This is a genomic window from Pseudomonas sp. CCI1.1, assembly GCF_034348165.1.
GTDB classification, from domain to species: domain Bacteria; phylum Pseudomonadota; class Gammaproteobacteria; order Pseudomonadales; family Pseudomonadaceae; genus Aquipseudomonas; species Aquipseudomonas paracarnis.
In genome coordinates this window covers 6,240,083-6,686,364 of sequence record NZ_CP133780.1, presented here as the reverse complement: position 1 = coordinate 6,686,364, position 446,282 = coordinate 6,240,083, and the positions used below count along the sequence as shown (strand labels likewise).

457 protein-coding genes, 3 tRNA genes and 5 pseudogenes (2 of these 465 running past the window's edge) are annotated in these 446,282 nt (G+C 59.3%); 184 read left to right on the top strand and 281 right to left on the bottom strand.

Going from position 1 to position 446,282, the window contains the following annotated elements; translation table 11 throughout:
- From RHM69_RS30580 to mtnA, 23 genes are all read right to left on the bottom strand, one after another.
- A protein-coding gene (locus RHM69_RS30580) for a UDP-glucose 4-epimerase family protein (protein WP_102666962.1) crosses the window boundary here: on the bottom strand, positions 1-221 show its 5' portion. 751 nt of this gene lie to the left of the window's left edge; the window shows 221 of its 972 coding nt (coding positions 1-221); it begins with the start codon at positions 219-221; its stop codon lies off the left edge, out of view.
- Positions 218-1,348, bottom strand: a complete 1,131-nt coding sequence (locus RHM69_RS30575; protein WP_073844199.1) for a glycosyltransferase family 4 protein — start codon at positions 1,346-1,348, stop codon at positions 218-220. Before RHM69_RS30575 ends, RHM69_RS30580 begins: the two co-directional genes overlap by 4 nt.
- A complete protein-coding gene (gene asnB / locus RHM69_RS30570; protein WP_057710884.1) occupies positions 1,345-3,303 on the bottom strand; it encodes an asparagine synthase (glutamine-hydrolyzing) in 1,959 nt (652 codons plus the stop codon). Before asnB (RHM69_RS30570) ends, RHM69_RS30575 begins: the two co-directional genes overlap by 4 nt.
- Positions 3,303-4,445 (bottom strand): glycosyltransferase family 4 protein, encoded by a 1,143-nt coding sequence (locus RHM69_RS30565; RefSeq protein ID WP_102666961.1) that lies wholly within the window; start codon positions 4,443-4,445, stop codon positions 3,303-3,305. The genes asnB (RHM69_RS30570) and RHM69_RS30565 overlap by 1 nt, the downstream gene beginning before the upstream one ends.
- The gene (gene asnB / locus RHM69_RS30560; protein ID WP_073844203.1) at positions 4,445-6,328 is read right to left on the bottom strand and encodes an asparagine synthase (glutamine-hydrolyzing); all 1,884 of its coding nucleotides are present in this window, start codon (positions 6,326-6,328) and stop codon (positions 4,445-4,447) included. Before asnB (RHM69_RS30560) ends, RHM69_RS30565 begins: the two co-directional genes overlap by 1 nt.
- A 59-nt stretch (positions 6,329-6,387) precedes the next feature.
- Positions 6,388-7,419, bottom strand: a complete 1,032-nt coding sequence (locus RHM69_RS30555; protein WP_322255440.1) for a glycosyltransferase family 4 protein — start codon at positions 7,417-7,419, stop codon at positions 6,388-6,390.
- Positions 7,420-7,436: 17 nt separating this feature from the next.
- A complete protein-coding gene (locus RHM69_RS30550; RefSeq protein ID WP_102690740.1) occupies positions 7,437-8,654 on the bottom strand; it encodes an O-antigen polymerase in 1,218 nt (405 codons plus the stop codon).
- Positions 8,655-8,704: 50 nt separating this feature from the next.
- Positions 8,705-9,580, bottom strand: a complete 876-nt coding sequence (locus tag RHM69_RS30545) for a glycosyltransferase family A protein (RefSeq protein ID WP_256582385.1) — start codon at positions 9,578-9,580, stop codon at positions 8,705-8,707.
- Positions 9,581-9,617: 37 nt separating this feature from the next.
- Positions 9,618-11,042, bottom strand: a complete 1,425-nt coding sequence (locus RHM69_RS30540; RefSeq protein ID WP_057710879.1) for an oligosaccharide flippase family protein — start codon at positions 11,040-11,042, stop codon at positions 9,618-9,620.
- Positions 11,043-11,096: 54 nt separating this feature from the next.
- Positions 11,097-12,122 carry an NAD-dependent epimerase/dehydratase family protein gene (locus tag RHM69_RS30535; protein ID WP_082628830.1) on the bottom strand — a complete coding sequence of 342 codons (1,026 nt, stop codon included), beginning with the start codon at positions 12,120-12,122 and terminating at the stop codon, positions 11,097-11,099.
- A gap of 49 nt (positions 12,123-12,171) precedes the next feature.
- A complete protein-coding gene (gene tviB, locus RHM69_RS30530) occupies positions 12,172-13,449 on the bottom strand; it encodes a Vi polysaccharide biosynthesis UDP-N-acetylglucosamine C-6 dehydrogenase TviB (protein WP_102666250.1) in 1,278 nt (425 codons plus the stop codon).
- Between the two features lie 647 nt (positions 13,450-14,096).
- A complete protein-coding gene (locus tag RHM69_RS30525) occupies positions 14,097-15,452 on the bottom strand; it encodes a Wzz/FepE/Etk N-terminal domain-containing protein (protein ID WP_073844210.1) in 1,356 nt (451 codons plus the stop codon).
- Between the two features lie 331 nt (positions 15,453-15,783).
- Complete coding sequence (locus RHM69_RS30520) at positions 15,784-16,014, bottom strand: lipopolysaccharide assembly protein LapA domain-containing protein (RefSeq protein ID WP_102666249.1); 231 nt, start codon at positions 16,012-16,014, stop codon at positions 15,784-15,786.
- Positions 16,015-16,038: 24 nt separating this feature from the next.
- Positions 16,039-16,335 carry an integration host factor subunit beta gene (gene ihfB, locus RHM69_RS30515; RefSeq protein ID WP_003189779.1) on the bottom strand — a complete coding sequence of 99 codons (297 nt, stop codon included), beginning with the start codon at positions 16,333-16,335 and terminating at the stop codon, positions 16,039-16,041.
- Positions 16,336-16,465: 130 nt separating this feature from the next.
- Positions 16,466-16,750 (bottom strand): lipoprotein, encoded by a 285-nt coding sequence (locus RHM69_RS30510; protein WP_032874178.1) that lies wholly within the window; start codon positions 16,748-16,750, stop codon positions 16,466-16,468.
- A gap of 160 nt (positions 16,751-16,910) precedes the next feature.
- Positions 16,911-18,596, bottom strand: a complete 1,686-nt coding sequence (gene rpsA / locus RHM69_RS30505; RefSeq protein ID WP_003189774.1) for a 30S ribosomal protein S1 — start codon at positions 18,594-18,596, stop codon at positions 16,911-16,913.
- Positions 18,597-18,716: 120 nt separating this feature from the next.
- On the bottom strand, positions 18,717-19,406 hold the full coding sequence (gene cmk / locus RHM69_RS30500) for a (d)CMP kinase (RefSeq protein WP_003189772.1): 690 nt from the start codon (positions 19,404-19,406) through the stop codon (positions 18,717-18,719).
- Positions 19,403-21,613, bottom strand: coding sequence for a bifunctional prephenate dehydrogenase/3-phosphoshikimate 1-carboxyvinyltransferase (locus tag RHM69_RS30495; RefSeq protein ID WP_233098553.1), 2,211 nt, complete (start codon positions 21,611-21,613; stop codon positions 19,403-19,405). The genes cmk and RHM69_RS30495 overlap by 4 nt, the downstream gene beginning before the upstream one ends.
- 28 nt (positions 21,614-21,641) lie before the next feature.
- Positions 21,642-22,754 (bottom strand): histidinol-phosphate transaminase, encoded by a 1,113-nt coding sequence (gene hisC / locus RHM69_RS30490; RefSeq protein WP_014717619.1) that lies wholly within the window; start codon positions 22,752-22,754, stop codon positions 21,642-21,644.
- Between the two features lie 9 nt (positions 22,755-22,763).
- Positions 22,764-23,858 (bottom strand): prephenate dehydratase, encoded by a 1,095-nt coding sequence (pheA, locus tag RHM69_RS30485; RefSeq protein ID WP_003172650.1) that lies wholly within the window; start codon positions 23,856-23,858, stop codon positions 22,764-22,766.
- Positions 23,858-24,943: a 3-phosphoserine/phosphohydroxythreonine transaminase gene (gene serC, locus RHM69_RS30480; protein WP_102666246.1), complete on the bottom strand. Its 1,086-nt coding sequence runs from the start codon at positions 24,941-24,943 to the stop codon at positions 23,858-23,860. Before serC ends, pheA begins: the two co-directional genes overlap by 1 nt.
- Before the next feature lie 242 nt (positions 24,944-25,185).
- On the bottom strand, positions 25,186-27,840 hold the full coding sequence (gene gyrA / locus RHM69_RS30475) for a DNA gyrase subunit A (RefSeq protein ID WP_014717617.1): 2,655 nt from the start codon (positions 27,838-27,840) through the stop codon (positions 25,186-25,188).
- Positions 27,841-28,264: 424 nt separating this feature from the next.
- On the bottom strand, positions 28,265-29,335 hold the full coding sequence (mtnA, locus tag RHM69_RS30470) for an S-methyl-5-thioribose-1-phosphate isomerase (protein WP_072434401.1): 1,071 nt from the start codon (positions 29,333-29,335) through the stop codon (positions 28,265-28,267).
- A 109-nt stretch (positions 29,336-29,444) separates the two neighbouring features.
- On the opposite strand from mtnA, the gene RHM69_RS30465 reads away from it, so the two are divergent.
- From RHM69_RS30465 to RHM69_RS30450, 4 genes are all read left to right on the top strand, one after another.
- Positions 29,445-30,776 (top strand): TRZ/ATZ family hydrolase, encoded by a 1,332-nt coding sequence (locus tag RHM69_RS30465; RefSeq protein WP_019820640.1) that lies wholly within the window; start codon positions 29,445-29,447, stop codon positions 30,774-30,776.
- A gap of 64 nt (positions 30,777-30,840) precedes the next feature.
- A complete protein-coding gene (ubiG, locus tag RHM69_RS30460) occupies positions 30,841-31,539 on the top strand; it encodes a bifunctional 2-polyprenyl-6-hydroxyphenol methylase/3-demethylubiquinol 3-O-methyltransferase UbiG (protein WP_003189760.1) in 699 nt (232 codons plus the stop codon).
- A gap of 4 nt (positions 31,540-31,543) precedes the next feature.
- Positions 31,544-32,215, top strand: coding sequence for an N-acetylmuramic acid 6-phosphate phosphatase MupP (gene mupP, locus RHM69_RS30455; RefSeq protein ID WP_003189759.1), 672 nt, complete (start codon positions 31,544-31,546; stop codon positions 32,213-32,215).
- Positions 32,216-32,373: 158 nt separating this feature from the next.
- The gene (locus tag RHM69_RS30450; RefSeq protein ID WP_014717613.1) at positions 32,374-33,114 is read left to right on the top strand and encodes a YciK family oxidoreductase; all 741 of its coding nucleotides are present in this window, start codon (positions 32,374-32,376) and stop codon (positions 33,112-33,114) included.
- A 134-nt stretch (positions 33,115-33,248) separates the two neighbouring features.
- Here RHM69_RS30450 and RHM69_RS30445 read toward each other — a convergent pair whose 3' ends face one another.
- Genes RHM69_RS30445 through RHM69_RS30420 form a run of 6 tightly spaced genes read right to left on the bottom strand, consistent with a single transcriptional unit; the run spans position 33,249 to position 39,409 of the window.
- Positions 33,249-34,763 (bottom strand): ABC transporter substrate-binding protein, encoded by a 1,515-nt coding sequence (locus tag RHM69_RS30445; RefSeq protein ID WP_014717612.1) that lies wholly within the window; start codon positions 34,761-34,763, stop codon positions 33,249-33,251.
- 32 nt (positions 34,764-34,795) lie between these two features.
- Positions 34,796-35,767 carry an ABC transporter ATP-binding protein gene (locus RHM69_RS30440; RefSeq protein ID WP_019820645.1) on the bottom strand — a complete coding sequence of 324 codons (972 nt, stop codon included), beginning with the start codon at positions 35,765-35,767 and terminating at the stop codon, positions 34,796-34,798.
- The gene (locus tag RHM69_RS30435; protein ID WP_102666244.1) at positions 35,764-36,720 is read right to left on the bottom strand and encodes an ABC transporter ATP-binding protein; all 957 of its coding nucleotides are present in this window, start codon (positions 36,718-36,720) and stop codon (positions 35,764-35,766) included. The genes RHM69_RS30440 and RHM69_RS30435 overlap by 4 nt, the downstream gene beginning before the upstream one ends.
- Positions 36,717-37,574 carry an ABC transporter permease gene (locus RHM69_RS30430; RefSeq protein ID WP_019820647.1) on the bottom strand — a complete coding sequence of 286 codons (858 nt, stop codon included), beginning with the start codon at positions 37,572-37,574 and terminating at the stop codon, positions 36,717-36,719. The genes RHM69_RS30435 and RHM69_RS30430 overlap by 4 nt, the downstream gene beginning before the upstream one ends.
- Positions 37,571-38,518: an ABC transporter permease gene (locus RHM69_RS30425; protein WP_003189752.1), complete on the bottom strand. Its 948-nt coding sequence runs from the start codon at positions 38,516-38,518 to the stop codon at positions 37,571-37,573. The genes RHM69_RS30430 and RHM69_RS30425 overlap by 4 nt, the downstream gene beginning before the upstream one ends.
- A gap of 3 nt (positions 38,519-38,521) precedes the next feature.
- A complete protein-coding gene (locus tag RHM69_RS30420; protein WP_019820648.1) occupies positions 38,522-39,409 on the bottom strand; it encodes a proline iminopeptidase-family hydrolase in 888 nt (295 codons plus the stop codon).
- A gap of 183 nt (positions 39,410-39,592) precedes the next feature.
- Here RHM69_RS30420 and RHM69_RS30415 point away from each other — a divergent pair, with 183 nt between their 5' ends.
- Together RHM69_RS30415 and RHM69_RS30410 are read left to right on the top strand one after the other, a co-directional pair.
- Positions 39,593-40,357, top strand: coding sequence for a LuxR family transcriptional regulator (locus RHM69_RS30415; RefSeq protein WP_019820650.1), 765 nt, complete (start codon positions 39,593-39,595; stop codon positions 40,355-40,357).
- Positions 40,358-40,451: 94 nt separating this feature from the next.
- Positions 40,452-41,384: a proline iminopeptidase-family hydrolase gene (locus tag RHM69_RS30410; protein ID WP_019820652.1), complete on the top strand. Its 933-nt coding sequence runs from the start codon at positions 40,452-40,454 to the stop codon at positions 41,382-41,384.
- 95 nt (positions 41,385-41,479) lie between these two features.
- Here RHM69_RS30410 and RHM69_RS30405 read toward each other — a convergent pair whose 3' ends face one another.
- Positions 41,480-42,982, bottom strand: a complete 1,503-nt coding sequence (locus tag RHM69_RS30405) for a nucleobase:cation symporter-2 family protein (RefSeq protein ID WP_014717605.1) — start codon at positions 42,980-42,982, stop codon at positions 41,480-41,482.
- Positions 42,983-43,139: 157 nt separating this feature from the next.
- Here RHM69_RS30405 and RHM69_RS30400 point away from each other — a divergent pair, with 157 nt between their 5' ends.
- On the top strand, positions 43,140-43,973 hold the full coding sequence (locus RHM69_RS30400) for a nucleoside-binding protein (RefSeq protein ID WP_102666242.1): 834 nt from the start codon (positions 43,140-43,142) through the stop codon (positions 43,971-43,973).
- Positions 43,974-44,099: 126 nt separating this feature from the next.
- On the opposite strand, the gene punC is transcribed toward RHM69_RS30400, so the two are convergent.
- On the bottom strand, positions 44,100-45,284 hold the full coding sequence (punC, locus tag RHM69_RS30395) for a purine nucleoside transporter PunC (protein ID WP_020301686.1): 1,185 nt from the start codon (positions 45,282-45,284) through the stop codon (positions 44,100-44,102).
- Positions 45,285-45,406: 122 nt separating this feature from the next.
- On the opposite strand from punC, the gene punR reads away from it, so the two are divergent.
- Positions 45,407-46,321: a DNA-binding transcriptional activator PunR gene (punR, locus tag RHM69_RS30390; RefSeq protein WP_020301687.1), complete on the top strand. Its 915-nt coding sequence runs from the start codon at positions 45,407-45,409 to the stop codon at positions 46,319-46,321.
- Positions 46,322-46,452: 131 nt separating this feature from the next.
- Here punR and RHM69_RS30385 read toward each other — a convergent pair whose 3' ends face one another.
- The gene (locus RHM69_RS30385; protein WP_282375338.1) at positions 46,453-47,622 is read right to left on the bottom strand and encodes an aspartate aminotransferase family protein; all 1,170 of its coding nucleotides are present in this window, start codon (positions 47,620-47,622) and stop codon (positions 46,453-46,455) included.
- A 102-nt stretch (positions 47,623-47,724) separates the two neighbouring features.
- Between RHM69_RS30385 and RHM69_RS30380 the strand changes: the two genes are divergently transcribed.
- Complete coding sequence (locus RHM69_RS30380; protein ID WP_060767602.1) at positions 47,725-48,630, top strand: LysR family transcriptional regulator; 906 nt, start codon at positions 47,725-47,727, stop codon at positions 48,628-48,630.
- Here the strand turns inward: RHM69_RS30380 and RHM69_RS30375 are convergent.
- Positions 48,627-49,250: an HAD family hydrolase gene (locus RHM69_RS30375; protein WP_032902659.1), complete on the bottom strand. Its 624-nt coding sequence runs from the start codon at positions 49,248-49,250 to the stop codon at positions 48,627-48,629. The two genes, RHM69_RS30380 and RHM69_RS30375, sit on opposite strands and share 4 nt — an antisense overlap.
- 292 nt (positions 49,251-49,542) lie before the next feature.
- Positions 49,543-50,736: an enoyl-ACP reductase FabV gene (gene fabV, locus RHM69_RS30370; RefSeq protein WP_003189732.1), complete on the bottom strand. Its 1,194-nt coding sequence runs from the start codon at positions 50,734-50,736 to the stop codon at positions 49,543-49,545.
- Positions 50,737-51,012: 276 nt separating this feature from the next.
- On the opposite strand from fabV, the gene RHM69_RS30365 reads away from it, so the two are divergent.
- From RHM69_RS30365 to RHM69_RS30350, 4 genes are all read left to right on the top strand, one after another.
- Positions 51,013-51,837 (top strand): aspartyl/asparaginyl beta-hydroxylase domain-containing protein, encoded by an 825-nt coding sequence (locus tag RHM69_RS30365; RefSeq protein WP_019820661.1) that lies wholly within the window; start codon positions 51,013-51,015, stop codon positions 51,835-51,837.
- A gap of 148 nt (positions 51,838-51,985) precedes the next feature.
- Positions 51,986-53,359, top strand: coding sequence for a nucleotide 5'-monophosphate nucleosidase PpnN (gene ppnN / locus RHM69_RS30360; protein WP_014717596.1), 1,374 nt, complete (start codon positions 51,986-51,988; stop codon positions 53,357-53,359).
- 172 nt (positions 53,360-53,531) lie between these two features.
- Complete coding sequence (locus tag RHM69_RS30355; RefSeq protein WP_014717595.1) at positions 53,532-53,789, top strand: AbrB/MazE/SpoVT family DNA-binding domain-containing protein; 258 nt, start codon at positions 53,532-53,534, stop codon at positions 53,787-53,789.
- Complete coding sequence (locus tag RHM69_RS30350; RefSeq protein WP_102666241.1) at positions 53,786-54,181, top strand: PIN domain-containing protein; 396 nt, start codon at positions 53,786-53,788, stop codon at positions 54,179-54,181. Before RHM69_RS30355 ends, RHM69_RS30350 begins: the two co-directional genes overlap by 4 nt.
- A gap of 57 nt (positions 54,182-54,238) precedes the next feature.
- Here RHM69_RS30350 and RHM69_RS30345 read toward each other — a convergent pair whose 3' ends face one another.
- Both RHM69_RS30345 and RHM69_RS30340 read right to left on the bottom strand, forming a co-directional pair.
- Positions 54,239-54,568: a YXWGXW repeat-containing protein gene (locus tag RHM69_RS30345; RefSeq protein ID WP_014717593.1), complete on the bottom strand. Its 330-nt coding sequence runs from the start codon at positions 54,566-54,568 to the stop codon at positions 54,239-54,241.
- A 170-nt stretch (positions 54,569-54,738) separates the two neighbouring features.
- Complete coding sequence (locus tag RHM69_RS30340; RefSeq protein ID WP_019820667.1) at positions 54,739-55,635, bottom strand: LysR family transcriptional regulator; 897 nt, start codon at positions 55,633-55,635, stop codon at positions 54,739-54,741.
- 99 nt (positions 55,636-55,734) lie between these two features.
- On the opposite strand from RHM69_RS30340, the gene RHM69_RS30335 reads away from it, so the two are divergent.
- Positions 55,735-56,406, top strand: a complete 672-nt coding sequence (locus tag RHM69_RS30335; RefSeq protein ID WP_102666240.1) for an NADPH-dependent F420 reductase — start codon at positions 55,735-55,737, stop codon at positions 56,404-56,406.
- A gap of 64 nt (positions 56,407-56,470) precedes the next feature.
- Here the strand turns inward: RHM69_RS30335 and mqo are convergent, their stop codons facing one another.
- Complete coding sequence (mqo, locus tag RHM69_RS30330; RefSeq protein ID WP_014717590.1) at positions 56,471-58,117, bottom strand: malate dehydrogenase (quinone); 1,647 nt, start codon at positions 58,115-58,117, stop codon at positions 56,471-56,473.
- Positions 58,118-58,598: 481 nt separating this feature from the next.
- On the opposite strand from mqo, the gene RHM69_RS30325 reads away from it, so the two are divergent.
- Positions 58,599-59,786, top strand: a complete 1,188-nt coding sequence (locus RHM69_RS30325; RefSeq protein ID WP_014717589.1) for an MFS transporter — start codon at positions 58,599-58,601, stop codon at positions 59,784-59,786.
- A gap of 537 nt (positions 59,787-60,323) precedes the next feature.
- On the opposite strand, the gene RHM69_RS30320 is transcribed toward RHM69_RS30325, so the two are convergent.
- The 4 genes and pseudogenes from RHM69_RS30320 to RHM69_RS31205 all read right to left on the bottom strand — a co-directional run.
- Positions 60,324-60,545 carry a hypothetical protein gene (locus RHM69_RS30320; protein WP_014717588.1) on the bottom strand — a complete coding sequence of 74 codons (222 nt, stop codon included), beginning with the start codon at positions 60,543-60,545 and terminating at the stop codon, positions 60,324-60,326.
- A gap of 146 nt (positions 60,546-60,691) precedes the next feature.
- The gene (locus tag RHM69_RS30315) at positions 60,692-61,057 is read right to left on the bottom strand and encodes a DUF6124 family protein (protein WP_102666239.1); all 366 of its coding nucleotides are present in this window, start codon (positions 61,055-61,057) and stop codon (positions 60,692-60,694) included.
- 25 nt (positions 61,058-61,082) lie between these two features.
- Entirely contained in the window at positions 61,083-61,334 is a 252-nt protein-coding gene (locus RHM69_RS30310) for a hypothetical protein (RefSeq protein ID WP_032902651.1), read from the bottom strand.
- Between the two features lie 103 nt (positions 61,335-61,437).
- Positions 61,438-61,551, bottom strand: a pseudogene (locus tag RHM69_RS31205) (hypothetical protein); the annotation flags it as partial.
- 400 nt (positions 61,552-61,951) lie between these two features.
- Here RHM69_RS31205 and RHM69_RS30305 point away from each other — a divergent pair.
- The 4 genes from RHM69_RS30305 (at position 61,952) to tal (ending at position 65,079) form a co-directional block, all read left to right on the top strand.
- Positions 61,952-62,194 (top strand): CopG family ribbon-helix-helix protein, encoded by a 243-nt coding sequence (locus RHM69_RS30305; protein ID WP_102666238.1) that lies wholly within the window; start codon positions 61,952-61,954, stop codon positions 62,192-62,194.
- Entirely contained in the window at positions 62,184-62,468 is a 285-nt protein-coding gene (locus RHM69_RS30300; protein ID WP_057710859.1) for a type II toxin-antitoxin system RelE/ParE family toxin, read from the top strand. The genes RHM69_RS30305 and RHM69_RS30300 overlap by 11 nt, the downstream gene beginning before the upstream one ends.
- Before the next feature lie 83 nt (positions 62,469-62,551).
- A complete protein-coding gene (gene dusA, locus RHM69_RS30295; RefSeq protein WP_102666237.1) occupies positions 62,552-63,538 on the top strand; it encodes a tRNA dihydrouridine(20/20a) synthase DusA in 987 nt (328 codons plus the stop codon).
- Positions 63,539-64,152: 614 nt separating this feature from the next.
- Entirely contained in the window at positions 64,153-65,079 is a 927-nt protein-coding gene (gene tal, locus RHM69_RS30290; RefSeq protein ID WP_019818234.1) for a transaldolase, read from the top strand.
- 196 nt (positions 65,080-65,275) lie between these two features.
- Here tal and rssC read toward each other — a convergent pair whose 3' ends face one another.
- Both rssC and rssB read right to left on the bottom strand, forming a co-directional pair.
- The gene (gene rssC, locus RHM69_RS30285; RefSeq protein WP_010212025.1) at positions 65,276-65,758 is read right to left on the bottom strand and encodes an anti-sigma factor antagonist RssC; all 483 of its coding nucleotides are present in this window, start codon (positions 65,756-65,758) and stop codon (positions 65,276-65,278) included.
- Entirely contained in the window at positions 65,758-66,939 is a 1,182-nt protein-coding gene (gene rssB, locus RHM69_RS30280; RefSeq protein WP_014717527.1) for a two-component system response regulator RssB, read from the bottom strand. The genes rssC and rssB overlap by 1 nt, the downstream gene beginning before the upstream one ends.
- Before the next feature lie 276 nt (positions 66,940-67,215).
- On the opposite strand from rssB, the gene RHM69_RS30275 reads away from it, so the two are divergent.
- Positions 67,216-67,512, top strand: coding sequence for a PilZ domain-containing protein (locus tag RHM69_RS30275; protein WP_003189689.1), 297 nt, complete (start codon positions 67,216-67,218; stop codon positions 67,510-67,512).
- A 137-nt stretch (positions 67,513-67,649) separates the two neighbouring features.
- Here RHM69_RS30275 and RHM69_RS30270 read toward each other — a convergent pair whose 3' ends face one another.
- On the bottom strand, positions 67,650-68,339 hold the full coding sequence (locus RHM69_RS30270) for a VacJ family lipoprotein (protein WP_003189688.1): 690 nt from the start codon (positions 68,337-68,339) through the stop codon (positions 67,650-67,652).
- Positions 68,340-68,534: 195 nt separating this feature from the next.
- Here RHM69_RS30270 and RHM69_RS30265 point away from each other — a divergent pair, with 195 nt between their 5' ends.
- Together RHM69_RS30265 and RHM69_RS30260 are read left to right on the top strand one after the other, a co-directional pair.
- Positions 68,535-69,143: a hypothetical protein gene (locus RHM69_RS30265; protein WP_003189687.1), complete on the top strand. Its 609-nt coding sequence runs from the start codon at positions 68,535-68,537 to the stop codon at positions 69,141-69,143.
- Between the two features lie 111 nt (positions 69,144-69,254).
- Entirely contained in the window at positions 69,255-69,521 is a 267-nt protein-coding gene (locus RHM69_RS30260; protein WP_014717525.1) for a DUF4404 family protein, read from the top strand.
- Positions 69,522-69,656: 135 nt separating this feature from the next.
- Here the strand turns inward: RHM69_RS30260 and queF are convergent, their stop codons facing one another.
- A complete protein-coding gene (queF, locus tag RHM69_RS30255) occupies positions 69,657-70,487 on the bottom strand; it encodes an NADPH-dependent 7-cyano-7-deazaguanine reductase QueF (RefSeq protein WP_102666236.1) in 831 nt (276 codons plus the stop codon).
- 66 nt (positions 70,488-70,553) lie between these two features.
- Positions 70,554-71,075, bottom strand: a complete 522-nt coding sequence (locus RHM69_RS30250) for a cupredoxin domain-containing protein (RefSeq protein WP_003189683.1) — start codon at positions 71,073-71,075, stop codon at positions 70,554-70,556.
- Positions 71,076-71,231: 156 nt separating this feature from the next.
- Between RHM69_RS30250 and RHM69_RS30245 the strand changes: the two genes are divergently transcribed.
- Positions 71,232-71,912, top strand: a complete 681-nt coding sequence (locus RHM69_RS30245; protein WP_014717523.1) for a heavy metal response regulator transcription factor — start codon at positions 71,232-71,234, stop codon at positions 71,910-71,912.
- Positions 71,909-73,258: a heavy metal sensor histidine kinase gene (locus RHM69_RS30240; RefSeq protein WP_019818239.1), complete on the top strand. Its 1,350-nt coding sequence runs from the start codon at positions 71,909-71,911 to the stop codon at positions 73,256-73,258. Before RHM69_RS30245 ends, RHM69_RS30240 begins: the two co-directional genes overlap by 4 nt.
- 128 nt (positions 73,259-73,386) lie before the next feature.
- On the opposite strand, the gene RHM69_RS30235 is transcribed toward RHM69_RS30240, so the two are convergent.
- From RHM69_RS30235 to RHM69_RS30225, 3 genes are read right to left on the bottom strand one after another with little or no spacing between them, the layout of a single operon-like run.
- The gene (locus RHM69_RS30235) at positions 73,387-74,631 is read right to left on the bottom strand and encodes a lipoprotein-releasing ABC transporter permease subunit (RefSeq protein ID WP_014717521.1); all 1,245 of its coding nucleotides are present in this window, start codon (positions 74,629-74,631) and stop codon (positions 73,387-73,389) included.
- A gap of 60 nt (positions 74,632-74,691) precedes the next feature.
- Positions 74,692-75,375, bottom strand: coding sequence for a lipoprotein-releasing ABC transporter ATP-binding protein LolD (gene lolD, locus RHM69_RS30230; protein WP_019818240.1), 684 nt, complete (start codon positions 75,373-75,375; stop codon positions 74,692-74,694).
- 7 nt (positions 75,376-75,382) lie between these two features.
- Entirely contained in the window at positions 75,383-76,633 is a 1,251-nt protein-coding gene (locus RHM69_RS30225) for a lipoprotein-releasing ABC transporter permease subunit (RefSeq protein WP_014717520.1), read from the bottom strand.
- A 94-nt stretch (positions 76,634-76,727) separates the two neighbouring features.
- On the opposite strand from RHM69_RS30225, the gene RHM69_RS30220 reads away from it, so the two are divergent.
- Both RHM69_RS30220 and RHM69_RS30215 read left to right on the top strand, forming a co-directional pair.
- Positions 76,728-77,306 (top strand): PilZ domain-containing protein, encoded by a 579-nt coding sequence (locus RHM69_RS30220; protein WP_014717519.1) that lies wholly within the window; start codon positions 76,728-76,730, stop codon positions 77,304-77,306.
- A gap of 44 nt (positions 77,307-77,350) precedes the next feature.
- Positions 77,351-78,073 (top strand): glycerophosphodiester phosphodiesterase, encoded by a 723-nt coding sequence (locus RHM69_RS30215; RefSeq protein ID WP_014717518.1) that lies wholly within the window; start codon positions 77,351-77,353, stop codon positions 78,071-78,073.
- A 42-nt stretch (positions 78,074-78,115) separates the two neighbouring features.
- On the opposite strand, the gene sthA is transcribed toward RHM69_RS30215, so the two are convergent.
- The gene (gene sthA, locus RHM69_RS30210; protein WP_003189670.1) at positions 78,116-79,510 is read right to left on the bottom strand and encodes a Si-specific NAD(P)(+) transhydrogenase; all 1,395 of its coding nucleotides are present in this window, start codon (positions 79,508-79,510) and stop codon (positions 78,116-78,118) included.
- A 214-nt stretch (positions 79,511-79,724) separates the two neighbouring features.
- Between sthA and RHM69_RS30205 the strand changes: the two genes are divergently transcribed.
- Positions 79,725-80,258 carry a chalcone isomerase family protein gene (locus tag RHM69_RS30205; protein ID WP_038449473.1) on the top strand — a complete coding sequence of 178 codons (534 nt, stop codon included), beginning with the start codon at positions 79,725-79,727 and terminating at the stop codon, positions 80,256-80,258.
- A gap of 171 nt (positions 80,259-80,429) precedes the next feature.
- Here RHM69_RS30205 and RHM69_RS30200 read toward each other — a convergent pair whose 3' ends face one another.
- The gene (locus RHM69_RS30200; RefSeq protein ID WP_032873405.1) at positions 80,430-81,893 is read right to left on the bottom strand and encodes a glyceraldehyde-3-phosphate dehydrogenase; all 1,464 of its coding nucleotides are present in this window, start codon (positions 81,891-81,893) and stop codon (positions 80,430-80,432) included.
- Positions 81,894-82,233: 340 nt separating this feature from the next.
- Here RHM69_RS30200 and mfd point away from each other — a divergent pair, with 340 nt between their 5' ends.
- Genes mfd through RHM69_RS30185 form a run of 3 tightly spaced genes read left to right on the top strand, consistent with a single transcriptional unit; the run spans position 82,234 to position 88,960 of the window.
- Positions 82,234-85,683, top strand: coding sequence for a transcription-repair coupling factor (mfd, locus tag RHM69_RS30195; protein ID WP_003189666.1), 3,450 nt, complete (start codon positions 82,234-82,236; stop codon positions 85,681-85,683).
- Between the two features lie 10 nt (positions 85,684-85,693).
- Complete coding sequence (locus RHM69_RS30190) at positions 85,694-86,260, top strand: CsiV family protein (protein ID WP_014717515.1); 567 nt, start codon at positions 85,694-85,696, stop codon at positions 86,258-86,260.
- Positions 86,261-86,269: 9 nt separating this feature from the next.
- On the top strand, positions 86,270-88,960 hold the full coding sequence (locus RHM69_RS30185) for a DEAD/DEAH box helicase (RefSeq protein ID WP_069868324.1): 2,691 nt from the start codon (positions 86,270-86,272) through the stop codon (positions 88,958-88,960).
- Between the two features lie 101 nt (positions 88,961-89,061).
- Here the strand turns inward: RHM69_RS30185 and nagZ are convergent, their stop codons facing one another.
- Both nagZ and RHM69_RS30175 read right to left on the bottom strand, forming a co-directional pair.
- On the bottom strand, positions 89,062-90,072 hold the full coding sequence (gene nagZ, locus RHM69_RS30180) for a beta-N-acetylhexosaminidase (protein ID WP_019818244.1): 1,011 nt from the start codon (positions 90,070-90,072) through the stop codon (positions 89,062-89,064).
- 135 nt (positions 90,073-90,207) lie between these two features.
- Positions 90,208-90,915 (bottom strand): TetR/AcrR family transcriptional regulator, encoded by a 708-nt coding sequence (locus tag RHM69_RS30175; RefSeq protein ID WP_014717512.1) that lies wholly within the window; start codon positions 90,913-90,915, stop codon positions 90,208-90,210.
- A gap of 263 nt (positions 90,916-91,178) precedes the next feature.
- Here RHM69_RS30175 and lexA point away from each other — a divergent pair, with 263 nt between their 5' ends.
- Positions 91,179-91,787 (top strand): transcriptional repressor LexA, encoded by a 609-nt coding sequence (gene lexA, locus RHM69_RS30170; protein ID WP_003172575.1) that lies wholly within the window; start codon positions 91,179-91,181, stop codon positions 91,785-91,787.
- A gap of 10 nt (positions 91,788-91,797) precedes the next feature.
- Positions 91,798-92,271, top strand: coding sequence for an SOS-induced cell division inhibitor SulA (gene sulA / locus RHM69_RS30165; RefSeq protein WP_005786162.1), 474 nt, complete (start codon positions 91,798-91,800; stop codon positions 92,269-92,271).
- A gap of 36 nt (positions 92,272-92,307) precedes the next feature.
- Here the strand turns inward: sulA and RHM69_RS30160 are convergent, their stop codons facing one another.
- From RHM69_RS30160 to RHM69_RS30130, 7 genes are all read right to left on the bottom strand, one after another.
- Positions 92,308-92,541 carry a hypothetical protein gene (locus RHM69_RS30160; protein WP_014717511.1) on the bottom strand — a complete coding sequence of 78 codons (234 nt, stop codon included), beginning with the start codon at positions 92,539-92,541 and terminating at the stop codon, positions 92,308-92,310.
- A 530-nt stretch (positions 92,542-93,071) separates the two neighbouring features.
- Positions 93,072-93,593, bottom strand: a complete 522-nt coding sequence (locus RHM69_RS30155) for a DUF6586 family protein (protein ID WP_003189653.1) — start codon at positions 93,591-93,593, stop codon at positions 93,072-93,074.
- 219 nt (positions 93,594-93,812) lie between these two features.
- Positions 93,813-96,434, bottom strand: a complete 2,622-nt coding sequence (topA, locus tag RHM69_RS30150) for a type I DNA topoisomerase (RefSeq protein ID WP_003189652.1) — start codon at positions 96,432-96,434, stop codon at positions 93,813-93,815.
- A 114-nt stretch (positions 96,435-96,548) separates the two neighbouring features.
- Complete coding sequence (locus tag RHM69_RS30145) at positions 96,549-96,785, bottom strand: DUF1653 domain-containing protein (RefSeq protein WP_003189651.1); 237 nt, start codon at positions 96,783-96,785, stop codon at positions 96,549-96,551.
- A 98-nt stretch (positions 96,786-96,883) separates the two neighbouring features.
- Positions 96,884-98,059 carry an acetyl-CoA C-acyltransferase FadA gene (fadA, locus tag RHM69_RS30140; protein ID WP_003189650.1) on the bottom strand — a complete coding sequence of 392 codons (1,176 nt, stop codon included), beginning with the start codon at positions 98,057-98,059 and terminating at the stop codon, positions 96,884-96,886.
- 29 nt (positions 98,060-98,088) lie between these two features.
- Positions 98,089-100,236, bottom strand: a complete 2,148-nt coding sequence (fadB, locus tag RHM69_RS30135) for a fatty acid oxidation complex subunit alpha FadB (RefSeq protein WP_005786151.1) — start codon at positions 100,234-100,236, stop codon at positions 98,089-98,091.
- A 486-nt stretch (positions 100,237-100,722) separates the two neighbouring features.
- Positions 100,723-101,160, bottom strand: a complete 438-nt coding sequence (locus RHM69_RS30130) for a hypothetical protein (RefSeq protein ID WP_019818247.1) — start codon at positions 101,158-101,160, stop codon at positions 100,723-100,725.
- A 105-nt stretch (positions 101,161-101,265) separates the two neighbouring features.
- Between RHM69_RS30130 and RHM69_RS30125 the strand changes: the two genes are divergently transcribed.
- Positions 101,266-101,706 (top strand): universal stress protein, encoded by a 441-nt coding sequence (locus RHM69_RS30125; protein ID WP_014717508.1) that lies wholly within the window; start codon positions 101,266-101,268, stop codon positions 101,704-101,706.
- A 182-nt stretch (positions 101,707-101,888) separates the two neighbouring features.
- Here the strand turns inward: RHM69_RS30125 and RHM69_RS30120 are convergent, their stop codons facing one another.
- Positions 101,889-103,811, bottom strand: a complete 1,923-nt coding sequence (locus tag RHM69_RS30120) for an ATP-binding cassette domain-containing protein (protein WP_020302894.1) — start codon at positions 103,809-103,811, stop codon at positions 101,889-101,891.
- Positions 103,812-104,024: 213 nt separating this feature from the next.
- On the opposite strand from RHM69_RS30120, the gene RHM69_RS30115 reads away from it, so the two are divergent.
- The gene (locus tag RHM69_RS30115) at positions 104,025-105,953 is read left to right on the top strand and encodes a transglycosylase SLT domain-containing protein (RefSeq protein ID WP_014717506.1); all 1,929 of its coding nucleotides are present in this window, start codon (positions 104,025-104,027) and stop codon (positions 105,951-105,953) included.
- A gap of 65 nt (positions 105,954-106,018) precedes the next feature.
- Here the strand turns inward: RHM69_RS30115 and RHM69_RS30110 are convergent, their stop codons facing one another.
- Positions 106,019-107,824 carry an ABC transporter ATP-binding protein/permease gene (locus RHM69_RS30110; protein ID WP_161937002.1) on the bottom strand — a complete coding sequence of 602 codons (1,806 nt, stop codon included), beginning with the start codon at positions 107,822-107,824 and terminating at the stop codon, positions 106,019-106,021.
- Positions 107,825-108,061: 237 nt separating this feature from the next.
- Between RHM69_RS30110 and RHM69_RS30105 the strand changes: the two genes are divergently transcribed.
- Positions 108,062-108,235 carry a PA1571 family protein gene (locus tag RHM69_RS30105; RefSeq protein ID WP_014717504.1) on the top strand — a complete coding sequence of 58 codons (174 nt, stop codon included), beginning with the start codon at positions 108,062-108,064 and terminating at the stop codon, positions 108,233-108,235.
- 102 nt (positions 108,236-108,337) lie between these two features.
- On the opposite strand, the gene pdxB is transcribed toward RHM69_RS30105, so the two are convergent.
- The gene (gene pdxB, locus RHM69_RS30100; protein ID WP_014717503.1) at positions 108,338-109,480 is read right to left on the bottom strand and encodes a 4-phosphoerythronate dehydrogenase PdxB; all 1,143 of its coding nucleotides are present in this window, start codon (positions 109,478-109,480) and stop codon (positions 108,338-108,340) included.
- A gap of 251 nt (positions 109,481-109,731) precedes the next feature.
- On the opposite strand from pdxB, the gene RHM69_RS30095 reads away from it, so the two are divergent.
- Positions 109,732-111,126, top strand: coding sequence for an MATE family efflux transporter (locus tag RHM69_RS30095; protein WP_168224235.1), 1,395 nt, complete (start codon positions 109,732-109,734; stop codon positions 111,124-111,126).
- Here the strand turns inward: RHM69_RS30095 and tusA are convergent.
- Both tusA and rlmM read right to left on the bottom strand, forming a co-directional pair.
- Complete coding sequence (tusA, locus tag RHM69_RS30090; protein WP_014717501.1) at positions 111,123-111,368, bottom strand: sulfurtransferase TusA; 246 nt, start codon at positions 111,366-111,368, stop codon at positions 111,123-111,125. The genes RHM69_RS30095 and tusA overlap by 4 nt on opposite strands.
- Positions 111,369-111,497: 129 nt before the next feature.
- Positions 111,498-112,574: a 23S rRNA (cytidine(2498)-2'-O)-methyltransferase RlmM gene (gene rlmM / locus RHM69_RS30085; RefSeq protein WP_014717500.1), complete on the bottom strand. Its 1,077-nt coding sequence runs from the start codon at positions 112,572-112,574 to the stop codon at positions 111,498-111,500.
- Between the two features lie 196 nt (positions 112,575-112,770).
- Between rlmM and acnA the strand changes: the two genes are divergently transcribed.
- Positions 112,771-115,512 (top strand): aconitate hydratase AcnA, encoded by a 2,742-nt coding sequence (acnA, locus tag RHM69_RS30080; protein ID WP_200599236.1) that lies wholly within the window; start codon positions 112,771-112,773, stop codon positions 115,510-115,512.
- Positions 115,513-115,689: 177 nt separating this feature from the next.
- Here the strand turns inward: acnA and RHM69_RS30075 are convergent, their stop codons facing one another.
- Entirely contained in the window at positions 115,690-116,628 is a 939-nt protein-coding gene (locus RHM69_RS30075; RefSeq protein WP_005786126.1) for an aspartyl/asparaginyl beta-hydroxylase domain-containing protein, read from the bottom strand.
- Positions 116,629-116,776: 148 nt separating this feature from the next.
- Here RHM69_RS30075 and RHM69_RS30070 point away from each other — a divergent pair.
- Positions 116,777-116,869, top strand: a pseudogene (locus RHM69_RS30070) (outer membrane lipoprotein carrier protein LolA); the annotation flags it as partial.
- Here RHM69_RS30070 and cysK read toward each other — a convergent pair.
- On the bottom strand, positions 116,868-117,842 hold the full coding sequence (gene cysK, locus RHM69_RS30065; RefSeq protein ID WP_014717498.1) for a cysteine synthase A: 975 nt from the start codon (positions 117,840-117,842) through the stop codon (positions 116,868-116,870). The pseudogene RHM69_RS30070 and the gene cysK overlap by 2 nt on opposite strands.
- A 125-nt stretch (positions 117,843-117,967) precedes the next feature.
- On the opposite strand from cysK, the gene RHM69_RS30060 reads away from it, so the two are divergent.
- The 3 genes from RHM69_RS30060 to RHM69_RS30050 all read left to right on the top strand — a co-directional run bounded on the left by RHM69_RS30060 (position 117,968) and on the right by RHM69_RS30050 (position 121,260).
- Positions 117,968-119,044, top strand: coding sequence for a DUF748 domain-containing protein (locus RHM69_RS30060; RefSeq protein WP_014717497.1), 1,077 nt, complete (start codon positions 117,968-117,970; stop codon positions 119,042-119,044).
- 192 nt (positions 119,045-119,236) lie between these two features.
- The gene (locus RHM69_RS30055) at positions 119,237-120,082 is read left to right on the top strand and encodes an AAA family ATPase (RefSeq protein ID WP_019818253.1); all 846 of its coding nucleotides are present in this window, start codon (positions 119,237-119,239) and stop codon (positions 120,080-120,082) included.
- On the top strand, positions 120,082-121,260 hold the full coding sequence (locus RHM69_RS30050) for a vWA domain-containing protein (RefSeq protein ID WP_200599235.1): 1,179 nt from the start codon (positions 120,082-120,084) through the stop codon (positions 121,258-121,260). Before RHM69_RS30055 ends, RHM69_RS30050 begins: the two co-directional genes overlap by 1 nt.
- Before the next feature lie 108 nt (positions 121,261-121,368).
- On the opposite strand, the gene RHM69_RS30045 is transcribed toward RHM69_RS30050, so the two are convergent.
- The 3 genes from RHM69_RS30045 to RHM69_RS30035 are packed head-to-tail and all read right to left on the bottom strand — an operon-like array spanning position 121,369 to position 123,721.
- Positions 121,369-122,283, bottom strand: a complete 915-nt coding sequence (locus RHM69_RS30045; protein WP_038449459.1) for a biotin-dependent carboxyltransferase family protein — start codon at positions 122,281-122,283, stop codon at positions 121,369-121,371.
- Positions 122,280-122,984 (bottom strand): 5-oxoprolinase subunit PxpB, encoded by a 705-nt coding sequence (gene pxpB, locus RHM69_RS30040; protein WP_014717494.1) that lies wholly within the window; start codon positions 122,982-122,984, stop codon positions 122,280-122,282. Before pxpB ends, RHM69_RS30045 begins: the two co-directional genes overlap by 4 nt.
- Positions 122,981-123,721, bottom strand: a complete 741-nt coding sequence (locus RHM69_RS30035; protein WP_014717493.1) for a 5-oxoprolinase subunit PxpA — start codon at positions 123,719-123,721, stop codon at positions 122,981-122,983. The genes pxpB and RHM69_RS30035 overlap by 4 nt, the downstream gene beginning before the upstream one ends.
- Positions 123,722-123,896: 175 nt before the next feature.
- Here RHM69_RS30035 and RHM69_RS30030 point away from each other — a divergent pair, with 175 nt between their 5' ends.
- Complete coding sequence (locus tag RHM69_RS30030; RefSeq protein WP_003189619.1) at positions 123,897-124,817, top strand: LysR family transcriptional regulator; 921 nt, start codon at positions 123,897-123,899, stop codon at positions 124,815-124,817.
- A 114-nt stretch (positions 124,818-124,931) separates the two neighbouring features.
- Here the strand turns inward: RHM69_RS30030 and RHM69_RS30025 are convergent, their stop codons facing one another.
- The 3 genes from RHM69_RS30025 to RHM69_RS30015 are packed head-to-tail and all read right to left on the bottom strand — an operon-like array spanning position 124,932 to position 126,819.
- Positions 124,932-125,474: a DUF2937 family protein gene (locus RHM69_RS30025; RefSeq protein ID WP_034126628.1), complete on the bottom strand. Its 543-nt coding sequence runs from the start codon at positions 125,472-125,474 to the stop codon at positions 124,932-124,934.
- A 10-nt stretch (positions 125,475-125,484) separates the two neighbouring features.
- Positions 125,485-126,261: a class II glutamine amidotransferase gene (locus RHM69_RS30020; RefSeq protein ID WP_014717491.1), complete on the bottom strand. Its 777-nt coding sequence runs from the start codon at positions 126,259-126,261 to the stop codon at positions 125,485-125,487.
- Positions 126,262-126,291: 30 nt separating this feature from the next.
- Positions 126,292-126,819 carry a hypothetical protein gene (locus tag RHM69_RS30015; protein ID WP_019818257.1) on the bottom strand — a complete coding sequence of 176 codons (528 nt, stop codon included), beginning with the start codon at positions 126,817-126,819 and terminating at the stop codon, positions 126,292-126,294.
- 24 nt (positions 126,820-126,843) lie between these two features.
- On the opposite strand from RHM69_RS30015, the gene RHM69_RS30010 reads away from it, so the two are divergent.
- The gene (locus RHM69_RS30010; protein ID WP_200599234.1) at positions 126,844-128,886 is read left to right on the top strand and encodes a S9 family peptidase; all 2,043 of its coding nucleotides are present in this window, start codon (positions 126,844-126,846) and stop codon (positions 128,884-128,886) included.
- On the opposite strand, the gene RHM69_RS30005 is transcribed toward RHM69_RS30010, so the two are convergent.
- On the bottom strand, positions 128,883-129,164 hold the full coding sequence (locus RHM69_RS30005) for a hypothetical protein (protein ID WP_200599233.1): 282 nt from the start codon (positions 129,162-129,164) through the stop codon (positions 128,883-128,885). The genes RHM69_RS30010 and RHM69_RS30005 overlap by 4 nt on opposite strands.
- A gap of 78 nt (positions 129,165-129,242) precedes the next feature.
- On the opposite strand from RHM69_RS30005, the gene RHM69_RS30000 reads away from it, so the two are divergent.
- The 4 genes from RHM69_RS30000 (at position 129,243) to RHM69_RS29985 (ending at position 131,439) form a co-directional block, all read left to right on the top strand.
- Positions 129,243-129,929, top strand: a complete 687-nt coding sequence (locus RHM69_RS30000) for a spermidine synthase (RefSeq protein WP_003189610.1) — start codon at positions 129,243-129,245, stop codon at positions 129,927-129,929.
- 89 nt (positions 129,930-130,018) lie between these two features.
- Positions 130,019-130,393: a YajD family HNH nuclease gene (locus RHM69_RS29995; protein ID WP_200599232.1), complete on the top strand. Its 375-nt coding sequence runs from the start codon at positions 130,019-130,021 to the stop codon at positions 130,391-130,393.
- 160 nt (positions 130,394-130,553) lie between these two features.
- Positions 130,554-131,021 (top strand): RNA methyltransferase, encoded by a 468-nt coding sequence (locus RHM69_RS29990; RefSeq protein WP_014717486.1) that lies wholly within the window; start codon positions 130,554-130,556, stop codon positions 131,019-131,021.
- A gap of 67 nt (positions 131,022-131,088) precedes the next feature.
- Positions 131,089-131,439 carry a DUF2892 domain-containing protein gene (locus RHM69_RS29985; RefSeq protein ID WP_019818260.1) on the top strand — a complete coding sequence of 117 codons (351 nt, stop codon included), beginning with the start codon at positions 131,089-131,091 and terminating at the stop codon, positions 131,437-131,439.
- Between the two features lie 81 nt (positions 131,440-131,520).
- On the opposite strand, the gene RHM69_RS29980 is transcribed toward RHM69_RS29985, so the two are convergent.
- Together RHM69_RS29980 and RHM69_RS29975 are read right to left on the bottom strand one after the other, a co-directional pair.
- A complete protein-coding gene (locus RHM69_RS29980) occupies positions 131,521-132,741 on the bottom strand; it encodes a hypothetical protein (RefSeq protein WP_122301271.1) in 1,221 nt (406 codons plus the stop codon).
- A gap of 13 nt (positions 132,742-132,754) precedes the next feature.
- Positions 132,755-133,204 carry a YcgN family cysteine cluster protein gene (locus tag RHM69_RS29975; protein ID WP_003172524.1) on the bottom strand — a complete coding sequence of 150 codons (450 nt, stop codon included), beginning with the start codon at positions 133,202-133,204 and terminating at the stop codon, positions 132,755-132,757.
- A 153-nt stretch (positions 133,205-133,357) separates the two neighbouring features.
- Between RHM69_RS29975 and RHM69_RS29970 the strand changes: the two genes are divergently transcribed.
- Positions 133,358-133,951 carry a nitroreductase family protein gene (locus RHM69_RS29970; protein ID WP_003189601.1) on the top strand — a complete coding sequence of 198 codons (594 nt, stop codon included), beginning with the start codon at positions 133,358-133,360 and terminating at the stop codon, positions 133,949-133,951.
- A gap of 124 nt (positions 133,952-134,075) precedes the next feature.
- Here RHM69_RS29970 and RHM69_RS29965 read toward each other — a convergent pair whose 3' ends face one another.
- The 5 genes from RHM69_RS29965 to RHM69_RS29945 all read right to left on the bottom strand — a co-directional run bounded on the left by RHM69_RS29965 (position 134,076) and on the right by RHM69_RS29945 (position 138,730).
- Complete coding sequence (locus RHM69_RS29965; protein WP_019818262.1) at positions 134,076-135,008, bottom strand: D-2-hydroxyacid dehydrogenase; 933 nt, start codon at positions 135,006-135,008, stop codon at positions 134,076-134,078.
- A 107-nt stretch (positions 135,009-135,115) separates the two neighbouring features.
- Entirely contained in the window at positions 135,116-135,409 is a 294-nt protein-coding gene (locus RHM69_RS29960; RefSeq protein ID WP_014717482.1) for a YcgL domain-containing protein, read from the bottom strand.
- The gene (gene rnd, locus RHM69_RS29955) at positions 135,406-136,539 is read right to left on the bottom strand and encodes a ribonuclease D (protein ID WP_014717481.1); all 1,134 of its coding nucleotides are present in this window, start codon (positions 136,537-136,539) and stop codon (positions 135,406-135,408) included. The genes RHM69_RS29960 and rnd overlap by 4 nt, the downstream gene beginning before the upstream one ends.
- Positions 136,540-136,661: 122 nt before the next feature.
- Positions 136,662-137,261, bottom strand: a complete 600-nt coding sequence (locus RHM69_RS29950; protein ID WP_200599231.1) for a class I SAM-dependent methyltransferase — start codon at positions 137,259-137,261, stop codon at positions 136,662-136,664.
- A 98-nt stretch (positions 137,262-137,359) separates the two neighbouring features.
- Entirely contained in the window at positions 137,360-138,730 is a 1,371-nt protein-coding gene (locus tag RHM69_RS29945; RefSeq protein WP_102666234.1) for a glutamine synthetase family protein, read from the bottom strand.
- A gap of 365 nt (positions 138,731-139,095) precedes the next feature.
- Between RHM69_RS29945 and RHM69_RS29940 the strand changes: the two genes are divergently transcribed.
- Positions 139,096-139,869 carry a transporter substrate-binding domain-containing protein gene (locus RHM69_RS29940; RefSeq protein ID WP_014717478.1) on the top strand — a complete coding sequence of 258 codons (774 nt, stop codon included), beginning with the start codon at positions 139,096-139,098 and terminating at the stop codon, positions 139,867-139,869.
- A 93-nt stretch (positions 139,870-139,962) separates the two neighbouring features.
- On the opposite strand, the gene cynR is transcribed toward RHM69_RS29940, so the two are convergent.
- Positions 139,963-140,814 (bottom strand): transcriptional regulator CynR, encoded by an 852-nt coding sequence (gene cynR / locus RHM69_RS29935; protein ID WP_014717477.1) that lies wholly within the window; start codon positions 140,812-140,814, stop codon positions 139,963-139,965.
- Positions 140,815-140,927: 113 nt separating this feature from the next.
- Here cynR and RHM69_RS29930 point away from each other — a divergent pair, with 113 nt between their 5' ends.
- The 3 genes from RHM69_RS29930 to RHM69_RS29920 are packed head-to-tail and all read left to right on the top strand — an operon-like array spanning position 140,928 to position 142,963.
- Complete coding sequence (locus RHM69_RS29930) at positions 140,928-141,569, top strand: carbonic anhydrase (RefSeq protein WP_019818265.1); 642 nt, start codon at positions 140,928-140,930, stop codon at positions 141,567-141,569.
- A 28-nt stretch (positions 141,570-141,597) separates the two neighbouring features.
- Positions 141,598-142,068 carry a cyanase gene (cynS, locus tag RHM69_RS29925; protein WP_014717475.1) on the top strand — a complete coding sequence of 157 codons (471 nt, stop codon included), beginning with the start codon at positions 141,598-141,600 and terminating at the stop codon, positions 142,066-142,068.
- 55 nt (positions 142,069-142,123) lie between these two features.
- Positions 142,124-142,963 carry a cache domain-containing protein gene (locus RHM69_RS29920; RefSeq protein ID WP_014717474.1) on the top strand — a complete coding sequence of 280 codons (840 nt, stop codon included), beginning with the start codon at positions 142,124-142,126 and terminating at the stop codon, positions 142,961-142,963.
- A 56-nt stretch (positions 142,964-143,019) separates the two neighbouring features.
- Here RHM69_RS29920 and RHM69_RS29915 read toward each other — a convergent pair whose 3' ends face one another.
- Both RHM69_RS29915 and pobA read right to left on the bottom strand, forming a co-directional pair.
- Positions 143,020-144,537 carry an MDR family MFS transporter gene (locus RHM69_RS29915; RefSeq protein WP_322255438.1) on the bottom strand — a complete coding sequence of 506 codons (1,518 nt, stop codon included), beginning with the start codon at positions 144,535-144,537 and terminating at the stop codon, positions 143,020-143,022.
- A 66-nt stretch (positions 144,538-144,603) separates the two neighbouring features.
- Positions 144,604-145,788, bottom strand: a complete 1,185-nt coding sequence (gene pobA, locus RHM69_RS29910) for a 4-hydroxybenzoate 3-monooxygenase (protein ID WP_173877509.1) — start codon at positions 145,786-145,788, stop codon at positions 144,604-144,606.
- A 189-nt stretch (positions 145,789-145,977) separates the two neighbouring features.
- Between pobA and RHM69_RS29905 the strand changes: the two genes are divergently transcribed.
- Entirely contained in the window at positions 145,978-146,853 is an 876-nt protein-coding gene (locus RHM69_RS29905; RefSeq protein WP_200599229.1) for a helix-turn-helix domain-containing protein, read from the top strand.
- Here the strand turns inward: RHM69_RS29905 and RHM69_RS29900 are convergent.
- Positions 146,846-147,025 (bottom strand): hypothetical protein, encoded by a 180-nt coding sequence (locus RHM69_RS29900; RefSeq protein WP_003189580.1) that lies wholly within the window; start codon positions 147,023-147,025, stop codon positions 146,846-146,848. The two genes, RHM69_RS29905 and RHM69_RS29900, sit on opposite strands and share 8 nt — an antisense overlap.
- 100 nt (positions 147,026-147,125) lie before the next feature.
- Entirely contained in the window at positions 147,126-148,031 is a 906-nt protein-coding gene (locus RHM69_RS29895) for a LysR family transcriptional regulator (protein ID WP_014717470.1), read from the bottom strand.
- 105 nt (positions 148,032-148,136) lie between these two features.
- Here RHM69_RS29895 and RHM69_RS29890 point away from each other — a divergent pair, with 105 nt between their 5' ends.
- The gene (locus tag RHM69_RS29890; protein WP_019818268.1) at positions 148,137-149,003 is read left to right on the top strand and encodes an MBL fold metallo-hydrolase; all 867 of its coding nucleotides are present in this window, start codon (positions 148,137-148,139) and stop codon (positions 149,001-149,003) included.
- A 34-nt stretch (positions 149,004-149,037) separates the two neighbouring features.
- Positions 149,038-149,652 carry an NAD(P)-dependent oxidoreductase gene (locus RHM69_RS29885; RefSeq protein ID WP_014717468.1) on the top strand — a complete coding sequence of 205 codons (615 nt, stop codon included), beginning with the start codon at positions 149,038-149,040 and terminating at the stop codon, positions 149,650-149,652.
- Positions 149,653-150,174: 522 nt separating this feature from the next.
- Here the strand turns inward: RHM69_RS29885 and RHM69_RS29880 are convergent.
- On the bottom strand, positions 150,175-151,047 hold the full coding sequence (locus tag RHM69_RS29880; RefSeq protein WP_060767231.1) for a LysR substrate-binding domain-containing protein: 873 nt from the start codon (positions 151,045-151,047) through the stop codon (positions 150,175-150,177).
- Positions 151,048-151,158: 111 nt separating this feature from the next.
- Here RHM69_RS29880 and RHM69_RS29875 point away from each other — a divergent pair, with 111 nt between their 5' ends.
- The 3 genes from RHM69_RS29875 to RHM69_RS29865 all read left to right on the top strand — a co-directional run bounded on the left by RHM69_RS29875 (position 151,159) and on the right by RHM69_RS29865 (position 155,224).
- The gene (locus RHM69_RS29875; RefSeq protein ID WP_122301276.1) at positions 151,159-152,781 is read left to right on the top strand and encodes a 5-guanidino-2-oxopentanoate decarboxylase; all 1,623 of its coding nucleotides are present in this window, start codon (positions 151,159-151,161) and stop codon (positions 152,779-152,781) included.
- Positions 152,782-152,963: 182 nt separating this feature from the next.
- Positions 152,964-154,151 carry a cyanate transporter gene (locus RHM69_RS29870; protein ID WP_200599228.1) on the top strand — a complete coding sequence of 396 codons (1,188 nt, stop codon included), beginning with the start codon at positions 152,964-152,966 and terminating at the stop codon, positions 154,149-154,151.
- A 137-nt stretch (positions 154,152-154,288) separates the two neighbouring features.
- The gene (locus RHM69_RS29865) at positions 154,289-155,224 is read left to right on the top strand and encodes a LysR family transcriptional regulator (RefSeq protein WP_014717464.1); all 936 of its coding nucleotides are present in this window, start codon (positions 154,289-154,291) and stop codon (positions 155,222-155,224) included.
- Positions 155,225-155,244: 20 nt separating this feature from the next.
- Here the strand turns inward: RHM69_RS29865 and RHM69_RS29860 are convergent, their stop codons facing one another.
- The 7 genes from RHM69_RS29860 to RHM69_RS29830 all read right to left on the bottom strand — a co-directional run bounded on the left by RHM69_RS29860 (position 155,245) and on the right by RHM69_RS29830 (position 161,139).
- Positions 155,245-155,607, bottom strand: a complete 363-nt coding sequence (locus tag RHM69_RS29860) for a 5-carboxymethyl-2-hydroxymuconate Delta-isomerase (RefSeq protein ID WP_014717463.1) — start codon at positions 155,605-155,607, stop codon at positions 155,245-155,247.
- Positions 155,608-155,664: 57 nt separating this feature from the next.
- Positions 155,665-156,588, bottom strand: coding sequence for a LysR substrate-binding domain-containing protein (locus RHM69_RS29855; protein ID WP_014717462.1), 924 nt, complete (start codon positions 156,586-156,588; stop codon positions 155,665-155,667).
- A gap of 260 nt (positions 156,589-156,848) precedes the next feature.
- The gene (locus RHM69_RS29850; RefSeq protein ID WP_019818444.1) at positions 156,849-158,195 is read right to left on the bottom strand and encodes an MFS transporter; all 1,347 of its coding nucleotides are present in this window, start codon (positions 158,193-158,195) and stop codon (positions 156,849-156,851) included.
- Between the two features lie 79 nt (positions 158,196-158,274).
- Positions 158,275-159,207, bottom strand: coding sequence for a 3-keto-5-aminohexanoate cleavage protein (locus RHM69_RS29845; RefSeq protein WP_019818448.1), 933 nt, complete (start codon positions 159,205-159,207; stop codon positions 158,275-158,277).
- Between the two features lie 67 nt (positions 159,208-159,274).
- The gene (locus RHM69_RS29840) at positions 159,275-160,063 is read right to left on the bottom strand and encodes an SDR family oxidoreductase (protein ID WP_014717459.1); all 789 of its coding nucleotides are present in this window, start codon (positions 160,061-160,063) and stop codon (positions 159,275-159,277) included.
- The gene (locus tag RHM69_RS29835; protein ID WP_014717458.1) at positions 160,060-160,782 is read right to left on the bottom strand and encodes a GntR family transcriptional regulator; all 723 of its coding nucleotides are present in this window, start codon (positions 160,780-160,782) and stop codon (positions 160,060-160,062) included. Before RHM69_RS29835 ends, RHM69_RS29840 begins: the two co-directional genes overlap by 4 nt.
- A 210-nt stretch (positions 160,783-160,992) precedes the next feature.
- Entirely contained in the window at positions 160,993-161,139 is a 147-nt protein-coding gene (locus tag RHM69_RS29830) for a hypothetical protein (protein WP_014717457.1), read from the bottom strand.
- A 197-nt stretch (positions 161,140-161,336) separates the two neighbouring features.
- On the opposite strand from RHM69_RS29830, the gene RHM69_RS29825 reads away from it, so the two are divergent.
- Both RHM69_RS29825 and RHM69_RS29820 read left to right on the top strand, forming a co-directional pair.
- Positions 161,337-162,644 carry an MFS transporter gene (locus tag RHM69_RS29825; protein ID WP_014717456.1) on the top strand — a complete coding sequence of 436 codons (1,308 nt, stop codon included), beginning with the start codon at positions 161,337-161,339 and terminating at the stop codon, positions 162,642-162,644.
- A complete protein-coding gene (locus RHM69_RS29820; protein WP_200599227.1) occupies positions 162,641-163,399 on the top strand; it encodes a substrate-binding domain-containing protein in 759 nt (252 codons plus the stop codon). The genes RHM69_RS29825 and RHM69_RS29820 overlap by 4 nt, the downstream gene beginning before the upstream one ends.
- Here the strand turns inward: RHM69_RS29820 and RHM69_RS29815 are convergent.
- A complete protein-coding gene (locus RHM69_RS29815; protein WP_020301045.1) occupies positions 163,391-164,293 on the bottom strand; it encodes a LysR family transcriptional regulator in 903 nt (300 codons plus the stop codon). The genes RHM69_RS29820 and RHM69_RS29815 overlap by 9 nt on opposite strands.
- A 210-nt stretch (positions 164,294-164,503) precedes the next feature.
- Here RHM69_RS29815 and RHM69_RS29810 point away from each other — a divergent pair, with 210 nt between their 5' ends.
- Positions 164,504-164,908 carry a ribbon-helix-helix domain-containing protein gene (locus RHM69_RS29810; RefSeq protein WP_200599226.1) on the top strand — a complete coding sequence of 135 codons (405 nt, stop codon included), beginning with the start codon at positions 164,504-164,506 and terminating at the stop codon, positions 164,906-164,908.
- The gene (locus tag RHM69_RS29805; protein WP_014717452.1) at positions 164,905-165,258 is read left to right on the top strand and encodes a type II toxin-antitoxin system RelE/ParE family toxin; all 354 of its coding nucleotides are present in this window, start codon (positions 164,905-164,907) and stop codon (positions 165,256-165,258) included. Before RHM69_RS29810 ends, RHM69_RS29805 begins: the two co-directional genes overlap by 4 nt.
- 18 nt (positions 165,259-165,276) lie before the next feature.
- Here the strand turns inward: RHM69_RS29805 and RHM69_RS29800 are convergent, their stop codons facing one another.
- The 3 genes from RHM69_RS29800 to RHM69_RS29790 all read right to left on the bottom strand — a co-directional run bounded on the left by RHM69_RS29800 (position 165,277) and on the right by RHM69_RS29790 (position 169,024).
- Positions 165,277-166,329 carry a histone deacetylase family protein gene (locus tag RHM69_RS29800; protein WP_020301042.1) on the bottom strand — a complete coding sequence of 351 codons (1,053 nt, stop codon included), beginning with the start codon at positions 166,327-166,329 and terminating at the stop codon, positions 165,277-165,279.
- A 134-nt stretch (positions 166,330-166,463) separates the two neighbouring features.
- The gene (locus RHM69_RS29795; RefSeq protein WP_200599225.1) at positions 166,464-167,696 is read right to left on the bottom strand and encodes a Zn-dependent hydrolase; all 1,233 of its coding nucleotides are present in this window, start codon (positions 167,694-167,696) and stop codon (positions 166,464-166,466) included.
- An 11-nt stretch (positions 167,697-167,707) separates the two neighbouring features.
- Entirely contained in the window at positions 167,708-169,024 is a 1,317-nt protein-coding gene (locus tag RHM69_RS29790) for an MFS transporter (RefSeq protein WP_032903170.1), read from the bottom strand.
- Between the two features lie 157 nt (positions 169,025-169,181).
- On the opposite strand from RHM69_RS29790, the gene RHM69_RS29785 reads away from it, so the two are divergent.
- The 4 genes and pseudogenes from RHM69_RS29785 to RHM69_RS29770 all read left to right on the top strand — a co-directional run bounded on the left by RHM69_RS29785 (position 169,182) and on the right by RHM69_RS29770 (position 172,304).
- Positions 169,182-170,123, top strand: a complete 942-nt coding sequence (locus RHM69_RS29785; RefSeq protein WP_014717448.1) for a LysR family transcriptional regulator — start codon at positions 169,182-169,184, stop codon at positions 170,121-170,123.
- A gap of 106 nt (positions 170,124-170,229) precedes the next feature.
- Positions 170,230-170,544, top strand: a pseudogene (locus RHM69_RS29780) (type II toxin-antitoxin system RelE/ParE family toxin).
- 2 nt (positions 170,545-170,546) lie between these two features.
- Entirely contained in the window at positions 170,547-170,834 is a 288-nt protein-coding gene (gene nadS / locus RHM69_RS29775) for a NadS family protein (protein ID WP_014717446.1), read from the top strand.
- Positions 170,835-171,077: 243 nt separating this feature from the next.
- Complete coding sequence (locus RHM69_RS29770; RefSeq protein WP_014717445.1) at positions 171,078-172,304, top strand: MFS transporter; 1,227 nt, start codon at positions 171,078-171,080, stop codon at positions 172,302-172,304.
- Positions 172,305-172,377: 73 nt separating this feature from the next.
- On the opposite strand, the gene RHM69_RS29765 is transcribed toward RHM69_RS29770, so the two are convergent.
- On the bottom strand, positions 172,378-172,632 hold the full coding sequence (locus tag RHM69_RS29765; RefSeq protein WP_198862747.1) for a DUF6124 family protein: 255 nt from the start codon (positions 172,630-172,632) through the stop codon (positions 172,378-172,380).
- 406 nt (positions 172,633-173,038) lie between these two features.
- Here RHM69_RS29765 and RHM69_RS29760 point away from each other — a divergent pair, with 406 nt between their 5' ends.
- The 6 genes and pseudogenes from RHM69_RS29760 to RHM69_RS29735 all read left to right on the top strand — a co-directional run bounded on the left by RHM69_RS29760 (position 173,039) and on the right by RHM69_RS29735 (position 179,641).
- Positions 173,039-173,278: a type II toxin-antitoxin system RelB/DinJ family antitoxin gene (locus tag RHM69_RS29760; protein WP_014717442.1), complete on the top strand. Its 240-nt coding sequence runs from the start codon at positions 173,039-173,041 to the stop codon at positions 173,276-173,278.
- Positions 173,268-173,561 (top strand): annotated as a pseudogene (locus RHM69_RS29755) (type II toxin-antitoxin system RelE family toxin). Before RHM69_RS29760 ends, RHM69_RS29755 begins: the two are co-directional and overlap by 11 nt.
- A gap of 220 nt (positions 173,562-173,781) precedes the next feature.
- Positions 173,782-175,326 (top strand): tyrosine-type recombinase/integrase, encoded by a 1,545-nt coding sequence (locus RHM69_RS29750; RefSeq protein ID WP_322255436.1) that lies wholly within the window; start codon positions 173,782-173,784, stop codon positions 175,324-175,326.
- A gap of 1,139 nt (positions 175,327-176,465) precedes the next feature.
- Positions 176,466-177,710 (top strand): primase-helicase family protein, encoded by a 1,245-nt coding sequence (locus RHM69_RS29745; RefSeq protein WP_322255433.1) that lies wholly within the window; start codon positions 176,466-176,468, stop codon positions 177,708-177,710.
- Between the two features lie 335 nt (positions 177,711-178,045).
- On the top strand, positions 178,046-178,510 hold the full coding sequence (locus tag RHM69_RS29740; protein ID WP_322255431.1) for a hypothetical protein: 465 nt from the start codon (positions 178,046-178,048) through the stop codon (positions 178,508-178,510).
- A gap of 168 nt (positions 178,511-178,678) precedes the next feature.
- On the top strand, positions 178,679-179,641 hold the full coding sequence (locus RHM69_RS29735; protein WP_004577240.1) for an IS30-like element ISPpu17 family transposase: 963 nt from the start codon (positions 178,679-178,681) through the stop codon (positions 179,639-179,641).
- A 577-nt stretch (positions 179,642-180,218) separates the two neighbouring features.
- On the opposite strand, the gene RHM69_RS29730 is transcribed toward RHM69_RS29735, so the two are convergent.
- Positions 180,219-180,797: a hypothetical protein gene (locus tag RHM69_RS29730; protein WP_322255429.1), complete on the bottom strand. Its 579-nt coding sequence runs from the start codon at positions 180,795-180,797 to the stop codon at positions 180,219-180,221.
- Between the two features lie 216 nt (positions 180,798-181,013).
- Here RHM69_RS29730 and RHM69_RS29725 point away from each other — a divergent pair, with 216 nt between their 5' ends.
- The gene (locus RHM69_RS29725; RefSeq protein WP_322255427.1) at positions 181,014-181,562 is read left to right on the top strand and encodes a recombinase family protein; all 549 of its coding nucleotides are present in this window, start codon (positions 181,014-181,016) and stop codon (positions 181,560-181,562) included.
- A gap of 203 nt (positions 181,563-181,765) precedes the next feature.
- Here the strand turns inward: RHM69_RS29725 and RHM69_RS29720 are convergent, their stop codons facing one another.
- Entirely contained in the window at positions 181,766-182,080 is a 315-nt protein-coding gene (locus RHM69_RS29720; protein WP_322255425.1) for a hypothetical protein, read from the bottom strand.
- Positions 182,081-182,235: 155 nt separating this feature from the next.
- Between RHM69_RS29720 and RHM69_RS31200 the strand changes: the two genes are divergently transcribed.
- On the top strand, positions 182,236-182,427 hold the full coding sequence (locus tag RHM69_RS31200) for a DUF1508 domain-containing protein (protein WP_181081086.1): 192 nt from the start codon (positions 182,236-182,238) through the stop codon (positions 182,425-182,427).
- Between the two features lie 88 nt (positions 182,428-182,515).
- Here RHM69_RS31200 and RHM69_RS29715 read toward each other — a convergent pair.
- Positions 182,516-182,610, bottom strand: a tRNA-Ser gene (locus RHM69_RS29715).
- Between the two features lie 218 nt (positions 182,611-182,828).
- Here RHM69_RS29715 and RHM69_RS29710 point away from each other — a divergent pair.
- Positions 182,829-183,188 carry a hypothetical protein gene (locus tag RHM69_RS29710; RefSeq protein ID WP_282377220.1) on the top strand — a complete coding sequence of 120 codons (360 nt, stop codon included), beginning with the start codon at positions 182,829-182,831 and terminating at the stop codon, positions 183,186-183,188.
- Here RHM69_RS29710 and RHM69_RS29705 read toward each other — a convergent pair.
- Positions 183,180-183,389, bottom strand: a complete 210-nt coding sequence (locus RHM69_RS29705; protein ID WP_322255423.1) for a hypothetical protein — start codon at positions 183,387-183,389, stop codon at positions 183,180-183,182. The genes RHM69_RS29710 and RHM69_RS29705 overlap by 9 nt on opposite strands.
- 83 nt (positions 183,390-183,472) lie before the next feature.
- Between RHM69_RS29705 and RHM69_RS29700 the strand changes: the two genes are divergently transcribed.
- Positions 183,473-184,153, top strand: coding sequence for an SOS response-associated peptidase family protein (locus RHM69_RS29700; RefSeq protein WP_073844606.1), 681 nt, complete (start codon positions 183,473-183,475; stop codon positions 184,151-184,153).
- Positions 184,154-184,306: 153 nt separating this feature from the next.
- On the opposite strand, the gene RHM69_RS29695 is transcribed toward RHM69_RS29700, so the two are convergent.
- Positions 184,307-184,834 (bottom strand): lysis system i-spanin subunit Rz, encoded by a 528-nt coding sequence (locus tag RHM69_RS29695; protein ID WP_322255421.1) that lies wholly within the window; start codon positions 184,832-184,834, stop codon positions 184,307-184,309.
- Positions 184,831-185,364: a glycoside hydrolase family 19 protein gene (locus RHM69_RS29690; protein WP_322255419.1), complete on the bottom strand. Its 534-nt coding sequence runs from the start codon at positions 185,362-185,364 to the stop codon at positions 184,831-184,833. The genes RHM69_RS29695 and RHM69_RS29690 overlap by 4 nt, the downstream gene beginning before the upstream one ends.
- A gap of 138 nt (positions 185,365-185,502) precedes the next feature.
- Here RHM69_RS29690 and RHM69_RS29685 point away from each other — a divergent pair, with 138 nt between their 5' ends.
- Positions 185,503-186,855, top strand: coding sequence for an acyltransferase (locus tag RHM69_RS29685; protein WP_322255417.1), 1,353 nt, complete (start codon positions 185,503-185,505; stop codon positions 186,853-186,855).
- Here the strand turns inward: RHM69_RS29685 and RHM69_RS29680 are convergent.
- Positions 186,845-187,807 (bottom strand): IS30-like element ISPpu17 family transposase, encoded by a 963-nt coding sequence (locus tag RHM69_RS29680; protein ID WP_004577240.1) that lies wholly within the window; start codon positions 187,805-187,807, stop codon positions 186,845-186,847. The two genes, RHM69_RS29685 and RHM69_RS29680, sit on opposite strands and share 11 nt — an antisense overlap.
- Before the next feature lie 72 nt (positions 187,808-187,879).
- Between RHM69_RS29680 and RHM69_RS31195 the strand changes: the two genes are divergently transcribed.
- Positions 187,880-188,509, top strand: a complete 630-nt coding sequence (locus tag RHM69_RS31195; RefSeq protein WP_369124983.1) for an SGNH hydrolase domain-containing protein — start codon at positions 187,880-187,882, stop codon at positions 188,507-188,509.
- A gap of 29 nt (positions 188,510-188,538) precedes the next feature.
- On the opposite strand, the gene RHM69_RS29675 is transcribed toward RHM69_RS31195, so the two are convergent.
- The 42 genes from RHM69_RS29675 to RHM69_RS29470 all read right to left on the bottom strand — a co-directional run bounded on the left by RHM69_RS29675 (position 188,539) and on the right by RHM69_RS29470 (position 217,988).
- Positions 188,539-190,044 carry a hypothetical protein gene (locus RHM69_RS29675; RefSeq protein WP_322255415.1) on the bottom strand — a complete coding sequence of 502 codons (1,506 nt, stop codon included), beginning with the start codon at positions 190,042-190,044 and terminating at the stop codon, positions 188,539-188,541.
- A gap of 76 nt (positions 190,045-190,120) precedes the next feature.
- A complete protein-coding gene (gene terL / locus RHM69_RS29670; RefSeq protein WP_322255413.1) occupies positions 190,121-191,731 on the bottom strand; it encodes a phage terminase large subunit in 1,611 nt (536 codons plus the stop codon).
- The gene (locus tag RHM69_RS29665; RefSeq protein WP_322255411.1) at positions 191,728-192,177 is read right to left on the bottom strand and encodes a terminase small subunit; all 450 of its coding nucleotides are present in this window, start codon (positions 192,175-192,177) and stop codon (positions 191,728-191,730) included. Before RHM69_RS29665 ends, terL begins: the two co-directional genes overlap by 4 nt.
- Before the next feature lie 7 nt (positions 192,178-192,184).
- Positions 192,185-192,394 carry a hypothetical protein gene (locus RHM69_RS29660; RefSeq protein ID WP_198832499.1) on the bottom strand — a complete coding sequence of 70 codons (210 nt, stop codon included), beginning with the start codon at positions 192,392-192,394 and terminating at the stop codon, positions 192,185-192,187.
- Positions 192,394-193,185, bottom strand: a complete 792-nt coding sequence (locus RHM69_RS29655; RefSeq protein WP_184315694.1) for a phage tail protein — start codon at positions 193,183-193,185, stop codon at positions 192,394-192,396. The genes RHM69_RS29660 and RHM69_RS29655 overlap by 1 nt, the downstream gene beginning before the upstream one ends.
- A complete protein-coding gene (locus tag RHM69_RS29650) occupies positions 193,185-193,844 on the bottom strand; it encodes a DUF2612 domain-containing protein (protein ID WP_322255409.1) in 660 nt (219 codons plus the stop codon). Before RHM69_RS29650 ends, RHM69_RS29655 begins: the two co-directional genes overlap by 1 nt.
- A complete protein-coding gene (locus RHM69_RS29645) occupies positions 193,841-195,100 on the bottom strand; it encodes a baseplate J/gp47 family protein (RefSeq protein ID WP_322255407.1) in 1,260 nt (419 codons plus the stop codon). Before RHM69_RS29645 ends, RHM69_RS29650 begins: the two co-directional genes overlap by 4 nt.
- Positions 195,100-195,465, bottom strand: coding sequence for a hypothetical protein (locus RHM69_RS29640; protein WP_198832502.1), 366 nt, complete (start codon positions 195,463-195,465; stop codon positions 195,100-195,102). The genes RHM69_RS29645 and RHM69_RS29640 overlap by 1 nt, the downstream gene beginning before the upstream one ends.
- Positions 195,462-196,148, bottom strand: coding sequence for a Gp138 family membrane-puncturing spike protein (locus RHM69_RS29635; RefSeq protein ID WP_233098547.1), 687 nt, complete (start codon positions 196,146-196,148; stop codon positions 195,462-195,464). The genes RHM69_RS29640 and RHM69_RS29635 overlap by 4 nt, the downstream gene beginning before the upstream one ends.
- A complete protein-coding gene (locus RHM69_RS29630; RefSeq protein WP_322255405.1) occupies positions 196,145-197,095 on the bottom strand; it encodes a baseplate hub protein in 951 nt (316 codons plus the stop codon). Before RHM69_RS29630 ends, RHM69_RS29635 begins: the two co-directional genes overlap by 4 nt.
- Positions 197,088-197,390 carry a phage baseplate plug family protein gene (locus RHM69_RS29625; protein ID WP_177033527.1) on the bottom strand — a complete coding sequence of 101 codons (303 nt, stop codon included), beginning with the start codon at positions 197,388-197,390 and terminating at the stop codon, positions 197,088-197,090. Before RHM69_RS29625 ends, RHM69_RS29630 begins: the two co-directional genes overlap by 8 nt.
- Positions 197,387-198,007, bottom strand: a complete 621-nt coding sequence (locus tag RHM69_RS29620) for a phage baseplate protein (RefSeq protein WP_044274816.1) — start codon at positions 198,005-198,007, stop codon at positions 197,387-197,389. Before RHM69_RS29620 ends, RHM69_RS29625 begins: the two co-directional genes overlap by 4 nt.
- Positions 198,004-199,524, bottom strand: a complete 1,521-nt coding sequence (locus RHM69_RS29615; RefSeq protein WP_322255403.1) for a phage tail tip lysozyme — start codon at positions 199,522-199,524, stop codon at positions 198,004-198,006. Before RHM69_RS29615 ends, RHM69_RS29620 begins: the two co-directional genes overlap by 4 nt.
- Before the next feature lie 247 nt (positions 199,525-199,771).
- Positions 199,772-200,218 carry a phage tail assembly chaperone gene (locus tag RHM69_RS29610; protein WP_044274818.1) on the bottom strand — a complete coding sequence of 149 codons (447 nt, stop codon included), beginning with the start codon at positions 200,216-200,218 and terminating at the stop codon, positions 199,772-199,774.
- Complete coding sequence (locus RHM69_RS29605) at positions 200,215-200,619, bottom strand: hypothetical protein (protein ID WP_044274820.1); 405 nt, start codon at positions 200,617-200,619, stop codon at positions 200,215-200,217. Before RHM69_RS29605 ends, RHM69_RS29610 begins: the two co-directional genes overlap by 4 nt.
- Positions 200,620-200,630: 11 nt before the next feature.
- Positions 200,631-201,761 (bottom strand): DUF3383 family protein, encoded by a 1,131-nt coding sequence (locus RHM69_RS29600; protein ID WP_322255401.1) that lies wholly within the window; start codon positions 201,759-201,761, stop codon positions 200,631-200,633.
- Entirely contained in the window at positions 201,745-202,302 is a 558-nt protein-coding gene (locus RHM69_RS29595) for an LIC_12616 family protein (protein WP_322255399.1), read from the bottom strand. The genes RHM69_RS29600 and RHM69_RS29595 overlap by 17 nt, the downstream gene beginning before the upstream one ends.
- Positions 202,295-202,714 carry a hypothetical protein gene (locus tag RHM69_RS29590; RefSeq protein ID WP_322255397.1) on the bottom strand — a complete coding sequence of 140 codons (420 nt, stop codon included), beginning with the start codon at positions 202,712-202,714 and terminating at the stop codon, positions 202,295-202,297. The genes RHM69_RS29595 and RHM69_RS29590 overlap by 8 nt, the downstream gene beginning before the upstream one ends.
- A complete protein-coding gene (locus RHM69_RS29585; RefSeq protein WP_322255395.1) occupies positions 202,714-203,211 on the bottom strand; it encodes a hypothetical protein in 498 nt (165 codons plus the stop codon). The genes RHM69_RS29590 and RHM69_RS29585 overlap by 1 nt, the downstream gene beginning before the upstream one ends.
- Entirely contained in the window at positions 203,208-203,651 is a 444-nt protein-coding gene (locus RHM69_RS29580) for a DUF4054 domain-containing protein (RefSeq protein ID WP_322255393.1), read from the bottom strand. The genes RHM69_RS29585 and RHM69_RS29580 overlap by 4 nt, the downstream gene beginning before the upstream one ends.
- A gap of 61 nt (positions 203,652-203,712) precedes the next feature.
- Entirely contained in the window at positions 203,713-204,057 is a 345-nt protein-coding gene (locus RHM69_RS29575) for a hypothetical protein (RefSeq protein WP_322255391.1), read from the bottom strand.
- Positions 204,058-204,066: 9 nt separating this feature from the next.
- The gene (locus RHM69_RS29570; RefSeq protein ID WP_322255390.1) at positions 204,067-205,044 is read right to left on the bottom strand and encodes a major capsid family protein; all 978 of its coding nucleotides are present in this window, start codon (positions 205,042-205,044) and stop codon (positions 204,067-204,069) included.
- Positions 205,045-205,056: 12 nt separating this feature from the next.
- Positions 205,057-205,566, bottom strand: a complete 510-nt coding sequence (locus RHM69_RS29565) for a hypothetical protein (protein WP_322255389.1) — start codon at positions 205,564-205,566, stop codon at positions 205,057-205,059.
- Complete coding sequence (locus RHM69_RS29560; protein ID WP_322255513.1) at positions 205,566-206,672, bottom strand: DUF2213 domain-containing protein; 1,107 nt, start codon at positions 206,670-206,672, stop codon at positions 205,566-205,568. Before RHM69_RS29560 ends, RHM69_RS29565 begins: the two co-directional genes overlap by 1 nt.
- A 13-nt stretch (positions 206,673-206,685) precedes the next feature.
- Positions 206,686-207,474 (bottom strand): phage head morphogenesis protein, encoded by a 789-nt coding sequence (locus tag RHM69_RS29555; RefSeq protein WP_322255387.1) that lies wholly within the window; start codon positions 207,472-207,474, stop codon positions 206,686-206,688.
- Positions 207,475-207,541: 67 nt separating this feature from the next.
- Complete coding sequence (locus tag RHM69_RS29550) at positions 207,542-208,960, bottom strand: DUF1073 domain-containing protein (protein WP_322255385.1); 1,419 nt, start codon at positions 208,958-208,960, stop codon at positions 207,542-207,544.
- A gap of 52 nt (positions 208,961-209,012) precedes the next feature.
- The gene (locus RHM69_RS29545; RefSeq protein WP_057024391.1) at positions 209,013-209,345 is read right to left on the bottom strand and encodes a phage holin, lambda family; all 333 of its coding nucleotides are present in this window, start codon (positions 209,343-209,345) and stop codon (positions 209,013-209,015) included.
- Positions 209,346-209,771: 426 nt separating this feature from the next.
- Entirely contained in the window at positions 209,772-211,193 is a 1,422-nt protein-coding gene (gene ltrA / locus RHM69_RS29540) for a group II intron reverse transcriptase/maturase (RefSeq protein WP_011805433.1), read from the bottom strand.
- A 551-nt stretch (positions 211,194-211,744) separates the two neighbouring features.
- A complete protein-coding gene (locus RHM69_RS29535; protein WP_322255384.1) occupies positions 211,745-212,425 on the bottom strand; it encodes a hypothetical protein in 681 nt (226 codons plus the stop codon).
- The gene (locus tag RHM69_RS29530; RefSeq protein ID WP_322255382.1) at positions 212,422-213,003 is read right to left on the bottom strand and encodes a recombination protein NinG; all 582 of its coding nucleotides are present in this window, start codon (positions 213,001-213,003) and stop codon (positions 212,422-212,424) included. The genes RHM69_RS29535 and RHM69_RS29530 overlap by 4 nt, the downstream gene beginning before the upstream one ends.
- Positions 213,000-213,269, bottom strand: a complete 270-nt coding sequence (locus RHM69_RS29525; RefSeq protein ID WP_322255381.1) for a hypothetical protein — start codon at positions 213,267-213,269, stop codon at positions 213,000-213,002. The genes RHM69_RS29530 and RHM69_RS29525 overlap by 4 nt, the downstream gene beginning before the upstream one ends.
- Complete coding sequence (locus tag RHM69_RS29520) at positions 213,262-213,681, bottom strand: recombination protein NinB (protein ID WP_322255380.1); 420 nt, start codon at positions 213,679-213,681, stop codon at positions 213,262-213,264. The genes RHM69_RS29525 and RHM69_RS29520 overlap by 8 nt, the downstream gene beginning before the upstream one ends.
- Positions 213,678-213,800 carry a hypothetical protein gene (locus RHM69_RS29515; RefSeq protein WP_322255378.1) on the bottom strand — a complete coding sequence of 41 codons (123 nt, stop codon included), beginning with the start codon at positions 213,798-213,800 and terminating at the stop codon, positions 213,678-213,680. The genes RHM69_RS29520 and RHM69_RS29515 overlap by 4 nt, the downstream gene beginning before the upstream one ends.
- Positions 213,797-214,291: a hypothetical protein gene (locus RHM69_RS29510; protein ID WP_322255377.1), complete on the bottom strand. Its 495-nt coding sequence runs from the start codon at positions 214,289-214,291 to the stop codon at positions 213,797-213,799. The genes RHM69_RS29515 and RHM69_RS29510 overlap by 4 nt, the downstream gene beginning before the upstream one ends.
- Positions 214,288-214,665 carry a phage protein NinX family protein gene (locus RHM69_RS29505; RefSeq protein ID WP_322255375.1) on the bottom strand — a complete coding sequence of 126 codons (378 nt, stop codon included), beginning with the start codon at positions 214,663-214,665 and terminating at the stop codon, positions 214,288-214,290. The genes RHM69_RS29510 and RHM69_RS29505 overlap by 4 nt, the downstream gene beginning before the upstream one ends.
- Positions 214,662-214,880, bottom strand: coding sequence for a TraR/DksA C4-type zinc finger protein (locus RHM69_RS29500; protein ID WP_322255374.1), 219 nt, complete (start codon positions 214,878-214,880; stop codon positions 214,662-214,664). Before RHM69_RS29500 ends, RHM69_RS29505 begins: the two co-directional genes overlap by 4 nt.
- A complete protein-coding gene (locus tag RHM69_RS29495) occupies positions 214,877-215,632 on the bottom strand; it encodes a replication protein P (protein ID WP_322255373.1) in 756 nt (251 codons plus the stop codon). Before RHM69_RS29495 ends, RHM69_RS29500 begins: the two co-directional genes overlap by 4 nt.
- The gene (locus RHM69_RS29490) at positions 215,629-216,372 is read right to left on the bottom strand and encodes a helix-turn-helix domain-containing protein (protein ID WP_322255371.1); all 744 of its coding nucleotides are present in this window, start codon (positions 216,370-216,372) and stop codon (positions 215,629-215,631) included. The genes RHM69_RS29495 and RHM69_RS29490 overlap by 4 nt, the downstream gene beginning before the upstream one ends.
- Positions 216,369-217,172 (bottom strand): phage antirepressor protein, encoded by an 804-nt coding sequence (locus RHM69_RS29485; protein ID WP_322255369.1) that lies wholly within the window; start codon positions 217,170-217,172, stop codon positions 216,369-216,371. The genes RHM69_RS29490 and RHM69_RS29485 overlap by 4 nt, the downstream gene beginning before the upstream one ends.
- Positions 217,173-217,259: 87 nt before the next feature.
- Entirely contained in the window at positions 217,260-217,505 is a 246-nt protein-coding gene (locus tag RHM69_RS29480) for a hypothetical protein (protein ID WP_322255367.1), read from the bottom strand.
- Positions 217,506-217,524: 19 nt separating this feature from the next.
- Positions 217,525-217,719, bottom strand: coding sequence for a hypothetical protein (locus RHM69_RS29475; RefSeq protein WP_040267807.1), 195 nt, complete (start codon positions 217,717-217,719; stop codon positions 217,525-217,527).
- 29 nt (positions 217,720-217,748) lie between these two features.
- Positions 217,749-217,988 (bottom strand): hypothetical protein, encoded by a 240-nt coding sequence (locus RHM69_RS29470; protein ID WP_057978881.1) that lies wholly within the window; start codon positions 217,986-217,988, stop codon positions 217,749-217,751.
- An 83-nt stretch (positions 217,989-218,071) separates the two neighbouring features.
- Between RHM69_RS29470 and RHM69_RS29465 the strand changes: the two genes are divergently transcribed.
- Entirely contained in the window at positions 218,072-218,809 is a 738-nt protein-coding gene (locus RHM69_RS29465) for a S24 family peptidase (RefSeq protein WP_322255366.1), read from the top strand.
- Between the two features lie 50 nt (positions 218,810-218,859).
- On the opposite strand, the gene RHM69_RS29460 is transcribed toward RHM69_RS29465, so the two are convergent.
- Positions 218,860-219,711: a hypothetical protein gene (locus RHM69_RS29460; RefSeq protein WP_322255365.1), complete on the bottom strand. Its 852-nt coding sequence runs from the start codon at positions 219,709-219,711 to the stop codon at positions 218,860-218,862.
- A 472-nt stretch (positions 219,712-220,183) separates the two neighbouring features.
- Here RHM69_RS29460 and RHM69_RS29455 point away from each other — a divergent pair, with 472 nt between their 5' ends.
- From RHM69_RS29455 to RHM69_RS29385, 15 genes are all read left to right on the top strand, one after another.
- Positions 220,184-220,438 (top strand): hypothetical protein, encoded by a 255-nt coding sequence (locus tag RHM69_RS29455; protein ID WP_322255363.1) that lies wholly within the window; start codon positions 220,184-220,186, stop codon positions 220,436-220,438.
- A gap of 63 nt (positions 220,439-220,501) precedes the next feature.
- Positions 220,502-221,029 (top strand): HNH endonuclease, encoded by a 528-nt coding sequence (locus RHM69_RS29450; RefSeq protein WP_322255361.1) that lies wholly within the window; start codon positions 220,502-220,504, stop codon positions 221,027-221,029.
- Between the two features lie 501 nt (positions 221,030-221,530).
- Positions 221,531-221,845, top strand: coding sequence for a hypothetical protein (locus tag RHM69_RS29445; protein ID WP_322255360.1), 315 nt, complete (start codon positions 221,531-221,533; stop codon positions 221,843-221,845).
- A 21-nt stretch (positions 221,846-221,866) separates the two neighbouring features.
- Positions 221,867-222,103: a DUF551 domain-containing protein gene (locus RHM69_RS29440; RefSeq protein ID WP_322255359.1), complete on the top strand. Its 237-nt coding sequence runs from the start codon at positions 221,867-221,869 to the stop codon at positions 222,101-222,103.
- 18 nt (positions 222,104-222,121) lie between these two features.
- Entirely contained in the window at positions 222,122-222,409 is a 288-nt protein-coding gene (locus RHM69_RS29435) for a hypothetical protein (protein ID WP_322255356.1), read from the top strand.
- Positions 222,406-222,639 carry a hypothetical protein gene (locus RHM69_RS29430; protein WP_322255355.1) on the top strand — a complete coding sequence of 78 codons (234 nt, stop codon included), beginning with the start codon at positions 222,406-222,408 and terminating at the stop codon, positions 222,637-222,639. The genes RHM69_RS29435 and RHM69_RS29430 overlap by 4 nt, the downstream gene beginning before the upstream one ends.
- On the top strand, positions 222,636-222,785 hold the full coding sequence (locus RHM69_RS29425; protein WP_289345607.1) for a hypothetical protein: 150 nt from the start codon (positions 222,636-222,638) through the stop codon (positions 222,783-222,785). The genes RHM69_RS29430 and RHM69_RS29425 overlap by 4 nt, the downstream gene beginning before the upstream one ends.
- Positions 222,786-222,910: 125 nt before the next feature.
- On the top strand, positions 222,911-223,246 hold the full coding sequence (locus tag RHM69_RS29420) for a hypothetical protein (protein WP_322255353.1): 336 nt from the start codon (positions 222,911-222,913) through the stop codon (positions 223,244-223,246).
- A 43-nt stretch (positions 223,247-223,289) separates the two neighbouring features.
- The gene (locus RHM69_RS29415) at positions 223,290-224,021 is read left to right on the top strand and encodes a hypothetical protein (RefSeq protein ID WP_322255351.1); all 732 of its coding nucleotides are present in this window, start codon (positions 223,290-223,292) and stop codon (positions 224,019-224,021) included.
- Positions 224,018-224,581 carry a siphovirus Gp157 family protein gene (locus RHM69_RS29410; protein WP_322255350.1) on the top strand — a complete coding sequence of 188 codons (564 nt, stop codon included), beginning with the start codon at positions 224,018-224,020 and terminating at the stop codon, positions 224,579-224,581. The genes RHM69_RS29415 and RHM69_RS29410 overlap by 4 nt, the downstream gene beginning before the upstream one ends.
- A gap of 7 nt (positions 224,582-224,588) precedes the next feature.
- The gene (locus tag RHM69_RS29405) at positions 224,589-224,831 is read left to right on the top strand and encodes a hypothetical protein (RefSeq protein WP_322255349.1); all 243 of its coding nucleotides are present in this window, start codon (positions 224,589-224,591) and stop codon (positions 224,829-224,831) included.
- Positions 224,828-225,298, top strand: a complete 471-nt coding sequence (locus RHM69_RS29400; protein ID WP_322255347.1) for a hypothetical protein — start codon at positions 224,828-224,830, stop codon at positions 225,296-225,298. Before RHM69_RS29405 ends, RHM69_RS29400 begins: the two co-directional genes overlap by 4 nt.
- 69 nt (positions 225,299-225,367) lie before the next feature.
- Positions 225,368-225,679 (top strand): hypothetical protein, encoded by a 312-nt coding sequence (locus tag RHM69_RS29395; protein ID WP_106118499.1) that lies wholly within the window; start codon positions 225,368-225,370, stop codon positions 225,677-225,679.
- Between the two features lie 57 nt (positions 225,680-225,736).
- Positions 225,737-226,450 carry a hypothetical protein gene (locus RHM69_RS29390; protein ID WP_106118498.1) on the top strand — a complete coding sequence of 238 codons (714 nt, stop codon included), beginning with the start codon at positions 225,737-225,739 and terminating at the stop codon, positions 226,448-226,450.
- A gap of 84 nt (positions 226,451-226,534) precedes the next feature.
- A complete protein-coding gene (locus RHM69_RS29385) occupies positions 226,535-227,512 on the top strand; it encodes a phosphoadenosine phosphosulfate reductase family protein (RefSeq protein ID WP_322255345.1) in 978 nt (325 codons plus the stop codon).
- 36 nt (positions 227,513-227,548) lie between these two features.
- Here the strand turns inward: RHM69_RS29385 and RHM69_RS29380 are convergent, their stop codons facing one another.
- The gene (locus RHM69_RS29380) at positions 227,549-228,559 is read right to left on the bottom strand and encodes a ParA family protein (RefSeq protein WP_274358459.1); all 1,011 of its coding nucleotides are present in this window, start codon (positions 228,557-228,559) and stop codon (positions 227,549-227,551) included.
- Positions 228,560-228,661: 102 nt separating this feature from the next.
- Between RHM69_RS29380 and RHM69_RS29375 the strand changes: the two genes are divergently transcribed.
- From RHM69_RS29375 to RHM69_RS29335, 9 genes are all read left to right on the top strand, one after another.
- On the top strand, positions 228,662-228,973 hold the full coding sequence (locus RHM69_RS29375) for a DUF4406 domain-containing protein (protein ID WP_322255344.1): 312 nt from the start codon (positions 228,662-228,664) through the stop codon (positions 228,971-228,973).
- Positions 228,970-229,542 (top strand): hypothetical protein, encoded by a 573-nt coding sequence (locus RHM69_RS29370; RefSeq protein WP_322255343.1) that lies wholly within the window; start codon positions 228,970-228,972, stop codon positions 229,540-229,542. Before RHM69_RS29375 ends, RHM69_RS29370 begins: the two co-directional genes overlap by 4 nt.
- A gap of 80 nt (positions 229,543-229,622) precedes the next feature.
- On the top strand, positions 229,623-230,015 hold the full coding sequence (locus RHM69_RS29365; protein ID WP_322255342.1) for a hypothetical protein: 393 nt from the start codon (positions 229,623-229,625) through the stop codon (positions 230,013-230,015).
- Positions 230,016-230,279: 264 nt separating this feature from the next.
- The gene (locus tag RHM69_RS29360; RefSeq protein WP_322255341.1) at positions 230,280-230,576 is read left to right on the top strand and encodes a hypothetical protein; all 297 of its coding nucleotides are present in this window, start codon (positions 230,280-230,282) and stop codon (positions 230,574-230,576) included.
- A gap of 50 nt (positions 230,577-230,626) precedes the next feature.
- On the top strand, positions 230,627-230,947 hold the full coding sequence (locus RHM69_RS29355; RefSeq protein ID WP_322255340.1) for a hypothetical protein: 321 nt from the start codon (positions 230,627-230,629) through the stop codon (positions 230,945-230,947).
- 38 nt (positions 230,948-230,985) lie between these two features.
- Positions 230,986-231,192 (top strand): hypothetical protein, encoded by a 207-nt coding sequence (locus RHM69_RS29350; protein WP_322255338.1) that lies wholly within the window; start codon positions 230,986-230,988, stop codon positions 231,190-231,192.
- Positions 231,179-231,382 carry a hypothetical protein gene (locus RHM69_RS29345; protein ID WP_322255336.1) on the top strand — a complete coding sequence of 68 codons (204 nt, stop codon included), beginning with the start codon at positions 231,179-231,181 and terminating at the stop codon, positions 231,380-231,382. The genes RHM69_RS29350 and RHM69_RS29345 overlap by 14 nt, the downstream gene beginning before the upstream one ends.
- Positions 231,379-231,570, top strand: a complete 192-nt coding sequence (locus RHM69_RS29340; protein WP_282375605.1) for a hypothetical protein — start codon at positions 231,379-231,381, stop codon at positions 231,568-231,570. The genes RHM69_RS29345 and RHM69_RS29340 overlap by 4 nt, the downstream gene beginning before the upstream one ends.
- Positions 231,571-231,712: 142 nt before the next feature.
- Positions 231,713-231,964 (top strand): hypothetical protein, encoded by a 252-nt coding sequence (locus tag RHM69_RS29335; protein ID WP_282375607.1) that lies wholly within the window; start codon positions 231,713-231,715, stop codon positions 231,962-231,964.
- Positions 231,965-231,972: 8 nt separating this feature from the next.
- Here the strand turns inward: RHM69_RS29335 and RHM69_RS29330 are convergent, their stop codons facing one another.
- The 6 genes from RHM69_RS29330 to dapA all read right to left on the bottom strand — a co-directional run bounded on the left by RHM69_RS29330 (position 231,973) and on the right by dapA (position 236,749).
- Positions 231,973-232,950, bottom strand: a complete 978-nt coding sequence (locus RHM69_RS29330) for a tyrosine-type recombinase/integrase (protein WP_322255512.1) — start codon at positions 232,948-232,950, stop codon at positions 231,973-231,975.
- Positions 232,951-233,060: 110 nt separating this feature from the next.
- Positions 233,061-233,150: transfer RNA gene (locus RHM69_RS29325), tRNA-Ser, on the bottom strand.
- Between the two features lie 83 nt (positions 233,151-233,233).
- On the bottom strand, positions 233,234-233,947 hold the full coding sequence (purC, locus tag RHM69_RS29320; RefSeq protein ID WP_005786030.1) for a phosphoribosylaminoimidazolesuccinocarboxamide synthase: 714 nt from the start codon (positions 233,945-233,947) through the stop codon (positions 233,234-233,236).
- Between the two features lie 27 nt (positions 233,948-233,974).
- On the bottom strand, positions 233,975-234,733 hold the full coding sequence (locus RHM69_RS29315) for an MBL fold metallo-hydrolase (protein ID WP_014717370.1): 759 nt from the start codon (positions 234,731-234,733) through the stop codon (positions 233,975-233,977).
- A 4-nt stretch (positions 234,734-234,737) separates the two neighbouring features.
- Positions 234,738-235,853 (bottom strand): outer membrane protein assembly factor BamC, encoded by a 1,116-nt coding sequence (gene bamC, locus RHM69_RS29310; RefSeq protein WP_014717369.1) that lies wholly within the window; start codon positions 235,851-235,853, stop codon positions 234,738-234,740.
- 17 nt (positions 235,854-235,870) lie between these two features.
- Positions 235,871-236,749 carry a 4-hydroxy-tetrahydrodipicolinate synthase gene (gene dapA, locus RHM69_RS29305; RefSeq protein WP_014717368.1) on the bottom strand — a complete coding sequence of 293 codons (879 nt, stop codon included), beginning with the start codon at positions 236,747-236,749 and terminating at the stop codon, positions 235,871-235,873.
- Positions 236,750-237,011: 262 nt separating this feature from the next.
- On the opposite strand from dapA, the gene RHM69_RS29300 reads away from it, so the two are divergent.
- Both RHM69_RS29300 and RHM69_RS29295 read left to right on the top strand, forming a co-directional pair.
- Positions 237,012-237,572, top strand: coding sequence for a glycine cleavage system protein R (locus RHM69_RS29300; protein WP_003189463.1), 561 nt, complete (start codon positions 237,012-237,014; stop codon positions 237,570-237,572).
- Positions 237,573-237,586: 14 nt separating this feature from the next.
- A complete protein-coding gene (locus RHM69_RS29295; protein WP_014717367.1) occupies positions 237,587-238,060 on the top strand; it encodes a peroxiredoxin in 474 nt (157 codons plus the stop codon).
- A gap of 19 nt (positions 238,061-238,079) precedes the next feature.
- On the opposite strand, the gene RHM69_RS29290 is transcribed toward RHM69_RS29295, so the two are convergent.
- Complete coding sequence (locus RHM69_RS29290) at positions 238,080-238,319, bottom strand: sulfurtransferase TusA family protein (protein ID WP_014717366.1); 240 nt, start codon at positions 238,317-238,319, stop codon at positions 238,080-238,082.
- 95 nt (positions 238,320-238,414) lie between these two features.
- Here RHM69_RS29290 and RHM69_RS29285 point away from each other — a divergent pair, with 95 nt between their 5' ends.
- Positions 238,415-239,848, top strand: coding sequence for a M48 family metalloprotease (locus RHM69_RS29285; RefSeq protein WP_003189458.1), 1,434 nt, complete (start codon positions 238,415-238,417; stop codon positions 239,846-239,848).
- A 68-nt stretch (positions 239,849-239,916) separates the two neighbouring features.
- Here RHM69_RS29285 and RHM69_RS29280 read toward each other — a convergent pair whose 3' ends face one another.
- The 4 genes from RHM69_RS29280 to rpoE form a co-directional block, all read right to left on the bottom strand.
- Entirely contained in the window at positions 239,917-241,353 is a 1,437-nt protein-coding gene (locus RHM69_RS29280; RefSeq protein WP_014717365.1) for a DegQ family serine endoprotease, read from the bottom strand.
- Between the two features lie 233 nt (positions 241,354-241,586).
- Complete coding sequence (locus tag RHM69_RS29275) at positions 241,587-242,546, bottom strand: MucB/RseB C-terminal domain-containing protein (RefSeq protein ID WP_200599224.1); 960 nt, start codon at positions 242,544-242,546, stop codon at positions 241,587-241,589.
- Positions 242,547-242,562: 16 nt separating this feature from the next.
- On the bottom strand, positions 242,563-243,150 hold the full coding sequence (locus tag RHM69_RS29270; RefSeq protein ID WP_003189451.1) for a sigma-E factor negative regulatory protein: 588 nt from the start codon (positions 243,148-243,150) through the stop codon (positions 242,563-242,565).
- 32 nt (positions 243,151-243,182) lie between these two features.
- A complete protein-coding gene (gene rpoE, locus RHM69_RS29265; RefSeq protein WP_003172477.1) occupies positions 243,183-243,764 on the bottom strand; it encodes an RNA polymerase sigma factor RpoE in 582 nt (193 codons plus the stop codon).
- 460 nt (positions 243,765-244,224) lie between these two features.
- On the opposite strand from rpoE, the gene nadB reads away from it, so the two are divergent.
- Complete coding sequence (gene nadB, locus RHM69_RS29260) at positions 244,225-245,841, top strand: L-aspartate oxidase (protein WP_003189449.1); 1,617 nt, start codon at positions 244,225-244,227, stop codon at positions 245,839-245,841.
- Here the strand turns inward: nadB and RHM69_RS29255 are convergent.
- The gene (locus RHM69_RS29255) at positions 245,810-246,256 is read right to left on the bottom strand and encodes a protein YgfX (RefSeq protein ID WP_003189446.1); all 447 of its coding nucleotides are present in this window, start codon (positions 246,254-246,256) and stop codon (positions 245,810-245,812) included. The genes nadB and RHM69_RS29255 overlap by 32 nt on opposite strands.
- Complete coding sequence (locus RHM69_RS29250; protein WP_014717362.1) at positions 246,240-246,494, bottom strand: succinate dehydrogenase assembly factor 2; 255 nt, start codon at positions 246,492-246,494, stop codon at positions 246,240-246,242. The genes RHM69_RS29255 and RHM69_RS29250 overlap by 17 nt, the downstream gene beginning before the upstream one ends.
- 139 nt (positions 246,495-246,633) lie before the next feature.
- Between RHM69_RS29250 and RHM69_RS29245 the strand changes: the two genes are divergently transcribed.
- Both RHM69_RS29245 and RHM69_RS29240 read left to right on the top strand, forming a co-directional pair.
- Positions 246,634-247,575, top strand: a complete 942-nt coding sequence (locus RHM69_RS29245; RefSeq protein ID WP_014717361.1) for a YgfZ/GcvT domain-containing protein — start codon at positions 246,634-246,636, stop codon at positions 247,573-247,575.
- A gap of 36 nt (positions 247,576-247,611) precedes the next feature.
- A complete protein-coding gene (locus RHM69_RS29240) occupies positions 247,612-248,433 on the top strand; it encodes an HDOD domain-containing protein (protein WP_014717360.1) in 822 nt (273 codons plus the stop codon).
- Here RHM69_RS29240 and RHM69_RS29235 read toward each other — a convergent pair whose 3' ends face one another.
- Both RHM69_RS29235 and RHM69_RS29230 read right to left on the bottom strand, forming a co-directional pair.
- Positions 248,434-249,819, bottom strand: a complete 1,386-nt coding sequence (locus RHM69_RS29235) for a sensor histidine kinase (RefSeq protein WP_014717359.1) — start codon at positions 249,817-249,819, stop codon at positions 248,434-248,436.
- Positions 249,812-250,483, bottom strand: a complete 672-nt coding sequence (locus RHM69_RS29230; RefSeq protein ID WP_014717358.1) for a response regulator — start codon at positions 250,481-250,483, stop codon at positions 249,812-249,814. Before RHM69_RS29230 ends, RHM69_RS29235 begins: the two co-directional genes overlap by 8 nt.
- Positions 250,484-250,718: 235 nt before the next feature.
- Between RHM69_RS29230 and RHM69_RS29225 the strand changes: the two genes are divergently transcribed.
- The 5 genes from RHM69_RS29225 (at position 250,719) to RHM69_RS29205 (ending at position 256,104) form a co-directional block, all read left to right on the top strand.
- Positions 250,719-252,011: an OprD family porin gene (locus RHM69_RS29225; RefSeq protein WP_014717357.1), complete on the top strand. Its 1,293-nt coding sequence runs from the start codon at positions 250,719-250,721 to the stop codon at positions 252,009-252,011.
- A gap of 32 nt (positions 252,012-252,043) precedes the next feature.
- Positions 252,044-253,027, top strand: coding sequence for a Bug family tripartite tricarboxylate transporter substrate binding protein (locus RHM69_RS29220; protein ID WP_014717356.1), 984 nt, complete (start codon positions 252,044-252,046; stop codon positions 253,025-253,027).
- Positions 253,028-253,099: 72 nt separating this feature from the next.
- On the top strand, positions 253,100-253,558 hold the full coding sequence (locus RHM69_RS29215) for a tripartite tricarboxylate transporter TctB family protein (protein WP_019818488.1): 459 nt from the start codon (positions 253,100-253,102) through the stop codon (positions 253,556-253,558).
- 1 nt (position 253,559) lies between these two features.
- Entirely contained in the window at positions 253,560-255,074 is a 1,515-nt protein-coding gene (locus RHM69_RS29210; RefSeq protein WP_014717355.1) for a tripartite tricarboxylate transporter permease, read from the top strand.
- On the top strand, positions 255,067-256,104 hold the full coding sequence (locus RHM69_RS29205; RefSeq protein WP_014717354.1) for an AbrB family transcriptional regulator: 1,038 nt from the start codon (positions 255,067-255,069) through the stop codon (positions 256,102-256,104). Before RHM69_RS29210 ends, RHM69_RS29205 begins: the two co-directional genes overlap by 8 nt.
- Positions 256,105-256,133: 29 nt before the next feature.
- On the opposite strand, the gene ung is transcribed toward RHM69_RS29205, so the two are convergent.
- Positions 256,134-256,826, bottom strand: a complete 693-nt coding sequence (gene ung / locus RHM69_RS29200) for a uracil-DNA glycosylase (protein WP_014717353.1) — start codon at positions 256,824-256,826, stop codon at positions 256,134-256,136.
- 136 nt (positions 256,827-256,962) lie between these two features.
- Here ung and RHM69_RS29195 point away from each other — a divergent pair, with 136 nt between their 5' ends.
- On the top strand, positions 256,963-258,075 hold the full coding sequence (locus RHM69_RS29195) for an enoyl-CoA hydratase/isomerase family protein (protein WP_200599222.1): 1,113 nt from the start codon (positions 256,963-256,965) through the stop codon (positions 258,073-258,075).
- Here the strand turns inward: RHM69_RS29195 and RHM69_RS29190 are convergent.
- Positions 258,061-258,516 carry a DUF3757 domain-containing protein gene (locus RHM69_RS29190; protein ID WP_019818495.1) on the bottom strand — a complete coding sequence of 152 codons (456 nt, stop codon included), beginning with the start codon at positions 258,514-258,516 and terminating at the stop codon, positions 258,061-258,063. The genes RHM69_RS29195 and RHM69_RS29190 overlap by 15 nt on opposite strands.
- Positions 258,517-258,673: 157 nt before the next feature.
- On the bottom strand, positions 258,674-259,033 hold the full coding sequence (locus tag RHM69_RS29185) for a hypothetical protein (RefSeq protein WP_019818497.1): 360 nt from the start codon (positions 259,031-259,033) through the stop codon (positions 258,674-258,676).
- A 244-nt stretch (positions 259,034-259,277) separates the two neighbouring features.
- Between RHM69_RS29185 and RHM69_RS29180 the strand changes: the two genes are divergently transcribed.
- The 6 genes from RHM69_RS29180 to RHM69_RS29155 all read left to right on the top strand — a co-directional run bounded on the left by RHM69_RS29180 (position 259,278) and on the right by RHM69_RS29155 (position 262,803).
- A complete protein-coding gene (locus RHM69_RS29180) occupies positions 259,278-259,490 on the top strand; it encodes a cysteine-rich CWC family protein (RefSeq protein WP_019818502.1) in 213 nt (70 codons plus the stop codon).
- Positions 259,480-260,172 carry a pseudouridine synthase gene (locus RHM69_RS29175; protein WP_060767198.1) on the top strand — a complete coding sequence of 231 codons (693 nt, stop codon included), beginning with the start codon at positions 259,480-259,482 and terminating at the stop codon, positions 260,170-260,172. The genes RHM69_RS29180 and RHM69_RS29175 overlap by 11 nt, the downstream gene beginning before the upstream one ends.
- 304 nt (positions 260,173-260,476) lie before the next feature.
- Positions 260,477-261,361: an alpha/beta fold hydrolase gene (locus tag RHM69_RS29170; RefSeq protein ID WP_019818504.1), complete on the top strand. Its 885-nt coding sequence runs from the start codon at positions 260,477-260,479 to the stop codon at positions 261,359-261,361.
- Positions 261,362-261,474: 113 nt separating this feature from the next.
- Positions 261,475-261,548 (top strand) — tRNA-Gly (locus RHM69_RS29165).
- Between the two features lie 316 nt (positions 261,549-261,864).
- Entirely contained in the window at positions 261,865-262,203 is a 339-nt protein-coding gene (locus tag RHM69_RS29160; RefSeq protein WP_014717348.1) for a hypothetical protein, read from the top strand.
- Positions 262,204-262,302: 99 nt separating this feature from the next.
- Positions 262,303-262,803 carry a methylated-DNA--[protein]-cysteine S-methyltransferase gene (locus RHM69_RS29155; protein WP_014717347.1) on the top strand — a complete coding sequence of 167 codons (501 nt, stop codon included), beginning with the start codon at positions 262,303-262,305 and terminating at the stop codon, positions 262,801-262,803.
- On the opposite strand, the gene RHM69_RS29150 is transcribed toward RHM69_RS29155, so the two are convergent.
- The 5 genes from RHM69_RS29150 to RHM69_RS29130 all read right to left on the bottom strand — a co-directional run bounded on the left by RHM69_RS29150 (position 262,804) and on the right by RHM69_RS29130 (position 266,429).
- The gene (locus RHM69_RS29150; RefSeq protein ID WP_032903388.1) at positions 262,804-263,586 is read right to left on the bottom strand and encodes a GNAT family N-acetyltransferase; all 783 of its coding nucleotides are present in this window, start codon (positions 263,584-263,586) and stop codon (positions 262,804-262,806) included.
- Between the two features lie 157 nt (positions 263,587-263,743).
- Positions 263,744-264,271 carry a DUF4142 domain-containing protein gene (locus RHM69_RS29145; RefSeq protein ID WP_014717345.1) on the bottom strand — a complete coding sequence of 176 codons (528 nt, stop codon included), beginning with the start codon at positions 264,269-264,271 and terminating at the stop codon, positions 263,744-263,746.
- Positions 264,272-264,390: 119 nt separating this feature from the next.
- Positions 264,391-265,032 (bottom strand): LysE family translocator, encoded by a 642-nt coding sequence (locus RHM69_RS29140; protein ID WP_019818506.1) that lies wholly within the window; start codon positions 265,030-265,032, stop codon positions 264,391-264,393.
- Positions 265,033-265,079: 47 nt separating this feature from the next.
- Positions 265,080-265,496 (bottom strand): fosfomycin resistance glutathione transferase, encoded by a 417-nt coding sequence (fos, locus tag RHM69_RS29135; RefSeq protein ID WP_019818507.1) that lies wholly within the window; start codon positions 265,494-265,496, stop codon positions 265,080-265,082.
- 15 nt (positions 265,497-265,511) lie between these two features.
- Positions 265,512-266,429, bottom strand: a complete 918-nt coding sequence (locus RHM69_RS29130) for a LysR family transcriptional regulator (RefSeq protein ID WP_416151969.1) — start codon at positions 266,427-266,429, stop codon at positions 265,512-265,514.
- Between the two features lie 77 nt (positions 266,430-266,506).
- Between RHM69_RS29130 and RHM69_RS29125 the strand changes: the two genes are divergently transcribed.
- The gene (locus RHM69_RS29125; protein ID WP_014717341.1) at positions 266,507-266,983 is read left to right on the top strand and encodes a DMT family transporter; all 477 of its coding nucleotides are present in this window, start codon (positions 266,507-266,509) and stop codon (positions 266,981-266,983) included.
- Here RHM69_RS29125 and RHM69_RS29120 read toward each other — a convergent pair.
- The gene (locus RHM69_RS29120) at positions 266,955-267,629 is read right to left on the bottom strand and encodes an NAD(P)H-binding protein (protein ID WP_019818511.1); all 675 of its coding nucleotides are present in this window, start codon (positions 267,627-267,629) and stop codon (positions 266,955-266,957) included. The genes RHM69_RS29125 and RHM69_RS29120 overlap by 29 nt on opposite strands.
- Positions 267,630-267,957: 328 nt before the next feature.
- On the opposite strand from RHM69_RS29120, the pseudogene RHM69_RS29115 reads away from it, so the two are divergent.
- Both RHM69_RS29115 and RHM69_RS29110 read left to right on the top strand, forming a co-directional pair.
- Positions 267,958-268,870, top strand: a pseudogene (locus RHM69_RS29115) (aminotransferase class I/II-fold pyridoxal phosphate-dependent enzyme).
- A gap of 105 nt (positions 268,871-268,975) precedes the next feature.
- Positions 268,976-270,160 (top strand): MFS transporter, encoded by a 1,185-nt coding sequence (locus tag RHM69_RS29110; protein WP_020301016.1) that lies wholly within the window; start codon positions 268,976-268,978, stop codon positions 270,158-270,160.
- Here RHM69_RS29110 and yiaY read toward each other — a convergent pair.
- Entirely contained in the window at positions 270,127-271,275 is a 1,149-nt protein-coding gene (yiaY, locus tag RHM69_RS29105; RefSeq protein ID WP_054917605.1) for an L-threonine dehydrogenase, read from the bottom strand. The two genes, RHM69_RS29110 and yiaY, sit on opposite strands and share 34 nt — an antisense overlap.
- A 123-nt stretch (positions 271,276-271,398) precedes the next feature.
- On the opposite strand from yiaY, the gene RHM69_RS29100 reads away from it, so the two are divergent.
- Positions 271,399-272,415 (top strand): DUF4917 family protein, encoded by a 1,017-nt coding sequence (locus tag RHM69_RS29100; RefSeq protein WP_014717337.1) that lies wholly within the window; start codon positions 271,399-271,401, stop codon positions 272,413-272,415.
- A gap of 122 nt (positions 272,416-272,537) precedes the next feature.
- On the opposite strand, the gene RHM69_RS29095 is transcribed toward RHM69_RS29100, so the two are convergent.
- Positions 272,538-273,065, bottom strand: coding sequence for a helix-turn-helix domain-containing protein (locus RHM69_RS29095; RefSeq protein WP_014717336.1), 528 nt, complete (start codon positions 273,063-273,065; stop codon positions 272,538-272,540).
- A gap of 160 nt (positions 273,066-273,225) precedes the next feature.
- On the opposite strand from RHM69_RS29095, the gene RHM69_RS29090 reads away from it, so the two are divergent.
- Together RHM69_RS29090 and RHM69_RS29085 are read left to right on the top strand one after the other, a co-directional pair.
- On the top strand, positions 273,226-274,008 hold the full coding sequence (locus RHM69_RS29090; protein WP_014717335.1) for an aldolase: 783 nt from the start codon (positions 273,226-273,228) through the stop codon (positions 274,006-274,008).
- A 30-nt stretch (positions 274,009-274,038) separates the two neighbouring features.
- Positions 274,039-274,917, top strand: coding sequence for a dihydrodipicolinate synthase family protein (locus tag RHM69_RS29085; RefSeq protein WP_200599221.1), 879 nt, complete (start codon positions 274,039-274,041; stop codon positions 274,915-274,917).
- A gap of 48 nt (positions 274,918-274,965) precedes the next feature.
- Here RHM69_RS29085 and RHM69_RS29080 read toward each other — a convergent pair whose 3' ends face one another.
- Positions 274,966-275,298, bottom strand: a complete 333-nt coding sequence (locus tag RHM69_RS29080) for a YegP family protein (protein WP_014717333.1) — start codon at positions 275,296-275,298, stop codon at positions 274,966-274,968.
- Between the two features lie 168 nt (positions 275,299-275,466).
- Here RHM69_RS29080 and RHM69_RS29075 point away from each other — a divergent pair, with 168 nt between their 5' ends.
- From RHM69_RS29075 to RHM69_RS29065, 3 genes are all read left to right on the top strand, one after another.
- Positions 275,467-276,006, top strand: a complete 540-nt coding sequence (locus RHM69_RS29075) for an RNA polymerase sigma factor (protein WP_056790450.1) — start codon at positions 275,467-275,469, stop codon at positions 276,004-276,006.
- A complete protein-coding gene (locus tag RHM69_RS29070) occupies positions 276,003-276,971 on the top strand; it encodes a FecR family protein (protein WP_200599220.1) in 969 nt (322 codons plus the stop codon). Before RHM69_RS29075 ends, RHM69_RS29070 begins: the two co-directional genes overlap by 4 nt.
- Before the next feature lie 126 nt (positions 276,972-277,097).
- On the top strand, positions 277,098-279,659 hold the full coding sequence (locus tag RHM69_RS29065) for a TonB-dependent receptor (RefSeq protein WP_200599219.1): 2,562 nt from the start codon (positions 277,098-277,100) through the stop codon (positions 279,657-279,659).
- Between the two features lie 621 nt (positions 279,660-280,280).
- Here RHM69_RS29065 and RHM69_RS29060 read toward each other — a convergent pair.
- From RHM69_RS29060 to RHM69_RS29045, 4 genes are all read right to left on the bottom strand, one after another.
- Positions 280,281-281,498 carry a class I SAM-dependent methyltransferase gene (locus RHM69_RS29060; protein ID WP_060767201.1) on the bottom strand — a complete coding sequence of 406 codons (1,218 nt, stop codon included), beginning with the start codon at positions 281,496-281,498 and terminating at the stop codon, positions 280,281-280,283.
- Positions 281,499-281,705: 207 nt separating this feature from the next.
- The gene (locus RHM69_RS29055; RefSeq protein WP_032903207.1) at positions 281,706-282,323 is read right to left on the bottom strand and encodes a TPM domain-containing protein; all 618 of its coding nucleotides are present in this window, start codon (positions 282,321-282,323) and stop codon (positions 281,706-281,708) included.
- 31 nt (positions 282,324-282,354) lie between these two features.
- On the bottom strand, positions 282,355-283,083 hold the full coding sequence (locus tag RHM69_RS29050; RefSeq protein ID WP_003189373.1) for a TPM domain-containing protein: 729 nt from the start codon (positions 283,081-283,083) through the stop codon (positions 282,355-282,357).
- Between the two features lie 18 nt (positions 283,084-283,101).
- Positions 283,102-283,713: a LemA family protein gene (locus RHM69_RS29045; protein WP_014717327.1), complete on the bottom strand. Its 612-nt coding sequence runs from the start codon at positions 283,711-283,713 to the stop codon at positions 283,102-283,104.
- 241 nt (positions 283,714-283,954) lie between these two features.
- On the opposite strand from RHM69_RS29045, the gene bglX reads away from it, so the two are divergent.
- Complete coding sequence (bglX, locus tag RHM69_RS29040; protein ID WP_102666653.1) at positions 283,955-286,246, top strand: beta-glucosidase BglX; 2,292 nt, start codon at positions 283,955-283,957, stop codon at positions 286,244-286,246.
- 145 nt (positions 286,247-286,391) lie between these two features.
- On the opposite strand, the gene RHM69_RS29035 is transcribed toward bglX, so the two are convergent.
- From RHM69_RS29035 to RHM69_RS29000, 8 genes are all read right to left on the bottom strand, one after another.
- Complete coding sequence (locus RHM69_RS29035) at positions 286,392-287,549, bottom strand: phospholipase D-like domain-containing protein (RefSeq protein ID WP_003189367.1); 1,158 nt, start codon at positions 287,547-287,549, stop codon at positions 286,392-286,394.
- A gap of 1 nt (position 287,550) precedes the next feature.
- Positions 287,551-288,132, bottom strand: coding sequence for a YceI family protein (locus RHM69_RS29030; protein ID WP_003189365.1), 582 nt, complete (start codon positions 288,130-288,132; stop codon positions 287,551-287,553).
- 172 nt (positions 288,133-288,304) lie between these two features.
- The gene (locus tag RHM69_RS29025) at positions 288,305-289,063 is read right to left on the bottom strand and encodes a helix-turn-helix domain-containing protein (RefSeq protein WP_102666652.1); all 759 of its coding nucleotides are present in this window, start codon (positions 289,061-289,063) and stop codon (positions 288,305-288,307) included.
- 64 nt (positions 289,064-289,127) lie between these two features.
- Positions 289,128-290,570: an amidase gene (locus tag RHM69_RS29020; protein WP_060767154.1), complete on the bottom strand. Its 1,443-nt coding sequence runs from the start codon at positions 290,568-290,570 to the stop codon at positions 289,128-289,130.
- Positions 290,567-291,877 (bottom strand): citrate-proton symporter, encoded by a 1,311-nt coding sequence (locus RHM69_RS29015; protein WP_014717321.1) that lies wholly within the window; start codon positions 291,875-291,877, stop codon positions 290,567-290,569. Before RHM69_RS29015 ends, RHM69_RS29020 begins: the two co-directional genes overlap by 4 nt.
- Before the next feature lie 58 nt (positions 291,878-291,935).
- Positions 291,936-293,111 (bottom strand): M20 aminoacylase family protein, encoded by a 1,176-nt coding sequence (locus RHM69_RS29010; protein ID WP_200599217.1) that lies wholly within the window; start codon positions 293,109-293,111, stop codon positions 291,936-291,938.
- 258 nt (positions 293,112-293,369) lie between these two features.
- Positions 293,370-293,684, bottom strand: a complete 315-nt coding sequence (locus RHM69_RS29005; protein ID WP_014717319.1) for a hypothetical protein — start codon at positions 293,682-293,684, stop codon at positions 293,370-293,372.
- Entirely contained in the window at positions 293,681-294,754 is a 1,074-nt protein-coding gene (locus RHM69_RS29000) for a serine hydrolase domain-containing protein (protein WP_106111529.1), read from the bottom strand. Before RHM69_RS29000 ends, RHM69_RS29005 begins: the two co-directional genes overlap by 4 nt.
- Before the next feature lie 185 nt (positions 294,755-294,939).
- Here RHM69_RS29000 and olsB point away from each other — a divergent pair, with 185 nt between their 5' ends.
- Together olsB and RHM69_RS28990 are read left to right on the top strand one after the other, a co-directional pair.
- Complete coding sequence (gene olsB, locus RHM69_RS28995) at positions 294,940-295,695, top strand: L-ornithine N(alpha)-acyltransferase (protein WP_106111530.1); 756 nt, start codon at positions 294,940-294,942, stop codon at positions 295,693-295,695.
- On the top strand, positions 295,695-296,486 hold the full coding sequence (locus RHM69_RS28990) for a lysophospholipid acyltransferase family protein (protein ID WP_200599216.1): 792 nt from the start codon (positions 295,695-295,697) through the stop codon (positions 296,484-296,486). Before olsB ends, RHM69_RS28990 begins: the two co-directional genes overlap by 1 nt.
- 58 nt (positions 296,487-296,544) lie before the next feature.
- Here RHM69_RS28990 and RHM69_RS28985 read toward each other — a convergent pair whose 3' ends face one another.
- Positions 296,545-297,123 (bottom strand): ACP phosphodiesterase, encoded by a 579-nt coding sequence (locus RHM69_RS28985; RefSeq protein ID WP_014717316.1) that lies wholly within the window; start codon positions 297,121-297,123, stop codon positions 296,545-296,547.
- A gap of 155 nt (positions 297,124-297,278) precedes the next feature.
- On the opposite strand from RHM69_RS28985, the gene RHM69_RS28980 reads away from it, so the two are divergent.
- From RHM69_RS28980 to RHM69_RS28970, 3 genes are read left to right on the top strand one after another with little or no spacing between them, the layout of a single operon-like run.
- The gene (locus RHM69_RS28980; RefSeq protein ID WP_003189349.1) at positions 297,279-297,590 is read left to right on the top strand and encodes an ArsR/SmtB family transcription factor; all 312 of its coding nucleotides are present in this window, start codon (positions 297,279-297,281) and stop codon (positions 297,588-297,590) included.
- A 17-nt stretch (positions 297,591-297,607) separates the two neighbouring features.
- The gene (locus tag RHM69_RS28975; protein ID WP_014717315.1) at positions 297,608-298,774 is read left to right on the top strand and encodes an MFS transporter; all 1,167 of its coding nucleotides are present in this window, start codon (positions 297,608-297,610) and stop codon (positions 298,772-298,774) included.
- A 28-nt stretch (positions 298,775-298,802) separates the two neighbouring features.
- Complete coding sequence (locus tag RHM69_RS28970; protein ID WP_200599215.1) at positions 298,803-299,858, top strand: alkene reductase; 1,056 nt, start codon at positions 298,803-298,805, stop codon at positions 299,856-299,858.
- Between the two features lie 266 nt (positions 299,859-300,124).
- On the opposite strand, the gene RHM69_RS28965 is transcribed toward RHM69_RS28970, so the two are convergent.
- Positions 300,125-300,757, bottom strand: coding sequence for a TetR family transcriptional regulator (locus RHM69_RS28965; protein ID WP_020300997.1), 633 nt, complete (start codon positions 300,755-300,757; stop codon positions 300,125-300,127).
- A 265-nt stretch (positions 300,758-301,022) separates the two neighbouring features.
- On the opposite strand from RHM69_RS28965, the gene RHM69_RS28960 reads away from it, so the two are divergent.
- The 5 genes from RHM69_RS28960 to RHM69_RS28940 all read left to right on the top strand — a co-directional run bounded on the left by RHM69_RS28960 (position 301,023) and on the right by RHM69_RS28940 (position 309,203).
- A complete protein-coding gene (locus tag RHM69_RS28960; RefSeq protein WP_034125974.1) occupies positions 301,023-302,171 on the top strand; it encodes an efflux RND transporter periplasmic adaptor subunit in 1,149 nt (382 codons plus the stop codon).
- Between the two features lie 3 nt (positions 302,172-302,174).
- A complete protein-coding gene (locus RHM69_RS28955) occupies positions 302,175-305,336 on the top strand; it encodes an efflux RND transporter permease subunit (RefSeq protein WP_014717302.1) in 3,162 nt (1,053 codons plus the stop codon).
- Positions 305,333-306,790: an AdeC/AdeK/OprM family multidrug efflux complex outer membrane factor gene (gene adeC, locus RHM69_RS28950; RefSeq protein WP_003189337.1), complete on the top strand. Its 1,458-nt coding sequence runs from the start codon at positions 305,333-305,335 to the stop codon at positions 306,788-306,790. The genes RHM69_RS28955 and adeC overlap by 4 nt, the downstream gene beginning before the upstream one ends.
- Positions 306,791-306,970: 180 nt before the next feature.
- A complete protein-coding gene (locus tag RHM69_RS28945) occupies positions 306,971-308,221 on the top strand; it encodes an OprD family porin (protein WP_019817827.1) in 1,251 nt (416 codons plus the stop codon).
- 82 nt (positions 308,222-308,303) lie between these two features.
- Positions 308,304-309,203, top strand: coding sequence for a polysaccharide deacetylase family protein (locus RHM69_RS28940; RefSeq protein WP_200599214.1), 900 nt, complete (start codon positions 308,304-308,306; stop codon positions 309,201-309,203).
- A gap of 128 nt (positions 309,204-309,331) precedes the next feature.
- Here RHM69_RS28940 and pcaC read toward each other — a convergent pair whose 3' ends face one another.
- From pcaC to pcaR, 11 genes are all read right to left on the bottom strand, one after another.
- Positions 309,332-309,730 (bottom strand): 4-carboxymuconolactone decarboxylase, encoded by a 399-nt coding sequence (pcaC, locus tag RHM69_RS28935; protein ID WP_003189316.1) that lies wholly within the window; start codon positions 309,728-309,730, stop codon positions 309,332-309,334.
- Between the two features lie 10 nt (positions 309,731-309,740).
- On the bottom strand, positions 309,741-310,532 hold the full coding sequence (gene pcaD, locus RHM69_RS28930; RefSeq protein ID WP_019817829.1) for a 3-oxoadipate enol-lactonase: 792 nt from the start codon (positions 310,530-310,532) through the stop codon (positions 309,741-309,743).
- Positions 310,533-310,542: 10 nt separating this feature from the next.
- Positions 310,543-311,907, bottom strand: coding sequence for a 3-carboxy-cis,cis-muconate cycloisomerase (locus tag RHM69_RS28925; protein WP_200599213.1), 1,365 nt, complete (start codon positions 311,905-311,907; stop codon positions 310,543-310,545).
- Between the two features lie 10 nt (positions 311,908-311,917).
- Positions 311,918-313,213: an MFS family transporter gene (locus tag RHM69_RS28920; protein ID WP_014717296.1), complete on the bottom strand. Its 1,296-nt coding sequence runs from the start codon at positions 313,211-313,213 to the stop codon at positions 311,918-311,920.
- A 217-nt stretch (positions 313,214-313,430) separates the two neighbouring features.
- Positions 313,431-313,997: a protocatechuate 3,4-dioxygenase subunit alpha gene (pcaG, locus tag RHM69_RS28915; RefSeq protein WP_014717295.1), complete on the bottom strand. Its 567-nt coding sequence runs from the start codon at positions 313,995-313,997 to the stop codon at positions 313,431-313,433.
- A 1-nt stretch (position 313,998) separates the two neighbouring features.
- Positions 313,999-314,703, bottom strand: coding sequence for a protocatechuate 3,4-dioxygenase subunit beta (pcaH, locus tag RHM69_RS28910; RefSeq protein ID WP_200599212.1), 705 nt, complete (start codon positions 314,701-314,703; stop codon positions 313,999-314,001).
- Between the two features lie 21 nt (positions 314,704-314,724).
- Positions 314,725-315,927, bottom strand: coding sequence for a 3-oxoadipyl-CoA thiolase (gene pcaF, locus RHM69_RS28905; protein ID WP_200599240.1), 1,203 nt, complete (start codon positions 315,925-315,927; stop codon positions 314,725-314,727).
- Entirely contained in the window at positions 315,924-316,703 is a 780-nt protein-coding gene (locus tag RHM69_RS28900) for a CoA-transferase subunit beta (protein WP_003189301.1), read from the bottom strand. The genes pcaF and RHM69_RS28900 overlap by 4 nt, the downstream gene beginning before the upstream one ends.
- Positions 316,703-317,560, bottom strand: a complete 858-nt coding sequence (locus tag RHM69_RS28895) for a CoA transferase subunit A (RefSeq protein ID WP_014717292.1) — start codon at positions 317,558-317,560, stop codon at positions 316,703-316,705. Before RHM69_RS28895 ends, RHM69_RS28900 begins: the two co-directional genes overlap by 1 nt.
- Before the next feature lie 248 nt (positions 317,561-317,808).
- A complete protein-coding gene (locus RHM69_RS28890) occupies positions 317,809-319,149 on the bottom strand; it encodes an MFS transporter (RefSeq protein WP_032903228.1) in 1,341 nt (446 codons plus the stop codon).
- A gap of 145 nt (positions 319,150-319,294) precedes the next feature.
- Entirely contained in the window at positions 319,295-320,137 is an 843-nt protein-coding gene (gene pcaR, locus RHM69_RS28885; protein ID WP_014717290.1) for a pca regulon transcriptional regulator PcaR, read from the bottom strand.
- 541 nt (positions 320,138-320,678) lie between these two features.
- Here pcaR and RHM69_RS28880 point away from each other — a divergent pair.
- Both RHM69_RS28880 and RHM69_RS28875 read left to right on the top strand, forming a co-directional pair.
- Positions 320,679-320,879 (top strand): hypothetical protein, encoded by a 201-nt coding sequence (locus RHM69_RS28880; protein WP_003189295.1) that lies wholly within the window; start codon positions 320,679-320,681, stop codon positions 320,877-320,879.
- A 332-nt stretch (positions 320,880-321,211) separates the two neighbouring features.
- Positions 321,212-322,687, top strand: a complete 1,476-nt coding sequence (locus tag RHM69_RS28875; RefSeq protein WP_003189291.1) for an inorganic phosphate transporter — start codon at positions 321,212-321,214, stop codon at positions 322,685-322,687.
- Between the two features lie 252 nt (positions 322,688-322,939).
- Here the strand turns inward: RHM69_RS28875 and ccoM are convergent, their stop codons facing one another.
- Together ccoM and RHM69_RS28865 are read right to left on the bottom strand one after the other, a co-directional pair.
- Positions 322,940-323,056, bottom strand: coding sequence for a cytochrome c oxidase subunit CcoM (gene ccoM, locus RHM69_RS28870; RefSeq protein ID WP_019817835.1), 117 nt, complete (start codon positions 323,054-323,056; stop codon positions 322,940-322,942).
- Between the two features lie 143 nt (positions 323,057-323,199).
- Positions 323,200-323,361, bottom strand: a complete 162-nt coding sequence (locus RHM69_RS28865) for a hypothetical protein (RefSeq protein WP_005785860.1) — start codon at positions 323,359-323,361, stop codon at positions 323,200-323,202.
- A gap of 133 nt (positions 323,362-323,494) precedes the next feature.
- Between RHM69_RS28865 and RHM69_RS28860 the strand changes: the two genes are divergently transcribed.
- The 3 genes from RHM69_RS28860 (at position 323,495) to RHM69_RS28850 (ending at position 326,107) form a co-directional block, all read left to right on the top strand.
- Entirely contained in the window at positions 323,495-324,367 is an 873-nt protein-coding gene (locus RHM69_RS28860; RefSeq protein ID WP_020300990.1) for a LysR substrate-binding domain-containing protein, read from the top strand.
- A 91-nt stretch (positions 324,368-324,458) separates the two neighbouring features.
- On the top strand, positions 324,459-324,929 hold the full coding sequence (locus RHM69_RS28855) for a RidA family protein (RefSeq protein ID WP_038449351.1): 471 nt from the start codon (positions 324,459-324,461) through the stop codon (positions 324,927-324,929).
- Positions 324,926-326,107, top strand: a complete 1,182-nt coding sequence (locus tag RHM69_RS28850) for an aminotransferase class V-fold PLP-dependent enzyme (protein ID WP_200599211.1) — start codon at positions 324,926-324,928, stop codon at positions 326,105-326,107. Before RHM69_RS28855 ends, RHM69_RS28850 begins: the two co-directional genes overlap by 4 nt.
- Here RHM69_RS28850 and RHM69_RS28845 read toward each other — a convergent pair.
- A complete protein-coding gene (locus RHM69_RS28845; RefSeq protein WP_014717286.1) occupies positions 326,104-326,445 on the bottom strand; it encodes a hypothetical protein in 342 nt (113 codons plus the stop codon). The two genes, RHM69_RS28850 and RHM69_RS28845, sit on opposite strands and share 4 nt — an antisense overlap.
- 219 nt (positions 326,446-326,664) lie before the next feature.
- Here RHM69_RS28845 and rapA point away from each other — a divergent pair, with 219 nt between their 5' ends.
- Positions 326,665-329,511, top strand: coding sequence for an RNA polymerase-associated protein RapA (gene rapA / locus RHM69_RS28840; protein WP_073453862.1), 2,847 nt, complete (start codon positions 326,665-326,667; stop codon positions 329,509-329,511).
- A gap of 166 nt (positions 329,512-329,677) precedes the next feature.
- On the opposite strand, the gene RHM69_RS28835 is transcribed toward rapA, so the two are convergent.
- Positions 329,678-331,024: a spinster family MFS transporter gene (locus RHM69_RS28835; protein WP_014717284.1), complete on the bottom strand. Its 1,347-nt coding sequence runs from the start codon at positions 331,022-331,024 to the stop codon at positions 329,678-329,680.
- Positions 331,025-331,276: 252 nt separating this feature from the next.
- On the opposite strand from RHM69_RS28835, the gene RHM69_RS28830 reads away from it, so the two are divergent.
- Both RHM69_RS28830 and RHM69_RS28825 read left to right on the top strand, forming a co-directional pair.
- Complete coding sequence (locus RHM69_RS28830; protein ID WP_200599210.1) at positions 331,277-331,645, top strand: YkgJ family cysteine cluster protein; 369 nt, start codon at positions 331,277-331,279, stop codon at positions 331,643-331,645.
- A 139-nt stretch (positions 331,646-331,784) separates the two neighbouring features.
- On the top strand, positions 331,785-334,046 hold the full coding sequence (locus tag RHM69_RS28825) for a putative bifunctional diguanylate cyclase/phosphodiesterase (RefSeq protein ID WP_020300986.1): 2,262 nt from the start codon (positions 331,785-331,787) through the stop codon (positions 334,044-334,046).
- A 228-nt stretch (positions 334,047-334,274) separates the two neighbouring features.
- On the opposite strand, the gene RHM69_RS28820 is transcribed toward RHM69_RS28825, so the two are convergent.
- Positions 334,275-334,577, bottom strand: coding sequence for a DUF2288 domain-containing protein (locus tag RHM69_RS28820; RefSeq protein WP_014717281.1), 303 nt, complete (start codon positions 334,575-334,577; stop codon positions 334,275-334,277).
- 341 nt (positions 334,578-334,918) lie between these two features.
- On the opposite strand from RHM69_RS28820, the gene RHM69_RS28815 reads away from it, so the two are divergent.
- The 9 genes from RHM69_RS28815 (at position 334,919) to RHM69_RS28775 (ending at position 342,625) form a co-directional block, all read left to right on the top strand.
- Positions 334,919-336,046, top strand: a complete 1,128-nt coding sequence (locus tag RHM69_RS28815) for a branched-chain amino acid ABC transporter substrate-binding protein (RefSeq protein WP_014717280.1) — start codon at positions 334,919-334,921, stop codon at positions 336,044-336,046.
- Between the two features lie 227 nt (positions 336,047-336,273).
- The gene (gene livH, locus RHM69_RS28810; protein WP_003193535.1) at positions 336,274-337,197 is read left to right on the top strand and encodes a high-affinity branched-chain amino acid ABC transporter permease LivH; all 924 of its coding nucleotides are present in this window, start codon (positions 336,274-336,276) and stop codon (positions 337,195-337,197) included.
- On the top strand, positions 337,194-338,447 hold the full coding sequence (locus tag RHM69_RS28805; protein ID WP_014717278.1) for a high-affinity branched-chain amino acid ABC transporter permease LivM: 1,254 nt from the start codon (positions 337,194-337,196) through the stop codon (positions 338,445-338,447). The genes livH and RHM69_RS28805 overlap by 4 nt, the downstream gene beginning before the upstream one ends.
- Positions 338,444-339,211 carry a high-affinity branched-chain amino acid ABC transporter ATP-binding protein LivG gene (gene livG / locus RHM69_RS28800; RefSeq protein WP_003193538.1) on the top strand — a complete coding sequence of 256 codons (768 nt, stop codon included), beginning with the start codon at positions 338,444-338,446 and terminating at the stop codon, positions 339,209-339,211. Before RHM69_RS28805 ends, livG begins: the two co-directional genes overlap by 4 nt.
- 1 nt (position 339,212) lies before the next feature.
- Positions 339,213-339,914, top strand: coding sequence for an ABC transporter ATP-binding protein (locus RHM69_RS28795; RefSeq protein ID WP_003193540.1), 702 nt, complete (start codon positions 339,213-339,215; stop codon positions 339,912-339,914).
- Positions 339,915-340,172: 258 nt separating this feature from the next.
- Positions 340,173-340,469 (top strand): DUF2282 domain-containing protein, encoded by a 297-nt coding sequence (locus RHM69_RS28790; RefSeq protein WP_014717277.1) that lies wholly within the window; start codon positions 340,173-340,175, stop codon positions 340,467-340,469.
- Positions 340,470-340,491: 22 nt separating this feature from the next.
- A complete protein-coding gene (locus RHM69_RS28785) occupies positions 340,492-341,370 on the top strand; it encodes a DUF692 domain-containing protein (RefSeq protein ID WP_014717276.1) in 879 nt (292 codons plus the stop codon).
- Positions 341,367-342,143: a DNA-binding domain-containing protein gene (locus tag RHM69_RS28780; protein ID WP_020300984.1), complete on the top strand. Its 777-nt coding sequence runs from the start codon at positions 341,367-341,369 to the stop codon at positions 342,141-342,143. Before RHM69_RS28785 ends, RHM69_RS28780 begins: the two co-directional genes overlap by 4 nt.
- Positions 342,140-342,625 carry a DoxX family protein gene (locus tag RHM69_RS28775; RefSeq protein WP_014717274.1) on the top strand — a complete coding sequence of 162 codons (486 nt, stop codon included), beginning with the start codon at positions 342,140-342,142 and terminating at the stop codon, positions 342,623-342,625. The genes RHM69_RS28780 and RHM69_RS28775 overlap by 4 nt, the downstream gene beginning before the upstream one ends.
- Here the strand turns inward: RHM69_RS28775 and RHM69_RS28770 are convergent.
- Positions 342,616-343,530, bottom strand: coding sequence for a LysR family transcriptional regulator (locus tag RHM69_RS28770; protein ID WP_019817839.1), 915 nt, complete (start codon positions 343,528-343,530; stop codon positions 342,616-342,618). The genes RHM69_RS28775 and RHM69_RS28770 overlap by 10 nt on opposite strands.
- A gap of 145 nt (positions 343,531-343,675) precedes the next feature.
- Between RHM69_RS28770 and RHM69_RS28765 the strand changes: the two genes are divergently transcribed.
- The 3 genes from RHM69_RS28765 (at position 343,676) to RHM69_RS28755 (ending at position 346,760) form a co-directional block, all read left to right on the top strand.
- Positions 343,676-344,275: a short chain dehydrogenase gene (locus RHM69_RS28765; protein WP_014717272.1), complete on the top strand. Its 600-nt coding sequence runs from the start codon at positions 343,676-343,678 to the stop codon at positions 344,273-344,275.
- 93 nt (positions 344,276-344,368) lie between these two features.
- On the top strand, positions 344,369-345,040 hold the full coding sequence (locus tag RHM69_RS28760) for a COG3650 family protein (RefSeq protein WP_200599239.1): 672 nt from the start codon (positions 344,369-344,371) through the stop codon (positions 345,038-345,040).
- Between the two features lie 106 nt (positions 345,041-345,146).
- Complete coding sequence (locus tag RHM69_RS28755) at positions 345,147-346,760, top strand: NAD(P)/FAD-dependent oxidoreductase (RefSeq protein ID WP_200599209.1); 1,614 nt, start codon at positions 345,147-345,149, stop codon at positions 346,758-346,760.
- Between the two features lie 265 nt (positions 346,761-347,025).
- Here RHM69_RS28755 and RHM69_RS28750 read toward each other — a convergent pair whose 3' ends face one another.
- On the bottom strand, positions 347,026-348,120 hold the full coding sequence (locus RHM69_RS28750) for a PLP-dependent cysteine synthase family protein (protein ID WP_014717269.1): 1,095 nt from the start codon (positions 348,118-348,120) through the stop codon (positions 347,026-347,028).
- Positions 348,121-348,336: 216 nt separating this feature from the next.
- On the opposite strand from RHM69_RS28750, the gene nhaA reads away from it, so the two are divergent.
- Positions 348,337-349,521, top strand: a complete 1,185-nt coding sequence (nhaA, locus tag RHM69_RS28745; protein WP_019817842.1) for a Na+/H+ antiporter NhaA — start codon at positions 348,337-348,339, stop codon at positions 349,519-349,521.
- A 101-nt stretch (positions 349,522-349,622) separates the two neighbouring features.
- Here the strand turns inward: nhaA and RHM69_RS28740 are convergent, their stop codons facing one another.
- The 6 genes from RHM69_RS28740 to dinG form a co-directional block, all read right to left on the bottom strand.
- Positions 349,623-350,087, bottom strand: coding sequence for a glycine zipper 2TM domain-containing protein (locus tag RHM69_RS28740; protein ID WP_003189251.1), 465 nt, complete (start codon positions 350,085-350,087; stop codon positions 349,623-349,625).
- 265 nt (positions 350,088-350,352) lie between these two features.
- Positions 350,353-351,000, bottom strand: a complete 648-nt coding sequence (pdxH, locus tag RHM69_RS28735) for a pyridoxamine 5'-phosphate oxidase (RefSeq protein WP_200599208.1) — start codon at positions 350,998-351,000, stop codon at positions 350,353-350,355.
- Between the two features lie 27 nt (positions 351,001-351,027).
- Entirely contained in the window at positions 351,028-352,179 is a 1,152-nt protein-coding gene (locus RHM69_RS28730; RefSeq protein ID WP_191948950.1) for an OmpA family protein, read from the bottom strand.
- A 144-nt stretch (positions 352,180-352,323) separates the two neighbouring features.
- Entirely contained in the window at positions 352,324-353,469 is a 1,146-nt protein-coding gene (locus tag RHM69_RS28725; RefSeq protein WP_014717265.1) for an EstA family serine hydrolase, read from the bottom strand.
- Positions 353,470-353,551: 82 nt separating this feature from the next.
- Positions 353,552-355,849, bottom strand: a complete 2,298-nt coding sequence (locus RHM69_RS28720; RefSeq protein WP_058410203.1) for a beta-galactosidase — start codon at positions 355,847-355,849, stop codon at positions 353,552-353,554.
- Positions 355,850-355,937: 88 nt separating this feature from the next.
- Positions 355,938-358,082 (bottom strand): ATP-dependent DNA helicase DinG, encoded by a 2,145-nt coding sequence (gene dinG / locus RHM69_RS28715; protein ID WP_130175126.1) that lies wholly within the window; start codon positions 358,080-358,082, stop codon positions 355,938-355,940.
- Positions 358,083-358,181: 99 nt separating this feature from the next.
- Between dinG and RHM69_RS28710 the strand changes: the two genes are divergently transcribed.
- Positions 358,182-358,646: a CopD family protein gene (locus RHM69_RS28710; protein ID WP_014717262.1), complete on the top strand. Its 465-nt coding sequence runs from the start codon at positions 358,182-358,184 to the stop codon at positions 358,644-358,646.
- Between the two features lie 103 nt (positions 358,647-358,749).
- On the opposite strand, the gene RHM69_RS28705 is transcribed toward RHM69_RS28710, so the two are convergent.
- Positions 358,750-359,508 carry a collagen-like protein gene (locus tag RHM69_RS28705; RefSeq protein WP_019817848.1) on the bottom strand — a complete coding sequence of 253 codons (759 nt, stop codon included), beginning with the start codon at positions 359,506-359,508 and terminating at the stop codon, positions 358,750-358,752.
- A gap of 179 nt (positions 359,509-359,687) precedes the next feature.
- Here RHM69_RS28705 and RHM69_RS28700 point away from each other — a divergent pair, with 179 nt between their 5' ends.
- The 15 genes from RHM69_RS28700 (at position 359,688) to pdeM (ending at position 376,419) form a co-directional block, all read left to right on the top strand.
- On the top strand, positions 359,688-360,185 hold the full coding sequence (locus RHM69_RS28700; RefSeq protein ID WP_014717260.1) for a DUF6231 family protein: 498 nt from the start codon (positions 359,688-359,690) through the stop codon (positions 360,183-360,185).
- A 4-nt stretch (positions 360,186-360,189) separates the two neighbouring features.
- Positions 360,190-360,660, top strand: coding sequence for a YchJ family protein (locus tag RHM69_RS28695; protein ID WP_003189238.1), 471 nt, complete (start codon positions 360,190-360,192; stop codon positions 360,658-360,660).
- A 21-nt stretch (positions 360,661-360,681) separates the two neighbouring features.
- Positions 360,682-361,164, top strand: a complete 483-nt coding sequence (locus tag RHM69_RS28690; protein ID WP_014717259.1) for an LEA type 2 family protein — start codon at positions 360,682-360,684, stop codon at positions 361,162-361,164.
- A complete protein-coding gene (locus RHM69_RS28685; RefSeq protein WP_057975615.1) occupies positions 361,161-361,367 on the top strand; it encodes an SEC-C metal-binding domain-containing protein in 207 nt (68 codons plus the stop codon). Before RHM69_RS28690 ends, RHM69_RS28685 begins: the two co-directional genes overlap by 4 nt.
- Positions 361,368-361,641: 274 nt before the next feature.
- Positions 361,642-364,083 carry a penicillin acylase family protein gene (locus tag RHM69_RS28680; RefSeq protein ID WP_200599207.1) on the top strand — a complete coding sequence of 814 codons (2,442 nt, stop codon included), beginning with the start codon at positions 361,642-361,644 and terminating at the stop codon, positions 364,081-364,083.
- Between the two features lie 449 nt (positions 364,084-364,532).
- Positions 364,533-365,834: an IS4 family transposase gene (locus RHM69_RS28675; RefSeq protein ID WP_074059269.1), complete on the top strand. Its 1,302-nt coding sequence runs from the start codon at positions 364,533-364,535 to the stop codon at positions 365,832-365,834.
- Between the two features lie 257 nt (positions 365,835-366,091).
- The gene (locus tag RHM69_RS28670; protein WP_014717257.1) at positions 366,092-367,096 is read left to right on the top strand and encodes a ligase-associated DNA damage response exonuclease; all 1,005 of its coding nucleotides are present in this window, start codon (positions 366,092-366,094) and stop codon (positions 367,094-367,096) included.
- Positions 367,093-368,727, top strand: coding sequence for an ATP-dependent DNA ligase (locus RHM69_RS28665; RefSeq protein ID WP_103452055.1), 1,635 nt, complete (start codon positions 367,093-367,095; stop codon positions 368,725-368,727). Before RHM69_RS28670 ends, RHM69_RS28665 begins: the two co-directional genes overlap by 4 nt.
- A 224-nt stretch (positions 368,728-368,951) precedes the next feature.
- Positions 368,952-369,731, top strand: coding sequence for a transporter substrate-binding domain-containing protein (locus tag RHM69_RS28660; protein WP_014717255.1), 780 nt, complete (start codon positions 368,952-368,954; stop codon positions 369,729-369,731).
- 57 nt (positions 369,732-369,788) lie between these two features.
- The gene (locus tag RHM69_RS28655; protein ID WP_014717254.1) at positions 369,789-370,517 is read left to right on the top strand and encodes an ABC transporter permease; all 729 of its coding nucleotides are present in this window, start codon (positions 369,789-369,791) and stop codon (positions 370,515-370,517) included.
- Complete coding sequence (locus RHM69_RS28650; RefSeq protein ID WP_003189226.1) at positions 370,514-371,224, top strand: ABC transporter permease; 711 nt, start codon at positions 370,514-370,516, stop codon at positions 371,222-371,224. Before RHM69_RS28655 ends, RHM69_RS28650 begins: the two co-directional genes overlap by 4 nt.
- 9 nt (positions 371,225-371,233) lie before the next feature.
- On the top strand, positions 371,234-372,352 hold the full coding sequence (locus RHM69_RS28645) for a succinylglutamate desuccinylase/aspartoacylase family protein (RefSeq protein ID WP_019817852.1): 1,119 nt from the start codon (positions 371,234-371,236) through the stop codon (positions 372,350-372,352).
- A gap of 13 nt (positions 372,353-372,365) precedes the next feature.
- Complete coding sequence (locus RHM69_RS28640; protein WP_014717251.1) at positions 372,366-373,130, top strand: ABC transporter ATP-binding protein; 765 nt, start codon at positions 372,366-372,368, stop codon at positions 373,128-373,130.
- 158 nt (positions 373,131-373,288) lie between these two features.
- Complete coding sequence (locus tag RHM69_RS28635; protein WP_200600423.1) at positions 373,289-375,769, top strand: ligase-associated DNA damage response DEXH box helicase; 2,481 nt, start codon at positions 373,289-373,291, stop codon at positions 375,767-375,769.
- Positions 375,769-376,419, top strand: coding sequence for a ligase-associated DNA damage response endonuclease PdeM (gene pdeM, locus RHM69_RS28630; protein WP_200600425.1), 651 nt, complete (start codon positions 375,769-375,771; stop codon positions 376,417-376,419). The genes RHM69_RS28635 and pdeM overlap by 1 nt, the downstream gene beginning before the upstream one ends.
- A 21-nt stretch (positions 376,420-376,440) precedes the next feature.
- Here pdeM and RHM69_RS28625 read toward each other — a convergent pair whose 3' ends face one another.
- Both RHM69_RS28625 and dcd read right to left on the bottom strand, forming a co-directional pair.
- Complete coding sequence (locus tag RHM69_RS28625) at positions 376,441-376,638, bottom strand: hypothetical protein (RefSeq protein WP_005785769.1); 198 nt, start codon at positions 376,636-376,638, stop codon at positions 376,441-376,443.
- A gap of 108 nt (positions 376,639-376,746) precedes the next feature.
- Positions 376,747-377,313 carry a dCTP deaminase gene (gene dcd, locus RHM69_RS28620; RefSeq protein WP_058410378.1) on the bottom strand — a complete coding sequence of 189 codons (567 nt, stop codon included), beginning with the start codon at positions 377,311-377,313 and terminating at the stop codon, positions 376,747-376,749.
- A 388-nt stretch (positions 377,314-377,701) separates the two neighbouring features.
- Here dcd and RHM69_RS28615 point away from each other — a divergent pair, with 388 nt between their 5' ends.
- Positions 377,702-377,911 carry a cold-shock protein gene (locus RHM69_RS28615; protein ID WP_002554837.1) on the top strand — a complete coding sequence of 70 codons (210 nt, stop codon included), beginning with the start codon at positions 377,702-377,704 and terminating at the stop codon, positions 377,909-377,911.
- A gap of 232 nt (positions 377,912-378,143) precedes the next feature.
- Here the strand turns inward: RHM69_RS28615 and rpoS are convergent, their stop codons facing one another.
- The 8 genes from rpoS to RHM69_RS28575 form a co-directional block, all read right to left on the bottom strand.
- Complete coding sequence (gene rpoS, locus RHM69_RS28610) at positions 378,144-379,151, bottom strand: RNA polymerase sigma factor RpoS (protein ID WP_003189214.1); 1,008 nt, start codon at positions 379,149-379,151, stop codon at positions 378,144-378,146.
- 106 nt (positions 379,152-379,257) lie between these two features.
- Positions 379,258-380,094, bottom strand: coding sequence for a peptidoglycan DD-metalloendopeptidase family protein (locus tag RHM69_RS28605; RefSeq protein ID WP_200600427.1), 837 nt, complete (start codon positions 380,092-380,094; stop codon positions 379,258-379,260).
- A gap of 209 nt (positions 380,095-380,303) precedes the next feature.
- A complete protein-coding gene (locus RHM69_RS28600; RefSeq protein ID WP_169850588.1) occupies positions 380,304-380,939 on the bottom strand; it encodes a protein-L-isoaspartate(D-aspartate) O-methyltransferase in 636 nt (211 codons plus the stop codon).
- Between the two features lie 41 nt (positions 380,940-380,980).
- A complete protein-coding gene (gene surE / locus RHM69_RS28595; RefSeq protein ID WP_014717247.1) occupies positions 380,981-381,730 on the bottom strand; it encodes a 5'/3'-nucleotidase SurE in 750 nt (249 codons plus the stop codon).
- Entirely contained in the window at positions 381,718-382,776 is a 1,059-nt protein-coding gene (gene truD, locus RHM69_RS28590; protein ID WP_014717246.1) for a tRNA pseudouridine(13) synthase TruD, read from the bottom strand. Before truD ends, surE begins: the two co-directional genes overlap by 13 nt.
- Entirely contained in the window at positions 382,773-383,246 is a 474-nt protein-coding gene (gene ispF, locus RHM69_RS28585; protein ID WP_003189207.1) for a 2-C-methyl-D-erythritol 2,4-cyclodiphosphate synthase, read from the bottom strand. The genes truD and ispF overlap by 4 nt, the downstream gene beginning before the upstream one ends.
- A 54-nt stretch (positions 383,247-383,300) precedes the next feature.
- Positions 383,301-384,146 (bottom strand): S-formylglutathione hydrolase, encoded by an 846-nt coding sequence (gene fghA, locus RHM69_RS28580; RefSeq protein ID WP_038449308.1) that lies wholly within the window; start codon positions 384,144-384,146, stop codon positions 383,301-383,303.
- Between the two features lie 8 nt (positions 384,147-384,154).
- Positions 384,155-385,267: an S-(hydroxymethyl)glutathione dehydrogenase/class III alcohol dehydrogenase gene (locus RHM69_RS28575; RefSeq protein ID WP_014717243.1), complete on the bottom strand. Its 1,113-nt coding sequence runs from the start codon at positions 385,265-385,267 to the stop codon at positions 384,155-384,157.
- A 109-nt stretch (positions 385,268-385,376) separates the two neighbouring features.
- On the opposite strand from RHM69_RS28575, the gene RHM69_RS28570 reads away from it, so the two are divergent.
- The gene (locus RHM69_RS28570; RefSeq protein ID WP_019817856.1) at positions 385,377-386,273 is read left to right on the top strand and encodes a LysR substrate-binding domain-containing protein; all 897 of its coding nucleotides are present in this window, start codon (positions 385,377-385,379) and stop codon (positions 386,271-386,273) included.
- Between the two features lie 129 nt (positions 386,274-386,402).
- Here the strand turns inward: RHM69_RS28570 and ispD are convergent, their stop codons facing one another.
- The 23 genes from ispD to rpsB all read right to left on the bottom strand — a co-directional run bounded on the left by ispD (position 386,403) and on the right by rpsB (position 412,568).
- Entirely contained in the window at positions 386,403-387,110 is a 708-nt protein-coding gene (gene ispD / locus RHM69_RS28565; protein ID WP_014717241.1) for a 2-C-methyl-D-erythritol 4-phosphate cytidylyltransferase, read from the bottom strand.
- Entirely contained in the window at positions 387,107-387,385 is a 279-nt protein-coding gene (gene ftsB / locus RHM69_RS28560; RefSeq protein ID WP_003189195.1) for a cell division protein FtsB, read from the bottom strand. The genes ispD and ftsB overlap by 4 nt, the downstream gene beginning before the upstream one ends.
- Before the next feature lie 171 nt (positions 387,386-387,556).
- Positions 387,557-388,846, bottom strand: coding sequence for a phosphopyruvate hydratase (gene eno, locus RHM69_RS28555; RefSeq protein ID WP_003189193.1), 1,290 nt, complete (start codon positions 388,844-388,846; stop codon positions 387,557-387,559).
- 157 nt (positions 388,847-389,003) lie between these two features.
- Positions 389,004-389,849 (bottom strand): 3-deoxy-8-phosphooctulonate synthase, encoded by an 846-nt coding sequence (kdsA, locus tag RHM69_RS28550; RefSeq protein ID WP_003189190.1) that lies wholly within the window; start codon positions 389,847-389,849, stop codon positions 389,004-389,006.
- A 5-nt stretch (positions 389,850-389,854) separates the two neighbouring features.
- The gene (locus RHM69_RS28545; RefSeq protein ID WP_003189189.1) at positions 389,855-391,486 is read right to left on the bottom strand and encodes a CTP synthase; all 1,632 of its coding nucleotides are present in this window, start codon (positions 391,484-391,486) and stop codon (positions 389,855-389,857) included.
- A 273-nt stretch (positions 391,487-391,759) separates the two neighbouring features.
- Complete coding sequence (gene tilS, locus RHM69_RS28540) at positions 391,760-393,079, bottom strand: tRNA lysidine(34) synthetase TilS (RefSeq protein ID WP_200600436.1); 1,320 nt, start codon at positions 393,077-393,079, stop codon at positions 391,760-391,762.
- Positions 393,080-393,253: 174 nt separating this feature from the next.
- Entirely contained in the window at positions 393,254-394,201 is a 948-nt protein-coding gene (locus RHM69_RS28535) for an acetyl-CoA carboxylase carboxyltransferase subunit alpha (RefSeq protein ID WP_003189182.1), read from the bottom strand.
- A gap of 129 nt (positions 394,202-394,330) precedes the next feature.
- Positions 394,331-397,852, bottom strand: coding sequence for a DNA polymerase III subunit alpha (dnaE, locus tag RHM69_RS28530; RefSeq protein WP_322255334.1), 3,522 nt, complete (start codon positions 397,850-397,852; stop codon positions 394,331-394,333).
- Between the two features lie 76 nt (positions 397,853-397,928).
- Positions 397,929-398,555 carry a ribonuclease HII gene (gene rnhB / locus RHM69_RS28525; protein WP_161793220.1) on the bottom strand — a complete coding sequence of 209 codons (627 nt, stop codon included), beginning with the start codon at positions 398,553-398,555 and terminating at the stop codon, positions 397,929-397,931.
- A 2-nt stretch (positions 398,556-398,557) separates the two neighbouring features.
- A complete protein-coding gene (gene lpxB, locus RHM69_RS28520; RefSeq protein ID WP_060767064.1) occupies positions 398,558-399,697 on the bottom strand; it encodes a lipid-A-disaccharide synthase in 1,140 nt (379 codons plus the stop codon).
- A gap of 2 nt (positions 399,698-399,699) precedes the next feature.
- The gene (gene lpxA / locus RHM69_RS28515) at positions 399,700-400,476 is read right to left on the bottom strand and encodes an acyl-ACP--UDP-N-acetylglucosamine O-acyltransferase (protein WP_014717236.1); all 777 of its coding nucleotides are present in this window, start codon (positions 400,474-400,476) and stop codon (positions 399,700-399,702) included.
- Positions 400,473-400,913: a 3-hydroxyacyl-ACP dehydratase FabZ gene (gene fabZ / locus RHM69_RS28510; RefSeq protein ID WP_003172281.1), complete on the bottom strand. Its 441-nt coding sequence runs from the start codon at positions 400,911-400,913 to the stop codon at positions 400,473-400,475. Before fabZ ends, lpxA begins: the two co-directional genes overlap by 4 nt.
- Positions 400,914-401,024: 111 nt before the next feature.
- Complete coding sequence (gene lpxD, locus RHM69_RS28505; RefSeq protein WP_020300967.1) at positions 401,025-402,080, bottom strand: UDP-3-O-(3-hydroxymyristoyl)glucosamine N-acyltransferase; 1,056 nt, start codon at positions 402,078-402,080, stop codon at positions 401,025-401,027.
- 3 nt (positions 402,081-402,083) lie between these two features.
- On the bottom strand, positions 402,084-402,587 hold the full coding sequence (locus tag RHM69_RS28500; protein WP_003189173.1) for an OmpH family outer membrane protein: 504 nt from the start codon (positions 402,585-402,587) through the stop codon (positions 402,084-402,086).
- Between the two features lie 45 nt (positions 402,588-402,632).
- Positions 402,633-405,020 (bottom strand): outer membrane protein assembly factor BamA, encoded by a 2,388-nt coding sequence (bamA, locus tag RHM69_RS28495; RefSeq protein ID WP_200600440.1) that lies wholly within the window; start codon positions 405,018-405,020, stop codon positions 402,633-402,635.
- Positions 405,021-405,094: 74 nt separating this feature from the next.
- On the bottom strand, positions 405,095-406,447 hold the full coding sequence (rseP, locus tag RHM69_RS28490) for a sigma E protease regulator RseP (RefSeq protein ID WP_014717233.1): 1,353 nt from the start codon (positions 406,445-406,447) through the stop codon (positions 405,095-405,097).
- A 53-nt stretch (positions 406,448-406,500) separates the two neighbouring features.
- Positions 406,501-407,691, bottom strand: coding sequence for a 1-deoxy-D-xylulose-5-phosphate reductoisomerase (gene ispC, locus RHM69_RS28485; RefSeq protein WP_200600441.1), 1,191 nt, complete (start codon positions 407,689-407,691; stop codon positions 406,501-406,503).
- Positions 407,688-408,494 carry a phosphatidate cytidylyltransferase gene (locus RHM69_RS28480; RefSeq protein WP_020300964.1) on the bottom strand — a complete coding sequence of 269 codons (807 nt, stop codon included), beginning with the start codon at positions 408,492-408,494 and terminating at the stop codon, positions 407,688-407,690. Before RHM69_RS28480 ends, ispC begins: the two co-directional genes overlap by 4 nt.
- Positions 408,495-409,250: a polyprenyl diphosphate synthase gene (gene uppS / locus RHM69_RS28475; protein WP_003189167.1), complete on the bottom strand. Its 756-nt coding sequence runs from the start codon at positions 409,248-409,250 to the stop codon at positions 408,495-408,497.
- 17 nt (positions 409,251-409,267) lie between these two features.
- The gene (gene frr / locus RHM69_RS28470; protein WP_003189163.1) at positions 409,268-409,825 is read right to left on the bottom strand and encodes a ribosome recycling factor; all 558 of its coding nucleotides are present in this window, start codon (positions 409,823-409,825) and stop codon (positions 409,268-409,270) included.
- Complete coding sequence (gene pyrH, locus RHM69_RS28465; RefSeq protein ID WP_003189161.1) at positions 409,822-410,565, bottom strand: UMP kinase; 744 nt, start codon at positions 410,563-410,565, stop codon at positions 409,822-409,824. Before pyrH ends, frr begins: the two co-directional genes overlap by 4 nt.
- A gap of 210 nt (positions 410,566-410,775) precedes the next feature.
- The gene (tsf, locus tag RHM69_RS28460; protein ID WP_003189160.1) at positions 410,776-411,639 is read right to left on the bottom strand and encodes a translation elongation factor Ts; all 864 of its coding nucleotides are present in this window, start codon (positions 411,637-411,639) and stop codon (positions 410,776-410,778) included.
- 191 nt (positions 411,640-411,830) lie between these two features.
- Positions 411,831-412,568: a 30S ribosomal protein S2 gene (rpsB, locus tag RHM69_RS28455; RefSeq protein WP_003189158.1), complete on the bottom strand. Its 738-nt coding sequence runs from the start codon at positions 412,566-412,568 to the stop codon at positions 411,831-411,833.
- 388 nt (positions 412,569-412,956) lie between these two features.
- On the opposite strand from rpsB, the gene map reads away from it, so the two are divergent.
- From map to dapC, 3 genes are all read left to right on the top strand, one after another.
- The gene (gene map / locus RHM69_RS28450; RefSeq protein ID WP_003189156.1) at positions 412,957-413,739 is read left to right on the top strand and encodes a type I methionyl aminopeptidase; all 783 of its coding nucleotides are present in this window, start codon (positions 412,957-412,959) and stop codon (positions 413,737-413,739) included.
- 64 nt (positions 413,740-413,803) lie between these two features.
- Positions 413,804-416,506, top strand: coding sequence for a [protein-PII] uridylyltransferase (locus RHM69_RS28445; RefSeq protein WP_073453970.1), 2,703 nt, complete (start codon positions 413,804-413,806; stop codon positions 416,504-416,506).
- A 143-nt stretch (positions 416,507-416,649) separates the two neighbouring features.
- Positions 416,650-417,849 (top strand): succinyldiaminopimelate transaminase, encoded by a 1,200-nt coding sequence (gene dapC, locus RHM69_RS28440; protein WP_019817861.1) that lies wholly within the window; start codon positions 416,650-416,652, stop codon positions 417,847-417,849.
- Between the two features lie 11 nt (positions 417,850-417,860).
- Here dapC and RHM69_RS28435 read toward each other — a convergent pair whose 3' ends face one another.
- Positions 417,861-419,504: a Na+/H+ antiporter gene (locus RHM69_RS28435; protein ID WP_014717228.1), complete on the bottom strand. Its 1,644-nt coding sequence runs from the start codon at positions 419,502-419,504 to the stop codon at positions 417,861-417,863.
- Between the two features lie 513 nt (positions 419,505-420,017).
- Here RHM69_RS28435 and RHM69_RS28430 point away from each other — a divergent pair.
- On the top strand, positions 420,018-420,374 hold the full coding sequence (locus tag RHM69_RS28430) for a hypothetical protein (RefSeq protein WP_282375485.1): 357 nt from the start codon (positions 420,018-420,020) through the stop codon (positions 420,372-420,374).
- Here RHM69_RS28430 and RHM69_RS28425 read toward each other — a convergent pair.
- The 31 genes from RHM69_RS28425 to RHM69_RS28270 form a co-directional block, all read right to left on the bottom strand.
- The gene (locus tag RHM69_RS28425; RefSeq protein WP_282375486.1) at positions 420,316-420,873 is read right to left on the bottom strand and encodes a lysis system i-spanin subunit Rz; all 558 of its coding nucleotides are present in this window, start codon (positions 420,871-420,873) and stop codon (positions 420,316-420,318) included. The two genes, RHM69_RS28430 and RHM69_RS28425, sit on opposite strands and share 59 nt — an antisense overlap.
- Complete coding sequence (locus RHM69_RS28420) at positions 420,870-421,403, bottom strand: glycoside hydrolase family 19 protein (protein WP_282375487.1); 534 nt, start codon at positions 421,401-421,403, stop codon at positions 420,870-420,872. The genes RHM69_RS28425 and RHM69_RS28420 overlap by 4 nt, the downstream gene beginning before the upstream one ends.
- 67 nt (positions 421,404-421,470) lie before the next feature.
- Positions 421,471-422,751 (bottom strand): O-antigen polymerase, encoded by a 1,281-nt coding sequence (locus RHM69_RS28415; RefSeq protein ID WP_282375489.1) that lies wholly within the window; start codon positions 422,749-422,751, stop codon positions 421,471-421,473.
- 128 nt (positions 422,752-422,879) lie between these two features.
- Positions 422,880-424,547 carry a hypothetical protein gene (locus tag RHM69_RS28410; protein ID WP_282375491.1) on the bottom strand — a complete coding sequence of 556 codons (1,668 nt, stop codon included), beginning with the start codon at positions 424,545-424,547 and terminating at the stop codon, positions 422,880-422,882.
- A gap of 84 nt (positions 424,548-424,631) precedes the next feature.
- Positions 424,632-426,053, bottom strand: a complete 1,422-nt coding sequence (gene ltrA, locus RHM69_RS28405) for a group II intron reverse transcriptase/maturase (protein ID WP_011805433.1) — start codon at positions 426,051-426,053, stop codon at positions 424,632-424,634.
- 472 nt (positions 426,054-426,525) lie between these two features.
- Positions 426,526-429,249: a host specificity factor TipJ family phage tail protein gene (locus RHM69_RS28400; protein ID WP_282375492.1), complete on the bottom strand. Its 2,724-nt coding sequence runs from the start codon at positions 429,247-429,249 to the stop codon at positions 426,526-426,528.
- Positions 429,221-429,628, bottom strand: coding sequence for a hypothetical protein (locus RHM69_RS28395; protein WP_282375493.1), 408 nt, complete (start codon positions 429,626-429,628; stop codon positions 429,221-429,223). Before RHM69_RS28395 ends, RHM69_RS28400 begins: the two co-directional genes overlap by 29 nt.
- 2 nt (positions 429,629-429,630) lie before the next feature.
- Positions 429,631-430,116 carry a DUF1833 family protein gene (locus tag RHM69_RS28390; protein WP_282375494.1) on the bottom strand — a complete coding sequence of 162 codons (486 nt, stop codon included), beginning with the start codon at positions 430,114-430,116 and terminating at the stop codon, positions 429,631-429,633.
- Complete coding sequence (locus tag RHM69_RS28385; protein ID WP_282375495.1) at positions 430,113-430,625, bottom strand: transposase; 513 nt, start codon at positions 430,623-430,625, stop codon at positions 430,113-430,115. The genes RHM69_RS28390 and RHM69_RS28385 overlap by 4 nt, the downstream gene beginning before the upstream one ends.
- Entirely contained in the window at positions 430,622-433,609 is a 2,988-nt protein-coding gene (locus RHM69_RS28380) for a phage tail tape measure protein (protein ID WP_282375497.1), read from the bottom strand. Before RHM69_RS28380 ends, RHM69_RS28385 begins: the two co-directional genes overlap by 4 nt.
- Positions 433,610-433,858: 249 nt before the next feature.
- The gene (locus RHM69_RS28375; protein WP_122756878.1) at positions 433,859-434,284 is read right to left on the bottom strand and encodes a phage tail assembly chaperone family protein, TAC; all 426 of its coding nucleotides are present in this window, start codon (positions 434,282-434,284) and stop codon (positions 433,859-433,861) included.
- Between the two features lie 9 nt (positions 434,285-434,293).
- Positions 434,294-435,022, bottom strand: coding sequence for a phage tail tube protein (locus RHM69_RS31190; protein ID WP_416151967.1), 729 nt, complete (start codon positions 435,020-435,022; stop codon positions 434,294-434,296).
- Positions 435,023-435,086: 64 nt separating this feature from the next.
- On the bottom strand, positions 435,087-435,452 hold the full coding sequence (locus RHM69_RS28360) for a DUF3168 domain-containing protein (RefSeq protein ID WP_282375506.1): 366 nt from the start codon (positions 435,450-435,452) through the stop codon (positions 435,087-435,089).
- Positions 435,452-435,934 carry an HK97-gp10 family putative phage morphogenesis protein gene (locus tag RHM69_RS28355; protein WP_282375508.1) on the bottom strand — a complete coding sequence of 161 codons (483 nt, stop codon included), beginning with the start codon at positions 435,932-435,934 and terminating at the stop codon, positions 435,452-435,454. The genes RHM69_RS28360 and RHM69_RS28355 overlap by 1 nt, the downstream gene beginning before the upstream one ends.
- On the bottom strand, positions 435,924-436,265 hold the full coding sequence (locus RHM69_RS28350; RefSeq protein ID WP_282375510.1) for a phage head closure protein: 342 nt from the start codon (positions 436,263-436,265) through the stop codon (positions 435,924-435,926). The genes RHM69_RS28355 and RHM69_RS28350 overlap by 11 nt, the downstream gene beginning before the upstream one ends.
- The gene (locus tag RHM69_RS28345) at positions 436,265-436,741 is read right to left on the bottom strand and encodes a head-tail connector protein (RefSeq protein ID WP_282375512.1); all 477 of its coding nucleotides are present in this window, start codon (positions 436,739-436,741) and stop codon (positions 436,265-436,267) included. The genes RHM69_RS28350 and RHM69_RS28345 overlap by 1 nt, the downstream gene beginning before the upstream one ends.
- 2 nt (positions 436,742-436,743) lie before the next feature.
- Positions 436,744-437,001: a hypothetical protein gene (locus RHM69_RS28340; protein ID WP_282375516.1), complete on the bottom strand. Its 258-nt coding sequence runs from the start codon at positions 436,999-437,001 to the stop codon at positions 436,744-436,746.
- Positions 437,002-437,025: 24 nt separating this feature from the next.
- Positions 437,026-438,276, bottom strand: coding sequence for a phage major capsid protein (locus RHM69_RS28335; RefSeq protein ID WP_322255333.1), 1,251 nt, complete (start codon positions 438,274-438,276; stop codon positions 437,026-437,028).
- Between the two features lie 10 nt (positions 438,277-438,286).
- Positions 438,287-438,994 (bottom strand): HK97 family phage prohead protease, encoded by a 708-nt coding sequence (locus RHM69_RS28330; RefSeq protein ID WP_282375520.1) that lies wholly within the window; start codon positions 438,992-438,994, stop codon positions 438,287-438,289.
- Positions 438,991-440,328, bottom strand: a complete 1,338-nt coding sequence (locus RHM69_RS28325; protein WP_282375522.1) for a phage portal protein — start codon at positions 440,326-440,328, stop codon at positions 438,991-438,993. Before RHM69_RS28325 ends, RHM69_RS28330 begins: the two co-directional genes overlap by 4 nt.
- Positions 440,321-440,485 (bottom strand): hypothetical protein, encoded by a 165-nt coding sequence (locus RHM69_RS28320; RefSeq protein WP_282375524.1) that lies wholly within the window; start codon positions 440,483-440,485, stop codon positions 440,321-440,323. The genes RHM69_RS28325 and RHM69_RS28320 overlap by 8 nt, the downstream gene beginning before the upstream one ends.
- Positions 440,486-440,492: 7 nt before the next feature.
- Positions 440,493-442,220, bottom strand: a complete 1,728-nt coding sequence (locus RHM69_RS28315; RefSeq protein WP_282375526.1) for a terminase large subunit — start codon at positions 442,218-442,220, stop codon at positions 440,493-440,495.
- On the bottom strand, positions 442,220-442,705 hold the full coding sequence (locus tag RHM69_RS28310) for a phage terminase small subunit P27 family (RefSeq protein ID WP_282375528.1): 486 nt from the start codon (positions 442,703-442,705) through the stop codon (positions 442,220-442,222). The genes RHM69_RS28315 and RHM69_RS28310 overlap by 1 nt, the downstream gene beginning before the upstream one ends.
- Before the next feature lie 159 nt (positions 442,706-442,864).
- Positions 442,865-443,239 (bottom strand): HNH endonuclease signature motif containing protein, encoded by a 375-nt coding sequence (locus tag RHM69_RS28305; protein ID WP_282375530.1) that lies wholly within the window; start codon positions 443,237-443,239, stop codon positions 442,865-442,867.
- Positions 443,230-443,589 carry a hypothetical protein gene (locus RHM69_RS28300; RefSeq protein ID WP_322255332.1) on the bottom strand — a complete coding sequence of 120 codons (360 nt, stop codon included), beginning with the start codon at positions 443,587-443,589 and terminating at the stop codon, positions 443,230-443,232. Before RHM69_RS28300 ends, RHM69_RS28305 begins: the two co-directional genes overlap by 10 nt.
- A 74-nt stretch (positions 443,590-443,663) precedes the next feature.
- Positions 443,664-444,008, bottom strand: a complete 345-nt coding sequence (locus tag RHM69_RS28295) for a hypothetical protein (protein ID WP_282375533.1) — start codon at positions 444,006-444,008, stop codon at positions 443,664-443,666.
- The gene (locus tag RHM69_RS28290) at positions 444,005-444,334 is read right to left on the bottom strand and encodes an MFS transporter (RefSeq protein WP_282375536.1); all 330 of its coding nucleotides are present in this window, start codon (positions 444,332-444,334) and stop codon (positions 444,005-444,007) included. Before RHM69_RS28290 ends, RHM69_RS28295 begins: the two co-directional genes overlap by 4 nt.
- Positions 444,335-444,548: 214 nt before the next feature.
- Complete coding sequence (locus tag RHM69_RS28285) at positions 444,549-444,902, bottom strand: antiterminator Q family protein (RefSeq protein WP_128876626.1); 354 nt, start codon at positions 444,900-444,902, stop codon at positions 444,549-444,551.
- A gap of 3 nt (positions 444,903-444,905) precedes the next feature.
- Complete coding sequence (locus RHM69_RS28280) at positions 444,906-445,262, bottom strand: hypothetical protein (protein WP_282375547.1); 357 nt, start codon at positions 445,260-445,262, stop codon at positions 444,906-444,908.
- On the bottom strand, positions 445,259-445,546 hold the full coding sequence (locus RHM69_RS28275) for a hypothetical protein (protein WP_282375549.1): 288 nt from the start codon (positions 445,544-445,546) through the stop codon (positions 445,259-445,261). Before RHM69_RS28275 ends, RHM69_RS28280 begins: the two co-directional genes overlap by 4 nt.
- Before the next feature lie 16 nt (positions 445,547-445,562).
- Positions 445,563-446,282: the 3' portion of a tyrosine-type recombinase/integrase gene (locus tag RHM69_RS28270; RefSeq protein ID WP_282375551.1), read on the bottom strand. The gene runs 561 nt beyond the window's last position; only the last 720 of its 1,281 coding nucleotides appear in the window; its start codon lies off the right edge, out of view; the stop codon is at positions 445,563-445,565.

The window sequence follows — 446,282 nt, the reverse complement described above, 5'->3', positions numbered from 1 at the left end:
CAATGAACCAACACATCGACCCCTTCGAGGGCAAGCAAAGATTCTGTGGCTAGATAATCGGCACTAACGAGCACAGGGACGGCATTGGCAGGGAGCGTAACACCCTCTCGACGCACCAGTGCCAGCACCTGACAGTCGTCTGCGGATGCCAACCGATCAACAAGCGCGGCGCCCACAAAGCCGCTAGCGCCCGTAACAAAGACTGTCTTCCTCTGATTCAAACTATGCGCTCCAACTGCCCATACACATCCAAATGTTGTTCTACGATCTTTTCAATCGAAAAAGCACGCAAAGCCAGCTCACGGCCAGCCATGCCCATACGACTGCGCAGGGCCGGATCTTCGATCAGCACCTGCAATTGGTTGGCCAACGCCTTTGCATCACGTACGGGAACCAAAAAACCCGTTATGTCAGGGTCTATTGCGTCTCGACATCCGGGCACATCTGTAGTTACAACCGCACGGCCACAGGCTGCGGCCTCCACCAGGACCTTGGGTAACCCCTCACGATAAGAGGGCAAAGTGACGATATTCGCTGCAGCGAACAGTGTAGCGATGTCATCGCGATAACCGAGTAACTCGATCACACCATCCTCTCGCCACTGATCTATTTGCGTACGAGTCACGGTAGCCGGATTGCCTGGATCAATATCACCTATCAATTGAAACCGCGCCTTGACGCCGCGTGCAGCGAGTATTTTTGCCGCCTCAACGAACTCCTCGACACCTTTATCACGTAGCAATCGAGCTGCCAGGCATACCACAGGAAGTCCTTCAGGCTCCGGAATCGCTGTGTAAAGTGACAAGTTGACGCCGGAACCACGAATCATCACGGCTTTAGATTCGTTAAGGCCGCTCATGCTTAACAGCAAATCACGATCATCGGGATTCTGAAAAATCGAGCGCAGGTTACGCTTTCCCAGAGCAAGACGGTAAAAAGTGCTGACTACTTTACGCGTAACAAGAGCCTTGAGTCCCCTTGAAAGAAACACAAAACCCAGCCCTGAAATAGCCGTAACAACACCTTTAACCGGCGCAAAACGAGCAGCGACTCCACCATACAAAACTGGCTTGATGGTTACTAAGTGCAGTATGTCCGGCTTCAATCGCCAAAGTAGCTTCCAAATAGTGAACATAAGGCCAAGCTCGGCGAGAGGATTTCGACCACTACGTGACAGTGGCAATGAGTGAAACTCAAAACCCTCCGCAGCAATAGCCGCAACTGCCGGGCCTGGCATGCACGCCACATGAACCTTATAGCCCTTTGTCTGAGCGCCCTTGGCCACAGCCAGCCGATGGGAGAGAAAGAAAGCCGGATCGTTGACGATGAACAGAAGAATTTTACTCATGCCTGTTCTTCCAGCCATGCCTGAAACATTAAAATGGTCCACAAATGAGGCTGCCAGTTACCGCGCCCCTCGAGATGTTCCTGCCACATGTGCCTGATACGTTCAGGATGGAAGTATCCCTCCTGCCGTAGGCGTGCTTCGTTCAACAATGACTCAGCCCACTCCCTTAAAGGTCCGCGCAACCAAGCACCCAGCGGAATACCAAAACCTTGCTTTGGCCTTTCGATGAGTTCCTTGGGTACATATCTATACAAAACTTCCCGCAGCAGCCACTTACCCTGACCGTTACGAATCTTCAAATCGAGCGGCATGCGCCAAGCCAGTTCGACGACTCGATGATCGAGCAATGGCACACGCCCTTCAATACTTGCGGCCATGGCTGCACGATCTAGCTTGACCATGATGTCATCCGACATATAGGTTTGGGCGTCCATCGCCATCATCCAATGCTCAAAGCTGTCAGTTTGTGGCCAGCGTGAAGGCTCGGTGAAAATGGTTTTCGGCTCTTCGCCATCAATCACTACGCTTGCAGGATCGGTCCAGTGACTGTTCAACTGAAGATAGAACTCATGGCCGTCCGCAAGCGTCAGAACATTAGCCAATTTATGTGCTTTCTCTCCCGGCGTACTGAGGTGTAGACGCTTGGGCAGTAGTGGCTTAGAGATACGAAACAGATGATCCCAGCTGGAGGGCGAAAGTGACCTTAAAAGCCCGGCGCTTGCTTGCCTGGCAAACGGAGGTAGCTGTTGCATTTTCGACCAGACTTTCTTAGCGCTAAGATAGCGATTGTAACCACCGAAAAGCTCGTCTCCACCGTCACCGCTGAGCACAACCTTCAACTGCTTGCTAGCCAATTGGCTGACCAAAAAGGTCGGGATCTGCGAACTATCGCTGAACGGCTCGCAATACATCGATGGCAGGCGTGGAATCACTGCTAACGCGTCCTCCGGACGAACATATAGCTCCGTATGCTGCGTACCCAGGTGCTGGGAGACGGCTTTGGCATGTACAGCTTCGTCGTAACCACCTTCGTCGAAACCGATAGTAAATGTACGAATCGGCTGAGCACTTTGCGCCTGCATTAGAGCTACTACCGTACTGCTATCAACACCACCGCTTAAAAACGCGCCCAAAGGTACGTCAGCCAGCATTTGCTGGCCAATGCTGGAACGTAATTGTGCATCTAGCAAATCCGTCGCCTGAGAAGCAGTTCCCTCAAAGGGCTGGGCAATGCCTCTCGCAACGGCGTCGTTGAGACGCCAGTAAGATTGAGGAACTGCGATTTTTGCGGCGGGAAGATTGTTCAGCGTAAGGATTACGTAGTGACCCGGCTCAAGCTTCGCAATGCCCTTATAAATACTGTAAGGAGCTGGAATGCAATTATGACGAAGCAACAACGTGAGTGCATTACGATCCACTTCCCCAGTGAACTGTGGGAAAGCCTTGATCGCCTTCAACTCGGAGCCTAAAAGCAGCGCGTCCCCTTGCCAGCCGTAATACAAAGGCTTTTCGCCCATCCGGTCACGCGCAAGTGTCAACACTTGCTCTTGCCTGTCCCAAAGCGCGAAGGCAAACATGCCAACGGACGCCTGCAGGGTCTTTTCGACGCCCCAGCTTACAAGGCCTTCCAGCAGCACTTCGGTATCAGAATGTCCTCGCCATTCCGCCGGCGACAGCCCCTCATCCTCCAACTTCTGCTTTAGCTCGCGGTGATTATAGATTTCGCCGTTAAAAACAATTACAAATCTTCCGCAACTAGAATGCATCGGCTGTCGACCCGCCTCGGACAGATCGACAATGGCCAAACGTCGATGTCCGAGCGCAAGCCCCACATTCTCATCGACCCAAACGCCACGATCATCAGGGCCACGGTGTGTGAGGGCATCGTTCATCCGGTTGACGATTGCTGTCAAATCGCCAATACAGGACTGGAAAATTCCGCTGAAACCACACATCACTGAATATCCTGATTTAAGTAAAGCCGGTCATAAATTTCTTTGAATTTTGTCTCGGTACATTTCATCGCGAAATTTTCGAAGATCCGAGTATAGGCACCCTGCCCCATCGTTGTACGCTCCGCGTCAGTCTTTCCCACCACCTTCGCCAATGCTTCAGCCAATACCTGAGGTTCGTGTACAGGTACGACAATTCCGTTTCCGCCAAGAAGAAAGGCTGCATCACCGGCATCGGTAGTTACACAAGGCAATGCCATACTCATGGCCTCACCTAGTACATTGGGGAATCCCTCAGTAAACGAATGCAGGCAGAACATATCCATCGCCCTATAACATCCCGCCACGTCTTTGCGCTCACCCAATAGTACAAACCGATCAGCATATCCGGTCGCAGCTATATCAGCCATTAGCGCAATATTGCCATGATCAACATCACGTCCAATCATTAAGAACTTAACGTGTGGGAAACGAGCGGCAACGAGTCCCGCGGACTTAATGAAACCCGCGTGATCCTTGACTTCGTTGAAACGTCCGAGGCTACCGATAACAAAGTCATTCACCCCAATACCATGCGCTGATCGTATAACTTCACGCTCTTCGGATGAAGCTACTAGACGCTCAAGGTCGAACCCGTTGGGTATGACGATCATCTTTTTCGGGGAATAACCAACCGCGACATGCGTCGTTCGCGACGCTTCGGCAGCGCAAACAATAACGCTGGGCAAAATAGCAGAAAGCCAGGCGCACAGCCTGCGAATAACTATCGTTGACTTACCTCCTCCCTTGCTGACATCAGTGGTTCTGATGCCCCAAATTAGCCCTTTTACGCCGACCCAGCGTGCGGCCAAACCGCCCAACAAATCAGCGTGATACATCCAGGTTTGAACCACATCAGGCTTAGTAGACTGTAAAAGACGCACCAGCTTGTTGAATGCGCTAAAAACATCCCAGGCGCCACGCATGCCCAAAGTATCAACGGTGACGCCATGAGCACGCAGCAATGCGCCGACTTCGCCCAGATCCGTCAATGAAATAACACGGTGCTCGTCTTCGGAGCTGGAGTTGAAAGACTCACAAAGTCGACGCAACATCAACTCAGCGCCGCCGATATTAAGGCCGACAATTACATGGGTAACTTTCATCAGCCCTGCTCCTCGAGCCAAGCCTGGAACATCAAAACGCCCCACAGCCTGCTCGAATAATCCGCATGTCCAGCAAGGTGCTGTGCCCAGATCTGACGGATAGGCGCAGGGTGGAAAAAACCCTCCTGACGTAGCCGGCTTTCGCTCAAAAGATTTTCGGCCCACTCACGCAATGGGCCCCTCAGCCACGAAGCGATAGGAATGGAAAATCCTTTTTTTGGCCGCTCAATCAACTGCCGAGGAACATGCCGATAGAGCACCTCTCTTAATACCCACTTGCCTACGCCCTCACGAATTTTCATAGGCAAGGGAATACGCCAGGCCAATTCGACAATGCGGTGATCCAACAATGGAACACGTGTTTCAAGACTGTTGGCCATCGCGGCGCGATCAACTTTTACCAAGATATCGTCGACCATATAGGTTTGCGCATCCATCGCCATCATCCACTCTTCGTACCTGCCCGTAGTGGAAGGCCAGCTCGTGGGTGTATTCAACAGCGTTGCAGGCTCTTTTGCATCTATCACTGCGACCAGAGGATCCTTCCAGTGACTGATCATCTGACGATAAAAATCTTCTCGGGTGGGGGTATTCATAATATCCACCAGCTTTTCAACCCTGCCCCTCAGAGGCAGTAGTTTGAGTGAGCTCGCGGCCAATCGCCGCAAAGAAACCGGCACTTTACTGACGTGGTTCCACGCCTGCGGTGTGAATTGGTAGGGGTTGTAGCCACCGAACAGCTCGTCACCCGCGTCGCCGCTCAGAGCGACCGTGACTTGCTGTTTTGCAAGTTGGCTAACCAAGAACGTTGGAATCTGCGAACTATCGGCAAATGGCTCACAATAAATCGCTGGCAAGTGAGGGATAACATCCAGCGCGTCTTTCGGCTGAATGTATATTTCCGTGTGCTCGGTACCCAGGTGACGGGAGACAGCCAAGGCATGCTCCGCTTCATTAAAGCCTGCCTCACTGAAACCGATGGTGAAGGTTTTGATTGGCCGCCGACTTTGTTTCTGCATCAGGGCAACAATTAGACTGCTGTCGACGCCGCCGCTTAAAAACGCACCCAGGGGCACGTCGGATAGCATTTGCATCCCAACACTTTCAGCTAGCTGCAATTCAAGCGCGTCTACAATGGCAGTTTCACTGCCAACTAGCGGCTGATCCAAACCCCTCACAACAGCGTCATTGTACGACCAAAAAAAAGCTGGCTTAACCGACTCTCTTTTTTGGCCCAAGGAAATACTGACATAGTGGCCAGGCATCAGCTTTTCTATACCTTCATATATACTGTACGGGGCCGGCACATAATTATGGCGAAGGTATAAAGCCAACGCATTCCTATCAACAGTTGATTTGAAGTCTGGATGTTGCTTAAGCGCTTTAAGCTCAGACCCGAAAACCAGAATGTCACCCAACCAGCCCCAATAAAGCGGCTTTTCACCCAGCCGATCACGTGCAAGGACGAGTTTATTGTCTACACGATCCCACAAAGCGATAGCAAACATACCCACGGTAGCTTGAAGCGTTTTCTCGACGCCCCAACTGTTGAAGCACGCTAAAAGAGTCTCCGTGTCGGAGCGGCCACGCCAAGCAGGAGCCTCGAATTGACTTTCGAGTGATTTGCGCAGCGTCTGATGATTATAAATTTCGCCGTTGAACGCGATCACATAACGCCCATTCGCGCTTTCCATCGGTTGGTGGCCGGCTGGTGAGAGGTCCTGAATAGCCAGACGAGCATGACCTAATACAATCTGTGCATCATCAGTCCACGTTCCAGAGCCGTCGGGGCCACGCTTATTTATGGCCTGGACCATCTGAACGACATGACGATCAGTTATAGAGGACGGCGTCGAATGAAAGTAACCGGCTATTCCACACACTACGAAACCCTTCCCTATTAAAATTCTTCAGCCAAACAGTATAAATACTTATTTCGCCATCAGCTGCTTTTTTCAACAGTTTCTCTGATTATTCTCTCCCACTCATTAACCGCCTGATGCTGGGAATACTTGTGGACGATGACATCCCGGGCATGTTGGCCTGCACGATCTCTGTCTAACGGATTATTAATCAACGCGTTCAAAGACTGATACCACTCAGCAAGCGTAACCACTCCATAACCGATAAATCCATTTTTTAAGATCTCGCTATTCATACCAAAGTCGGATACCACGATCGGAATACCACAAGCCATATACAGCAACATCTTATAACTGCACTTGCCTCGCGACCACTCCGTATCATCCAACGGCATGAGGCCAATGTCCATGGTTGCAATAGAGCTGACTTCATTCTCAACTGCCCACTGTACAAACTCAACAGCCTCACCAGGAATCTTGTCGAAACGCGGACGCTGGTCAGAAACAACGCGTAGCTTCCAACCTTTGTTTTCCTTGAGGACCTGAGCCAGGGCGTCTTCTATATCATATAGAAACTTGAATCCTCCGGAAGTGCCCGACCATCCAATAATTTTAGCAGCGAAGTCTTTTTTCAAAGGACGAAATCTATCAACATCAACGGGCGTGGCAATAACAGTCATCGGCTTACCAAACTTGCGAAAATAGTCGGCAATATAACTATTTCCACAAACTATGTGATCGACACGCTTCGTAATTTGCTCTACCGCCCACCCATTTCTGTGTAACCAAATCGCGTCATCAACATCTAAAATTCGCGGTCTTTTGGTAAACCTTTCCAGAGTAGGAATCGTCGAAATCATCTCTCTCTGTAGTATGATCACATCATATTTAAAGCTCTTGCACACACCAAAAAGCCTGGAGCAGAATTCCTTGATAATCCAAAGTAATCTTTGCGCGCGGGCACTGGGCGGATAAGCGCTTTCATAAGCGTTGGAGACATGTATTTTAATATTTTTGGCTTCTAATCCACGCTTTAAATAGTCCACTCTAAACCGTGTGCTCGGCACCTTATCACCCTGCGTGAATGCCATAACCGAAATTTCATCTTTCATACCGTCAACCTTATAAATTATGAAATTGGTTTTTTTGAAAAAAACAACAACACAAAGACTACAATCACAAACACCTTCATGAAAAACCATAACGAAGGTAGAAACGTATCGGAAAACAATGATAATACAATCGCTGAATACAAGTAGGCAGAGATCACCATATAAAAGATATGGCCTTGCTTAGCCTTCAGGTAAGCATAGGTTGAAGCCGCCGAATACAGCGCAATAAAAAAAACGACACCCAACACGCCGAACCCGGGAAAAATGGAAAAATACAAGCTATAAACGTTACCCTCTAACCCATCGCCATATAAGTTAAACTCTGAGTGCATGGGTAAAGGGGTGCACAACTGAACCATGGAAAGTAAGTGGCAAACGGATATGAAGGGGTTCCAGTTTTCGAAGACTCGAACCGTCCCATCAAAATATAGCGAAAACAGAACCGGCCCTTGAAGCGCATAACCTGCAATGTGCGTCAGCATGATAGACATAACTTCGCCTACACTTTCATCTGAACTTACATCGATTTTATTTGTGGCTATAGCGCCTACAAATAAAACTACCAAAAAAAATAAACCCAAGGTCGCCATAATTTTAACGGGAAGTTTTTGATGCACCACCCGATAAATAAATACCAGGCCTAACAGCATCTGTATCAACCCTGCCCTACCACTCCCAACCAATATCAGAGCGCACCATGGAAAAGCGATTATGAGATACTTGAGCCACCCTATTCTCCGTTGAGCCAAGGCTATCGTAAATAACGGAATTATTACCAGCCCCAGCAGCAGATAGTTTGCTGTCAGCCGACCGAATACTGACTCCCCAGCAACCGACATTGCCCTTGCGGCGTATGATATCTGCTCAAAGTCAGAACCGAGTGCAGACAAATCACTATAAGCAACCGGCAAAACCAGAAGATGCATGAAGGCGAATAGCAAAAACAGATCATTAAAATTAAGTTCGCGACAAAAAAAGCCTTTATGCACGAAGCTTTTGGCAAACAGGCTTATACAAATAGACACCGCACTGAATATTGCCCCGCCCAGAATAAAAATTAGCAGAGCGTCAGACTCAACGGCATAAAAACCCAACAGAGGAGTGAAGGCTATTAAGCATAATCCGCCGCCCCAAATGGCAGGAAATATAAACGAAGGATGAAACGAATCCCTCATGGTTGCGCGCGATAAAATTGCGACCGCCAACAGAGTCAAGCCTGCTAAAAAGCTATACATACCACTTCAACCTCTTATAAGCAGTCAGCAAAATTCAAAAACCTGGTTCCTTACTTTTTCACCCGATAGGAATCAACAAAATAAAAAGCACAGCCCACAGGAAACGCACACATCATCAAGAGCGATGCTTTACAACTTGGAAATATTATTTCCATTTTGTTTGTCCTTAGGGCGAATCGTACATAATTAATAGCCGATTTGAACCTGCTAGCGATGCCCTTCAGTATCTTGAACTCTTCAAGATACACCAGACTGGCGCCACATGGATTGTTAACCCTAATTCGTACCGAGGACTGCGTGAGCCCGTCATTTCGATAAATTTTTATGCATAACTTTTCATTAACAAATCTAGCAGAATAGAAAAGTGAAACTCTATTCCAAACAATGCTTTCAGCAATAAATCGCTCACCCGCAATTATGGGGAACTCATACTGCTTCAATATTTCTGTGACATTAACGCCCCACTTATCGCCCATGGAACGGTATTGACGCTGTAGATCCGGATCAGCAATATCACATATATAATTTGGATACTCTTGACCCAATACATTACTTTCATCATCCATGCATAGAACTGAGAGCGTCGAAAACTGATCTCTCTGTGAGATGTCAATATCCTCCCAATGAAACTTCAATCGTTCCAGAGCTGTGTTAACACATCGGTCATCGGAATCGAAAACCAAAAACAAATAACCTGTTGCATGCTCGACCGCAACATTATGCGCGGCATGCTTACCTTGGTTATTCTGATAAATGTAACGGATATTCAGCTCTTTCTTTTTTATCCATTCCTCGACAAGTGCCTGCGTCCCATCAGTGGAACCATCATCAATAATCAGCCACTCAAAATCTTGAAACGTTTGCACCCTAAGCGACTCATACACCTGACTCAAAATATATGCTCTATTATAAGTCGGCGTAAACACTGTAAAATACGGCAAATTCCCCCCTAACACTCAGCAATTATTTTTTTAACAACGCAGGAACATTGGCAATCAGGTTTCTGGCGTTAAATAGTAGTAATACAGCTATATAGGCCGCACCACCCAAAATCACCTTTAACGAAAAAGACAACACCGACAACTCAAAATTGATACTGCTTACTACTGCTGCCATAACCACCACAGCAACTATAATTTGCGCCGCATTTTTATAGGGAAGACGCGGCATAGCAAATACGCGTCGCCCCAAAGCCCAGCTCAATATCAAGGAAACAAGAAAAGCGATCACCGTCGAAATCGCAGCGCCCGTAGCGCCATATTCGGCAATGAGAAAATAGTTGAAAACAACATTCACGACAGCACTCACGAAGACAATACCCATTTGTATTCGAGTGGAGTTTGACAGTTGAAATGCGTAATCGAAGTAATATGATTTTATCGTACTTAAAAACATCGCCAGCGCGATCCAAGGGATGATCACAGTAGCGCCCTCTCTAAACTTATCCCCGAGTATGGAATACGCTATATCAGGGGCGGTCAACGCCATTCCTGCCGACAATGGCACAGCCACCGCAAACACTAATGAAAAGGTCTGACGCAGTTTTAAACCCGCAGCCAGCAAGCCCTCTTTAGCCAGTGCATTTATCACCAATGGCAGGGCAGCCAAATGAACGACCGATGTCAGCATGCCGATTGAATACTGGCTCAGCTCATACGAAGCTGAATAAACGCCGACAGCCTCAACCCCCACCATGCGCTCGATGAAAAACCTATCAGACGCATCAATAACAAATATCAAGAGATAAGTAATCGTTAACGGAGCACCATAAGCGAATAATTTGCTCAGGTAATCCCTATTGATAAAAAACCAAGGCAAACCACTCCATATCCGCCTACTGATTACGCATGCGGCAATCGAACCTACTATGATTGAGGCCAATATCCCTTCTGCACCAAAGCCCAGGTAGGCCGCAACTACAGATAGAAAAAAGCCAACTGCACTTTTTACGGTGAGTACTTTCCCATAATCAAAAGGGTTTAAAGATGTATTTAAAACCTTTAGGTTAAGTTCATGCCAACCCTGGATCGCAAACAAAAAACCGACCATCCAAAATACTATTGAAAATGATGAAAACGCGCCTAGGGCCGCGCACATAAGCGACAAAACAATCACGACTACAAAAATAATAAATGAAATCGATCTCGCAGTTCCCAACAAGCGTTCTTCATCTTTTTTATCAGTTACAGCAGGAAGATACCTACCAACCCCCAAGCTCAACCACTGTAGTAACACCGCATTACCTACACCAGCAACCAAGATAGTCAGTGAGTAAACTCCATACTCAGCAGGCGTCAAAATACGCGTAAAAATCACCAAGGCCGATAGGGACAATATTGCCGGTATCAACTTTACAACCAGATAAGCGGCACCGTGTTTTGCTAGCAACTTATTGCCCCCTGTCTATGGTCCATGTATACATACATTAAAAAAAGAATAACGTTAATTCAAAAAACGTACGTACCATGGCATAGCTCTTTCGACGCCCTCAACAATGTCAAAGCGAGGCTCATACTGAAGGTGTTTTTTTATTTTGCTGATATCAGCTTGTGAATGGCGAACGTCTCCAGCTCGGAAATCCCGATACACCGGGGTCTTATCATAGTTAATCCCATTTTTTGCCAATGCGTCACGCAAAGACGTAAAAAGCATATTTAGGTCTGTTCGACCGCTGACCGCGACGTTGTAAACCTGATTGCGCGAAGCCGAGTCCGTCGTAGTGGCAGCCAGTAGGTTCGCTTGGATAGTATTTTCGATAAAACAAAAGTCCCGACTGGTTTGACCGTCACCATTGATAAAAACGTCATCGTTTTTTATCATGGAAGCCGCCCATTTGGGTATCACTGCCGCATATGCACCTTCAGGGTCCTGGCGCTTACCGAACACATTAAAATACCGAAGGCCAATAGTATCAAACCCATAACACTTGGCAAAAACGTCAGCGTACAGTTCGTTAACGTATTTGGTCACTGCGTAAGGAGACAGTGGTTTGCCAATGATGTCCTCTACCTTAGGCAGCCCTGGATGATCTCCATATGTTGAGCTACTTGCGGCGTATGTGAAGCTTTTTACTTTTGCATCCCGTGCTGCCACTAGCATATTTAGGAAACCATCAATATTCGTATTGTTGGTAGTAATCGGATCATTAAGAGAACGTGGTACCGATCCCAACGCTGCCTGATGTAAAACGTAGTCAACGCTATCGCAAGCCTTATGGCAATCTTCTAGTACTTTAATATCTCCCTGAACAAAAGAAAAGTTAGCCCACTGACCAGAGGAAACGGCACTTTTTACTTCATCCAAATTCCTCTGATGACCTGTTGCAAAGTTATCTAATCCAACGACCCGCTGATTCAAACCAAGAAGCACTTCCAGCAAATTAGAACCGATGAAACCTGCTACCCCGGTGATTAGCCAAGTTTTCGGAGATACCTGAAGCAAATCTAACAGTTGTTCATAGCGGGCCATAGTTATATACTCAAGATTAATAGTGAGGTAGCAAATAGAGACATTAGTCTTAGAGACGGATATCCGACTCTTCCGTGCTCAGCAAATACTTCAGATCGTAAAGTACATGCTTAGACTTGCCATAACTCCGAATCGACTTGGCACCTAGCTCGCGGAACTGTGTATGCGCCACAGCCAGCACGATGGCATCATACTTTTCTGTTTCGAGTTCGTAGACCGGCGTTATCCCATACTCGTGCTCAGCTTCACTGGCGTTAACCCATGGATCGTAGACATCGACTTCAATGTTGTATTCTGAAAGTTCTTTGACGATGTCAACGATGCGGGTATTGCGTAGATCCGGGCAGTTCTCCTTGAATGTCAGCCCCATGATCAATACGCGAGCGCCATCGACATGAATTCGCTCCTTGAGCATCGCCTTGACCAACTGAGAGACAACGTAGGCGCCCATACCGTCATTAAGGCGACGTCCTGCCAATATAATCTCAGGATGGTAGCCAATGGATTGGGCCTTATGCGTCAAATAGTAGGGATCGACACCGATACAATGCCCGCCTACCAGACCCGGCCGGAAAGGTAAAAAGTTCCATTTTGTACCCGCTGCCTGAAGGACAGCCTCAGTATCAATACCCATCTTATTAAAGATGATGGCCAGCTCATTGATAAGCGCAATGTTCAAATCACGCTGAGTATTCTCGATAACCTTAGCGGCTTCTGCAACTTTGATACTGCTAGCTTTATGGGTGCCCGCGACGATAATTTGATTATACAGCGCGTCCACCAAGTCAGCGATTTCCGGCGTCGAGCCAGACGTCACCTTCTTGATCGTGGTGACACGATGCTCTTTATCACCAGGATTGATTCGCTCCGGGCTGTATCCAGCATAAAAGTCAAGGTTGAATGTCAGCCCTGAGACCTTTTCAAGTACAGGAACACAATCTTCCTCAGTTGCGCCAGGGTAGACAGTCGATTCGTAAATAACCAAATCACCCTTCTTCAACACCTTGCCAATGCTTTCAGATGCTTTTATCAGCGGCGTCAAATCTGGCTGATTGTACTCATCAATCGGGGTCGGAACTGTGACAACAAAAGTGTTGCAAGCAGCCAGCTCAGCCAAGTCGCAGCTGTAGCTCAAATAGCTGGCCTGCTTGAGCTCTTCGTCGCTGACTTCGAGGGTTGAATCATGCCCCGCTTTCAACGCTTGGATACGCGGCTGGTTAATGTCAAATCCAACCACCGATCGCTGTTTGCCGAACTCTACTGCTAAGGGGAGGCCAACATAACCAAGGCCGATGATGGCGAGCTTAATATCTTCCAGTTTCTGCATAATTAAAACCTAAATGATCAAAATCCAAAATACTTACTGAAACAATTCCAGTACGAAGTTCTTCAAGCTCAAAACCCACTCAGTGAGATCGATCTGTTTCCAGATACCGTTGCCCTGTACGCTTCCAACGCTCCCTCGCTCATACTTCTTTTGAGGGTTCTCATTAACTTACATTATTCATTACATTACGTACGAAGCTTATTGCTCTTACCAATGCCTGCCCGAACCTGCCCCTGCTGACAAACAGAATCAACACTAACGTAACGCGCTCGGATCGGAACGCCATCGCTAGCGCAGGCTTCACGTACCCACTGCAGCAAAAAAAAGCACAGGACCTTGCTTGCATGGCTTTGTGCCATAAATCGTTGGATGCCTTTCAAATAAAACGGTTCCATGAAATTTGACAATCATACTACGGGATGTAAATACAAATAAGTGGTTCGTTACACTTGGCCAGCGTGATGGATCACTGTTCACAGAATCTTTCTGCTCAGGATAGAATCACCCCGAGTATTTTTCAGGCATGACCCAAAAGTAATTTGACATAGGTACATATTCCTATTTCAAAGGAGGGAAACGGGAATAAATAGCACCCACACCGCGCGTGGTATGCATGCCTGCTCAATGTGTGATAGACAAGCTCATTCCTAAGGCTGTCGGACGATGCCTTCAGAAGAGGCCTTCTTTTCGATGGCGATATCTGAAGCATTAAAAGGCACGCATTTCATGATCAGCTGGCGTTTATTTACAACCATTGTACGAATGAGGGCAAGGAGAATACCTAGCATGCCGCCAAGAATCAGACCGACCGCCAAAATGAGCGCCTTCTTAGGTTTGATAGGCCCCAGTGGCTCCAACGCCTGCTTGTCAATAGTTACCAGCTTCAAGCGACTCATATCAATATTCAAGCTGCGTAGGCGCGCCTCTTCAGCACGAAGGGGCTCCACGTTGCTTAAAAACAGATCTTCATTTTCACGACGATTCAAAACCTCAATCTGCCGGTTGGATTGCAGCAACTGAAGCTCTTTAGCGATTTGCGCGATCCGCCCCTCTGTGAAGTCATCGGATTTGCGCTGAAGGAGAGCATTTTTCTCAGCCTCTAACGCATCAACCCCCATGAAATACAAAGGAATCTGCTGATTATTAATCTCGGTATGCATCGTGCTGCCACCCCCGCTGCGATCTGCATCACCGAGTGACGACGGGGTGGCTGGTTTTTTGATACCCAGCGACTTAGCGATGCCGATTGCTTCGTTCAACAATGCAAGCCTATCACGACGAATAGTCTTAAGCTGAGCCCTCAGAGCCTTTAGCTCGTCCTGCAACTGAGCACGACGAAGCACATCACCCTCGGTCAAACTGGCAATTTTTGCCTCTTTATCAATTTCATATCCCGAGCGGACGGCCTTGAGCTTGCCTTGAATTTCATTCAGTCGGTTATTGATGATGACGCTCAGGTCCGCGCTAATCTGCCGACGCTCGGTGGCAATGGCAAACTCGATGAATTCGTTGAGGATAGTCACGCCATCTATCCCTTTAGGGTAGCTCATCTCCAGCTTGATATAGGCGCTGAGGGAGTCTAATTTCTTGGGATCTGGCAAAATCAGATTGATGGAGTTGCGATTGAACTCATCAAAACTCTGCTCCAGGGTTCTCCCTGGACGCTCGAAGGCCTTAAATAAACTTTGACGGGCTCGGAAGAAGCTTAACCGCGTATCATAAGACTCAAGAGATGCTCCGACTTTGTTCAACGCCTCACCCGCTGGGAGGACGTATACCCCAGACCGATTCAATGCATCCAGATCATTGATCGCCGCTGGACGCAAAACGCTGCTGACTTGAAATTCCGGAGTCGCCGAAAAGGCATAGATCACAGCCAGAGCGCCAACGACTAGCGTCACAGCGGCTATAAGGACTCTCTGTCGCCAGAGAGATTGAAAAAGGACCGCGAGATCAACTTCTTCGGACGAAGGTGTCGGGGGAATTCGGAAGCTACTACTCACAACAAAAACCTGCCTTCAAAGAGAAACTGCGGGCTCGTTATGCAGACCTGATGTGTATTTTTTTCTAATTGGATGACCGCCAAAACCCAGCGTCCCTGCCAAATTCTGAGCACACAAAATGACTGTTATCGAGAACAGATTCTATTCTGCCATCTCTCCGGAACATTACAAGTCTTGACATGTATGTCAGATGCTTCTGATTTTTCCGAGGGAACTGTTACGACCAACGGGGTTAAGTCGATAGGCCACCATAAAGAATTACCGGCTTCAAGCGTGATAACATTTCTGACAAACGGTCATCATTCGCTCTTAGAGCCCGCCAAGAGCAATACTAAGCAATCGCTTTACCCCGCCGCCTACGCACAACCACCCCCAACACCGGCCCAATCACCATCCCCACAATCAAAGCCACCACCACAAACACCGCCACCGGCATCTGCGCAGTACTCCACCCCAGGAATGACAGCACCACACCCTGCTGGTTCTCCAGCACAAACGCCAGAACCACCAAAGCCGCAACTACCGCAATCAACACCGCAACAACGCGCTTAACCCCACGCATACCCTTCTCCTTCCCCAAAGACACTCAGACGCCTTCTTCCTCTTCTTCGTTCACCCGATCGCGCAATTCCTTGCCCGGTTTGAAGTGGGGAACGAATTTGCCGTCGAGGCTGACGGATTGGCCGGTTTTTGGGTTGCGGCCTACGCGTGGTGCGCGGTAGTGCAGGGAGAAGCTGCCGAAGCCGCGGATTTCGATGCGATCTCCGGTGGCGAGGCATTGGGACATTTGCTCAAGCATGGTCTTGATAGCCAGCTCTACATCCTTGGATGAGAGCAGCCCTTGATGGGTGACAATTCGTTCGATCAACTCCGACTTCGTCATATTTTTCCCTTCTTTTTCAAGCAGCTAGGAAAAGCGCTCCGAAGGTTTTAGCATGAGTTGATGAATTTGAACAGCCCATGTGTCAACTTATCTGAGGCTGAATAAACACGTTCAGCAAGCAGCCAACCCCTTACTTACAGATCACCAACATGGTCCGCGTCACCGCGCCAGCAGGGTTCCAGCCGAACAGATAGTCGCCCTCTTCGTCCTCTGCATCGCTGGAGCGGGTTATGACCTTGTAGCCCTGCATCTTGCACTCACGGGCGGCGCGCTTTTCGCACTTTTCCCACTTGTTGCCCAGGCCAGAGCAGTCGACCTCGATGCCGCTGACGCCGCGCTTCGCGTGTGTCTTGGCACTGGTGGAGGAGCAGCCTGCAAGCACGAGCAAGGCGAGTATTACGATAACCCTGTTCATTCAAACCCTTATTGAGTCAGCAACGCGAAATAGCCGTTTTCAAGACTATAGTCAGTTCTGACATTGGGCTGAATGCCTTGGTTCGGTGCAGTTGCTTCATCAAATTTCAGGCACGAAAAAGGGCGACCGAAGTCGCCCTTTTTCTACAGCTTTACAGAACTTAGTTCTGCTTAGCCATTGCCTGGCGCAGCAGTGCCGCCATGGTGGTATCAGCAGCAGCTTCCGGAGCAGCTTCTTTCAAGCTCTGGATAGCTTCTTTCTCTTCCACTTCGTCTTTCGACTTGATGGAGAGCTGAATCACGCGGCTCTTGCGGTCAACGCTGATGATCTTGGCTTCTACTTCCTGGCCTTCTTTCAGAACGTTGCGCGCGTCTTCAACGCGGTCACGGCTGATTTCGGAGGCTTTCAGAGTCGCTTCGATATCGTCGGCCAGAACGATGATGGCGCCTTTGGCGTCAACTTCTTTCACAGTGCCTTTAACGATGGCGCCTTTATCGTTCTCTTGAACGTACTCGGAGAACGGATCGCTTTCCAGTTGCTTGATGCCCAGGGAGATGCGCTCGCGCTCTGGGTCAACCGACAGGATAACGGTGTCCAGCTCGTCGCCCTTCTTGAAACGACGAACAGCTTCTTCGCCAACTTCGTTCCAGGAGATGTCGGACAGGTGAACCAGGCCGTCGATGCCGCCGTCCAGACCAATGAAGATACCGAAATCGGTGATCGACTTGATGGTGCCGGAGATTTTATCGCCCTTGTTGAACTGGCCAGAGAAATCTTCCCATGGGTTAGACTTGCACTGCTTGATGCCCAGGGAGATACGACGACGCTCTTCGTCGATGTCCAGAACCATAACTTCCACTTCGTCGCCGACTTGTACGACTTTCGAAGGGTGGATGTTCTTGTTGGTCCAGTCCATTTCGGAAACGTGTACCAGGCCTTCCACGCCTTCTTCCAGCTCTGCGAAGCAGCCGTAGTCGGTCAGGTTGGTAACACGCGCGGTTACGCGGGTGCTTTCTGGGTAACGAGCTTTGATAGCAACCCATGGATCTTCGCCCAGCTGCTTCAAGCCCAGGGAAACGCGGTTACGCTCACGATCGTACTTCAGAACCTTGACATCGATCTCGTCGCCAACGTTGACGATTTCGGAAGGATGCTTGATACGCTTCCAAGCCATGTCGGTAATGTGCAGCAGGCCATCGACGCCACCCAGATCGACGAATGCGCCGTAATCGGTGAGGTTCTTGACGATACCTTTGACTTGTTGGCCTTCCTGCAGGGATTCCAGCAGAGCTTCACGCTCGGCGGAGTTCTCTGCTTCCAGCACGCTGCGACGGGAAACGACAACGTTGTTGCGCTTCTGGTCGAGCTTGATGACTTTGAATTCCAGTTCTTTGCCTTCCAGGTGCGTGGTGTCGCGCACTGGACGAACGTCGACCAAAGAACCTGGCAGGAACGCACGGATGCCGTTAACGTCGACAGTGAAGCCGCCTTTAACCTTACCGTTGATAACGCCCTTGACCACTTCTTCAGCTGCGAAGGCTGCTTCGAGAACAATCCAGCATTCAGCGCGCTTGGCTTTTTCACGGGACAGCTTGGTTTCACCGAAACCGTCTTCAACCGAGTCCAGAGCAACGTGAACTTCGTCACCGACATTGATAGTCAGGTCACCAGCATCGTTGTAGAACTGTTCCAGCGGGATCAGAGCTTCAGACTTCAGACCAGCGTGAACGGTTACCCAGCGAGCTTGGTAATCGATATCAACGATAACACCGGTGATGATGGAGCCTGCCTGAAGGTTCAGGGTTTTTAGGCTTTCTTCAAAGAGTTCCGCAAAGCTTTCGCTCATTTTAATTCCTGTTGATAAGGGCGAAGAATACGCCCATCTCCACACCCCAGACGGTGTGGGTCAGTTTCAGTTAAAAGAAGCCACCGCAGGACTATGACTGGTCCCCTGCGGCCTTCTTGATCACCCGGCGATATCGCGAATGGCGATTTCACTCATGATGCGTTCCAGCACCTGCTCGATGGACAACTCCGTGGAATCCAGCTGTATGGCGTCAGCCGCCGGCTTGAGCGGGGCTACCGCACGCTGGGTATCACGCTCATCGCGTGCACGGATCTCATCTAGCAGACTCGACAGACTAACACCATCGACTTTGCCCTTCAACTGCAAGTATCGGCGGCGTGCCCGTTCCTCGGCGCTGGCGGTCAGGAAAATCTTCAGCGGCGCCTCGGGAAACACCACCGTGCCCATGTCGCGGCCATCGGCCACCAGGCCCGGCGCCTCCTGGAATGCGCGCTGGCGCTGCAGCAGCGCCTCGCGCACGGCAGGCAGCGCGGCCACTTGGGAGGCGCCCGCGCCGATACTTTCGGTGCGAATCACATCGCTGACTTCATCACCTTCCAGAATGATGCGCTGCAACTGACCCTCGGTCGCCGCAATGAACTGCACATCCAGATGGGCGGCAAGTTTCGTCAGCAATTCTTCGTTGGTCAGGTCCACGCCATGGTTGTGCGCAGCGAACGCCAGCAGGCGATATAGCGCGCCAGAATCCAGCAGGCACCAACCCAGGCGCTTGGCCAGAATGCCAGCGATTGTGCCTTTGCCCGAGCCGCTAGGCCCGTCGATGGTAATCACCGGTGCTTTGATATTCACAATTGAGCCTCTTGGGCAACACGGATGCCGACTTGGGCACACAGTGTCAGAAAGTTCGGAAAAGACGTAGCAACATTGGCGCAGTCAAGGATACGAATAGGCGCCGTCGCCCGCAGGGAAGCCACACTGAACGCCATGGCAATCCGATGATCGCCATGGGCATGCACTTCACCGCCGCCCATCGGGCCACCGTCAATGATAAGCCCATCAGGCGTGGGTTCACACTTCACGCCCAGAGCCAACAGACCGTCGGCCATCACCTGGATGCGATCGGACTCCTTGAGGCGCAGCTCTTCGGCCCCGCGTAAAACAGTACGCCCCTGAGCGCAGGCTGCGGCAATAAACAGCACGGGAAACTCATCAATCGCCAACGGCACCAGGGCCTCTGGAATCTCGATACCCTTGAGCGCGGCAGCACGCACACGTAAATCCGCAACCGGCTCGCCGCCCACCTCACGCTGATTTTCGAGGGTGATATCAGCCCCCATCAGCCGCAGGATGTCGATCACACCGGTGCGGGTCGGGTTGATACCGACATGCTCCAGCAACAGCTCGGAGCCTTCGGCAATCGAGGCCGCCACCAGGAAAAACGCCGAAGACGAAATATCCCCCGGCACTTCAATACGCGTAGCGGTCAACCCATGCCCCGACGCCAGCGACGCCGTCGCGCCCTGCACCGCCACCGGGTAGCCAAAGCCGCGCAGCATGCGCTCGGTGTGGTCGCGGGTCGGTGCGGGCTCGGTCACCGAGGTTTTACCCTCAGCGTATAACCCCGCCAACAACAGGCAGGATTTCACCTGGGCACTGGCCATGGGCAGTACATAGTTCAAGCCTTTGAGCGATTGCCCGCCACGAATGCTCAGTGGCGGACGCCCGTCCGGCCCGGTCTCGATGATCGCGCCCATTTCACGCAGCGGCTTGGCCACGCGGTTCATCGGGCGCTTGGACAGCGAGGCATCGCCGGTCAGCACGCTGTCGAAGCACTGCGCCGCCAGTACACCGGCCAACAGGCGCATCGACGTGCCGGAATTGCCCACATAGATCGGCCCCGGCGCAGCCTTCAGGCCCTGCAGGCCGACACCGTGAATGGTCACGCGCCCATGGTGCGGGCCCTCGATCACCACGCCCATGTCGCGAAAGGCCTGCAAGGTCGCCAGGGCGTCCTCACCCTCAAGGAAGCCTTCCACCTCGGTCACACCCTCGGCCAACGAGCCCAGCATGATCGAGCGATGGGAGATCGACTTGTCACCCGGCACGCGGATGCGCCCGCTCAAGCGGCCACCCGGGCTGGCGATGAAGGTCAGATCATCGGTGTTCACTGCGGTTTCCATATAGGCCCGGCGTGCGAGAATCTTGCTGAAATGTTCACGCGCCACCCGTGCCCGGGTGAACACGCCCAGCAGTTGATGGCCGTCTCCCGCATCCACCGCGTCGCGCAAGGCGTCGAGATCACTGCGGAAGGTGTCCAGGGTGCGCAACACCGCTTCGCGATTGGCGAGGAAGATGTCGTGCCACATCACCGGATCGCTGCCGGCAATCCGCGTAAAATCGCGGAAGCCGCCGGCGGCGTAACGGAAAATCTCGAGGTTCTCGTTGCGCTTGGCCAAAGAATCCACCAAGCCAAATGCCAGCAGATGCGGCAAGTGGCTGGTGGCTGCCAACACTTCGTCGTGACGCTCGACCTGCATATGCTCCACATCCGCGCCCAGCTCGCGCCAGAGACGATCCACCACCGCCAACGCCGTGGGATCGGTTTGCGCAAGCGGCGTCAGGATGACCTTATGCCGACGAAACAACTGCGCATTGGAGGCCTCCACCCCGCTCTGCTCGGAACCCGCGATGGGATGACCCGGCACAAAGCGCGGCGGCATGCCACCAAACGCCAATCGTGCCGCGCGCACCACGTTGCCTTTGGCGCTACCCACATCGGTAAGGATCGCTTGCCCGAGGTCCATGCCCGCCAGTACCGCCAGCAACTTCTCCATGGCCAGGATCGGCACGGCAAGCTGGATCACATCCGCGCCCTGGCACGCAACGGCCAGGTCCGCCTCACAGCGGTCCACCACCCCCAACTCCACCGCCAACGTGCGCGATTGCGGGTCGAGGTCCACCCCCACCACTTCGCCACATAGCCCGCTTTCACGCAGGCCTTTGGCGAAGGAACCACCGATCAACCCCAGTCCGACCACCACCAGGCGACCGATCATAGGCACAGCAGGTTGCAATGCAGTGACATCAACCACGGGCCAGAACCTTGGCCAGCGCCTCAAGGAAGCGGCTGTTCTCAGCCGGCAAACCGATGGTGATACGCAGGTGGTTCGGCATCCCGTAGTTGGCTACCGGGCGTACGATCACACCCTCGCGCAGCAAGCCCTGGAACACCGGCGCGGCCACTTGGCCGAGGTCGACGCAGATGAAGTTGCCCTTGGACGGAATCCAGCCCAGGCCCAGCTCACGAAAGCCTTCCTGCAATTGCAGCATGCCGCTTTCGTTGAGGCGACGGCCTTCTTCCAGGTATTCGGCATCCTTCACCGCCGCACAGGCGGCCGCCAGGGCCAGGCTGTTGACGTTGAACGGCTGGCGCACGCGGTTCAGCACATCGGCCACCACAGGCGTGGACAAGCCATAACCGACCCGCAACGACGCTAGGCCATAAGCCTTGGAGAACGTACGCGACACCAGCAGGTTCGGGTAGGCCGCAAGGAAATCCAGGCCGTCGGGCAGGTCGCTGCCTTCGGCGTACTCGATGTAGGCTTCGTCCAGCACGACCAGCACATGCTGGGGCACGTCCTGCAGGAATTCGTTCAGTGCCTGCTCGTCAAACCAGGTGCCGGTCGGGTTGTTCGGGTTGGCGATAAACACCACGCGAGTCTGGGCATCGATGGCCGCCAGCATCGCCGGCAGGTCATGGCCCCAGTCCTTGGCAGGAATCACGCGGGCATCTGCCCCCACCGCCTGGGTCACAATCGGGTAGACCGCAAACGCGTGCTCGCTGAACACCGCATTCAAACCTGGCGCCAGGTAGGCACGGCCGACCAGCTCAAGGATGTCGTTGGAGCCGTTGCCCAAGGTCACTTGATTCAACTCGACCCGGCACTTGTCCGCCAGTAGCGACTTGAGGGCAAAACCGTTGCCATCGGGATAACGGGTCAGCTCGGCCAGCTCTTCACGAATCGCCGCCAACACTTTGGGGCTCGGGCCCAGCGGGTTTTCGTTACTCGCCAGTTTGACGATCTTGGACGGGTCCAGATTCAACTCGCGGGCCAACTCGTCCACAGGCTTGCCTGGAACGTAAGGCGAGAGTTGTTGCACGCCCGGCTGCGCCAGGGCGAGGAAATTGCCACTCATGTCAAAGCCTCACAAAACCGCTTTCGGGTAAGAGCCCAGCACCTTGAGTGCCACGGCTTCCTGACTGATCTTCTCCAGCACGCCCTTGACCAGCGGGTCGCGGTGATGGCCGATGAAGTCGATAAAGAACACATAGGTCCACTTACCGCTGCGCGAAGGACGAGTCTCGATGCGCGTCAGGTCAATCCCGTTATCGTGGAACGGCACCAGCAGCTCATGCAGCGCGCCGGGCTTGTTGCTCATGGAAACGATAATTGAAGTCTTGTCGTCGCCGGTGGGCGGCACTTCCTGGCTGCCGATCATCAAAAAGCGCGTGGAGTTATCCGGGCGGTCTTCGATCTTCTCAGCCAGGCGCGTCAGGCCATAGAGGCCCGCGGCCATATCGCCGGCAATCGCCGCCGAGTTCCACTCACCCTTGACCCGCTTGGCCGCTTCGGCGTTGCTGGACACCGCCACGCGCTCGACATTCGGGTAATGGGCGTCCAGCCACTTGCGGCACTGGGCCAGGGACTGGGCGTGGGAATAGATACGGCTGATGCTGTCGGTCTTGGTGTTTTCACCCACCAGCAGGTGGTGGTGGATACGCAACTCCACCTCACCGCAGATCACCATGTCGTGTTCGAGGAAGCTGTCCAGCGTGTGGTTGACCGCACCTTCGGTGGAGTTTTCCACCGGCACCACGCCAAAATTCACCGCACCGGCGGCGACTTCACGGAAAACTTCGTCGATGGCCGCCATCGGCTTGCTGATCACCGCATGGCCGAAGTGCTTCATGGCCGCTGCCTGGGTGAAGGTGCCCTCAGGGCCGAGGTAAGCCACTTTCAGTGGCTGCTCCAGCGCCAGGCACGAGGACATGATTTCACGGAACAACCGCGCCATCTCTTCGTTGCCCAACGGGCCCTTGTTGCGTTCCATCACGCGCTTGAGCACCTGGGCTTCACGCTCGGGGCGGTAGAACACCGGCACTTCGCCTTCCGCCAGCGACGCCATTTTCACCCGGGCTACTTCCTGGGCGCAGCGCGCACGCTCACTGATCAGCTCCAGGACCTTCTCGTCCAGGCTGTCAATGCGTACGCGCAGGGCCTTGAGTTCTTGCTCAGACATTAGCCGTGTTCCTTCTCGAACTCTGCCATGTAGGCAACCAGCGCATTGATGGCGCGGATGTCGACGGCGTTATAAATGGAGGCGCGCATGCCACCCACCGAGCGGTGGCCCTTGAGGTTCAGCAGGCCGCGTTCGTCGGCGCCAGCCAGGAACGGCTTGTCCAGGCGGTCGTCCGCCAGGCGGAACGGCACGTTCATCCACGAGCGGTCGGTGAGGTTGATCGGGTTGCTGTACAGGCCGCTGGCGTCGATGAAGTCGTACAGGGTGCGCTTCTTCTCTTCGTTCAACTTACCCATGGCCGCCACACCACCCTGCTCCTTGAGCCATTCGAACACCAGGCCCGACAGGTACCAGGCAAACGCCGGCGGGGTGTTGTACATCGAGCCGTTATCGGCCGCGACCTTATAGTTGAGCATAGTGGGGCACAGGGAACGGGCGCGGCCCAGCAGGTCTTCGCGGATGATATTGACCAGGATGCCGCTTGGGCCGATGTTCTTTTGCGCGCCGGCGTAGATCATGCCGTATTTGGACACATCGATCGGACGCGAGAGGATGTCCGAGGACATGTCGCACACCAGCGGAACGTCACCTACTTGCGGCACCCAATCAAATTCCAGGCCACCGATGGTTTCGTTCGCGACGTAGTGAACGTAGGCCGCGTCTTTGGACAGCTTCCACTCGTTCTGACCGGGAATGGCGAAGTAGTCGTAGGGCTTGGCGGTGCCTGCCACGTTGACATGGCCGTAGCGCGAGGCTTCTTCGATAGCCTTCTGACCCCAGATACCGGTGTCGATATAGTCGGCAGTCCCGCCTTCTGGCAGCAGGTTCAGCGGTAACTGGGCGAACTGCTGGCTCGCACCACCTTGCAGGAACAGCACTTTGTAATGGGATGGGATGTCCAGCAAGTCTCGCAGGTCCTGCTCGGCCTTGTTGGCGATGGACACGAACTCATCGCTGCGATGGCTCATTTCCATCACGGAGAGGCCTTTTCCATGCCAGTCGAGGAGTTCACCCTGCGCACGCTGCAGGACTGCTTCAGGAAGCGCCGCGGGACCGGCACAGAAGTTATAGGCTCTCTTGCTCACATCCAATCTCACTCTGATCTGGTGGGGCTGCAATCATGTCAGCAACGCCCTCATTCTGGAGCGGACATCTGTGGGAGCTGGCTTTCCTGCGATAGCAGCGCCGCGGTATCACTGAATGACCGAGGCGCCTGCATCGCAGGCAAGCCAGCTCCCACATGGACCGCGTCCAGGCAAAGGGCGCTGTGTTTCATAGGGGACAAACAACAAGGGGGCGAATCTTCATCCGCCCCCTGTGTGTCCGCTTATTCCTGCGGTTCTTCTTCGTCTGCGGCAGCGTCGAGGGTTGGCTCGTCAACGTTGTCATCGCCAGCTGCGATAACCTCGCCTTCGAATTCCTCACCTTCGAGCTCTTCGCCTTCGACTTCCGAAGGCTCCTGCACACGCTCCAGGCCGACCAGCTTTTCGTCCTTGGCCAGCTTGATCAGGGTCACGCCCTGGGTGTTACGGCCCAGGCTCGACACTTCCGCCACACGGGTACGCACCAGGGTGCCCTGGTCGGAAATCAGCATGATCTCCTCGCCGTCGAGCACCTGCACCGCGCCGACGAGACGGCCGTTGCGGTCGTTGCTGACCATGGCGATCACGCCCTGGCCGCCACGCTTGTACTCCGGGAACTCGCTGATGGCGGTGCGCTTGCCATAACCACGCTCGGAAGCGGTGAGGATCTGGCTGCCTTCTTCCGGGATCAGCATCGAAATCAGCTTCTGCCCTTCCGGCAGGCGCATGCCGCGTACACCGCGGGCGGTACGGCCCATGGCGCGCACGTCGGATTCCTTGAAGCGCGTAACCTTGCCGCCATCGGAGAACAGCATGACTTCGCGCTCGCCATCGGTGATGGCTGCGGAAATCAGCACGTCGCCTTCGTCCAGTTCCAAGGCGATCAGGCCCACGCTGCGTTGACGGCTGAAGGATTCCAGCGGGGTCTTCTTCACGGTGCCTTTGGCGGTGGCCATGAAGATGAAGTGACCTTCGGTGTATTCCTCGACCGGCAGCATGGTGGTGATGTATTCGTCACTGTCCAGCGGCAGCAGGTTGACCAACGGACGACCACGGGCAGCGCGGGAGGCCTCCGGGATTTCGTAGGTCTTGAGCCAGTACACCTTGCCTTTGCTGGAGAACAGCAGCAGCGTGGTGTGGCTGTTGGCGACCAGCAGGTGAGCGATGTAGTCCTCATCCTTCACGCCGGTAGCCGATTTACCTTTACCGCCACGACGCTGGGCCTGGTAGGCCGCCAACGGTTGGGTCTTGGCATAGCCACCGTGGGAGATGGTCACCACGCGCTCTTCTTCCGGGATCATGTCACCCAGGGTCAGGTCCAGGCGCGCATCGAGGATTTCGGTGCGGCGCACGTCGCCGTATTCGGCGCGGATCACTTCCAGTTCTTCGCGGATCACTTCCATCAGGCGCACGGCGCTGCTGAGGATGCGGATCAACTCGCCGATCTGGTTGAGGATCTCCTGGTACTCGGCCAGCAGCTTCTCGTGTTCAAGGCCGGTGAGGCGGTGCAGACGCAGTTCCAGGATGGCCTGAGCCTGCTCTGGGGACAGGAAGTACTTGCCTTCACGCAGACCGTATTGCGGGTCCAGGGTCTCCGGGCGGCACGAGTCGGCGCCAGCGCGCTCAACCATCGCGACCACGGCGCTGGATTCCCAAGGCGTGCTGATCAGCGCTTCCTTGGCTTCCGACGGGGTTGGCGAGGCCTTGATCAGGGCGATCACCGGGTCGATGTTCGACAGCGCAACCGCCTGGCCTTCCAGGATATGGCCACGCTCACGGGCCTTGCGCAGTTCGAACACGGTGCGGCGGGTGACCACTTCGCGACGGTGACGTACGAAGGCTTCCAGCAGGTCCTTGAGGTTCAGGATGCGCGGGCGGCCGTCGATCAGGGCAACCACGTTGATACCAAACACGCTTTGCAGCTGGGTCTGGGCGTAGAGGTTGTTGAGGATCACCTCCGGCACTTCGCCGCGGCGCAGCTCGATGACCACGCGCATGCCGTCTTTGTCGGACTCGTCGCGCAGCTCGGTGATGCCTTCCAGCTTCTTCTCTTTAACCAGCTCGGCGATCTTCTCGATCAGGCGTGCCTTGTTCAACTGGTAAGGGAGTTCGGTGATGACGATCTGCTGGCGGCCACCGACCTTGTCGATGTCTTCGATGATCGAGCGGGCGCGCATGTAAATGCGCCCACGGCCGGTGCGGTAGGCTTCGATGATGCCGGCGCGACCGTTGATGATCGCGGCGGTCGGGAAGTCCGGGCCGGGAATGTATTGCATCAGCTCATCGACGGTCAGCTCAGGGTTGTCGATAAGGGCCAGGCAACCGTCGATGACTTCACCGAGGTTGTGCGGCGGGATGTTGGTGGCCATGCCCACGGCGATACCGCTGGAACCGTTGACCAGCAGGTTGGGAATCCTGGTGGGCATGACAGCCGGGATCATTTCGGTGCCGTCGTAGTTCGGCACCCAGTCCACGGTTTCTTTATGCAGGTCGGCCAGTAGCTCGTGCGCCAGCTTGGTCATGCGCACTTCGGTGTATCGCATGGCCGCGGCGTTGTCGCCGTCCACCGAACCGAAGTTACCCTGGCCGTCTACCAGCAGGTAGCGCAGGGAAAACGGCTGCGCCATCCGAACGATGGTGTCGTACACCGCAGTGTCGCCGTGAGGGTGATACTTACCGATCACGTCACCGACAACACGGGCAGATTTCTTGTACGGCTTGTTCCAGTCGTTACCCAGCTCGCTCATCGCGAACAGCACACGCCGGTGCACGGGCTTCAAGCCATCGCGCGCATCAGGCAGTGCCCGACCGACAATTACGCTCATCGCGTAGTCGAGGTAGGACTGTTTCAGCTCGTCTTCGATATTGACCGGGAGGATTTCTTTGGCCAGTTCGCCCATGAGAAGCCTGATTCCTTTTTCGGGTGAAACCTCGTCACATCCATTCGGGACGAACGAAGCTCGCCGCTGCCGGCACGGTGCCTGACAACGACTTACGACAAATCAACGAGTTATGACACGGATCTGCACGTTATAGGCCACCCCTCGGGGCAGCCCTGGAAACCGCCGGATGTTATCACAATCGCCGCCACGCACCTATCCCCCTGATGCGCATGGAGGCTAGTAATTTGACGGATGACAGGCTTGAAGGGGACGAGAGGGGCTCAGAGGCGCGATGGTGCTTTTTTGCGAGGGTGGAATGCAGACGTTTTATTGACTTCAAGGGCCAATCGCAGGCAAGCCAGCTCCCACCTTTGATGTGTGAACACGGTTGAAGGTGGGAGCTGGCTTGCCTGCGATAGAGCCCCCACAGCCACCGACACCCTCAATGCAGGCGCTTACGACACATCAACTTGGCCAGTTTGGCAGTGTCTGGCCGCTCGACAATGCCTTTTTCGGTGACGATCACGTCGATCAGGTCCGCAGGGGTCACATCAAACACAGGGTTAAACGCCGCGATATCCAACCGCTGCCCATCCACCTCAAGCAACTCACCCATATCGCGCTGCTCCAGCGCAACATCCTCCCCCGTAGCCATCATCAAATCCAGGGTCGAACTCGACGCCACCACCATAAAGCGCACGCCATGGTGCATGGCACACACGGCCAACTGATAAGTGCCGATCTTACTGATCACATCGCCATTGGCCGCAATACAGTCAGCCCCCACCACCACCCAGGTCACGCCTTTGGTCTTGAGGATATGTGCCCCGGCGGAGTCGGCATTCACCGCCACCGGGATGCCCTGGCCCGCCAACTCCCACGCTGTAAGACGGGAGCCTTGCAGCCACGGGCGGGTTTCATTGACATAGACCTGCTCGACCAGCCCCTCCAGATACGCGGCATGAATCACCCCGAGGGCTGTACCAACGCCGCCGGAGGCCAACGCGCCGGCGTTGCCATGGGTGAGGATCGCCTGGGCATTGCCCTGGTGCTTGCGAATCCGCTCCATGCCCAACTGGGCCATGACCACATTGGCCTCCCGGTCGCTCTCATGGATCGCGACGGCTTCGGCTTCCAGCGCCACCAGCGGGTCGGCGTGCTGCTTGAGGCGGTCGAGGCGGTCGCGCATGCGCTGCAAGGCCCAGAACAGGTTCGATGCGGTCGGTCGGGTATGGGCCAGCAAGCCGTAGTCTTCTTCCCATGCAGCCTGCCAGTCACCACCCTCGGCGATACGCTCGCGGGCGGCCAGGACCAAGCCATAGGCGGCGCAGATGCCGATAGCCGGCGCGCCCCGCACCACCATGGTGCGAATGGCGTCGGCCACCGACTCAACGGTACTGCAGGCCACCCAGTGCGTCCGGGACGGCAAAACGCGCTGATCGAGCAGGTGCAGCGCGCCATCACGCCATTCGATGGCCTTCACTTTGTCTGCAGCCAACAGTCGGTCGCGCATCCCTTACCCCGCACTCATGAACAAAAGCCGCCGATTATAGCGATCCGCCAGCCAGGACGCTCGGGTATACTTCGCCCTTCTTTTATAGCTGCCTGGGAAGAAGCCTGCGATGACCTCCACTGCCGCCCCGCTCGACTTGTTGCTGCTGCCGACCTGGCTGGTACCCGTCGAGCCAGCTGGCGTGGTGCTCAAGGAGCACGGCCTGGGTATCCGCGATGGCTGCATTGCCTTTATCGGGCCACGGGACGCGGCGTTGAAGCTCGCGGCGCAAGAGGTGCGTGAACTGCCCGGCATGCTGCTCAGCCCCGGCCTGGTCAATGCCCACGGCCATGCCGCCATGACCCTGTTCCGCGGCTTGGCCGACGATTTGCCACTGATGACCTGGCTGGAAAAACACATCTGGCCCGCCGAAGCCAAGTGGGTCGATGAAGCGTTCGTGCGCGACGGCACCAACCTGGCCATTGCCGAGCAGATCAAGGGCGGCATCAGCTGCTTCTCGGACATGTATTTCTACCCCAAGGTCGCCAGTGACTGCGTGCACAACAGCGGTATGCGTGCGCAGATCGCGCTGCCGATCCTCGACTTCCCGATCCCCGGCGCCAGCAGTGCCGACGAGGCGATCCGCCAGGGTATCGAGTTGTTCGGCGACCTCAAGCACCACCCGCGCATCAAAATCACCTTCGGCCCCCACGCCCCGTACACCGTGTGCGATGCCAACCTGGAAAAAATCCGGGTGATCGCCGAAGAGCTGGACGCCGCGATCCATATGCACGTTCACGAAACCGCCTTTGAAGTGCAGCAAGCCATCGAGCAGACCGGCGAGCGGCCATTGGCGCGCCTGGCTCGCCTTGGCTTGCTGGGCCCGCGCTTTCAGGCCGTGCACATGACCCAAATCAGCGAAGACGACCTGGCTTTACTGGTAGAAAGCAACACCAGCGTCATTCACTGCCCGGAATCGAACCTGAAACTGGCCAGCGGCTTTTGCCCGGTGGAGCGCTTGTGGCAGGCTGGCGTCAACGTGGCCATCGGCACCGACGGCGCCGCCAGCAACAATGACCTGGATCTGCTTGGCGAAACCCGCACGGCGGCGATGCTGGCCAAGGCCGTGGCCGGTTCGGCCACTGCGCTGGATGCCCACCGCGCCTTGCGCATGGCCACACTCAACGGCGCCAGGGCGATGGGCCTGGACAGCCAGATTGGCTCCCTGGAAGTCGGCAAGGCGGCAGACATCGTCGCTTTTGATCTTTCCGGGCTGGCGCAACAACCGATCTACGATCCGGTCTCACAGCTTATATATGCCACCGGGCGCGATTGCGTGAAACACCTTTGGGTTGCCGGCAAGCCATTGCTCGACGACCGGCAATTGACCCGCATGGATGAACAACAGTTGACCGCCACGGCCATTGCCTGGGGCCAACGCATCAGCGGGCACAGCGAATAACGACGCGGCTGAAGCCTTGGGTTCAGCCGCGACACACCGACTTATCAGATTCAGAGGATTCACCATGAGCAACGTCGACCACGCCGAAATCGCCAAGTTTGAAGCCCTTGCCCATCGCTGGTGGGACCGCGAGAGCGAATTCAAGCCCTTGCACGACATCAACCCACTGCGGGTCAATTGGATTGACGAGCGCGTCAACCTGGCCGGCAAGAAAGTGCTGGACGTCGGTTGCGGCGGCGGCATCCTCAGCGAAGCCATGGCCCAGCGCGGCGCCACCGTCATGGGCATCGACATGGGCGAAGCGCCGCTGGCCGTAGCCCAGTTGCACCAGCTCGAATCTGGCGTGAGCGTGGAATACCGCCAGATCACTGCCGAAGCCCTGGCCGAGGAAATGCCCGAGCAGTTCGACGTGGTCACCTGCCTGGAAATGCTCGAACACGTGCCAGACCCGTCCTCGGTGATCCGTGCGTGCTTCCGTATGGTCAAGCCCGGCGGCCAGGTGTTCTTCTCCACCATCAACCGCAACCCCAAGGCGTACCTGTTCGCGATCATTGGCGCTGAATACATCATGAAGCTGCTGCCGCGCGGCACCCATGATTTCAAGAAATTCATCCGCCCTTCCGAGCTGGGTGCGTGGAGCCGCCAAGCCGGGCTGACCGTCAAGGACATCATCGGCCTGACCTACAACCCGCTGACCAAGCACTACAAGCTGGCCAACGATGTTGACGTCAACTACATGATCCAGACCCTGCGCGAGGAGTAAGCCTGTGAAGTTGCGAGCGGTTCTCTTCGACATGGACGGTACCCTGCTGGACACCGCGCCGGACTTTATCGCCATCTGCCAGGCCATGCGCGCCGACCGTGGCCTGGCGCCGATCAACCCGCAGCACATCCGCGATGAAATTTCCGGTGGTGCGCGGGCGATGGTCGCGGTGACCTTCTCGATGGACCCGGAGTCGCCGGGTTTTGAGGAACTGCGCCAGGAATTCCTGGAGCGTTACCTCAAGGATTGCGCAGTCCATAGCAAGCTGTTCGACGGCATGGCCGAGCTGCTGGAAGACATCGAGAAAGCCAAGTTGATCTGGGGTGTGGTCACCAACAAGCCGGTGCGCTTTGCCGAACCGATCATGCAACGGCTGGGCCTGGCCGAGCGTTCGGCCGTGCTGATCTGCCCGGACCACGTGAAAAACAGCAAGCCGGACCCGGAGCCGATGATTCTGGCGTGCAAGATGCTCGACCTGGACCCGGCCAGCGTGTTGTTCGTGGGCGATGACCTGCGCGACATCGAATCCGGCCGCGATGCTGGTACGCGCACGGCGGCGGTCACTTATGGCTATATCCACCCGGACGACAACCCCCGCCACTGGGGCGCGGATGTGGTGGTGGATCACCCGCTGGAATTGCGCAAGGTGCTGGATAACGCGCTGTGCAGTTGCTGATGGTTCGAAGCAATGTGGGAGCTGGCTTGCCTGCGATAGCGGTCTGCCAGCCAGCACATTTGGCGACCGGTCGTCCGCCATCGCAGGCAAGCCAGCTCCCACAGGATATGGACTCCACTTCGAGAGCTGTATCACCTTGAAATTTGTCGAGGCTATTTATGTTTGATTACTCTGCCCCTCCAGAACTGCTCAAAGGCCGGATCATCCTGGTAACCGGCGCCGGTCGCGGGATTGGCGCGGCAGCGGCGAAGACCTATGCCGCCCATGGCGCCACCGTGCTGTTGCTGGGCAAGACCGAAGCCAACCTGGCCCAGGTGTATGACGAGATCGAAGCCGCCGGCCACCCGCAGCCGGTGGTGATCCCGTTCAACCTGGAGACCGCCCTGCCCCATCAATACGATGAGCTGGCAGCGATGATCGAAAAGGCATTCGGCCACCTCGACGGTTTGTTGCACAACGCCTCGATCATCGGCCCGCGCACGCCCATCGAGCAGTTGTCCGGCGAGAACTTCATGCGGGTGATGCACGTCAACGTCAACGCGATGTTCATGCTGACCAGCACTTTACTGCCGTTGCTCAAGCTGTCCCAGGATGCGTCGGTGGTATTCACCTCCAGCAGCGTCGGGCGCAAGGGCCGTGCTTATTGGGGTGCCTATGGCGTGTCCAAGTTCGCCACCGAGGGGCTGATGCAAACCCTGGCCGATGAACTGGAAGATGTGGCCGCAGTGCGCGCCAACAGCATCAACCCGGGCGGCACCCGCACCAGCATGCGCGCCCAGGCGTACCCAGGGGAAAACCCGATGGAAAGGCCGGCGCCGGAAGAGATCATGCCGGTGTACCTGTACCTGATGGGGCCGGACAGTGCGGGCATCAACGGCCAGGCCTTCGATGCGCAGTAAGCCCTGACACACCGCAAAACAAAGGTGGGAGCTGGCTTGCCTGCGATAGCATCACCGCGGTGTCACTGAAGCACCGAGGTGTCTGTATCGCAGGCAAGCCAGCTCCCACATTGCTTTGTGGTGTACTCAAATACTCAGTTTTTGACCACTTCCTCAAGGGTGAAGCGCCCCAACGGGTTCTGCAGGAAGTTGCTTACGTTCTTGCGTGAGATATTGATGTACGGGCTGTAGTACAGGTCAATCCAGTTCACATCCTGTTTGGCCAGTTTCTGCAACTCCACATACATTTGCTCACGCTTGGCCGGGTCTGCCTCGATCCGCGCAGCCGCCACCAAGGCCTTGACCTGGTCGTTCTTGTAGCGGGTCATGTAGTTCTGGTTGGTATCGTGGCCCAGCACGAAGGTGGTTTTCTGGTCGGGGTCGAGGATGTCGTTGGTCCAGTACATCACCGAAATATCGTACTCACCGTCTACCAGCATCTGCCAGCTTTGGGTCGGGTCGACTTTTTGCAGGTTGGCGGTCACACCGACCTTGGCCAGCTGGTCTTTGATGATTACCGCGATCTGCTCGTCGGCCTCGTTGCCGGCGTTGACCACGTAGTTGAGCTTCAAATCCTGGGCACCTGCAGCGGCCAGCAGCTTCTTGGCTTCGGCCGGGTCGTACGGGCGTTGCAGATTGTTGGCGTAGTGGTACAGCGAGCCCTTTGGAATGTAGGAATAAGCCACGGTGCCTTGACCGTAAGTGACGGCTTTGACCAGCGATTGCTTGTCGATGGCCATGTCCAGGGCCTGGCGCACTTGCGGCTTGGCCAACAAGCCGTGCTCGTGGTTGATCAACAGGTGATCTTCACGGGTGGACGGGTCGGCGTGGATCACCACGTTCTGGTCTTTTTTCAGTTCTTCGACCCGGGAGAACGGCACGAAGATCGCCGTGTCGAGTTCGTTGTTCTGCACCATGCGCATGCGCGTGTTGTCATCGGTCACCGACACCCATTCCACGCCGTCCAGGCTCACGCTGCCGGCCTGCCAGAAATTCGGGTTTTTCTTCAGGATCACGCGGTCGCCCTTGCGCCACTCGTCCACGGTAAACGCGCCGGAGGTCACCGGGTTTTCCGAGTAGGCGTCTTCGCCCATCTTGGTCATGGCTTTTTCCGACAGGATCGACACCGTTGGCGACGCCAGTTGCGAGAGGAAGGCCACCGCCGGGGTTTTCAAGGTGACCACCAGGGTCTTGGCATCGCTGGCCGTGGCGGTGTTGATCAGGCTGAACGGGTCGCTCCACAAGGAGGCCTTGTTGTCGCGGATGCGCAGCAGGCTGAATGCGGCGTCGGCGGCAGTGATCGGCGAGCCGTCAGAGAACTTCGCCTCGCGCAGCTTGAAGGTGTAGGTCAGGCCATCCTTGGAAATGTCCCAGCTTTCGGCCAGGCCCGGTTCCATTTTGGTGCCCAGGTTATCCACGCGCACCAGGGTGTCGTAGACGTTGGCAAATACCCAGGTGTCCCGGTTTTGCGCGCTTTTGATCGGGTCGAAGGTGGTGCTGTCTTCACGGCAGCCGATGGTGAGCACACCGGCGGCCTGTGCCAGGCCGGCGGTCAGCGACCAGGCCGTGAGGGTAGCGGCGGCGAGCAATTTCAAGTGGCGCGAGTGCATATCACAACTCCTTGTTAATGAATGGCAGAAGGTCAAAGCAAAGGGTCTTCAAGCACGCAACTGTACCGATGCTCGTGCAGGAAATGGGTGGGGGGCAATACCGAGGAACACTTGGCTTGCGCATACCGGCAACGCGGGTGAAAGGCACAACCAGTCGGCAGATTCAGCGGGCTCGGCGGTTCGCCGGGCAATGGCTGCGCAGGCAATGGCCGGTGCGGATCGATCTCCGGGATGGCCTGGATCAGCGCCGCCGTATACGGGTGACGCGGCGCGGTGAACACCGCTTCCACCGGGCCTTCCTCGACGATCTTGCCCAGGTACATCACCGCCACGCGGTCGCACAGGCGTCGCACGATGGCCAGGTCATGGGCGATAAACAGGATCGCCAGGTTCATACGCTGTTGCAGTTCCAGCAGCAGGTTGATGATCTGACCCTGGATCGACACATCCAGCGCCGCCACACATTCATCGGCAATGATCAGGCGCGGCTCCACCGCCAGCGCCCGGGCGATACCCACGCGCTGGCACTGGCCGCCACTGAGGGAGCCGGGCTTGCGTGAAGCCAGCTCAGGACGCAAGCCGACCAGTTCGAGCAACTCATTCACACGCTCAGGAATCTGCTGCGCCGCCACCTTACCCTGCACACGCAGTACCTCGGCGAGGGTTTCGCCAATGCTGTGCCGTGGATTGAGTGCGGCGTAGGGGTCCTGGAAAATCATCGCGGTTTCATGCCGCAGCCGGGCAATGTCGATGGCGCTGCCATGGGCCATGTCGATACCGTCGAACAACACCTGCCCGGCGCTGATCGGGTTGAGGTGCAGAATTGCCCGGCCCAGGGTGCTCTTGCCACTGCCGGACTCGCCCACCAAACCCAGGGTTTCACCGGCGGCGAGGTTCAGCGACACCCCGTTCACCGCCCTCACCCACTGGCGGTTGAGGCCCAGCAGGCCGCTGCCGGACGCGGCAAAGCGCACTTCCAGATCCTTGACCTGTAACAAGCTCATGGGCGCGCTCCCAACGGGTAGTGACAGGCCACGCGTGCGCCCTGGGGCAGCAACTCGGTGCACAAGGCGCCTGCCTGCGGGCAGCGCGGGTGGAAGCGGCAGCCGTCGGGCAATGCATCGAGCAACGGCGGCTGGCCAGCAATGGTGCGCAACAACGCATGCCCGCTGCTGTGGGCCGGCTGGCAGTCGATCAGGCCTGCGGTATACGGATGTTGCGGTTGGGCCAGCAGTTCGTATTTGCTGCCGTGCTCGCACAGGCGCCCGGCGTACATCACGGCGATGGCATCGCAGGTTTGCGCCACCACGCCCAGGTCATGGGTGATCATGATGATCGACAGGCCACGCTGGTCGCGCAGGTCGAGCAACAGCCGCAGGATTTGCGCCTGCACCGTCACATCCAGGGCCGTGGTCGGTTCGTCGGCGATCAACACCTTCGGGTTGCAGCCCAGGGCCACGGCGATCATGGCGCGCTGGCGCATGCCACCGGAAAACTCATGGGGGTAGTTGTCGACCCGGGCCTGCGGATCGGGAATCCCGACCTGACGCAATACCTCGATCGCCTGCAAGCGCGCGTCTTTTTTCGACGCACCTTGATGCAGGCGGATGCCCTCGGCGATCTGCTCACCGATACGCATCAGCGGGTCCAGGTGGCTGCTGGGGTTCTGGAAGACCATGCCCAACTGCCCGCCGCGCACGGCGCGCATACCGGCATCATCCAGTGCCAATAAGTCCTGGCCGGCCAACTGCACCGCGCCGCCCTGCACCCGCAGGTTGGGCGATGGCAACAGACGCATCAGGCTGCGACAGGCCATGGTCTTGCCCGAACCGCTCTCGCCCACCAGGCCGAGGATTTCACCCTCGGCCAGGTCGAAAGACACCCGGTCCACCAAGGTGACCTCACGCCCGGCGTTGTTGGCGATCACACTGAGGTCGCGCACCTTCAGCAGGCTCATGAGCGCTCCCCCAATACCTGTGCAACACCATCGGCCAACAGGCTGAAGCCCATGGCCAAGGTCACGATGGCCAGGCCCGGAAAGGTGCAGATCCACCAGGCGGTGGTGATAAAGGCTTGCCCCTCGGCCACCATCGTCCCCCATTCGGCGGTCGGTGGTTGCACCCCCAGGCCCAGGTAGCTGACGGCGGCGCCGTTGAGCAGCACCAGCACCGCGTCGGACATGGAAAACACGATGGAGCCAAACAGCGCATTGGGCAACAAATGCCGGAACAGAATGCGCCCATGGCCAAAGCCCAGGCTTTTGGCGGCCAGGGCGAACTCGCTTTCCTTGAGCACCAGGATCTGCGAGCGAATCAGGCGCGCATACGACACCCAGCCCACCAGCGCCATGGCGATGTAAAAACTCTGTAAGCCCGGCCCGAGGATGGCCATGATCGCCAGCATCAGCACCAGGAACGGGAACGCCAGCACCACGTCGATCACACGCATGCAGACACTGTCGAAACGCCCGCCGATATAACCCGAGACCGCACCGATAAAGGTGCCAATGATGAAAGGGAAGATCACCCCGATAACCGCCAACTGCAGGTCGATGCGCGCACCCCAGATCACCCTCGACAGGATGTCCCTGCCGTAATTGTCCGTACCCAACGGATGGGCAAGGCTGGGGGCCAGCAAACTCATGCCGGTGTCCTGCGCGATGGGGTCATAGGGCGCGACCCACGGCGCAAACAGCGCCAGGGCCAACCACGCGAACAGGATCAACAACCCCCATGCGGCGGTCAGTCGGCCATTGCGAAAACCAAAGCGCAGGCGCAAGCGCCATGGGGCCATCAGGGGGCGACTGCTCATTGCATCTTCACCCGTGGGTCGAGGGCCACTGTCACCAGGTCAGCCATGAAGTTGACCACCACCGTGGCACAGGCCAGCACCATCGCCACGCCCTGCACCACCATGTAGTCACGGGTGAAAATGCCGCGCACCAGCAACTGGCCGATGCCTGGAATCGCGAACAGGCTTTCGATGACCACCGTGCCGCTGATCAGCCAACCGATGTTGACCGCCAGCAGGTTGACCGCCGGCACCAGAGCGTTGGGCAGCACATGCCGGCGAAACACCGCGCCTTCCGACAGCCCGCGTGCGCGTGCGGCGGTGACGTGATCCGCCTGCAATTCCATCAACATGCTCGCCCGCAGGTTACGCACCAGCACCGCCGACAGCGCCAGGGCGATGGTCAGGCACGGCAAGAGCATGTGGTGCGCCTTGTCCAGCCAGGTGCGCCCGTAACCGGACACCGGGAACAAGCCCCATTTCACGCTGAGCAGCAGGATCAGCATCAACCCCAGCCAGAACGCCGGCATGCCCAGGCCGACCGTGGTGAACACGCGGATCAGCTTGTCTGCCCAACGGCCTTGCTGGCGCGCCGCAATCGTTGCCAGTGGCACCGCTATCAACAACGCGAGCACCACGCTGCCCAGCACCAGCACCAGGGTCGGCTCGATCCGGGTGACGATCAGTTTCAGGGCGTCGACCTTGTACAGCAGCGATTGGCCGAGGTCGCCCTTGAGCAGGTTTTTCAGGAAGTAAAAGTATTGCAACCACAAAGGCTGGTCGAGGCCGAACTGGGCGCGGATCTTCAGCAGCGCATCCGGCGTGCTGCGCGAACCCAGCAAGGCGCGCGCCGGGTCGCCAGGAATCGAGCGCACCAACACGAAGGTGATCAGGCTGATGCCCAGCAGCACCGGCAGCAATTGCAGGGGCCGGGACAACACAAAACGGTAGCGCGCCAGGTTCATGCGTCAGTCTCGGTGGCGAGCGAGGAAGTCCAGCAGCACCGGGAAGTACGCCTGCGGCTCCTCGTAAAACGGCATATGACTGCTGTTGGGGAACACATGCAACTCGGCGTGGGGTGCTGCTAGTTTCATGCGCATTGCGCAAGCGGGGGTAAGTTCGTCGTGCTGGCCGGTGGTGATCAGGATCGGCATCGTGAACTCGGCCATTTCCTTGAGGCGGTTCCAGTCCTTGAGGTTGCCGATATAGAGGAACTCGTTGGGGCCTTGCATGGTTTCGTACGGCCCCATGTTCCAGTCGCCCAGGGAGCGCTTGACCGGCTCCGGCCATTCGTCGAGCCGGCACACGTGGCGGTAGTTGAGCAAGGTGATGGCGGCCTGGTACTGCGGGTGGTCGAGGGTGCCCATGGCTTCGTGGCGTTGCATCATGGCCACGGTTTCGCTGCCCAGGGCGCCGCGCAGGCGCTCCAGTTCCTGGGACAGGTGGGGAATGTCGCCGACGGTGTTTTCCAGGATCAGGCTTTTGAGCGCACCGGGATAATGCACGGCATATTCGATCCCCAGCCAACCGCCCCAGGAGTGCCCGAGCAAATGCACGCGGCCCAGGCCCAGCGCCTGGCGCACGGTCTCGACTTCTTCGACATAACGGCGGATTTCCCACAGTGCGGCATCGGTCGGTCTGGCTGATGCGCCTGTGCCAAGCTGGTCGAATGCAACCACTCGCAGGTTATGTGCTTTGAGCCAGCCATGGGCGTCGCGCAGATAGTCACACGGCAGGCCCGGCCCGCCGTTGAGACACAGCAGCACCTCATCGCCTTCGCCAAAGCTGTAGACCACGAGGTTATGGCCGTCGACTTGCACGTTGTACTGCTGGTCGGGGGCAATTTCACGCCACATGCATACATTCCTTGTGTTGTATCGGCCTGGCGGGTAGCGGCCGTTTATCAGGTCAACACTACCGAGGATGCCGTGCGTCCATAACCTAGTATTTCTTATAGGTTTGGCCTGGCAGTCCTTCGCCGGGGCGTGGCATTCTACTTGCAGCAAGTCGAGATTCAAATGAATTCGGGAGCAGAACGGATGCTGGCCAAGCTGACCGCCTTCAATAATCGCCTCATACCGGGCAGGAGCCTGGATGAACAGATGGACAATACGTTTATCCTGGCCCAACAACTGGGCTTCGATGCGCTGGTGTATGACTACAGCCCGGTGCCCATCGACCTCAACGGCGCACTGATCACGCCTTCGCTGTTGCAACTGCGCAACACACCGGCCGACTGGCACGCCTTATGGTGCAGCGAAGGGTTTTACCAGATCGACCCGGTGCAACACCTGGCATTGAGTTCGGTATCACCGTTTGTCTGGTCCTATGAGGCCAAGACTGAGACCGCCCTGCAAAAGATCATCGACCCGTGCCACGCTCCCGTTTCCTCCTACCTGCATGAACGCCAGCTGACCTGCGGCGTCAGTGTGCCGATTCATCTGCCCAAGGGCGGTTTTGCCTCGCTCACCGGCTTACGCACCGGCAAGGCGCGCACGGTATTGAAGGACGCCCAACATACGCTGGCCGATTTCAGCCTGATTACCCATGCCCTCCAGGAAGCGGCGTACCCGCTGTTCAGCAAGGAGGTGCGGGCTTATCCGCACATCCGCCTGACCAAGCGCGAGCGCGAATGCCTGAAATGGGCGGCAGAAGGCCTTACCGCCGCTGAAATCGCCACGCAATTGAGCCGCTCCCTGGCAGTGGTCACCCTGCACCTGGCCTCGGCCATGCACAAACTGGGGGCCAAAAACCGTGTTCAAGCGGTGGTTCGAGCCACCCATTACCGCTTGCTGGAAGATTGAGCTTTCGGCAAAAACCTATCTGTTTTGCTAGTTACCTAAACTTTTTGTTCAGACTATCGTAACCCTGATCCTTTTTTTCAGAGCAGGGTACGAAATGGAATTCATCGAAAAAGTTCGCGAAGGCTACGCGCCCTTTGGCGCCTATCAGACCTGGTATCGCGTCACGGGCGACCTGAGCACAGGCCGCACGCCCTTGGTGATCATCCATGGCGGCCCGGGCTGCACCCACGATTACGTCGACGCCTTCAAGGACGTCGCCGCCAGCGGCCACGCAGTCATCCATTACGACCAGTTGGGCAACGGCCGCTCCACGCATTTGCCGGAAAAAGATCCGTCGTTCTGGACCATCGGCCTGTTCCTCGACGAGTTGAACAACCTGCTGGACCACCTGCAAATCAGTGAGAACTACGCGATCCTGGGGCAATCTTGGGGCGGCATGCTCGGCAGCGAACACGCGATCTTGCAACCCAAAGGCCTGCGCGCGTTTATCCCTGCCAACTCGCCCACCTGCATGCGCACCTGGGTCAGCGAAGCCAATCGCCTGCGTAAGCTGTTGCCTGAAGGCGTGCACGAAACCCTGCTCAAGCACGAGCAGGCCGGCACCTACCAAGACCCGCAATACCTCGCGGCCTCTCGGATTTTCTATGACCAGCATGTGTGCCGGGTCAACCCGTGGCCCGAAGAAGTGGCACGCACCTTCGCCCAGGTGGATGCCGACCCGACGGTGTACCACGCCATGAGCGGCCCGACCGAATTCCACGTGATCGGCAGCTTGAAGGACTGGAATGTGATCGGCCGCCTGTCAGCCATCAAGGTGCCAACCCTGGTGATTTCCGGTCGACATGACGAAGCCACACCGTTGGTGGTCAAGCCGTTCCTGGATGAGATAGCGGACGTGCGCTGGGCACTGTTTGAAGACTCCAGCCACATGCCCCATGTGGAAGAACGCCAGGCATGCATGGGGACGGTGGTGAAGTTTCTGGATGAGGCGTGTTCGTTGCCGCACAAAGCCCTCAAGGCCGGCTGAATCCCTGTGGGAGCTGGCTTGCCTGCGATAGCACCGGTGAATTCACCATCGCTATCGCAGGCAAGCCAGCTCCCACAGGGTACACGGGTCGCTCGTTAAACCTCGCTGGTCTCAGCCTTGGATGCTTTCCTCAAGGTATCCGCTACCAGGGGAATTTCCTTGCCCTCGGCATCAAACAACTTCCCACCCCGGTAGTAATCGCCATCGCGCAACGCGGCCACGTCGCGAAAGCACAAGCTGCGCTCAGTCCCCGCCACAAACACTGACTGCTGGTCCGAGTTGCCGGCGGTGAAGTGGTTGAATGCCAGGTTCAGCAATATCGCCATGATTGCCGACGAGCTGATGCCCGAGTGGAAGATGGTCGCGAACCAGCTTGGAAACTGATCGTAGAAGCTGGGCGCGGCGATGGGGATCATGCCGAAGCCGATGGATGTGGCGACGATGATCAGGTTCATGTTGTTGCGGTAATCCACCTTGGACAGCGTGCGAATCCCGCTGGCCGCCACCGTGCCGAACAATACAATCCCGGCGCCGCCCAACACGGAGGTGGGCACGGCCGCGATCACCCGGCCCATGAATGGCAGCAGGCCGAGCACCACTAGGAATACCCCGCCAGTGGCCACCACAAACCGACTCTTGACCCCGGTCACCGCCACCAGGCCGACGTTCTGGGCGAACGCGCTCTGGGTAAACGAACCGAAGATCGGCGCGAACATGCTCGACAGCATGTCGGCGCGCAGGCCGTTGCCCAGGCGCTTGGAGTCCACTTTGGTGTCGATGATCTCGCCCACCGCCAGGATATCCGCTGACGTTTCCACCAGCGTCACCATCACCACGATGCACATGGAAATAATCGCCGCCACATGGAAGGTGGGCATGCCGAAGTGAAATGGCGTGGGGAAACCGAACATCGGCCCCTGCATGACACCAGAGAAGTCCGCCATGCCAAGCAGCACCGCGATCACCGTGCCGATCACCATGGCCAGCAGGATCGACAAGCGAGAGATGGTTGCGCTGCCGATCTTGCTCAGTAGCAGCACCAGCACCAGAGTCAGCGCGGCCAGGCCGATGTTAGACATGCTGCCAAAATCCGCCGCCCGGCTGTTGCCACCCATGGCCCAGCGCGCCGCTACGGGCATCAGGGTCAGGCCGATGGTGGTAATCACAATGCCCGTCACCAGCGGCGGAAAAAACTTGGTGATCCTTGAGAACACCGGGGTGATCAACAAACCGATAAAGGATGCGGCCATCACCGCCCCGAGTATCGCTGGCACACCACCGGCACCGTCGCTGCCGACAATCGCCACCATGGTCGCCACACCCGCGAACGACACGCCCTGCACCAGCGGCAACTGACAGCCGAAAAACGGCAGGCCCAGGGTTTGCAGCAGCGTGGCCAGGCCACCGGCAAACAGCGATGCAGCGATCAGCAAGCCGATATCCGCCGGCGACAACCCGGCTGCCTGGCCGACGATCAACGGCACGGCGACGATACCGCCATACATGGTGAGCACATGCTGCAGGCCGTAAGCCATGTTGGCGGCGACGCCCAGATTTTCATCTTCGGGCCGCTGCGGTGACGCCTTCGGGATAGTCATGGTGAGGGGTTCTCTGTTTTTGTTGTGCGCTCACTGTATGCAATGTTAAGACTGTATGTCCATAGAGTTGTATACAATCAATCGAACAAGATACCCTCCAACGGCGTTACAAAAACAATCCGGCCGTCACGAGCCAGAACGCCAAAGGACAAAAAGAATGAAAAAGGCACTACAGGGCGCCACCGTCGCATTGACCCTTCTCGGCGGCGGGGAGGCTGTTGCGGTGGAATGGATGAACAACAGCGTCGGGTTCCGCTACGGGCAGCACTTCACCAACCCGAACAACCCCGACGACTTCAGCAAGCGCATCTACAGTTTTACCCACGCCAGCGGCTACCGTTACGGCAGCAATTTCCTCAACCTCGACGTATTCCTGTCCGACAGCAGCGACCCGCGCAAAGGCACCGACCACGGGGGCAGCGAGGTGTACGCCGTGTACCGGCATCAGCTGTATGCCTCACGCGTGTTCGACTTGCCGCCGGGCACGGGGCTGATCAGGGATTACGCGCTGACCCTGGGCTTCGACGCCAACCGCAACAACAACTTCGCTTCCGCCAAGAAGCGCGCCCTGGTGATTGGCCCTACGTTGAAGTTCAACACTGTCGGCGTGCTGGACCTGAGCCTGATGTACTACAAGGAAAAGAACCACACCGGCATTCCCGGCGCGCAAGAGTCGAACCACACCTTCGACGCTACCTACATGCTCAACCTGACCTGGATGCGACCGTTCGAGGTGGGCAACCATGCGGCAAAATTCCAGGGGTTCATTAACTACGTCGGGGAAAAAGGCGAGGACTACCATGGCCGCGATACCGCACCGGAAGCGCTGATGCGTACGGCGCTGATGGTGGCGGGGCGACCGGGTAAAAGCGTCAAGCCGAACTTGTACCTGGGGGTGGGGTATGAGTACTGGCATAACAAATTCGGCGTGGACGGTGGGCGTGGCAGCCGCACCTCAACGCCGACGCTGAACATGGAAGTGACGTTCTAACTGAAGAAACGCAAAACAATGTGGGGCTGGCTTGCCTGCGATAGCGGTCTGTCAGTTAGCCCATCTGGCACTGATACACCGCTATCGCAGGCAAGCCAGCTCCCACACTTTGATCGTATTGTCAGCTCAGGCGTTGGCCAGTTCGGAAGAATTGCCCTTCGGCCGTGCCAACCAATACCCCAACACCGCCAGCGGCGCGGTCGCCAGCATCACAATCACCGTGATCAACAGCGGTTGCTCGATCATCGACGACACCAATAGGCTGGCCAGGAAGCACAGGCCCAACTGCAGGGTGTTTTGCAGGGCCGCCGCCTTGCCGGAATTTTCCGCAAAGGGCATCAGCGCATTCGCCACCACAATCGGGTAGCTGGCGCCGTTGCACAGCGCCATCAGGCAGAACGGGATCAACAAGGTGGTCAGGGTCGGCACACTCAAGGTGGCCACCAGGTACAACGCCACCATGCTCAAGCAATAGGCGACCAGCAACCACGGCAGCAGGGTTTTCCCCGGCAGGCGCTGCAAGGCGCTGCGGCAACTGTAGCCGCCAACGAGAAACGCCAGGGTCGGCAGCACGTAGCTGAGGCCAATGTCATTCGGGCTGTAACCCATGCCACCGAGGATGAACGGCGAGGCGGTCAGCCAAGCGAAGAAGCTGGCCGAACAGGCGGCGAAGATCATCACATTGCCGGTAAACACCCGCGAGGTGAGCAATTGCCCATAGCCCAGGCGCACCGGGCTGCCCTTGTGCTCCGAACGCTTGGGCACGTTGCACAGAAATAACGTCGGCAACAACAGCAGCAACGACACCACCAGCAACACGCCGAAGATCGCCTGCCAACCAAAGTGATTGAGCACCATGGCACCCAACAGCGGAGCCAGGGCCGGAGACAGCGACATCAACGGCATGATGCTGGCGAAGACGCGATGAGCCTTGTCGGCCGGGTAGCGATCAATCACCAAGGCCTGCCAACTGACGGCGGCGGCACACACGCCAATCGCCTGCATAAAGCGCAGGGCCAGCAGTTGCGGCGCGCTCTGAACCCAGAACATGCCCAGGCAACCGAGCACAAACAGGCTCAGGCCCGCGATCAGAATCGGTTTGCGCCCCAGGCGGTCCGAGAGCGGCCCCCACAGCAACTGCCCCAGCGCAAAGCCGGCAAGGAAAATACTCAAGCTGGCGCCCACCGCGCCAGCACCAATGTTCAACTGCTCGCCCATGGCGCCAAACGCCGGCAAGTACATGTCCATGGCCAGATAACCGAGCATGCTCAGCCCCGCCAGATACCAGGTAAAACCAAAAGAATTTTTCATCGAAGCCTTGTAGATACTGCCATCAAACTATTTGCTGACTGGCGCCCATTATGAAGCTGACAATATCTGTGTGAAGCGATAATAATTGGACACTCTTATCAATAATTTTGAAGGCATTACCTATGTGGTCGGAATATTCCCTGGATGTGGTCGACGCCGTTGCCCGTCACGGCAGCTTCAGCGCCGCCGCCCAGGAACTGCACCGCGTACCGTCGGCCATCAGCTACACCGTGCGCCAGCTTGAAGAATGGCTGGCCGTGCCGCTGTTTGTGCGGCGGCATCGCGACGTAGAACTGACCCCCGCCGGCCGTTTGTTTATCGACGAAGCCCGCGGCGTGATGAAAAAAATGCTCGGCACCCGGCGCCTGTGCCAACAGGTGGCCAATGGTTGGAGCGGCCAGTTGAAGGTGGCCGTGGACTCCATCGTCAAACCCCAGCGCTGCCGGCAGTTGGTGCTCGACTTCTATCGGCAGTTTCCCGAAGTGGAATTGCTGCTCGAATACGAGGTGTACAACGGCGTGTGGGATGCGCTGGCGGATGAACGCACCGACATCGTGATCGGCGCCACCAGCGCGGTGCCGGTGGCCAGCCACTTCAGCTTCCGCGACATGGGCCTGTTGAACTGGCTGTGCGTGGTCAGCGCCCGGCACCCCTTAGCTGCGGTGGAAGGTTTACTCAGTGATGACCAACTGCGCCCCTTTGCCTCGCTGTGCATGACCGACACCTCACGCAACCTGCCCAAGCGCGACACCTGGACCCTGGATAACCAGCGTCGCCTGGTGGTGCCCAACTGGGCGTCGGCTCTGGATTGCCTGCGCGATGGCCTGTGTGTAGGGATGGCACCGGCCCATCAGGTATTGCCATGGATCGAGCGCGGGGACTTGGTCGCGCTGCAGTTGAGCCGGCCATTTCCGGCCAGCCCGTCGTGTGTGGCGTGGGCGCAGAACAAGCTGTCGCCAGCCATGGCGTGGTTGCTGGAATACTTGGGCGATACGGAGACCATGAACCAGGAATGGCTGAATGGCCCCTCCCTCTGATCGTTCCCACGCTCCGCGTGGTAACGCTGCCCTGGACGCTCCGCGTCCGCTCTTAAGGCGTGACGCAGAGCGTCACAGGAGGCGTTACCACGCAGAGCGTGGGAACGAGCATCGCCCCCTTCCGCACTTTTTCAGTCCAGTAGGCGGGTGATGGCTCGCACGATCATTTCTACTTCCTTGCCTTGCAACGTCAGCGGCGGCAACAGCCGAATGATCTTGCCCCGCGTGACGTTGATCAACAGCCCATGCTCCTGCGCCGCCCGTTGGGCCAGGTCACGGTAAGGGCTTGCCAGTTCAATGCCGATCATCAAGCCCTTGCCACGAATCGCCCGCACCTGCGGATGGTCCTCCAACTCCATGCGTAAACGCGCCAGCAAGTGTTCGCCCTGGCGTGCGGCGTTTTCCAGCAAGCCTTGCTCCTGGATAATCTCCAGCACCGTACACCCGACGCGACACGCCAGCGGGTTGCCACCAAAGGTGCTGCCATGGCTGCCGGGGGTGAACAGCTCAGCGACGCCAGCGCGGGCCAGGCAGGCGCCGATGGGCACGCCATTTCCCAGGCCTTTGGCGAGGGTCATTACGTCCGGCACGATGCCTTCGTGCTGGAAGGCAAACCAGGTGCCGGTGCGCCCGATGCCGGTCTGGATTTCGTCGAGCATCATCAGCCAGCCGTGGCGCGTACAGTGCTCGCGCAGGGCTTTGAGGTAGCCCGACGGCGCCACCAACACACCACTTTCACCCTGGATCGGTTCAAGCAGCACCGCCGCGATGCGCGTGCCGAACTGTTCGGTGACCGCCTCCAGGGCCGCCATGTCGCCAAAGCCAACCTTGATGAAATCGCCGGGCAGACGCTGGAACCCCAGGCGCACCGACGGCCCGTCGCTGGCGGCCATGGTGCCTAGCGTGCGGCCGTGGAAGGCGTTCTCCATCACCACCACCAGCGGCTGTTCGATGCCTTTTTTCCAGCCATGCAAACGCGCCAGCTTCAGCGCCGTCTCGTTGGCCTCGGCGCCGGAATTGTTGAAGAACGCGCGGTCCAGCCCGGACAGTTGGGCCAGGCGCCGGGCCAATTGTTGTTGCCAGTCGATGCTGTAGAGGTTGGAGGTGTGCAGCAGCAAGCCGGCCTGTTCGCTGATGGCCGCCACTAACCTGGGGTGGGAATGACCAACATTGGTCACCGCCACGCCGGCCACGGCGTCCAGGTATTCGCGGCCCTGTTGGTCCCACAGGCGCGTGTCAAGGCCGCGAGTGAAGCTCAGGGCCAGGGGTTGATAAGTGCTCATCAGGCAGGCGGCGGTCATGGTGGCGGCTCCAGTGCATCGTTGCGGTGGATCAAGTATGGTTAACCACCCTCGCTGGATAAACGCAGAATTACTGCAATAACTTTAAACCAGGGCTTGATAATGGATCTGTTCCAGGCAATGTCGGTGTACGTGAAAGTCGTCGAGACCGGCAGCATGACCGCCGCCGCGCAGGAATGCGGGATTTCGACCACCATGGTGGGCAACCATCTGCGAGCGCTGGAACAACGGCTTGGCGTCAGCTTGCTCAAACGCACCACGCGCAAACAGAACCTCACCGAATTTGGCGGGCAGTATTATCAGCGCTGCCTGGAAGTGCTGGGGCTGGTGGCCGACTCGGAGCTACTGGCCGAGCAGGTCCACAGCGAAACCCCCAAAGGCAGCCTGCGCATCACCGCGCCGCCAGTGTTCGGCACCGAACGCCTGGTGCCGGCCTTGAGTGAGTTTTCCCAGCGCTACCCCCTTATCGACCTGTACGTGGTGCTGAGCAATGAGCGCATGGACCTGGTCGACAGCGGTTTTGACGTGGCGATTCGTCTCGGCGAACTGGAAAGCTCCAGCCTGATCGCCCGGCCTCTGCAGGCCTATACCCTCACCCTTTGCGCCTCCCCTGCCTACCTGGCGCGACGCGGCACACCGCACACCCCGGATGACCTGCAGCAGCATGACTGCCTGGCATTCGCCTACCCCGCGAACGACAACTGGCGCGACACCGATAAACTTTGGCGCATGACCGGCGATGAAGGTGGGGTGGAGGTGCCGGTGTCTGGCTCATTGACCATCAACAGCTCCCAAGGCTTGCGTCAGGCCGCCATCAACGGCATGGGCATCATTATGCTGGCCGATGCCCTGGTGCAACCGGACCTGGAGAGCGGCAAGCTGGTGGCCTTGCTGACCACCTATAAACTGCCCAGCCGCCCCATGCACCTGATGTATCGCCAAGACCGCTACCGCCTGCCCAAGCTGCGGGCGTTCGTCGACTTTGTAATGGAGAAATGGGCGCGCTAGAACGCCACGCCCAACTCGCGCAAACGCGCGGCGGTGCGCTCGGCCGATACATGGTGAATGCCCTGCCAGCCCAATGCGATGGCGGCCTCGATATTGCCGGCGACGTCGTCGATGAACACCACTTCACTGGCTTGGATGTCTGGCAGGTGTTCACGCACCTGACTGAGGCTGGCGTGGTAGATCGCCGGGTCAGGCTTGATCAGCTTCACCTCGCCAGACACCAAGATGTCGCGAAAACGCTTCAGGAACGGGTAGTTGGCCCGGGCGTAAGGGAAGGTTTCAGCCGACCAGTTGGTAAGCCCGAACAGCGGCATCTCAACCTGGTGCAACGCTTCGAGAATCGCCACGCCCTCGGGTAATTCAGCACGCAGCATTTCGGGCCAGCGCTCGTAATAAGCCTGGATCAGGGTCTTGTGTTCGGGGTATTGGGCAACCAGGGTGCGGGTGGCTTCAGCCAGGGAGCGACCGGCATCTTGCTCGGTGTTCCAGGCCTGGGTGCAGATGGTGTCGAGGAACCACTGGCGCTCGACGTCGTTGGCAATCAGCTTGCGGTACAGATGCTGCGGGCTCCAGTCGAACAGGACACCGCCGAAATCAAAAACTACTGCACGAATCGTCATCAGATCCTCCGTTAGCGTGGCTTGATAGCTGCTGGAGTCTGACAGATCTAAAAGAGGGAGGCGTAAGAAGGGGCTGAAAAGAAAGAGGGAGTAGGCACAGCCAAATTGAGCGAACGCAATGCTCAAAGCAACGAAGATCACATGTGGGAGCTGGCTTGCCTGCGAAAGCGGTCGTGCAGTCACAGATGCCGCGACTGACGCACCGCCTTCGCGGGCAAGCACGCTCCCACAGGGGATTTGCGTTAACTGACTGACATCAGAGCAAGCCAGCTCCCACCTTATTGACCGGGTTTTAAGCTTGAATCAGCCCGTTGATTTTGACGGTCGGGTTCACATCCGCGTCGTAATCCACGCCGTCGACCTCAAAGCCAAACAAGCGCAGGAACTCGGCCTTGTAACCGGCAAAATCGCTGATCTCGTTGACGTTGTCGTCGGTCACCTGGTTCCACAGCGCGGCCACGGCGTCCTGGACCTTCGGTTCCAGCTCGGCCAGGTCGGCACGCAGGCGGCCATCGGCGTCGAGTTTCGGCTGGCTGCCGTACAGGCTGTCCTTGAACAGGCCGTAGACCTGCTCGATGCAGCCTTCGTGGGTGCCCTGCTCTTTCATCACCTTGAACAGCAGCGACAGGTACAGCGGCATGATCGGGATTGCCGAGCTGGCCTGGGTAACCACGGCCTTGAGCACCGACACACGGGCGTCGCCCTTGAGCGCAGCGAGGTTTTCGCGCAGGGTCAAAACTTTCTTGTCCAGGTCTTTCTTGGCTTCGCCGATGGAGCCGTTCCAGTAGATGTCCTGGGTCAGCTTCTCACCCAGATAGGTGAACGCCGTCGTCTTGGCGCCTTCGGCCAATACATCGGCGTCACGCAGGGCGTCGATCCACAACTGCCAGTCTTCGCCGCCCATGACCTTCACGGTACCGTCGATTTCTTCCTGGGTCGCAGGCTCAAGCGTGGTGTCGACCACCACGCCCTTGTCGGTGTTGATACCGCGCAGGGTCACGGCCTTGCCGATTGGCTTGAGGGTGGAGTTGTGCACCACGCCTTGCGGGTCGGTACGGCGTGGGGCGGCCAGGCTGTAGACCACCAGGTCGATCTTGCCCAGGTCTTTCTTGATGGTTTCGATGGTCAGGCGCTTGATTTCGTCGGAGAACGCGTCGCCGTTGATGCTCTTGGCGTACAGGCCTTTTTCCACAGCAAACTTCTCGAACGCCGCGCTGTTGTACCATCCGGCGGAGCTCAGCTTGCCTTCTTCGCCTTCTTTCTCAAAAAACACGCCCAGGGTGTCGGCGCCGCAGCCAAACGCAGCACTGATGCGCGCGGCCAGGCCGTAGCCGGTGGAGGCACCGAGGACCAGTACCTTTTTAGGGCCGCCCTCGATGACGCCGTTTTTGGTTACGTAGTCGATCTGCTCTTTGACGTTCGCTTCACAGCCAACAGGGTGAGCGGTCACACAGATAAAGCCACGAACCCGCGGTTTGATGATCATAAAAATTTCTGCCTCTTCCAAGGTGCCGAAGGCCAATAGTGGCCATTCAACTTCAATCGTACCGGTCTATGACGCCTGAAAAACCGAAGCGTCACGATAGTCGCAAATCTTCTGTTCTCAAAATTCAATCCACAAAACGTCGGAGCCTGCACGGTAACGGTTACAAATTGTGCAGTGGCTTCACAATTTCGCCCTATTTAAAAACGCCTGCCGGTGTCAGAAAGCCCTATGATGACGATATTGTTTCAATATATTTCGGCTTTGGAGCCTCGTTTCATGAGCAAAAATGCTGTCGGCAAAAAGCTGGTGTCCCTGGCGTGGGCGCTCGGCGTTCTGCTGTTGATCTATTGTTTCCCGCGCAGTTGCCTGGTGTTTCTGCTGTTGGTGGTGTGCTGCGGCGTTTATGACTTCCTGCGTAACGGCCTGTACGACCGCGACACCATCAAGAAGTATTTTATCGGCAACGGTCGTAATACCTGGGTGCTGGCACCGTTCAACACCCTGCTCGACCTGCTGAGCAGCCGCAACCGGCATGTCTATACCCTGCAAGACCTGCCGCCGGCCTGGCGCGAAGACCTGCAACAGGTGATCGACGACGCCATGGCCCGCAAGGATGAAATCATCAGCTACCTGGACGAACGCATGGCCGAGAAGAAACGCGGCATGTTGTTTTTCCAGTGGTACGGCCGCCCGATCGAAACCACCCTGGATATCCCGCAGCTGCGCAAGAAACTGCCGTTCGTGAAAACCATCGGCGTCTCGGTGTTCAACGAGAACCGCTCGACGTCGTTCCACTTCGGCCCCCTGCGCATGATGTTCCGTGTGCTCTACAACATGGCGCCGGCACCGCACCATGAGGGCGTGTATATCCAGGTGGGTAAGCACAAGCACTACTGGCACGACGACCCGCTGTTTATCTTCGATGACACGCTGATGCACGCCTCCTTCAACAAAAACGACGCCAAACGCTACTGCCTGTTCATTGATATTGTGCGCCCGACCCTGCTGCCCTCGGTGCTCAACGCCGTGATCGCAGGGTTTGCCGGCCTGGTCTTTACCCTGCGTCGGGTTTTCTACAAAAACTGGAAGCTGATTCAGTAAGTTCTGCGGCATGATGGTGTTGGACGGCATTTGCGCTAGGCCTTGCGCCTGAGGTAAATAACCGTCTCGTGCGACCTTAATTGGCGCTCACCCTTCTCAAGCCATCGCCCCCAAACGGGCGCGGTGGCTGTGCTTTCAAGGAATCAGAATGCCCCAACGTCAAGTCATCAACGCCTCCGTCAGCCCCAAGGGCAGCCTCGAAACCCTGTCCCAACGTGAAGTGCAGCAACTGAGCGAAGCCGGTACCGGCAGCATCTACACCCTGTTCCGCCAATGCGCCCTCGCGATTCTCAACACCGGCGCGCATATCGACAACGCCAAGACCATCCTCGACGCCTACAAAGACTTTGAAGTGCGTATTCACCAGCAAGACCGCGGCGTACGCCTGGAACTGCTCAACGCCCCGGCCGATGCCTTTGTCGATGGCGAGATGATCGCCAGCACCCGCGAGATGCTGTTCAGCGCCCTACGTGACATCGTCTACACCGAGAACGAGCTGGACAGCCAGCGTATCGACCTGAGCAACTCCCAAGGCATCACCGACTACGTGTTCCACCTGCTGCGCAACGCCCGTACGCTGCGCCCGGGTGTGGAGCCGAAGATCGTGGTGTGCTGGGGCGGCCATTCGATCAACACCGAAGAATACAAATACACCAAGAAAGTCGGGCACGAACTGGGCCTGCGCAGCCTCGACGTGTGCACCGGTTGCGGCCCAGGCGTGATGAAAGGCCCCATGAAGGGCGCGACCATTTCCCACGCCAAGCAACGCATCACCAATGGCCGTTACCTAGGCTTGACCGAGCCAGGCATCATCGCCGCCGAAGCGCCGAACCCCATCGTCAACGAGTTGGTGATTTTGCCGGACATCGAAAAACGCCTGGAAGCCTTCGTGCGTGTCGGCCACGGCATCATCATCTTCCCCGGCGGCGCCGGTACGGCCGAGGAGTTCCTGTACCTACTGGGCATCCTCATGCACCCGGACAACCGCGACCTGCCGTTCCCGGTGGTGCTTACCGGGCCCAAACATGCCGCGCCTTACCTGGAACAATTACACGCGTTTGTCGGTGCCACCCTGGGCGAAGCGGCACAGAAGCATTACCAGATCATCATCGACGACCCGGCCGAAGTGGCCCGCCAGATGACCACCGGCCTCAAGGCGGTGAAGCAATTCCGCCGCGAGCGTAACGACGCGTTCCATTTCAACTGGCTGCTGAAGATCGACGAAGGCTTCCAGCGCCCGTTCGACCCCACCCACGAAAACATGGCCAGCCTGCAACTGAGCCACGCACTGCCGCCCCATGAATTGGCGGCCAACCTGCGCCGGGCGTTCTCGGGGATCGTGGCGGGTAACGTCAAGGACAAGGGTATTCGCCTGATCGAGGAGAACGGCCCGTATGAGATCCACGGCGACCCGGCGATCATGAAACCGTTGGATGAATTATTGAAGGCGTTCGTGGCCCAGCACCGCATGAAACTGCCGGGCGGCGCGGCGTATGTGCCGTGCTATCGCGTGGTGCAGTAAGCCAGCGGCGGTCGGTCATAGTTTGTATTCGTTTGGGACATAGCAACGCGTGTGAGGAACAAGAGTTCGGACTAGGGTTTTACTATTCCAACTCATTCACCTCAGCGAGCGACCTATGGACCAACGGATATTGTCCTCCGTCATTCCTTACCCTAAGGTAAGGAATATCACGATGGAGATCTTCACTATGGCCACCGCCACACTCACTTCAAAAGGGCAAATCACCATCCCTGTTCAGGTCAGGACAGCCCTGGGGCTGGAAACAGGCGACCGGGTGGAATTCGTCGAAATGGAAGACGGCAAGTTTTCCATGATTGCCGCCAGCAAAACCGTCAAGGACCTCAAGGGTTTGATCCGCAAGCCCGCCCATGCCGTGTCTATCGAAGACATGAACCGCGCCATCGCGGCCCAGGGAGCAAGCGCTGGATGATCGGCCTGGATACCAATGTGCTGGTGCGTTATGTGACCCAGGATGACCCGGTTCAATCCGCCAAGGCGTCCCAACTGATCGAATCGCTCACCGCCGCCTCACCAGGTTTTGTCAGCCTGGTGACGCTTACGGAACTGGTGTGGGTGTTGCAGTCCTGCTACCAGTCGGCCAAAAGCGATGTGGTAACGGTACTGGAAACCTTGCTGCACACACGGGAACTGACCGTCGAGCACGCCGATATCATCTGGCAGGCCCTGCGCAAGTTCACCGCAAGCAAAGCGGACTTTGCCGACTGCCTGGTTGAACGCTGTGGCCATGCGGCCGGTTGCGAGTACACCGCCACGTTTGATCTGCACGCAGCCAAGGCAGCAGGGATGAAACGGCTCGGTTAGAGCGGCTTTTTTGTAGGAGCGAGCAAGCTCGCGCCTACAGAGGGAGAGGAAGTTGGGCTAGCGAACCCAACCGCCGATCTGCCAGTGGTAGCCATCATTACGCTGCACCCAATGCGGGTGTACATAACGATACCCCTGGCGCACCGGTTCCCAATGGCCGTGCACTGCCACATAGCGCCCACCTTCCCAGCGCCAGTAACCGCGTGACCAGATATAACCTTCGCGCACCGCCGGCTCGACTTCAATCACCTGCACCGGCGGCGGTTGCGGCGCCACCACATCCACGTACTCGTGTTGCACCGGCCTGCGCTCATGCACAACACGCTCTTGCACACACCCGGAAGCCGCGACCACCATGGCGGCCAATGCTGCATAACGTAGCCACATACAAAACCCTCGGGCGCACACGCCCAACACCTGCATCAGAAAGAAGTCCTTCCTTTGTTGCAGCCGGGCCCTGCTTGGGCCTGGGTTATTTTTAACAGGAGATGTCTGTCAGATGGCTGAACCTGTAGATCTTTAGCGTGCCTCCCGGCGACCGCCACGGTGGTGCTCCTTCATACCGGACCAAAACGTCCCAGCACAGTCTCGACAAAGCAGCGCAACTTGGCGGTACGCTGGCGGTTTGCGGTGTAGACCAAATGCATCGACCGACTCGGAGCCTCAAACTCCGGCAACACCCGCACCAACTCGCCACTCGCCAACGCCGTTCGCAGAAAGTCTTGCGGGCCGAGCACAATGCCAAAACCATCCAATGCCGCCGACATCAATGCCCGGCTTTCATTGATGAGCAAACGGCTGGCCACTCGTACCTTGTAGGAAACCGTGCCCTGGAAAAACACCCACTCTCGATCCGCCGGACGCGATGAAAAGGCGTACCCCAGGCACTCATGACGCTCAAGATCTGCCGGCTTCTGCGGTGTGCCTCGCGCCATCAGGTAAGCCGGTGCAGCGCAGGCCACCAACCGATACGGTGCCAAAGGTCTCGCAGTGAGGCCGCTCGTGCCCAACGGACCAATGCGAAACGCGGCGTCGTAGCCCTCCTCCACCAAGTCGACGAAACGATCCGTCAGGTGCAAATCGACTTCTACCTGTGGGTTTTCACGTAAAAACCCGGTGATCAACGGCATCAGGCTGTAGGAGCCAAAGGTCACCGGGGCGGTGACTTTCAGCTTGCCACGCGGCGTGTCGTTCATGACCTGTGCCAGGGCGTCGGCGGCCTCGGCCTCCGTCAGGATATGTTTGCAGCGTTCGTAATACTCCCCTCCCAGTTCAGTCAGGCTTTGTCGACGGGTTGTGCGGTTGAGCAATCGCGCGCCCAGGCGTTGTTCCAACGCGGTGACATGCTTGGCCACCATCTGCGGCGACATGCCCAAGCGTTCGGCGGCCCTCGCATAGGAGCCTAATTCAGCGGCTATCACGAAGGCGTTCATGCTTGACAGGCGATCCATCATTCCCCACTCCCAGTAACAACACCCACATCAAAATGACGATTTATCACGTTATGGTTGCTAATCATCATAGCCACTTCCTACTTCCACTGGAGCAAGCACATGAAGATTGGCGTGATTGGAGCAGGTTTTATCGGGCGTGCCGTGGCGCAACTGGCGCTTGCCGCCGGACATAACGTGATGCTGAGCAATTCCCGCGGCCCACACACCATGAGCAGCGTGGTGAGCGGCATACTCGGTGTGCAAGTGGGCAGCGCAGATGACGCCGCCAGGTTTGGTGACCTGGTACTGGTGGCGATCCCCCTGGAGCACTACCGCAGCGTCCCCGCCCAATGGCTGGAGGGCAAGACAGTGATGGACGCCAACAATTACTACCCCGATCGTGATGGGCATATCCCGCCACTGGACCGGTTTGAAACCACCACCAGCCGATTGCTGGCTGACCATTTGCCGCAATCACATGTGGTGAAAGTATTTAATGCGATCTTCGCCCCAGACCTGACGCAGGATGCCCGCCCGCACGGCGCGCCTGACCGCCGCGCATTGCCAGTGGCAGCAGATGACGCGACGGCAAAGGCGCAAGTGATGACGTTACTCGACCAAATGGGTTTCGATGCCGTGGATGCTGGAGGGCTGGATGAAAGCTGGCGATTCGAGCGGGCTAAACCGGCGTATTGCGTACCCCTTAACCAAGCGGGCTTGAAGGCGGCGCTGGCAGCGGCCGAGCGTACGGTTGAGCTGCCTCCGGTGGAGCGACACCCGCCGCGCGCCTGATCGTTAGCGCACAAAAAAGCCCGCTGACCGTCACCGGTTCAGCGGGCTTTTTCGTGGGTGTTGCTTACAGCGCCAGATCAGACGCCGGCTTGCTTGGCTCAGCCGCAGGCTTGGCAGCCTCGGTAGCCTGTGGAGCAGCCAGTTGCGGGATCGCAGGTGGCGGGGTCAGTTGCAGCACACCGGCAGTGTAGGCCCATTCCTTGGCAACAGCTTCAGGGCTGTCGTTCAGCTTGGTGCCGTAGCTTGGCACGATCTGGTGCAGTTTTTCCTGCCAGGCCGGGCTGGCTACTTTGTCCTTGAACACCTTTTGCAGCACGGTCAGCATGATCGGAGCCGCGGTGGACGCGCCTGGCGATGCACCCAGCAGGCCTGCGATGGTGTTGTCGGCAGAGCTGACCACTTCGGTACCCAGCTTCAGCACGCCGCCTTGCTCTTCATCACGCTTGATGATCTGCACGCGCTGGCCGGCTTGCCACAGGCGCCAGTCGGACTGCTTGGCGTTCGGGAAGTACTCTTGCAGCGCCTTGAAGCGGTCATCATCAGACAGCATCAGTTGGCCGGCGAGGTACTCGACCAGTGGGTATTCACGAATACCGACTTTGGTCATCGGCCAGATGTTGTGGGTGGTGGTGCTGGTCAGCAGGTCCAGGTACGAGCCTTCCTTCAGGAACTTAGTCGAGAAGGTCGCGAATGGGCCAAACAGAATCACGCGCTTGCCATCCAGCACACGGGTGTCCAGGTGCGGAACCGACATCGGTGGCGAACCTACCGAAGCCTTGCCGTAAGCCTTGGCCAGGTGCTGCTCGGCGATGGTCGGGTTCTCGGTCACCAGGAACGAACCACCCACCGGGAAGCCTGCGTATTCCTTGGCTTCAGGAATGCCCGACTTCTGCAGCAAGTGCAGGGCACCGCCGCCGGCGCCGATGAACACGAACTTGGCGTCGGTTTCAGTCTTGGTGCCGTCTTTGAGGTTTTTGTAGCTCACACGCCACGAACCGTCGTCGTTGCGGGTGATGTCCTGCACTTCGCTCGACAGCTTCAAGTCAAACTTCGGCGTGGTTTGCAGGTGAGCGACGAACTGGCGGGTGATCTCGCCGAAGTTCACGTCGGTACCGATCGGGCTCCAGGTGGCCGCGATTTTCTGGTTGGGATCACGCCCTTCCATCATCAACGGAACCCACTTGGCGATTTGCGCCGGGTCTTCGGAGTACTGCATGCCAGCGAACAGCGGGCTGGCCTTCAGGGCTTCGTAGCGTTTTTTCAGGAACTTGATGTTGTCATCGCCCCACACAAAACTCATGTGCGGAGTGGAGTTGATGAACGAACGCGGGTTCTTCAACACGCCCTGCTGAACCTGCCAGGACCAGAACTGACGGGAGATCTGGAACGCTTCGTTGATCTCGACCGCTTTCGGGATCTCAACGTTGCCGTTCTTGTCTTCCGGGGTGTAGTTCAGCTCAGCCAGGGCCGAGTGACCGGTACCGGCGTTGTTCCAGCCGTTGGAGCTTTCTTCGGCCACGCCATCGAGGCGCTCGACCATCTCCATGGACCAGTCCGGTTCCAGCTCATTGAGCCAGACACCCAGGGTTGCACTCATGATGCCGCCGCCGATCAGCAGCACATCGACTTTCTTTGCCTCTTCCGCGTGAACGGACGTGATCCCCATCGACAAAGCCAGCCCCAGCAGGGCAGTGTTTACTTTTTTAAACATTAGTAGCACCTATGATAAAACGCCATCCGCCCTACCGCCCCCGATCATGAGTAACCCTCGTTCACGCTACGTCAGGCAACGTACCGCGGGGTCTGCACAGTCACATAAAGGCTGCAGGGTGGGCACACAAGGCCGATGGATCGACCTCACTGTTATGTCCCTTCTGCGCTGACTTCTTATCATTATTGGCTTCAGCTACCTGGGCGACAGCCAACCGCTGGGACGTATACGGGTGTACGCACCAAGGAAAGACTAGCCCAAGACGGCGCGCAGAATATCACGCTAAACAGCGTTTATGCGCCGTTTGGCCAATTGACAGGCCTAAATCGCGGCTTTTAATGCTCCCCTGTCAAGCCTGGCAGCCGCGACCTGCGGTCACAGGCGTGGAACTCTGCCGAAAATGGCGGTTCTAGACACCTTCGTCGCGGCTTGCGTAGCATCGACGACGTCCTTCGTGCACACCCTCCACTCAGAGTTACCCATGACAATCCAGCAAACACCCGGGCACGTACTGCCCGCGCGCAGCGCCGCCAAAATGGAAGCGGCCATGGCCGTGGGCGCCTTCGCGATCGGCACCGGCGAATTCGCCATCATGGGCCTGATGCCCGACATCGCCCAGAACCTGGGCCTGAGCGAACCCCAGGTGGGCCACGCCATCAGCGCCTACGCCCTGGGCGTCATGGTCGGCGCCCCACTGCTGGCCATCCTCGGCGCCAAGCTGCTGCGCAAACACATGCTGCTGTTGCTGATGGGCCTGTACGCCCTGGGCAACTTCGCCACCGCCTTCACCCCCACCTTCGGCTCGCTGGTGGCCTTCCGCTTTATCAGCGGCCTGCCCCACGGCGCCTACTTCGGCATCGCCGCCGTGGTCGCCTCCAGCATGGTACCCACCGACAAACGCGCCGGCGCCGTAGCCCGCGTGATGATGGGCCTGACCCTGGCCATGCTGCTGGGCAACCCCATCGCCACCTTCCTCGGCCAACACCTGGGCTGGCGCTCGGCCTTCGCCCTGGTCAGCGTGATCGCCCTGCTCACCATCGCCCTGGTCTGGCAATTCGTGCCCCACCGCCACGACGAACAACGCAGCGACCCGCGCAAAGAACTGCGCGCCTTCACCAAACCCCAGGTCTGGATGGCCCTGTCCATCGGCGCGATTGGCTTTGCCGGGATGTTCTGCGTATTCAGCTACCTGGCGCCGACCATGCTGGAAGTGACCAAAGTCTCGCCGCAGTGGATTCCCTTTGGCCTGGCCGCCTTTGGCGTGGGCGGCATCATCGGCAACATTGCCGGTGGCAAACTGTTTGATCGCATGCAGTTTCGGGCGGTGGGTTTGATATTGGTATGGTCGATGGCCGTGCTGCTGTTCTTCCCCTTCGCCGCGTCTTCGCTGTGGGGCGTGCTGCTGAGCATGGGGTTGGTGGGCACCATGGTCGCGTTGGCGGCACCGTTGCAGATTCGCTTGATGGACATCGCGCATGAAGCGCCGAGCCTGGCGGCAGCATCGAACCATGCGGCGTTCAACCTGGCGAATGCGCTGGGGCCGTGGTTTGGGGGGATGGCGATTACAGCTGGCCTCGGCTGGACCAGCACCGGCTACATCGGCGCAGCGACAGCGCTGGTGGGCCTGGGCCTCTACCTGATCGCCCGGCGTATGAAAGGCGGCCATTAACGGCGCGCCTAATACCGATCAGCTACGCGAACACAATATTCCACACAACGAAGATCCAATGTGTGGAGCTTGCCTACGAAAGCATTGGTTCAGTTATAGATCCAGTGACTGACACGCCGCCTTCGCGAGCAAGCCCGCTCCCACAGGGATCTGGGCCGGGCGCTGATTTTGTGGGCGCTACATGGGCACTGTGGGAGCTGGCTTGCCTGCGATAGCGGTATATCAGTGACAGATGAATTAATTGACCCACCGCCATCGCAGCATAAATATCTACACAACTTCGGCGCGACGCTGCACCTGTGGCGAGGGAGCTTGCTCCCGTGACGCCCTGACAGCCGACGCTTATATCCCTGACTCCCACGCTCCAACTGTGGGAGCGGGCTTGCTCGCGAAGACGGCCCGACAGCCGACGAAAATGCGGGATCAGACCGCGTACCTATCCGTTACTCAGGCAACGGCTACTTAGCGTTCCACCCCAACGGCTGCTCACTTTGCAAAGCAGCAAAGCAAGCGAAACACTCTCGCCCCACCACCCCATCAATCATCATGCAACAACCCCGAACCATACTCCCCATAACTACTCCCCAACCCACTGCCACCAAAATTCATCTTCGCGGCTTTGTTGGGGCTATGGTCACCAAACGCCTGGCACCCGCCTGAAAAGCACGGGTCGCTGTTGGTCACGCTCGATGAAGATGAACAAGCGCTCAACAGCAACGTGCCGGTGATCATCACAAGTTTGACGAGGTTCGAGATCATGGTTTCAGTTCCCTATGGGCTGGAGGCGCTGGGGTCCTCTCTCAGTAGGGGATCGTAGACCTCAACGGCGCAGGGAGTTATGAAACTTTGCTGGGTGACAGCATGAGTTCAGGTTGCCGCCTTGGGTGAGGCGGCAGGGTTGGTTATCAGGCTTTGACTGAGGCGGTTACAGGCGCAACCTGCTCCTGGGCTCGGTCAACGAGCAGCGAGCTCAACTCGATTAACTGCTGGATGCCCAGGGCGATGGCACGCTGGGAGTCGTCGAGATCGAACGCCAAAGTGGCGGCCATTTCGTTGGCGGCTGCGAGGTTTTCGGCGGCGTTGGCCAGGAGGGTTTCGGGGTCGATGGTTGGGTTTACGAGGAATAGGTTGTTGCTTGGGTGTTCGGCGGACGCAGCGTCGTCCGATGGGGGCAAGTGATGATGGATTGCTCGCTGGGCTGCGGCTTGAAGCTTGGGGTCGACGGGCGATGCGGTTTGGTCAAGTGAAGAACTGCGTGTGTTGTTGCGCATGGCGAAGCTCCAATATTTTCGGGAGTTAAAACGCCTTAGCAATACGGACTTCCACCTCCGGCCGCTGGGTTTGCAGCGACCTCAGAAGGTTAGCGGCGGGTGGTCCGACGGGCAAGCTCTGAGAAACGTAGGAAAACTCCCAAGAAGTGTTGTGGTTTTGCGCCGCAATATCTTTACTTCCGTTGTACGGGCCAGTGAAAACTCCATTTCTTACGCCGCTCATTTGGGCTTTTTTAAAACCGGATGTCCAAGGCTCATAAGCTTCAGCACCCGGCATCCAACCTCCTTCGTGCAAACAAAAAAGGAACAGATTTATTTATGTTATCGCTGAAAAAAGCTAATCACGAGACAGCAATAAGCCAAATCGGTGGCTTATTGCCTTAGGCCTTCAGCTCATCTGGCGTGGGCGTCTTGAGCCAATCGGCCAAGCGGCATTCATTCGCGTTTTGCCAGCCTAGCCCGAAAGCGCAGAATCGCTCCAGCACGTCAGCGTCAAAACGAACTTTGAAGTGCTCTTTGGTTACTGCCGATTGCCCCGCTTGGGCTTGAGCATTTCCTTCGCCTGAGCTTTACCAAACAATCCCACAAGCACCTCGCTCGCTGGTTTGGCCTTAGAAAAGTCCTCAGCCGGCCATTCCGGGTTCACTGCATCAACCCTTTCAGAACGGGAGTTTCTGGTCATTATTTTTGCCCCCCCAGTTTGTTGGCTTCACGAAAGCCGATGACGTGAACCGCGTCACTCAAGGGCAGATATCGAAGCCAGACTACGGTACTTAATTTTGAGTAGGCAGCGAAAAGCAATTCACTTCCAGATACACCTCACGACGGACTGCTGAGTCAACCAAGCACATCAAGGTGTAAGATGCCCCACAACCGTCCACCATCGAGACCGCCATGACTGGGATATCCCTAAACCTGCCGGAAGACCTGTCCAACTCTCTCGCCGACTTGGCCAAAACCAACGGCCAGACAGCGAGCTACCTAGCAATGGATGTTCTTCGCGACTACATCGAGCACGAAAAAACGCTAACCGCTCAGATCGAGCTGGCGATAAAAAACGCCGACGAAGGCAAATTCGCCACTGATGACCAAGTGGCAGCCATGCGCGCTAGGCGCTGGAGCAAGAATGCGGGTTGAGTGGCTTGAAAAAGCACTCAAAAATCTGGAAGACGAAGCGAATTATATCGCTCTCGAAAATCCAAAAGCCGCTGACGACTTCTCGGATGCCATTTTCGCCAGCGTCGACAGGCTGGCTCAGTTTCCTTCTATAGGACGCGAAGGTCGGGTGAAACATACCCGCGAATGGGCAGTCCCCAACTGGTCCTATCTGATCCCGTATAGAGTGCGGGGTGATCGGCTGCAGATCCTTGGCGTATTCCACACACGGCAACGTCCTCGTTCGAAGTGGTAATGCGCGCAAGACTTGCCTCACCGGCACCCAAGATCCGTTCCTGATAAACTGCGCCCCATTCGTCTCGCTGACTCAGATCCCCCATGCCCCTACAAACCGCCCCACTCTCCCGCCGCTTCTCCGTCGCCCCCATGATGGACTGGACCGACCGCCACTGCCGGTTCTTCCTACGCCTGCTCTCCAAACACGCCCTGCTCTACACCGAGATGGTCACCACCGGCGCTATCCTCCATGGCGACCACGACCGCTTCCTGCGCCACAACGAAGCCGAGCACCCGCTTGCGCTGCAATTAGGCGGCAGTGTTCCGGCTGATCTGGCCGCCTGCGCCCGTATGGCCGAGGCCGCCGGTTACGACGAGGTGAACCTGAACGTCGGTTGCCCCAGCGACCGGGTGCAGAACAACATGATCGGCGCGATCCTCATGGCGCACCCTGCCCTGGTGGCGGATTGTGTGAAGGCCATGCGCGATGCGGTGTCGATCCCGGTGACGGTGAAGCACCGTATCGGTATCAATGGGCGGGACAGTTATGCCCAGTTGTGTGATTTCGTCGGGACTGTGAAGGATGCCGGTTGCACCAGTTTTACCGTGCATGCGCGGATTGCGATTCTGGAGGGCTTGTCGCCCAAGGAGAACCGGGACATTCCGCCGTTGCGTTATGACGTGGCGGCGCAGTTGAAGCGGGATTTTCCGGAGTTGGAGATTAATCTCAACGGTGGGATCAAGACGTTGGAGCAGTGCCAGGCGCATTTGCAGACGTTTGATGGGGTGATGTTGGGGCGAGAGGCTTATCACAATCCGTATTTGCTGGCGGAGGTGGATCAGCAGCTGTTTGGCAGCACCGCGCCTGTGATCACCCGCGCTGAGGCGTTGGCGCAGTTGCGTCCGTATATAGCCGAGCACTTGGCGACAGGTGGCTCGATGCATCACATTACGCGCCATGTTCTGGGGCTGGGGACCGGTTTCCCGGGGGCGCGTAAGTTTCGGCAGTTGTTGTCGGTGGATATTCATAAGGCGAGTGATCCGTTGGCGTTGCTGGATCAGGCGGGGGAATTGTTGGAGGGGCGGTGACGGGTCGGGTGTCAGTGGGGATATTTGGGGCTGACAGGCTGCTTTCGCGAGCAAGCCCACTCCCACAGTTTTGAGCGATGTGTGTCAGGTGAATATCATTGGCTGGGCTGGCGTCATCGCAGGCAAGCCAGCTCCCACAGTTTGACTGATGGGGGTCAGGTGAATATCAGTGGCTGGACTGGCGTCATGCAGGCAAGCCAGCTCCCCACAGTTTGACTGATAGGGGTCAGATGAATCTCAGTGGCTGGGCTGGCGTCATCGCAGGCAAGCCAGCTCCCACAGTTTGACCGATGGGGGTCAGGTGAATATCAGTGGCTGGGCTGGCGTCATCGCAGGCAAGTCAGCTCCCACAGTTTGACCGATGGGGGCTAGGTGAATCTCAGTGGCTGGGCTGGCGTCATGCAGGCAAGTTGGCTCCCACAGTTTGATCGGAGGGCATCGAGCAGTTGGGGGGAACCTGTCGGCGATTCTGGCCTCCTAGTTAGCACCACGGCCGGTAATTCAAACGGCTGTTTCCAGGTTATTGCCCTCGCAAACGACCTAACGCATTTGCGCCCTTGAGCGCCTGCCAGCGCTCGGGTAATGTCATCAGACCCACAGGACAGAGCACGCCCATGACTTCCAAGCTGGAACAACTCAAGCAATTCACCACCGTCGTAGCCGATACCGGCGATTTCTCCACGCTCGCCAAGCTCAAGCCGCAAGACGCGACCACCAACCCTTCCCTGCTGCTCAAGGCTGCGTCGATTCCTGGCTATGCCAAGCTGCTGGATGAGTGTGTGCAGGACTGCAACGGCGATGTGGGCCTGGCCAGTGACCGCTTTGCGGTGGCGGTGGGTCAAGAGATTCTCAAAGTCGTGCCGGGCCGTATTTCCACTGAGGTGGATGCGCGTCTGTCGTTCGACGAGGCCGCGATTCTCAAGCGTGCGCACCGTCTGATCGACCTGTACGACAAGGCTGGGGTTGGCCGTGACCGCGTGCTGATCAAGATCGCCTCCACCTGGGAAGGCATCCGTGCCGCCGAGAAGCTGGAAAAAGAAGGCATCCAGACCAACCTGACGCTGCTGTTCTCGTTTGCCCAGGCCGTGGCTTGTGCTGAAGCGGGTGTGTTTTTGATTTCGCCGTTCGTGGGCCGTATCTACGATTGGTACAAGAAGGCCAATGGCAACGATTACACCGGTTCCGATGATCCGGGCGTGCAGTCGGTGACGCGCATTTACAACTACTACAAGGCCAACGGCTACAAGACTGTGGTAATGGGTGCGAGCTTCCGTAACCTCAGCCAGATCGAGGAGCTGGCCGGGTGTGACCGCCTGACCATCAGCCCGGACCTGCTGGAGAAGCTGGCGGCGGATGAAGGCAAGCTGGAGCGCAAGTTGGCGCCAGGCCATGCCGGTGAGGCGCGGGTGCATATGACTGAAGCGCAGTTCCGTTGGGAGTCCAACGAGGATGCGATGGCGACTGAGAAGCTGGCAGAGGGCATTCGCCAGTTTGCGCGGGACCAGGAGAAGCTGGAGGCGTTGTTGTCGGCCAAGCTGTAAAGGCAGATAGCGGCAAAAAGGGCGGTACCTGTGAGGGTGCCGCCCTTTTTTGTGCGTCGGTGTCACCGCCGCCCTATGTGGGAGCTGGCTTGCCTGCGATAGCGGTGGGCCAGTCAACACTTCATCGACTGACACTGCGCAATCGCAGGCAAGCCAGCTCCCACATTGGACTGTGTGTGTTTGAGCAGGGAAGCTGTTAGTGCCGCTCGAGTGCGTTGACGAGGTCGTGGAAGGCTTCGCGGTTGGACTCGTTGAGGCCCATCAGGATCTTGTGCGCTTCCAGCACCTTGACCCGTACGATCTCTTCGGACTGGTCCTGGGACGGCAGGTCGGTGAGGCATTCCGGGCACGGGATTGGGCGATCAACGATGTTGAACACCTGGTCAAAGCCCATGGACTGCAACAGACGAGTGATGTCTTCATGGGTGGTGACCACGGTCGGCAACAGGCCGACCTTCTGCCGCGACAGAATGGACAACTTGGCCAACAGGCCCAGGGTGGTGCTATCGATGCTGCGCGTTTCGGTCAGGTCGATCACGATCGCCGAGAAGTTCAGCGCGGTGAAGATCCGCTCGATCGTCGCATCCAGGGCCGAACACAAGGTCAGGCGCACTTCACCGACAAATTTCAGGACGAAGGTCCCGTCTTGCTCGGCGAATTGGATTCTTCCGGTACTCATCAAAGATTCCTGCTCAACACCAATAGGGCGATATCATCCGGCATCTCCCCTAGCGTGGCCAATCCAAAAACCTGCCGCAGGCCATCCAGGCTGCCGCCCGCCGACTTGACCTTTTGGGGCAAGGCGGCTTCTTTCTCTTTGAGTGTAGGCTCTGGCAAAAGGTCCAGGATGCCGTCGGACATCAGCGTCAGGCTGAAAGTCGGCGGCAGTTCCAGGATGTGGTCTTCGTAGGTGGCTTCGTTAAACAAGCCTACGGGCAGGCCACGCCCTTCCAGGTAGCGCACACTGTCAGGAGTGTACAAAACAGGCATCGGCAGGTGACCGCCAATGCTGTAGGTCAAAAGACCGGTTTCTTCGTCGATCACGCCGCCGACCATCGTCACGTGCTTGCCCAGCTTGCAGCTGATCAGGCCCCGGTTGATGTGGCCCAGCACCTCGGAGGGGGTGAACTCCGGCAAGGTGCCATTGCGCTTGGACTCGAACAACAGCCGTGTGGTCATGAACTTCAACAACACGGTGACAAAAGCCGAAGACGCGCCGTGGCCGGAAACGTCGGCCAGGTAGAAAGCAACGCGGCGCTCATCGACGCGGAAATAGTCGACAAAATCACCCGACAGGTACAACGACGGGATGATCTGGTGGGCAAACTTGAATTCGTCAATCGTCCAGGGGCTCACCGGCAGCATGTTCATCTGCACCTGGCGACCGGCGTTCTGGTCTTCCTGCAGCAGGTTCAGGCTGGCTTCGAGCTCGCGGTTGGCGGTCTCGAGCTTTTCGCGGTAGCGCTGGTTTTCCAAAAGCAGGCGTGCACGGTCCAGGGCGCGGCGCACCGAGTGCTCCAGCACAGCCAGGTCTTCCAGGGGCTTGATCAGGTAATCGGCGGCGCCCAGGCGCAGGGCTTCGACGGCGTCGTTCATGACACCGGCACCGGACACGACAATCACCGGCGTTTGCGGGGCAAGGTCGGTCACCTGGCGAATCAGCTCCAGGCCGCCCATCTGGGGCATGCGCAGGTCGCAGATCACAAGGTCGGGCTTGTCGCGCTCGAATACCTGGAGACCCTGTTGGCCATTACTGGCCTGCAGGACGCTGAAGCCACTGTCTTCCAAGTAGGCCGCGAGGCTCGCGCGCACTACTTCGTCGTCATCGATTATCAGCAGCGTGGCACTGGTTTTTTGCATGTGGGCAAACGGCGCCAGAATTAGGTTGGCGTAGGCGGCTCGGCAATGGCCGGGCTCACGTACTGGATTCGCTTTCTAGCCTCTCTGTCCTACAAAGCATTGGGATTTGGCCCATGCACAACGGTAAAGCAGAGGTGCCCTTCTAAGGCGCAGACGGTACTCCCATCCGTGAGGGGTTTCAAGCTCATGCCGATGGTCGCCGGGCGTCTTTACACCGCAAATCACCGGGAGTTATAAGAACCCTCACAACCACAACGCAAAGTAAGGATGGATGCTGTGAGCGAACACGAGCGCGACTACGCCGAAAAACGCGATTTCATCCGCATGCGAATAGATGCCGATGTGTCTTTGATCCATGCCGGGCAGGAGATTGCCGGTACCTGCGTGGACCTCTCCAGTTCCGGCATGCAGGTGCAGGCACCTCGCCAGTTCACGGTGGGTGACCTGCTGACCGTGCGCATCGACTCAGAGCACGCCGCGCTCAGGGGTCTTGAAGCGGATACCGAGGTGGTGTGGACCAAGGCAGTAGGCGATGACCAGCATCTGGGCCTCAAGATTCTGAAAATGCGCTAACGCAGCATCCATCCCCTGTGCAAGGGTGACGCGGAGCGTCACGGGATGCGTTCCCACGCGTAGCGTGGGGAACGATCAGCGCGCACAAAAAAGGCGACCCTATAAAGGTCGCCTTTTTCATTTCAAAACGTCACGGCTTAAAAGTCGTCAACGACCTTGCCGTCCTTGACCTTGAACTCGCGGTTCTGCAGGTAAGCGTTACGAATGAAGGTGTACTTGTCGCCGCTGATCAGCTTTTCGCTGTCGAGCAGGCTGGCGCGCACGTCGACAACGTTGAGGCCGAAGGTGCTGTTACGCCAGCCGATGTCGTTCATGTAGCGGTACGGCTGGGTGTAGCTGTCGACGTATTTGGACGGCGCATCACGCAAGGTGCTTGGGCCCAGCAACGGGATCATCACGTACGGGCCGCTGCCCACGCCCCAGTAGCCGAGGGTTTGGCCGAAGTCTTCATCGCTGCGCTGCAGCCCCATTTTGGTGCCGACGTCGATAAAGCCCAGAACGCCAAATGTGGTGTTGACCAACAAGCGGGCGGTGTCGACGCCTGCATTGTGCGGCTTGAGTTGCAGCACGTTGTTGGCCAGGTTGCCGACATCACCGATGTTGCGGAAGAAGTTGTGAACGCCATCCTGCACAAATTGTGGGGTGACGAACTGATAGCCCTGGGCGATTGGCTTGAGGGCATAGGTGTCAACGGTGTCGTTGAAGGTGAAGATGGGGCGGTTGACGCTTTCCCATGGGTCATCTTCCGAGGCCGCTTGGGCTGCGAAAGGCGCCAACAGGATGGTGGCACACACCGATAGCTGAGCGAAGTACTGGCTCCAGCGCATAGCTTTTGCTCCTTGAATGGTCTGTCATGGGCGCTATGCCCTGAATAAGGCTGTCAGTATATGACGGAAGTGCCGATTTAGGCAGCTACCTAGAATCGTCTTAGGGAAAATGCACAAAATTCCTACAAATATCGACAGTGTCATCCCCTTGTCATGCCGCCCCGATAGCGTGGCAGCTATTTCAGGGACGTTCAGATGCCACACGCCGAGATTGCCGTCGCCGCCGCCCCCTCATTGACCGCCGTGTTATTTGGCCTGAGTGGCTGCCTGGTGGATTTTGGTTCCCTGGCGCGCACCGACTCACCTTGCGCCGACGCCGAGGCCACGCCAGGCGCGTTGAAAATCCTGCGCAGTCTCAAAGAACAAGGCGTGCCCTGCGCCTGGCTGGACGAACTGCCTCCCGCCGTGACCACGCCACTCTGCGCCGGCCTGCCTGGCTGGCTCAAGGCGGCCTCGCCCTCCTCCATTCGCTGGCCCGCGCCCCACGCTTGCTGGCAAGCCCTGATGGAGTTGAACATCGAACGCCTGGAAGGCTGCGTACTGGTCAGCGGCGAGCCGCGCCTGCTGCAATCGGGCCTGAATGCCGGTTTGTGGACCATCGGCCTGGCCTCCTGCGGTTCGCTCTGCGGCCTGTCGCCCCAGCAATGGCAGGCGCTGACCGAGCAGCAACGCGAACACAAGCGCGGCAAGGCCACGGTGGCGCTCTATGGCCTGGGTGTGCATTCGGTGATCGACCACCTCGGCGAACTCGGCACCTGCCTGGCCGACATCCGCCTGCGCCAACTCAAGGGCGAGAAGCCCTGATCGAGATCATGCACAGTTGGCCGCAGTGGATTAATCTACAGGTCAGCCCGTAGACCTTTCACGGCGTGCCGCGGTCTATGCCAGTGCCTATCGATAAAAGGAAAGAACGTCATGCCTGATCGCGAGAAGTTACAACAGCAGGCCGATATTGTGCGTGAGCAACTGGAGAATCATCCCGAGTTGCCCGCCGAGAAACGTCAAGCATTGGAAGAGTTGATCGCCAAATTCGAAGTCCAGTTGGAAATGGAACCGGCCACCCAGACGCCCAGCATCGCTGACGATGTGAACCGGGCAGTGGAAGGTTTTGAACTGGACCATCCAGGCATTGCCGGGACGTTGCGCAATATCGTGCTGACCCTTGGCAATATCGGCATCTAACACGAGCCCAAGCCAAACACAAAACCAAATGTGGGAGCTGGCTTGCCTGCGATAGCGGTGTATCAGTCACTTGATGAATGACTGAAAGATCGCAATCGCAGGCAAGCCAGCTCCCACAGTTTTTTGTATGAAGGCTTACTGACGCGCCAGGCGCACGTTCAGGAACTGGGTGTTCTCAGTGCTGCGATACGGGTTGATATCCAACCCACCCCGACGCACATAGCGTGCATACACGGTCAACTTCTCCGGCTTGAGCAAGCGCTGCAAGTCCAGGAAGATCCGCTCCACACACTGCTCATGAAAGTCCGAGTGCTGGCGAAAGCTGACGATATATTCCAGCAGGCTGGCGTGATCCAGCGCCGCACCACGGTATTCCACCACCACACTGCCCCAGTCAGGCTGGCTGGTCACCGGGCAGTTGGATTTGAGCAGGTGGCTGTGCACGCTCTCCTCCACCACACGCGAATCATCGCAACGCAGCAGTTCCGGGCGCGGGTGTTCGTAGCTGCTGACGTTGATATCCAGGCCGTCAATGCACACGCCGGGCAACGCCATCACGCCTTCTGCCTCGATGTCGGCCAGGCTGCGAATGCGCACGTTCACGGGCTTGCCGGCCGCAGCGCTGAGGTCGGTGCGCAGGGTGGCCTCAAGGCTTTGCGTATCGGAAAACGCGGTCTGGTTCAGCGAGTTGAGGTACAGCTTGAACGACTTGGACTCGATGATGTTTGGCGAGTCGGCCGGAATGCTGAATTCACCGATGGCTACCACCGGCTTACCCGAGGGCAACAGCCAGGACAGTTCGAAGCAGTTCCAGAAATCCACGCCCTTGTACGGCAGGGTCTCGGCGCTCAGGCCCAGCTCGGCCCACTTGGCGGCGCGTGGAATCGGGAACAACAACGAAGGCGTGTAAGTGCTGATGTATTCACTGGACTTGCCCAGCGGCGAATGTTCGGCTGCGGGATGCATGGCGGAAACCTGGCTAAATAAACCGCGCCAGTCTACCAGCCTTTGCTCCCGCCCTTAACAAACGCCTCACTCAACGGTCAGTTTGCCGACCATGCCCGCCTGGTAATGCCCAGGCAGGTTGCAGGCGAACTCAAGGCCTGTGGCCTGCTTGAACGTCCAGGTCAGTTCGGCCGTCTTGCCCGGCTCCACCAACACACTGTTGGGATCGTCGTGCTTCATGCCGCCCATGTCGCCGTGGCCCATGGCGCTGTGATCCATCTTGCCCATGCCGGTGGCGGTGAGCATGCCACTGGCTTGCATCTGCAACATCTCTTTCTGGTGGGCGGCATGCATGGCCGCGTCACCCAGGTTGAACTCATGCAGCAACTGGCCTTTGTTGACCAGCACGAAGCGCACGGTTTCACCGGCCTTGACGTCCAGGGATTTGGGCTCAAAGGCAATGTCCCGCAGCGTGACTTCAACGGTGCGCGTGGCTTTATCCGCCGGGGCCGGCTGGCCGAACGCGTAGGTGTGAGTCGCATCCGCCAGTGCATTGAAACTCAACGCCAACAGGCAGCCCGCCAATAACTGGGGTGTACGCAACGCCATCTTTAACTCTCCAAAATAGGTATCCAGCTTGGGCAACACTTTAAGATGGCCTCGCTGCCAGCCAGCTGACTGCTAGATTACAACTTTGTCAGCTTGCGCCCATACCCCGGAGCCCAGGGTATAAAGGCCGGCGTCCACCTTGACCAAGAGCCCTACATGAAACTGCTGATCGTCGAAGACCAACCCAAAACCGGTCATTACCTGCGTCAGGGCCTGGCCGAAGCGGGCTTTACCACCGAACTGGTGGCCGACGGCACCAGTGGCCAGCACTTGGCGCTAACGGGCGACTATGACTTGTTGATCCTCGATGTGATGCTGCCCGGCCGCGATGGCTGGCAAATCCTGCAGGCGGTGCGCAGTGCCGGCCTGGACATCCCGGTGCTGTTCCTCACCGCTCGCGATGCCGTAGAAGACCGAGTACATGGCCTGGAGCTGGGCGCCGACGATTACCTGGTCAAACCCTTCGCGTTTTCCGAACTGCTGGCGCGGGTGCGCACCTTATTGCGCCGTGGCAGCAGCACGCCGCAGGAGACCACGCTGCAACTGGCCGACCTGAGCCTGGACTTGATCCGCCGGCGCGTCGAGCGCAGCGGCCAGCGCATCGACCTCACCGCCAAGGAGTTCGCCTTGCTGGAGCTGCTGCTACGCCGCCAGGGCGAAGTGCTGCCCAAGACGCTGATCGCCTCCCAGGTGTGGGACATGAATTTCGACAGCGACACCAACATCATCGAAGTTGCCATTCGCCGCCTGCGCCTGAAAGTCGATGACCATTTCCCCAATAAGCTGATCCACACCGTGCGCGGCATGGGTTACGTGCTGGAGGAACGGTTCACGTGATCAAGCGCCTGTCCCTGACCAGCCGCCTGGCGCTGCTGTTTGCCGCCTGCACGGCGGTGGTCTCGTTGATCGCCGGGGTGTTGTTCAACCGGGCCAGCGAGGCGCACTTCATGGAGCTGGACCAGCAACAGCTCGAAAGCAAACTGGTGGCCCTGCGCAGCACCTTGCAGGGTGTCGCCTCACCGGAAGACCTCGCCCGGCGAACCCCTCAACTGCGCGCCGAACTCGATCACCAGCCCGACCTCGCCTTGCGCATCACCGGAGCTGGGCAACGTTGGCTGGACGGCGCGCCACACCTTCCCTTGCCCCAAGCACCCGGCCTGCACAGCCTGCAATACGCAGGCACCGACTACCGCGTATTCATCGCGCCCTTGACGCCCAGCCAACTGGATTCGCCACAACTGACCCTGATCCTCGACATCACCCACCACCAGCACTTTCTGCAACGCATGCAACGCTTGATCTGGCTGACCGTCGGCCTCTCGGCCCTGGCCACTGCCCTGCTCGGCGCCTGGGCTGCGCGCAGTGGCTTGCGACCGCTGCGGCGCATGGGCGAAGTGGCCGCCAGCGTCTCCGCCCACTCCCTCACGCAACGCTTACCCCAAGAACAAATGCCGGTGGAGCTCGCGGAGCTGGCCCAAGCCGTCAACGCCATGCTGGCGCGCCTGGATGACGCGTTCCAGCGCCTGTCTGCCTTCAGCGCAGATATCGCCCACGAACTGCGCACACCGCTGTCCAACCTGCTGACCCAGACCCAAGTCATCCTCACCCAACCGCGCCCGCTGGAGGATTACCGCGAGGCGCTGCACAGCAATCTGGAAGAGCTGCAATGGATGGCGCAACTGGTCAACGACATGCTGTACCTGGCCAAAGCTGACCACGGCTTGCTGATGCCCAGCCGAGAAGCTCTGGATTTGGGCGATGAGGTCGACGCACTGTTGGAGTTCTTTACCCTGCTGGCGGAGGACGCACAGGTGACGCTGGTGCGCGAAGGCACCGCCCAGACGATGGGCGATCGCGGTATGTTGCGCCGGGCCTTGTCGAATCTGCTGGATAACGCGCTGCGGTTTACCCCACCGGGCGGTGAAGTGCGGGTGCGGATCGAGAGTGGCGTGACACTGACGGTTGAGAACAGCGGGGAAGGTATTCCTGCGCCGTTATTGCCGCGGCTGTTTGACCGGTTCTACCGAGCCGATCCGTCGAGGCGTGCAGGTAGCAGTGAACATGCAGGCCTGGGGTTGGCGATTACCCAGTCGATTGTGCGGGCGCATGGCGGGAGGATTTATTGTGAGTCGCAGGCGGGCTGGACCAGGTTTGTGATTGAGTTGCCCAAGGGCGACTGCTGATCGTTCCCACGCTTTGCTGATCGTTCCCACGCTCCGCGTGGGAACGCATTCCGGGACGCTCTGCGTCCTAACAGCGGACGCGGAGCGTCCGGTGAGGCATTCCCACGCAGAGCGTGGGAACGAGCAGGTTACGAATACCTGAGGGCGTGCGCCGGCTCAATCTTCGCCGCCCGATACGCCGGGTAAATCGTCGCCAAGAAGCTCAACACAAACCCCGCCGAGCAGATCAGCAACACATCCCCACCTTGCAGCTCCGAAGGCAGGTTGCTGACAAAGTACACATCCGAGCTGAAGATATGCTGCCCGCTCACCCGCTCCAGCCAGCCCACCAGCTCACTCACGTTCAGCGCCGCAATCACCCCCAACACGCCGCCGATCAAGGTGCCGACCACGCCAATCACGGTGCCCTGCACCATGAAGATCGCCATGATCTGCCGAGGTGTGGCGCCGATGGTACGCAGGATGGCGATGTCCGCGCCCTTGTCGTTCACCACCATGATCAAGGTGGCGATGATGTTGAACGCGGCCACGGCGACGATCATCAGCAGCAGCAGGCCGATCATGGTCTTTTCCATTTTCATCGCGCTGAACAGGCTGCCCTGGGTGTGGGTCCAGTCATCCGGCTTGTAAGCCGCGCCCAGGCTGGCGGCGATATCTGCCGAGACTTTGGGCGCTGCGTACAGGTCCTTTACCGCCAGGCGCACGCTTTGCACCTGGTTGGGCTGCCAATGCTGGATTTCAGCGGCGTCGGCCATGTGGATCAGGGCCATGGAGCCATCCAGTTCGGCGCCGACCTTGAAGATGCCCACCACATTCAGGCGCTGCATGCGCGGGGTGATACCGCCCGGGGCGCTGCTGAGCTCCGGCACGATCAGGGTCAGCTTGTCGCCCACGTTCAGGCGAAAACGCCGCGCAGTGATATCACCGACCACCACACCGAACTCGCCGGGTTTGAGGTCGTCGAGTTTGCCGCGCACGATGTGCTGGGCCACGATCGACACCTTGCCTTCCTGGGCCGGGTCGACGCCACTGATCTCGATGGGCTGCATCGCGCCCTTATAGGAAAACATGCCATCCATCTGGGTGAAGGGCACAGCGGCGGTGACTTGCGGATTCTTCATCGCGGCGGCGGCCACCGGCTGCCAATCATCAATCGGCTTTACGCCGACGATGGTGGCGTGGGGCACCATGCCGAGGATGCGCGAGCTCATTTCACGCTGAAAGCCGTTCATTACCGAAAGCACCACGATCATCGCCAATACGCCCAGGGCGAGGCCGATCATCGAGGTCATCGAGATAAACGAGACAAAACGGTTGCGGCGCTTGGCGCGGGTATAGCGCGTGCCGATAAAAATCGATAACGGTCTGAACATTCGCGGGCACCGTTGGAAAAATGAAAAAGCCCGGCCTCAAAAAACCGGGCTTGCAACAGGTCAGATAGCGACCAGATGACCTTCCTGCAAATGCAGTACGCGGTCCATCTGCCGGGCCATGCTCATGTCATGGGTCACCACCAGGAACGCGGTGCGCATCTGGGTGCTCAGTTCCAGCATCAAGTCCTTGATGCCCTGGGCGGTGTGGGAGTCGAGGTTGCCGGTCGGCTCGTCGAGCATCACCAGGCCGGGGTTGTTCACCAAGGCACGGGCAATCGCCACACGCTGGCGCTCACCGCCGGACAGTTCCGCAGGTTTGTGCTCCAGGCGATGGCCCAGGCCGACGCGTTCGAGCAAGGCCGTGGCACGCTGGCGCGCTTCGGGAATTGCGGTTTTGCCGATCAACAGCGGCATGCACACGTTTTCCAGGGCGGTGAATTCCGGCAGCAAGTGATGGAACTGGTACACAAAGCCCAACGAGCGGTTGCGCAGTTGGCCACGGGCCTTTTCATTCAAGGCCGACAGCTCTTCACCGGCCAGCCATACGCTGCCCTGGGACGGCGTATCGAGGCCGCCCAACAGGTTGAGCAAGGTACTTTTACCGGAACCGGAACTGCCGACGATCGCGACGCGCTCGCCAGGGTGCAGTTCAAGCTGCAGGTTGGACAGCACCACCACCGACTCCGGGCCTTCCTCGTAGGATTTGCCCAGGTTGCGGCAGCTCAGGATTGCTTTTTCACTCATGCCCGATTCACTCATAACGTAATGCCTGTGCTGGCTGGGTACGTGCCGCGCGCCAGGCTGGATACAGGGTGGCAAGGAAGCTCAGGACCAACGCGGCGCCGCCCACCATCAGCACGTCCTGGGTTTGCACCTGGGACGGCAAGTAATCGATGAAGTAGACGTCGGCGTTGAGAAACTTGTGGCCGATCACTTTTTCAAGCAGGGCAATGGCGGCGCTGACGTTCAGCGCGGCCAGGATGCCCACCGCCGTGCCGATCAAGGTGCCGACCACGCCGATCACGGTGCCCTGCACCATGAAGATCGCCATGATCTGCCCCGGCGTAGCGCCCAGGGTGCGCAGGATGGCGATGTCGCCCTTCTTGTCGTTCACCACCATCACCAGCGTGGAGATAATGTTGAAGGCCGCCACGGCGACGATCAGCAACAACAACAGGCCGATCATGGCTTTTTCCATGCGGATAGCCTGGTACAGGTTGCCGTGGGTGCGGGTCCAGTCGCGGGCGTAGTACTCGGTCTCACCCAGGTGCTGGGCAATTTCCCAGGCACCACGCGGCGCATCGAACAGGTCGTTGAACTTCAGGCGCAGGCCCTGCACCTGGTCGGGCTGCCAGCGATGCAGGCGGGCCAGGTCGGTGAGGTTGGTCAGGCCGATGTAGCCGTCGATCTCGCCAGCGCCGACGTGGAAGGTGCCCACCACGGTAAAGCGCTTCATGCGCGGGAACATGCCGGCCGGGGTCACGGTGACTTCCGGGGCGACGAAGGTCAGCTTGTCGCCAACCCCCACGCCCAGCTTGGCCGCGGCCTTGTCACCGATGACGATGCCAAAGCTGCCCGGCGCCAGCGCGTCGAGCTTACCTTGCAGCATGAACTTGTCGATGATCGAGACGTTGCGCTCCTGGGCCGGGTCGATGCCGTTGAGCAGGATCTTCTGCACTTTGCCGTCGTTGGTCAGCAACCCCTGCATCTGGGTAAACGGCGCGACCGCCACCACCTTGGGGTTCTGCTGGACCTTGGCGGCCAGGCTTTGCCAGTCGTTGATGGGCGCATCGCCCTCGATGGTCGCGTGGGGCACCATGCCCAGCACGCGGGTGCGCATCTCATGATCGAAGCCGTTCATCACCGACAGCACCACGATCATCACGACCACGCCCAGGGCGAGACCGATCATCGAGGTCAAGGAAATGAACGACACAAAATGATTGCGACGCTTTGCACGGGTATAACGCGTGCCGATAAATACGAAGAGAGGTCTGAACATGTCGGGGCTTGTTCGGAGGAAAAGAAGACGTCCCGGTGGCGGGGTCTGGTCAGCAGCTTTACACTCAGACCATTACCGTTACCTGGGGTTCGCCATGTCGACATTAGATGAAGAAGAGCGCCGCGAATACTACCGTATCGATGACATGATCGCACTTCAAATCAAACCCCTGTCTGGCCCCGACGCGGCGAGCAAGGAAGTGTTGCTGGATGATTCGCCGCTGTTCAATCTGCTCAGCGAACTGCATCTGAGCGAATTCGAAGCCCAGCACCTGCTGCGCCAGATCAGCGAGAAAGACCGCAGCCTGGCGGCCTTCCTCAAAGTGCAGAACAAACGCCTGGATCTGCTCAGCCAGGTCATGGCTCGCGGTTTGCTGAAGGAGGTGGGCGCGCCGCAACCGGTGATCCTCTCCGAAGGCGGCATCGACTTCCAGCACCCGACACCGCTGCCCGCCGACACTCACCTGGCGGTCAAGCTGGTGCTGATGCCCCAGGCGCTCGGCCTGTTGCTGCGCGCGCGGGTGACCCATTGCGACCCCAAGGGCGACGGCTTTGATGTGGGCACGGAGTTCGAGTCCATGACCGATGCCCAACGCCAACTGCTGGCGCGCTATATCCTGCAGAAACAAGCCCAGGAACGCCGCCTGGCGCGAGAACAAAGCGAAGACCTCTGAATGCGTATTCACGACGCCAGCCATCCTGGCGCAAAGGAGCAACTGTGACCCTGATTTACGGCCACCGCGGTGCCAAAGGCGAAGCACCGGAAAACACCCTGACCAGCTTTCAGGAATGCCTCAAGCACGGCGTACGCCGCTGCGAGCTGGACTTGCACCTGTCCATGGACGGCGAGTTGATGGTCATCCACGACCCGACCCTCAAGCGCACCACCGACCGACGCGGCAAGGTCGTCGAGTACTCGGCGGCTGACCTGGTGAAGATGGACGCACGCAAAGGCGGCCCAGGCTGGGTAAGCCCCTGCCCGATTCCACGTCTGGAGGAGCTGTTCGAACAGTGCGACTTCGATCACTGGCAACTGGAAGTCAAAAGCGCCTCGCGTACCCGTGCCGCCACCACTGTGCTGGCGATTCGCGAAATGGCTGTGCGCTTTGGCTTGATGGACAAGGTCACGGTGACGTCAAGCTCGCGGGAAGTGCTCAAGGCCGCCGTGGAACTCACCCCGGACCTGTCACGCGGCCTGGTCGCTGAATACGCCTGGCTCGACCCGCTGAAGGTCGCGCAGAACTACGGCTGTGAGTATTTGGCATTGAACTGGACGCTGTGCACCCCCGAGCGGCTGGAAAAAGCCCAGCGCCAGGGCTTGCATGTGTCCGTGTGGACAGTCAACGAACCTGCGCTGATGCGCAGGCTCGCCGACTTCGGCGTAGATAGCCTGATTACAGACTTTCCCGGTTTGGCCACTGCCACCCTCGAGAATTACTGAAATCGGTCTCCCCGGCCGGCTCAGGCCACCGGCCGGAGCCGCTCAAAAAAGCCGGTTGAGGCCGTCGTAGGCCGCTACCCGATAGGCTTCGGCCATGGTCGGGTAGTTGAAGGTGGTGTTGACGAAATACTTGAGGGTATTTTGCTCACCTGGCTGGTTCATGATCGCCTGGCCGATGTGCACGATCTCCGAGGCCTGGTAGCCGAAGCAATGCACGCCGAGTACTTCCAGGGTTTCGCGGTGGAACAGGATTTTCAGCATGCCTTGCGGCTCACCGGCAATCTGCGCACGCGCCATGCTCTTGAAGAACGCCTTGCCCACTTCGTAAGGCACCTTGGCCTTGGTCAGTTCGTGCTCATTCTTGCCGATCGAGCTGATCTCGGGAATCGTGTAGATCCCGGTCGGCACGTCGTTCACGTAGCGCCAGCTGCCGTTGTCGACAATGCTGCCAGCGGCCGAGCGGCCCTGGTCATGGGCGGCACTGGCCAGGCTTGGCCAGCCGATCACGTCACCGGCGCCGTAGATGTTCGGCACGCAGGTGCGGTAGTTCTCATCCACTTCGATCTGGCCACGGCTGTTGACCTTGACCCCGATGTTTTCCATGCCCAGCTTGTCGGTGTTGCCGGTACGGCCGTTGCACCACAGCAAGGCGTCGGCCTTGATCTTCTTGCCGGACTTGAGGTGCAGGATCACCCCGTTGTCCAGGCCTTCGACCCGCTCGTACTCTTCGTTATGGCGCACGGTGATGTTGTTGTTGCTGAAGTGGTAGCTCAACGCCTGGGAGATTTCCGAGTCGAGGAAGCTGAGCAACTGGTCGCGGTTGTCCACCAGCTCGACCAGTACCCCCAGGCCACTGAAGATCGAGGCGTATTCACAGCCGATCACGCCGGCGCCGTAGATGATCAGTTTGCGCGGGGTATGACCCAGGCTCAGGATGGTGTCGCTATCGTAGATACGCGGGTGGTGGAAATCGATGTCCGCCGGGCGATACGGGCGCGAACCGGTGGCGATGATGATGTGCTTGGCCACCAGTTTCTCGACCACGCCATTGGCGCAGACCACTTCGACGGTTTGCTCGTCGGCAAAACTGCCGGTGCCGAAGAACAGGTCGACGCGGTTACGGGCGTAGTAGCCGGTACGCGAGGCGACTTGCTTGGAGATGACTTTTTCAGCGCTTTTCAGTACGTCCGGGAAGGAGAACCAGCGCGGCTCACCAATGGCCCGAAACATCGGATTGGTATTGAACTGCATGATCTGCCGTACCGAGTGACGCAATGCCTTGGACGGGATGGTACCCAGGTGGGTGCAGTTACCGCCGACCTGGCGACGGCTATCGACCATCGCCACCTTGCGCCCTGCTTTGGCAGCGTTCATCGCCGCACCTTCTCCAGCTGGGCCGGAACCCAGTACCACCACGTCGTAGTTGTAGACAGCCATGCGTACTCCTCAGAACAGGCCAGGCGTACGGTTGGACGCCGGGCTAAATCATGCCGCGGCCAGCGTGCATGAAGGACAATTTGGCTCAAGTGTGTGAACCGGGGCACAGTCTATAGAAGGCCGAGCGCCGCGAACATTAACCCTTGGTCGCGTCGTAGGCCAGTGTTGCCATACTACAGGACGCAAACCAGCGCCGAATTCAGGATGAGCCATTATGCGACAACTATTTTTCTGTTTGATGCTGATGGTGTCGCTCACGGCGTACGCCAACGATGCACAGCGGCTCAAGCAGGCAAGCTTCCCCGCAAAGGTTGCGGGGCTGGCCCTGAAAAACCAGGCGGTGTTCAACTATCTCTGGGCGGATGTGTATGCCGCGGCGCTGTATGCACCCGCTGACCTGCCGGCAAAGCAGGCTTGGGACCAGCAGAAGGCTGTGCGCCTGGCGCTGTATTACTTTCGCGACATTGATCGCGATGATGTGATCAAGGCGGCCACCGTCACCTTGGAGCGCCAGCAAGCCAATGCCGGGTTGAACCCAGAGATAGCCAAGCTGCACGCGCGCTTTCGGGATATTCGCAGCGGTGATCGCTATGCCCTGGATTTTCGTCCGGGGCGCGGGTTGAATCTGGAGATTAATGGGCAGGTGGTGTTCAGCAGCCCAGATGCTGAGTTAGCGAAGGCCTACCTGGGTATCTGGCTGGCGCCCAAAGGGCTGTCGGACAGTTTGCGCAACACGCTACTCAAGTGATGGAGGTGTTGACCTTTCCATCGTCATCGCGGGCAAGCCCGCTCCCACAGGTGAATGCAGTTCAACTGTGGGAGCTGGCTTGCCTGCGATAAGGCCCTCCCAGACACCACAAAAACCACAGGCATAAAAAAGCCCCGAACCAGTCGGGGCTTTCTCATTCAGCGCACAGGCTTAGCGCGGAAACGCAGGCGGGTTGACCCCAGCCATGTCTTCCATCACGCGAACCACCTGGCAGCTGTAGCCGAACTCGTTGTCGTACCACACGTACAGCACAACACGGTTGTCCTGGGTGATGGTCGCTTCGGCGTCCACCACACCGGCGTGGCGCGAGCCAACGAAGTCGGTGGAGACCACTTCCTGAGAATTGACGAAGTCGATCTGCTTATGCAGGTCGGAGTGCAGCGCCATGTAGCGCAGGTACTCGTTCATCTCTTCACGGGTGGCGGCTTTCTCAAGGTTGAGGTTGAGAATGGCCATCGACACGTTCGGCGTCGGTACGCGGATCGCGTTACCGGTCAGCTTGCCGGCCAGTTCAGGCAGGGCCTTGGCAGCAGCGGTGGCAGCGCCGGTCTCGGTGATCACCATGTTCAACGCGGCGCTACGGCCACGGCGATCGCCCTTGTGGAAGTTGTCGATCAGGTTCTGGTCGTTGGTGTACGAGTGAACGGTTTCAACGTGGCCGTTAACGATGCCGAACTTGTCATTCACCGCCTTGAGCACCGGCACGATGGCGTTGGTGGTGCAGGACGCGGCGGACACGATCTTGTCGTCAGCGGTGATTTCAGCGTGGTTGATGCCGTGCACGATGTTCTTGAGCTTGCCTTTGCCAGGCGCGGTCAGCACAACGCGGTCAACACCCGGGCAAGCCAGGTGCTGGCCCAGGCCCTCGGCATCACGCCATACGCCGGTGTTGTCCACCAGTAGGGCGTTCTGGATGCCGTACTGGGTGTAATCCACCTCGGTAGGGTTCTTCGCGTAGATCACCTGGATCAGGTTACCGTTGGCGGTGATGGTGTTGTTTTCTTCGTCAATGGTGATGGTGCCGTTGAACGAGCCGTGTACCGAGTCGCGACGCAGCAGGCTGGCGCGCTTGGTCAGGTCGTTCTCGGCGCCTTTGCGCACCACGATGGCACGCAGGCGCAGGCCGTCGCCGCCACCGGTCTTTTCGATCAGGATGCGCGCCAGCAGGCGGCCGATACGGCCAAAGCCGTACAGCACCACGTCGGTGCCTTTACGGGCGGCAGCGTTTTGCTGGCCAACCACATCGGCCATTTCTTCACGCACGAACTGCTCGGCGGTGCGGCCAGCGCCTTCTTTGCGGAATTTGTAGGCCAACTTGCCCAGGTCTACCGAAGCCGCGCCGAGCTTGAGCTCGCTCATGGCTTTGAGCAGCGGGAATGTTTCGTGGACGGAGAGTTCGCTGTCGTCGGCGGAGCGATGGCGCGCAAAGCGGTGAGCTTTGAGAATCGCGATGACAGACTGGTTGATCAGGCTGCGGCCATAGATCGAGCTCACCACATTGTTATTGCGGTACAGCTGACCGATAAGCGGAATCATCGCTTCAGCGAGTGCTTCACGGTCGATCCATTCACCAAGACACTGGTCGGGCTTCTGAGTCACGGGAACCTTCCACATGTAGGGGCAGAAAAAAGGGGCTACATTATGTCGCCCGACTGAGCGTTGAGCAATGCGCGAAGGGCAACAAAAAGCCCTTGCAAAAAAATACCACCGCGCTACAGCCCAGGAAACACGCGGGTTCCAGAAGGCCACTAGTTTGGCGAACAGGCCGACTTGTCCGTAACCCTCCTAAACATTCGCGCATTTTGGCACTACATATTGAGTCAAAACCCGCCATTGTTTGTCTTAGCCACTACATTTCCTACAAACCGTAATAGGCACAGTCAGCAACTGACAGGCGGCACCTGGGGCCGTTACAATTACCGACTTTGTCGCAACGCTTGGAGCTCAACCTTCCGTGCCCGTTCTGCGTCTACCGCTACTCCCTGCCGCGGCAGGTAAACAGCACTGGGGCAACCTGCCCGGTGCCGCCCTGAGCCTGGCCATTGCCGAGGCTGCCAGCGCAGCCAAGCGCTTTACCCTGCTGCTCACCGCCGACAGCCAAAGTGCCGAACGGTTGGAGCAGGAGCTGAGCTTCTTCGCCCCGGATTTGCCGGTGCTGCATTTTCCCGACTGGGAAACCCTGCCCTACGACCTGTTCTCGCCGCACCAGGACATCATCTCCCAGCGCATCGCCAGCCTGTACCGCTTGCCGGAACTGGCCCACGGCGTGCTGGTGGTGCCGATCACCACCGCCCTGCACCGCCTGGCGCCGACCAAGTTCCTGCTCGGCAGCAGCCTGGTGCTGGACGTGGGCCAGAAGCTCGACGTCGAGCAGATGCGCACGCGCCTGGAAGCCAGCGGCTACCGCTGCGTCGACACGGTGTACGAGCACGGTGAGTTTGCGGTGCGCGGCGCCTTGATCGACCTGTTCCCGATGGGCAGCAAGCTGCCGTACCGCATCGACCTGTTCGATGACGAAATCGAGACGCTGCGCACCTTCGACCCGGAGAACCAGCGTTCTATCGACAAGGTCGACTCGATCAAGCTGCTGCCGGCGCGGGAGTTTCCGCTGCAAAAAGACGCGGTAACACGCTTCAAGGCGCGCTTTCGTGAGCGCTTCGATGTGGATTTCCGTCGCTGCCCGATCTTCCAGGACTTGAGCAGCGGGATTACACCTGCCGGTATCGAGTACTACCTGCCGTTGTTCTTCGACGAGACCTCTACCCTCTTCGACTACCTGCCCCAGGACACCCAGGTGTTCTCGCTGCCGGGTATCGAACAGGCGGCGGAAAACTTCTGGAACGATGTGCGCAACCGCTACGAAGAACGTCGCGTCGATCCATCCCGGCCTTTATTGCCGCCCGCTGAACTGTTCCTGCCAGTTGAAGACTGCTTCGCGCGCCTGAAAAACTGGCCGCGTGTAGTAGCCAGCCAGCAGGACGTGGACGCCGGCAGTGGCCGGGAGCGTTTCCCGGCGAGCGCGTTGCCCGATTTGGCGATCCAGGCCAAAGCCACGCAACCGCTGGAGGCGCTGTCGAACTTCCTCGGCGACTTCCCGGGCCGCGTGCTGTTTACCGCCGAATCCGCCGGGCGTCGCGAAGTGCTGCTAGAGCTGTTGGAACGCCTGAAGTTGCGGCCGAAAACCGTCGACAGCTGGCCTGACTTTGTCGCCAGCAAAGAGCGCCTGGCGATCACCATCGCGCCGCTGGACGAAGGGCTGCGGTTGGATGACCCGGCGCTGGCCTTGATCGCCGAAAGCCCGCTGTTCGGCCAGCGCGTGATGCAACGCCGTCGCCGGGAAAAACGCGCCGATGCCAACAACGACGCGGTGATCAAGAACCTCACCGAGCTGCGCGAAGGCGCGCCGGTGGTGCATATCGACCATGGCGTGGGCCGCTACCTGGGCCTGCAGACCCTGGAGATCGACAACCAGGCCGCCGAATTCCTCACCCTGGAATACGCCGAGGGCGCCAAGCTCTACGTGCCGGTGGCCAACCTGCACCTGATCGCCCGCTACACCGGCAGCGACGACGCCTTGGCGCCGTTGCATCGATTGGGCTCCGAGACCTGGCAGAAAGCCAAGCGCAAGGCCGCCGAACAGGTGCGCGACGTGGCCGCCGAACTGCTCGACATCTATGCCCGCCGTGCTGCCCGCGAAGGTTATGCCTTCGCTGACCCCAAAGCCGATTACGCCACCTTCAGCGCTGGCTTCGCGTTCGAAGAAACCCCGGACCAGCAAACCACCATCGAAGCGGTGCGCGCCGACATGCTCGCGCCCAAGCCGATGGACCGCCTGGTGTGCGGCGACGTGGGCTTCGGCAAGACCGAAGTGGCCATGCGTGCAGCCTTTATTGCGGTACACGGCGGTCGCCAGGTGGCGATCCTGGTGCCGACCACCCTGCTCGCCCAGCAGCACTACAACAGTTTCCGCGACCGCTTTGCCGACTGGCCCGTGACCGTGGAGGTGATGAGCCGCTTCAAGTCCGCCAAGGAAGTGAACGCCGCCGTTGCCGACCTGGCCGAGGGCAAGATCGACATCGTCATCGGTACGCACAAGCTGCTGTCGGACGATGTGAAGATCAAGAACCTGGGCCTGGTGATCATCGACGAAGAACACCGCTTTGGCGTGCGCCAGAAAGAACAGCTCAAGGCCCTGCGCAGTGAAGTCGACATCCTCACCCTCACCGCCACGCCAATTCCGCGCACGCTGAACATGGCGGTGTCGGGCATGCGCGACCTGTCGATCATCGCCACGCCACCGGCGCGTCGTTTGTCGGTGCGCACCTTTGTGATGGAGCAGAACAAGAGCACGGTCAAGGAAGCCCTGCTGCGCGAACTGCTGCGCGGCGGCCAGGTGTATTACCTGCACAACGATGTGAAAACCATCGAGAAATGCGCCGCCGACCTCGCCGAACTGGTACCTGAGGCCCGTATCGCTATCGGCCACGGGCAGATGCGCGAGCGCGAACTCGAACAGGTGATGAGCGACTTCTACCACAAGCGCTTCAACGTGCTGATCGCCTCGACCATCATCGAGACCGGCATCGACGTGCCGAGCGCCAACACCATCATCATCGAGCGTGCCGACAAGTTCGGCCTGGCGCAGCTGCACCAATTGCGCGGTCGCGTCGGGCGCAGTCACCACCAGGCCTATGCCTACCTGCTCACACCGCCGCGCCAGCAGATCACTTCCGATGCGGAAAAACGCCTGGAAGCGATCGCCAATACCCAGGACCTCGGGGCCGGCTTTGTATTGGCCACCAATGACCTGGAAATCCGGGGTGCCGGTGAGTTGCTCGGCGACGGCCAGAGCGGGCAGATCCAGGCGGTGGGTTTCACGCTGTATATGGAGATGCTCGAACGCGCGGTAAAAGCCATCCGCAAAGGCGAACAACCGAACCTCGACCAACCCTTGGGCGGCGGCCCGGAGATCAACCTGCGCTTGCCGGCGTTGATTCCCGAAGACTACCTGCCGGATGTGCATGCACGGTTGATCCTGTACAAGCGCATTGCCTCGGCGGCCGACGAAGAAGGCCTCAAGGACTTGCAGGTAGAGATGATCGACCGTTTCGGCCTGCTGCCGGAACCGACCAAGAACCTGGTGCGCCTGACCCTGCTCAAGTTGCAGGCCGAGCAGTTGGGCATCAAGAAAGTCGACGCCGGGCCGCAAGGCGGGCGTATCGAATTCGAAGCGCAGACGCCGGTTGACCCGTTGGTGCTGATCAAGCTGATCCAGGGCCAGCCCAACCGCTACAAGTTCGAAGGGGCTACGCTGTTCAAGTTCATGGTGCCGATGGAACGCGCCGAAGAACGCTTCAACACTTTGGAGGCGCTGTTTGAACGCCTCATTCCGAAATCCGTTTAAGGACGCCCCCATGCGCGTGTTCCGCATTTTGAGCCTGTTGTTGGTGGTACTCGCACCTTCGGCCTTTGCCGACAGCCTGTATCAGGTGGAAATGATCCTGGTGCGCCAGAATGCAGAACCAGTGATCAACAGCCGCGCCGCCCCGGAAAACTGGGATGCGGGCGCGCCGCGCCTGGGTGAGCGGATGAGCCCGCCGCGCCTGGGCAATATCGTCGACAAGCTGCGCGCCGACGCCAACTACACGGTGCTCGCCCACAAGGCCTGGGAGCAGAACCTGGGCGAGCAAGCGGTGAAGGTGGCGATCACCGACGGCCAGGAGCAATTCGGCCAGTTCCCTATCGAAGGGGTGTTGAGCCTGCAACTGGGGCGCTTTACCGATATCGACGCGGATTTCTGGATCAACCAGTTCGACGGCAACGGCAGCGTGATCGCCAGCGAACACTTGAGTCAGAAAGACGTACGCACCAAGAACAACCAGCTCAACTACCTGGACGGCGGCCACCTGGCGCTGCTGATCAAGATCACCTCGCTGACCGCCAAGCCACCCAGCGCACCACCGCCCGACCTTCAGGACTGATTGCGCGCCATGCCCCTGACGTCGTCGTTGACCAAACCCCTGGCCCCTTCGTGGGCCAATCGCTTCAAAGAGCAAAGCCTCGAGCGCGGGCGACGCTACGCCCTGGAGAACCGCGTGCGCATCGTCGAGTGCGGCGACAGCACCATCACCGCCAGTTGCGAAGGCTCGGGCGGTAATGTTTACCGCCAAACCATCTCACTGCGCGAATCAGCCAAGGGCCTGCTGATCTTGGTGGACAGCCGCTGCACGTGCCCGGTGCACACCAACTGCAAACACATCGCGGCGGTGCTGCTCAAGGTCCAGGAAACCCTGGCCTACCCGGCAGCGGCTCAGGATGCGCAGCTGCTGGAGAAGCTCCAGGCGGTGCTCGAAAACCGCGTGGTCCTGCCGCAAGTGGTGATGGACGACGTGCAACCGGTGCCACGCCTGTGGCTGGCCAGCGTGGAGTTCAGCGCGTTCGAACCGCGCAACGGCAAGATGCAGCGCTATATCCAGCACCGTGCGGCGTTGTCGTTCAACTACCTGGGCAACTATGTCAGCGGGCAAAAAAATGCTGACATCATTGTGCGCCAAGAGACGCAGAGCCTGCGGATCAAGCGCCATCCCGAGCAAGAACAGGCCTATCGCGAACACCTGCGCCTGCTTGGCTTCAAGATCGCCACGCGCCAGAGCAAGGCCCTGCCGGAAAGCGCCGGCGAGCTCTTCGAAATGGTCAATGACAGTGCCTGGCTGAACTTCACCCTCAATGTGTCGCCCACTTTGCGTGCCGAGGGCTGGGAGCTGCAGATCGATGAAGACTTCGGCTTTGATCTCAGCCCCGTCGATGACTGGTATGCCACGGTCGATGAAGGGCCGGAACGCGATTGGTTCGACCTGGAGCTGGGCATCATCGTCAACGGCGAACGTTTGAGCCTGCTGCCGATCCTGCTGAACCTGATGCGCTCCCACACCGAGATCCTCAACCCGGAGAAACTGGCGCGGCGCCGCGATGAAGAGCTGATCCTGGTGAACATCCCCGGCCTGCCCAACGGCCACGGCCCGCTGCAAGTGGCGCTGCCCTACGGCCGCTTGAAGCCGGTGCTGGCGACCCTCGGCGAGTTTTACCTGCAGGAAGCCGGCACCACCGCGCTGCGCCTGGCCAAGGCCGACGCCATACGCCTCAACCCGCTGGAAGACCTGCCACTGCAATGGGAAGGCGGCGAGAAGATCCGCACCTTCGCCCAGCGCCTGCGCGATATCAAGGATTTCACCTGCGTGGCGCCCGAAGGCCTGAATGCGACCTTACGCCCCTACCAGCTGGAAGGTCTGAGCTGGATGCAGTCGCTGCGCCAACTGGAGGTGGGTGGGATACTTGCGGATGACATGGGCCTGGGCAAAACCTTGCAGACCCTGGCGCACATCCTCACCGAAAAAAACGCAGGGCGCCTTGATCGGCCGTGCATGGTCGTGATGCCTACCAGCCTGATCCCGAACTGGCTCGATGAAGCCGCGCACTTCACCCCGCAGTTGAGAGTGCAGGCACTTTATGGCGCGGGGCGTAAGAAACATTTCGCCAACCTGAATGACTACGACCTGCTGCTGACCACCTACGCCCTGCTGCCCAAGGACATTGAACAGCTCGCCGCCCTGCCCTTGCACGTCTTGATCCTGGATGAAGCGCAGTACATCAAGAACCCGTCAAGCAAGGCGGCCCAGGCCGCACGCGAGCTGAATGCACGCCAGCGCCTGTGCCTGAGCGGCACTCCATTGGAAAACCACCTGGGTGAGCTGTGGTCGCTGTTCCACTTCCTGCTGCCGGGCTGGCTGGGCGACGTGAAGAGCTTCAACCGTGATTACCGCGTGCCGATTGAAAAACGTGCCAGCGAGGTGCGATTGCAGCACCTCAACGGTCGGATCAAACCCTTCCTGCTACGCCGCACCAAGGAACAAGTGGCAACCGAACTGCCACCCAAAACCGAAATCATCCACTGGGTCGACCTCAACGAGGCCCAGCGCGACGTGTACGAAACCATGCGCCTGGCCATGGATAAAAAGGTCCGCGACGAGATCACCCGCAAGGGCGTGGCCCGCAGCCAGATCATCATCCTCGAAGCCCTGCTCAAACTGCGCCAGGTGTGCTGCGACTTGCGCCTGGTCAACGACGCCACCCTGCCCGCCCGTGGCAGCAGCTCGGGCAAGCTCGACAGCCTGATGGACATGCTCGACGAGCTGTTTGCTGAAGGCCGCCGGATCCTGCTGTTCTCACAGTTCACCTCGATGCTGAGCCTGATCGAGGCCGAACTGAAAAAGCGCGGCATTGCCTACGCCCTGCTGACCGGCCAGACCCGGGATCGACGTACACCGGTGAAGGATTTCCAGAGCGGTAAGTTGCAGATCTTTTTAATCAGTCTGAAGGCTGGCGGCGTGGGCTTGAACCTGACCGAAGCCGACACGGTTATCCACTACGACCCCTGGTGGAACCCAGCCACGGAAAACCAGGCCACCGACCGTGCATACCGCATCGGGCAGGAAAAGCCGGTGTTCGTGTACAAGATGATTGCCCGGGGCACGGTAGAGGAGAAAATCCAGCACTTGCAGAAGGAGAAGTCCGATCTGGCTGCGGGCGTGCTGGATGGGCGAACCACGGGGGATTGGCAGTTGGGCAATGAGGAGATTGAAGCGTTGTTTGCGCCGTTGCCCAATAAGCAAGAAAAGCGCTGACTGTTCGGCCGCCTTCGCGAGCAAGCCCGCTCCCACACCTGACTGTATTCACAAATCAAAATGTGGGAGCTGGCTTGCCTGCGATGGCCGCGCTTCGGTTTTCAGTCGATCAACTGCGCATCGCGCAACGCAGTAAGCGCTGTCAGCCAACGCGGGTCCTGCTTATAGTCCGTCGAGGCAACCGCCTGCCCACGCATACGCGCAATCCGCGCCGATGGCGTGACCTTCATCCGCTGTGCTGCACTCAGCGCCAGCTCGGCCGCCGCACGGTCATTGCACACCAAGCCCATGTCACAACCGGCGGTCAGCGCCGCTTCGATACGGCTGGCCGCATCGCCGACCACATGGGCGCCGGCCATGGACAGGTCATCGCTGAAGATTACCCCGTCAAACTGCAACTCACCGCGCAGGATATCCTGCAACCAGCGACGCGAAAAACCTGCAGGCTGGGCATCGACCTGCGGGTAGATGACGTGCGCCGGCATCACGGCGGCCAATTGCTTGCTCAGGCGTGCGAAAGGCACCAGGTCATTGGCGCGAATCTGCTCCAGGCTGCGTTCATCATTGGGAATGGCGACGTGGGAATCGGCCTCGGCCCAACCATGGCCAGGGAAGTGCTTGCCGGTGGCGGCCATACCGGCGCTGTTCATGCCACGGATAAAGGCACCCGCGAGCACGGCAGCGCGCTCGGGGTCGCCTTCGAAAGCACGGGTACCGACCACGGCGCTGCGTTGGTAGTCGAGGTCCAGCACGGGGGCAAAACTCAGGTCCAGGCCCACCGCCAGCACCTCGGTGGCCATGATCCAGCCGCACTGTTCGGCCAGGTATTCAGCGTTGGGGTTATCCGCCAGCGCACGCATGGCCGGCAGGCGCACGAAGCCTTGGCGCAGACGCTGCACGCGACCGCCCTCCTGGTCCACGGCCAACAGCAAGTCCGGGCGCACTGCACGAATCGCGGCGCTCAACTCGCGAACCTGGCGCGGGTGCTCGATATTGCGCGCAAAAATAATCAGGCCGCCCACTTCCGGTTGGCGCAACAGATGACGATCCTCGGCCGTGAGCCAGGTACCGGCGACGTCGACCATCAAAGAACCTTGCAGGGCAGCAGTCATAAACCTTCCTTAAATAACGCACACAACCCGTCGTCCTTGCCAGGCACGGCAAGGACGACGGGTTGCGAATAAATAGCTGAAATCGGCATGGCGGCTAGCTTAGCGGATGCAAGCGGCCGCGCCCACCCGCAGCGATCAAACCTTGGCGGCGACCGGTACGGTTTTGCTGCGTGGGCGCAACTGGGCGGCGGCCATGGCCGGGTCGCTGACGCCGGTTTCGGCGCGCATGCCAGCGGCAAGGAACGGCACCATCAGGCGCATGACTTGCTCGATGGACGTGTTCACACCGAAATCGGTCTCGGCAATTGCCCGCAGCGCCTTGATACCCGACATGCTGAAAGCTGCGGCACCGAGCATGAAATGCACACGCCAGAACAGCTCGATAGGTGGAATACGCGGGGCCGCTTCGTTGACCAACAGCATATAGCGGCGGAACACCTTGCCGTACATGTCTTCCAGGTAGCGGCGCAAGTGGCCCTGGCTCTGGCTGAACGCCAGGCCCAGCAGGCGCATGAAGATCGACAGGTCGTTGCCGCTGCGAGGCTGCACGACCAAGGCTTGCTCCACGAGGATTTCCAGCAGCTCTTCCAGGCTGGGCTTGTGATCGGCCTTGGCCTGGCGGCGTTCCAGCTCACGGTCGAGGCTTGTGCAGAACGGGCCCAGAAAGCGTGAGAACACCGCCTGGATCAGGGCCTTTTTCGAGCCGAAATGATAGTTCACGGCGGCCAGGTTGACCCCAGCCTTGCTGGTGATCAGGCGCAATGAAGTTTCAGCAAATCCTTTTTCCGCGAACAATTGCTCGGCAGCATCGAGAATGCGTTCAACGGTTTCCGACTGGGCCATGGCTACTCCGCCTGACAAACACTTGTTTGAAACATACGTTTCAGAGTGTGTCTTGTCAAGCCTGCGGGTCCGCTTTGCGGCTGGTCAGTCATCTGATTCGTCGCTATTTAATCACATCCTTGCAGCTGTGTAGGCAGCGCCGCTTCTGCTCTGTAGGACGGCTGACGGATGACCGTCCAGCGGGGCCACTAAAAAGGATGATTGCCAAGCGCAGTTCACTGTATATAATCCCAGTCACTGTATAAAAAGACAGAGCGATCAACATGCTAAAACTGACGCCACGCCAAGCTGAGATTCTGGCTTTTATCAAGCGCTGCCTTGATGACAATGGTTACCCGCCTACCCGTGCGGAGATTGCCCTGGAACTGGGGTTCAAGTCCCCGAACGCCGCCGAGGAACACCTCAAGGCCCTCGCTCGCAAAGGTGCGATCGAGATGACCCCGGGTGCTTCGCGAGGTATTCGCATCCCTGGCTTCGAAGCCAAGGCCGACGAGTCGACATTGCCGATCATCGGTCGCGTCGCCGCAGGTGCGCCGATCCTGGCGCAGCAGCACGTCGAGGAATCCTGCAACATCAACCCGACCTTCTTCCACCCTCGCGCCGACTACCTGTTGCGTGTGCACGGCATGAGCATGAAGGACGTGGGTATCTTCGACGGCGACCTGCTGGCCGTGCATACCACCCGCGAAGCCCGCAATGGCCAGATCGTCGTGGCCCGTATCGGCGACGAGGTCACGGTCAAACGCTTCAAGCGCGAAGGCAGCAAGGTCTGGCTCCTGGCCGAAAACCCTGAGTTTGCCCCGATCGAAGTCAACCTGAAAGACCAGGACCTGGTGATCGAAGGCTTGAGTGTCGGCGTCATTCGCCGCTAAAGGAGGCATCATGCAGCTCGTGCACACCCCACAACATACACAACTGTCGCTGTTCGAGGCCTTCATGGCCCAGCCCCTTGCGCCAATCCTCAAGGAAACGGTCGAAGCCCCCTGGGGCGGCGAACCTGAGGCGTTCAGTGAACTGTCGTTGCGCGGTGCGGCTGAGAGCTGCCTGAACCTGCTGGCACCTATCCTGCGCGAATTGAGCGAAGATCAGGACGCCCGCTGGCTGACACTGATCGCCCCGCCCGCCAGCCTCACCCAGGCCTGGCTGCGGGACGCTGGGCTCAACCGTGAGCGTATCCTGTTGCTGCAACCACGCGGCGCGCAAAGTGCCCAGCAGCTAACCTGCGAAGCCTTGCGCCTGGGCCGCAGCCATACGGTGGTGAGCTGGTTGAACCCGCTGAATGCCAGCGCCAAGCAGCAACTGATCAGTGCTGCGCGCACGGGTGATGCACAGAGTTTGAATATTCGATTGGGGTAATGATGGCGCGCCACAGAAGCAGCCGTCACAAAGGACTCAGTGAAGAACGCGCGGCCCTTCATCTTTCTCCGGCTCGCCTTCGGCAAGGCGACCTGCCATCTGCACGCCCACGCTCAACATGGCTTTAGCCACTTCGACGTGCTGGCCTTGCAGGAAGACCTTGGCGTCTTCGGAGAAATCCAGAATAACCAGAGAACCCTCGTCCTCAGCCCGGCGCAGTTCGATTCGGCCGTCAGGCAGTTCAACAATTTCCAGAAAGGACGTTGGCATAAAAGTCTGTTCTCCACGAAAGGCCTGGGATTATATCAGTCATCCACCCAGCCTCGCAGGGGATATGGACAGGTTTGTTTACGGTGTGATGAATGGCGCCCTAGGGAACACGCGTCTCTATGTGGGCGCTGGCTTGCCTGCGATGGCGGAGTATCAGCGAATAACCAGCAAACTGACCCACCGCTATCGCAGCATAGGTACCTATACAACTTTGCAGGCTAAAGCAGCCAACGGTAACCACGATGCGAAGCGAGTAGCTTTTGATCTGCTTTTGATCTTGATCTCAGGCTCCCCGTTAAACCACGCTGGCATTCCGGCTTTTCCAAAGTGACCCGCCGTCAGGCGGAGCCCTAAGTGGCCGTTGCCGCAGGAATGAATATGTACTCGGTATAACAGGGTCGCCTGTCAGGCCGCCATCGCAGGCAAGCCAGCTCCCACAGGTTGAACGCGGGGCATCAGATCGATAGGTGTCGGCTGGCAGGCCGTCATCGCAGGCAAGCCAGCTTCCACATTTGCTTAGTGCAACCCCTTCAGCACTCGTTGAGCCCTTCACGAAAACGCAGCGCCATCTTTTTCAGCTCCTGGCGCCAGCCTTCCAACTCCTCACGGCTCAAAGGCTTAGGCTCATCCTGCTCCAAGGCCACGGCGACGATCAGCGGCTGGGTGACATCACCTTTGGGCACATGGGGAATACGCGGCGGTTGAAACATATCCGCATGGGCTTTGAGCAGCCGTGCCACCCAACTGTCGGGGCTTTGGGCCATTTCCACCAGTTCGGCCAACTCGGGGATCGCCATTGAATCCAGCACTTCACGATTCATGATCATTTCTGCACGCGGCGCGCCGGCCTGGGGTAGGCGGTAGAACCCGGCGATCTCATGGCACAGCCCCAGCAAGGCACCGTACAGGTGGAACAACGCCGCTTCGCGCCCCGCCTGTACCAGCGCGATGGCGTTCATCTCTTTCCCTTCCTCGGCACGGCCAAGGGCCTCCAGGGATAAACCCGCGAAGTAAATTTTCTGATTGGTACGGGTATAGAGTTCGTTGGCCATGACGGCAATCTCCACAACGAATAGGCGTGATGCTGGCTGTGTAGGAGCGAGCTTGCTGTGGCGAGGGAGCTTGCTCCCGCTCGACTGCGTAGCAGTCGCCAGCTATTGGGGGCGCTTCGCACCCCAGCGCAAGCAAGCTTGCTCGCCACAACAAGCTCAATCCTACAGTAAGCAAAAGCCGTCTATACAGACGGCTTTTGGCGTTAACAGACTAGCGGATCAAGCGCCCTGGCGCTTGTCCTCGACCTTCCACTTGCCGCCGTCGTAGAACGCTTTCCAGCCAGTAGGCTTGCCGTCCACTTCGGTCTGCACGTACTGCTCCTTGGTCTTGCGGCTGTAACGGATCACGGCTGGGCGACCATCCGGGTCCTTTTTCGGCGCTTCACACAGGAAGTGGTACTTCGGATCGATCTCGTCCTTGTGCGGCACGATCTCCATCACCAGTGGTGCACGGGTCTCGCGGTTTTTCGGGAACTGGCTCGCAGCCAGGAACAGCCCCGAAGCGCCGTCACGCAGGATGTAGGTGTCGTTGACCTTCTCGCACTTGAGCTCGGGCATTTTCACCGGATCCATCTTCGGCGGCGCCGCATCACCGCTTTTCAGCAGTTTGCGGGTGTTCTTGCAGGTTGGGTTGGTGCACCCGAAGAACTTGCCGAAACGGCCAGTCTTAAGCTGCATCTCGCTGCCGCACTTGTCGCATTCCAGGCTCGGGCCTTCATAGCCCTTGATGCGATAGGTGCCCTCTTCGATCTCGTAGCCGTTGCAATCCGGGTTGTTACCACAGATGTGCAGCTTGTGCTTCTCGTCCAGCAGGTAGGCGTCCATCGCCGTGCTGCAGATCGGGCAGCGGTGCTTGCCACGCAGCACCAGCGACTCGGACTCACCCTCGTCGTCAGCCGCGATTTCATCGCCCGGCACCAGGTTGACGGTCGCCTTGCAGCGCTCTTTGGGCGGCAGGCTGTAGCCCGAGCAACCGAGGAACACGCCGGTGGAGGCGGTACGAATCTGCATCGGTCGACCGCAGGTAGTGCACGGAATATCCGTCATCACCGGCTGGTTGGCGCGCATCCCGTTCTCGGGGTTCTCGGCCACTTCAAGCTTTTTCTTGAAGTCGCCGTAGAACTCATCCAGCACGTTTTTCCAGTCGCGTTCGCCCTGGGCCACGTCATCGAGGTTCTCTTCCATGCCGGCAGTGAAGCCGTAATCCATCAAGTTGGAGAAACTCTCCGACAGACGCTCGGTGACGATGTCACCCATCTTTTCCGAATAGAAACGACGGTTGTGCAGCGCAACGTAGCCACGGTCCTGGATGGTGGAGATGATCGCCGCGTAGGTCGACGGACGACCGATACCGCGCTTTTCCATCTCTTTCACCAGGCTGGCTTCGGAATAACGCGCCGGCGGCTTGGTGAAGTGCTGGGACGGGTCGAGCTTGATCAGCTTCAGCGTGTCGCCCTGGGCCATGTCCGGCAGCACATCATCATCGCCAGGCTTGGCGATCTGCGGCATCACACGGGTGTAGCCGTCGAACTTGAGGATACGGCCCTTGGCACGCAACTCGAAATCGCCCGCGCCCACGCTGACGGTAGTAGACAGGTATTGCGCCGGCAGCATCTGGCAAGCCAGGAACTGGCGCCAGATCAGCTCGTAGAGGCGCTCAGCGTCGCGCTCCATGCCGCTCAGCTTGGCAGGCGTGGTGTTGGCGTCAGACGGACGAATCGCTTCGTGAGCCTCTTGTGCGCCTTCCTTGCTGCTGTAGACGTTCGGCTTCTCCGGCAGGTAGGTCTTGCCGAATTCGCTTTCAATATAGGTACGCGCCATCGCCACCGCGTCTTGCGACAGGTTGGTGGAGTCCGTACGCATATACGTGATGTAGCCAGCCTCATACAGACGCTGGGCCATCATCATGGTCTTCTTCACCCCGAAGCCCAGGCGGTTGCTCGCGGCCTGTTGCAGGGTGGAGGTGATGAACGGCGCCGACGGCTTGCTGCTGGTCGGTTTGTCTTCACGCTTGACGATGCTGTAGCTGGAAGCCTTGAGCTTCTCCAGCGCGGCCATGGCCTGGGCTTCGTTCAGCGGTTTGAAGGCCTCGCCTTTCTCACGGGCCACTTCAAAGCGCACGTTGGCGCCCTTGGCAGTGCCGAGGTCGGCGTGGACTTCCCAGTATTCTTCAGGGATGAACGCACGGATCTCGCGCTCACGCTCCACCACCAGCTTGACCGCTACCGATTGCACACGGCCGGCGGACAGGCCACGGGCGATCTTCGCCCACAGCAGTGGCGAGACCATGTAGCCGACGACGCGGTCGAGGAAGCGACGGGCCTGCTGGGCGTTGACACGGTCGATGTCCAGCTCGCCCGGCTTGGAGAACGCTTCCTGGATGGCTTTCTTGGTGATTTCGTTGAACACCACGCGCTTGTAGCGGCTGTCATCACCGCCGATGGCTTCGCGCAGGTGCCAGGCAATGGCTTCCCCTTCGCGGTCCAAGTCCGTCGCGAGATAGATGGTGTCAGCATCTTTGGCGAGCCGGCGCAGCTCTTCGATGACCTTTTCCTTGCCCGGAAGGATTTCGTACTTGGCCTTCCAGCCATGGTCCGGGTCCACACCCATGCGCGAAACCAGTTGCTTGCGCGCTTTTTCTTTAGGCGTGAGTACCGGACCTTCGCCCGCGGCGGCCTTGCCGCGCTTGGCGGCAGGCTCCTTGCTGGCGCTAGCCGAACCGCTGGTGGGCAGGTCTCGGATATGGCCGATACTCGACTTCACCACGTACTCGTTGCCCAAGTACTTGTTGATGGTCTTGGCCTTAGCCGGGGATTCCACAATGACCAGCGATTTGCCCATGGATCGGAAAATTCCTGAATTCGAGAAGTGAAAGGCAGTTGGCGCCTGACGCGGCAACGCTATATATAGTGGCAACCGGATGAGGTCAAGCGCAGCATTCTGCGCGACCTGCCGTTATTGCCCTGTAAAAAGACTGGGTTCGGCCGTGACCAAAGCAAAGCGTGGGACCTGCTCGCCGTCAACTTCGACGGTCTCCAGGAACATGCTCAAAGGGCGCACCCAAAAGCCGTATTCGCCATACAGCGCTTGGTAAAACACCACTTCTTCTTCGGTTTCAGAGTGGCGCGCCACGCTGAAAACACGGTACTGCGGCCCCTTGTAATGCTGGTAGAGCCCTGGTTCGACTTTCATGCTCTGGCCCTCATGCAAAATTTGTTGAAAAAAAATATTTAAAAGTTCCAAAAAACAAAAACCGGGGCACTGGGCCCCGGCTTCCGTCAACCGAACGTTTAGACGCGTTCGAAGACGGTAGAGATGCCTTGGCCGAGACCAATGCACATGGTTGCAACCCCAAGGTTGCCGCCATTTTGCTTCATCACGTTAAGCAAAGTGCCAGAGATACGCGCACCGGAGCAACCGAATGGGTGGCCCAGGGCAATCGCACCGCCGTGCAGGTTAACCTTCTCGTTCATCTTGTCGAGTACTTTCAGATCTTTCAGCACTGGCAAGGCCTGTGCGGCGAAAGCTTCGTTGAGCTCGAAGAAGTCGATATCAGAGATGGAAAGGCCTGCGCGCTTCAAGGCTTTTTGTGTGGCCGGTACTGGACCATAGCCCATGATCGCCGGATCCACACCCGCCACTGCCATCGAACGAATCACGGCCAGCGGCTGGATACCCAGGTCCTGGGCACGCTGCGCCGACATCACGATCATGCACGAAGCACCGTCGGTGATCTGCGAGGAAGTACCGGCTGTCACGGTGCCGCCCTTTGGATTGAAGGCGGGCTTGAGGGCCGCCAGGCTTTCCAGGGTAGTGTCCGGACGAATGGTTTCGTCGTAGTCGAACAGTTTCAGGAAACCATTCTCGTCGTAGCCGTTCATCGGGATGATTTCATCCTTGAACTTGCCTTCCACCGTCGCCTTGTGGGCGAGTTGGTGGGAGCGCAGGCCGAAGGCGTCCTGGGCTTCACGGGTGATGCCGTGCATTTTGCCGAGCATTTCCGCGGTCAGGCCCATCATGCCCGAGGCTTTCGCCGCGTAGAGGGACATGTGCGGGTTAGGATCGACGCCGTGCATCATGCTGACGTGGCCCATGTGCTCCACGCCGCCGACCACGAACACATCGCCGTTGCCGGTCATGATCGCTTGCGCAGCGGTGTGCAGCGCGCTCATCGACGAGCCGCACAGGCGGCTGACGGTCTGGCCGGCCGCGGTGTGCGGGATCTGGGTCATCAACGACGCCATGCGCGCGATGTTCCAGCCCTGCTCCAGGGTCTGGTTGACGCAGCCCCAGATCACGTCCTCGACTTCGTTCGGGTCGACCTTGGTGTTGCGCTCCAGCACTTTGCTGATCAGGTGCGCCGACATGTCTTCGGCGCGGGTGTTGCGGTGCATGCCGCCCTTGGAGCGGCCCATCGGCGTACGACCGAAGTCGACAATCACGACGTCTCTTGGATTCAAGCTCATAAATATTCTCGCTCTAGTCGATTGGGCGCTTAACCGAAGAAGCTCTGGCCATTCTTGGCCATTTCACGCAGCTTCGCGGTCGGGTGGTACAGCGGGCCCAAATCAGCGTATTTGTCAGCCAGGGCAACGAACTCGGCCACACCGATCGAATCGATGTAACGCAACGCGCCACCACGGAATGGAGGGAAACCAATACCGTACACCAGGCCCATATCGGCTTCGGCGGCGGTTTCAACGATGCCGTCTTCCAGGCAACGCACGGTTTCCAGGCACAGGGCGATCATCATCCAGTTGATGATGTCTTCGTCCGACACCTCACGCTGTTCGTAGATGACCGGAGCGAGCACTTCGTGCACCGACGGGTCGGCCACTTTCTTCTGCTTGCCCTTCTTGTCGGCCTCGTAGGCGTAGAAGCCCTTGCCATTCTTCTGGCCCAGGCGCTTGGCCTCGTACAGCGCGTCGATCGCCGAGCGGCGGTCGTCTTTCATGCGGTCCGGGAAGCCTTCAGCCATGACGTCGCGACCGTGGTGGCCGGTGTCGATGCCGACCACGTCCATCAGATACGCCGGGCCCATGGGCCAGCCGAACTTCTCCATGACCTTGTCGATGCGCACGAAGTCCACACCGGCGCTGACCAGCTTGGCGAAACCGCCAAAGTACGGGAACAGCACGCGGTTGACCAAGAAGCCCGGGCAATCGTTGACGACGATCGGGTTCTTGCCCATTTTCTTGGCGTAGGCAACGGTGGTGGCCACGGCCAGCTCGCTGGACTTCTCGCCACGGATCACTTCCACCAGCGGCATCATGTGCACCGGGTTGAAGAAGTGCATGCCGACGAAGTTTTCCGGACGCTTGAGGGCCTTGGCCAGCAGCGAGATGGAAATGGTCGAGGTGTTGGAGGCCAGGATGGTGTCATCTTTGACCTGGGCTTCCACTTCAGCCAGTACCGCCTGCTTGACCTTCGGGTTTTCGACAACCGCTTCGACCACCAGGTCGACGTGGCCGAAATCACCGTAGGACAGCGTAGGACGAATGCCGTTGAGCACTTCAGCCATTTTTGCAGCGGTCATGCGACCTTTATCAACGCGGCCCACCAGCAGCTTGGCGGCTTCGGCCAGGCCCTGTTCGATACCGTGCTCGTTGATGTCTTTCATCAGGATCGGCGTGCCTTTGGACGCCGACTGATAGGCGATACCGCCACCCATGATACCGGCGCCGAGTACGGCGGCCTGTTTCACGTCCTTGGCGATTTCGTCGTAGGCCTTGGCCTTTTTCTTCAGTTCCTGATCGTTCAGGAACAGGCCGATCAGGCTCTGGGCCGCCGAGGTTTTCGCCAGTTTGACGAAGCCTGCCGCTTCCACTTCCAGGGCTTTGTCGCGACCAAAGTTCGCGGCCTTCTGGATGGTCTTGATCGCTTCAACCGGCGCCGGGTAGTTCGGGCCGGCCTGGCCTGCCACGAAACCTTTGGCGGTTTCGAACGACATCATCTGTTCGATGGCGTTGAGCTTGAGTTTTTCCAGCTTCGGCTGACGCTTGGCCTTGTAGTCAAATTCGCCGCTGATGGCGCCTTTGATCAGGTTCAGCGCGGCTTCGGCCAGTTTGTCCGGAGCCACTACTGCGTCGACGGCACCGACTTTCAGTGCGTCTTCAGCCTTGTTTTCCTTGCCGGCGGCGATCCATTCGATCGCGTTGTCGGCACCGATCAGGCGCGGCAGGCGCACGGTACCGCCAAAGCCTGGGTAGATACCCAGCTTGACTTCCGGCAGGCCGATCTTGGCCGTCGCGGACATGACACGGAAGTCTGCCGCCAGGCACATTTCCAGGCCGCCGCCCAACGCGATGCCATTGATGGCAGCAACAGTCGGCACGTTGAGGTCTTCGAAATCGCTGAAGATCTTGTTGGCTTCGAGGTTGCCAGCCACCAGCTCGGCATCGGGCAGCTTGAAGTTGTCGACGAATTCGGTGATGTCAGCGCCGACGATAAACACGTCCTTGCCGCTGGAGACGATCACGCCCTTGACCGAAGCATCTGCTTTGATGGTGTCTACGGCCTGACGCAGTTCGTTCAGGGTTAGACGGTTGAACTTGTTGACGGACTCACCCTTGAGGTCGAATTTGAGTTCGACGATGCCACTTTCAAGAGCCTTAACCGTGATGGCTTTACCTTCGTAAATCATCAACTGATCTCCACGATATGGAAGCTGAACAGTACACACTGGACGCTGGTCTCTGGTTTGACATTGACAGTTGAATCAATGCTCACGCCAATCCGCCAGGCACACCCGCCAGTGCGATAGTCGGGTTTTGTATGAGTCGTCTGACAGGCAAACGCTCAATTCATACGCCCGTTTGATTTGGGTACGCCACCTTCATCCAATTCCGAGCAATTGTCAATCGCTCCAAAGGCTAGGAAAAACGCGACTTTCCAGTCATTTCAGAACCCGGCCCACAGGCTCGCCACCCGTCAATATTCAAATATTCACAGGATCAATAATGGAAAGGATGTGGGAAAAGGCTGTACAGAAAGCAATACACGACTAGGCTAGCGGCAATGTGCAGATTTACCGGCCTGCCTGGCCACCTCCAGCCCGATGATGATGTCGGGCTTTTTATTGCCTGGCTTTCCTGTAGGAGCGAGCTGGCTCGCTCCTACAGAGCTTGGGTCAGGCCAGGGCCTTGAGCAGCGTATCAATATCTTTCAGCACGCTTGCGTCGCCCTTTTCGCCCCAATACAGAGCAATCATCTGTTTGTCGGCCTCGACCTTGTAGACGTTTGCCGGCAGCGTTGCAAAATGCGGCAACAACTTCTCATCCACACAGGGTTCACGCCACTGATTGACCCATAGCCCCGGCTCCAGCTGCCAGTAGCTCCACGTTGCGGGCGCGCTGCCGCGTCGTGGCCGGCAATACTGCGCACAGGGGCTCGGCGGCTCCTGCTTGAGCCAGTGCGGCCATTCCTGAGGCGCCAACTGCATGGCCAGGCCGATGCGGCGTGCCTCCATGCGCAGGGCCATACGCCCACTCTGCTGGCGCGAAGGTCGCAGCCATACCAGGGGGCTCAAAACCACCGCAAGGATTGACACCACTATCCAGACCGTCATATGTGTACTCCCGAATTTCTAGATGAGCGGATTTGATCTGCGGCAACCCCATCCGCTTGAAAGCAGCCATACTGAACTTATTGCAGTCCTCTGGAGGAACGCCTCATGCCCTACGAACATATTCTGGTCGCTGTCGACCTGACCGAAGAGTGCGATCCAGTGATCAAGCGCGCACAGGAATCCGCGATTGCCAATGGCGCCAAACTGTCGTTGGTACACATCGTCGAGCCCATGGCCATGGCCTTTGGTGGTGACGTGCCGATGGACCTTTCCCAGCTGCAGCAACAACAATTTGACCAGGCCAAGGAGCGCCTTGACCGTTTGATTCTCAAATACCCGCACCTGAAAAAGGAAGACTGCCACCTGACATACGGCCAACCGCGCCAGGAAATTCACCACCTGGCCAAGGAAAAGGCTTGCGACTTGATCGTGGTGGGTAGCCATGGTCGTCACGGTTTGGCGTTGTTGCTGGGCTCGACCGCCAATGATGTATTGCACGGCGCGCCGTGCGATGTATTGGCCGTCAAACTGATAAAGAGTCCGTAAGACCGATAAAGGTCTAATGTGGGAGCTGGCTTGCCTGCGATAGCGGTGTATCAGCCACCCGATGCATCAACTGGCAGACTGCTATCGCAGGCAAGCCAGCTCCCACAGTTGAATCGCATTTCATATTAAAAAGCCCGGCGCTCATAGAAGAGCGCCGGGCTTTTTTATTGCGGCTCGATCACTCAGGCATCCAGCTCGGCCCAACGCTCAACCAACGCTTCCAGCTCCTGGTTCAACGTCTCCAGGGAGGCGATAACCTTGGCGGTTTCTGCCGCAGGGCGCAGGTAGAAGCCGGCGTCAGCCATTTCCGCTTCCACCGCAGCGATCTGCTGTTCCTTGGCGTCGATATCGCCTGGCAAGGCTTCCAACTCGCGCTGCAACTTATAGCTCAGCTTCTTCTTGGCCGGCGCAGCGTCAGCAGCCGGTGCAGGCGCCTCGGCAGCGGCGGGAGCCACCACCGCCGTGTTCAGGTCCGCCTTGCCCGACTTGCTCTCGGTCACGCCCAGCAGGCGCGGCGAGCCGCCCTGACGCAGCCAGTCCTGATAACCGCCCACGTATTCGCGCACCTTGCCTTCGCCTTCGAAAACCAGGGTGCTGGTGACCACGTTGTCGAGGAATTCCCGGTCGTGGCTGACCATCAGCACGGTGCCGTTGAAGGTCAGCAAGACCTCTTCCAGCAGTTCTAGGGTTTCCACGTCGAGGTCGTTGGTCGGCTCGTCGAGCACCAGCAGGTTGGCCGGCTTGCTGAACAGCTTGGCCAGCAGCAGGCGCGCACGCTCCCCCCCCGACAGCGCCTTGACCGGCGTGCGCGCACGTTGCGGGCTGAACAGGAAGTCGCCCAGGTAGCTGAGTACGTGGCGGCTCTGGCCGTCGATGTCGATAAAGTCGCGACCTTCGGCGACGTTGTCGATCACGGTCTTTTCCAGGTCCAACTGGTGGCGCAACTGGTCAAAGTAGGCCACGTCGATGCGAGTGCCCTCTTCCACCTTGCCGCTGGTCGGTTGCAGACCGCTGAGCATCAGCTTGAGCAAGGTGGTCTTGCCGGTACCGTTGGCGCCCAACAGGCCAATACGGTCGCCGCGCTGCAGGACCATGGAGAAGTCCTTGATCAGGAACGGGCCGTCCGGGTGATGGAAGCTGACGTTCTCCAGCACCATCACTTGCTTGCCCGACTTGTCGGCAGTATCGAGCTGGATATTGGCCTTGCCGGTACGCTCGCGGCGCTCACTGCGCTCCACGCGCAAGGCTTTCAAGGCACGCACACGGCCTTCGTTACGGGTGCGACGGGCCTTGATGCCCTGGCGGATCCAGACTTCTTCCTGGGCCAGCTTCTTGTCGAACAGCGCGTTGGCGGTTTCTTCGGCCGCCAGGGCGGCTTCCTTATGCACCAGGAAGCTGGCGTAGTCGCCGTTCCAGTCGATCAGGCCGCCACGGTCCAGCTCGAGGATGCGCGTAGCCAGGCTCTGCAGGAAAGCACGGTCGTGCGTGATAAACAGCACGGCGCCCTGGAAGTCCTTGATGGCTTCTTCAAGCCAGGCGATGGCGCCGATGTCCAGGTGGTTGGTCGGTTCGTCGAGCAGCAGCAGGTCCGGCTCGGACACCAGGGCCTGGGCCAGCAGCACACGGCGACGCCAGCCGCCGGACAATTCGGCGAGGGTCTTGTCTGCCGGCAGTTGCAGGCGGCTCAGGGTGCTGTCCACCAGTTGCTGCAAGCGCCAGCCGTCACGGGCTTCGAGGTCTTGCTGGACGTGCATCAGTTTGTCCAGGTCTTCTTCGGTGACGCAGTTCTGTGCCAGGTGATGGTATTGCGCGAGCAACTCGCCAACACCGTCCAGGCCTTCGGCTACCACGTCGAACACTGTCCGTCCGTCGGCCACCGGCAATTCTTGCGGCAATTCGCCGATCTTGAGGCCCGGGGCACGCCAGACAGAGCCGTCATCGGGCTTCTGGTCGCCTTTTACCAGCTTCATCATGCTGGACTTGCCGGTGCCGTTGCGGCCGATGATGCACACCCGCTCACCACGGGCGATCTGCCAGGACACCTTGTCCAACAACGGCATGGCGCCGAAAGCAAGGGACACATCGCTGAATTTGAGCAGGGTCATACGCTTCTCCAAAAACTGGGCGCGCATTCTACCTGATGTGAGGGTGGGATGCGGTCGGCATTTTCTCTATTGACACGTTCTGTAGGACATTTCCGGCGAACTTGAACGAACCAGCCGGCAAAGCTTTCGCGGGCCGCTGGCAAAAGGCTAAGCTAGGGGCAATCAGTGTCGGCAGTGCCGGTGCTAGTCGTGATTTCTCTGCACGGACGTCTCATGCGCAGTCGCCTTTTCAACTTTTTATCTTGTCTGCTTCTTTCCGCCACTGCCGTTCAATCCGCCCAGGCGGTGGACCTCACCACTCAACGCCAGTATTACGATCAAGCCAAACGTGCCTTGGCCAAGGGCGACAGCGGCCCCTATATGCAATACAGCCAGGCCCTGGCCGATTACCCGCTCACGCCCTACCTGGCCTACGACGAACTGACCGCGCGCCTGAAAACCGCAAGTAACGAGGAAATCGAACAATTCCTCGCCAAACACGGCGACTTGCCCCAGGCCAACTGGATGAAACTGCGTTGGCTGCGCTGGCTGGCCGAACGCGGCGATTGGCAAACTTTTGAAAAGTACTACGACACCAAGCTCAATTTCGTCGAGCTGGATTGCCTGCATGGCCAGTACCAGCTCAGCCACAATCTCAAGGCTGAAGGCTACAAGACCGCCGAAAAATTGTGGATGACCGGCAAATCCCAGCCAGCCGCCTGTGACGCCACGTTTGGCCAATGGGCCGCTGCCGGCCAGCTCACCGAGCAGAAGATCTGGGAGCGCACCAAGCTCGCCGCCGAAGCGCGTAACTACGCGCTGGCCAACAGCCTGGTGAAAACCCTACCCACCCTCGGCGCCCAAGGCCGCTTGATGGTGGATGTTGCGCAAAAGCCCGACATGCTCAGCGACCCGTCACGCTTCCAGCCGGCCACCGAGGCCATGTCTGACGCCGTGGGCCTGGGCCTGCGTCGCCTGGCGCGGCAGGATCCGGACAAAGCCATGTCGCTGCTCGACGGTTACGCCAGCAGCATGCACTTCTCCCGTGACGAAAAAGTCTCGATTGCCCGCGAGATCGGCTTGACCCTGGCCAAGCGCTTCGACCCGCGCGCACTGGAGGTCATGACCAAGTACGACCCCGAGTTACGCGACAATACGGTTTCCGAGTGGCGTCTGCGCCTGCTGTTGCGCCTAGCGCGCTGGGAAGACGCCTACCAGTTGACCCGCAAACTCCCACAGGACCTGGCCACCACCAACCGTTGGCGCTACTGGCAGGCACGCAGCCTGGAGCTGGCCGAGCCGAAAAACCCGCAGGCTTTGGTGCTGTACAAAAACGTGGCCAAGGAGCGGGACTTCTACGGTTTCCTCGCTGCTGACCGCTCCAAAGCCCCTTACCAGTTGAACAACAAGCCGCTGGTGATGAGCCAGGCGCTGGTCAACAAGGTGCGCAATACCCCGGGGGTGCGGCGTGCCCTGGAATTCTACGCCCGTGGCCAGATCGTCGACGGTCGCCGCGAGTGGTACCACGTCAGCCGTCATTTCAACCGTGACGAGATGGTCGCCCAGGCCAAACTGGCCTACGACATGAAGTGGTACTTTCCGGCCATCCGCACCATCAGCCAGGCGCAGTACTGGGACGATCTGGACATCCGCTTCCCGATGGCCCACCGCGACACCCTGGTGCGCGAAGCCAAGGTACGTGGCCTGCACTCCAGCTGGATCTTTGCCATCACCCGTCAGGAAAGCGCGTTCATGGACGATGCCCGCTCCGGCGTCGGCGCCAGCGGCCTGATGCAACTGATGCCCGGCACCGCCAAGGAAACTGCACGCAAGTTCAGCATCCCCCTGGCCTCCCCGGCCCAGGTGCTGGACCCGGATAAAAACATCCAGCTCGGCGCTGCTTACCTGAGCCAGGTTCACAGCCAGTTCAACGGCAACCGCGTGCTCGCCTCCGCTGCCTACAACGCCGGCCCCGGCCGCGTGCGCCAATGGCTGCGCGGCGCAGACCACCTGAGTTTCGACGTGTGGGTGGAAAGCATCCCCTTCGACGAAACCCGCCAGTATGTGCAGAACGTGCTGTCTTATTCGGTGATCTACGGGCAGAAGCTCAACTCACCGCAGCCGTTGGTGGATTGGCATGAGCGGTACTTCGACGACCAATAAGGCTCTGAACCTGCTTCTAATGTGGGAGGGGGCTTGCCCCCGATTGCAGGCTGTCAGTCACACGTCTATTGCTGATCCGCCGCTATCGGGGGCAAGCCCCCTCCCACAGGGTCCGCACTGAACTGCAACGCCGCCAACCGCGCATACAGCGGATTGCTCGCAATCAACTGCTGATGCGTGCCCACCGCCACCAGCTTGCCCTGGTCCATCACCGCAATGCGGTCGGCATTCTTCACCGTGGCCAAACGGTGGGCGATCACCAGCGTGGTGCGCCCCTGCATCAGCTGCGGCAGCGCTTGCTGGATAAGGTGTTCACTCTGGGCGTCGAGGGCGCTGGTGGCTTCGTCCAGCAGCAGGATCGGCGCGTCGACCAGCAAGGCGCGAGCGATGGCCAGGCGTTGGCGCTGGCCGCCGGAGAGGCCCTGGCCACTTTCGCCGAGGTGGGTTTGGTAGCCGTCGGGCATTTGCAGGATGAAGTCGTGGGCGTGGGCAATACGCGCGGCGGCTTCCACCTGGGCGGTGGTCGCGGACGGGTTGCCGTAGCGGATGTTGTCCTCGACGCTGCCGAAGAACAACGCCGGGCTCTGGGACACCAGGGCGAAATGGCGCCGCAGGTCCAGGGGGTCTAGCTCGGTCAGCGGCTGGCCTTCGAGCAGGATTCGGCCTTGCTGGGGGTCGTAGAAGCGCAGCAGCAGATCGAAAATCGTCGACTTGCCCGCACCGGACGGCCCTACCAAGGCCAGGGTTTCGCCCGGGTTGATGGTCAGGTTCAAGCCGTCGATGGCATAGCTGTCCGGTCGCGAAGGATAGGAAAAGCGTAGGTCCTGCAGTTCCATGCGGCCACTGACCCGATCCGGCAAACGTACGCCGCCAGTGGCCGGCGCCTGGATCTCGTTGCCTGACTGCAACAGCTCACCGATACGCTCGGCTGCCCCGGCGGCACGCTGCAACTCGCCAAGCACTTCGCTCAGGGTGCCGATGGCGCTGCCGACAATCAGGCTGTAGAACACGAACGCCGCCAGCTCACCGCCGGAAATGCGCCCGCTGATCACGTCCATGCCGCCCACCCAAAGCATCACGCCTACCGCGCCGAGCACCAGCATGATCACCAGGGTGATCAGCCAGGAGCGCTGCAAGATGCGTTTACGTGCCGTGACAAAGGCGTCCTCGACGGTGACGGCAAAGCGTTGTTCGTCCTGCACCTGATGGTTATAGGCCTGCACGGTCTTGATCTGGCCCAACGTCTCGGCGACATAGCTGCCGACGTCCGCGATACGGTCCTGGCTCAAACGCGACAGGCTGCGCACCCTGCGCCCGAAGATCAGAATCGGCGCCAGAACCAGAGGCAACGCCACCACCACGATGCTGGTGAGCTTGGGGTTAGTAATAAACAGCAACACGATGCCGCCGATCACCATCAGGGCGTTGCGCAGAAACAGCGACAGTGATGAGCCGATCACCGATTGCAGTAAGGTGGTGTCGGTGGTCAGCCGCGACTGGATTTCCGAGCTGCGGTTGTTCTCGTAGAAGCCGGGGTGCAGGTAGATCAGGTGGTTGAACACCTGCCGGCGAATATCGGCTACCACCCGCTCGCCAATCCACGACACCAGGTAAAACCGCGTGAAGGTGCCCACGGCCAGGCCGAGCACCAGCAGCATGAACAGGCCGATTGACTGGTTGAGCAGGTGTGGCGACTGGGTCATGAAGCCCTGGTCCACCAACAGGCGTATGCCCTGCCCCATGGACAAGGTGATGCCAGCGGTGACGATCAGCGCCAGCAGTGCGCCAAGCGCCTGCCAACGGTAGGGCGCAATAAAGCGGCTGGCCAGGCGAATCGCACGGCGTTGACGGATGGAGAACATGGAAGGCATCACCCAATGAGGAGTCTGTACCTCAACATTGGGGGAACTTGCGCAAATAACAATGAGTCAGGTTAATTATGCCCGCCGATGCAGGCCGCTAGAGGCTATCGGTCTAAGCCTGATCTGGAAATATGTACCGGTTTCTGGTGGACTGGGTGTTCAAACCGATGAGCGTGTAAGGAGTTGTAACAGCGCGTTCATGCGGGGGAATTAAAGTAGGTACACAACCTGATGAGGAGACAGGCCATGACCTTGCAAAATAGCAGCGACGCCAAGATTGAAGTGATCCGCCAGCCGCAGCAGCTGCCTTGCTCGTACATCGATGCCAAGGGCCGGGAAGTGCAGATTACCGAAGAAATGATCCAGCAAGCCTGCAGCGAGCTGGAACAGCGACTGGTCAAGCCTGCCCAGCAAGGCTGAAGCGCCCACGCTCTTTCAAACCCGGCCCAAGTGGCCGGGTTTTTTATGCCCGCTGTAGAAGCGAGCTTGCTCGCGAAGGCCTCAAGAGCACCGCGATAACCGTTACAGCTGTTCGGCACCCAGAGCAGTCACGATCTGTGACAGCACCGCCGACTCCCCGTTGATGCGCACCTTCAAGCCATCGATCTCGCGACGCTCCGGATAGTGCTTGCGCAGCAGGTCGAAAGCTTGGCGCTGTTCCTGCACAGTGCCCACCAGGCTGCGACGGAAATCCGCGTCGTCACGTCGTGGGTCGTACACACTGCGGCACAAGGTCGCCAGCGCCCAGGCCGGGTCAGTCTCAGGATGCAAGTGCATCTCGGCCAGCCAGGGGGCCGGCAGCAAATCACTTAAGTGAATACTCGGTTCCTGGCCCAGGTGCGCGCACAGCGCCTGGTAAATCTGCGCGGTGCCGCGCTGCTTGCCATCGAGGCTGTAGCCGGCAATATGCGGCGTGGCCAGCACGCACAGGTCAGCCAGGTCGACGTCCACCTCGGGCTCGCCTTCCCACACGTCCAGCACCGCTTGCAGGTCTTCGCGCGCCAGCAACACCTCGCGCAGCGCGGCGTTATCCACCACCGCACCCCGGCTGGCGTTGATCAGCCAGGTGCCCGGCTTGAGCTGTGCCAGGCGCTGGCGATCAAACAGGTGCCAGGTCGAACCGTTGCCGGACTTGATCAGCGGCGTATGCAAGCTGATCACGTCACATTGCTCGATGACCTGCTGCAGACTGACGTAATCACCGTCTTCGGTAATCTGGCGCGGCGGATCGCACACCAACACATTCCACCCCAGGCCCTTGAGCACCTTGACCAAGCGCCCGCCGACTTCGCCGGCACCGACGATGCCATAGGTACGCTGTTTGAGGTCAGCGCCTTCGATTTCAGCCAGGGTCTGCAAGCTGCCAAGCACGTAGTCCACCACCCCACGCGCATTGCAGCCGGGCGCGCTGGACCACTGGATACCCGCTTGCTTGAAGTAGTCGAGGTCCAGGTGGTCGGTGCCGATGGTGCAGGTGCCAACAAAGCGCACGTTACTGCCCTCAAGCAGGGCACGGTTGACGTTGGTCACCGAGCGCACCAGTAGCACGTCGGCCTGCCCGACCGTAGCGCGGTCGATGGAACGGCCAGGCACGCGGCGAATCTCGCCAAACCCTTCGAAGAATGCATCGAGCAGCGGGATATTTTCGTCGGCAACAATCAGCATGGCAGGCTCCTTTGGCGGATTGGCAGTGTACAGAAGATCCTGTGTAGGAGCTGGCTTGCCTGCGATGGCATCGACCCGGTTTGCCTGATGTACCGAGGTGCCTGCATCGCAGGCAAGCCAGCTCCCACAGGGTTCAGCGCTGGCCTGGGCGCATTGCTTACAAATCCCTAACACAGGTTTTTTCCTGACCGCTGCGTCAACGCGTAGAATCCGCCGTCCTTGCGACTGCCTTTTTTATTGGACACCTGTACGTGAACACTGCCACCGCTACCCTCTCCCGCCCCACCCGCATCAGCCGGGAAGTGCGCGGCCTGCTGACGCTGGCCTTGCCGATCATGATTGGCCAACTGGCAACCACCGCAATGAGCTTCGTCGATGCGGTGATGGCCGGGCGCGTGAGCCCACAGGACCTGGCGGCGGTGGGCCTGGGTAATTCGATCTGGATCCCGGTGTACCTGTTGATGACCGGTACTCTGCTGGCCACCACGCCGAAAGTCGCCCAGCGCTACGGTGCGGGCCAGTTCAGCGAGATCGGGCCCTTGGTGCGTCAGTCATTGTGGCTGGCCGTGGTGGTTGGCATCGCAGGGGCGCTATTGTTGCTGTGCGCCGAGCCGATCCTGCATGCGATGAAGGTCGAACCCGACTTGATCGAGCCGTCCATGGGCTACCTGCATGGCATCGCCGCCGGTATGCCGGCGGTGGCGTTGTACTACGTGTTTCGCTGTTTCAGTGACGGCCTGGGCCGCACACGGCCGAGCATGGTCATGGGTTTGTGCGGGTTGGCGCTGAATATTCCGCTGAACTACATCTTCATCTACGGCCACCTGGGCGTACCGGCCATGGGCGGCGTGGGTTGTGGCTGGGCTACCGCGATTGCAATGTGGGTGATGATGATCGGTCTGGCCATCTGGACGCGCTGGGGCGCGGCCTATCAAAGCAGCGAATTGTTCAAGCGCTTCGACTGGCCGCAGTGGGCGGTGATCAAGCGCGTGTTGGGCATTGGCCTGCCGATAGGCGTGGCGATCTTTGCCGAATCGAGTATTTTTGCGGTGATCGCCTTGTTGATCGGCAGCCTGGGCGCCACGGTGGTCTCCGGCCACCAGATCGCGCTGAACGTCAGCTCCCTGGTGTTCATGATCCCTTACTCCCTGAGCATGGCCGTCACCGTGCGCGTCGGCCAGGCGCTGGGGCGCGGCGAACCTCGGGAAGCACGCTTCGCCGCCGGCGTCGGCATGGGCACCGCACTGGCGTATGCCTGCTTTTCCTGCAGCTTGATGCTGTTGTTTCGCGAGCAGATTGCAGCGATCTATACGCCCGACCCGGTGGTGATCCACCTGGCGTCGATGCTGATCGTGTTCTCGGCGCTGTTCCAGTTCTCTGACTCGATCCAGGTCACCGCCGCCGGCGCATTGCGCGGCTACCAGGACACCCGGGTGACCATGGTGCTGACCTTGTTCGCCTATTGGGGCGTTGGCCTGCCGGTAGGTTACGCCCTGGGCCTGACCAACTGGCTCGGCGAGCCCAGCGGCCCGAGCGGTTTATGGCAAGGGCTGATCGTGGGCTTGAGCTGTGCGGCGGGGATGTTGGTGGTGCGCCTGGCGCGCAGTGCACGCCGACGCATTCGGGCCGAAAAGGCGCAGGCTTAATCGGCTTTCTTGCGGATCCAGTACAGGTAGGTGCCAGCATCTTCCTGCTGATCCACCAGTTCATGGTCGAGAAACACGCAGAACTTGGGGATATCGCGACGGGTCGACGGGTCGGTCGCGATCACCTTGAGCAGGCCGCCCGCCGGCAGGTCGCGGATGTGCTGGTGCAGCATCATCACGGGTTCCGGGCAGTTGAGGCCGGTGGCGTCGAGGGTGCCATCAACCGGCAGTTCAAGACTCATACTTCACTCCTAAAACTGGCACCGCTCAACAATGTGGGAGCGGGCTTGCCCGCGATGACGGGGGCACATTCAACATAAATTTCGACTGTTATACCGCTTTCGCAGGCAAGCCAGTTCCCACATTTAATATCAGCGGCCTTTGGATTTCTTTACGTCTACCAGGCGGCGCAGGTGACAGGTCACTTCTTCGCGATCGTGGTAGAGCTGCTTGCAGCCGATCTCCACACGAATGCCACGCGCCTTGAAGCCCTCTTCGATGCGCTCCAGCAAACGCTTCACTTCGGCGTAACGCTGTTTCATCGGCAACTTCAGGTTCACCACCGCCTCGCGGCAATGCCCTTCGCCAATCCACGTTTCCAAGAGTGCCGCGTTGCGAGCGGGCTTCTCAACGATGTCGCAGACCATCCAGTCTACCGGCTGCTTGGGCACGAAGGTGAAGCCGTCGGCCATCAGATGCTGCACCAGGCCGGTGTCCATCAGGCTTTCGGCCATGGGGCCGTTGTCGATGGCAGTCACCAGCATGCCACGGTTGACCAGTTGCCAGGTCCAGCCGCCCGGTGCGGCGCCGAGGTCGACGCCGGTCATGTCGCCGTGCAGGCGCTCGTCCCACTGGTCACGGGGGATAAAGTGGTGCCAGGCTTCCTCCAGCTTCAGGGTCGAGCGGCTGGGCGCGTCACGCGGGAACTTGAGGCGCGGGATGCCCATGGGCCACATCGCCGAGTTGTTCGACTCAGCCAGGCCCATGAACACTTCACGGCCACTCTTGAAGGTCAGCAGCAGGCGAGGCTTGCTCGGGTCGTCCACCAGCTTGCCGGCGTTAAGCAGAGCTTTGCGCAGGTGCACTTCGAACTTCTTGCAGAAGTTTGAGAGTTCCTTGCCGTCGTTGGTGTCGACCATCTCCAGCCACAGGCTGCCGCACACGGGGAATTCGCGCAGGTGGGCGAGGATCACGCTGATACGGTCGGTTTCCGGCAGGTCGATAAACACCCCGCGCGCCCACTGCCGGGGGAAGATCAGCTCGGCGAAGCGTTGGCCGTGCATCAGGCGCTGGGCGCCGTCTTCTTCGGTGCAGACAAATTCGGCGCAGGCGCTGCCGGTCTTGGCCTTGGCGTAGCCGGACACGTTCAGGCGCGCGGCGTGCTCCGCGATCTCGGAACAGACTTCGCCTTCAAAACCCGGGCGGCAGTGCATAAAAAGGGTGTTCATTGAATCTCCTGGTGAATCAACTGGCCTTGCGCTATCGCAATACCTGTCATGAAAACGCGCGCATGATAGCCGAGTTCGGAACCTTGGACTCAGCGATAGAGTCCAGTTATTAGCCTGCTAATGAAAACAGCGCTAACGTGATAGCTCTGTTCGTCCCGTCAGGTCCGTAGCCGTGCGGACCATAAGGAGTCATGTAATGTCATCCCTTGATAGCCTGAGAACCCTTAAGACACTGCAAATAGACAGTAAAACCTACCACTACTTCAGCCTGCCCGAAGCCGCCAAGAGCCTGGGTGACCTGGACAAGCTGCCGATGTCCCTCAAGGTGCTGCTGGAAAACCTGCTGCGCTGGGAAGACGCCAAGACCGTCACCGGCACCGACCTCAAGGCCATCGCCGCCTGGCTCAAAGAGCGCCAGTCTGACCGCGAGATCCAGTACCGCCCCGCTCGCGTGCTGATGCAGGACTTTACCGGGGTACCCGCGGTGGTCGACCTGGCCGCCATGCGCGCCGCCGTGGCCAAGGCCGGGGGCGACCCGCAGCGCATCAACCCGCTGTCACCGGTGGACCTGGTGATTGACCACTCGGTGATGGTCGACAAGTTCGGCAGCACCAGCGCCTTTGAGCAGAACGTTGACATCGAAATGCAGCGCAACGGCGAACGCTACGCCTTCCTGCGCTGGGGCCAGAGCGCCTTTGACAACTTCAGCGTCGTGCCACCTGGCACCGGTATCTGCCACCAGGTCAACCTCGAATACCTGGGCCGCACCGTATGGACCAAAGAAGAAGACGGCCGCACCTACGCCTTCCCCGACACCCTGGTAGGCACCGACTCCCACACCACCATGATCAACGGCCTCGGCGTACTCGGCTGGGGCGTGGGCGGCATCGAAGCCGAAGCGGCGATGCTCGGCCAGCCGGTGTCGATGCTGATCCCGGAAGTCATCGGCTTCAAGCTCACCGGCAAGCTCAAGGAAGGCATCACCGCCACCGACCTGGTGCTGACCGTGACGCAAATGCTGCGCACAAAAGGCGTGGTGGGCAAGTTCGTCGAGTTCTACGGCGACGGGCTGGCCGATTTGCCCCTGGCCGACCGCGCGACCATCGCCAACATGGCACCGGAATATGGCGCGACCTGTGGCTTTTTCCCGGTGGATGAGGTGACCCTGGACTACCTGCGCCTGTCCGGCCGCCCGGCTGAGACGGTCAAGCTGGTGGAAGCCTATACCAAGGCCCAGGGCCTGTGGCGCAACGCAGGCCAGGAGCCGGTCTTCACCGACACCCTGGCCCTGGACATGGGCACTGTCGAGGCCAGCCTCGCCGGGCCTAAACGCCCCCAGGACCGCGTCGCCCTGCCGAACGTAGGCCAAGCGTTCAGCGATTTTCTCGAGCTGCAATTCAAGCCCACCAGCAAAGAAGAAGGCCGCCTCGAAAGCGAGGGCGGAGGCGGCGTTGCCGTGGGCAATGCCGATCTGGTCGGCGAGGCGGATTATGAATACGAAGGCAACACCTATCGCCTGAAAAACGGCGCGGTGGTGATCGCCGCGATTACCTCCTGCACCAACACCTCCAACCCCAGCGTGATGATGGCGGCCGGGCTGGTGGCGAAAAAAGCCGTGGAAAAAGGCCTGACCCGCAAGCCCTGGGTGAAAAGCTCCCTGGCGCCAGGCTCCAAAGTGGTCACCGACTACTACAAGGCTGCGGGCCTCACCCAGTACCTGGACAAGCTTGGCTTCGACCTGGTGGGCTACGGCTGCACCACCTGTATCGGCAACTCCGGGCCCCTGCCCGAGCCGATCGAAAAAGCCATTCAGAAGGCCGACCTCACCGTGGCCTCGGTGCTGTCCGGCAACCGTAACTTCGAAGGCCGTGTGCACCCACTGGTGAAAACCAACTGGCTGGCCTCGCCGCCCCTGGTCGTCGCCTATGCGTTGGCCGGCACCGTGCGCATCGACATCAGCAGCGAACCGCTGGGCAATGACCAGCAGGGTAATCCGGTATACCTCAAGGACATCTGGCCCAGCAGCCAGGAAATCGCCGAAGCGGTGGCCCAAGTCAGCACCAGCATGTTCCACAAGGAATATGCCGAAGTGTTTGCCGGCGACGAACAGTGGCAAGCCATTGAAGTGCCGCAGGCAGCCACCTACGTGTGGCAGCAGGATTCCACCTACATCCAGCACCCGCCGTTCTTCGACGACATTGCTGGCCCGCTGCCGGTGATCGAGGACGTCAAGGGCGCCAACGTGCTGGCCCTGCTGGGGGATTCGGTAACCACCGATCACATCTCCCCAGCCGGCAATATCAAGGCCGACAGCCCGGCCGGGCGCTACCTGCGCGAACAGGGCGTGGAGCCGCGTGACTTCAACTCCTACGGCTCACGCCGGGGCAACCATGAAGTGATGATGCGCGGCACCTTCGCCAATATCCGTATTCGCAATGAAATGCTCGGCGGCGAAGAAGGCGGTAACACGCTGTATATCCCTACGGGCGAGAAAATGGCGATCTACGATGCCGCCATGAAGTACCAGGCCTCGGGCACACCGCTGGTGGTGATCGCCGGCCAGGAATACGGTACCGGCTCCAGCCGCGATTGGGCGGCCAAGGGCACTAACCTGCTAGGGGTCAAGGCGGTGATCGCCGAGAGTTTCGAGCGTATCCACCGCTCCAACCTGGTAGGCATGGGCGTGTTGCCGTTGCAGTTCAAGCTGGATCAGAACCGCAAGACACTCAAGCTCACCGGCAAGGAGAAGATCGATATCCTCGGACTGACCGATGCCGAGATCGAGCCGCGGATGAACCTGACGTTGGTGATCACGCGGGAGGATGGCAGCAGCGAGAAGGTTGAGGTGCTGTGCCGGATTGATACCTTGAATGAAGTGGAGTATTTCAAGGCGGGCGGGATTCTGCACTACGTGCTGCGCCAGTTGATCGCCTCTTAAGAGCAACGCAGATCAAAGGTGGGAGCTGGCTTGCCTGCGAAAGCGGTGGGTCAGCCAACCTTTTTATAGCTGATACTCCGCCATCGCAGGCAAGCCAGCTCCCACAGTTTTGATCACATTCCAGGCATGAAAAAGGCGCTGTATCTTTCGATACAGCGCCTTTTTATGGTGTGCGGTTTAGCCGAACAGCCACTTCCAGAGCAGTACCAGCACCACCACCGCCAGCACCGGCCGCGCAATGCGGTAGGCCTTGGGATGCTTGCGCTTCCACTGTTTGACCTGGCCACTGAACTTGTCGCTGAAGGTCTTGCTCCAGGCGTACGCCTGGTTGATGCCGCCCACGCGCTCGTCATCGAGGTTCTGCGGCGCGGTTGCGCGGCCCAGTTGCTTGCTGACCCAGCGGTTGATGCGGGTCATCACGCGGTTGCTCAATGGCCGCTCAATGTCGCAGAACAGGATCACACGGGTCTGTTCGGTTTCGTTTTTCACCCAGTGCACGTAGGTTTCATCGAACATCACGTCTTCACCGTCGCGCCAGGCGTAGACCTGGCCGTCGACGAAGATACGGCAGTCGTCGGAGTTCGGCGTGGACAGCCCCAGGTGATAACGCAGGGAACCGGCAAACGGATCGCGGTGCGGGTTGAGGTGACTGCCGCCCGGCAACAGCGCAAACATCGCGCCCTTGACGTTAGGGATGCTGCTCACCAACGCCACGGTCTTGGGGCACAGCGCCTCGGCCGATGGCAGCGGTTTGTCGTACCACTTGAGGTAGAAACGCTTCCAGCCCTTCTTGAAGAACGAACCGAAGCCGGCGTCGTTGTTCTTTTCGGCGGCGCGGATGTAGCCCTCGTCGAACAGGTGCATGGCCTCTTCGCGGATCACTTCCCAGTTGTCCTTGAGCACATCCAGTTCCGGGAACTTGCTGCGGTCCAGGTAGGGCTTGGACGGCACCGCGGAAAACAGGTACATCAGGGCGTTATACGGGGCGAACAGCGCTGAATGGTTGACGAACTGACGCAACATCGGCAAACGGGCCTTGCCACGCAGGTGCACATACAGCGTGCTGCCAATGAACAGCAGCAACACCGACAGTTTGGCGGCCAAAGAAAAGGTCATGCAGCAACTCCTGGAAATAAGCGCCTGGCCAGCAAATTTCCGTCAATGGGAAACCAGACGTAACAGCCGGCCATGATAAACACTTGAGCCATTATGCAGAAGGCCCAGGAAACCAGACTGACCTGTATCAACACTTGTAGGAGCGAGCTTGCTCGCGAAGAACGTCAACGATAACGAGGGCTTACTGACACAACGTGGCGCTCTCAGGTTTTTCGCGAGCAAGCTCGCTCCTACAGTATTCAGGCCTGGTTTTCCTGCTCGGTAAACAAATCGCTGAACAACATGCTCGACAGGTAGCGCTCACCGGAGTCCGGCAAGATCACCACGATAGTCTTGCCCTGCATTTCCGGCTTCTCGGCCAGGCGCACGGCCACCGCCATGGCGGCGCCACAGGAGATCCCGCACAGAATGCCCTCTTCCAGCATCAAGCGCCGGGCCATGGCCTTGGACTCCTCGTCGGTCGCCAGCTCCACGCGGTCGACCATCGACAGGTCGAGGTTTTTCGGCACAAAACCGGCGCCGATCCCCTGGATCTTGTGCGGGCTGGGCTTGATCTCTTCACCCGCCAAGGCCTGGGTGATCACCGGCGAAACCATGGGTTCCACAGCCACCGACAGGATCGGCTTGCCCGCGGTGTTCTTGATATAGCGCGATACCCCGGTGATGGTGCCGCCGGTTCCCACGCCCGCCACCAGCACGTCCACGGCGCCATCGGTGTCGTTCCAGATTTCCGGGCCGGTGGTTTTCTCGTGGATCGCAGGGTTTGCCGGGTTGTCGAACTGGGCCGGCATAAAGTAGGTGGCCGGGTCGCTGGCGACGATCTCGGCGGCCTTGTCGATGGCGCCCTTCATGCCCTTGGCCGGCTCGGTCAGCACCAGTTCGGCGCCCAGAGCCTTGAGCACTTTACGGCGTTCAAGGCTCATGGACGACGGCATGGTCAGCAGCAACTTGTAGCCACGGGCAGCGGCGACAAATGCCAGGCCGATACCGGTGTTGCCCGAAGTCGGCTCGACTATGGTCATGCCCGGCTTGAGTTTGCCGCTGCTTTCCGCATCCCAGACCATGCTGGCGCCAATGCGGCACTTCACCGAATAGCCGGGGTTACGCCCTTCGATCTTGGCCAGGATCGTCACGCCCCGCGGTGCGATGCGGTTGATCTGAACCAGAGGCGTGTTGCCGATGGAGTGCGCGTTGTCTGCGAAGATGCGGCTCATGGCGATTCCTGTTGTCGAGACTTTGGAAGGCCCCAAGGGTATGCCTCGTGCTCCCAAGCGTCCAGAAGGAGGAACGTTGCGACGATCAGAACAGTCAATCTCCTACAAGCTAGGAGAACTGCCCAATGAAACGTCGCTACAGTTGGCCGTTAGGGACAATCGCCGCTCTGGTGCTGGTCCTGATTGCCGTGCACATCGCGCTGCCCTACCTGGTGCGCAACTACCTGAACGACAAACTCGCCAACATGGGCGACTACCGTGGCGAGATTGCCGATGTGGACCTGGCGCTATGGCGCGGCGCCTATCGGATCAACGGCCTGCAAATCGTCAAGGTGGACGGCAAGGTCCCGGTACCTTTCGTCAAGGCGCCGCTGATCGAGTTCGCCGTGAGCTGGCATTCGCTGTGGTACGACCATGCCGTCGTGGCCGAGGGGCATTTTGTACGCCCCCAGATCAACTTCGTCGATGGCGGTGCCAACAAACAGGCGTCCCAGACCGGTAAAGGCACCGACTGGCAGGAACAACTGCGCAAGCTGCTGCCGATTACCCTCAATGAAGTACGCATCGAAGACGGCGAGATCGCCTTCCATAACTTCAGCTCCAAGCCTCAGGTGAATATCAACGCCACCGGGGTCAACGCCAGCTTCTATAACCTGACCAATGTGGTGGATGTCAAAGGCAAGCGTGATGCACGCTTTGAAGGCAAGGCACTGCTGCAAGGCCAGGCGCCCCTGGAAGCCAACGCCACCTTTGACCCGCTGAGCGATTTCGAAGAGTTCGAGTTCCGCTTCCGCGCCCGCGACCTGCAACTCAAACGCATGAACGACTTTGCATCGGCCTATGGCAAGTTCGACTTCAAGGCAGGCACGGGTGATGTGGTGATCGAAGCCCAGGCTGAAAATGGCCGGCTCACCGGCTACATCAAGCCACTGCTGCGTGATGTGGAGGTGTTCGACTGGCAACAAGACGTTGAAAACCAGGACAAGAATATCTTCCGCTCAATCTGGGAAGCCGTGGTGGGCGCCAGCGAAACCGTGCTGAAAAACCAGCGTAAAAACCAGTTCGCCACCCGTGTGGAGCTGAGCGGTAGCGTGCATCAGCAAAATGTCAGTGCGTTTTCTGCGGTGATCGCGATTCTGCGCAATGGGTTCATCCAGGCGTTCAATGCTCGTTACGAACAGCCCAAGCCCAGCGCTGATTAACCCTGTGGGAGCTGATCAGCCAACTCATCTGTCACTGATACACCGCCATCGCAGGCAAGCCAGCTCCCACACTTCCTGCATGGGCCAGGGCTGATGTGACCCGCCATTCAGAGACTGAATAACCCGTCTGCGTTCACAGTCGCCGGGGCTGAGGGGTATAGTCGGGCCATTGATGAATCCGAGGAATGACCGATGAAGTTCGAAGGCACCCAGGCCTATGTGGCTACCGATGACCTGAAACTGGCCGTCAACGCCGCCATCACCCTGGAGCGGCCGCTGCTGGTCAAGGGCGAACCGGGCACCGGCAAGACCATGCTTGCCGAGCAACTGGCCGAATCCTTCGGTGCCAGGTTGATCACCTGGCACATCAAGTCCACCACCAAGGCGCACCAGGGCCTGTACGAGTACGACGCGGTCAGCCGCCTACGCGACTCCCAATTGGGCGTGGACAAGGTGCACGACGTGCGCAACTACCTGAAGAAAGGCAAGCTGTGGGAAGCCTTCGAGTCCGAAGAGCGGGTGATCCTGCTGATCGATGAAATCGACAAGGCCGATATCGAGTTCCCCAACGACCTGCTGCAAGAACTCGACAAGATGGAGTTCTACGTCTACGAAATCGATGAGACCATCAAGGCCAAGAAGCGCCCGATCATCATCATCACCTCCAACAACGAAAAAGAGCTGCCGGACGCGTTCCTGCGCCGTTGCTTCTTCCACTACATCGCCTTCCCCGACCGCACCACCCTGCAAAAAATCGTGGATGTGCACTACCCGGGCATCAAGAAAGACCTGGTCAGCGAAGCGCTGGACGTGTTCTTCGATGTGCGCAAGGTGCCGGGCCTGAAGAAAAAACCTTCCACCTCCGAGCTGGTCGACTGGCTCAAGCTGCTGATGGCCGACAATATTGGCGAAGCGGTGCTGCGCGAGCGCGACCCGACCAAGGCCATCCCTCCCCTGGCCGGCGCCTTGGTGAAGAACGAGCAAGACGTGCAGTTGCTGGAGCGTCTGGCGTTCATGAGCCGTCGCGGTAATCGCTGATGCTGCTTAACCTGTTCAATGAGATGCGTGCCGCCAAGGTGCCGGTGTCGGTGCGCGAGCTGCTCGACCTGATCAACGCGCTCAAACAGCGCGTGACCTTCGCCGACATGAACGAGTTCTACTACTTGGCACGGGCGATCCTGGTCAAGGACGAGCGGCATTTCGACAAGTTCGACCGGGCCTTCGGCGCCTATTTCAACGGCCTGGAAAAGCTCGACGACCACCTGCAGGCGCTGATCCCCGAAGAATGGCTACGCAAGGAATTCGAACGTTCCTTGAGCGATGAGGAACGCGCGCAGATCCAGTCCCTGGGTGGCCTCGACAAGCTGATCGAGGAGTTCAAGAAACGCCTGGAAGAACAGAAAGAACGCCACGCCGGTGGCAACAAGTGGATCGGCACCGGCGGCACCAGCCCCTTTGGTTCTGGCGGCTACAACCCCGAAGGCATTCGCGTCGGTGACGCCGGCAAGCGTCAGGGCAAGGCGGTGAAAGTCTGGGACCAGCGCGAGTACAAGAACCTCGACGACCAGGTGGAACTGGGCACGCGCAACATCAAGATCGCCCTGCGCCGCCTGCGCAAGTTTGCGCGCCAGGGTGCGGCCGAAGAGCTGGATATCGATGGCACCATCGACCACACCGCTCGCGATGCCGGCTTGCTGAATATTCAGATGCGCCCCGAACGGCGTAACACCATCAAGCTGTTGCTGCTGTTCGACATCGGCGGTTCGATGGATGCCCACGTGAAGATCTGCGAAGAGCTGTTCTCCGCGTGCAAGACCGAGTTCAAGCACCTGGAGTACTTCTATTTCCATAACTTTGTGTACGAGTCGGTGTGGAAGAACAACCAGCGTCGCACCTCGGAGCGCACGTCCACCCAGGATCTGCTGCACAAATACGGCGCCGACTACAAAGTGATCTTTATCGGCGATGCGGCCATGGCGCCCTATGAAATCACTCAGGCCGGCGGCAGCGTCGAGCATTGGAACGAGGAGCCGGGGTATGTGTGGATGCAGCGCTTCATGGCCAAGTACAAGAAGCTGATCTGGATTAACCCCTACCCAAAAGACACTTGGGGCTATACAGCGTCGACGGGGATTGTTCGCGAGTTGGTGGAGGATCAGATGTACCCGCTGACGCTGCGCGGGTTGGAAGAAGGTATGCGCTTTCTCTCGAAATAGGCGGTGTTTTGACCGGCCTCATCGCAGGCAAGCCAGCTCCCACATGTTGACTGCATTTCAAAGTTGGAATGCATTCCTCCGTGGGAGCTGGCTTGCCTGCGATGCTTTTTAGCGATCGGCAAACTGCTGCAAAAACTTGATGTGCTGCCGATGCGCAGCCTCCTGCACCACCGGTGCCAACCGCACCTTCTCCCCCGGCAGACACTGCGCCAGCCGCGCCAAGGATAAAGGTGTCAACGCGCCCAACCGCGGGTAACCGCCGATCGTCTGCCGGTCATTGAGCAACACAATCGGTTGCCCATCCGGCGGCACCTGAATCGCGCCCAATGGAATCCCTTCGGAAATCAACGACGGCCCCTGATACTGCAACGGCGTGCCGAGCAAGCGCATGCCCATGCGGTCTGCACGGCTGTCCAGAGCCCATTCGGTGTTGAAAGCATCGAACAGGCTCTGCCCGCTGAACTGGCCTATCTGCGCGCCGATGATCACGTCCAGTGATGCAGCGGATTGCACATCCGGGTTGGCCAGCACCTTCATTGCACCGCCCGTACCGGAATACGCCAACCGCCCGCCTTCGGCCAAGGCCTTGCCGAAACCGTCCACCCCGCCCAACGCTTCGCGCACGACCGTGGCACAACTGCCCAGTACAGCCTGCGCATCAAAGCCACCGGGCGCGGCCAGATAAGCGCGTGCCCCATTGAACGGCTGGGTGAAGCGCAGTCGCTGGCCCTTTTGCAGGATAAAACTGCGACCGGGGCTTATCGCTCGCTCATCGACATAGGCGCCCAGGTCCGCACCGGCCAAGGCCAGCAGGCAATAATCCTCGGCCTGCACGGTAAAGCCCCCCAGGGTGATCTCCACCACCGGCGCATCCAGGGCATTGTCCAAAAGCCAGTTGGCCCAGGACATCGACACCCAATCCAGCGCGCCGCCCTGGGTCACGCCCAGGTGGCGTACGCCAAAACGACCGGCGTCCTGCAACAGGCACAGCGGCGTGCTGGCCTCGATGATCAAGCGGCTCATGCCTGCGCCTCCAGCGGCGTGTCGTCGCCACCCAAGTGGATGAATTCGGCGTGGCTGACCGAGGCGAAGCGCACCGTGTCGCCGGGTTGCATCAGGCTGTAGCCGTCGCGCTCCCGGTCGAACAGTTTGGCCGGGGTGCGGCCGATCAGGTTCCAGCCGCCCGGGGACACCACCGGGTACGCGGCGGTTTGCCGTTCGGCGATGCCGACGCTGCCGGCAGCCACGCGTTTGCGCGGCGTGTTCAGGCGCGGCGTGGCAAGTAGCTCGTCCACCAGCCCCATAAAGGCAAACCCTGGGGCAAAACCGAGGGCGAACACTTGGTACTCGTGGGCGCTGTGGCGGCGGATCACCTCCTCCACGGCCAGCCCGCTGCGCTGGGACAGCAAGTTCAGTTCCGGGCCGACACTCAGGTCGTACCACACGGGCAGCACATGGCACTGGCCACTGCCCTGCGCCTGGGGTTGCAGATCGGTGAGGGCCTGGTCGATCAGCGCCCGGGCCTGGGCCGGGGTCAGCGCCGTGAGATCGTAATGCACCATCAAGGTGGTGTAGGACGGCACCAGGTCCACCAAGGCCGGGCCAAAACCGTGGCGCAGGCGCTCGGTAGCCGCGAGCATCCACGGCATGTTGGCTTCGGCGATCACGTCAAACAGACGCACCATCAGGCAGTCGATCGCCACCACTTCGATGCGTGGGTTCATGCTGTTTTCAACGCTTCGCGGATACGCTGCACGGCAGCGACCGAACTGGCGTTGTCGCCATGCACACACAAGGTATTGGCTTGTAGCACCAATGGGCTGCCGTCGCTGGCAATCAGCGATTCGCCACGGAAAAGGGTCAGGGCCTGCTGCACGATGGTGTCGGCGTCGTGATGCACCGCGCCGGGCAGTTGGCGAGACACCAGATGGCCGTTACTGTCATAGGCACGGTCAGCGAAGGCTTCGAACCACAGGGTCACCCCGTATTCGTCGCCCAAGGCTTGGGCCGCGCGGTTGTCGCGGGTGGCCAGCAGCATCAGCGGCAGGTCGCCGTAAGCGGCCACGGCCTGGATCACCGCACGCAACTGCGCGGGGTTGGCCATCATGTCGTTGTACATCGCGCCGTGGGGTTTCACATAGCTGACGCGCCCGCCCTGGGCGCGGCAGATGCCGTCCAGCGCACCGATCTGGTAGTGCAACAGGTCCTGAATTTCCTGCGGCGTGTAGTTCATGGAGCGCCGGCCGAAGCCTTGCAGGTCCTGGTAGGCCGGATGAGCGCCCACTTGCACGCCGTGCTTGAACGCCAGGCTGACGGTCTTGCGCATGATGCTCGGGTCGCCGGCATGGAAACCGCAAGCCACGTTGGCGCAATCAATGAACGGCATGACTTCGGCGTCCAGACCCATGGTCCAGTTGCCAAAGCTTTCGCCGATGTCGCAGTTCAGTAGCAGGCGGCTCACGGGGGGCGCTCCTGTAGGCTTTGTTTTCTTGTAGTGTGGGATTTTTTACGCAGAACTCGCAACTTGTCCTGACACCCCAACGACGCTTATCGTGGAATAGCTCGATTTTTGGCGCTTGCCCGGTGCGACGTCCAACTAATAAAAACCGATCCATGCATAAGAAAAAGTTGATCCCATGAATTTGAAGTTCCTCGAAACCTTCGTCTGGGTGGCCAAGCTCAAGAGCTTCCGGCTCACGGCCGAGAAGCTGTTCACCACCCAGGCCTCGATCTCCAGCCGCATCGCAGTGCTGGAAAGCGAGCTGGGGGTGAAACTTTTCCTGCGTGATTCGCGTGGCGTGAGCCTGACCCCGGAAGGTTTGAAAGTGCTCGACTATGCCGAGCAGATGATGGTGACCATGCAGGGCTTGAAGCAGTCCCTGGAGACCACCAGCAGCAAGGTTGGGCGCATTCGGATCGGCGCAATGGACACGGTGATCCACACCTGGCTAAGCCCGCTGGTTGCTGAGCTGATGAAGCTGTACCCACTGGTGGAAATCGAGCTGGTCGCCGACACTGCGCTGAACCTCAGCGATCAACTGCAAAAAGGTTTCCTCGACCTGATCCTGCAAACCGACCTGCTGCGCCTGGAAACCGTGCGCAGCCTGGAACTGGCCAGCCACCCCATGGCCTGGATCGTGGCCAGCCAGTCGATTTACAACCGTGACTACGCCTCCCTCGCCGAGCTGGCCCAGGAGCGCATCATCACTTACTCGAAAAACTCCCACCCGCATCAGGACGTATTGAGTTTGATGCAGGCCAATGGCGTGGCCGCACCGCGCATGAACTGCGTGAACTCGGTGTCGGCGATTACCCGGTTGCTGCGCGATGGCTTCGGCATCGGCGCACTGCCGCCGGTGCTGGTGAGCGAAGAACTGGAGCGAGGGGAATTGGTCATGCTGCCCATGGCCCAGCGTCTGCCGAACTTGCAGGTGGTGGTGTCGTGGCGTGTGGGGGTGGAGTTGGTGGAGGAGATTGTGGGGTTGTGCCAGAAAGTCGTTGCCCGCTATGCCGAGCAAGTCGGTGCAGAACGCATGCAACTGAATAAACCCGACTGATCGTTCCCACGCTCTGCGTAGGAATGCAGCACAGGGCGCTCTGCCCCCTCACGCGCGACGCGGAGCGTCAGAAAAAGCATTCCCACGCGGAGCGTGGGAACGATCAGTGGGTCGTTAGAGGCCCTTGAGGTCCCGCTCTTCGATGGGCCGGCTCTGGCGCAGGCGCCGGCCACCCAGCACCACCCAGTCGATCAAGCGGTACAGGCACTCGATGCCGAACGACAACAGCATCGCCCCGCCCAGGCCCCAGCCCATGGCTTCAGGCGTCAGCAGAATCTGGTAGCTGTAGCCATTCCAGGTCTCCGAACGGATATCCGGGTCGGCAGCCACCGCCACTTGCAGGGCACGGATGTACCACGGGCCCTGCATGGCCTGGTATTGCTTGTCCAACTCGAGTTGGCGATCGAGCATAGCGCCCAGGCTGCTGGCGTCGCTCTGGAACACCGGGTCATCGCTGGCGCGGTAATGCGCCACCAAGGCTTGCATATCACCGTTGAAGAACTGCTGCGCCGTGGACTCGAAACCGCGCAAGCCGGTCTGGGCCTCGATCAAGTGGGCTTCGACGCGCTTGGCGTAGTCATTGATAAACCCCGGCACCTGCACGCCGACCAACAAGCCAACGGCAAACAGCACCAACCGCAGATAGCTAAGCAACATGCTCGATTCCTTACTTGGTAACGCCCTGGCTGACACATTCACCGCGTCGCCACAGGCTCCATTGGCCCGGTTCGTAGCGGGTCCAGTTTTCGTTGTCGGTCAACGGCTCGGTGGCGATCACCGTTACCACGTCATTGGGGGTGGTTTCGGCCTGAAAATCGACGATCACGTCGACATCTTTCAAGCGCGCCGGGCCAAAAGGCGCCCGCCGGGTGATCTGTGCCAGCTTGGTCGAGCAATAGCAGAACAGCCAGTCGCCGTCGCTGAGCAGGCAGTTGAACACGCCCTTGCTGCGGTATTCGGCGCAGGCGGCGATCAGGTCGGGCAGCACCTGCTCGATGTCCACCGGCTCGGGGAAGGCTTCGCGCACACGGTTGAGCAAGTCGCAGAACGCCGCTTCGCTGTCGGTATCGCCCACCGGGCGGTAGAAGGTGGCGCGGGGATCGAAGTCTGCCAGTTGGCCGTTGTGGGCAAAACACCAGTTACGCCCCCACAGCTCGCGCACGAACGGATGGGTATTGGCCAGGCTGACCTTGCCCACATTCGCTTGGCGAATATGGCCGATCACCACTTCGCTCTTGATGGGGTAACGCTGCACCAGCAACGCGACTTCCGACTCGCTACTGGCAGCCGGGTCCTGGAACAGGCGCAGGCCACGGCCTTCATAGAAGGCAATGCCCCAACCGTCGCGATGCGGGCCAGTGCGCCCACCGCGCTGCATCAGCCCGGTAAAGCTGAACACGATATCGGTGGGGACGTTGGCACTCATGCCCAATAATTCACACATGCCAGGGCTCTCGCTGCAGGGCAAACAACGTTAAAGGCGCGGTTCGACCCGCATACCACCGGCAGGCGCCGGGCGACGGAACGGTTCGTCGTCTTCCGGTTCGGCGGCCAAGGCGGCATCCGCAGCCGCCTTGCGCTCACGGCGAGCGTTGGCGGCGCGTTCGATGGGCCAGCGGATCAGCACAAACACGATGTACAGGGCAAACACGATCATCGTGTACATGAACAGGTCGGAAATGGCGCGCCAGGCGTTGTTGCCGACCTTGAGCACCAAGTCCAGGGCAGTAATGGCCACGGCCGGCGCAAACTGGGTCTTGACCGGGTCGACAATGGTCGGGCTGAGCAGCAACACCGCCATCAGCAATTGCAGGGGCTCGCGCAGCCAGCGCCAGATCCAGCGGGTCATGCGCCACCACACCAACAGGCAGCCCAAAGCGGCGAAGGCGTAAAGGCCCCAAGCGGTCAGATAGTCGTTCTCGGTCATGGTGTCCATGGCAAGGTTGGCAAACAGGCGGCTATGATAACGGCTTTTGCGTGTCGCGGCTGCAATGCCTGCCACCGTCTGCCAGATAGGGAATTATCCATGCCTATTTCCACCGCACCGATTGCCCGCAAGGCCCCAGGCCCAGACCCGTACGCCTGGCTGCAAGAACGCGACAACCCTGAGGTGCTCGACTACCTCAAGGCCGAAAACGACTGGCAGGAAGCCCAACTCGCCGATCAGCAGGCGTTGCGCGAGACCCTGTTCGACGAGATCAAGGGCCGCATTCTGGAAACCGACCTGTCCCTGCCCTCCCCTTGGGGCCCGTATTTGTATTACACCCGCACTACCGCCGGTGACGAGTACGCCCGCCACTACCGCTGCCGCCGCCCGGCCGATGACAGCAACCAGGTGGACGCCAGCAGCGAAGAACTGTTGCTGGACCCGAACGTGTTGGCCAATGGCGGCTTTTTCTCTCTGGGCGCGTTCAGCATCAGCCCCGATCACCAACGCTTGGCCTACAGCCTCGATACCAGCGGCGAAGAGATTTACACCCTGTTCGTGAAGGAATTGGCGACCGACAAGGTCAGCGAACTGGCGTTCGACAACTGCGATGGCAGCATGACCTGGGCCAATGACAGCCTGACCCTGTTTTTCGGTGAGCTGGACGACACCCATCGCCCGCACAAGCTGTATCGCTATCGCCTGGACGGCACCGCCGCGCAGGAAGTGTTCCACGAGCCAGACGGCCGTTTCTTCCTGCATTGCTACCGCTCAAGCTCCGAACGCCAACTGTTGCTGGCCCTGGGCAGCAAGACCACCAGCGAAGTCTGGGCGCTGGACGCCGAGCAACCGCACCTGGCCTTCACCTGCCTGGCGCCACGGGTCGAAGACCACGAATACGACGTCGACCACGGCAAGCGCAATGGCCAGTGGACCTGGTTTATCCGCAGCAACCGCGACGGCATCAACCATGCGCTGTACGTGGCAGCCGACACCGGCACGCCGCCCACCGAAGCCGACTGGCAGAACCTGATCCCCCACAGCGACGAGGTCATGCTTGACGGCGTGAGCCTGAACGCCAACGCCATGACCTTGAGCCTGCGCATCGGTGGCCTGCCGGTTATCGAAGTACACCCCGAGAACGTGCCGGCCTATCGGGTGCAATTGCCTGACGCCGCCTACAGCCTCTACGTACAGAACAGCCTCGAGTTTCCCAGCGACAAGATCCGCCTGCGCTATGAGGCCTTGAATCGCCCGGCCCAAGTGCGCCAGCTCGAGCTGGCGACAGGCGCGCAGGTCGTGCTCAAGGAAACCCCGGTGCTGGGCGTCTTCAACGCCGACGATTACATCAGCCAACGCCTGTGGGCCACTTCTGCCGATGGCACCCAGGTACCCATCAGCCTGGTGGTCAAGCGTGACCAGCTCGGCAAGCCGACGCCGCTGTACCTGTATGGCTACGGTGCCTACGGCTCAAGCCTGGACCCGTGGTTCTCCCATGCGCGCCTGAGCTTGCTCGACCGTGGCGTGGCGTTTGCCATCGCCCATGTGCGCGGCGGCGGTGAGCTGGGTGAGGCCTGGTATCGCAACGGCAAGCAGGAACACAAGCAGAACACCTTCAGCGACTTTATCGCCTGCGCCGAACATTTGATCGCCGAGGGCCTGACCACCTCCCCACAACTGGCGATCAGCGGCGGCAGTGCCGGCGGCCTGCTGATCGGCGCGGTGCTCAACCAGCGTCCGGAACTGTTCCAGGCGGCGATTGCGGAAGTGCCGTTCGTCGATGTGCTCAATACCATGCTCGACCCGGAACTGCCGCTGACCATCACCGAGTACGACGAATGGGGCAACCCCGAGGACCCCGAAGTGTACGCGCGCATCAAGGCCTACGCGCCCTACGAGAACGTCCGTGCCCAGGCTTACCCGGCCACGCTGGTGATCGCCGGCTATAACGACAGCCGCGTGCAGTACTGGGAAGCCGCCAAGTGGGTGGCCAAGCTGCGGGATACCAAGACAGACGACAACCTGCTGCTGCTCAAGACCGAGCTGGGTGCCGGCCATGGCGGCATGAGCGGGCGCTATCAGGGCTTACGTGACGTGGCCCTCGAATATGCCTTTGTGTTCAAGACCCTCGGTCTGGTCTAACCGCCCGGCGTTTTCGGCTTGCTGTCGTTTTGCTGCAGGCCAGGGACCGTCTGGTCCTTGGGCGGCGCCGGCAGCACGATGGGCGCCAGCGGTGGCGAGCCATTATGGGTCTTGGGCGCAACGGGCGGCGTGACTTGCGGGTACAACGTGGGCGTTGGCGTGCCCGGCGCGCCTGGGGTTGGCGCGGGCGCGACCGGTACGGTTTGTAACTCCTGAGCCTGCGCGGTACCCAATGCGAGCGCGTTCAACACAATGACCGTTAGAATGCTGCACTTCATCGATGGCTCCATGGCCTGACCGGAATGCCCTAAGGCTACTCCCAACCGCGCAAGAATGCCCTTCCCAATGAGATTTCCATGAAACGTTTCGTTCTGCTGGACACCACCCCAATCCCCGACAACGGCGGCGCCTTGTGCCTGTTCGAATACGGCGAGGACTTTGTCATCAAGATCCAGGGCGGTGACGGTGGCCAGTTGATGAACACGCGCATGCACGGCTCCGAAGATGCCCTGGCGGAGATTCCCTGCCGCAAAGTGGCCGGGCGCCCGGGTTCTCGGGTGCTGATCGGCGGCCTGGGCATGGGCTTTACCCTGGCCGCGGCGCTCAAGCATTTGGGCAAGAGCGCCGAAGTGGTGGTGGCCGAACTGGTGCCCGGCGTCGTGGAGTGGAACCGAGGGCCGCTGGGGGAGAAATCCGGACGCCCGCTGCTGGACCCGCGCACCGTGGTCCGCCAGGAAGACGTGGCCAAGGTACTGCAGGCCGAGCCCCAAGGCTTTGACGCGATCATGCTCGACGTCGACAACGGCCCTGAAGGGCTCACGCAAAAAGCTAACAGTTGGTTGTACTCGGCCAGTGGCCTGGCCGCGTGTGCCAAGGCCCTGCGCCCCAAGGGCGTGCTGGCCGTGTGGTCGGCCAGCGCCGACAAGCTGTTCAGTGACAAACTGCGCAAGGCCGGCTTCAAGGCCGAAGAAGTGCAAGTATTTGCCCATGGCAACAAGGGTACGCGGCATACCATCTGGATTGCAGAGAAGCTCAAGGGCTGATCGCGGTTGATTCAATCGCGCCAATCCCCTGTGGGAGCAGCTAGAATCAACCTTGTCCGTGAACCACCCAATAATAGCCAGGAGCCATGATGAGCTCGAACAACCCGCCCCCCCACACCGCCAAGCTGGACCGCATCCTTGCCGATGCCCAGCGCGACCGCGAAATGGGCTACCGCGATAAAGCCTTGAAGATGTACCCCCACGTGTGTGGCCGCTGCGCCCGTGAATTTGCCGGCAAGCGCTTGAGTGAACTGACCGTTCACCACCGCAACCACAACCATGATGACAACCCCCAGGACGGTTCCAACTGGGAGTTGCTGTGCCTGTACTGCCACGACAACGAACACTCGCGCTACACCGACCAGCAGTACTTCGGCGAAGGCTCCACCAGCAGCCCGAGCATTGCCAAGGCGACGCACAACCCGTTTGCGGCGTTGGCGGGGTTGATGAAGAAGGACGACTGAAGCTTTTCTTTGCCTGTTCCGGCCTCATCCCAGGCAAGCCAGCTCCCACAGTAGGAATGCATTTCCCGGTGGGAGCCGGGCTTGCCCGCGATGACGATCGTCCAAGCACTGCATCCCCCCAGGCCGTATAATCGCCGTTTTTCTCAAGGCACCCTTCCCCGTGGGCAATAAACGCTACAGTTGCATCGGTCTGTACAACCCCAAATCCCCCGAAAACGTCGGCTCGGTGATGCGTGCCGCCGGCTGTTACGGCGTGGCCTCGGTGTTCTACACCGGCGTGCGTTACGAGCGCGCCCGGGATTTCATCACCGACACCAAGAAGGTGCACCACGATATCCCGCTGATCGGCATCGACGACCTGAAAAAGATCCTGCCCTTAGGCTGCATCCCGGTCGCCGTGGAATTGGTCGACGGCGCCCGCCCGTTGCCTGAATACACCCACCCCGACCGCGCGCTGTATATCTTCGGCCCCGAAGACGGCTCCCTGGACAAAGAGATCCGCGATTGGTGCGAGGACGTGGTGTACATCCCCACCACCGGCTGCATGAACCTGGCGGCCACGGTCAACGTGGTGCTCTATGACCGCCTGGCCAAGGGCAACAACACCCGTTCGGGCCCCAAGTACTGATATTACGGGAACATCCGGCACATGCGCGCAGTCAGCTAGTAACACTTGCCCTTGTTGGAGACTGATCATGAGCGACAGCAAAACCTTGCGACCTATCATCGAAGCCACACCGTTGAAGCCTCAACCCACCCAGAACGTGCATGGCTGGGAGCGCATCGGCTCAGTGGCCGGCGGAGTGATGATGGTGGGTAAAGGCCTGCGCCGCGGTGGGATTTTCGGCTTGATCCAGGTGGCGATTGGTGGCGTGGCACTGGCTCGTGGCTTTACCGGGCACAGTTCGCTCAAGGACAAACTGGAACAGGGTCGCCAGGAAATGAACAGCGTGCGCACGAAAATCGAGCGCGCCGGGGAAGAGTTGAAGAACCTGAAGACCAAGGCTGAAGTGGCGGCTGAAAAGGCGGTGAAACCTAAAGCCTGACCTGAGACTTGGACATGCTGGAGATTCAAATGTGGGAGGGGGCTTGCCCCCTCCCACATTTGAATTGCACAGGGCTAAGGATCAGCGCAGAAGTTTGCTGTCCAGTACCACCGAAGACTCACCCATCACACTCTCGGCCAACTGCACGAACTCTTTGGTGTTGATGCTGTTCACCCGCATCACTGCCTGCGCCAGATCGTCCAGGGAGCGCTTGTTGTGGGTCTTCACGCGGATCTCACGGTCCAGTTCTTGCAATACCACCACCGAACGCGCCAGCGTCGCGCCGTTGACGTGCTCGCCTTTGAGGGTGCTGACGTCTTTGCCTTCTTTGGTCAGCCGTGCCTGGATCGCCGCATAGCGCTCATCGGTAATACCGCCGGCACGCCGCATCAACTCGATTGCGTAGTACTCGCCCAAGCCCTCGCTGATCCAGTCACTGCTGTCGTGGTCATTAAAGCGCCCGATGGCCTGCACCACTTCGCGCAGCAACGGGCTGCTGCCATTTTCGCCAACCAGCGGCGTGCGGCTGTTGAGGTAGATCGAATCGCGTAACGAATAAGCGCCCCGCCGCATCGGGTCACTGGCACCGACAATCAACAGTTTGCCAGGATGGCGCGGGAACGCGGCCTCCACCTGGGGCCAGACAAACGTCAGTAACGTCAGCGCGTCCATGCGGCGCATCCCCTGGCCCTTGGGCGAGGCCACGGTGACGTCGGTATCACCCAGGCGCAGGCGGCGGCTGCCGAGGTTGCCCGCCAGCATCCAGCCGGTGGGGCGGTCGAACAGGCGGGACACGTTGTCGATGCGGAATTTGTTCTGGCCGATGCGCGGCCAGGCGGTTTCGACGCTCTTCCAACCCGTCGGCAGTTCAAACATCAGGCGTGAGACCAGTTCGACGCCGTCTTGCTGGTCGAGACGGGCGGCCGGCACCAGGTCTTCGCCGCGCAGTAACGCCCAGCCGGGCGTGATGCGTGTGTCATACACGCCGGGCTTGCGCGCATGGGCCAGGCGCACGCGGTAGGTCAGGCTGGCCTTGTCGGCACTGGGTTGCCACAGGCCACGGTTGCCCGTGATTTGCCACTGGCCATCGGCCTTGAAGTCGCTGTAGTCACCGTCGCGGCCCAGGTCGAAGTTCAGGCTGCGCACCGCCGCGCCTTGGGACAGGCTGACGCGCACCTCGGCCTGCTGGCTTTGGGGCAACAGCTTGACGTGGTAATCCAGGTCGACTTTCTTCGCGCACCAGCCCGGCCCGCTCAGCGCCAGCACGACCAGGCCCGCTGCCCACTTGGCGGCCACCTTCATACACATTCCTCGTTCAACCCGCGCGGAAAATCAGGTAATCCTCCCAGTCGTCCTCGGGCACGCTGCCTTCGCTGAGCATGCGCCCGGACTGGGAAATGCGTTCGTGGTGCACCGCGTCACGGTCGCCGCAGACCAGGTGATGCCACAGCGGCAAGTCCTTGCGCTCGCTGACCAGGCGGTAACCGCAGGTCGGCGGCAACCATTTGAACTGATCGGCCTGGCCCGGCGTGAGCTGGATGCAATCAGGCACCGAGGCACGGCGGTTGGGGTAATCGGTGCACTGGCAGGTTTTCAGGTCGAGCAGTTTGCAGGCGATACGCGTGTAATAGACGCTGTTGTCGTCCTCATCCTCGAGCTTTTGCAGGCAGCACAGGCCACAGCCGTCGCACAAGGACTCCCACTCCTCTTGGTCGAGGTGCTCAAGGGTTTTGCGTATCCAGAAAGGTTCGACTTTGGCGGCCATGGCTCTGCATCAGTATCGGAAGGTGAAAAGGCCGCCAGTCTAGTGCCCAAGCCCGTTGGGGCCAAGCGCTTACGACTGACGGTGTTGCAAGACTTGTCAGGCCTGGGTGCGCGCAGTAGTTTTGAATCCCGGTTTTTTCATCAGGGTCTGTCCATGAGCAATAACCCCCGCGTTGCCGATTATCCGATCCACACCCAATTTACCGAGCGCTGGTCGCCCCGCGCCTTTACCGGTGAGAGCATCCCGCAGGAGACGCTGCTGAGTTTCTTCGAAGCGGCACGCTGGGCACCTTCGGCCTACAACTCGCAGCCGTGGCGGTTTCTGTATGCGCGCCGTGACACGCCGGATTGGGAGCGTTTCCTGGGCCTGCTGAATGAATTCAACCGCAATTGGGCGCAGCATGCGTCGGCTCTGGTCATTATCGCGTCGAAAACCGACTTCATCGCCCCCGGCGCCACAGAAGAAACCCCGGCGCTGTGGCACACCTTCGACACCGGCTCGGCCTGGGGCCACCTGGCGCTGCAAGCCAGCCTCAGTGGCTGGCACACCCACGGCATGGCCGGCTTCGATCAGGAACTGACCCGCAAGGAGCTGAAGATTCCCCAGGGTTATGCGCTGCATGCGGCCGTGGCGGTGGGCAAGCTGGGCGACAAGTCGAGTTTGCCGGAGTACCTGCAAGGGCGCGAAATGCCGAGCCCGCGCAAGCCGTTGAGCGAGCTGGTGTCCGAGGGTGACTTCAGTCTCTAAGACTTGCATACACTCAATGTGGGAGCGGGCTTGCTCGCGAATGCGGTGTGGCAGCCACCCAATGTGTTGACTGATCCCCTGCATTCGCGAGCAAGCCCGCTCCCACATTTTTTTCCGCGTTTTGTCAGTAACCGCGCTCGAAATCCACTTCCCCGCGCAGCGCTTGCTTGGCCTGATACGCCCGCAGGTTCTGCACAAACAACGCCACCATCATCGGCGGCGAGGTCGGGGCCGAGCTGTGCCCGGTCAACAGCAAACCCCACGCCGTCCAGAACGGATGGCGTTGCGGCAAGGGCTCCTGGCGGCACACGTCGATCACCGCGCCGGCCAGGTGCCCTTCTTTGAGCGCCTCGACCAGGTCGGCGTCCACCACCGCCACGCCGCGTCCGACGTTGATAAATAAACCGGTGGGTTTGAATTGCTTGAACAGCGCCGCGTCGTACAGGTCATGGGTATCAGGCGTGTTGGGCAGCAGGTTGATCACGTAATCCACCTCCCCCACCAGCCGGCCCAACTGGTCGAGCCCCGCCACTTCGATAAACGGTGCCTGCTCGCGGGCCTGGCTGGCGATGCCATATAACTGCACGCCGAACGGCAGCAGAAACTCGGCCACGCTCTGGCCAATGTCACCGGTGCCGACGATCAGCGCCTTACGCCCCGCCAGGCTCTGACCCATGCGGTTATCCCATTTGCGCTCCACCTGGCTGACCAACCGCGCCAGCACTTCGCGCTCGTGGCCCAGCATGTAGGTGAGGACAAACTCGGCCATGACCTGGCCAAAAATGCCTACCGCGCGGGTCAGCCGATAGTCGCGTGGCAAGCCGTCGGCCAGCAGTGGCGTGATGCCCGCCCACGTCGATTGCAGCCATTGCGGATGATGGCCCTGGCGCAGCAGGGTCGCCAACAGATCGGGCTGGCCCAGCCACACCGGACAGTCGGCGGCCAGGCGCGAGAGTTCGGCCGAATCGCCGCTGGTCAGCACTTCGAGGTCTGGGGCGGCGTCCCTGAGCAATTGGGCGTAGAGCGGATGATCCTGTTCAGCAATCAGAACACGCATGGTTCAAACCTTTGAAAAAACAGTGCAGACGGCCGCCCGCATCCTTACGGCCACCGTCCTCTAATACGATTCCATTGAAACTGTGCCCTGAGCCGGGCACGGGTCGATCACATCGGGTCGTTGCGGCGCAGCAGCTCTTCGGGCAAGTGCTCGATGTACTCGTCCTCAGCTGGCGGCATTTGTAGGTGGTAGCCCTGCTTGTCGAGGTTTTCCAGCACCACGGTGATGTCTTCGCGCGACAGCTTGCGCTCAGGCGTCAGCACCATGTCAAAGGCGTGATGCGCCTTGCCGAACGCTTCCATCAACGGCTCGGGTACGCGCTCCAGGGCATCGCTTTTGAGCACATAGAGGTACATGCCGTCTTTTTTCTTGCTGCGGTAGATGGAGCAAATACGTTTCAAGGCTGTTCTCCGGCATTGGCCAGGCTGTCGAGCAACGCCTGGCCCATCAACTCGCGGCGCCAGCCACGCAGCGAGTCTGGCAATTGGTAAGGCCCATCGGGGTAGCCACTTTTAACCAGGGCTTCGAGGGTTTTCTTGCGCAGCATCAGTTCCGGCGCCATGTCCAGGCGCTCGGCGAAGGTTTGGCCCAAAGCCCGCAGTTGCTTGATCAACGCGGCAGCGTCCACGGGTAACGGCTCAGCCACGGCAGGCGGCCATTGGTCCATGGGCACGCTACCGGTGCGTTTGATCAGGTCCAGCAAAAACTGGCCGTCCTGGCGCACGGTGCGCGGGTGCATGTCTTCGATCTTGCCCAGGGCGGCGAGGTTATCCGGCTGGGATTTGGCCAGGGGCCACAACGAGTGTTCGCGAATAATACGGTTGCGCGGCAAGTCGCGAGCACGGGCCTGCTGCTCGCGCCAGGCGCACAGTTCACGCAACACCGCGAGTTGGGCACGGGACAATTTCCACGCCAGCTTGGCGTCGCGGTACACCTCGTAGGGGTCGATCTCGCGGCGCAGGTTGGCCACCAATTCGGCGCCGTCTTCCAGTACCCAGGCGTATTTGTCATCCGACAGTTGCGGGCGCAGACGGGTGTAAACCTCGGCCAGGTGCACCGCGTCTTCGGCGGCGTAGCTGATCTGCGTCTCCGACAATGGCCGCTGCAGCCAGTCGGAGCGGGTTTCACCCTTGGGCAACTCGATATCCAACACCGCCTGCACCAGGCGCGAGTAGCCCATGGAAAAACCGAGGTTGAGGTAGGCCGCTGCCAATTGGGTGTCGAACAAGGGCACCGGCAAGCTGCCGGTCAGGCGCGACAGCACTTCCAGGTCTTCACTGCAGGCGTGCACCACCTTGATCACCGCTGGGTTCTCCAGCAAGGCGGCCAAGGGTTGCCAATTGTCGATGGTCAGGGGGTCGATCAGGTAAGCGCGCACGCCATCACCGATCTGGATCAGCCCGGCAATAGGGTAAAAGGTGTCGACCCGCATGAATTCGGTGTCGAGGGCGACGAATGGCAACTGCTGCCATTCGGCGCAATGCTGGCCGAGGCTATCGTTGTCGCAGATCCAGTGAATATCGATGGCCACACGGCTCTCCCTTGAAGAATGGCGCGCAGTATATATCGCGAAAGGGGCTTGCGAGCATCCGCAGTGCACACGCCATCATGAAAACTCCGACAGGAGATGAAGAATAGTCCGACAAAGGGGCGTTATCCTCTCTTACGCAAAACGTAGAGGCACCATCGCCGCGAGCCCGGCAGGAACTCTTGGTAATTGAGGATTTTGAAGCCGGCTTGCCGAAACTCGCTCTCTACGGGCGTGCCCACGTTCACGGCAACAATCACCGTGTCGCGGCTGACGCGGTGAAACTCGTGCAATAACATGAGTCGCGCATCACTGTCGGGCACATGGCGAAACAAATCCAGGCAAAAAATGCAGTCCACCGCATTCGCCGAAAGGCCAATGGAAAACGCCGAGCCCTGGAATGTTTTGACACGCTTGAGCAACCCGCCCGGGTGATGGGTGCGCGCGTGATCGAGCATCGCCTGGGAGTTGTCCGAGGCCAGTATCACGCGGTTGACGTGTTCGGCCAGCACCGGCCAGAAGCGCCCGGAACCGCACGCCAGGTCGAGGATAAGCCCTGGCTCCCCCGCCACCTTCAGGGCTTGGCGTACCAACCGCGCATCGCGCCACGCCGACAGGCGCTGCAACAGCCTGGGCGGACGCGGGTCGCCACAGCCCCTGGCATGCTCACGGTCATAGCGCTCGGTGAATTCGGTCTCGATGGAGGATGGAGGTTGTGGCGACATCGCGGGCTCATGTGAATGAAACGGTAGTAAACGACCTTGATTCGCAGCTTAACCGCCGCAACGTGAAAAAAAGGTCGAAAGCCCCCCACTAAAACCGGTCACGCTTGATGCAAGTACCAGCGCCAATCCTGCTCCCCTACCTCGCCCATGAACTGGCGGTATTCGGCACGTTTGACCGCCAGGTAAACGCCGAGGAATTGGCGCCCGAACGCATCCGGTGCCCAGCGGGAGGTTTCCAGCGCGCGCAAGGTGGTCAGCCAGTCGGTGGGCAACAGTTCCTTGGCCTGGGCGTAGCCGTTGCCTTGCACCGGGGCGCCAGGGTCGAGCTGTTCGCGGATGCCTCGATGAATGCCGGCCAGGATCGCGGCGGCCGCCAGGTAGGGGTTGGCGTCGGCCCCGCAGATGCGGTGTTCGATATGCCGCGATTGTGCCGGGCCACCGGGCACTCGCAGGCTGACGGTGCGGTTGTCCACGCCCCAGGTGGCAGCGAGCGGCGCATAGCTGTTGGTTTGGAAGCGTCGATAAGAGTTGGCGTTGGGGCAGAACATCAACAGTGAATCGAGCAAGGTGCTGAGCATGCCGCCCACGGCCTGGCGCAGCAGTGGCGTGCCGTCGGCCGCTTCACTGGCAAACAGGTTATTGCCCTGGGCATCGGCCAAGCTGACGTGCATGTGCATGCCTGTACCGGCCAGGTCGTCAAACGGCTTGGCCATGAAACAGGCGGTCATTCCATGTTTGTGCGCCACGCCCTTGACCAGGCGTTTGTAGCGCACGGCTTCGTCCATCGCCTGCAGCGCGTCGGTGCGGTGTTCGAGGGTGATTTCCACTTGGCCCGGCGCGTACTCGGAGATGGCCGTGCGCGCCGGAATCCCTTGCAGTTTGCAGGCGCTGTAGAGGTCGGCAAGAAACGGCTCGATCTGCTCCAGCTCACGCAGGCCGTACACCTGGGTCGAGCGCGGACGCTTGCCATCCACATCCCGCGCCGGTTGCGGGCGGCCGTTACTGTCGGGCTTCTGGTCGAGCAGGTAGAACTCCAGCTCCGCCGCCATCACCGGGTAATAACCGTCGGCCTTGAGCGCCTCGATAACATTGGCCAGCAGGTGCCTGGGGTCGGCCACGGTGGCGGGCAGGCCTTCGGTGGGGTGCATGCTGACTTGCACCGCCGCGGTGGGGATCAAGCGCCATGGCATGCGCTGCAAGCTGCCGCTGATCGGATAGGCGCGGCAGTCGATATCCCCCACCTCCCAGACCAGCCCGGAGTTTTCTACGTCATCGCCATTGATAGTCAGGCCGAGGATGGTGCTGGGCAGAGGCCGGCCACTTTCGTACACCGCCAGCAGTTCGTCGCGGTGCAGCAGCTTGCCGCGCGGTACGCCGTTGTTATCGAGGATAAACAGCTCGAACATCTCAATGTCGGGGTTCTGTTCAAGGAAGGTCTGGGCTTCATGCAGGCTGGCAAAAACACTCATGGGAATTCTCATACGTTTGCGTCAGGCAAGCGCGCAGGCGCCGCCGGGCAGATGCGCACAGGTGCGCGTCATCCTTGGGGGTAGATCAACGTAGGAGAGAGGTATCTGGCGGGCGCGCGTGTCGGCAATGGAACAGAGCCCAGAACGCAAGCGCAGACGGCAATGTCGCGGTGTGAATGTCGGGGCAAGCGTGCATGCGCGCTTCACAGTGATAGAAAGACTTGAGCGTCACACGCGGGGATACGCGGGTAAATTCAGGCTTGACGGAGTTTGGTTGCAGTTTGGCTAAACATTCACCGCGCCTTGCCACCCTGCCCTGTGCTGGAAATAATGAGCCCCCGACCGTGCCCCAAGGATTCGACCCCATGAAAGCGCCTCTGGCCCTCTGTGTACTGGCAAGCCTGGCCACTGTCGCCCAGGCCGACACCGCTGCATCTCGCCTTGACGACGTGATTGCGCGCGGCACCCTCACCGTGTGTACCACCGGCGACTACAAGCCTTACACCTCGCTGCGCAGCGACGGCGGCTATGAAGGCATCGACATTGCCATGGCCGAGTCTCTCGCCAAGAGCCTGAACGCCAAAATCACCTGGGTGCCTACCACCTGGAAAACCCTGATGCCGGACTTTCTCGCCCAACGCTGCGACATCGCGGTGGGCGGTATTTCCGTGTCGTTGGAACGTCAGAAAAAAGCCTTCTTCAGCCAATCACTCGGAGTCGACGGCAAGATCCCGCTGGTACGCTGCGCCGACGTGCAGCGTTACCAGACGGTGGAGCAGATCAACCAGCCCCAGGTGCGAGTGATCGAACCAGCGGGCGGCACCAACGAAGTGTTTGCCCGTGCGCACTTGGGCCAGACGCAGATTCGCCTGCATGACAACGTGACGATTTTTGATGAGCTGCTGGCGGGCAAAGCCGATGTGATGATTACCGACGCCAGCGAGGCGCGTTATCAGCAGAAGCTCAAGCCTGGGTTGTGCGCGGTCAACCCGGAGCAACCGATGCAGTACAGTGAAAAAGCGTTTTTGTTGCCGCGCGATGATGTGGCCTGGAAGAGTTACGTAGATCAGTGGTTGCATTTAAGTGTAGCGACGGGGGCGTATGCGGGGATTGTGGGGCAGTGGTTGGCTGCGCCTTGAATGCGGGGTGTCGGGTAGATCGGTGTTGATTGTCCGGCCGTCATCGCAGGCAAGCCAGCTCCCACATTTGGATCCTGGGGCGTCAGCCCGGCCCTACGCCTTGATCAACGCTACAAACGCCGCACACGCAGCGCTGCGATACGCGCCCTTGCGGCTCAGCAGTGCCGCGGTGCGCTGCGGCAACGGTGGGGCAATCGCCACGGCATGCAGGCCTGCCTGGGCCTCGGCCAGTGCGCGGGGCAGGACGGTTGCCAGGGGCGTGCTGCGCACGATTTCGATAATCGCGCTGATGGAATTGGCCTCCATGGCAATCTGCGGTTTAACCCCTTGCTGGTGGCAGTAGTCGTCGATGTAGCGGCGGGTGGCGAAGCCTGTGTTCAGTAGCACCAGAGGCTGTTCGAGCCAGGCCGGTTGTGTGCGTTCGGGGTGACTGGCACTGACGACCAGGCTCAGCTCTTCGACAAACAGCGCCTCACAGTCGATCTCCAGCCCATGCTCGCCGGTAAAGCCGATGCCGATATCCAGCAGGTCCTCGCCCAGCGCGGCTTCGATACGGTCTTGGGTCAGTTCCTCGATGCTCAGGGTGATGCCCGGATACAGCTGGTTGAAACGCGCCAGCAATGGCCCGATCAGGTAGGCGGTGAAAGTCGGCGTCATGGCCAGGCGCAAATGCCCTCGGCGCAGGTCCTGCACGTCATGTATCGCGCGGGTGCCGGCTTGTAGATCCTGCAAGGCCAGCCGCGCATAACGCACATAGGCCTGCCCCGCGTCGGTCAGGCTGACACTGCGCCCGGAGCGGTCCAGCAGTGGCGCGCCCAGGCTTTCTTCCAGTTGCTTGATCTGTTGCGACAAGGTCGGCTGCGACACGTGCAGCGCCTCTGCAGCCCGCGTGAAGTTGCGGTGCTCAGCAACGGCCAGCAAGTAACGGATATGACGCAACAGCATGGGCAGCGCTCCAACTATAGGCATGACTTATAGAAAGCATAATAAACCGGTCTTGGACCCTATAGCCAAAAACTCCCATCCTTGCCCCCATCAGCGACGCAAGGAGAACCACCATGCAGCATCTCATCGACGGCTTTCGCAAATTCCAACGTGAAGCCTTTACCCCTCGCAGTGACTTGTTCAAACACCTGGCGACCACGCAAAGCCCCGGCACCTTGTTCGTGTCCTGCTCTGACAGCCGCGTAGTCCCCGAGCTGTTGACCCAGCAGGAACCCGGCGACCTGTTCGTCATCCGTAACGCCGGCAACATAGTGCCGTCCTACGGCCCGGAGCCGGGAGGTGTGTCGGCCACAGTCGAATATGCCGTAGCGGTGCTGGGCGTCAGCGACATCGTGATTTGCGGGCACTCGGACTGCGGCGCGATGACTGCAATTTCTACCTGCAAATGCCTGGACCACCTGCCCGCCGTGGCCAACTGGTTGCGCCATGCCGAGTCGGCCAAGGTGATCAATGCCGCCCGTACGCATGCCTCGGACGCTGCACGCCTGGATTCATTGGTGCGCGAAAACGTGGTCGCCCAACTGGCCAACCTCAAGACTCACCCTTCGGTCGCCCTGGCGCTGGAACAAGGCCGGATGAACCTGCATGGCTGGGTGTACGACATCGAAACCGGCGGCATTGACGCTTTGGACGGGCACACCGGGCGCTTCGTCTCCCTGCTCGACCACCCCAGCACCCGCGCCCACGCCGCCTGAACCCTAATCAACCCAAGAGGACGTCACCATGTTGCAATCCCAATTCGCTCAAACCCCACGCCTGGCCCTGGCCGACACCGTTATCGACCTCAAGGCACGCAAAAACCTGTCGTGGCAGGACCTCACCGACGGCACCGGGCTGAGCCTGGCATTCGTCACCGCAGCCCTGCTCGGCCAGCACCCGCTGCCCAAGGAAGCGGCCGACATCGTGTGCGGCAAACTCGGCCTTGACGAGGACGCCAGCCGCCTGCTGCAAAGCGTCCCACTGCGCGGCAGCTTCCCGAGCGGTGTGCCGACCGACCCAACCATGTACCGTTTCTATGAAATGCTGCAAGTCTACGGCTCTACCTTGAAGGCCCTGGTGCATGAGCAATTCGGCGACGGCATCATCAGCGCCATCAACTTCAAACTGGACATCAAGAAAGTCGAAGACCCGGACGGCGGCTCCCGTGCGGTCATCACCCTGGACGGCAAATACCTGCCGACCAAACCCTTCTGATTCGCCGCCAACCGTCTACGCTCTTGGCACACCAACAAGAACGAGGGACGGGTAAATGAAGAGACTGCTCCGATTCACTTGGCTGCTGCTGTTGTGTTGCAGCCAGGTGCATGCCGCCACGGCACAGGAAGCGGATGCCCAAGCCGCCAAGGCCCTGCTGGAAAAGGCCTTGGCGTACTACCACAAGCAAGGTGACAAGGCGTTCGCCGCCTTCAGCCGTCAGGGCGAGTTCATCGACCAGGACCGTTATGTGTTTGTGGTCGATACAAAAGGCGTACTGCTGGCCAGTGGCGGGCCCTCCTCCGCGCTCATAGGTCGCGATGTGTCCGAGGTACTCGGACCGGATTTGCGCCAATCCTTCAAGGACGCGCTCAAGGTGCCCGAAAACCAGGGTATCCAGCAGGCTGACTACCGCTGGCAGAACTGGAATGACGGCAAGGTCGAACATAAACACGTGTTTTATCAGCGCGTGGGCGAACGCATCCTGGCGGTCGGTTATTACTTGCCGCGCGCCACACCGGAACAGGCACGGGCGCTGCGCAACAAGGCGGTGGAGGCGTTGGTCAAGGATGAAGCCGGCACGCTCAAGGCGATCAACTCCTTGCAAGGCGGCTTCCTGCAAGATGATCTCTACGTATTCGTGGTGGACCTGAACACGCGGCGCTACGTCGCCCATGGCACCAACCTGCGCCTGATCAACACCGATTTTGCCAAGATCAAGGACCCGGATGGCAAACCGGTGGGTGTGCCGATCCTCCAGATGATGGCTGAACAGGACCAGGGCGAATACAAATACCGCTGGAAAAACCCGGTGACGGGCAAGGTCGAGAACAAGCACGCCTATGTGCGCAAGAGCGGGCATTTCATGGTTGCGGTCGGGTATTACAGCCCCTGATCCTGATCGTTCCCACGCTCTGCGTGGGAACGCCGCCTGGGACGCTCCGCGTCCGCTTATCTAACTTTGTCTTCACGGCCGCGCAGTACCCGATTCGGCATCGCTATCGCTGCTGCCAACCCCAGCAGCGACACCGCCGCACTCACCATCAGCAAATGCCGGAACGTCACCGCCAGCTCGCCGCGCAACGCATCCTGCGCCGGGCCGGGTGCGGCGTTGAGGCCGTCGAGCAGTACGTTGCCGGAACTGCCTTCGGCCACCAGTGCGCCGCTCGTCAAATGGGCGAAACTGGAATCGTGCAACAGCGCCAGCAGCAACGCCGACATGCAAGCCACCCCCACTGCCCCGCCCAGGGAGCGAAACAGGTTGGTGGTGCTGGTGGCCACACCGATATCCCGTTGCTCCACCGAGTTCTGCGTCCCCACCAACGAGGTCGGGAACTGCATGCCGGCGGCGATACCGCACAACAACATGAAGACGCTGGTAAGCGCCACCGCCTGGGGCGCGCTGTAGGCCATGCCGAGAATCGCCAGCGGGCTCAACACCGCGCCGCTGAGGATCATCGGTTTATAGCGGCCGGTCACCGAGGTCATGCGCCCGGCGAAATACGCGCCCATCGGCAAGCCCATCGCCAAGGGCAACAAGTGCAGGGCCGCGCTGTCGGCACCGGCGCCGGTCACGGTCTGGTAGCGCAGGGGCATCAGCACCGTCAGGGAAATCGCCTGGAAGCTGGTGATGAAAATCGTGCACCAGCACAACACCGCATTGCGGTTGGCAAACAAGTGCATCGGCAACAGCGGTTCCCGTGCGCGGCGTTCGTGCCACACAAACACGCTTAACGCCAGCAGTGCGCAGGCCAGCAACCCCAGCACTTGATCGTCACGCCACGAATGGCCCTGGCCGATTTCGGTGATGCCCAGCAACAAGGCGGTGAGGCCGACGATCATCAGCACCGTGCCGAGGTAATCGATGATCGGCTTGCGCTGCGGCACCGGCAGCCCCACCAGGGTGCGATGGGCCACGTACCAGGCGCCGACGCCCAGTGGCAGGTTGATCAAAAACACCCAGCGCCACGACAGGTACTCGGTCATATAACCGCCCAGCACCGGCCCGGCCACGCTGGCCACCGCGTACATGCTGCTGAAATACCCCTGATAACGTCCCCGTTCGCGGGGAGGAATAATGTCGCCAATGATCGCCTGGCTCACCGAGACCATCCCGCCAGCGCCGATACCCTGCAGAACCCGAGCCAGCACCAGTTGCTCCATGCTTTGCGCCAGGCCGCAAAACAACGACGCCAGGGTGAACAGGCCCATGCCAATGAGCATCATGGGCCGGCGCCCATACAGGTCACCGAGCTTGCCGTAGATCGGCACCGCCACGGTCATCGCCACCATGTAGCCGGAGATCACCCAGGCCAGCAGGTTGACGTCATGGAACTGTGCGGAAATGGCCGGCATGGACACGGCGACAATGGTCTGGTCCAGGGCACCCAGGAAGATCGCCATCATCAGCGCGACCAGGATACTGCGCACGGCGGGAACGATTGGAGCGGGCTGATTGAGGTGAGTCACGGCAGAACCTTCGAGCAGGGCCCACAGGCAACGGTCACCGGTGGGAATGCTCGATACGATAGCAGGCTATTCGATAGGCTCGTAAGGAAGGCCGACGTAATTTTCTGCGATGGTTTTGCGCCCGGCCTGGGAGTGGATGAAATAGTCCAGCTCGCTCTCGGCAATGCGCTGGCTGAAGGCGTCCGCCTGGGGAAACTGATGCAGCATCGAGGTCATCCACCAGGAAAACCGCTCGGCTTTCCACACTCGGCGCAGGCAGATTGCCGAGTATTTTTCCAGCAAGTCCAGGCGCCCTTCGTGGTACACCTTGAGCAAGATGCGAAACAAGGTGCTCACATCACTGGCCGCCAGGTTCAAGCCCTTGGCACCGGTGGGCGGCACAATGTGCGCGGCATCGCCGAGCAGGAACAGGCGCCCGTACTGCATGGGTTCCACCACAAAGCTGCGCAGCGGCGCGATGCTTTTCTCGATCGACGGGCCGGTCACCAATTGTTCGGCCAATGAGCCGGGCAGGCGGCTCTTGAGTTCATCCCAGAAACGTTCATCCGCCCAGTCTTCCAGCTTCTCTTCGACCGGCACTTGCAGGTAGTAACGGCTGCGGGTCGGCGACCGCATGCTGCACAGCGCAAAACCCCGCGCATGTTTGGCGTACACCAGTTCGGCATGTACCGGCGGCGTGTCGGCCAGCACGCCCAGCCAGCCGAAGGGGTAGACGCGTTCGAACACCTTCAGCGCTTGCGCCGGTATCGACTGGCGGGCCACACCATGGAAACCGTCGCAGCCGGCAATGTAGTCGCACTCCAGGCGAAAGGCTTGGCCTTCATGCTCGAAGGTCAGCCAGGGCTGTTCACTTTTCAGGTCATGGGGTTGAACATTGGAGGCTTCGTACAGGGTGATGGCACCGGCGGCTGCGCGGGCGGCCATCAGGTCGCGGGTGACCTCGGTCTGGCCGTAGATCATCACCGACTGGCCGCCGGTCAAGGCCTTGAGGTCGATGGAAGTGAGTTGGCCATTGAGGGCAATATCAAACCCGTCGTGCACCAGACCCTCGGCGTCCATGCGTTGGCTGACGCCGGCTTCGCGCAGCAGGTCGACCATGCCCTGTTCCAACACACCGGCGCGGATACGGCCTTGTACGTAATCGGCGCTCTGACGCTCTAGAACGAGGGTCTGGATGCCAGCATTGTGCAGCAGTTGGCCGAGCAGCAATCCGGAAGGACCGGCACCGATAATGGCGACTTGGGTTTTCAGGGTTTTCATTATTTTTATGACCTTCAAGCTTCACGCGAACGTATGGAGTGAAAGAGTTGTCATTGCTCTTGTGGCTGACATTTTTCACTTGAGTGAGGCTCATAAGAAGGTGAAAACTGCGTCAAAACCTGTGCTTTTCGCCAATCGGGGCGATTACCGAACCACTATCCTGAGTATCGGATTGAAACCATGACCAAAACCGCGATTCCGGTCTTCAAGCTTTACGGGGAAAGCCAGCAGTGGCCGACTCCCGATTTGTTGCACTGCGAAACCATTTCCCGGCGCAGTCGGGAATACCAGTGGGAAATCCAGCCCCACCGGCACGCGGACCTGTGCCAGTTGCTGTATGTGCACAAAGGCCAGGCACAACTGGAAATCGAAGGCCAGCGCACCACGCTCAATGAGTCGAGCCTACAAGTGCTGCCACCGCTTTGCGTGCACGGCTTTCGTTTTTCCGAGGATGTGGAAGGGTTTGTGGTAACGCTGTCGGCACCGCTGGTCAGCCACTTGCAGGCGCAACTGGGCTCTACCATCGATGGCCTGCACACACTCGGCAGCTACCCGGCGGGCAAGGACAGCGATTACTTGAACAGCCTGTTCGTACGTTTGCAGGACGAATACGCCGATGACCAACCGGCACGGGACATGATGCTGCACGCCCTGGTCAGCGTGTTATTGGTGTGGGTCAGCCGCCAGGCGATCCAGCGCCGCCACCCACGGGCGCCACGGGGTCGTGAGTACTTTCGGCGGTTTACGCAACTGGTCGAACAGCATTACCGCGAACACCCCAAGATTGAAGACCTGGCCCACAAGCTGGGTATCTCGGTCTCACACTTGAACGGGACGTGTCGGGAGTTGGGTGGGCAACCGGCGTTGCAGATCATGCATGACCGCCAGTTGCTGGAAGCCAAGCGCCTGCTGACCTACACCAGCATGACCATCAACGAGATGTCCGAGGTGCTGGGCTTTTCCGACCCGACCAATTTCTCACGGCTGTTTCGCCGCAGGGTCGGTTTTTCACCCAAGGCGTTTCGTGAACAACTGAAGGCAGAGCAGCCTACCTGAGCGCACTGAAACTGCCGGTGCGGGGAACGCATTGGTCCTGATGGCAGCTGATGGCGAATGCCGCCGGCTGCATGCGTGTTTGCTCGACGCGGTAGGCGGCAGTCCCATACAGCGCTGTCGCCAATGCGCAGAGGGTGAAAATCGTCAGGTACTTTCTGGTTTTGATGCTCATGGCACAGACCTCTGAACGGATCTACAGGGTGCTGTTTAAAGCATAGGTCAGTCAGGGCAACTTGCCATGATGCGCTGCCATTCAGCGCGCTTATTTCACCTCAGAGCCCTATGTCCCAAACCGGCTCTTCGGGAAACCGCAGCACCAGGAAATCCAGGAGGCTACGCAGCGCCGAAGGCATGTGTTTGCGTGAGGCGTACACCGCATAGATATTCATCTGTCGCGGCTCGGCGTGCGGCAGCAAGCGCACCAACTCCCCACTGCGAATCAGCTCACCGGCCTGATAACTGGGCAGCATCGCCACCCCTGCCCCGGCCAGCGTCACGCGCATCAACGTGCTGGCCTCATTGGCCGTGATATTGCCGTGGACCGGCACCGACACGTGCTCTCCGTTTTCTTCGAAATGCCACAGGCTCTTGCCGAAGTAAGAGTGGGTCAGGCAGTTGTGCCGGGCCAGGTCTTCGACCTTCTGCGGCGCCGGATGCTCGCGCAGATAAGCCGGTGTGGCGCACACCACCGAGCGACATACGGTCAGGCGCCGGGCGATCAGGTTGGGGTCCAGATCGTTGCTGGTGCGGATCGCCAGATCGATGCGCTCGTCCACCAGGTTCACCGTGCGATCAAGCATCTGCAAATCCACCGTCACCAGGGGGTAAAGCTTGACGTATTCGGCAATCGCCGCGCCCAGCTGCGCCTGGCCGAACGAAGTGCTGACGCTCAGGCGCAACAGGCCTCGGGGCGCATCATCGGGCTCGCTGACGGCGGCCTGCATATCACCGCACAGTTCCAACAATTGCCGGCAACGCGGCAGCGTTTCTCCGCCGGCGGCGGTGAGGCTGAGCTTGCGCGTGGTGCGGTGCAGCAGGCGTGCGCCCACCCAGTCTTCCAGCTCGGCCAGGTAGCGCGAGACCACCGGGCGCGACAGGTCAAGGTGGTCGGCAGCGGCGGATTGGCTGCCCAGGTCCACCACGGTGACAAACACGCGCATTGCTTGAAGACGATCCATGATTTGCCCGATTTTAGAAACAAACTATGTCCCAGCATCGCATTTTTTGTCGTGTTTTATGCAACTAAGCTCTGTGCATCCCTTACCGATGGCAGGAGCTGCCCGATGTTCTCGACCTTCAAACGCTTGACCCTGGCCACCGCCGCCCTGGCCTTCGCTGCCCACGCAGCAGCGGCAGAGCTGAAACTCGACGTGTACAACCCAGGCGAGGCCGCAATCTTCCCGGTCAGCTCGGTGCTGGTGAGCGGCGAGAAAGACGCGATCCTGGTGGATGCGCAATTCGGCAAAGGCCAAGCCGAGCAGCTGGTGCAGAAGATCCGCGCCAGCGGCAAGCACCTGACCACCATCTACATCAGCCATGGCGACCCGGACTACTACTTCGGCCTCGACACCCTGACCGCCGCCTTCCCCGACGCCAAAGTGCTGGCGCCACAGCCAGTGGTGGACCATATCAACGCCACCGTCGCCGACAAGCTGGCCTTCTGGGGCCCGAAAATGGGCGCCGACAAGCCGGCCAAGACCCTTGTGCCGCAAGTGCTTAAAGGCCACAGCCTGACCCTGGAAGGGCAACAGCTTGAAGTGGTTGGCCTTGACGGCCCGCAGCCAGATCGCAGCTTTGTGTGGATTCCGTCGATCAAGGCCGTGGTCGGTGGTGTGGTGGTCGCTGAAAACATCCACGTCTGGATGGCCGATACCCAGAGCGCGCAATCCCATAAAGACTGGCTGGCTACCCTCACGCGCATTGAAGACCTGAAGCCGAACACCGTGGTGCCGGGCCACTACCTGGGCACGCCATCGCTGGCCTCGGTCACCTTCACCGCCGATTACATCAAGGCCTTCGACCTCGAAACCGCCAAGGCCAAGGACTCCGCCGCCCTGATTGCGGCCATGAAAAAACGCTACCCCACCCTCGCCGACGAAAGCTCGCTGGAACTGAGCGCCAAAGTCGCCAAGGGCGAAATGAAGTGGTAACTGGCTTTAAACCTTAACCCTGTTGGAGAACATCATGAGCAAGATCGCAATCATTGGTGCCACTGGCCGCGCCGGTAGCCAACTGCTGGAAGAAGCGCTGCGCCGAGGGCATACCGTCATCGCCATCGCCCGCAATACCGACAAGCTGGCTGTGCGTCCTGGCGTTACGGTCAAACAGGTTGATGCCCTGGATGCCGAAGCCTTGCAACACGCCATCAGCGGCAGCGACGTGGTGATCAGCGCGGCGCACTTCGCCACACTTCCCGCCAGCGCCGTGATCGGCCCGGTGAAAAAGGCTGGTGTGAAACGTTTGTTGGTGGTCGGCGGCGCCGGTTCACTGCTGTTGCCCGGTGGCGGGCGCGTGATCGACAGCGAAGGGTTCCCGGCTGAATATAAAGCTGAAGCCAGTGCCGGGGCGCAATTCCTGGAAACGCTGCGCCAGGAAAAGGAACTGGACTGGACCTTCCTGTCGCCATCGGCCCTGTTCGACGGCACCGAGCGCACCGGCAAATTCCGCCTGGGCACGGATGATCTGCTGGTGGACAGTGACGGCAACAGCTCGATCAGTTTTGCCGACTTCGCCATCGCCATGCTGGATGAAGTGGAAACACCGAAGCACTCGCGCCAGCGCTTTACGGTCGGTTACTGACCCAACGCCGTCAACGCTAACCACGATGCGAAGCGAGCCGCTCTTGATCTGCTTTTGATCTGCTTTTGATCTTGATCTTAGGCGCCCCGTTAAACCACGCTGGCCGGAATTCGACAGTGATTTGGGGGGTAAACCGGCAGGGATGCCGGTTTAACCGCCCCGCGCCATGAATGGCGCGGGGCGGCGGCCCCCAAAATCACTGGCGGATTACGGGCACACCGAGCCTAGGCGAGGTGCCGAGTGGTGGGGCAAGAGCCCTTTGGTTACTTTGGGCTGGGCCGGCATTCCGGCTCTTTTCCAAAGTGACCCGCTGTCAGAGCGGAACCCTAAGCGGCCGTTACCGCAGCAATGGATATGTACACAATCCAACTGTGTTGACTGTCAGTCCGCCTTCGCGAGCAAGCCCGCTCCCACAGTTGGATCGTGGGGTGTCTGGTAGATAGGCGTTGGCTTTCAGGCCGTCATCGCAGGCAAGCCAGCCACAGTTGGATCGCGGCGAGTCAGGTAGATAGGCGTAGGCTGTCATCCCACACTGGCCTCACTCACCAACCAATCCATCAGCGCGACCAACCCAACCGACGGTTCCTTCCCCGGCGGATACACCAGGAAATACCCCATCCCCGTCGACACCCGCAGTTCAAACGGCATCGCCAACCGCCCCGCCCTCAGATCCTCGCCAATCAACGCACTGTCGCCCATCGCCACCCCGGAGCCCTGGGACGCTACGGTCATTGCCAAGTCCAAGGTTTCGAAGTGGTGCCGTTGGATGGGGTCGCTCAAGCAGGCATTGGCAGCCTTGAGCCACAACGTCCAATCGCGCTCGTCTCGGGTCGGGTGCAACAGTACCTGATGCTGCAAATCCTGCGGCGTACGCAAACTGCCCAGCAACCCAGGCACGCAGACCGGCGTGAGACGCTCGTCGAACAGATGCCGCGCCTCGGCCGACTGCTCGGCGATGGGCCCGTAGATCACCGCCGCGTCAAACGGCTCACGACGAAAGTCGACGTTATAGGCCACCGTCGTGGTGAGCTCCACCGGCACATCCGGGCGTTCTTTTTGCCAGTGCAGCAAGCGCGGCAACAACCAGCGCATCACGCAGGTGGACGCTTTGAGCTGCAAGGTGCGGCGCCGGTCACCGATGTGCTCCACCGCGTCAGCGAGCAAGCCAAACACCTGTTGCGCGCATGCCAGCCATTCGCGCCCCTCCTCCGTCAGGCTCAAGCCACGCGCCTGGCGCTGAAACAAGGCATAGCCCAACTGGCTTTCCAACCCGGCCACCTGTCGACTCACCGCGCCCTGGGTAATGTGCAGGTGTTCGGCGGCACGGGTGAAGTTGCAGCACTGGGCTGTGACCCAGAAGGTGTGCAACGCAGGTAACGGTGGGAGGCGTTTCATCGGGGCGCAGCCATGACGGGAGGACATGGCGAGTATGACTTTTTATCGATTGTTGCCGCCACCGGCCAACCGCTCCAATAGCGCTTCGACCCCATCACAAGAGCGACCTGTATGGCGACCTGCGGCGAAGTATTGGTGCACCTCCTGGAACGCTACGGCGTGGACCACGTATTCGGCATTCCCGGCGTACATACCGTGGAGCTGTACCGGGGCTTGGCGCGCTCCAGCATTCGACATGTCACCCCGCGCCACGAACAGGGCGCCGGCTTCATGGCCGACGGTTATGCGCGCACCTCTGGCAAGCCCGGCGTGTGCTTTATCATCACCGGCCCCGGCATGACCAATATCACCACGGCCATGGGCCAGGCCTATGCCGACTCGATCCCGATGCTGGTGATATCCAGCGTGCAGTCACGCAGCCAACTGGGCGGTGGGCGCGGCAAGTTGCATGAGCTGCCGAACCAGAGCGCGCTGGTGGCCGGGGTGGCGGCGTTCTCCCACACCTTGATGTCGGCGGCTGAACTGCCCGCCGTGCTGGCGCGGGCGTTTGCGTTGTTCCAGGCCGGTCGGCCGCGCCCGGTGCATATCGAGATCCCCCTGGATGTGTTGGTGGAAAATGCCGACGCGTTGCTGGGTAGCACGCCTGTCAGCGTCACCCGCGCTGGCGCGGCACCGGCGGCCGTGCAGCAGATGAGCCAGAGGCTGGCTGCGGCCAAGCGCCCGCTGATCCTGGCCGGTGGCGGCGCCATTGACGCAGCCGCCGAACTGACCCGCCTCGCAGAAGCCCTCGGCGCGCCCGTGGCCCTGACCATCAACGCCAAGGGTATGTTGCCGGCCGCGCACCCGCTGCTGATCGGCTCCACGCAAACACTGCCCGCCACCCGTGCCCTGGTGGCTGAGGCTGACGTGGTATTGGCGATCGGCACCGAGTTGGCAGAGACCGACTACGACGTCACCTTCGCCGGTGGTTTCAACATTCCCGGTGCGCTGTTGCGCATCGATATTGACCCGGACCAGACCGTACGCAACTACCCGCCCCAAGTGGCACTAGTGGCCGACGCACGCATCGCCGCCCAGGCCCTGCTCACCGAAATCAACCGCCAGCCGCTGACGCCGCGCACTACCGACTGGGGCACAGCACGCGTCGCCCGTTTATGGGCCGAGCTGGAACCTACGTGGGACGCTGCGACGCGCGCGCAAACCCGGTTTCTCAACGCCGTTCTGGAGGAACTGCCGGGCGTAGTGTTCGTGGGCGACTCCACTCAACCGGTGTACAGCGGCAACCTGACCCTGAACCTCGACCACCCACGCTGCTGGTTCAACGCCTCTACCGGTTACGGCACCCTGGGTTATGCCCTGCCCGCCGCCATGGGGGCCTGGCTCGGGCGCGGCGATGGCCAACCGGTGGTGTGCCTGATCGGCGACGGCGGTTTGCAATTCACCCTGCCGGAACTGGCCAGCGCGGTGGAGGCCCGTACACCGGTGATCGTGCTGTTGTGGAATAACCAGGGTTATGAAGAGATCAAGAAGTACATGGTCAACCGTGACATCGAGCCGGTGGGTGTGGACATCTACACGCCGGACTTTATCGGTGTGGCCAAGGCTCTGGGCTGCGCGGCACAAAGCGTCCATGGCATTGAAGGGTTGCGCACGGCTTTACGTGCCGCCGCTGATCGCCAGGGGCCCACATTGCTTGAAATCGACCAGGCGCGGTGGGAGTTGCCGAGTCTGTAATCCCGCTAAGTTGGGCCTGTGGCGAGGGAGCTTGCTCCCGTGACGGCCTGACAGCCGACGCCCAATGCGCTTTTACCTCACCACTTCGCATCCGCATTTTTTCAATAGCCCCTGCGACTTTCTGATTTGCCCCGCTACACACTCCATGGCCTGATTCGCCCTTGTGCATTCAAGGCAGGCCCATGGAAAACGTTCAGGCAAAATCCACCTGCGCACTATGGCTGATGATCAGCGTGGTGCTCGTCGCCCTCAATTTGCGTCCGTCGATGGCGGCCGTGGGGCCGTTATTGGCGTCGATTCGTGCGGATGTGCCGCTAAGTTTCACCACCGCCGCCTTACTGACCATGTTGCCAGTCATGGCCATGGGCCTGGCGATGTTCTTTGGCATGGGCGTGGCCAAGCGCGTGGGCGAGCATCGCAGCATTGTGGTGTCGTTGCTGGTGATTGGGCTGGCGACTGTGTCGCGGTTGTTCCTGGATTCGGCACTGGAGCTGATCGCGAGTGCCATTGCGGCGGGTGTCGGCATTGCGCTGATCCAGGCGTTGATGCCGGCGCTGATCAAGTCGCGTTTCAGCGCCAATGTTTCGTTATTCATGGGCCTGTATGTCACCGCGATCATGGGCGGCGCGGCCCTGGCTGCTTCGTTCTCGCCGTTGGTGCAAACCCAGACCGGCAGCTGGCGTATCGGCCTGGCGATCTGGGCACTGCTGGCGTTGTTGGCCCTGGTGTTCTGGTATGCGCAGCGTTCGGCCCTGCCGCCCTTACCCCACGCCGGTTCGGGCCCCCAGGAGGCTTTTTTCAGCAATCGCCGCGCCTGGTTGCTGGCGATCTTTTTTGGCCTCGGCACCGCGTCCTACACCTGTGTGCTGGCATGGCTGGCGCCGTACTACGTCGAGCAGGGTTGGAGTGAACAAAATGCCGGCTTGCTGCTGGGTTTCTTGACTGCCATGGAAGTGATCTCCGGCCTGGTCACACCGGCCATCGCCAACCGCCGCCAGGATAAACGCGGCGTGGTGGCGGTGCTGCTGGTGCTGATCATCCTGGGTTTCTGCGGCCTAATCCTCAGCCCGCAACATTGGAGCCTGTTGTGGCCCTGCCTGCTAGGCCTGGGGATTGGCGGCCTGTTCCCGATGAGCCTGATCCTGTCCCTGGACCACCTCGACAACCCGCGCCGTGCCGGTGGCCTTACCGCGTTTGTGCAGGGCATCGGTTATCTGATCGCCGGCCTGTCGCCGCTGATCGCCGGCATGATCCGCGACCAGTTGGGCAGCTTCGAATGGGCCTGGTGGTCATTGATGGCAGTGAGCGGGCTGATGCTGCTGATCGTCATGCGTTTCAACCCGGCGCATTACGCACGCCATATCCGCTGACGTCGTATTAAAAACATTTTTTGTCCCACCCAAAACATTGAAAGGTCCTACAGCGCTTTCTATTGGTACGAGCGTTCCGTTAACATTTTGCTCAGTCTTGTACTGAGTTCGGTACAAAGGGTTTACGGACGAAACCGATGCTAAACAGTAACTTGCTCAGAAAGCTCGATATGCAGGATTTGATGGTGTTTATCGCCGTCTACGACCAGAGCAGCGTTACCGAGGTGTCTGAAACGCTGTTCGTCAGCCAGTCCACCGTGAGCTATAGCCTGAAGAAGCTGCGCACCAGCTTTGAAGATGAGCTGTTTATCAACACCCGCGCAGGCATGCGTCCTACGTACAAGGCCACCACCATGTACGAGCATGTGCAGAAGATTCTGGAAAGCATCAACCTGTGCCATGCCGGTGGCCAGGCTTTTGATCCGACCCAACAGGCCGTGACCTTCAATGTGTGTGCGCCGGAATATTTCGAGCAGCTGATTCTGCCGCGCCTGTTGAAGCGTTTCGACCATGCCGACCTGCCGGTGATCGTCAACGTGCAGAAGCTGGAAACCGACATCCCCGCCGACGACCTGCGTGAGGGTCGCCTGGACCTGGTGATCTGTTTCGGCCCGCACTTTCACCGCGCTCACAAAGACTTCAAGACCCAGATGCTGTTGGAGGACGACTTGGTCTGCGTGTGCGACCAACGCTCAGCGCCGAGGGAACAGGCGTTCAGCCTGCAGTCCTTCGTTGAGCGGCGCCACGTATTCCCCACACCCTGGACCTCCGACACCAACATGATCGACGGCTGGCTTGCGCGCCAGGCGCGCAAGCGTCAGGTGATTGCACGGGCCAACAGCTACAGCGCGGCATTGAAGATGATTGCCGGCACCGACTTCATCGTCACCCTGCCCCGCCGCGTGCAAAAGTTACTGGCACCGGCGCCGGCATTCGGTGTTTGCGAAGCACCTAACGGTTTGCCGGGGTTCACCCTGGATATGCAGTGGAACGAAACCAGTGGGCAGGACAGCGCCAATACCTGGTTTCGGGAGCAAGTGGTGAAGGTGTGTGCGGATCAGGGCCTTTTGTAATTGGATGGCGATGGTGGAAGTCAGCCGATGGCGATTTTGCTGTAGGAATCGCGATCAATATCCAGCAGCTCGACACTCAGTTGTACCTGCACACCTTCGGGCCACGGGCCCAGGTCCTGAAGCACCGCCAGCAGGCTTTCTGATAGCTGCTTCTTGATCTGCGGTGAACGCCCGCTCAATAACGCCAGACGCACCGCGACAAAACCGCGCTCACCCAGGCCAGTGCCGACCCGAAATCGCTCGACCGCCACCGCACGGCTCTTGATGTCGAACTCGGCGCCGAACTGACCGGAGGCCACCAACGCATGGTTAAGGCGCAACAGGGCCTTGTCGATGTCCAGTTGCGTCAGGTTGGCGGTGTGTTCCAAGTGCAGGTGCGGCATGCTTTTCTCCGAGTTTTTTGTAGGAAGATGCCAAGCTATATACCACGGAAAAACACCTCAAGCCTTGGCCACCAGCCCTCTATCACTCATGAATGCCTCCAGCCGCGAGCGCATCCAGCGCTCCGCCGGGTCGGTGTCGACATGGCTGAGCCACACCATCGACAAATCCAGAGTCGGGGTTTCGAACGGGAACGGCTCGCAGAACAGGTTCCCGCTGGCAGCCATGGCCTGGGCGGTGTAATCGGGCAGGCTGGCGATCATGTCGGTGCCGGCAAGCAAGGCCGGCAACGAGCTGTATTGCGGCACCGAGAGCACCACATGACGTTTGCGACCCACTTCTGCCAGCCACTCATCGGCAAACCCGGCGACGTTGGCGGTGTGGGACACCAGCACGTGGGGCCGTGCGCAATATTCGTCGAGGGTCAGCGGTGTGTCCGAGGCATCGGCGCGCAGCAGGCACGGGCGGATGTGCCGCAACAGCTTGCGCTTGGCATTGGCCGGCAGCCCGCGGGTCTGGGTGATGCCGACGGTAATATCGCCGGAAGCCAACAAGTCCGGAATGCGCCAGTAATCCACATGCTGCACCACAAACACCACCTGCGGCGCCTCCTGGCGCAAGGCGCGCAGCAAGGGTGGCAGCAGGCCGAACTCCACGTCATCGGACAGGCCGATGCGGAAAGTCATGGTGCTGATGGACGGGTCGAAATCATGGGTCAGGCTCAGGGCCGAAGACAGCGAGTCCAGGGCTGGCGACAGGTGCTGGATGATCTCCTCGGCGCGCGCCGTAGGCTCCATGCGATGGCCGACACGAATAAACAGTGGGTCGTTGAACAGGGTACGCAGGCGGTTGAGGGCCGAGCTGATGGTCGGTTGGCCGAGAAACAGCTTCTCCGCCACCCGCGTCACATTGCGCTCGAGCATCAGTGCTTCGAAGACCACCATCAAGTTGATGTCGGCCTTGCGTAATTCATTGCGATTCATCGGCGCCTGCCCCTTTGCCCAAGACAAGCGGCAGTTTAGGAAGGCTGCGGGGCTGCGTCTATGTGCGCACTGTTCAATAAACGGGTTTGGGACTATAAATCAGGTCTTGAAGGTTGCAGGTACCCCCTTGTGCTGGTCATTTTCGCCTTAAGCGTCCTGCTCAGCGGGGCTTTGCTCTGGGCCATCAAATTCATTGTGCACCCCACCGCCAGGACACTGCTGCGCGCATTTGTCGGCTTGTGCCTGGCGGCGGTGCTGGTTTACCTGGTGCTGGCTTCCGGATTCCCCACTTCGTTGCTGGTGTGAGACGCTTCCTGGCCCTGGCGCAGGCGTAAAGCCGACAACGCAGCCACCACCAACACCACGGTAATGACTTTCAAGCCGTTCATGGCATTGCCCGTGCTCATCTCAATGGCGCCCATCACCGACGGCCCGACAAAGCCGCCCAACAACCCGCACGCATTCACAAACCCCAGCCCTCCCGCCAAGGCCACGCCTTTGAGGCGCGAGGCCGGGTAGAGAAACACGATCGACTGCACCACAAAAAACATCACTGCAGACAGGCAAAAACCCAACAGGCTGAACACCGGCCCCGACACCGACGCAATGCCCAGCCCCAATGCCATGGTCAGCAACCCAGTGACCAGCAGCCGGCGGCAACGCCCGGGCGTGGTCGCAAAACGCGGGATCAATACCGCACCCAGTGCCGCCGCGATCCACGGCAACGAGGTCAGCAGGCCGACACTCATGGTGCTCAACTCGCCGTATTTGCTGATGATGCTCGGCAAGAAAAAGATCACGGTGTAGAGGGTGATCTGATGGCAAAAATACACAAAGATCGCCAGCAGGATTTGCGGCGTCAGCCAGTTTTTCAACGCATGGCCGCCCGCCCCCGCACCTTCCTCGGTTTCCTGGGCGATACGCTGTTCAATACCGCGTGCTTCTTCGGCCGACAGCCACGGCGCCTTGCTCGGACGGTCCGGCAACTTGCGCCACACCACCCAGGCAAACGCCACGGCGGGCAGGCCTTCGAGTAGGAACATCCACTGCCAGCCGTGCCAGCCGAGCATACCGTCCATACGCATCAAAGCCGCGCCCACAGGGCCACCGATGATGTTGGCAAAGCACACGCCCAGCAGGAAATACCCGGTGGCGCGCGCCCGCTGTTCGCGGTTGAACCAGTAGGTCAGGTACAGCATGACACCGGGAAATAAACCGGCTTCGGCAATACCCAGCAGCAGGCGCAATACGTAGAACGACGTTTCGCCCTGCACAAACGCCATCGCCGCAGAGATCAGGCCCCAGGTCACCATGATGCGGGCGATCCAGAACCGCGCTCCAACCTTGTGCATGATCAGGTTGCTGGGGATTTCTGACAGTGCATAGGTCAGGAAAAACAGTCCGGCGCCCAACCCGTAGGCGGCGGCAGAAATACCCAGGTCGACGTCCAGGTGATGCTTGGCCAGGGCGATGTTGGTGCGATCCAGAAAGCTCAGAATGTAGGCAATGATCAACAGTGGCATCAACTTGGCAAACATCAGTCTGTTGAGGGCCTGCGGTTCACGGGGTGAACCGGTCTTGACGTGCTTGGGCACTTCGATACGCATGGTGTGATCCCCTTATTGTTGTTGTGCGGGAATGTCGGCCACGTCATGACGCGGCCTTTTTGTCGATAAATAAACGGGATCAGAAATTGACCTGGTCACGCCCCTTGAGCCCGAGGATTTCCCGCGCTTCATCGGGCGTGGCGACGCGGTGGCCGAGAGCCTCGATCACCGTGCGAATGCGCCGTACCTGGTCGGCATTCGAAGCCGCCAGCTTGCCCGGCCCGTCCCACAACGAATCCTCCAGGCCCACCCGTGCGTTGCTGCCCATGGACAGGCCCATGGTCGCCAGCGGGATCTGCCCACGCCCGGCACCGAGGATCGACCACACGTAGTCATCGCCAAACAGGCGGTCGGCAGTGCGCCGCATGTGCGCCAGGTCTTCCGGGTGCCCACCGATGCCGCCACGCAGACCAAACACCGACTGGATAAACAGTGGTGGTTTGAGCAGGCCGCGTTCCAGGAAATGCGCGGCGGTGTAGAGGTGGCCGATGTCGTAGCACTCGATTTCAAAGCGGGTGCGGTTATCGGCACAGGCATTAAGGATGTGGGCAATGTCGCGGAAGGTGTTGCGAAAGATCCGGTCGTCGCTCTCTTCCAGATACGGGCGTTCCCAATCGTGCTGGAACTCGGTAAAGCGGTTGAGCATTTCGTACAGCCCGAAATTCATCGACCCCATGTTCAACGAGGCCAATTCCGGCTTGAACTGCATCACCGGTTGCAGGCGCTCCTCCACGCCCATAGTCGGCGCGCCGCCGGTGGTGATGTTGATCACCACGTCACTGGCCGCCTTGATCTGCGGCAAAAATTCGGCGAACAGCGCCGGGTCCTGGCTAGGGCGCCCATCAATCGGGTCACGGGCATGCAAGTGCACAATGGCCGCGCCAGCTTGGGCGGCGCCGATGGCTGCGTCGGCGATTTGCTGCGCGGTGATGGGCAAATGCGGTGACATCGACGGCGTATGAATGGCGCCGGTAACAGCACAGGTAATGATGACAGGGCGATTTTTGGGCATGACGATTCTCCGACTTTTATTCTTATGAAAAAAATCCTGGGTGCAGCGCGATATGTGCTTGCGTGGCTTACAGGTACTCGACGTTACCGTCGACACTGATCGCCTGGCCGGTCACGTTGCGTGCGGCGGGCGAACAGAGGAACAAGGCCATGGCAGCCACGTCTTCGGCGGTGACCATGCGCTTGAGGGAGATCTTGTTGAGGTATTCCTGGCGCATCTGAGCTTCGGGCACGCCGAGTTGCTCAGCGCGGGCGCGGATCACACCGTCCATGCGCGGGCCTTCGACAATGCCGGGCAGCAAGGCGTTGACGCGGATGTCGCTCTCGCCCAACTCCGAAGCCAAGGATTTCATCAGGCCGACAATGGCCCATTTGGTCGCCGCATAGGGCGTACGCCACGCGTAGCCTAGCCGCCCCGCCACCGAGGCGATATGCAGCAAATGGCCGTGGGACGATTCCTTGAGCAGCGGTACTGCGTGGTGGGCAAAGCGGTATTGGGCCGTGAGATTGATGTTGATGGTGGCTTGCCACTCGGCGTCGCTGATGGTGTCGATACCTCCCGTAGGCCCCGCAATTCCGGCATTGTTGACCAACACGTCCAAACCGCCGAACTGCTCGCGCTGCACCTTGAATACCGCCTCGACCTGCGCGGCATCGCTGACATCGGCGCGGGTCGCGACGCTGCCAGGGTATTTATCCCGAAACGCCGCCAGCGCCGGCTCGCTCACATCACACACATGCACTTGGGCGCCGGCTTCCATATAGGCCGCGGCCAACACTTCACCAATGCCGGCAGCCCCGCCGGAAATCAACACACGTAACCCAGGATAAGGCTGTAGCCGTTGTAGGACACTCATGCACGTTTACCTCCTGATACAGACGACCGCGCACGGTCGTTTTTGACGAGCAAGCGCGCCAGGGAATCGGCGGCCTGCATGATGTCGTCGGTCACCGCTGCCCGCGCGCCGGCGCCATCGCGGGCAGCCAGGGCTTCAACGATGCGCGTATGCGCTTCCATCGAACGTTGCAGGTGGGCTTTATCGGGGGCGACCAGGGCAAAACACGGCCCCATGTGCAGCCAGAAATTCTCCACCGCTGCCATGGTCAATTCGGCCTGGGCCACTGCATAAATGCGACGGTGAAAGGCGAAGTTGGTCCACAGGTAGCGGGATACGTCGACCTCATCGGCGGCGTGTTGCATCTGGTTGCACAGATCGGTGATTTCGTCGAGGTCGTGTTTTTGCAGGAGCAGCACGGCTTTTTCCGCCAGCAAGCCTTCAAGGGCTACCCGCGTGTCGCGAATTTCACGCAAGCGTTCGGCGGTCATCAAACGCACTCGCAGGCGGGAAGTTTCGGTGACTTCAAAGGCGTTTTCGGCGCTCAGGCGTTGCAACGCTTCACGTACCGGCATGGGGCTGGAGCCGAGCGCTTCGGCGAGGCCACGGATGGTGAGTTTCTGGCCAGGCTGGAAACGGCCACTCATCAGCGCTTCGCGGATCTGGCGGTAGACCTGGTCTTGCAAGGTATCGCGGGACACCTGACGCAAGGTGGGCAGGAGGAGCGGACCATCGGTCATGAGGCAAAACCTGTGTTGTGGTTGTTATGGCCTCAATATGTGATCACAAATCAAATATGTCAAATGATTTCCCGCCAATGAGCGTGAGCACATAGACATGTGGGAGCGGGCCTGGCCGCGATGCAGTGTGTCAGTCACACATTGGTTGACTGACACACCGCCATCGCGGGCAAGCCCGCTCCCACAATTTGACCGCGTTTGACCTGTTACTCAGGGTTTGAGCGGACGCTCCTGGTCACGCTCGGAAAGCTCGGTGCCGTCGTCCGGATGCTTCCAGGTTTGCGGCTTTTCTTCTTCAGGCTTCTGCCGATGCTCTTCACGCTCCGGCTCGTGGTGCTGCTTCTGTTCGTTCCCCATAAAGGTCTGCGCTCATAAGAATCGGACACAGCTTCAAGCATAGAACACAGCAGGCTGTTTTGAAGCCGGCCCAGATTGATAGCCAATACGCATCAATTCATCCAAATTAGTCACTTATCATTTCTAAATGTGTCAGCCACTATCCCAAGTCTTAAGCGAAACAAGCACTTTAAAAAGAACGCTGGAGACACAAAACCATGACGACCCCTTCCCGGCCTGCGGCTGCCCCCTCCAAAGTAGGCGCTGTATTGCGCGTTACTTCGGGCAATTTCCTCGAACAGTTCGACTTCTTTCTGTTCGGTTTCTATGCCACCTATATCGCTGCCGCGTTCTTCCCGGCCGCTAATGAGTTTGCGTCATTAATGATGACCTTCGCCGTGTTCGGCGCTGGCTTCCTGATGCGTCCATTGGGCGCGATCATTCTGGGTGCCTACATCGACGACGTGGGCCGTCGCAAAGGCTTGATCGTGACCTTGTCGATCATGGCCAGCGGTACGCTGCTGATCGTACTGGTGCCCAGTTATCAGACCATCGGCCTATGGGCACCGTTTCTGGTGCTGTTGGGGCGCCTCCTGCAAGGCTTCTCGGCCGGCGCGGAGCTGGGTGGCGTGTCGGTGTACCTGTCCGAAATGGCTACGCCGGGCCGTAAAGGCTTCTACACCAGCTGGCAGTCGGGCAGCCAACAGATCTCCATCGTCGTCGCCGCGGCCCTGGGTTATGGCCTGAACGTGTGGATGGAACCTGCGGTGGTGGCCGATTGGGGCTGGCGTATTCCGTTTGCCGTCGGTTGCGTGATCATTCCGTTTATCTTCGTGTTGCGTCGCAACTTGCAGGAAACCGAAGAGTTCGCCAACCGCAAGCATCGCCCGACCATGCGTGAAGTGATGGCGACCCTGGTGAAGAACTGGACCGTGGTCATCGGCGGCATGCTGATGGTGGCCATGACCACCACCGCGTTCTACCTGATCACTGTGTACGCACCGACCTTCGGCAAAACCGTGTTGCACCTGAGCACCTCGGACGCCCTGCTGGTGACCTTGCTGGTCGCGATTTCGAACTTCTTCTGGCTGCCAATCGGCGGCACGTTAAGCGACCGCTTCGGCCGCAAACCGGTGCTGATTGCCATGACAGTGCTGACTGTCCTTACGGCTTATCCGGCATTGTCCTACGTGGTCAACGCACCAAGCTTTGCGCACATGCTGGAAACCCTGCTGTGGTTCTCGTTCCTGTATGGCATGTATAACGGCGCGATGATCCCGGCGTTGACTGAAATCATGCCGGTGGAAGTGCGTGTGGCGGGTTTTTCCCTGGCCTACAGCCTGGCGACAGCAGTGTTCGGTGGCTTTACCCCGGCGATCTCCACCTGGTTCATTCACATCACTGAAGACAAGGCTTCACCTGCGTATTGGATGATCTTTGCCGCGCTGTGTGCATTGTGTTCGACCCTGGCGTTGTATCGCCGCGCCAATACCCGTGGCCAAGTCCTGCAGGAGGCCGCGCAATGAAGCCGCTGTTCAAGACCCTCACCGCTGTCGTCCTCGGCACCCTGGCGCTGGCCGCCCAGGCTGAGCAACTCAAAGTCATGACCTCGGGCGGCTTCACCGCCGCGTATAAGTTGCTCGGCCCGCAATACGCCAAGCAAAGTGGTGACACCCTCGAGACCATTCTTGGCCCGTCCATGGGCAAGGCGCCGGAAGCGATTCCCAACCGCCTGGCCCGTGGCGAGCACGCCGATGTGGTGATCATGGTCGGCTATGCCCTGGACGAATTGATCAAACAAGGCAAAGTCGACCCCGCCTCCCGCGTGGAATTGGCGGACTCGCGGATCGGCCTGGTGGTGAAGGAAGGTGCGGCCAAACCTTCGATCAATACCGACGCCGAGCTCAAGGCTGTGCTGAGCCAAGCCAAGTCGGTGGCCTATTCGGATAGCGCCAGCGGCGTGTATGTCGAGAAGCAATTGTTCAAGAAACTCGGCATGCCGGCCAAGGGCACCATGATCGAACGCGTGCCGGTGGGCGAGCAGGTGGCCAAGGGCGATTACGAGGTCGGCTTGCAACAAGTGGCGGAGCTGTTGCCAGTCAAGGGTGTAACGTTTGTGGGCAAGATCCCGGAAGACGTGCAGTCGGTGACGCGCTTTGCCGCGGGCATTCCGGTGAACGCCGAACACCCGGAGCAGGCCAAGGCGCTGTTGCAGTTCATGGCATCGCCCGAGACCCAGCCAGAGGTGCAATCCACCGGCCTGGACTCGGTGTCACGCTGACCGGAACGGCATCTCCCGCACCAACCGCTCCAACTCCAGCGCCGCCGGTGGCAATGTCCGCCCGCGGCGCTTGATCAAGCCCACATTGCGCAGCACCTGGGGCTCCACCAGCGGCACACTGACCAGAATCGGGTGAGTGTGCGCCGGCATCGCAATCGACGGCACCATCGCTACGCCCAACCCTGCCTCCACCAGCCCGATCATCGTGGTCACGTGGTGCGTCTCGCAGATACTCGGCTTTTTCACCCGCACCCCTCGCAGGGCCTGGTCGAGCAGGAAGCGGTTGCCCGACGTCTTATCCACCTCGATGTAGTCATGCTCATAGGCCTCGGTCCAGCTCACGCTGTCACGCTCAGCCAACGGGTGGTCACGCCGACACGCCAACACATAGCGCTCCTGCAACAGCAACTCGAATTCCACCTCATCGGCCAGGCTGCCGCTGAAACTCACACCAAAGTCCGCCTCGCCGCTGGCCACCGCATTGCACACCTCGCCGGCACTGGCATCCAACACCCGCAGGCGAATCTTCGGGTACAGCTTATGGAATTCGGAGATCACGTGGGGCATGAAGTAGTACGCGGTAGACGGCACGCAGGCGATGGTGACGTTGCCCATGCGGGTGGACGCGACGTTGCTGATGCCCATCAAGGCGATGTCCAGATCATCGAGCATTCGCTCCACCTGGGGCAAAAACGCACGCCCGACCATGGTCAGGCTGACCCGCCGCGTGGTGCGTTCGAACAGCTTTACATCCAGCGCGGATTCGAGCTTTTCGATACGCCGGCTGAGGGCCGGTTGCGAGATACGGATGGCCTCGGCAGCGCCACGAAAACTGCCCTTGTCCACCACGGCGCGGAAGGCTTGGAGGTCGTTGAGGTCGAAGTTGATGATCACGGGAGGCTGGCCAAAGGTGGTCGAGGTGGCAAGCATTATCGTATGGGAGCCGGTGGGGCGCCATGTATGCCGAGACGGTTTGCCGAGATCATCCTGTTACACATATGAAGTCATACATATCAGCAAGTTATCGGCCGCCTGCGGCCACGCGATCGCCAAAACGGGTCAATACTTGGGGCCTGACCTACACAACTGGAGACGTAGCAACTCATGGAAACCTACCCCTTCTGGATGGACGACGAGTCGCCGGGCATCGGCATCGATCAGTTGCTTCTTGCATCGCGCCAAGGGTCGAGTAGGATTGAATCCTACTCAACCCTGGCGGATAACCCCATGCGCTCAACCCAGCAAATGAGCATCACCTTGCCCCTTGAAATGGCTGCCATGGTCAAAGCCAAGGTGGCTGCTGGCGAATATGCCAGCGAAAGTGAAGTGATTCGCGATGGCCTGCGGGCGTTGCTGGCGCGTGATCGTGCCATGGAAGATTGGCTCAGAGACGAAGTCATCCCAGCAGCGACCGCCCTTGAGGCGAAGCCTGAGCTTGGGTTATCGCCAGAACAGGTCCGCGAACATATGGCCGCCAGACGACGGGGCAAAGGCACAGGGCAAGCGTGAGCTACTCGGTAGTTTTTTCGCCCGAGGTCTTGGCGCAGCTCGATGCCCTCGAAGACTACATCAGCGATGTGGGCTCCCCTCTTGTAGCGGTGCGTTTTATCGACAATCTTGTCAGCTACTGCGAAAGCCTTGCCCTGTTTCCCTTGCGCGGCATGCACCGTGACAACCTGCTGAAAGACTTGCGCATCACTCACTATCGTCGCAGCACCATTATTGCGTTCAGGGTGAAGCCTGACTTCAAAACGGTATCGATAGTGGGGGTGTTTTACGGCGGGCAAGACTACACGGCGTTGTTGCATGCAGATGAGAACGAACACCCGACAAGGGCTGAAAAGCCTGCTGAAAACTGATCAGCAGGCTTTTAGCGTTCAATCACCCTTTAGTGAAGGGCCTGATAGCGCGTTCCACGCCGTTGGTGCACCGAAAAACGCCTGGGCATTACTGTCCAACGTTTCCAAGTGATACCCGCCTTCCTGCACGATCACGCAGGGTAACCCCAGCGCGCGGATGCGGGCTCCCAACCGCGCAAAGCCTTCCCGCGTCACCGCGACTTTGCTTTGTGGGTCCAGCTCGTAGATATCGAAGCCCAGTGACAACACCAGCACATCCGCCGAAAAGTCCTTCACCGCTGCCAGGGCCTGCTCCAGCTTTTCGAAGAACACCGCTTCGCTGGCACCATGGGGCATCGGCAGGTTGAGGTTATACCCCTCGCCGGCGCCACCGCCTTTTTCCTCGGCAAAGCCTGCCACGCCAGGATAGAAGTTGGTCGGGTCGCCGTGGATCGACACATACAGCACGTCGTCGCGGTCGTAGAAAATTTCCTGGATGCCTTGGCCGTGATGCATATCGGTATCGAGCACGGCGACACGCTGGAAACCTTGGCGCAGTGCTTGCGCAGCCACGGCCGCATTGTTGATGTAACAGAAGCCACCGGCCGCGTCGAAGCGGGCGTGATGGCCCGGGGGCCGGCACAAGGCGTAGGCGGCAGGGGCGCCATCGAGGATGTCTCCCGCTGCGGCGATGGCGCTTTGGGCTGACCAATAAGCCGAGCGCCAGGTCAACTCACCGATGGGGCAACTGCCATCGGCCAGGTAGCGTGCCGCCTGGGCCAGGATGCCGCGCAAGGCATTGGGTTCACGCACGAAGATGTTGGACATGACTTCGTCGCCCCAGTCTTCGGGGATTTCTTTCCAGCGCTGGTGAGCTTCTTGAAGAAAAGCCAGGTAGTCGCCGCCGTGCACGGCGAGCAACGGATCCAGACCGTAGTCGGCCGGTTGCTGGATATCGAAGCCCAGGGTTTGCGCAGCCAGCAACAGGTTGCGCGCGCGCTCGGGAACCTCCTGGGGCGTGCGCATCTGGCCGCGGGAGTAGTAACTACGTGGGTGATGCAGGAGTTGTTCGGGGTGAAAAAACGTCTTCATGAGTTGCTCCTGGATAAACACAGAACCTGTGGGAGCTGGCTTGCCTGCGATAGCGGTGAATCAGGCAGTACATTGTTCTCTGACAGTCCGCTATCGCAGGCAAGCCAGCTCCCACAGGGGTGCGGCGTCGGCCTTTAGAAATGAACATGCCCGGCGCGTTTCAAGACGGCGTTAAGCAATACATCGGTGCCCTGGCGCACATCGTCGGGCAAGACATCTTCGGCTTCATTGTGGCTGAGGCCGCCAACGCAGGGGATGAAGATCATGGCGGTGGGACAATAGCGCGCCAGGTGAATCGCATCGTGGCCGGCACCGCTGACGATGGTCTGCTGGCTGTAGCCCAAGCCGTCCACCGCAGCCTGCACGCAAGCCACGCATTCGGCGTCGAACGGCGTGGCCGGGCTGATCCAGTGAGGCGTGATGGTGACGCTCAGGCCACGGTAGTCAGCGATAGCCTGCAGGCGTGCACGCACTTGCTGCTCCATGGCGTCGATGTCGGCGTCGCGGTGATGGCGCAGGTCGACGGTAAAATTGAGCAAGCCGGGAATAGTGTTGCGCGACGACTTGGCGATGCTCAGTTCACCCACAGTGGTGAGGCCCTGCGGGGCAAAATCGGCAGCGAGATTTTCCAGGGCCTGGATCATTTTCGCCGCGCCGTACAGCGCATCTTTACGCAACGGCATCGGCGTGGTCCCGGCGTGCGCGGCCATGCCTTCGACCCGTACATCAAGCCAGCGAATCGCTTGACCACCGGTGACTACGCCGATGCTGTTGGCGTTGTCTTCCAGGATCGGGCCTTGCTCGATATGCGCCTCGAAATACGCATCCACTGCGCCACCCAACGGGCGCTCACCGTTGTAGCCGGTGGTGCGCAACGCCTCGTTCACGCTGATACCGTCTACATCGGCGGTTGCCAGTGCCTTGTCCAGGGCGAGCGTGCCGGTGAACACCGCCGAGCCCAGCATGGCCGGGGTGAAACGGGCGCCCTCCTCGTTGGTCCACACTGCAATTTCCAATGGCTTGCGTGTCTGGATGCCGTGGTCGTCAAGGCTGCGGATCACCTCCAGGCCAGCCAACACGCCGTACACCCCATCGAAGCGTCCACCTTCGGGCTGGGTATCCAGGTGGCTGCCCATCATCACAGGGGCTGCGTCCTTATCGGTGCCGCCGCGGCGGGCGAACAGGTTGCCAATAGCGTCCACGCTCAACGTCAGGCCAGCGGCTGTACACCAGTGGCTGAACAGCTCACGACCGGCCTTGTCTTCAGCGCTCAATGCCAGACGGCAGCTGCCACCGCGTGCCGTCGCGCCGATCTCGGCCATGTCCATCAGGCTATGCCACAGGCGCTCGCCATTAATCTTCAACATTACTGACTCCCTCAACTGTGTGCCATTTCCAGGCGGTGAGCCGTGGCGTGGCGGCGGGACAAGGCCAGCACGCACACCAACGAGACCGCCGCGATCACGCTGTAAAACACTGCCATCGGCCACCATTGGCCCAGGTATTGATGAGCCAGCCAGGTGCCGATCAGCGGCGTCAAACCACCGGCCAACGCGCCGCATACCTGGTAGGCGAGGGAAATCGCGGTGTAGCGCACACGGGTTTCAAACAGGCCGCTGACAAAACCTGCGATGACGGCGTAGAACGACGCCATGCACACCACCGCCAAGGCAATGCCGAGGATGATCAAGGGCGCCTGGCCGCTGCTGACCAAGACGAACATCGGATACGGCGAAGCCATTGCCAGTACACACATGGCGCACAGGAACCGCGTAGCGCCGACCTTCTCCGCCACCCAGGCGGCCAATGGCTGAACGCAGAACTGGATAATGGCAACGAAGAACAGGCATTCCAGGATCAGCGATCGCGGTAGGTCCAATTGCTGAGTGCTGTAGGCAATCATGAAGGTGTTAGTGAAATACACGCCGGCAATCCCCAACGTATTGGCGCCAATGCACAGCAATAGCGGGCGCCAAGCGGTCTTCAGCACTTCGAGGACGGGGGCTTGGTCCTTTTTAATAGCACGGGCCTTTTCCGCTAGGGCCTTGTCTTCAAGGAACTCCGGCGACTCGTTCACACCCAGGCGAATCGCCAGGCCGACCACTAGCAGTAAGGCGCTGGCCAGGAACGGCAGGCGCCAGCCCCAACTGAGCAGGTCTTCTTCCGGCAGACGAGTGACGGCGCTGAACGCCAGCAAGGACAGAATCAAACCGGCCGGGCTGCCCAACTGCGCGAAAGATGCAAAGAAGTTACGTCGCCCCTTTGGCGCATGTTCCCCGGCCATCAACACCGCCCCACCCCACTCGCCGCCGACCGCAATGCCCTGCACCACTCGCAACAGTATCAGCAGCACTGGCGCGGCAGCGCCGATCTGCGCATAGGTCGGTAACAGGCCGATGCACACCGTCACCACGCCCATCATCACGAGGGTAATCACCAGGGACTTCTTGCGCCCGATGCGGTCGCCGATATGGCCAAACACGATGCCGCCCAACGGCCGTGCGAAAAAGCCCACGGCGAAGGTGCCGAAGGCGGCCATGGTGCTGAACAGTCTATCGTCGGAAGGGAAGAACAGCTGACCGAACACCAGCGCGGCGGCGGTGGCATAGATGTAAAAGTCGTACCACTCGATCATGGTGCCGATAAAGGCGGCGGCCGCGGCACGGCGAGGCTGCGGCGAAGCAGAAGGCTTCATGGGGCTGGCTCCTTTGGTTATTTTTTTGGCAGGAGAAGATCAAACCAGTGCGCTCTGGTGGCGCTCGTTAAGCCCGATTTTTCGGCCTGGGGCTATGATTAGTCAATTTTCTATTTATTATCTTAATTATAAAAACTGCTTATTATCGAGCGATGCCATGCCCGAATCCCGCCGCGATATTCACCCCCTGCTCAACGACCGCCTGGACTGGAACCTGCTGCGCACCTTCCGCGTGATCGGCCAGGAACTGAGCATCAGCCGCGCTGCTGCCCGCCTGCATCTGACGCAACCGGCGATCAGCCAGGCGCTCAAGCGCCTGGAAGAACAGCTGGATTGCCAGCTCATCCTGCGCCGTGGCCCGCGCTTCGTACTCACCGAGGCGGGTGAACAGATCTTCGCCATTGCCGGGGAGATGTACGGCCAGGTTTCGCAGATGAGCAACGCCCTGCAAAAGCCGGGTGATGAAGTGATCGGCAAAGTGCGCTTGCTGATGATCAGCCGGATTAATTCCGACACTTTCGATGACTTTCTCGCAGGCTTTCATCGCGAGCACCCACGGGTAGACCTGGAGGTCGAAGTGATGCGCAGCTCCGACATTGTTGCCGCGCTGCTGGAAAAAACCGCGACCCTGGGGCTCAGCCTCAACCGCCGGCCACAACCGCGCCTGGAACAGCATCTGTTTCTGCGTCAGCGTTATGCGTTTTTTTGTGGGAAACACCACCCATTGTTCGGACGCACAGGGTTGGTCGAAGGGGATCTGCAATCGGAAAATTTCGTGAGCTTTACCAGCGACCAGATTGGCGGGATGCTCTCGCCGCTGACTATTTTCCGTGATCAGCAAGGGTTCGGCGGGCGGATTGTGGCGTCGTCATCCAGCCTGGAAGAAGTGCGGCGCCTGGTGATTGCCGGGTATGGCCTGGGATGCCTGCCGGTGCATGTAGTGGCCGAAGATGTGCAGAACGGGCTGCTCTGGCGGCTGCCGCCGGATGAGGGCATTGCGGATGTGGATATTCACGTGCTTTGGAACCGGGAGCAGAAGATGAGTCGGGCGGAGGGGGTGTTTATTGAGTGCCTTTTGGAGCGGTTGGCCAGAACATAATTGGCCGCATCCGAGTGCGCCAAAAAGCAGTTACAACTCACCGGATGCGCACCGAAGCGCGCACGGCTAGGATTGCAGCGAACTAAGCCAATGGCGTACATAAGCGATGATTTTCATTGAGACATCGGTCTTCACACGTCGCGTTAAAGAATTGATCGACGAAGATGCCTACACGGCCTTTCAGAACGTGCTTGTAGTGAATCCCGCTGCAGGCGATGTGATTGAGGGTACGGGCGGTATCCGCAAAATACGAGTAGCAGCCAAGAGCCATGGTAAACGAGGCGGGGCACGTGTGATCTATTACCACTTCGCCTCGGCATCATAGATTGTTTTACTGATGATCTATCCCAAAAATGAACAGCAGGACTTGAGCGCCGACGAACGCAAGTCACTGAAGGCTGCGATTGAGCACTGGAGATAGCTATGAGCCGACTTTTTGATGAATTGATGGAAAGCGTTCAAGAGATGAACGAGATCCTGCGCGGAGAACGGGAGCCATCCCGTGAATTTCATGTCGACTCAATGCGAGTTAAAGAGATCCGTAAGGCAACAGGGCTGACCCAGGCTAAATTCGCAGCGCTGATTGACGTTCAGCTCGGTACGTTGCGCAACTGGGAGCAGGGTCGTCGCGAACCTACTGGGCCGGCAAAGGCGTTGTTGAAAGCTATCCATAACGACCCGGTACATGTACTGAACGCGCTGGCTAGCTAAAATAAAACTCCCCCCTGCACCTTAAACATCGTCATAACCGGAAAAGCTCGGAGCTGACTCAACTTCGGGCTTTTTCGTTTGTGATGCTGAGTGAGGACTCTTCAAAAACCTCACATCGATAGCACTGATGATTACTATCGAAACGAGCGCCTGCTCGATTGCCAACACTGATTCCTATAATCGCCCCCAGCTTCCCTCTCCTGCGTCTGACCTCAGGCGACTTTCACCTTGGAATCCCACACCATGCCAAGCGCGAGCCAGGCCTCTAACGGCCTTCCCGAACATAATCAACAAAGCGTCAAACAGCAGTGGCTGGCGATTCTTTCGGTCGCCGTGGGTGCCTTTGCCCTGGTGACCAGTGAATTCCTGCCGGTGGGCGTACTCAACGACGTCGCCAGCGACCTGGGTATCAGTGCCGGTCACGCCGGATTGATGGTCACATTACCCGGCATCATGGCCGCCCTCGCCGCGCCGTTTCTGTCGGTCAGCATTGGCGCCATGGACCGTCGCTACCTGCTGATTGGCCTGACACTGGTGATGATCATCGCCAACTCGGTGGTGGCCTTTGCCACCGATTTCAGCCTACTGCTGTTCGGCCGCGTATTGCTCGGCATCAGCATCGGCGGCTTCTGGGCCACCGCCATTGCCCTCAGCGGGCGGCTGGCGCCCAAAGGCGTGGGGGTTGCGAAAGCCACCTCGATCATCATGATGGGCGTAACCCTGGCCACCGTGTTGGGCGTGCCGGTAGGTACATGGCTCAGCGGCCTGATGGGCTGGCGCATGACCTTCCTGGTCACGGCGTTGGTGGGCATTCCGGTACTGCTGGCGCAGATCTTCCTGCTGCCGCGACTCACCCCGGAGAAAGCCATTCAGATCCGTGACCTGCCGGCTTTGTTTATCAACCCACAAGCACGGGTCGGGTTGATCGCCGTGCTGCTGATCGGTCTCGCACACTTTGCCGCATACACCTATGTCGCACCGTTCTTTAAACACAGCTCCGGCTTCGACGGACCGACGATTGGCTCGCTGTTGTTGCTGTATGGCGTGGCTGGGGTGCTGGGCAATATCTTCGCCGGCTTTGCCGCCAACCGCAGCGTACGCAACACCCTGTTGCTGGTCGCACTGATGATCGGCACCAGCACCGCGCTGTTCCCCTACTTCGCCACCGGCATGACCGGCGCGGCGATGCTGATCGCCCTGTGGGGCTTCGCCTTCGGCGCGTTCCCGGCCTGCGCGAGCATCTGGATGTTCGTCGTGGCGCCCAAGGACGTAGAGCGTGGTATGCCGCTGTTTGTGGCGCTGTTTCAGGTGATCATTGCCCTGGGCTCGTTCTTTGGCGGGCGGATCGTCGATCAGATGGGCAGCTCGGTTTTGTTGAGCCTGGCCACGGTGTTGGTGGGTTTCGGATTTGCGACCGTGCTGGTGTTGGGACGCAAGGTGAGTAATAGCCTGGTGGCGCAGCCAGCCTGACCGGGTTGTAGGCGCGAAAAAGCCTGCTGAGCATTGAGCTCAGCAGGCTTTTTTCGTTTCAGGGAGCAGGTATTTATTTGGCGGTGGGGAAATCATGCTCGAGGACAGCATCCACCAAGGCTTGCGCGTTCTCGATCAATTGAGCCAGGGCCATGATCACGGGCGACTGCGTGCTGACTGGATCTTCGGCGCATTGGTAGGCGGATTGAAGGGCGGATGAGAGGGTTTCGGTGGCGTTTATAAGGGTTTCTTCGGTGCCGACATCATCGGCTACGCAAAAGATTTTGCGTGCATGCCCTTCGGTAGAATCAGCGGTGATCTTATTCATGATGTAACCCCAGCCAACGCAACCCTGCACGAAAACTGCCAAACCTGCACAACGTAAGCACCTGTTTCGGAAAAGCTTGGTAACCAGAATCCCCACCAGGAACCTTGTGTGCATAAGCCTGCAAGCTAGCCTCAAAAGGTCGCCGCCGTGGCGACATACTGTCAAGGGTGCTGATATGCCAACGAGATATCGCGATGCGGTCACTGGTGAATACGTAACAGAGCAAGAGGCGAAGAGAAGACCAAGGGAAACGGTGAAGGAAACCGATAAAAAGCGCCCGGCAAAGCCGACGGCCAAAAAGTAGGATCAACAGATGAGAGCGACTGCCGTATGTCCAGACAAACTTGCCAATGAAACCCGATTGCTCCAATGTAATGACCAACGTCATTACACAAGGAGCTATCCCTTGGCATCTATCAACATCCGTATCGATGACGACCTGAAAGCTCGTGCCTACCTGGAGCTGGAGAAACTTGGTGTCACCCCTTCCGAACTGATACGCCAGGCGTTGCAATATGTTGCCGAACGCGGCCAGTTGCCATTTAAGCCTGTGCTGATGACTGAAGAGGATGAAGCCTTGATGGCGACCGTACGTGAGCGTCTTGCATCGCCTCAACGCGTAAGGGTTTCTTTGGATGACCTATAGCCTTGATTTTGATGCGCGTGCATTGAAAGAATGACAAAAGCTCGGTGACACCCTCCGTCAGCAACTCAAAAAGAAGCTGGTCGAAATCCTGAACAACCCACGTATTGAGGCTAATCGCCTACATCGCCTGCCTGACTGCTACAAGATCAAACTGCGTAGTAGCGGGTACAGGCTGGTGTATCAAGTGATCGATCAGGAAATTACGGTGTTCGTGGTCGCCGTTGATAAACGTGAGCGTGATCAAGCTTATCGCAAAGCGTCTGAGCGCCTTGATCAGCGTTAGGCAGGACTGGAAAATATCCCTGAAGCAGTCGCTGATAAAGACTGGAAATGAAAAAGCCCCGCAGCTTATTCAGCTGCGGGGCTTTTTCTATGTAATGGCGGAGAGATAGGGACTCTCGAAAACCACTCTTCAACCCCAGCAACCACGGCATTACAGGGCTTCAAGCTCGTATAGTAGTAGAAAATAGTAGTAGAATCCGGCTCTCATCCGAGGGCGACTCATGGCAGACCATATTTTCCAAAAGAAAGGCGAATCCACTTGGTATGTACGTCTCGACATTCCTAAAGACGTGCAGTTGGCCTTTGACAATCGCAAGGTGCTAATCCAATCGCTGAAGACAGGCCTACGCTCTGAAGCCATGGAACGCCGCCTAGCTTGGCTCGCTAGGTGGAAAGCAGATATCAACACTGCCAGAGACAGGAAGCTGTCGCAGCGGGATGAATGGAAAGAGAAAGTTCAGGATCTAACGCGGCGGAACCAGAGCAATAAGGAAAAGTGGCTGCCTACCCTATTCATGCCCCGCTCTAAGGATGCCACCACTCCACCCCCTGACATCCTGGCTTACACAGAATCGATAGCTCCCATCCTTCAGGAACTTTATGACGGTGGCATGGAAGGTCCGGTCGAAGCATTTATAGCGACCTACCACGAATACCTAGAGGGTTTGAGCCAAAAACTCACGCCCGGACAAGGCGCTGACCTTGGAGCAAAGATTTCTGACGCTTTCACGAAGCTGCACATGGAAATTACAGCTGAGTATTACGACCTATCGCCGGATGAGCGTCAGGACATGCAGGAGCTTGCCACCGACCCTCAAAGCTATAAGCCCAAATCACCCATCACTCCAGCCCGTGTGCTGAAGCTGAGGGCGTTTCTTGAGAAGGTTGGCAAAGATCCCAAGACCATCGACACCTTAGTGAAGCGCGTAGAGCTATTCAGTGCCTACGTACGTGAGAAAGGGCTACCGATTAGCTTTGACCTCGTGTCTGCATACCTAGATCAGCTAACGGACGCTAAGGGCGTGCCACTCACGTCTAAAACTAAAAAGCAGCACATATGGGCAGGTAACACATTCTGGAAATGGGCCATCAAGTACGATGAAGACTGGCGCCAGCAGTACAAAGGCCAGCCCTCCCCGTTTGAGAAACACGACCTCCCTGTAGTCAAAGGAGAGTCTGTCAGTTGGGCCGTGTTCACTCGCAAGGACGTGGAGCGATTGCATGCTGCTGCCTTGGAGAAGGAAGACAAGCCTCTGGCTGACCTGATTGTTCTAGCAGCCTACACAGGTGCAAGGCTTGAAGAGATAGGTCGAGTCCACCGCGACACCATCACCCTCAAGAATGGCGTACCCATTGCGTTCTCAATTTTAGAGAGCAAAACAGAGGCCGGTGTCCGTGAGGTTCCAATCCATACCGCGATTGCCCCGCTTGTCCAGTCTCTACTAGATGCATCAAAAGACGGATACCTGTTAAAAGGTCGAGCACTCGGGGAAAGCAACAAATACGGTAATCGCCTTGACGCTGTAGGAAAACGCTTTGGACGTTTAAAGACTGCTGCAAAATTTGATAAGTCATTTGTGCTGCACTCAATTCGCAAAACCGCAATCACTGAGGTGCATCGGGCTGGAGCAGATATGTCTGTAATGCCTGCATTGTTTGGTCATGAAACCGGAATGATCACCTTCGACCTGTATTCGGCAGGGCCAAGCCTTGAACAAAAGGCCAAAGTGATTCAGCTACTATCGTATAAATTTGAGCTATCGTGATACTCCCCTCAAAGCACCTTACAAATTGATTCTGGGCTAACCTACCCATAGAATTCAATGGCTAGTTTGGAAAGCTCCAGACCCATTTCTAAAGTAAAGGGGTGGTCGGCTAGTGAAATGAAGTTGTGCAAATAGAACTTTATGACAAGTAATAAGTTGTTACATATATATAACTAAATAGTCTTAATTATTTTTCCAAAAGCTTGCAATTCGAACATAAAGTTTGCTAAAATCTCTCCATAAGAAAATAATTACGAGTTAAGATTTACTTCAGCTTCACCCATCTCGCATACCCCTCGTTAAAAGAACATTCGACTTAGTGGTGTTAGTAGAGTTTCCCCATTGGGTCAGTGTAGGCGGCTATTGTTTTCCTTCTTTACAATAGCGGTCATTTAAAAAACCCTGAGTTTCAAACCACAATTCGCGCTATAGATTTAGTCCGAATGCGGTTTGTTTTGCTTGAAATCCCATATTCTTGAATATTCCAAACAATACCGGAGGGCTTAATAACGCCCATGAAATTGATAAAGCAATGTAAATGGTGTGGGAGTGAAATGCTAACCACACGAAGCTCAAAAGTTCTTTGCAGCCAGAAATGTCATAACTCTTTTCATTATTGGCGACATAAGACATACCCCGGCGAAGGCACAAAGGTAGCCTTTAATGTAATTAATAATCTACTAAAGGAAGGAACACACCCAAACCATAATCATTCAGTTAATAGATCGACAATTGATGTCGAGCAATCACAACCAGAGGAAACCTCATGAAACAGTGCCAAGTATGCCAGCGTGATTTTGAACCAAGCCACAACGGCAATTTTATGTGCAGTAATACGTGCTCTGTGCGTTTATTTTCCGCAAGACAGAAAGTCCGTCTAAGTATCAAGGCGGCTTTGAAGGCCCTTAAAAACCCCGAGGAAGTAAAACAATTTAACCAATCCCTCGAACTACTGATACAAGGAGCGGCCTGACGTATGCGACCACACCTAAATGATAGAGCCGCAAAAGAACTTTTAGAGATTATGAATTATTATGAACACGGCTCGCCGAATCACACTCTTAACGTTTTGATCTCTTCTCTTTACAACTCGTTATTCAAAAACAACCGTCCTAGCCCATTCGATGAGGTATCAATTAATGACCAACGTAGCACCCACTCCCAATAACAGCGCCATCAATGCAGTAAAAGCACGATTTGTTCGAGTTCCATCTAACAACTCTTATCCACGCTTTCGGGATCTGGTTACAGGTATCGATCAAGCCGACGCGGGAATTATTTCTCACTTTTACAAGCAACAGGGTGGAGCGGAGCATAACACTGAGTATCTGCTGGCTTGTTTACCTTGGGCCTATGGTGAAGGCTTTCAGCCAAACGCGGGTTCGATTCTTGCAGGCGGACTTATTAATTTGTGGCAGCCCCCAACAATCAAACCCAGCGGAGCAAAGATTACAAAAGAGCAGGTAGCACCATTCATTGAGTTCTTGGAGCGCTGGTTTCCAATTGATTTGGAGAGACATTACTTCTGCTGGTGGTTATCTCACGCCGTGCGTAAACCCGAGGAACGTATGATTGCAACGCCCGTTCTTCGCTCAGAACACGGAGTCGGTAAGGGATTTTTGGTTGAAACTCTATTGGCTGGTCTGCTTGGTAAATCCTCAGTGGCTGTGTGCGGCCTAAAGGACGTTACGGGCGATTTCAATGATGTCGTGGAATCAAAGACGTGCCTGCTAATAGATGAAGTATACAAGTCGAAAAAAAGCACGACTGATGCACTAAAAAGTTTTCAAGGTAACTCTACCATCCCACTGCATCGTAAACATAAGCCAACAATCACAATTGAAAATTATCTTAATTTTATTATCACCAGTAATGACCATCTACCGCTAGTGCTTGAAAAGGGTGATCGGAGGTTCTGGATTCCTGGCTTTATTCGCCATCGTGAAGATGTGGCGGAAACAGCCTCGTTCCTAAACGAATCACTCAAACCGTGGCTTTTGAACGGTGGGTTTCAACTGGTGCGTGATTACCTAGAGCAGGTGGACTTAGCCAAACACCGTCCGACTGATGCACCTCCTATGACCGTTAGCAAACAGGAGCTTATGGGATTCTCCACGACAGATAAACTCGAAGACGTGCTATCTGCTGTAGCCGAAAGCAATAAAGTTCTGACGGTAAAATGGGTTAAGGCTAACTACGCTGATGAATTCGAGCATTCTCTTTCAGATGTGTCGGTGGCAAACGCACTTTTGAATATGAACTGCAAGCAACGGAAAACCAAATTTCAACGCTTCTATATTACCCCCTTTGGGTTTGAATCCGGTATTACATTAGCTTCAACAGCTAAAGAACTGGAAGCGGCGATGCCATCAGGATCATTCTGATCCCTAATATATGGTAGACAGGGAGACACTAGGGTAGACAACCTGACAACACAGCTGTCTACGCTGTGAAGGTCATTATATATGGCTCTTATAGGTTGGTAGACAGGGAGACACTAGGGCGTAGTCTTTTTTAAATATAGATATAGTAAGTCAAAGAACGAAACGTAGTGTAGTGAATTGACGTAGGCTAAGCGTTAGCGCAGCCGTAAGATGTTCTTCCCGCCTTTGTAAAGGCACATCCACAACTAATAGATTCTGCTCTTGTTAGAGAGCAATCAACGGGCGAACTATTGCCCAAAAACTGCCAATCACGGCAACCACAAAAGGAAATAAAGATGGAAAATACAAAACAACACGTAGCTTTGGGCGCATTCACTTTTCAACAAGAGGTGCTAGATCAACGAATCGAGCACGCGAAGTTCCTCTTCTTGCGATCTTATGCAGCGGTTGATCGCTATAGCCAGCCGGTCCCAATTCTAATGCCAAAGCTGCAAAAGCTCTTCGCTGCTGGCCGAGTGCTTTCGGAGAATCATCCAACTATCACAACAGGGGGGTTCACCGTATTCCTGTTGAAAGAAAATATCCAACAGCTTCTGGAGGACGTTGCCACTGAAACGACGGCTAAATATAACGATGACTTGGTAGTAGAGAAACAAAAGCAGCAGCAAATTCTAGAGGAACAGCTGTACCAAGCTCAAGTTGATAAAGAGACTAAAAAAGCTGCTGATCGTGAAGCCAAGCTACGCGCTGATGCAGCAAAAGAGGCACAAGACTTCTTTGCCAACCTGGGGGCTAAATAATGGTTAAGAAATCTTTGCTATTCCCCGTCACGCGGCAGGACAAGGCGCTCAGCCACGCCTACTTTAACAAGCCCTGAATTCATAGAATAAGCGCAACGCTTGAAACGAGAGGCAGAGAGCCAGCCACCGGTAGAATCCAGGCTCTCACACCGAAGGATTCAAGCGCAGATGACTACGCATTACCGGCAGCTGACTCAGGGACAACGTTACCAGATTGAGGCTGGCTTGAGCGCCGCAGAGAGCCAGGCGAGCATTGCAAAGCGGGTCGGCGTGCATCCCTCGACGATCAGTCGCGAGGTTCGCCGCAACAGCACCCAGAATATCTACAAGGCTGTTTCTGCGGCCCATGAAAGTGATGCTCGTCGAGCGGGTGCGCGCAAGTTTTGCAAGCCGGCGACATGGCTCAGCCATCATCTCCCGGTGTGGCTCAAGCATGGCATGAGTCCGGAGCAGATCGCCCAGCGGTTGAAGCAGGAGCAGCCAAGCCGGGCGGTCAGCCATGAGTGGATTTATCGGTTCATTGCCGCCGAACAGCGCGCCGGTGGTGAGCTTTATACCTATCTGCGACATCGCCGAAAGCGCTACCGGAAACGCTATGGAAGCCACGATCGGCGCGGGCAGCTGCGTAATCGCGTGTCAATCAGTGAACGCCCAGCCGAGGTCGAAAGCCGCGAGCGCCTGGGGGACTGGGAGGGCGATACGGTACATGGACTGGGCGGTAACCTGGTGACCCTGGTTGATCGCAAAAGCGGCTATCTGAGCGCCTATCCGGTCAAGCGCAGAACGCGCCGGCAGGTAACGCGGGCGATCAATCTGATGCTTCAGGGCCATGCCGCTCACACGCTGACGCTGGATAACGGAAGGGAGTTTGCCGGGCATGAACGCATCGCGCTACGGAGCCAGTGCCAGGTCTTTTTTGCAGACCCCTATTCATCCTGGCAACGTGGCACCAATGAAAACACCAACGGTCTGCTCCGCCAGTATTTCCCCAAGGGCAGCGACTTCAGCAAGCTGACCGTCGAAGCCGTCAATCGGACAGTAGCGAGGATCAATCTACGCCCGCGCAAGCGCTTGGGCTGGAAGACGCCGTACGAAGTGCATACAGGGGTGAGCGTTGCACTTATGTGTTGAATTCAGGAGCCTGAACCACCGAAGCCTGAAACTCCTAAACAAATAGAATCGGCAAAGCTGTCAGACGCAGAGTTACAAAGTTACATCGACTTACTTTTGGAAGCTAGCAAGCCTACTGAGAGCGTGGATTACACAATGCAAATCCTGTTGGCGAAATTCCCTCCGCAGACCCAGAAGCAGGAATAGAACAAATTGAAGAGTGGGGGCGTGAGTCCCCCTTCTTCCTTGTAAACCGCTTGTTTGCTAGTTTCTTGACGCCAATTGTTTAGCACGATGCGTTCCCTCGCTAATTTAGTCGCCGAAATTTTTCTTTCCATAGAAAATTCTTTAACTCTTCTACAGCTTCTTAGCCATCTTCCCACATTGGGTGCAACGCGTATTACCTGTGACCGCTATGAATAGCAGGTAGATAATCACCCACGCTAATACTAAGGGGCCTACGAGGAGGTATCCGACCACAATGACAAGTAAGTGAAAGATATGCCCAGCAGCGCCCAACCCTGTTTTCAATCCTATGGTGTTCGCTTGGCAATTCTTACAATGGCACATTACCTGACTCATATTCCGCCCCTACTCTTTATAAATCATTAACTATACGTGCTTTGATGGTCTCAAACTCAGTATCTGAAATCAGTCCCTTTTCCAACATAGCCTTAGCTTTCGTCAAACGGGACAGCGGTTCCTCCATAGGAGTTTTCGCTTCAGGTGCGTGACCGCCAAGGGGACCTAGGATCATCCCTCCAGACTTCGCTCTGTCCTCTTCAATTGAACGTACACGGTTCTTTTCTCGCCACTCCTGCTCCTGCTGCTGACAGAACACATAAAGCGCCCTCGCACTTCTAACCTCTAGGCCTGAAACTCGTTGTGTCCCTCGCCCAATGGTTATTGCTGTAAATACAGCGCCAAAGTATTTTTCTAGTAGATTTTCATTGATCGATGCATCGCGCAGGTCTTGCAAGCGAATGTCAATCATCTGATAGCCGCCTATGAGACGTCTTTTAAAAATGATAAGCCGCATTGAGGTTGTAGCGACGATTACACGGCGATGAACTAAAGCCGCTAGACGCAACTGAACAGAAGAGTGGTTAATCACCTCTCCTTGGAGCAGGAGGCTTTGAAGGGTCTTCAGGGCAGCTTCAACTCTATCTACAGCCATTTCATTCTCTCGAGATTATTCCAATGAAAGCAGACTGCCACTCCAGCCTCTGGCAGGCAAGGAGAACCGGAGCTGTATTCAATAGGCTACACCCTAGCGACCACTTGTCGGTGAATACGATCAAGTCCTTAAAAGTGTATTCAATAGGGTTGCATTGAATATTGAATACGTAGACAATAGCTACATCTAGAGGCAAATGAATACAGGGGAAGGGAAATGGCTAATGTAGGTTACGTCCGGGTTTCATCGGTTGATCAGAACACAGCTCGTCAGTTGGATGGTTTGACGTTAGACGAGACATTCACTGACAAGGTAAGCGGCGCCACCACCGAGCGTCCTGCATTGCAAGAAATGCTGCGTTTCGTTCGCAAGGGTGACACGGTACACGTCCACTCTATTGATAGGCTGGCACGTAGCCTGTCTGACCTCTTAGGCTTGGTAGAGGACTTCACCGCGAAGGGAGTAGCCGTCCAATTCCAGAAAGAGAATTTAAACTTCACTGGGGCTGATGATAAGTATCAGAACCTCATGCTCCAGATGATGGGCGCTGTGGCTGAGTTTGAACGCTCGATGATCAAAGAACGTCAACGCGAAGGTATAGCCAAAGCGAAGATTGCAGGCGTTTACAAAGGCCGGACTAAATCGGTTGATGATGCACAGATACGTGCTGCTGTAGGTAGTGGGTTGAGCTTCAGGAAGACGGCTGAAAGTCTTGGTGTGTCACTGAGTACAGTTCAGCGAGCGATGAAGACCGCTGAAGCATAAGGTTGGATACCCTCTAGAACCGTCTTTACTAGGCGGTTTCAGGCCCTCTGAGGCGTCCTAGCGATTCTTCCCGCTCCGAGTCAGGGGTAGCCAGCGAGCCACCCCAAAGCGACCATATTTGCCGATTTAAAAAGGATGCAAATTCGCTTTTTTATTCGCGTACTAAGCGCATTTCCACCCTCGCTGATTCAGCAGCTTTTTCACTACCTCTTCAACCATTTTTTATAGGTGTAGAAAGCTTTCCCACTGGGCGATAGGAAGCTCGCCGCATAGTCATTCTCCTGGAACACCCGCACCTTCATTCCCGAGCTGATACGGCATTTACCATCACTGACCATCTTGTTCGCTCCGCCCTCATCCCCATCCTGCGCAAAGGCCCCAAATTCGTCTAGCGAGCTTTGGCTAGCGCAGTAGATGTATTCCTTTTTCAACGTGGCGGTGTATTCCACATCACCCCACTGCGCCATAGCTAATCCTGAGAAACCCAGCATTCCGACTGCGACAATTTTCCGAACCATTCCCTACTCCATATTTTTGAGGTGAAGCGTCATGCCTAAAGGGAAGTATAGCATCCCGCCAAGAATTGGGGGGGGGGTGGAACGTTGGTAGAACGGGAATGCTCGCCTACGCTTCACGCTGGACATGGTGTCCACCTGAATAGAAGGAGTAGGAAATGGGAGAGGTTACGTATCCGTGCTACTGGCAGAAAAAAGACAATTCTCGGCAGTGGTACTGGATCTATTACGCTAAGAATGGAGAGGAGATTGCTAGAAGCAGCGAGAGCTATGTGAATCGATCAGACTGCACGCATTCAATCAATCTGATGCAAAACTCCACGGCATCAAAGATCTTCTACACAGAATAATCTGACGGACTGGAGTAGTAGAAACGAGTAGTAGAATCGGAAAACAAAAAGCCCCGTAACTCATTGAATTACAGGGCTTTTCTAATAATGGCGGAGAGATAGGGATTCGAACCCTAGGTACCGGTGAAGGTACAACGGATTTCGAATCCGTTTTCGTTCCGAATGATCATTGGCGCGAATTCCTCAGGACCCCTTCAGGCCCTCACTTTAAACGCACCACGACACAACACCTCTCCACATCTTTTGGGGGAGTGATTCCCCCGAATTTCCCCCTCCCCCGAATTTTACCATTCTCACCTCCAGAGTGCGGCCTGTTCGCGGATCTACAGTTCGTCGGCTGAGATCGCGCCAGGATAAAACCTCGATTACTGTACGCACATACAGTATCCGAGATTCACGCTATGAACGTAGACATGGACACCGAAGATTGGCTAGGCTGCCCCACTCCGCTGGAAATGTACCAGCACCAATGCTCAATCCTTGTAGATGAGCTGGTGGAGACCGAGCGCATGCTGCGTCGAGCGCGGGCGAATATCGCCGGCCTGGTGCAGATGAATGACCTGCTGATGACGGGAAAGGATCAGGCCGAGGCCGCCCTGAAAGCCGCACTGTCCCAAGTTGCTGCCCTGAACCTGGAAACCTCACGCCAGGGCCGCAAGTTAAACGGGCTTGCGATAATCACGGAACAGAGGGACCACCTTCTCAGGGAAAACCAGCGATTGCTGCTTGAGCTTAGCGTTTACAAGCAGCCATTAGCCTAGCTCGTCGGCATAGGCCGCAACTGCTTCCTCAGTCAGCTCTCGCCACTCACCATCGTTGATCAGCCCCTGTTGCTTGAGGTCGTCAGCCAGGGCCAGCCGCGTTTCGTAGCGCTCCTCAGGCGTGGCCGATATGAAGGTTGGATCGTTACGCAGCGCAAACCATGCCTCCATTGCGCTCACCTGATCAATGTTGATCGCCATGACGAATACCTCGAGCCAGTGTCTACAGTGTAGAGATTGGCCGGGGACCGGCTGTTCATCGGGGCCGACGAGCGGAGATGCTTATGTGCGGTAGACTTTCGCAGTACAGGGGAATCCACGACTTCGTTGCAGCGCTGAGTATGCCCAATGCGCTGGCGAACTCCGTGGGCGATCAGCCGATTGAGCGGTACAACGTTGCACCGACAACCGCGGTTGCGCTGCTGCACCTACAGGGCGACCTGCTCCACGCCGACCCGGTACGCTGGGGCTGGCGACCGCACTGGGCAAAGGACCGGGCAGCGCCGATCAATGCCCGCGTGGAGAAGGTAGCCCACGGCCCGTTCTTCCGGGCGATCTGGCCGCACCGGGCGATCACGCCAATCGATAACTGGTTTGAGTGGGTAGACGAAGGTGGGCCCAAGAAGCAGCCGTACCTTATCCGCCGGCGGGATGGTGCCCCGATACTCTGCGCTGCGATTGGCCAGCTACCGGACGCTGATGAAGGACCTGGCGAGCATGATGGCTTCGTGATCATCACCGCCGACAGTGCCGGGGGCATGGTGGACATTCACGACCGCCGCCCGGTGGTGCTTACCCCGGACCTGGCGCGGGAATGGTTGGACCCGGCCACGCCCAAGGAGCGCGCCGAGCAAATGGTCCTGCACCAGGGCGAGCCGTCCGAAGTGTTCGAATGGTTCAAGGTCAGCATGGCCGTGGGTAACGTGCGGAATAAGGGACCAGAAGTGATACGACCTTTAGGTTAATTGTCGTAGAAATACCACATGACAGACGCCACTGTGACGACCCATCCAAGGGTGAGCAGTATTGACAGCCCCGCAAGCCGCTTATCCATGGTGCCCTTCAGTTACCAAAATGATCGAAGTCAGAGCGCACCCGGCAATATTAGCTCAACGCACTCATCGTGCAATTGCGCGGACATAGGCCTGGCACGCGCGCAAGGCGATTATGGCGTTATCCCCGTCGTCGGTGATGGCGACAATTCGTTGCGCATGCGCTGGGTCAAGTTGGGCTCGACGGGCTGCATGAACCACGCCGACGGCGCCGGGGGTGGTAGGCACGTTGCAGCTACTGGCTGGATCCTCGGCAAGTAGGACTGACAGCCGGACATCAGCAGTAGCAAGCTGCTCACGCAGGCGAGCTTGGTTGCGCTGGGCATCGGATAATTCCTTGGTGTGTTGTTGGTCCTGGGTCGCGAGCTGTTGCTCGATGGACAGGCGCTTGTCCTGCTCGGCCTTCTGCTGCCGCCACGCCTCGCTGGTGATGGCGTCGAGCTGAACCTGGTGCGCCGCGCTCTGCGCGGATAGCTGTTCAGACAGCTGCTTGCCCAGACGCCAGCCCTGAACCTCCCAGGTCACGCCGGCGGCAGTGGCCATCAGCAACAGGATCAGTACCGCCAGGCCGGCCAGCTTCTGCACCAGCGTCATGCCAGCACCTTCAGCGCCTTTTCGTACAGCGCCTGGCGGTCGGCCAACCCGTTCACGCCTCCGTTTATGCGCCGAGTGATCTTCACGAACTCCCCTTGATCCGCGAGCGTGTTCAGCCCGCGCGTCGACCAGAACCAGGCCGCCGACATGGCCGCGTGCTGCGGCAACTCCAGCTGCTCCGGCTTGTTGATCAGGTCCAGGCCCAGGGCCTCGCCGCAAGCCTTGTAGTTCGCCCGGCCGGTGACCTGGATAAGACCCCGCCCACGGTACTTGGAGCCGTCACCCTTCTCGGTGTTGCCCAGATCGGCACGACCTTCGTATTTGAGCTGCTGCGCGGTGGGGCCCCAGATCTCCCGCACCCAGCGCAACTGTCCGGACTCATGACCGATCTGCGCAATGAACGCCGCGGCGCGCGCGGTTCCCACGATGCCGTAGTGGTTCATGGCCGTATTCAAAGCAGGAACAAAAACGCCGGCATTGCGGCCGGCGTTCGGGAGGATCTGCAGCAGTTGCTGCTCAGTGATGGGCATGGCTTTCTCCAGTAGCAACAATCGCAAATTTTTGGCTTGGCATTTGATTAGGTTTTTTCTTGACTGACACGCTCGACAATCGCTTGTAGAATCGCCGCGATATAAATCTGCCCAGGCACTGCCGGAGAAAGGGAATTCATGCAAAGCACGAATACAAGTTACCGACCAGACATAGACGGTCTGCGAGCAATCGCAGTTGTTCTTGTACTTCTATTCCATTTTGGCCTTGGTGTGCCGGGAGGGTTCATTGGCGTTGATGTTTTCTTTGTTATTTCAGGATTTCTAATTACGGAAGTTATAAAAAACTCCATATCGAAGAAGCGGTTCACATTCTCTGACTTTTACATCCGAAGATTGCTTCGTCTGCACCCCGCACTTCTTGCGACTGTCGCTATATGCTTGGGTGCCGGATATCTGCTAATGGATCCAGCCTCATTCAGCACGCTTGCCAGCGCAAGCAGCTACGCCATATTTTCAGCCTCTAATTTTTATTTTTGGATGCACCAAGGGTATTTTGATGCTGACGCCCTGACACAACCCCTGCTGCATACTTGGTCGCTGGCGGCAGAATGGCAATTTTATGTGGTCTGGCCATTCGTTGTTTGGGCGGCGCTAAAGGTATCTCCGAAATTCCTGGCCGGCCTATTGGCGGTAATGACTGTATTGTCTCTGGCTGCGTCTCAGTGGATGCTGTCATACGATTCATCAGCTGCATACTTCATGATGCCGTTTCGTGTATTTGAATTGTCCATTGGCGCGCTGCTGGTATTCGTCAACAACCACCGCGCAGGAAGAGCTGTCGAGTCATGCGTTCTTGCGGTGGGCGTGGCGCTTATCATGGCAGCAGCTTTTCTCATTGACTCGACCGACCCGTTTCCAGGCCTGCGCGCGCTCGTTCCCTGCCTTGGTGCGGCGGCGTGCATTTATGCCGGACGGTCTCCTGTGCTGGGCAAGGCTATGCGTGTCAAGCCTGTGGTGTATATCGGCCTAATATCCTATTCCGTCTATCTAGTCCATTGGCCTATTATTGTATTTTACAAATACTATATATTCAGAGATCTGGAAACTGTCGAGAAAGCTTGCTTGCTTGCAATAGCAATTATTTTCGGCGCAATCATGCACCACACTATTGAAAAAGCCTTCATGTCGAAGGAGTCAAAAAAAATAATTTACGGCTTGTGCATTACAGTTGTAGCTGCTTCTTTAATTTCATTTGCGGCTTACAAAACAGTAGCGTCCGGTGGATACAGTTTCAGAACGCCACAAGCCTATAAAAGTATTACGGACGATCCCGCGAACTTTCACACCAAGAATTATGGCGGCTATCCGTTTGATAATTTTGCAAAATTAGGTGCAAAAAAGAGCGAGCCTGACGCGTACCTGGTAGGCGATAGCTTCGCCCTGCAGTACGCTAGCGGCCTGGACCACTATCTTGCACCTGAGAATATTCAAGTGGCGTCACTTGTTAGACAGCCTGAATTCAACACATAAGTGCAACGCTCACCCCTGTATGCACTTCGTACGGCGTCTTCCAGCCCAAGCGCTTGCGCGGGCGTAGATTGATCCTCGCTACTGTCCGATTGACGGCTTCGACGGTCAGCTTGCTGAAGTCGCTGCCCTTGGGGAAATACTGGCGGAGCAGACCGTTGGTGTTTTCATTGGTGCCACGTTGCCAGGATGAATAGGGGTCTGCAAAAAAGACCTGGCACTGGCTCCGTAGCGCGATGCGTTCATGCCCGGCAAACTCCCTTCCGTTATCCAGCGTCAGCGTGTGAGCGGCATGGCCCTGAAGCATCAGATTGATCGCCCGCGTTACCTGCCGGCGCGTTCTGCGCTTGACCGGATAGGCGCTCAGATAGCCGCTTTTGCGATCAACCAGGGTCACCAGGTTACCGCCCAGTCCATGTACCGTATCGCCCTCCCAGTCCCCCAGGCGCTCGCGGCTTTCGACCTCGGCTGGGCGTTCACTGATTGACACGCGATTACGCAGCTGCCCGCGCCGATCGTGGCTTCCATAGCGTTTCCGGTAGCGCTTTCGGCGATGTCGCAGATAGGTATAAAGCTCACCACCGGCGCGCTGTTCGGCGGCAATGAACCGATAAATCCACTCATGGCTGACCGCCCGGCTTGGCTGCTCCTGCTTCAACCGCTGGGCGATCTGCTCCGGACTCATGCCATGCTTGAGCCACACCGGGAGATGATGGCTGAGCCATGTCGCCGGCTTGCAAAACTTGCGCGCACCCGCTCGACGAGCATCACTTTCATGGGCCGCAGAAACAGCCTTGTAGATATTCTGGGTGCTGTTGCGGCGAACCTCGCGACTGATCGTCGAGGGATGCACGCCGACCCGCTTTGCAATGCTCGCCTGGCTCTCTGCGGCGCTCAAGCCAGCCTCAATCTGGTAACGTTGTCCCTGAGTCAGCTGCCGGTAATGCGTAGTCATCTGCGCTTGAATCCTTCGGTGTGAGAGCCTGGATTCTACCGGTGGCTGGCTCTCTGCCTCTCGTTTCAAGCGTTGCGCTTATTCTATGAATTCAGGCAGGGATGCTATCTGTCAACTAACTATACAAAAATAGAAAACGGCGCTATAGCAACGCCATGCCTGGATCATTACCAGCAGGTACTGAACACAATAAAATCTGATAGAAAGCCGCTTATATACGCGTCTGCCTGGACCGTATATAGGAATATGCTTGGAGACAAAAACAGCAAATACATAGAGCTAAAAGATGATAACGCTTACATTGATTTCATCATTAAGAATCTCGGCGAGTTTCGTCAAGAAATTGGAGATCGCCCACTTATAATAGTTGGCGTTCAGCCTTACACGAACTCAAGCCATTCAGCAGCGTCATGCTTGCTACGCCCTCGATTCATATCACAGCCTTGTGATTTGAGTTTCAATTTCGACCCGAAAGAATCGCCAGCCTTTGAGATCAACAAAAGGCTTCGCATCTTCGCCGAAAGCACTAAGGGTACACTTTATATCGATCCATCAGATTCATTATGTCCTGACGGGACATGTCGAAAATTTCAGGATGGAGATCTGATGTATTCAGATTTAGTACACCTATCAATCGCCGGATCTATGCGCGTTAGCAAGCAAATAGTTCCAGCGCTAATAGAAGCAATTAAAATGAAGTAATTATAATGGCGCCTTTGCGGCGCCATTAATCATATAGCCATGTAGCAGATGCTTACGTTAATTGAATCTCCGGCCGCCCACGAGAAGGGGAAGCCGTCTCGAACCCCCGCCCCGTTCCTTGAAATCGTCAGAGTGTTGGTTCCGGAAGCGATCTGGCCGTTTACTGGGAAGTCTGTGGAGGCTGATGCATCGAAGCACCACCCAGCTAAGAAATTTTGAGCAGAGTTTTGGCTTCCGCCTACAGGCAGGCTAAACAGGTACGGGCCTGACGAATTACCGAAAGTAGTTGTCGATCCAACGGTTAGCGTCATCTCGAATTTTACTAAAAATCCTTGCCTAGTGTACTTCCCGGTCAATGAACCATTGCCTATCGAAGGTTGGCTTCCAGATGCTTGTGACCAGGTCGGGGAAAAGGTTTTAGTCTGATCGCTGTAAGAGTTAAATCGGCACGTCGCGGCGTCTTCGGTTATGCCCGCCCCAAATGTACATGCCTCTGAACGAAGTCCTTGCATATTCTGGAGAAGGACCGGTCCGCTGAAAGCAACACCAACCAGCGTGATATCCGAACCGGATAAAACGGTAGTATCTGCAATTGTGGCGAAGCGGCCATTAGAGAAATGCATCAGCGCGGTTCCTGTTGCGACAGGACCAACAGTCTTGATATTACGGATGTAGAAGTTGCTCATGCTGCAACCGTTACCCGCACCCGGCGAAGCAATATCGAGGAACCCACCGCTCAGCCAAATCCCATTAAGCAACCTTGGGTGCGGCCCTGTATCGCCAGCAAACTTAATTGCGCCAACGGTGTCTTGATCAATTGTGTCGCCCTCAAAGGCAACAACGTTGCAGCCTCCTCCGGCGTCAACAGCAAATTCAAGGCTCGGTCCCTTTGAGCGAACGGAGCGCACGCGGAATAGAGTTTGAGAAAAACCAGAAGGGATATAAATACCCCTACCTGTAAAGTTCTCGCCATTGTTGTTTAGTGTGATATCAGAAATCGCAGCGAGATTTCCCATTCGTACGAGGTCGCCGTTAGATGCTTTCTTTAATCTCGTTGAGCGTTGCCCGCCGCCACCGACCCACTGCTGCCCAGTTAGTTGAATAAGCGATCCACCGTTAACCAAGTATTCCGCGTTGCTGTCAAATACGACAATGCCGTTCTCGCCGGCATCTGTAATTGCCTGCAGTACCTTTGCCGTGTCATTTGTAATGCCGTCACCTACAGCGCCATACGACTTTACCGTCTTCCTGCGGTTGTACAGAATTGCGGATCCTACTGTATTTTGCGGGTACGACAGTGCCGGGTCGAAGCCAACCATGCCCGCACCTGCAGCTGCGAAAAGCTCAGCACGCAGTGTTTCGTCAAGAGCCTCTTCTTTGATATCCCGGATTACCTGTTTGAGATTCGGAATTGGGCCTGAGTCGGTCGGAATTTCAGCAGCGTCTAGAGCGTCGTTATTGAATTTATAAGTGATGTTGCTGCCGATCTCCGCGCGAACTGTGGCGATCTCAAGCCGCTGAGTCTGGTCAGTCATGTCGTTTCCTTGGGGCGTGTTTAATGAGCGCAGCCGAGTTCGGCCAACGAAAGTTGGGGCGGTTTAGGGTTTTCGCTTAAAGCCAGTTGCCGGAGAAGAAGTCGCCGCTGTTGCTGATGAGCATGTCCGCGACTGCGTCGAACATGGTGTCTACCTGGTCGTCGTGGTCGTGGCTGTCGTCGGCCGTGAAGGCTGATGCTTCCGTAAGGAAAGGGGCGACCCATTCGGTGCTGGCGATTGTTTCGCCTCGATGGTCCTTGACGTGCTCGATCTTTCGTCCTTGGTCATCGAAAATTGCCGGGACGAAAACCCGACCGGACTTGATCCAAGGCACCGCATCCATGCAGCGGGTAACTTTGTTGGCTGCTGGGCCGCGCGGCTGAGCTTCGATTGGAATAGAGCCCTTCTTGCTGATGGTTTGAATCAGGCCAGTGCCTGACGATTTGTCCTCGACGCGCATGTATCTGAGTGCTGCAGGTCGGAACTGGTCCCAGTCTTTCCATTTCTGCCAGATGCGCAGCGCTTCCGTCTCAAGATCCCCTGCATCCCATTTGCCGCGGTGCACCTCAATGATGTAGAGGTTCCCATCGACTCCAAGTCCGCAATGGTTGAAGACCGAGAAGTCGTGCTGCTCCCCAGTTTTCTGCGCGGTGTCGACGTACACGCCGCGCCACACCAGGAACGGCAGCTGCTCGTAGGTCTTGAACCAGTCGGCATCTATCATGCCGCCAGTGAGAGCTACGGGCTCCTGCTGGTACTGGCTGACCATGGTGTACGGGTCCCTGTCCCAAAGGGCCATCAGGTCGTCGACGGTTTCCTTGGCTGGCCAGTAAGACCAGTACTCGACGCCGCCGCGGACGATTGACGGACTTCCGAAAACATCGCGCTCGGCGTGTTCGCGGATCTCATCAGGCAAGCTTGCGATGTAATCGCGAGTGACCAAGGCAGGAACCTTGATGTGTGCGAAATCAAGACCCATGCCGCCCTTGAGCAGGAAGCCCGACACGTCGTCCGTGTGCAGGCGTTGCTGGGTACAGATGACAGGGGTATCTGGCGAAGCCCTACGACTGCGCAGAGTGTTGGTGACAATCCGCTGGGCCTTGGCGCGCATGGTCGCGCTAAAAGCACTGTCGGCCTTTTCCGGGTCATCCAGGTTAATGAATCCGGTGAAGCATTCTGAGATGTAGCCACCGCGCACGCCGGTGATCTGTCCGCCAGTGGAGCGGCTGAACATCTGGTGTTTGTTGCGCCCACGATCATCGGTGATAACCCAGTTGGCCACGTCGGCCTTCCCCAGGTCGCACGGCCACAAATCCTGATATTCATCACTGGTGATTATCGACTTGATGCGGTTCGAGTTCTCCTCTACCAGAGCTTTGGAGTAGGAGACGTTGAGCGTGCGCGTGCGGTCGAACTTGGTCATGGCGTATGAAGGCACATGGATTGACCAGAACTCGGTCTTCGTGCCCCCAGGCGGCATGTTGAATACTACGTTCTTGAGATCACCAGACAGCACCCTCAGGGCCGTGTGATCCATGTAGCGATGGTGCCAGTTGCAGAGCATCTTCATGCCCTGGTTCAGCTGGAAAAATACGCGCATGAACGACAGCGGCGAGTGCTCGCTGATAAGTTTTGCTGCTTGTCGTTCTGCGCTGCTCATTACATCCCAGTCGAGCAGCTTGCTCATAGGCAGTCCAGCACAGAACTCAGGGCCTTATGGTCAACCGTGACCGTGGAGCTGGTTTCAATCGGTGCGCCGTTCTTGCCGGTGAGCTCCACGATCTTCTTGTCCAGGCCCAATAGCTTGGCCTTGCCCATCGTGGCCGATACAGCGGCGGATGTCTGAGGCGTTTCCGCGCCCAGCGCCGCTTTCCGGGCCTCCTCCAGCTCGGCAAGGAGCGTGTCCACGGTGATTTCGTGACGCTCCATGACTTTCTTCCTTAATTCTTCGAGCCTGGCCTGGACCTGGGGCTTCTGTAGGGTGTTGTAGCCTTCACGGCCGATAGTGGCCGTGGCCATGTTTTCAGTGTTGTAGGCGATTCGATAGGACTCGGCTGCGTTAGCTGTCTCGACGTAGGCAAGACAGAACTTTTCCATCTTGTCGCTGAAGTGACGTTTGCGCTTGCGTTCCATAGTTCACCTACATATCAATGACTTTCCACTTGTAGCCCGACCAAATGGCTTTCTTTCCAGACCCAATAGGTGGCGGAGCCAGCTCTACGCATCCCGCAGGTATCAGCCAGACCCCAGGATTTTTGGGGTCGGGGTCTGCCACAGTTGTGCCGACAAAAAAACCATCTTGATCAGTCTGGTAAACCAGTCGCTGACCCGCCTGAAGTTTTGTATTCATCAGTATTTAATCCAGTAACTGACAGTTCGATTGACTGGCCTTGTTTCGCTGCCGCCGGTGTTTTCTGTGTAGCCGAGAAGTTCATTTGCCTGGTTGAATCTTGCGTCAGGCGTCCCCCCCTGAAGAGGCTGTGCGCCTATCAAGTCACTGCGGAGTTCATGCCGGTGAGACTTCAACTCGTCCGCCTGAAAAGACCCAAATGCGCGACCAGAGTCAATCGAGCTTCCGTCAGAGAATCCCCTGAGAAACACCCCCCTGAAATCAGGCAGCCTGAATTGCAACGATGTCTCACCTCCGGAATTCCAAATGGTCCCTATGGAATCAAAAAGAAGTGCATACGATGCTCTGGAGAGGATTGCGCCATTGCACTTCAACCACCCAGCAGTAGGGATGTTGTTGTGCGCCACCATCTTCAGATCGCCAGGAACGTGACCTGAAAAAAATGAAGGTCCGCAGTAACGCCAGAACCCGGCTGTTGAGGAAGGGTTGTTACCAGTATTGTCGGCGACGATGCTTTCGTAATAGTTACCATCGGGACCATAAGTTGGCGCGCCCATCCCGTAGATGGCCTGAGGGTGCCATGACATGGCGCCGTTTCGCTCAACACCCTGCAAGGCGGTGTCCACTCGGTTATGCCACCAGTTTTCCTGCCCCGCCGGCGGCGCGTCCTTGTCCTGGCCGCCTTCCCATCCAGAGTTTATTCTCACATCGCCAGGGGCCTTGAAGGTGTTCAGGTTATCTTGGGACTCAACGCCTTGAGCCCAGCGATTATTGAAGGGCTGTCTTGCCATCAGGCTAAATCTCCAGGGAGTGTCACATTTGCATATTCGTAAATGTGCGAAGAAGAGGCTTCGATTTCATCAATGTTGATGGGCAGAATAAATATCTGTCCGATCCTCGTGCCCTGGGGGCGGGGGATGATGTCAAAGTTATCGATCAAGTACAGCGTGGTGTTGTCCAGGGCGGAAGCGACACCTATATCGAACGACTTGTCACCGTTATTGACGAGCGCTGTTACCTTAACCCCAATGATGATTTCAAGGAGTTGGATGATGCTGTCTGCAGTTCCGTCGCTGATGTTCCTGGCGATCTTCGCCTTGATCAGCTTTCGGTAGAGATCATTATTAAGCGGAGCGTCAATAGCTTCGCCATCTCCAATATAGGGAGCGATATTGTAATTGGTATAGCTATCGTTCCCTGCATACCCGAAAACGTCGAACTCGGCCGCGCGTAGTATTGGCCGCGCGACACCAACAATCCGCCCAATTACATCAAGCATTTCGCCGGAAACCGTATCCACGTCGTAGCTGCCGTAGACCAAGTCGAGAGCGCCCTCTAGTCTTTCGTTGGCGATCTCTGGCGTGATGGTCAGCCATCTAACCATTCGCTGCTTATCACGATATTCATTGATGATGCGCGACCTGGCGCGCTCGACGTGGTCCATGCTCATGGAAGCACCGTTATCGAAATATTTTCAGCGTCGAAGGTGGCGATCTGAGAAATGGTTGGCTGAATTGGCGTCAGCCCCTGCGCCAAGGCAGATAAGCCAATCGTCAGCGAGGTGATGTAGCTATCCCCGTAAAGGCCAAGCACCTTGTTGACCGGCGTGTACAGGCGGCCGGGCGGAACTTTCTCGCCGATGTCATAGCCGCCACGGTTAAAGCCAGTGGAGGTCTCGCCACTAAATAGACTGCGCGTCGAGTCAGCGATTACGGCCGCCCTCAACAGATCCTCAATGTCCGATGGGAGGTCGCCCTCCTTTTGAACCGTGATTGCCACGAAAATCGGCAGACCCGTGGCGCGCTGAAAAGTCATCACGCTCTTATTGCCAGTGACCGGAGATACTACGTCGACCTTTACACCGTTGGCGCCAGGCGCATCGACCCACGTATCCGTCTTTGAGTTGTAGCGCGGAAGCATGGGGGTGCCAGGGTTATGCTTCTGGTACATGGCCAGACCGATGTCAGCATCCGAACCTCCGTTCACAATCACGGCGATGCCTGTGTAGGGAACACCATCCGAATCGAAAGGCGAGACGCTGCTGTTTTCCAGGACCTGGACATCGGTCACGCCGGAAACACTGGCGATATTTGCGTGCATGTTGTCACGCATATTGCTACCGGCACGCAAGACGCCGTCAGCCCTGCGGATTCTGAAGTCTTCGTCGCTTTCAGCTGGAACGCCGGCGGCTGCCTCGCCATTCGTCACCGAGGCCCATCCGCTGATAGGGGTGCCGATGATGGTTAGCTCGCCAGGAGAAGCAAGCACCCTGCCCGGGGTTGTGCATGTAACGAAGCCGTTGGCGGTCTGCCCGATGCCTATGACGATAACGGCTGTAGTGAGCCACACCGTATTATCGACCCGGCTACGAACCTGCGAGCCTTGCGGGATGGTGGCGCTGGTTTGCCCAGTCACAGTGATCGGAGCTACCGAGTAGGTGGCATCGCGAATCGGTATGCCTGAGATTTTCCCGATGTTGCGCAGCGCCTCACCTGTTGCGCTGTCCGGGTCCTTGCTGCGATATGCTCCTACCACTGCTTCGTCAAGGTTGGCGAACGTCTCGGCTTCGATGCCGATCCGCTGACCGTCAGGGCTGTCTGAGTCAATGTTCCATTCAGGGTCAATCGCAAGCGTCTTTTCTTTAATGTCGCCGAGGTACTCGTTCAGAGAGCGCCCCGTGATTCCTTGGTCCGTGATCTGAGCCATTAGACGACCGCCTGAACAAAATTGATTTCTGCGTTATCGCCTGAGGTGCTGACGATTGACGCGGTGACGGTGAGTTGTCGTGTATCGATGTCTGTGGAAAGGCTAAACGAGGTCATGCCCGCGCACCCGGGCGTTAACAGGATGCGGCGGCGAATCACCGACTCACGAGACGCCAGGACCGATCCTTTCCCCAATACGCTGCCGAACCAGTCCGTTCCGTCCGTTGTGTCGAGGAACCACTCGCCGAGAAAAAACTTGAGGCGGGTTACCACGTTCTGCGCGACTTCCTCGGCGGCATAGCCTGTCAGGAATTCCTGAGGCCCTAGTGCCAAGTCGCCGTCGGCGTCCAGTTTTCGTACCGTCATGGGATTGGCACTCCGCTTACTCCATTGCCAGGCTGAACCTGCGAAGTTTTATGCAGCTTCAAGCTGATTAATCCCGCCTGCACGTCATTCGCCGTATGGACCAGGCCCGCAGGAGTGATCGTCACGCCGTTGATGTTTACGACCCCGTCAGCGCCAATGGTGATGCTTCCAGCCCCATTGCTGAGCCCGATGGAGGCATCATCTTTCAGCCATACATACCGAGAGCCGTCATTGCTTCGTAAGCGGATTCCGTCATTTGCGAAACTCGTGATCGCACCAGGGATAGATCGGATGCCAGGGATAAAGTAGGCATCGTTGATCGAGAACCGGCGAGGCTCCGACTTAACGGCCACGCCGCCCTGGTCGACCCAGGAGTCAATGCACTCCTGGGAGAAGAACAGGACGCCCTCGGTGTTGCTGGCGACCCTGCATTCGAGCGTGCCGCCGGCGGCTCCCCAGAACTGAACTGGAACATGGATGATTGGGCGGCGTGGCTGCTGCGAGCCAAGGCGGTCTTCCAGCATCAGGCCGATCTGAACCTCTGCCATCTGCGTGGCCGGGTCGAAGCTAAGGACATGGCCTGGCACGCTGGTGCGCATGTTGTCTTTCAGGTACTCGCCGAATATGCCTCGCAGCATCTTGGAGTATTCAGCCTGCGTTCTTGAGGAGAGCGGATCACTCATCGCGTTGCCCTTTCTGAAATTCCGGCCTGGGCCGCCGCGCTGAGGCGTAGGCAGCTGATCTGGCTTTCCCACTGGTCACCATGGGAGTCGCCCGCGAACACCAGTGAGTTGACCTTGTAATAGCCCTCGCCGATGGTGCGAGGCACGTCGTAAAAGAAAGCCCCAGAGAACTCGAAGCGAGGGGCCATGGATTCAAGCTTGATGGTGTCGCCGAGCTTGATCTTGGGGTTTAGCGTGTAGCGGATGCCTACTTCGGTGTCGCTAACCACTGGCGAGCCGATCATCCCGGTGCCGGAGCTGATCACGTAGACCTGATTGTCCAGCGCAAAGTCGCGCTTGATGATCTTGATGGAGCCGTTCTCGACCATCCAATCGAATGCGAAGGTCTCGCCAAGCTCATTCATGCAGGAGGTAGGGCTGCCCTGGAGGACCGTGCCACGCGATCGGCGCTTGAGTCCTGAGAAATCTCCGTAGAACTGGATCTCGGCGCCGAACACTGAAGCGCATTCCTCAATGATCTGTACGGGGTCCGTCTCTGGCGCCAGGGTTAAATTGATCAGATTTAGATCGCGCTCTTTCGCGGAAGATTTGCAGAAGAAGCGAATCCCGCGGGTAGAGCCGCCATCTTCAAGGTGAATCTGAACGTTGGTGATTTGGCCCACGAATATCGAACCAAACAGCCCGTCGTATCCAGCCTCCAAGGAAATGAACTCGTATTTCCCCGTTGAGCCGTCACCAAGCATCTGCCTGGATGCGTAGCGCGACACGTTGTAGATGGTTATTTCGGCAACGCTGAACGCCCCGCCGGCGAAGTGCGTGACCTGAAATGTGAGGCGCAGCCCGTCCTGATCTTGGATTGTTTCGTTGGGCCGCATCTCGTAAACACGAGAGCCCGTGCTGCGCCCGATCTTCAGTCGGTAATTGCGAAGGAAGATTTCATCATTCATCTGACCACACCAGAACGTTGTCGATACCCAGGTTATCGGGCGTTGCCTGATCGCCCTCCAAGACGAGCGACCCGTAGGAAATGGATGGCGGCGGGTAAAGGCCGGCCAGAAGGTCGATGTTCGGCAGAAGGAATCGCCCCATCGTGAGGGGGGAGCCCAAGGCGGTCAGGATGTTTACGCGGAACACCTCAAACCGTGCCATCCATTGCAGCTCTACGGTCACAGTGTTTTTGCCAAGGCGCGCAGTGAAGGTCTGAGCCGGCAGTGCTTGGACGGCAACGCTGTAACGACTCATGGCATTACCTCTACGGCAGCATCGCCGGCGGAGATCATCGGGGCGCCCTGGGTGGACACCGTGTCGTTCTTCATGAGCTGGTCAGCCGACGTGACGCCTCGACCAACCGTTGAGCGAACAATCCGAACCTGCTGGAGCTCAGCGATAAACACTAGGCCATCCTCATTCTCAGGCCGCGTACGCTCATCAAGCCGGATGATCATCATGTCGCGCATGATCTCCTTGCCCGTGTCCAGATCGAACTTGGCGCGCGCCTCCATGATTGCGGTGAGAGATGCCCAGGCAGTTGACGCCCGGGTGTCATCACCGCCAGACAGCAGGTATGCCGACACAGCCGTGATTGCCGCCCCGCCAACACCGCCGACTGCCGTAGCAATGGCGCCGGCACCCATCATGCCAATGTCATCCAGGCCGAGGCCGAGAGGGCTATTCGATACGGCTCCGGTGAGCAGGTATCGGTTCGGCATGAGAATCGCGTGATCGTTGGTGTTGGCGCCGAACTCGACCGGATATTGGGTCAGGGTGATCGCCTTGCTGGTGATCCCTTCCAGCTTCGCGTCGAACTCAAGAGGGCCGATCTTTGGCAGTGTCTTGGTGAATATGCTCATCAGGCTCATAGTTCTGGGCTCTTGAAGTCCTGCATGGTCTGCTCGGTCATCTGACCCATTTGCTCGTTGAGTACCTGCTTGACCTTCTCTGTGTCGGCGCCGCTGATGTGGTACACGCGGTTGTCGGTGTATCCAGCAGCGCTTGCTCCGCGCCTGGACGCCTCGCCAGCAGCGTCTGCCGGGCGCTCATACTCGCGGGAGACAATCGAGGCGGCATCGTAGGAGCTGGTCGCGGCGCGTAGCTTGGTGCCGGCCGACTTCTCGTTGCCCCGGGTCAACTCGTGGTTGATGAACTCAAGCTGCTCGGCGCCAGTAGATTTGCGGATGTCCTTGCCGTACTGCTTGGCGAACTCGGCCTGGCGATCTGGGTGCCACTGGGCCAGTCCGTATGCCTGACCGCCGTCACCGGTGGCGTTTGCCTTGAATCCGCTCTCAGCCTCCAGGTTGGCGGCGATCCCTTCGGCCTGCTCCTTGGTCCACCCCTTGGACGTGAAGTAGTCCACGACAGCGCCAATAGCCTCGCCGCCGCCTTTTTTCAGGCGGTTGTTCAGCAGCTCTGTGTCTTCGCCGCTGTTCAAGCTGCTGGAGTACAGAAGCGCCGCAGCACTTCCTCCGGCAACCGCGAGCATAGAAGCGCCGCCAGCAGCCGCTGCGCCACCAGCAGAACCGGCGGCAGCAACACCGCCAAGACCAACAATGGCGCGCAGAGCGGCCAAGCCCTTGAGCGCAGCACCTCCACCCAGGAGTGCCATGGCAATGGCGACAAGCTCAATGTTGTCAGCCAGGCCACCGAAGAACTCTTTCAAGCCAGAATCGACGAGCTCTTTGTTGTTTCGGTAGAAGGCGACGAAATCCTCAGCCATATCTGCCAGGGCCGGAGTTAGCTCGCCCGCAATGGTGTTGCCGATATCGGTGAACACCTGGTCAAGCTCGCTGGTTGCTTTCGTCAGGCGCGCAGAGTCATCGATTTGCTTCTGGGTCATCACGGCAAGCTTGCCGCGGGAATCCAACTGCTTCTCCACCTCGTCGCGGCCACGCATGAGCAGTCGAACCGTGGAGTCATCCAAACCCAGGGCCTGGCCCGCGAGGCGCTGGTTGAGCGCGCTCATGTGCTCGAACTCGCCAGCAATACCGGCCAGGGCGTCAGCCGTGTTCTGCGCGCCGATGATCACGTCCGGGTTAAGCCCGAGCTTAGCCACGTCACCAAACCATCCGGTGTCACCGGTGATCGGTGATGCCATCAGGTCCTGAATCTTCTTCATTGCAGAGAAGGCATCAGAGGCGCTGCCGCCCTGGGCCTTCAATGCCTGGCCGAGGGATTGCACGTTTTGGGTGCTCAACCCGGTCAGCTTGTTGAAGTTGTTCAGCTCGGTACCGGCCTGCTTGAAGTCGCCCACTACCTTGTCGATGGCCAGCTTCCCGGCAAACACAGCGCCAAGCTGTAGGGCTGATTTGGTCAGGCCACCAAACGCCGCATCAGCCTTCTGGAATGACTTTTCATCGACCTTCATGCCGAGGGCGATCAAGAAGCTTTCGAGAACTTTCAAATTTCAGCCCCTTGAAAAACAAAAGCCCCGCGAGTGCAGGGCTATTTCGGTCGATTGGCTTCAGCCAGGTGGCGGGCGTAGATCATTTCATCCATGACCAGGTTGGCCCGTTTTACCCATCCCAGTGAATGAGTGCCGTCCGTGAGCTGGCTATACGTGCACAGCGGCGGACAAAGCCCGGGTATACCAACGCAAGGGCGCCACAGCTCCCAATCGACAGCCGGGTTTAGGCGCTCTCCTGACTCGAATCCGGCGCCTCGGCTGAAGCGGTAGATTTCTGGAAGGGGGTCAGGAGTCCGGAAAAATCCTCGAAGGCATTCCCCAGGGCCAGCACAACGATCGTGAAGTAGGTCTTCAGACGGCCGGAAAAGTCTTCCATGGTCAGCGGCGTTTGGCTGCCTTCCTTGAATAGCTTGCCCAGCATAGAGTCGCAGACGAAGTTGAAGTCATCCTCCGGCATGCGCGAGAGCATAGAGCCGACGATGCCTCCGGCAACGATGAACGAGGACGCGCTGCCAAGCTCGGCCAGGGCCAGGCCCTTGATCATTGGCTCTACACCGTACTTGCCCAGGCGGAACAGAACCGCCCGCTGTTTCTCTGCGCTTGGCATACCGAAGCGATAGGTCACACCGTCATGCTCAATGGTGCGGATATAGGATTCAGCCTGGCTCATACGATATTGCCCTTGTTGAACTCGATCACGAAGGTGGCGTCATTCATGCCTGGACCGCCGCGAGCCATGGACTTTCCGCGAGTAATAACGCCTTCAGAGAACACGCTACCCTCAAGGCCGGAGATTGAGGCATAAGAACCTGAGATTTCAGCCCGGGCCGTTACCTGGGCCTGCATTGCGAGCGCTTGAGGACTGCCAGGCATGAAGTTCACAGTGAGGCGCAGGCCAGGGTTCTTACGATGGAACCGAACAGCGTTACCACCCAGTCCGCGACTCAGGTTCGCCACGTCATCGATATTCTCAATCGTGAACGGCGGGTCGGTGCGGCCCCAGTCGTCCAGCACGCCTACGCCAGTGATGACCACAATGGTGTTTTCTACAGAAAGATCAGCTAAAGACATGTGAGCGCCCCTTATTCAACGTTGGCCGTCAGGTCGACGGTATGGATGGCGCCAGCACGGAAGATGCGCATGTTGATCGGCGCCGCTCCGCGCTCTGCCCGCTCGGCATCGGAGATCAGCAGGATGTCTTCAGCCTTGGTCAGGATCTCGTAGCCACGGCTCAGCACCTGCTCACCGGTCTGGTCATCCAGGTAAAAACGCTCTCCCAGGTAACCGTTATCAATGAACTTCTCTCCGATCTGTGCGGCAGCATCGATAAGGATCTGTTGTCCGGCAGGGGTCTGGCGCAGCTTGGTCGGAACCTTGGTCAGCGCGTTGTAAAGCGCGATGGTCATGAAGTTGGTGAAGGCATCGAGGTTGAACACATCGTCGATGAACTCGCCGAAAGTGGACGTGGTCTTCGAGTTGATGATCCGCCCGTTGTCTCGCTCACCGCCTGTCTCGACGACGGTGTAGAACACGGCGCCTTTCGACTTCATGGTGCTGTAGGCGGTAGGCGTCAGGCTCTCGGCGTCGATTCCTGGGAGCTTTTTGTACTCTCCAGTGATTGTCGAGTTGGACGCGTTGAAATTGACACGACTGAAAACCGCGGCAATCTCGAAACCTTCATAGAGCTCGCTCGCATGGCTGGCTACGAACGTACGGCGCGAGCCCTGGGTCACGGCCTTGCTGACGATATCGGTAGTGACGGATGGATCACGGATAGTGGCTTGGTTCGAGGTGAAGGCGAAGAACTTGCCAGCGGCATCGCCGGCAGCAGCCAAGGCCAGCACATCAGCATCTACCGCGCGAACCCCGGTCTCGAACTCAAACCAATAGAACCAGATGCCTTTGTTGATCGCGTCATTCAGCGACTCGACTGGGGTGTCTTCTTCGATGCGCAGGTAGATCCGCAAGCTCTTCGGCTTCGGAATGGCAGAGAACCACGATTCTGCTGCCTTATAAGGGTCGGATGCGATATTGAAATCAGCAGCCACCTGAGCGGCCGAACCGTAGTCGCGGTAGGTGCCTGTCACGAAAGTCGCATCGCTTGACGAATCAAAGTCCGCGAACACCATGCCAGCGCCGAAATTGGAAGTACCAAGCCCGGCCGAGTTGATCAGCGTGGTGATGTTGATGATGTCTTCAGCCGGATAAGCCATTTACTTCCCCTTGCGCGATGGCGCCAGATTGTTCGGTTTCCACAGAGAAGCCGGCGCGGTAGATCCGCTGTACGCGGTCTTCTGCGATGGATTCGCCATACAGGTAGAGGGTGAGCTGGGATCGCTCTTCCATGGCGGCCTGATATAGGCCGGTCAGGTTGTTGATTGGTGACACGCGTGACCAGCCAAGCTTCGCGGCGCGCAGGATGGCCTTCACCGGTTCTCGCTTGTTCGCCTCACACAGGGCGGCGGCATACATCACTGCGCCCGCCCGGTAGAAGTTGATGCTGAACCCCAGCGTGAACTGGGTAGCCACCTTGGCGATGATGTCCTCGTACTGAGGGTCGTCCTGGGCAGGAACGTTGGTTTGCGAGTTGAGCGCCTGGCCGAATTGCTCAGGGTTTTGCAGTCGTACGGCGCAGTAGCTGCCAGAAGGGGCCGCGGTGTTATTGTCCGCAAGGATCACCTTGTCGGCCGGAAGCCCAGTAACAGCCACGACAATCCGACAAACCGCCTTGGATAGCGATTTGGAGTCAAGCATCTGTATGCGCCTCCAGGCTGGCTATCTCGGCAGGGTCAAGCTTGGCCACCACGGCGCGGCAGAAGTTGTGCCAGGGCCTGAAGTCTGTGGCGATGGATTTCCACCAGGTGGCAGGCTTGTCGGGCGTCTCTGCAAACACCAGGATATCGGCCAGCTTGCCAGGGGTCGAAGCCTCGATACCCTTACCGTCGTTGCGGTGGATCACCCGAACGTCATTGATGCGCTCGGCGCCGATCTGGAGGAATTCGATCTCCTTGTCGCTGACCGGCTGCACGTTGGCGTCAAAAGTGTCTGTGTAGGTGATGGCCAGCACCGGCTCAAAGTCCACGATCTCACTGGAGTAGCGGTTGAGCACTACACCCTTGTGGGTGATGAATGGCCCGCTGACGTGGCCGCGCATGTTCAGGCCCATTACAAGCCCTCTTCAATTTGGTCGCCCTGTTCGGCGATGACGTAACGAATGGACTGGCGGAAGGCGCCGGTATCAATCAGCGGACTGTCGGAGCCCTTCCTGGCAATGGTCGACGGCGCGTTGGGCGGGCTGTCAATGTCGGTGATTTCCTGCTTGATGTGACCCTCGGCCAGTTGGCCCATCTGCTCAAGCAGGGGGGTCATAGCCATTTCGCCGCTGAGCACTTTAGGGATCATCACCTCGGCAAGGCGCTGGTACTGCGGCGCTCCCTTCGTGATTGCTGGTTCAAGCACTGGGCGGGCCGGGATGCGGCCATCTGCCGAGCCGAAGTTGTTCACCGCTGCGATAGTCGCCAGGGTCAGGCCGTCCTCGTAGGTACCGGCCCCCTCAGGAACACCAGCAAGAACACGAGTTTCGCCTGAGAGTCGCTTGGCGAGCTGCTTAAGCGCTTCCTCGACCTGCTGCTTCCCGACCATGCTTACGGTTGGCTCGATCATACGCAGATAGCCCCCATACCAGCCCTGGAGAGAAGGTGTAGATATTCGACCCCGTATGGGGTAAGGGCCACCGCCGCCTCCCATGTCGTCAGCGAGGCGTTAGCGCCTGGAATTGCGAAGGACACCGACTCATCGCGTACGCTCTTGCTTGACTGCGCATAGGGAGTCGATGCGCTTCCGTCTGCCTTGGTGGCGTCGGTCGTCGCCTTGTTCCAGGTCAGATAATGCGCAGCGAGGGCGAACCAGCCGCGCTGGAGGAATGAGTAGGGCTTGTAATCCCCCCATCCAGCACAGCCACAGCCGCCAAACTCGCCGCGTGCGATGTACAGCGCCCGGGTGATGGATGCATCAGGCCAGGCGGTGACATCAGAAAATTCAGGGTAAAACGCTCGGAAGTCCGCAATGATCGCCGGCGTCACTTCAATGGTCAGCTCGGCCATGTAACAAACTCCGTAATGAGAAAGCCCCGCACTGGGCGGGGCTATTTGGGTTCTGCTCAAATCACTCTTTCGGAGGGATCTGCTTTTTCAGCTCTTCGACTTCAGCCAGAAGCGCATCTTTCTCGCCACCGACGGTAGTCAGTTGAGCCCGGAGGGTTTCGACTTCGGCGGTCAGCGCCGCGATCTGGTCGGCACCGTCATCCATGAGCACCGGCGCGCCAGAGACCAGGATGCCATGCTCTTCCCACAGTGAGCCCTCGGCGAACTCAGCCTGCTCCGGGGTGGTGTGGTCACCAGCCCCAACAGTGCTGCCGTCGCGCAGGATCACCGGGTTCTTGCTGACGTTGGTCCAGACCGTCGCTTCCGACGAAGAGGATTCACCGGTTTGCTTTTTCTTCGCAGCCATGTGACCTCCTCAAATGCCGTCAACGTAGGCGTGGGACAGCGGAACGCGCAGCTCGGTACCGGCGGTGCGGACAACACCAGCAGCTTCGAACTTCAGGCCGCCATGCGATGGGATCGGCGCGTTCAGCGTGAACGGCATCGGCAGGTGGAACTTCGCGAACTGAGCGTTTTTGGTGTACGCCATCATTCTGTCAGTACCACCAACGCCGGCACCCGCAAGCTGCAGGATCGGCTCGAAGGTGATTTTCAGCACGCGCTCGAGGTAGCTGATCAACGTTTCCGCAGTGTTTGGAATGCGGAAAGTGGTCAGCATGCCGTATTGCAACAGCGGCAGCATGATCGTGGTCGGCCGGAAGATGCTGTTGGTCTGAGTCGCGAAGACCCGGAGAATCAGGCTGTTCAGGAGAGTCAGCATTTCCTGCGCCGCGGTATCAGGCGCCTGGGCCAGAATCGCAGCGAACGTCTTGTTTGCCCCGCCAAGCAAAGTGCCGGTCGCCAAGACCGGGACGCCTGGATACTTGATCAGGCCGCCGGTGGCCAGCGATGGCCAACGGGCATCACCAACCATCGCAACACGGTCCAGCCACTGCTCGGTGAGGGTGCGGGTCGCGATTGGCTTCTCGGCCAGGTAGTTGATGGCGCCGCCGAAGCCGACCGTATTCGCCATTTCCATGGCCTTGCCGACTTCGATCTGGCTGTAGGAATAGCCAAGACCAGCCTGTACCACGTCCACGCCACCGACCTTGGCCGCGATCTCGGCCAGGGGGAAGTCGTGCGAAGTGTCACCGATTGGCGCTGGCTCGCCCTTGTAGTCGAGCACCTTGAAGGCGATCGATTCGACGTAGTCAGGGGCCGATGTGTCCACCGACAGGATCGATGGGTATTTGATTTCCGGGTACGGCTGGCGCAGGACTTCCTGTTCAACGTAGGTCAGTTGACCAATCAGGAAGCCCAGTTGCGCCTGGGGGGAAGCGTCGAAAGTCTTCATTCGATCTGATCCTTAAGCGGCGATGGTGGTAGGCGCGATGGCTTTGATCTGTACCAGCACCAGTTCGCCGGCGGCGGCGGCCGCCAGGAACGTGCAGCCGGCCAGGACGTGATTGCCAGCGGTCGCGGCGTTGGTGATCTCGCCAGTGGTCGGCAGGGCGTAGACCTGGGCGCCCTTGACGGCGCCGGCCAGGGTCTTGACCCAGATGCGGCCATGGGCCAACAGGCTGACCTCTTCGCCAGCACGGTAGCCGCCGACTGCGTTGCCACTATCGGAGACCTGGCCGGTGAGGTAGCTACCGCTCACGCCCACAGGCTTACGAACCGAGATACCGAGGAAGAAACCGGCACCGGCTGCAGGCAGCTTGCCCGAGCGATCAGCAGTGTCCGACACGACGACGCGACCGAACGGGATGGCGACCGTGGCAACCGCGGTAGTGACATCCGCCATGCTCAGGTCATTGATCTGGCCCTCGTAGGCCTTGCCGGCGTACTGGCCGAAGGTATCAATTGCAATGCCCATTATTTGCCACCACTCAGGAATTTGTTGTAGGCGTCGGTGCCGTCTTGGGTCGGCTTCAGGCCGCGCGCGGCTGCGTCCTTGGCGAACTGGCGGAGGCTGTCGTTGACTTTCGACTTGTCGTCATCGTCGTCTTCGTCCTCGGCTTTCTTCTCTTCAGCTTCGTCAGCCGCAGCGTCGAATGCGGCGGTTACGTAGGCCTCGGACTTGGAAGCCCAGTCGCGAGTCGGCTTGAGTTGGGCCATCGCGGCGCGCTTGATCTCCAGGGGGGAGACCAGGCCTTTGGCGTCGAAGGACTTAACGACCTTGGCTGCCAGTGCGATGGTGTCGAGGGTTGCTTTCACGCGCAGGCCGATAGCGGCGTCGGAAGTTTCCTTCTTGGCCTCTTCCAGCTTCTCTTCGGCTTCGTCCTTGGTTGCTTCAGCTTTGTCTGCGCGCTCCGCTTCTTCGTCCGCGAACTTTTGCAAGGCTGCCACGGCGTCTTCGACTACCGTTGCTGCCTCTTCGTCCAGGATGATCGAGCGGCTTTTCTTGGAGTCCAGAAAGACTTTCCGGGTCGCCATATTGGTAATACCTTTCGGTTTGTGGTCAAAAATGCGGGCGACCTTTCCGGCCCGCGCTGCTGCTACAACGGCGTTGTGATTGATTTGAATGTCACGCTGCTCGTATTCGTAGGCGGTGCCGTCGGGGGAAACGCCAGGGGCTTCCACGTATTCAGCGAGGTAGCCGGGGGATAGTTCGGCCTTGCCGGACTGGATGTCGTCGATGGCTGACTGATCCTTGATGATCATGTCCACCACCAGGTTGTCCCCGTCACGCTCAACACCGCGCACATGACCTACCGACACTTCCTTGAAGGTGGTCGAGTCGACCAAGTCGTCCGGGTGATCGTTGGTCACGTCCTTGTCGAGGTAGGTCGCCATCGACTCAGGCTTGAACACTTCTTCCGGCGACCGGTAGACGTTCACGATTCGCTCGGGGCCGTCCAGATCCAGCTCGCTCGATAGGTACTGATAAACCCCTGCGCGGGCCGCTACGCCCTTCACGCAAAGGAATCCTTCAGGCGTGAGCGTTCGCGACGTAGGCTTGAAGGCTTCATCGATGGTCATTCTTTGCATTGGGTTACCCGTCTTTGGGGAAGTAGTTCACGCCCGGGATCATGGCGATGGCGATGCAGCGGCAGAGAACGTGATGCTTTCCAGGGTGTAGGCCAGTCTTTCCACCCCACGGGGCACCGTCAGCGACCTTGTAGACGCCTGGGCCGTAGCCAATGTCCTGGCGGGCAATTCCGTAGCAGCTGATCTTGGCGTTCGGGTATTTACCGCCTGGTGCGCCAGATACGCGTTGATCGCCCGCATCCACCGCCTTGTAGAATTCGATCCCCGCTGCTGCCTGTCGCTGGCGGGTCAGGTCGCTATTGAGTTGCGACACCTGATCACGCGCAATGAGCTTGGCCCGTCTGGCACTTACACCGGTCTGCTCCTGTATCTGCTTGGCGATGGCGGTAGGTGCGAGACCATCCTTCATGCCGCCCAGTACTATCGTCTCGACGTTTTTGAAGTATTCGTCGGGTATAGACTTGATCAGGTTGACGTTTTCGGCGGTTGAGGCCTCCAGATAGTCCTGCATGCCCTTGGGCCGGGTGATCAACTGGAAGTCGACGCCGACCGCTTGATTGACAGACTTGCGGAAGTCCTCGGCGTTATCGGATTCGGCTCGGCTGACAGTACTGGCCGCCACCCGCTGGATCTGCGACTCGAACAGGGACGAGCTGAACCTGCGCGAAACCCCGCGTATTGCCGCGAGGACTTCATCAGTCCAGCCGTCCATGGTCGGTTTGGCATCCGCAATGTAGTCACGCTTCAAACGCTTCAGCTCAGGCTCAAGCGCCTTAACCAGCTCCCCAGCCATCAGCCTAACCATCCCTCGAAGCTGGCCGCTGTAGTAGCGCTCAGCCTCCTGGCTTGGCAGAACAGGCTTAGGGGCGCGGGGTTTCTTTTTCCGCTGCTCCAGAATCGCCAGGTTTGTCGCCTTCAGCCTCTCCAAGGTCGAAACCTGGGAGGTCTTTGCCGTCGTCGCCGATTCCATTGTCCTGATCCTTCTCGATCTTCTCTTGGGCGGCGATCTGCTCGTCGGTTATGGCGTACGTGCCTTTCGACTGAGCGCGGCGCATGGCATGGCTCGGGCGAATGACTCGGGATTCAATGCTCAGCGCGTCGGCCTGGGCTTCTGCCAGATCTTCCTGGGCCTGCTCAGTCCCTGTAGGCAGGGATAGAGGCTTCCATTCAAATTCAAGATCTTCGGGGTAGTCACCCAGGGCCGACCGGATAAGCACCTGATCAAGCGCCTCAAGGTCGAGACGCATCTGGCCGTCCTGCTTACCCTTGATGGTGCCTTCGTAGGTCTTGCGGTCACCTTCACCGGTGGCGCTCAAGCCCGAGGCTGATTGCCCCCACAACTCAGTGACGGGCATCTCTGCCGCGCCGGCAGTCCACACCATGAACTGCTCCATGATCTGGCTAAGGCCTGAGAACGAGATGCTGTTGCGCTCGTAGGTCTCGTTGTCGGCATCCAGAAGCCCAAGGTTGACCAGGGACTTCATCATGCCGAACAGTCGGTAGCGTTCTGTGATCTTTTCGCACTGAGCACTGGCAAGAGCGCCTTGCAGACCCTTCACGCTGACCGTGTCAACGTTGGCCTCCAGCACCAGGGAAGCAATACCGCCCTTGGTAGCCACCACATCGCGCAGGTCAGACATGCAGCGACGTAGACGACTGTCACCCCAGCCTTGCTCGAACATGCGCATACGGCGCGGCAGGCGAGCCCCAGTGCGGCGGATGATGTGGCTGTAGTGAATGCGCTGCTCGCCGTTCACCATCATGTAGAACTCAGGGAGCATCCAGTTTGACTTGAGCGGGTCAGTCAGGTTGAACTCAGTTGGCTGGATGTCCCAGCGGTCGAGTACCACCAGGTTCTTCAGGTCGCCCTTGCCGATCTTCTTGAGATCGAGGGGCTCGCTCAGGTCTTGCCCAGTCACCATCAGCAGCGCGGCACCACCGTACAGGTCTGCCCAGCAGCACGTATCAAGGTAGGCTTGCTGTACACCCAGGCGGCGTTCTTCGTTTGCGATGTCCTTGGCCTGCTTGCCATTGAATGTGCGCCACTCACGCAGTGCGTCCTCGTTCGGCTTGTCCACGATACGGCGGGCAATCCAGTTCGACTGATACGCCGCTTCAAGCTCGATCTGATTGACGAACTCAAAGCCGAATACGTTGTGGGTGCGCTTATCTCGGTTGGTGCCTATGTTGGCAACCATGTTCGACAAACTGTCGGTCGATACGACCTGGCCGCCACGGATCTGAACCCTTGGCAAATTTCGCGGTTTTGATGTGGTCATAAATTGATCTATCTCGCGCCACGAAACGGCGGTTGTGAAAACGTGGCGCGGATTAATCGACCTTTCGGCTTGGTAGCTTGAAGTCAGTCACCCGGTCGGCAATGGTCCGGATCTTCTCCACGCCCAGGAAGCCAACCCAGCCACCGACGAAGGTAGCCATGCTCTGTGGGAGCGAGAAGAACTCAAGCCCACTGATGATGGTCAGGGCCAGGCCACCGCAGATGGCGCCCTCCACGATCATCTGGCGACGTGTGCCGCCACCGTAGGTGATTCGCAGGACAGCCATCGCACAGGACAACGCAGCCGCATAGAGGATCGGCGAATGCTGGCTCAACCACGCAAGCGCTATCGCCCAAGTGTCTGGTTTGTCTGGCATGTTGGACATCTCGGTTCCTCCCCGTCAGGGAGTTAGGGATACAACAGGCCAAAGCCTGCGGAATTGAATCGACTCACACAGCACTCCCAGCTCGGAGCAATGGGTGTGGTGGAGCCGAAAACTGAAAGGCCCCGATCAATGTCGGGGCCCTGAATAGGTGCGCGGTCTTTCCCGCTGTCAGCCAAAGACGATCCAAGCGTCAACGCCCTAATGCATCGATCTCGCCATTCCTGTCTCGCGCCACCCTGTAAGCACAGTGAGGTCAGGGTGCGCGGGCTGCCGGTGTTTTTCCGTAGCGCTGCACTACCGGCTTATCAGCGTCCAGGCCTTCCGTGAGGCTGCCCTGGCTGCAGTAAAACTCAGGATCGAGTAGGAGGCGGATTCACATCCGCCGTCCTCTCACACCACCGTACGTACGGTTCCGTATACGGCGGTTCAGGTTATACGGTTAAGTCGGTTTATCGTATCCAGTATCGAGACCAGCCCGAGGCGGTCCCACAGCTTCTTCGGCAACGCCTGATTCATATGGGGCGCTCCCGAGTTCCACCATGGGCCTCGGCCATTGACTGCCGATTTCCACGCCCGCGCCGCATTAAGTCCCAAGCGTATCAAGTTGCGCGCCCTCGTAGAGGGCCGCTTCCATTGACGCCAGACGATACAGCGAAGCTTGTGACGCACCCAGCCGTCCAATTCCTCAAGTGGCCGTCTGCTCTGGCTCAGCTTGAAGTAGCCCGCCCATCCGCGCAGCACGGGGTTTATCCGCTCGATGACAGTCGCCACCTTGTGGCCCCGCGCTTTACGTAGCAGCTCTCTGAGCCGGTCGCGCAAGCGACCCAGGCTCATCGTCGCCACTCTCAGTCTCGGTTGCTGATGCCAGCTCATCCCGTAACCCAAGTAATCACACATCCAAGACCCGGCTACTCGGCTCTTATCCCGATTCAGCGTTAGTTTCAGGCGCTGATTCAGGAAGCGCTCAACACTGGCCATCACTCGTTCGCCAGCACGAGGGCTGCGCACATAGATGTTCGCATCGTCGGCATAACGCACGAAGCGATGACCCCGCCGTTCCAGCTCGCGGTCGAGTTCGTTGAGCAGGATGTTCGACAGCAACGGCGAGAGCGGGCCGCCTTGCGGCGTCCCTTCCTGCCGTCGGCTGGCGATCCCACCCGACATCTCACCGGCTTGGAGGTACCGCCGGATCAGTCTGAGCACGCGTTTATCTACGATTTGGCGCGCCACGTACGCCATCAGGAGATCGTGGTTGACCCGGTCAAAGAATTTCTCAAGATCGAGTTCCACGCACCAGCGATGCCCTGCCGCCACATGGGCGCGGGCTGTCTCGATGGCTTGGTGGGCGCTTCTGCCCGGACGGAAGCCGTAGCTGTAATCCGAAAACAGCGGGTCGAAGATCGGCGTGAGCTGTTGCAGCAGTGCCTGTTGGATCAGGCGATCCACGACGCAGGGAATGCCCAGTTGTCGGGTGCCGCCTTTGGGTTTGGGGATGTCGACGGCGCGTACACCTTGCGGGTGGTATTCGCCGGCCAGCAACCTCCTCTGGAGGATCGGCCAATACTGATTCACGTAGTCCGCCAAGTCGTCGACCGTCATGCCATCGGCACCCGGCGCGCCCTTGTTGCTGACCACGCGCTGATACGCACGTCTGAGGTTGGCCGGTGCAAGCACCCGCGCCATCAGCGTGTCCGGCTCCGCGTTCGTCCACGTCACAGATGCCGTCGATACCTTTGCGCTGTCAGCCGTCATCCTCGGATTCTGTCCGGGACTCGGAGTCACAGTCTTCTCTTGGAGAAATTTCTGCATTTCGGTATTCAACGAGACTCTGACGCCTACTGGCGGCATAACCTGTTCGGCCCTTGGTGGCGCGGTTATTCGCCACTTACTACGGCTTCGGCTGACTTCTGCACGCTCATCCCATCGCCTCTCGACGCTCGGTAGCACACTGGCAAACGTGCAGATCTCCCAGGGTAATTCGCGCGACCTTCCTGCTTATGCCTGTCGGATCTACGTCACAGCGTTCCGTGCAAGTATTGGGCTTTGAAGATTTTGGCCTTCTTACCCCGCTGCGCCGCCTCTATCCGCTTCCTGTTCGTCAGGCCAGCATTTTGCCTCGGGCTTCCTTCAGATTCGCAGTCACCCGCGACACCCTTGCCTCTGGCTAACACTTCCCCTTGCCGGGTGTGTAGAGGACTTTCACCTCCCAGTCACCAGCGTGGCCACCACAGCCAAGCTGGTTGCGCTTGCGCGCAACGCGCCATGCCTGGCGCACCAATAAAAAACCCGGCGCAGTGGCCGGGTTCTTGTTAGTCACTCCTACACACGCAGGAATGACAGGATGGGTGAATAATGCGACATGGCGACATGATATTGCAAGCCCTTTTGAGGGACTATTTTCATGCGGCCTCCCCAGACAGAACCCCTACGGCCTCAAGCATGTGCTGTGCATCGACCAAAGCCTCGTCCACCATCGACTCCAGTGCGCCCTTGATGCTCTTGTTCCAGCGCTGATAGGTGCGCTCGGTCAGGCCCTGGGTATCCCAGTTCGTCATGTCGTAGTTCGACTCGGCAAGGACGATCATCTCTCCCGGCTTCGTCTCGGCCAATGACCTGGCGTGCTTATTGGCTCGCGCAATATCTGCGTCGGCCGCTTTATTGCGCCAATCCCACTGGCCCTCATCCTTGTTTTCGCGATGCTTTGGAGCTTTGACTTCGACCACTGCACGCCGGATGCCCTTCGACTGCTGCGGCACAGCCCAGACCAGCACCGCCTGCTGAGTGAAGCGCAGCGGCGCCGGTGAGGACACGACCGCAACAAGACGGCCGATGGAATCGATCTTGCGCCCCCGGTGGGTGCTGTACTTAGCCACCAATGCATTCCAGTGCCGCGGGGAAAGCTGGGCGTGCAGAAGTTTGTGCACGATGCAGTCAGCGAGCAGTGCCGCATCCTTGCCGGTGATCTCGCCTTTAAGCTTGCTGGTCTGCACCCGCGGCTCGACGTTGCACCCACCTGCGCTGTTGATCGTCTCCGCTGCAAGAGCGCGGACGACTGCAGAAATGACGTTTTGGTAGTTCATGCTGCAGCCCTCTTGAGCTCTCTGGTCTTTGCCCGGTATTCGGCGGTCATCGCCTTCAGTTGCTCGATGGTGTACTTCTTGGGCTCATGCGGCCCTTCCAGCCACTCCACGGCCTCGGCGCCGATACGCTTCACCAGCTCAATGCGGTAATTCACGATGTCGCCCGACTTGTGGTTGTTGCATGGAGCGCATTGCTTGTGGACATTCAGCGGCTCGAATCTGATGGCTGGGTTTGCCGCAACAGTCCGATAGTGCCCAGCGTGATATTGGCCGTCATGGTGGCGACCACAGCTCACGCAAGGCAGATCGGCGTCACGTAGGCGCACCCATTCGTTGAAGGCCTGCTGAGTGTCCTTGGCATGATCCGCCCTGCTCTTCAGCTTCTCCTTTCGGACCTTGATGTCCTTGCGCTCGATGTCGGCCAGGGCCTTGCGTGCCTTTGGCGCATGCCTCGGCCCGTCGATCAGCGCGCACGCTGGACTGCACACCGCCTGGCCCATGCGCGAGGGCACGAATGAGGCCCTGCACGCAGCGACGCGGCATTTCTTCGGCTTGGCCGGCTTCCGTTCGATGGTCATACAGCCTCCTTGGCTTTCTGCTGCTCATGGGTGAAGTCGCCGCGCAAGGGCATCAGGTTCTTTTCGTGCTTTACCGCGTGCATGTATCTGAACTTGCACAGCCATCCGCCAACCCCGGCAGCCGGCCTGAACTCGTAAACCTTGCCCGTGGTGGGCGACACGATCAGGTCGCCAGGCATTACGAATCGCACCAGTTCTGCGGTCTCGCCCAAATACCCGCCCGAGATGACAAGAGCCAGATCGCCCGGCTTGAAGTTGTTAGTCATAGCGGCCACCCCAGTGATCTTTTTGCGTCCAGCGCACCTGGTGCTCGGAGCCGAAAGCAAAAACCCATTCGATCAACTCCCCGCACTGCTTCACAGTGAGCTTGCTTGTGCGCTCGTAGATGACGTCGAAGCCGTTCCCGTCTACCGCAGGTATCATCTGCGGTTGATCGCCCGACTCACGCAGCCAGGCGGCCGTCAGCAGGCGCTTCCAGATCAGGACGTCCCACTTTTTCCCGGCGTGCTCCACCTGGGCTGCGATGTCGGCCAGGGCTGCGTGAAGGGCCTTGTTCTGCTCCCCGCTGCGGTCCACTTCGGTGATGGCGAGCTTCTTGGGCTTGGTGATATCCATTCCAGCGATATGCCCAATCACCCGGGCACGGTCTGATTCATTACGGATCTGCAGGTTGGTCATTGGGTAACCCCCGCATAAATCGCCATCCACACCGCCAGTACAAGGCCGATGAGGATTGACGAGAGAAGGACAGGGAAGGCGCAGTAGGCGAAGCCTTCAAGGGCTTTTGAGGTCTTCATGACGGCTCTCCCTTGCCCATGGCGGCCAGCTTGCGGCGGATGCGCGCCGTCGGACCTTCAGGGCTTGGCCCAATGAACTCTTCGGGAGTTGGCGGCACTGGCTCGCCGGCGAGAATTTTCAATCGGCGAATCTCGGCGCACAACTCATGGTGAGACCGAACCAGTTCCAGCGTTCCCTGCCCATGGCAGAAGCTCAACAAGCGATAGGATTCGGAATCCTTGCGCAACGCATCGGCCTCTTCGTGGCGGCGCTCAGCAAGCGATGCAAACTCCTCGCCATACGCACGCAGCTTTTCGCACTCAGCTCTCAACTCAGCATTCACCCGCTCGTAGGCTTCGTAGCCGGTGCGTAGGCCGGCTACTTCGGCGCGGAGACGGTCGCGCTCGGCCAGGAGCGCCTGGGCGATGGAATGGAACTGACGGCGGGACAACTCGCTTTCCATCGCCATGCTGAATGGCATTCCGATTGCGGCTCTAGTGATTTCGCTCATACAAGCTCCTTTGGCACGCTTACGGCCTCGCCCAGGACCGAGGCAACGATGGCGCGGCAGGCGGCAATCAGCGGGGTGCAGCCCTTGTAGCCCAAGGGGTGCCCCCATTCAGTGGCTGCATTCCAAGGGCCGTTTTTGTTCTCGAGTGGAGCGCCGATGTCGAGCTTGTACTTCTCGATCAGCGGGCCGCCGCATCTCCAATCCGTTGATGGATGGAAAGTGCACCCCATATCACCAATTGATAGCCATGCAGCGCCAAGCAGTGGTGGAGTTGGTGCGCGGACAGAAACCGCAACGCCTTCAGCCTTCGCAACAGCCCAATCCAGCGCCGCGCCCGACAGGTCTGGCGTCTTAACTTCAACAAATTCGCTCATAACCGCCGTACTCCCTTCTTAGCCAGAGCCTCACGCTCAGCACAAGGCGTGCAAAGCGTCACCCCCGGAATAGCCACACGACGGCCCTCCGGGATCAACTCACCGCACCCCACGCACTCTGTGGCGCTGATACCGGTGTAGCGAGGGATCTGGGAAAGGGACCGATTCAGGGCTTCTTCGATTACATCGTCAGCCTGGTCGCAAATATCACTCATGTTCGTTTCTCCGCGCCGCACACCAGCTCGCGCTTGATGTTCATTTTTGCCAGCAGCAACTCGCGGGCGGACTTGCCGTCGGCCGGGATGCCTTGCTGAATGATTTTTGCCTGGACCTGCTGGTCGGCGAGTTCGTTGGCGAGTTCGAAGGCGGTCTTCTGGCTGTCGTGGCCGATCCCGGTGAGGATCTTCCCGTTCAGCGGCTGGCCTTCCTGGGCGCGTCGGATCACCACGGCGTAGTTGTGGTCGAAGCGCTGACGTAGGCCCTTGTCTTCCTGCTTTGCGGTGCGCAGGTCGAATATTCCAGTCTCGTTGGCCGCGACGCGCACACCTTCATGGCTGTAGACGCCCATCAATGCCTCCACCCATGCGTCAGCGCTCGCTGGCAAGCCGAACGCCTCAGGGCCGGGCGTGCACCAGCCTATGAACTGGCCGACGCTTGGGGCGAACGGTGAGCCGCTTTTCCGGCACTGCTCGATTCCATAACGGATCTGCTCCAGCGTGCGGATGCCGGCGGCCATGAAACCCATTGTCCAGTTGCGCATCGCGGCGGCTTTGGCCTTGTCGTCGGGCCAGGCCTGCTTGTGCGCCGGGAATATGGCCTGCAACTGCCGAAACAGGCGCTCGACCACTTCGCCGGTGGCGTCATCCACAACGCCAAGCTGGGTGCCGATTTGCGCCGGGGCCTGATAAGGGGTGGCGGTGGCCAGGGCCCGTGCTGCACCTGGGATCATCTGAGTGACTGTTTTCATAGGTCATCACTCGTATCGGTGCGCCACGACTGATCGTAGTAGTCCGGGCCGTTGCTGACAGTTTTGCGGCCCGTCACAACCTTGTCAGGGAACAGGCCCGTCCAGCCATTGCTGATGGACTGGTTGATCACAGCGTCAGCGTCGTGGTGACCTGCCAGGGTCTTGGCTTGCTTGGCGCAGGTGGTGGCGGTCAGCGGTTTCTTGATCTCTCGGCGGTGCTGGCACCATTCAGCCCACGTTGATTCGCTGACATTGAAAGGTCGTGCAATCAGAGGATCAAACTTTGAGACCTTGCGCGAAGCGGACGGGGAAGCCTTGGCTGAGCCGCGCTTTTCACCCTCAGATGTACTGTTGCTCTTTGTATTACTCTCCTGCGCCTTTTCCGAATAGGGGTCACCGCCTTTCCCGAATAGGGTCGAAGCGTTTTCCGAATAGGTATTCGACTTTCCGAATAGGTCGGTCAGGCGCACGCGACGCTCTACAACCTGACGCCCATCGCGGATCAATTCGACCCGCAACAGGCCCTTGCCGGTCAGAGAGCTGATGATTTCAGAGACGCGTGAGTTCGACAGGCCAAAGAACCTGCCGAAGTGGTTATTACTGGCGTAGCAGCCCCGTACAGGATCTTGCAGGCTACCGATCTCGACCATCATCACCTTTTCAGTGATCGACAGTGATCGGTCCAGCCAGACCTCAGCAGGAATCCACACGCCTTTAAACTGGCGCGGTACATCGCTCATGCCGCACCCCGCATAGCCTTGTCGTGGGCGAACAGACCGTCCCAGGTCTTCTTCATGGGCAGCTCGCCGGCCAGGTACAGGTCGTACAGGCGTGCGGCGCCCTTCTTCAGCAGGATGGGTGTGTAGGAGATGAACGGTTCTTTGCCGTGCGGGGTGACTTCGACCTGGTGCTCGGTCATGTACTTATCGCGGGCGTACGAGCCAACACGGTGACGGGTGCCAGACTTGCTCTCGTTGTAGAGCCAACTGCGCCCTTCCAGGTAATTACCCACCTGCATGACGTTTACCCCATTGAGGCCCTTGCAGAATTGCGTGTGGGTCATGCCTTCCTTGAACAGGTTCTCTAAGGAATGGATCTTGGTTGCCTGCTGCTCGACCTGGGCAGTGAGCATCAAGCGGGCCTTTTCAGACTCCATGGCGATCTGCAGGATTTCGATAGTGGAAAGCTGCTTAGGCCCCTCCAGATCTTTGATCTTTTTCAGGACCGTTCGGCGAACAGCCTTGGACTCACGCATTCCCACCAGGGTGCATTGGTCCAGGGTAAGGTCGTACGAGGCCATCATTACCCCGCTTTGGGGGTGTGCAATAAAACTGCATACCCCCAGCTCGCCGGATAACTCGTCCTCTACGCGAATAATGAACTGGTCGTTTCTGACCTTTGACTCGCCTGCACGGGTGCGGGCATCGTTTACAAGGTCGCGAAGATCTACGGATGACATTGTCCGCGCCACGTTTTGCGATTGCAGAAAACGTGGCGCGGGATTATTGAGGGCCTGTACATCAGTGTTCGACGTATGCATAATCAGCTCCACGTTGAAACGTTATTTGCAAGCGCTGTAAAAAGAGCCGGGATTGCGCCCCGGCTTTTTTGTGCCTGCGATTTGGGTTTATTGGCTGGGGTCTTCATCAGGCCCTCCTTTTTCAGGCCCTATTCCGGGCTTCGGCGGTTCTCGCCTTGTTGTTGGCAGATGCCGGATCTTTCCGGCGCCTCTTGGCCTGGTCTTCTCGAAAAAACGCTCTGCTCCAAGCTTTGCGGCGTATTCGTCGGGCGTCATGCCCGCATCCTTCGCCAAACGTTCAAGCTTCTCGTAGAGGCGCCCATCGATCCCGTGGCTGATCGTGGTTTCAGGCACATAGCCTCCTTCAGGGCCTTCAGGCCTGCATGTGTTTACCGGTAGCATTCGGTTCAACGATGCTTTCCAACTTCTCCTCGACGCACATGCGCACAAACACGGCCAACTGCAGCTTGTGCAGGCGGGCCACGGCCTTTAACGCTTCGTAGGTTTCATCGTCATAGCGGGACTTGATCTCCCGGTCTTTCAGGTGGCGTGTGTCGTCGTATGCCATTGGTGAGGCTCCTTGGTTGTTCGAAAGGGTTATGCAGCTGATTTCTTTGGGTGTGCCTCGGCGAGCAGCCAGGCAGGCTCGAACGGCTTGCCGTTGGCGGCAGCCAGTTCTGCAATTTTCTTGGCGTATTGGGTTTCGCCGGTGTACTCGGTGCGCGGCAGCGCGTCGGCAACAAGCCATTTGTAGATAGCGCGCGGGGTCTTCCCGCAGGCCATCGCCACGGAAGGAACACCACCAGCATCATCAATCGATTTCTTGAGCGGCCGCATATGGCCTCCGAGTCAAATATGAACTTACGGTACATCTTATGTCGGAACTGAAAGTACATGCAAGCGCGTGAGAACATGAACCCATGGTTCAAATAGAAGAAATCCGCAATTCTTTCGTAGCGCGCTTAAAGCAGTCCCTCGCCGAGGCCGGGATTCCTGAGTGGGGCGCGGGTGTGCGCCTGGCAAAAATGGCGAAAGTGACACCGAAGGCCTGCAGCAAATGGCTTAACGGTGAGTCGATGCCGGGCGGGGCCAAGATGCTCGCCCTGGCCACAGCTCTTAACGTGCGGGTGGAGTGGCTGGAATATGGTCGTGGCGAAATGCGCGAATCTGCGCGTCCGGCGATTGTTGAGGGTCGCACTCCCCCGCGCAGCTTCGACCTGAACGATGAATCCGGCTACACGGGCGTCCTGCAACTGACGGCACGCGGATCAACCGGCGACGGAGACGACAACCCGCACGTCGAGATCCGCGGTGTCATGGCGTTTAAGTCGGCCTGGCTTCGCGCAAATAACCTCAACCAGAAGAACCTGGACGTGATCTATGCGAACGGGCACAGCATGGAGCCGACAATCAATGACGGCGACGTGCTGCTGGTTGACGAATCGCGGGTCGAACCGAGGGACGGCCAGATATTCGCCATGCAGAGCGAGTCAAAAGGTACGATCGTGAAGCGCCTGGTCAAATCAGACTTCGATGGCTGGATCATTCGCAGCGACAACCCGGACAAGGCGCGCTATGGCGACGAGACGCTACGTGACGGAGAAATAAACGAGGTGCGCATTATTGGGCGTGTGGTTTGGCGGGGTGGAATGCTTTGATATCAAATTCCTAAATATTTAGCCCGGCGCAACACCGGGCCATCCTCTGCCTATATCGACTTGAACAGGATTGTCTGCCGGCTCGCTCCAAGCACTGCCTTGTAGGAAGACATGCCTATCAGCTCCAGCGGTCCTTGCGATACCGAAGACCAGAGCTGTCCTTCCAGCGCTTCCTTGTCAGTGATAATTGTGATCGCTGGAAAAGCGCCGGGGTTTGTCATGCTGATAAGCAGAACTCTCCCGCCAACAACCTGTGCGATTCTGTAATCACCATCGCTCACCCATATGAATTTTCCCTTGTGCTTGGATACTCCCGACTCCTGAAGAAAGGACATTAGGTTGTTGAAGCTCATTTGGTTTTTTCCGATGAGCATGGGCTGTACCCCGGTCCGACCAACCACTTCTGAGATTAACTGTTCGTCCTTCGCTCGGTCTTTGTCTGCGAGACCGCGAACATGGGCAACGTGCTCTCCGCGCTTCTTCCTGCAAAGATCCGGGATTGCTTCTATCTGATAATTGGAGATCTTGACGCGCTGGCTACCCCCGAACAACGCTGGCGGACTGACCGCCTCTAGCGTTGCAATCGAGGCCCTGAACAGCGCTTCGCTATCGAAATCAACCGGCCCCCTCAAAAACCCCGCTCCGCCCATGATGAGCGACCAGCGTTTATCGGCTGCCCTGTATGGCTCTGTACTCATTGGTCGTATCGAATAATGGATATCGCCCTCGATACATGATGCCGAAATATCTATAGCTACCCCAGCCGACGGGGAGGTGGCTCGCACGCCGACGCCTCCATAATCTGAAATATCCTTATAGGTGAAATCACTTTGCGTGACCTGGGGCGCACTCGCACAACCACCTATAGAGACCAATATAGATAGGGCAATTATCCGTTTCATTTCCTGCTCCTGCTCTGGGGTGGGCCGATTGTAGCAGCCCTCATTCCCCCTTTCTCGACCCCCACTGAGCGGTTTTTTTGCGCCCCGACAAAAATATGTACTTTTGGTACTTGACCAATATGAACCATTGGTACATATTCACCCCATCGAGTCACCCAACAGGGACTCGCCAGGGCCTCACAGCCCGCCGCTCTTTAGTCGCACAGCTTCACCCTTGCCGGATCACCACCGGCCCAGATTCAAAGGCAGCGATGAACCGGCCTCAACGGTCCAGAGGGTTGGCAACTGACCCGGGCGTGCAGCGTAAAGCGCCAAGAACAGTTATCCAGCGGGAGAACAAGCCGAAAGGCCCGCGGCTGGAAGAACATTTGATTCAAGCCGGTGACCGACGCCAGTAGCGGGTCACGGCGGAAAGCATCACTGAGCAGCCTTCTCGCGAGGGCTGCTTGGGATGACAACCGGAGGAAGTGAAATGCCGAAGTACATGCTCGACTACATCAGGCTTTGCTGGGAATGCAGCCTTGACCTGCGCACCGTCGGCAACATGCGCAGCATCGTGCTCCCAACGCTGCAGCGTGAGGCGACAGCACTTCGCGCCGCAGTGAGCGAGTTCGCCGGAGCCTTCCCTGAGCTTGAGCAAGACGCCGAACTGCTGGAGTCAGCCATACGGGCCGGAATCCAGCGCTGCACGCCTCAGCCGCATCAGCAAGAGCTGTTCGCAGCATGACGGACCTATTCACTGATGCCCATCCAGAGCGGTGGGCAGCGGGAAAACAACCGGAGTCTACTTATGACCTCAATGACTTCGCTCCTTACGCTGGAGCGGCTTAAGCAGGCAATTGTCTACGACCCAGAAACAGGGGCCATGCGCCACAAAGGTCGTCAGGGCGTGCGCGATGGATCATCTGCTGGAGCCCTTGATGCTGAGGGGTATCTGGTGATTCGTATCGACGCTATTAAGCACCGTGCAAATCGACTTGCTTGGCTCTATATGACCGGCGAGCAGCCTGAAGGCCAGATCGACCATATCAACGGCATCAGGTCGGATGATCGGTTCTGCAACCTGCGGCTGGTCTCAAACAAGCAGAACGGCAGAAACCAGCGCAAACAAAGCGGCAACAAGAGCGGCGTCACCGGCGTTTGCTGGCATAAGCGCTACTCGAAATGGCTCGCTCAGATCCGAGTAGATGGCAAATACATATACCTTGGCATGTTCAGCAATATTGAAGACGCAGCGACAGCACGAAAGGCCGCAGAGGTAGAGCACGGTTTTCACGAAAACCACGGAAGAACATCAGCTCAGTACCGGCACCTGTAGCAAACACGACAGCCTGTCGTTAACTGCCCGAGTGCCTCTCACTGAGTAGCCGCGACGGCCATAGAGTGAGACCGCATCGGACTGACACTTTGCACGGAGCCTGCCGTAACCACTCGGAAGCGTAGCCGTGATCACGGAGTGTCAGCCCGATGCGGACGAAAATGCGGCCTATAACCGCCCACCTGCATCACCGCAACAAGCAGATGAATGCCCAGGCTGATGGGCAAGTGTAAGACCTGAGGGATCGCGGGAATCGTGGCCGGTAGAGTGAGTAAGCGCCCAGATGGCCACGGCGAGTCCAAGAATAAGCGGCTGAAACCTTCGCCCCGGTGAAACTCCGGTGTCACTAAGGCCGCTAATAGCCATGCCGGGATCAGCTCCGGCCATCTGCCCCCCCTTCCCCACCTCTATTACGTCAGCACTCCTCCCCCGCGCCCATCGGCAACCAGCGGGAGGCATGAGTGTTGACGAATACAGGTGAGCCAACGAATGGAGAGAGTCATGAGCAAATACACGGAGGCAATCACGGAGGCGGTTAAAGCTCTGGAGTCAGCCGAAAAGTCCTACCAGGCCGCAACCGATCGGCTCGCTACTGTTCGTGGGCACGCTGGGCAATCTGGCTACTCGGTCAGCGTCAATGGCGTAACTGTGGCGGTGTCCACCTGTGACAGCCGCAACAACTACCAAGGAACGCTGATTCGCGGACGGGAAATGATTCACCTGGGTGCACTGAAGGCGCTTGGTGCTGAACTCCAAACCGCTGCCGACCGTGTTCGGGAGTGCCGAGCTTATTTGGCATCAATCGTTATCTCCTAACCCCAAATACTGGAGGTCTCCATGAGCAATTGGATCAAGTGCAGCGACAGACTGCCCGATTACAACGAAAAAGTTCTGGTCTGCTTTGTGACGGTCCTCGGCACCCAGCAGCTCACCACTGCGGAGCTCAACCACCAGAAGCGGTGTGCATCCCCTGAAAGCCTCGACTACGACGACATCTGGTACGTCGCAGTTGGCTGGGGGCACAAGATCAAGCCGACCCACTGGCAGCCATTACCGCAACCACCCACCGAATAACCAAGCCTGGAGGCAACCATGGAACACGAAATAGTTGTTGAGGGGTTTGTCCTCCAGGTGGAGGTGACCCATTGCGTGAATGAGCCGCCTTGCCCGGCCAGCTGGAACAGCGACTGGGACGCCCAGGGCTGCCGCGAGCTGGAATTCAAACTGGTGTCGGGCATCTGCTACGACGAGGACGGCGTCCGGATGGACGTGCCGGACTATCAACTGCCGGTGCTGGCTCACCAGTACGGCCCACAGATCACGTTGGCGCTGTGGCATGAGATTGACAGCCGCAAGCGCCGGCAACGGTGGGCAGCATGAGCCGTAACCACAGGGTTGCCCTGGAAATCATCGACTCACGCTTCACCAAGTTGCAGGCCGGTGATTCATCGGCTCAGCTCCACGCTGAAACGAGCATGGCCGTTGAAATGGCCCACTCGCTCGGCGCCATCGACACACAAGAACACAGCCACTACGTCCAGCGCCTGCACCGTCTCTACGAAATGCAGGCCGAAGCGTTCCTGGCTGACATTCGGAGGGCTGCACCGTGAACACCATGACCCTGGCATTTACCCACGCTTCCTGGCTGGGCGCCCTGTCGCTGGCCTATGACGCTGGTATCGAAAACGTCCACGCCTGGAGCCGCCGGGCCTGCCTGTGTGGTGAGTGGACCGTGGCTTACGAAGTTAAGGCATGACCACCCACCAGCAGCACAGGCGCCGCGCCATCCGCTGGGCCTTCTTCATCACCGGCCTGATCTTCTACACCGTCCTGTTCCTGGGCCCCGCTATCGGCGGGCTCATTACTCAATAGGTGACCACCATGAACAAGCACACGCCCGGCCCGTGGGAAGTAATAAATTCAACAGGCGTTTTTTCTGCTCTTGGCGCTGATAGCGGCGATGGAACGAAAGCCGACTCAAGCGATGGTTGGAATATTTGCGATTGCTCTATCGGAGTAACTTCGGTCGACGGCGAGCATATCGAGCTAGGGTTTGCTGTTCAAAAGGCCAACGCCAAGCTGATCGCTATGTCTCCCCAGCTTCTTTTGGCCCTTATAGATGCCGCAACAATATTTCGCGGCCTGGTTGATGCCGTCCCGTCTCTGCGTGAACGCGTCGAGGCATACGACAACCTGATAAACAAAGCCACCCAATAACCCCCTTCACAGCGCCCCTCTCCGGTGGCGCGGAGAGATAGTCATGTCCGATAAAAACATGCAGATCTGGAGCAAGGTCGATAAAACCGACACCAGATTTACCAAAAAAGCCAAGGTCAACGGCCAAGACATCACCAGCCTGAGCGGTACTGCGATGGTCATGAAGGCCACCGAACTGTTTGGCCCTGTGGGCATTGGCTGGGGCTGGCGGATTGTCGAAGAACGCTTCGATGAAGGTCATGAAATTTTCATCGGCGAAGGCGACAAGCGCGCCTGCATCGGTCGCGAGATCGGGCACACGGTGAAAATTGCCCTTTGGTTCATGCAGGACGACAAGCGCGGAGAGATTGAGCAATACGGCTGCACCCGCTACCAGTACAAGACCAGCTACGGCATGACGACCGACGGCGAAGCGCCGAAGAAGTCGCTGACAGATGCCATCAAGAAGGCGCTGTCCATGCTCGGCTTCAGCGCGGACGTGTTCCTTGGCCTGTTCGATGACCAGGACTACGTGCAGCAGCTCCAGGCGGAGCAGGCAATCGAGCAGGCAGAGGACCGGGATGCTGAGATCGAGCGCCAGAAGCAGGAGCGCCTGGACTACATCAAGTCGGTGGTCGAGACCATGCAGGGCGCTCAGTCGATGCAGGAGCTGAAAAAGCTCCACGACCATGCAGTTCGCCGGCTTACCGCGCGAAACGACGACACCGCCATCAAGCGCATAGCCAAAGAGCTTCGCGATCTCACCCCTAAATTCACTCAGGAGTCAGCAGCATGACGCAACTCTACGCACTGACCGGAAAACTCGCCGAACTCCAGGCCATGGCCGACACCGATGATGAGGGCCTGAAAGAGGCCTTGCAGAACGCCATGGACGAGGTTCAAGGCGACTTCAACATCAAGGCTGACAATATCGTCATGTTGCGTCGCAATATCGAAAGCGACGTGACGGCCATCGACAACGAAATCGAGCGCTTGGCCGAACTCAAGCGGATCAAATCCAATAGCGTGTCGCAGATCAGTGACTACCTGCGCCGCAACATGGAAGCCGCCAACATCAAGTCGATCAAGCGCCCACTCTTCACCATCACCCTGGCAATGGGAAGTGAACGGGTGATCGTAGACAACGAAGATGCAGTGCCAGACGAATTGACGTCTGTGAAATCAAGCATCACCCCGGATAAAAAGGCCATTGCCGCCAAGCTCAAGGAAATCCGCGATCACAACGAGGCGGTGCGCAAGCGTATGGCCGCTGGCGAAGATGCGGAACACGAACTTATCCCCGAACCGGGCTGGGCGCACCTTGAGCGCGGCGACAGTTCCATCCGCATCAAGTGAGGCCAGCATGATCAGTAACCACCTCAGCCTGGTAGAGCAGCACCGCCAGGACGCTTACTCGATATCGGAGCGCACGGCGCAGTTCTTGGCTGCTGGAGGGATAGTCGCGCAGTTGCCAAGCCCGCCACGCAAACCGCTACCACCGCCCCGCTCCACCAAGATCGATCCCGAAACCATACTCAAGCGCCGCAAGCCGCCCATCACCCGGGCCGAGCGTAACGCGCTGCGCAAACTTGCGGAGGCATTATGAGCAAGCGCAAGCCGCACAACCTCAAAGCCCGCATTGACCGGTCTTGCCGTTCGCTGCTCGCCGCTAACCACGTCGCCGTGGTGAACATCGATCCAAGCGGCCGCCAGGGCATGATCAACTACAAATCGCTGAAGAACATCCCTCCCGGTAAGATCGGCCAAGCCGTTTGCGGTATCCCCCACCGCTGGACGATCTACCTGAGCGCGCTTTGCATCGACGCCCGCGGCGACCGCTACAGCAAGTCGGTGGAGATTGCGCCCGAGGGCATCTACCTATCTGACCATCTGGAAGACGTGATCGAGCATTGCTACATGAAGCTGCGCGACGAGGCCAATCAAGGCCAGATAGTGGCTTCGGGCTGGATCGCCATTCCTGAAGCGATGTCGCTGGATGAGGCGCACGCTGCGCGGATCTTCGAAGCGGTCGGCGCCTGGCACCAGGTGAAGGTCGATTCATGCGCCGCATAGCCCGCCCCCAGCAACGCAAACGTCAAACCTGGCTCGCACTGCCGGCCAGCGGAATAGAAGAGGTAGGACATGGCTGCCGCGCAGAAAGAACGATCAGCAAAGACTGCGGCGAGGCGAAAGACTCGCGGCGAGGAAGAATTGCGACTCCACACCATGGCCGGCACCCGCCAAGCCTTGGCTGACCTGATGGCCTGGAACGGAATCGAGGAACAGGGCGAGGCCATGACCTTGATGATTCACCACCTGCACGGCCTTGGCCCAGCAGGATCGGCGCAGTTCCTATCGCCACCACGACACGAATACGTGATTCCTGAAAACGTGTCGGCAAAACTGCAGCTCGCATACAACCGCGAAGCTCTTCGCATCTGCCACGACGAATAACCCACCCTACTCGCTGCATCCGGTAACCGGAGGGCGGCGCCTGACTGGAGATAATTCATGAAAGAGCATGAAAGTACCGCACTCGCCGCCCGGGTCGCGGAAGACCTGGCCAAACACCAATACACTCAACTGGTGAACGAAAACGGCGTCGAGGTTTGGCGCTGCGCACGGCCAGGCAGTAGCTGCTACGGTTTCGACATCTGCGTTACCCGCTTCGGCATGAGCATGATGGGCGATATCGGCCCGCTCGTTTTCCACGTCGGCGCCAGCTACGGCATCAACTTCTTGCGCCATCAGAGCGACGGCTATCTGCATGAGAAGCTGGACGGCGACATCAAGCGCGCGGTGATCGACTTCGACGCGATCCGCGACACTGTGTGCGAGTGCGTAGCCGGCCGAATTGAGCATGAGCTGCCGGACGATGAAGTTCCTGAATGGATCACCGACATCCCGAACAAGGGCGCCACCCTGGAGCAGGCTGAACAACTGGTCGAGTGGATGCGCGAGCGCGAGCAAGCGCAAGACGAGCGCCTTCCTTTCGCCGACCTGGCCGACGTAGTTGAGGAGGTCGAGGGCTTCGCCGATGGCCGGGAAAGCGAGACGGTCCTGGCCTACGATTTTCTCCTGGGTAACGAAGAACTGATCGGTGGCAGAGACCTTTGGGAATCGACGATCAGCAAGCCGTGCCCAAATCTGATGGCTCGCCTGTACTACGTGCGACACGCCGCAAACGCCATCATGGCAATCAAAGAAACCGCCAGCGCTGCCTGATCCGGCTCCATGCCGGTCACCCGTAATACCCCATATCAACGAATCACGCCAGCCGGCGAGGCAGGCGCGCACATGGAATTCAATATGACCGTCGAACACAACGTCATCAGCTATAGCGGCGGGAAAGACAGCACCGCAATGCTCCTGCTGGCCCTAGAGCAGGAGGTCGAACACCTTCAGGCAGTTTTCGCGGACACTGGCAACGAACATCCCTCGACCTATGAATACGTGAGGTACGTTGAGCAGGTCACTGGTGTTCCGATCCGCTGGATACGCGCAGACTTCACGAAGCAGATCGAAGGGCGTCGGCAGATGATGCGCAACGTCATCGCGGGCACACATAAGAACCAAGGGCGATACGAGTGGACCGCAGAGGTCGCCGAGCAAGCGCTCCAGTTACTTTACACAACGGGCAACCCGTTCCTCGATATGTGCATGGTTCACGGCCGGTTTCCTTCCACCAAAGTCGCTTTCTGCTCCAAAGAACTGAAGCGCGACCAACTGACGAAGCAAGTCCACCTTCCATTGCTCGATGCTGGTGACGACGTGCAATCCTGGCAGGGTGTCCGAGCCGACGAAGGTGCGAAGCGCGCGCTATTGCCGGCCTCTGAACATGTAATGACCAGGGACAATGGTGCCGAGCTGTGGAACTACAGGCCAATTCTTCCCTGGAGCGCTGAGCAGTGCTTCGAAATGCACCGAAAGCATGGGATAAGGTCAAACCCTTTGTACGAGATGGGTATGCGCAGGGTCGGGTGCATGCCGTGCATAAACGCGGGAAAGGATGAACTTCTGGAAATCAGCAAGCGATTTCCAGAAGAGCTTGAGCGGCTCGCAGAGTGGGAGCAGCTCATATCGAAGGTCAGTAAGACCAAGGTGGCCACCTTCTTTCCTGCATCGGACCTCGGTGCAAAGTCAGCAGCCGAGGCTGGCACTCTCTCCCATGGGATCCATGCCAGGGTTAAGTGGGCAGAAACCTCTCACGGCGGCCGCCAATATGACTTTATCCGCGCCGACCCGGCAGTAGCGCTTTGTAGCTCGATCTACGGCCTATGTGAGTGACCTGGTTGAAAGAATTGGACGGCAGGCATGACGACTCTAGTCTAGTACCTGGAGAAGTGTCTCGACCATCGGTTCAAAAAACCGAGTTGAGTTTCTGGCCCTGGAAATGTGAGCACCAGTCAACCCATCTCGTCCGTTGCAATCGAAAATAGGCTTCTTTGCTTCCTGCGAATACGGGACCAAGCTGTGAAGATTTGGAATACCGCCCAAATCAAAGCGACCATCGCCCCACCGAAACACTTGTCCAAGTGGATCAAGCCTCGCAACGATATTTCTCTGGACGGCATCCTCAATCTGCTCGCCGAAAAGATTCCATCCTCGGGTCATTCCTGCTTCATTATCACGCACGTTGTGTTGCTGTTTCACATAGCCTAAGAAGCAAGGTTTCCCACCGGGAAGTTCGAAATCAATGTAATCTTTATAGGTATTGCACTGATCCCAGCCGGACCGCCAGGTATTTAGCTTGCTACCGAGATTTTCTGTACCTCTAATAGAGAAAAGGTCAGGAGAAACCGGAGTGATGAAATAGTTACTAGCAGCCAACACTGCGCGATTTAACGAACCTAGATTCGGTCCTAGATCAAGTAACACCACATCAGCGGAAACAGCTTCAGCACACCAAAGAATGTAGCGATAAATTGCAGACTGAACCCTCAGCGACATCTGGTCGCCGCCTCGGGCCGCGCTCCAAGTATCACCAAGGCGGTCCTCATAAGAACTCAGCATCACGTCGCCCGGAACGAGATACAAATTTTCATATGCTCCGAATGCATGGTCTTTTACTAATCTAGTTGGACGGCGCTCCCTAATATCGCCCAAGCCAACGGAAACTCTTTCAATAGCATTCCATATACTATTACCTCGCTCTGAACGCCAGCTTCGTTCCAGTTCTTGATCCGATAGGCAATAGGAAGAAAGGTTACATTGGCTGTCCAGGTCTACCAAAAGCACGGTCTGGCCAGCTCGTTCTAATAAGTGGGCAATATGATAAATATAAGTAGTTTTACCCACTCCGCCTTTATTATTAAAAATACTAATTATCTGCATATGGAACCGTCCCTGAACTCGATAAATGCCTGATCGAAACTTTACTCGAGGATATCGCATGACTGCTAAAAATAGAAATTCAGAATCGTCGCAGGAGGCAGCATGAAGCGCATCTACCTCAGCGGCCCCATGACCGGCCTGCCCGGCCTCAACTTTGCCGCCTTCCACGCCATGACTACCAACCTGCGCGCCGGCGGACACACCATCACCAACCCCGCCGAACTCAACCCCGACGGCGGCACCTGGAACGACTGCATGCTCCGCGACATTGCCGCCCTGATGGACTGCGACACCGTGGCCACCCTGCCCGGCTGGGAGCATTCAAAGGGCGCAAAGCTGGAAGTGCTGATCGCCGAGAAGCTCGGCATGACCGTTGTGGATGCCCATGATCTGGTAACAAGGGAGGCTGTATGAGCCACAACCAAACGATTGACGGCGTGTCGCGAAAGTCTCTTGAGCAAGCGCTGAAGCTGGCCGCAGTGTTCGATGATGGTGGCGATGGTGCGGACGCGGAAAGCGCTCGCGGTGTTGTCTGGATACTGCGCGCCCTGCTGGATGCCCCTGCCAAGCCTGCGGAAGGTCTTGAGGCAGATAACGTGAAGCTGGCCGCTGATCGAGCCGCGCTTTCGGCTGAGCTTGAAACGCTGCGTAAGTCGTACCGGAACGTTCTTGTGCTACTGGAAGCCGCCCAGCCCCAGGGCGAGCCGGTGGCGTGGGATATTCACTGGACGGATAACGGAGAGTTCTATTTCACACTGCGCAACCAGAGCCGCCTGTGGAAGTACGAGCAAGACCCGGACTTCAAGGTTGTCCCGCTCTACGCCGAGCATCCCGCGCCGGTAGCGGTGGTGGACGCGCTTAGCACCGGTTTCTACACGACTGAATCCGGCGGCGGAAAGTACGCCATTAATATCGGGTTCCGCTCCATGGCCGATATGCAGGCGGCCGACGCACAGCTGACCGAGTTGCTCAAATCCCGATAGGAGTACATCCGTACTCCACCCGCAAAACCTGTAACCCCTCCCCCTTCAAAGTCAGCCGCTATAGCGGCAAAGGAATCGCTATGCCTGAAGAAAATGTAAATGCCTGGACCGGCGAGGGTCTTCCGCCTGTTGGGACGGTATGCCAGTTCCAGGATCTTGGCTTCGACGAACAGTTTAAGGATGATCTCGAGGATGGTCATACGGTCAAGGTGATCGCTCATTACGAGGGGCCAGCCGGCGATATGGTCGCCGCCTTCACTTTTGATTATGACGGCGGGAACTCCCGCGATGTCGAATGCGCAACCAAGCGCCACTTACGCCCCATCCTGACGCCCGAGCAGATCGCAGCGAAAGAGCGTGAAGCTGCAATTGCAGAGATCGCCCAAGAAATATCCTCATGCCTGCCATACAGGCCGGACGCTCTGGCTAAGGCACTCCATGACGCGGGCTACCGAAAATCGGTGACATCATGAAAGGCCCAAGCGGAGTTATGACTGGGCGAATCGCGCTCGACACGCGAGTCCTTAACCACCTTCGCAGCGTGCAAGGCTCCACTGCCTGGGCAATGTGCGGAACAGTGGGGGCAACCCGCGAAGATGTGAGCAAGGCTTGCCAGCGCCTGAAGCGCAAAGGGCTCGTGAAGACATCAGAGACACAATCGACGTACTGGCAGGCGCTGACGCCATGATTGCCACCCTCTGGTTCGCCTACGTCTTCATCTACAAGGTGAATAAGCCATGACGCAGACAGCGCAGGAAAAGTTCGAAGCTTGGCACTTGGCCAGGTTCCCGGGAGCAAGTCTGTCGAAGCGGACAAATGGTGAGTACATCAATCTGTACGTCGGCATGTGCTGGATTGGCTGGAGCGCATCCCGCGAGACGCTGGTGGTGGAACTTCCAACGGCTGGGCCTTCGCCTGAACCGCCAGAAGACGCCATCGATGATAGCTGGCTGGATGCCCACCACGCCAAAATTCAAATGCGCAACGCTTGCTTTAAAGCAATCGACGCTGTCGGCATCACGATCAGTTCCTAACCCCAATCCCCCTACATGCCTGCCGGTGAGCGGCGGGCGAGGATATCTGCATGCCTGAAATAAATAATGACGACCAAGCACTTGCCGCTTTCGAGGGATTGCTTCCGTGCCCGCTGTGCGCCGCAGACGCAAAAATATCCAGGCCCTATGGATCGGCTTGCGTGATCTGCACCGGCTGCCACCTGGTCATAAGCGACCACGACGGAAAAAGTGTGATTGCCAAATGGAATACGCGGAAGCGAGGCGATGAAAACGACAACTGGAAGCTGGTTCCAACTTGGCCAACCTTGAAAGTTTTGAAGGTCGCCGAGGACTTGGGCCATCCCGGCGGTTACGAATTTTACAAAGGCATGATCGCAGCCCTTCCTTAACCCACCTTCTGCCGCCCAGCGCGGCAAGGACACCCCCTATGTCTCAGATAGAAATATGGGAAGGACGAAAGTTCGCCGCGCAGATGATTGAGCAGGCATCCCATCTGCCCAAGTGCATGTTCGACGGTCGCGGTCCGGTGGAGACGATGGTGATCAACCTCGAGGCCGCATCGCAGGTTCACCCCGCTGACTATGCGAAAGGTATCCACCAGGTTATCGAGGTGGCGCGCCATGCCCAACTTTGACGTGCACGAACGGCGAGAAGACGGCGGCGTAGGTCGCCTACTGGATGTGATCGACCGCGTACCGGAGCGCAGGAAATCCGGACTGTTCATCGAATTCGACGGCGAGATTTTCCAGGTACTGACCGGCATCCGCAATTTTATCACTGTGACGACTGAGCGCTGGGCGCGGAAGTCGGGGAGGAAGGCATGAGCAAGCGTAAGGATTTTGAAGAGTTCTGCCGAAGAACCAGGCCGCCAATGAGTACCGGCCGCGAACTGCACTCAAGCGGCTGGGGCGAGTACGCCAACAACTCAACGCAGGCAGCTTGGCGTGCCTGGCAGTACCTGGACAAGCAGTACAACCCATGGCCGAAAGGCTGCATGGCGGCGAAACCATGACCACCCACCGAATCCAAGACAACACCGGACGCTGGCACAGGGTCAGCAAGTTGACATCAAACCGAGGGAGCTACGTCAGCTTCTACCGTGGTGAGCCGAGCAGGCTTTGGATGCCGGGCCAATTCAAGGCTGTGGAGGTTGTATGAGAGATGAAGCCGAAATAGTATTTGTGGATGGGCTCGGCAAGATGCTTGGCCGGACTGAGGCGTCTGTCAGGGAGGGAATTCGCCGGGGCGTACCGTGGCTGCCCAAGGGTTTCAAGATGGGCATCAGGCATTGCTGGCTGAAGGAGGATGTGCGGGAGTTTTTGCGGGCGTGCCGCGATGGGGAGAACAAGTCTCCGAAGGTCGGACGGAAGCGGTTGCCGCCACCGACCTTGCGGGGTGTGGCCTGATGCTGGGGCTATCCCAGCTTCTCGGCCAGGTCGTTCGGGCACAAATGCGTGTATCGCTTCAACATCGACAAGGTTTTGTGACCGGTGATGCTTGCGATCTCCATCATGGACAGGCCGCGCTCAAACAGGCGGCTCGTTGCCTCGTGGCGCATATCGTGAAGGCGGAGGTCTCTGATCTTCGCTGCCTCACACGCCAGGGCGAAATAGTTGCTCACGCTGTCCAGCTTCAAATGAAAGAACCTGCCGCCGTCAATCGGCGTCGGCAACCCATCTAAGAGCTCAACCGCCCGCTTTGACAGTGGGACGGATCGGCGCTCGCCGTTCTTCGTGTCCTCGAGGAATGCAACTCTCCCCCGAACTTGATCCTTTCGCAGCATGACCAGCTCAGACCGGCGCATCGCTGTCTCGACTGCCAGCTCAATAATCACCGGCAGCTCAGCGTTGATATCGCCCGAATGCTTGAGAAGCGCTTTTAACTCGGCGGTGGTCGGACGGCGCTCCCGCTGCTTGCTTCCCTTCGGCATGCGGATAGCTGTGCACGGGTTCTTCAGGCCCTGAATACCCCAGTCTTTTGACGCAACTGTATATAGGTGGCTGATCAGCGCCAGGTTCAGCCGCACGGTGGCAGTTGACTTCCCGGCCTTCAATTCGGCATCCCGGTACGCAGCCATGTCGCTGGAGCGGATCGCGGCAAGGGACTTTTCGCCCCAGGCCGACTTCTGCCACTTCTTGGCGCGCACCTTCTCCTGGGCCGACCCCTTCTTCGACTCGCTGACCTCGTTGACGTATCGCGTCAGGGCCTCGGCAAGCGTTGTGCTTTCAGCTTCGCGAGTGTCGACGAATCGTGAGCGTGACATATCGCCCTCGATCTCGGCCGCCCATCTCTGGGCTTCTGCCTTGGTATCGAAGGTTGCTGAAAGTGTCGGGTATCCCTTGCGACGGATCTGGGCTCGCCAGGCGTCACCGCGCTTCTCGTAATAGGCCATTTGCGGATATTGAAGGTGGCTTGGGGGAATCGCAAGAGAAGCCATTCCCCCAGGATTCCCCCAAATACAAAAAAGCCCCGAGGCGGTTAAGCGCTCGGGGCCTTTAAATATGGCGGAGAGATAGGGATTCGAACCCTAGGTACCGGTGAAGGTACAACGGATTTCGAATCCGTCCCATTCGGCCACTCTGGCATCTCTCCAACGGCGCGCATCATAACAGTGTGTTTCGCGGAAGCAAACCCCAAAGGTGATTTTTTTCCGTTCTATCAGATGCTTGCGTCGATTACAGCGGTACGCCGAGACGATTGGCGACTTCTTCGTAAGCTTCGATCACGTCACCGAGGCCCTGGCGGAAGCGGTCTTTGTCCATCTTCTTCTTGGTGTCCTTGTCCCACAGGCGGCAGCCGTCCGGGCTGAATTCGTCGCCCAGGACGATGGAGCCGTCGTGGAATACGCCGAATTCGAGCTTGAAGTCCACCAGCAACAGGCCGGCGTCGTCGAACAGCTTGGTCAGCACGTCGTTGACCTTGAGGGACAACTCCTTCATGCGCGCCAGTTGCTCAGCGGTGCCCCAGCCGAACGCCACGACGTGGGATTCGTTGATGAACGGGTCGCCCTTGGCGTCGTCCTTCAAGAACAGTTCGAACGTGTAAGGGTTGAGCTTGAGGCCCTCTTCCACGCCCAAGCGCTTGACCAGGCTGCCGGCGGCGTAGTTGCGCACGACGCATTCCACCGGGATCATGTCGAGCTTCTTGACCAGGCACTCGTTGTCGCCCAGCAGTTTGTCGAATTGGGTCGGGATACCGGCCGCTTCGAGCTTCTGCATGATGAAGGCGTTGAACTTGTTGTTCACCATGCCCTTGCGATCCAGTTGTTCGATGCGCTTGCCGTCGAACGCCGAGGTGTCGTTGCGAAACAGCAGGATCAGGCGGTTGGCGTCGTCGGTCTTGTACACCGACTTGGCTTTGCCGCGGTAGAGTTCTTCACGTTTTTCCATGATGGGCTCCGCTTTGAGTAAGGTGGGCTAGGCGATGTGTCGCCAGTCGAGCCCTGAATCTTGATCGGCCAGTTGCAGCCAGTCCGGGTCGCACCCTAGGGTGTCGACAAAACATTGCCGGGCAAGCGTCGGCAGGTTGTTCTTGCTGCTGAGGTGAGCCAGGACCAGATGTTGCAGGTCTTGCCAGCCCAACTCGTACACCAGGTATGCGGCCTGGTGGTTGTTCAAATGTCCCAGCTCGCCGCCCACCCGCTGCTTGAGAAAGTAAGGGTAATGACCGCGTGCCAGCAGGTCTCGGCAGTGGTTGGACTCGATCATCAAGGCATCGAGGTCCCGGTAACCCTCCAGCACCTTGGCGCAATAAGAACCCAGGTCGGTGAGCACACCGAAGCGCCGCTCACCGTCACTGAATACGTATTGCGTCGGCTCCTGGGCATCGTGGGCAACCGCGACGACATTGATGCTCAGGGCACCGATTTGCAGTTGCTCGCCACCAGCCAGAAAACCTGCCGGCTCGATGGGTTTGCGCATCCCGCGCAACGTGCCGCGGCTCATGTACACCGGCAGATTGTAGCGCCGAGACAGTAAACCCACGCCATGCACGTGGTCGGCATGTTCGTGGGTCACTAGAATCGCGCTCAACTGCGCCGGGTGAACACCGAGGCGCAGCAGGCGTCGCTCGGTTTCTCTTAACGAGAAACCACAATCGACCAGCACATACGTGTCATCGTGGGCGACCAGCGTACCGTTCCCTTGGCTACCGCTGCCGAGAACGGCAAAACGCATCGGATCAGCCCAGGTTGTCTTGAATCACCCCCAACACTTTGCGCGCTGTTTCAGCTGGCGCGACGGTGTTGATGTTCTTCTCGACGGTGACTTGCACGCTTTCGCCCACCTTGCTCAAACGAACCTGATAACGCTCGGCACGGGTTTCGATCTCTTCCTTGGTCGGCGCGCTGCCGAACAATTTGCCGAAGAAACCTGGCTCGTCGTCCTTCTTCTCAGCCTTTTCAGCCACGTTGATGTAGTACAGGCCCAGGCTGCGGTTGATGTCTTCAACGCGCCAAGGGCCCTGCTCCAACGCGCGGCCAACACTGGCCCAGGCACGGTCTAGGTCTTCACCCAGGTTCAGCACGACGTTGCCACTGCCGTCTTCGGTGAGGCTGACGCGGCTAGGGGTGTCGTAATCACGGGCGGCGAGCAAGGATACGGAACCGCCCTTCTCGGAAATACGGCTCATGCTGGCGAGCATTTCGTCGACCAGCGCGGCGTCAACACCCGTGTTGACCGAACGTGGAGTGAAATCGACGTTGGCTGTGCTGCCTGCAGGACGCTCGGCGCTGACCACATAGACTTCGCTGGTGTTGCGCTGCACGCCTGGCTCGATGCGCACACGCACACGAGCTTCGCTGTCGGCGGCAACACCGCCCGCCAGCAGGCGCTGGGCCATGTTGGCGGACAGCTCGCGACCTTGCTGCCACGCGGTGGTGAACTCACCGGTCTGCGGGCGTTGCTGGTCGATGCTAAAACCGTTGTCCTGGAAGAACTGCACCGCCACCGGCCAGACTTCGGCAGGCGGACGCTGAGCCACGATCCAACGATTGTCGCCGCTTTTTTGCAGGCTGTAGTCGCTGGCATCGGCCACGGACATAATCGGTTGTGGGCGTGGCACTACGTACTCACCCTTGACCGTGTCGTCGGCAACGTTGCGTGGAATCGGCAGCAGCGGGTCAAGGCGCTTGGCGACATTGACATCAGGCGGCAGTTGCATCGGTTTGGTTGCTTGCGCTTCCAGGTAATCGCTGCCGCGGTCACGGAAGTAGCCTTCCGGGCCCCATACCCAACCGCAGCCACTGGTGCTGGAGATAATCAAGGCAAGTGCGGAAAGTCCGGCCAATCGCTTCATGCGTAGTGCTTCCTCAATTAAACCAGGACGCCGGACTGGCGCAGGGCCTGTCGCAGCGGTTCGTGACAGGCTTCGCTGAGGCGGGTGAGCGGCAGACGGATACCGTCCGGCATCAGGCCCATCTCAAACAGCGCCCACTTCACGGGAATAGGATTGGATTCGATAAACAGTGTCTTGTTGAGCGGCATCAGCTTCTCGTGGATCGCACGCGCGGTGGCTGCATCGCCCGCGATGGCGGCGGCACACATATCGCTCATGGCGCGCGGGGCCACGTTGGCGGTCACCGAGATGTTGCCCTTGCCACCCAGCAGGATCAGCTCGACAGCGGTGGCGTCGTCACCGGAATACACCAGGAAGTCGCTGCTCACGCCGGCCAGGATGTCCTTGGCGCGCTGCAGGTCGCCGGTGGCTTCCTTGATGCCGATGATGTTCGGCACGGTGGACAGGCGGATCACGGTCTCGGCCTTCATGTCGCACGCGGTGCGACCCGGTACGTTGTAGAGGATCTGCGGGATCTGCACGGCTTCGGCGATGGCTTTGAAGTGCTGGTACAAGCCTTCCTGGGTCGGCTTGTTGTAGTACGGAGTCACCAGCAGGCAAGCGTCGGCGCCGGCCTTCTTGGCGTTCTTGGTCAGCTCGATCGCTTCACGCGTCGAGTTGGCGCCCGTACCGGCAATCACGGCAATGCGGCCCGCTACGCGCTTGACCACGAATTCGATCACCTGGATGTGTTCTTCCACATCAAGGGTGGCCGATTCACCTGTGGTGCCGACCGCCACAATGGCGTTGGTGCCCTCTTGCAGGTGGAAGTCCACCAGTTTGCCCAGGCTGTCCCAGTCGAGACGACCTTGTGCATCCATGGGTGTGACCAGTGCCACCATACTGCCCGCAATCATGCAACCGCTCCTGCCGGAAAAAGAGAGCCGTAATGGTACTGGCGCCAAGATGCTTGTACAAGCGAAGTACCGCGTGAGGATGCGTTCTGGCGCAACTAAACGACGGGCAATGCCATCATTAGGCCAAAGCACCGCCCGAAGCGGGCTGATCACGCAATGAAAACGCCACCTCCTAGCCCTTGGCGACGCTTTTCGCTACCCTTGATCCTTTGATCGATACCGCCCACACGGTATCGACCGCTCATCGCTTTAGGAAGGCTGCATGTCCACCCCCACAGTTCGCGAACAATTCCTTGTTATCAGTGCCCTCGGCGCCAACCCCATGGAGCTGACCAACGTCCTGTGCCGCGCCAGCCATGAGAACCGCTGCGCCGTCGTGACCTCCCGCCTCACCCGCCATGGCGAGTGCAGTGCGCTGGTCCTGCAGATTTCTGGCTCCTGGGATGCCTTGGCGCGTCTGGAAACCGGCCTGCCAGGCCTGGCCAAGAAGCATGATTTCACCGTCAACGTGGTACGCAGCGCTGCCCTGGAAAACCGTCCCCAGGCCCTGCCTTACGTAGCCTATGTCAGCTCGGCCTACCGTTCGGACATCGTCAACGAGTTGTGCCAGTTCTTTATCGACCACAACGTCGAGCTGGAAAACCTGACCTGTGACACCTACCAGGCGCCACAAACCGGCGGCACCATGCTCAATGCCACCTTTACCGTGACCTTGCCGGCCGGTGTACAGATCAGTTGGTTGCGCGACCAGTTCCTGGATTTCGCCGATGCCCTGAACCTCGACGCCTTGATTGAGCCATGGCGCCCACAGAACCCAATGTAAGGAAGTACTTCTCTATGCCGGTAGCCATCGACACACCCGTGGCCGATTTCGAGGCCCAGGCCACCAGCGGCCAGACCTTCAGCCTTGCAGCCTTCAAGGGCAAGCAAGTGGTGATCTACTTTTACCCGAAGGACAGCACCCCTGGCTGCACCACCGAAGGCCAGGGTTTTCGTGACCAGTACGCCGCGTTCAAGGCCGCCAACACCGAAGTGTTCGGCGTGTCGCGTGACAGCGTGAAGTCCCACGAGAACTTCAAGGGCAAACAGGAATTTCCGTTCGAGCTGATCAGCGATAAGGACGAAGCGGTCTGCCAGCTGTTTGATGTAATCAAGTTGAAGAAGCTGTATGGCAAGGAATACCTGGGCGTGGATCGCAGCACCTTCCTGATCGACAGCCAAGGCGTCCTGCGTCAGGAATGGCGCGGCGTGAAAGTGCCGGGCCATGTTGATGCGGTTCTGGCGGCAGCGCAGGCGCTGAACAAGGCTTGATCTTGCCTCGATAAGGCCTTCAGGCCTTGCGCAACCAATAACGGTACACACCCTCGGCGGCGTCTTCATGCTCCAGGGTGTGGCCGGCCAGCTTGGCAAAGGTGCGAAAATCACGCTGGGAGCCGGCGTCGGTGGCAGTCACCTTGAGCACGGCACCACTGGCCATTTTATTGAGCTCCAGCTTGGCCTTGAGCAATGGTAAAGGGCAGTTCAGACCGCTGGCGTCGAGTTCGGCGTCACAGGCTACAGCGTCGGTCATGGTGTTACTCCAGGCAAACATTCGGGCTGCTTAGAATATCTGGTCCCAAGCTCAGTGTCCGGCTACAGTAAGCTCTTTGTCGAAAGGCTTTGTGCATGACTTTTTTGCGCCCTACCCTGCTGACGCTGGCCTGCCTGCTGGCCTCCCCGGCCTTCGCTGACGACCTGCCGTCACTTGGTGATGCCAGTTCTGCCATTGTCTCGCCGCAACAGGAATACCAACTGGGCCGCGCCTGGCTGGCCTACCTGCGCGGCCAGGTTTCGCAACTCAACGACCCGCAACTCAAGGATTACGTTGAAACCAGCGTGTACAAGCTGGTGGAGACCAGCCAGGTCAATGACCGGCGCCTGGAATTCATCCTGATCAACAGCCCACAGCTCAACGCCTTTGCGGCTCCCGGTGGGATCGTCGGGGTCAACGGCGGCCTGTTTCTCAATGCACAGACCGAAGGTGAATACGCGTCGGTACTGGCCCACGAACTGGCACACTTGTCCCAGCGCCACTTCGCCCGAGGCGTGGAAGCGCAATCACGCATGCAACTGCCGATGATGGCCGCCCTGCTTGGGGGCATTATCGCCGCTGCTGCGGGTGCCGGTGATGCCGGTATCGCCGCGATTGCCGGCTCACAAGCCGCCGCGATCCAGGAACAGCGCCGCTTCTCCCGCCAGAACGAGCAAGAGGCCGACCGCATCGGTATTCTCAACCTGGAGAAAGCCGGCTACGACCCGCGCTCCATGCCCACCATGTTCGAACGGCTGATGCGCCAATACCGCTTCGACGCCAAGCCACCGGAATTCCTGCTGACTCACCCGGTAACCGAATCGCGTATCGCCGACACCCGCAACCGCGCCGAACAAGCCAAACCTGGCGGCAAGGAAGACAGCCTGCGCTATCAATTGATTCGCGCACGGGTGCAGCTCAAATACGAAGACACGCCAGGTCTGGCCGCCAAGCGCTTCCAGGCACAGCTGGATGAAAACCCTAAAAATGATGTAGCGCGTTATGGCCTGGCCATCGCCCAGATCAAGGGTACTCAACTCAAGGAAGCGCGGGAAAGCCTGGCGCCGTTGCTGGCCAAGGCGCCTAACGACATCACCTACAACCTGGCCCAAATCGAACTGGACATCACCAGCAACCGCATGCCGGATGCGCAGCAACGTACCGACCGCATGCTCACCCAGTACCCCAGCAACTATCCATTGAACCAGGTGCGGGTAGATCTGTTGCTTAAACAGAACCGTACCGCCGATGCAGAAAAGGCGCTGGACGGGCTACTCAAGTCGCGGCCGGACGATCCGGACGTGTGGTATCAGGTTGCTGAAACACGCGGTTTGTCCGGCAACATTATTGGCCTGCATCAGGCTCGCGCTGAATATTTCGCATTGGTGGGGGATTTCCAGCAAGCCATCCAGCAGTTGGACTTTGCCAAGCGGCGTGCTGGCAATAACTTCCCGCTGTCCTCGCGCATCGACGCCCGTCAGCGTGAGCTGATCGAACAGGAGCGCCTGGTGAAAGGCATGATGAGCTGAACCCGCCGCCCACAAAAAAGCCCCGCTGCCGTTAACCGGCAGCGGGGCTTTTTTATAGGTCTAGCGGATTACTCAGCCAGCTTGAAGGTGATGAAGCTGGCACGGCCTTGACGCAGGACGCGCATCGACACCGAGCGATTCTTCGGCAACGCCTTGGCGATGTCGGCGAACTCCTTGGTGGTATCGATTGCCTGGTTGTTCAAGTGGGTGATCACGTCACCCGGTTGCAGGCCGATCAAGGCGGCTGGGCCGTCCTGAACTTCCTTGATCACGACACCGCTTTGCAGGTCGAAGGTTTTCTTCTGTTCGGCGGTCAGTTCAACCACGGCGATACCCAGGCGGTTGCTGCTGCGCTCGGCACCTGGCTTGGCGTTGCCCAGGGCGTCCAGGGTCGCGCCTTCTTCCGGAATTGCCCCAACGGTCAGTTCGACGTTCTGGCGCTTGCCGTCACGAATCACTTCCAGCTTGGCTTTGCCGCCGGCCTTGAGCGCGCCGACCAAATGAGGCAAGTCTGCCGACATGATGATCGGCTGGCCGTTCATGCTCAGGATTACATCGCCCACTTTCAGGCCGCCTTTGGCCGCAGGGCCATTGTCCTGAATCTGCGCAACCAGGGCACCGGCCGGCTTGTCGAGACCGAAGGACTCAGCCAGGTCCTTGTTCACTTCCTGGATTACCACGCCCAACCAGCCGCGGCTGACCTTGCCGCCGCTTTTGAGCTGATTGGAGACATCCATGGCCACATCGATCGGGATCGCGAAGGACACGCCCATGAAGCCACCGGAGCGGGTGTAGATCTGCGAGTTGATCCCCACCACTTCGCCGGCCAGGTTGAACAGCGGGCCACCGGAGTTACCCGGGTTGATCGGCACGTCGGTCTGGATGAACGGTACGTAGTTCTCGTTTGGCAGGCTGCGACCGATGGCACTGACGATGCCTTGGGTAACGGTGTGGTCAAAGCCGAACGGTGAACCGATCGCGACCACCCACTGACCGGCTTTCAGGTCCTGAGACTTGCCCAGCTTAAGCACCGGCAAATCCTTGCCATCGATTTTGAGCAAAGCCACGTCGGAACGTGGATCGGTGCCAATCAGCTTGGCCTTGAGTTCACTGCGGTCGGCCAGGCGCACGAGAATCTCGTCGGCATCGGCAATCACATGGTTGTTAGTGAGGATGTAGCCGTCAGGCGAAATGATGAAGCCGGAGCCCAGGGACTGGGCTTCGCGCTGACCACCGCCACCACGGGGAGAGCGAGGTTGGGGCATCCCGCGTTCGAAGAACTCGCGCAACATGGGCGGCAAGCCTTCCAGGTCGGGCATCTGCTGGTTCGAGACTTTGCGATCCGGCAGCTTCTGCGTGGTACTGATGTTCACCACGGCAGGCGAGGCCTGCTCCACCAGCTGGGTGAAATCAGGCAGCTCGACCGCTTGCGCAGGTAAGGCCTGACCCAGCACCAGCACTGTGGCGACTATGGATAAGTAAGACTTCAAACGTGGTATCGACATACAGCTCCCGTTACGACGAGCAGGGTTAAGCGACAGGGTTCAATAAACGCCGGATACTGCGAGTGGCATTTTTGTTCCGCGAACAAACAAGGCCAGAGCCATCAAACCCTGACCTATAAAAAACATGGGAAGTTTTTGCAAGTGAAAATGCTGTCCAGAGATTTCATACGCCCAGCACCCAACGAAATTCGGGCCCAGATTGATAGACCAGGATGAACATAAGATTAACAATCTCAGGGCTTGGCGGCGGCTTTTTCACCACGCACCGACAACGCGATACGTTCAGCGGTGCCGATGGGAATTTCGCCCACCACCGTAACCATCATTTCGCCATCCACCGTATTCAATCGCCGGGATACTGCCACGGTCGGCCCAAGCTGAGCGCGGGTTTCATTTGCATCAGCGCCGTTGGCTGACTCAAGAAACACCGAAAAACGCGCGAGCCCATCGTCATACATCAGGCTGTCGACGGTAGATTTCGTTTGGGGATCTTTGCGCGTAGCGCTGCTGATCTGTTGGAAACCAGGCGGTAGCCAGTCCAGATGCCACTTTTGCGTGGCAGACATGTCAGGAGATTTAGCGGCGGACATTGTTACCGGCGAACAGTCGCTGCCGGGCTGCAAGCTCTGCTCAGAAGGAGTGGCCGAAGTATCCAGGCGGGTGAACTGAAAACGCTCCAGCAACTGCCCCTGGTCATTTAGCAGCAAGGACTTGAGCGGCAGCGCAGTTTCACGGTCCAAGTGTAATTCAAACCCATAACGGTAGGGGTCACGCGGGCTGATCGACACAATCACCGCATTACGACCGGCCACACGGGATTTGCCAATGACGGCCAGATCATAGAATGAAGTGAGTTTTTTTGGATCAAGAATACGCGAGGGTGCCTCAGGCGAATGACCGAGACCGGCAACCAACGTGCCACTGACACATTGTGCCCGACCATCAACCCTGACCGCTTCTTGGGCGGAGCCGTCAAGTTGCAACAATCGTTCACGGACATGACCATCCTGGACGCGGTGCCAGATGTCATGGGTTGAAAAACTGCCGTTACGTTCGTAGACAAACGTACCTTCGAAGCTTTGCTGCTGCTCTGCACGCCCAAGTCGAGTCAGCCAGTCTTGGGCTTCATCGGCATGGGCGGATAGTGCAAACCAACTATTGAGCAAAAGCGCAAGGAGCGGTATGGCGCGCATAGGGCTCCTTAGCGAATCAGCGGTTTTCCTGGCTTGCTGCGCGAGCGTATGGCAGAGCGCTTTCAGTGCCTTTGGCGGCCGATTCCTGCGCATGTTGACGCAGGTAGCCTGGAAGGCGTTGATCTTGCCAGCCGGATTGCCCCTGAAGTACACCATTGGCCATAGGGCCGGTGGTATCAGTGCTTTCCTTGTAGCCAGCCAGCACGGCCGGGCCTTTGACTTGCGGACCGGCCATGACCGGTTGCTGAGTCTGCTGGGCCAGCTCGTTGCCTGCGATCTCGTCCTGGTTGTACAGGCGAACGCCTGCCAACACAGCAACGGTCACCGAGGCGGCCACTGCCAGACGACCCAGGCTACGCCATGGACCACGCGAGGCTTTTGCCGGAACGGCTTCATCCGCCAGTGCAGCAGAAACGGCCGCAGCAATATCCAGACGAGGGATTAGGAGATCCTTGTGCATCACCGCCCGAGCGACTTGGTAACGAGACCAGGTATCACGGGTTTCGGCGTCATCAAATGCGTTGAGCACTCGACGAAGTTCCAGTTCATCCGCTTCGTTATCCATCACTGCGGACAGCGATTCCTGCAGGGCATCACGACTCATGGCGGTTCCTCTCTTGGCTGTCGCCGCTGTCTTTAGTTTTCCTGCAACAACGGTTGCAAGGCTTTGTCGATGGCTTCCCGGGCCCGGAAAATCCGTGACCTCACAGTCCCCACCGGACATTGCATGACGCTCGCAATGTCTTCGTAACTCAGACCATCGAATTCACGTAAAGTTAACGCCGTACGCAAATCTTCTGGCAGTTGCTGAATAGTGCGATGGACGGTGCCCTCGATCTCGTCGCGCAGCAATGCACGCTCCGGCGACTCGAGATCTTTGAGGCCGTGATCACCATCGTAAAATTCTGCATCTTCTGAACTGACATCACTGTCTGGTGGGCGGCGACCGCGTGACACCAGATAGTTTTTCGCCGTGTTAATGGCGATGCGGTACAGCCACGTATAAAACGCACTGTCACCGCGGAAATTTCCAAGTGCACGGTAAGCCTTGATAAAGGCTTCCTGTGCAACGTCCTGCGCTTCATGGGTGTCGTGCACAAACCGCACGATCAACCCGAGAATTTTGTGCTGGTATTTCAGCACTAGCAGATCAAATGCTCGCTTATCACCGCGCTGTACGCGCTCGACCAGCTGCTGATCCTCTTCCTGGGTTAGCATGAACACTCCTCGTTGTACTTGAAGGAGGCTTGCATAACTAAACGATCAGGCTTGCAAACATAGACTCGGGCTTTTCGCAAAAGTTCTCCCCCTTCAAGCAAGTTTCCGGCATGCACTGATTTGGCACACACGAAAAACGCAGCACGGTCGGTGCCGGCTGCGCGAATAATCTTGTCGCCGGTTTCGTGACGCGTCCAATGCTCCCGACGGGCCAATAAACTCAACGTTTTCCCAGCTTTCGGGCAACCTGCTATTGAGTCGGGGCTTATGCAAAAAGTTCCCGTCCCGCCAACCGGCCGTTTCCCAACGCTGCGCAGCATAATCTCACAATGCCACGAAGGCGTGGCTATTGTGCCGCTCCACCCCTCTATATACTAGTGGCCCGTGTGACCCTTTGATTCGCCGATCCAGGCGTCCTGTTTGCGCCCCCCTTTGGATCGCTTTTTGCGGAATCCGTCAAATGAGCCAACAGTTTCAACACGATGTCCTCGTCATCGGCAGCGGCGCCGCCGGCTTGAGCCTGGCCCTGACCCTGCCCAGCCATTTGCGTATAGCGGTTTTGAGCAAAGGCGACCTGGCCAACGGCTCGACCTTCTGGGCCCAGGGCGGCGTGGCTGCGGTGCTGGACGACACAGACACCGTGCAATCCCACGTCGAAGACACCCTTAACGCCGGCGGTGGCCTGTGCAACGAAGACGCCGTGCGCTTCACCGTCGAGCACAGCCGGGAAGCCATCCAATGGTTGATCGACCAAGGTGTGCCCTTCACCCGCGATGAACATGCCGGCAGCGACGACGGTGGCTTTGAGTTCCACCTGACCCGCGAAGGCGGCCACAGCCATCGCCGAATCATTCACGCTGCCGATGCCACCGGGGCCGCGATTTTCAAGACCCTGCTCGATCAGGCCCGCCAACGCCCCAACATCCAATTGCTGGAGCAGCGCGTCGCCGTCGACCTGATCACCGAAAAACGCCTGGGCCTGCCGGGCGAACGCTGCCTGGGCGCCTACGTACTGAACCGCACCAGCGGTGAAGTCGATACCTATGGCGCACGCTTCACCATTCTCGCCTCGGGCGGCGCCGCCAAGGTCTACCTCTATACCAGCAACCCCGACGGTGCGTGCGGCGACGGCATTGCGATGGCCTGGCGCTCGGGCTGCCGGGTCGCCAACCTGGAGTTCAACCAATTCCACCCCACGTGCCTGTATCACCCGCAGGCCAAGAGCTTTTTGATCACCGAAGCCCTGCGCGGCGAAGGCGCACATTTGAAGCTGCCCAATGGCGAACGCTTCATGCAGCGCTTCGACCCACGCGCCGAGCTGGCACCACGCGATATCGTCGCCCGCGCCATCGACCACGAAATGAAGCGCCTGGGTATCGACTGCGTGTATCTGGACATCAGCCACAAGCCCGAAGCCTTCATCAAGACCCACTTCCCGACCGTCTACGAACGCTGCCTGACCTTCAATATCGACATCACCAAGGGCCCGATCCCCGTGGTGCCGGCCGCGCACTACACCTGCGGTGGCGTGATGGTCGATCAGCATGGCCGCACCGACGTGCCGGGCCTGTATGCCATCGGCGAAACCAGCTTCACTGGCCTGCACGGCGCCAACCGCATGGCCAGCAATTCATTGCTCGAATGCTTCGTGTATGCCCGCTCGGCGGCAGCGGACATTCTTGAGCAACTGCCGCGCATCCCGGTACCAGCCGCCCTGCCCCGCTGGGATGCGAGCCAGGTCACTGATTCGGACGAAGACGTGATCATCGCTCACAACTGGGACGAGCTGCGACGCTTCATGTGGGACTATGTGGGCATCGTGCGCACCAACAAGCGCCTGCAAAGGGCGCAACATCGGGTGCGCTTGCTGCTGGATGAGATCGACGAGTTCTACAGCAACTATAAGGTCAGCCGCGACCTGATCGAATTGCGCAACCTGGCCCAAGTGGCCGAGCTGATGATCCGGTCGGCCATGGAGCGCAAGGAAAGCCGCGGCTTGCATTACACCCTCGACTATCCACAGATGCTGCCCGAAGCCCGGGACACTATCCTGGTGCCAACCACCTACGCCGGCTGAACTTCAGGCGTACCCGCAGGCGCCGGTGCACATCGGCGGCCTGTGCATCCCTTGGCACGCAGATGGACCGCACTCGCCGTTCACCCTGCGCCCGGTAACGCAACACCACGATCAGCGGCAACGCCAGGCTGTCGGGCCGCAGTTGCACAGGGTGCCACCCGCGTGCGGCGCTCCATAATTGCCAGCCATCGTCGTCACGGCGCAGGCCACGAATCGACGAACGGTGAGTGAGCAGAATTTGCCGCGGTAACACCCAGGCACAATGAGCCAGGCATAACAGGATGCCCAGGCTTGAGTAAGGCAGGTTTAGAACCAGCAGGCTGCCCAGCGCGATCAGTTGGGCAAGCACATAGGCCGCCAGCAACAGCCGCGAGGCCTGCCAGCGGCATTCGAAACGATTACTTGGGCTGGACACGGTCCAGGATCATCCGAACCATGCGCTGCAGCTCCGGGTCTTCGGATTCGGCGCGCTCCATGAACCAGCCAAACATGTCCTGGTCTTCGCACGTAAGCAACCTGACGTAGAGGTCGCGGTCCACCTGATTGAGCGTCGCGTACACCTCTTTGGTGAAAGGCACCAGCAACACATCCAGCTCCAGCATGCCGCGACGGCTGTGCCAGTAGAGGCGATTGATTTCTACATCTTCGACCATGGAGCCCTCCTAAAATAGAGCGCAAGTATACAGCCCAGGCGACACCGGAACAGTCGGCTTTGGTCGACCGCGACGAAACTATGCATTTGCCGGACGCCCCTCTATGATGCACCCATGACTTTTTGACCTGCGATGACCCATGGCTGACTCCGCTTTTTTCTGCTCCCTGTCCCACGAAGGCGTTCTCGCCGTCCGCGGCTCTGATGCTGCCAAGTTCCTGCAGGGCCAACTGACCTGCAACCTCAATTACCTGAGTGAAACCCAGGCCAGCCTGGGCGCGCGCTGCACGCAAAAAGGCCGGATGCAGTCGAGCTTCCGCATCCTGCTGCAGGGTGATGGCGTACTCCTGGCCATGGCCACCGAGTTGCTTGAACCGCAGCTGGCAGATTTGAAAAAGTACGCGGTGTTCTCCAAATCCAAGCTCACCGACGAAAGCGCTGCCTGGGCGCGCTTCGGCCTGGCGAACGCAGACGCGGCCCTGAGCGCCCTGGGCCTCGCGCTGCCGGTCGAGACCGATAGCGTGGCGCGCAACGAAGCATTGATCGCCGTCCGCGTTTCCCCGGGCCGTGCCGAACTCTGGGTACCTGCCGAACACGCCGACGCCGTGCGCAGCCAATTGGCCGCGCAGTTGCAACAAGCTCAATTGAATGCCTGGCTGCTTGGTCAGATCCGTGCCGGTATCGGCCAGGTGATGCCCCAGACGCGCGAGTTGTTCATCCCGCAGATGCTCAACCTGCAGGCCGTGGGTGGCGTCAGCTTCAAGAAAGGCTGCTACACCGGCCAGGAAATCGTCGCGCGCATGCAGTACCTGGGCAAACTCAAGCGGCGCCTGTATCGCCTGAGCCTGGAGGCCGACGAACTTCCCGAGCCAGGCACGCCGCTGTTTTCCCCCAGCCATAACAGCGCAATCGGCGAAGTGGTCATCGCGGCAAAAGCTGACCAGTCGATTGAACTTCTCGCTGTGCTGCAAGCCGAAGCTGCCGACAGTGGCGACGTGCGCTTGGGCACCTTGGAGGGCCCGGGCTTGCACCTGCTTGACCTGCCCTACCAACTGGACCGTGATCGCGAGATCCAGCGTTAATCGCCGTACTTTTTTGCAGCACCCTAGAGAGCATGAATGAACAAGCTGGCGGAAAAAGTCCAACAAGCGTTGGTAACGGCCATCGACAACGATGACCTGGTTCTGCCGACATTGCCGGAGGTGGCCCTGAAAATTCGCCAGGCCGCCGAAGACCCGGACATCAGCATCAGCCACCTGAGCAAAGTGATCAGTCGTGACACGGCCCTGTCGGCGCGCCTGATCAAAGTGGTCAACAGCCCGTTGCTACGGGCCAGCCAGGAAGTCACCGACCTGCACACCGCCATCACCCGGCTTGGTACCAACTACAGCAGCAACCTGGCCATCGGCCTGGTGATGGAGCAGATCTTTCACGCCCGCTCCGAGGTGGTCGAACAGAAAATGCGCGACGTATGGCGCCGCAGCCTGGAGGTGGCGGGCGTGAGCTACGCCTTGTGCCGTCGCCACAGCCACCTCAAGCCAGACCAGGCGGCCCTGGGTGGCCTGGTGCATCAGATCGGCGTGCTGCCGATCCTCACCTATGCCGAGGATCACTATGAGCTGCTGGCCGACCCCGTCAGCCTCAACCACGTCATCGACAGCATCCACCCGGTGCTGGGCGACAAGCTGCTGCGGGTCTGGGACTTTCCCGAGATGCTGGTGAACGTGCCAGGCCAATACCTGGACCTGACACGCGACTCTGCAAGCCTGGACTACGTCGACCTGGTGCAGGTCGCCGCGCTGTACTGCCACCGCGGCACCGACCATCCCCTGGGGACTGCGCCGATTGCCACATTGCCGGCCATCACGAAGTTACGCATAGACCTGCACAGCGACGCCCTGCGCAGCGAACTGGACGAAGCGCGCTCGATGTTTTACTGATCAACCCGCGATAAAACTCACGCGCACCTTAAGCCCCGCCAGCTCGCCATCATGCAGGCTGATCTGCGCCAGGTGCGCACGGCAAATCTCCCCGACAATCGCCAGCCCCAAGCCCGACCCCATGCCCTGCTGGCTGCGTCGATAAAAGCGCTCGAATACCCGGTCCCGCTCATCCAGCGGGATGCCGGGGCCGTCATCCTCCACCTCCAGCACCGCCGGGGCCGTCACGCGCAGAATCACATTGCCGCCGGGCGGGGTATGGGCCAAGGCGTTATCCACCAGGTTACTCAGCAGCTCATTCAACAGCGTCGGTTCGCCGCGCAGCCATACCGGCTCGTCGGCCTCCAGCGCCAGGGCCACGCCCCGCGCGTGGGCCAGCGGCGCCATGGCCATACCGAGCTCACGGGCCAATTGGCTCAAATCGAGCAGTTGCGCACCGCCTTCGGCAATGGCGCGGGCACCGTTTTCGATGCGGGCCAGGGACAACAATTGATTGGCCAGGTGCGTCAGCCGGTCGGTGCCCTGGGCGGCCGTTTCCAGGGTGTTGCGCCAGGTGGCGGGTTCTTCGGCACGCAAGCCCAGTTCCAGCCTGGCCTTGAGCGCCGCCAGGGGGGTGCGCAGCTCGTGGGCAGCGTCGGCAATAAACTGCGCCTGGCGCTCGAACTGCCCGCGCAGACGTTCGGTGAAATGGTTGAGTGAGCGTACCAGTGGGCCGAACTCGTCCTGAACTTCCACCAAGGGCAGGGGCCGCAGATCATCAGGCTGGCGCTCTTCCACCGCTGTACGCAGGCGTTCCAGCGGGCGCAGCGCGGCGCTCACCGCGAACCACACCAGCAATAACGCACCGATGGCGAGCATGCCCAGGCGCAACAAGGTGTCGGCCATCAGGCTGCGGGCCATGGCCACCCGGGCTTCGTCGGTCTCCGCAACACGAATTTCGGCCATGCCGTTCATGTTCGGCTCCGAGACGGCCTTGAGCAGGCTCACCACGCGCACAGGCTGGCCCAGGTACATGGCGTTATAGAACCGCGCCAAGGCTGGATAATCGTCGGTGCGGGGCGTGCCGGGCGGCGGGCCAGGCAGGTTTTCGTAACCGGAAATCAGTTTCTGATCAATATCATTGACCTGGTAATAAATGCGCCCGGCACTGTCGTAGGCAAAGGTGTCCAGGGCCACATAGGGCACATTGGCGCTGAGGGTGCCGTCCACCTGGGTCAAACCGGCGGCAATGGTGCGTGCCGAGGCCAGCAGCGTGCGGTCATAAGCGGTGTCGGCGGCTTCGCGACCGTTCCAATAAGCGCTCATGCCGCTGGCGAGCATCAACAACACCAGCAATAACGCAAGGTTGCACAGCAAGCGCCAGCGCAGGCTGCTGGGCTTATGCATCACGGGCTTCCAGCAAATAGCCAAGGCCGCGGAAGGTGACGATGGCGATGGGTTGGCCATCGAGCTTCTTGCGCAGGCGATGCACGTAGATTTCGATGGCGTCGGGGCTGGCCTCCTCGTCCAGGCCGAATACCTGGGAAGCCAATTGTTCCTTGCTCATCACGCGCCCCGGCCGGGCGATCAAGGCTTCGAGCACCGCTTGTTCTCGGGAGGTCAAGGTCATCAGCTCGCCTGCGACCGTGAAGCGCCGAGTGTCGAGGTCGTACACCAGCACACCGCAGGTTTGCTGACGCTCGCCGCCCAACACGCTGCGCCGCAACAGTGCCTTGACCCGTGCTTCGAGTTCCGTAAGTTCAAACGGTTTGGCCAGGTAGTCATCGGCGCCCAGGTTCAGGCCGTGCACGCGGTCTTTTACATCACTGCGAGCAGTCAGCATCAGCACCGGCAGATTTTTTCCACGTGCCCGCAAACGCGCGAGCACCTCGAAACCATCCAGGCGCGGCAGCCCTACGTCCAGGATCACCGCGGCGTATTCCTCGCTGCTCAAGGCCAGGTCCGCCGCCACGCCGTCATGCAACACATCAACGGTCAAACCCATGCTCTTGAGCGCTTGGGCGACACTTTCGGCGAGCTGCAGATGGTCTTCAACCAGGAGGACACGCATGGATTTCTACCTCATTCAGGGGTGGTCGGCGCCACGCTTTGCCCGGCAGTTTACAGCCGCAACCTGGCCTGTGAAGCCCGAAAACATTGAAAGGCGATTGAAAGGTTAGTGAAAGCTTCGCCCTTTAGCATCCAACCACGGTGGTCTATGCCCGCCGAGTTGCCTGACCCGTAGCGCCCGAAAAACGCCTCGAAGCGTTTTCGCCAAAATAAGAACAATAACGGAGTACACCACGATGCTGTCGACCCAGCCACAGGCTTGCCCGCCTGTTCGCTCTTGCCGTCTGACCCACACCGCCCTCGCCAGTGCCGCTGCCCTTGCCGGCTTTGCGCCGCTCAGCCAGGCTGCCTTCTTCGAAGACAGTAGCGCGACCCTGGAAACCCGCAACATGTACTTCAATCGCGACTTTCGCGACGGTACCAGTGCCCAGCAATCCAAGCGCGACGAATGGGCCCAGGGCTTCATGCTCAACCTGCAATCAGGCTACACCGACGGCACCGTCGGCTTTGGCGTGGATGCGCTGGGCATGCTCGGCGTCAAGCTCGACTCCAGCCCCGACCGCACCGGCACCGGCCTGCTGCCGACCCACGATGACGGCCGCGCCGCCAACGAGTACGCCAAGCTGGGCCTGACCGGCAAAGTGAAAATCTCGGCGACTGAGCTGAAAATCGGCTCGCTGATCCCCGAACTGCCGATCCTCAAGCCCAACGACGGGCGCATCCTGCCGCAGACCTTCAACGGTGGCTTGATCACCTCCAAGGAATTCAAGAACCTGGTGTTCACCGGTGGCCGCCTGGACAAAGCCAAGGACCGCGACGACACCAACTACGAAGACATCGCGCTCAATAACAAGAACAGCCGCTTCCTCAGCGGTGCCACCGGCAAGCACTTCAACTTCGGTGGCGTCGACTACAAGTTCGCCGACAAGATCACCGGCAGCTACCACTTCGCCCAACTCGACGACGTGTATCGCCAACACTTCTTCGGCATGGTCGCATCACGCCCGATGGGCCCTGGCACTTTCGCCGCCGACCTGCGGCTGGCCATCAGCGATGACACCGGCTCGGCCCGCGGCGGCAATATCGACAACAAGTCCCTCAACGGCCTGTTCAGCTATGCCCTCAATGGCCATAAGCTCAGCGCCGGCTACCAGCACATGTCCGGCGACAGCGCCTTCCCATATGTGGATGGCAGCGACCCGTACCTGGTCAACTTCGTGCAGATCAACGATTTTGCCGGCGCTGAAGAACGCTCCTGGCAGGCACGTTACGACTACGACTTCGCCAAGCTGGGCATTCCTGGCTTGAGTTTCATGAGCCGTTACCTCTCGGGTGACAACATCAAGCTCAAGAACGGCGAGACCGGCAAGGAGTGGGAACGCAACAGCGAGATCAAGTACGTGGTGCAAAGCGGCACGTTCAAAGATGTGGCCGTGCGCCTGCGTAACGCCACCTATCGTTCCAACTACTCGGCCCGTGATGCGGATGAAATGCGCTTGCTGGTCAGCTATAGCGTCGCACTTTGGTAGTACCCCTCATAACAACAACGATGGAGATCGCCATGACCCCTTCACTGCGTAAATTTGCCCTCGCCGCCGGCTGCATGCTGTTCGCCGGCCAACTGCTGGCCGCCGACGAACCCAAGCGTCCGGAATGCATCGCCCCGGCCTCCCCTGGCGGCGGTTTTGACCTGACCTGCAAACTGGCGCAAAGCGCGCTGGTGAACCAGAAGCTGCTGACCAAGCCGATGCGTGTGACCTACATGCCAGGCGGCGTGGGCGCGGTGGCCTACAACGCGGTCGTCGCCCAGCGCCCTGCAGATGCCGGCACGTTGGTCGCCTGGTCGAGCGGTTCGTTGCTGAACCTGGCCCAGGGCAAGTTCGGCCGTTTTGATGAAAGCGCTGTGCGCTGGTTGGCGGCAGTGGGCACCAGCTATGGCGCCATCGCGGTGAAAAGCGACTCGCCCTACAAGACCCTCGATGACCTGGTTAAAGCCCTGAAGAAAGACCCAGGCAGCGTGGTGATCGGCTCCGGCGGCACCGTCGGCAGCCAAGACTGGATGCAAACCGCGCTGATCGCCAAGGCCGCCGGAATCAACCCGCGCGAACTGCGTTACGTCGCCCTTGAGGGTGGCGGTGAAATCGCTACGGCTCTGCTGGGCGGGCACATCCAGGTGGGCAGTACCGACATCTCCGACTCCATGCCGCATATCCAGAGCGGCGATATGCGCCTGCTGGCGGTGTTCTCCGAGCAACGCCTGGATGAGCCGGAAATGAAGGACATCCCGACCGCCAAAGAGCAAGGCTACGACATCGTCTGGCCGGTGGTGCGTGGCTTCTACCTGGGGCCAAAGGTCAGCGATGCCGACTACGCCTGGTGGAAAGACGCCTTCGACAAACTGCTGGCTTCCGAGGAGTTCGCCAAGCTGCGTGACCAGCGCGAGCTGTTCCCGTTCGCCATGACGGGCCAGGAGCTGGACACCTACGTGAAGAAACAGGTGGCTGACTACAAAGTGCTGGCCAAAGAGTTCGGCCTGATCCAGTAATCGCTCCTTTTTTTGTGTAATGCCCCTGTAGGAGCGAGCTTGCTCGCTCCTACAGGGGCCTTGGAGTTTTCTATGCTCTTACAACGCATTTTCGCTGCCGCGCTGTTACTGGCCTGTATCGGCCTGGCGCTCATGGCCTGGCCGTATCAGGCGGCCTTTTCCTACGAACCTGTAGGGCCCAGGGCCTTTCCCCTGCTGCTGCTCGGGCTGATGGGCCTGGCGCTCATCTACATGATGATTCGCCCGCAGGCGACCAAACACACCGACGATGAACCCGCGCTGGATCAACCCACGTTGATCAAGATCGGCATCTGTGTGGCCCTGCTGCTGGTGTTTGCCGGCACATTCGAATCCTTGGGTTTCATTCTCAGCAGCATGCTGATCGGTATTCCGATGGCACGGCTGTACGGCGGCCGCTGGTTGCCCAGCGTGGTGATCATCACCTTGATGAGCGTCGGTCTTTATCTGCTGTTCGATAAAACCATGGACGTACCGTTGCCCCTCGGCCTGCTCGACGTTCTGGAGAACTGACATGGATACTTTTGGCTATTTGGGCCAGGGTTTCGGCGTTGCGCTGAGCCCCTATAACCTGGTGACCGCGTTGTGCGGCACCCTGATTGGCACCGTGGTCGGCCTGTTGCCGGGCCTGGGCCCGATCAACGGCGTGGCACTGTTGATCCCCATCGCCTTTGCCCTGGGCTTGCCGCCCGAGTCGGCGCTGATCCTGCTGGCAGCCGTGTACCTGGGTTGTGAATACGGCGGCCGCATCAGCTCGATTCTGCTGAACATCCCGGGCGAAGCCTCCACCGTGATGACCACCCTCGACGGCTACCCGATGGCCCGCAAAGGCCTGGCTGGCGTGGCACTGTCGTTGTCGGCGTGGAGTTCGTTCATCGGCGCGTTTATCGCCACCTGCGGCATGGTGCTGTTCGCCCCGCTGCTGGCCAAGTGGGCAATTGCGTTCGGCCCGGCGGAATATTTTGTTTTAATGGTGTTTGCGATTGTCTGCCTGGGCGGCATGGCCGGTGACAAACCACTGAAGACTTTTGTTGCGGCGCTGATCGGCTTGTTCCTTTCCTGCGTGGGCATCGACGCCAACAGCGGTGTGTACCGCTTTACCGGCGACAATATTCACCTGACCGATGGCATCCAGTTCGTGGTGTTGGTACTCGGCCTGTTCTCCATCAGCGAGATTCTCCTGCTGCTGGAAAAAACCCACCGTGGCCAGGAAGCAGTGAAAGCCACCGGGCGCATGATGTTCAACGTCAAGGAAGCCTTATCGGTACTGACCGTGAACCTTCGTTGCGGCGTATCGGGTTTTATCATCGGCGTATTGCCGGGTGCGGGTGCGACCATGGCCTCGGCCGTTGCCTACATGACCGAGAAACGCATCGCAGGCGCCAGCGGCAAGTTCGGCCAAGGCGACATGCGCGGCCTGGCCGCCCCTGAAACCGCCATTGGCGCATCGGTCTGCGGCGCCATGGTGCCGATGCTGACCCTCGGCGTTCCTGGCTCCGGCACCACAGCGGTGATGATCGGCGCCCTGTCGCTGTACAACATCACTCCCGGCCCACTGCTGTTCCAACAGCAACCGGACATTGTCTGGGGCCTGATCGCCTCGTTGTTCATCGCCAACATCATGCTGGTCGTGCTCAACATCCCGATGATCCGCATCTTCACCCGTATCCTCGCCGTGCCGAACTGGGCGCTGGTGCCGGTGATCGCCATCATCACCGCGATTGGCGTGTACGCCGTGCATGCCACCACCTTCGATCTGTTCCTGATGATCGCCATCGGCATCTTCGGCTACATCCTGCGCAAGCTGGACTTCCCGCTGTCGCCGCTGCTGCTGGGCTTTATCCTCGGCGGTTTGATGGAGCAGAACCTGCGCCGTGCGCTGTCGATCTCCAACGGTGCGCTGGAAATCCTGTGGTCGAGCCCGATCACCTTTGGCGTCTGGGTGCTGACCGCAATCATGCTGCTTGTACCGCTGCTGCGTATCTGGCGTAAACGCGTGCAACAGCGTCGTGCCCTGGCCGATGTCTGAGGTCACCTTTAAACATTGGTGGGGAACACCGCTGGTCGGCCTGGCCGGCGGTTACCTGGCCAGCCTGGTGGGCTGGCCGTTGCCGTACATGGTCGGCTCGTTGCTGGCGATTATCCTGGTGCGTTGCCTCACGCCCTGGCAGTTGGCGGAGATTCCCGGCGGGCGCAAATGCGGCCAATGGGTGGTGGGCATCGGCATTGGCCTGCACTTCACCCCACTGGTGATCGAGCAGGTGATGAGCCACTTCGGCCTGATCTTCTTCGGTGCACTGGTCACCAGCTTGTCGAGTGTGGTCGGCGTGTGGTTGATGCGCCGCAGCGGGGAAGACCGCGCCACGGCGTTTTTCTCCAGCATGCCGGGCGGTTCCGGGGAGATGGTCAACCTGGGCGCTCGCAACGGCGCGGTGCTCAGCCGGGTTGCGGCCGGGCAGAGTTTGCGTGTGCTGGTGGTGGTGTTGTGTGTGCCGGCGATCTTCAAGTATTTGCTCGGAGGCGGCGCACCGCAGTTTCACCCGGCGCCGGTGGACTGGGCGTGGCTGGCCCTGCTGTTTCCGGTGGGTGCGCTGGTTGCCTGGGGCTGGCAACGCTTGCGCCAACCCAACCCTTGGCTGTTCGGGCCATTGTTGGTGAGTGCGATTGCCAGTGTGACCTGGGATTTACACATTGGCCTGCCCGACGGCGGCAGCCAGATCGGCCAATGGTTGATCGGCAGCGGGTTGGGCTGCCACTTCAATCGGCAGTTCTTCCGTCGCGCGCCCTCATTCATGGGCCGCACTTTGATTGGCACGGCATTGACCATGCTGCTGGCGACGTTAGCGGCGGTGGGCTTGAGCGCCCTCACTCACCTCGACCTGCGATCACTGACCCTGGGCATGATGCCAGGCGGTATCGCTGAGATGAGCCTGACAGCTGAAACCCTGCAGCTGTCGGTGCCCTTGGTGACGGCGATGCAGGTGATGCGCTTGTTGTTCGTGCTGTTCTTGGCCGAGCCTTTGTTTCGGCACTGGAACCGTCAGCCCGCCCCCCTCTAAAACCTCCCACATGTTGAATGTGCCAGGCCTCAGACGGGTGGCAAACGCCACTCGATGGGGGCCTCGCCATTCTGCTCGAGAAACTTGTTGGCCCGGCTGAAATGCCCGCAGCCCAGAAACCCGCGATACGCCGACAACGGCGAAGGATGCACCGAGGTCAGCACCAGATGCTTGGTGGCGTCGATGAGCTTCTGCTTGCTTTGAGCATGGGCGCCCCACAGCAGGAACACCAGGTGCGGCTGATGCTCGCTGACTACCTCGATAATCCGATCGGTAAAGAACTGCCAACCCTTGCCCGCATGGGCGTTGGCGTTGGCGCGCTCCACGGTCATGGTGGTGTTGAGCATCAGCACGCCCTGGTCGGCCCAGCTTTGCAGGTAGCCGTGGTTGGGGATGTCGATGTTCAGGTCGCGCTTGAGCTCTTTATAGATATTGACCAGCGACGGCGGCGCCGGCACGCCCGGTTGCACCGAGAAACACAGGCCATGGGCCTGGCCAGGGCCGTGGTAGGGGTCCTGGCCGAGGATCACGACCTTGACCTTGTCCAGCGGTGTTGAATTGAGTGCGTTGAAAATCAATGGGCCGGGCGGGTAGATCTCTTTGCCTGCGGCATGTTCCTGGCGCAGAAACTCGCGCAATTGCCCCATGTAAGGCTTCTCGAACTCCTCACGCAGAGCGTGTTTCCAGCTGGGTTCGAGTTTGATACGGTCGCCATCGGTCATAGTTGAATTGTCTTGTAAAAAAGAATGAGGCGAACCCTAGGAAAGCCGACCCCGCTTGTCAATTGATCTGACACAGCACCGGCACTTTCCCACGAAGGGATCATACTCATCCTTCACCTTCTCGATTGAGGTCACGATGAACCTGCATTTCGAAGAACTGACCGGCAGTGGCGGCGCTCGCATCGGTATCGCCAGCCTGGACGCGCCAAAGTCCCTTAACGCCCTCTCCCTGCCAATGATTCTGGCCCTGGATGAGCGCATGGAGGCCTGGGCCAAAGACCCGCAGATCGTCTGCGTGCTGCTACGCGGTAACGGCCCCAAAGCCTTTTGCGCCGGTGGCGAAGTGCGCAGCCTGGCTCAGGCTTGCCGTGAGCAGCCCGGCGAAGTTCCGGCTCTGGCCGCGCAGTTTTTTGCCGCTGAATATCGTCTTGACTACCGCCTGCACACCTTCCCAAAGCCGTTGATCTGCTGGGGCCACGGTTATGTCTTGGGCGGTGGCATGGGCCTGTTGCAAAGCGCCGCCGTGCGTATCGTTACGCCAAGCAGTCGTCTGGCCATGCCCGAGATCAGCATTGGCTTGTACCCGGATGTGGGGGCCAGTTGGTTCTTGTCCCGCTTGCCGGGTAAGCTCGGCCTGTTCCTGGGCCTCACCGGCGCCCATATCAACGGTCGCGACGCGCTGGACTTGGGCCTGGCAGACCGTTTTCTGCGTGATGACCAGCAAGACGAATTGCTCGATGGCCTGCTGCAGCTGAACTGGCAGGAACAGAGCGCGATGCAACTCAACAGCTTGCTCAAGGCCCTGGCGCAGGAGGCGATCAGCGATCAACCCGACGCGCAATGGCTACCACGCCGCACACAGATCGACGAATGGCTGGATGTAGGAGATGTACGCTGTGCCTGGCGCGCCTTGAACCTGCTGCGCGACCACAGCGACCCGCTATTGAGCCGGGCCGGCAAAACCCTGAGTGAGGGCTGCCCACTGACGGCGCATCTGGTGTGGGAACAGCTCCAGCGCGCCCGCCACCTATCCCTGGCCCAGGTGTTCCAGATGGAATACACCCTGAGCCTCAACTGCTGCCGTCATCCGGAATTTGCCGAAGGGGTGCGGGCGCGCCTGATCGACAAAGACCAGGCGCCTCATTGGCACTGGCCGGATATCAACACACTCCCGGAAGCGGTGGTGCAGGCGCACTTTGACAAGGCCTGGGAAGGTAGAAATCCTCTGGCAGATTTATCTGACTACTGACAGGTCTGTACGTTTGTCGTTGACCTTGAACTTGCAATTGTCCGGTTGGCTGTCCACGCACGTATACACCGGCAACTCGAACGCATCGGGCTGCAGCTTCCAATACAAGGAGCTGGTCAACGACATGTTGATAATCTCATTGCCCCTGCTTGGCCTCAACGCTACTACTACCCCGCTCCAGTTGGTGCGGTAGATGCACTTGTCCATGTAGCCGTTTCCTCTCTCCTCGCCGTCGCCCGGCATGAAGACTGCGCCAATGAACCCGTCGACAACACCACGCGACGCGACCTTCGGACTTTGCCAGCGCAGGCCGTTGTCTTGGGCGCGATAATGGCCATCGGCGTACACGATCTGCGACGGATAAGGACAGCCTTGCTCCGCACTTGCCGATGCAATGAAGCAGCTCATCAGCAGGAGCACGCAAATCAATTGTTTGAACATAGGGATTCCATCTGCTCAGTCTCACCACGCAAAAGCACAAGGCTTCTCGTTAGTGAAGTACAGCTAGCGCCTCAAAGATAGCTGTTAAATCTGACAGTACGGACATACGGTACCTATAAAAAACGGCGCATGATGCGCCGCTTGTTTTTCAAGATATTTAACGGTGACCGCCGCGACCACCTCCGTGGTCGGAACCGCGTCCACGCCCGCCATTACCCCAGCGGTCGCCCCACCCCTGGTTGGGGTAGGGTCGGTAGCCGGCGCGAGGGTAATAGCGCGGGGCTGGTTGGTAGTAGCGCGGCGCCGAATAGTAGCGAGGCTGTGGCGCATAGTAGCGAGGCGCTGGCGCGTAATAGCTGCGCCCAGAAGGGTAATAACGCGGGCCGCCGTAGTAATAGGCTGGCGCCGGCGCGGTGTAGACCTCGGAGCGATAGTAGGTGGCGCCTCCATCGTAATAGGGCACGCAGGCTGAAAGGGTCAGGCCGAGCAAAGCGATGAGCAGCAGTCGTCGATACATGGCGGCCTCCTGGACCGCGGAAGAGCTCCTCCAGCGACGCTGGCGAGCGGCATTCAGCTTTCACTGAATGACGAAACATCTGACATCAAAAACCGAATCTGGTGCGTTCGCGACACAAGTGGAAACATCTGTTTCAGACGAAGTGAAGGTCTGTCAAAAACCCATGATGATGGAATGCCGCCCAGCCGCGCTGTATCGTGCAACAACTACCGCTGTCCTACCCGATGCCTGCCTGAACCGACCCATGACCACACCGACCCTATGCCCCGCCTGCGGTGCCCGCAACGACTGCTCCCTGGCCGATCCGCGCACGGCCGATCAAGCCTGCTGGTGCTACAGCGTCATCATCGACCCGGCGGTGCTTGAAGCCCTGCCGGATGAGGTGCGCAATAAAGCCTGCCTGTGCCCACGCTGCGCCCAAGTGGACGAACAGTTGCGTAACCGCCATGCGCGTTGATCGCTTCCTAAGCAACTTGCCACAGTTCAATCGTAAACAAGTGCGCTTGTTGCTGGTGGAGCGCCGGGTGACCGTCGAGGGTGTTGCAGTCAGCGATCCGCACCATGACGTACGTGAGTTCAGCCAGGTCTGCGTTGACGGTGAAATTCTGCAAGCGGGCAAGCCGGCACGCTATTTCATGCTGCACAAACCCCAGGGCTGCGTCAGCGCCACGTCGGACCCGCAACACTCCACGGTCCTGGACCTGCTGCACGAACCGGACAAAGCCGACCTGCATATCGCCGGGCGCCTGGATTTCAACACCACCGGCCTGATGCTGATCACCAACGATGGCCAATGGTCACGGCGCCTCACGCAACCACAGACCAAGTTGCCCAAGGTGTACCACGTGCAAACCGAACAGGACATAGGCCCGCAGTATGCGATGAAGTTCGCGGCAGGGGTGTATTTCGCCTTTGAAGATCTCACTACCCAACCTGCCAAACTTGAACGGCTGGGCCCAAGAACGGCCCGGTTGAGCATCGTCGAAGGCCGCTATCACCAGGTGAAGCGCATGTTCGGGCATTTTGATAACAAGGTAATCGGCCTGCACCGCGAGCGAATGGGCCCCTTGGTGCTGGATACCTCGCTTGCGCCGGGTCAGTATCGGCCACTGACTGACGACGAGATCCGACTAATCTGACGACCGTTCAGCCGGTGATGGCAAAAAACCAACCGCTTACCTTGCGACCTGCCTTCGGTGCTGCTTGAATCAAGGCTTCAGCCAGATGATGACTGATGAGTCGCCCTATAACCTCCAAGAAACACCTGCCGCGCCCGTGCTTGATCGTCGGGCCCTCCCGGCAAACCGCCCGCCATAACAACACCCGCCGGCCAGCCGTCATCGGACCGACGTGAGCCTTCATTTTCCAGGCGTATGCCTACCTGTCATAAAGCACGTGCAAAGTGATTTGCGCGCACTACCCGCTTGCCAGGAGTCTTACGACATGAGGCCAGAAATCGCTGTGCTGGATATACAGGGTCAGTATCGGGTTTACACGGAGTTCTATCGCGCGGACGCGGCGGCAAAGACCATCGTCCTGGTCAACGGCTCCATGGCGACCACGGCGTCCTTCGCTCAAACAGTCAAAAGCCTGTACCCGCAATTCAATGTGGTGTTGTACGACCAGCCCTACGCTGGCCGTTCCAAAATCCATAACCGTCATGAGCAGATGCTCACCAAGGAAGTCGAAGGCCAGATCCTCCTGGAACTGCTCGACCACTTCGCCGCTGAACATGTGCTGTCCTTCTCCTGGGGCGGCGCCGCCACGTTGGTCGCCCTTGCACACCGGCCCCGTAGGATAGAAAAAGCCGTGATCAGCTCCTTCTCGCCGGTAATCAATGCGCCGATGCGCGACTACCTCGAACGAGGCGTCGACTACCTGGGCAACCTCGACCGCGACCGTGTCGGCCACTTGGTCAACAGCACCATTGGCAAGCATCTGCCTTCGCTGTTCAAACGCTTCAATTACCGCCATGTCAGCAGCCTGGCCGCACACGAATACGGGCAAATGCACTTCCACATCAGCCACGTGCTCAACAGCGACCGGCAGTGCTACTTCAAGGCGGCCAGGCAAATCGACATTCCGGTGCTGTTCTTGAACGGCGAGTGGGACGAATACACCAGCGCAGACGACGCCAAGCTGTTTGGCCAGCATGTGGCCAAGAGCTGCTTCAGCACCATCCAGGCAACGGGGCATTTCCTGGACATGGAACATAAAGCCGCGTGCCGCGATAGCCGTGAGGCCGTGGTGGGCTTCTTGAAAGGGCAGCGGCCCGCCAGCCCGTTGCGGTATAGCCAGGGCCAGGCGCAACATGCGTGGGCGCTTTGAGATCAAGCCTGACACTGTGGCGAGCATGCTCCCTCGCCACACGCAACTCTCACATTTTTCAAAGAAAAACTTCAAATCCAGCCGAACATCTGGTACAAAGTCAGCCGTTCTGAGCGGGTATAGTTTAATGGTAGAACAGTAGCTTCCCAAGCTTCCGACGAGGGTTCGATTCCCTCTACCCGCTCCACTCAGATTTGCGCTGGCGTCAGGAAGGTTCTGACGCAGGATGCACAAAAAACCGGTCCTTGGTGACCGGTTTTTTTATGTCTGAAATTTGTTCTGCAGCGCCCATCTGGTCCTCGGCAGTCGAGCCTGAGGGTGTGAAGCACCTTGTGTTGAATCATCCACAGGAAAAAAAGCTGCTCGGGATTTCTTTTCTGGCATCCGCAGCGCTCCAGGTATTGCAGCAGGAGCGGTAGGTACGCCTAAGCAAAGTCTTACGGCAAGGCCGGCAACACCGCGCGATAATGTAGGCTCATCGGCCCAGAGTTCGGAATATGGCAATGCTGGACACCCAAAAAACCACACCCAACATCATCCTGCGCCAAGTAGTCGGCTGGGTGTTGGTTTTGCCGCTGCTGATCTCGTTTGTACGGCTGCCCTTCCCCTTCCCCCTTAGATTTTTGCTGGAGTTAGGAGTGATTGCCGCGTCAGCGTATGGCGTGAGGTTTGCCTGGCGTCACGCAACCCCACGCGTGGCTGTGTTCGCTTTGTTTGTCACCCTGCTCAACGTCATTTCTATGTTCATGTTAGGTACCGCGTCAGTACTCAAGGCCCTTTACATTATCGCCTGGCTCTACGGGTACCCCTATTATTCCAACTGGGTTTACTGGAATTTCTAATGGGGCGAAGAATTTGACCGCAAGAAACGTAGTTCCCTAACCCCTTGGTGGAACTACAGTGGCGTCGTCCCCCCTCAACGCCCTTCAAGGAAACAGCTCATGACCTACCAGTACAAGCTCATGCCTTCCCCTGTCGGTGAACTCACCCTGGTGGCGCGCGATGGCAAACTCAGCGCCATCCTCTGGGAAGTAGAACGCGCCAATCGCGTACGCCTGGGTGAATTGATTGAGGCCAACGACAGCCCGGTGCTGCGAGAAACCGAACGCCAATTGAAGGAATACTTTGCCGGAACGCGTAACCAGTTCGAACTGGAGCTGGATTTCGCCGGCACTGACTTCCAGAAGCAGGTCTGGCAGGCACTGCTGACCATTCCCTTCGGCGAAACCCGCAGCTACAGCCAGATCGCCGAGCAGATCGGCAACCCCAAAGCCGTGCGCGCAGTCGGGGCCGCGAATGGGCGCAACCCGATCTCGATCATTGCGCCATGCCACCGAGTGGTGGGGGCTTCGGGCGGGCTGACCGGGTTTGCCGGAGGGCTTGAGGCCAAGCAGTATCTACTGACGCTTGAGGATCGCAGCCAGGCAAAAATGGCTTTTTGATTACCGGTCAGCGAGCGCTCCGCGAGTGAAAGCCTGATACTCGAACAAACGTGCAAAGCCCAACTGTTGATACAGCGAGATGGCCTCCGTCGAGGCCTCGAGAAAACATCGGTGAGCCCCCAGGCTCGAGGCGTGAAGCAGGGCAGCTTGAATCAGGCAAGTGGCATAGCCTCTTCCACGAAAGCCCTTGAGCGTGCCGACATCATTCAGACGGGCCTCGCCTTCACACAGTGACAACGTCAACGAACAGCTCACACGCCCCTCGGCGGACAGGGTGAAGTGGTAAAGGGCCTCACCCGCATCAAGCGCCCTCTGGTGCCGTGCCTGATAGTTCACAACGACCTCGGGAAGCATCGAATATGCGCTGCCAACTGGACCCGCCCATTCGTTCAAATCCCGCGTCAGGCAGACCTGTAGAGTCCCCTCGCTCATCCTTGGAATAAAACGCGACAGCTCGAGAACCATCGCGGTTGTCTGTTCAGCAGGCTGGAAACCGATTGCGCAGAGCGCCTCGCGTAGCTCAGCGACCTTTTCCTCATGAACCACAATGCGTATTGCAAGGACGGAACCATGGATCAAGCCCAACGGGGCAGCAAAAGCTTCGCCCAATGGAGCGCTGCCCACGCGAATAAATAACAAGTCATACAGGCCAGAACATACGTCAACGAAATAAGCGTTGATAGCCGCGCTATAACGGCGATGCAGGCCGCAGGTGGCAGAAAAATAGTGATCTTCGGTCAGGTGATAAAGTGTGCGCAGGTCGCAGGTGGCATATGCGGTCATAGGGGTTATCCAGGTAAAAACCCAGTCTTGCGCTCGCCGCCTTGAGATACCGTAGGCTCGCTCCTAAAAGCACGGCAGAAAAACCCACAGTCCTGTTGATATGAAAACGGCGGTTGGATCCTCTCCAACCGCCGTTTTTTCATTTCCAGTAGTCGCCTCAACCGTCGCCTTGATGGCCCTTACCGTAGGTCGAGGCCAGGGCCCTGGCTTTTTGCAGGCGCTCTTCAAGCTTGGGTAGCGTCTCATCCACCAGTGCCTTTATCTCTGGCACATCCGACGCAGCGCCTTCTTTCTTGAACAGGGCGATGGCGTCTTCGTTCTCCTTGACCTGCTGCGCGGTATAGGCAGCGTCAAACGAATCGCCGTCCTTGAGTTCAGGCATCAGGGTTTCGGCCTTATCAACGATCTTCTCCCGTGGGGCCACTGGCAAATCAAGCTTCTTGGCGATCGCCGCCAAGTGCTGGTTGGCCAGCGTGCGCTCGTTGATAACCTCAATGGTGTAGTCCTTGATTTCCTGGGACGAGGTCTTGGCGTGGGCCATGCGGCTGGTTTCGATATCGGCCATGCCTTTGGCCGAAGCCTGCTCGATGAATTCTGCAGGCGACTGGGCGAAAGCACTGCTGGCGCCGAGGCCCAGCAGCATCGCGAAACTGGCGGTGCGTAACCGGGTAGCCATGCGGCTCATGATGGGTTCCTCCAGGGCAAAAATAGGCGCGGGAGCATACAACCCGCCCTGAATTCGAATTTTCACGGCGGTAAAGGTTTAGAAAAAACTTACCTGTGCGACGAACGGTCGTCGTCGCCTCAGGCCGCTTTGCTGCCGAACAGGCCCGGCAATGCGTGCGCCAGGGCATTGAGGGCGAAGCCGATAAACATCACGCCGCAGAGCTTGGTGATCAGGATTTCATGGCGTTGATACAGCGTGCGCACCCGTTGGGCACCCACCACGCCGATCAGGATCGCGTAGGCCAGCAAGCCACCGATAAAGCTCAGCAGAATCAACGTCGGCAACATCGACCAAGTCAACAACTCGGCTCGGCTGGACAGTAACGCGGTGAACGTCGCCACGGCGACCGGGTAGGCCTTGGGGTTGGTCAAGCCAAACACAATACCGTGCCAGAACGGATGGCGCGCCGCGCCCTGAGGGGCATCGCTATTGCGCCGCTGGGTGCGGATCGCACGCCAGCCGAGCCAGAATAAATACACCCCGCTGAGTACGCCGAGCACATCAAAGGCACTGCTGCCGACTTCCCGCGCACCGACGATGGCTATCAGCGCCGTGCTGCACCACACCACATCGCCGAGCAAATGACCGCACAAGAATCCTGCCCCGGCACGCCGGCCACGAGCCGCACCGATGCCGAATACGGCCAGGACACCGGGGCCTGGGGTAATGCCGTAGATAAAACCCGAAGCCAGCACGGCGAGCAGCAAGGATGGGGTCATGGATAGACGCTCCGACAGACGCTAAAAGGTGATTGATTCTGCATGTTTCAGCGCGGTGGGTAAAACTTCATTCCAGCATAGGGCTGGGCGCGACAGGCTTGCAGCCGCGAGGCCAGATCGCCGACATGAACCTCCAGCTTATGGCCGTCGGGATCGAGAAAATAAAACGATGCGCCTTCGCTGCGGTTGTCTCGCCATTCCTGTACCCCGGCAGCACGCAGGTGTTCGACCAAGGGAGTGAAATCAGCAGCATCGACAGTGAAGGCATAGTGGGTGTAATCCACCGCCGGAGCAGTCGAGCGCAACGGGTCCAGCGACAGGCACAGCCAAAGCCCAGGCAGTGAGAGGTAGGCACCGTTGTCCCAGGTTGCGTCGAGCTGCAGGCGCAGCAGATCGTGATAGAAACTGACGCTGCGCGGCACATCGGTGACGGCCAGGGTCAGATGGTTGAAACCGCTGAGCATCTAGGTGTTCTCGCGTTATCGTGGGTCTGCGGACAATACACCCACCAGCCTGCCAATCAACCACTGCAACCCCACATCCCCACCCCGCCGCGTATGCCAGGCCAGCTCAAAGGCAAACGACGGAATATGAAACGGCGGTGGCACGGCCAGCAATTGCCGAGCGTCAATATTTATCAAACCCCGGGACGACACCGTCAGAATCAGGTCCGTACCCTGGATCAACTGCGGCGCCACACCCCAGTGCGGCAGGCTTATGGCTACATGGCGGCGTTCACGAATGGCCGTCAGCGCCCGTTCGATTTCCGGCGTGCCGCTGCCGCGCATCTCCAACAGTACATGGGGGCGCGACAGATAGGCCGGCAGGTCCAGCACCCCGGCGGGCGCCAGGCTATCGCGGTCGACCAGGCAGGTGTAATGCTCCTCGAACAGCGGCGTAGTCCGCATTTCGGCGGGCATGTCGGGGAATACGCCCGCAGCCAGGTCGAGATCGCCATTGAGTACACCCTCAACCATGCCTTCGCGGCTAGCCTGGATGACCTGCAAGTCGATACCGGGCGCTTCATGGCGTAGGAGGCGAACCAGGCCGGGCAGGAATATCGCCGCGCTGTAGTCCGACATCGCCACACGAAAGCGGCGCTTGGCAGAAGTGGGGTCAAAACGATTCGGCGCCAGTAAGGCCTGCACCTGGGCCAGGGCTTCGGTCAATGGCGCCGCCAATTCCATGGCTCGGGCGGTTGGCACCAATGTGCCGCCCTGACGCATCAGCAGCGGGTCGCCCAGCATATCGCGCAGCCGCGCCAACGCATGGCTGACCGCCGGCTGGCTCAGGTGCAGGCGCTCGGCGGCGCGGGTGACGTGTTGCTCGCTGAGCAAAGCGTCGAGGATCACCAGCAGGTTCAGGTCGATGCGACGCAGATCATTCATCAGCTGCATGCTCGGCATAATAATTCGGAATTTAAATTTGCGCGACGAATACCCTAGAGTCCAGCAAAACCTTTGGGAGCGCCGAGATGACTGTGTTGCATTGGGTAGGTTTGTTAGCGCTGGCGGTGTTCGCCGGCGCGGTGGTGCCGTTTCAGAGTGCGATCAACGCCAACCTCGGGCGCGGCCTCGGCCATCCCTTGTGGGCCACCCTGGCTTCGTTACTGGTGAGCATCATCGTGCTGCTGCCGGTGATTGTGGCGCTGCGTTTACCCCTGCCGAGCCTGGCCTTTATCAGCAAGGCACCGTTGTGGATGTGGGCCGGCGGTGCCTTTGGCGTGTGTTTTATTTCATTGGCGTTGATGCTGCTGCCCAAGCTCGGCGCATCGGGCTTCATTGCGCTGGCCATGGCCGGGCAGGTTCTCGCGTCATTGCTGCTGGACCATTTCGGCCTGTTCGGCCTGGTGGAACGTCAGTTGACAACCTCCCGGGTGTTGGGCGCGCTACTGCTGATCAGCGGCGTTGCGCTGATTCAGTTCAGCGGCGCTCAGCCGCAAGGCGATTGATCTGCGCCTGCTCCACCACGGGCTGCGGCGCGCCTTGGCTGGCCGCCTGCAACATCGCACGGCCGACGGTCTCGGTGCTCACCACCCAATCCGGTTTCAGTCGCCGCACAAACGAAAGCACCGGCCCGAGCACGCTATAGAAGGATTGGTACAACGGCGTCTTCGAACGCACACCGTGCAACGGCTGGATGATCCCCGGGCGGAACAGATACACCGCCTTGAACGGCAAGCGCAGCAAGGCATTTTCGGTCTTGCCCTTGACCCGCGCCCACATCGACTTGCCGGCTTCGGAACTGTCCGTGCCGGCGCCGGACACATAGATAAAGGTCATCTGCGGATTGAGCCGCGCCAGGGTGCTGGCCGCCACCAGGGTCAGGTCATAGGTGAGGTGGGTGTAGCGCGCTTCCTTCATGCCCGCCGACGAAACGCCGAGGCAAAAGAAACAGGCATCAAAACCCTGCAGCAGGTTTTCCAGGGGTTGGAAATCCAGCATGTCGTTGTGCAATACCTGATGCAGCTTGCCGTGCTCCTGAGTCAGGGGCGTGCGGCCGACGGCTACCACTTCCTGCACATCGGCCGCCAGCAGGCACTCGCGCAGCACACCCTGGCCCACCATGCCGGTGGCGCCGAATAACAGAACTCTCATCAAATATTCCTTCATCCCACTGACTTGGCGAGTCGATAGACGAGCCTCTTGAAGGCTACCGGCACATCCGCCCTGCACGCCGGCACCTTACCCAATTTACTGACGCACACCCCCATTAAATCGCATGATATCACCCCCCTTCAGGTCCATTGACACACCAGGACATTGTATGCAGCTATCGAATGACATTACTGTGCCATCCTAAAAGCAGGAATGGACCTACACGAAATACTCCATCCGGACTATCGTGCCTGGGAATCGTCTGACTTATCGAATCAAAATTTTCCCGATAGTGTTTTCCAGCCCCCCCCCAAAGGACGCTAGAGAAATGGAAAACTCATCACTCACACACAAATTCTCAAATTACAAAAAACTCATAGCATTGGCCGAAACGGACTGGCACTCGGCAAAGAGCGGGCGAATATGCGAGCTCAATGTCACCGTCAAAAGCAATAATTACCTGACAGATCAATATGGGCGCGACTTCCATCACTTCTGCACAACCTCATACCTTGGGCTCGATCACCACCCGGCCATAATAGAAGGTGCGATGCAGGGAATAAGGGAGGCCAAAACCCTGCGGCGTTGCGGACGTTGACGGTTTACTTTACTTAAAAGCTCGTTATGGGCTATTTCTCTATATGGACGACTCGCATGCGCTGTCGGCATTCGGAGAGGGAGGACGTGGTTACATCCGGCCATTTATGCATGCGCAAGACGATCAGACATTAATAGTCGCGTCCTTAGGAAAGTCTTTCGGTGCTAGCGGCGGGTTGATCATGTTTGGCAGCGAACGACAAAAAAGTCTGATGTACCGTTATGGTGGCCCGAGCAACTGGTCGCAAAGTCTGAACTCAGCGGCTATTGGCGCTGGGCTGGCGTCGCTAAAAATACACCAGACTGAAGAGCTATACGAGCTTCAAGAAAAACTTCAATTTAACATTCAACTATTTGACAAATTAATATATACAGAGCAGCACGGCACCCAGACTGCCATACGCTTAATTAACTGTGGAGAAGCTGAAAAAGCGAATGAGCTCGCCACCCGACTTTCGGACATTGGCTTTTTTACATCTGCTGTATTTTTTCCGGTAGTGCCAAAAGGAAAATCAGCCGTACGCATAACGCTCCGAGCAGATATGTCCCCTACAACGATAGAGTCGTTTTGCGCACAGCTAACCCAACTAACCACGGCCTCAAAAACCAGCACCAGCTTGCACTCCCAGTCAGAAGCTACCTAATGGGGACGTTCATTAATGGCCACGATTACTGAAACGGATTAAAAACTGTGTAAACGATGCCGAACTAGCAGTTTCTTCCTTACTTAGGATATAGGACGATTTTTATTGAAAAGCAATATCGCTCTCCTCCTCGCCTGTAGTGCTGCCTTCCTCGCTCAAGCTGGTATCAGCAGCTATCTGCCCGCAGTCCCAGCAATCGCGCAAGCTTTAGCCGTCGAAAAGCATGTTGCTCTGGCTCTAGCGGTGTATCTGGTGGGCATGGCCTTGCCAATGCTGCTGTGGGGTAGTCTGGCTGAGCGACTTGGCAGAAAACCGGTGTTACTTGCAGCCTTGGCGGTGTATGCCCTGGCGAGTGCGACGATCCCATCAGCGTTCAATGTTGAGTCATTTCTAGCCTTACGCCTGCTTCAAGGCTTGGGGGCTGGTGGGATGTCCGTCATGGCACGGGTATTAGTGCGCGACAACTTCAGCGGTGCACAGTTGGCCAAAGGACTATCGTGGCTAGGGATGACCTTCGTGGTCGCCTTGGGTATTGGCCAATTCGTGGGTTCGTTATTGCAAATGGCGTTTGGCTGGAAGGCAATTTTCTATACGTTGGCAATCGGGGCTGTCGCTTTGATAGGGGTGTTGCAGCGGGTGGTATTTGCGACGCAAGCAAAAGCTGGCTCCCCGGTCCGCGCTTGGCGTGTTTACAACGCGATTGCGCGACATCCTCCCTTTCTGCACGCCGCACTGGCCGGCGGTTTGGGCTATGGGGTGATCATTGCATTCAATACCTGCGCACCGTTGATTTTTCAGGGAGGTTTTCAGTGGAGCGCAATGGAATACGGCTGGCTGGGTTGGCCGATCAGTGGGGCTTACCTGGCAGGTGCGTTAATGGTCAATCGCTTCGTTGCACGCACAGGTCGCTTGAGAATGATGCGTGCAGGCGTTGCATTGGTACTGCTCGGTACGGCGACCATGTTGCTAGGCAGCGTGCTTGCCAGTGGGCTCGCGGTGCTGCTGTGGTTGCCCTATTGCGTGGCGGTGCTGGGGCAGTCGATCAGTTACCCTATCAGTTTATCTCTCGCCAATGATGAGGCCCCCATCAGCGGCCCCTACGCCATGGCCCTCGGCGGTTTTGTGCATCAGTTGATGGCAGCCATGATCGGCGGTGCGGCAAGCCTACTGGTGAGCCAGCAGGCGTGGCCGCTGGCGGTGTTGTGTGTGGCGTTGGCGGGCGGCACATGCGTATGCCTTGCCCGCTGCAGCTCGGATCAAAACGCGCTACGAAAGATCTCCTCAATCTGACGCTGGTCCGCCCGCCGTGGGTTGGTCAGCCCGCAGGCATCTTTCAACGCATTGCTGGCCAGCAATGGAATGTCCTGCAACTTAGCGCCAAGCTCACGCAAGCCCGCAGGGATTTCCACGTCCTGGGACAACCGACGAATCGCCGCGATGGCAGCCTGGGCGCCCTCCTCGGCGGTGATGCCCTTGATATCCGCACCAAGGGCGCGGCCCACGTCGCTCAGGCGTTTGGCGCAGACGCTGGCGTTGAAGCTTTGTACATGGGGCAATAGCACGGCGTTGCACACGCCGTGGGGCAGGTCGTACAAGCCGCCCAATTGGTGAGCCATGGCATGCACGAAACCCAGGGACGCATTGTTGAAGGCCATGCCGGCGAGAAACTGCGCATAGGCCATGTTTTCCCGTGCGGCCTTGTCAGTGCCGTCGCGGACCGCCAGGCGCAGGTTGGCGCTGATCAACTCGATGGCCTTGATCGCGCAGGCGTCGGTGATCGGTGTCGCGGCGGTGGACACATAGGCTTCGATGGCGTGGGTCAGCGCATCCATGCCCGTGGCGGCAGTGAGGCCCTGGGGCATGCCGACCATCAGCGCCGGGTCGTTGACCGACAGCAACGGCGTGACATTGCGATCAACGATGGCCATTTTTACGTGGCGGCTTTCGTCAGTGATGATGCAAAAACGCGTCATCTCGCTGGCCGTGCCAGCGGTGGTATTGATGGCCACCAGCGGCAGTTGCGGCTTGCTCGATCGGTCGACGCCTTCATAGTCGCCGATGCGCCCGCCGTTGGTGGCGCACAGGGCAATGCCCTTGGCGCAGTCATGGGGCGAACCGCCACCCAGGGACACGACGAAATCGCAGGCGCTCTGTTGCAGCAACGCCAGGCCTTTTTCGACGTTTTCCACGCTGGGGTTGGGCTTGGCGCCGTCGTAGATCACCGAGTCGATATCCTGCATCGCCAGCTTCTCGGCGATCATGCCGGCCACACCGGCTTTGGCCAGGCCCACGTCGGTCACAATCAACGCCTTGTCAAAGCCGTAGTTGCGGATGGCGGTCATCGCTTCGTCGAGGCAATCGATACCCATGATGTTGACGGCGGGGATGAAGAACGTGCTGCTCATGATCAATCCTCAAAGGCTTTATGCCGACAGAATCAACCTGTACCGCGTGGCGCATCTTGATCAGGATCAATGCCGGCTCGTGATAAAGTCACCCCCCAGCCGATTTCGAGTAGACCCGCCGCAATGAAGGATTTCCAGGATATTGACGCCCACCTTGAAGACTGGAGTGCCCTGCGCGCTGCCGTCGACTTCAGCGGGATACTGATCGGTAACGGCGCCAGCCGTACGATTTGGGAAGACTTTGCCTACGACTCGCTGTTCGAAAACGCCCGTACCGTCGAAGAAAAACCCCTGAGCGCCTCCGAACTCAGCGTGTTCGACGCCTTGCAGACCCGCAGTTTCGAGCAAGCGCTGGGCGCCTTGAAAACCACCAGCCGGGTCAACAAGGCCCTGGCGGTCAGCTCGGCGGCGCCGCGTAACCGTTACTACGCGATCAAGGAAGCGCTGATCAACACCATTCATACCGTGCACATTCCCTGGCGCCTGGTGCAGCCGTCGACGCTGACGACGATCAACGCGGAGCTGACCACCTACGCCACCGTCTTCACCAGTAACTACGACTTGCTCAACTATTGGGCGACCCTGCACGCACCGGGCATTGACGACCTGTTTCGCAGCGCCGACTCAAGCTTCGACCTGCGCAATACGCACACCGACGCCACCCGCATCCTGTACCTGCACGGCGGCCTGCACCTGGTGCGCAACCTCGACGGCACGGCGCGCAAATTGCCGTCCACCGACAGCACCCTGCTCAGCAGTTTTGCCATCAACAACACGATCAAGACCCTCGACGATGTGCCGCTGTTTGTCAGTGAAGGCAAGGTGGAGGAGAAACTCAAAAGTATCCGCAGTTCGGATTATCTGTCGTTCTGTTATGAACAGCTGTTGAGCCATGAAGGCGCGCTGTGCATCTTCGGCCATGACTTGGGGCCGCAGGATAAACACCTGGTGGATGCTATCGGCCAGGCCAGCATCAACACCCTGGCGATCTCGGTGTCGGGGCGCAGCGATGGGTTTATTCGCCAACAGAAGCGGCGGTATCTGGAGTTGTTCGAGGGCTCTGCTGTGGAACTGAGGTTCTTTACAGCGCGTACGCACCCACTGGGTAATCCGGCATTGTCCGTCCCTGTGGAACGCTGAGCAAAATGTGGGAGCTGGCTTGCCTGCGATGGCGGTGGGTCAGCGACAGATCGGGCACCGATAAACCGCTATCGCAGGCAAGCCAGCTCCCACATTGACTGCATTTCAAGTCGGGATCAGCCTCATTCCTCAGCGCTGTGCACCACCACTAGCAACTGCGCCTGCACCTCTCCCACCGAGCGAATCCGGTGGGGTTTCTGCGCGTTGAAATGCAGTGCATCGCCGCGCGCCAACAGCACGCGCTCACTCATGAAATCCACCTCAACCTGGCCTTCATGCACGAATAAAAACTCCTCTCCCAAGTGCTCCTTGAAGGTCTTGTCGGTGAACTCCGCCGGCGGATAAATGATGAACGGCAGCAGGCTGCGCTCGCTGACTTGGTGGGCAAGCACCGCATAACCCGGCGAGGTGTCGGGCCGCTCATGGCTGCGCACCAGGCTGTAGCTGTCGAGGCTGACGTTGTCTTCGCTGAACAGCTCTTCGACCTTCACGTTCAGAGCCTTGGCCAGTTTCAATGCCGCGGCGATGGAGGGCGTATTGAGCCCGCGCTCGACTTTCGACAGGTAACTCTTGGTCATCCCGGATTTTTCGGCCAGGGCCTCCAGGGTTACGCCAAGTTTTTTTCTTAATATTTTCAAGCGGATAGACATTTGCAGCGGTTAATCCATGCAGAAAGCGATGAGACAGGCTTGCCAATGACACAAAGTGTCATATAGCATCTTTAGTGTCATTTGCACTCACCCAACGACCTTGCGAGCAGCGGGCGACCAGCAAATCCGACGTCCATTGAACCATCCAAAGGACACCGATATGGCCAAGACATTAGCACTCCCAAAAGACCAACTGGTCAAGCAAGCACTGAGCCAGATGCAAAACAGCCTGGCAGATAATACGTGGACCGACCGGCAAAAGCTGGCGCTGACCTGCCGAATCCTGTTCGAGTACGGCCACGACTCCGGCCTGGCCGGGCAGATCACCGCACGTGGGCCGACGCCCGGCACCTACTACACCCAGCAACTGGGCCTGGGTTTTGATGAAATTACCGCCAGCAACCTGCTGCTGGTCAACGAAGACCTCGAAGTACTGGAAGGCCATGGCATTCCCAACCCCGCCAACCGTTTTCACACCTGGGTGTACCGCGGCCGCCCGGATGTAAACTGCATCATCCACACGCACCCTACGCACATTGCCGCGCTGTCGATGCTGGAAGTGCCGTTGCAGGTGTCGCACATGGACCTTTGCCCGCTGTACGAAGATTGCGCGTTCCTGGAGGCCTGGCCCGGCGTGCCGGTGGGCAACGAAGAAGGGGAAATCATCACCACGGCCCTGGGCGACAAGCGCGCCATCCTGCTCTCGCACCACGGGCAGTTGTCCACCGGGGCCAACATCGAAGAAGCCTGCGTGATTGCGCAACTGATCGAACGGGCTGCCAAGTTGCAGTTGCTGGCGATGTCTGCGGGCAGCGTCAAACCGATCCTGCCGGAGCTGGGGCGCGAGGCCCATGACTGGATCTCCAAGCCCAAACGCCACGGCGCCGCGTTCAACTACTACGCCCGGCAAAACCTGCGCAAGCACGCCGACTGCCTGAACTGATTGTCCCCCTTTTCGACCGGAGTTTTTCCCATGTCCAACCCAACCATTCACGGCATTATCGGCTACACCATCACCCCCTTCAGTGCCGACGGCCACCGCGTTGACCTCGACGCCCTCGGGCACTCCATCGACCGCTTGATCAACAGCGGCGTCCACGCCATTGCGCCCTTGGGCAGCACGGGCGAAGGCGCTTACCTGAGCGATGCCGAGTGGGATGAAGTCAGCGCCTACAGCATCAAGAAAGTCGCCAAGCGCGTGCCGACCATTGTCAGCGTGTCCGACCTGACCACCGCCAAGGCCGTGCGCCGCGCCCGCTACGCCGAAGAGCACGGCGCCGATGTGGTCATGGTGCTGCCGGCCTCGTACTGGAAACTCAGTGACGCGGAAATCCTCGCTCACTACGCCGCCATCGGCGACAGCATCGGCGTGCCGATCATGCTCTACAACAACCCGGCCACCAGCGGCACCGACATGTCGGTGGAGCTGATCCTGCGCATCCTCAAGCAGGTCGAGAACGTGACGATGGTCAAGGAGAGCACTGGCGACATCCAGCGCATGCACCAGTTGAAACTGCAAAGTGACGTGCCGTTCTACAACGGTTGCAACCCGCTGGCGCTGGAAGCCTTCGCGGCTGGCGCCAAAGGCTGGTGCACCGCGGCGCCGAACCTGATCCCGCAACTGAACCTGAGCTTGTATCAGGCCGTACTGGCCGATGATTTGAACAAGGCGCGGGAGCTGTTCTACCGACAGTTGCCCTTGCTGCAATTCATCCTCAAAGGCGGGCTGCCGGCGACGATCAAGGCCGGGTTGCGCTTGACCGGGTTGGAGGTGGGTCATCCGCGCTTGCCGGTGTTCCCGTTGGGCGAAGCAGGGATCGGACAGCTCAAAGCGTTGCTGTCATCGGTATAAAAAACGCCCGGCTCTCGCGAGCCGGGCGTAGGCCTTCTTGCACAACCGTCAGGTCTTGTCCTTGATAGTGACACTGGAACCATTGGTCTTGACGCTGGCAATGCCATTGTCTCGTGCGGCTGTAGAGGTGTACTGCTCACTGCTGCCGATCACTTGATGATTGGCAGCCTTGAGGTTGAAGAACGGCTGGCCGTTGCTGGCCACTTTTTTCTCATAACGTTCATCATGTGGGCTGTTTGCCTGCACTGAAGCAATGCCGGCTTCAGTAGCACCGCGGGTGGTGTAAAGCTCGCTGGTCAATATGGTTTCTGCGTTCGCCGCCTTAAGCACGAAACGAAACTGCCCGTTACTGCTTTTACTCAACTCATACCATCCAGCCATGACTTTCTCCTTTGAGTGGGATATCGCTCCCAAACTTGTAGGATTAAAGGCCATGCCTCAATTTTTTCCAGCCAAACACGGGAGATCTATTTAGCCGGAGACAAATGACAATAATTCTCGATATCATTCGCAACTTTTCCACATCGTGCTTCGTCAAGAAGGATATCCATGTCTCGTCCCCAGCCCGACCCGTCGTCGGCCGATGCCTGTCGCGGGTTTTATGCAGACATTCTGTATTTCCTGCGCAAACGCACGGACAACGCCAGCGATGCGGCAGACATGGCCCAGGATGTGTTTACCCAATGGCTGGGCTACCGCGACCGGGCCAAGGTCGAGCAGCCACGGGCGTTTCTGTTCCAGATGGCACGCAACCTGCTGCGCGATCACTGGCGTAAACAGAAGGTACGGCAAACCGTCCACCCTGATCACGCCGAAATGGATGCCGAGCCGGTCACCGACGAGCACAACGACCCTATGGCCGCCGCCCTTCGCCTGCAACGCCTGGAACAGTTGAAAGAAGTCCTCGCCGAACTCTCGCCCCGCCGGCGAGAAGCCCTTATGCTGCACCGCTTCGAAGGCTTGAGCCAGGCGCAGATCGCAACGCGCATGGGCATCTCCACCAGCATGGTGGAAAAGCACATCGCCTTTGCCCTGCTGCACTGCAAGCGACGCCTTCAACCCGACACCGGCACGGAGCAGCCAGAATGAACCGCCCGAGCGACACAAACGCGCTGGACAGCCAAGCGAGCGATTCCATCGATGCCCAGGCCGCCAGTTGGTTTGCACGCAACCGCAACGAAGTAAGCCGCGCCGACCGTAAAGCCTTTGCCGCCTGGCAGGCGGTGCCCGACCATGGGCGCGCCTATGCCGAATTCGAACAGTTATGGGCCGACCTCGCCCAGTTGCAACAACTGAACAAACCGCTGGCACTGCCCAAGCGCAAGCCCGCCTTGTGGCGCCCTGCCCTGGCGGTGGCCGCTGCCTTGGTGTGCGCCGTGTTGGCGACCTCTATCGGCGCACCGCGCGAGCTGTATCACAGCCAGGTTGCCACCCAGGCCAAGGGCATGCGCACGTTGAATCTGCCGGATGGCAGTACCTTGTATGTGAATGCCAACACCCATATCCGCGTGGACTTCAGCGCCCATCTACGGGTGCTGCACCTGGACAAAGGTCAGCTGTACCTCGAAGTGGCCGCCGACAAGGAACGCCCCCTCTACGTGCAAGCCGGCGAGTCGAGCGTACGGGTGGTGGGCACGGCTTTCGATGTGCGCCGAGGGCAGCAGCAATTGGTGGTCAGCGTTGCCCATGGCCAGGTCGCTTTCGCGCCCAATGGCAAAAGCCCCGTCACCCTGCTCGGCGCCCAGCAACGGGCCTCATACAACTACGCCAAAGGCATCGTGCAACCGCAAAGCCTCAGCGCCGAAGAGGTCGCCGATTGGCGCAGCGGGCACTTGTCGTTTCGCAATCGCGAGCTGGCCAGCCTGATCGACGAACTGAGCCTGTACCGTCCACAGGCGTCGTTGCAGGTGAGCAAGGCCGTGGCGCAACTCAAGGTTTCGGGCAACCTGGATGTGAATGACCCGGACGCCCTGCTCAATGCCTTGCCCGCGCTGTTGCCGGTGAAAACCGTACTCTCGGCGGACGGCATTATGAGAATCGAGCCAAGCAAATAGGCGGCAACACCACACATGAGAATATTTTGCATTCGCATGTGTGGTTTTTTTTGCCTGCCCCGTCTTCCTCCTGTCCGTGTTTGATACGCACACCTTTTTGGCTATTTAGCCGCTCCGGGGGATTTCATGTTTCGCGCGCCTTGTCACGCTTCGCACCTGTTTCTTCGACCGACACTCATGGCTATGTGCCTGGCCTTGAGCCTCAGCGCCGAAGCCGAGTCATTCAAGCTGCACCTGCCTGCCCAGTCGCTGGCCACGTCCCTGAGCCAGGTGGCCCAGCAGGCGAAAATCCAGCTGCTGTTCGATGAAACCCTGCTCAAGAATGTGCAGGCCCCGGCGCTTAACGGTGACTACACCCCGGAAGTGGCCATCCGCTCCCTGCTCAAAAACGGTGAACTCATCCTGCTCAAGGTCGGCAGTACCTACGTGGTGCGCCCCGATGAGGGTAAAACCACCACCACCGGTGGCGCAATCCAGTTGGACACCTTGAGCGTGATCGGCACCGGCAACGAGGTGAACGCCAGCACCGTCAACCGCTCCACCCTGACCCAGGCCGACATCGACCGTTACCAGTCCAATAACATTCCCAGCCTGTTGCAGACCTTGCCCGGTGTCAGCCAGGGCGGCTCGCTGAAACCCGGCGGCCAGACCATCAACATCCGCGGTTTCGGCGATGCCGAAGACGTGCCGCTGACCGTTGACGGTGCCACCAAGACGGGCTTTGAGCGTTACCAGCAAGGTACAGTGTTTATCGAGCCCGAGCTGATCAAGCGCATCGAAGTGGAAAAAGGTCCCAACTCGCCGTTCACCGGTAATGGCGGCTTCGGCGGCACGGTCAACATGGTCACCAAGGACGCCCCGGACCTGCTCAAGGACGGCCGCAACAGCGGTGCGATGCTCAAATATGGCTACTCCAGCAACGACCATGAACAGGTCTACAGCAGTGCCGTGTATGGCCGTACCGACGACGGCCGTTTCGATGCGCTGGCCTACCTGACCCAACGCGACGGCGGCGATATGAAGGTGGCCGCCAAATTGCCCAACGACAACAATGAGTACCCGATCAACCCCCAGCGCTTGCCCAACAGCGCCCAGGATGTGGACGGCAAGCTGTTCAAGGTCAACGCGCATTTTACCGATGAGCACAGTGTCGGGCTGTCATACTCGCGTTCCCACAGCAACCGCTGGACCCCGTTTTCCGCCGCCAGTTACCCCACGCCGCCAACCCAGTTCAACATCGACCGCTACGGCTACGAAGGCGCGTTGAAGCGCTTCCTCGCCCACCGTGACACGGTCGACACCACCTGGTCGGGCAAGTATGAATACCAGCCGCTGGACAACCCGCTGGTGGACTTGACCATCAAGTACTCACAGTCCAACACCGAGCAGACCGATGAGCGTGACGCCACGGCGTTTTTCCAGTTGGCCACCGGCGGGCGCAAGATGGACACCGCCTACACCGACAAGCTCCTGGACATCCGCAACGTCAGCCTGTTTGACACCGGCCCCTTGCAGCATGCCGTGACGGTTGGCGGGCAAATCCGCAAGCACACCCGCGAAACCGAAATGTGGATGCCCGGCGCCACCTACAACACGCCGCGCTACAACTACGGGCACTTCCAGCCAGGCTTCATGCCCCACGGCAAAGTTGATACCAACAGCTTCTTTATCCAGGACGCGGTGACGTTGGGCGACGTGACGATCACGCCGTCGCTGCGCTATGACCATGTGCGCAACCGCGGCGAAGGCAACGATGCGCCCTACTACAACAACCCCAACCCGGCAGTGGGTCACGACTACAGCGACCGCACCTACACAGGCTGGTCGCCACGCCTGGCGCTGTTCTGGACCGTGACGCCGAACGTGGGGCTGTTCGCCAACTGGAGCCAGACCTGGCGCGCCCCGGTGATCGACGAACAATACGAAGTGCAGGGCGTGGGCAGTCGCACCGCCACCAGCGTCGACCTGGACCCGGAGCGCATCACCTCGATCACCCTGGGCAACATCACCAGCTTCGACAACCTGATCGCCCAGGACGATAACCTGCAACTGCGCACCACCCTGTTTCACAACAAGGTCGAAGACGAGATCTTCAAGGCCACCGGCGTGGGCTGCCAGAACCAGGCTGTCAATGGCGGCAGCATCGCTTCAGCTTGCCCGCCTGGGCCGATGTCCAACTACCGCAATATCGGCAGCCTGACCATCAAGGGCGTTGAGCTCGAATCGATTTACAACTCCACCTACCTGTTTGGCTCGGTGTCGTTCGCCTATGCCAAGGGCCAGCACCAAGGCGCCTACACCAATCCTTGGGGCCCGGACGTAGCCGCACGAGACATCCCGCCGACCAAATGGGTGCTGGTACTGGGTACCCACATCCCGGCCTGGGATGCCCAGGTGGGCTGGATGGGCCAGTTCATCGGCGCCACCGACCGCCTGCCCAGCGACAAATACTCGGGCGGCCCGGGCTCCAGCATCGGCGATCTGTTCTACGACCAATACGGCAACAAGCGCTACAACACCCAGGGCCTGTTCGCCAAATGGACACCGCAGCAGGCGTACCTCAAAGGCACCGAGGTGAACTTCACGGTAGACAACCTGTTCAACAAAAACTTCCGCCCGGCCTTGAGCGGCGACCGGGCGTACACGAAAGGGCGTGATGCGAAGATCAGCGTGACGCGTTTCTTCTAAGCACGCACGTATTCCAACTGTGGGAGCTGGCTTGCCTGCGATAGCCAAAAGTATCTACACAACGCTGTAACGGTCGACGATAACCACGATGCGAAGCGAGCCGCTCTTGATCTTGATCTGCTTTTGATCTCAAGCGCCCCGTCAAACCACGCTGGCCGGAATTCGACAGGGATTTGGGGGGTAAACCGGCAGGGATGCCGGTTTAGCCGCCCCGCGCCATGGATGGCGCGTGGCGGCGGCCCCCCAACTCACTGGCGGATTACGGGCACACCGAGCCTAAGCGAGGTGCCGAGTGGTGGGGCAAGAGCGTTTTGCTTACTTTTGTCTGGGCCGGCATTCCGGCTTTTCAAAAGTGAGCCGCTGTCAGAGCGGAACCCTAGGTGGCCGTTACCGCAGGAATGGATATACACACAATCCAACGGTGTTGACTGCCAGGCCGCCTTCGCGAGCAAGCCCGCTCCCACAGTTGGATTGTGGGGTGTCAGGCAGATAGGCGTCGGCTGTCAGGCCGCTATCGCAGGCAAGCCAGCTCCCACATTTGGATCGTGGGGCGTCAGGTAGATATGCGCTGGCCGCCGGGGCCGTCACGGGAGCAAGCTCCCACAGGGAACCGCGACCATTTCAAGCCAGGTAGCCATCCCCGCGCAGCAGGGTTTCCAGGCAGTGCTCGGTGATGTGATAGAACGCCTTGAGCTCCTGGATTTTTGCCAATAGCTGCGCGTTGTCCACAGGCTCGGCACGTTTGACCGCCAGGATCATCTTGTTCTTGTTCGTGTGTTCCAACGAGATGAACTCGAACACCTTGGTCTCATAGCCACAGGCTTCAAGCAACAATGCACGCAGGCTGTCGGTGACCATTTCTGCCTGCTGGCCCAGGTGCAGGCCGTATTGCAGCATCGGTTTGAGCAGCGCCGGGCTCTGGATCTGCAGGCGGATCTGTTTGTGGCAGCACGGCGAGCACATGATGATCGACGCACCGGAACGGATGCCGGTGTGGATCGCGTAGTCGGTGGCGATGTCGCAGGCATGCAAGGCAATCATCACGTCCAGCTCACTGGGCGCCACGCTGCGCACATCGCCGCATTTGAACACCAGCCCCGGGTGTTCCAGGCGTGCGGCGGCGCTGTTGCACAGGGTGACCATGTCTTCACGCAACTCGACACCGGTGACCTCGCCCTCGGCCTTGAGGGTATTGCGCAGGTAATCGTGAATGGCGAAGGTCAGGTAGCCCTTGCCCGAGCCGAAATCGGCGACACGCACCGGGCGGTCGAGCTGCAACGGCGACGACGTCAGCGCATGGCTGAACACTTCGATGAACTTGTTGATCTGCTTCCACTTGCGCGACATCGAGGGGATCAGCGTCTGCTTGGCGTCGGTCACGCCCAGGTCGGCGAGGAACGGCCGGCTCAGGTCGAGGAAGCGATTTTTTTCGCGGTTATGCTCAGCCGAAGGCGCCTCGCGCAGTTGCTGCGGTTTACTTTTGAACAGCGAGCTTTTGTTCTTCTTGCTGTATTCCAACTGGGCTTCGTCGGTCAGCGCCAGCAAGTGCGCGTTCTTGAACGAGCTGGGCAACAGCTCGCCGATCGCCGCAACGCCGTCGTCCAAGGGGAAGTTCTTGGTGATATCGCGGGTCTTGTAGCGATAGACGAACGACAGGCATGGCCGGTCCTTGACGACTACCGGCTTGATGATCAGCCGCTGCAACTCGGCTTCCTCACCGACGTACTTGGCCAGCACCAGCTTGATAAAAGCGTTCTGGGCCAAGCTTGCGCTCAACAGTTCGATGAACTGGGCATGATGATCCGGCGCAGGGCGGGCAGGTTGAGCGGTGACGGACATGAACAAAAACGCCTCGGGTAAAGAATGCCGGGCATTTTAGGCGGGATGGGGGTTCAGGGCACGGGGTTATTTGATCAACGGTCAATCAACCCGAATAAGGATGCTGCCTTGTGTGAGAGCTGGCTTGCCTGCGATGCAGGCCACTCGGTTAATCAGGCAAACCGAGGCGATGCCATCGCGGGCAAGCCCGGCTCCCACAGAAAGCAGTTATTCGAGTACGACCAGGCGATTGGGCAGTTCGTTGCGGGTGTGAGTAACGGGCACATGCACCTTGAGCAACTCGCCACAGGCTTCAACGCAGGCGATGAACCCGGCCAGCGTCTGCCCCTGTTTCACCTGCTGGGTAAACGCCTGGACAATAGCGTCCCAATTGCTGTCATCCAGGCGCTTGGAAATCCCCTCGTCCACCAGGATCTCCACATAACGCTCAGCCTCGCTGACAAAAATCAGCACCCCGGTGCTGCCCAGCGTGTGGTGCAAGTTCTGCTCCAGAAACTGCCGCCGCGCCAGGTTGGACGCACGCCAGTGGCGTACCGAACGCGGGATCAGCCGAGTAGTGACCTTGGGCAAGCGGAACACCAGGCACAGCACAATGAACGTCGCCCACTGCGCCACCAGCAAGGTGTACATGGTCAGGTAACCCGACAGGTAATGCACCACGCCCGGCACCACCAACGCGATCAAGCTCGCCCACAGCAACGGAATGTAGGCGTAGTCGTCGGCGCGCGCCGCCAGCACGGTGACCAACTCCGCGTCGGTGGTTTTCTCGACCCGGGCGATCGCTTCGGCGACTTGGCGCTGCTCGTGTTCAGTCAGTAATGCCATGGTTGTAAATGCTCTATTCTCGTTATTGTCATTACCAGCTGCCCGAAGCCCCGCCACCGCCAAAACCACCGCCGCCGCCGCGGAAACCACCGCCACCGCCGCCCCCACCACCGCCGCGCCCGCTGCTGTTGAGAATCGCCAGCAGGATAGCGCCCACCGGCAAGCCCATGCGATTGCACAGCCACAGCACGCCGATCAGCAGAATAAACAGGCCGATGGAAAACCCGGGATTATCCATGGCGAAGTTCGCATCCGCCACATGAGCCGGCACCGCCAAGGGCTCACCGCCCACCACCTGGATCATCGCGGCCACGCCGTCGCTGATGCCCTGGCTGAAATTGCCGGCCTTGAACTTGGGCAGGATCACCTGGTTGATGATCACCCAGGATTGCGCATCCGTCAGCACGCCTTCCAGGCCATAGCCGACTTCGATGCGCAATTGGCGGTCATCACGGGAGACGATCAACAGCGCGCCGTTGTCCTTGCCCTTCTGGCCAATGCCCCACTGGCGGCCCAGTTGATAACCGTAATCCTCAATAGGCACGCCTTGCAGGTCGGGCACGGTGACCACCACCAGCTGGTCGCCCGAGGTCTGCTCCAGCGCCTGCAATTGCTGGGTCAGTTGCTCGCGCACCGCCGGGTCGATCATCTGCGCGCTGTCCACCACCCGCCCGGTCAGCGCCGGGAAGCTCAGTGCCGCCTGGGCCACGCCCACGCAGGCCAACAGCCACAGCGCCAGGCCTATCCGTAATAAACGCATCGACACCTCAGTGCAGCCTTATTTGAACTTCACTTGCGGCGCTTTATCGGCATCGGCGCTGGTGGCTTCAAACGTGGCGCGGATCGGCAAATCGCTGTACATCACGCTGTGCCACAGGCGGCCCGGGAAAGTACGGATCTCGGTGTTGTAAGCCTGTACGGCCTGGATAAAGTCACGGCGAGACACAGCGATACGGTTCTCGGTGCCTTCAAGTTGCGATTGCAAGGCCAGGAAGTTCTGGTTGGCCTTCAGGTCCGGGTAACGCTCGGACACCACCATCAAACGGCTGAGTGCGCCGCTCAGGCCATCCTGGGCTTGCTGGAACTGCTTGAGCTTCTCGGGGTTGTCCAGGGTGCTGGCATCCACCTGGATCGAGGTGGCCTTGGCCCGCGCTTCAATCACCGCGGTGAGGGTTTCCTGTTCGTGGGCGGCATACGCCTTCACCGTTTCCACCAGGTTGGGGATCAGGTCGGCACGGCGCTGGTACTGGTTCTGCACCTGGCCCCAGGCGGCCTTGGCCTGTTCGTCCAGGGTCGGGATGTTGTTGATGCCGCAACCGCTCAGCACGCTGCTGATCAGTAACAGCGCCGCAGCCTTGAAGCCCCAGCGATAAGTGTGTGCTGCTTGCATAGTGTTTCTCCTGCCCGATCTGATGGAATGTGACGACTAACCCTATAAACCACGCGCTTGGGGCATAATCCGCCACCACTGGAATGCTTCGAGCCAATCAGCTACAAAGATGCCCAGCGCGAAAAAGAGTTCAGAGTGTGCTGCATTTATCTGAACAACACCCGAACAACAATAGACGTTCCCCACATTTTGGCCGACAGCATCTCTCTGAATGCTGCGCAGTCGCCGAAAAAGGATATTCATGAAAAAGCTGTGTTTGCTCGGCCTTGTTGCCACTCTGGCCAGCCACCCCGTATGGGCAGAAACAAAGCCTGCTGCGCTTAACGACAAGGACGCCTTCGTCAGCGACCTGCTCAAGCAAATGACCCTGGATGAGAAGATCGGCCAATTGCGCCTGATCAGCATCGGCCCGGAAATGCCCCGCGAGCTGATCCGCAAGGAAATCGCCGCCGGTCGCATCGGTGGCACGTTCAACTCCATCACCCGCCCGGAAAACCGTCCGATGCAGGACGCGGCCATGCGCAGCCGCTTGAAGATCCCGATGTTCTTCGCCTATGACGTGATCCACGGCCACCGCACCATTTTCCCGATCAGCCTGGCCCTGGCCTCCAGTTGGGACATGGACGCCATTGGCCGCTCCGGGCGCATCGCCGCCCAGGAAGCCGCCGCCGACAGCCTCGACATCACGTTTGCGCCGATGGTCGATATCTCCCGCGACCCGCGCTGGGGCCGCACTTCCGAAGGTTTCGGTGAAGACACCTACCTGGTGTCACGCATTGCCGAAGTCATGGTCAAGGCGTTCCAGGGCACCAGCCCCGCAAATGCCGACAGCCTCATGGCCAGCGTCAAGCACTTTGCCCTCTATGGCGCGGTGGAAGGCGGGCGCGACTACAACGTGGTCGACATGAGCCCGGTCAAGATGTACCAGGACTACCTGCCGCCCTACCACGCAGCGATCAAGGCTGGCTCCGGCGGCGTGATGGTGGCGCTCAACTCGATCAACGGCGTGCCCGCCACGGCCAACACCTGGCTGATGAACGACCTGCTGCGCAAGGACTGGGGCTTCAAGGGCCTGACCGTCAGCGACCACGGCGCGATCTTCGAGCTGATCAAGCACGGCGTGGCCAAGGACGGGCGTGAAGCCGCCAAGCTGGCGATCAAGGCCGGCATCGACATGAGCATGAACGACTCGCTGTACGGCAAGGAATTGCCGGGGCTGCTCAAGTCCGGCGAGATCCAGCAGAGCGACATCGACAACGCCGTGCGCGAAGTGCTCGGTGCCAAGTACGACATGGGCCTGTTCAAGGACCCATACCTGCGCATCGGCAAGGCCGAGGATGACCCGGTCGACACCTACGCCGACAGCCGCCTGCACCGCGCCGAGGCCCGCGACATTGCGCGCCGCAGCCTGGTGTTGCTCAAGAACCACAACGACACCCTGCCGCTGAAAAAATCCGCGACCATTGCCCTGGTCGGCCCGCTGGCCAAGGCACCCATCGACATGATGGGCAGTTGGGCTGCTGCCGGCCGGCCTGCGCAGTCGGTGACCCTGCTCGACGGCATGAACGCCGTGATCGGCGAAAAAGGCAAAGTGATCTATGCCCGTGGCGCCAACATCACCAGCGACAAAGCGGTGCTCGACTACCTCAACTTCCTCAACTTCGATGCCCCGGAAGTGGTGGATGACCCGCGCCCTGCCCAGGTGCTGATTGATGAAGCGGTGAAGGCGGCGAACGACGCCGACGTCATCGTTGCGGCGGTGGGCGAGTCCCGTGGCATGTCCCACGAATCGTCGAGCCGTACCGACCTGAACATCCCGCAAAGCCAGCGCGACTTGATCAAGGCCCTCAAAGCCACCGGCAAACCGCTGGTGCTGGTGTTGATGAACGGCCGTCCGCTGTCGATTCTTGAAGAGAACCAACAGGCCGATGCGATCCTGGAAACCTGGTTCGCAGGTACCGAAGGCGGCAACGCCATTGCCGACGTGCTGTTCGGCGACTACAACCCGTCGGGCAAACTGCCGATCACCTTCCCTCGTTCGGTGGGGCAGATTCCGACTTACTACAACCACCTGACCGTGGGCCGGCCATTCACCCCAGGCAAGCCGGGCAACTACACCTCACAGTACTTCGATGACACCACCGGTCCCCTGTTTCCGTTTGGCTATGGCCTGAGCTACACCACGTTCAGCCTGTCGGACATGGCACTGTCGTCCACCACGCTGAACAAGACCGGCAAGCTCGACGCCAGCGTCACCGTGAAGAACACCGGCAAGGTCGATGGCGAAACGGTTGTGCAGTTGTATATCCAGGACGTGGCCGGTTCGATGATCCGCCCGATCAAGGAGCTCAAGCACTTCCAGAAGGTCATGCTCAAGGCTGGCGAAGCGCGCACGCTGCACTTCACCCTCACCGAGGACGACCTGAAGTTCTATAACACCCAGCTCAAGTACGCAGCCGAACCGGGTGAGTTCAATGTACAGATCGGGTTGGACTCCCAGGATGTGCAGCAGCAAACCTTCGAACTGCTCTGATCTGAAGCTGTCAACACGGTCGCTGTGGGAGCTGGCTTTTGTGGGAGCTGGCTTGCCTGCGATACAGGCACCTCGGTTTGTCAGGTGTACCGAGGTGATGCTATCGCAGGCAAGCCAGCTCCCACAGTTGATTGAGTTGGCCCGACTAGCCGCGCCGATCCAGCAGGTTGACCACCAACCGATCAATCCAGCCCCACACCCGCTGCTTTACCCGCCGCCACAATGGCCGCGCCTTCCATGCCTCCAGACTCACCGCCTGGCTCTGGGCAAAGTCCGCTTCGAAACTGCCCACCACCGCCGCCGTCAATCCCGGGTCCAGCGCTTCAAGATTGGCTTCCAGGTTAAAACGCAAATTCCAGTGGTCGAAATTGCACGAGCCAATGCTCACCCAATCGTCCACCAGCACCATCTTCAGGTGCAGGAAGCACGGCTGGTATTCGAAGATCTGCACCCCTGAACGCAGCAGACGCGGGTAATAACGGTGCCCGGCGTAACGCACCGACGGGTGATCGGTGCGCGGGCCGGTGAGCAACAGACGCACGTCCACACCGCGCCCTGCCGCCCGGCGCAAGGCGCGGCGCACGCTCCAGGTGGGCAGGAAGTATGGGGTCGCCAGCCAGATACGCGATTTGCTGCTGTTCAAGGCGCGAATCAACGATTGCAGAATGTCACGGTGCTGACGCGCATCGGCATACGCCACGCGACCCAGCCCCGGCCCGGTGGCGGGCACCTTGGGTAAGCGGGGCAAACCAAAATGGGTCGCCGGTTTCCATTCACGGCGCGCGGCGTTAGCGTGCCATTGCCGATCGAACAGGGCCTGCCAGTCCAGCACCAGCGGGCCGCTGATCTGCACCATCACTTCATGCCAGTCGGCGGTGTCTTGCCCCGGCGTCCAGAACTCGTCGGTGACACCGGTGCCGCCGACCACCGCAATGCGCTGGTCGATCAGCAGCAGCTTGCGATGGTCGCGATACAGGTTGCGCATCCAGCGCCGCCAATTCAGGCGGTTGTAAAAGCGCAGCGTCACGCCTGCGTCGGTCAAGCGCTTGCGCAGCCCAAGGGTAAACGCCAGGCTGCCGTAATCGTCAAACAGGCAACGCACCTGCACGCCGCGTTCAGCGGCCAGCACCAGTGCCTGCACCATGGCCTCGGCGCAGGCCCCGGCTTCGACCAGGTACAACTCAAGGTCAACCTGCTGCTCAGCCCGGGCGATGCCCACCAGCATCTGCGGGAAGAAATTCGGCCCGTCGATCAGCAATTCGAACTGATTGGCGCTGCGCCACGGGAACACCGCGCCGCTCATGTCAGCGCGCCGTGAAGATCAGCACCGCACCCACCGGCACCGACAAACTGATCGACTTGAGCCCCGCCGCCTTGCGCAAGGTAGCCACACCGGGCGCCAGGTCGAAATCTTCGGCATGCAGCACCACGGGCTCCAGGGTTACCACCTGGAAACGCCGCTCATCCAGGCGCGTGGCCAGCAGTTCGGCGCTGTAGGTCTGGGTCTTGCCGTGCAGCGTGACGCTCAAGGGCAGGCGCAATTCCAACTGCGCGCCGGATGCCAGGTCATTGATGGGCTGCAGATTGATTTGCGCGCTGATCTGCGCTTCGGGGAAGGTCTTGATCTCGAACAGCTCTTTACGCATGCGCTCGTCGCGCAGCGGGATGCCGCTGTTGATTGAGTCCAGCTCCACTTCCAGCCGAGCCGCACCTTTGGCGTCGACCTTGCCATGCAATACCAGGAAGCGCTGGACTTCAGCCACTTCGGTGTTTTTAGTGGTGACGAAGGACAGGCGTGAGGATTCGTTATCCAGGTACCAGTCGGCGTGGGCGGGCACGGCAGCACAGGTCAGCAGCGCGAAGACCAGAGGTTTAACATTGAACATAAAGACTCATGGGGCAAAAAACCTGGGCGAACCTTAAGCGCAATCTCACAACCGGCGCAAATTCAAATGTGGGAGCTGGCTTGCCTGCGATGGCGGTGTATCAGTCAACCATTTCTCGCCTGGCACACCGCCATCGCAGGCAAGCCAGCTCCCACAGGGTTTTGCGGTGTTTTTAATCCAGCGTTCGCTGCACTTCGCACACCGCCTGTTCAAGGCTGCCCATATGCAAATTCAACACCCGCTCCACCGGCGCCTGATGCATTGGCCAATGCAGCGCCATGCTCCCCACCAGGCGGCCATTGGCGCGCACCGGCAGCGCCACCGCCCGGATCAGGAACGGCAAACGCACAGGATATTCCCAATAGCCCTCGGTACGCTGGCCAAAGCCCTGGTGCTGGGTTTGCTCGCATGCGCGATAGTGCTCGTCTGCCGCCACATGATTACGGCCTGCCAGGCGATGTACTTCTTCGGCCGGCAATTGCGTCAAGCAGGCTTTGCCCATCGCGGAATGGAACAGGCTGGCATACTGGCCGACGATCTGGCAGTTGTTCGGGTACAGCTTGCGCAACACACTGGGAATCGCACTCTCCATGACCTCCAGGCGCTCACCATCGAAGCACGACAAATCCACCACCAGCCCGGTGCGCTCGCTGAGCTCCAATAACCAGGGGGCGGCGCTCTCCACCACCTGGCGTTTGAAGCGTTGCTGGGTATCGCCGAACAAGCGCCGGGCACGCAGGCGGTAACGTCGATCACTCAGGCCCCGATAGACCCAACCCTGTTCCTGCAAGGTCAGCAACATGCGCGACACCGTGGCCTTGGGCAGGCACGTGAGGTAGTGCAACTCTTCCAGCCCCAGGGCCTGGTGCTCGCCCAGCAACTCGACAATTGCCAGTGCGCGTTCAACCGAGCGTACGGTGCCTGTCTCCATGTTCGATCTCCCTGTTGCCGGTGGATGATCTTTTTTCACAGCAAGATACAGGCCCGGTCAGCGCTCAACGGGTCGTTGCAAGGCACGCCGGTGGCCGGCATTGTACCCATTGGGTCAGTTGTTCATGGGCGTAGGCCAATTGCAGCACGGCCCTGTCGGCCTGGGCCGGGCCAATGATTTGCAGGCCCATGGGCAAGCCCTGGGGGTTGAAGCCCACCGGAATGCTCATGCTCGGCAAACCGGCTAGGGTCGGGCCGATCACCACCTCCATCCAACGGTGATAAGTGTCCATTTCACGCCCGCCGACGAGGCGTGGCCAAGGCTGTTGTGCATCGAAAGGGAACACCTGGGCGGTGGGCAACAGCAGGAAATCGTAACGTTCGAACAGCTTGCCCAAGGCGCGGTACCACTCACTGCGGTCCACCGACGCCTGGTAAACCTGCTGAGCACTCAAGCCCTGGCCGCCCTCCACTTCCCATTGCGCTTCGGGTTTGAGCAGTGCGCGTTTTTGCGGGTTGGCATAGGCCGCGCCGAGGTTGCCGTGCACCAGCCAATGGCGGTGTACCAACCAGCAGCGCCACAGGCGCGCCATGGAAAAGTCCGGTTGGCAGCTGTGCACTTCACAGCCCAACCTGGCGAAATCATCCAGCGCCGCTTCGCACAGGCTCATCACGCCATCATCCATCGGCAGATAACCGTTGTAGTCCCCCAGCCAACCAAGGCGCGCACCCTTGAAGTCATGCAGCAACGGCTGGCCAAGCACCGTCGGATCGGCCTGGGATGACAGCGGCGTGCGGGGGTCGTAACCGGCCTGGATGCTCAGCAACCGCGCCACATCCGTCACGCTGCGCCCCATCGGGCCTTCGGTGCCCAGTTGCTGCACAAACAGTTCCGGCATCGGCCCGTGGGGCACCCGCCCTTGGGAGGGGCGCAAGCCGAACACGTTGTTGAACGCCGCCGGGTTGCGCAGCGAGCCCATCATGTCGCTGCCGTCGGCCACCGGCAGCATGCGTAGCGCCAGGGCCACCGCCGCTCCGCCACTGCTGCCGCCGGCCGCCAGGCGCGGGTCATAGGCGTTGCCGGTGGTACCGAACAGCGTGTTGTAGGTGTGGGAGCCCAGGCCGAACTCCGGCACGTTGGTCTTGCCGATGATGATCGCGCCACTGGCCCGCACCCGCGCCACGCTGATGGCGTCCTCGCCCGGCACATGCTCGGCGAACAGCGGTGAGCCCAGGGTGGTGCGCAAGCCCCGGGTGGCCGCCAGGTCCTTGATGGCCTGGGGCATGCCATGCATCCAGCCACGGGAGTGGCCCTGGTCCAACTCACGATCGCAGGCCCTCGCCTCGGCCAGCACGGCCTCGCTGTCGCGCAACGACACCAGCGCATTCACGCCAGGGTTAAAGCGCTGAATCTGTGCCAGGTACGCCTGCATCACCTCTTCGCACGACACCTGCCGCCCATGAATGGCCCGCGACAGTTCAGTGGCATCCCAATCAACAATACTCAAGGCTTCACCTCTCTGGAAAACGGCAGCGGTTTGCTCGCCCGGGGTGCCTCGCGCATGCAGTAAGTGCCCAGCAGCGTCAGCACGCACGCAAACAATACATAAAACGAGGGCGCCACCGGCGTGCCCAGTACCTTGCTCAGCCAGGTCACGATCAACGGCGCGAAACCACCGAACACCATCACCGCCACGTTATAGGCCACCGACACACCGGTCGAGCGCACCTCGATAGGGAACTGCTCGGCCAATGCCGTCGGCGCTGGCCCGAAGAACCCGCCAATCGCCGTGCACAACATCACCTGCATCACCAGCAGGCGCTCGATAGACGGCGCGGCGGCCACCCACACATACAACGGGTAGACCATCACGAAGAACGCCAAGGTGAAGGCCATCAACACCGGCCGCCGTCCCCATCGATCCGAGAGCAGGCCGGACAACGGAATCACCACAGTCATCAGCGCTACCGCAAACATCTGCACCATCAGCACCTGGTCCAGCGGCAGGCCAAGGTTCTTGTGAGCGAAGGTCGGCATGTTCACCAGCACCACATAAAACGACACCGTCGCGCCGCAGGCCAGCCCCATCGACACCAGAATACTGCGCCGATGCTCACGCAGCACTTGCATGAGGCTCGGCGCCGGGCCAGTGGCTTGCTTGCGCGCTTCGATGAACTCTTCCGGGTCTTCCATGTGCCGACGAATCCACAACCCCACCGGGCCGATCAGCAAGCCCAGCACAAACGGCAGGCGCCAGCCCCACAAGTCGAGGGTTTCGGGCGAAAAGAAATGCGTGACCAGCGCCACCATCGCTGCCCCACCGAACACCGCCAGGCATTGCCCCACCAGTTGCCAGGAGCCATACAATCCCTTGCGATGGGCCGGTGCACTTTCCACCAGAAATGCCGTGGCACTCGCGTACTCACCGCCGGTAGCAAACCCCTGCAGCATCCGCGCCACCACAATCAGCAACGGCGCGCCCATGCCGATGGCAGCATAGTTCGGCGCGAAGGCGATCAGCGCGATGGACACGGTCATCAACCGGATAATCAACTGCATCGCCGCCTTGCGGCCTTTGCGGTCGGCGTAGATGCCCAAGAGGATGCCGCCCACCGGGCGCATGAAAAAGCCCACGCCGAAGGTGGCCAGGGCCATCAGCAGCGAGGCGTATTCGTCCTCCGAGGGGAAGAACTGCCGGGCGATGATACTGGCGAGAAAGCCGTAGACGATGAAGTCATACCATTCCAACGCGTTGCCAATCACCGCCGCCACCACTTGGCGGGTGCGCGAAACACCAGGTTTTGCAGTCTGCATGAGGAACACTCCATTCAACCGATCAGGGAAAGGGTCCAGCGGCAGAAAAAAGAGGTCGTCAGGCCGGCTTGAGCCAGCTCTCGGCCAGCGCGCCCCAGTAGGCTGCGCCGGTCAGCAGGATGTCGTCGTTGAAGTCATAGGCGGGGTTGTGCACCATCGGCCGCGACACGCCGTTGCCGATAAACAGATAACTGCCTGGGCAGCGTTGCAGCATCCAGGCGAAGTCTTCGCTGCCCATCAGCGTGCGGGTGTTGCCGTCCACGGCGTCGGCACCGAGCAAGGCCACGCCGACCTGACGGGCGAATTCGGTTTCTTCGGCGTGGTTGACCAGCACCGGGTAGGCCGGGCGGTGTTCGATCTGCACCGTGCAGCCGAAGCTCGCGGCCTGGGTCTGGATGATCGCGTTGACCCGTTCCAGCATTTGTTCACGCACCTTGGGGTTGAGTGCGCGCAGGCTCAGGCGCAATAACGCTTGCTGGGGAATCACGTTGGCCGCCTGGCCGGCCTGCAAGGCGCCGACGGTGACCACGGCGGCTTCCTGGGTATCGATATTGCGCGCCACCACCGTTTGCAGAGCCATGACCATGCTGGCTGCCGCCACCAGTGGATCGATAGTGAGGTGTGGCATGGAGCCGTGGCCACCGACACCTTCGAGGGTCACGGTAAGCAAATCCTGGGACGCCATCATCGGGCCAACTCTCAAGCCCAGATGCCCCGCCGGCAAACCCGGCATATTGTGCATGCCGAACAACCCATCACAGGGAAAACGCTCCAGCAGTCCATCCGCCAACATCGCCTCGGCACCGCCCTGGCCTTCTTCGGCGGGTTGGAAAATCAGGTTCAAAGTGCCGTCCAATTGCCGCGTCGCCGCCAAGTAACGCGCGGCACCGAGCAACATGGTGGTGTGGCCGTCATGGCCGCAGGCGTGCATGCAGCCGGCATGCTGGCTGGTATAGACCGCGCCGGTATTTTCGATGATGGGCAAGGCGTCCATGTCGGCGCGAATCCCCAACGTGCGCGAGCTGTTGCCGTTACGCAGCACGCCGACCACACCGGTCTTGCCGATGCCGGTATGCACCTCATACCCCCACTCCCGCAATGACTGCGCGATCAGTGCAGAGGTACGGTTCTCTTCAAAGCCAAGCTCAGGATGGGCGTGGATATCGTGACGCACAGCGTGCAAGTCGCTGGCAACGTCACTGAGCCAATCCAGGATGTGCTGGTGCGGGCGCATGGTGATTCTCCTCACAGGCGGGTGGTCCCGTTCTTGTTGGCGACACATCGACAGCTAAGCGCGATGTGCGCGTGAGGACAATCAAAGGTGGTTCCACTCTGTGGAACCTCAGGGCCGGTTCTTTTTCCGAGAACCCACGCAGATAATCTAAATGTGGGAGCTGGCTTGCCTGCGATGACGGCGGCACAGGCACCCGTGATGTTGACTGACCTGGCGCTATCGCAGGCAAGCCAGCTCCCACAGGGGAATTTGGGTGTGTCAGGGGTTGAGGCGGCAGCCTTGACGGTCGCCCAACCACCGCGCCGTCTGCGTACGCCCTAAACCGCTTGCCGTGACTTCACTGCGTTCCGGCGAGTCAGTGAACGCACTGGTTGGCACGTACTGCTTCACATACCCCAGGCAATACTGCGCAGGGTTGTTGGCCACATACCGGCACGAGCAATACTCCTTGGCGGTGTACGCCGCGATGATGTCAGGGAAGGCTTGCAGGTTGACGCGCTCGTGCCAAACCCAGCCCAAGAGTGCGATAAACAACACCAGTAAAACGCTGATGAACGGATGACGACGCATCATGAGCGCACCGCCGCCAGCACTCGTTTGAGCAGTTCGTTATGCCGGTAACTACCATCCCGATCATCGCCGTAACGCACGATCACCAGGTGTTCATCGGGCAGCACAAACAGCGCCTGGCCCCAGTGCCCCAGCGCGGCAAAGGTGGCGGCCGGTGCGTCGGGCCAGGGTTGGGGGGCGCCGGTGTTGAGCCACCAATGGCCGCCCGGCACGGCTTCATCCTGGCCGGCTTTGTAGCGATCGAAGGGCCGGCGGTTGAAGGCGACCCAGTCCTTGGGCAGCAGTTGTCGCTCGCCCCAGCGCCCATCCCGCGCCATCAGTAGCCCTACTCGTGCCAGATCGCGGGCTGTGAGATAGGCATAGGACGACGCGACAAACGTTTCATCCGCATCGGTTTCCCAGGTTGCGTCGCGAATGCCCAGGGGCTGGAACAGCGCGTCCCATGGGTAGTTCATGTAAGCCTTGTGGCCGAGCATGCCCTTGAGCGCGGCGGACAAGAGGTTACTGTCGCCGCTGGAATAGCGGAAAACCTGGCCGGGGGCGGCGGCGGCTTCGGTATCCGCCGTGAATTGCGCCATGTCGGTGTGGCCACGGGTGTAGAGCATCGCCACTACCGAAGACTTCAGCGGGGCGTATTCGTAGTCTTCCTGCCAATCCAACCCGGAGGCCCAGTGCAGCAAGTCGGCCATGGTTACCTTAGGGTGCTGCTTCATCGGCGGGTAGAAACGTGCGACAGGGTCGCTGAGTTTGAAGCGGCCTTGCCCATAGGCCACGCCCAGCACGGTAGCCATCAGGCTTTTGCTGACGGACCAGGTCAGGTGCGGTGTGCTGGCAGTGGTGGGTGCGGCGTAGCGTTCATAGATGATTTCGCCATCCCGAATGACCAGCAACGCGTCGGTGCGAATACCGTTGCGGGTGGCATCGTCACGGGGTGGGAAAGCGTAGGCGTTCAGGGCATCGACAGCGGGACCAGTGAGGGCTGTGCCCACGGCCCACTCCTTTTCAGGCCAGATTTCAGCGCGAGCATTCACGGCGACAAACAATAGGGCAACGCACAACAGGCCTCGGACCATGGACGCAAACTCAAGGGGGGCATTCAAGCCCGCGAGCCTAGCTCACGCCAGTGACAGATTTGCGACAAGGGGGCTGTCATCCAACCGTCACCGTAACTTCATGGAGCTGACACCGAGGCTACATAGCCTGACTTTGGACAACAAAGTCGACTGGCCGCAACCTGGCCGGCACCCGGAGACTCGCTATGACTCAGATCGCCCGCATCAGCGACAAAGGCAATGAACGCCGTCTGCAAGCCGAACGCCTGGAAGGCGCACAGGCATTGCAGGAAGCCCAGGCCCTGCGGTTCAACGTGTTCAGCGGCGAGTTCAACGCCAAGCTGAAAGGCGCGGAACTGGGTCTGGACATGGATGACTATGATGTTCACTGCAGCCATATCGGCGTGCGGGATTTGAACAGCGGTCGACTCGTCGCTACTACCCGTCTGCTCGACCACCAGGCCGCCAGCACCCTGGGCCGGTTCTACAGCGAAGAAGAATTCAGCCTGCATGGCCTGCTGCACTTGCAGGGCCCGATTCTGGAGATTGGCCGCACCTGCGTCGACCCGGCCTATCGCAATGGCGGCACCATCGCGGTGTTGTGGGGCGAGTTGGCCGAGGTACTCAACCAGGGTGGCTACAGCTACCTGATGGGCTGCGCAAGCATCCCGATGCACGATGGCGGCATCCAGGCCCACGCGATCATGCAGCGCTTGCGCGAGCGCTACCTGTGCAACGAACACCTGCGCGCCGAACCGAAAAAACCGCTGCCGGCCCTGGACTTGCCGTCCAACGTCATCGCCGAAATGCCGCCGCTGCTCAAGGCCTACATGCGCCTGGGCGCGAAGATCTGCGGCGAGCCGTGCTGGGATGAAGACTTCCAGGTAGCCGACGTGTTTATCCTGCTCAAGCGCGACGAGTTGTGCCCGCGTTACGCGCGCCACTTCAAGGCGGCCATGTGATGAACCGCCTGCGCATTTACGGGCGCATCGCCCGCGTGCTGTTGGTGGTGGGGCTGGGGTTGAGCATGGCCAGTGTGTTCGGCCTGTTCGAGCGCCTGGGGGTGGCTAACTCGATGGTGCGGCGCCAGCGTTGGTCGCGCTTCTTCATGGCACGGCTGACCAACGCCCTGCCCTTTCGCGTGACGGTGCATGGCGAGTTGCCGCAAACGCCGATGCTGTGGGTGAGCAATCATGTGTCCTGGACGGATATCCCGTTGCTGGGCATGGTGGCGCCGATGTCGTTTTTGTCCAAGGCCGAAGTACGTACCTGGCCGGTGGCGGGCTGGCTGGCGGCCAAGGCTGGCAGCCTGTTTATTCGTCGCGGTTCAGGTGACAGCCAACTGATTCGCAAGCAGATGACCCGTCATCTGGAACAACAGCACCCCTTGCTGATGTTCCCCGAAGGCACCACCACCGACGGTCGCGGCCTGCGCACGTTCCACGGGCGCTTGCTGGCCAGCGCGATCGATGCGGATGTGTCGCTGCAGCCGGTGGCGATTCGGTATCTGCGCGACGGCCAGGTCGACCCGCTGGCGCCCTTTATTGGCCATGATGATTTGCTCTCGCACCTGATGCGCTTGTTTTCCAATGACCAGGGCGATGTAGAGATTCATGTGCTCAAGCCGATTGCCTGCACTGGGCAGGAACGTGCGGCGTTGGCGTATCAGGCGCAGCAAGCGGTGCAGAAGGCGTTGTTTGGGCCAGTGCCGGAAGCAGAGCAAGTGGCTGCTCGACCTGCATTCGCAGCCTGAAGCAATGTGAACACAATCCAAATGTGGGAGCCGGCAAGCCAGCTCCCACATTCAGCTCTCATGTAGTCAGTTGAGATTGTGCAAATTTCTGCAACTCTGGGTAGAACAGTCGAAAGTCCTCACTCAGGGGCTCATACAAAACCCGCAACTCCTGCATCGCATATCCTAACTCCTCAGGCTGCGTCAGCCGCCGCGAAATCCCGCGCAGCACCTGGTCCATCACCGCAAACTCGCGGTACGAGCCCAACCAATCATCCGCGGCCATATACGGCGCAATCTGCGCCAGCCGCCCCGGCAACGCGGGTTCAGCCGCCAACACCTGATACACCTGGGACGTGAAACGCTCCAGAGGCTGGTCGGCATACAGCGCCCAATCCCGCGCCAGGCAATGGTCAAAAAACACATCGAGGACGATCCCGGCATAGCGCCGGCGGGTCAGACTGAAGCGCGACAAGGCCTCGCCCACCAGCGGATGGCTATCGGTAAAGCGGTCGATGGAACGATGCAACTGGATCGCCGCTTCGATTTGCGGGCTGAACTGGCCCTGCAGGCGGCCTTTGACGAAGTCGCCATAAAGGCTACCCAGCAATTGCGCAGGAAGTTGGCCGCCCAGGTGCAGATGTGCGAGATAATTCATGCCGCGCAGTCTACCACTGCCACCAACATATCGTTATAACCCGATATACCGATTCGACCTGGCCTCAGATCAAAATCATATTGGTATATCGGGATATTACGATCTAAAGTTCGCCTTATCGCGATATAACGCTTTACGACACCGAGCACCCTGCCATGTCCATCGACCTCGACGAAATAATAAAAGCCCTGGCGCACCCAGTACGACGAGACATCCTCACCTGGCTCAAAGACCCGAAAGTGCAGTTCCCCGAGCAATTGCACAACCACGAATACGGCATCTGCGCCGGGCAGATCGACCAGCGCTGCGGCTTGTCCCAGTCGACGGTGTCGGCCCACCTGGCCACCTTGCAACGTGCGGGTCTGATCAGCAGCCAGAAGGCTGGACAGTGGCACTTTTTCAAGCGCAATGAGGAAGTGATCCAAGCCTTTCTGACTGCGCTCATTACCGAACTCAGCGCACCGTAATCACCAAGGACACGTACATGCCCCTCTCGCTACTCATACTGGCCCTGAGCGCCTTCGCCATCGGCACCACCGAGTTCGTCATCATGGGCTTGCTGCCCGATGTGGCGGCAGACCTGGGTGTGTCAATTCCCGGCGCCGGCTGGCTGGTCACCGGTTACGCCTTGGGCGTGGCCATCGGCGCACCGTTCATGGCACTGGCCACCGCCAGGCTGCCACGCAAGGCGGCGCTGGTAGCGTTGATGGGTATTTTCATTATCGGCAACCTGCTCTGCGCCCTGGCAAGCGACTACAACGTGCTGATGTTTGCCCGTGTGGTCACGGCGTTGTGCCACGGAGCCTTCTTCGGAATTGGTTCGGTGGTGGCGGCCAACCTGGTGCCGGCCAACAAACGTGCGTCGGCGGTGGCGCTGATGTTCACCGGGTTGACCCTGGCCAACGTGCTGGGCGTGCCCCTGGGTACGGCGCTGGGCCAGGAAGCCGGCTGGCGCTCGACCTTCTGGGCCGTGACCGTGATTGGCGTGATCGCCTTGATCGGCCTTATTCGCTTCCTGCCCGCCAAGCGTGACGAAGAAAAACTCGACATGCGTGCCGAACTGGCCGCCCTCAAGGGCGCCGGTATCTGGTTGTCACTGAGCATGACTGCGCTGTTTGCCGCGTCCATGTTTACCCTCTTTACCTACGTCGCGCCGCTGCTCGGCGATGTCACTGGCGTGTCGCCCAAAGGCGTGACCTGGACCCTGCTGCTGATCGGCCTGGGCCTCACCGTGGGCAACATCATCGGCGGCAAACTGGCAGACAAGCGCCTGGCGGCCACCTTGATCGGCGTGTTCATCAGCATGGCGGTGGTTTGCACGGTGCTGAGCTGGACCAGCGTTGCGGTGATCCCAACCGAGATCACCCTGTTCCTGTGGGCCACCGCCTCGTTCGCCGCCGTGCCGGCGCTGCAAATCAACGTGGTGACCTTCGGCAAGGCCGCGCCGAACCTGGTGTCCACCCTGAACATCGGGGCCTTCAACATTGGCAACGCCCTCGGCGCCTGGGTCGGTGGCAGCGTGATTGCCCACGGTTTCGGCCTGACCCGCGTGCCACTGGCCGCCGCGGCGCTGGCCATCCTCGCGCTGCTGGTGACCCTGATCACTTTCCGTCAGGGCGCCAATGCCGACCTGGCCCCCGCGACCCACTGATCAACTTGAAAGAGAAGGTGTTTTTCCCATGACGACTATTTTCGATCCGATCACACTGGGCGACCTGCAACTGTCGAACCGCATCATCATGGCGCCGCTGACCCGCTGCCGCGCGGATGCCGGCCGCGTACCCAACGCACTGATGGCCGAGTACTACGTGCAACGCGCATCCGCCGGGCTGATCCTCAGCGAAGCCACTTCCGTGACGCCCATGGGCGTGGGCTACCCGGACACCCCCGGCATCTGGTCCAACGATCAGGTGCGCGGCTGGGCCAACATCACCAAGGCCGTGCATGGCGCGGGCGGCAAGATCTTCTTGCAGTTGTGGCATGTGGGCCGCATCTCCCACGCGTCCTACCTGAACGGCGAAACCCCGGTGGCTCCGAGTGCGGTTCAGGCTAAAGGCCACGTCAGCCTGGTTCGCCCATTGGCCGACTACCCGACCCCGCGCGCCCTGGAAACCGCTGAAATCGCCGACATCGTCGACGCTTACCGCACCGGCGCCGAGAACGCCAAGGCCGCAGGCTTCGACGGCGTGGAAATCCACGGCGCCAACGGCTACCTGCTCGACCAGTTCCTGCAAAGCAGCACCAACCAGCGCACCGACCAGTACGGCGGCTCTTTGGAAAACCGTGCGCGCCTGTTGCTGGAAGTCACCGACGCCGCCATCGAAGTCTGGGGCGCCGGCCGCGTGGGCGTGCACCTGGCACCGCGTGCTGACGCGCATGACATGGGCGACGACAACCTCGCCGAGACCTTCACCTACGTCGCCAGCGAACTGAGCAAGCGCGGTATCGCCTTTATCTGCTCCCGTGAAAAAGAAGGCGCAGACAGCCTTGGCCCGCAGCTGAAAAAAGCCTTCGGCGGCGCGTACATCGCCAACGAACGTTTCACCAAAGACAGCGCCAATGCCTGGCTGGCGGCGGGCAAGGCGGATGCAGTGGCCTTCGGTATTCCTTTCATCGCCAACCCGGACCTGCCGGCGCGACTGAAGGCTGATGCGCCGTTGAACGAGCCGCATCCGGAGACCTTCTATGGCAAAGGCCCGGTAGGTTACATCGACTACCCGACGCTGCCGATCTAACGTCATCCGCAAATACTGTAGGAGCGAGCTTGCTCGCTCCTACAGTATCAGAGGCAAGTCCCCCTCCTACATTTGTGCCTGTCTGTAGCCCCCTGGAAACATCGCTTCACAGAACGGCAACAATATCGCTACAAAATACTTAGCCGGCTACCTATCAACCGCTCGCCAGGCCGTATATAAAGTCACCCCACAAATCAGGCAGAAGGACGATTGACTGTCTTTAGGCTTTACTGTTGACACAACGGGTTGCAATTACGCATTTTGTTTCAATTGCGCAGGCTGGGGCTCAGGCGCAGCATGTCCAGCCCTATATCCGCCCAGCGCTCGGCGTCCTGATGCAATTGGAAACTGTCAGGCACCAGCAGCCACTGGCCGATCAACCCGTGGATAAACGCATGAATACACACGGCCCCACGGGTGGTATCCAGCGTGGCTGGAAGTTGCCCGCGATGGACCGCGTTACGCAACGTCAAGCCGATGCGCAGGTTGCACTCAAGGGTGTGGGTCTGGCGTTGGCGGCGCATGTCGCACATTTCATCGGTGAACTCGCACTTATGAAACAGAATCTCGTTGATGCGCCGGGTTTTCGGGTCCAGGGCCACTTCATGGTAGAGATGAATCAGCAGCTTGCGCATACAGCCGAGCGGGTCGGCTTCATCCTCGCTTTCACTCGCCCGGGCCAGTTCGTCCAGCGGTTCGTGCAGCGTGTCGAGCAGGGCCTGGAGCAAATCGGACTTATTGCTGAAATGCCAATAGATAGCCCCGCGCGTCACCCCTGCCAGCGCGGCGATGTCCGCCAGGGTGGTGCGCGCCACGCCACGCTCATAAAAGGCTTGCTCGGCGGCTTGGAGAATCTGGCTGCGCGTTTCCTGAGCTTCCTCTTTGGTGCGACGAACCATGGCAGTAAAACCTCAATCAGGACACTGTGGATGGTACTTGACCATCATCTGAATAATTGTGGGACGACGCCGTCATGGGCGCCGAACGTACTAGAATCGAGGCTTGCAGCGGTGCTTTGTCAGCATTGCGCGAAGCCTGTCAAGAGTTTACAAACAACCATGAACGTAAGTATATTGCGTAGCAAGCTACTTATCCACTCACGGCTTGTTTTTTACCCTTCCACACTTCTTGTGCGCACTTTGCGCGCCTGACCCGAGGATCTTCATGCAACTTAAGCCAGCTGTTACCGCTCTGGTCACTGCCGTCGCCCTGGCATCGCTGCTCAGCGGATGTAAAAAGGAAGAAGCGGCACCGCCCGCTCAAACCCCTCAGGTCGGCGTGGTCACCATTCAACCGCAAGCCTATACCCTGACCACCGAGCTGCCAGGCCGCACCACGGCCTTCCGCATTGCGGAAGTTCGGCCGCAGGTCAACGGCATCATTCTCAAGCGCCTGTTCAAGGAAGGCGCCGACGTGAAGGAAGGGCAACAGCTCTACCAGATCGACCCGTCGGTGTATGAAGCCACGCTCAAAAGCGCACAGGCGAGCCTGACCCAGACCAAGTCCATCACCGATCGCTACAAGCAACTGGTCGATGAACAAGCCGTCAGCCGTCAGGAATACGACACTGCCGTCGCCAACCGCATGACTGCTGAGGCAAACGTTCAAACCGCCCAGATCAACGTGCGCTACACCAAGGTGTACGCGCCGATCTCCGGGCGTATTGGCCGTTCTTCGGTCACCGAAGGCGCACTGGTCAGCAATGGCCAGGCCGACGCCATGGCGGTGATCCAGCAACTGGACCCGATCTACGTCGACGTCACGCAATCTTCGGCTGAAATGCTCAAGCTGCGTCGCGATCTGGCCAGTGGCCAACTGGAAAAAGCCGGCGACAACGCTGCCAAGGTCAAGCTGACCCTGGAAGACGGCACGGCCTACGCCCAGGACGGCAAGCTGGAGTTCTCCGAAGTGTCGGTCGACCAGACCACCGGTTCCGTGACGCTGCGTGCCGTGTTCCCCAACCCTGACCACGTGCTGCTGCCGGGCATGTTCGTACACGCCCAGTTGCTGGCCGGTGTGAACAGCAAGGCCATCCTGGCTCCGCAACAAGGCGTGACCCGTGACCTGCGCGGCATTCCGACGGCGCTGATCGTGAACAAGGACAACAAGGTCGAGCAACGTGAACTGGTTGCCAACCGTACCGCCGGTGCCTACTGGCTGGTGGAAAAAGGCCTCAATGCCGGTGATCGCGTCATCACCGAAGGCTTGCAGTACGTCAAGCCAGGCGCCGAGGTGAAGGTCACGGAAGCCTCCAACGCTAAACCCGCCGGTACTGCCGCAGCGCCTGCTGCCGCTGCTGGTCAAGGGGAGTAATCCATGTCGAAATTTTTTATCGACCGTCCCATTTTCGCCTGGGTAATTGCCCTGGTGATCATGCTGGTCGGGGCACTCTCGATCCTGAAGTTGCCCATCAACCAATACCCGGCCATTGCGCCAACGGCCATTGATATCCAGGTGACCTACCCAGGTGCGTCCGCACAAACCGTGCAGGACACCGTGGTGCAGGTCATCGAGCAACAGCTCAACGGTATCGACAACCTGCGTTATGTCTCCTCGGACAGTAACTCCGACGGCAGCATGACCATCACCGTGACGTTCAACCAGGGTACCAACCCGGATATCGCTCAGGTCCAGGTACAGAACAAGCTGAACCTGGCCACCCCACTGCTGCCGCAAGAAGTGCAGCAACAGGGTATCCGTGTGACCAAGTCGGTGAAGAACTTCCTGATGGTGATCGGTCTAGTGTCGGAAGACGGCAGCATGACCAAGGACGACCTCTCCAACTACATCGTGTCCAACATCCAGGACCCGATCTCCCGTACCGCGGGGGTGGGTGACTTCCAGGTGTTCGGTTCGCAGTACGCGATGCGTATCTGGCTCGACCCGGCCAAGCTCAACAACTACCAGCTCACGCCAGTGGACGTCAGCAATGCCATCAAGGCCCAGAACGTGCAGGTGGCCACCGGCCAACTGGGCGGCCTGCCTGCCCTGCCCGGCACCCAGCTGAACGCCACGATCATCGGCAAGACGCGCCTGCAAAGCACCGAGGAATTCGCCAAGATCCTGATGAAGGTGAACACCGACGGCTCCCAGGTTCGCCTGGGTGACGTCGCGCGCATCGAACTGGGCGGCCAGAACTACAGCATCAGTGCACAGTTCAACGGCAAGCCGGCTTCGGGTATGGCGATCAAGCTGGCGGCCGGTGCCAACGCACTGGACACTGGCAAGGCCATCCGCGAAACAGTCAAGTCCCTGGAGCCGTTCTTCCCGCCAGGCATGAAGGCGGTGGTGCCGTATGACACCACGCCGGTCGTGACCGAATCGATCTCCGGTGTGGTTCACACCCTGGTCGAAGCGATCGTGTTGGTGTTCCTGGTGATGTTCCTGTTCCTGCAGAACTTCCGTGCCACCATCATCACCACCATGACCGTACCGGTGGTATTGCTGGGTACCTTCGGGATCCTGGCGGCGTGCGGCTTCACCATCAACACCTTGACCATGTTCGGCATGATCCTGGCCATCGGCTTGCTGGTGGACGATGCCATCGTGGTAGTGGAAAACGTCGAACGGGTAATGGCTGAGGAGCACCTGTCGCCCAAGGAAGCAACGATCAAGTCCATGGGCCAGATCCAGGGCGCCCTGGTGGGTATTGCCCTGGTACTGTCGGCGGTACTGCTGCCGATGGCGTTCTTCGGTGGTTCTACCGGTGTGATCTACCGGCAGTTCTCCATCACCATCGTTTCGGCGATGGCGTTGTCGGTGCTGGTTGCCCTGATCTTCACCCCGGCGTTGTGCGCCACCATGCTCAAGCCGATTGATCCGGAAAAACACGGCCAGCCCAAGCGCGGCTTCTTCGGCTGGTTCAACCGCACCTTCGACCGTGGCGTACTCAAGTACGAGCGCGGCGTGGGCGGCATGATCAAGCACAAGATCCCGGCATTCCTGGTGTACGCGCTGATCCTGGCCGGCATGATCTGGATGTTCACCCGTATTCCAAGCGCGTTCCTGCCTGAGGAAGACCAGGGTGTGATCTTCGCCCAGGTGCAGACACCGGTCGGTGCTTCGGCTGAGCGCACGCAAAAAGTCGTCGACGACATGCGCGCCTTCCTGCTGAACGACAAGGAAGGCGAGCCAGGCGAAGGCAAGGCAGTGAAATCGGTGTTTACCGTGAACGGCTTCAACTTTGCTGGCCGTGGCCAGAGCTCGGGTCTTGCGTTCGTGATGCTCAAGCCGTGGGACGAGCGGGATTCGAGCCAGTCGGTGTTCGAAGTGGCCAAGCGTGCCCAGGGTTACTTCTTCGGGGCCTTCAAGGACGCCATGGTATTTGCCATCGTGCCGCCTTCGGTGCTGGAGCTGGGTAACGCCACCGGTTTTGACGTGTTCCTGCAAGACCAGGGTGGCGTCGGCCACGACAAGCTGATGGCTGCACGTAACCAGTTCCTGGGCGCTGCGGCACAAAGCAAGGTGCTGGCCGGCGTACGCCCTAACGGCGTGAACGATGAGCCGCAGTACGAGCTGACCGTTGACGACGAGAAGGCCAGTGCCCAAGGCATCAGCCTCGCCGATATCCAGCAGACCCTGGCCATTGCCTTGGGTGGTAGCTACATCAACGACTTCATCGACCGTGGTCGCGTGAAGAAGGTGTATGTACAAGGTGACGCCGCCAGCCGCATGTCGCCTGAAGATCTGGACAAATGGTACGTGCGCAGCAACGACGGGAAAATGGTGCCGCTGTCGGCTATCTCGTCGGGCCAGTGGATCTACGGTTCGCCCAAACTTTCGCGATACAACGGTGTAGCGGCGATGGAAATCCTCGGTACCCCGGCACCGGGCTACAGTACCGGTGATGCGATGGCCGAAGTCGAACGCATTGCCAAAGAACTGCCGGCCGGTGTCGGTTATGCCTGGACAGGCCTGTCGTACGAAGAACGCCTTTCCGGTTCCCAGGCGCCAGCCCTGTACGCACTGTCGCTTTTGGTCGTGTTCCTGTGCCTGGCAGCACTGTACGAAAGCTGGTCGATTCCGATCGCGGTGATTCTGGTTGTGCCACTGGGTGTGATCGGTGCACTGATCGCCACCAGCATGCGCGGCTTGTCCAACGACGTGTTCTTCCAGGTGGGCCTGTTGGTGACGGTGGGCCTGGCGGCGAAAAACGCCATCCTCATCGTGGAATTCGCCAAGGAACTGCACGAGCAAGGCAAAGGCATCGTCGAGGCGGCTATCGAAGCATCCCGCATGCGTCTGCGCCCGATCATCATGACCTCGTTGGCGTTCATGCTCGGCGTACTACCGCTGGCAATCTCCACCGGCGCCGGCTCAGGCAGCCAGCACGCAATCGGTACCGGTGTTATCGGCGGTATGATCACGGCCACTGTGCTGGCGATCTTCTGGGTGCCGCTGTTCTACGCAACCGTGTCCGCCGCTGGCGAACGCAAAAAGAAAGACACTACTGAAACTCCTAAAGAGGCTGGCCAATGAGCAAGTCGCTACTTTCCCTAGCCGTCACCGCATTCGTGCTCAGTGGCTGCTCGCTGATACCTGACTATCAGCGCCCCGAAGCGCCGGTGGCCGCGCAGTTCCCGCAGGGGCCGGCGTATTCGTCGGCCCAGGCGCCGAGCCAGGCCGCTGCCGAGCAAGGCTGGAAGCAGTTTTTCCATGACCCTGCCCTGCAACAGCTGATCCAGACCGCGTTGGTGAACAACCGTGACCTGCGTGTCGCGGCGCTGAACATCGACGCCTATGCGGCGCAATATCAGATCCAACGTGCCGACCTGTTCCCGGCCGTGTCGGCCACCGGTAACGGCAGCCGTTCGCGCACCCCGGCCAAGCTGTCGCAGACCGGCGAATCGACTATCGCCAGCCAGTACTCGGCGGGCCTTGGGATCAGCTCTTATGAGCTGGACCTGTTCGGTCGCGTGCGCAGCCTCAGTGAAGAAGCGCTGCAGAAGTACTTCGCCACTGAAGAAGCACGTCGCAGCACCCAAATCAGCCTGGTGGCCAGCGTGGCGAATGCCTACCTGACCTGGCAGGCCGACAAGGAGCTGCTCAAGCTGACCCAGGACACCCTGGCCGCGTTCGAGCAAAGCTACAAGCTCACCTCGCGCAGCAATGAAGTCGGCGTGGCCTCGGCCCTCGACCTCAGCCAGGCACGCACCTCGGTGGAAAACGCCCGTGTGCAACTGGCGCGTTACACCCGCCAGGTGGCCCAGGACGAAAACAGCCTGACCCTGCTGCTGGGCACCGGCCTGCCGGCGAATATCGCCAGCAAGCCGCTGTCCGATGACCTGCTCAGCGAAGTGCCGGCCGGGTTGCCATCGGACCTGCTGCAACGTCGTCCCGACATTGTGCAAGCCGAGTACAACCTCAAGGCCGCCAACGCCAACATCGGCGCGGCCCGTGCGGCGTTCTTCCCGAGCATCAGCCTGACCGCCAGCGCCGGTACTGCCAGCCCTACCCTGGGTGGCCTGTTCAAAGGCGGTTCGGGAACATGGGCGTTTGCCCCGCAGATCAACATCCCGATCTTCAACGCCGGTAGCCTGCGCGCAAGCCTGGACTACTCGAAGATCCAGAAAGAGATCAACGTGGCCAACTACGAGAAGGCCATCCAGACCGGCTTCCAGGAAGTCTCCGACGGCCTGGCCGCGCGTGCGACCTACAAGCAGCAACTGGATGCCCAGCGCGGCTTCGTCGAGGCTAACCAGGATTACTACCGCCTGGCCGAGCGTCGCTACCGCATTGGTGTCGACAGCAACCTGACCTTCCTCGACGCCCAGCGCCAACTGTTCAGTGCCCAGCAATCGCTGATCACCGACCGCCTGGCGCAGCTCACCAGCGAGGTCAACCTGTACAAGGCCCTCGGCGGTGGCTGGAACGAGCAGACTGCGAAGAACGAGCCGTTGAAAGAACAAGCACCGCCGTTGAAGTTGTTCTGATAGCGCGGGTGTGAAAACCGCTTCCCTCACCGGAAGCGGTTTTTTTATGCCTGCATTGTTGCCCTTACAACTTGCGTTCGATCATCGCCCACAACCCACCTTCCCCTACTTTCATCGCCCCCGCACCGCCGCGCACCATGGCCGCCACCTGCATAAACCCAATAACAACAGGTTCACACCATGAGCACTTTCCAACCGCGCCAGCTGTTGCTGGCGGCTGCTGTCGCCAGTTCTGCCCTGCCCGTTCTCGCCCAGGATCACGGCTTTCTCGAAGACGCCAGCGCCAACCTCAACCTGCGTAATTTCTTCTTCAACCGCAACTACACCAACCCGACCAAGGCTCAGGGTGGCGCGCAGGAGTGGACGCAAAGTTTCATTCTCGACGCCAAGTCCGGGTTCACCCAAGGCACAGTCGGTTTTGGTGTGGATGTGCTGGGCTTGTACTCGCTCAAGCTCGATGGCGGGCGTGGCACAGGCGGCACGCAGTTGCTGCCGCTGGACCATGACGGCCGGCCAGCCGATGAGTTTGGCCGGCTGGGCGTGGCATTCAAGGCGCGCTTTTCCAAGACCGAGCTGAAGGTGGGCGAATGGATGCCGGTGCTGCCGATCCTGCGTTCCGACGATGGCCGCTCCCTGCCACAGACCCTGCGTGGCGGGCAGATCACCTCGAAGGAAATCGACGGCCTGACCCTCTATGGCGGCCAATTCCGCGCCAATAGCCCGCGGGACGATGGCAGCATGAGCGACATGTCAATGTTCGGCAAAACCGCCTTCACCTCCGACCGTTTCAACTTCCAGGGCGCCGAATACGCATTCAACGACAAACGCACCCAAGTCGGCGTGTGGAATGCCCAGCTCAAGGACATCTACAGCCAGCAGTTCGTCAATCTGATCCACAGCCAGCCTGTGGGCGACTGGACCCTGGGCGCCAACCTGGGCTTCTTTTACGGTAAGGACGACGGCAGCGCCCGCGCCGGCGACCTGGACAACAAAACCTGGTCCGGTTTGTTCTCGGCCAGGTACGGTGGCAACACCTTCTACGTCGGCCTGCAAAAACTCACCGGCGACAGTGCCTGGATGCGCGTCAACGGCACCAGCGGCGGCACCCTGGCCAACGACAGCTACAACTCCAGCTATGACAACGCACAGGAAAAATCCTGGCAGGTTCGCCACGACTACAACTTCGCCGCCCTCGGTGTACCAGGCCTGACCCTGATGAACCGCTATATCAGCGGCAGCAACGTGCACACCGGCACCATCACCGACGGCAAGGAGTGGGGCCGCGAGACCGAAGTAGGCTATACGGTGCAAAGCGGCACGCTGAAAAACCTCAACGTGCGCTGGCGCAATTCGAGCATGCGCAGGGACTACAGCAACAACGAGTTCGATGAGAACCGGTTGATCGTCAGCTATCCGATCAGTCTGCTGTAAACCGGCATAGCACTTACTGTATGGTGCGCGCCTGCCGCTGCTGATCCCCCCAGCAGCGGCCTTTACTCGGGCCCTGCACGGCATGAAATCCTTCGCTACAGCAATCGCTTTGTTTGCCCTGGTCTTGAGCCTGGGGGGCTGTATCAGCGCACCCATCGCCCTGACACCACAGACCGAACAACGCCTGCTGGCCCAGGCGCCGATCCGCTTTTTGCTGACCTTCGACGATGGCCCAAGCGCCTCGGGCTACAACAATCCGAGCCGTTCGGTAGTGGCGGACCTGGCCAATAATCCGGTATTGCCGGGGATCAAGGCGGTGTTCTTCTTGCAGACCGAAGCGGCCCGCTCCGGCGGCAGCTCTCGGGGGCGCAAGACCATGGAACGAGAATTCGCCGCTGGCCATATCCTGGCCTTCCACACTGCTACCGCGTTTCACACCAATCATCGCTGGTTGAACGACGCCACGCTGGAACACACCCTTACCGAAGGCGCCGTAGACATTGCCGCCATCACGGGCGCGCCCCCCGTGCTGGTACGCCCCCCCTTCTGGAACTACGACAAGCGCACCTTCGCCGCCTACCAACGCCACGGCATGCAGGTACTGTTGACGGATTTGAGTGCCAATGACGGCAAGATCTGGGGCTTCAACGCCAGCCCGCGTCGGCGCGCCAACCTGTATCGGCAACTGTCGGTGGTACGCGAACGCATCGCCTTGGGTGAACTACCGACAGTGGAGGGTGTGATCCCGGTAGTGGTGACCTTTCATGACATCAACCGCTACACCGCGCGGCATATGCAGGAGTACTTGCAGATTCTGATGGACAGCGCACAGGTCAACGGTTTGAAGACCGCGGCCGAGCCGTTTTATACCGACCACGCCGCGCTGGAACGCGCAGCGCTGGCCCGTACGGTCAAGGCTGTGAACGAGCCGGTGCACCTGCCTGGGGTGTGGAATTGGCTGTGGGATGCTGATTCCCACTAATACCTTAAACCTGTGACGATCCCCTGTGGGAGCTGGCTTGCCTGCGATGCAGACAACACGGTCCCCAGTCAGACCTCGTCGCTGCAATCGCAGGCAAGCCAGCTCCCACAGGTGATCGCCTTTCACATTCAGTCTTGTTGGCGAGACTCCACACCCAACTCATCCCACACTGACTCAGCCAAATGAAACGTCGCATTCGCTGCCGGAATCCCGCAGTAGATCGCACTCTGCATCAGCACTTCCTTGATCTCGGCGCGGGTTACGCCGTTGCTGGCGGCGGCACGCAGGTGCAGCTTCAGTTCTTCACTGCGGTTCATGCCGATCAGCATCGCGATGGTGATCAGGCTGCGGGTATGCCGAGGCAGGCCGGGACGGGTCCAGATGTCACCCCAGGCGTGGCGGGTGATCATTTCCTGGAACTCGCTGTTGAACTCGGTCAGGGCATTGAGGCTGCGGTCGACATGGGCATCGCCCAGTACTTCGCGGCGCACCTGCAGGCCCTCGGCGTAACGTTGTTTCTCGTCCACAAATAGCTCCTCAGCGGGCCAGCAGAAATTCGATCACCCGGTCGCTGAACGCAGCACCGGCCTGAACGTTGGACAGGTGCGCTGCATAGAACTCGGCGTACTCGGCGCCCTGCACATGGCTCTGGATAAAACGGCCGCCGCCTGGCGGCGTCACCGCGTCTTCGGTGCCGGCAATCACCAGGGTCGGCACCTTGATCGAGGACAATTGCTCACGAAAATCCGCATCGCGCACGGCGCCGCAGTTGGCGGCATACCCCTCGGGCGAAGTGGCCGCGAGCATATCGGTGATCTGCTTGGCCTGGTGCGGGTTGGCAGCGGCGAAATCTGCGGTGAACCAGCGCGCAATCGACGCATCGCGCAGCGCCACCATCGCGGCGGCGCCATCACGCAGGACCATTTCGATACGCGGGTTCCACACCTCGGGCGTGCCGATCTTGGCCGCGGTATTACACACCACCAGGCGTTGCAGGCGCTCGCCGGCATGAATGCCCAGCCATTGGCCGATCAAGCCGCCCATAGACAATCCGCAAAAATGCGCCTTCTGGATATCCAGCGCATCCAGCAGTGCGAGCACGTCTGCCCCCAGTTGCTCGATGCTGTAAGGCCCCTCGGTCACCAGGGATTGGCCGTGGCCACGGGTGTCGAAACGCAGCACACGAAAATGCTCGGTAAAGGCCGGAATCTGGATATCCCACATATGCAGGTCGGTACCCAGGGAATTGGACAGCACCAGTACCGGTGCGTCGGCGGGCCCCTCGAGTTGGTAATGCAGTTCGCCCTCGGCGAGTTGTACAAAAGCCACAGCGGTCTCCTCAGGCAGTCAAAGCAAAATGTTCGGTCACCGCACGCGTGACCCAGGTAGACGCCTGGCCCAGGTAATGGGCCGGGTCGAGCAGGCGGTCCAGTTCAGCCGCCGACAGCTCGGCGGTGACGTGCGGCTCATCCGCCAGTACCGCGCGCAAATGGCGCTGCTCGGCGACCGCACGTTTGCAGCACTGCTCCAGCAGATGGTGCGCAGTGTCGCGGCCCAAGCGTTGGGCGAGCACGATACTCACCGCTTCGGCCAGTACCAGGCCCTGAGTCAGGTCGAGGTTGTGTGCCATACGTTCGGCATTCACCTCCAGCCCTTCACTGACCAGAATTGCCTGGTGCAAGGCACCGGACACCAAGCGGCAAATCTCTGGCAAGGTTTCCCATTCGGCGTGCCACAAGCCCAGGCTGCGTTCGTGCTCTTGAGGCATGGCGCTGAACATCGTTGCCACCAGGCCCGGTACGCGGGTGGCCGCGCTGATCAGCACTGCGGCGCCCACCGGGTTACGCTTGTGCGGCATGGTGGACGAACCGCCCTTGCCCGGCGCCGAAGGCTCGAACACCTCGGCCGCTTCGGTCTGCATCAACAGGCTGATATCGCGGCCCAACTTGCCGAGGCTACCGGCGATCAGGCCAAGCAGGCTGGCAAACTCCACCAGGCGGTCACGCTGGGTGTGCCAGGGTTGTTCCGGTAAGCCCAGTTGCAACTCGGCGGCCACGGCTTCGGCCACGGGTATGGCGTGTTCGCCCAGCGCTGCCAAGGTGCCCGAGGCGCCGCCAAATTGCAGGACCAGCAGGCGCGGTTTCAATTCAGCCAGGCGCTGGCGACTGCGCGTCACCGCGCCCAGCCAACCGGCGATTTTCATTCCCAGGGTGACCGGCGTCGCGTGCTGCAACCAGGTGCGCCCGGCCAACGGCACGGTGGCGTAACGCTGAGCCTGGGCGGCCAACACCTCCCCCAGGCGAGCCAGGTCGGCCTCGATCAATTCCACCCCACGGCGCAGTTGCAGCACCAGGCCGGTGTCCATCACATCCTGGCTGGTTGCGCCCAGGTGTACATAACGCTCGGCGTCGGCGTCCTCACTGGCGATCAACTTGCCCAACGCCTTCACCAATGGAATCGCAGAGTTTCCCGCCGTGGCAATCGCGCTGCCAAGGGCGTCCACGTCATACAGCGACGCCAGGCACGCCTGGGCAATCGGTGCGACGGCGGCCTGGGGAATCAACCCGACCCGGGCCTGCGCCCGGGCCAGTGCGGCCTCGAAATCCAGCATGCCCTGCAAACGCCCCTGGTCACAGAACACTTCGGCCATGCTGTCAGCGGTGAAATAAGCGTCGAACAGTTGATTGCTCGTGCGCAGCGTCATAACTCATCCCTTACAGATCGTGATGCAGGTACGCCGCCTGTTTCGGCAGGCGCAAGCTGAACAGGAAGGCCACCGCCATCATCGCGGTGACGTACCAATAAAAGGTGTTTTCCATGCCGATGGATTTGAGGCTCAGCGCAACCACTTCTGCCGAACCGCCAAACACCGCGTTAGCCACCGCATACGCCAGGCCCACACCCAATGCACGCACCTGGGGCGGGAACATCTCCGCTTTGACCAGGCCGCTGATGGAGGTGTAGAAGCTGACAATCGCCAAGGCCAGGGTGATCAGCACAAACGCCAAAAACGGGCTGGTCACGGTTTTCAAGGTCAGCAGGATCGGCACCGTGAACAGCGTGCCAAGGCCAGCAAACCAGAGCATCGAATTACGTCGGCCGATCTTGTCGGCCAACATGCCGAACAACGGCTGCATGCACATGTACAGGAACAGCGCGCCGGTCATGATGTAGCTCGAGGTCTTGGCGTGCATGCCCACGGTGTTCACCAGGTACTTCTGCATGTAGGTGGTGAAGGTGTAGAAAATCAGCGAGCCGCCGGCGGTGTAGCCCAGCACCGTAATGAAGGCTTTGCCGTGGTCGCGAAACAGCGCGACGATACTGCCGGCGTCCTTGTCTTCACGCATTTCCTTGCTGGTGGTTTCTTTGAGGGTGCGACGCAGCAGCAGGGAGATCACGGCAGCTATGGCACCGATCACAAACGGAATGCGCCAGCCCCAGGCGCGCAGTTCTTCTTCGGTGAGGATCTGTTGCAGGATCACCACCACCAGCACCGCCAGCAACTGGCCGCCGATCAGGGTCACGTACTGGAACGAAGCAAAGAAGCCACGCTGGCCCTTGAGCGCGACTTCACTCATGTAAGTGGCCGTGGTGCCGTATTCGCCGCCCACCGACAAGCCCTGGAACAGCCGCGCCACCAACAGCAACGCTGGCGCCCAGGCACCGATGGCGTTGTAGGTCGGCAGAAAGGCGATGACCAGGGAGCCGCCGCACATCATCAGCACCGAGATCATCATCGAGTTCTTGCGCCCGTGCTTGTCGGCCACCCGGCCAAACAACCAGCCACCGATCGGTCGCATCAGGAACCCGGCGGCAAACACCCCGGCGGTGTTGAGCAACTGCACCGTGGGGTCGTCCGAGGGGAAAAACGCCGGAGCAAAATAAATCGCGCAGAAGGCATAGACGTAGAAGTCGAACCATTCGACCAGGTTGCCGGAGGACGCACCGACAATCGCAAAGATTCTTTTGCTGCGTTCTTCTCCGGTGTAGTGGCTGGTTTTTGTTGTCATGTTTTTTTACTCAGTGGGAACGGTTATAGCCTAGACATACTTTGCAACAACCCTGTTCCGCAAGCAGACTTTTGGATAGGTGGAGCCTGGATGATCGTTCCCACGCTCTGCGTGGGAATGCCGCATGGGACGCTCCGCGTCCTGCCGTTCGCGGGTGACGCGCAGCGTCACGGGATGCATTACCACGCAGAGCGTGGGAACGATCGTTACAGCCAACTCAATAGTCGAAGAACACCGTTTCCTTATCTGTGCCCTGCAAAATCACATTCCACTGATAAACCCCTGCCGCATCCGCCTGGGCAATCAAGGTGCCACGACGTTCTGCCGGCACACACGCCAGCAACGGGTCATCGCCGTTCAAGGCCTCACCGTCAAAATAAATCCGCGTCAGCAAGTGCTTCACCAACCCACGGGCAAACACCAGCACCACCAAATGCGGCGCCTGGGTGGTGCCCTTGAGCCCCGGCACACTGCCCGGCTTGACGGTGGTAAAGCGAAAACGCCCTTCGGCATCCACCGGCACGCGGCCAAAGCCTTCGAAGTTCGGGTCGAGCGCTTTGTCCTGCTCGTCTTCGGGGTGAGCATATTTGCCGGCGGCATTGGCCTGCCAGACTTCCAGCATGGCATCGTTGACGACATCACCGTTGCCGTCCACCACTTGGCCGCTGATTGCCACGCGTTCGCCGAGGGTAGCGGTGACGGTCAGATCTTCACGGTTCAGCCAGGTCAGGCCAATGTGGTAATACGGCCCGACGGTGTGGGACGTGGTCGCGTTGAGTGTCATCTCATTTCTCCATCGGCGTGGCGTCGCGGCCGCGCAGGACGATGTCCCAGCGGTAGCCGAGGGCATAGGAAGGAATGGTTTTTTCCAGGTCGAAACTGGCGATCAAGCGTTGCTTGGCGCTGGTGTCCGGCACGCAGTTGTAGATCGGGTCGTATTCCAGCAACGGGTCGCCCGGGAAATACATTTGCGTCACCAGGCGCGTCAGCACGCTGGGGCCGAACAGCGAAAAGTGGATATGCGCCGGGCGCCAGGCGTTGTGGTGGTTGCCCCACGGGTAGGCGCCGGGCTTGATGGTTTGGAACTGGTACCAGCCGTCGGCGTCGGTGACGGTGCGCCCGGTGCCGGTGAAATTCGGGTCCAGGGGTGCATCGTGCAGGTCGCGCTTGTGGTTGTAGCGGCCGGCGGCATTGGCCTGCCAGATCTCCACAAGGATGCCCGGCACTGGCAGGCCGTTTTCGTCCAGCACACGGCCATGAATGATGATGCGCTCGCCTTGCGGCTCGCCCTCATGCTGGGCTGTCAGGTCGTTGTCCTTCTCATTGATACGTTCGGCGCCGATGGTCGGGCCCGTGATTTCCGACAAGGAATGGGGCAGGAACACCAAAGGCTGTGAAGGCGAACGCAGGTTCGTCGACTGGTAGGCCGGGTGCAGGTAATCAGGTTGAGTGCCCGCTTGCGGGCGCCGGTAACCGAGCTTGTCACTCATGGAGCAATCCTCTTTTAGTTATCAGACGCGTTCAATCGCCAGGGCCAGGCCTTGGCCGACGCCCACGCACATGGTCGCCAGGCCTTTGCGGCCGCCGGTTTTTTCCAATTGGTGCAGGGCCGTCATCACCAACCGCGCACCACTCATCCCCAAGGGGTGACCGAGGGCAATGGCGCCGCCGTTGGGGTTGACCTGGGGCGCATCGTCAGCGATACCCAGCTCGCGCAGCACCGCCAGGCCTTGGCTGGCGAAGGCTTCGTTGAGTTCGATCACATCAAAGTCGGTGACCGCCAACCCCAGGCGCTCCACCAGTTTGCGCACCGCCGGCACCGGGCCGATGCCCATCACCCGCGGGGCGACTCCGGCACTGGCCATGCCCAGCACACGGGCGCGGGCGGTGAGGCCGTGTTGCTTGACGGCCTCGGCGCTGGCGAGGATCAGCGCGGCGGCGCCGTCGTTGACGCCCGAGGCATTGCCGGCAGTGACGGTCTTGTCCGCGCCGTTGACCGGCTTGAGCTTGGCCAGGGCTTCCAACGTGGTGTCCCGTGGGTGTTCATCGTGTTCCACCAGGGTTTCGCCTTTTTTATGGGCGACCCGCACCGGAACGATTTCCTCGGCAAAGAACCCGGCGGCCTGGGCAGCGGCGGTGCGTTGCTGGCTGCGCAGGGCGAAAGCGTCCTGGTCGGCGCGGGAAACCTGATAGTCATCGGCCACGTTATCGGCGGTCTGCGGCATGGCATCCACACCGTACTGGGCCTTCATCAGCGGGTTGATAAGGCGCCAGCCAATGGTGGTGTCTTCCAACTTCATGTTGCGCGAGAACGCCGCGTCGGCCTTGCCCATCACAAACGGAGCGCGGGACATCGATTCGACGCCACCGGCAATCGCCAACTCCATTTCACCGCTGGCAATCGCACGAAAGGCGGTGCCGATGGCATCCATGCCCGAGGCACAGAGGCGGTTAAGCGTCACGCCGGGAATACTTTCCGGCAGCCCCGCCAGTAACAGCGCCATGCGTGCCACATTGCGGTTGTCTTCACCTGCCTGGTTGGCGCAGCCGAGGAAGACTTCGTCTACGGCGCTCCAGTCCACCGACGGGTTACGCTCGATCAACGCCTTGATCGGCAGTGCCGCCAGGTCATCGGCGCGCACCGTGGACAGGCCACCACCGAAACGGCCGATGGGCGTGCGAATGGCATCGCAGATAAATACCTCGCGCATCAGGCTTCTCCCGGTGCTTGGCCATGGGCGGCGGCGGTGCGTGCTTCGAGGTCACGCAGGGCGGTCAGTTCGGTCTCGGTGGGTTCAGCGGTGGTGCTCACCTGGTCAGCAAAGCGAATCGCCCAGCCGGTGGCGGCGACCACTTGCTCGCGGGTCACGCCGGGATGCAGTGCAGTGACCACGAACTCATGGCTGCCCTCCTCCGGCTCCATGATGCACAGGTCGGTAATGATGCCCACCGGGCCGGCGCCGGGCAGGCCCAGACGCTTGCGTGAGTCGCCACCTTCGCCGTGACCGACGGAGGTGATGAAGTCCAGTTTGTCCACAAACGAACGGGACGATTGCTTAAGGATGATCAACACGCTCTTGGCCGAACCGGCGATTTCCGGCGCACCACCGGCACCCGGCAAACGCACTTTGGGCTGGTGATAATCACCGACCACGGTGGTGTTGATATTGCCGAAACGGTCGACCTGGGCCGCGCCGAGAAAACCGACATCAATGCGCCCGCCCTGCAGCCAGTAGCGAAAGATCTCACCGGTGGGCACCACGGTGTCGGCGGTCTCCGCCAGCTCGCCATCGCCGATGGACAGCGGCAACACGCTGGGCTTGGCCCCAATCGGGCCGGACTCGTAGATCAGCACCACATCCGGCGAGGACGTCAGGCGCGCCAGGTTGGCCGCCTTGGATGGCAGGCCGATGCCGACGAAGCACACCGAGCCGTTCTTGAGGCGGCGTGCGGCGGCGACGGTCATCATTTCATTGGTGGAATAAGCCATTACTTAGCCTCCTGCGCGGCGGCCAGCTTGGCCTGGAATTCACTGAAGTCGGCAGTGCCGTGGATGTATTCGTCGATCCAGGCGGTAAAGGTCCCGCGGTCGCGGGCAATCGGGTCCCACGCCTGGTAGAAGCGGTTATCCCGCTCGTTGTAGCCGTGCGCGTAGGAAGGATGGGCACCACCGGGTACGTGACACACCGCCGTCAGCGCCCAGGTCGGCAGCACGCAGCTGTTCATCGGCGCATTCAGGTCGTCGACGATTTCCTCGACGGTGACGATGCAGCGCTTGGCCGCCAGCGCCGCTTCCTTTTGCACCCCCAGAATGCCCCAGAGCAGCACGTTGCCTTTGCGGTCGGCTTTCTGCGCGTGAATCACGGTGATGTCCGGACGCACCGATGGCACCGCCGCCAGCACTTCGCCGGTGAAGGGGCAGGTGACGGTCTTGATCAGCGGGTTGACCTTGGGCAAGTCGGAACCGGCGTAGGCCCGCAACACCGCGAACGGCAGGCCGGAGGCACCGGCGACGTAGGCATTGGCCAGGTCGGCGTGGCTGTGCTCTTCGATCTCCAGCGCTTGCGGCCATTGTTTCTCTACCGCGTCGCGCAGCCGATGCAGGGAACCCACGCCCGGGTTGCCGCCCCAGGAGAAAATCAACTTGCGCGCACAGCCGGCACCGATCAACTGGTCGTAGATCAGGTCAGGCGTCATGCGCACCAGCGTCAGGTCTTTCTTGCCCTGACGAATGATTTCATGGCCTGCGGCCGTAGGGATCAGGTGGGTGAAGCCTTCGAGGGCGACGGTATCGCCGTCGTTCACGAAGCGCTTGACCGCATCACGCAGGGTGAGGATTTCAGCCATGGGGTTGGGCTCCCGGTGTTGATCGAAAAAGGCGCTGAGGTGGCGCCGAAGTGCTAGAAGATTAAGCCGGCGAAATAGGCCAAACAATCCGATAATCGACTGAGCGTTCGATTATCGAACCGATTGTTGCTTAACTAACCATCGCAAGGAACAGGGTCAATGTGGGAGCTGGCTTGCCTGCGATGGCGCGAGTGAATTCAGCACCGCTATCGCAGGCAAGCCAGCTCCCACAGGGGTAGTGATCGGTCTCAGGTCGCATCGGCATGGCTGACCATACCCTTAATCATTACCGCTGCCGTGGCCAAGGCCGCCGGTATCACCAATGCGGTGAGCACCTGCTCGAAGTTCCAGCCCAGGCCCAGCAAGGTTGCGCCCATCCACGCTCCCAGGATCGCGCCGAAGCGGCCGATGCCGAGCATCCACGACACACCGGTGGCACGGCCTTGGGTGGGGTAGAAACGCGCCGCCAGCGAAGGCATCGCCGATTGCGCACCGTTGACGCACATCCCGGCGACCAGCACCAGGGTGGCCAACAACGTGATGTTGCCCAGGCTCTGCCCCACCGCGTAGGCAAACACCCCGGCCAGCAGATAGAACGTGCCGATCACTTTGTGCGGGTTGAACCGGTCCATCGCCCAGCCCACGCCCACCGCGCTCAATACCCCACCAAACTGGAACAGCGCGCCGATGAACGCGGCTTGCTCCATGCTCGCGCCACTGTCGCGCATCAAGGTGGGGAGCCAACTGGTCAGCAGGTAAACGATCACCAGGCCCATGAAGTACGTGAGCCACAACAGCAAGGTGCCAGCGCTGTAGGTGCCCGAGAAGATCACCGCGAACACATTGCGGGCCTTGACGGTTTTTTGCTCCGGTACGCTGAAGTGAGAGGCCTGGGCAACGATGTTTGGCTCGATAGGGGCCAGGGTCTTGCGCACCTTGTCGGTGCCGCGATTGCGCACCACCAGGTAACGCGCCGATTCCGGTAGCCATACCAGCAGCACTCCAGCCAGGATCAACGGCAGGATGCCGCCGATCAGCAACAGGCTGTGCCAGCCGAAGGCCGGGATCAGCTTGGCCGAAATAAACCCACCACCGGCCATGCCGAGGTTGAAGCCACAGAACATGCTGGTCACCAACAAGGATTTATGCCGCTCGGGGGTGTATTCAGACAACAAGGTGGTGGCATTCGGCATGCCGGCACCCAGGCCCAGGCCGGTGAGAAAGCGCAGCACCAGCAACTGGTCGACAGTGGTGCTGTAGGCCGACGCCAGGCTGAACGCACCAAACACCAACACCGCGCCGACCAGCACGACTTTGCGGCCAAAGCGGTCGGCCAGGGGGCCGGAACCGAGTGCGCCAAACACCATGCCGATCAACGCGGCGCTCATCACCGGGCCGAGGCTGGCGCGGTCGATGCCCCAGTCCTGGGACAGCGCGGGCGCGATAAAGCCCATCGCGGCGGTGTCGAGGCCGTCGAGAAAGACAATCAGGAAACACAGGATCACCACGCGCCACTGATACCGCGAGAGTGGCTGGGTGTTGATAAAGGACTGTACGTCCAGGGTGGTACCGACAGAAGGCTGATTCATTATTTTTATTCCACACCGATGGCGGGCTGACGACCTGGGGTCATCATTCTTATTGGGCAGCTCCTCAGAGCGCTGCCGCACATTAATAAGCCAAGGGAAACACCGTCAATCGAGCCAGCCGGGATCTGTGCGGTCACCGAACAGCTTAGGCAAACAGCTGCGCACTCAGCTCACGGCTGGCGCTGAGCATGCTCGGCAAAAAGCGCTGCTCCAACTCGCTGCGGCTGACCCGCCCGGCATGGGTGCTGACATTAAGCGCGGCCAACACCTGGCCGGACGCGTCATACACCGGCACCGCGATGGAACGCAGGCCCTGCTCCAGTTCCTGGTCGACAATGCACCAGCCCTGCTGACGCACCTGTTGCAGGCATTCCAATAACGCTTGCGGCGTGGTCAGGGTGCGGCTGGTCTTGGTTTGCAGGTCGGCATGGTCGAGATAATCCTGCAGCGAAGCGTCGTCGAGGGCGGCCAGCAGAATGCGGCCCATGGACGTGCAATATGCAGGCAAGCGCCCACCCACCGACAGGTCAACCGAGATCAGACGCTGGGTGGTGGCGGAACGGGCGATATAAAGAATGTCATCGCCTTCCAGGGTGGCCATGTTGCAGGCTTCATGCAGTTGCTCGCTCATGCGGTCCAGGTAAGGCTGGGCCGAAACAGCCAGCGGTGTGGACGACAGATAGGCATGACCGAGGGTCAGTACCTTGGGCAACAGCGAGTAGGTGCGCCCATCCGTGGTGGCGTAGCCGAGCTTGATCAAGGTGTGCAGGCAACGGCGCACGGCGGCGCGGGGAATTTCCGTGCGATGGCTGATCTGAGCGATGGTCAGGTGACGCTTACGCTCCTGGAATGCCTGCACCACGGCCAGGCCACGGGCCAGGGACGTCATGAAATCCGGATCACCGGTGAATGCCTGGATGCGCTTGGCCGGTGAAGCCACGATCGGCGGCGCCACTGATGCAAAGGAGTTGCGCAATTGATCGTTCATTTCAAGGGGCCTTCTCTTGTTATCACCACGGGAGGGTTGGCGGCTATTACAAGCCGTGCCGGTCGCCCTGCACAAGTCAGCGTCGGCAACATTGGGCGATTATCGAACGACCATGCGATTATCGCAATTTGGCCGGCGCTGGCGCACACCTCGCGGCCCTGGTTTCAGATTTGCCTGATGCATCTATAAAGCAGGCGCATTTACCCTGCCAGGATGATGACGGTGTTCACAAATACCGACGCCAACATGTAACAAACCTCTGACACATCGTTGACGCTTTTTAACTTCATGATGATAGTGTTATTCAAATGCGCCGCTATAATGCAACCTGTGCAGAGGTCAGCCCGGTATGTATCGGGAGTGGAGCTCACCGGGCGTTGCGGGTTGTATGCAGGGCCGGACACAAGTACTCGCTTAAAAGAACTGCCCTCAGGCCTATTTACCCATTTGAACGTTTTATTGTTCTATTTGGAATCGCCCGAGCACGACTTTCAGGCATGACGCTGCGCAATCAATAAACTCAACTCAATTAGGTAATACTGTGACGAAAGATGAACTGCGCGCGGAACTTGAGCGCCAGGAGCAACGTTACAAGGATGTCTACGGCGGGGAAGTCACCACCTACGCCGCGCAACCCGAGCCGGAACGCAAGCCATGGCGTAAACGCGCCAGCCTGCTAGACCAGGCATTTGCCCAGGAAATCCAAAAGATCGAGCAGGAACTCAAGACCGAGGAGCCATAAGCGCTTCGGTTCGAGCCTTAAGGGTCGTGCTGTCTCTGCCGGTGAAGTACTGGCAGAGGGCACCCGCTTTAGCGTCCACTGGTCAGTAACCTACAGCCACCTACGAAATTTCATACAAATGTTTCAGGCATGGCATTTTCATGACTAAAGCCCGCCTTCTGCGGCCTGCGCTTTATAAATCAAAGACTTGCCAAAGCCCCGAAAACCCTGGGATGCGTGCGTCCTGCCGCGTTTTTTTCCAGGAAGATTGTTACCGATGAGCAGCTAATGCATCGATTACTGATGTTTTCTGGCATAATCGCGCCCCCTTACGACCGGGTCAGAAAACCTTCATGATCGATTTATTCAGCGGACTGGATGCTTGGGTTCTAGTGAGCCTGTTGCTCGCCCTGGCCTTTGTCCTCGCCTTCGAGTTCATCAATGGCTTTCATGACACCGCTAACGCGGTGGCCACAGTCATCTATACCAAAGCCATGCCGCCACACCTGGCCGTGTTCTTCTCCGGGGTGTTCAATTTCCTCGGCGTATTGCTCGGTGGTGTCGGTGTCGCCTACGCCATCGTGCACTTGCTGCCGGTGGAGTTGCTGATCAATGTGAACACCGGCCATGGCTTGGCAATGGTCTTCTCATTGTTGGCAGCAGCGATCACCTGGAACCTGGGCACCTGGTACTTCGGTATCCCCGCCTCCAGCTCCCACACCCTGATCGGCTCGATCCTTGGTGTCGGCCTGGCCAACGCGTTGATCAACGACATCCCCCTGGCTGACGGTGTGAACTGGCAGAAGGCCGTGGATATCGGCGCGTCCCTGGTATTCTCGCCGATGGCGGGCTTTCTGGTCGCCGCTCTGGTACTGATCGGTCTGAAGTGGTGGCGTCCGCTGTCGAAGATGCACAAGACCCCGGACCAGCGCCGCAAGCTTGACGACAAAAAGCACCCGCCATTCTGGAACCGCCTCGTCCTGGTGATTTCGGCCATGGCGGTGAGCTTCGTGCACGGCTCCAACGATGGCCAGAAGGGCATCGGCCTGATCATGCTGGTGCTCATCGGTATCGTGCCGGCGCAGTTCGTATTGGACCTGGGCAGCACCACTTACCAGATCGAACGTACCCGCGACGCCACCCTGCACCTGAACCAGTTCTACCAGCGCAACCACGAGACCCTCGGTGAATTCCTGGCCCTGGGCAAAAGCGTGAAGGATGACCTGCCGGGCAAGTTCCGCTGCAACCCGCAGCAGACCGAACCGACGATCAACGCGCTGCTGGGCACCCTCAAGGGCGTCTCGGACTACCACTCGCTGACGGCCGACCACCGCATCGAGGTACGTCGCTACCTGCTTTGCCTGGATGACACCGCGAAAAAGGTCGGCAAGCTGCCAGGCCTGGACTCCCGTGAGAAGTCCGACCTCGACAAGCTGCGCAAAGACCTGACCGCCACCACCGAGTACGCCCCGTTCTGGGTGATCCTCGCGGTCGCACTGGCCCTGGGCCTGGGCACCATGGTGGGCTGGAAGCGCGTGGTGCTGACCATCGGTGAAAAGATCGGCAAGCAAGGCATGACCTATGCCCAGGGCATGTCGGCGCAAATCACCACGGCCACCATGATCGGCTTCGCCAACATCTTCGCCCTGCCAGTGTCCACCACCCACGTCCTGTCTTCTGGCGTGGCAGGCACCATGGTTGCAAACAAAAGCGGCCTGCAAGGTGGCACCGTCAAGACCATCCTGATGGCCTGGGTATTGACCTTGCCAGCGACCGTAGGCCTCTCGGCCGGGTTGTTCTGGTTGGCGTCCAAGGCTTTGGGCAACTGATAGCCAGCCGGCAATAAAAAAAGGTGCGATCCGCGAGGGTCGCACCTTTTTTTATGATCGTTCCCACGCTCTGCATGGGAATGCCGCCACGGACGCTCCGCGTCCCACTGGCGCACGGGTGACGCGGAGCGTCACGGGATGCGTTCCCACGCGGAGCGTGGGAACGATCAAAAACTGCGGTGCGTTTTGCCAAAAAAAAGGGCGACCGAAGTCGCCCAAAATGCCTTGCGTGCTCATGTAACCCGGAAAGACTTAAGGTTTTTTACGCTTGTTCGCGTCTTTCCAGATAAAAAATCCAAACCCTACAAAAAACAGCACCATGAGGCTAACAGTCAGCACTCCGGCAAAAACCACATTATCGAAAAACATGACCGGCCTCCTGCACTTGCCCTGTTGCGATAGGGCTAAGTTAATAGAGAAGGCACAGTGGGAAATTGACCAGGATCAATGTCGCCCACAACGGGGCGTAAAGAAGGGGAATAACTGACCTGCATCAATAGAGGCAGGACGTTTCAACGTTTTTTCGGCTTGTTCTTCGACTTCTTCTTGGGCTTGCCCAAGGGCATGGCTTGCTCAAAGGCTTGGCGCACTTCATTCAGGCGCTTGTCATTAAGGTCGTGAACGCGCTTGGCACGTTCGGCGTTCAGGTCGATCAGCTTGTCGTCATCACTCATGGCTTGGCTTACGTCGTGGCGAGAATGCCTCAATAATGCGGCCTGCCCCGCCCGACGGCAATTAAGCGGGCGACAAAATGCAGGCCATCGACCAAAATCGGCACTTTCTACCCTGCCCAGGAGGTGCATCCAGGTGGCCTTGCACAACGACCTTCCACCGCTGCTGGCCCTGCGCGCCTTCGAGGCCGTGGCACGGCACTTGAGTTTTATCAAGGCGGCTGACGAGTTGTCGGTGACCCAAAGTGCGCTGAGCCACCAGGTACATAAGCTCGAGCACCACTTGGGCAAGCCGCTGTTTATCCGGCGAACCCGTGCGATCGACCTGACGTTGGCCGGGCAAGATTACTACGCGCAAATACGCCCTGCCCTGGACGCCATCGCCGCTGCAACACGCAGCCAGCGGGGAGCGCCGTGCGCCAGTGTATTGCGTATCGGCTTGCTGGCGTCCTTTGCCACGCTGTGGCTGGCGCCGCGCCTGGCCGAGTTTCTACAGCGCCACCCGCATATCCAGGTGGAATTGCTGCCCGCGATTCAATTGGCCAACGTCGCCACGGCCGAAGTTGACCTGGCCATCCGCTACGGCAAGGGCGACTGGCCCGACGTGCTCGCCACACGCCTGATGACCGAAACCCTGTCACCGGTATGCAGCCCGGCGTTCAAGGCCAGACAGGTCGCCACAGGCCCGTTGTTGATGGCGACCTCGCACCGCCCTTTCGAGTGGACCGATTGGTCCGCCCATTACCAGATCAACCTCGATCATCACCCCCGCGTGATGTTGCATGACTACAACATCGTGGTCGAAGCGAGCGTGGCCGGCCAGGGTATCGCCATGGGCCGCCATCGCCTGATTGAACGCAGGCTCCACGACGGCAGCCTGGTGGAGGCCTTTGACAGGCCGCCCTATCACAGCGACATCGGCTATTGGCTGATCGCCCCTCAGGGTCCGCTCAGTGAGGCGGCTGAATGCTTCAGTCAGTGGTTGAAGCAAGCGTGTGCCGACGCGTGAGTTTTTTAGATACGTCGGTTGAGATCTATCCGTTTGTCGCCCCTCGCCACCACCAACATGCTGGAACCTTCTGACACCAGAGGATTCCACCATGACTGACTCCATCCGCCAGCGCGTACACGCCCTCGGCCTGACACTGCCTACGCACAGCCAACCCGCAGCCAACTACATCAATCATGTGATCAGCCAACACCAGCTGTTCATCTCGGGACAAATTCCCATGATCGATGGCAAACCCGCCTACATTGGCCGGCTGGGCGATTCTCTCAGCGATGAAGATGGCGCCCAAGCGGCGGAATTGGCAGCGCTGGGCCTGCTGGGGCAATTAAGCGATGCGCTGGGCGATGACCTGTCGCGGGTGGTGCGCATCCTTCGCCTGGGCGTGTTCATTGCCAGCAGCGCCGACTTCCAGCGCCAAAGCCTGGTCGCCAATGGCGCTTCGAACCTGCTGGTCAACGCCCTCGGCGACAAGGGCCGGCACGTGCGCACCGCCGTAGGTGTTTGCAGTCTGCCGGCTGGTGTCGCCGTGGAAGTGGACGCCATTTTCGAGCTGCAGCCATGAGCCCGCTGCAAATCCAGCACTTGCGAGAAGCCACGCCCGGTTGCCAGTCCGGCCTCGTGCACTTCAATCATGCTGGAGCCTCCTTGCCCAGCCAGGCGACGCTCGACGCCATCATCGAACAGCTGCAACGCGAAGCCCGCGACGGCCCGATGGAGGCCGGAGAACAGGGTGCCATCTTAGTGGAAAAGGCCCGCCGCGCCGCTGGGCAGTTGCTCAATGCGCCCGCCTCAGCGATTGCCTTCGCCAGCAGTGGCTCGACGGCCTGGAGCATGGCCTTCCAGGCGCTGGGGCCCTGGCAGCCGGGTGATCGAATTCTGGTGGGGCGCCACGAATGGGGCGGTAACCTGGCGAGCATGGAACTGGCCATTCAAGCCGGGGCGCGGGTGGAGGTCATCCCGTGCGATGCCAGCGGCGCGGCCTGCCCGGTGGCGTTGGAGGCGATGCTGGATGCCAAGGTGAAGCTGATCGACCTCACCTGGCTGCCGGCCAACGGTGGCTTGATCAACCCGGCCCAGGCCATCGGCGATGTGGCCAGGCGGCATGCCATCCCCTACTTCATCGACGCGGGCCAAGCCGTCGGCCAACTGCCGGTGGATGTGCAAGCGTTGCAGTGCGATGTGCTCAAGTCTGCCGGCCGCAAACACCTGCGCGGGCCTCGCGGTACCGCGCTGCTGTATATCAGGCCGGATTTTCTGCCGCATCTGAACCCGGCCCAACGCGACGTGTTTTCAGCGCCCTGGACCGCCGAAGGCTTCGACCTGCGCAACGACGCCCGGCGCTTTGAAACCAGCGAAGTCTCTTTCGCCCTGCTGGCCGGCCTGGGCAATGCGTTGCACGAGATCAATCAACTGGGGATTGAGCGGGTATGGCAAAGAGTCTTGCAGACCAGCGCGCGAATCCGCGAAGCACTGCGTCAGATACCGGGGATCAGCTTGCACGACTTGGGCAGCACGCATTCAGGCTTGATCGCGTTCAACCTGGCCGGCTGGGATAGTTTTGAACTCAAACAACGCCTGGGGTTAAAGCGCATCAACATCGGCGCCAATGGCGTGGCCTACACCCCGCTGGACATGCAAGCACGTGGGTTGAGCAGCGTTGCGCGCATCTCCGTCAGCCCGCTCAACACCGATGACGATATTGAGCTGCTGGTGAAGGCCCTGCGCGAACTGAACGGTTAGACCTCGATATCCACCCACAGGCCCTGGCGCGGCGCGTCTTCGATCAGCGGCGCCACGGGCACGGTGTTGTCAGCGTTGAGCAAGTCGCCGGGAATCGGCAAATGCTGCTCCGCGTCGTCGTCGGCTTCGCGCCGGCGTTTCTGCTGCTCCTGCTGGCGACGCTGCTCTTCGCGCAGCAGAAAGGTCGATTGCTCGGCATCGCCTTTTTTCAGGTCGATCGTGCTCTCGTTGGAGCCCGGTTGAACGGGCACCACCGGCGGAATATCCGGCTTCTGGCGTGCCGGGTCGAGTTGCGACGTGACCGGCACAACACTGACGGGCAGCATGGGTGGCAGCATGATAATTATTCTCCTGATCAACAGGCTGTCGGCGGGTGGCAGGGCGACTTGAGCACCCGCGTGCCAAGCTGTGACTCAGTCGACACTCTCAAGTGCCCGCCATCCGTCGATTCAATTTCCGCCGGCCCATACAAACAGCGTAGTTTTTGTCAGAGTTCTTGGGCGCCGGGCCGTGTTCCGTTAACATAGTCGGCTTTTTCACGGCGGGAGTCAGGCAGCATGGCGCAGCAGTATCAACCGGGGCAACGCTGGATTAGTGACAGCGAAGCAGAGCTGGGGTTAGGCACCGTTCTGGCACAGGACGGCCGCTTGTTGACCGTGCTCTATCCGGCCACTGGCGACACTCGCCAGTATGCGCTACGGAATGCGCCCCTTACTCGCGTGAGGTTTTCGCCGGGTGACACCATCACCCATTTCGAAGGCTGGAAAATGACCGTACAGGAAGTCGACGACGTCGATGGCCTGCTGGTCTACCACGGCCTCAATGGGCAGAACGAGCAGGTCACCCTGCCGGAAACCCAACTGTCCAACTTTATCCAGTTCCGCCTGGCCAGTGACCGTCTGTTCGCCGGGCAGATTGACCCGCTGGCGTGGTTCTCGCTGCGCTACCACACCCTGGAACACACCAGCCGCCAGTTGCAGTCCTCGCTGTGGGGCCTGGGTGGCGTACGCGCCCAACCGATTGCCCACCAACTGCACATCGCCCGCGAAGTCGCGGACCGTATCGCGCCACGGGTGTTGCTGGCGGACGAAGTGGGCCTGGGCAAGACCATCGAAGCGGGCCTGGTGATCCATCGCCAACTGCTTTCGGGCCGTGCCAGCCGCGTACTGATCCTGGTTCCGGAAAACCTGCAGCACCAATGGCTGGTGGAAATGCGCCGCCGCTTCAACCTGCAGGTTGCGCTGTTCGATGAAGAGCGCTTTATCGAAAGCGATGCCACCAACCCGTTCGAAGACACCCAGCTTGCACTCGTTGCGCTGGAATGGCTGGTGGACGACGAGAAGGCCCAGGACGCGCTGTTCGCCGCTGGCTGGGACTTGCTGGTGGTCGACGAAGCCCACCACCTGGTATGGCACGAAGACAAGGCCAGCGCCGAATACTCGCTGGTCGAACAACTGGCCGAAGTAATTCCAGGCGTGCTGCTGCTGACCGCCACCCCGGAACAACTGGGCCAGGACAGCCATTTTGCGCGCCTGCGCCTGCTGGACCCGAACCGCTTCCACGATCTGCAAGCCTTCCGCGCCGAGAGCGAAAACTATCGCCCGGTGGCCGAAGCCGTGCAGGAGCTGCTGGACAAGGGCCGCCTGTCGCCAACCGCGCACAAGACCATTCAAGGCTTCCTCGGTGACGAAGGTGAAGCCCTGCTCACCGCCGTCAACGATGGCGACAGCGAAGCCAGTGCCCGCCTGGTGCGTGAACTGCTCGACCGCCACGGTACCGGCCGCGTACTGTTCCGCAACACCCGCGCCGCCGTGCAAGGCTTCCCCGAGCGCAAGCTGCACGCCTACCCGCTGCCCAACCCGGACGAATACCTCGAACTGCCACTGGGCGAACACGCCGAGCTGTACCCGGAAGTCAGCTTCCAGGCGCAACCGGACATCGAGGAAGAGAACCGCTGGTGGCGTTTCGACCCACGGGTCGAGTGGCTGATCGACCAGTTGAAAATGCTCAAGCGCACCAAGGTCCTGGTGATCTGCGCCCACGCCGAAACCGCCATGGACCTGGAAGACGCCCTGCGCGTGCGCTCCGGCATCCCGGCCACGGTGTTCCACGAAGGCATGAACATCCTCGAGCGTGACCGCGCCGCCGCTTACTTTGCCGATGAAGAGTTCGGCGCCCAGGTGCTGATCTGCTCGGAAATCGGCAGTGAAGGCCGCAACTTCCAGTTTTCCCATCACCTGGTGCTGTTCGACCTGCCGTCCCACCCCGACCTGCTGGAACAGCGCATCGGGCGCCTGGACCGGATCGGCCAGAAACACGTGATCGAACTGCACGTGCCGTACCTGGAAACCAGCCCGCAAGAACGCCTTTTCCAGTGGTACCACGAAGCGCTCAATGCCTTCCTCAACACCTGCCCGACCGGCAACGCCTTGCAGCATCAGTTCGGCCCGCGCCTGCTGCCCTTGCTGGAAGCCGCCGATGACGGCGAGTGGCAAGCCCTGATCGACGAAGCCCGTGCCGAGCGCGAGCGCCTGGAGCAGGAGCTGCACACCGGTCGTGACCGTTTGCTCGAACTCAATTCCGGCGGCGCCGGCGAAGGCGATGCCCTGGTCGAGGACATCCTCGAACAAGACGACCAGTTCGCCCTGCCGATCTACATGGAAACCCTGTTCGACGCGTTCGGCATCGACAGCGAAGACCATTCGGAAAACGCGCTGATCCTCAAGCCCAGCGAAAAAATGCTCGACGCCAGCTTCCCCCTGGGCGACGACGAAGGTGTGACCATTACCTACGACCGTAACCAGGCGCTGTCGCGCGAAGACATGCAGTTCATCACCTGGGAACACCCGATGGTGCAGGGCGGCATGGACCTGGTGCTGTCCGGTTCCATGGGCAACACCGCCGTGGCGCTGATCAAGAACAAGGCGCTCAAGCCAGGCACCGTATTGCTTGAACTGCTGTATGTCAGCGAAGTGGTCGCCCCGCGCTCCCTGCAACTGGGCCGCTACCTGCCACCGGCCGCCTTGCGCTGCCTGCTGGATGCCAACGGCAATGATTTGTCGGGCCGCGTGTCGTTCGTGACCTTGAATGACCAGCTGGAAAGCGTGCCACGGGCCAGCGCAAACAAATTCGTGCAGGCGCAGCGCGACCAACTCACCCCGCGCATCAACGCCGGTGAAGAGAAGATCGCCCCGCGTCACGCCGAGCGTGTCGCCGAAGCCAAGCGTCGCCTCGCGGCAGATACTGACGAAGAGCTGGCGCGCCTGACCGCGTTGCAAGCGGTCAACCCGACCGTGCGTGACAGCGAGCTGGTCGCCTTGCGCAACCAGCGCGAGCAAGGCCTGGCCATGCTCGATAAAGCGGCACTGCGACTGGAAGCGATTCGGGTGCTGGTGGCAGGTTGATAAACCGCTGAACGTAAAAGGCCCGCTTAGTGCGGGCCTTTTTAGAGATCGTTCCCACGCTCTGTGTGGGAATGCATCATGTGACGCTCTGCGTCACGACTTTAAAGCGGACGCAGAGCGTCCAGAGCGGCGTTCCCACGCAGAGCATGGGAACGATCACTCGGTCTCACGCCGTTACCGCAGTTGCCGGCACCTCAACCGCACTCAACCCTTCCTTCATCCGCTTGGCATCACGCACAAAACTGCGCGAGGCCTGGAACAGAAAAAGCATGGTCAAGAACAGCGCCACCGGAATCAGGTACATGGCGTCATGCAAGCCCACCGCTTTATAAGCCTCGGTCATCTGCTGCGCCCCGGCCGCATACATCGCTGAATGAGCAAAGTGATCGGACAGCGCCCCGACCACCACCGGCCCCATGCCACCGCCGAGCAAATACAGCCCAGCAAAGAACAGCGCCATCGCCGTCGCGCGCAAACGCGGTTCGACCACGTCCTGGATCGCGGTATACACGCAGGTATAGAAGTTGTAGGCAAACAACCAGCCCACACTGAACAGCGCGACAAACACTCCGATTTCGACGCGCCCGGCATGCAATGCCCAGGCGGTGGTGCCCGTGGAGATGATCAAGCTGAAGGCGGCAAACAACAATCGACCATTGGCGACCCGCTGATGAATTTTGTCGGCAATCCAGCCGCCCAGCGTCAGGCCCACCAAGCCGGTCAGGCCGACAATGACGCCCGTCGCGACGGCCGCGTCCTGCAACGGCATGAGGAAATAGCGTTGCAGCATCGGCACCAGGAATGAGTTGCACGCATAGGTGGCAAAGTTAAAGCACAGCCCGGCCAGCACCAGCCACAGGAAGGTCGGCACGGCCAGCACGCGGCGGATCGGGCGGTCGACGCGCTCCTGGGAGACCTGCACGGTTTCCGCGGCGCCGCGCTTGGGTTCTTTTATGTAGAACATAAACACCGCCAGGATCAGCCCCGGCACCGCCGCGATAAAGAAGGGCGCGCGCCAGCTGTCGAACGCCTTGACCATCGCACCGATGGTAAAGAACGCCAGCAACAGGCCCAACGGCAGGCCAAGCATGAAAATCCCCATGGCTCGGGCACGGCGGTGGGCGGGAAAGAGGTCGCCAATCAGCGAATTGGCCGCGGGTGCATAGCTGGCTTCGCCGATGCCAATGCCCATGCGCACCAGCAGGAAGGTCCAGAAACTGCCGACCATGCCGTTAACCGCCGTCAGCCCGCTCCAGGCGAACAAGCCCCAGCCCATCAACTTGCTGCGTGAGCCGGTGTCGGCCAGGCGCCCGAGCGGTAACCCGGCAATGGCGTAGACGATGGTAAAGGCGGTGCCGATGATACCGAGCTGAAAGTCGCTCAAGTGCCATTCCATGCGGATCGGCTCGATGATAATCGCGGGGATGGTGCGATCGAAGAAGTTGAACAGGTTGGCCAGGAACAGCAGGAACAGAATGCGCCAGGCATTCGCCGCTTGGGTCGAGTTCTGCATGGGTCCGTCTCTTTTATTGTTATGAGAGCTGTGATGCCCGATGCATCCTGCCCGGTACCTGCAACATAGTCAGGTAAGGCGGGGTTGTCTGTAATGATTCGTAAAGCTGATAGGGCATGATTTCAGCCGGCAACACGGGGATTTGTCCCACGAAAATATAAGTGCGTACCCCCCTTCCCAACGGCCATGGCACGGATAGAATGGCGAGCCTTCCTGTAACACCCCCACCCTACTTTCTTATTGATGACGCCCATGTCCGAAGCCAGTCCGTGTCTGAATTGCGGTGCCTGCTGTTCACACTTTCGCGTGTCCTTCTTTTGGGGTGAGTGCGCCTCGTCCGGGGGCACGGTGCCCGATGACCTGGTGGTGCAGATCAACCCCAGCCGCGTGGCGATGATCGGCACCGACCGCAAACCGGCACGGTGTTGCAGCCTTGAAGGTGAAGTCGGACAGGCCACCAGCTGCTCAATTTATGAGCAGCGCTCCAGCGTGTGTCGCGAGTTCGAGGCGTCCTGGAGCCAGGGCGTGCAAAATGTCGATTGCGACGCTGCCCGTGCCGCATTCGGCCTGGCCCCGTTGGGAGCCCCGCACTTCGAACTCGACCTGCCCATCAGCGCTTAGCACCAAACGCTATGGACGGCATATCAAAATAATTTGAGATCAAAACGCCATTACTCATGGCAAATCTCGAGAGACTTCTATACTCGACCTCATAGGTCATCGCCGCTGGCAGTGACATGGCTCTGTGACGGGATAAGCTATGGAATGGCTGGGGCAGCATTTTTTTACCGACCTTCCAGACAGCGGGCATTTATTGCTCAACTGCAGTCATAACCCGTTTCTGGTGCTGCTGGCGTACCTGGTCGCCTGCGCGGCGGGTTTCGGTACCCTGGACATGGCCGAACGTGTGGGCCATGTCGAAGACCCCACCGCCCGCCGCCATTGGCGCTGGCTGGGTGCCGGTTGCCTGGCAGGCGGCATCTGGTCGACCCACTTCATCAGCATGCTGGCCTTCCAGGCCCCCATCGCCATTCACTACGAACTGATCATGACGTTCGCCTCGCTGCTGATCGCCCTGATCGCCTCGTTGCTTGCCATGCAGACCCTCAGTCATACCCACCTGCGCTTTCATCAGTACCTGGTGGCTTCGGTGTGGATGGGGCTGGGTATCGCGTTGATGCACTACGTGGGCATGTCAGCCATGCGCTCCCAGGCCCAGGTGTACTTCGAAACACGGCTGTTTTTGGCCTCGGTGGCGATTGCCATGGGCGCCAGCCTGGCCGCATTGTTGCTGTCCAGTTACCTGCGCAACGGTGCCGGCGTGTTTCACCAACTGCTCAAATACGCCGCCAGCCTGGTGCTGGGCGCCGGGATTCTGAGCATGCACTTCACCGGCATGGCGGCTATGCAAATGCTGGTGCCCAGTGGCGCGGATCTTTCGTTACCGGCGGATAACAACCCGATTCAACTGGGCCTGTCGGTCGCCATGATCACCTTGCTGGTAATCGGCAGCAGCATCAGCGCAGCCCTGGCCGACAAGAAGTTGCAACACAAGGAGCGTGACCTGCGTCGGGTCAACGCGCTGCTCAGCGAACTCGACCAGGCCCGCGCTTCGCTGCAACAAGTGGCCCACTTCGACGCACTGACCAGCCTGCTTAACCGCCGTGGTTTCAATCAGATCTTTGCGGAAAAAGTCGCGGAAAAAACCCGCAACCAAGGCATGCTGGCGGTGATCTTCCTTGATATCGACCATTTCAAGCGTATCAACGACAGCCTGGGCCATGACGCGGGCGACCAGTTGCTCACAGTGCTCGCCGGGCATATCAAGGGCTCGATACGCAGCCATGAAGATGTAGTGGCACGCTTTGGCGGCGATGAGTTCTGCATCCTGGTCAATATTCATCACCGCGACGAAGCCCGGCACATGGCCCAGCGCATCATGCAGAAGATGAAAGAGCCCATCGAACTGGCCGGCCGACGCATGGTGATGACCACCAGTATCGGTATCAGCCTGTTCCCCGAGGACGGCCACACCTGCGAAGAGCTGCTGAAAACCGCCGACCTGGCGCTGTACCAATCCAAGGATGCGGGGCGCAATTGTTTGAACTTCTTCAGTTCCAACCTTAAAACCCGTGCCTTTCTTGAGCTGCAACTGGAAGAAGAACTGCGCGCCGCCTTGCGAACGCGCAGCCAGCTGGTGCTGTTTTATCAACCGATCTTTGACATGAAACTGGGCAAGGTCACACGCCTGGAAGCCCTGGTGCGCTGGCAGCACCCCCAACACGGGCTACTGGCCCCGGACCGCTTTATCGGCATCGCCGAGAACAACGGACTGATCGCCGAGCTGGACCACTGGGTATTGCGTCAGGCCTGTCACGACCTGAGCCTGTTGTCTGACCGGGGCTACACCGAGCTGATCATGGCCGTGAATTGCTCGGCGCTGAACCTGGCGCGTGACGAACTGGCCGATGAAATCGAAGACGCCCTGCGCTTCGCCGGCATAGGCACCAACCGCCTGGAACTGGAAGTCACTGAAAACGCGTTGATGGGCAACATCAGCAGTACCTTGGCGCTGTTGCGGCAGATCCGCGCCCTGGGTGTGTCGCTGGCCATTGATGACTTCGGCACCGGCTATTCGTCGCTGGCTTACCTCAAGCGCTTGCCGCTCAACACTTTGAAGATCGACCGCTCGTTTATCCAGGACATCCCCAAGTCCACCGCAGACAGTGAAATTGTCCAGGCGATTATTGGCATGGCCCACACCCTGCACTTGCAGGTGGTCACCGAGGGCGTGGAAACCCAGGCGCAGTTCGAGCTGCTGCTCAAGCATGGCTGCGACTACATCCAGGGCTACCTGCTCAGCCCGGCGGTGCCTTTCGATGACATCATCGGCGTGATGCAGGGCATTGCCATGCGCAATCCGTTATATCTGCCAAGCGTGGAAGGCAACGACGCTGCGCAGCCAAAAGACCCGGCGCCAGGGCGTATCGGCTCGCCTTCTATTGTCAGGCCGATTCGCTGAGACCCGGGCACGGGGAGTGGTGGTGTGATCGTTGCTTCTCTTCACGCCGCGTCATACCCGGAAACAATTGCGCCACTCATTCCTTCTGCCCTCAACTGTTCCCGTGACGCTTACGTCACCCTCGGCTGTGACCTTTCTCTACGGCAAGGTGCCATCACGCGTTGAGCGGTTACTCGGCTACACACTTCACTCCGTGAAAAATACGCACCTTTTTCGTGCGCGCCATTATTACCGCGCCCTTTCCTGGATCAGGATCCACGGCGAGACCACTACCGCCCATAAGCTTGGATCCCGTTCCACCAGGTCTAATGCCCGCGTCGCAGACACCTCGCCAAGGGTGCCTGCAGCCAGCCAGGCGGCGACTTTGTCACGGTTGTCTTCGGCCATTCCTTCGGCGGCCTCGATCAAATCCAGGCCGGCATCGACCCACAATAGGGCACCCTTGGCAAAGAACGGTTCAAGCTCCTTCCAGGAAATTTCGGCGGTTTCACCGAGCAGCTTGGCATAGAGGGTGCTTGGTTCTTGCGTCATGGGAATTCACCTGAGTAAAAAATCGGCGCAATCATAGCCCCGTCGCTCAGGCAGAAAAACCCAGTAGCAAATGAAGTAGCGATTGAAACTGCCAGGAAAGCCACGGAATGCCTTGAAAGCTATCAGCAACCCGGCGCAATTCTGTCTTTTTCTTTCACTTAAGCGACACACCCAGGTTTTGCCCCCAGCTGCCAGCTTTTCAAGCGATCAACCGGCGCTCTACACTGTACCGGTACAGTTGCCAGGGCAATGCCGGGGGGATATCCGCGATATCTGATCCGGTTCTGCAGCTCACAAGGCCGCTAGAACTATAAAAAATACAACAGTAAGAGTGGAGCACTATGAATAAGGCTACTAAGCAGATTTCCAAACTGTTTGCCGCTATGGTCCTGGCTGGGGTTGCCGGCCATTCGTTCGCAGCCGACACCATCAAGATCGGCATCGCCGGCCCCAAGACCGGTCCGGTGACGCAATACGGCGACATGCAATTCATGGGTGCCAAGCAAGCCATCAAAGACATCAACGCCAAGGGCGGCGTAGACGGCAAGATGCTTGAGGCCAAGGAATACGACGACGCTTGCGATCCAAAGCAAGCCGTGGCCGTTGCCAACAAAGTGGTCAATGATGGCGTCAAGTTCGTCGTCGGCCACCTCTGCTCCAGCTCCACTCAACCCGCCTCCGACATCTATGAAGACGAAGGCGTGATCATGATTACCCCGGCTGCCACCAGCCCGGAAATCACCGCCCGTGGCTACAAGCTGATCTTCCGCACCATCGGCCTGGACAGCGCCCAAGGCCCGGCAGCCGGCAACTACATCGCCGACCACGTGAAACCGAAGATCGTTGCCGTACTGCACGACAAGCAGCAGTACGGTGAAGGCATCGCCACCGCCGTTAAACAGACCCTCGAGAAGAAAGGCACCAAGGTTGCCGTCTTCGAAGGCCTGAACGCCGGTGACAAAGACTTCTCCTCGATCATCCAGAAACTCAAGCAAGCCAACGTCGACTTCGTCTACTACGGCGGCTACCACCCTGAGCTGGGCCTGATCCTGCGCCAAGCCAAGGAAAAAGGCCTGAACGCCAAGTTCATGGGCCCGGAAGGCGTCGGCAACGACTCCATCTCGCAAATCGCCCAGGGCGCTTCCGAAGGCCTGCTGGTGACCCTGCCGAAATCCTTCGACACCGACCCTGCCAACAAAGCCATCGTTGAAGAGTTCGCCAAGAACAAGCAGGACCCAACCGGTCCGTTCGTGTTCCCGGCCTACTCGGCGGTTGAGGTCATTGCCGGCGGTATCAAGGCCGCCAAGAGCGAAGACACCGCCAAAGTGGCCGAGGCCATCCATGCCGGTACCTTCAAGACCCCTACGGGCGACCTGAGCTTCGACGCCAAGGGCGACCTGAAGGACTTCAAGTTCGTGGTCTACGAATGGCACTTCGGTAAACCAAAAACCGAAGTTTCCCCTCAGTAAGCCAGGCGTTACTGGTCAACAAGCCCACTGTGCAAGCAGTGGGCTTTGTTTTACGAGGTTTATGGGCCATGTCACCCGCGATCCGGGCGCTGGCTCACCTGAAAATCTTAAAACCGTCACCAGCGGTTCGCTGGCAAACGCTTTGTGCAACCTGGTCACAGAACAGGGCACCGAGCCGGAAATGACTCCACCAGTGAAATGCGTATCGGGTTTTTAGGAGCGCTGTAATGCCTGAGATCTATCATTTTTTCCAACAGCTGGTTAATGGCCTGACCATTGGCAGCACCTATGCCTTGATAGCCATTGGCTACACAATGGTTTACGGCATCATTGGAATGATCAACTTCGCCCATGGCGAGGTGTACATGATTGGTTCCTACGTGGCCTTTATCGCCCTTGCCGGGCTGGCCATGATGGGGATCCACTCCCTGCCGCTGTTGATGACCGCTGCGTTCCTGGCGTCGATCATCGTGACCAGTGCCTATGGCTACAGCATCGAGCGGGTTGCCTACCGTCCCTTGCGTGGCAGCAACCGTTTGATCCCGCTGATTTCTGCCATCGGCATGTCGATTTTCCTGCAGAACACCGTATTGCTGTCCCAGGACTCCAAGGACAAGTCCATTCCCAACCTGATTCCGGGGAGCATCTCCTTCGGCCCGGGTGGCGCACAAGAAGTGCTGATTTCGTACATGCAGATTCTGGTTTTCGTGGTCACCCTGGTGGCCATGCTGGGCCTGACGCTGTTCATCTCTCGCTCCCGTCTGGGCCGCGCCTGCCGGGCCTGCGCCGAAGACATCAAGATGGCCAACCTGCTGGGCATCAACACCAACAACATCATCGCCCTGACCTTCGTCATTGGTGCTGCGCTGGCGGCCGTGGCGGCCGTGTTGCTGAGCATGCAATACGGCGTGATCAACCCCAACGCCGGCTTCCTGGTGGGCCTCAAGGCCTTTACCGCAGCGGTATTGGGCGGCATCGGCAGCATTCCGGGCGCCATGCTCGGCGGGCTGGTGCTGGGTGTGGCCGAAGCCTTTGGCGCCGATATCTTCGGTGACCAGTACAAGGACGTCGTCGCGTTCGGCCTTTTGGTTCTGGTGTTGTTGTTCCGTCCGACCGGCATCCTGGGCCGTCCGGAGGTTGAGAAAGTATGAGCAGATATCTTAAATCGGCGTTTTTCAGCGCCTTGCTGGTATGGGCCGTGGCCTTTCCGGTACTCGGCCTCAAGCTGAGCATTGTCGGCATCAACCTGGAGGTGCACGGCACCGGGCCAGTGACCCTGACCATCATCGCCCTGTGTTCGGTGCTGATGTTCCTGCGTGTACTGTTCACGCAGCAGGTCGGTGCCTTGTTCAAGGGCAACCGTGGCCCGTTGGTGTCGCCCAAGGTCAGCCAATTTCTGACCCTGCCGCGCACCCAGCGCTACATCATCATCGGGTTGATCATCGCGGCGCTGATCTGGCCGTTCTTCGGCTCGCGCGGCGCGGTCGACATTGCCACCCTGATCCTGATCTATGTGTTGCTGGGCCTGGGCCTGAACATCGTAGTGGGCCTGGCCGGCCTGCTCGACCTGGGTTATGTGGGCTTCTACGCCGTGGGTGCCTACACCTACGCGCTGCTCTCGCACTACCTGGGCTGGAGCTTCTGGATCTGCCTGCCACTGGCCGGTATGGCAGCGGCTACGTTCGGCTTCCTGCTGGGCTTCCCGGTGCTGCGCCTGCGCGGTGACTACCTGGCCATCGTGACCCTGGGCTTCGGGGAAATCATTCGCCTGTTCTTGCGTAACCTCACCGATATCACCGGTGGCCCCAACGGTATCAGCAGCATTCCCAAGCCGACGTTCTTCGGGCTGTCGTTCGACCGCACCGCCGCCGAAGGCATGCAGACCTTCCACGAGTACTTCGGGATTGCCTACAACCCGGTGAGCAAAGTGGTGTTCCTGTACCTGGTCGCGCTGTTGCTGGCATTGGCGGCTCTGTTCGTGATCAACCGCCTGCTGCGCATGCCCATCGGGCGCGCCTGGGAAGCGTTGCGCGAAGATGAAATCGCCTGCCGCGCCCTGGGCCTGAACCCGACCATCATCAAGCTATCCGCGTTCACCCTGGGCGCTGCGTTCGCAGGCTTTGCCGGCAGCTTCTTTGCCGCTCGCCAAGGCCTGGTGACGCCGGAATCGTTCACCTTTATCGAGTCGGCGATCATTCTCGCCATCGTGGTATTGGGTGGCATGGGCTCGCAACTGGGCGTGATCCTGGCGGCCATCGTGATGATCCTGCTGCCGGAAATGATGCGTGAGTTCAGCGAATACCGCATGTTGATGTTCGGCGCCATGATGGTGCTGATGATGATCTGGCGCCCTCAAGGCCTGCTGCCCATGCAACGTCCACACATGGAGCTGCGCAAATGAGCCGCGAGATCCTGAAAGTCGAAAACCTGAGCATGCGCTTCGGCGGTTTGCTAGCGGTCAATGGCGTGGCCCTGACCGTCAAAGAGAAACAAGTGGTAGCACTGATCGGCCCCAACGGCGCCGGCAAGACCACGGTGTTCAACTGCCTCACCGGCTTCTACAAGCCGAGCGGCGGCAGCATCCTGCTGGACGGCCAGCCGATCCAGGGCCTGGCCGGTCACGAGATCGCTCGCAAGGGCGTGGTGCGTACCTTCCAGAACGTGCGGTTGTTCAAGGACATGACGGCGGTCGAGAACCTGTTGATCGCCCAGCACCGTCACTTGAACACCAACTTCTTCGCAGGTCTGTTCAAGACCCCGGCGTTCCGCAAGAGCGAGCGCGAGGCCATGGAATACGCGGCGTACTGGCTGGACAAGGTCAACCTGACCGAGTTCGCCAACCGCCCGGCAGGCACCCTCGCCTACGGCCAGCAGCGTCGCCTGGAAATCGCCCGTTGCATGATGACCCGCCCGCGCATCCTGATGCTCGACGAACCTGCCGCGGGCCTGAACCCCAAGGAAACCGAAGACCTCAAGGCGCTGATCAGTGTGCTGCGTGAGGAAAACAATGCCACGGTGCTGTTGATCGAACACGACATGAAACTGGTCATGAGCATCTCCGACCACATCGTGGTGATCAACCAGGGCACGCCGCTGGCCAATGGGACGCCGGAGCAGATCCGCGACAATCCTGAAGTGATCAAAGCCTACTTGGGGGAAGCGTAAAATGCTGCAATTCGAAAACGTTTCCACTTTCTACGGCAAGATCCAGGCCCTGCACAGCGTCAACGTCGAAGTACGCCAGGGTGAGATCGTGACCCTGATCGGCGCCAACGGGGCTGGCAAATCGACCTTGCTGATGACCTTGTGCGGTTCGCCGCAAGCCTACAGTGGCAGCATCCGCTACATGGGTGAAGAACTGGTGGGCAAGCACTCCGCCGAGATCATGCGCAAGAGCATTGCGGTGGTGCCGGAGGGCCGTCGGGTGTTTTCGCGCCTGACCGTGGAAGAGAACCTGGCCATGGGTGGGTTCTTTACCGACAAGGGCGATTACCAGGAGCAGATGGACAAGGTGCTGCACCTGTTCCCCCGCCTCAAGGAACGCTTCAGCCAGCGCGGCGGCACCATGTCCGGCGGCGAGCAGCAAATGCTCGCCATCGGCCGGGCGCTGATGAGCAAGCCCAAGCTGTTGTTGCTGGACGAGCCTTCCCTGGGCCTGGCACCGATCATCATCCAGCAGATCTTCGACATCATCGAACAACTGCGCAAGGACGGTGTGACGGTGTTTTTGGTGGAGCAGAACGCCAACCAGGCGCTGAAAATCGCTGACCGTGCCTATGTGCTGGAGAATGGCCGGGTGGTGATGCAGGGCACTGGCGAGCAATTGCTGACGGATCCGAAGGTGCGGGAGGCGTACCTCGGCGGCTAAGAAAGAGCAAGTTCTAAATGGGAGCTGGCTTGTGTGGGAGCTGGCTTGCCTGCGATAGCATCACCCCGGTGTATCTGAAGAACCGAGGCGTTTGCATCGCGGGCAAGCCCGACTCCCACATTTTCTTTGTATAAGCCATTAAATAGGTGTTGTTTTGCAGTTTTTTTCGATGGCTTTGTAACGAATTCCCTCCCCCTTTCTCTAGTGGTGCATGCAGGCAATCAAGCCTGCGCATTCAACCACTGCTGGAGACACACCATGACCACCAAACTGTCCGCTGCCACCCTCGTTCTGGCCCTTGGTTCTGCCCTGAGCCTGTCCGCCCTGACCACCACCGCCCACGCGGCCGACGACATGCAGAAATGCTTCGGCGTGGCTGAAGCCGGCAAGAATGACTGCGCCGCGGGCGCCGGCACTTCCTGCGCTGGCACCTCCAAAACCAAAGACCAGGCCAATGCCTGGAAGCTGGTCCCCGCCGGCACGTGCACCCAGACCCCAAGCACCACCTCGCCGACCGGTTTTGGCCAGGAAGCGGCCTTCACCGCCAAATCCTGAACCCCGCGCAGCCTGAGTACTGATGATGACGCCTACAGCCCAACACGCGGTCTCACCGGCTCAGGTGCCCGGCCTTCCCTATCGGGCCGGGCTGGGGCTCAAGACCGAGCACTTCACCGAGGTGCTCGAGACCCGCCCCGACATCGGTTTTTTCGAAGTACACGCCGAAAACTACATGGTGGCCGGCGGCCCGTTTCATCACTACCTGGGGTTGATTCGTGCGCAGTACCCCCTGTCACTGCACGGCGTCGGCCTGTCTATTGGCGGCGAAGGTCCTCTGGACCGCGAGCACCTGGCACGCCTGGCCACGCTGATCGAACGCTACCAACCCCAGTCTTTTTCCGAACACCTGGCCTGGTCCAGCCACGGCCCGGTGTTTCTCAACGACCTGCTGCCCCTGGCCTACGACGCCAGCACCCTGGAGCGGGTATGCGAACACGTGGACCAAGTACAGAGCACGCTCAAGCGCCCGATGCTGCTGGAAAACCCGTCTACTTATCTGCAGTTCCAGCGCTCTACTTTGGACGAAACCGACTTTATCAGCGAGATCGTCCGCCGGACTGGTTGCGGCCTGCTGCTCGACGTCAACAACGTCTACGTGTCCTGCATCAATCACCAGCGCGACCCGCTGGCCTACATCGATGCCCTGCCATTGCACGCGGTGGGTGAGATTCATCTGGCCGGTTTTGCCGAAGACACCGACAGCTTGGGCGACCGCCTACTAATCGACGACCACGGCGCGCCGATCGATAACGCCGTGTGGCAGCTGTACGCACAGGTACTGGCGCGAACCGGAGCGGTGGCGACGCTGATCGAGCGGGATAACCAGGTGCCCGCGTTCAGCGTGCTGCAAACAGAGGCCCGGCAGGCCGAATGGTATTTGTCGCAGGTGGACAGATGAGTATTCAGCAAACATTCGCCGAGGCTTTACTGGCCCCGCAAGCAACCTGCCCCGAGGGCGTGTTCAGCAGCAACGGTGCTGAGCCGACGAGCCGCTTTGCGGTGTATCGAAACAATGTCCATAGCGCGTTGATCCATGCTTTGGCGGCCGCCTACCCGGTGGCGCGGCAACTGGTCGGCGATGAATTTTTCCGCGCCATGGCCGGCCTGTATGCCCAGGCTCATCCGCCCACCAGCCCGTTGATCAGTGAGTACGGCAGCACGTTCTCTGACTTTATCCAAGGTTTCGAACCGGCCTCGAGCGTGCCCTACCTGGCCGATGTCGCCCGGCTGGAACGCTTGAGGGTTCGCGCTTATCACGCGGCGGATTGCCAGGTTCTGGATCAGCACAGCGTACTTCGGCAACTGCAAGGCTGCGCGCAACTGGGGCAACTGCGTGTACGACTGCATCCGTCACTTGCCACGCTGGAATCTTCCTACGCGGTGGTATCGGTCTGGGCGGCGCATCAGGTCGACGGGGCTATCGCCACTTTGCACCCTTGGTATGCCCAAGGCGCGCTGGTCTTGCGCCAAGGCTTAGCGGTCAAGGTGTTCGCCATCGACCGCGGGTCTGTGACCTTTATCAACCGCCTCAACCAAGGCGCCGGGCTGGAAATGGCCATCGCTGATGCCCTGGAAGCCTCAACCGAATTCGATTTGCACCAATGTCTCACGCTGTTGATCAGCCACGACGCCATCACTCATTTGCATCTGCAACCCGAGGTATTGCCATGAACATTCCCGCTCCTTGCCTGGTAAAGCGAACCGTCGCACTGTTTGAAAAAATCCCCTACAGCCTGATCGCCTTTATCGCGCGCTTCTCCATTGCGGCGGTGTTCTGGAAGTCTGGCCAGACCAAGGTCGAAGGCTTTGCCATTGACCTGATCAGCGGCACCTTCCAATGGGGTGAGCCCAAACTTGCCGCCTCGACCCTGTTTTTATTTCGCAGCGAATACCAATTGCCTCTGCTGTCGCCCGAGGTGGCCGCGCACTTGGCAACCTTTGCCGAGCACTTTTTTCCGGTATTGATCCTGCTGGGGTTCGCCACGCGCTTTTCGGCCCTGGCCTTGATCGGCATGACCCTGACCATCCAACTGTTCGTCTACCCCGACGCCTATCCCACTCATGGCACCTGGCTTGCGCTGTTATTGCTGTTGCTTGCCAAAGGCCCAGGTTGGCTGTCCATCGACCACCTGATTGCCCGTCGTTATCGCTGAAGTCGATCCAGTGCCTCGCCGCTGCGCTTGAACCAGTCCACCAGGTAGTCGGCCAACACTTGGGTACGCCGTGGCAGGCCGCCCTGGTAGGGATGCACCAGGTACATCGGCATGCTGCGCGTCTGATAGTCGCGCAGCAGCCAGCGCAATCGGCCATCAGCCAGCTCCGTGGGTAAAACGTAGGACGGCAGGCGAGCAATACCGGCGCCGACCAAGGCGGCTTTTTTCAGCAGGTTGTAGTGGTTGGAGGCGAAGGTACCGCTCACCTTTACCCGCAGCAATTCGTGTTGCTGGTGGTACAACCATTCCTCGCGACCACTGTAATGACTGTTGAGCAAACAGCTGTGCGCCGCCAGGTCCGCCGGGGTCTGCGGCTCGCCATGCTGTTCCAGATAGGCCGGGCTGGCGCAGGTCATCTCATGCCAGGCCAGTAAAGGCCTGGCTACCAGGCGTTCATTCTCGAGGGCGCCCGAGCGAACGCCCAAGTCAAAGCCATCGCGCGCCAGGTCCCGGTAGCTGTTGTTAAGCTCCAGCTCGATCTGCACCTGCGGGTATTGCTTGGAAAATTCCAGCAACAAGCCATCGAAAAAGGTTTCACCCAACGACACCGGGACAGTCATACGTACAGGGCCGGCCAAATCATCTTTGAGCCGCGCCAAGGCCTGGCGCGCGCGTTCCACCTGCACCACCAATGCTTGTGCCTGGGGCAGCAACGCCGCGCCGGCAGCAGTAAGGCTCAGCTTGCGCGTAGTGCGGTGCAGCAAAACCACGGCAAACTGCGCTTCCAACTGGCTGATGCGCTTGGACAACTGCCCTTTGCTGCAGCCCAATTGTGCGGCCGCCACAGTGAAACTGCCGGCTTCGATCAGCACGGCGAACGCCGCCAAGTCATCCATTTCGCTCATGGACTGTTTCCATTTGAAAACCAAAGGTTGCCTATTAGCGCGTTTATCCAGCTAAAAAGCCACACTAGACTGAATGCAAATCCCAACCCCTGCAGGAGCGAGCAAGCTCGCTCCTGCAGGGAGTCAGCCCCAGAGGAACAGCACGATGAAAATCCTATTGATTGGTGCCAGCGGCACCATCGGTTCAGCAGTCAAGGCAGAGTTGGCCCAGCGCCACGAAGTGATCAGCATCGGCCGCACCAGCGGTGACTTCCAGGTGGATATCAGCGATAGCAACTCGATCCGTAAGCTGTTCGAGCAGACCGGCAAGTTCGACGCGCTGATCTGCGCGGCAGGCAGCGTCAACTTCGTGCCCCTGGCAGACATGAACGACAGCGATTTCGAACTGGGCCTGCGTGACAAACTGATGGGCCAGGTCAACCTGCTGTTGATCGGCCGTGAATACGCCAACGACGGTGCTTCGTTCACGTTCACCAGCGGCATTCTGAACCGTGACCCGATCCGCACCGGTGCTTCGGCGGCCTTGGTCAACGGTGCATTGGACGCCTTCGTCAAAGCGGCGGCCATTGAGTTGCCACGCGGCCTGCGCATCAACTCGGTCAGCCCGACGGTGTTGCTGGAAGCCATGGGCAGCTATGCTCCCTATTTCCGTGGCTACAAACCTGCCCCGGCCGCCGATGTGGCACTGGCTTACGCCAAAAGCGTCGAGGGCCTGCAAACCGGTCAGACCTTTATCGTAGGTTGAGGGTGAGATCCGTAAGAAACGCCTGAAGCTGGCAAGCGGGCTTGTGATGCACGGCCAGCCTGCGTAACGTGGCGGCACTTGCCTGGAGACCCGATAATGCGCGCCCGTACCCTCGCCCTGTTTGCCTTGCTTCCTGTGTTCGCCGCCTGCCAATTGTTCGAAAGCGAGCCGGCCAAGCCATCGACTGTCGGGCTGACCCGTATGCAGGGTGAGTTGACGGCGGTGGACGGCAAACTGCTGTTCCAGCCCTGTGGCGACCAGCGTAGCTACGTGGTCAACGATACCGGCGGCACCAGCGTCCTGCAGGAAGCCGCCTCGCTGGCTGGCCAGCAGGGCATACTGTTTGCCGACCTGCGTGGCAAGTTTTCCGGGGTCGCCAGCGGCACCCAGGGTTCAGTGGACCTGCAACAGCTGTATCGCGTCGAACGCTCGACCTCAGCGTGCTCTGACCCGGATTTCAAGCGCATGATCCTGCGGGCCAACGGCCATAAACCCGCCTGGGCGATGAACGTCACGGCCAAGGGCATGGTGCTGGAGCGCGAAGGCCAGCCACCTTTGGCAGTGCCGTACGTCGAGGAACAACTGGGCGACGGCCGCTTCAACCTGATGACCGAAGCCAATAACCAGCACATCGAACTATGGGTGGCGCCCCAGCGCTGCGTCGACAGTGTGAGCGGCAGCCTGCAGCACATGAGCGCCGAGCTGCGCGTGAACGGCCAGGTGCAGCGTGGTTGCGCGGCGTTCGGCGGCTCGCGGGACGACTGATTAGCCCCTGTGCTGTTTTAACCTGACGGAAACTTGCCATTGGGGCTTATAATCGCCGGTTTGCAAAACAGCCGGCCTTCTTGCCCGCCGCCTACCGGATCCTGTCATGTTACGAATCACCGAACTCAAGCTGCCCATCGACCATCCCGAAGAAGACCTGCGCACGGCCATCGTGCAGCGCCTGGGCATCGCCAGTGATGACCTGCTCGATTTCACCCTGTTCAAGCGCAGCTACGATGCGCGTAAAAAGACCTCCGAGCTGTGCTTCATCTACACCGTCGACCTGAACGTGAAGGGTGAAGCCGCGCTGCTGCTCAAGTTTGCCGACGACCGCAACGTCAACCCGGCACCGGATGTCAGGTACAAGGTGGTGGGTCAGGCGCCGGAAGGCCTGGCTGAGCGGCCGATCGTGGTAGGTTTTGGTCCCTGCGGGATTTTCGCCGGCCTGCTGCTGGCACAGATGGGTTTCAAGCCGATCATCCTCGAGCGCGGCAAGGAAGTGCGCCAACGCACCAAGGACACCTGGGGCCTGTGGCGCAAAAGCGTGCTCAACCCAGAGTCCAACGTGCAATTTGGTGAAGGCGGCGCCGGTACCTTCTCTGACGGCAAGCTGTACAGCCAGATCAAGGACCCGAAATTCCACGGTCGCAAAGTGCTGCACGAGTTCGTCAAGGCCGGCGCGCCGGAAGAAATCCTCTACGTCAGCAAGCCGCACATCGGTACCTTCCGCCTGACCGGCGTGGTAGAAAACATGCGCGAGCAGATCATCGCCCTGGGCGGTGAAGTGCGCTTCGAACAACGGGTCACCGACGTGTTGATCGAAGACGGCCAGTTGAACGGCGTGGTCATCGACGGCGGCGAGCAGATCCTCTCCAAGCATGTGATTCTTGCCCTGGGCCACAGCGCCCGTGACACCTTCCGCATGCTCCACGACCGTGGCGTGTACATGGAAGCCAAGCCATTCTCGGTGGGTTTCCGTATCGAGCACCCGCAGTCGCTGATCGACGCCGCACGCTTGGGCAAATACGCTGGCCACCCCAAGCTGGGCGCAGCGGACTACAAACTGGTGCACCACGCCAAGAATGGCCGTTCGGTCTACAGCTTCTGCATGTGCCCGGGCGGCACCGTCGTGGCTGCGACCTCGGAACCCCATCGAGTCGTGACCAACGGCATGAGCCAATACTCGCGTAACGAGCGCAATGCCAACTCCGGCATCGTGGTAGGCATTACCCCCGAGGTGGATTACCCAGGCGGCCCGCTGGCCGGTATCGAGTTGCAGGAACGCCTGGAGTCCCACGCCTACATCCTCGGCGGTAGTAACTACGAGGCCCCCGCGCAACTGGTGGGCGACTTCATCGCTGGCAAACCCTCCACGGCGCTGGGCAGCGTGGAGCCGTCCTACAAACCCGGCGTGTCGTTGGGTGACCTGGCGCTGGCCTTGCCGGACTTCGCCATCGAAGCCATCCGCGAAGCCTTGCCAGCGTTCGAGAAACAGATCAAAGGCTACTCGCTGCACGATGCGGTGCTGACCGGCATCGAGACCCGCACCTCGTCCCCACTGCGCATTACCCGCAACGAGTCGATGCAGAGCCTGAACGTCAAAGGCTTGTTCCCGGCCGGTGAAGGCGCAGGCTATGCCGGTGGGATTCTGTCGGCGGGTGTCGACGGGATTCGGATCGCCGAGGCGTTGGCGCGGGATATGCTCGGCATCGAGGCCTGAAGCACGCTGACGGCCAGCATAAATCCCGTGTGAGAGCTGGATTGCCTGCGAAAGCGGTGGTGCAGTTAAAGACTCGGTGACTGACACGCCGCTTTCGCGGGCAAGCCCGCTCCCACAGGGGATCTGTGCCGGGCGTTGATCCTGGGGGCAATACACGACCAGTGTGGGAGCTGGCTTGCCTGCGATAGCGGTGGTGCAGTTAAAAATTCAGTGACTGACACTCCGCTTTCGCGGGCAAGCCCGCACACAGTTGGATAGTGGGGTGTCAGATATTAGCGCGCAGGATGTTAGCGGGTAGCGCCTCACCGCGTTCGACACTCGCCGCAACCGCCGCGATCAACCCTTCCAGCTCATAGCCCTGCCCCGCCAGCCACGCTTGATCGTAATAGGTCGTGGCATAGCGCTCACCGCCATCGCACAAGATCGCAACGATCGACCCCGACTCCCCCGCCGCTTTCATCTGTTGCGCCGCCATCAGCGCACCGATCAGGTTGGTCCCGCTGGACCCACCAACCCGTCGCCCCAAACGCTCAGCCAGGTAATGCATGGCCGCCAGGGACACTGCATCCGGCACTTTGACCATGGCGTCAATCACCGCGGGCAGAAACGATGCCTCCACCCGCGGGCGACCAATCCCTTCAATCCGCGAGCCACAGTCCAGGCGCAGGCTGGCGTCACCACTCTGGTAGAAATCGAAAAACACCGAGCGTTCGGCATCGGCACACAGCACCCGGGTGCAATGCTGGCGATAACGCACATAACGGCCCAGGGTCGCGGTGGTGCCGCCGGTGCCAGGGCTGGAAATCAACCAACTCGGCTCCGGGTGCTGCTCAAAGCGCATCTGCTGGAAGATCGACTCGGCAATGTTGTTGTTTGCCCGCCAGTCGGTGGCACGCTCGGCGTAGGTGAACTGGTCCATGAAGTGCCCCCCGCTTTCCTGGGCCAGGCGTTCGGATTCGGCGTAGATCTGCGTCGGGTCCTGGACCAGATGGCTCTTGCCACCGTAGAAGGCAATCTGGGCGATCTTCTCTTGGGACGTGGTCGCGGGCATGACGGCAATAAACGGCAAGCCGAGCAAGCGCGCGAAGTAGGCTTCCGAGATCGCCGTAGAGCCGCTGGACGCTTCAATAACGGGGGCGCCCGGCTTGAGCCAGCCATTGCACAGCGCATACAGGAACAGCGAGCGCGCCAGTCGGTGTTTCAGGCTGCCGGTGGGGTGGCTGGACTCATCCTTGAAGTACAACTCGATGCCTGGCAAACCCGGTAATGGCAGCGGGATCAGGTGGGTATCGGCGCTCCGCTGGAAGTCCGCTTCAATGATACGAATGGCTTCGCGGGCCCAGGTACGGTGGTCGCTCATGGTGGGTTCTCTAAAGGTTTTCAGCGGTGATCTTAGGATGTTTCCCACGCTTCACACAGATACAGTGACGACGCAATTGGACACACAATTGCTAGTCTTTAGCCCACCGATGCCCCGGCCCATCCCTTATAACAAATAAGAATATAACTTTTGTTTTAACAACTAACGGTACGGGTTAGGGTACCCACCTATTGAACCTGAATTGGAGAGCATCCCTTGCCTCTGCGTAGCACTTTCACCCGTTTCTTCCAGCTGGAAGCCGCCAGTGGTCTGTTGTTGATCGCCGCTGCCGCTTTGGCGCTGATTATCAACAACTCACCGTTGTCGCACCTGTACAACGCCTTTCTCGACACGCCGGTGGTGGCTCAGGTTGGCGCGTTGAAAATCGCCAAGCCGGCGCTGCTTTGGATCAACGATGGCTTGATGGCCCTGTTCTTCCTGTTGATCGGCCTGGAGGTCAAGCGTGAGCTGCTCGATGGTCACCTGTCCAAGCCTTCGCAAGTGGTGTTGCCTGGCGCAGCGGCCATCGGCGGCATGGTGGTGCCGGCGCTGATCTACTGGGCGCTGAACAAGGACAACCCGGCCGCCCTCGCTGGCTGGGCGATCCCCATGGCCACCGACATTGCCTTCGCTCTGGGCGTGCTGGCCCTGCTGGGCAAGCGCGTACCGGTGTCACTGAAACTGTTCCTGATGACCCTGGCGATCATTGATGACCTTGGCGCCATCATCGTCATTGCCTTGTTCTATTCCGCTGACTTGTCCACGGCATCCCTAGCGGGCGCGGGGGCGTGCTTGATTGCGCTGATTGCGATGAACCGCCTGGGCGTGATCAAACTGGGGCCGTATATGATCATCGGCCTGATCCTGTGGGTGTGCGTGCTCAAGAGCGGTGTGCATGCGACCTTGGCGGGTGTAACCCTGGCGTTCTGCATTCCACTGCGCACCAAAAATGCCGAAACCTCACCGCTGCTGAGCCTGGAACACGCCCTGCACCCGTGGGTGGCCTACGCCATCCTGCCGCTGTTCGCGTTTGCCAATGCCGGGGTCTCTCTGACAGGTGTCAGCCTGGAGAGCTTCACCCACTCCGTGCCCATGGGCATCGCCGCCGGTCTCTTGATCGGCAAGACCGTCGGTGTGTTCGGCCTCACCTGGCTGGCGATCAAAACCGGCATCGCCTCACTGCCCAGCGGCGCCAACTGGGGTCAGGTAATGGGCGTGGCGATTCTGTGCGGGATCGGCTTCACCATGAGCCTGTTTGTCGGCTCCCTGGCGTTTGTGCCAGGCGCCAGTGAGTTTGCCGGTGAAGATCGCATGGGGATTCTGACCGGGTCGATCCTGGCGGCCTTTATCGGGTATGCGGTGACGGCGATGGCAAGTCGCAAGAAAGCCGTCGTTGCATGATTGAAGTCAGTCAGTTGTAGGAGCGAGCTTGCTCGCTCCTACAAACAAAACCCCCAACCGGTCACCCGGTTGGGGGTTTTTCTTCGCCTGAAGCTTAAGGCTTAGCGAGTAACGCGGCTGGTACCGTCTACGGTCATGATGCGTACGCGGTCGCCAATGCGGAAGATTTCATTTTCCTGCACGGCTTGTACGTAAGCACGCATGCTGCCGTCGTCTTCGCGCACGGTGATTTCCACGCCCTGGGTACGGGTCAGGCCTTCTTCAGTGGCCGAGCCCAGCAGGCCGCCCGCAACTGCGCCGATCACAGCAGTAACGATGCTGCCTCGGCCGCCACCGATGGCGCTGCCGCCAACGCCGCCGATGACTGCACCCGCGGCGCCGCCGATTGGGGTTTTGGTGCCTTCGATTTTCACCGGACGCAGGGATTCGATGGTGCCCATGCGAACGGTCTGTACACGACGCGCCTCATCACGAGAGTACGAGTCGCCGGTCAGACTCGAGGCGCAGCCACCCAGCAGCAACGACAGGGTGGTAAAGCAGGCAACTAGTAAAACGGACTTACGCATAGCATCAACTCCAAAGGACAGGTATTCATTAAACGCTGTGGCTTGGCGCGTGTCACGGCGCACCAGGCAGAAACTTGCTTTCATTCAGCCTGAGTACAGACTGCCAGCACCAGAGAACTCGACGAACGGTAACCAAGCCAGGGTACGGAACGATGCCATAACCGGCTCGATCAGTGTAGCCGCACAGCCGAAAGCGTCCGAAGTCTCTTGAACAGAGACTTCGACGCAACGGTGTTGATTCAGGTGGGATGACGAAAGGTGACGCTCAGGGCGCCAGGCGCTCGCGGGACCATTGGCCGTCTTGCAAACGGTAGTTGAGGCGATCATGCAGGCGGCTGGCCCGGCCTTGCCAGAACTCGATGCGCTCAGGCAGTAAACGGTACCCTCCCCAATGCTCGGGGCAATCGGGCTGGGTATCGCTGAAACGCTCTTCAGTGGCCTTGAGCAACGCCTGCAGCTCTTCGCGATCACGAATGACCTTGCTCTGCGGAGAGGCCCAAGCACCCAAGCGGCTACCCAACGGGCGCACCTGGTAATAAGCATCCGATTCTTCAGGCGTGACCTTGACCACGCGCCCTTCAATGCGTACCTGGCGCTCCAGGGTTGGCCAGAAGAAGGTCATGGCCGCAAACGGCCGCGCCGCGAGTTGTTCACCCTTGGCGCTCTGATAGTTGGTGAAGAAGGTAAAGCCCTGTGCATCCAGGCCCTTGAGCAGCAGGATACGGCAGTGCGGGCGACCGTCCTGATCCACCGTCGCCAGCGTCATGGCATTGGCCTCCACTGGCGGCTGTTCGGTTTTCACCGCATCAGCAAACCATTGGTGGAACAACGCAAACGGCCCGTCCGGGGCCTGGGCCTCGCTCAAACCGTCCCGTGTGTAGTCACGGCGCATATCGGCCAGTGCCTGGGTCATGCGGCTTTATCCTCGTGGTTCAACAGCTCAGTTTTTCGCCTGGTCGTTCGAAGCGGGTGCCGCCTTGGCTTTTGCAGTAGCCGGCTTCTTGGCAGCCGGCTTGGCCGCAGCCTTTTTAGCCGCTGGCTTGGCCGCCGCTTTCTTGGCCGTGGCCTTTTTGGCAGGCGCTTTTGCCGCCGGTGCTGGTGCAGGCACATTCTGCACCGCGACCATTTCGGCTACGGGCGGGGTCTTGCCGGAGTTGTACTTGCTCAGCAGTGCCAACATCGTTGTACGCTGAGTGAACATGATTTCCATGCGACGGTTCAGCGCACGCCCCTGATTGCTGTCGTTGGCGGCACGCGGCATAAGGTCGCCCATGCCACGCAGCATCAAGCGATCCTGTTTCAGACCACTCAGGCTGAAAATCGAGGCAATGGACTGCGCACGCTCCTTGCTCAACGCCTGGCTGGCGGGAGCACTGCCAGTGGCATCAACGTGGCCCAGCACCAGTACGGCGGTCTTCGGGTCAGCTTCAACAGCCTTGGCCACCCGCGTGAACGGGCCCAGGGTCACCGGCAGCAACATGGCCGGGCGCTTCGGGTTGTAGGAACCGTCTACCGGAGCAATCACTACCAGGGTGTTGTCACGGCGCTCCAGTTGCAGGTTGCTGTCCTTGATGGCCGCACGCAGGCGTGGTTCGTATTCGTCCAGCCAGGCTTGGGTGACTTTCGGGTCAGGCATTTGTACGTTGGTCACATCGACCTTGGCCAAAGGCTTTGGCTTGCTTTCGAACGGCCACCACCAGCGCGGCTCGCTATCGGTCTTGGCGACGACAGGCGCTGCGTCCGAGGCCGGCGTTGCCGCCTTGAGGTCGGCTTTCAGGTCAGCCTTGGCGTCGGCGGCTTTTTCTTCGGCGGTCTTGGTGGAAAACGGCCACCAGCTGTAACCGGTGTCGGCTTTGGCGGCCGGGGTAGCGGCAGCAGCGGTGACAGGTTCAACAGGCTTGGCACCAGCGGCCGGCTTGGCGTCGGGTTTGGCATCCGGCTTGGCGTCGGTCTGGGCCACTGGATCCTTGGTTGCAGCTTTGTCAGATCCAAATGACCACCAATGCCCACCTTCGGCATCATTTTGTGGAGTTTGTGCACAACCCGTAATAGTGAGGCACAGCGCCAGTGCCAAAGACTTGTTCGATAACATGAGATATCCACAAAATGAGAAAAAACCAGGGGGGTCGCGGGACCCGTTAAACAGACGCTAAAAGAACATTCAAGTTACAACATGTCGTTCAGCATCTTTTTTATACTTGCCTTTGTAACAAAAAATTGTGAAACAGCAAGGGGTTTATAGACAACCGGCCAATATTCCGACCAACTTCTGGGCCCGCGGGTCCATAAGTACGTAAGGCCCCAGGGTATTAGTCACGAAACCGAAGGCTACATCATGTTCAGGGTCGGCAAACCCGACTGATCCCCCTGCCCCGGGATGCCCGAATGCACGTGGCCCAAGGCCGAACGTGGCATTGGGCAACTGCGGTTGATCCAACATGCAGCCCAGGCCGAAACGGGTTTGGGTCAATAAGGTTTTATCCAGCCCGATACTGTGCTCGCGGGTCAATTGTTCGAGCATGTCGCTTTCCAGCAAACTACCGTCCAACAAACCACTATAAAACCCGGCCAGGCTGCGCGCATTACCGTGGCCATTCGCCGCAGGCTGCTGCATGCGTCGCCATTCGGGCTTATTAGTGCTGGTCAGAATAGACGGTGGGTTGGCAAATGCACGGGTAGTCATCGCCGCAGGCTCGCGCATCATTACTTGAAGTAACCGTTGCGCGGCTTCATCACCGATAGTGCCTTTGCTGCGTGCGATATGGGCGACGCGATAAAACTCTTCATCCGCCAGGCCCACATGGAAGTCCAGCCCCAAGGGGCGTGCCACCCGCGCCACGATCGACTCCCCCGGCCCGCGCCCATCGGCGCGGCGCAACAGTTCGCCAACCAGCCAGCCATAGGTGATCGCTTCATAGCCATGGCCTTGGCCCGGTGTCCACCACGGGGCCTCCGCCGCCAGGGTATCGACCATCAATTGCCAATCGTACAGGGCCTCGGTGGGCAGCATTTCGCGGATGGCGGGCAGCCCGGCCTGGTGGCAGAGCAACTGGCGCAGCGTGATCGCGTCCTTGCCAGCAGCGGCAAACTCCGGCCAGTACTCGGCTACCGGCGCATCGAGCTTGAGCTTGCCTTCGGCCACCAGTTGCAGGGCAGTCACTGCCGTGAAGGTCTTGGTGCAGGAGAACAGGTTGACGATGGTATCGCTGTGCCAGGCCTCGGCACCGTCCTTGTCGGCAGTACCGGCCCACAGGTCGACGACGGTTTGCCCGCCGATCTGGATGCACAGCCCGGCACCACGCTCCTGAGGATCATCGAACAGGGCGGCGAAGGCTTCGCGCACCGCTTCGAACTGCAGCTCGTAATGACCCTGAATCTGCACCTAAGTCCCCTCGGAAAACACCATGAAAATTGGTCGCCATTCTTTCAGCCATTGTGGGTTTTGTGAACCCGTCAACGATGAATCAATGCCCATTCCCAGCATGCCCGCCAGGGTGCCCGGCGCCCTGCCCCGCGCCTTTGCCGTCACGCCCAGGTTTGGCGGCGTCACTCTCACGCGTCGCTTGGGTGGCCTTGGCTTTTTGCGCCTCACGGCCCAACTGGTCGAGCGCGGCCAGGTTGCTCTTGCGCACCGTCTCGACAAAGCCCTGGAAGGGTACATCGGTGATGCCGACCAGGCCGAAATGGCCGTTTTCACCATCCAGCAGACGCCCGGTGACCGGCTGGTCCAGGTACTGGAACCAGTGCACCCCGACAATCGACGGCTCGGCCACCGCCTGCTTGAGGAAGGCAGAGTACGCCGCGCCGCGGTCCTCTTCGCGGGCCAGTTGCGTCACGCCGCCCCAGAACGGGCCGCGGTCGGCGGAGCCAAAGTTGAATTCGGTGATCAGTACCGGTTTGTCCAGCGCACGCAGCGCGGCGAAGTCATAACCGTCCTGGGGTTTCAAGGTGTACATGTTGAAGCTCAGCACGTCGCAATACTGCGCGCACGAAGCGACGGCCTCGGGCGTGCTCACCGCAAAACGGCCGCCTAGCAACAGCTGGTTGGGTGCGTGCCACTTCAGCGAGTCGGAAATGGTCTTGAAGTAAGCATCGGCGAAGGTCTTCTGGAAATACTTGAAGTCGGCTTCGATTTCCGGGTGTTCAGGGCTGGGCATCGGCGGCTCGAAGCCTGGGTCTTCCATCAGTTCCCAACCAGCCAGTTGAATACCCCAGGCTTTGGAAAGGCCCTCTTCATTGCGATATTTATCGCGCAGTTGCTTGAGGAAGGCGCGCTTGGCCGGCACGTCGGTGGTCATGCGCAGGGTGCCGTACGCCAGGGCGTAGCGAGATTTTGCATCCTCGCCAGGACCGGCCCAGGCCAGTTCGTTGTCGGCAAAGAAACCGATCAGCCAAGGATCGTCACGGTGATCGCGTGCGGCAATAGCCACTGCGCGCTCGGTGGCCATGGCAAAGCGCGGGTCGAACGGATCGGGCATGCCGCCCCACCAGTCGGTGCCGGTGCTGATGCTGGCATAGTCACCGACAATCGACAGCGGCAAGGTGTACGGCACGCGGTCGGCAGTAGCCAGGTCCGGATCGCTCCAGTTGCCGACGGTGTTGAAGCCCCAGGCTTGCAGGCGATCGAGGGTATGGGTCACCCAGCGTGGCTGGTCCAACGCGTCACCGCCGTAAGTGCGTTGCAGGTTGGCGCCGTAGAAATCGTACCAACGCCCCGAGCCAAAGCCGCGACCTTCGCCGGCGCCGTTGCCGGTGCGGCTGTCGTCGCTGCCGTAGTACTTGTCAAAGGGTTCGCCGGCCTTGGGCAGCGCCGCGAACATCCACTCGCGCCCCGCCACGTAGGTCTGGCTGTTGTCCGGCGCCACGGTGTTCACACCCAGGGAGTAGAACGGATGCCCGTCCGGCGTCACCAGGTACCAGCGGCCGTCGCGCTTCTGGGTGCGGAAAAAGCCGCTGGCGTCGAAGGCCGGGCCCTTCTTCCAGCCACCGTATTGATCCAGGGAGGACTTGTCCCGCTCGGCCAGCCAGGTCTTGAGCTGCTGTTGTTCCTTGGCGGCCGATGCCTTGAGTTGCTCGTCGTTGCTGACCTTCTCCGGCCAGCGCGCGCGGTTGGATTGGCCATAGGCATCCACTAGTTCAGTGTAGGCAGCCTTCAATACTGGCTCGCTGTCCTGCACGCCAAAGCGCTCCAGCAGGATACTTTGGGCGGCATTGGGCTTGAGCATCGACAGGGTCACCGAGACCACCTGGCTGCGGTCGATTTCGCCGGCGCTGGCGGCCAGCAATACCCGTTGGCCATCCACCGTCATCGGCATCGGCGGGCCGGCCTTCATGCCCTGGCTCAGGGGAGCGTTGGCTTGCAGCGGGACGAGCAACGTCTGGGCCGGGCCGGCCGGCAGGTCGATGCGGCTGACGAGCGTCTTGCCGTCGGCGCTCTGCACCTTGACGTAAAGGGTCAGCGCCCAGTTCATTGCGCTCTGGATACGCAGGCTCATGGCGCTCGATTGCGACCAATCCCACGTCCCCGTCTGCGGGCTGAGCACCAGGCTCGGCTCGGCCGCTGGGTTGAAGGTGATGCGGCGCAGCACCTCGCCTTCGGGGGTTTGTTCGGCGTTGTATTGCGGCAGGCTGGCGTCCTGGGTCGCCACCTTGACCACATCGGCAGGCCGGACGAAGTTGAACAGCGTTTGTTGCCCCTCGGGCGCCGCCATCAAAGGCGCAGCGAACAGCAGGGCAAAAAGAGCGGGCAGCGTGCGGATCATACGAACAAGGTTCTCCCAAACGGCCGATGACTGGCCTGATGATAGTGATGAGATAGACCACAGAGTGGGCGAATCCGCCCACGGTGGCTTAAGAAATTTCGCGCCTGAACGGCGGCAAGGCATTGAGGATCGCCTTGCCATAGCGCTGGGTAACCAGGCGACGGTCGAGCAAGGTGATGGTGCCGCGGTCTTCTTCGGTACGCAGCAGACGCCCGCAGGCCTGCACCAGCTTCAGTGAAGCATCCGGCACCGAAATTTCCATGAACGGGTTGCCGCCCCGGGCTTCGATCCATTCGGCCAGTGCGGCCTCGACCGGGTCATCCGGCACCGAGAATGGGATCTTGGCTATCACCACGTGTTCGCAGTAGGCACCGGGCAAGTCCACGCCTTCGGCAAAGCTGGCCAGGCCAAACAACACGCTGGAATCCCCACCGTCGACCCGCGCCTTGTGCTTGTTCAGGGTTTCCTGCTTGGACAGATTGCCCTGGATAAACACTTGCTTGCGCCAGTCGCGGTCGAGGCCGTCGAACACGTCCTGCATCTGTTTGCGCGACGAGAACAGCACCAGGGTGCCGCGGGAGCCTTCCACCAGAGACGGCAAATCGCGAATGATCGCCGTCGTGTGCGCCGCCGCGTCCCGTGGGTCGGCCTTGAGGTCTGGCACCCGCAGCACGCCGGCGTCAGCGTGATGAAACGGGCTGGGCACCACGGCGGTGACGGCTTTTTTCGGCAGGCCGGCGCGCATGCGGAAGCGGTCAAAGGTGCCCAGGGCCGTCAGCGTGGCCGAGGTTACCAGGCAGCCGTAGGCGACGTTCCACAGGTTGCGGCGCAGCATTTCAGCGGCGAGGATCGGACTGGCGTTGACCTCGATATCGAACAGCGCACCGCTTTCCGACAACGTCAGCCAGCGGGCCATGGGCGGGTTGTCTTCCGGGTCTTCGACGGTAAAGGCGGTCCACAGCTCCCAATTGCCTTGGGAACGAGACAGCAAACTGCCGAACAAGGGATACCACTCTTCGGCCTGGTTGCTGGCGATGCCGATATTGACCTCGCCATCCATGCCTTCCTTGAGCAAATCCGTCAGGCGGGTGAACAGGTCGGTCAGGCGTGAAAAGCCTTTCTTCAGCTCGATGCCCATTTCGCGCATGTGCTCGGGAATCATCCCGCCGACAAAACGGTGGCGCGGGCGCTCTCGGCCTTCGACGTCTTCACCGGGCTTGAAGTCCGCCACCTGCTCGCAGGCGCTGAACATGAATTGCTGCTGGGTCTTGATCTCGCGCGCCAGCTCCGGCACTTGCTCGATCAACTTGCCCAGGTCGCCGGGTAACGGGTGCTGGGCCAGCAACTTGGTGAGATTCTTGGCAGTGGTTTCCAGCCAGTCGGCCGTGGAACGCAAACGGGTGTAGTGGGCGAAATGGCCAATGGCCTTGTCTGGCAGGTGGTGGCCTTCGTCGAACACATAGAGGGTGTCGCGGGGGTCGGGCAGTACCGCACCGCCGCCCAGGGCGAGGTCAGCCAATACCATGTCGTGGTTGGTGACGATGACGTCCACTTTGCCCATGCCTTCGCGCGCCTTGTAGAACGCGCACTGGCCGAAGTTGGGGCAATGGCGGTTGGTGCATTGGCTATGGTCGGTGGTCAGGCGCGCCCAGTCGGAGTCTTCTAGGGCAGTGGGCCAGCTGTCGCGGTCGCCGTCCCATTTGTTGCCGGCCAGCTTCTCGATCATGCTGGTAAACAGCTTCTGGCTGGCCTCATCCACCTCGATCTTGAAGCCTTCTTCTTCGAACAAGGAGGCGGTGGCGGTTTGGGCGTGGCCTTCCTGCAGCAATACGTCGAGCTTGGACAGGCACATGTAGCGGCCACGGCCCTTGGCCAGGGCGAAGGTAAAGCTCAAGCCGCTGTTGCGCATCAGGTCGGGCAAGTCTTTGTAGACGATCTGCTCTTGCAGCGCGACGGTAGCGGTGGCGATCACCAGGCGCTTGCCAGCAGCCTTGGCCGTAGGGATCGCAGCCAGGCTGTAGGCCACGGTCTTGCCGGTACCGGTACCGGCCTCGACGGCCACTACCGCAGGCTCACCCTCGCGGCGGCCTTCGTCGTCGGTGTCGATATCCCCGAGGACTTTTGCCACTTCGGCGATCATCAGGCGTTGGCCGTAGCGCGGTTTCAAGCTCTTGGCTTCGAGAAAACGCGAATAGGCGCCCTGGATCGTGGTTTTGAGTTCAGTGCTGATCATGGATAGTCGGGCGCAAAAAACGCTGGATAAATTTTCAGTGGTTCGGATCGGCCGCTATCATACCCCGCTAATTAATCCCGCGCAGAACGGAGTACCACAATGACCGCGTTTAGCCTCGCTTATACCCTGCATGTACTGGCCGCATTGATCTGGGTCGGCGGCATGTTTTTCGCCTGGATGATCCTGCGCCCCGCCGCCATGGCGGCGCTTGAGGGCCCTGCCCGGCTCAAGCTATGGGCAAATGTGTTTCAACGTTTTTTTGTATGGGTATGGGTGGCGGTGGTGCTTTTGCCGATCAGCGGCATTGGTTTGCTGCAACTGCGTTTCAGTGGTTTTGAGACCGCGCCGCGTTATGTGCAGGTAATGATGGGGTTGTATCTGGTGATGACGGCGTTGTTTATCCGCATCCAGGCGTTGAAGTTCCCGGAGCTGAAGGCCGCGGTGGCGGCTGAGAATTGGCCGGCGGGCGCGGCTGCGCTGGGGCAGATTCGCAGGTTGGTGGGGATTAATTTGATCGTGGGGTTGGTGGTGGTGGCGGTGGCTTCGGCTCGGCCGATGTTCTGAGGCGAGCCTTACACCGCTATCGCGGGCAAGCCCGGCTCCCACACTGGAATGCATTCCAAATGTGGGAGCCGGGCTTGCCCGCAATAGCGTCAGGCCAGGCGACTCAGAGCCGCTGGATAGTCACAGACCCCGCAGGCCCAGCCGGCCCCGGTTGCCCTTCCAACCCTGGCCGGCCCTTTTCGCCGCCGTCCGCGCGGTACACCAGGCAGCCCTTGGATTGCCCGCCCTTGCCGGGTTTACCCGCCACCCCAGCCAGGCCGCCCGGCCCGCCATCGACCCAGACCTTGATCTGTTCAGCCGGGAACGCCTGCGGCAACTCCAGGCGTACCTGGGCGCCCGCCGCCCCTGGCCGGCCATCGCCGCCGTTATCGCCATTAAAGCCGCGCCCGGCTGAGCCCCAGGTGCAACCCGGGTCCACGCCGTTGGCACCGTCCAGGCCCGCATATCCTTGGGCGCCAGCGCCGCCACGGGCATCCACCGACAGCGCTTGGGCAGTCAGCGAGTTAATGCGCAAGGTCAGGTCACGCCCAGCTTTGGCGGGTTTTTCGTGGGTGCCGGGGGCGCCCCGTGAGGTGATCTGGCTACCGTGCTCCAACTGCGCCTCGCGCACTTGCATTTGCAAGGCGGTATTGCCGGGCACAATGGTGATGCGTGCGTCGCGCCCCAAGTGCAGCTCATCCACCGTGACCTGGCTGATAGTGGCCGGAATCAGCAAGGTGCCGTAGTCCGCTACGTCCAGGCGTTCAAGCTGCAACACGCTGGTGCTGCTGGGCAGGCGCATCAAGGAATTGGTTTCGACACTGACGCTCTGGGCCAGGGCAACGGGGCTGACCAACAGGGCCAGCAGAAAAACCTTACGCATCATGGGGCTCCTGAGTGTTTTCAAATTTTTCTTTGAGCGCACAGTAACGACTTCTACCGGCGATTTGCCAGTGAAGGATCAAAAAACTTCAGTTCTGCCTCGGTGGGTATCGACCGTCGCGCTCTAGGCCCACGCGCCTAGCCGCGCTAGTCTCTACGGTCTTGATGCGAGGATCTGCAATGACCGCTGGAATTTCTGCCCGTACGCCCCAACACGCCTTGGCGGCCCTGCTGGACCTTCACAGGCCAAAACGCCTGTTGTTAGTGGGCGCCAGCCAATTTCCGGCGCTGGATGCCTTCAAAGCTGCGCACCCGGACACCGAGGTGTTCTATGCCGCGCCAGGGCCGTTGTCGGAAGACCTCGCGGTGCAGCGTTTTGACCTCGCGCTGGTGGTCGACTGCCTGGAGCACCTGCCCAAACCCCAAGGCCTGACCTTGCTCGGTGGCATTCGTAACCTCAACGCCAGCCGCATTGCGGTGCTGGTCGACCTGAGTGCCTGCGACTGGAAGGACACCGACTTTTTCTCCCTGGCCCTGCAAGCCGGTGAACGCTTCCAACGCGATGATCAGGTACTCACGCTGTTTACCTATGATCTGCTTGACTATAAACAGGTGCCGGACTGGCTCAACGCCCGCTTCTGGGCCAACCCGGAAAACTTCGGAAAGTATTGGTGGTAACCCGATGAGTACATCCATTTGCCCGTGTGGCAGCGGCAATCTGCTGGATGCCTGCTGCGGCCATTATCACGCCGGTCACCCGGCCCCCTGTGCCAGCGCGTTGATGCGCTCGCGCTACAGCGCCTATGTGCTGGGCCTGGTCGATTACCTGGTCGCCACTACGCTGCCTGCGCAACAGGCCGGCCTGGACCGCGACGCCATTGCCGCCTGGAGTGCCCAGAGCACCTGGCTGGGGCTGGAGGTTGAAAGCTCCGAGGTGTTCGGCGGCCAGCCGGAACACGCCTTTGTCACCTTTACTGCGCGCTGGCATGACGCTACCGGTGAACATAGTCACCGCGAGCAGTCTTCTTTCGTACAGAATGAAGGGCGCTGGTACTTCATCGACCCTACGGTAGAAGTGAAGGCCGGACGTAACGATGCCTGTTTGTGTGGCAGTGGGCAGAAATTCAAGAAGTGCTGTTCCAGCTACTTCTAATGACTCGACGGGGATAACGCCATGCTTCGGATGTATAGCTTGATACTGGCGTTGACCCTGGGCCTGACCGGCTGCGCGTCCTGGTTCGAAGACGACGCGCCGCCACCCCACGTTTCCCTGGTCAAGGTCGAAGTGGTACGGGCCAAGCTGCTGGAACAGAAATTCAAGCTGTACTTTCGCGTGGACAACCGCGACGACGCCGACCTGACCGTGCGCGGCCTGGTCTACAAGGTCAGCCTGGGCAACCTGGTGTTGACCGAAGGCGAGTCCAACGAGTGGCTGACCGTACCGCCACGCGGTCATAAATTCTTCAAGGTCTCGGTGCGCACCAACCTCTGGCCGCAGGTGCGCGAGGTGGTGCAGATGTTGAAAAATCCCGACGAGCCCGTGCCTTATCGCCTGGAAGGCGAACTGAAAACCGGATTATTCATCGGTAATGACGTGCAGGTGGCACACAATGGCGAGATAATCCCCGGCGATTTTATTCCGGAGCAACATCGATGACACAGCAACCTCATGTCCATGGTCCTGACTGCAACCACGATCACGACCACCATGATCATGATCACGACCACGGCCATGTCCACGGCCCGAACTGCGGCCACGCTCATCAAGAGCCGGTGCGCAATGCGTTGAAGGACGTCGGTCGCAACGATCCTTGCCCGTGCGGCAGCGAGAAAAAATTCAAGAAGTGCCACGGCGCTTAAACCGTACTGAAGATCAAAATGCCGGCGGCCCCCGCCCCAGCCTTGATCCAAGGTTGCAGGCGATCAAAGGTGGCAGCGGGCTTGCTCGCGAATGCGTTCCGTCAGTTGATACAGACACTGACTGATACACTGCTTTCACGAGCAAGCCCGCTCCCACACAGGTCTGCGCCTGACTCAAGTTCTAATGCTTAACCCAAAACTCCCGCTTGCGTCGTTTCGCCGCGCTCACTAACGTAGCGCCTTTACTGACGCTACCCCCCGCAGGAGCTTTGCCATGGCCTCGCCAGCCCTCTTACATTTTCTTCCCCGGTTCGGCGTTGCCGCGGCAGTGGTCAGTGCCTTGGGCCTGGCCGGTTGCCAGCTCCAGAACACCCAGGACACCCTGCCGCCCGTTGCTGGCGTGCAGCCAATCAAGGGCCTGGCACAGAATGTGTCGGTGCGCCGCAATGCCCAAGGCATGCCGCTGATCGAAAGCAACACCTTCCACGACGCACTGTTCAGCCTCGGTTACGTGCACGCCAGCGACCGCATCACCCAGATGGTCACCCTGCGCCTGCTGGCCCAGGGCCGTCTGGCGGAAATGTCGGGCCCGCAAGTGCTGGATGTCGACCGCTTCATGCGGGCGGTCAACCTCAAGAAAAACGCTGGCGAGTTGTACAACGCCTCGTCGCCGCGCCTCAAACGCTTCTTTGAAGTGTATGCCCGAGGCGTCAACGCCTACCTGTTCCGTTATCGCGACAAGTTGCCGACGGACCTGGCCCAGAGCGGCTACAAGCCCGAGTACTGGAAGCCGGAAGATTCGGCGCTGCTGTTCTGCCTGCTCAATTTCAGCCAGTCGAGCAACTTGCAGGAGGAGCTTTCGGCCCTGGTGCTGGCGCAAAAGGTCGGCGTCGACAAACTCGCCTGGCTCACCCCAAGCGCACCGGACGAACCCGTCCCGCTGGCCGAAGCCGACAAGCTCAAAGGCGTCAACCTGAGCCAGATCACCGGCCTCGCCGGGCTAGAGACGGTGGGCCAGCAATTGCGCAGCCTTAATGCCCTGGGCGTCACCACCTCAAGCAACTGGGCCATTGGCCCGCAACGCAGCCGCAGCGGCAGGAGCCTGTTGGCCAACGACATCGCCGCGCAGCCACAAGCACCGTCGCCGTGGAACTACGTGCAGATTCGTGCGCCCAAATACCAGGCTGTCGGTGCTTCGATTGCCGGCCTGCCGACCCTGCTGTCGGGTTTCAACGGCAAGGTCGCGTGGAGCATGAGCGCGGTCAAGGGCGACACCCAGGACCTGTTCCTCGAGAAGGTCAAACGCCAGGGCAACGCGCTTTACTACGAGAACAACGGCAAATGGCTGCCGGCCGGCGTGCGCAACGAAACCTTCTTCATCAAGGGCCAGCGCTCGATTCGCGAAGTGGTGTACGAAACCCGCCACGGCGCCCTGCTCAACAGCAGCCAGGCGCTCACCAGCGGTCTAGGCCTGGCTTTGCAAACCGCCGACTTCAAGGACGACAAGAGCCTGGATGCGTTCTTCGACCTGTCCCGCGCACAAAACGCCGGCAAGGCCTCGGATGCTACCCGCGAGATTCGCGCCATCGCCCTGAACATGATCTTCGCCGACGCCAGCAACATCGGCTGGCAGGTTACCGGCCGCTTCCCCAACCGCCGCGAAGGCGAAGGCCTGCTGCCATCGCCGGGCTGGGACACGCGCTTTGACTGGGACGGCTACGCCGACGCGATGCTGCACCCGTACGACCAGGACCCGGCCCAAGGCTGGATCGGCACCGCCAACCAGCGCACCGCGCCGCGTGGCTACGGTATGCAACTGTCCAACGCCTGGGATGCACCGGAGCGCAGCGAACGCCTGGCGCAACTGGCCAACGCCGGCAAGCATGACAGCCGCAGCCTGATTGCCATGCAATACGACCAGACCACCCTCTTCGCCGCCAAGCTCAAGGGCATGTTCCAGGCACCCGGCATGGCCCAGCCCCTCAAGCAGGCCATCGAGGCCCTGCCGGCAGCGGAGCGTGCCAAGGCCCGCGAAGCACTGGAGCGCCTGATGGCCTTCGATGGTCGGCTGGCAACCACCTCGGCTGACGCGGCGATCTATGAACTGTTTCTGCAAGAAAGCGCCCGGCAAATCTTCCTCGACAAACTCGGCCCGGAAAACAGCGCCAGTTGGAATGCCTTCGTCAGCAACGCCAGCCTGTCCTACTCGGCCATCGCCGACCATCTGCTGGGCCGTGAAGACAGCCCGTTCTGGGATGACACGCGTACACCGCAAAAAGAAGACAAACCCGCGATCCTGGCCCGCACCCTGGCCGCCGCCATCACTACTGGCGACAGCCAACTGGGCGCCGATCACAAGGCCTGGCAGTGGGGCAAGCTGCACAGCACCACATGGAAAAACACCAGCGGCCAGGTCCTCCGCGGCCCCTTTGCCAGCGGTGGCGACCACAACACCTTGAACCCGGCGCCCTATAGCTGGGGCCAGGACTTCAACGCGACCCAGGTGTCGGCGCTGCGCATGATCATCGACTTCGGCCAGGCGGAACCGATGATGGGCCAGGGCGGCATCGGCCAATCCGGCAACCCGGCCAGCCCGAACTATGTCAGCGGCATCGACCCGTCGTTGAAGGCGCAGTACCTGAGCTTTCCGATGCAGCCGCAGAATTTTGAAAGGGTCTATGGCAAGACGCGGTTGACCCTGACGCCTGGCAAGTAACCCGGTTTTCCCAGAAGAAACCGCATAAAACTGTGGGAGCCGGCTTGCCTGCGATAGCAGCCGAGGGTAACCACGATGCGAAGCGAGCCGCTCTTGATGTGCTTTTGATCTCAGGCGCCCCGTTAAACCACGCTGGCCGGAATTCGACAGGGATTTGGGGGGTAACCGGCAGGGATGCCGGTTTAGCCGCCCCGCGCCATGGATGGCGCGTGGCGGCGGCCCCCCAAATCACTGGCGGATTACGGGCACACCGAGCCCAAGCGAGGTGCCGAGTGGTGGGGCAAGAGCCTTTTTGGTTACTTTTGGGGCTCTTTTCCAAAAGTGACCCGCTGTAAAAGCCAGCCCTTTCAAGGTCTTCTGTAAAATCCCCTGAAATTCATTCAGGGGGTACCTAAACGATGTGGGCGGAAGTTCTAGCGCGTTTCGAAAAAAAAGCACCTGCCAGTGTCATGGCCAAACTGGCGCTGCAGCAGGCTATTGCCCCCGAGTGGATTGATCAGGTTTTCGAAGAACACCGGCAACGGCAGTATTCTCGTGAGCTATTGTTCTCGACCATCATCAAGCTAATGTCCCTTGTTTCATTGGGCTTGAAGCCATCTCTGCACGCCGCCGCGCGACAACTGGAGGACCTTCCGGTCAGCCTGGCGGCTCTCTACGACAAGATCAGTCGTACCGAGCCTGCTCTGTTGCGCGCCCTGATTACGGGCTGTGCACAGCGCCTGGCTCCAACCATCCGGGAGCTGGGCTGCACGGCGATGCTGCCGGGTTGGCAGGTTCGGGTAGTGGACGGTAATCACCTGGCATCCACTGAAAAACGTCTGGGAGCTTTACGCAACGAGCGCGGCGCCGCTCGTCCCGGTTTTTCGGTTGTTGCATACGATCCCGATCTGGATCAGGTCGTCGACCTTCAGGCGTGTGAGGATGCCTACGCAAGCGAGCGCGTTTGTGTGCTGCCTTTATTGGCCAATGCCGAGCCAGGCCAAGTGTGGCTGGCTGACCGGCTTTATTGCACGCTCCCGGTTATGGAGGCTTGTGAGCAAGTCCAAACTTGCTTTGTCATTCGTCAGCAAGCCAAGCATCCACGCTTGATTCAAGAGGGTGAGTGGCAAGAGCCAGTACCTGTGGAAACTGGCACTGTGCGTGAGCAGATCATCCAGGTCAAAGGCGGTTACCAATGTCGGCGTGTCGAACTGACGCTTCATTCGCCAACGGACTCCGGCGACAGCAGCTTGATGTTCTGGAGCAACCTGCCTGAGAGCGTCAGTGCGCAACAGATCGCCGAACTGTATCGCCGCCGCTGGAGCATTGAAGGTATGTTCCAGCGACTGGAAGCGATCCTGGAAAGTGAGATCGAAACCCTTGGCAGCCCAAAGGCTGCCTTACTGGGGTTTGCAACGGCGGTATTGGCTTACAACGTCCTGGCTGTTCTCAAACGCAGTGTTGAACAAGCTCATCGGGATACCCAGCCTGAAGGATGGGAAGCCTCGATTTACCATTTAGCGGTTCAGGTCAGGAGTGGATATGAGGGAATGCAGATTGCGCTGCCCTCGGAACATTTTCCTGTCATTCCGTTGGAAAAACTGGCTCAGCACTTATTGGCGCTTGCCAGAAATATCCAACCTAAACAAGTTGCGAAAAGCCCCCGTGGCCCCAAGGTACCCAAGCCCAAAACATGGGTTAAAGGCACCGCGGTGAATGCGCATGTTTCAACGGACCGGATAATCAAGGCTGCCAAGACGAAAAGACCTTGAAAGGGCTGGCTGTAAAAGCGGAACCCTAGGTGGCCGTTACCGCAGAAATGGATATGTACACGGATAACAGCTTCGGCTGTCAGGCCGTCATCGCAGGCAAGCCAGTTCCCACAGTTGGATCGTCAGGTGTCAGGTAGATAGGTGTCGGCTTCTAGGCCAACATCGAAGGCAAGCCCACCTTTGCAACCTGCATTCAGATAGAACTTCTGCACCCAGCCCCGCCTCATAACTAACAAGCCCACCGCCCCGGCACCCCCATGGACCTTGTCATCGCCCGCCCCGAAGGCCTCTACTGCCCTGCCGGTGATTTTTACATCGACCCCTGGCGCCCAGTAGAACGTGCAGTCATCACCCACGCCCACGGCGACCACGCCCGCACCGGCAATCAACACTACCTGGCCGCCGCCCCCGGCGAAGGTATCCTGCGCTGGCGCCTGGGCCAGGACATCAACCTGCAAACCCTGGCCTACGGCGAACGGTTGGTGCATCACGGCGTGACCTTGAGTTTTCATCCAGCCGGGCATGTTCTGGGCTCGGCCCAGGTGCGCCTGGAATACCAGGGCGAGGTCTGGGTGGCGTCCGGCGACTATAAGGTCGAGCCCGATGGCACCTGCGCACCCTTCGAACCGGTGCGCTGCCACACCTTTATCACCGAATCCACATTCGGGCTGCCGATTTACCGCTGGCAGCCTCAGGCGCAGATTTTTGCCGGGATCAATGACTGGTGGAAGGCCAATATCGCCAGCGGCAAAGCCAGCGTGTTGTTCTGTTATTCCTTCGGCAAGGCCCAACGCATTCTCCATGGGCTGGACGCCAGCATCGGCCCGATCCTCAGCCACGGCGCGGTCGAGCCGTTGAACCGGGTGTACCGCGAAGCGGGCATCTACATCCCCGAGACCCTGTATGCCGGCGACTTCAAAAAGACCGACCCACTGCTGCGCCAAGCCTTGATCATCGCCCCGCCCTCCGCCGGAGGCAGTACCTGGATGCGCCGCTTTGGCGACTACAGCGACGCCTTCGCCAGCGGCTGGATGCGCTTGCGTGGTACCAGACGGCGACGCGGTGTGGACCGTGGCTTCGTGCTCTCGGACCACGCCGATTGGCCCGGCTTGTTGTGGGCCATCGAACAAACCGGCGCACAACGGGTAATGGTCACCCATGGTTCGGTCGGTGTGTTGGTGCGTCACCTGCGGGAAAAGGGCTTGGATGCCCAAGGCTTCAGCACCGAATACGGCGATGACGAAGAAGAGGCTACTGCATGAAAGCCTTCGCCGAGCTGTACGCCAACCTCGACGCCACCACTTCCAGCAATGCCAAGCTTGCGGCTCTGCAAGCCTACTTCCTGCAGGCGCCGCCAGCCGATGCGGCCTGGGCGGTGTACTTTCTCAGCGGCGGGAGGCCACGGCAACTGGTGCCGACGCGCCTGCTACGGGACATGGCCACCGAAGCGGCCGGCATCGAACCCTGGCTGTTCGAAGAGAGCTACCAGTCCGTAGGTGACCTGGCCGAGACGATCTCACTGCTCCTGCCAGAATCCACCTACACATCCGAAGACGGCCTGGCCGTGTGGCTGGAAGAAAAACTGCTGCCCCTGCGCGGTCTGCCACCCTTGGACCTGAAAGACCGGCTGCCGGCGCTGTGGGCGCAACTGGACCAACCGAGCCTGATGGTGTGCATCAAGTTGATCACCGGCAGCTTTCGGGTGGGCGTATCCAAACTGCTGGTGACCCGCGCCCTCGCTGCCATGGCCGACCTCGACAGCAAGCGCGTGGCGCAGCGGTTGGTGGGCTACACCGATTTGTCGAACCGTCCCACAGCCGAAGGCTACCTCAAGCTGATTGCCGCCGAATCATCCGACGAGCACGCGCAACGTGGCGGGCAACCCTATCCGTTTTTTCTGGCTCACGGGCTGGCGCAACCGGTGGAGCAATTCGACACCCTGCTCGGTTCACCCGCCGATTGGCAGGTGGAATGGAAGTTTGATGGCATTCGCGCACAACTGGTCAAGCGCGAGGGCCGCCTGTGGGTCTGGTCTCGCGGGGAAGAGTTGCTGACTGAACGTTTCCCTGAACTCCACAGCCTGGTCAGTGGCCTGCCCGATGGTACGGTGATTGATGGCGAAATCGTGGTGTGGAAAGACTCGGTGCAACCCTTCGCGCTGCTGCAACAGCGCATTGGCCGTAAAACCTTGAGTAAAAAAGTTCTTGAGGATGCGCCAGTGGCGGTGCTCGCGTACGACCTGCTGGAGTATCAGGGCGACGACTGGCGCAACCACACCCAAGCCGAACGCCGTACCCAATTGGAACAGGTCATCGCTGCGTGCAACCAACCGGTGTTATTGCCCTCGCCCTTGCTGGAAGGCAAGACCTGGGCAGCCTTGGCCGAGCAGCGCGACGCCTCTCGCAGCCTGGGCGTGGAAGGCATGATGCTCAAGGATCGCAACGGCCTCTACGGCGTGGGCCGCACCAAGGACATGGGCCTGTGGTGGAAGTGGAAGGTCGACCCCTTCAGCGTCGACGCCGTGTTGATCTACGCCCAGCGCGGCCATGGCCGGCGCGCCAGCCTCTACAGCGACTACACCTTCGCGGTATGGGACGGCCCGCCAGGCAGCGAGCGCACTCTGGTGCCGTTCGCCAAGGCGTATTCCGGGCTGACCGACGAGGAAATGCGCAAGGTCGACGCCATTGTGCGCAAAACCACAGTGGAGAAGTTCGGCCCGGTCAGCAGCGTGACGCCGAGCATGGTGTTTGAGCTGGGTTTTGAAGGGATTGCTCTGTCCAAGCGGCACAAGAGCGGAATTGCGGTGCGGTTTCCGCGGATGCTGCGCTGGCGCCAGGACAAGGCGGTGGAGGAAGCGGACAACCTGGCCACGCTACAAGACCTGTTGGCCTGATCCACCTCCCACCTTCTTGATAAATGAAAGATCCAGAATGGTGCACTGGAAATTCCATGCCCATTTTTGGGCACCGCCTACACTTGGAACTGCCTTACCCCACCGTTTAAAAAGCCCATCCGGAACTATGGTGCAGAAATTGCTACTTGTGGTGGGTCTGACACCGTTCAGTAACAGTCCTAATCGCGCCACAAGCGCTTATCTTGGTTTCCAGGGATTACCTAATGAAAAAAGCATTGCTGACCCTTTCTGCACTGGCTCTGTGCATGGCTGCTGGTGTTGCTACAGCCAAGGAATACAAGGAATTGCGTTTTGGTGTCGACCCTTCCTACGCACCGTTCGAATCCAAGGCCGCCGACGGCAGCCTGGTGGGCTTCGATATCGACCTGGGCAATGCGATCTGCGCAGAGCTGAAGGTCAAGTGCAAGTGGGTCGAAAGTGACTTCGACGGCATGATCCCGGGCCTGAAAGCCAATAAATTCGATGGCGTGATTTCGTCGATGACCGTGACTCCAGTGCGCGAGAAGGCCATCGACTTCTCCTCCGAGCTGTTCTCCGGCCCGACTTCGCTGGTGTTCAAGAAAGGCGCTGGCTATTCGACGCCAGAATCTCTCAAGGGCAAATCCGTGGGTTATGAGCAAGGCACCATCCAGGAAGCCTACGCCAAGGCCGTACTGGATAAAGCCGGGGTGACCACCAAGGCATACGCCAACCAGGACCAGGTGTACGCCGACCTGACCTCCGGGCGCCTCGACGCTTCCGTGCAGGACATGCTGCAAGCCGAACTGGGCTTTCTCAAGTCGCCCGCCGGTGCTGGCTATGAAGTGAGCGCCGCTATCGACGACCCGCTGCTGCCGTCGAAAACCGCCATCGGTATCAAAAAAGGTAACACTGAACTCAAGGCGCTTTTGGATAAAGGTATCAAAGCGTTACACGATGATGGCACCTACGCCACTATCCAGAAGAAACACTTTGGCGATCTGAACCTGTACAGCGGCAAATAATGCCTGGGGCGCCCTGCTTCGGGTGGGGCGCTTTTTTATCGCCATAGGTCCTGATTTATGTTCGAAGATCTGTTGCAAACCCTCGGGCTGAGCGCATTCAGCCTGAAGGGTTTCGGCCCGCTGTTGCTGCAAGGCACCTGGATGACCATCAAGTTGTCGGTGCTGTCCCTGGCCGTCAGCGTAGTGCTGGGCCTGCTCGGCGCCAGCGCCAAATTGTCCAGCCTGGCCATTGTGCGTATCCCCGCCCAGCTCTACACCACCCTGATTCGCGGGGTACCGGACCTGGTGCTGATGCTGTTGATTTTCTACAGCCTGCAAACCTGGCTCAGTGGCTTTACCGACTTTATGGAATGGGAATACATCGAGATCGACCCGTTCAGCGCCGGGGTGATCACCCTGGGCTTTATCTACGGTGCGTATTTCACCGAAACCTTTCGCGGTGCGATCCTCGCCGTGCCCCGTGGCCAACTCGAAGCCGCCACCGCTTACGGGCTCAAGCGCGGGCAGCGGTTTCGCTATGTGACCTTCCCGCAGATGATGCGCTTTGCGCTGCCGGGCATCGGCAATAACTGGATGGTGATGCTCAAGGCCACCGCACTGGTGTCGATCATCGGCCTGGCAGACTTGGTAAAAGCCGCCCAGGACGCTGGCAAGAGCACCTATCAATTGTTTTATTTCCTGGTGCTGGCGGCGCTGATCTACCTGTTGATCACCAGCGCGTCCAACTTTGTCTTGCGCCGACTTGAACGTCGCTACTCCGCAGGCGCCCGGGAGGCCGTGCGATGATCGAGCTATTGCAGGAATACTGGCGCCCCTTTCTTTATAGCGACGGCCAGCACATCACCGGTCTGGCCATGACCTTGTGGCTGCTCAGCGCCTCACTGGTCATCGGCTTTCTGGTGTCGATCCCGCTGTCCATCGCCCGCGTTTCGCGCAAGCGCCTGGTGCGTTGGCCCGTGCAGTTCTACACCTACCTGTTTCGTGGTACGCCGCTCTATATCCAATTGCTGATCTGCTACACCGGCATCTACAGCCTTGCCGCCGTACGAGCACAACCGGTGCTGGATGCGTTCTTTCGCGATGCGATGAACTGCACCCTCCTCGCCTTCGCCCTCAACACCTGCGCCTACACCACCGAGATTTTCGCCGGGGCGATCCGCAGCATGGCCCACGGCGAAGTCGAGGCGGCCAAGGCTTATGGCCTAAGCGGCTGGAAGCTGTACGCCTACGTGATCATGCCTTCTGCGTTGCGACGCTCGTTGCCCTACTACAGCAACGAGGTGATCCTGATGCTGCACTCGACCACCGTGGCCTTTACCGCGACGATCCCGGATATCCTCAAAGTGGCCCGGGATGCCAACTCCGCCACCTTCATGACCTTCCAGTCATTTGGCATTGCCGCACTGATCTATCTGACGGTGACCTTTGCCCTGGTCGGCCTGTTTCGCCTGGCGGAACGCCGTTGGCTGGCCTTTCTCGGGCCGAGCCACTAAGGAGTTTGCATGCACCATCAGCTACATGACTTGATCGCGCCGGTGCCCGGCACGGCGCGGCAGATCCACAGTTTTCACTTCGGCCCGCAGCAGCCCGAAGGCAAGGTGTACATCCAGTCCTCCCTGCATGCCGATGAATTGCCGGGCATGCTGGTGGCCTGGCATCTGAAGGCGCGCCTGGCAGAACTTGAAACGGCCGGGCGCTTGCGTAGCGAAATCGTGCTGGTGCCCGTCGCCAACCCGGTGGGACTGGAACAGGTGTTAATGGATATCCCCTTGGGCCGCTACGAACTGGAAAGCGGGCAGAACTTCAATCGCCTGTTCGTCGATCTCAGCGAAGACGTCGGCAACCAGGTCGAAGACCTGCTGGGCGATGATCCCCAGCGCAATGCCCAATTGATCCGCAGCGCACTGTCCCACGCCCTGGCCGCGCACACCGCCCAGACCCAGTTGCACTCCCAACGCCTGGTGCTGCAACGCCTGGCCTGTGATGCCGACGTGGTGCTGGACCTGCATTGCGACTTCGAAGCCGTGGCCCACCTGTACACCACGCCCGAAGCCTGGCCACAGGTAGAGCCGTTGGCGCGCTACCTGGGTTCGCAGGCCAACCTGTTGGCCACCGATTCCGGCGGGCAGTCTTTTGATGAGTGTTTCACCCTGGTGTGGTGGCAGTTGCAGCAACGCTTCGGCGAACGCTACCCGATCCCCATGGGCAGCTTGTCGGTGACCGTCGAGCTGCGTGGCCAGGGCGATGTCAACCACGGCCTCGCCGCGCTGGACTGCCAGGCCATCATTGATTATTTGATCCACTTCGGCGCCATTCGCGGCAATGCAGCCCCCTTGCCTGCCCTGGCCTACCCGGCTACGCCGTTGGCGGCGGTGGAGCCGGTGACCACGGCGGTGGGTGGCTTGCTGGTATTCAACGCCCTGCCAGGCCAATACCTGGAGGCCGGGCAATGGGTCGCCGACATCATCGACCCCATTACAGACCGCGTAACACCTGTGCACTGCCAGCACGCCGGGCTGCTTTACGCCCGTTCGCTACGCCGCATGGCCACGGCCGGCATGGTGATCTGCCATGTCGCCGGCACACAGGCCTACCGCAGCGGTTATCTACTTTCGCCTTGAGGATGCATGCCCCATGTACAAACTGACCGTTGAAGGCCTGCACAAAAGCTATGGCGACAATCAAGTGCTCAAAGGTGTGTCGCTCAAGGCCAAGACCGGTGATGTGATCAGCCTGATCGGCGCCAGTGGCTCAGGCAAGAGTACCTTCCTGCGCTGTATCAACTTTTTGGAAACCCCCAACGATGGCGCCATGACCCTGGACGGCCAAGCGATCCGCATGGTTAGCGATCGCCAGGGCATGAGGGTGGCTGACGACGCCGAGCTGCAACGCTTGCGCACACGGCTGGCGATGGTGTTCCAGCACTTCAACTTGTGGAGCCACATGAGCGTGCTGGAAAACATCACCATGGCCCCCCGCCGCGTGCTGGGTTGCAGCAAGAAGGACGCCGAAGACCGTGCCCGCCGCTACCTGGACAAAGTCGGGCTGCCGGCGCGGGTGGCTGATCAATACCCGGCATTCCTCTCCGGCGGCCAGCAGCAGCGTGTCGCCATCGCCCGCGCCCTGGCCATGGAGCCGGAGGTGATGCTGTTCGATGAACCCACGTCGGCGCTGGACCCGGAGTTGGTGGGCGAAGTGTTGAAGGTGATCCAGGGCCTGGCCGAAGAAGGCCGCACCATGATCATGGTGACCCACGAGATGAGCTTTGCGCGCAAGGTTTCAAGCCAGGTGCTGTTCCTGCACCAGGGTCTGGTGGAGGAGCAGGGCTTGCCGGAGGATGTGCTGGGCAATCCGAAAAGCGAACGCCTGCAGCAGTTTCTGAGTGGCAATTTGAAGTAGGCGCGAGCTTGCTCGCCAAAATCATCAACGATAACGCGGGCCTCCAGATTAAACGCAGCGCCTGGGGTTTGTTCGCGGGCAAGCCCGCTCCTACAGTTGGAACGTCGGCACTGCTTGAAGGGTCTTTGAACTAACCCCTCCAGAGCGTCCGCTGCCGCATGGCAAAAACCCACGACTTCGCCAAGCAATGGTTTGCCACCCAAGGCTGGAAGCCATTCGCCTTTCAGAAAGAGGTATGGGCCGCGGTCAAGGCCGGCCGGTCGGGGTTACTGCATGCCAGCACGGGGGCGGGTAAAACCTATGCCTTGTGGTTTGCCGCACTCAACCGTTTCGCCATTACCCGCCCGCCCGCTACAAGCAAGCGCAAACCGCCTGCCCAGCCGCTGACCGTCCTGTGGATCACGCCGATGCGCGCCCTGGCCGCCGACTCCGCACGCGCCCTGCAAGCACCGCTGGAGGCCCTGCACATTCCCTGGAGCGTGGGCCTGCGCACCGGCGATACCAGCAGCAGCGAACGCGCACGCCAGACCCGCCGCCAGCCCACCGCCCTGGTCACCACCCCGGAAAGCCTGACCCTGATGCTGGCCCGTGCCGACAGTGAAACCAGCCTGGCGCACCTGCGCATGGTCATCGTGGATGAATGGCACGAACTGATCGGCAATAAGCGTGGCGTGCAGTTGCAACTGGCACTGGCACGCTTGCGGCGCTGGCATCCTGAGTTGATGGTGTGGGGTATTTCCGCGACGCTGGGTAATCAGGCCCACGCCTTGGAAGTACTGGTCCCACAGGGCGGCGGCATCAATGTACAGGGGCAAACGGCCAAGGCACTGAAGGTCGACACCTTGCTGCCGCCCGTCACCGAGCGCTTTCCCTGGGCCGGGCATATCGGCTTGAAGATGTTGCCGCAAGTGGTCGCCGAGGTAGAGGCCAGCAGCAGTTGCCTGGTGTTTACCAACACCCGCGCGCAATCCGAGATCTGGTACCAGGCGATTCTGGGCGCTCGTCCGGACTGGGCCGGCTTGATTGCCCTGCACCACGGTTCGTTATCGCGAGAGACCCGGGACTGGGTGGAGCGAGCGTTGAAGGATGGACAGCTCAAGGCAGTGGTGTGCACTTCCAGCCTCGACCTGGGCGTTGACTTCCTGCCGGTGGAACGGGTGCTGCAAATCGGCTCCGCCAAGGGCGTAGCGCGGCTGATGCAACGCGCCGGGCGCTCCGGCCACGCACCAGGGCGGCCCTCACGGGTAACGCTGGTGCCCACCCACAGCCTGGAGCTGGTGGAAGCCGCAGCCGCCCAGGATGCGATCGCCCAACGGCGCATCGAAGCGCGGGAATCACCGTACAAGCCGCTGGATGTGCTGGTCCAACACTTGGTCAGCATGGCCTTGGGTGGCGGGTTTACTCCGGCGGCACTGTTGGACGAAGTGCGCGGCGCCTGGGCCTATCGCGACCTCACCGAAGCGGACTGGGCCTGGGCCCTGGGGTTTGTGCGCCATGGTGGCCTGTCACTCACCGCTTATCCGGATTACCGCCGGGTGGAGCCCGATGAGCACGGCATCTGGCGCGTTCCGGATGCCCGCCTGGCACGCCGCCACCGCATGAGCGTGGGCACCATCGTCAGTGACGCCAGCATCCAGCTCAAGTTCTGGAGCAAAGGCGGCGGCGGCAAGAACCTGGGCAGTGTCGAGGAAGGCTTTATTGCAAGGCTCAAGCCGGGGGATGGGTTTTTGTTCGCGGGGCGGTTGCTGGAATTGGTGCGCGTGGAAAACATGACCGCTTACGTACGCCGCAGCAACGCGAAAAAAGCCGCCGTGCCACGCTGGAATGGCGGGCGCATGCCCCTTTCCAACGAACTGGCCCAGGCGGTGGTCGAGCGTTTTGATGCCGCCGCGCATGGGCACTTCGACGGCCCAGAGATGAAGGCGGTGCAACCGTTGCTGCATACCCAATTGCGCTGGTCCGGGCTGCCGACCCGCGAGCATTTGCTGGCTGAAACCCTGCGGTCGCGAGAGGGCTGGCACCTGTTTCTGTACCCATTCGCTGGCCGCCAGGTACACCTGGGCCTAGCCAGTTTGCTGGCATGGCGGGTCAGCCAGCAGCAGCCGCTGACCTTTTCGATTGCGGTGAATGATTATGGCCTGGAGCTGTTGAGCGCCACCGAGGTGCAGTGGCCCCAGTTGTTGAATACAAGGTTGCTGAGCCCCCAAGGCCTGCTGGCGGATGTGGTCGCCAGCCTCAATGCCGGCGAACTGGCCCTGCGCCGCTTTCGCGAGATTGCGCGAATCGCCGGGCTGGTATTTGCCGGGTATCCCGGCGCGCCAAAAAGCACGCGACAAGTGCAGGCTTCCAGTGGTTTGTTCTTTGAAGTGTTCAAGCAATATGACCCACAAAATCTGCTGCTGGCCCAGGCAGGAGAAGAAGTTCTGCGGGACGAGCTGGATATTCGCCGGCTGGAACAGACGCTGAATCATCTGTCGACGCTGAAGCTGGACCTGCACAGGATCCAGCGGCCCACGCCCCTGGCCTTTCCGCTGCTGGTAGAACGGATGCGCGAAAGCATGAGCTCGGAAAAACTCTCGGAGCGCATCGCGCGGATGGTCAAGGACCTGGAAAAAGTCGCCGACAAAGGGCAAGGCTGATGCATTACCCACTGACACTGGAAGGTGAAGAGCTATGGCTATTGCCGCAGAAAGCTGTGTACTGGCCCGCGCGTAAATGTTTGCTGATCGCCGACGCGCATTTTGGCAAGGCGTCGGCCTATCGCAGCCTGGGGCAGCCGGTGCCACAGGGCACGACTACGGCCAACCTGGAAGGCCTGGACAGGCTGTTATCGGCCCTACCCTGCGAACAGTTGATCTTTCTCGGCGATTTCCTGCACGGCCCCGGCTCTCACGCCAGCGCCACCCTGAACGCAATCCGGGCCTGGCGTGAGCGCAATCGCACACTGGCCTTGATCTTGATTCGCGGCAATCACGACAAACGTGCCGGCGACCCACCACTGGACTTGGGCATCGACGTGGTCGCGGAGCCTCTGCTGATGGGCCCTTTCGCCTTGCGACATGAGCCCGACGCCCATGCCAGCCATCATGTACTGGCGGGGCATGTGCATCCTGTGTACCACCTGCGCGGTAAAGGGCGCCAACGGCTACGCCTGCCGTGCTTCCAAGTCGGCGGGCGGGTAAGCCTGCTGCCAGCCTTTGGCGCGTTTACAGGGGGCTATGCCGTGGAGCAGGCCCCAGACCGCCGAATCTATGTGATCGGCGATCACCAGGTCTGGCCGATTCAATGATCGATAAGGCCTGCTCAGGGATCAGGCAACGGGCGCGGGTGGCGGCTCGTCCGGTAAGGTCGGCTCACCCGGTTCGGTAGGCTGTGGGTAATCAGGTTCGGGTTGACCAGGGATGCCCCCCGCGTGCGCGGGGTTGGCCATCAAGGACCAGGCCAGAACACCAATCTGGTTGGGTTCAAGCCGGGCGAGTTCTGCGCTGATTCGCGGGTCGATCTTCATAAGGTACTCCTCAAGTATGGCCCGGCGCGTTTCACACGCGCCGAAGCAGTACACCTAGATAGAGTCACTTTCTGCAGACAAATTCCCTTTACCCGAAGGCGCTTTCGATCAAGCGCGTGGGAGAGTGACGCCGCGTTGGCCCTGATACTTGCCCGCACGGTCCTTGTAAGACACTTCACAAGCCTCATCGGACTGCAGGAACAGCATCTGTGCCACGCCTTCGTTGGCGTAGATTTTCGCCGGCAAGGTGGTGGTGTTGGAGAATTCCAGGGTCACGTGGCCTTCCCACTCCGGCTCGAGCGGTGTGACGTTGACGATAATGCCGCAGCGGGCATAGGTGCTTTTACCCAGGCAGATGGTCAACACGTCGCGCGGAATACGGAAGAATTCCACGGTGCGCGCCAGGGCGAAAGAGTTGGGCGGGATGATGCACACGTCGCTCTTGACGTCGACGAAGCTCTTTTCGTCGAAGTTCTTTGGATCGACGATCGCCGAATTGATGTTGGTGAACACCTTGAATTCATCGGCGCAACGCACGTCGTAGCCATAGCTGGAAACACCGTACGAAATCACGCGCTCCTCGCCTTCGCCACGAATCTGACGTTCGACGAACGGCTCGATCATGCCGTGTTCCTGCGCCATGCGGCGAATCCACTTGTCCGATTTGATGCTCATGGCGGTGTCCTGAATAGCGAGGCGAAAAAAATCTGTGGGCCATCTTACCGGGGCCGGCGTTGGGGTTCAAAGGCCGTACGGGTTTTCTTGATCAATGCACGGCCGGTTATAAGCCATAGCGAGCGTGGCCGGGACCCGGACGGCAGGCGCCAATGACTGTAAATACCACCGCCAGTCACGAAAATAGAGAAACCTTCGGAAATACCATTGGCACGTTCCGGAAAAAGGGTTAAGGTGGCGCCACTGTGCTGCTTGTGTCACTGAGAATCTCTACACGATATGTTGAATTTCGATCCAACCATCTCCAAGAATTTTTCCTGCTCTTTGCACTCAGTCTCGGCCAGGGCTTTTCCTGAGTCGCAGTTAACTTTGTCCAAGGAGATACACCATGTCTAATCGCCAAACTGGTACCGTTAAGTGGTTCAACGATGAAAAAGGCTTCGGCTTCATCACTCCACAATCCGGTGACGACCTGTTCGTTCACTTCAAAGCTATCCAATCCGACGGCTTCAAAAGCCTGAAAGAAGGCCAACAGGTTTCTTTCATCGCTACCCGCGGTCAGAAAGGCATGCAAGCTGAAGAAGTTCAAGTTATCTAACTTGTACTGACTTAGTCGAAAAAACCCCGCCCTTAAAAGCGGGGTTTTTTTATGCCTGATCGTTCCCGCGCTCTGCGTGGGAACGCCTCTTGTGACGCTCGGCGTCGCGCTTTGGGACGCCGAGCGTCCAGAGCTGCATTCCCACGCAGAGCATGGGAACGATCAGGGCACAGCAAAACGCCCGGTGCATTCACATGCATCGGGCGTTTTGTGATCGCTGCCCTACCAATCGTTATTGGAACAACGACTCACTCGACAAGCCATTCTTCTCCAGGATCTCGCGCAAGCGCTTGAGGCCCTCTACCTGGATCTGCCGCACCCGCTCACGGGTCAGACCAATCTCCAGACCTACATCCTCCAGGGTGCTGCTCTCATGACCGCGCAGACCGAAGCGGCGAATCACCACTTCACGCTGCTTGTCCGTGAGCTCTGAGAGCCACTGGTCAATACTTTGGGAAAGATCATCGTCCTGCAACAGCTCGCAAGGGTCCGTCGGACGATCATCGGTCAGGGTGTCCAGCAGGGTCTTATCCGAGTCCGGCCCCAGCGAGACATCGACCGAAGAGACACGCTCGTTAAGGCCGAGCATGCGCTTGACCTCCCCTACCGGTTTTTCCAGCAGGTTGGCGATCTCTTCAGGCGAAGGTTCATGATCGAGTTTTTGCGTCAGCTCACGCGCCGCCCGCAGGTAGACGTTGAGCTCCTTGACCACATGGATCGGCAACCGGATCGTGCGGGTCTGATTCATGATCGCCCGTTCGATGGTCTGGCGAATCCACCAGGTGGCATAGGTGGAGAAACGGAAGCCCCGCTCAGGGTCGAATTTTTCCACAGCCCGGATCAAGCCCAGGTTGCCCTCCTCGATCAGGTCCAACAGGGACAGCCCACGATTGACGTAGCGTCGGGCGATTTTCACCACCAGGCGCAGGTTGCTTTCAATCATGCGCTTACGCCCAGCCGGATCGCCCTTTTGCGACAGACGCGCAAAATGGACTTCTTCTTCGGGGGTCAACAGAGGGGAAAAGCCGATTTCATTGAGGTACAACTGGGTCGCGTCGAGCGCCCGCGTATAGTCAACGTACTTGTGCTGCTTCAACGCGGCAGCATTCTTGGATTTGGTGCGAACTGAAGGTGGTGATACCCCTTCATTATCTGACATCGTTTCCAAATCGATACCGGCCTCCATAAGGAGAACCTCATCGTCGATGTCAAACTCCGGCACTTCTTTACTGAGAGCCATTGTTATAGTCCTTTGGTGAGTTCGACCTCAAGCTCAAGCGACGCCTCTATCCTTGGCAACGCTGGAGCCTGTTCCTTCTACGTGAGGGAACAGGCTGTGCAACACATCAACGACGGGGCAGGAATTGCAGCGGATCTACAGGCTTCCCTTGGCGGCGAATCTCAAAGTGCAGTTTCACCCGGTCTGTGCCCGTTGACCCCATTTCGGCAATCGTCTGTCCGACCTTGACCTGCTGCCCCTCCCGAACCAACAACCTGCGGTTATGACCGTAGGCACTGACGTAGGTATCGCTGTGTTTGATGATGACCAGCTCGCCGTAGCCCCGCAAACCACTCCCGGCGTACACCACTGTCCCATCAGACGCAGCTAAAACAGGCTGTCCCAAATCCCCGGCGATATCAATGCCTTTATTCAAACTACCGTTTGAAGAGAATTTTCCAATCAACACTCCGTTTGAAGGCCATCCCCAACCGGTCGGCGCAGGCCCGGCGGGTGGCAACGGCGCGGGTGCCGACTTGCTCGCAACCGTAGGCGCGGCGCTGCCTGCAGGCCGGGTAATGATGGTGGTCTTGCTCGAGGACGATGGCGAAGATCCCGACTTTGTCACAACTGCCGTAGGTGCAGAACCTGAGCGACCATCGAAACGAATGGTCTGCCCCGGATGGATCGTATACGGCACAGGAATGTTGTTACGGGCGGCCAGCGCCTTGTAGTCCCAGCCATAACGAAAGGCAATCGAGAACAGGGTGTCGCCTTTGCGCACCACGTATTGGCCAGTGGTGACCGTAGGTCTCTGGGGGGTTGCGTTGGTACGGTCAACGACCCGCGCACCGCCGGATGGCGTGCTCGAGCAGGCTGCCAATAAGGAACTCAAGACAAGGCCAAGCACCAGTCGCTGAAAGCTTGTTTTACTCATTCGCTGCGCAGGACCTGTGAGACTCACCCGCCGCTCCCTTTGTGGTGGCTGAACGTTAACGCCTGGATCAGGCTTGAAATATGACGCAAGTATAACTGGGCATTGGCTTTTTACTGGCACCTGACTGAAAGGAAAAATTCATCATGTTTAATCGTGGCTGCCAGGCGTGTTGATTCAATAGACCCCGCCGTAAGACACATCCCCGCTTACAGAATTCACTGCGCGCGCATAAATGATCAGGCCAGCGGGCCGTTGAGCAAGGGGACGAAACGCACGGCACCGAGTACATGCCGGGAAAAACCTTCGTCCTCACGGATAATAAGCATCAACTGTTGCACTTCGCCGGAGCCCACCGGGATGACCAGCCGCCCGCCAGGTGCCAATTGATCCAGCAAGGCTTGCGGCACATCGGTGGCCACGGCGGTGACGATGATACCGTTGTAGGGCGCCAGCGCCGGCCAGCCCTCCCAGCCATCGCCCCAGCGGAATACCACGTTGCGCAGGTTCAGCTCCACCAGACGCTCTTTGGCCCGGTCCTGTAGCACCTTGATGCGCTCGACGGAAAACACTCGCTCTACCAATTGCGACAGCACGGCCGTCTGATAGCCAGAACCGGTACCAATCTCCAGCACCTTGTCCAACGGCCCCGCCGCCAGCAATAGCTCGCTCATACGCGCAACCATATAGGGCTGAGAGATGGTCTGGTTGTGGCCGATGGGCAACGCTGTGTCTTCATAGGCGCGATGTGCCAGTGCCTCATCAACAAACAGATGCCGCGGCGTGCGTCGGATTACTTCCAGCACCTGTGCGTTGGACAAGCCTTCTTCATACAGACGCTGGATCAACCGCTCCCGGGTGCGCTGGGAGGTCATCCCGATGCCGCGGCGCAACAAGTCGTCTTGTTCACGAGCCATCAACGCAGTCCCTCCAGCCAGCCATCAAGGCCACTGAAGGCATCACTGAAGGTGCGATCAAACAGCAACGGGGTAACGGAGACATAGCCTTGCATCACCGCATGAAAGTCCGTGCCCTCGCCGCCATCTTCGGCGTCACCGGCCGCGGCGATCCAGTATCCTTCCTTGCCGCGTGGGTCGACCACCTTCAAGGGCGCCGCAGCACGGGCGCGATGGCCCAGGCGCGTGAGTTGGATACCGCGAATATGGTCGAGGGGCAAGTTGGGGATATTGACGTTGAGCACCGTACGCGGCGGCAGGTCCAGGGAGCCATGGGCCTCCACCAGCTTGCGCGCGTAATACGCCGCCGTCGCCAGATTATCCAATTGCCGCGAGGCAAAGGAAAAGGCAAAGCCGGTGCGGCCCAGGAAGCGCCCTTCAAGGGCGGCCGCCACGGTACCGGAATACAGCACGTCATCACCCAGGTTGGCGCCCAGGTTGATCCCCGAGACCACCAGGTCTGGCTGGTGCTCCAGCAGACTGTTGATCGCCAGGTGCACGCAGTCGGTGGGGGTGCCGTTAACGCTGATAAAGCCATTGGCCAGGACCCGCGGGTGCAGCGGACGGTCGAGCGTCAGCGAACTGCTGGCGCCGCTCTTGTCCTGGTCGGGGGCAACCACCACGCACTCGGCGTAATCCTGCAGCGCAGCATGGAGCGCGGCAAGACCGGGTGCGGTGGCACCGTCATCGTTTGATATCAGAATACGCATGGGCTGTCCGTCTGCCCCACCGGCACCAGATCAACAAGCTCGCGCACCAAGACAGTGGCGAAGCATCCGGCCGGCAGGACGAATTCCAATTGCAGAATGTCAGGCCCGGGATAATGCCACGTCAACCCGCCAATGGGCAGTCGCAGAATGCGACGTTCCTGGCTCATTCCCGCCTTCACCAGCCAATCACGTAGGTCAGCTTCGCCAGCGGCGACAGATTGTTCCAGCTCGTATGTAAGACCTTTCGCCGGTGAATCGCCCTCGCCCCACTGCGGGCCGGTGGGATGCAGGTCCAGAATCGCCAGGCGCGGGTCACTGCACTCAGCTTCCCCGGCCGGAAAAAAACTGCGACTGTCGGTAAACGCCAGCAGATCGCCAACTTGGGCTCGCTGCCATGAACCGTCGGCGACGCGAGCCGCCAACACTTGGTTGAACAGGTAACTGCGAGCGGTGGACAGCAAGCGCGAGCGCACGTTGCGCTGCTCGGGCAGGGCCTTGCGGGCAGCCCACTCGCGAGCATCCGCCACATTGCCGCCGTTGTGGCCAAAACGCTGGGTGCCGAAATAATTGGGGATGCCGTGCCGGGCAATCAACTGCAGACGTGCGTCGATGGCAGCGGTGTCGCCGACCAGTTGGGTCAGGCGCAAGGTGAAGCCGTTGGCCGAATGAGCCCCACGCTGCAACTTGCGTTTGTGACGGGCGGTTTTCAGGATCTTGAGGGTGTCGTTTTCTGCGCCGCTCATGTCCGGGTCGGCCTTGCCGGGCAATTGCACGCTGAACCACTGGCGGGTCAGGGCCTGACGGTCCTTGAGCCCGGCATAGCTGACGGTGCGCAATGGCACCCCAGCAGCCTTGGCGATACGCCGTGCCGCTTCCTCAGTGTTCAAGCCGCGCTTTTCCACCCACAGCCACAGGTGCTCGCCGTCGCCGGTCAGCGGGATGTCCAGCACCTCATCAACCTGGAAGTCTTCGGCTGTGGCCTTGAGTACCGCGCTGCCCAGGGCCTCGCCATAGGCCCTCGGGCCCAGCAGTTGCAGGTCGTTCATGCGCGCAGCAACAAGGCGACGGAGTGCACCGCGATGCCCTCTTCACGACCGGTAAACCCGAGCTTTTCGGTGGTGGTGGCTTTCACGTTGACTTGATCCAATTCAATTTGCAGGTCTGCGGCGATCGCTGTGCGCATCGCTTCGATATGGGGGGCCATTTTCGGCGCCTGGGCGACGATGGTGTTATCGACGTTGCCAACCTTCCAGCCCTTGGCATGGATCAGGCCGACCACATGGCGCAGCAACACACGGCTGTCCGCGCCCTTGAAGGTGGGATCGGTGTCCGGGAAGTGCTTGCCGATATCGCCCAATGCAGCCGCGCCGAGCAAGGCATCGCTCAAGGCGTGCAAGACCACGTCGCCGTCAGAATGAGCCAGCAACCCATGGTGGTGTGCAATACGCACGCCGCCCAGGGTGATGAAATCGCCTTCAGCGAAACGGTGCACATCGTAGCCGTGGCCAATACGCATAAAAAAACGCCCCGATTTAATTCAGGGCGTGATTCTACCTACTTTTGCCTCAGATTAACCGAGCAAAGCACCACCATGATGTCGCAAATGGTCTTCGATGAAGCTGGCGATGAAGAAGTAGCTGTGGTCGTAGCCAGGCTGCAGGCGCAGTTCCAGCGGATGGTTGGCTGCCTTGGCTGCTTGCAGCAGGGCTTCGGGCTTGAGCTGAACGGCGAGGAAATCGTCGCGATCGCCCTGGTCCACTAACAGCGGCAACTTTTCCGAGGCTTCGCTGATCAGCACGCAGGCATCCCATTCACGCCACTTCGAGCGCTCTTCCCCCAAATAACGGGAAAAGGCCTTCTGGCCCCACGGACAGTCCATCGGATTGTTGATCGGCGAAAATGCCGACACCGACAGGTAACGTCCAGGGTTGCGCAGCGCACAGACCAGCGCACCGTGACCGCCCATGGAGTGGCCGCTGATGCCGCGTTTATCCGACGCAGGGAAATGCACCTCCACCAGTGCCGGCAATTCCTGCACCACGTAGTCATGCATCCGATAGTGCTTGGCCCAGGGTTCCTGGGTGGCATTGAGGTAGAAGCCGGCGCCGAGGCCGAAGTCCCAGGCATTGTCCGGGTCGCCCGGCACGCCGGGGCCACGGGGGCTGGTGTCCGGCGCGACGATAATCAAGCCCAACTCGGCGGCCATGCGCTGGGCGCCGGCCTTCTGCATGAAGTTTTCGTCAGTACAGGTCAAACCGGACAGCCAATACAACACCGGCAGCTTGCCGCCCTGCTCCGCTTGCGGTGGCAGGTAGACGGCAAAGGTCATGTCGCAACCGAGCACATCTGAATGATGCTTGTAGCGTTTATGCCAGCCGCCGAAGCTCTTCTGGCATGACAGGTTTTCCAGACTCATGGCCGACCTCAGAAGTGAATGACGGTACGAATGCTCTTGCCTTCATGCATCAGGTCAAACGCTTTGTTGATATCTTCCAGGCCCATGGTGTGTGTGATGAAGGTATCCAGCGGAATTTCACCGGACTGAGCCATTTCCACGTAGCTTGGCAATTCGGTACGACCGCGCACGCCACCAAACGCCGAACCACGCCAGACGCGACCGGTGACCAGCTGGAATGGGCGAGTGGCAATTTCCTGGCCAGCACCGGCCACGCCGATGATCACTGACTCGCCCCAGCCTTTGTGGCAGCACTCAAGGGCCGCACGCATCAGTTGCACATTGCCGATGCACTCGAAAGAGAAGTCCACGCCGCCGTCAGTCAGGTCGACAATCACGTCCTGGATTGGGCGGTCGTAGTCTTTCGGGTTGATGCAATCGGTGGCACCCAGTTGCTTGGCGATTTCGAACTTGGCCGGGTTGATATCAATAGCAATGATGCGACCGGCCTTGGCCTTGACTGCACCGATAATCGCCGACAGGCCAATACCGCCCAGGCCGAAGACGGCCACGGTGTCGCCCGGCTTGACCTTGGCGGTGTTGATCACCGCACCGATGCCGGTGGTGACACCACAACCGAGCAGGCAGACTTTTTCCAACGGCGCTTCTTTAGGAATCTTGGCCACGGAGATTTCCGGCAGCACGGTGTACTCGGAGAACGTCGAGGTGCCCATGTAGTGGAAAATCGGCTGGCCCTTGTAGGAGAAACGCGTGGTGCCATCCGGCATCAAGCCCTTGCCCTGCGTGGCGCGAATGGCCTGGCACAGGTTGGTCTTGCCACTCAGACAGAACTTGCACTTGCCGCATTCCGGGGTGTACAGCGGGATCACGTGATCGCCCACAGCCACCGAAGTTACGCCCTCGCCGATGGCTTCCACCACTGCGCCGCCTTCATGGCCGAGGATCGAAGGGAAGATGCCTTCCGGGTCCGCCCCCGACAAGGTGTAGGCGTCGGTGTGGCACACGCCGGACGCGACCACCCGCAGCAGCACCTCGCCAGCCTTGGGCATGGCGACATCCACTTCAACAATCTCAAGGGGCTTCTTGGCCTCGAAGGCTACGGCGGCACGGGACTTGATCATCCGGGTTTCTCCATCGGGTTAAAAACTGAGACGGTGAGTGTAAATCATCACCTATTGATGAATAATTCGGACTAAAGCAAAACATTATTGCTGTACAGGGACAATCACCATGCTGGAGAACCGCTGGGAAGGCATTGACGAGTTTGTCGCGGTGGCCGAATGCAGCCAGTTCACGGCGGCGGCCGAACGGTTGGGGGTGTCTTCATCCCATGTCAGCCGGCAAGTGGCGCGCCTTGAAGAACGCCTGCAAACCCGATTGCTGTACCGCAGTACGCGCAAGGTGACTTTGACCGAAGCCGGTCAGACCTTCCTGCAGCACTGCCAACGCCTGCAGGACGGTCGCGAGGAAGCGTTGCGGGCGGTGGGCGACCTGACCAGCGAACCCAAGGGCATGTTGCGCATGACCTGCGCCGTGGCCTATGGCGAACGCTTTATCGTGCCGCTGGTGACACGATTCATGGCGCACTATCCGCAACTGCGCGTGGACATCGAGTTGACCAACCGCTCGCTGGACCTGGTGCATGAAGGCCTCGACCTGGCCATCCGCCTGGGACGCCTGCAAGACTCGCGCATGGTTGCCAGCCGCCTGGCACCTCGACGCATGTACCTATGCGCGTCGCCCTCCTACCTCGAACGGTACGGTCGGCCACACAGTTTGTCGGAGTTGAGCCGGCATAACTGCCTGATTGGCAGCTCGGATATCTGGCAAATGGCCCAGGATGGGCGGGAATTTTCCCAGCGCGTGCAAGGCAATTGGCGCTGCAACAGCGGGCAAGCGGTGCTGGATGCGGCGTTACAAGGCATGGGCTTGTGCCAGTTGCCGGATTACTACGTGCTGGAGCATCTGCACAGCGGGGCGTTGGTGTCGTTGCTGGAGGCTCATCAACCGCCAAATACTGCGGTGTGGGCGTTGTATCCGCAGCAGCGGCATTTGTCGCCGAAGGTGAGGAAGCTGGTGGACTTTTTGAAGGTGGGGTTGGCGCAGAGGCCGGAGTACAAGCATTGAATTGAGGTGGTCTGCACCGGCCTCATCGCGGGCAAGCCCGGCTCCCACAGTTGGACGTGTTGTTTGATGTGGCAGCGATCAAATGTGGGAGCTGGCTTGCCTGCGATGACGCAGACCCGGTCTGACAGGTTACCGCCGGTTAGCCCAGCGCAACTTCAACCACTCCAGGTCTTCCGGCCGAGTCACCTTGATATTGTCCGAACGCCCTTCGATCAGGCGCGGCGCCTGCCCGGACCATTCCATGGCCGACGCTTCATCGGTGATCACCGCATCGGCCACCAGGCTGTCGGCCAAGGCGCGATGCAAGGCGCCCAGGCGGAACATCTGCGGCGTGTAAGCCTGCCAGATCAGGCTGCGATCAACGGTATCCACCACACGGCCATGCTTGTCGACACGCTTGAGGGTGTCGCGCGCCGGCACCGCCAGCAGGCCACCTACCGGATCGTCAGCCAGTTCCGCCAACAATTTGTCGAGGTCATCACGGCTCAGGTTAGGCCGCGCAGCGTCGTGCACCAACACCCAGTCGTCATCACTGGCGCCCAGGGCGTTGAGTTGCAGCAGCGCATTGAGCACCGAGCCGGAACGTTCCGAGCCCCCGTCGGCACGCTGGATACGCGGGTCAGTGGCGCATGCCAAGGTGGGCCAATAAGGATCGTCAATTGCAAGACTGACCACCAGGCCCTTGAGGCGTGGGTGGTCGAGAAAACAGCCGAGGCTGTGTTCGAGAATAGTGCGCCCTCCCAGTTGCAGGTACTGCTTGGGACGGTCTGCGGCCATACGGGCACCGACGCCCGCGGCAGGAATCACGGCCCAGAAGGCCGGTAAATCGTGGCTCATTGGGCCAACTGGTAGAGGGTCTCGCCCTCCTTGACCATGCCCAACTCATGACGAGCCCGCTCTTCAACGGTCTCCGTGCCTTTTTTCAGCTCAAGCACTTCAGCGTCCAGGACACGGTTGCGCTCCAGCAGGCGTTCGTTTTCGGCACGCTGGTCGGCAATTTGCTGGGTCAGCTCTTCCACCTGCGCAAAGCTGCCATTACCGACCCATAGGCGGTACTGCAGGCCAGCCAGCAACAAGAGTAAGACGAGGAACAACCAATTGGGACTGCGCATCGAAATCCGGGTATCCAGTGAAAAAAGACAGTCATGCAAACCTTTTGCAGCAACTGATAGCACAAAGCCTGGAAAAACCAGGCTTGCGCTTGTCAGTCAGCAGATTAGCGCCGAAATTCACACTGACGTGAGATTTCTGACGCAATCCGCCGACTTTTTACCATTTACTGCTTAGCCGCGAAACTCGCCGCGACCGTTGTACTTGGCTTTACCTGCCAACTGCTCTTCGATGCGCAGCAATTGGTTGTACTTGGACACGCGATCGGAACGGCACAGGGAACCGGTCTTGATCTGGCCCGCCGAAGTACCCACGGCCAGGTCGGCAATGGTGGAATCTTCGGTTTCGCCGGAGCGATGGGAGATCACGGCGGTGTAGCCCGCGGCCTTGGCCATCTGGATGGCTTCCAGGGTTTCGGTCAGGGTGCCGATCTGGTTGAACTTGATCAGGATCGAGTTGGCGATCTTCTTGTCGATGCCTTCTTTCAGGATCTTGGTGTTGGTCACGAACAGGTCGTCACCCACCAGCTGGATTTTTTCGCCGATCTTGTCGGTGAGAATTTTCCAGCCATCCCAGTCGGACTCGTCCAGGCCGTCTTCGATCGAGATGATCGGGTAGCGCTGGGTCAGGCCTTTGAGGTATTCAGCGAAGCCTTCGGAGTTGAACACCTGGCCTTCGCCGGACAGGTTGTACTTGCCGTCTTCATAGAATTCGCTGGCGGCGCAGTCCAGGGCCAGGGTCACGTCGGTGCCCAGCTTGTAGCCAGCGTTGGCCACGGCTTCGGAGATGACTTTCAGTGCGTCTTCGTTGGAGGCCAGGTTCGGCGCGAAACCGCCTTCGTCACCCACGGCAGTGCTCAGGCCACGAGCCTTCAGTACAGCCTTGAGGTGATGGAAAATCTCGGTACCCATGCGCAGGCCTTCGGAGAAGGACTTGGCGCCAACCGGCTGTACCATGAATTCCTGGATGTCGACGTTGTTATCTGCGTGCTCGCCACCGTTGATGATGTTCATCATCGGCACCGGCATCGAGTAGACGCCCGGGGTGCCATTCAGATTGGCAATGTGTGCGTACAACGGCAGGTCCTGGTCCTGCGCAGCCGCCTTGGCAGCTGCCAGGGACACCGCGAGAATGGCGTTGGCGCCGAGGCTGCCTTTGTTTTCAGTGCCGTCGAGCTTGATCATCGCGTGGTCCAGGGCTTTCTGGTCCAGCGGGTCCTTGCCCAGCAACAGGTCACGAATCGGACCGTTGATGTTGGCTACAGCCTTGAGTACACCCTTGCCCAGGTAACGGCTCTTGTCGCCATCACGCAGTTCCAGCGCTTCGCGCGAACCGGTGGAAGCACCGGACGGCGCGCAGGCGCTGCCGATGATGCCGTTATCGAGAAGCACGTCGGCTTCGACGGTGGGGTTGCCACGGGAGTCGAGAACTTCACGACCTTTGATGTCGACGATTTTTGCCATTGTTGTAAACACTCCAAAGTTGACGAAAACGACGCAGCTGAAGGAAATCTTTTGACCGACCGCAAGGGTGGAACAACGGGGCAGGCTTGCAGACGACAAGGCTCAGGCCCGGGGGCCTGAGCGTAAAGCGTGGGAAATTCTACCGGAGAAATGCCAGTTACGCGGTCTCTACCGTCGGAAAACTCTTGACCAGCTCGTCCAACTGCTTGAGTTGGGCCAGGAATGGCTCCAGCTTGTCCAGGCGCAGGGCGCACGGGCCATCGCATTTGGCGTTGTCCGGGTCCGGGTGAGCTTCAAGGAACAGGCCCGCCAGGGACTGGCTCATGCCCGCCTTGGCCAGGTCCGTCACCTGGGCACGTCGCCCGCCAGCGGAGTCCGAACGACCACCGGGCATTTGCAGCGCATGGGTCACGTCGAAGAACACGGGGTATTCGAACTGTTTCATGATGCCGAAACCGAGCATGTCCACCACGAGGTTGTTGTAGCCGAAGCTCGAACCCCGCTCGCAGAGGATCAACTGGTCGTTACCCGCTTCCACGCATTTGCTCAGGATGTGTTTCATCTCCTGAGGAGCGAGGAATTGGGCTTTCTTGATGTTGATCACAGCGCCGGTCTTGGCCATGGCGACCACGAGGTCGGTCTGGCGCGACAGGAAGGCCGGCAACTGGATGATGTCGCACACCTCGGCGACCACGGCAGCCTGCTCAGGCTCGTGGACGTCGGTGATGATCGGCACGCCGAAGGCTTGCTTGATGTCCTGGAAGATCCGCATTCCTTCTTCAAGGCCCGGGCCGCGATAGGAGGTCACGGACGAACGGTTGGCCTTGTCGAAGCTGGCCTTGAAGACGTAAGGGATACCCAGTTTCTGGGTGACCCGCACGTACTCCTCACACACCTGCATCGCCATGTCACGGCTTTCCAGCACGTTCATGCCGCCGAACAGCACCATGGGCTTGTCGTTGGCAATCTCGATGTCGCCTACGCGAATGATCTTCTGGGCCATCAGGTTTACGCCTTCTTCTGATGTTGCGTCAGTGCTGCTTTGACGAAACCACTGAACAACGGGTGACCGTCGCGCGGCGTCGAGGTGAACTCCGGGTGGAACTGACACGCCACGAACCACGGATGATCCGGTGCCTCGACCACTTCAACCAGCTTGCCATCACCGGAGCGGCCGGAGATTTTCAGGCCAGCTTCTTTGATCTGCGGCAGCAGGTTGTTGTTCACTTCATAGCGGTGGCGGTGACGCTCGACGATCACGTCCTTGCCGTAGCAGTCGTGTACCAGCGAGCCAGCTTCCAGCAGGCAATCCTGTGCACCCAGGCGCATGGTGCCGCCCAGGTCGGACGTTTCGGTACGGGTTTCAACGGCGCCAGTGGCGTCTTCCCACTCGGTGATCAGACCCACGACCGGATGGCCGCTGCTGTGATCGAACTCGGTGGAGTTGGCGTCTTTCCAGCCCAGCACGTTACGAGCGAACTCGATAACGGCCACTTGCATGCCCAGGCAGATACCCAGGTACGGCACCTTGTTTTCACGGGCGTACTGCACGGCAGTGATCTTGCCTTCCACACCACGCAGGCCGAAACCGCCGGGAACGAGGATAGCGTCAACACCTTCGAGCAGCGCGGTGCCCTGGTTCTCGATGTCTTCGGAGTCGATGTAGCGCAGGTTGACCTTGGTACGGTTGCTGATACCGGCGTGGCTCATGGCTTCGATCAGCGACTTGTACGCGTCCAGCAGTTCCATGTATTTGCCGACCATGGCGATGGTGACTTCATGCTCTGGGTTGAGCTTGGCGTCGACAACCGCTTCCCACTCGGACAGGTCTGCACCGCCGCACTGCAAGCCGAAACGCTCGACCACAAAATCATCCAGGCCTTGCGAATGCAGGATGCCCGGGATCTTGTAGATGGTGTCGGCGTCTTCCAGGGCAATCACCGCACGTTCTTCAACGTTGGTGAACTGCGCAATCTTGCGGCGCGAGGAAATATCGATCGGGTGATCGGAGCGGCATACCAGCACATCCGGCTGCAGGCCGATGGAACGCAGTTCCTTGACCGAGTGCTGGGTAGGCTTGGTTTTGGTTTCGCCGGCAGTGGCGATGTACGGCACCAATGTCAGGTGCATCAGCATCGCGCGCTTGGCGCCGACTTCGAAACGCAACTGGCGGATGGCCTCGAGGAACGGTTGGGACTCGATGTCACCCACGGTGCCACCGATCTCGACCATGGCCACGTCGGCATCGCCTGCACCCTTGATGATGCGGCGCTTGATTTCGTCGGTGATGTGCGGGATCACCTGGATGGTTGCACCCAGGTAGTCACCACGGCGCTCTTTGCGCAACACGTGCTCGTAGACACGGCCGGTGGTGAAGTTGTTGTTCTGGGTCATGGTCGTGCGGATGAACCGCTCGTAGTGGCCCAGGTCCAGGTCGGTCTCGGCGCCGTCGTGGGTGACGAACACTTCACCGTGCTGGAACGGGCTCATGGTGCCCGGGTCGACGTTGATGTACGGGTCCAGCTTGAGCATGGTGACCTTAAGTCCCCGCGCCTCCAGGATGGCCGCCAATGAAGCGGAGGCAATGCCTTTCCCCAATGAAGAAACAACACCGCCCGTGACGAATATGTAGCGCGTCATGAAAAACCCTAGAAGTCTGCGTTAAAGCGGTCCGAGCCGCCGGGGAAAGCGAAGGAAGGCCGAAGCCCCCGATCACCTGCATTAATCACAGTGCACCTTTCAAAAAAACCGCCGCGTTGTGACAGACCAGCAATGAAACACCGGTACGTTGATCGCTACACATTTTTTGGAATCGCCCAGCAAAGACTGCTTGGTAATCGGCAACGACTGCGATTCAGGCGAATCCACAGAAGTTGTATCAAGAAGGGAGCGTAGTCTACCGGAAAGGCGCTATCAGCTCAAACCTTGATCGCAGGTCTGTGGCAACCAATCCAATTGCACCTCACCCATCGACCGGGCCCATGCCCCCGCAACGCTTGGCACAGCCAGCAATTGCTCGCCCCGATAGACCAGCGGCAATCTGCCACGGACGAAGCCCGGCATGCCGCTTTCATTCAGCAGACGCTTGAGATCGCGCCGGCCTCGGCCCGGTACGTCGATGATTTCGCCACCCTGGCGATAACGCACCTGCAGCGGGCCTTCGGGGGCCTTGCCGATAAATCTCAGTTGGCCATTACCCGATAACTCTAGTGGATTTTGCGGATCGGGCCAGCTCACCGATGCGTCGGAAAACTCCGACCATGTTGTGGGCAACCACCAGATGCGTTCACCGCTACGCTGCATTTGGCCGTCGGCCAGGCGCCACAGAGGCTGTGCGTCACGCTTGGCATCGCGCAGGGCATGCCAACCGGCCCAGTGATCGCTGTCGGGTAAACGGGTCAGTGGCATGAGCCAATGCCGCAGGGCGTTACGCTGGCGGGCATCGGACAATTCACGCAATGGTTCAAGCGCCAGGGACTGCAGAGGCAACCAGGGAAACGCAGAAGGCTGATCGGCGCGCTGCAGGTCCATCAGCGCCAATTCGTCGAGCAGCCCCTGAGCCTCAGCCATGTGTTCAGCCGTGCGAGCCAGGTGGGTGATCGCCTGGGGCCAGCGCTCCGTCACGGCAGGGAGTACACGGTGACGCAAGTAATTGCGGGAAAACCGGGAATCAACGTTGGAGGGGTCTTCGATCCACTGCAACTGATGCTGATGGGCGTAGGCTTCCAGCTCGCTACGGGTGCACGCCAGCAACGGCCGCACCAAGCGGCCTTGGGCCAACGGGCGATGCTCAGGCATAGCCGCCAACCCTCGCACACCGGCGCCACGCAGCAGGCGAAACAGCAGGGTTTCGGCTTGATCGTCGCGATGCTGGCCAGTGAAAAGCACCTCCCCTGCCCCAATGATTTGCATGAACGCTTGGTAGCGCGCATCGCGCGCCGCACGTTCAAGGCTCGCGCCGGGCCTCACCTGCACACGCATGACGCGCAAGGGTACGCCCAGGCTGTCGCAGACCGATTGGCAATGAGCAGGCCACGCCTCGGCAGCAGCTTGCAGGCCATGGTGGACATGGACGGCGCTGACAGGAGGCAGATTTTCGATGTTGGCCAGTGAGACCAGGAGGTGCAGCAGGACGGTGGAGTCGAGACCGCCGGAGAACGCGATATGCCAGGCCGGGGCGTTGCGCCAGGGGGCCAGGGTGTGCAGGAGTGTGGCCGGCAGGGTTGGTTTCATCACACGTCACCGCCGCAAAGCTTGAATACGTTCGTCAGCATACACAAAGCAAATGTGGGAGCCGGGCTTGCCCGCGATGCAGGCACCTCGGTGTATCAGTGATACCAAGGTGATGCTATCGCAGGCAAGCCAGCTCCCACACAAGCCGGCTACTACATTGGGTACAGCGTCGGCTTAGAGGCCGTAGCTCATCAGGCGCTCATAACGACGAGCCAGCAGCGCTTCGTTATCCAACTTCTTGAGCATCGCCAGTTGCGACCCCAACTCGGCACGGATGGTCGCAGCGGCGGCAGCCGGGTCACGGTGGGCGCCGCCCAGTGGCTCGGCGATGACCTTGTCCACGATACCCAGGCCTTTGAGGCGATCGGCGGTGATGCCCATGGCTTCGGCAGCGTCCGGCGCCTTTTCGGCGGTTTTCCACAGGATCGAGGCACAACCTTCCGGCGAGATCACCGCGTAGGTCGAGTACTGCAACATGTTCAGTTGGTCGCAGACACCAATGGCCAGGGCACCGCCGGAACCACCTTCACCAATCACAGTGGCGATGATCGGGGTTTTCAGGCGCGCCATGACGCGCAGGTTCCAGGCAATCGCTTCGCTCTGGTTGCGCTCTTCGGCGTCGATACCCGGGTAGGCACCCGGCGTGTCGATGAAGGTCAGGATAGGCATCTTGAAGCGCTCGGCCATTTCCATCAGGCGGCACGCCTTGCGATAGCCTTCCGGGCGCGGCATGCCGAAGTTGCGGCGTACTTTCTCGCGCACTTCACGGCCTTTCTGATGACCGATCACCATCACCGGTTGGTCGTCCAGGCGAGCGATACCGCCCACAATGGCTGCGTCGTCGGAGAAATGACGGTCGCCGTGCAACTCGTCGAACTCGGTGAAGATGTGTTCGATGTAGTCCAGGGTGTAGGGACGGCGCGGGTGGCGAGCCAGGCGCGCGATCTGCCAGCTGGTCAGCTTGCCGAAGATGTCTTCGGTGAGCGTGCTGCTCTTGTCTTGCAGGCGAGCGATTTCATCACCGATGTTCAGCGAATTGTCATTGCCGACCAGGCGCAGCTCTTCGATCTTGGCTTGCAGGTCAGCGATCGGCTGTTCGAAATCAAGAAAATTCGGGTTCATAAGCGTCCGTCTTGGGTCGACGGCCAAGGGGTGCCTGGCCAGCCGGTTGTCTATTCGCGCCCTACCTTAAGGGAGAGGCGCGTTTAGGTCGAGATTAAATGTTTAGTCGAGATCAGATCTATCTGACCGTCAACGGTATTGGAGGAAGACGTTGTCTCGCCCGAACTGGTCACGCAAAGCTTGAATCAAGCCATCAGCGGGATCAATTCGCCACGTCTCACCAAACTGCAACATGGCCTTGGCATCGCTGCCGGTGTATTCCATGGTCACCGGGCATGCGCCACGATGGCGTTTTAGCAGGTCACCCAACCAGCGTAGCTGATCGCCTTTAAGCGCTTCGGTTTTGACCTTCAGGCGCAGGCTTTCGGCCAGGTTGGTGCGGGCGTCTTCCATGCTCATCACGCGCTTGATGCGCAGGCGCAGGCCACCGGAGAAGTCATCATTGCTGACCTCCCCTTCCACCACCACCATGGCGTCGGTCTGCAACAGCGATTGGGCGGAGTGAAACGCGTCGGCAAACAATGACGCTTCGATGCGGCCCGAGCGGTCATCGAGGGTGATGAAGCCCATCTTGTCACCCTTCTTATTTTTCATCACCCGCAGGGCGATGATCATACCGGCGACGGTCTGGGTATCCCGCGCCGGTTTGAGGTCGATGATGCGCTGACGGGCAAAACGGCGGATTTCGCCTTCGTACTCGTCAATCGGGTGACCGGTGAGGTACAGGCCCAAGGTGTCTTTTTCACCCTTGAGGCGCTCCTTCAGAGTCAGCTCCTTGGCCTTGCGGTGATTCGCGTAGACATCCGCATCCTCTTCGACGAACAGCCCGCCAAACAGGTCGGCGTGGCCGCTGTCATGGGTACGAGCGGTCTGCTCGGCGGCCTTGATCGCCTCTTCCATGGCGGTCAGCAGCACCGCCCGGTTACGATCGATATTGGCCTGGTAAGACTTGGGCTCATCATGAAAATACGGGCCAAGACGGTCGAGTGCGCCGCTGCGGATCAGGCCATCGAGGGTACGTTTGTTGATGCGCTTGAGATCCACCCGCGCGCAGAAATCGAACAGGTCCTTGAACGGCCCGTCCTGACGCGCTTCGGTAATGGCCTCCACCGGACCTTCGCCCACGCCTTTGATCGCGCCGAGGCCATAGATGATGCGGCCTTCGTCGTTCACCGTGAACTTGAACTCCGAAGCGTTCACGTCCGGCGCGTCGAGGCGCAGCTTCATGGTGCGCACTTCCTCGATCAAGGTCACGACCTTGTCGGTGTTGTGCATATCCGCCGAGAGTACCGCCGCCATGAACGGTGCCGGGTAGTGGGCTTTCAACCAGGCGGTCTGGTACGACACCAGGCCATAGGCGGCGGAGTGGGATTTGTTGAAGCCATAACCGGCGAATTTTTCTACCAGGTCGAAGATGTTACCGGCCAGGTCGGCATCGATGTTGTTGGTGGCGCAACCTTCAATGAAACCGCCGCGCTGCTTGGCCATTTCCTCGGGCTTTTTCTTACCCATGGCGCGACGCAGCATGTCCGCACCGCCGAGGGTGTAGCCGGCCATCACCTGGGCGATCTGCATCACCTGTTCCTGGTACAGGATGATGCCGTAGGTCGGCGCCAGTACGGGCTTGAGGCCCTCGTACTGGTAGTCGGAGTGCGGGTAAGCCAGCTCGGCGCGGCCGTGTTTACGGTTGATGAAGTCATCCACCATGCCCGATTGCAGCGGGCCCGGACGGAACAGGGCCACCAGTGCGATCAAGTCTTCCAGGCAGTCGGGCTTGAGCTTTTTGATCAGCTCCTTCATGCCCCGGGATTCAAGCTGGAACACCGCCGTGGTTTCGGCTTTTTGCAGCAGGCTATAGGTCGGTTTGTCGTCCAGCGGGATAAACGCGATATCCAGCGGTTCTTCGCCGACCTTGGCACGGTCGCGGTTGATGGTCTTGAGTGCCCAGTCGATGATCGTCAGGGTCCGCAGGCCGAGGAAGTCGAACTTCACCAGGCCGGCGGCCTCCACGTCGTCCTTGTCGAACTGGGTGACCAGGCCGTCGCCTTCTTCATCGCAATAGATCGGCGAAAAGTCGGTGAGCTTGGTCGGCGCAATAACCACGCCACCAGCGTGTTTACCGACGTTACGCACCACGCCTTCGAGCTTGCGCGCCATGTCCCAGATTTCGGCGGCTTCTTCATCGACCTTGATGAAGTCGCGCAGGATTTCTTCCTGCTCGTAGGCTTTTTCCAGGGTCATGCCGACTTCGAACGGGATCATCTTCGACAGGCGGTCGGCCAAACCGTAGGACTTGCCCTGCACCCGCGCCACGTCGCGAATTACCGCTTTGGCGGCCAGGGAACCGAAGGTGATGATCTGACTTACTGCGTTGCGGCCGTATTTCTCGGCCACGTATTCAATCACGCGGTCACGACCATCCATGCAGAAGTCGACGTCGAAGTCGGGCATGGATACCCGTTCCGGGTTCAGGAACCGTTCGAACAGCAGGTCATATTCAAGCGGGTCAAGGTCGGTGATCTTCTGTACGTAGGCCACCAGCGAGCCAGCACCTGACCCCCGGCCCGGACCTACCGGCACGCCGTTGTTTTTCGCCCACTGGATAAAGTCCATTACGATCAGGAAGTAGCCGGGGAACCCCATCTGGATGATGATATCCAGCTCGAAATTCAACCGATCGACATACACCTGGCGCTTGGCTTCGTAGTCCTCGGTGGTGTCCTTGGGCAGCAGGACGCTGAGGCGTTCCTCCAGGCCATCGAACGACACTTTGCGAAAGTATTCGTCGATGGTCATGCCATCGGGAATCGGGAAGTTGGGCAAAAAGTGCTTGCCCAGCTTTACTTCGATGTTGCAGCGCTTGGCGATCTCGACGGAGTTTTCCAGGGCCTCGGGCAAGTCGCTGAACAGCTCCGCCATTTCCTCGGCGCTTTTGAGGTACTGCTCTTCGCTGTAGTTCTTCGAGCGGCGCGGGTCATCCAGGGCCCGGCCTTCACCGATGCACACGCGGGTTTCGTGGGCTTCGAAGTCTTCTTTCTTGATAAAGCGCACATCGTTGGTCGCCACCAGCGGCGCACCCAGCTTATCGGCCAGGGCGACGGCAGCGTGCAGATGCTCTTCATCGTTGGGACGGTTGGTGCGCTGGACTTCCAGGTAGAACCGGCCTGGGAACACCTGCATCCACTCACGCGCCAGCACTTCGGCTTCCTGAGGGTTGCCGCCCAGCAGCGCGATACCGATTTCGCCCTCTTTGGCCGCCGAGAGCATGATCAGGCCTTCGCTGGCTTCGGCCACCCACTCGCGCTCGATGATGATCGAGCCGTTACGCTGGCCATCGATAAAGCCACGGGAGATCAGTTCGGTGAGGTTGCGATAACCCACGCCGTTCATCGCCAGCAGGCTGATGCGGCTCAGGGGGTTATCCGGGTCTTTGTTGGACAGCCAGAGGTCGGCGCCGCAGATCGGCTTGATGCCGGCGCCCATGGCGTTCTTGTAGAACTTGACCAGGGAACACATGTTGTTCTGGTCGGTAACCGCGACCGCAGGCATGTTCATGCCCACCAGGGTTTTGACCAGCGGTTTGATCCGTACCAGGCCGTCGACCAGGGAGTACTCAGTGTGCAGGCGTAGATGAACGAATGAAGCCGGCATAGTGATCCTGTCTTGATACATGAAAACAACAAGGCCCGGATTGTACCGGGCCTGGGTAAAAACATCAGCCTTGCTGCTAAACCTCGATCAGACTTTCACGGGCCTCATAAGCCTGGCGCACCGGGGCAAACGAGCGGCGATGGATCGGGGTGGGGCCGAGCCGAGCCAGAGCTTCCAGATGAACGGGGGTCGGGTAGCCTTTATGGCCACCAATGCCGTAGCCGGGATAGATCAATTCGAACGCGGCCATTTCACGGTCGCGGCTGACCTTGGCCAGGATCGAGGCAGCCGCAATGGCCGGAACCTTGCTATCGCCCTTGACCACCGCTTCGGACGGCATTGTCAGTTTAGGGCAGCGGTTACCGTCGATCATCGCCATTTTCGGGGTGATGTGCAGCCCTTCCACAGCACGCTGCATCGCCAGCATGGTGGCGTGCAGGATATTCAGCTCGTCGATTTCTTCGACTTCAGCCCGGGCGATATGCCAGCTCAGGGCTTTTTCACAGATTTCGTCATAGAGTTTTTCGCGACGGGCTTCGGTGAGCTTCTTCGAATCGTTGAGCCCCAGGATCGGGCGGTTCGGATCAAGGATCACCGCCGCCGTAACCACTGCGCCACAGAGCGGACCGCGCCCGACTTCGTCAACACCCGCCACCAGTTCGTGGGCCTGGGCAACGAGGCTGAAATCCAGGCCCATTTGCATGGTCATAAGGCTTCCTGTTTATGGCCGATCAAGGTCAACACGGCGTCGGCCGCCTGGTTCGAGGCGTCACGGCGTAACGTGCGGTGAATATCGTCGAAACCACGGGTCTGCTCTTCGCCGCCGTCGATCAAGGGTAGTAGGGTTTGCGCAAGCGCGTCGGGCGTTGCATCGTCCTGCAACAACTCCGGCACCAGCAGGCGCTGGGCCAACAGGTTGGGCAAGGAAATGTAAGGGCTCTTGACCATGCGCTTGAGAATCCAGAAGGTCAGTGGCGCCAGGCGATAGGCCACGACCATCGGCCGCTTGTACAGCAAGGCCTCAAGCGTGGCGGTGCCCGAGGCGATCAACACCGCATCGCAGGCTGCCAGGGCCAGGTGGGACTGGCCATCGAGCAGCGTCAACGGCAGGCTGCGACCTTCCAGCAGGGTTTCGATCTGGGCACGGCGTTGTGGGCTGGCACAGGGCAGTACAAAGCGGATCCCCGGCTTTTGCGCCTGGAGACGTTCGGCGGCATCAAAAAACAGCGCTCCCAAACGTCCTACCTCGCCGCCACGGCTCCCTGGCATCAACGCAACCAAGGGGCCATCGCGCAAGCCCAGCTCGGCACGCGCAGCCGCACGATCAGCTTGCAAGGGAATGGCGTCAGCCAGGGTGTGGCCGACAAACCGCACCGGCACGCCCTTCTCTTCGTAGAACCGGGCTTCGAATGGCAGCAAGGTCAGCATCAGGTCGCAGCCTTCGCGGATTTTCAACACACGCTTCTGGCGCCACGCCCACACGGATGGGCTGACGTAGTGCACGGTCTTGATCCCGGCCTGGCGCAACTTGAGTTCGATATTGAGCGTGAAATCCGGCGCATCGATGCCGATAAAGACGTCAGGCTGTTCTTCGATCAGTGTCTTGATCAACAGCTTGCGGCGAGCCAGCAGCTCACGCAGGCGCCCCAAGACTTCCACCAGCCCCATGACCGACAGGCGCTCCATGGGGAAGTAGGAGGTCAGGCCTTCGGCCTGCATCAACGGGCCACCGACCCCGATAAATTCCACCGCCGGATGTTGGGCCTTGAGCGCCCGCATCAAGCCGGCACCCAGGATATCGCCGGAAGCTTCACCGGCCACGAGCGCAATACGCAGAGTGGCCATGATCAGCGAGTGATGCCGCGAGTCGAGGTCTGGATGGAGTCACGGAACACCGCGACTTCCGAGAACTGCGTGGCAGGCTCGGCCAACTCGGCCAAGGCCTGTTCCACGGTCAACCCTTGGCGGTAAACCGTCTTGTAGGCACGGCGCAGGGCGTGGATGGCGTCTTCGCTGAAACCGCGACGACGCATGCCCTCGAAGTTCATGCTACGGGCTTCGGCAGGGTTGCCGAACACCGTCACGAACGCCGGGACATCCTTGCCGATGGCGGTGCCCATGCCGGAAAAGCTGTGGGCGCCGATGTGGCAGTATTGATGCACCAGGGTAAAACCGGAGAGGATCGCCCAGTCATCAACGTGCACATGGCCTGCCAACGCAGTGTTGTTGACCAGAATACAATGGTTGCCGATCACGCTGTCATGGCCGATGTGCGCATAGGCCATGACCAGATTGTGATCACCTAAGGTGGTTTCGGCGCGATCCTGCACGGTGCCGCGGTGAATGGTGACGCCTTCACGAATGATGTTGTGGTCACCGATGACCAGGCGTGTTTCTTCACCCTTGTACTTCATGTCCGGGGTGTCTTCGCCTACCGAGGAAAACTGGTAGATACGATTGTGTTTGCCAATTCGGGTGGGACCCTTGAGGATCACGTGCGGCCCGATGACAGTCCCCTCGCCGATTTCCACACCTGCGCCGACGATCGACCAAGGGCCGACCTCAACGTCGGCGGCCAGTACGGCCGACGGATCGATGATTGCGCGAGGGTCAATCAAACTCATAGTTTGCGTTCCGCACAGATGATCTCGGCAGAGCACACCGGCTTGCCATCTACCGAGGCCTGGCATTCAAACTTCCAGATCTGGCGTTTGCAACTGATGAACTTGGCTTCCAGGATCAACTGGTCACCCGGGGTGACCGGGTTGCGAAAACGCAGTTTGTCGGAACCCACGAAATAGTAAAGCGTGCCGTCGGCAGGCTTGAGGTCGAGCATTTTGAAACCAAGGATACCGGCAGCCTGGGCCATGGCTTCGATGATCAACACACCTGGCATGATTGGATGCGCAGGAAAGTGACCATTGAAGAATGGTTCGTTGATGCTGACATTCTTGTAGGCACGAATGCGCTTTTCCTCGACGTTGAGGTCCACTACGCGGTCCACCAGCAGGAACGGGTAACGGTGAGGCAGGTATTCGCGAATCTCGTTGATGTCCATCATTTCGGGGGGAAGCCTGTAATAAAGATTGGGGGCGGGCGCACCAGGCGCACGCCCCGCTAGCAAATCAAGGAGGCCGTCTAGCGGCCGCGCACACTTGATATGGAAATGGTATCAGCCTTCTGATGAAGCATTACCGCCAGGGGTCACGTCCCCGACACGCTTTTCAAGCTGTTTGATACGTCGTGCCATGTCGTCGATCTTCCTCAAACGCGCGGCACTCTTGCGCCATTCGGCCGCAGGTTGCATCGCGGTACCGGATGAATAGGCCCCTGGCTCTGTGATCGAGTGGGTCACCATGGTCATGCCGGTGATGAAGACGTTGTCGCAAATGTCGATATGCCCCACCAGTCCCACGCCACCGGCGAGCATGCAATGCTTGCCGATCTTGGTGCTGCCGGAAATACCCACGCAGGCGGCCATGGCGGTGTGATCGCCAATCTGTACGTTGTGAGCGATCTGGATCTGGTTATCGAGCTTCACACCGTTACCGATCACGGTATCGGCCAAGGCTCCGCGATCCACAGCAGTGTTCACACCGATCTCCACATCGTCGCCGATCAGTACGCCACCGACCTGGGCAATCTTGTGCCAGACACCTTTGGAGTTGGCAAAGCCAAAGCCTTCGCCGCCGATAACAGCACCGGACTGTATGACCACACGTTGACCAATACGCACATCGTGGTAGAGCGTCACGCGGGGGGCTAGCCAACCATCGGCACCAATTTCACAGCGTGCACCGATAAAGCAGTGGGCACCCACGGTGACACCAGCACCAATACGCACCCCGCTCTCGATCACGGCAAACGCACCGATGCTGGCGGCAGGGTCAACCTGGGCATCCTCGGCGATCACGGCAGACGGGTGAATACCGCCAGCCGCCTTCGGCTTGGGATCGAACAGGTGCGACGCCTTGGCGTACGACAGGTACGGGTCGGCCACCACCAGCGCATCCCCGGTAAACCCTTCGGCGTCAGCGGCCTTCAGCAACACGGCTGCGGCCTGGCAGTCGACCAGGTATTTACGGTATTGAGGATTTGCGAGGAAGCTCAACTGAGCTGGGCCAGCCTCCTGCAAGGTGGCTAGCCCAGTGATTTCTTTCTCCTTGGAGCCACGTAAGGTGGCCCCCAGGAACTCGGCCAACTCGCCGAGTTTGATAGTCGCTGTCATGGTTTACTTCAGCTGGTTCATGCGCTCGATCACCTGGCGGGTGATGTCGTATTGAGGCTTGACGTCGATCACGGCGCCACGCTCGAACACCAGGTCAAAGGCACCCTTCTTGATGACTTCTTCCACAGCGCTGTCCAATTTAGGCTTGAGCTGCTTGAGCATTTCGCGGTCGGCCACAGCCTTGGCTTCGTTCAGCTCCTTGGATTGGAACTGGTAGTCACGGGCCTTTTGCTTGAATTCAAGCTCCAGACGCTCGCGCTCGCCTTGCTGCATCTTGTCGCCACCGGCTACCAGGCGGTCCTGGATACCCTTGGCGCTGCTTTCCAGCGTCTTGAGTTTGGTCAGTTGCGGACCGAATTTCTTCTCGGCATCCACGGCATATCGCTTGGCCGCATCGGATTCCAGCAGGGCCATCTGATAGTTCAGGACCGCGATTTTCATTTCGGCGAAGGCCGGGGTGGTGACCAGCACAGTGGCCAGCAAGACCAATTGAGTCAACTTACGCACGATGTACTCCTACAGAATCCGTTGTCGTTATCTTAGGTCAGACGCTTAGAACGTCTGGCCGAGGGAGAATTGGAAAATCTGGGTTTCAGCGTTATCCGGTTTCTTGATCGGCATGGCCAGAGCAAAGCTCAACGGGCCCAGCGCAGTCACCCAGGTCACACCCACGCCCACGGAGCTCGCCAGGTTGCTGAGGCTTACGTCGTTGCACTGAGTGTTGGACTTCAAGCCACTTGGGTTCTTGATCTGTTCGCACTTGGAGTCGAACACGTTACCCACGTCCCAGAAGACCGAAGTACGCAGGGAACGCTGGTCCTTGACGAACGGCAGCGGGAACAGAATCTCCGCACCACCCTGGATCAACACGTTACCACCGAATGGCAGCGGGTCGTTGTCCGAGTCAGCGACAGTGCCCTGGTTACCAGTCCGGTCAACACCGCGGCTTGGCGTACCACGCGGACCCAAGGTGCTGTCCTTGAAACCACGTACCGAATTGAAACCACCTGCATAGTAGTTTTCATAGAACGGCAAGCCATCGGTCGAACCATAACCGTCGCCATAGCCCAGCTCTGTGTGCAGGCGCATGGTGTAGTTATCGCTCAACGGCTGGAACAACTGGCCACGGTAGTCGAGCTTGAAGAACGACAGGTCGCTGCCCGGCGTGGTGACTTCCGCAGTCAGGCTCTGGGAGTGGCCGCGGGTTGCCAGTACGCCTTTGTTCAGGGTCGACTCGGACCAACCGGCAGACGCCTTGAAGTTCAGGAACTTGTCGCCTTCACGACGGGTGAAGTCGAAGATTTCGTCCACGGTGTACACACCGGTCTTGATCTCATCCTGCTGGGCGGTAAGGCCAAAGGTCAGGCGCGAGGTTTCGCTGATCGGGTAACCCACGTTGACACCAGCACCCAGGCTGTCGATCGCATAGCTTGCAACGTCAACATCGAGGTCTTTGTAGTCGGTGGTGCGGTAGAAGGCGTTGTAGCCCAGGCTCACACCGTCTGCGGTCCAGTAGGGGTCGGTGTAGCCGAAGTTGTATCGGCTCTGGTATTCGCTGCGGGTCAGGCCGATGGACACACGGTTACCGGTACCCAGGAAGTTGTTCTGCGTGATGGAACCACCCAGGATCAAACCGGCGCTCTGGGCGAAACCGACACTGGCAGTGATCGAACCCGAGGCTTGTTCTTCAACGGCGTAGTTCACGTCAACCTGGTCATCCACACCCGGTACGGCCGGGGTTTCGACGTTGACTTCCTTGAAGAAGCCCAGGCGCTCAAGACGGGTCTTGGATTGGTCGATCAGGTAGGTCGAAGCCCAGCCACCTTCCATCTGACGCATTTCACGACGCAGCACTTCGTCCGCAGACTTGGTGTTGCCTCGGAAGTTGATGCGGTTGACGTAGGCACGCTTGCCAGGATCGACGACGAAGGTGATGTCCACGGTGTGGTCTTCATCATTCGAGGTCGGCACGCCGTTGACGTTGGCGAAGGTATAGCCTTCGTTACCCAGGCGGCGGGTGATCAGCTCAGAGGTAGTGGTCATCAGCTTGCGCGAGAACACCTGGTCCTTCTGCACCAGCAACAGGGACTTGACCTGGTCTTCAGGCACTTTCAGGTCACCGCTGAGCTTGACGTCACGAACCTTGTACTTCTCACCTTCGTTGACGTTGACGGTAATGTAGACGTGCTTCTTGTCCGGGGTGATGGACACCTGGGTCGAAGCGATGTCCATGTTGATGTAGCCACGGTCCAGGTAGTAAGAGCGCAGGCGTTCCAGGTCACCGGAGAGTTTTTCACGGGCGTACTTGTCATCGTTCTTGAAGAACGACAACCAGTTGGTGGTCTTGAGTTCGAACAGGTCGACCAGGTCTTCATCAGGGAACTTGGTGTTGCCCACGACGTTGATGTGCTGGATGGCGGCCACGGTGCCTTCGTTGATGTTGACCTTCAGGCCCACACGGTTACGAGGCTGGGGGATCACTTCGGTTTCCACGGTCGCGGAGTAGCGGCCCTGGGCAACGTACTGGCGTTGCAACTCGTTACGCACGCCCTCAAGGGTTGCGCGCTGGAAGATCTCGCCCTCGGCCAGGCCCGATTGCTTCAGGCCCTTCATCAGGTCTTCAGTGGAGATGGCCTTGTTACCTTCGATCGCGATACTCGCGACGGAAGGTCGCTCGACGACCGTGATGACCAGGACGTTACCTTCGCGACCCAGTTGGATATCTTGAAAGAACCCGGTTTTGAACAGCGCACGAGTGGATTCCACCAGGCGACGATCATCCGCCTGTTCCCCGACGTTCAACGGCAAGGCACCAAAGACGCTACCCGCGGAAACCCGCTGGAGGCCGTTGACGCGAATATCGGAGATGGTGAAGGACTCGGCGTGAACTTCGGCGATCATCAATACGGTGAGAACCGCAGTTAGCAGCAGACGTTTCATGAAGTCCTTTCTTATTCCAACTGGCAATAAACAAACTGCCGCAAAATGCGGCAGATTCGCAATTCAGCGAAGCGTTACAGACGTCCCAGATCGTTGACCAAGGCTAACAACATCACCCCGACCACCAAACTGATACCAATCTGTATCCCCCAACCCTGCACCCGATCCGACAAGGGGCGACCACGCACCCACTCGACCAGATAAAACAGCAGATGCCCCCCATCCAATACTGGAATGGGCAGCAAATTCAGAACCCCAAGGCTAATACTCAGATAAGCCAGGAAATTCAGGAAATCCGCGACACCCGACTGGGCAGAAGCGCCCGCCACTTTAGCAATGGTTATCGGTCCACTCAAGTTTTTTACCGAGAGCTCACCGAACAACATTTTCTTGAGGGATTCGAGGGTCAGCACGCTCATGGTCCAGGTGCGTTTCGCACCCTCGCCAATCGCGGCCAAAGGCCCGAAGCTGACCTCTCGCACCATCGATGGCGGCCATTCGACACCTTTGACCCCGGCACCCAGGTATCCCCCGGCCGCCTTGGCTTCGCCTCGCACCGACAAGGTCACGGGGACGTCGATTTGAGCACCCTCGCGCTCAACTTTCAGCACAATTTTGGTATCAGGGCGCACACGCACCAGGTCGACCACCTGCTGCCAGTCACCCAGCGCCTGACCATCAAGGGCCAACAGGCGATCACCGGTTTTCAGGCCAGCAGCCTGGGCCGGCCCCTTTGGATCGAGTTCGGCCAGCACCGGCGGCAAGGCCGGACGCCAAGGGCGGATCCCCAGGGATTTGATCGGATCGGGCTCATCGGCGCCCTTGAGCCAATGGTCCAGCGCCAATGCCCGCGGGGTTTCGGCGCTGGAGTCCTGATCACGCACCACCACATTGACGGTGCCGCTTTCACCCAGGCGACGCACCAACTGCAAATTGACCGCGCCCCACCCTGTGGTGGGTTCGCCATCAATCGATACAATTTCCTGCCCTGCCGTCAGGCCCGCCTTGGCCGCGATGCTGTCGGCTTCGACCGCGCCAATGACCGGGCGCACCTGCTGGCTGCCCAGCATGGCCAAAACCCAGAAGAACACCATCGCCAACAGGAAGTTGGCAATCGGCCCCGCCGCGACAATCGCGATACGCTGACGAACGGTCTTGCGATTGAAGGATTGGTCCAATTGGTCTGCAGGCACTTCGCCTTCCCGCTCATCGAGCATCTTGACGTAGCCGCCCAACGGGATAGCAGCAATGACAAACTCAGTGCCGCGGCGATCATGCCAGCGCAACAACGGCATGCCGAAACCGACGGAAAAGCGCAATACCTTGACGCCGCAACGACGCGCCACCCAGAAGTGGCCGAATTCGTGGAAGGTCACCAACACACCCAGAGCAACCAGGGTGCCGACAATCATGTAGAGCGCACTCATCTAATTTCTCCGCATTTCAATCCAATGCCTGAAGACTCAAACCTGCCCACGGCCTAACCCGCATTGCGATCCAACCATTGCCCAGCCAGGGCTCGGGCCTTGGTGTCAGCCTCGAACACCGCCTCCAGGTCATTCACTGCCACTACCGGCTCACGCGCCAGGACGTCCTCGATGATACTCGCGATCTGCGGAAAGCGGATGCGCCGTTCAAGAAACGCCGCCACGGCCACTTCGTTGGCCGCGTTAAGCATCGCCGGGGCACTGTTACCCGCCTCGGCCGCTTGCCGCGCCAGGCGCAAACAAGGGAAACGCTGCTCGTCTGGAGCTTCGAAGTCCAGGCGCGCAATTGCAAACAGGTCCAACGGTGCTACGCCGGAATCAATCCGCTCAGGCCACGCCAAGGCGTTGGCGATCGGTGTGCGCATGTCCGGGTTACCCAACTGCGCCAACACCGAGCCATCCACATAATCGACCAGGGAATGGATCACACTTTGTGGATGAATGACCACCTCAACCTGGTCAGGCCGCGCATCGAACAGCCAGCATGCCTCGATCAACTCCAGGCCCTTGTTCATCATGCTCGCCGAATCCACGGAGATTTTGCGCCCCATGGACCAGTTCGGGTGAGCGCATGCCTGATCGGGAGACACATGGTCCAGCTCGGCCGACGGAGTCTGGCGGAATGGGCCACCCGATGCCGTCAGCAAAATCCGGCGCACGCCGACCTGGCTCAAGCCGCGGGCAAAATCACCGGGCATGCACTGGAAGATGGCGTTGTGCTCGCTGTCCAGAGGCAGCAGCACCGCGCCGCTCTTACGCACCGCTTGCATAAAGAGTGCGCCGGACATGACCAAGGCTTCTTTGTTGGCCAGCAGGATTTTCTTGCCAGCATCGACTGCCGCCAAGGTCGGGCGCAAACCGGCTGCACCGACAATCGCCGCCACGACGGTATCCACGTCCGCATCGGCCGAGACCTGGCACAACCCTGCCTCGCCGACCAATACCTGAGTAGCCAGCCCGGCAGCCCGCAGATCCTCCTGCAGATTACGAGCCGCAACCGCCTCAGGCACCACGGCAAAGCGCGGCGAGTGACGCACGCACAAGGCCAGCAACTCGCGCAAACGCGTGAAGCCGGTCAGGGCGAAAACTTGATAGCGATCGGGGTGACGCGCTATGACGTCAAGGGTACTGAGCCCGACCGAGCCGGTCGCGCCCAGCACCGTAACCTGCTGCAGGCGGCTCACGAAGCGATCATCCACAACAGCACGGCAAAAATAGGCAGCGCAGCGGTGAGGCTGTCGATACGGTCAAGCACACCGCCATGGCCTGGCAGCAGGTTACTGCTGTCCTTGATGCCCGCCTGGCGTTTGAACATGCTCTCGGTAAGGTCGCCCACCACCGAGATGAAGACGACAATAGCCGTCCCCAGCAAGGCCAGAAGCACTTCTTTTACCGACCATTCACGCACCACACCGACCACCAGGGTGATCAGCAGCGTCAAGGCCAGGCCGCCGTATACGCCTTCCCAGCTCTTGCCGGGGCTGACGGCCGGGGCCAGCTTGCGTTTGCCAAAGGCTCTACCCGAGAAGTAGGCACCAATATCAGCACCCCATACCAACACCATTACAGCCAGGATCAATTCGTTGCCCAGCGGGTAACGCTTGATTTCCACCAGCCCTTGCCAGGCCGGCAACAGGATCGCCAGGCCGATCACCAGCTTGCAGGCCACGCTGGACCATTGGCCACTGGTGCGTGGATAGGTGAGTACCAGGAACGTCGCCAACGCCCACCACAACACTGCTGCTCCCAGCACCCAGGGCGCGATGTCCGGCAGGATGTACATGAAGAACAACAACAGCGCGACCACGGCGGCGTAGGCCACACGCGGCAACTGGTTGACGAAACCTGCCAGGCGCGCCCATTCCCACGCCCCAAGGGTCACGACCAAGCCGATGAACAGCGCAAAGCCGGAACCGTCGAGCAGGAAAAAACCGCACAAGGCAATCGGCAGCAGGATCAGCGCCGTGATGATTCGTTGTTTAAGCATTTAAACCCGGGCTCCAGCTTCGATCTGCTCGCTCGTTTTACCGAAACGACGCTGACGGGAAGCGAAATCGGCCAGTGCATTACGCATGGCATCGTGTTTGAAGTCCGGCCAGAACAGGTCGGAGAAGTACAGCTCGGTGTAGGCCAGCTGCCACAGCAGGAAATTGCTGATGCGATGCTCGCCACCGGTACGAATGCACAAGTCCGGCAACGGTAGGTCGCCGGTCACCAGGCAGGTTTGCAACAGTTCGGGCGTGATGTCGTCCGGGCGCAGATGGCCGGCCTGCACTTCGCGGGCCAGCCGCTGTGCAGCCTGGGCGATATCCCACTGGCCACCGTAGTTGGCTGCGATCTGCAGTACAAAACGGTTACTGCCGGCAGTGATGGCCTCGGCTTCGCGCATGGCCGTTTGCAGCTCCGGATGGAACCGCGAACGATCACCAATGATGCGCAGACTGATGTTGTTGTCATTGAGGCGCTTGGCCTCACGACGCAAGGCCTTGAAGAACAGGTCCATCAAGGCGCTGACCTCATCGGCGGGCCGCTGCCAGTTCTCACTGGAGAACGCGAACAAGGTCAGCACTTCGACCTTGGCCTCGGCGCACACTTCAATCACCGCCCTTACCGCGTCAACACCCGCTTTATGCCCGGCAACACCCGGCATAAAGCGTTTTTTCGCCCAGCGATTATTCCCATCCATGATGATCGCGACATGGCGCGGCACCACGGAGGGCACAGTCTGCTTGGTCTTTTCCATGAAGGCGTCCTGACCCCTTATACGGCCATCAGGTCCTTTTCTTTTTCTTCGGTCGCCTTGGTAATCTGGGCTTCGGCGTCCTTGGTCAGCTTGTCGATATCAGCGACGGCACGGCGCTCTTCGTCTTCGCTGATTTCCTTATCCTTGACCAGTTTCTTCAGGTCGCCCAGCGCATCGCGGCGGATGTTACGCACGGCAACGCGCGCATCTTCAGCAGCACTGCGCGCCTGCTTGGTGAAGCCCTTTCGGGTTTCTTCGGTCAGGGCTGGCATGGAGATCAGCAGCAACTCGCCCAGGTTGGTCGGGTTGAGGTTCAGGCCGGCACTCTGGATAGCCTTGTCGACAGCCGCGAGCATGTTGCGCTCGAAGGCCACAACTTGCAGGGTGCGCGAATCCTTCACGGTCACGTTGGCTACACCGCTCAGCGGGGTGTCGGAACCGTAGTAAGGCACCATCACGCTGCCCAGGATGCTTGGGTGCGCCTTGCCAGTACGGATCTGGCCAAAGGCATGGCTCAAGGATTCCAGGGATTTCTGCATACGCGCCTGGGCGTCTTTCTTGATTTCGTTGATCATTGTTGGCCTTCCTCGATCAGAGTCCCTTCTGCGCCGCCGTGTACGATATTCAGCAGGGCGCCGGGCTTGTTCATGTTAAATACGCGCAGCGGCATCTTGTGGTCGCGGCACAGGCAGATAGCGGTCAGGTCCATGACACCCAGCTTGCGATCCAGTACTTCATCGTAGGTCAGATGATCGAACTTCTCGGCATGCGGGTCTTTGAATGGGTCTGCAGTGTAAACGCCATCCACCTTGGTCGCCTTCAACACCACGTCGGCATCGATTTCGATAGCACGCAGGCATGCGGCCGAGTCGGTGGTGAAGAACGGGTTACCTGTGCCAGCGGCAAAGATCACCACTTCCTTGGAGTTCAGGTGGCGCATGGCTTTGCGGCGATCATAATGATCTGTCACGCCAACCATGGAAATAGCCGACATCACGATGGCCGAGATATTGGCGCGCTCCAGGGCGTCGCGCATGGCCAGGGCGTTCATCACAGTGGCCAGCATGCCCATGTGGTCGCCGGTAACCCGGTCCATACCGGCAGCACTGAGTGCCGCACCGCGGAACAGGTTGCCACCACCAATCACCAGGCCGACCTGCACACCGATACCGACCAATTGGCCGACTTCCAGCGCCATGCGGTCAAGCACCTTGGGGTCGATCCCGAACTCTTCCGAGCCCATCAGGGCCTCGCCGCTGAGCTTGAGTAGAATGCGTTTATAGCGAGCCTGATAACCACTGCCCTGCTGAGCCATTGCGAATCTCTCCTGCGGCGTATTTTTAAAAAATTCTTGGCGAGCCGTTTACGGCTTGCGTTCACTCTAGCTGGACGCTGTCACAGCGCCATCGGAACACGGCTTTGTAAGCCAGTTCCGAGAGGAAACCAAATAAAATTGGCCTTCCCATTTGAAAAGAGGCTGCGCGCGTGAGCGGGCAGCCTCTTTCGGCGACAGTTTGGAACTGTCTTATTGCTTGGCGGCAGCCAGCTGGGCAGCAACTTCTTCAGCGAAGTTGTCGACCGGCTTCTCGATGCCTTCGCCTACTTTGAAGTAAGTGAAGGAAACGATTTCAGCACCGGCCTTCTTGGCCAGTTCGCCAACCTTGATTTCAGGGTTCTTGACGAACGCCTGCTCAACCAGGCTTGCTTCAGCCAGGAACTTGCTGATACGGCCTTTGATCATGTTTTCAACGATGTTCTCTGGCTTGCCGGCGATCTTGTCGGCGTTGAGGCTCAGGAACACAGCTTTTTCACGTTCGATTGCGTCGGCAGACACTTCCGAAGGCAGCAGGAACTCAGGGTTGCTTGCAGCAACGTGCATTGCGATGTCTTTAGCCAGCTCAACGTCGCCGCCTTTCAGAACAACTGCAACACCGATCTTGTTACCGTGCAGGTAACCACCAACCACATCACCCTCAACGCGAACCAGGCGACGGATGTTGACGTTTTCGCCAACCTTGCCGACCAGTACCAGGCGATCAGCTTCTTGAGCTTCGATCAGCGGAGCGGCGTCAGTCATTTTCTCGGCGAACGCTTTTTCAACGCTGGCAGCCACGAATGCCTTGAAGTCGTCCTGCAGAGCCAGGAAGTCGGTCTGGGAGTTCACTTCCAGCAGAACGGCGGACTTGCCGTCTTCTTTCAGAGCGATAGCGCCTTCAGCAGCCACGTTGCCTGCTTTCTTGGCAGCCTTGATGGCGCCGGAAGCACGCATGTCATCAATGGCTTTTTCGATGTCGCCGCCGGCCTTGGTCAAGGCCTTTTTGCAATCCATCATGCCTTCGCCAGTACGCTCACGCAGTTCTTTAACCAACGCTGCAGTAATCTCTGCCATTTCAAAATCCTCTTGGATAGGTTTTCAACCATTCCACCCGATCAAACGGGCGATCAATTCTTCCCGAATCTCCGTTGTAGGCCGCTGCACGTTACAAATAATGTAGCTGCGCTGCCGACAAATGGTTTTCGAGGTGGCAAAAAGGGGGCCAAGCCCCCTTTTTGCTTACTGAGTCAACGCCAGGGCGTCAGTTACTCAGCGGCAGCTACCGGAGCTTCTTCAACGAACTGCTCGGTACCGCCAGCAACGTGGTTGCGGCCACGGATTACAGCGTCAGCCATCGAACCCATGTACAGCTGGATAGCGCGGATTGCGTCATCGTTGCCTGGGATGATGTAGTCAACGCCTTCCGGGCTGCTGTTGGTATCGACTACGCCGATAACCGGGATGCCCAGCTTGTTGGCTTCGGTGATCGCGATGCGCTCGTGATCAACGTCGATCACGAACAGTGCGTCAGGCAGACCGCCCATGTCCTTGATACCACCCAGGGAACGATCGAGCTTTTCCAGATCACGGGAGCGCATCAGCGCTTCTTTCTTGGTCAGCTTGGCGAAAGTACCGTCTTCGGCTTGTACTTCAAGGTCACGCAGACGCTTGATGGAAGCACGGATGGTTTTGAAGTTGGTCAGCATGCCGCCCAACCAGCGGTGATCGACGTACGGAGAACCGCAACGTGCTGCTTCTTCAGCAACGATCTTGCCAGCGGAACGCTTGGTGCCGACGAACAGGATCTTGTTTTTGCCCTGGGCCAGACGCTCTACGAAAGTCAGCGCTTCGTTGAACATTGGCAGGGTTTTTTCAAGGTTGATAATGTGAATCTTGTTACGCGCGCCGAAAATGTACTTACCCATTTTCGGGTTCCAGTAACGGGTCTGGTGACCGAAGTGCACACCGGCCTTCAGCATATCGCGCATGTTGACTTGGGACATGATAGTTCCTTAATAAGTCGGGTTTGGCCTCCACGTATCCCAATGACCAACCAGCGGCATCAAGGCCTCCGGCACCCAGGTCATCGTGTCGACACGTGTGTGGATTTAAGCTTTGCGGGGTATCCCCGGAAAGCGGCGCATTTTATACCACAGCATCGGCAAAAACGAAACCCGCAATCACATTTGCCGGTCGCCGCCTTTGCGTAAGCCCTTGAATACAGCCAACATGCCTCTACCTCATAGAGAGAAGCGATCACCAGACGCGCATGATTTGCCAGCATCGTCTGTTAGAATCGCGTTTTTTGGGAATTGCGCGAATGTTGTAACCCTTTGTCGCGCCCCCCGTGAACCGTATTGATTTCAGCGCGTCGCGCTAGAGAGAGCCTGTATGACCGTTACCTTGAAAACCGCCGAAGACATCGCAGGCATGCGCGTTGCCGGCAAACTGGCTGCCGACGTGCTGGAAATGATCGCCGAACACGTCAAGCCCGGCGTCACCACCGAAGCGCTGGACCGTATCTGCCACGACTATATAGTCGACGTGCAAAAAGCCATCCCTGCCCCGCTGAATTACAAAGGTTTCCCCAAGTCGATCTGCACCTCGATCAACCACGTGGTCTGCCACGGCATTCCGGGCGACAAACCACTGAAAGACGGCGACACCCTGAACATCGACGTCACGGTGATCAAGGATGGTTACCACGGCGATACCAGCCGCATGTTCCACGTCGGTAACGTGCCGGTGTGGGCCGAGCGCCTGTCCCAGGTCACCCAGGAATGCATGTACAAGGCCATCGAGATCGTCAAACCCGGCTGCCGCTTGGGTGACATTGGCGAAGTGATCCAGAAGCACGCGGAAAAGAACGGCTTCTCGGTGGTGCGCGAATTCTGCGGCCATGGTATCGGCAAAGTGTTCCACGAAGAGCCGCAGATTCTGCACTACGGCCGTGCGGGCACCGGCATGGAACTCAAGGCCGGCATGACCTTCACCATCGAACCGATGATCAACCAGGGCAAGGCCGACACCAAGGTGTTGGGCGACGGCTGGACCGCCATCACCAAGGACCGCAAGCTCTCAGCCCAGTGGGAACACACCCTGCTGGTCACCGACACCGGTTATGAGATCTTCACCCTGCGCGCCGACGACACCATCCCACGCGTTTCGGCCTGAAGGCTGCCCAGGTTTTCCCACAGCGTGTTGTGACTGACTGATAGATAGAAAGGAAAGCCGATCGATGCCCCAGGTGGATCCCGAACTCTTCGACCGTGGCCAGTTCCAGGCCGAGCTGGCATTGAAGGCAAGCCCCATCTCCGCCTTCAAGAAGGCCATCCGCCAAGCCCGCGAGGTGCTCGATGCGCGCTTTCGCAGTGGCCGGGATATTCGCCGCCTGATCGAAGACCGCGCCTGGTTCGTCGATAACATCCTGCAAAAGGCCTGGGAGCAGTTCAATTGGAGTTTCGACGCCGATATCGCCCTGGTGGCGGTCGGCGGCTACGGTCGCGGCGAACTGCACCCCTACTCCGACATTGACCTGCTGATCCTGCTGGACAAGGCCGATCACGAGACCTTTCGCGATTCCATCGAGCGCTTTCTGACGTTGCTGTGGGACATCGGCCTGGAAGTCGGCCAGAGCGTACGCTCGGTTGACGAATGCGCCGAAGAGGCCCGTGCCGACTTGACGGTGGTCACCAACCTGATGGAAAGCCGCACCATCTGCGGCCCCGAGCGCCTGCGCCAGCGCATGCTCGAAGTCACCAGCACCGCACACATGTGGCCAAGCAAAGACTTTTTCCTGGCCAAGCGCGCCGAACAAAAAGCCCGGCACCACAAGTACAACGACACCGAATACAACCTGGAACCCAACGTCAAAGGCTCACCGGGCGGGCTGCGGGATATCCAGACGATTTTGTGGGTAGCGCGCCGCCAATACGGCACGCTGAACCTGCGCGCCCTGGCTGGCGAAGGCTTTCTGGTGGAGAGCGAAAACACTCTGCTGGCCTCGTCCCAGGAATTCCTGTGGAAGGTGCGCTACGCCCTGCACATGCTGGCTGGTCGTTCCGAAGACCGCCTGCTCTTCGACCACCAGCGCTCTATCGCTACCCTTCTGGGCTTTGAAGGCGAAGATGCGAAGACCAGCATTGAAAGCTTCATGCAGCAGTACTACCGGGTGGTCATGAGCATTGCTCAGCTCAGCGACTTGATCATCCAGCACTTCGAAGAAGTGATCCTGGCTCCCGAAGATGAAGCGCCGCCGCAGCCGATCAACGCGCGTTTCCAACTGCATGACGGCTATATCGAAGCGCGTAACGACAACGTGTTCCGCCGCACACCGTTCGCCATGCTGGAAATCTTTGTGTTGATGGCCCAGCAGCCGGAGATCAAAGGCGTGCGCGCCGACACCATCCGCTTGCTGCGGGAAAACCGTCACCTGATCGACGACGACTTTCGCAACGATATCCGCAACACCAGCCTGTTTATCGAGCTGTTCAAGTGCCGCATCGGCATCCATCGCAACCTGCGGCGCATGAACCGCTACGGCATTCTCGGGCGCTACCTGCCGGAGTTCGGCTTTATCGTCGGGCAGATGCAACACGACCTGTTCCATATCTATACCGTCGATGCCCACACCCTGAACCTGATCAAGCATCTGCGTAAGTTGCAGTACACCCAGGTGTCAGAGAAATTCCCGCTGGCCAGTAAGCTGATGGCCAAGCTGCCCAAGCCCGAGTTGATTTACCTGGCCGGCTTGTACCACGACATCGGCAAGGGCAGGCATGGCGACCACTCGGAGATCGGCGCGGTCGATGCCGAAGCCTTCTGCCAGCGCCACCAGTTGCCGGTGTGGGACAGCCGCCTGATTGTCTGGCTGGTGCAGAACCACCTGGTGATGTCGACCACGGCCCAGCGCAAGGACTTGTCCGACCCGCAGGTGATCCACGACTTTGCCGGCATCGTCGGCGATGAAACCCGCCTGGATTACCTGTATGTGCTGACCGTCTCCGACATCAACGCCACCAACCCGACGCTGTGGAACTCCTGGCGCGCCAGCCTGTTGCGCCAGCTATACACCGAGACCAAGCGCGCCCTGCGCCGTGGCCTGGAGAACCCGGTGGACCGCGAAGAACAGATCCGCCGCACCCAAAGCGCAGCCCTGGATATCCTGGTGCGCGGCGGTAACGACCCGGACGACGTCGAGCAACTCTGGTCGCAACTGGGTGACGATTACTTCCTGCGCCACACCGCCGGCGACGTGGCCTGGCACAGCGACGCGATCCTGCAGCAACCCGCCGATGGCGGCCCGTTGGTCCTGATCAAGGAAACCACCCAGCGCGAATTCGAAGGCGGCACGCAGATCTTCATCTACGCCCCCGACCAGCACGACTTCTTTGCCGTGACCGTGGCGGCCATGGACCAGCTCAACCTGAACATCCACGACGCCCGGGTCATCACCTCCAGCAGCCAGTTCACCCTCGACACCTACATCGTGCTCGACACCGACGGCGACTCAATTGGCGATAACCCGGCGCGGGTGAAAAAGATCCGCGAAGGTCTTACCGAAGCCCTGCGCAACCCCGACGACTACCCCACCATCATCCAGCGCCGGGTGCCGCGCCAGCTCAAGCACTTTGCCTTTGCGCCCCAGGTGACCATCTCCAACGACGCACAGCGACCGGTGACGGTGCTGGAGCTCAGCGCACCGGATCGCCCGGGCCTGCTGGCACGCATCGGCGGGATTTTCCTGGAGTTCGACCTGTCGTTGCAGAACGCCAAGATTGCGACCCTGGGCGAGCGTGTGGAAGACGTGTTCTTTATCACCGATGCCGATAACCAGCCGCTGTCCGACCCGCAGCTGTGCCTGCGTTTGCAAGCGGCGATCGTGGAGCAATTGAGCGTGAGCCAGGAACCCGGCGTCGAGCTGACACGCCTGACCATTTGAATTTTTAACTTTGTGAACAGGAGTCATGTGGGAGCTGGCTTGCCTGCGATGCAGACACCTCGGTGCGTCAGGTCGACCGCAGTGAGGCCATCGCAGGCAAGCCAGCTCCCACAGGATCCGCGCTCACCGTGACAGAGGCTTATATGAACAACGCCCTTAACCAGTTGCAGCCCTACCCCTTCGAGAAACTGCGCGCTCTGCTCGGCAGCGTGACGCCGAACCCGGACAAGCGCCCGATTGCGCTATCCATCGGCGAGCCCAAGCACACCTCACCGGCCTTCGTTGCCGAGGCCTTGAGCAATAACCTCGATCAAATGGCGGTGTACCCCACCACCTTGGGTATTCCGGCCCTGCGCGAAGCCATCGGCGCCTGGTGCGAACGTCGCTTCAACGTGCCCAAGGGCTGGCTGGACCCGGCACGCAACATCCTGCCGGTCAACGGTACGCGCGAGGCGCTGTTTGCCTTCACCCAGACCGTGGTCAACCGTGGCGACGACGCGCTGGTGGTGAGCCCCAACCCGTTCTACCAGATCTACGAAGGCGCCGCGTTCCTGGCCGGGGCCAAGCCGCATTACCTGCCGTGCCTGGACAGCAATGGCTTCAACCCGGACTTCGACGCCGTCTCCCCCGACATCTGGAAACGTTGCCAGATCCTGTTCCTGTGCTCCCCAGGCAACCCGACCGGCGCGCTGATCCCGGTCGACACCCTGAAAAAACTCATCGCCCTGGCCGACGAATATGACTTCGTCATCGCCGCCGACGAGTGCTACAGCGAGTTGTACTTTAACGAGCAAACCCCACCGCCGGGCCTGCTCAGCGCCTGCGTCGAGCTGGGGCGCCAGGACTTCAAGCGTTGCGTGGTGTTCCACAGCCTGTCCAAGCGCTCCAACCTGCCAGGCCTGCGCTCAGGCTTCGTGGCCGGCGACGCCGAGATCCTCAAAGCCTTTTTGCTGTACCGCACCTACCACGGCTGCGCGATGCCCGTGCAAACCCAGCTTGCAAGCATTGCGGCCTGGCAGGACGAAGCCCACGTACTGGCCAACCGTGACCTGTACCGCGAGAAGTTCGACGCGGTGCTGGCGATCCTCGAGCCGGTGCTGGACGTGCAAAGCCCGGACGGCGGCTTTTACCTGTGGCCGAATGTAGAGGGTGACGACGCCACTTTCTGCCGCGATTTGTTCGTGGAAGAACATGTGACGGTGGTGCCGGGCTCTTACCTGTCGCGCGAAGTGGACGGCTTTAACCCTGGCGCGGGGCGTGTGCGCCTGGCATTGGTTGCGCCGTTAGCCGAATGCGTGGAAGCGGCTGAGCGGATTCGCGACTTTATCCAGCGTCGCCGTTAAGGGCCTACCGGTCACTTCATGTGACCCAAATTCGCCTCGCTCATATCCAACTCCGCCAACACCTCCCTCAACACGTCATCACCAATCTGGTGATGACGGCTCAAGCTGTACAACTCCAACCGTTGCGCGCGTAGGGCCTTGAGCCGCAGCTTGCGCTCCAATTGGTCCATCTGCAGCGCCAGCGCCTGGGCTTCAGCCGAATCATTAAACACATCCAACTGATGACGATACTCCGCCATCAGCCGCGCCTTGAGCTCGGTGGCCAGCGCAGCTTGAGCGGCATCCGGGGTTTCGGCTTCGGCGGGTTCCTGGGCCTCCAGCGCATGGATCGCCGCCACGGCGGTCTTCTTCCAGGCCTCGCGCACTTCGTTGTGGCGCTTCTCATCCGGGCCTTTTTCGACACCACGCAGCAGTAACGGCAGCGCGATGCAGGCAGCGACCAGCGACAGCAGGATCACCCCGGCAGCGATAAAGATCAGCAGGTCACGCTCAGGGAAATCCTGGCCCGGCGCCAGCAACAAGGGCACCGACATGACGCCCGCCAGGGTCACCGCTCCGCGAACACCGCCGACGGTCAGTAACCAGCAGGAGCGGGCCGTCGGCACCAGGGTCAGCGCGCTTTTGCCACGCAGCCTGCGCAGCAACCCCGACAGCCGCCAGATGCTCTGCACCCAGATAAAGCGCAATACCACCAGCACCAGGAAGATCGCCACCACATCCAGGCAGCGATACATCAAGGTGGGCCACAGCGTGGTTTCATGACTGACCACAGCCTTGATGATGTCCGGCAGTTGCAGGCCGAGCAGCAGGAAAATCAGGCCATTGAAGGCAAACTCCAGCAGCGACCAGACGCTGCGGTTGAGCAAACGCGTGCTGGTCTGGCGCGGCAGCAGGTCGAGCCAGCTTTGCATCATGCCCGCCGCCACCGCCGAGAGAATGCCGGACGCGCCCAGGCGTTCAGCCAGTACGTACGCAGCAAAGGGCAGCAGCAACATGAACACCACATGGGTCGCCGGGTCATCCCAACCGCGCGCGATCATCCAGGCGCGCAGGCGGCCGACCAGCCAGCTCAGCGCCACGCCGATCGCCAACCCACCCACTGCCACCAGTACAAACGTCAGGCTGGCATCCGCCAGGGAAAAGACCCCGGTCAACGCCGCGGCCAGGGCAAATTTGAAGGTCACCAGGCCCGACGCGTCATTCATCAAGGCTTCGCCCTGGAGCATGTGCATCAGCGGCTTGGGCAAACGGTTCTGGGAAATGGCCGACACTGCCACGGCGTCCGTCGGGGATAAAACCGCTGCCAGGGCAAAGGCCACCGGCAAGGGGATCGAGGGCAGCAACCAATGAATAAAGTAACCAGCGCCCACCACGGTGAACAGCACCAGCCCCACCGCCAACGTCAGGATCGGACCACGCAGGCGCCACAACTCGCGCTTGGGCATGCGCCAACCATCGGAAAACAGCAGCGGTGGCAGGAACAGAAACAGGAACAGCTCCGGGTCCAGCGCCACATGCAGCCCCAACGTGGGCCAGGCCAGCAAGGCGCCGGCGGCGATCTGCACCAGGGGCAACGGCAGTGGGATGATGCGCCCGACCAGGCGCGAAAGGCTGACCAGCATCAGCAGGATAAGAACGGTGTAGGCGGTTTGCATAACGCGGGTTTCCCGGACAATCGACTTGCAACGACACATCAGGCAACAACTGGCCGTTGAAGTGCCATATTACCCGGCTATGTTACCTGGCTATGTTACTCGCCTATGCTGCGCACTGGCACTTTGCGCAAAAGTCGCACGCTGTTGACGAGCGGCGCCGAAACCCGCTGGTCGTGGCATAATCGGCGATCTTTCATTTTCATACGTCCAAAGGGGGGCAATTCCTTGAGTGCTTCAAGCAAAACCTTGCACCTTTTCGGCATCAAAGCCTGGGATGCCGCATAAGAAACGCTCAAGGCCTTTAATATCAAGGCCTTGACCCTAAAAACACCCTCCAAAAATACCCACTTTTGCGACTCTTCTAAAACCAATAAACATTGGTCCAAACGGTTGCGTTTTGGGGAAGAAGCTCCAACGCGAAATCCCGCCCCGGCGTCCTGCCGACGAACACCACTCCCCAAACCTGCCACACCTCGATTACTGTACACACATACAGTATTTGAGGTTCACGCTATGAACGTTGACATGGACACCGATGATTGGCTCGGCTGCCCTACTCCCCTTGAGATGTACCAGCACCAATGCGCGCTGCTTGAGGATGAGCTGAACAGCGCCTATCAGCTACTGACCAGGGCCAGGGCAAACATTGCCGGGCTTGTCCAGATGAATGACCTGCTGCTGGCAGGCAAGAGCAAGGCCGAGGCATCGCTAAAGCGGGCTCAGGCTCGCCTGTTAGAAATTGGCGACGACCCATCTGGCAATCACAGCTTTCGCCCCATCGATACGATCACAGAGCAGCGAGATCACCTGTTCAGGGAGAATCAGCGGCTTCTGCTGGAACTGAAAGTGTACCGGGGGCCACCGTCCTGACGTATGCCTGACAGGCCCGCAGCGCGATCAGTCCTTGGTCGCCGGAGTCGGTAATGCCGATAATTCTTTGAGCATGCGCTGGGTCAAGTTGGGCTCTACGGGCTGCATGAACCACGCTGACGGCGCCGGGGGCGGAAGGCACGTTGCAGCCACTGGCTGAATCCGTTGCGTCGAGAAGGACTGACAGCCGCACATCAGCAGTGGCAAGGCGATCGCGCAGAGCAGCCTGGTTACGTTGGGCATCGGATAACTCCTTGATGTGTTTTTGGTCCTGGGTGGCGATCTGTTTCTCGGTGGCCAGGCGCCTGTCCTGCTCGGCTCGTACCTGGGCGGCGGCGGCATTGCTGATAGCGGCCAGGTCATCCTTGTGCAGGCCGGCCTGCTCGGCGAGCTTCTTGCTCATCCGCCAGTCCTGCACCTGCCAGGTGACGCCAGCGGCGGCGGCCATCAGCAACAGGATCAGCACCGCCAGGCCGGCCAGCTTCTGCGCCGGCGTCATGCCAGCACCTTCAGCGCCTTTTCGTACAGCGCCTGGCGGTCGGCCAACCCGTTCACGCCCCCGTTGATGCGCCGAGTGATCTTCACGAACTCGCCCTGATCCGCCAGGGTGTTCAGGCCGCGCGTCGACCAGAACCAAGCCGCCGACATGGCCGCATGCTGCGGCAGCTCCAGCAACTCTGGCTTGCTGATCAGGTCCAGGCCCAGGGCTTCACCGCACGCCCTGTAGTTCGCACGGCCGGTAACCTGTATCAGTCCGCGCCCACGGTACTTGGGTCCGTCACCCTTCTCGGTGTTGCCCAGATCTGCATGGCCTTCGTATTTGAGCTGCTGCGCGGTGGGACCCCAGATCTCGCGCACCCAGCGCAACTGTCCGGACTCATGGCCAATCTGTGCGATGAACGCCGCGACCCGCGCGGTACCCACGATGCCGTAGTGGTTCATGGCCGTGTTCAGGGCAGGAACAAAAACGCCGGCATTGCGGCCGGCGTTCGGGAGGATCTGCAGCAGTTGCTGCTCAGTGATGGGCATGGCTTTCTCCGGGCACAAAAAAGCCCGCTCAATGGCGGGCTGCTATTTCTGATTGTCGAATCAGTCGTCAGGTGGCAGGCGTTTGGCCGGCTGATTGGTTGATCATTGCTCGATCGCGCCTGATCTTTTTTCGATCCGTGAACAGGAAAAATACCAGAGCTATCAGAACGGTCAACTTTATGAGTGACCACCATGAACTTGATATCTGATCGCTGAAAAGCGAAAGCACGATAGACGACATGAAAAACGAAGCAAGCATCATGTAGTAAACATTGCCTGCCTTCGCTTTAAAGTACGTATAAGTCGATATAGCTGAATACAAAGACAGGAAAGCAATTACACCGAGAACACCAAATTTTGGATATAACGAAAAGTACATGCTGTATACATTACCCTCTAGGTCTGGAGCGTACCTGTTGAAGGCTAAGTGCTGAGGGTCTGGAATGCATAGACCGACGAATGAAAGCATGTGGCACATAGAACTGAATGGAGACCATAGAGGCTCTAGACTTATATCCCCATCAAAATAACGAGCAAACAGAACAGGGCCCTGAAACGCATAACCTGCGAAGTGCTCTAAAAACGTATAAACAAAGTCTCCAGCGCTTTCGTCTGAATCAAGAGCAACCTTTGCCGTAGCAATCGCGCCGCCAATCAGAACAAGAAGAAAGCATCCGCCGACCCAAATTACTAATTTGGCAGATAACTTGCCGCGCACGATAACCCATATGAACATCACACCTATCAGCAGTTGCAGAAGACCCGAACGCCCAGAAGCAAGAAGAATGAGCAAAGCCCATGGGGTTGATATTATTAGTAGCGAAGAAGCTGAGCACCACTTTTTAAGATAGCAAACAACAAAAAGAGGGATCAGCATGGTGCCGACCTGTAGATAATTTGAAGCCGCCCAACCTAGTACGTCGTCGCCATCAACGCTTCTCTGCCTTGCGATGTAAGCAGCTTGAACAAGATCCGGGGAGAGACTTGTGAGATCAATATAAATGCTTGGCAATACAGCCAAGTGAAGAAGACAAAAGAAAAACACCATCTTTCTTGCATTTATAGGATTATAGAAATAACCATAAGGAACAGTATTACGGTTTAATTTGCGCAACATCTCATAAGTTGCAATGCCGACAATTGAGAAAACTAAGCTGCCGGCAATATAAAGAAGAAGTGCTTCTGACTCTATTGGATAAAAACCAAAGACTTCAGAAGCACTAACACCCCAAAGCCCAAAAGCCCAGGTTAGCGGAAACACCGATGCCGGACTCCATTTGTCCCTTGAGATCAGAGCGGCTATGATTCCGATCATAAGCAAGACTGTGCCAACAGCGAAGCTAAACATCCTATCAAGTCCCTTCGACGTGTTCCAAATTTAGATTACTTGCGGAGGGCATTATTGCATTTAAGCCCTTCCGCAAGCACGAGAAAAATATCGAATGGACGGATGCTAGCTTTGGTATTTTTTCATGCCTACCTGACTAGGTAGGTCAACGATGCCGAAAGCCTGTCTCCCGCAGCCCACGAGAATGGCGTACCCGCCCTGACGCCTGCCCCGTTACGGCCGAAGTTCAACAGGCTTCCGCCACCAGGGATCTGCCCAAACACGACAAAGTCGGTTGAGGCGCTGGCGTCAAAAGCATTACCAGCCATCCCGTCTGCATTGATGTTAGGAGTCGCAACAAACGGCAGTGCGAACGTCCAGGGTGCAGCGCCGTCACCCGCTGTGGTGGTCGATCCGAACTCAAGCCTAAGTTGTACCGTCACGACCCGTCCTGACCGGACGTAGTTCAAGGTCAGCGAGCCGTTTCCAATCGAAGGCGCCGCACCTGACGCTTGCGTCCAGCCAGTGTTTGTAACTGTACCTCGAGCATCGAAAGAGTTTGAGTTACTTGCGCTATCCTCGGTAATCTCGCCTTCACATCCTGCAAAGCGGTGTCCTACGCCAGAAACGATATTCACTGCGCCAGCAAAAGAGATCCCAGTAAATGTGGAGCCACCGCCGCTGACAATGAGGGGCGAGGTATTCCCGAAGCGGCCATTTGCGAAGTGCATCAAGCCAGCACCGGCACCGTGCTTGAGCGTGGTCATGTAAAACTCGCTCATGCTGCAGCCGTTGCCTGACCCGGTAACGTCCATGAAGCCGCCCGACAACCAAATCCCTCGGAAGAAGATTGGCCGAACGGTCGACACGCCCCCCAGGTCAATCGCGGCGACAGTAGCCGGCTCGAATGTGCTGCCCTCAAACGACGCGATGTTAAATCCGCCTGCAGCACCTGGGAAGCTGAGCGCAAACCCATTCATCAGGTTTGAACGGCAACGCTCGACGCTTCCGGAGAACCCTTCGCAAATAATTCCTTTGCCAGTGAAGGTGGCACCAACGCCCTCGAAGTTGATATCGGAAATTCGCGAAAGGTTGCCAACGTAAATAGCGTCGCAGTTAGCGATTTTGGTAAAGGTTGTTCCGCGCTGACCGCCCGCGCCATGCCAGTGCTGGCCGTCGGGAACGGTCAGGCGTACGCCCTGAGAGTAAGCGCCAGGCTCGAAAAATAGGTCAGCACCAGCGCCCTTAGGCGACATTAGGCTGTTGATGGCGGCGGCGTCATCTGCCCCTCCGCCAATGGGGGAAACAAATATCGCTCGGCGCAGGATTGCTTTTAGGGCGCTACCTACAGTTCCTGATGCGTATGTTTGCGAATCAACAAAGCCGAGCATTCCAGCGCCTGAAGGCTGCGATAACTCTTGCCGGAGAATATCGTCGGAGTTCATCAGGCTGAACTTGGTTTGCTCAAGCGCCCAATTGCCCGTGGTGGTATATGGCAGGGTGGTGGAGTCGGCCAATCGGTACGCGTAACCGTTTCGCACCGTGTATTGGCTGCGACTGGTAAATGTGATTCCGGCACCGTAGTCGCCAAGCCAAACAAAAGCCGAACCTGCCAAGAACTGATCGAATTGAGTGGCGCGACCCTCCTGCGCGCTGTTGAAGTCTTCCTCCATTCCCATCCAGGTTCGGCGTTGCTTGCCAAGTCGATCAGCGACAAAAGGTTGATCTCCATTCACGTACTTGTCCGTGATGGCGGCATTGTCATACAGGTCTCGAGGATCGGTAGACGGGACTGGGTTCAGGGTGTCGTATGGCATTCTTTTCTCCGGGATCGAGTAGGAGGCGGATTCACATCCGCCGTCCTCTCACACCACCGTACGTACGGTTCCGTATACGGCGGTTCAGGTTATACGGTTAAGTCGGTTTATCGTATCCAGTATCGAGACCAGCCCGAGGCGGTCCCACAGCTTCTTCGGCAACGCCTGATTCATATGGGGCGCTCCCGAGTTCCACCATGGGCCTCGGCCATTGACTGCCGATTTCCACGCCCGCGCCGCATTAAGTCCCAAGCGTATCAAGTTGCGCGCCCTCGTAGAGGGCCGCTTCCATTGACGCCAGACGATACAGCGAAGCTTGTGACGCACCCAGCCGTCCAATTCCTCAAGTGGCCGTCTGCTCTGGCTCAGCTTGAAGTAGCCCGCCCATCCGCGCAGCACGGGGTTTATCCGCTCGATGACAGTCGCCACCTTGTGGCCCCGCGCTTTACGTAGCAGCTCTCTGAGCCGGTCGCGCAAGCGACCCAGGCTCATCGTCGCCACTCTCAGTCTCGGTTGCTGATGCCAGCTCATCCCGTAACCCAAGTAATCACACATCCAAGACCCGGCTACTCGGCTCTTATCCCGATTCAGCGTTAGTTTCAGGCGCTGATTCAGGAAGCGCTCAACACTGGCCATCACTCGTTCGCCAGCACGAGGGCTGCGCACATAGATGTTCGCATCGTCGGCATAACGCACGAAGCGATGACCCCGCCGTTCCAGCTCGCGGTCGAGTTCGTTGAGCAGGATGTTCGACAGCAACGGCGAGAGCGGGCCGCCTTGCGGCGTCCCTTCCTGCCGTCGGCTGGCGATCCCACCCGACATCTCACCGGCTTGGAGGTACCGCCGGATCAGTCTGAGCACGCGTTTATCTACGATTTGGCGCGCCACGTACGCCATCAGGAGATCGTGGTTGACCCGGTCAAAGAATTTCTCAAGATCGAGTTCCACGCACCAGCGATGCCCTGCCGCCACATGGGCGCGGGCTGTCTCGATGGCTTGGTGGGCGCTTCTGCCCGGACGGAAGCCGTAGCTGTAATCCGAAAACAGCGGGTCGAAGATCGGCGTGAGCTGTTGCAGCAGTGCCTGTTGGATCAGGCGATCCACGACGCAGGGAATGCCCAGTTGTCGGGTGCCGCCTTTGGGTTTGGGGATGTCGACGGCGCGTACACCTTGCGGGTGGTATTCGCCGGCCAGCAACCTCCTCTGGAGGATCGGCCAATACTGATTCACGTAGTCCGCCAAGTCGTCGACCGTCATGCCATCGGCACCCGGCGCGCCCTTGTTGCTGACCACGCGCTGATACGCACGTCTGAGGTTGGCCGGTGCAAGCACCCGCGCCATCAGCGTGTCCGGCTCCGCGTTCGTCCACGTCACAGATGCCGTCGATACCTTTGCGCTGTCAGCCGTCATCCTCGGATTCTGTCCGGGACTCGGAGTCACAGTCTTCTCTTGGAGAAATTTCTGCATTTCGGTATTCAACGAGACTCTGACGCCTACTGGCGGCATAACCTGTTCGGCCCTTGGTGGCGCGGTTATTCGCCACTTACTACGGCTTCGGCTGACTTCTGCACGCTCATCCCATCGCCTCTCGACGCTCGGTAGCACACTGGCAAACGTGCAGATCTCCCAGGGTAATTCGCGCGACCTTCCTGCTTATGCCTGTCGGATCTACGTCACAGCGTTCCGTGCAAGTATTGGGCTTTGAAGATTTTGGCCTTCTTACCCCGCTGCGCCGCCTCTATCCGCTTCCTGTTCGTCAGGCCAGCATTTTGCCTCGGGCTTCCTTCAGATTCGCAGTCACCCGCGACACCCTTGCCTCTGGCTAACACTTCCCCTTGCCGGGTGTGTAGAGGACTTTCACCTCCCAGTCACCAGCGTGGCCACCACAGCCAAGCTGGTTGCGCTTGCGCGCAACGCGCCATGCCTGGCGCACCACAAAAAAGCCCGCTCAATGGCGGGCCTGTGTGGGCTTAGTTATTTAGTCTGGCGCTGATGCGTTGTCGTACAGGTAAACCCTGTCGTCGTAGTTGAATCCTTGAACAGAAACGCTTTCGCTTCCTTTGGGCGTTACCTTGCTGATCAGGACGCGATGGCATTCTCGGGTTACGGGCCCGAACAGCAGGTGTGGCGGTTCCCGGTCCCAACTTGTATCGGGTGTGAAGTCGAGAGTCGGGATGCTCAGGTGGTACTCATCTATCCTTGTGGCCTTCCATGGGCCGCTGAGCGTACCGTCCTGACGCCTGATGCCAACCGTGTGATCTACGCCTGTCTCCCATATAAAAGGCTCAGAGCTTTCAAGGATGTAGCTGCCCGCACCGAGCGAGATGCCGAGTAGAAGAGCGCTCTGCCCTCTCCCTGGAGTGTCATCCGATACGCCAGCAAGCCCCATGTAATCGCTGTTGTTGCCGTCCAGTTCCGTTTCGAACGAATAGCTCCAGCGTCGATACCTGGTCTCGCTTGCGCGGCGCATCCCTAGACGGTAAGCACGGTCACGGTCGCCTATGCCCAGGGCCTGGACGTTCTCTGCTTTCAGGCCAAGCTGGCCAGGAAGGCGGCATTTAACCGTCTCGGTTTGGCGCGTGCGGCGATCCTTGTACTCAACATCCACGCCGTCGTGTTCTGACCCAGGGTCGGGCGATTTGAAGCTGATGCGCAGCGGCCCCTTCATGTTCTGGGCCGAGTAACCTTGCGTGCCGGGCGGGAAATACTCTGTATCGAAGCCCTCCCGCTTCTGGTCGCGCACAGGACGCAATCTTCCCCGGCTGATGGTGAACTCCGCAAAGCCGGGGGCGAGCGCGGTGTTCAGTGCCTCCTTGACCGTCATGAGCGAATCAATCGACAAGTTGAAGGTGTCGCCCCTGGCCTTGCACACCGCGTCAAACGCTGCCAACTCATCCGTATCAATGTCGGCGTCCTGGTAGCCTGGCGCCTTCGCGATGTAGTTGAACGCTGGAGCAATGTCACGCGTGACTCGGCTGTCAGGTGTCCAGGCCCCATTGACCAAGATCGGCAGCTTTCGGGTGGCCACCACCGATACTTTGTTTTCGCTTTGGCTTGAAAGCTTGCCACCGCCGGCAGCGGATAGCGCCATGATCGTCCAGCCCGCATAGCTTTTTGGGCTTGGAAGGAGTGCGCGAACGTCATACCACTGAATGCTGTCCTGAACGTTGGTCAGGGTGGACTTTGCGCCTATACGGCGCATGCGGCCCTCTGGTTCTATTGCGGACGCCGTTGTCAGTTCTCGAGTAAAGCCGATCTGGTCCAGGGTTCGATCACTGATCGTTTCGCTGAAAGAAACCCAGGCCCCAGCTGTTGTTCTGTCGCGATACTGAAACTCATAGGTAACACTCCACGGCTCGAGGTCACCTTTGTTGTTGACCCCCGCCAGGCCGCTTGGAAACAGGACGGTGAACGATAGCTTTGTCGCCTTCTGTCCCGGAGGGCAAAGCGAAAAGGGACCAGCCCAATCGCCTTCAAGATTCGAATTGTCCAGCCTTAGAACAGCTGAGTTACTTTCGATGAAGTCAAATCCAGGCCAGTCGTTATCTGTAACACCGGCGTCCGTCAGTCGGTCCACGGCGATCTGCGAAGTGCTCGCCGCCGTGAGCCGATACCGTAGACCCGCATACCCAATGCACGCCCAGCCGGTGCCGGCCAGGAGACCAGACACCGGCGCACCACTGGTGGTGTTGAGCGTCAGGTGGGCGGGGTCACCACCAGCCGCCGGCGTGAAGTCGTTGACGATGTAGCGCCCGGCATTGGCCCCCACCACCTCTATCTGCATGCCCGGGAACGCCCCAAGCTGCTCCAGAGGGCCGGAAATCACGTCACGGCCACCAGCACCACCGCCCGCCGTGACCATGTACTGATACATGACCTCAATGCGCAGAATCATGCCTACAGCCCAGCCAGAAGGGAAAGACCCGGCGCCAGTTGGAACGGCGACCAAATCACCGTTGAATTGATAAGCCTGGGCGCCGGGCACCGCTGGAACCGTGACGGTAGTCTTGAGCTCGATACCAGACGTGCCCGTCGCGGTAACCCCAACCTCTGGAGCCTGGTACCACCATTGAGCGGCGGGCTCATTGCTGAGGTCCGCTCCTGGTTCGTACACCCTGGCCGTGGCATTGGCGCCCAACGATATGACCGCTGTATTCCCGATCTTGATATCGCTTGGGTTGACTTGGCACTCGCCACGGGTAATGCACAACAGCATGTGCTGCCACTCATCCCGTGGGCCTTTGAAGTATCGGCGCGGCTCCACAATGTAATCGGGGAATATCTCATCCTCACCGAATAGCTCACGCACAGGATCGCCGTAGCGGACTTGGTTGGCCTTCGCGTTGGCGCTTGCCAGCGTGCTTCCTTGTTGCGGAGAGCCGGTCTTAGGCATTTTTACGCGAGGGGTAATGAGCTTCATCACCGCTTGCACGCCCTTGATAGCGGCAATTGTGATGGAGATCGGGTCTGTACCCTTTGGCTCGATCCAGATTTGCACCCGGTCGCCGCTGTCGAAGCGCGCGCTCGCCCAAGATGCTGGACTTGTCATGCATCCGTTGATGGCAATGCTCATGGGCGGAACGTCGCGGCGCTCATACCCCTTCACATTGTCGATCAGCCACTGCTCGACGGTGGTTTCTGCGATGACTTGGTACTCGCGCAACACATCCTGATCAAGCTTGTTTGCATAGATCTCGATCACGATAGAAGACCACCGTCATGTAGTTATCTTTGAATTCCTGAAGCCGGATGATCCTGGCCCCGCTGCCGGGGTTTATCTCCAGCACCTGCAGGCGTTCGTCTTTGAGCACCACCAGAGCAACGTGGGCGCAGATGTCGCCCTTCATTGCCGCGGCGATTGCGCCCGGGAAAGGCTCGCACCGCTCAAGCGCCCTTCCGACCTCAGACCTGTAGGAGCGCTGGAAGGCATGAATGCCCAGGCGCGTAACCTCTCCAAACTTGGATAGCCCTGGCAGCCCATACAGCTCGGATCGGGCTATCGTCGTCAGCCCCCAGCAATCCACGGACGGCAGTTCGCGACCGCCGTCCTGGTAGATAGCAGTTAGGTATCGTGATGGCATGGTTATAGGTACTTAATGCAGGGGGCGTTTAGAGCGTTGAAGGTTTCGCGGTTGAAGTTCGTGTCGATGAGGTTGAAGTAACCGCCATCGACACGGATTGTTGCACCTTCGAAGCTCCCACCGCTCACGACCAGATAATAGGGCCTTTGGGATGGCTGGCTGAGGTCCGTGCTCAGGTAAAGGCGAAGAGTGGCTCGGATAATTGCATCGGCGTCCATTGCCTGACGAATCAGCCCTTGCGCCTGACCTGTGACGCCATCAATCGCAAATGTCACTGTCTGGCTGCCGGTGTTGTCCTTCGTCGGATATGAAACGTCCAAACCTCCGGCAAGGAACGTCACGGCGCGCCCATCCTCAGTCCCGCACGTCTGATTTTCGAACCCCGCGCAAAGCAGAATCGATTCGCTCCAGCCTGAACTGGAGATTTCGAATGTCGGGATTAGAACCTCGGTTCCTGGCGATGCGTAGCAAACGTCGAGTGGGTTCATGGCTCAGGCCACTCCTCGTTTACGCCAGAGTCGAATGCCCCCATGTGCGTCTGATATGGGCTGAGCGGCCACTCCCTGTTTATGGCCATATCGATGATATCCTTGTTGAACCAATATTCGGGGAACATCTCCCAACCTGGATCCATTAGCGGCCGATCTCGCAATTCAAGCGTTGCAGAATAGGCCCAGTGATCAATACCTACCAACTCTGGCCCGTCATACACATCAGTGAAACGGCATACATAATTCTTTAGACCTGCCGGTGTTTTTAAAATGGCTTGAAACCAGAGAGCTCCATCACCGAGAGTTCTCGCAAACCAAGCCTCAAAAAAAGAGGCTTGCTGGTCATTGAATATCCACTTAACAGATGCCTCAACAGGCACACTGGTGAACTTCCTTCTCTGGCGCGACCGACCACTATCGAGCCTTGTCCTAAGTAAGGGGCTTATAGTCTCCAACTTGTAGCCATCATGTAGCGGCAATGAAAGCTGCTTGGGGTAAATAATCATGAGCCCCTCGTCTGTAGTCCATACTTCTGCTGAAGCGCATCATGGGCAGGACCATCACTCAATATGTTGGCGACCCAAACATCTATTCCCCCATCCGAATTAGACCTAGATGTTCCAGCCTTAGAAGCGTCTTCGATTATATTCACTACTGGAGCAACAGCTCCTGTACGTGATTGACCTGCTTGAATTTTGCTGAGCGTGCTGTCTAATTTCGCGCTTGTCTCAGCAGTTGTTACCCTCTCTCCTTTAGCGAGCAACCAGGTTCCGGTTTCCGGGACGGAATCCAAACCGTCATGCGCCATACCAGCGAGACTGGCTGCAGAAACGCCTGCAACCAAAGGCGCAGCAAACGCAGCGGCCGTAGCTGCCGCACCCGGTGCTAGCACAGGACCTACGATAGGTATTGCCGCGGTACTCGCAAAGGCAGCGAGTGAGGCTTGAAACGCAGTGGCTTGGGCGTTAGCGACCATAGATATAGACGCACTGGCTTGAGTCGCCTTTCCAGCAATAAGCTGGACACCCTGATAAATCAACCACTGCGCCGCCATTTGTGCCAGGGCGTTGATGATGCTCTTGGCCATGGTTGACGCCACGTTTACGAAGGCATCCCCCAAACTTTCCGACTCTAGAATCATCGAAGCAATGCCATCTCCAACAGTCCCTGTTAGCGTATCCAAAGTGCTTGCCGTGAAGTCCGCCGCTTGCTGCTGGTAATCTATAGCGGTATCGCGGTAGTTCTCCCAGGCCGACGATACGCCATCAAGCCAGTTGTTTTGAGCCTCGTCCTGTTGCTCGTAATAGTCCTGTTGGATTTCCATGCGCTGGGCCAAGGCCTCACGCAATAGATCAGTCTCCTGGCTGTAGAGCTCTTCGCTTATTTCGCCGCCGTTGTATTGCTTCTGCAGGTCGGCGAGCTGCTTATTGAAGTCCTGCTGAATAGCAAGATCAGCCTTCAATCGCTCCTTGAGCTTGTCACCACTGCCTGCACCTGAAAGCTCGATCTCGAAGCCCATTCGCGCGGTCTGGTTACCTTCGGTCAAGGTTGCGCCAAAGGCGCGAGCCTTAGCTGCATCTTCGTTGGCCTGCTTAAGCTTCTGAAGACTATCTAGCTCGGCCGCCAGGCTCTTTAGGCGATCTTGCTGCTGGGCATTAATACCAACCAGCTTGCCGGACTCGATCTCGAACTGGAGCTTGGAAACTTCAGTCGCTTTTTTCCTGGCATCAGCGCTGGTATTGATAAGCGCGATCTGACGCTGGTAGTCGGTGACAGCATCTTCTCCGCGCTTACGTGTGGCGGTCTCGGCATTGACGGCGGCCTTGGCTGCGCTCTTGGCCGACTCAGCTCTCTTCTTCTCGGCCGCTGCCGCTGCCTCGCTGGCATCCAAGGTTTTTGCCTTGGCAATAAGAAGCTCACCTTCCCCTTCCTTGAGCCCCGTCACCAATCCGGCACCAATACGTGCAGAGAGTTTGTCGGCGTTCGTCTTCTTTCCTGCCAGTAATATCTGCTCGTCCAGCGTCTTGGCCAGATCGCGATAGGCCTTTGACTGCTCAATCACAGGGGCAGCAGACAGAATCCCATTCAAGATATTGATCTGGTCGCCAAAGGCTTCAACTTTTTGGCGTGCTGTATCCAGCTCTCCCTGGGCAGCAATCAGTGACTCATTCCATTCACGCTGCCGCGAATCATTTGGATGATCGCGCAGCAGGCGCTGGTACTGGCTGACGGCGCTTTCTGCGTCAATGGCGCGCAGCTGCGCATCCAGAAGATCCTTGTTGATGTCCTGCAGCGCAGCGGCCGCCTGGTTCTTGGTGAAACCCTCAAACGACTGACTTAGCAGATCAACCTTGCTAGACAATGTGGATGCCGACTCATCGGCGTCATCGCCACTTAAAGCGAAATACGCAAGGGCGCTTGCCGCGAGCAGTACCACTCCTGCCGGGCCACCAAGAAGAGCCATTGCAGCAGAAGCGCCACGGGCTGCAACGCCAACACTGACTATGCCTGCGGCGGCGGCAGGTGCCACACCAGCCATGCGAGCTAGTGCCAGCTGATATCGCACGGCCTCAACCTGTCCCACCACAAATGCTGCGGACGTTGCTACGGCGCCAGCGGCAAGCCGTGTGACCAGAATAACAGCCAATGCAGAGGCCGCCTGCGCCGTGAGGTTTAGGGCCGTCTTAGCCTTGGGATCGGAAAGAACAGTGGTCAGTCCCTCGATCGCAGCTTTTGCGGAATCCAGGCTGCCCTCTCCTGTCAGCAGCCCCGATACCGCGTTTCGCAAACCATCCAGCGCTCCGCCGAAAGTATCACGCGCGGCGGCGGCTGCACCCCCATATGACTCCTCGAGAGATTTGAGGATGATGCCCTGGGCGCTCGCGACATCCCCGGTAGATTCGAAAGATTCGGCCAGCTTCTTCTGATCTTCGGTAAACCTGAATCCCTGCTTACTCAGCGAAGTCAGCCCCTCCGAAGGGACATCAAGTGCGCGGCCTATCGTCTCTGCCGCCTGCTGTACAGTCATCCCTGTTCGCGCGGCCATATCGGCAGCAGCCTGCAGAGCTCTTGGGAACTGCTCGCCGACTACGCCGGTGAAAGCAAGAAGCGCCGTCTGCGCCTGATTGATATCTCCGCCTGAGAAAGTTGTGGCCTTTTCCATGGCGTCAGCCATGTTGTTTAGTTGGTCACGACTAAACCCCGCAGCCTCGCCGGTAGAGCGAAGGACAGCTGCAAGTTGCGCCTGCTCTTTCTCAGCAGCCTGAGTCTCAGCGATGAAGGCTGTGAAGATGGCGCCAACAGAGAGCCCGGCAAGCGCACCTGCAGCTACTTGGCCTAGAGCCTCCCAGGCAAGTGCGGCGACATCAGCCGAATCCGCAATAGCCTTGCCAGATTTTCGCGCAGCTGCCTCGGCCTTGTCCAAAGGCCCGGTGAAGCCACCAATCCTGGCTATAAGGTCGAGCGTCAGCGTTCCGAGTGTCGAAGCCATTGGCTACCCCAGCGTGTACCATTTTGGTTGATCGATAGCCTCAGGCCCAGCTTGCGAGAGCCTCTTCCAAGGTCAGTTCAGGCTCAGACTCATGCGGCATAAAGTCGTAAATCTTGTAGCGGGCTTTGTCCGTATGGGTGTTGGCATAGAGCGTGGCCAGCAGTGCGCAACCTCGCTCTATACGCATTCCCCAATTGAGCGAACCGCGCTTTCGCCTGTACTCAACCCAGCTTCTGAATTCCGGAAGACTCAGTCGCTCTTGGGCTTCCGCGATCGTGCAGGAGAACGTGATCGCGAGCTCGTGCCAGACTTCGTCGAAGTCGCTGAGGTCTGGGTCTTTCCCAGGTTGTTCACCTCACCAATGGCTGTGAGCAATGCCGTGGTTAGGTTTCGATCCAGCGATCCGCGCTCCGGGTCTGCATCGCCAGTGATATCGGCGACAGTGAAAACAGGTGCACCCGTTTCATCGCAAATACTGGCCGCAATCCGGCCGGCGATGCCGTCCTGCATCCCGGCGGATGCAATCAAGTCGCTGACCGCAGCCCGGTATCCCAGCGGGCGCACAAAGACATCGCCCTCCAGGGCTTTGCCTCCCTGCTCCCACTTGATCGTTTTCTTCACAGGGGCGCCGGTAAAGGCACCGACCCCCTTGAGGCTTTCAATGCTGAGCTTCATGGCTTGTCCTTAAGTGGTCTTGCGGATCCAGGCTGAACCGCCAGAGCGCTGAATCGTCGCGGCGGTGGTCACAACGGTGTTGGCCGCAAAGTCGAACGGGAAGTCGGAGACGTACCCGTCGAAAACAAACCAGGTTCGTGTTGGCGGAAGAATGAAATCATCACCATCACCAAGTTCTGCAGTAGCGGTAGCACCGGAGCCTGCGCCGCCGGTGAATGCGACAGTTGGTGCACTGGTGTAACCGGTGCCCGGAGATGTGATGTTGATGCCGGTAACCGAACCGTCGGCGATGATGGCCGTTGCCGTAGCGCCTGTACCGCCACCACCCGTGATCGCCACTGTCGGCGCCGTGGTATAGCCAGTACCGCCAGACAAGACACTGATGGCCGCAAGAGAGCCCGTAGTGCCAATGGTAGGGGCAATGCCTTTCCCGTCAGACCAGCCAACAACCCAGCGGATGCTCTCGATAGAGTCGTCTTCAGATAGCTGGTGAAGGCGCACGTGCGATGCATTCCGAGGATCTGCGTTCAGGCTGAGTGTGGCCTGGCCCGGAGTTCGAAGCCCGCGCATATAGCTGCGTACCGTCTCACTCAGGCATGTGGTCTCGATCTGGTCGGCAGGGTTGCCGCCAGGACTGAATGCGGTGGCGCATTCGATCTCCATAACTTCGAAGACCGACGGATTACCAGCAGTGGGTACCGCGGCGTAAATCTGGGTTCCCTGTGAAAGGATCGACATGGCGTTCTCCAAATGTCGGGCATAAAAAAACCCGCACTCGGCGGGGTTGGTTTGGGTTGCTGCGTTATCGAGGAACGAGCCAGCTCACGTCGAAGCTGTACCGGTAATTCTTTGTGGACGGGTCGCGGCTTTCACCGCGCCAGCGGATGATGTAGGCCTTCAGCTCAATGGCGTCCCTGATTGCCCTGGCAACCGCCCGGGCGTCCTTTCCCGTCGTGGCGTACACATCGACCTGCAACGTGTAGCCGTCGGTGTCTGGACGCCCAGCCAGGTAGTTCTCGGGGTCACCACCGATGGTCTGCCAGACTGCGTAAGGCTTTTGTCCATCCTGCGGTGCATCACCGAACGGATAGAAACGTTGCGGGCTTGATCCAAGCACTGCGATCACCCCAGCATCCAGGGCGCATACGGCGTTGATTGGTGCGAACATCAGCTGCTCCTGGCCTTCTCGGCCCGACGTATTGCCCGGTCGAGACCTTTCACGAACTGAGTGGCGAACTCATTGGTAACTTCGCCGATATGATCTTCCAGGGCTGGGCGGGCCACGGGGTCCGCAGCAATATGCTCGGTACCAAACTCAAGCAGCCGCCAGTGTGGTGTCGGCGCGCTCTTCTCGGTGCTGCCGTTCTTGACCAGTACCGCGCCGTGCAGCACGCCAACGCGAAAGCCCAGATCACCAGTACGGCGAAACAGTCGGCCGTTCCAGCGCAGCACGATATTGTCAGCAATTGAGCGGCCCGTGTCCGGATCATCCCAGCGTCGGGCGCCTTCTTTGAAGTTCTTGGCAACCATCTCAGCAGCACGCCGAAGCGCGGTGCGACCGGTCTTGCGCTTGACCTCATCGTTCACGGTGGCCAACTTTCCGAGCAGACTGTCGATGCCGATCAAACTGAACTTGACTTCATCGACCATCGTTCACGCCCTTGCTGACCGGCAGCGTCAAATACTCAAGACCTGAAACGTTGTCCGGCAGTGAGCCGGCAATGTTGTAAACCTCACCGCGGTGGACGATACGCATCGTGGGCAGCAAGCCCGCGCGGTACCGAACAACAATCTTGGCTGTTACCTCAGATTGCGTCGCCTGCGCCGCCAAGAACTCCCTTGCGCTCAAGGGCTCTACCGACGCCGGGCAACGCTCCCAGACGGTTTCCCACCTCACAGGAAGTTCGGTGTTGTCTTCTGGGTCGCGATCCACCACCGGCTTCTGGATATCGATGCGGTGCCGCAACCGACCGGCGCGCATTACACACCCATCCGGATGCGGTACGGCATCAACAAGGCCTTGCTTGTCAGTGGTAGCTCTGTGGCAATGGTGCCCGTCACCACCTCCTCACGGTTCGCGAACAGGTGCCCAAGCTTGAGAAGGCACGCCGCCTCAATACCCTTGTTGATGACAATCCCCAACTCATCCATGTCGATCACTTCGAAAGCATCCGCCAGCGCCTGGCGCGCACGCTCGCGCAGCCGGCAGCGGTCTTCGAAGTTTTCAGGGTCGTCGGCTACTACCAGCGCCGCGCGGTAAGTGGCGCGCGCCGCATGGGTCCGCTGAAGAGTGGTGGACTTTGCAAGATCCGCAGCGGCCTGATCGACAAAGAACCGTCGCTGAAGGAACTGCTGAGCAGCTTCCTCGGCGCCGTCCAATTGCGACTGCACCATGTCCTGGTCCTCAGGCTCCGCGAGCAGATGCTTCATGGCCAGTTCGATATCGATCACACTCATGACTATTCGGCCTTCTTCTTGGTTTGTGATTTCGGCGCCGATTTGTTATCCAGTTCCGGGGCCTTTTTGTTTTCCTGGGTCTCGGCTGCTTTCACTGCGTAATCCTCGACCATCCCGTTGCGGCGAAGCTCGCGGGCGTCTAATTCAGAGGCCTCGATATCAGAACGCGGCGGTGCATATGCCCCGCGCCACTCGAAGCCTTTGATGGTTTTCAGTTTGATATCTGTCATCGGATAAAGAGCCCGGTTGCCCGGGCTCATCCTCGTATCAGGTAGGACCCAGACTTATGGCGTAGGGTCAGCAAATGGGCCGTGAACGAACGACTGCGGACGGTACACCGCGAGTGCCAGGCGCTCTTCTGCACGGATGGTCACCATGTTCTTGGTGAAGTTGTCCGCGTCTTCGGTCGAAACTTCGACGTTCGCGTCTTCGCGGTCAAAGACCTGAGCCGCCATATCGAACGCGCCGACCATGAACTCGCCCTGCGGCATTGCGTTGGTGTCGACCACCGGCAGGCGCCACATGCGAGGCTGGCCGCCTTCCTGGACATTTACCCAGATGTAGCTACCGGTAGTGTCCTTCGCCAGTTCCATGTCGGCCCAGTCAATCGGGTTCAGCACGATGGCGCTGGCACGATATTCGGCGATTCGCACCTGTAGAATCGCCCGGCGCAGCAAATCAATCTTGGTGTCGCCGTCTTTGCGTAGCGCTTCGTTGAAGGCTGTGGCCTGAGGGATCAGACCCAGAAGATTCTGGCCGGTACCATTGCCCGCCAAGATCTGGTTTTCCTCGACGTACTTCAGCCCGTAGATCGCACGGCCGTCGATGTAGCTTTGCAACAGCGGCACGTCGGCCAAGACTTGCTTCGAAGCACGGAACCAATGCGCGATGGTTTTGACGGTAGTGGTAATCAGTTCGTACGACAGATCCGACTGCGGTTTTGCAGCAGTCTCAGCAACCGGGGCCGCCATATTCTGAAAGCCCGACTCGCGCACATACTCAATGGCGTTCGAGTTCGTACGGCCAGGCATGATCAGATCGCGAATAGTGAACGGTCGATCCGGGCCCTGGATGATGCCTGGTACTCGGGTCGGTTCGATGGCGACACCGACGCCGCCAGTGCCAGTGGTTGCGCTGGTAATGCTCGTAACGGCCTTGAGCCGCATACGCGCCACGCCGCGGCCCTTTTCCGCAAGACCTTTGAAGTCATCACCATCGGTAAATTGTTCGCCGATGGATTTGGTTCCCTCCTCATTGGGGGCGCCCCGGCGGGTGAGTTTTTGCTCAACCTCGTTCAGGCGATCCTGCAGGCCCAGGCCATCTTTGACCAAGCCATCCAGAATGGTTTTGGTGTCATCCAGGATTTTTCCGTGGGCCTTGATTTCTTCGCCTGCTTTTTCGGCGAATACCTTGATGTCGTTGTCACGCTTGCTCAGCGCGTCCATGACATCCTTCAGCTCCAGCTGGTCCCCGGCGCGCTCTTTGCGCTGCATTTGACGCTGTTCAGCGCGTGCTTCATTGCTCAAATAGTTCATGAGTGATTCCTTAAAACTGCGGGAGAGACAGGCCTTGGCTCAACTGCGCATGCAGTGCCTTGGCAACTTGGGTTTCAGCCTGGTCGCCCGCGGACTCGCTCCGGAGCAGATGCTGCAATCCACGGTTGGCAATCACCGCAGATTGAGTTTTCGAGAAGCCTGCCTCGCGCAGGAGCAGCTCAAATTCGGGAAGTGAAGGTAGCCCGCCGTGGGCCAGCTTAGACTTGATGGTGTCGGTACGTGCCTCGTCGTTGGCCGGAACCGTCACAATGGAAATTTCCACCAGGTCCAATTTGGTCAGTGTTCGAATCCTGGTCTTCTCGTCGAAGCTCGACTCACGCACGTAGTAACCGATGGAAAGGCCCGTGATTGATCGGGATTGCATGCCGCGCATCGCGATGCGCGCATATGGCGCATCCGCAAGCCAGAGCTCACCATCACCGAAAAGCCCCTTGGTGTCTTCTTTCAATGTGTCCATGGACCAGGAACCGATTGGTTCGGCGGTGCGGTGCTGCCAGAGCACAGGCAAGGACCTGCCCTTCGCCTTGAGCTCGGAGATAGACTCAAGGAACGCACCGGGCGCTACCACCTCGTTGTAGCTGTCAACGACGCCGAACACTGATCCGTAGCCAGAAAAAAGGCCGTCATCGCTGACAGCCTTTACGTCGTAATCAAAAGAGCGGTACTTCACCGCCAGAGACTGGTCTTTGCGTTTCATTCCTGGTTCCCCTTGGGGGTTTCATTGAGCCAGTCCAGTAGCGCGGAACGGGCTTGTTGGGCATCACCCGATCCCTCGCCAAGCTTGTCTATAGGCAGCATGTTGGATTGGACGGTGAGCTTTGCCGCGTTACCGCCCATGGGGGCAAGGTTCTCCTTGATCCGGCAATCATCGCGGGTATAGATACCGTTCTGTGTCATCGAGCTATAAAACGCCGCACGAGCAGCGCTATCGGCACGCAACAAGCCTTCAGGGTTGAACTTGGCATAGAAGCGGCGCCGCTCATCAGGGCGAAGTAGCCGCCGGTTGATACTCTGCTCGATTCGCTTCATCCACGGCAGCAGGGTGAAGCTCAGGAAGCCGAGCATCTGTTGCTCCATACCGGTACCCCAGCTGGTGCTATTGGATGTGTGACCTACCATCCAGGGCGGCGTACGGAACCAGCGGCAGATCTCTTCAACATTGAAAGCTCGGGTCTGCAGCATCTGAGCATCCTCGGGCGTCATAGACACCTGCTGATACTTCATGCCGGCCTCAAGCACCATGGTCTTGCCAGTGTTAACGGCACCTGCAAACTTCGCCGCCATATCCTCGCGGATGTCCTCCCGCTGCGCTTTGTTGAGAATCTGATCGGTCGATAGAACACCGCCGAGCTTCATGCCGTTGGCAAACATTTTGCTGGCGGACTCATCAGCCGCCATCGCGGCACCAAAGACATTCCGCCCCATAGCCAGTGGACTGAGCCCACACATGGGGTCCGTGCCGAACCCTCGTGTATGCATCATCTGCTCATCAAGCAGAGTGTGGGATTTACCTAGGGTGTCGATGAACCGGTATTCAATTTCGCCCGTGCTTAGGCGCCTTGGCGGCGAAACAGCCTGGGGCAGAATGAACTCAAGCGACGATATCTCCGTGCCAACCCTGTGCGGTTCGTTGAAGCTATTGCCGCTGAGCAGGAGGCTCGCCACAACGCACTCCCAAAACTCCACCGGGGTCTGGTCGGCGTTTGGCTGCTGGCTGATGACCCGGTGTACAGGGTGAGATGACGCCACCACAGGCACACCGTTTTTATCTTCGTACAGCGCGATTGGCAGAGTGGCGAGTGTTTCAGCAATTAGCCGAACACAGGCCCAGACCGTTGAAAGCTGCAGCGCCGTTTGCTGGCTTACCGTTTTGCCCGAGGCAGAATCTGTGCCGTAGAAGCTGTTCCAGAAAGATTTATCACCAAGGCCAATCCGGCGCCCAACCCATCCAGCCAGTGAGGATTTTACAAGGCTGGGCTCTGCCGATTTGATCAGGGCCTGCCGCAGTACGGATTTGAGAGGTTTATTCACCAGTCAGCCCCTTACGGATGAATGCAGCCGCAGCCAAGAAAGAAGCAGCGCAAGCGATCAGTGCCCAGCCGAGGCCGACCAAGACAAATACCCCGGCGACGAACAGGCACAGCGCGGCCACGGCCGCCACAATAAAGAGGATCAGGCCTGTATCCATGGTTGTGTTATCCAACAATGATTGGTTTTGAGAAGAAGTCGCTGATGTTGCTGCTGTTGTCGTTGGCCAGAATCAGCGCCCGGCCGATGGCCATGATCAGCGCTACCGCGCCGTCGATCTTGTTGTCGTCCCCCTGCTTGATGGGCCTCACGACATCGTCGTTGCCTGGCATGTTTTTGCCAATCACGTTGGCGATACACCAGGTCATTATCGGATGCCCGTCGTGATGGAACCTGCCTGCGGTGATGGCCGCCTCGAGCTCCTTCATAGGGTCGGACATGTTGGTGTAGTTCTGCGTGATCGTGATTGGACTGAAGCCTTCGTCGTCGAGATCGTGGCTGAGGCCGGTTGCGCCGTGTGGGTCGATCGGACACTCGCGGACCGGCGCTTGGTGATTGGCTTCCTTGGTGTCTTCGAAGATTTCTCGGTAATCGATCTCGGCGCCGTCGGTGATTTCCAGATGCTTGGAGTTGATCCAGGCTTGGAAACGCTCGGACATACGCTTGTTGTCGCTGTCGTACGCAGTGTCATAGGGCACCCAGAACTTAGGCGCTACGCTGTAATAGTGCGTCTTGCCGTCAATGACTCGCCAGAACAGCCGCGCCCGTGAGTTCATGTCCAGTTTTCGCGCCAGGTCGAAGCCTGCAATCCACTCCTGTCCCTCAAACTGCTCGAGCGTGAGCGTGGTGTCTTCACACGATTTCCAGTCCTCCATGTTGAAGAAGCCCGACTTCGCGCTAACCCAGAGGTTGAGGTGCTTAGTTTTAAACGTGTTCGCGAAGCGAGCAGAGCGTATTGCCCTGGCTTGCTGGCTCTCCAGATACTCCTGGAACACCGAAACCCCGTGGTTCGGGTTGGCCTTGGCCAGCATCTTCGGATCGGTCCAGTCGTCTCCTTCGTCGAGCGTCCAGATCCAGCCGAACAACTCTTCGTCAGGAACAGTGCCGGCCAGCATCTCGACGACCTGGCGGCGTTTGTCGTAGCACGGGCCTTCAATGTCGGCGCCGGCCGTGGTGATGATGAACATCAGCGGCTGACGCCGGGCGCCCATGCCTGTGAGCATGGTGTCGTACTGGGCCGAGGTTGGGTGTTCGTGGTATTCGTCGACGATGGCGCAGCTCGGCGATGCACCGTCGCCCGGGTTACCGATCAATGGCTCGAACCGGCTGAAGTCGGACGGAATGTTCATGTTCGAGGCGTTCACCTCGATGCCGGCGGCCTGAATCAGCATCGGCGACTTGCTGACCATCAGTTTGGCGGGGCGAAAAACCTCCCACGCCTGCTTCTCTGTGGTCGCACCGGCGTACACCTCAGCACCAAACTCGCCATCGGCGACGAACATGCTGATGCCCACACCACCGGCAACAACTGACTTGCCGTTCTTCCTGGGGACCTCCCAGTAGCTTTCACGGAACCGGCGGTGCCCGCCCTTCTTCTTGACCCAGCCGAAAGTCACGGCCAGGCCGAAAAGCTGCCAGGGCTCCAGCGTGATCAGTTGACGCTTGAATGCCCACTCACCCTTGGTATGCGGCAGCAGCTGCATCAGCTTGAGCTTTTTCTCTGCCTTGGCCGGGTCGAACTTGAAACGGAACCCACGTTTGCGGCTAGCCGCCAGATCATCGAAGTGGCGCTGCACTGCCTGGTGGATGTAGCGGCACGCCGGCACCTTACCGCGGAGCAATGACCGTCCCCACGCCGTTGCCTTGTCGACATTGGGATGGGCAGATTTGGTCATCAGGTTCTCAGCAGGTTGGCAAATTCGTTGGTTTCTTTCTCCTTGTTGCCGCCGATGAGTCGTGTGCGGCTGGCCGGGTCCAGGCCCAGCATCGAACCGAATGTCACCATCTGGCGCATTGTTTCGTTCGCAGCGGTAAGTGCGGGGTTCTTCATCGGCCCGCCCGTGGCACCGGTAACGACGATGCCATGCTGCGTGATCGATTCCTGCGCAAGCCGCCAATTGTCGTAGGCGCTACAAAAGGCCTCGACGTTGTGTAGGTCCGTGATCGCCACCACGTTCTCGCGCAGCAACTCAGGAACAATCATGTTCCACATAGTGGCCGCCCGCGGGCTGAACCACTCTGGCGGGTCAATCTGGGTGATCTTGGAAAACTGCGGCTCGGCTGTGTTCAGCGCGCGCTTGCCGGGGTTTCCGGCTAGCGCTTTTTTGGCCGTTGGCTTGGGTTTGCGACCACGGCCGGCGACCGTGGCGGTGCCTCCCATCGCGCAACTCCTGACTTTTTAATTTCGCGGGTGTAAAAAAACGATTGAGGGCGCGGTCTAGAAGCGAAAAGGCCCAGACTTTCGACCCTCCCCCTCCCTTCCCGCACGAACCATTCTCATTTGATCGATTTTCACTGATTTTTCTGTGCTTTTTTGCTTTCAGCGCCGGGAATTGCCGAAACCACCATCCTCTGAGGCTGTTTTGCTGGAGTGGCACGGACCACACAGGCTCTGCCAGTTGTTCCGGTCCCAGAACAGGACCATGTCGCCCTTGTGCGGAACTATGTGGTCAACATCAGTCGCCGCGACCACCTTGCCTGCCTGCTCGCAACACCTGCATAGCGGATGCTTTGCCAGCCAGCCTGCCCTTGCCTGCTGCCACTTGTAGTTGTAGTGGCGCTTGGTGCTGCTCTCCCGAGGCTTGGCCCAGGTCGAACTCTTGAGTAGGTGGGCATGTTCATCGCAGTACCGAGGGTTTCGGGTCAGCGTGTTGCAGCCTTGGGCATTGCATGGCTTCTGCGGCCTCAAAGGCACGGGGTGCCATCCATGTACGTCAGTGATCGGGCATCAGGGCCTTGCTCAACCTGATCCTCTGCCAGTGCCTGTATCAACAGGCCTTGCTGCTCGGCCATTCGCTCGAGGATCGCCGTCTGCTTCTTCTGTTCATCCAGCAGACCTTGAATACCTGGCTGCAAGGAAGCAGTCACACCACCATCAAGCACAAGCAGCTGAACACCCAGCCGATCAGCCAAGGGCGCCAGGTTGTCTGCCATCCTTTGCCGCTGCTCCATTGTCAGTGGGCTCGGGCAAGTAACCACCAGCAGGTCGCCCTTGGCCGGGCTCATCTTCTGGATCTGGTCTGAATAGTTTTTCTGCTCGCTCATATGCCAGCCTCGTCATCTTGTTGATCCATTCGCGCCGGGCGGCGCATCCACTGCAGGCCATGATTCAACCTCGGCTACTTGTTCCGACGCTCAACGCCGTGAGGTGCTTTGTCGCAGCCAAGGCAGTGCTCGCAACTCAAAACCTTGCAGAGCCATGCCTTCACTCTCTGCCAGTAGGTCACCATGAACACGTGCCTGACGCCTGCCAATGCCAAGGACACATGGAGCGTAAGCCCGGCGGTAGTAGGGCCAAAGAAGATGTTTTGGTTTCGCGTCATTACGACAAAGCCGCTGATGGCAATAGCTGAATAGATCAGCTTGCCGAGGATGCCGTCTCTAACTTTCCCACTCAGGACACACCAGGCGGCCCACAGAGCGATAAGGCCGCAGGCTATGGAGTTGATCAGTTCAAGACTCATGGTGGATTGCCTCCCCCGAACCGCTGGCGAATCAGAGCCCAGAGGTCAGCGGCTTTAATGGCTCGGTTGATTGCTGCCAGGAGCGAGCCACCGAAGGTGCCCAGCAGAAAGCCGATTCCGGCAACAATGCTCGGCTCGGTCACGCCCAGATAGGCGCTTACCATTCCAGTCAGATAAAGCGAACAAGCGACACCGGTGATCAGGAAGATCAACCAGGCACGCCAGTCGGCAAGGTCATCCTTGTGCCACCAACTGGCAACGATTGCGCCGATCAGACCGGCGACTAGCCACTCGGTCTTATCGAGCAGGCGATGCAGAAACTCCATGCGCTCGACTCCGTGGGGCATGACCTGAATTGAATCGGCCCCAACAGCACTCCCAGCTCGGCGCAATGGGTGTGGTGGAGCCGAAAACGAAAAAGCCCCGGCATACGCCGAGGCTCGATTAACTGTACAAAGCAAAAAGCCCAACTCTAGGGTCGGGCTTTGCTCGCGGAAAAACCGCAAAGTAACTGAAATCTATATGCAGGGACCGGGGCTGTCAAGCGGCCTGACGGCGAATATCCAAAGCCCCGTCAATCCACGCGATACCCGCCTTCCAGAGCCCGCGCGTCTTCTCTTCGCCGAAGCCCATTTTCTTGCCGACCTCCATCAGCGAGCTGTCGCGGGTGGTGTAGTACTTCATCAGCACTTGGCCGCATTCCGGGTAGCGCTTGAGCAGTCGCCCCATAAGACCATCGATCATCAGGGCGTCGTCGTCGGTGATCATCGGCGAAAGGATGGTGTTCTCTCGGGACGCGCAGCACGAGACCCCAGATCCCAGTACAACCCAGCGGCCCCAATGCTCCAGCAGATCCTCGGCGGTGCGTTCTTTAAATGTCGGTGTGAAGGCCATGGCTCAATCCCCTGTGTAGTTGGTGCCGCCGGCGCCGCGACGGTTGTTCTGGTTGTACTGCTCAGACTCACCGCTGTACGGCTCCCCGAGGACTATTCGACTGAACCGCGCTTGAGGGCTCTCTTTCTCAAGGAATTCAACCCGGTTTTCAGCCGCCTGGAGACGCATGCTCAGCTGCGTCACCAGCACCTCCAGCGGCAGCGCTTCACCAGTTTCGACGGTGACCCAGCCCGATGCGTTGCACTGCACACAGGCCAGTTCGTGGAATACACCCTTGATCACTGCGCGACCACGGCATGCCGGGCACTTGGCCAGGTCGAGCTGGGCGGCACGGAATGCTGGGCCGTGGGATTTCTTCATTTGGCCTCCGGCAACTGAGCGCGAAGCTCAGATAGTTCTGCTTCAAGCTGGACGCAGCGGGCTCGGGTTCGATGCGCCCCTTCCATATGCTCGCGACTCATCGACACAAGGGCCAGGAACGCAATTGGTGTGGCTGCCTCATAGAAGTCGATCAGAGCGCCCTGGGCTGAATACATCGAGCACCTGTCTGCAATGATTTCAGCGATATCGCAACCGCCCGCCGTCGCGACTTTAGCCAGCCGGACTAACTCCGGGAGCGGGGTAAAACGCGCCTGATTCGCCATTTTTAAACCTCGCCTTTTATGGTTTCTGAATTTGGCTAGAGGCCGCGCCATTCAAGGCCTCGGCGTCATTGTGCGAATTTCCGTTTCTAGTCATGGTCGAGCGGTGAATAAGGTTCAAACCCTTCCCGTCTAACCAGTCGTGCCACTTCACCAACGCCTCGCGCTTGAGCAGTTCGGCCGACGTGTGAATGTAGGTCTGCACGTTGCGGGTCAGCGTGTGATTCACCAGCATCTCGCCGATGAGGAAGTCGACGCCCAGGTCTGTCCACCCGGTTCGGGCCACCTTGCGCAGGTCGTGGCTCGTCCACTCGCCCTTGCCCAGCCTGGTGAATACTGCGCAGGCCTGGCTGTCACTGATCGGCCCACGGCCTCGCGCCGGGAACACGTAGGTGCCCCTGTAGCCTTTGGCTGATTGCCAGTCCCGATACCGCTCCAGCAGCGCGCATACCTGGTGAGTCAGCGGTAAGTGATGCTCGCAGCGGGTCTTGGTGTTCTCGGTGGGAATAAACCACTCGCCCTGCTCGCCCAGGGTGAAGTGGGACCACTGCGCTTGCCTGGTCTCCCCTGCGCGCGTGCCGTGGCACAGCATCATCAGGGCCAGCATGCAATCCTGTGGGTGCTGATCGAAGCCGGCGGCCAGCTGCCCGATCACTTCCTCGAGCTGCACGGCGCGTAGGCGTGATGGCTTGGGCTGAATGCGGGCCTTGGTGAAGTCGGTGAACTTGAACCCTGCGAT

Excerpts from the sequence above, each read along its gene's own strand:
- RHM69_RS30145 (WP_003189651.1), bottom strand. The coding sequence starts at position 96,785 with ATGAAAGTCGAACCAGGGCTCTACCAGCATTACAAGGGGCCGCAGTAC.
- RHM69_RS29335 (WP_282375607.1), top strand. The coding sequence starts at position 231,713 with ATGAGAGATGAAGCCGAAATAGTATTTGTGGATGGGCTCGGCAAGATG.
- RHM69_RS29010 (WP_200599217.1), bottom strand. The coding sequence starts at position 293,111 with ATGCGCCCGCACCAGCACATCCTGGATTGGCTCAGTGACGTTGCCAGC.
- RHM69_RS29035 (WP_003189367.1), bottom strand. The coding sequence starts at position 287,549 with ATGAGCGGCGCGGTGTTCCCGTGGCGCAGCGCCAATCAGTTCGAATTG.
- rpoE (WP_003172477.1), bottom strand. The coding sequence starts at position 243,764 with ATGCTAACCCAGGAAGAGGATCAGCAGCTGGTCGAGCGCGTACAGCGC.
- RHM69_RS28820 (WP_014717281.1), bottom strand. The coding sequence starts at position 334,577 with ATGACGCAAGAACCAAGCACCCTCTATGCCAAGCTGCTCGGTGAAACC.
- RHM69_RS29900 (WP_003189580.1), bottom strand. The coding sequence starts at position 147,025 with ATGAGCATCAAAACCAGAAAGTACCTGACGATTTTCACCCTCTGCGCA.
- RHM69_RS29465 (WP_322255366.1), top strand. The coding sequence starts at position 218,072 with ATGGTTCAAATAGAAGAAATCCGCAATTCTTTCGTAGCGCGCTTAAAG.
- nagZ (WP_019818244.1), bottom strand. The coding sequence starts at position 90,072 with ATGACTGCTGCCCTGCAAGGTTCTTTGATGGTCGACGTCGCCGGTACC.
- RHM69_RS29685 (WP_322255417.1), top strand. The coding sequence starts at position 185,503 with ATGCAAAGCACGAATACAAGTTACCGACCAGACATAGACGGTCTGCGA.
- RHM69_RS28990 (WP_200599216.1), top strand. The coding sequence starts at position 295,695 with ATGAACCGCCTGCGCATTTACGGGCGCATCGCCCGCGTGCTGTTGGTG.
- rssC (WP_010212025.1), bottom strand. The coding sequence starts at position 65,758 with ATGAGTACCGGAAGAATCCAATTCGCCGAGCAAGACGGGACCTTCGTC.
- RHM69_RS28480 (WP_020300964.1), bottom strand. The coding sequence starts at position 408,494 with ATGCTTAAACAACGAATCATCACGGCGCTGATCCTGCTGCCGATTGCC.
- RHM69_RS30425 (WP_003189752.1), bottom strand. The coding sequence starts at position 38,518 with ATGAACCTGGCGCGCTACCGTTTTGTGTTGTCCCGGCCCCTGCAATTG.
- pheA (WP_003172650.1), bottom strand. The coding sequence starts at position 23,858 with ATGTCTGAGCAAGAACTCAAGGCCCTGCGCGTACGCATTGACAGCCTG.
- tusA (WP_014717501.1), bottom strand. The coding sequence starts at position 111,368 with ATGAGTCTTGAACTGCCGGTTGATGGCACCCTCGACGCCACCGGCCTC.
- dcd (WP_058410378.1), bottom strand. The coding sequence starts at position 377,313 with ATGAGCATCAAATCGGACAAGTGGATTCGCCGCATGGCGCAGGAACAC.
- RHM69_RS28980 (WP_003189349.1), top strand. The coding sequence starts at position 297,279 with ATGTCCATCGACCTCGACGAAATAATAAAAGCCCTGGCGCACCCAGTA.
- RHM69_RS28415 (WP_282375489.1), bottom strand. The coding sequence starts at position 422,751 with ATGTTTAGCTTCGCTGTTGGCACAGTCTTGCTTATGATCGGAATCATA.
- RHM69_RS28645 (WP_019817852.1), top strand. The coding sequence starts at position 371,234 with ATGCACCATCAGCTACATGACTTGATCGCGCCGGTGCCCGGCACGGCG.
- dapA (WP_014717368.1), bottom strand. The coding sequence starts at position 236,749 with ATGATTGCGGGCAGTATGGTGGCACTGGTCACACCCATGGATGCACAA.
- RHM69_RS29930 (WP_019818265.1), top strand. The coding sequence starts at position 140,928 with ATGCAGCATCTCATCGACGGCTTTCGCAAATTCCAACGTGAAGCCTTT.
- RHM69_RS28920 (WP_014717296.1), bottom strand. The coding sequence starts at position 313,213 with ATGACAACAAAAACCAGCCACTACACCGGAGAAGAACGCAGCAAAAGA.
- RHM69_RS30380 (WP_060767602.1), top strand. The coding sequence starts at position 47,725 with ATGGATCTGTTCCAGGCAATGTCGGTGTACGTGAAAGTCGTCGAGACC.
- RHM69_RS30420 (WP_019820648.1), bottom strand. The coding sequence starts at position 39,409 with ATGTGGCGTGAAATTGCCCCCGACCAGCAGTACAACGTGCAAGTCGAC.
- RHM69_RS30355 (WP_014717595.1), top strand. The coding sequence starts at position 53,532 with ATGGAGATCTTCACTATGGCCACCGCCACACTCACTTCAAAAGGGCAA.
- RHM69_RS29600 (WP_322255401.1), bottom strand. The coding sequence starts at position 201,761 with ATGGCTTATCCGGCTGAAGACATCATCAACATCACCACGCTGATCAAC.
- RHM69_RS29295 (WP_014717367.1), top strand. The coding sequence starts at position 237,587 with ATGCCGGTAGCCATCGACACACCCGTGGCCGATTTCGAGGCCCAGGCC.
- RHM69_RS28955 (WP_014717302.1), top strand. The coding sequence starts at position 302,175 with ATGTCGAAATTTTTTATCGACCGTCCCATTTTCGCCTGGGTAATTGCC.
- RHM69_RS28925 (WP_200599213.1), bottom strand. The coding sequence starts at position 311,907 with ATGACGCTGCGCACGAGCAATCAACTGTTCGACGCTTATTTCACCGCT.
- RHM69_RS28545 (WP_003189189.1), bottom strand. The coding sequence starts at position 391,486 with ATGACGCGCTACATATTCGTCACGGGCGGTGTTGTTTCTTCATTGGGG.
- RHM69_RS29000 (WP_106111529.1), bottom strand. The coding sequence starts at position 294,754 with ATGGTCCGAGGCCTGTTGTGCGTTGCCCTATTGTTTGTCGCCGTGAAT.
- RHM69_RS30415 (WP_019820650.1), top strand. The coding sequence starts at position 39,593 with ATGCTGGCCAAGCTGACCGCCTTCAATAATCGCCTCATACCGGGCAGG.
- RHM69_RS28345 (WP_282375512.1), bottom strand. The coding sequence starts at position 436,741 with ATGAGTGTGATCGATATCGAACTGGCCATGAAGCATCTGCTCGCGGAG.
- RHM69_RS28350 (WP_282375510.1), bottom strand. The coding sequence starts at position 436,265 with ATGCGCGCCGGTCGGTTGCGGCACCGCATCGATATCCAGAAGCCGGTG.
- RHM69_RS29280 (WP_014717365.1), bottom strand. The coding sequence starts at position 241,353 with ATGTCGATACCACGTTTGAAGTCTTACTTATCCATAGTCGCCACAGTG.
- RHM69_RS29870 (WP_200599228.1), top strand. The coding sequence starts at position 152,964 with ATGGAAAACGTTCAGGCAAAATCCACCTGCGCACTATGGCTGATGATC.
- RHM69_RS28705 (WP_019817848.1), bottom strand. The coding sequence starts at position 359,508 with ATGCGTAAGGTTTTTCTGCTGGCCCTGTTGGTCAGCCCCGTTGCCCTG.
- RHM69_RS29180 (WP_019818502.1), top strand. The coding sequence starts at position 259,278 with ATGACCACACCGACCCTATGCCCCGCCTGCGGTGCCCGCAACGACTGC.
- RHM69_RS29160 (WP_014717348.1), top strand. The coding sequence starts at position 261,865 with ATGCTGGACACCCAAAAAACCACACCCAACATCATCCTGCGCCAAGTA.
- RHM69_RS29435 (WP_322255356.1), top strand. The coding sequence starts at position 222,122 with ATGGAACACGAAATAGTTGTTGAGGGGTTTGTCCTCCAGGTGGAGGTG.
- fghA (WP_038449308.1), bottom strand. The coding sequence starts at position 384,146 with ATGAGTCTGGAAAACCTGTCATGCCAGAAGAGCTTCGGCGGCTGGCAT.
- RHM69_RS29405 (WP_322255349.1), top strand. The coding sequence starts at position 224,589 with ATGATCAGTAACCACCTCAGCCTGGTAGAGCAGCACCGCCAGGACGCT.
- map (WP_003189156.1), top strand. The coding sequence starts at position 412,957 with ATGACCGTTACCTTGAAAACCGCCGAAGACATCGCAGGCATGCGCGTT.
- RHM69_RS28865 (WP_005785860.1), bottom strand. The coding sequence starts at position 323,361 with ATGAGTGATGACGACAAGCTGATCGACCTGAACGCCGAACGTGCCAAG.
- RHM69_RS29385 (WP_322255345.1), top strand. The coding sequence starts at position 226,535 with ATGACCGTCGAACACAACGTCATCAGCTATAGCGGCGGGAAAGACAGC.
- RHM69_RS28435 (WP_014717228.1), bottom strand. The coding sequence starts at position 419,504 with ATGCAAACCGCCTACACCGTTCTTATCCTGCTGATGCTGGTCAGCCTT.
- RHM69_RS29850 (WP_019818444.1), bottom strand. The coding sequence starts at position 158,195 with ATGCGTATCGAAGTGCCCAAGCACGTCAAGACCGGTTCACCCCGTGAA.
- RHM69_RS30060 (WP_014717497.1), top strand. The coding sequence starts at position 117,968 with ATGAAACGTCGCTACAGTTGGCCGTTAGGGACAATCGCCGCTCTGGTG.
- RHM69_RS29845 (WP_019818448.1), bottom strand. The coding sequence starts at position 159,207 with ATGCCCAAAAATCGCCCTGTCATCATTACCTGTGCTGTTACCGGCGCC.
- RHM69_RS29205 (WP_014717354.1), top strand. The coding sequence starts at position 255,067 with ATGTCTGAGGTCACCTTTAAACATTGGTGGGGAACACCGCTGGTCGGC.
- RHM69_RS30235 (WP_014717521.1), bottom strand. The coding sequence starts at position 74,631 with ATGTTCAGACCGTTATCGATTTTTATCGGCACGCGCTATACCCGCGCC.
- nadS (WP_014717446.1), top strand. The coding sequence starts at position 170,547 with ATGAGCCGACTTTTTGATGAATTGATGGAAAGCGTTCAAGAGATGAAC.
- RHM69_RS29250 (WP_014717362.1), bottom strand. The coding sequence starts at position 246,494 with ATGGTCGAAGATGTAGAAATCAATCGCCTCTACTGGCACAGCCGTCGC.
- RHM69_RS30510 (WP_032874178.1), bottom strand. The coding sequence starts at position 16,750 with ATGAACAGGGTTATCGTAATACTCGCCTTGCTCGTGCTTGCAGGCTGC.
- RHM69_RS29635 (WP_233098547.1), bottom strand. The coding sequence starts at position 196,148 with ATGAGTGATCCGCTCTCCTCAAGAACGCAGGCTGAATACTCCAAGATG.
- RHM69_RS29985 (WP_019818260.1), top strand. The coding sequence starts at position 131,089 with ATGAGCGACAGCAAAACCTTGCGACCTATCATCGAAGCCACACCGTTG.
- RHM69_RS29790 (WP_032903170.1), bottom strand. The coding sequence starts at position 169,024 with ATGAAGCCTTCTGCTTCGCCGCAGCCTCGCCGTGCCGCGGCCGCCGCC.
- RHM69_RS29800 (WP_020301042.1), bottom strand. The coding sequence starts at position 166,329 with ATGAAGACGTTTTTTCACCCCGAACAACTCCTGCATCACCCACGTAGT.
- pdxH (WP_200599208.1), bottom strand. The coding sequence starts at position 351,000 with ATGACCCAGGCACTGGCCGATATGCGCCGTGACTACACACGGGACGGT.
- RHM69_RS30445 (WP_014717612.1), bottom strand. The coding sequence starts at position 34,763 with ATGCACTCGCGCCACTTGAAATTGCTCGCCGCCGCTACCCTCACGGCC.
- RHM69_RS30025 (WP_034126628.1), bottom strand. The coding sequence starts at position 125,474 with ATGTTGCTTAGCTATCTGCGGTTGGTGCTGTTTGCCGTTGGCTTGTTG.
- RHM69_RS28730 (WP_191948950.1), bottom strand. The coding sequence starts at position 352,179 with ATGTTATCGAACAAGTCTTTGGCACTGGCGCTGTGCCTCACTATTACG.
- ispF (WP_003189207.1), bottom strand. The coding sequence starts at position 383,246 with ATGCGTATTGGCCACGGCTACGATGTGCACCGTTTCGCTGAAGGCGAT.
- RHM69_RS30320 (WP_014717588.1), bottom strand. The coding sequence starts at position 60,545 with ATGATCTCGAACCTCGTCAAACTTGTGATGATCACCGGCACGTTGCTG.
- RHM69_RS28895 (WP_014717292.1), bottom strand. The coding sequence starts at position 317,560 with ATGGCTGAAATCCTCACCCTGCGTGATGCGGTCAAGCGCTTCGTGAAC.
- RHM69_RS28340 (WP_282375516.1), bottom strand. The coding sequence starts at position 437,001 with ATGAGCCCGGGCAACCGGGCTCTTTATCCGATGACAGATATCAAACTG.
- ihfB (WP_003189779.1), bottom strand. The coding sequence starts at position 16,335 with ATGACGAAGTCGGAGTTGATCGAACGAATTGTCACCCATCAAGGGCTG.
- RHM69_RS28425 (WP_282375486.1), bottom strand. The coding sequence starts at position 420,873 with ATGACGCCGGCGCAGAAGCTGGCCGGCCTGGCGGTGCTGATCCTGTTG.
- rpsB (WP_003189158.1), bottom strand. The coding sequence starts at position 412,568 with ATGTCCCAAGTCAACATGCGCGATATGCTGAAGGCCGGTGTGCACTTC.
- RHM69_RS28285 (WP_128876626.1), bottom strand. The coding sequence starts at position 444,902 with ATGGCCTTCACACCGACATTTAAAGAACGCACCGCCGAGGATCTGCTG.
- RHM69_RS28790 (WP_014717277.1), top strand. The coding sequence starts at position 340,173 with ATGACCACCAAACTGTCCGCTGCCACCCTCGTTCTGGCCCTTGGTTCT.
- RHM69_RS29300 (WP_003189463.1), top strand. The coding sequence starts at position 237,012 with ATGTCCACCCCCACAGTTCGCGAACAATTCCTTGTTATCAGTGCCCTC.
- RHM69_RS28615 (WP_002554837.1), top strand. The coding sequence starts at position 377,702 with ATGTCTAATCGCCAAACTGGTACCGTTAAGTGGTTCAACGATGAAAAA.
- RHM69_RS29840 (WP_014717459.1), bottom strand. The coding sequence starts at position 160,063 with ATGAGTGTCCTACAACGGCTACAGCCTTATCCTGGGTTACGTGTGTTG.
- bamA (WP_200600440.1), bottom strand. The coding sequence starts at position 405,020 with ATGAAACGTCTGCTGCTAACTGCGGTTCTCACCGTATTGATGATCGCC.
- RHM69_RS29050 (WP_003189373.1), bottom strand. The coding sequence starts at position 283,083 with ATGCGTTTATTACGGATAGGCCTGGCGCTGTGGCTGTTGGCCTGCGTG.
- uppS (WP_003189167.1), bottom strand. The coding sequence starts at position 409,250 with ATGGAAAAGACCAAGCAGACTGTGCCCTCCGTGGTGCCGCGCCATGTC.
- ltrA (WP_011805433.1), bottom strand. The coding sequence starts at position 211,193 with ATGCCGCCAGTAGGCGTCAGAGTCTCGTTGAATACCGAAATGCAGAAA.
- RHM69_RS30130 (WP_019818247.1), bottom strand. The coding sequence starts at position 101,160 with ATGACGGTCTGGATAGTGGTGTCAATCCTTGCGGTGGTTTTGAGCCCC.
- RHM69_RS29345 (WP_322255336.1), top strand. The coding sequence starts at position 231,179 with ATGCCCAACTTTGACGTGCACGAACGGCGAGAAGACGGCGGCGTAGGT.
- pxpB (WP_014717494.1), bottom strand. The coding sequence starts at position 122,984 with ATGAACCCACGCATCGAAGTGGTGGCGATCGACTGCCTGATGGTGCGT.
- RHM69_RS30375 (WP_032902659.1), bottom strand. The coding sequence starts at position 49,250 with ATGACGATTCGTGCAGTAGTTTTTGATTTCGGCGGTGTCCTGTTCGAC.
- RHM69_RS29370 (WP_322255343.1), top strand. The coding sequence starts at position 228,970 with ATGAGCCACAACCAAACGATTGACGGCGTGTCGCGAAAGTCTCTTGAG.
- RHM69_RS29515 (WP_322255378.1), bottom strand. The coding sequence starts at position 213,800 with ATGAAGACCTCAAAAGCCCTTGAAGGCTTCGCCTACTGCGCCTTCCCT.
- RHM69_RS28890 (WP_032903228.1), bottom strand. The coding sequence starts at position 319,149 with ATGAATCAGCCTTCTGTCGGTACCACCCTGGACGTACAGTCCTTTATC.
- mtnA (WP_072434401.1), bottom strand. The coding sequence starts at position 29,335 with ATGCGCGACCGACTGTTGGCTGCAGACAAAGTGAAGGCCATCGAATGG.
- RHM69_RS29445 (WP_322255360.1), top strand. The coding sequence starts at position 221,531 with ATGAGCAAATACACGGAGGCAATCACGGAGGCGGTTAAAGCTCTGGAG.
- RHM69_RS29150 (WP_032903388.1), bottom strand. The coding sequence starts at position 263,586 with ATGACCGCATATGCCACCTGCGACCTGCGCACACTTTATCACCTGACC.
- asnB (WP_057710884.1), bottom strand. The coding sequence starts at position 3,303 with ATGTGTGGTTTCAGCGGAATTTTCCAGTCCTGTATTGGCGATTTGACA.
- RHM69_RS30160 (WP_014717511.1), bottom strand. The coding sequence starts at position 92,541 with ATGCCAACGTCCTTTCTGGAAATTGTTGAACTGCCTGACGGCCGAATC.
- RHM69_RS29505 (WP_322255375.1), bottom strand. The coding sequence starts at position 214,665 with ATGAGCGAATTTGTTGAAGTTAAGACGCCAGACCTGTCGGGCGCGGCG.
- rpoS (WP_003189214.1), bottom strand. The coding sequence starts at position 379,151 with ATGGCTCTCAGTAAAGAAGTGCCGGAGTTTGACATCGACGATGAGGTT.
- RHM69_RS28375 (WP_122756878.1), bottom strand. The coding sequence starts at position 434,284 with ATGAAGCTCAGCATTGAAAGCCTCAAGGGGGTCGGTGCCTTTACCGGC.
- RHM69_RS28570 (WP_019817856.1), top strand. The coding sequence starts at position 385,377 with ATGCTGGAGAACCGCTGGGAAGGCATTGACGAGTTTGTCGCGGTGGCC.
- RHM69_RS30440 (WP_019820645.1), bottom strand. The coding sequence starts at position 35,767 with ATGAGCTTGTTACAGGTCAAGGATCTGGAAGTGCGCTTTGCCGCGTCC.
- RHM69_RS30495 (WP_233098553.1), bottom strand. The coding sequence starts at position 21,613 with ATGATCGGTCGCCTGGTGGTGGTCGGACTGGGGTTGATCGGTGGTTCC.
- RHM69_RS29905 (WP_200599229.1), top strand. The coding sequence starts at position 145,978 with ATGACCAAAACCGCGATTCCGGTCTTCAAGCTTTACGGGGAAAGCCAG.
- yiaY (WP_054917605.1), bottom strand. The coding sequence starts at position 271,275 with ATGAGCAGCACGTTCTTCATCCCCGCCGTCAACATCATGGGTATCGAT.
- RHM69_RS29195 (WP_200599222.1), top strand. The coding sequence starts at position 256,963 with ATGAACCTGCATTTCGAAGAACTGACCGGCAGTGGCGGCGCTCGCATC.
- fos (WP_019818507.1), bottom strand. The coding sequence starts at position 265,496 with ATGCTCAGCGGTTTCAACCATCTGACCCTGGCCGTCACCGATGTGCCG.
- cysK (WP_014717498.1), bottom strand. The coding sequence starts at position 117,842 with ATGAGCCGCATCTTCGCAGACAACGCGCACTCCATCGGCAACACGCCT.
- rseP (WP_014717233.1), bottom strand. The coding sequence starts at position 406,447 with ATGAGTGCGCTCTACATGATTGTCGGCACCCTGGTTGCTCTGGGTGTG.
- lpxD (WP_020300967.1), bottom strand. The coding sequence starts at position 402,080 with ATGACAGCGACTATCAAACTCGGCGAGTTGGCCGAGTTCCTGGGGGCC.
- RHM69_RS29125 (WP_014717341.1), top strand. The coding sequence starts at position 266,507 with ATGACTGTGTTGCATTGGGTAGGTTTGTTAGCGCTGGCGGTGTTCGCC.
- RHM69_RS28815 (WP_014717280.1), top strand. The coding sequence starts at position 334,919 with ATGAATAAGGCTACTAAGCAGATTTCCAAACTGTTTGCCGCTATGGTC.
- RHM69_RS29235 (WP_014717359.1), bottom strand. The coding sequence starts at position 249,819 with ATGCATAAGCCCAGCAGCCTGCGCTGGCGCTTGCTGTGCAACCTTGCG.
- frr (WP_003189163.1), bottom strand. The coding sequence starts at position 409,825 with ATGATCAACGAAATCAAGAAAGACGCCCAGGCGCGTATGCAGAAATCC.
- RHM69_RS30005 (WP_200599233.1), bottom strand. The coding sequence starts at position 129,164 with ATGAAGTGCAGCATTCTAACGGTCATTGTGTTGAACGCGCTCGCATTG.
- RHM69_RS28275 (WP_282375549.1), bottom strand. The coding sequence starts at position 445,546 with ATGGCGAATCAGGCGCGTTTTACCCCGCTCCCGGAGTTAGTCCGGCTG.
- RHM69_RS28600 (WP_169850588.1), bottom strand. The coding sequence starts at position 380,939 with ATGACCTCCCAGCGCACCCGGGAGCGGTTGATCCAGCGTCTGTATGAA.
- RHM69_RS29580 (WP_322255393.1), bottom strand. The coding sequence starts at position 203,651 with ATGGCCGAGCTGACCATTGAAGTGACGCCGGCGATCATTGCGGACTTC.
- RHM69_RS29130 (WP_416151969.1), bottom strand. The coding sequence starts at position 266,429 with ATGCAGCTGATGAATGATCTGCGTCGCATCGACCTGAACCTGCTGGTG.
- RHM69_RS31200 (WP_181081086.1), top strand. The coding sequence starts at position 182,236 with ATGGGAGAGGTTACGTATCCGTGCTACTGGCAGAAAAAAGACAATTCT.
- RHM69_RS28855 (WP_038449351.1), top strand. The coding sequence starts at position 324,459 with ATGACTGACTCCATCCGCCAGCGCGTACACGCCCTCGGCCTGACACTG.
- RHM69_RS30185 (WP_069868324.1), top strand. The coding sequence starts at position 86,270 with ATGCCCCTGACGTCGTCGTTGACCAAACCCCTGGCCCCTTCGTGGGCC.
- RHM69_RS28765 (WP_014717272.1), top strand. The coding sequence starts at position 343,676 with ATGAAAATCCTATTGATTGGTGCCAGCGGCACCATCGGTTCAGCAGTC.
- lolD (WP_019818240.1), bottom strand. The coding sequence starts at position 75,375 with ATGAGTGAAAAAGCAATCCTGAGCTGCCGCAACCTGGGCAAATCCTAC.
- dinG (WP_130175126.1), bottom strand. The coding sequence starts at position 358,082 with ATGATCAGCACTGAACTCAAAACCACGATCCAGGGCGCCTATTCGCGT.
- RHM69_RS29650 (WP_322255409.1), bottom strand. The coding sequence starts at position 193,844 with ATGAGCATGGACCACGTCGAGCGCGCCAGGTCGCGCATCATCAATGAA.
- RHM69_RS30020 (WP_014717491.1), bottom strand. The coding sequence starts at position 126,261 with ATGTGTGAATTATTGGGCATGAGTGCCAACGTCCCCACCGATATCGTG.
- RHM69_RS29535 (WP_322255384.1), bottom strand. The coding sequence starts at position 212,425 with ATGAACTACCAAAACGTCATTTCTGCAGTCGTCCGCGCTCTTGCAGCG.
- RHM69_RS29965 (WP_019818262.1), bottom strand. The coding sequence starts at position 135,008 with ATGCGTGTTCTGATTGCTGAACAGGATCATCCGCTCTACGCCCAATTG.
- RHM69_RS30340 (WP_019820667.1), bottom strand. The coding sequence starts at position 55,635 with ATGATGGATCGCCTGTCAAGCATGAACGCCTTCGTGATAGCCGCTGAA.
- lpxA (WP_014717236.1), bottom strand. The coding sequence starts at position 400,476 with ATGAGTTTGATTGACCCTCGCGCAATCATCGATCCGTCGGCCGTACTG.
- RHM69_RS29820 (WP_200599227.1), top strand. The coding sequence starts at position 162,641 with ATGAAGCCGCTGTTCAAGACCCTCACCGCTGTCGTCCTCGGCACCCTG.
- RHM69_RS29875 (WP_122301276.1), top strand. The coding sequence starts at position 151,159 with ATGGCGACCTGCGGCGAAGTATTGGTGCACCTCCTGGAACGCTACGGC.
- RHM69_RS29655 (WP_184315694.1), bottom strand. The coding sequence starts at position 193,185 with ATGGCAAGACAGCCCTTCAATAATCGCTGGGCTCAAGGCGTTGAGTCC.
- RHM69_RS28280 (WP_282375547.1), bottom strand. The coding sequence starts at position 445,262 with ATGAAGAAATCCCACGGCCCAGCATTCCGTGCCGCCCAGCTCGACCTG.
- RHM69_RS29725 (WP_322255427.1), top strand. The coding sequence starts at position 181,014 with ATGGCTAATGTAGGTTACGTCCGGGTTTCATCGGTTGATCAGAACACA.
- RHM69_RS29485 (WP_322255369.1), bottom strand. The coding sequence starts at position 217,172 with ATGCATACGTCGAACACTGATGTACAGGCCCTCAATAATCCCGCGCCA.
- RHM69_RS30045 (WP_038449459.1), bottom strand. The coding sequence starts at position 122,283 with ATGAGCCGCTTGATCATCGAGGCCAGCACGCCGCTGTGCCTGTTGCAG.
- RHM69_RS28785 (WP_014717276.1), top strand. The coding sequence starts at position 340,492 with ATGATGACGCCTACAGCCCAACACGCGGTCTCACCGGCTCAGGTGCCC.
- RHM69_RS28310 (WP_282375528.1), bottom strand. The coding sequence starts at position 442,705 with ATGGGAGGCACCGCCACGGTCGCCGGCCGTGGTCGCAAACCCAAGCCA.
- RHM69_RS28770 (WP_019817839.1), bottom strand. The coding sequence starts at position 343,530 with ATGAGCGAAATGGATGACTTGGCGGCGTTCGCCGTGCTGATCGAAGCC.
- RHM69_RS30345 (WP_014717593.1), bottom strand. The coding sequence starts at position 54,568 with ATGTGGCTACGTTATGCAGCATTGGCCGCCATGGTGGTCGCGGCTTCC.
- RHM69_RS30120 (WP_020302894.1), bottom strand. The coding sequence starts at position 103,811 with ATGACCCTGCTCAAATTCAGCGATGTGTCCCTTGCTTTCGGCGCCATG.
- RHM69_RS30105 (WP_014717504.1), top strand. The coding sequence starts at position 108,062 with ATGACCTTGCAAAATAGCAGCGACGCCAAGATTGAAGTGATCCGCCAG.
- RHM69_RS30520 (WP_102666249.1), bottom strand. The coding sequence starts at position 16,014 with ATGCGTGGGGTTAAGCGCGTTGTTGCGGTGTTGATTGCGGTAGTTGCG.
- RHM69_RS29700 (WP_073844606.1), top strand. The coding sequence starts at position 183,473 with ATGTGCGGTAGACTTTCGCAGTACAGGGGAATCCACGACTTCGTTGCA.
- RHM69_RS30000 (WP_003189610.1), top strand. The coding sequence starts at position 129,243 with ATGAAACGTTTCGTTCTGCTGGACACCACCCCAATCCCCGACAACGGC.
- RHM69_RS28670 (WP_014717257.1), top strand. The coding sequence starts at position 366,092 with ATGGACCTTGTCATCGCCCGCCCCGAAGGCCTCTACTGCCCTGCCGGT.
- RHM69_RS29735 (WP_004577240.1), top strand. The coding sequence starts at position 178,679 with ATGACTACGCATTACCGGCAGCTGACTCAGGGACAACGTTACCAGATT.
- tsf (WP_003189160.1), bottom strand. The coding sequence starts at position 411,639 with ATGGCAGAGATTACTGCAGCGTTGGTTAAAGAACTGCGTGAGCGTACT.
- pcaR (WP_014717290.1), bottom strand. The coding sequence starts at position 320,137 with ATGAACGATCAATTGCGCAACTCCTTTGCATCAGTGGCGCCGCCGATC.
- RHM69_RS29415 (WP_322255351.1), top strand. The coding sequence starts at position 223,290 with ATGTCCGATAAAAACATGCAGATCTGGAGCAAGGTCGATAAAACCGAC.
- bglX (WP_102666653.1), top strand. The coding sequence starts at position 283,955 with ATGAAAAAGCTGTGTTTGCTCGGCCTTGTTGCCACTCTGGCCAGCCAC.
- RHM69_RS29315 (WP_014717370.1), bottom strand. The coding sequence starts at position 234,733 with ATGCGTTTTGCCGTTCTCGGCAGCGGTAGCCAAGGGAACGGTACGCTG.
- RHM69_RS30225 (WP_014717520.1), bottom strand. The coding sequence starts at position 76,633 with ATGTTCAGACCTCTCTTCGTATTTATCGGCACGCGTTATACCCGTGCA.
- RHM69_RS29190 (WP_019818495.1), bottom strand. The coding sequence starts at position 258,516 with ATGTTCAAACAATTGATTTGCGTGCTCCTGCTGATGAGCTGCTTCATT.
- RHM69_RS29745 (WP_322255433.1), top strand. The coding sequence starts at position 176,466 with ATGACCAACGTAGCACCCACTCCCAATAACAGCGCCATCAATGCAGTA.
- RHM69_RS29080 (WP_014717333.1), bottom strand. The coding sequence starts at position 275,298 with ATGGCTGGATGGTATGAGTTGAGTAAAAGCAGTAACGGGCAGTTTCGT.
- RHM69_RS30155 (WP_003189653.1), bottom strand. The coding sequence starts at position 93,593 with ATGGCCAACGAACTCTATACCCGTACCAATCAGAAAATTTACTTCGCG.
- gyrA (WP_014717617.1), bottom strand. The coding sequence starts at position 27,840 with ATGGGCGAACTGGCCAAAGAAATCCTCCCGGTCAATATCGAAGACGAG.
- RHM69_RS29860 (WP_014717463.1), bottom strand. The coding sequence starts at position 155,607 with ATGCCGCACCTGCACTTGGAACACACCGCCAACCTGACGCAACTGGAC.
- fadA (WP_003189650.1), bottom strand. The coding sequence starts at position 98,059 with ATGAGCTTGAATCCAAGAGACGTCGTGATTGTCGACTTCGGTCGTACG.
- RHM69_RS28290 (WP_282375536.1), bottom strand. The coding sequence starts at position 444,334 with ATGGAGTTTCTGCATCGCCTGCTCGATAAGACCGAGTGGCTAGTCGCC.
- RHM69_RS30430 (WP_019820647.1), bottom strand. The coding sequence starts at position 37,574 with ATGAGCAGTCGCCCCCTGATGGCCCCATGGCGCTTGCGCCTGCGCTTT.
- RHM69_RS30115 (WP_014717506.1), top strand. The coding sequence starts at position 104,025 with ATGCGCAGTCGCCTTTTCAACTTTTTATCTTGTCTGCTTCTTTCCGCC.
- RHM69_RS28975 (WP_014717315.1), top strand. The coding sequence starts at position 297,608 with ATGCCCCTCTCGCTACTCATACTGGCCCTGAGCGCCTTCGCCATCGGC.
- RHM69_RS29285 (WP_003189458.1), top strand. The coding sequence starts at position 238,415 with ATGACTTTTTTGCGCCCTACCCTGCTGACGCTGGCCTGCCTGCTGGCC.
- RHM69_RS28410 (WP_282375491.1), bottom strand. The coding sequence starts at position 424,547 with ATGCCATACGACACCCTGAACCCAGTCCCGTCTACCGATCCTCGAGAC.
- RHM69_RS29495 (WP_322255373.1), bottom strand. The coding sequence starts at position 215,632 with ATGAAAACAGTCACTCAGATGATCCCAGGTGCAGCACGGGCCCTGGCC.
- RHM69_RS29895 (WP_014717470.1), bottom strand. The coding sequence starts at position 148,031 with ATGGATCGTCTTCAAGCAATGCGCGTGTTTGTCACCGTGGTGGACCTG.
- RHM69_RS29660 (WP_198832499.1), bottom strand. The coding sequence starts at position 192,394 with ATGAATACAAAACTTCAGGCGGGTCAGCGACTGGTTTACCAGACTGAT.
- RHM69_RS30055 (WP_019818253.1), top strand. The coding sequence starts at position 119,237 with ATGAAGTTCGAAGGCACCCAGGCCTATGTGGCTACCGATGACCTGAAA.
- RHM69_RS29830 (WP_014717457.1), bottom strand. The coding sequence starts at position 161,139 with ATGGGGAACGAACAGAAGCAGCACCACGAGCCGGAGCGTGAAGAGCAT.
- rlmM (WP_014717500.1), bottom strand. The coding sequence starts at position 112,574 with ATGAACACCCTTTTTATGCACTGCCGCCCGGGTTTTGAAGGCGAAGTC.
- RHM69_RS28845 (WP_014717286.1), bottom strand. The coding sequence starts at position 326,445 with ATGCTGCCACCCATGCTGCCCGTCAGTGTTGTGCCGGTCACGTCGCAA.
- RHM69_RS28825 (WP_020300986.1), top strand. The coding sequence starts at position 331,785 with ATGGAATGGCTGGGGCAGCATTTTTTTACCGACCTTCCAGACAGCGGG.
- RHM69_RS30125 (WP_014717508.1), top strand. The coding sequence starts at position 101,266 with ATGCCCTACGAACATATTCTGGTCGCTGTCGACCTGACCGAAGAGTGC.
- RHM69_RS29270 (WP_003189451.1), bottom strand. The coding sequence starts at position 243,150 with ATGAGTCGTGATGCCCTGCAGGAATCGCTGTCCGCAGTGATGGATAAC.
- RHM69_RS29810 (WP_200599226.1), top strand. The coding sequence starts at position 164,504 with ATGGAAACCTACCCCTTCTGGATGGACGACGAGTCGCCGGGCATCGGC.
- RHM69_RS28650 (WP_003189226.1), top strand. The coding sequence starts at position 370,514 with ATGATCGAGCTATTGCAGGAATACTGGCGCCCCTTTCTTTATAGCGAC.
- RHM69_RS30565 (WP_102666961.1), bottom strand. The coding sequence starts at position 4,445 with ATGAAAGTTACCCATGTAATTGTCGGCCTTAATATCGGCGGCGCTGAG.
- RHM69_RS29375 (WP_322255344.1), top strand. The coding sequence starts at position 228,662 with ATGAAGCGCATCTACCTCAGCGGCCCCATGACCGGCCTGCCCGGCCTC.
- RHM69_RS30465 (WP_019820640.1), top strand. The coding sequence starts at position 29,445 with ATGACCTCCACTGCCGCCCCGCTCGACTTGTTGCTGCTGCCGACCTGG.
- RHM69_RS29565 (WP_322255389.1), bottom strand. The coding sequence starts at position 205,566 with ATGGGCATTGCAATTGATACCTTCGGCCAGTACGCCGGCAAGGCCTAC.
- RHM69_RS28535 (WP_003189182.1), bottom strand. The coding sequence starts at position 394,201 with ATGAACCCGAATTTTCTTGATTTCGAACAGCCGATCGCTGACCTGCAA.
- RHM69_RS30110 (WP_161937002.1), bottom strand. The coding sequence starts at position 107,824 with ATGCCTTCCATGTTCTCCATCCGTCAACGCCGTGCGATTCGCCTGGCC.
- RHM69_RS28985 (WP_014717316.1), bottom strand. The coding sequence starts at position 297,123 with ATGAATTATCTCGCACATCTGCACCTGGGCGGCCAACTTCCTGCGCAA.
- RHM69_RS29245 (WP_014717361.1), top strand. The coding sequence starts at position 246,634 with ATGGCTGACTCCGCTTTTTTCTGCTCCCTGTCCCACGAAGGCGTTCTC.
- RHM69_RS29750 (WP_322255436.1), top strand. The coding sequence starts at position 173,782 with ATGGCAGACCATATTTTCCAAAAGAAAGGCGAATCCACTTGGTATGTA.
- RHM69_RS30300 (WP_057710859.1), top strand. The coding sequence starts at position 62,184 with ATGCGGGTTGAGTGGCTTGAAAAAGCACTCAAAAATCTGGAAGACGAA.
- RHM69_RS28780 (WP_020300984.1), top strand. The coding sequence starts at position 341,367 with ATGAGTATTCAGCAAACATTCGCCGAGGCTTTACTGGCCCCGCAAGCA.
- olsB (WP_106111530.1), top strand. The coding sequence starts at position 294,940 with ATGACTCAGATCGCCCGCATCAGCGACAAAGGCAATGAACGCCGTCTG.
- RHM69_RS29075 (WP_056790450.1), top strand. The coding sequence starts at position 275,467 with ATGTCTCGTCCCCAGCCCGACCCGTCGTCGGCCGATGCCTGTCGCGGG.
- RHM69_RS29460 (WP_322255365.1), bottom strand. The coding sequence starts at position 219,711 with ATGAAACGGATAATTGCCCTATCTATATTGGTCTCTATAGGTGGTTGT.
- RHM69_RS29610 (WP_044274818.1), bottom strand. The coding sequence starts at position 200,218 with ATGAGCCAGGCTGAATCCTATATCCGCACCATTGAGCATGACGGTGTG.
- RHM69_RS29620 (WP_044274816.1), bottom strand. The coding sequence starts at position 198,007 with ATGAGCCTGATGAGCATATTCACCAAGACACTGCCAAAGATCGGCCCT.
- RHM69_RS28360 (WP_282375506.1), bottom strand. The coding sequence starts at position 435,452 with ATGTTCGCACCAATCAACGCCGTATGCGCCCTGGATGCTGGGGTGATC.
- RHM69_RS29730 (WP_322255429.1), bottom strand. The coding sequence starts at position 180,797 with ATGGCTGTAGATAGAGTTGAAGCTGCCCTGAAGACCCTTCAAAGCCTC.
- RHM69_RS30550 (WP_102690740.1), bottom strand. The coding sequence starts at position 8,654 with ATGTATAGCTTTTTAGCAGGCTTGACTCTGTTGGCGGTCGCAATTTTA.
- RHM69_RS29155 (WP_014717347.1), top strand. The coding sequence starts at position 262,303 with ATGACCTACCAGTACAAGCTCATGCCTTCCCCTGTCGGTGAACTCACC.
- RHM69_RS28710 (WP_014717262.1), top strand. The coding sequence starts at position 358,182 with ATGACCGCGTTTAGCCTCGCTTATACCCTGCATGTACTGGCCGCATTG.
- RHM69_RS29525 (WP_322255381.1), bottom strand. The coding sequence starts at position 213,269 with ATGACTAACAACTTCAAGCCGGGCGATCTGGCTCTTGTCATCTCGGGC.
- RHM69_RS28940 (WP_200599214.1), top strand. The coding sequence starts at position 308,304 with ATGAAATCCTTCGCTACAGCAATCGCTTTGTTTGCCCTGGTCTTGAGC.
- RHM69_RS29095 (WP_014717336.1), bottom strand. The coding sequence starts at position 273,065 with ATGTCTATCCGCTTGAAAATATTAAGAAAAAAACTTGGCGTAACCCTG.
- RHM69_RS28830 (WP_200599210.1), top strand. The coding sequence starts at position 331,277 with ATGTCCGAAGCCAGTCCGTGTCTGAATTGCGGTGCCTGCTGTTCACAC.
- RHM69_RS29045 (WP_014717327.1), bottom strand. The coding sequence starts at position 283,713 with ATGCAAGCAGCACACACTTATCGCTGGGGCTTCAAGGCTGCGGCGCTG.
- RHM69_RS30555 (WP_322255440.1), bottom strand. The coding sequence starts at position 7,419 with ATGAAAGATGAAATTTCGGTTATGGCATTCACGCAGGGTGATAAGGTG.
- RHM69_RS29350 (WP_322255338.1), top strand. The coding sequence starts at position 230,986 with ATGTCTCAGATAGAAATATGGGAAGGACGAAAGTTCGCCGCGCAGATG.
- purC (WP_005786030.1), bottom strand. The coding sequence starts at position 233,947 with ATGGAAAAACGTGAAGAACTCTACCGCGGCAAAGCCAAGTCGGTGTAC.
- RHM69_RS28850 (WP_200599211.1), top strand. The coding sequence starts at position 324,926 with ATGAGCCCGCTGCAAATCCAGCACTTGCGAGAAGCCACGCCCGGTTGC.
- RHM69_RS29690 (WP_322255419.1), bottom strand. The coding sequence starts at position 185,364 with ATGCCCATCACTGAGCAGCAACTGCTGCAGATCCTCCCGAACGCCGGC.
- punC (WP_020301686.1), bottom strand. The coding sequence starts at position 45,284 with ATGAAAAATTCTTTTGGTTTTACCTGGTATCTGGCGGGGCTGAGCATG.
- kdsA (WP_003189190.1), bottom strand. The coding sequence starts at position 389,849 with ATGGCCCAGAAGATCATTCGCGTAGGCGACATCGAGATTGCCAACGAC.
- RHM69_RS30385 (WP_282375338.1), bottom strand. The coding sequence starts at position 47,622 with ATGACCGCCGCCTGCCTGATGAGCACTTATCAACCCCTGGCCCTGAGC.
- RHM69_RS28635 (WP_200600423.1), top strand. The coding sequence starts at position 373,289 with ATGGCAAAAACCCACGACTTCGCCAAGCAATGGTTTGCCACCCAAGGC.
- RHM69_RS29880 (WP_060767231.1), bottom strand. The coding sequence starts at position 151,047 with ATGAAACGCCTCCCACCGTTACCTGCGTTGCACACCTTCTGGGTCACA.
- RHM69_RS29890 (WP_019818268.1), top strand. The coding sequence starts at position 148,137 with ATGTTCTCGACCTTCAAACGCTTGACCCTGGCCACCGCCGCCCTGGCC.
- RHM69_RS30410 (WP_019820652.1), top strand. The coding sequence starts at position 40,452 with ATGGAATTCATCGAAAAAGTTCGCGAAGGCTACGCGCCCTTTGGCGCC.
- RHM69_RS28695 (WP_003189238.1), top strand. The coding sequence starts at position 360,190 with ATGAGTACATCCATTTGCCCGTGTGGCAGCGGCAATCTGCTGGATGCC.
- RHM69_RS30205 (WP_038449473.1), top strand. The coding sequence starts at position 79,725 with ATGCGACAACTATTTTTCTGTTTGATGCTGATGGTGTCGCTCACGGCG.
- RHM69_RS28660 (WP_014717255.1), top strand. The coding sequence starts at position 368,952 with ATGAAAAAAGCATTGCTGACCCTTTCTGCACTGGCTCTGTGCATGGCT.
- bamC (WP_014717369.1), bottom strand. The coding sequence starts at position 235,853 with ATGAAGCGATTGGCCGGACTTTCCGCACTTGCCTTGATTATCTCCAGC.
- RHM69_RS29740 (WP_322255431.1), top strand. The coding sequence starts at position 178,046 with ATGGAAAATACAAAACAACACGTAGCTTTGGGCGCATTCACTTTTCAA.
- RHM69_RS30435 (WP_102666244.1), bottom strand. The coding sequence starts at position 36,720 with ATGAGCCTGCTGAAGGTGCGCGACCTCAGTGTGATCGCCAACAACGCC.
- RHM69_RS28680 (WP_200599207.1), top strand. The coding sequence starts at position 361,642 with ATGGCCTCGCCAGCCCTCTTACATTTTCTTCCCCGGTTCGGCGTTGCC.
- RHM69_RS30365 (WP_019820661.1), top strand. The coding sequence starts at position 51,013 with ATGAGCAAAAATGCTGTCGGCAAAAAGCTGGTGTCCCTGGCGTGGGCG.
- RHM69_RS29100 (WP_014717337.1), top strand. The coding sequence starts at position 271,399 with ATGAAGGATTTCCAGGATATTGACGCCCACCTTGAAGACTGGAGTGCC.
- RHM69_RS29225 (WP_014717357.1), top strand. The coding sequence starts at position 250,719 with ATGCTGTCGACCCAGCCACAGGCTTGCCCGCCTGTTCGCTCTTGCCGT.
- RHM69_RS29470 (WP_057978881.1), bottom strand. The coding sequence starts at position 217,988 with ATGCGGCCGCTCAAGAAATCGATTGATGATGCTGGTGGTGTTCCTTCC.
- RHM69_RS30075 (WP_005786126.1), bottom strand. The coding sequence starts at position 116,628 with ATGACCTTTTCTTTGGCCGCCAAACTGTCGGTGTTGCTGCTGTTCATT.
- RHM69_RS29490 (WP_322255371.1), bottom strand. The coding sequence starts at position 216,372 with ATGAGCGATGTACCGCGCCAGTTTAAAGGCGTGTGGATTCCTGCTGAG.
- RHM69_RS29420 (WP_322255353.1), top strand. The coding sequence starts at position 222,911 with ATGAACAAGCACACGCCCGGCCCGTGGGAAGTAATAAATTCAACAGGC.
- RHM69_RS30260 (WP_014717525.1), top strand. The coding sequence starts at position 69,255 with ATGCCTGATCGCGAGAAGTTACAACAGCAGGCCGATATTGTGCGTGAG.
- RHM69_RS28300 (WP_322255332.1), bottom strand. The coding sequence starts at position 443,589 with ATGAGCGAGCAGAAAAACTATTCAGACCAGATCCAGAAGATGAGCCCG.
- RHM69_RS29120 (WP_019818511.1), bottom strand. The coding sequence starts at position 267,629 with ATGAGAGTTCTGTTATTCGGCGCCACCGGCATGGTGGGCCAGGGTGTG.
- RHM69_RS29175 (WP_060767198.1), top strand. The coding sequence starts at position 259,480 with ATGCGCGTTGATCGCTTCCTAAGCAACTTGCCACAGTTCAATCGTAAA.
- truD (WP_014717246.1), bottom strand. The coding sequence starts at position 382,776 with ATGAACGACCTGCAACTGCTGGGCCCGAGGGCCTATGGCGAGGCCCTG.
- RHM69_RS28445 (WP_073453970.1), top strand. The coding sequence starts at position 413,804 with ATGCCCCAGGTGGATCCCGAACTCTTCGACCGTGGCCAGTTCCAGGCC.
- nadB (WP_003189449.1), top strand. The coding sequence starts at position 244,225 with ATGAGCCAACAGTTTCAACACGATGTCCTCGTCATCGGCAGCGGCGCC.
- RHM69_RS28740 (WP_003189251.1), bottom strand. The coding sequence starts at position 350,087 with ATGCGTAAGTCCGTTTTACTAGTTGCCTGCTTTACCACCCTGTCGTTG.
- RHM69_RS28575 (WP_014717243.1), bottom strand. The coding sequence starts at position 385,267 with ATGATCAAGTCCCGTGCCGCCGTAGCCTTCGAGGCCAAGAAGCCCCTT.
- RHM69_RS28355 (WP_282375508.1), bottom strand. The coding sequence starts at position 435,934 with ATGGTCGATGAAGTCAAGTTCAGTTTGATCGGCATCGACAGTCTGCTC.
- RHM69_RS28380 (WP_282375497.1), bottom strand. The coding sequence starts at position 433,609 with ATGGCTTCGACACTCGGAACGCTGACGCTCGACCTTATAGCCAGGATT.
- RHM69_RS30010 (WP_200599234.1), top strand. The coding sequence starts at position 126,844 with ATGCCTATTTCCACCGCACCGATTGCCCGCAAGGCCCCAGGCCCAGAC.
- RHM69_RS29695 (WP_322255421.1), bottom strand. The coding sequence starts at position 184,834 with ATGACGCTGGTGCAGAAGCTGGCCGGCCTGGCGGTACTGATCCTGTTG.
- RHM69_RS29500 (WP_322255374.1), bottom strand. The coding sequence starts at position 214,880 with ATGAGTGATATTTGCGACCAGGCTGACGATGTAATCGAAGAAGCCCTG.
- dapC (WP_019817861.1), top strand. The coding sequence starts at position 416,650 with ATGAACAACGCCCTTAACCAGTTGCAGCCCTACCCCTTCGAGAAACTG.
- RHM69_RS29030 (WP_003189365.1), bottom strand. The coding sequence starts at position 288,132 with ATGTTCAATGTTAAACCTCTGGTCTTCGCGCTGCTGACCTGTGCTGCC.
- ung (WP_014717353.1), bottom strand. The coding sequence starts at position 256,826 with ATGACCGATGGCGACCGTATCAAACTCGAACCCAGCTGGAAACACGCT.
- dnaE (WP_322255334.1), bottom strand. The coding sequence starts at position 397,852 with ATGCCGGCTTCATTCGTTCATCTACGCCTGCACACTGAGTACTCCCTG.
- rpsA (WP_003189774.1), bottom strand. The coding sequence starts at position 18,596 with ATGAGCGAAAGCTTTGCGGAACTCTTTGAAGAAAGCCTAAAAACCCTG.
- pdxB (WP_014717503.1), bottom strand. The coding sequence starts at position 109,480 with ATGCTGATTGTTGCCGACGAAAATATCCCGCTGCTCGATGCATTCTTC.
- RHM69_RS28395 (WP_282375493.1), bottom strand. The coding sequence starts at position 429,628 with ATGCCATCACGATACCTAACTGCTATCTACCAGGACGGCGGTCGCGAA.
- terL (WP_322255413.1), bottom strand. The coding sequence starts at position 191,731 with ATGAGCAAGCTGCTCGACTGGGATGTAATGAGCAGCGCAGAACGACAA.
- RHM69_RS29065 (WP_200599219.1), top strand. The coding sequence starts at position 277,098 with ATGTTTCGCGCGCCTTGTCACGCTTCGCACCTGTTTCTTCGACCGACA.
- RHM69_RS28295 (WP_282375533.1), bottom strand. The coding sequence starts at position 444,008 with ATGAGTCTTGAACTGATCAACTCCATAGCCTGCGGCCTTATCGCTCTG.
- RHM69_RS29835 (WP_014717458.1), bottom strand. The coding sequence starts at position 160,782 with ATGACCGATGGTCCGCTCCTCCTGCCCACCTTGCGTCAGGTGTCCCGC.
- fabZ (WP_003172281.1), bottom strand. The coding sequence starts at position 400,913 with ATGATGGACATCAACGAGATTCGCGAATACCTGCCTCACCGTTACCCG.
- punR (WP_020301687.1), top strand. The coding sequence starts at position 45,407 with ATGTGGTCGGAATATTCCCTGGATGTGGTCGACGCCGTTGCCCGTCAC.
- RHM69_RS30175 (WP_014717512.1), bottom strand. The coding sequence starts at position 90,915 with ATGGCCCAGTCGGAAACCGTTGAACGCATTCTCGATGCTGCCGAGCAA.
- RHM69_RS29390 (WP_106118498.1), top strand. The coding sequence starts at position 225,737 with ATGAAAGAGCATGAAAGTACCGCACTCGCCGCCCGGGTCGCGGAAGAC.
- RHM69_RS28835 (WP_014717284.1), bottom strand. The coding sequence starts at position 331,024 with ATGCAGAACTCGACCCAAGCGGCGAATGCCTGGCGCATTCTGTTCCTG.
- cynR (WP_014717477.1), bottom strand. The coding sequence starts at position 140,814 with ATGCTGTTGCGTCATATCCGTTACTTGCTGGCCGTTGCTGAGCACCGC.
- RHM69_RS29825 (WP_014717456.1), top strand. The coding sequence starts at position 161,337 with ATGACGACCCCTTCCCGGCCTGCGGCTGCCCCCTCCAAAGTAGGCGCT.
- tviB (WP_102666250.1), bottom strand. The coding sequence starts at position 13,449 with ATGCAGAAACTGGAAGATATTAAGCTCGCCATCATCGGCCTTGGTTAT.
- RHM69_RS30220 (WP_014717519.1), top strand. The coding sequence starts at position 76,728 with ATGTCGACATTAGATGAAGAAGAGCGCCGCGAATACTACCGTATCGAT.
- pcaG (WP_014717295.1), bottom strand. The coding sequence starts at position 313,997 with ATGACACTCAACGCGACCACGTCCCACACCGTCGGGCCGTATTACCAC.
- RHM69_RS28960 (WP_034125974.1), top strand. The coding sequence starts at position 301,023 with ATGCAACTTAAGCCAGCTGTTACCGCTCTGGTCACTGCCGTCGCCCTG.
- RHM69_RS30325 (WP_014717589.1), top strand. The coding sequence starts at position 58,599 with ATGACAATCCAGCAAACACCCGGGCACGTACTGCCCGCGCGCAGCGCC.
- RHM69_RS29785 (WP_014717448.1), top strand. The coding sequence starts at position 169,182 with ATGCCCGAATCCCGCCGCGATATTCACCCCCTGCTCAACGACCGCCTG.
- RHM69_RS28690 (WP_014717259.1), top strand. The coding sequence starts at position 360,682 with ATGCTTCGGATGTATAGCTTGATACTGGCGTTGACCCTGGGCCTGACC.
- RHM69_RS29170 (WP_019818504.1), top strand. The coding sequence starts at position 260,477 with ATGAGGCCAGAAATCGCTGTGCTGGATATACAGGGTCAGTATCGGGTT.
- RHM69_RS30200 (WP_032873405.1), bottom strand. The coding sequence starts at position 81,893 with ATGTGGAAGGTTCCCGTGACTCAGAAGCCCGACCAGTGTCTTGGTGAA.
- RHM69_RS29185 (WP_019818497.1), bottom strand. The coding sequence starts at position 259,033 with ATGTATCGACGACTGCTGCTCATCGCTTTGCTCGGCCTGACCCTTTCA.
- RHM69_RS29410 (WP_322255350.1), top strand. The coding sequence starts at position 224,018 with ATGACGCAACTCTACGCACTGACCGGAAAACTCGCCGAACTCCAGGCC.
- RHM69_RS29980 (WP_122301271.1), bottom strand. The coding sequence starts at position 132,741 with ATGAAGGTGGCCGCCAAGTGGGCAGCGGGCCTGGTCGTGCTGGCGCTG.
- RHM69_RS30250 (WP_003189683.1), bottom strand. The coding sequence starts at position 71,075 with ATGGCGTTGCGTACACCCCAGTTATTGGCGGGCTGCCTGTTGGCGTTG.
- rssB (WP_014717527.1), bottom strand. The coding sequence starts at position 66,939 with ATGCAAAAAACCAGTGCCACGCTGCTGATAATCGATGACGACGAAGTA.
- rapA (WP_073453862.1), top strand. The coding sequence starts at position 326,665 with ATGGCGCAGCAGTATCAACCGGGGCAACGCTGGATTAGTGACAGCGAA.
- RHM69_RS29680 (WP_004577240.1), bottom strand. The coding sequence starts at position 187,807 with ATGACTACGCATTACCGGCAGCTGACTCAGGGACAACGTTACCAGATT.
- RHM69_RS29595 (WP_322255399.1), bottom strand. The coding sequence starts at position 202,302 with ATGCTTGACTCCAAATCGCTATCCAAGGCGGTTTGTCGGATTGTCGTG.
- surE (WP_014717247.1), bottom strand. The coding sequence starts at position 381,730 with ATGCGTATTCTGATATCAAACGATGACGGTGCCACCGCACCCGGTCTT.
- RHM69_RS31190 (WP_416151967.1), bottom strand. The coding sequence starts at position 435,022 with ATGTCGATCCTTTCACAGGGAACCCAGATTTACGCCGCGGTACCCACT.
- RHM69_RS29770 (WP_014717445.1), top strand. The coding sequence starts at position 171,078 with ATGCCAAGCGCGAGCCAGGCCTCTAACGGCCTTCCCGAACATAATCAA.
- RHM69_RS28945 (WP_019817827.1), top strand. The coding sequence starts at position 306,971 with ATGAGCACTTTCCAACCGCGCCAGCTGTTGCTGGCGGCTGCTGTCGCC.
- RHM69_RS29430 (WP_322255355.1), top strand. The coding sequence starts at position 222,406 with ATGAGCCGTAACCACAGGGTTGCCCTGGAAATCATCGACTCACGCTTC.
- RHM69_RS30270 (WP_003189688.1), bottom strand. The coding sequence starts at position 68,339 with ATGCGCTGGAGCCAGTACTTCGCTCAGCTATCGGTGTGTGCCACCATC.
- RHM69_RS30190 (WP_014717515.1), top strand. The coding sequence starts at position 85,694 with ATGCGCGTGTTCCGCATTTTGAGCCTGTTGTTGGTGGTACTCGCACCT.
- RHM69_RS28625 (WP_005785769.1), bottom strand. The coding sequence starts at position 376,638 with ATGAAGATCGACCCGCGAATCAGCGCAGAACTCGCCCGGCTTGAACCC.
- RHM69_RS29455 (WP_322255363.1), top strand. The coding sequence starts at position 220,184 with ATGCCGAAGTACATGCTCGACTACATCAGGCTTTGCTGGGAATGCAGC.
- RHM69_RS30400 (WP_102666242.1), top strand. The coding sequence starts at position 43,140 with ATGAAAAAGGCACTACAGGGCGCCACCGTCGCATTGACCCTTCTCGGC.
- RHM69_RS28640 (WP_014717251.1), top strand. The coding sequence starts at position 372,366 with ATGTACAAACTGACCGTTGAAGGCCTGCACAAAAGCTATGGCGACAAT.
- RHM69_RS29365 (WP_322255342.1), top strand. The coding sequence starts at position 229,623 with ATGCCTGAAGAAAATGTAAATGCCTGGACCGGCGAGGGTCTTCCGCCT.
- pyrH (WP_003189161.1), bottom strand. The coding sequence starts at position 410,565 with ATGGCTCAGCAGGGCAGTGGTTATCAGGCTCGCTATAAACGCATTCTA.
- RHM69_RS29640 (WP_198832502.1), bottom strand. The coding sequence starts at position 195,465 with ATGACGGTACGAAAACTGGACGCCGACGGCGACTTGGCACTAGGGCCT.
- RHM69_RS29330 (WP_322255512.1), bottom strand. The coding sequence starts at position 232,950 with ATGGCCTATTACGAGAAGCGCGGTGACGCCTGGCGAGCCCAGATCCGT.
- RHM69_RS29275 (WP_200599224.1), bottom strand. The coding sequence starts at position 242,546 with ATGCGCGCCATACCGCTCCTTGCGCTTTTGCTCAATAGTTGGTTTGCA.
- RHM69_RS28655 (WP_014717254.1), top strand. The coding sequence starts at position 369,789 with ATGTTCGAAGATCTGTTGCAAACCCTCGGGCTGAGCGCATTCAGCCTG.
- RHM69_RS29795 (WP_200599225.1), bottom strand. The coding sequence starts at position 167,696 with ATGTTGAAGATTAATGGCGAGCGCCTGTGGCATAGCCTGATGGACATG.
- RHM69_RS29920 (WP_014717474.1), top strand. The coding sequence starts at position 142,124 with ATGAAGAGACTGCTCCGATTCACTTGGCTGCTGCTGTTGTGTTGCAGC.
- RHM69_RS30050 (WP_200599235.1), top strand. The coding sequence starts at position 120,082 with ATGCTGCTTAACCTGTTCAATGAGATGCGTGCCGCCAAGGTGCCGGTG.
- RHM69_RS29230 (WP_014717358.1), bottom strand. The coding sequence starts at position 250,483 with ATGCGTGTCCTCCTGGTTGAAGACCATCTGCAGCTCGCCGAAAGTGTC.
- RHM69_RS30265 (WP_003189687.1), top strand. The coding sequence starts at position 68,535 with ATGCCACACGCCGAGATTGCCGTCGCCGCCGCCCCCTCATTGACCGCC.
- RHM69_RS29070 (WP_200599220.1), top strand. The coding sequence starts at position 276,003 with ATGAACCGCCCGAGCGACACAAACGCGCTGGACAGCCAAGCGAGCGAT.
- queF (WP_102666236.1), bottom strand. The coding sequence starts at position 70,487 with ATGCATCCCGCAGCCGAACATTCGCCGCTGGGCAAGTCCAGTGAATAC.
- tilS (WP_200600436.1), bottom strand. The coding sequence starts at position 393,079 with ATGAAACCAACCCTGCCGGCCACACTCCTGCACACCCTGGCCCCCTGG.
- sulA (WP_005786162.1), top strand. The coding sequence starts at position 91,798 with ATGCAGCTCGTGCACACCCCACAACATACACAACTGTCGCTGTTCGAG.
- RHM69_RS29605 (WP_044274820.1), bottom strand. The coding sequence starts at position 200,619 with ATGTCTTTAGCTGATCTTTCTGTAGAAAACACCATTGTGGTCATCACT.
- RHM69_RS29675 (WP_322255415.1), bottom strand. The coding sequence starts at position 190,044 with ATGACTGACCAGACTCAGCGGCTTGAGATCGCCACAGTTCGCGCGGAG.
- tal (WP_019818234.1), top strand. The coding sequence starts at position 64,153 with ATGACTTCCAAGCTGGAACAACTCAAGCAATTCACCACCGTCGTAGCC.
- pdeM (WP_200600425.1), top strand. The coding sequence starts at position 375,769 with ATGCATTACCCACTGACACTGGAAGGTGAAGAGCTATGGCTATTGCCG.
- ftsB (WP_003189195.1), bottom strand. The coding sequence starts at position 387,385 with ATGCGCAGTCCCAATTGGTTGTTCCTCGTCTTACTCTTGTTGCTGGCT.
- RHM69_RS28385 (WP_282375495.1), bottom strand. The coding sequence starts at position 430,625 with ATGATTATTTACCCCAAGCAGCTTTCATTGCCGCTACATGATGGCTAC.
- lpxB (WP_060767064.1), bottom strand. The coding sequence starts at position 399,697 with ATGGCCACTCTGCGTATTGCGCTCGTGGCCGGTGAAGCTTCCGGCGAT.
- RHM69_RS29865 (WP_014717464.1), top strand. The coding sequence starts at position 154,289 with ATGCTAAACAGTAACTTGCTCAGAAAGCTCGATATGCAGGATTTGATG.
- ppnN (WP_014717596.1), top strand. The coding sequence starts at position 51,986 with ATGCCCCAACGTCAAGTCATCAACGCCTCCGTCAGCCCCAAGGGCAGC.
- RHM69_RS30305 (WP_102666238.1), top strand. The coding sequence starts at position 61,952 with ATGACTGGGATATCCCTAAACCTGCCGGAAGACCTGTCCAACTCTCTC.
- rnhB (WP_161793220.1), bottom strand. The coding sequence starts at position 398,555 with ATGCAAATGGGCCTGGATTTCAGCCTCGTTGCCCAGGCCCACGAACTG.
- dusA (WP_102666237.1), top strand. The coding sequence starts at position 62,552 with ATGCCCCTACAAACCGCCCCACTCTCCCGCCGCTTCTCCGTCGCCCCC.
- RHM69_RS28320 (WP_282375524.1), bottom strand. The coding sequence starts at position 440,485 with ATGGATACAGGCCTGATCCTCTTTATTGTGGCGGCCGTGGCCGCGCTG.
- RHM69_RS28720 (WP_058410203.1), bottom strand. The coding sequence starts at position 355,849 with ATGATCCGCACGCTGCCCGCTCTTTTTGCCCTGCTGTTCGCTGCGCCT.
- ltrA (WP_011805433.1), bottom strand. The coding sequence starts at position 426,053 with ATGCCGCCAGTAGGCGTCAGAGTCTCGTTGAATACCGAAATGCAGAAA.
- RHM69_RS28750 (WP_014717269.1), bottom strand. The coding sequence starts at position 348,120 with ATGAGCGACCACCGTACCTGGGCCCGCGAAGCCATTCGTATCATTGAA.
- RHM69_RS28665 (WP_103452055.1), top strand. The coding sequence starts at position 367,093 with ATGAAAGCCTTCGCCGAGCTGTACGCCAACCTCGACGCCACCACTTCC.
- hisC (WP_014717619.1), bottom strand. The coding sequence starts at position 22,754 with ATGAGTGGCAATTTCCTCGCCCTGGCGCAGCCGGGCGTGCAACAACTC.
- RHM69_RS30350 (WP_102666241.1), top strand. The coding sequence starts at position 53,786 with ATGATCGGCCTGGATACCAATGTGCTGGTGCGTTATGTGACCCAGGAT.
- RHM69_RS28965 (WP_020300997.1), bottom strand. The coding sequence starts at position 300,757 with ATGGTTCGTCGCACCAAAGAGGAAGCTCAGGAAACGCGCAGCCAGATT.
- RHM69_RS28330 (WP_282375520.1), bottom strand. The coding sequence starts at position 438,994 with ATGAAACGCAAAGACCAGTCTCTGGCGGTGAAGTACCGCTCTTTTGAT.
- livG (WP_003193538.1), top strand. The coding sequence starts at position 338,444 with ATGAGCCGCGAGATCCTGAAAGTCGAAAACCTGAGCATGCGCTTCGGC.
- RHM69_RS29215 (WP_019818488.1), top strand. The coding sequence starts at position 253,100 with ATGCTCTTACAACGCATTTTCGCTGCCGCGCTGTTACTGGCCTGTATC.
- RHM69_RS28315 (WP_282375526.1), bottom strand. The coding sequence starts at position 442,220 with ATGACCAAATCTGCCCATCCCAATGTCGACAAGGCAACGGCGTGGGGA.
- RHM69_RS29705 (WP_322255423.1), bottom strand. The coding sequence starts at position 183,389 with ATGGCGATCAACATTGATCAGGTGAGCGCAATGGAGGCATGGTTTGCG.
- RHM69_RS30405 (WP_014717605.1), bottom strand. The coding sequence starts at position 42,982 with ATGACTATCCCGAAGGCGTCACCGCAGCGGCCCGAAGATGAAAATCTG.
- RHM69_RS28755 (WP_200599209.1), top strand. The coding sequence starts at position 345,147 with ATGTTACGAATCACCGAACTCAAGCTGCCCATCGACCATCCCGAAGAA.
- RHM69_RS29210 (WP_014717355.1), top strand. The coding sequence starts at position 253,560 with ATGGATACTTTTGGCTATTTGGGCCAGGGTTTCGGCGTTGCGCTGAGC.
- RHM69_RS29560 (WP_322255513.1), bottom strand. The coding sequence starts at position 206,672 with ATGACCATCGATGAAGCCTTCAAGCCTACGTCGCGAACGCTCACGCCT.
- RHM69_RS29665 (WP_322255411.1), bottom strand. The coding sequence starts at position 192,177 with ATGGAACGCAAGCGCAAACGTCACTTCAGCGACAAGATGGAAAAGTTC.
- cynS (WP_014717475.1), top strand. The coding sequence starts at position 141,598 with ATGTTGCAATCCCAATTCGCTCAAACCCCACGCCTGGCCCTGGCCGAC.
- mqo (WP_014717590.1), bottom strand. The coding sequence starts at position 58,117 with ATGTTTAAAAAAGTAAACACTGCCCTGCTGGGGCTGGCTTTGTCGATG.
- RHM69_RS29855 (WP_014717462.1), bottom strand. The coding sequence starts at position 156,588 with ATGAATCGCAATGAATTACGCAAGGCCGACATCAACTTGATGGTGGTC.
- RHM69_RS29340 (WP_282375605.1), top strand. The coding sequence starts at position 231,379 with ATGAGCAAGCGTAAGGATTTTGAAGAGTTCTGCCGAAGAACCAGGCCG.
- RHM69_RS29025 (WP_102666652.1), bottom strand. The coding sequence starts at position 289,063 with ATGGAGACAGGCACCGTACGCTCGGTTGAACGCGCACTGGCAATTGTC.
- RHM69_RS29510 (WP_322255377.1), bottom strand. The coding sequence starts at position 214,291 with ATGAGCGAAATCACTAGAGCCGCAATCGGAATGCCATTCAGCATGGCG.
- RHM69_RS29585 (WP_322255395.1), bottom strand. The coding sequence starts at position 203,211 with ATGATCGAGCCAACCGTAAGCATGGTCGGGAAGCAGCAGGTCGAGGAA.
- RHM69_RS28795 (WP_003193540.1), top strand. The coding sequence starts at position 339,213 with ATGCTGCAATTCGAAAACGTTTCCACTTTCTACGGCAAGATCCAGGCC.
- RHM69_RS29970 (WP_003189601.1), top strand. The coding sequence starts at position 133,358 with ATGAGCAATAACCCCCGCGTTGCCGATTATCCGATCCACACCCAATTT.
- RHM69_RS28805 (WP_014717278.1), top strand. The coding sequence starts at position 337,194 with ATGAGCAGATATCTTAAATCGGCGTTTTTCAGCGCCTTGCTGGTATGG.
- acnA (WP_200599236.1), top strand. The coding sequence starts at position 112,771 with ATGTCATCCCTTGATAGCCTGAGAACCCTTAAGACACTGCAAATAGAC.
- RHM69_RS28390 (WP_282375494.1), bottom strand. The coding sequence starts at position 430,116 with ATGAACCCACTCGACGTTTGCTACGCATCGCCAGGAACCGAGGTTCTA.
- sthA (WP_003189670.1), bottom strand. The coding sequence starts at position 79,510 with ATGGCTGTCTACAACTACGACGTGGTGGTACTGGGTTCCGGCCCAGCT.
- RHM69_RS29450 (WP_322255361.1), top strand. The coding sequence starts at position 220,502 with ATGACCTCAATGACTTCGCTCCTTACGCTGGAGCGGCTTAAGCAGGCA.
- RHM69_RS29975 (WP_003172524.1), bottom strand. The coding sequence starts at position 133,204 with ATGGCCGCCAAAGTCGAACCTTTCTGGATACGCAAAACCCTTGAGCAC.
- pcaH (WP_200599212.1), bottom strand. The coding sequence starts at position 314,703 with ATGAGTGACAAGCTCGGTTACCGGCGCCCGCAAGCGGGCACTCAACCT.
- ccoM (WP_019817835.1), bottom strand. The coding sequence starts at position 323,056 with ATGTTTTTCGATAATGTGGTTTTTGCCGGAGTGCTGACTGTTAGCCTC.
- RHM69_RS29360 (WP_322255341.1), top strand. The coding sequence starts at position 230,280 with ATGACGCAGACAGCGCAGGAAAAGTTCGAAGCTTGGCACTTGGCCAGG.
- RHM69_RS29440 (WP_322255359.1), top strand. The coding sequence starts at position 221,867 with ATGAGCAATTGGATCAAGTGCAGCGACAGACTGCCCGATTACAACGAA.
- RHM69_RS29765 (WP_198862747.1), bottom strand. The coding sequence starts at position 172,632 with ATGAATAAGATCACCGCTGATTCTACCGAAGGGCATGCACGCAAAATC.
- RHM69_RS30335 (WP_102666240.1), top strand. The coding sequence starts at position 55,735 with ATGAAGATTGGCGTGATTGGAGCAGGTTTTATCGGGCGTGCCGTGGCG.
- RHM69_RS29625 (WP_177033527.1), bottom strand. The coding sequence starts at position 197,390 with ATGAGTCGTTACAGCGTTGCCGTCCAAGCACTGCCGGCTCAGACCTTC.
- fabV (WP_003189732.1), bottom strand. The coding sequence starts at position 50,736 with ATGATCATCAAACCGCGGGTTCGTGGCTTTATCTGTGTGACCGCTCAC.
- RHM69_RS29400 (WP_322255347.1), top strand. The coding sequence starts at position 224,828 with ATGAGCAAGCGCAAGCCGCACAACCTCAAAGCCCGCATTGACCGGTCT.
- RHM69_RS30535 (WP_082628830.1), bottom strand. The coding sequence starts at position 12,122 with ATGGCCCGCTATGAACAACTGTTAGATTTGCTTCAGGTATCTCCGAAA.
- RHM69_RS29720 (WP_322255425.1), bottom strand. The coding sequence starts at position 182,080 with ATGGTTCGGAAAATTGTCGCAGTCGGAATGCTGGGTTTCTCAGGATTA.
- RHM69_RS30575 (WP_073844199.1), bottom strand. The coding sequence starts at position 1,348 with ATGAGTAAAATTCTTCTGTTCATCGTCAACGATCCGGCTTTCTTTCTC.
- RHM69_RS28875 (WP_003189291.1), top strand. The coding sequence starts at position 321,212 with ATGATCGATTTATTCAGCGGACTGGATGCTTGGGTTCTAGTGAGCCTG.
- adeC (WP_003189337.1), top strand. The coding sequence starts at position 305,333 with ATGAGCAAGTCGCTACTTTCCCTAGCCGTCACCGCATTCGTGCTCAGT.
- ubiG (WP_003189760.1), top strand. The coding sequence starts at position 30,841 with ATGAGCAACGTCGACCACGCCGAAATCGCCAAGTTTGAAGCCCTTGCC.
- RHM69_RS29055 (WP_032903207.1), bottom strand. The coding sequence starts at position 282,323 with ATGGCATTACTGACTGAACACGAGCAGCGCCAAGTCGCCGAAGCGATC.
- lexA (WP_003172575.1), top strand. The coding sequence starts at position 91,179 with ATGCTAAAACTGACGCCACGCCAAGCTGAGATTCTGGCTTTTATCAAG.
- RHM69_RS29995 (WP_200599232.1), top strand. The coding sequence starts at position 130,019 with ATGAGCTCGAACAACCCGCCCCCCCACACCGCCAAGCTGGACCGCATC.
- RHM69_RS28430 (WP_282375485.1), top strand. The coding sequence starts at position 420,018 with ATGAACGTTGACATGGACACCGATGATTGGCTCGGCTGCCCTACTCCC.
- RHM69_RS28775 (WP_014717274.1), top strand. The coding sequence starts at position 342,140 with ATGAACATTCCCGCTCCTTGCCTGGTAAAGCGAACCGTCGCACTGTTT.
- RHM69_RS29885 (WP_014717468.1), top strand. The coding sequence starts at position 149,038 with ATGAGCAAGATCGCAATCATTGGTGCCACTGGCCGCGCCGGTAGCCAA.
- RHM69_RS29290 (WP_014717366.1), bottom strand. The coding sequence starts at position 238,319 with ATGACCGACGCTGTAGCCTGTGACGCCGAACTCGACGCCAGCGGTCTG.
- RHM69_RS28420 (WP_282375487.1), bottom strand. The coding sequence starts at position 421,403 with ATGCCCATCACTGAGCAGCAACTGCTGCAGATCCTCCCGAACGCCGGC.
- RHM69_RS29380 (WP_274358459.1), bottom strand. The coding sequence starts at position 228,559 with ATGCAGATAATTAGTATTTTTAATAATAAAGGCGGAGTGGGTAAAACT.
- RHM69_RS28700 (WP_014717260.1), top strand. The coding sequence starts at position 359,688 with ATGACCGCTGGAATTTCTGCCCGTACGCCCCAACACGCCTTGGCGGCC.
- RHM69_RS29085 (WP_200599221.1), top strand. The coding sequence starts at position 274,039 with ATGTCCAACCCAACCATTCACGGCATTATCGGCTACACCATCACCCCC.
- RHM69_RS29710 (WP_282377220.1), top strand. The coding sequence starts at position 182,829 with ATGAACGTAGACATGGACACCGAAGATTGGCTAGGCTGCCCCACTCCG.
- RHM69_RS29240 (WP_014717360.1), top strand. The coding sequence starts at position 247,612 with ATGAACAAGCTGGCGGAAAAAGTCCAACAAGCGTTGGTAACGGCCATC.
- topA (WP_003189652.1), bottom strand. The coding sequence starts at position 96,434 with ATGGGCAAATCGCTGGTCATTGTGGAATCCCCGGCTAAGGCCAAGACC.
- RHM69_RS30030 (WP_003189619.1), top strand. The coding sequence starts at position 123,897 with ATGAATTTGAAGTTCCTCGAAACCTTCGTCTGGGTGGCCAAGCTCAAG.
- RHM69_RS29145 (WP_014717345.1), bottom strand. The coding sequence starts at position 264,271 with ATGAGCCGCATGGCTACCCGGTTACGCACCGCCAGTTTCGCGATGCTG.
- RHM69_RS29575 (WP_322255391.1), bottom strand. The coding sequence starts at position 204,057 with ATGGCTGCGAAGAAAAAGCAAACCGGTGAATCCTCTTCGTCGGAAGCG.
- RHM69_RS29355 (WP_322255340.1), top strand. The coding sequence starts at position 230,627 with ATGCCTGAAATAAATAATGACGACCAAGCACTTGCCGCTTTCGAGGGA.
- RHM69_RS29555 (WP_322255387.1), bottom strand. The coding sequence starts at position 207,474 with ATGGCTGGGGAGCTGGTTAAGGCGCTTGAGCCTGAGCTGAAGCGTTTG.
- RHM69_RS29545 (WP_057024391.1), bottom strand. The coding sequence starts at position 209,345 with ATGTCCAACATGCCAGACAAACCAGACACTTGGGCGATAGCGCTTGCG.
- RHM69_RS29945 (WP_102666234.1), bottom strand. The coding sequence starts at position 138,730 with ATGAGTGTTTTTGCCAGCCTGCATGAAGCCCAGACCTTCCTTGAACAG.
- eno (WP_003189193.1), bottom strand. The coding sequence starts at position 388,846 with ATGGCAAAAATCGTCGACATCAAAGGTCGTGAAGTTCTCGACTCCCGT.
- livH (WP_003193535.1), top strand. The coding sequence starts at position 336,274 with ATGCCTGAGATCTATCATTTTTTCCAACAGCTGGTTAATGGCCTGACC.
- RHM69_RS28335 (WP_322255333.1), bottom strand. The coding sequence starts at position 438,276 with ATGAACTATTTGAGCAATGAAGCACGCGCTGAACAGCGTCAAATGCAG.
- RHM69_RS28970 (WP_200599215.1), top strand. The coding sequence starts at position 298,803 with ATGACGACTATTTTCGATCCGATCACACTGGGCGACCTGCAACTGTCG.
- RHM69_RS30310 (WP_032902651.1), bottom strand. The coding sequence starts at position 61,334 with ATGCCGGGTGCTGAAGCTTATGAGCCTTGGACATCCGGTTTTAAAAAA.
- RHM69_RS30315 (WP_102666239.1), bottom strand. The coding sequence starts at position 61,057 with ATGCGCAACAACACACGCAGTTCTTCACTTGACCAAACCGCATCGCCC.
- fadB (WP_005786151.1), bottom strand. The coding sequence starts at position 100,236 with ATGATTTACGAAGGTAAAGCCATCACGGTTAAGGCTCTTGAAAGTGGC.
- RHM69_RS29220 (WP_014717356.1), top strand. The coding sequence starts at position 252,044 with ATGACCCCTTCACTGCGTAAATTTGCCCTCGCCGCCGGCTGCATGCTG.
- RHM69_RS29940 (WP_014717478.1), top strand. The coding sequence starts at position 139,096 with ATGAAAGCGCCTCTGGCCCTCTGTGTACTGGCAAGCCTGGCCACTGTC.
- RHM69_RS29140 (WP_019818506.1), bottom strand. The coding sequence starts at position 265,032 with ATGACCCCATCCTTGCTGCTCGCCGTGCTGGCTTCGGGTTTTATCTAC.
- RHM69_RS28685 (WP_057975615.1), top strand. The coding sequence starts at position 361,161 with ATGACACAGCAACCTCATGTCCATGGTCCTGACTGCAACCACGATCAC.
- RHM69_RS29550 (WP_322255385.1), bottom strand. The coding sequence starts at position 208,960 with ATGACCACATCAAAACCGCGAAATTTGCCAAGGGTTCAGATCCGTGGC.
- ispD (WP_014717241.1), bottom strand. The coding sequence starts at position 387,110 with ATGAGCCACGATTTACCGGCCTTCTGGGCCGTGATTCCTGCCGCGGGC.
- RHM69_RS28900 (WP_003189301.1), bottom strand. The coding sequence starts at position 316,703 with ATGGCTTATTCCACCAATGAAATGATGACCGTCGCCGCCGCACGCCGC.
- RHM69_RS29090 (WP_014717335.1), top strand. The coding sequence starts at position 273,226 with ATGGCCAAGACATTAGCACTCCCAAAAGACCAACTGGTCAAGCAAGCA.
- RHM69_RS30245 (WP_014717523.1), top strand. The coding sequence starts at position 71,232 with ATGAAACTGCTGATCGTCGAAGACCAACCCAAAACCGGTCATTACCTG.
- RHM69_RS29530 (WP_322255382.1), bottom strand. The coding sequence starts at position 213,003 with ATGACCATCGAACGGAAGCCGGCCAAGCCGAAGAAATGCCGCGTCGCT.
- RHM69_RS29520 (WP_322255380.1), bottom strand. The coding sequence starts at position 213,681 with ATGACCAACCTGCAGATCCGTAATGAATCAGACCGTGCCCGGGTGATT.
- RHM69_RS29630 (WP_322255405.1), bottom strand. The coding sequence starts at position 197,095 with ATGAATGATGAAATCTTCCTTCGCAATTACCGACTGAAGATCGGGCGC.
- RHM69_RS30450 (WP_014717613.1), top strand. The coding sequence starts at position 32,374 with ATGTTTGATTACTCTGCCCCTCCAGAACTGCTCAAAGGCCGGATCATC.
- RHM69_RS29015 (WP_014717321.1), bottom strand. The coding sequence starts at position 291,877 with ATGCAGACTGCAAAACCTGGTGTTTCGCGCACCCGCCAAGTGGTGGCG.
- RHM69_RS28675 (WP_074059269.1), top strand. The coding sequence starts at position 364,533 with ATGGCCAAACTGGCGCTGCAGCAGGCTATTGCCCCCGAGTGGATTGAT.
- RHM69_RS29005 (WP_014717319.1), bottom strand. The coding sequence starts at position 293,684 with ATGATGCGTCGTCATCCGTTCATCAGCGTTTTACTGGTGTTGTTTATC.
- RHM69_RS29590 (WP_322255397.1), bottom strand. The coding sequence starts at position 202,714 with ATGGGCCTGAACATGCGCGGCCACGTCAGCGGGCCATTCATCACCCAC.
- RHM69_RS29395 (WP_106118499.1), top strand. The coding sequence starts at position 225,368 with ATGGCTGCCGCGCAGAAAGAACGATCAGCAAAGACTGCGGCGAGGCGA.
- RHM69_RS29645 (WP_322255407.1), bottom strand. The coding sequence starts at position 195,100 with ATGGCTCAGATCACGGACCAAGGAATCACGGGGCGCTCTCTGAACGAG.
- RHM69_RS29950 (WP_200599231.1), bottom strand. The coding sequence starts at position 137,261 with ATGTCGCCACAACCTCCATCCTCCATCGAGACCGAATTCACCGAGCGC.
- RHM69_RS29475 (WP_040267807.1), bottom strand. The coding sequence starts at position 217,719 with ATGGCATACGACGACACACGCCACCTGAAAGACCGGGAGATCAAGTCC.
- RHM69_RS29060 (WP_060767201.1), bottom strand. The coding sequence starts at position 281,498 with ATGTCCGTCACCGCTCAACCTGCCCGCCCTGCGCCGGATCATCATGCC.
- RHM69_RS29570 (WP_322255390.1), bottom strand. The coding sequence starts at position 205,044 with ATGAAGACTTTCGACGCTTCCCCCCAGGCGCAACTGGGCTTCCTGATT.